Raw genomic sequence first — 449,791 nt, 5'->3', positions numbered from 1 at the left:
CACGATGCCGGTGACGTGGTGGGCCACCACGTCGTGCAGTTCCCGGGCCAACTCCAGGCGCTCGTCGCGGCGTACCCGCTCGGCCGTGGCCCGGGCCCGCTCGTCGAGCAGCCGCAGCGTGAGCCCGGTGGCGACGCCGCCGAGCCAGCACAGGGCGTTGAGCGCGACCACCCCGGAACCGCCCGCGCCCGGCCGGGCCGCCGCCCACGCCCCGGCCGCCACCGCGAGGCCACCGGCGGCGATCAGTCCGGCGGGCAGCGGCGGCAACGCGCGTACCGCCGATCCGACCAGGACCGCCGACGCCAGCGCCAGCGCGGGCCCCGGCTCGGTCGGCAGGTCGGCCAGCCGGGCGGCGGCGACCACCGACGCGGTGACGACGAGGCCGGCGGTGGCGGTGACGACGCGCTGCCTGTCGCGTACCAGAGCGAGCGCGCCGACCGCGACGGCGGCCGCGCCGCCGGCGAGCCAGTACCGCAGGCCCCAGCTCGCGGCGATCGCCACCGCCTGGACGCCGATCGCGGCGAGCAGCACCACGGCGAGCCCCGCCGTCGCCGCCACCCGGGTGAGCCGTTCGGTAGCCATGCCCAGCAGCTAGGAGATCGCGGGCCGCCGCGAACCGGCCGAAAGTAGGGGCCGTCCGCGCGCCGGACCCTGCTCGGGACCGATGCCCGCCGGTCCCGCCGTGCCCAGGATGAGCCGCATGCATCCACCACTCGCCCTGCACGCCGAGCGGCTGACCAAACGGTACGGCCGCCGCACCGCGCTTGCCGACTGCGACCTGAGCGTTCCGCGCGGGCACGTGGTCGGCCTGGTCGGCCCCAACGGCGCCGGCAAGTCCACGCTGCTGCAACTGGCCTGCGGGCTGATCGCACCCACCTCGGGTTCGCTGACGGTGCTCGGCTCGCCGCCGGCCGCCGACGCCGCGCACCTGGCCCGGGTCGGTTTCGTCGCCCAGGACACACCGGTCTACCCGTCTCTGACCGTGGCCGAGCACCTGCGGATGGGCGCCTGGCTCAACCCGTCCTGGGACGCGGCGCTGGCCCGGCGGCGCGTCGACGACGTCGGCCTCGATCCGGCGCAGAAGGCGGGCCGGCTCTCCGGCGGCCAGCGCGCGCAACTGGCCCTCGCGTTGGCCGCCGCGAAACGTCCCGAGCTGCTGATCCTCGACGAGCCGGCCGCCGCGCTGGACCCCCTCGCGCGCCGCGAGTTCATGCACGGGCTGGCCGGTTTCGTGCGGGAACTCGGCGCCGGGGCGGTGCTCTCCTCGCACCTGCTCGGCGACGTGGCGCAGGTCTGCGACCACCTGGTCGTGCTCTGCGCCGCCCGGGTCCAGGTGGCCGGGCCGGTCACCGACCTGCTCGCCACGCACCACCGGAGCACCGCCGCGCCCGTCGGGGCCGAGGTGGTCTGGGCCGAGCCCGGCCGCGTCGTGGTCCGGGGCCAGGCGGTACGCGACGACGCGCCGGTCACGTTGGAGGAGCTGGTCCTGGCGTACCTGTCCCGGGCCGCCACCCGCCCGGCGGTGACCGGATGATCCGGCTGACGCTGCGGCAGTTCCGCCTCCCGGCGCTCGTCGGCGCCGCCCTGCTGGTGCTGGCCGGCGCCTCCCTGCTGCGCCTCGGCGCGGACATCCGGGCCGTGCCCGAGCCGGACCGGCTGCCCGGCCGGTACGGGCAGACGATGCTGTTCCTCGCCGGCGGGTTCGCGCTGGTGCCCGCGCTGATCGGCGCGTTCTGGGGCGCGCCGCTGGTGGCCCGGGAACTGGAGCAGGGCACGCACCGGCTGGTCTGGAACCAGAGCGTGCCGCGCCGCCGCTGGCTGGCGGTCAAGCTCGCGGTGCTCTCGGCCGCCGCCGCGCTCGTCGCCGGGGTGCTCGGCGCGCTGCTGACCTGGGCGGCCGCGCCCCTCGACCGGGTCGCGGGCGACCGGTTCAGCACCGTGCTGTTCGGCGCGCGCGGCGTCGCGCCGGTCGGGTACGCCGTGTTCGGCCTCGTCCTCGGCGTGGTGGCCGGGCTGCTGCTGCGCCGCACCCTGCCGGCCATGGCGGTGGTGTTCCTGGCCGTGGTCGTGGTGCAGCTCGCGGTGCCGAACCTGCTGCGCCCGCACTACCTGCCGCCGGAGCGGATCACCGTGCCGATGACCGCGGAGGCGGTCAACCGGGCCCGCAACCTGGGCAGCATCACCGGCTCACCGGTCGTCGGCGGGCTGGACGTACCGGGTGCGTGGGTCACCGACATCAGCCCGCTGCGTACCGCCGACGGGCGGCAGCTCTCCGACGCCGCGTTCGGCACCTGTTTCCGCGAGCCGCCGCGCACCGGCGCCACCGGCACGTTCGGTGACACGGCGGTCTGTCTCGGCGCGCTCGACCTGCACGTGGACATGGCCTACCAGCCGAACCGCCGGTTCTGGGCGTTCCAGTGGATCGAGCTGGCGCTCCACCTCGGCGCGGCCGGTCTGCTGGCGGCGCTCGGCCTGTGGCACGTACGGAGACGGGCCGGCTGAGCGGACGGGGGCGGACGGTCCGGGCGCCTTACGCGCGCCCGGACCGCCGTACCTAGCGCTTCAGCAGCGCGCGCAGCGCCTCGGTGATCTCGCCTGGCGCCTCCTCGGCCATGAAGTGCCCGGCCGTCGTGGTGCGGTGCTCCAGGTCCGGTGCCCACGCCCGCCACACCGCCGCCGCGTCGTAGCCGAGCGCGGCGCCCCAGTCCTGCTGGATGACGGTGACCGGCATGGTCAGCCGCCGGCCGGCGTCCCGGTCCGCCCGGTCGTGCGCCACGTCGATCCCGGCCGACGCCCGGTAGTCGGCGACGATCGAGTCGACTGCCTCGCGGGAGGCCCGCAGGTACTCGGCGCGCACCTCGGCCGGCATGGCCGCCGGGTCACCGGCCCAGGCGTCGAGGAAGTGCCCGAAGAACGCGTCGGCGCTGGCCGCGATCATCTGCTCGGGCAGGCCGGGCGGCTGGGCCATCAGGTAGAGGTGGAACGCTACAGACGCGGACACGCCGTGCAGCACGTCCCACATGTCGAGGGTCGGCAGGACATCAAGCGACGCCAGGTGGGTGACCGCGTCCGGGTGGTCCAGGCCGGCCCGGACCGCGACCAGGGCACCCCGGTCGTGCCCGGCGAGCGCGAACCGCTCGTGGCCGAGCGCGCGGGCCAGCGCCACCACGTCGGCGGCCATTGTCCGCTTGCTGTACGTGTCCTCGGTGTCCGCGGCCGGCTTGTCGCTGGCGCCGTAGCCGCGCAGGTCCGGGCAGATCACCGTGTGCTCGGCGGCCAGGTCGGCGGCGACGTGCCGCCACATCAGGTGGGTCTGCGGGAAGCCGTGCAGCAGCACGACCGGGCTGCCGGTGCCTCCCACCGCCACGTTCAGCGCCACACCCTCGGCGACCGGAACGCGCTGGTAGTCGAATCCCGCGATGGCGGTGCTCATCTCGAATCCCTCTTTCGTCTCGTCGTACCTGACCAGCGTGGCGGCGCCCGATGAGCAACCGATGAGCGCGATACGGTGACCCCTGTCGAGGAGGGGTCGGTGCCTGTCGGTTTCGGTGTGCTGGGTCCGGTCACGGCCTGGGACGACGCGGGCGAGCCGGTCGACCTCAAGGGGCCCCGGCACCGGGCCGTGCTGGCACGGCTGGTCGCCGCCCGGGGCCGGACCGTGCCGGTCGGGCAGATCGTCGACGACCTGTGGGACGACCCGCCGGCCGGCGCGGTGGGCGCGGTCCGCACGTTCGTCGCGGCGCTGCGCCGCCGCCTGGAACCGCACCGTCCGCCCCGCGAGCCGGCCCGGCTGCTGGTCACCGACGGACCGGGGTACGCGCTGCGCGCCGACCCGGACACCGTCGACGCCTGGCGGTTCGAGGACGCCGTCGCCGCCGTCGCCGACGCGCTGCCCCGCGCGGCGCTAGACCGGCTCGACGAGGCGCTGGGCTGGTGGCGCGGCCCCGCGTACGCCGACTTCGACCAGCCGTGGGCGCACGCCGAACGGTCCCGGCTCGACCAGATCCGGCTCACCGCCGTCGAACGGCGGGCCGAGGCGCTGCTGGCACTGGACCGGGCCGCCGACGCCGTACCGGATCTCGACGCGCACGTCGCGGCGCACCCGTGGCGGGAGGACGGGTGGGCGCTCCTGGCGTCGGCGCTCTACCGGGCCGGGCGGCAGGCCGACGCGCTCGCCGTGCTGCGCCGGGCCCGGGACCTGCTGCGCGACCAGCTCGGCCTGGACCCCGGACCGCGGCTGCGGCGGCTGGAGACCGACCTGCTGCGCCAGGCCGAACCCGAACCAACCGGCCCGGCGCGGGTCTGGGCGGAGACCGCGGCGGCGTACGAACGCAGTGTGGTCCCCGGAGCGCGGGCCCGGCTGGAGTCGACAGTCGGGCTGCTGCGCAGCCTCGCGGTGACCGGGCCGGGCGGACTGGAGGCCGCCCGGGACCAGCGCGAGGCGGCCATCACCGCGGCCGAGCAACTGGGCGACCCGGAGTTCACCGCGCGGGTGATCGGCGGGTACGACGTACCCGCGATCTGGACCCGCTCCGACGACCCGGCGCAGGCCGCCCGGGTCGTCGCGGCGGCGCAGCGGGCGCTCGCCGGGCTGGGCCCGGAAGCGCCGGAAGCCACCCGCGCCCGGCTGCTGGCCACCGTCGCCATCGAGTCCCGAGGTACGGCGTCGCCGGGCCCGGCGCAGGCGGCGCGGGAGGCGGAGGCGATCGCCCGGCGGGTCGCCGACCCGGCGCTGCTGGCCCAGGCCCTCAACGGCGTGTACATGCAGACGTTCCACCGGGCCGGGCTGGCCGCCGAGCGGGACGCGGTCGGCGCCGAACTGGTCGCCCTGGCCGCCCGCCACGGCCTGCCCACAGTGGAGATCCTCGGGCACCTGATCCGGGTCCAGGCGCGCGGCGCGCTCGCCGACTTCACCGCCGCCGACACGCACGCCGAGGCGGCGGACCGGCTCGCCGCCCGGCACGAGAGCCCACTCGTCGGCGTGTTCACCGGCGGCTACCGGGCCATGCGGACCGCCGCCACCGGCGCCGCGTACCCGGACGCGGAGGCGGCGTACCGGTCCTGGGCGACCGGGCTGGCCGGGTGTGGGATGCCCGGCGTGGAACGCGGGCTGCTGCCGCTGGCGCTGCTCTGCCTGCGGGTGTGGCACGACCGGCCCGCCGACTTCCCGGCCGGCACCGACTGGGGCCCGTACGCGCCCTGGGTCCGCCCACTGCTCCTGCTCGCCGACGGCCGCCGCGACGAAGCCGCGAGAGCGTTGCGACGCACCCCGGCCCCGCCGCGTGACCTGCTGCTGGAGGCGCTGTGGTGCCTCATCGCGCGGGCCGCTGTGTCGCTGGACGACCGGGACGCGATGCTCCGGGCGCGGAGCGCGCTCGCCCCGGCGGCGGGAGAGCTGGCCGGGGCGGGCAGCGGGCTGCTCACCGTCGGTCCGGTTGCCGCGCATCTGGACCGGCTCGACGCCGCACTCGGGGTGACCGGCGGTCAGGACCGGCCATGAGGGCCGCCCGGACGGAACGCGCCCTCGGCTAGGGTGCGGCGATGGACGAGCTGAGGCACCTGCTCCGGCGCGCCGCCGACCACGCGGCCGACTACCGGCTGTCGCTGCCGGACCGGCCCGTCGGCGTACCCGTCGACCAGGCCGCGCTGACCAAGGCGTTCGCGCTCCCGCTGCCTGATGCGCCCACCCCGTCCGGGCAGGTGCTCGCCGACCTGGTGGCCGCCGCCGAACCCGGCCTGGTGGCCACCGCCGGGCCGCGCTACTTCGGCTTCGTCGTCGGCGGCGCCTCCCCCGCCGCCACCGCCGCCGACATGCTGGCCGTCGGGTGGGACCAGCTCGCGTTCAACGCGGTCACCTCCCCCGCCGCCGTGGCCGCCGAGGCGGCAGCCGGCACCTGGCTCAAGGAGCTGCTGGGCATCCCCGCGACCGCGTCGGTCGGCTTCGTCACCGGCGCGCAGGCCGCGAACACCGCCGGGCTCGCCGCCGCCCGCCACCAGGTGCTCACCGACGCCGGTTGGGACGTGGAACGGCGCGGCCTGTCCGGCGCACCTGCGGTACGCGTGTTCGCCGGCGCCGAACGGCACGCCACCATCGACAGGTCGCTGCGCCTGCTCGGCCTCGGCGCCGACGCGCTGCGCCCGGTGCCGACCGGCCCGCAGGGCGCCATCGACCCGCACGCCCTCGCCGCGGCGCTGCGCGACGCCGGTCCCGGCCCGACCATCGTGTGCCTGCAGGCGGGCAACGTGAACACCGGCGCGTGCGACGACCTGCGCCGCGCCTGCGACCTGGTCCACCGGTACGGCGGCTGGGCGCACGTGGACGGCGCCTTCGGGCTGTGGGCGGCTGCCAGTCCCGCCACCCGGCACCTGGTCGACGGGTTGGAGGCGGCCGACTCGTGGGCCTGCGACGGTCACAAGTGGCTGAACCTGCCGTACGACACCGCGTTCGCGTTCTGCGCCCGGCCCGACGCGCACGCGGCAGCCATGTCGCTCGCGGCCGCGTACCTCGTGGGTTCCGGTGGGGTGCCCGCGGGCGCCGATCTGACCGCGGAGTCCTCCCGGCGCGCCCGTGGCTTCGCGGTCTGGGCCGGCCTGCGGGAGCTGGGCCGCGACGGCGTCGCCGCGCTCGTCGAACGGTGCTGCGCGCTGGCCCGGCGATTCGCCGACGGGCTGGGCGCGGCCGGGTTCGAGGTGGTCAACGAGGTGGTGCTCAACCAGGTGCTGGTCGGGTTCGGCGACGACGCGCGCACCGACCGGGTGGTGGCGGCGGTGCAGGCCGACGGGACGTGCTGGGCCGGTGGTACGACGTGGCGGGGGCGACGGCTGATGCGAATCTCGGTGTCGAACGCGACTACCAGTGAGGCCGACGTGGACCGGTCGGTGGCGGCTATCGCCCGGCTGGCCCGCTGAGCGGCGTCAGCCGGGCAGACGCAGCAGGTGCCGCCCGGGGAACGGGCCGCCGTGCTCCCGCTCCCAGGTGGCGAGGTGGCGCTTCTTCTCCTCGGGCGAGGGGGCGAGGAAGTCGAAGTAGGTGAGGATCACGGTGCGGGCCTCGTCGACCGTGTACGACGCTCCCGACGGCACCGGGCCGAGGCTGTCCACGCTGACGCCGGTCGGCGTGCAGCGCACCACTGCGGAGTTGCCCTCGTACTCCTCGTAGTCCGAGCGCCCGGACATCACGTCGTCGATGCACTGCAGCAGCTCGAGGCAGTCCGGGGCGTACGTCTGGATGTCGCTGACGAGCTGGGAGGCGAAGGGGCGGAAACGCGCGTCACCGCTGGTCATGGTGGGCGCGCCGTTCTGATTGCGCCCGAACTGGATGTCACCCACAGCTAGCGTCCCCCCACCGGCCAAGCCGAGTACCACGTCGTGCCACCGGGATTGTAGAAGCCCTCGACGAGCAGCCCGTTCGCCCTCCCCTGCCATTTGTTCGGGTCGTCCGGGTGCGGGCCGCCGGACCGGAACGCGCCCTCGATCGTCTCGTCGACCCGCTGCGGCGTCCAGTTGTCCGGAAAGAAGGTGCTCGAACCGCGCTTCTGGCGCCAGACCCCGCCGTCGTCCTGCACGTCGACGCGGGCCCGGTACGTACCGTCGGCGTGCCGTTCGAGGATCATCTCGCGGCCGTCCGCGTCGACCCGGACCCGGGCACCCGGCGGGTTCTCCCCCATGAACCGGTGGTGGAAGCCGGTGCCCCGGGGCGGAGTGGCGTTGGTGTTCACGTGGCCGCGGAAGATGTGCGCGTAGCGGCGGTGCCGCATCCGGGCCCGGAGCCATTTCTCCACCGGCGTGAAGAGACCGGCCTTTCCCCGCTTACCCACCGAGCACCGCTTCGGTGGCCATGGTGAGCAGCTGGTCGAGGAGGACACCGGTGATGAGCTTGAAGATCGGGATCTCCAGCAGGGAGGCACCGAACGTGACAGCGGCGGTGGCGACTGCCTGCGCGATCTGAATCGCGAGGAGCGTCAGCTGCACGATCACGTTGATCTTCAACGCGAGGACGATCCCGGCGCACACCATGAGCCCGGTGCCGATGAGCGCCGCCGCGGACGCGCCGTCGTCCAGGTTGGTCTTCGCCGAGTCGGCGGCCTGCCAGCTCGTCTGGAAACGTTCGATGGCGTCGTCGCGGTTCTGGGTCCACATCTGCTGCGCCGACCGGTCGGCGTCGGCCACCGGAGTCCGGAGCCGGTCCGGGAAGGCGAGCCACGCCTGACCCATCTCCAGCAGCTTCGTCTCGTCGGCCTCGGGCCAGGTGTAGCCGAGCATGCCGAGAAGCGACACCAGCTCGCCGGGCAGGGTCATTCCCATGTCAGCCGAACACCTCACGGAAGCGGCCGAGACTCTCGGTGATCATGCGTTCGGTCTCCTGGTAGTTGAGGCCCATCACCCGGCTCAGCTTCCCGATGTCCTCGATCTCGACGAGGTTCGCGTCGTAGCTCTCCAGCGCCAGGTCGCGGATCGTCTCGTACACCATCCCGATGAGCGAGCCGAGGTCGTCGTTGCCCCACGGGGCGCCGAAGGCCGCCAGCTCGGCGTCGAACGCGGACAGTGCGGCGCGCATACGCTGCGCCGAGGCGACGATGTCGTCACCCGCACCGATGATCGACTCGGGATCGATCTCGATCTCGCGGGCCATCAGCGCTCCCCTCCGTCGGTCATCGTCCCGGTTCCCGGATGGTCTGCATCACGCCGGTCAGCGCGCCGGTGAGCGCGGACATCTGGCGGACGCTGGCCTCCTGCAGCTCGCGCAGCCGCGCGTCGAGCGCGGCCGAGCCGAGCCCCTGCGGCGCCGCCGGGGGGATCTGCTCCAGCGCGCGGTTGACCGCGACCACCATCGACTCGCCGAGCTCCGCCGAGGACAGCCGGCGGGGCGGGCGGATGACCTCCAGCCGGGTCAGCCGGGCCGAGCCGTCGACCTCCGCGCGCACGGTCCCGGCGTCATCGGACCCAGTCCACCGCTCGTCCCCGCCGTCGTCGGGCGGCGTCCCGCCGGTTGCGGTGCCCAGCACGTCCAGGACCTGGTGCAGGAGGTCCGCCGGGCCGTTCGCCGGGACGTCCCCGCCGAGCCCGGTCGCCGGTCCGGCGGTGGCGACGGCGTCAGCGATCGCGCCGTGGAGCCGGCGCATCGCCGCCTCGCTCTCGGCCAGAACGGCCCCGAGGCTTCCGGTCAGCGCGGACAGGTCGGGCACCGGTTCGCTGCCCGCCAGACTGCTGCGGGACGCGGTCAACGCGTCGTTCACCGCCTGCTCGACCAGGGGGCCCAGCTCGTCCTCGGACAGCCGCATCAACGGCGCGGCCAGCTCGACGGCGCGCAGCCGCCCGTCCTCCGCCGTCACCTCGACCTGGCCGTCGGCGGCCCGTCCGTGCGCCTCGGCGGTCACGCCACCGGCGGTGTGGCCGTCGGCGGTCAGGCCGCCGGCGGGGTGCGCGCCGACACGCAGGGCCGCCAGCTCCTCGCGGTAGCCGGAGACGCGCAGCGCGTAGTCGTCGGCCGCGGCGTCCTGTGTCATCCCGTTGCCTCCCCGTCACGGTCAACCAGACCCTAGCAACGCCCGGGACGCGGAGATGTCCCTCCACAGGGGAGTGCGCTCATCACCGGGCCGTCACGGGGCCCACACTCAGCGCGACCGGTTGCTACCGTGTCGGGCACCGTTGTCCTCTGGGGAGGGTCGTCATGTGGGCGGACGAAGCCGCGCTGGACGCGGCGGCACGACGGCTCGACGAGTGGGAGTCGTCGCTGACCGACCGGGCGGCACGCGCCCGTGACCTGTCCGCCCGCACGCAGGCGTTGACCGGCACCGCCCGCAGCGCCGACGGGCTGGTCGAGGTCACCGTCGACGCGTCCGGGCTGCTCACCGGCCTGCGGCTCGACGAACGCGTCCGGCAGCACTCCGCCGCACACACCGCCCGGCAGATCCTGGCGGTCACCCGGGACGCCCGCGCCGACCTGCTGCGACAGCTCACCGCGGCCACCACCGAGACGCTCGGCGCGGACCACCCGGCCGCACGCGCGATCATCGAGTCGCACCAGCGGCGGCTCGGCCCCGACCCGGACGCGCCGGATGCCGCCCGGTGACGGCCTCCGGGTCGACCCGGACGACCTGACCGCGCACGCCGCCCACCTCGGGCGCTGCGCCGACAGCATCGACGCCGCGCGGCAGGCCGGCCGGCACGTCCGGCTGAGCCCCGACGCGTACGGGCAGCTCTGCGCGATCATGCCGGTCCTGCTCGACGGTCTCCAGCGGACGCTCACCGACGGCATCGGCACCGCCGCCGCCTCGGTCCGGGACACCGCCGGGAAGCTGCGGTCCAGCGCCGAGCGCTACCGCGCCTCCGACGCGCACGCCGCGGACCTGCTCGACCGGGTACGACAGCGTCGGTGACCACGAACCCGCTGGTCGCCACCGCCTCGGACACCGCGCCGAGCGCCTGGGCGGGCGTGTGGATCTGCGAGGACATCGAACTCATCGCCGAGGGCGTACGCACCGGCAGCTGGATCGACGGCAGCCTCGGCGTCGTCAGCGCCGGCCTCGACGCGCTCGCCCTGGTGTCCGACCCGGCCGGGGTGCTCCTCCAGTACGGCATCGCCTGGCTCATCGAACACGTCAAACCGCTCAGCGAGGCCCTCGACTGGCTCGCCGGCGACCCCGCCGAGATCACCGCGCACGCGCAGACCTGGCGCAACGTCGCCACGTCGCTGCGCGAGGACGCCGCCGAGCTGGCCCACGCCGTGCGTACCGAGGTAGCCGGGTGGACCGGCGCCGCCGCCACCGGCTACCGCCGCTGGGCGGCCGAGCAGCAGCAGGCCGTCACCGGGCTCGCGCAGGGCGCCGAGGCGATGGCCGCGATCACCGAGGGCGCCGCCGGCCTGGTCGCGGCCGTGCGGCTGCTGGTCCGCGACGCCATCGCCGCCTGCGTGTCCCGCCTGATCGTGTACGCGGCCGAACTGGTCGCCACGGCCGGGTTGGCGACGCCGCTGGTGGTGGAGCAGGTGACGACGACCGTGGCGTCGTGGGCGGCGCGGATCGCGCGGTTGTTGCGGGGGTTGCTGGCGAGTCTGCGGCGGCTGATGCCGGAGATGCGCCGGCTCGGCGACCTGATCGAGAAGCTGAAGGAGGCGCTGGGCCGCTTACAAGCGGCGGGGCCCGAGTCGGCGAACCTGAACCGCGTGCGCGGCCGAGGCCGCGGACCGCGCATGCCGATGACCACGGAGTCGGTGCAGCAGATCGCCGCGAAGTACGGCATCGAGGTCTCCGACATCCGGTTCGTAATCGACAAAGGCAGATCGGGGATCCACGGAGTGACCAGGGCTGACCAGTCGGTCATGCTCTGCCGGAACGCCTTCCACAGCGAGGAGGACCTCGCCCGTACGCTCGCGCATGAACGGTTCCACGTCGAGGAACTCCGCGCTGGACGTCCGTATCCCCGAAACCGGGACGAGGCGATCGCATTCGAGGATCGTGCCTATGCTCACGAGGATCAGTGGTGGGAGAACCACCCGGTCAGACCGGAGGAGTAGCTGGTGGCTTCATTCGACGAGTGGCTCGACGCGTACGAAGTCGTCTACCGGACCCTGCCCGCCGGGTCCGACCACCGGTGCCCCAACTGCGGTCACCGAACCCTGCGCATGGTGTTCACCGGGCCCCCCGGTGCCGGGTACGGCTACGTCTCGTTCTGGTGCGACACCTGCCTGGAGGGCATCCACGTCTCCCGGGCCCCGGTTCCCGCCGGAGTGACGGCCCTGTCCACTGCCGCGCCGATCGAGGAACGCACCAGAGGTATTCCCAACTACCGCCTGGTGACGTAGCCGAACCCGTCCAGCGATCGGCTACGAGCCGGCGATCCCGCACTGCAACCGGACGGTGACCCGATCGGTCACCACGTCCATCCCGCCGAGAGCGTCGCGCACGTCGGCGGCGAGCGCCGCGCGTTGCTGCAGGGTAGGCAACCGTTCGACGAATCTGACGGAGAGGACGCCGCCGACTATGTCGTCGACCGTCAGCGAGGCGTCGTACCGAGCTGCGACAGGTAGAGGTAGTGCTTCAGGCTCAAGATGCACTCCGGTGACGGGAGACGTCCGGGTCTCACCCCACGTGGCGCACGCCCCCACCGCTGCCCCTCGATCGACGATGATCGGTGCCGCCTAACCGAGCCTCAGCCCGTGTCACCGGCGGCGTTTGTTGATGCTCGGAAGGCCGCCCGACACCGTACCTATACTGCCGTCCGGGTCGCTCCGGTCGGGTTTCCGCATCGCCTCCACGACCCGCCGGCCCGACAGGTCCGAGGCGTCGAGGTTGGCCGCGATCCGGCCGGCCTGACGCCAACTCCGTAGGCAATCCAACGCCTTCTCATCGTCGGCGACGCCGGTCAGCGCACGGATGGCCGGCATCGCCCGAGACGGGTCGGCGAGCAGGAGCCGGGCGACGTCCGCAGGGCTCAGCCGACGCGGCGGCGTGTCGTCCAACGGTACGAGGGAGGCGTGGATCTCCTCATCCTGCAGCCACAGCCATACGGGCCTCCTGCCGTCGCCGGCCCGCATCGCCGGGATCTCCCAGGGGCCGCGTCGGACCGTGTATTCACGCTTCACCGTGGCATTGGGCGGCGGAGCGCCCTTGCCGCCAACTTGTCGCGGCGCCCGTTTCGGCACCTTGTGGCGCTCCTTTTTGAACCGGGCGTCCCCTTGCACCAACGCGGCCACCTCCCCCGCTGAGCACGTTAGCCGAGCCAGTGATCTCTGCGGCATCTGACGCAACTGCCTGCGGGATGCCGGACCTGCTGCACCGAGGCCGAGCAGCGACATCTGGGAAGAGGGGTGTCAGCGATGGACGCGGCGGGAGCAGGGGCCGTCATGGTCGGCGCGGAGCAGGCACCGTCGGCCGCCGGGCATGAGCAGGTCGCAGAAGACCCGATGGCGTACGTTCTGGTCGTCCTCCGCCGACACGGTGGTCTCCCCCGGGTCGGCCTGCGGCAGCATTCCGGTCCACCGGGCGACGATGCGGGCCAGGCGCTGCGCGGCGGGCAGGTCGGCGGCGGTCACCGGCAGGTGGATGACCCAGCGCCCGGTCACCGGCGCTCGCCGTTCGCCTGCCGCGCCTGCTCGGACTGCCAGCGGCGTAGCGCCACCTTGATCCGCAGGGTCTCCTGGCGATGCCTGGTGATCTCGGCGTGGAGCGAGGCCATGTCGCCGGCGACCCGGCCGAGGTAGGCGTACACCGCATCGGGGTCGAGGCCACGGCGCCCGAACCGGGCGGGTGGGAAGCGGCGCTCGCGCACCTGCCACGGCAGCAGCGAGGGGTACGCGGTCGTCCCGCTACCCCGCCCCGGTCGATCGCTACGGTTGCTCATCGGACTGTCCTCCTCGTCGTGGAAGGGGTGGGCTCGCCTGCCCGTCCCGCGCCGGCGGGCCCACCCCGCCCTGACACCGCAGCTTCGTTCAGCGGTACGGCACCAGGGCTGCTCAACGGATCACCGATCGACAGGCACAGCGGCCGCGTTGTAGAGATCGCCACGCCGTCGTGCCGGTAGTCATCCTGTGACAGTGCGCAGTGGACGCGCAACGTTCCAAGGGCGCATTTCTGGGGTGTGCATTGACTTATTTCGTGGAAACGAGTAGACGTTGCAGAGCTACGTCACTCGTTGTTGCCGGATGGAACCAGGGAGTGCCCCGGATGGCGGAAGACATCGGTTCGACCGTGCCGCGCCGACAGCTCGGCCGGCTGCTACGCCAGTTCCGCAACGAGGCCGGCGTGACCCTCGACGCCGCCGCCGAGGCGCTGGAGTACAGCCGACAGAAGATCTGGCGCATCGAGTGCGGCCTCGGGCCGGTGCGGATGCTGGACGTCAAGGCGATGTGCGAGCTGTACGGCGTGTCCGCGGAGATGACCGAGGCGATGCGAGGGCTCGCGGCCGAGACGAAGTCGAAGGGGTGGTGGCACGCGTACGGGGACGCGGTACCGAGCTGGTTCGAGCTGTACGTCGGCCTGGAATCCGCCGCCGCCCACCTACGCCGCTACGACGAATCCTTGATCCCCGGACTGCTTCAAACTCGGGAGTACGCGCTCGGGCTTTTCCATCGGGGCAGTCGGCTGAGCATGGAGGAGCGGGAACGTGCCGTCGAGGTGCGCATGCAGCGACAAGCTCTGCTGACCCGCCGTCTTCCTACGCCCCCACGGCTGGAGGCCGCTCTCTCGGAGGCAGTGCTCCGGCGTCCGGTCGGCGGTGCATCTGTCATGGTCAACCAACTCAGCCACCTGCTCGAAACCTCCGAACTGCCGAACGTGTCGGTGCGCGTGGTGCCGCTGGCCGCCGGGCCGCATCCCGGCGCGGTGGCCGGATCCTTCGTCATCCTCGACTTTCCCGCCACGAAAGGCGGACGAGCAGCGCCTGAGCCCTCCGTCGTCTACAGCGAGTCCTTGACCGGCGCCCTCTACCTCGACAAGCCCGACGAGCTGGCAGCCTACGAGAACACCTGGAAGGGCGTAGATGCTCTCGCATTGGGTGAGGCAGAATCGAGAGACATGATCAAGAGGATCATCGGGGAGACGCGGCATGACTGATCTGACCGGCGCTCGTTGGCGCAAGAGCACTCGCAGCGGCGACAACGGTGGCGACTGCGTCGAGGTCGCCACCAACCTCCCCGGCATGGTCGCGGTACGGGATTCGAAAGACCCCGACGGCCCGCTATTGAGCTTCGAGCCGGCTGCCTGGGCCGCATTCGTGGCCACGATGAGAAGCGACAGGTCGGTCTGAGGCGGGCGTCAGGGTGTAGTCATCAGATTCGGGCACAAGCGCGCTACCGGCTCTGGCCGACACCTTGCGGCCGCAGACCAGGGCATCGGTATGCCGTGTGCTCGCTTCGGTGCCGCATCCAGAACACCACGTCGAGGGTGCGCAGGCGCGATACCTCCTGCGGCAACCTCGCCTGAGCCTGCAGTTCCGCGAGGCGCCCAACGAGCATGCCGCTGTCCTCGCGAAGACGGCCGTGCAGCCAACGCCAGAACCCCCTGCGGGTTCCGAACGCGCAGGAGACGATTTCGTCGTAAACGGGCACCAGCGCCGGGCGCTTTCGCGCCAGCAGCTTTCCTGCAATCACCCAGCCGATACCGTCGGCCTTTTTGACAAGACGCCATGCTCGGTCGGCGTGGCTTCCATCGTCGACGAAGGCAAGGGCACCTTCATCGCTCAGGTCAACCTCGGTCGGGATCCCGGCCAGGTGAGCCGACAACTCCCGGCCAAGCCGCCCCTGCAGCAGGTCGAGGGCCGCATGAGGGGGTACCCGCACGCTGAGCAACTCGATCGCGATCAGGTCGTCGGCGGTGACGACGTTACAGGAATCCGGACGGTCCCCACCGCCACCGAGCCGCTCGAACTGGCTACCGGTACGAGGCGTCGCACCTCCGAGCCCGAAGTACGCTTGAAGCTCGGGTACCGAGCGAGGGCTGTCCAAGACCGCAAGGACTTCGACGAGAGACAGTGGACGTCTCATGCCCCACTTCCGATCGCCACGCGCCGCCGAATCTCCTTGAGCGCCACCACATCACCGGCTCGTGCGTCCTCGGCGGACCAGAAGTCCAGCCCGTCGGTTGCCCTACGTGTGGCACTGATCTCTGGTCCGTACACATCGATCTTCACCGCCTCGCCGGCGGCGCTGGGGGACGCATGAGTACGGTTGCCGTACCGGATGGTGCCATCGGCGAGCAGTTCGGCAACATACTGTTTGCCGAGGTATTTCGCATACAGCTTGGTACCGGGACGCAGTCGGCCAGCCTTGATCAGGTCGACAAGCTTGACTGCGCGCTCCGCATCCGAAACCGGCCGCTTGGCGGTACGCCGAGTGGCGGACCCAGGTGGTTGCGATCGAGGAGGCCGCGGGGCCGGCAAGACAGGCGGCGCGGCTGCTGGCGGCATTGCCGCAGGGACCACCACCGCCGGACCGGTGCCACTGCCGGTGGCAGACGCGGCGGACGAAGGGAAATCGAAGCTGGCGCGCACTCTGACGAGGCTGGATCGCACCTCGTCCCGCGTCAGCCGGCCGAGCCGGCGATCGAGCATCGCCACCATCTCGGGTGCAGGCTCTCCTGCCTCGAACAGTTTCCGCAGCTCCGCATGTACCTGCCGATCGACGAAATAGCTTTTCCACAATTCCTCGATGCGGTTGTCGCGCATGTTCTCTTTGCTGAGCAAGGAGAGCAGCTCAACAGCGCCCTCGAAGTCCTCCTCGAGCCGCACCGCGCGAAAGAGCTTGTGCTCGATGGGGACCGGAGCGTGGGCGTTGTAGATGCGCCATTCCGCCCCGTCCGTCAGGGCGACCCACTCCACGCCCGCGACAGCGGCATAACTGATGGTCTGGTTGGCCCAGCGCGGATCGTCGAGGTTCTCGCCGAGCCCTTTGGCCTCGATGAACAAGCGTGGGGTGCGCAGCAGCAGGAGGGCGTAGTCCACGGGGTTGTCGGCACCGCGGCGCCGGTACTCGCGGTGCACCTCGTCGACGTCGAAGAGATCCCAGCCCAGTGCTCCGATGATCGGCTCGATGAGTCCGGCCTTGGTGTTCTGCTCACCGATGCGCTGGTGTTGGCGCCGGAAGCGTGCCAACCGGTCAAGGCATTGCTTGACGGCGTCTTCCAGTTCGAACATGCTCCTCATCTTTCACGCTGTGTTGCCCCGGACGAAGTCCGGCCCGTCGATCCGGGCGTCTCTTCCCCCAGCCGATGCAGGTGGTTCAATAGCGCTTGAATCTCAGCTGCCGGCGCAGACCCTGACCCGTGGAGCGCGCCGATGTCACGCCGCAGTCCCTCCAGCTGATGCCGCGCCTCGGGAACGTCACCCAGGCCAGCGATAAGCATGGCGATCTGCTGCCGTAGGGGAAAAAGTTCCGGCGAGTCCGGCCGCATCACCTGCTGTTCCTCGGCGAGAAGCGCGCGCAGTTCTCTCAACGCCTCGGTCGCCTCGCCCAGCTCCGCCTGACAGCTCGCTGCCTGCTGCCGGCACTGCCAGATCAACTCTTCGTCCGGCACGGGACGCTTGGCGAGATCGACGACGAGGCGTTGGAACTCCGGAAGCGCCTGCCGGAACGCGCCGGCCAGGACGTACAGGTTCGCCAGGTTGAGCCGCAGCTCCAAGATCCGCGGTTGTCTGGCCGCATGCCCGCCGCTGATCGGCCGCAGCACCGATTCGAGCAGCTCGGCGGCCTGGGTGAACCGCTCTTCCTCGGCGAGTTCCCAGGCACGCTCCTCCACCTCGGCGAGCTGGTCGAGCGACGGCGGCTCGACGATCTCTGCCGCTGCTCGTGGACGGACGATGTCGACGCGCGTCGGCGGCAGCGGGGAGCGGGGCGGCAGCGGCCCGAACGGATACCGGTACGGCATTGTCGGGTCGACCCGCTGCCCGTCCGCCACCGTCGGGGCGGCGTCGGCTGCCTTCTCGGCATCGACCGCTCCGAACGGCGCCAGCATCTCGTAGACCTCGACCGCCGACTCGGGCCGGTGCTGCGGGTCCTTGGCGAGCAGCCGTACGAGGAGGTGCACCAGGACGTCCGGCACACCCGCGCGGTGCTCCGAGACCGACGGGACGGGGTCGTTCAAGTGCCGGTGCAGCATGCCGAGCGGGTTGTCGGCCCGGTACGGCGGCTTGCCGGTAAGCAGCTCGAACAACACGCAGCCGAGTGCGTATAGGTCGGTGCGCGGGCCTACGGCACTGTTCAGCGCCTGCTCGGGAGCCATGTATGTGGGCGTGCCCAGCGTGTGGCCGGTGGCGGTCAGCCGGGGTACGTCCGGGCCAAGCAGGGCGGCCACCCCGAAGTCGAGGACCTTGACGGCGCCGCTGGGGGTCACCATGACGTTCTGCGGCTTCAGGTCACGGTGCACGAGTGAGGCGGCATGCGCCACCGCCAGTACCGAGCAGATCTGTGTGCCGATGGCAGCCGCCCACGGAACGGCGAGCCAACCACGCTCGGCGATCAGGTCGGACAGGAGCACACCCGGAACGAGCTGCATGACGATGTAGAGGTCGTCGCCGTGGTGGCCGACGTCGTGCACGCTCGGCACTCCGGGGTGGTCCAGGCGTGCGGTCACCCGGGCCTCGCGGATGAACCGGTCGACGGCGGTGTCGCGGTCGCCGTCGGGCACGGCGAGCTTGCGCAGGAACTTGATGGCGACGGGCCGGTCCAGCTTCTCGTCGAAGCCAGCCCACACCTCCCCCATGCCGCCGTGACCGATCGGATACGTCAGCTCGTATCGATCCGCTACTCGTTCCTGCGCGTGCATCCGTCTCCCCCGGCAGCCCTGTCGGATGACACCGACGACTCGTCGGCTAGTACCGCTCGCCATAGATGTCGAGCAGCTCCTGATAAGCCTCCCGGACCGCATCGTCCGCGCCGGGATCGTGTGCCGCGTTCTCGGCAGCCACGGCGGCGAGTTCGAGGGCGTTGCGCACCCGGGCCAGCTCCGCCTCCGTTTCGTCCCACAGCGTTGTCACGCGCTGCCGCTGTTCGGTCAGCGCCTTCCCCACGCTGCTCGTCGAATCCCCTGCCGGGCCGGGCTGCCGGCGCCCCATCTGTGTACGCAACTGCTGCCGGCGGCTGAGCACATCGCTCGCCTCCCAGAGCGCCTGCGCCAGGATCTGCCCGCCCTCTGCCGCATCCATCACACGGTCCACCTCGGGCAGCGCCCGTCCGGCTCGCTCCGCCAACTGCACCAGGTCGAGGAAGTCTTCCCGGTCCTCGGCCTCGGTCAGGGTGTGGTGCAGGGCCGGAAAGGCCGCCTGGTCGGGCGCCTCAATCTGAGGTGGCGGCTTCGTCGCCGTGATGCCGGCGAGCCCGAGGCCCAGCAGGAGCGCGACCAGAAACAGGATGACCAGCAGTGGAGCACCTGACAAGCAGAGCACGGCGGAGACGAGCACCGCGATAGTGCAGAGCACGACGACGCCGGGAACCTTGGACGACTCCGGGGCGGTCGGGACCGCCCGCAGGTCGGTGATGCTGCCCCACTTGTGCCGACGTGGCGAGCGGGTCACCTTCAGCGGGGTGAGCGCTGTCATGACCCGGGACTCGTCCACCGCGATCCAGAGGTGGAAGGTGGGCTCGGACGGGGACAACCGTCCTCCTCTCGGCGAGGTGCGAAGGGTCAAGCGATGCCCTTGCGGCGGCGGATCATCTGGTACGCCTGCCGGCGTGCGAACTGGTTGAGCTGCGAGCGCAGGCTCTCGTCGTCGAGGTAGCGCTGCATCAGCTTGCCGTTGTCATCGTGGCGGGACAGGATCACGTCCTCGATCCGCTTGTCGCAGACGACGCCGAAGTTGCTTTCGTCGTTGACCAGGGCGGCGGCTTCCAGCGTGCCGTCCTCGGCCAAGGCGACGATCTGCTGCTCAACCCAAACCTTGTCCGCCTCGCCGAGGCCGATACCGAACCGGTCGTTGAACACGTCGATAAGTTCCGAGAGCGCGACCTTCTCCGGGTCGTGTTGCGAGCCGACACCACCGCCGACGAAGCCGGGCAGCATCTGTTCCCCTTCGGGGGACAGCGAGGCGTCGTGCTCACCGGTCTTGCTGACCCGCAGGTGCGTCAGCTGCACCTCGCCGATGTCGACGGACGGGTCCTGCCGTCGCGGGAGCCGGTTGAGCAGCGCGCGCCCGTACAGGTAGAGCCGCTCTAGTTCCTCGTCGTGATAGGGCACCACCTGGCTGAGAAACGCGTACATCCGGGTGTAGTCGCGCAGCGCGGCCCGGAAGCCGTCCGCGGCCTCCGGATCGTCGGCGGCCAGGGCGTTGAAGCGCTGGACGGCCGGCTCGGTGAAGCGGTAGAGGGCGGCGTGGGCCCGCTGGAGACCGGTCTCCGTGGTCGCCTTCCGCTCCGCCTCCAGCAGCGCTTCGGCGTACGCCTGCATCTCCGAGTCGACGAGGACCGGGTAGCCCGTGACCGTGTTCTGCGCGGTGTAGAGCAGGTTCGGGTCGGTGGGCGTGGTGGCGGCGGTTTCGAAGTACGGCTTGAACTGCTCGGCGATGTCGCCGGCCTCGTTGACGAAGTCGAGGACGAACACGTCGCCCTGCGTCTTGAGCGGGTGGGTGCGGTTGAGCCGGGACAGGGTCTGCACCGCGGCGACGTTCTTGAGCAGCTTGTCGACATACATCGTGGTGAGCAGCGGCTGGTCGAAGCCGGTCTGGTACTTCTCGGCAACGACCAGGATTTTGTACTCGGTGTCCTGTTTGGCCTTCGGCGTACCGGCGTGCTTGTCGTCGGCGGCGGTGTAACCGAACTTGCCGGGCAGCTCACCCTCGCCGAAGCCGTTGATCCGCGCCTCGGTGTGCTCGACGCCGTCGACCTCCAGGTCGCCGGAGAACGCCACAAGGGAGTCACAGCCGACGTAGCCCTGCATCTCGACGTACTTCTTAATGGCGGTGTGCAGACGGACAGCGGCCTCGCGGGACCCGGTGACCACCATGGCCTTGGCGCGCCCGCCGAGGCGCGGCGCGGTGTGCTTGCGGAAGTGCTCGACGATGATCTCCGCCTTCTGCGCCTGCATGGTGGGGTGCAGGCTGGCGAAGCGGGCGAGTTGGGCGCCGGCCTTCTTCGGGTCGACCTCGGGGTCGTCGGGGTTGGCGTTGGCCAGCTTCCAGTACGACTTGTAGGTGAGGTAGTTGCGCAGCACATCGAGGATGAACCCCTCGTCGATGGCCTGCCGCATCGAGTACGTGTGGAACGGTTGCGGGTTGCCGGTGACCGGGTGCGGCGTGCCGAACAGTTCGAGCGTCTTCGGCTTCGGGGTGGCGGTGAACGCGAAGTACGACAGCGTCTCGTGCCGGCCACGGGCCAGCGCCGACGCCGTGAGCAGGTCGCCCGACTCGTCGACGTCGTCGCTGCCGAGTTTGAGCAGCACCTTCTTCAACGCGGCGGCCGAGTCGCCGGACTGCGACGAGTGCGCCTCGTCGACGATGACCGCGAAGCGCTTCCCCTTCAGGCCCTGTACCTGGTTGAGCACGTAGGGGAACTTCTGCATCGTGGTGATGACGACCTTGGCCGTCTCACCCTGAAGGGCGGCGGCAAGCTGCGCGGAATCCTTGTCGATCCGCTGCACCACGCCGGGCACGTGTTCGAACTGGAAGACGGTGTCCTGCAACTGCCGGTCGAGGACGACCCGGTCGGTGATGATGATGACCTTGTCGAAGACCGGCTCGTTGGGACGCAGCCCGTCCTTGGCGATGTCGGGCGCGGTGTGCAGGCTGGACAGCCGATGCGCCAGCCAGGCGATGGTGTTCGACTTGCCCGACCCGGCCGAGTGCATGACCAGGTAGTTGTGACCCGACCCGTGCCGGGCCGCGTGGTCGGTGAGCTGGGTGACCGCGTGCCACTGGTGGTAGCGCGGGAAGATCAGCGCCTTGGATTCCTTGTCGTAGTGCAGGAACCGCCGGACCAGGTCCATGAACACGTCAGGGTGCCAGATCTGCTCCCACAGGTAGGAACTGCGGTAACCCTTGTCCGTAGCCAGCGGGTTGCCGGCGCCGCCGGACACGCCGGGCCCGTTCGAGCCGGTGTTGAACGGCAGGAACCGGGTCTTCTCCCCCGCAAGCTTCGTCGTGACGAAGACCAGGTCGGGATCAACGGCGAAGTGCACGAGGGTACGCCGGGCGAAGATCAGTTCCTTCGGGTCGCGGGTCTTGCGGTACTGCTCCTTGGCGTCCTCGACGGTCTGGCCAGTGAGCGGGTTCTTCAACTCGGCGGTGGCGAGCGGGATGCCGTTGACGAACAGGACCAGGTCGAGCGTGTTGTGGTTGCTGGTCGAATACGCGAGCTGGCGGGTGACGGCGAGGCGGTTGGCGCGGTAGAGCTTGAGCGCGTCATCGGTGATGGCGTGGGCGGGCTTGAAGTAGGCGAGACGGATAAGAATGCCCTTGTCCTTGACGCCCCGGCGAAGAACATCGAGGGGGCCACGCTCGTCGATCTGCTTGGCGAGGTGCTGGGCGAACTGCCGCTGCGCCTCGTCCGGGTTGTTCCCGTGGTACGCCAGCAGGCTCTGCCACTCGTGCGGCTGGGTCGCCCCGATGAAGGCGGCCAACTCGGCCGTATCTACCCCTAGCCGCTGGTTGTAATGGCTGGCCGCCCCGCACAGCCAACCCGAGCCGAGCAGGTTGTCCTCGATCGCCGCCTCGAACGAGCGCTCCCAGTGCAACCTGCTCACGTCCCCATCCCCTCCGCCGATGTCACATCAATCGCCCCAGTGACGGCTGCAGCAACTAACGCGTGGCGATGCTCATCAACGAGGCTCACCTGTCGCCGCATGGCGTCAGAAGACCGATTTGTCCACGCGACCATTTCATCAAGCCTTGCCACAATAGCCATTTGAGACTGCCGCGAGGGCATCGGCACGCGAAGCTGCAGGAGATTTCCTTCCGAAAGGCTGGGCATGGTGGCCGCAGCGGATCTCTCAAGCAGTTGGGAACGCATCTCGGAAAGGCTAAGCAGATGAGCTAGGAACCGCGGCTCCAGCTTCGAGCCTGCCGCGTGCAGCGAAATGCAATCGCTGCCGCAAATCCAGCCATCTTGGTACGGTTCGACGAGCGCAGCCCTTCCAATGTCGCCCTTACGCCCGACAACCAGATCTCCGGCGCGAAGCCGGTGCCGACCAAGACGAATTGCGGTGCTATTACTAACGGCATGATGTGAGTCCGGCTCAAGTCTGTTGTTCTTGATGTGGGTCGGGTTAATCATTGGCACGCCGCCGCTCACGTAATCTGTCGCAGCAAAGACGGTACCAAAGGGTCCTGTCGTAACTGTAACGCCAGCCCGACGCAGCTCAACGACGTCTCCGAGAACTTCAGCGAGGGCTTCTCTGGCCGCAGACTCCCTTCGCTCCGCAAGCAGGTCGATCTGCCGAGCTCGGACGCGTGCAATGACCTCAATGCGAGACATCTCGGCGTCTAGGAAGCCGGCGATACGCCTCTGCTCGTCAAGCGATGGCAACGGCGTACGCAGTTCCTCGATGTCCGGCATGTAGATAGTCTTGTGCGTCGAACCTGCAGCTACTCTTCGGAGGTCTGGGGCCATCGCCCGCAATACATAAAGCAGGTACTTTGAGTCCAACTGATGACCACAAGTCCAGGTAGCAAAGTCCTGACTCGTTGCCATGTCTTTGCCCATAATTGCCGAGAACCCCACTGAGGCCGTTCTCGACAGGATCACCGTCCCCGCTGGATGGATGACCGCCGAGGAGTTTGCCAGACCGATCTCGCTGATCTTTTCCTTGGTGTCATGGACGTAGTCGAGAGTTCCATCCCGAAGTTGCCACACATCGGCGAGCGTTACCCACGGAACGTCGCAGTCCTTCCAATACTCCGGCTTCTGACGGCTCGGCGTATGCCCTGTGCCCAGCTTCGCGACGTACCTAATGGGCACGGTCGGCCAGCGCGAGTCGGCCAGCCACGGCGCAATGCGACTCAACTGGTCACCTCGCCAAGCAACCCCTGGATCTCCGCCTCGAGCGCCTTAATCTCGGCGTCGATCTCTGCGAGCGGGCGCGGCGGCTGGTAAACGTAGAAGTAACGGGTAAATGGGATTTCGTACCCTATCTTGATCTTAATTTCGTCGATCCACGCGGCCGGGACGTGCGGGAGCACCTCGCGTTTGAGGTAGTCGTGGATGTCCTCGTCCAGCGGCACGTTCTCGTTGTCGCGCAGGTCGGGGTCCGGCAGCGGGTTGCCCTTGCGGTCGGTCTGCACCTCCCCCTCCGGGTCACTGACCGAGAACGCCTCCCACACCGCCTTCTCCACCGCCGCCGGCAGCTTCCCCAGCCCGTTCAGCTTCATTGCGAACTCGGCGCGCGTCGCTGACGACGTACCGATCAGCGACTTCGCCGTCGCCAGGAGCGTCTCCCGCTCGGCGTACTTGAGGACCGCCTTCGCCTCCGCGAGTAGCGCGACCGTCTCCTCGGTGACCTCGAAGCGCAACCGCAGCGGGCGCTCGACGGTGATGCGCTGGTAGCCGAAGTCAGTGGGCTTGAAGACCTTCACCTTGGCGTGCTGCGGGTGCTCCGGGTCGTCCGCGATGGCCAGCGCGTTCACGTACGCCCGGGTCAGATCGGCGATGTGCTCGTCGGTGAGCATCTTGCGCTTGTCGCCGAGGCTCTTGCGCATCTTCGTCCAGTAGTCCCGGCCGTCGAGCAGCACGACCTTGCGCGCCCGTGCCGGGTCCTTCCGGTTGGTGAGAATCCAGAAGTACGTGGAGATGCCGGTGTTGTAGAAGAGCTGGTCGGGCAGCGCGACGATGCCCTCCAGGAGGTCGTTCTCCAGGATCCAGCGGCGAATCTCCGACTCACCGGAGCCGGCGGCGCCGGTGAACAGCGGCGAGCCGTTGAAGACGATGGCGAGGCGGCTGCCGCCGTCCTCGGGGCGCTTCATCTTCGAGATCATGTGCTGGAGGAAGAGCAGTGAGCCGTCGTTGATCCGGGGCAGCCCGGCACCGAAGCGGCCGGCATGTCCCCGGGCCGCCTCGTCCTTGACGAACTTCTCGACCTTCTTCCACTCCACGCCGAACGGCGGGTTGGCCAGCATGTAGTCGAATCGTTCGCCCTCGTGGCCGTCCTGGTTGAACGAGTTGCCGAAGGCGATCTTCGTCGGGTCGCCGCCCTTGAGCATCATGTCGGAGCGGCAGATCGCGTACGTCTCGCCGTTGAGCTCCTGACCGTAGACCTCGACGGTGGCGTGCGGGTTGTGGGCCTGGATGTGCTCCTGGGCCTCGGTGAGCATGCCGCCGGTGCCGCAGGCCGGGTCGTAGATCTTTCGCACGATGCCGGGGGTGACGAGGTCGTCCTCGTCGGGAGCCAGCAGCAGGTTGACCATCAGGCGGATGACCTCGCGCGGCGTGAAATGCTCACCTGCGGTCTCGTTGCTGATTTCCGAGAAGCGGCGGATCAGCTCCTCGAAGACGTAGCCCATCTGGTGGTTCGACACCACGTCCGGGTGCAGGTCGATGTCAGCGAACTTGGCGACCACCTGGTAGAGCAGGCCCGCCTCGGCGAGGCGGCTGATCTGGGCGTCGAAGCCGTACTTGTCCAGCACGTCGACCGCGCCCGGCGAGAACCCGCCGATGTAGGCGCGCAGGTTGAGCGCGACGTGGTCCTGGTCGCCGAGCAGCTTGCGGAAGGACATCTCACTGGTGTTGTAGAACGACAGCCCGGCTGCCCTCCGCAGCACCGGGTCCATGTTCTGCACGCCGGCGTCCTTGAGCTGCTGGTGCCGGGCGAGCACCGCGTCCTTCGTCGGCTCCAGCACACAATCCAGCCGTCGCAGCACTGTCAACGGGAGGATCACTCGTCCGTACTCGGACTGCTTGTAGTCGCCGCGGAGCAGGTCGGCCACGGACCAGATGAAGTTGGCCAACTCTTGGTGCTTGGTGCTCACCAGTTTCCTTTCGATTGCCTTAAGACAAGCAGTATCACTGCCGTCCTGCATCGTTGTAGTCGCCCACTCGGCCGGAACGATCAACCGAGCGTCAGCGTGTCGTCTCAGGCGGAGGATGCACGGCGGGCCACCGGCCCGCAGGCTTCCGCATCTGTCACCGAAGCGCCGCCCCCGCGTCGGATATCTGACGGAAGGAATGTCCGCCGGGGAATCACGTTGGCCCGTCCGCAGGGCAAACCGCGCCACGGGCCAGCCCGTCGGCGGTGAGCTGCACCAGCTCCGCCCCGAGCGTCGCCGCCTGCCGCAGTGCCGACTCGAAGGCGTGCAACCGTCGGAACGCCTCCCCGTACCGCTCTTGTTCCTCCCGCGACACCCGCCGCACCTGCGCCCGCCGCACGTCGAACCGCAGCGTCCCCGACAGACTCGACGCCTGCCGCTCGTTCGTCGACGTCCGAAGCTGGCCTGCCAAAAACCACGAATCCAGCGCCGCCGGATTCGGCCGCAACAAATAGAGATTGCGCCCCAACAGGGCACCCTCCGCCGTCACCACCCGCGCGGTGAGCTGCCGCGCGATCATCGGCACCACCACGTCCCTGGCGGCCAGCGCGATCTCCTGCCCGAGCCGCCCGTCATCGCGGCCCGAGGGTTCGCTGCCGCCCAACACGTCCGGCACGGTCAGCACCGGCCGACCGTCACCGGCTGGCTCACCGTCGTCGCCGGAGGCAGCGCCTCGGATTGGCCCCAGAAGCTGCAACGCGCCGGCCCGGACCAGCTCGCCGACCGTGAGGAACTCCCCCTGCCCCTCGTGGACTGCGGGCGTGGCCTGCGGCATCAGCGTCGGCAGGTCGGCGACGACGGCGGCGAGGCGCTCGCGTGTGCGTACCAGATGTTCGCCTGTCGCCTCGCCCGCGACGGCCGGCTGGCGACGCGCGGGGGTGAGGTCGATCTCCTCGTCGAGCAGCTCGATGACCGGGACGGCGCGAGCGTACCCGGGCTCGTCGATCTCGCCGTCGTTGGCGAAGAACCGCCAGGTGTCGAGGATCCGGGTGTGGTCGCCGGTGGCGGCGTCAATGAGCAGCGTCTGCGCCGGTGGGGGCGCGTCGGCCGGTGGGCGGCGCAGCACCCACAGGTGCAGGGGTACGCCGTGCGGCGCGGCAGCCCCCGGTGGCAGCGCGATGACGGCGCGTAGCGCGCCGCGGCGCAGCAGTTCGGCGCGGATGCGGCGGCCGGGTCGTCGGCCGGCCACGGCGGGCGGCATCAGGAGTACGGCATGGCCGCCCGGCCGCAGGTGGGCGAGCGCGTGCTGGACCCAGGCCAGCTCCGGTTCGGTGCGTGGGGTGGTGCCGACGATCCAGCGGGGGTCGTGGACGAGTTCCTCGTCGCCCCAGTTGCTGGCGCCGAAGGGCGGGTGGCAGACGACCGCGTCGAATGTGCGTCCGGAGTAGTCGTCGGCGCGGAGCGAGTCGCCGGTGGTCACCTCGCCTGGTACGTCGCGCAGCGCCAGCCACAGTCCGGCGAGCCGGGCGAGGTCACTGTCGAGTTCCTGCCCGTACGCGGAGGTGCAGCCGGCGCGGACGGCGGCGCGCAGGGTGGCGCCGGTGCCGGCGGCGGGGTCGAGGACGGAGCCGCCGGCGACGGCGGCGAGCCCGGCCATCAGGTCGGCGACGTCGTCGGGGGTGGCGTGCGGGCGGGCCGGTCCGGGGGCGGAGAAGCGCTGCCAGAGCGCGTCGAAGGCGCCCTGTGGGCCGAGTTCGTCGGCGAGGGGGTCGATGTCCGGTGCCAGCGCCTTGAGCTGCGGGTCCGCGGGACGGGCAGGGCGTTGGCCGCGTTGCCGGGCGAGCAACCGGGCGCCGACGGCGGCGAGCCCGGCAGCCGGTGACGTGCCGGCCGAGGCGAGGTGCCGCCAGAGCCGGTCGGCGGTGGCGAGTTCCGGAAGCTTGCCCTGGGCGTGCAGCCAGCGCTCGACCTGGGCGAGGTCGAACTCGGGGCTGGTGGCGCTGCCGCCGACGGGTTCGGGGAAGTCGCCGTGCCGTTTGCGCCAGTTGCTGACGGCGGCCCGGCCGACACCGGCGAGCCGGGCGATCTCCGCTGCGGTGATTGTCGGTGTCTCCTGCACGTTCGGAGTGTGTCACACCTGTCAAGCATCATGCTTGTTGACAGCGTTCACAGATGATGCTCTTATTGACGCCGCCACGTTCACAGCAGGAGGAAAACGATGCGCAAGACCACCACGCTCGCCCTGATCGCCGGCGCCCTCGTCGCCCTGGGCTGCGGCGCCGGCACCACCGACGACACCACCGGCAGCAAGGCCGATTCCGGCACCGAGGCGGCCGCCGGCGACACCGACGGCGGCAAGGCCGGCACGGGCAAGAGCGACGACAAGCCGAAGACCGCGAAGATCGGCCAGCCGGCCCGCGACGGCAAGTTCGAGTTCACCGTCAAGTCGGCCAGGTGCGGCGTCAGCAAGGTCGGCTCGTCGGCGTTCGGCACCAAGGCGCAGGGTCAGTTCTGCCTGGTCACGCTCAACGTGAAGAACATCGGCAAGGAGGCGCAGATGTTCGACGGCAGCAGCCAGAAGGCGTACGCCGCCAACGGCACCGAGTACTCCGCCGACGGCTCGGCCGCCCTCTACGCCAACAAGAACGCCGAGACGTTCCTCAACGACATCAACCCCGGCAACCAGGTCACCGGCGTGGTCGTCTTCGACATCCCGAAGGACGTCAAGCTCGCCAAGCTCGAGCTGCACGACTCGCCGTTCTCCGGCGGCGTGACCGTCTCCCTGAGCTGACCTGACCAGCGCCGGCCGGGGCGGGATCCGCGAACCCCGCCCCCCGGCGCTACTCCGCCGCACGACCGCCAGCACGAGTCTCTACGCGAGGAGATCGACATGCGCAGTGCGAACAACCCGGACGAGTCACCACTGGCCGACCAGCCGCCGCCCGGCACCTACCTGACGACTGTCTACCGGCTCACCGTTCCGGCCACCGACGACGGCATCCATGCCGCGCTCAACCTGGACTACCTGCGGCGGCACGGCTTCGAACCCACCCCGCACCGGGTCCTCGACACACCGGCGCTACTGGTGCACGGCAGCGCGCCACGCGACCGGGCCGAGTGGTGCGGTGTCCTGTCCGGCCTGGTCGGCAGTGACGTGACAATCGGCTACAGCAGCGGCGGCGGCGCCCTGCTGCTGGCGGTGGACGACCGGGCGTACGCCCTGACCTTCGGCACCCTGGGCCGGTTCATGATCGAGCCGGAGAAGGTGGACCCGACGTTCGGTGTCTCCTTCGCCGTGCGGACGCTTCAGCCCGACGGCATCCGCCAGGTTCGCCGTCGGGTGGTGGGTGCCAGCGGCCGGGTGGACCGCAGCATGGTTCCGGGTGGCCAGCCCATCTGGAGGTACGGCATCGACAAGTGGGGGGAGATCGTCGGCCAGGTGTGCGGCCGCGTCGACAACCCGAACCTGACGGCGTGCCAGGGTGCGCGCGCTGCGGTGAAGGTCGAAGGCAGCGACGCCCTGCGCATCCCTCTCGGCGTCACCCCCGAGCGGCTGCTCGCCGACCTGCGGGAGATCGACCGGGTGTGCCGGCTGGAGTCGCCGCTCGCCGACCTGGAGTTCATCGAGCAGATCCGGCCTCTGCGCTCCAACGACCCCCGGCAAGCGGCGCTGACCGAGGTTCTCGACCGGCGGCTGGGCCTGCCCGACCCTCCGGATCTCGGCGTCGCGGTGCCGGGCAGCCTGGTGGCCGACGTCGAGCACGTCGGCTCGTACCGGGTTCGCGTGCCCCGCTCCGGGCGACGCCCGAGCCTGACAACGGACCTGGACCTGGCGACCATCCTGTCGCATACCGTTCACGCCCTCGACGGTGACCGGTGGCCCGGGCTGCGCAACGGCACGCTGACGCTCTACGCCGACGCCGCCGGTGCCGAGGAGATGACATCGACGCCGGTGTCCCGGTGGATCACCGCCGAGGTCGCCGTCGGCGGCAGTCACATGCTGCTGCACGAGGGTCAGTGGTACGAGATCGGCGACCGCCACCGCGAGTTCCTGCGCCAGGAGGTGGCTCGCATCCTGAACCGGCCGCCCAGCGTGGTGTTGCCGCCGTGGACGAAGGAGCTGGTGAACGAGGACTGCTACAACCGCGCGGTCGCCGAGAAGCACCCGGGGCTGGTGTTGCTGGACAAGAAGCTCCTCCGCACCGGGCAGCACCCGCGAGGCATCGAGGCGTGCGACCTGCTCGGGCCGAACGGTGAGCTGATCCACGTCAAGCGGGCGTCGGGCAGTTCGCCGCTCAGTCACCTCTTCGCGCAGGGCGTCACGTCGTTCGACGCGCTGCGCTACGACGCCGAGGCGCGGACCCGTCTGCGCGACCTGGTACGCGCACAGCCGGGCGGGCGGGACCTGCCCGAGGACTTCCGCCCGCGCACCGTGGTCTACGCCATCGCTCTGAGCGGCGGCCGCGCCGTCACCGTGGACTCGCTGTTCACCTTCGCCCAGGTCGCGCTCTACCAGGCGGTGAAGACGCTGCGCACGGAGGGCGTCGATGTCGAGGTCGTCGCCATCCCGCCCGCCTGACCGGCACCGCTTCCGGACCCGACCGACGCACCGCGCGCCTGCCTGCCGCCGCGCGATCGACAACCCAGGAGGAACGATGCGACCCGACGAGTTCCGCCACGCCCTGAGCCTGCTCCCCGCTCCCCTGCACACTCACGCCCTCCTGCTGGGCCGGTGTGCCTTCCACACCGCGTGCCCGGCGTGCCAGCGCGTCGGCGACGCTGTCACGCTCGCGCTCACCGCGGCCCACTACGGCCGGGTCGCCGCGGCCGGGCACCTCCTCGACAACGCCGTCCGGCTCGCCGAGGAACACGGCACCATCCGTCCACCGCAACCCGATCCGTCACCCGGCCACGGCCTGCCCGTCCCGTGGACGGCGGTGCCCGCGCCGGTCGTCGCCGCAGCCGGCGTCAAGCGGCGGCGCCGCACCGGTGGCATCGGGTACGCGTCCGGACGGTGGACCCGCCGGATCACCAGTCGCGGGCCCAGTCCGGCGGCGGTACGACGGCGAGCTGCGGCTCCCCGCTGATCGGCTCCAGCGCGTGCACGATCCGCAGGTCCCCGTCGGCGGCGGCATCTGGGTCGGTCAGCACCCGGCCGCTGCTGCCGTCGGCGCTGACCAGCACCCACCGGTCAGGATGGACGCCGCCGTCGTCGACGAGCGCCCGTACGCCGACCGCGCGGGCGAGGGTCACCGCGAGGTCATGTTCGCGCAGGCCCGTGGCGGCGGCCAGTTCGGCGTCGCCGGTGAGGATCCAGCCGAAGCCCTCGTTCCCGTCGGGCGGGGTGAGCATCGCCACCGGCCGGGGGTCGTCCACGGCCCGGTCCTCGATCCGCCCCACGTACACGGTCTCCGGCGCGATGCCGTACTCGGTCAGCAGGAACCGGCGGAGGGCGTCCGCCGGCAGGTCGGCGTCGAAGTGGATCCGGTACCGCACCCTCTGCCCCTCTCCCAGCCCACTGCGTAACCCGTCACAGTGCTTGCCCCGGCGGCCCGCCGGGGAGTTGGCTGTCGGGTATGGCCCGCATCGCGTACCACGACGCCGACGCCGAGGCGTTCGCCGCCACCCGGCACCTCACCGACGACGGTCTCACGGCCTGGCGTGCCGCCGTCGCCCGGCACCTCTCCCCGCGTCCGGGCATGCGACTGCTCGACCTGGGCGCCGGGACCGGCACCTGGGCGCGGGCGTTCACCACCTGGTTCCCCGGTCTCGACGTCGTGGCCGTCGAGCCGTCGGCGGCGATGCGCGCCCGCTGCGTGTTCGCGCCGCTCGTCGCGGGCGACGCCGGGCACCTCCCGCTGGGCGACGGGAGCGTCGACGGCGCCTGGCTGTCCACAGTCGTCCACCACGTGCCCGACCTGGCCACCGCTGCGCGCGAGCTGCGCCGGGTGCTGCGGCCCGGCGCCCCGGTGCTCATCCGGTCCGCGTTCGCCGGACGGCACGCGGCGATCACGCTGTTCGACTACTTCCCCGAGGCGGTCCGCGTGCTGGACACGTACCCGAGCATCGCCGACGTCGAGGCCGCGTTCGCCGCCGCCGGCTTCGCCACCGCGGCGGTCGAGGCGGTTCCGCAGGTCACCGCGCCGTCGCTGCGGGCGGCGGCGGCCGGCCTGCGCCGGGAGGCGCATACGCCGCTTCAGCTCATCACCGATGCGGAGTACGCCGCCGGCGTCCGGCGGCTGCGCGAGGCGGCACGCGTGGACACCGGACCGGTGGTCGACGCGCTGGACCTGCTGGTGCTGCGCTGATCGACGGTGGCTCATCCGGCCGGGCCGAGCAGGGGGCAGCCCGCACACCCCGGCGCGTTTAGGGTGAGTCGATGGACCTTCGTCGGTGGACGGTCGTAGGTGCGCCGTCGAGCGCCGGTGCGCACACGCCGGGTGTCGAGCGCGCCCCGGCCGCTTTGCGCGCGGCCGGCCTGCTCGACCTGCTGGGCACGGACGTCGAGGACAGCGGTGACGTGCCCGGCGTCCGGTGGCGGCCGGATCCGGCGTACCCCAGGGGTCAGAACGCGGGCGCGGTGGCCGCCGTCGCCTCGGCGGTGGCCGACCGGGTCGCGGCGGCGCTGCGCCGGGGGCGCGCGCCGCTGGTGCTCGGCGGCGACTGCACCGTGACGGTCGGTCTGGTCGCCGGTTGCGCGCGGGCCGGGCTGTCGCCCGCGCTGGTGTACGTGGACGGCGGCCCGGATCTCTACACGCCGGTGACGCGCGCGAACGGCAACCTGGACGCGATGGGGCTGGCGCACATGCTGGGCCTGCCGGGGACGGTGCCCGAGGTGGCGGGTGTCGGGCCGGCGGTGCCGTTGCTGTCGCCGGAGCGGGTGGTGGTGTACGGCGACTCGCTGCCTCCGGGTGACCACGAGCGCGATCTGGTGGCGGAGCTGGGGCTGACGTACGTGCCGGCCGAGGAGGTGCACGCCGACGCGCGGGCGGCGGCGCGCCGGGCCCGGTCGGTGGCCGAGGGTGCGGCCGACGGGTTCGTGGTGCACTTCGACGTGGACGTGCTGCGTTTCGTGGACGCGCCGCTGGCGGACGTGCCGGAGCCGTTCGGGCTCAGCCTCGGCGATGCGGCGGCGACGCTGGCGGAGCTGGTGGCGAGCCCTGCGTTCGCCGGTTTGTCGGTCACCGAGATCAACCCGGACCATCTGCCCGACGACGAGCTGCTCCCCCGGTTCGTCGAGGTGCTCGCCGGGGCGCTGACCGGGCGCTAGGCGGTCTCCGCGAGGTGCAGCGGCAGCACCTTCGCGGCGCTCACCGCCAGCTCGCGGTCGAGCACCTGGTCGCGGGGCACGAACACCATCGCCTGTCCCTCGCCGAGCACCACGTCCTCCTGCCGGGCGTCGGTGGTGCCGCGGAAGACGTACACGGTGACGGTGTGCGGAAATCCCTCCTCGTGCGGGCGGGGGCCGCTCCACAGCAGGTGCAGTTCCCCGGCGGTCAGGCCGGTCTCCTCGCGTAGCTCGCGCCGGGCGGCCTGCTCCGGTGTCTCGCCGGGTTCGATGCTGCCGCCCGGCAGGCTCCACTGGTACGGCGACACCGAGGTGTTGCCGTCGCGGTGCTGCATGAGGATCGCGCCGGTCGGGTCGACGAGCAGGACGAGGGCGACGTCGTAGCTGGCCACCACCCGAGCATGCCACGCGTCGCCCCACTTTCGTCCGTGCGCGACGAAAGTTCTTCCAGAGTCAATGAAAGCTATAGACATATCGACATGGCTTTTGTAGCGTCGGCCGCAGGCGTTGACGTTTCGCCCCCTACTCCTCCCACCTCCCGGCATGGCGTTCCGCCGCGCCCGCACCAGCTTGCGAAGGAGAACCCTGCCCGACCCGTCCCCAGCAAGGAGAGGCAGTTGACCAGACGATTCGCGCTCGCCGTGGCCACTCTGACCGCCACGGCCCTCGTCGCCACCCCCACCGTCGCCACCGCCGCACCGGGCACCGCCGCCCCGCCGCCGGACAGCGACTTCCAGAAGGTCACCCTCAACGACACCCCCGGTGAGCCGATGGACCTGGCGGTGCTGCCCGACCGCCGCGTACTGCACGTGACCCGCGCCGGCCAGGTCTGGCTGCACAACCCCGCGACCGGCCGCAACACGATCGCCGCCACGCTCGACGTCTACCGGCACGACGAGGAGGGCCTGCAGAACGTCGCCGTCGACCCGAACTTCGGCCGGGGCGGCAACAACTGGGTCTACCTCTACTACTCGCCGCCGGGTAACACGCCCGTCGACGACCCGGCCACGCCCGGCGTCAACGAGGGCGACGCGCCCGGTTGGGGCACCGCCGAGGACTTCGCGCCGTTCCGGGGCGTCCTGCGGCTGTCGCGTTTCCGGCTGGTCAAGGACACGCTGGACCTGCGTACCGAGCAGAAGATCCTCGACGTGCCGGTGGACCGGGGCATCTGCTGCCACGTGGGTGGCGACATCGTCTTCGACGCCAAGGGCAACCTCTACCTGTCCACAGGCGACGACACCAACCCGTTCGAGTCCGGCGGCTTCACGCCGATCGACGAGCGGCCCGGCCGCAACCCGGCGTACGACGCGCAGCGCACCTCGGCCAACACCAACGACCTGCGCGGCAAGATCCTGCGGATCCGGGTGGGACCGAACGGGTCGTACACGGTCCCGGACGGCAACCTGTTCCGCCGGGGCACGCCGGGCACCCGCCCGGAGATCTACCTGATGGGCCTGCGCAACCCGTTCCGGATCGAGCTGAACCGGGCCACCGGTGAGCTGTACGTGGCGGACTACTCGCCCGACGCGCGCGCGGCCGACCCCAACCGTGGACCGTCCGGGCACGGCAAGTGGCTCGCCGCCCGCAAGCCCGGCAACTACGGCTGGCCGTACTGCGCCACCGACGCACTGCCCTACGTCGACTACGACTTCGCCACCGGGCAGTCCGGGGCGCCGTTCGACTGCGCCGCGCCGGTGAACGACTCGCCGCACAACACCGGGCTGCGCACGCTGCCGCCGGTGCAGAAGCCGCAGGTGGCGTACACCTATGGCGTCTCGCCGCAGTTCCCGGAACTCGGCGACGGCGGCATCGGCCCGATGGCCGGCCCGGCGTACGACTTCGACCGCCGCGCCACCCGGGGCCGTACCGCGGTGGCCTGGCCGTCGTACTACGACGGGCTGCCGCTGTTCCACGAGTGGACCCGCGACTACGTCAAGGCGTTCCGGCAGAACGCGCGGGGGGCGGTGACCGGGATCGAGCCGGTGCTGCCCTCGGTGGTCTTCGACAACCCGATGGACCTGGAGTTCGGCCCGGACGGCGCGCTCTACGTGCTGGAGTACGGTGACGGCTACTTCAGTGAGAACCCGGACGCGCAGCTCGCCCGGATCGACCACATCGGATTCACCGGCAACCACACGCCGGTGCCGCAGGCGTCGGCGACGCCCACCGCCGGGGTGACCCCGCTGACCGTCACGTTCTCCAGTGCCGGCACGACCGACGCCGACGGCGACGCGTTGCGCTACGAGTGGTACCTGGACGACGACGACCGGGTGGACTCCCGCTCCCCGAACCCGACGTTCACCTACCGGGAGAACGGCATCTACCGGGCCACGCTGAAGGTGACCGACCGGGCCGGACGGTTCGCGTCCACCGAGGTACGGGTCGTGGTCGGCAACGCCACCCCGGTGGTGGAGCTGGTGAACCCGGTCGAGGGGCAGCCGTTCTCGTTCGGTGACACGGTGACCTTCGAGGTCCGGGTGACCGACGACCAGCCGGTCGACTGCGCCCGGGTCACAGTCACCTACATCCTCGGTCACGACAGCCACGGCCACCCGCAGACCACCGCGAGCGGCTGCACCGGCTCGATCACCACCACCGTCCCGGAGGGCCACGACCCGGAGACCGACAACCTCACCGGCGTCTTCGTCGCCAGCTACACCGACAGCGGCAGCGACGGCCTGCCCGCGCTGACCGGCACCGACCAGGTCGTCCTGGTCCCGTCCGCCCGACCTTGAGAAAGGAGTACGACCATGTGCTACGGATATGACGGACAGGCCGCGCTGGAGCGGTCGCTTGATCGGCGTGGTCTGCTGCGTGGCTCCCTCGCCGCGCTGGCCGGTGTGGGCCTGGCGACCGGGCTCGGCGCGACGGCGGCGCAGGCCGGCGGCGGGCACCACCACGGCCGGCGTCCGGTGCCGAAGGAGCTGATCAGCCTTCAGCTCTGGACGGTCCGCGACGCGCTCAACGGCTCGCCGGGATACGACGCGACGCTGGCGCACCTGGCCCGCATCGGCTACCCCCGGGTCGAGCTGGCGCTTGGTTACTTCGGGCGTACCGCGCGGGAGCTGCGCCGCTTCCTCGACCGCATCGGCATCGAGGCCAGTTCCAGCCACGACGGGATCGCCGCCGACGCCGCCGCGCTGGAGCAGAAGATCGCCAACGCCCGGACGCTGGGCCAGCGGTTCATGGTGGTGCCGTACCTGAACTCCGACCGCGAGGACGACTGGAAGCGCTGGGCGGAGCAGATGAACGTCGAGGCCGCCGCCGCGCGCAAGGCCGGTCTGCGGTACGGCTACCACAACCACGCGCACGAGTTCACCATCGACTTCGGCAACGGCCGGCGGCCGTGGGACGTGCTGACCGAGGAACTCGACCCGCGCCTGGTGCACCTGGAGATCGACATCTACTGGGCGGTCACCGGCGGCATCAACTCCGGCGACGGCGTCGACGACCCGGAGGGCTTCACGCTCGACGTGATCCGCTCGGCGCCGCAGCGGGTGTTGCAGTACCACGTCAAGGACCGCGACCCGGCCACCGGCGACATGGCCGACCTGGGCACCGGGATGATCGACTTCGCTCGGATCTTCCGGGGGCACCAGGTGATGGAGTACATCGTGGAGAACGACACCCCGGACGTGACGCCGCAGCGGACCGCCGAGGTCGGCTACCGCTACCTGCGCCGCCTGCGGTTCTGACGCCCGTTCGCGCCCGCCGGGACCGGCTCACCACCGGCCCCGGCGGGCGCACGGACCGCCGTCGGACGTGACACGCTCGGCACCTGTCACGCACCGAGGGGGTACGCGATGACCGACGAGCCGGACGACGTCCACTACGACCGCCTCTACCGCGACACCGACCGCCCGCCCTGGGAGATCGGCGGACCGCAGCCGGCGCTCGCCGCCGTCCTCGACACCGGGATACGCGGCCCGCGCGTGCTCGACGTCGGCTGCGGCACCGGGGAGCTGGCGCTCGCGCTGGCCCGCAGCGGCCACGACGTGACGGGCGTCGACATCTCGCCGGTGGCGATCGGTCAGGCCCGGGCCAAGGCGGCCGAGGCGGGACTGCAGGTGCGCTTCGAGGTGTGCGACGCCACGGCGATCCCGGTGCCGCCGGTGCCGTACGACTCGGTGTTCGACTCCGGGCTGCTGCACTCGCTGGACCGGCGGGGCGCTGCCGTACGCGACTACCTGGCGTTGCTGCCGCGCCTGACCGCGCCCGGCGGGGCGGTGTACGTGCTGGCGGTGTCGCCCGAGGCGGGCCAGGGCTGGGGCCTGGACGCCGACGCCCTGCGCGCGGCGTTCCCGGAGCCGCTGTGGTCACCCGTCACGGTGGAGCGGATCGACGTGCTGGCCCGCGTCGAGGGCGCGGACCTGTGCCTGGCCGGCAACCTGCTGCGCGCCACCCGCTCCCCCGGTGGCCGGTAGCGGGACCGGTCCGGCGGCGGCGTCAGCGGCGCCAGTGCTGGCGTGGGGCGTACCCCTCGCGGCGCAGCCAGTGTTCGGTGTAGACGATCCGGTCGGCCTCGATCACGACGAGCGGGTCCTCGGGTGGCTCGGACAGCGACCGGCCCCGCTCGGCGTGCTCGTTCTCCCAGCGGAACGCGGCCCAGTGGCGGGCCCGGTCGGGGTGCTCCGGGCCGAGCACCCGGGCGGTGCCGAACACCTGCGCGCCCCGGCTGCTGGCCAGCCCGACCAGCGGGGCGAAGACCCCGACCGACACCCGCGGGTCGGCGGCGATGTTGCGCATCTTGGGCGAGCGTGGCGCGGCGGTGAACATCAGCGTGAAGTCGAGCGGGTAGTAGCGCACCGGCGTGGCCAGCGGACCGTCCGGCCCCACGGTGGCGAGCACGCACATGTTCTGCGACGACAGCAGGTTGAGGATGCGTTCCTCCAGGCGGCCCCGGTCCAGCTTCCTCGTCGGCGTCGGCCCAGCCAGCCAGGGGTTCGTCAGCGGCACGGGCTGTCCTCGATCATGACGGCACCCTACCGGCCGGGCTCAGGCCACAGGCGCCGTACTGGCCCGCATCACCACCTCGCCGGGCAGCCGGACGATCCGGCGGCGCCGACCGGCGTTCTCGGTCAGGGCCAGCTTCATCGCCTCCTCGCCGAGCCGGTGCAGCGGCAGCGCCACGGTGGTCAGCGGCGGGGTGAGGTCGCGCACGACCGGGATGTCGTCGAAGCCGGCGACCGAGACGTCGCCGGGCACCGACAGCCCCCGGTCGCGCAACGCCGCGTACGCGCCGACGGCCATCACGTCGGTACACGCGAACACGCAGGTGGCGTCGAGCCCGCGGTCGAGCAGCGCGGTCATCGCCCGGTAGCCGCCGTCGCGGGTGAACGCCGCCTCGGCCACGGCGCCCGGGTCGAGCGCCACACCGGCGGCGGTCAGCTCGTCACGGAACCCGCCGATCCGGTCGGCGACGGTGGTCAGCTCGGGCGGGCCGGAGAGCACCGCGAAGCGGCGGTGCCCGAGGCCCAGCAGCGCGCGGGCCAGCTCGGCGGCGCCGGCCCGGTTCTCCGGCAGGACACTGTCGACCTTCAGGGTGCGGTGCCGGCTGACCACCGCGACCCGGCCGCCGCCGTCGAGGTACGGCGCCAGCTCGGCGGCCATCGCCCGCTCCCAGCGGGGGTCCTCGAAGCCGGAGCCGATGAGCAGGATCGCCGGGGCGCGTTCGGCGCGCAGCATCGACACGTACGCGATCTCGCGTTCCGGGTCGCGGAACGTGCTGGCGAGCATGACCAGCAGGTCGTTGTCGGCGGCGACCCGCATCACGCCACCGGCGACGGCGGCGAAGTAGGGGTCGGTGACGTCGTGGCAGACGACGCCGACGCTGCGGCGGGACCCGCCGGCCAGCGCGCGGGCGTGGGCGTTCGGGGTGTACGCGAGCCGCGCGGCGGCGGCCAGGACGCGGTCGTGCAGGTGGGGGGTGACCCGCCGCCCGTTGAGCGCCCGGGAGGCGGTGGCCAGGGAGACGTCGGCTGCCCGGGCCACGTCTTCCAGCGTCACGTGCGACATCGATGCGTCTCCCTGCGGAACGTCTTGACCCGGTGTTCCGGCGTGGCTACGGTAGCACCCTGAAAGCGCTTACTGAAAGCGCATTCACCGCCGGGGAGGCACAGTGGAACGCACGTCCGTCGGCATCATCCTCAACGGCGTCACCGGCCGGATGGGCTACCGGCAGCACCTCGTCCGGTCCCTGCTCGCCATCCGGGAGCAGGGCGGCGTGCCGGCCCGCGACGGCAGCCGCATCTGGCCCGAGCTGACCCTCGTGGGCCGCGACGAGAACCGGCTCGCCGCGATCGCCGCCCGGCACGGGCTGTCGTCGTACACATGCGACCTGGACGCGGCCCTCGCCGACGACGCCCACCAGATCTACTTCGACGCGCAGGTCACCGTCGCGCGGGAGAAGGCGATCCGGGCGGCGATCGAGGCCGGCAAGCACGTCTACACCGAGAAGCCGCTCGCCGAGGGTTTCCTCGCCTCGCTGGAGCTGGCCCGGCTCGCCGCCGCCAAGGGCGTCCGCAACGGCGTCGTACAGGACAAGCTGTTCCTGCCCGGCCTGCGCAAACTCAAGCGGCTCGTGGACGGCGGCTTCTTCGGCCGGATCCTGTCGGTGCGCGGCGAGTTCGGCTACTGGGTGTTCGAGGGCGACTGGCAGGCCGCGCAGCGCCCGAGCTGGAACTACCGCGCCGAGGACGGCGGCGGCATCACGCTGGACATGTTCCCGCACTGGCACTACGTGCTGGAGCAGATCATCGCCCCGGTCACCGCCGTCACCGCTGTCACCGCCACGCACATCCCGGAACGCGTCGACGAGACCGGCGCCCGCTACCGGGCCACCGCCGACGACGCCGCGTACGGCATCTTCGAGCTGACCGGCGGCATCGTCGCGCAGGTCAACTCCTCCTGGGCGGTCCGGGTGCACCGCGACGAGCTGGTCGAGTTCCAGGTCGACGGCACGCACGGCAGCGCGGTGGCCGGACTGCGCGACTGCCGCATCCAGCACCGGGGCGCCACCCCGATGCCGGTGTGGAACCCCGACCTGCCGGTCACCGAGCCGTTCCGCGCGCAGTGGCAGACGGTGCCGGACAACGGCGAGCACGACAACGCGTTCAAGGTGCAGTGGGAGGCGTTCCTGCGGCACGTCGTCGACGACGAGCCGTTCCCGTGGGACTTCCTCGCCGGCGCGCGCGGCGTGCAACTGGCCGAGGCCGGGCTGCGCTCGGCTCGCGAGGGGCGGCGGGTGACGATCGAGGAGATCCCCCGGTGAGCACGCGGATCACGCTGCCGGCGCCGGACGGCGGCACCGAGCGGCTGACGCTGCGGGAACCCCCATCGTGGCGCCGGCCGTCCGCGCCACCGGCCAGCCGGATCGCGTACGCGGCGGCGCACGTCGTCGCCGACCCGTACGCCGACAACTCCCCCGGCCGCCCGGCGCGGCTGGACTGGGACGCGACGCTCGCGGTGCGGCGCGACCTGTGGTCGTGGGGCCTCGGCGTGGCCGAGGCGATGGACACCGCGCAGCGCGGGATGGGGCTGGACTGGGCGGCCACCCGCGAGCTGATCCGGCGTAGCGCCGCCGAGGCCACCCCCTGCGGCGGGCGGATCGTCGCCGGGGCCGGCACCGACCAGCTCACCGGCGCGCCCGGCACGCTGGACGAGGTGGTCGCCGCCTACGCCGAGCAGGTCACAGTGGTCCAGGAGTGCGGCGCCACGCCGGTGCTGATGGCCAGCCGGCACCTCGCGGCGCTCGCCACCGGCCCGGAGGACTACCTGCGCGTCTACGAACTGGTGCTGCGGGAGGTGAGCGGGCCGGTGGTGCTGCACTGGCTCGGCGACATGTTCGACCCGGCGCTGTCCGGCTACTGGGGCTCGACCGACCTGGACGAGGCGACGGCGACGTTCGCCGCCCTGGTGCACGCGCACGCCGGTCTGGTCGACGGGGTGAAGGTGTCGCTGCTGGACGCCGGGCGGGAGGTGCGGCTGCGGGAGCTGCTGCCACCAGAGGTGAAGGTCTACACCGGCGACGACTACCACTACCCGGAGCTGATCGAGGGCGACGGGAAGCGGTTCAGCCACGCGCTGCTCGGCGCGTTCGCGGCGATCGCCCCGGCCGCGTCGGCGGCGCTGGGCCGGCTCGACGCGGACGACCCGGCCGGGTTCCGGGCCGTCCTCGACCCGACGGTGCCGCTGTCCCGGCACCTGTTCGCCCCGCCCACGCCGTACTACAAGACCGGCATCGCGTTCCTGTCCTGGCTCAACGGGCGGCAACCCGGCTTCACCATGGTCGGCGGCCTGCACGCCGGGCGGGGCGTCCCGCACATGGTGGAGGCGTTCCGGCTGGCCGACGCCGCCGGGCTGCTGCGCGACCCGGAGCTGGCGGCACGGCGGATGCGCGCGTACCTGGACGTCGCGGGCGTGCCCGGATGACCGCCGACGCGCGGCTGGCGCGCCTGTCGCTCAACCAGCGCACCACGCAGCGCTGGTCCGTGGCCGAGGCGGTCGACGGCTGTGTGCGCGCCGGCATCCCGGCGATCGGGTTGTGGCGCGAGCCGGTGGCCGAGATCGGCGTACCGGCCGCCGCGCGGCTCGTCGCCGACGCCGGGTTGCGGGTGTCGTCGCTGTGCCGGGGCGGGTTCCTCACCGCCGCCGACGAGGCCGGACGGGCCGAGGCCCTCGCGGACAACCGGCGCGCCGTCGACGAGGCCGCCGCGCTGCGCGCCGCCTGCCTGGTGCTCGTGGTCGGCGGCCTGCCGCCCGGCTCCCGCGACCTGGTCGGTGCCCGGCAGCGGGTCGCCGACGCGCTGGTCGAGCTGGCGCCGTACGCCGCCGAGCGCGGGGTACGCCTCGCACTGGAGCCGCTGCACCCGATGTACTGCGCCGACCGGGCGGTGCTGTCCACGCTCGGGCAGGCGCTCGACCTGGCCGAGGCGTTCCCGGCCGAGCAGGTCGGCGTGGTGGTGGACACGTTCCACGTCTGGTGGGATCCGGACGTGTGGCGGCAGATCGCCCGCGCCGGGGCGCGGATCGCGAGCTTCCAGATCTGTGACTTCCTCACCCCGCTGCCGGCCGACGTGCTGCTGGGGCGCGGCTTGATGGGTGACGGGCACATCGACTTCCCGCCGCTGCGCCGCGCGGTGGAGGCCGCCGGGTACGCCGGCGACGTCGAGGTGGAGATCTTCAACGCCGAGGTGTGGGCCACCGACCCGGACCGGGTCCTCGCCACCATGATCGACCGGTACGTGGATCGGGTGCTGACCGACTGACCCGGCGTCACGAGTCCGGCCTGTCGGATAAATCAGGTGGCCGCCCTCCGGATCCGGGGGCAGGATCGGGATCATGGCATCCCCGCACCTCACCACTACGATCACCTCCGACCTGCTGCGCGGCGCGCTCGACCTGGAACACACAGCCGACGGGGTGCTGCCGCACCGGCTGCCCGCGTGGGCCCGGGCGCAGAACATCGACCCGCAGCTGATGACGGCGGAGGCGATGCCCTCGGGCGTACGGCTGGTGTTCCGCACCCGCGCCACCACAGTCGAGCTGGACGTCCTGCCGATGAAGATGGTCTACCGGGGCACCGGGCCGCGTCCCGACGGCCGCTACGACCTGGTCGTCGGCGGCCGCCTCGCCGGTCAGGCCACCGCCGGTGGCGGCAAGGTGCTCACCATCGACCTGGCCACCGGCACGTCCGGCATCGAGCCGGGGCCGGTCGGCACGGTGCGCTTCACCGACCTGCCCGCCACCGACAAGGAGGTGGTGATCTGGCTGCCGCAGCGGGAGATCACCGAGCTGGTGGCGCTGCGCACGGACGCGCCGGTCGAGCCGGCCGGCACTGGTGACCGCCGGGTGTGGCTGCACCACGGCAGCTCGATCAGCCACGGCTCGGACGCGGAGAGCCCCACCGGCACCTGGCCGGCGATCGCCGCGACGCTGGCCGGCGTGGAGCTGGTCAACCTCGGGTTCAGCGGCAGCGCGCTGCTCGACCCGTTCACCGCGCGGGCGATGCGCGACACCCCGGCCGACCTGATCAGCGTCAAGATCGGCATCAACGTGGTGAACGCCGACCTGATGCGGCTGCGCGCGTTCGGCCCGGCCGTGCACGGCTTCCTGGACACCATCCGCGAGGGACATCCGGAGACCCCGCTGCTTGTCGTGTCGTCGATCCTGTGCCCGATCCAGGAGGACACACCCGGACCGGGCGCTGTCGAGTTCGTCGACGGACGGGTGCGGTTCCGGGCCACCGGCGACCCGGCCGACGTGGCATCCGGCCGGCTCACGCTGCGCGTCATCCGCGCCGAGCTGGCCCGGATCGTGGCGTCCCGGGCCGGCGCCGACCCGAACCTGCACTACCTCGACGGGCTGGAGCTGTACGGCGAGGCCGACTACGCCGAACTGCCGCTGCCCGACGAGCTGCACCCCGACCCGGCCGCCGACCGGCGCATCGGCGAGCGGTTCGCCGCGCTGGCGTTCGGACCGAAGGGACCGTTCGCCGCGGCGGAGTGACGGACTGCCTCCCACGGCGCGGTGTGACCCACGTCACGCCGCGCCGTGATCCGTCGGAGGTGCCGTGAACGACCATCTAGGCGTGGGAGGAAGCAAACAGGACGAGGAGCGGCTGCTGCGGCGGGTCGCACGCGCCGACCTGGACGCGTTCGACGAGCTGTACCGCCGGACGTCGCCGTGGCTCGCGATCCGGCTGCGGCGGCGGTGCGCCGACGACGGCATCGTCGCCGAGGTCCTCCAGGACACGTACCTGACCGTGTGGCGGGCCGCCGGTTCGTTCAGCGGGCTCCGCCCCTCCGGCGGCGCGGACGCGCCCGGTGGCTCGGCCGCCGGCTGGATCTGGACCATCGCGGCCCGGCGCCTGGTCGACGCGTTGCGCCGCCGCGCCCGCGTGCAGGAGGTGCCGACCGACGTGCTGCCGGTGCGCAGCGCGCCGGCCGCCGAGGACGAGGCGCTCGCCGGGTCGTTCGGCTCGGAGGTGGGCGCCGCGCTGGACGCGCTGGCGCCGGAGCTGCGGGCGGTGCTCGCCGCCATGGTCCTGGACGGGCTGACCGTCCGGGAGACCTCCGTCCTGCTGGGGGTGCCCGAGGGCACCGTGAAGAGCCGGGCGCGGCGTGCCCGCAACGCGCTCCGGGAGGCACTGGCATGACCGTTCACGTTCCCCCGCCCGCACTGGCCGCGTACGCCGCGGGAACCCCCGACGACGCTGCTGCCTGGACGATCGAGGTGCACCTGGAGGGCTGTGCCGAGTGCCGCGACCGGCTCGGCGACCTGGCCACTCCGCCACTGCGCGCGCTGCTCGGCGACGCCCGGGAGACGATCCTGGAACAGGCCCGCACCGGGCCGCGACCGGCGCGGCGGCGCCCGCTGCGCCGGTGGTGGCTGCGCTGGACCGACTGGTCACTGCTGGCCTGGGCCGCCATGACCTGCACGGCGATCCTCGCCGCGGTGCTGCTGGACCGCAACTACCCGGATCAGCCGTCGGCGGTGCTGCTGCTCGCGCCGGTGGCGCCGCTCGCCGGGCTCGCGGTGGCCTGGTCCCGCCGCGCCAACCCGAACTGGGAGGTGGTCGCCGGCACCGCCCGCGCCGGGCTGGAACTGCTGCTGCGCCGTACCCTCGCGGTTCTGCTCCTGGTCGCGCCCGTGCTCGCGGTGGCCGGGCTGGCAGTCGGCCGCAACCCCGCGCTGTGGTTGCTGCCCTGCCTGGCGTTCACCGCGGCAACGCTGCTGCTCGGCAGCCGTGTCGGCGTGCCGCTCGCCGCCGCCGTCCTCGGCGGCGGCTGGCTCACCGCGGTCGCGGCCGTGTCGTTCACCGGCGACGCGGACGCGGCCCGCGCCGCCGCCGCGACCGAGACCCTGCTCCGGCCCGCCACCATGCCCGCCTGGGCGGCGGCCGCCGTCGTGCTCACAGTGCTGACCGCGCTGCGCGCCGAGCATCTGCGGCGGCCCGCCGGCTGACGCCGGCCCCCGGAACCACGCCACGGCGCCCCGACGGCGCCGCGGACCACCCTGCCCCGAGAAGGAGACGACATTGGTACGCGCAGTGAGCGCCGACGAGGTGGCGCCGACCCGGCACGCCTGGCGGATCGAGGCGGTGGGACTGTCGGTGAAGGCCGGGCGGCACCTGGCCGTCGACAACCTCGGCCTGACGCTCGGCACCGGTGTGCACGGGCTGCTCGGCCCGAACGGCGCCGGCAAGAGCACCCTGATGCGCGCGCTCGCCACAGTGGTCAAACCGCACGGCGGCACGCTGCGGCTGCTCGGCGCGGACGCCGCCACGACCCGTGAGCTGCGGCCGATGCGCCGCCGGCTCGGCTACCTGCCGCAGCAGTTCGGCTACTACCCCCGGTTCACCGTGCGGGAGTACGTCGAGTACGTGGCCTGGCTGCGGGAGATGCCCGCCGCCGCGGTGCCGGGCGCGGCGCAGCGGGCCATCGACCGGGTACGCCTCACCGACCGGGCCGACGCCAAGCTCAAGTCGCTGTCCGGCGGCATGCTGCGCCGGGCCGGCATCGCCCAGGCGATCGTGAACGAACCGGACCTGCTGCTGCTCGACGAACCGACAGTCGGCCTGGACCCGGAGCAGCGGGTCGAGTTCCGCGAGCTGATCCGCGAACTCGGCGCGGACGCCTGCGTGCTGGTCTCCACCCACCTGGTGGAGGACGTGGTGGCGGCCTGCTCGGACGTCATCCTGATGGACCACGGCACCCGCGTGTTCCAGGGCCTGCCCGCCGACCTGGTCCGCCACGGCGAGACCGGCGGCGTCGGCGACAGCGCCGCCGAACGCGGCTACTCGTACCTCCTCCAGCAGCACCGGGGTGCGTGATGATCCGACAGGTACGCGTCGAACTGCGCCGCTCCAACGCGCCCGCCGTGGCGGTGCTGCTACTCGCCATCGGGATCCTCGGCGCCGCCAGCATGTACAGCTTCTGGCAGGGACAGTGGCTGCGGCTGGGCTACGTGCACGCCTCCGGCATGTTCTTCCTGATGCCCCTCGCGCTGGCCGGTGGCGCGGTACTGGGCCGCCGGGACCGGCGTACCCGCGCCGACGAGCTGATGAACAGCACCGGCCGGCCCCGCTGGCAACGCGCGCTGCCCGCTATGACCGCGCTCGGCGTCGCCGTCGCGGCCGCGCACCTGCTCGTCCTCGCCGGCGGTGCGGCGCTGGTCGCCACCGGCGGCGCCTACGTCGGCGTACGCGGGCTCGCCGGGCCGCTCGTCGACGTGCTGGTGCTCGTCGGCGCGGCCTGGGTCGGTGTGGCAGCGGGCCGGCTGTGGTCCTCACCGCTGCTGCCGCCGCTGCTGGCCGCCGCCGGCCTGGTGGCGCAGGAGGGCACCGCCATGCTCGGCGGTCCGGCCGGTAGCCGGCTGACGAACGCGTCCCTCATGATCTCCTGGCCGCCGGACACGCCGTGGGAGACGCTGTCCGACCGGCTGCTGCTCAGCCGCCTGGCGCTGGGTGTCGGGCTGGTCCTCGCCGGACTGCTGCTGACGGCGGGCCGGTCGTGGCCGCTCCGGGCCGGCGCGGCGGCGAGCCTCGCCGCCGGTGTCGCGGGACTCCTGCTGATCAGCGCACCGGGTCCGGCCGGCATCTGGCAGCTCGACCAGTCTGCGCGCCGCTACGTCTGCGCCGACGGCACGCCGCAGGTCTGCGTCACCGCCGTCAACGCGCACCTGCTGCCCGACGTCACCACCGAGGCCCGCCGAGGGCTCAAGGCGCTGGCGAAGCTGCCGGGCGCGCCGACCCGTGCCGTGGAGGTGCGGCTGGACACCATCGGCAGCAACGACAGCGAGCAGTGGCACCGGCCCAAGCCCGCACCCGGCACCGTGCAGTTCCTCCTCGAGGTCGACCCGGACACCGGGCGGGCTGCCGACGTGGCCGAGCGCATCGCCGTGGGTGGTGGCACCATGTGGTCCGGCTGCGGGCGCAGCGGCGACGACATCGCTCCGGCGATCGTCGCGGCCTGGCTGCTCGACGCCGAGACGGTGCGGCTGTGGGACTCCTGGACCGGATACCGGTACGCCGACGAGCAGCAGGAGGAGATCCGGGCCGGGGTGCGGCAACTGCGTACGCTGCCCGAACCGGAGCAGCTGCGGCGGGTCACCGCGCTGCGGGACGCGGCCGCGCGGTGCGAGCCGGACCTGATGCCGGCGCTCACCGGACGGGCCGCGCCGTGACCCGCTGGCTGCCGCTGTACGTGCGGTCCCGCCGGATACCCGCCGCCCTGGCCGGATCGGCTGTCGCCGTCGCCGTGATGGCCGTCGCCTGGTCCGCCTTCACCGACCGCCCCGAGGTGCCCGCCGGCCTCGCCGTGCTCACCACCGCGCTGGCGGTGGCGCCGCTCGGGCCGACGCTCGCCGGCACCGACCCGGCGCTGGAGCGGACCGCCGCGTGGCAGTGGGCGCCACGCCGGGCCGGGCACCTGCTCGGGTACGGCGCACTGGTGGTCGGCCTGCTGGCCGCCGCCCGCGTCCTCGGCGCCGACTTCGGGCCGCTGTCCGTGCTGGCCCGCAACACCGGCGGCCTGATCGGGCTGGTCGGACTCGGTGCCGCGCTCGCCGGAGCACGGGCCGCCTGGCAGGTGCCGACCGCCTGGGCCGCGCTGGGTGCGTTCCTGACCGCGCCGGGTGGGCCGCAATGGCGGCAGGTCGCGCTGTGGATGGTGCAGGAACCGGGCAACCGGATCGCCGCCGTCACCGCCACGACGTTCCTGCTCGGCGGCGTGGTCGCGTACGCGATGCGGGTGGGGCCGCAGGTCGCGGCGGCCGAGGCGGCGCTGGAACAGTGAGGGAACCGGGCCTCGCCGTGGTCGCGGCGAGGCCCGGTCGTCGACGTCAGGTCAGCGGCACCCAGGCCAGGGTGGTCATGCCGGACAGAGCGGTCGCCTTGAGGCCGACGTCGGAGACCGTCCAGAGCACGCCGTCGACCATCAGCGAGCGGCGGATCGGCGCCCACTCCCTGCCGTCGCCGGCCAGGACGCCCGGGTGGTCGACCGCACCGGCCACGGTGAAGCCCTTGTCGCCGACGCGCAACGCCAGCACGCCGCCGGACGGGGTGCCCTTGACGCCGTCGGCGCGGTCGGTGACCACGCCCGGCCGGGTCACCGGGATCACCACCAGGCGCTCCGGCGGCCAGTACAGGAACGCGTGCGGGTCGTTCTCCGCCTCGGACCAGCCGCCCGGGACATGGTGCTGAGCGATCCGCGCCGGCCGGGCCGGATCGGCCACGTCGAACAGCGACACCTGGGTGCCCGTCACCCGTCCCTGGATCGTCGCGTCCTGTCCGACCCCGATCAGGCGGCCGTCGCCGGCCGGGTGCAGGTACGACGAATACCCGTTGATCTTCAGCTCGCCGGTGACCCGGGGTGCGGCCGGGTCACGCAGGTCCACACCGTACAGCGGGTCGGTCTGCCGGAACGTGACCACGTAGCCGGTGCCGCCGACGAACCGCACCGAGTAGATCCGTTCGCCCTTGCCCAGGCCGGTCACCGCGCCGACCCGCTTCAGCGTGGCACCGTCGGCGCGCAGCACGTAGACGGCGGACTGCGACGACGTTCTCCGGCCCCAGGTGTCACCCGTCGTGGTCGCCACTCGCAGGTGACCGTCCCACTCGGACAGCGCGTACTGGTTGATCAACCAGCCGGGCACGGACCCGGCGGCGACGAAGCGTGGCGTGCCCGCCGCGGTGTCGAACTGGTAGATCTCGGTGCCGGCATCACCTGCCCCGGCCCCCCCGCCACGCCACATCCGCAGGCGTTTGTCGTTCGTGACATAGAGGCGCTGGCCGTTGCCGTAGACGGTGTCACCGTCGGCGAACACGGTGACCGGGTCACCGGCGCCGAGTGCCGACGCGCCCAGGTCGAAGCTGAGCACCGTCACCATCGACGCGCCGGAGAATCCGGCCGGACGGCTCACCCGGTCGCAGCCCACCCGTCCGGTGCCGACGGTCCGCACGCCGTCGCGGATCTCGTAGCGGGGCAGCCAGTCGTCGAGCGTGGCCTTGTCGATGACCGCCCGGTTGGCCGCGATCCGCTGGGCGTCGGTCCGGCGGCCGGGCAGGTGGGGAAAATTCAGCCGGTCCGAGGACCGGACCACGACCCGGGCGGTCGCGCCGACCTGCCGGGCGTCGACCAGGAGGCCGTCGATCCGGTAATCCCCCACCACACGGGGCGACCCGACGAGGTCCAGCAGGACCAGCCGGGCCTGCGAGGTCCTGACGGGGCGGTTGTGCCCGTCCGGGACCGGGCCCTTGACGATCCGACCCGCGTGCAGCAGCACGAGCGCCCGGTCGCCGTGCAGCAGCAGGCTCCCCTCGCCGCCGGAGAACTGCCAGGCGTCGGTGTCGAGCGCCAGCCGGCCGGTCACGCGGCGGCTCGCCGGATCGACCACCGACAGCACGCCCCGGTTGACCGTGACGATCCGCCGGCCGTCGGTCTTGACCAGGTCCGGTTCGTCCACGCCTGCCTCGTGCACGTTGGTGCCGGAGAAGTCGGGCGTGGACGCCGACGTCGCGCCTTCGGCGGCGCCGCCGACCGCCCCCGCCCGTTTCGCGTCCAACTGCATGAAGCCGTCCGGGCCGAGGCCCCACGGCCCGACCGCCGCCTTCGCGGCCGTACGGAGCTGCCGCAGCGCCTCGTCGCAGCCGTCGAAGGCCACCAGCCGCAGCCCGCCGGCCGGTACGACCCGTCCGGTGGGCGGGTCGGCGGCCGGCGGTGACGCGGTGCAGCCGGCGAGGGCCAGCGCGGCGGCCATCGTCCATCCAAGCGTCCGGGTTCCGGTTCCGTGACGGGTCATGCCGGTCAGACGTGGCGGTGACGAGCGCGGTTCCCTGCCGTGCCGCTCAACCGCCGGCCGTGCCGCTCAACCGCCCGCCATCGCGCCGAGCACGATGAACGGCTCCTTCCCCGCGACCACCTCCTCCGGCAACGGGTCGTCCGGGGAGTCGTTGGAGAGGTCCAGCTCGCAGGCGTAGAAGCGGACGAACGGCCGGCGCTTCCCGCTGTGCCGGTCGCGGATCGTGCCGAGCAGCATCGGGTACGCGGCCTCCAGCGCGTCGAGCACCTCCCGCTGGGTGGGCGGCCCGGCCACCTCGACGCGGACCTCGCCGGTGACGTGCGCCAGGTTCTTCAGGTGCGCCGGCAGCACCACCCGGATCACGGCAGCACCTGGACCTCGACCGAGAGCACCCCCGGCAGGTCCCGCACGATCGGCGCCCAGGTGTCGCCGCCGTCGGCCGAGTGGTAGACCTGACCGCCGGTGGTGCCGAAGTAGATGCCGCACGGGTCGAGCGTGTCGACGGCCATCGCGTCGCGCAGCACGTTGACGTAGCAGTGCGACTGCGGCAGCCCTTCGGTGAGCGGCTCCCAGTGCTCGCCGCCGGTACGGCTGCGGTAGACGCGCAGCTTGCCCTCCGGCGGGTAGTGCAGCGAGTCGCTGGTGATCGGCACCACGTAGATCGTCTCCGGCTCGTGCGCGTGCACCGCGATCGGGAAGCCGAAGTCCGTCGGCAGGTCGCCGCTGACCTCCCGCCAGTTCGCGCCGGCGTCGTCGGTGCGCATGACGTCCCAGTGCTTCTGCATGAACAGCGTGTCCGGCCGGGACGGGTGCTGCGCGAGACGGTGCACGCAGTGCCCGACCTCGGAGTCGGTGTCCGGGATCTCGCCCGAGCGCAGACCCTTGTTGATCGGCAGCCAGCTCGCGCCGCCGTCGTCGCTGCGGAACGCGCCGGCCGCCGAGATCGCCACGTAGATGCGGTCCCGGTCGGCCGGGTCGAGCAGGATCGTGTGCAGGCACATCCCGCCCGCGCCGGGCTGCCAGGACGGGCCGGTCGGGTGCTGCCGCAGGGCGGTCAGCTCGGACCATTTCTGACCGCCGTCGGTGGACAGGTAGAGGGCGGCGTCCTCGCCGCCCGCGTACACCGTGTCGGGGTCGTGCCGGGACGGCTCCAGGTGCCAGATCCGCTTGAACTCCCACGGGCGTGGGGTGCCGTCGTACCAGAGGTGCTCCCCCACCTCGCCGCTGTAGGCGAAGTCGTTGCCGACCGTCGTCCAGTTCCGCCCGCCGTCGTCCGAGCGCTGGATCAGCTGCCCGAACCAGCCGCCGGACTGGGACGCGTACAGCCGGTCCGGTTCGACAGGGGACCCGGTCAGGTGGTAGATCTCCCAGCCGCCGAAGTGCGGCCCGTCGACGGTCCAGTCGTCGCGCTTGCCGTCCGAGGTCAGGATGAACGCGCCCTTGCGCGTGCCGACAAGTACTCGTACGCCGCTCATGTCTCGTCCTCTCGTCCGAGGGTTCTCCCCGCATTGACCGTGCGGCTCACCGAAACTCATCGCTGTCGTACTCCCCGGCTACGACATTTCCCCGCCGGAGGCACGGCGGGGAGGCGGCACGCCGGTGCGGCCGGAATGTCGGAGGCCGCGGCTAACCTGCGCGCATGACCGGCCCCGGAGACGTCCCACCCGAGCACCTCGACCGCCTGCGGCCGATCTGCCTCGGCCTGCCGGAGACCTACGAGGAAGCGGCCTGGGTGGGCGTCCGCTGGCGCGTGCGCGGCCGCACCTTCGCCCACGTGCTCACCGTCGGCCCGGGCCACCAGGCGGCGTACGCGCGGGCCGCCGCGACCGACGAGCCGGTCTGCGTGATGACGTTCCGCTCCCCCGGCGACGAGATCGCCGGGCTGCTCGCGGCCGGTCCGCACTTCTTCAAGCCGGACTGGGCCGCCGACGTGGTCGGCCTGCGGTTGGACGCCGAGACCGACTGGACCGAGGTCGCCGAGCTGCTCACCGAGAGCTTCTGCGTGCTGGCCCCGAAGAAGCTGGTGGCACTGGTCGACCGGCCGGGCTGAGTCAGCCGAGCTTCTTGCGCAGCGTCTCGAACGCCAGGTCCGGCCGCAGCGGCACGCCGAAGCGCTCGTCGCCGTACGGGAACGGGCTCCGCTCGCCGGTGCGGACGTAGCCGCGCCGCTCGTACCAGGCGATCAGGTCGTCGCGCTGGACGATCACGGTCATCCGCATCTCACCGGCGTGCCACTGCTCGGCCGCGTAGCGCTCGGCCTCGGCCAGCAGGTCCCGGCCCAGGCCGCCGCCCTGCCGGCCGGGGGCGACGGCGAACATCCCGAAGTACACGTGGTCGTCGCGGCGTTCCAGCTGGCAGCAGGCCACCAGGTCGCCGTCCTGCTCGGCGACCAGCACCACGCCGTCCGGGCCGGTGACCGCCGCGGTCACCATCTCCGGGTCGGTGCGCTGCCCGGCCAGCAGGTCCGCCTCGTGGGTCCAGCCCTGGCGGCTGCGCTCGCCCCGGTACGCCGACTCGATCAGGTCGACGAGGGCGGCCACGTCGCCGGGGCGGGCGACCCGGACGGTACGGGATGCGGGGCTGGTCATGGCGGTTCTCCACGGTCGGCGACGTACCTGGTCAGCGTACGCACGCGGGTGTCCCGGACGGCGGCCGGGACCACCGGGGGCGGGCGCTTCGTGGTTCACTGCCCGGCATGGAGACGACTGTCGGCGCGGCGGGCCTGCCGGCGGTGCTGGACCTGCCGTCCGGGCCGGTGCGCGGCGGCCTGGTGGTGCTGCACGGCTCGCAGGCCGGGCAGCGGTCCCACTTCCTCTACGAGCATCTGGCCCGGCTGCTGCCACCGGCCGGGGTCGCGGTGCTGCGCTACGACCGCCGCCCCCGTGCCGACGGGCACGACGTGCCGCTGACCGACCAGGCGGAGGACGCGGCGGCGGCCGTGACCGAGTTGCGCCGGCACGTCGGGGCGGCGCCGGTCGGGCTCTGGGGTTTCAGCCAGGGCGCGTGGGCGGCGGCGCTCACCGCCACCCGGCACCCGGTCGGCTTCCTGGTCCTGGTCGGGTGCAGCGGCGTGAGCCCGGCGGTCCAGATGCGCTACGGCACCGCCGAGCAGCTGCGCCGCAACGGCTACGGCCCGGCCGAGCTGGCCGAGCTGGCCGAGCTGCGGCGCGTCGCCGAGGGGTTCCAGCGTGGCGAGGTGCCGCGCCCGGTGGCGCAGGCGGCGATCGACGCGGCGGCGCGGCGGCGGTGGTTCCCGCTGGCGTTCCTGCCCGACGAGCTGCCCGCCACGCCCGGCACGTGGACCGACATGGACTACGACCCGGCGCCGGTGCTGGCGCGGCTGACCGGCCCGGTGCTGCTCTGCTACGGCGAGACGGACGCGTGGATCCCGATCGAGGAGAGCCTCGCGGTGTGGCGGCGGACGGCCCGCGACGCCGAGCTGACGGTGGCCCGGCTGGCCGGCTGCGACCACGCCCCCACGCTCGGCGAGGCCGAGGACCTGGACGGCATCTCCCCGCAGTACGAGCGGGTGCTGCTGGACTGGCTCGACCGCACGCTGCCGCCGCCGGGCTGAAGGGGCCGGGCGCCACGAAAGGTGGTCGCCCGCCCCGCGTGACCCGGCTACGCTGCCGCGCATGGACGCCGAGCTGCCCACGTTCGAGTTCGCCTTTCCCGGTCCGCTGCGCGACCAGCTCGTCGCCGCGGTGCTCGACGGGAGCAAGACCACCACCACCGGCCTGCTGCAGGACTACGAGATCGACGGCGAGCCGCTGCCCGAGGTCGGCACCCGCTCGGCGGTGATCGACTCCGCCGGCCGGCCGGTCGCGGTGATCGAACTCGTCGAGGTCCGCGTCGCCCCGCTCGGCGAGGTGGACCTCGACCACGCCCGCGACGAGGGCGAGGGGTTCGAGACGGTCGCCGCGTGGCGGGAGGGCCACGAGAGGTTCTGGCACGGCGACGACTACCGCGGCTGGCTCGGCGACCCCGGGTTCACAGTGGACGACGACACCCCGGCCGTGCTGGAACGCTTCCGCCTGGTCGAGACGCTCTGACGTACCGGCCGGGCGGCTCACTCCGTGGCGAGCCAGGCCCGCAGCGCCGCGCCGTGCTCATCGAGGTCGGGTGGCGGCAGGTCGTATCGGGGCGGGGTGCCGGACAGGCCGATCGGGTTCCGGATCCCCGGCACGCCGCCGGTAGTCACCACCGGCTCCAGGCCCAGCCCTTCCGCCAGCGCCACCCCCTCGGCCACCGAGTTGATCGGGCTGCACGGCACACCGGCGGCGCGCAGCTCGGCGAACCAGTCCGCGCTGCCGCGCCGGGACAGCGCCGCCACCAGCATCGGCCGCAGTTCGTCGCGGTGCGCGACCCGGTCGACGTTGCGGCGGAACCGCGCGTCGTCGGCCAGCTCCGGCACGCCGAGCACCCGGCAGAGGGTACGGAACTGACCGTCGTTGCCGGCGATCACCACCAGGTCGCCGTCGGCGGTGGGCAGCGGCTCGTACGGGACGATGCTCGGGTGCGCGTTGCCCATCCGGTGCGGCGCCGCTGCCCCGGCGACGTACGCGCTGGTCTGGTTGACCAGCCCGGACAACGCCGAGGAGAGCAGGTCCACGCGGACGTGCTGCCCGCGCCCGGTCGACTCCCGGTGCCGCAGCGCGGCCAGGATCCCGACCGCCGCGTGCAGCCCGGCGATCACGTCGAACACCGCCACCCCGGCCTTGTAGGGCGGGCCGTCCGCGTCCCCGGTGAGGCTCATCAGGCCGGCGGCGGCCTGCACCATGAGGTCGTACCCGGGCAGGTCGGCGCCACCGGCGTCGCCGAAGCCGCTGATCGAGGCGTACACCAGGCGGGCGTTGCGGGCGGTGACCGCGTCGTGGTCGAGGCCGAAGCGGCGCAGCGCGCCCGGCCGGAAGTTCTGGATCAGCACGTCGGCCCGGTCGGCGAGCCGGTGCGCCAGCGTCAGGTCACCCGGGTCGATCAGGTCGAGGACCAGCGAGCGCTTGTTGCGGTTGACCGACAGGTAATAGGTCGAGACGTCGTCGCGGACCGGCGGGCGCCAGCCCCGGGTGTCGTCGCCGCCCGGCCCCTCCACCTTCACCACGTCCGCGCCCAGGTCGGCCAGGAGCATCGTCGCGTACGGCCCGGCGAGGATCCGGGAGAAGTCGGCGACCAGCACCCCGCGCAACGGACCCGACATGCCACCCCTCCCTCGCCGCCGACCACGATGACACATTCCCGACGGCCCACCCGGCCAGGGTTGCCCGTCCGGCTACGGTCACCTCGGGGACGTACCGGGAAAGGGGTGTGCCCGTGCCGCTGCTGAGCCGGCTCGCCGAGACCACAGACGACCGTCCGGGCGCGGTCCGGGTGGAGGACCGGTCGCTGTCCTGGGTGGAGCTGCGCCGCGCGGCCACCGCGGTCGCCGACGACCTGCGCGGCGCGGCCCGGGTGGCGGTGCCCGCCACCGCGACCCTGGAGACGGTGGTCGGCGTGGTCGGCGGGCTGCTCGCCGGCGCGGCCGTGGTGCCCGTGCCACCGGACGCCGGCCCGATGGAACGCGACCACATCCTGCGCGACTCCGGCGCGGAACTGCTGCTGGCCACGCCGGGCACGCCGGACGCCGGCGCGCCGCCGGTCGTGCCGCTGGACCTGGCCCGGCGCTCGGACACCACGCATCCCGAGCCCGACCCGGCGGCCACCGCGCTGATCCTCTACACCTCCGGCACCACCGGCGCGCCGAAGGGCGCGGTGCTGTCCCGCCGCGCGATCGCCGCCTGCCTGGACGGGCTCGCCGACGCCTGGGCCTGGACCCCCGACGACGTGCTGGCACACGGCCTGCCGCTGTTCCACGTGCACGGGCTGGTGCTCGGCGTGCTCGGCCCGCTGCGCGTCGGCAGCCCGCTGCGCCACGTCGGCCGGCCGCACCCCGAGCGGTACGCGGCCGCCGGCGCCTCGATGTACTTCGGCGTACCCACGATCTGGTCGCGGATCGCGGCGCAACCGGCGGCGGCGCGGGCGCTGCGCGGTGCCCGGCTGCTCGTGTCCGGCAGCGCGGCGCTGCCCGAGCCGGTCTTCGCGGCGCTGGCCGGGCTGACCGGCAACCGGCCGGTCGAGCGGTACGGGATGACCGAGACCCTCGTGACGGTGAGCGCCCGCGCGGACGGTCCCCGGCGGCCCGGCACGGTGGGCGTGCCGCTGCCCGGCGTGCACACGCGTGTGGTGGACGACCACGGCGGCGCGCTGCCCGCCGACGGCACGGCCATGGGCGAACTCCAGGTACGCGGCGGCACGCTGTTCGACGGCTACCTGAACCGGCCGGACGCCGACGCGGCCACCCGCACGGCGGACGGCTGGTTCCGCACCGGCGACGTCGCGACTGTCGACCCGGACGGCGCCCACCGGATCGTCGGCCGGGCCGCCACCGACCTGATCAAGAGCGGCGGGTACCGGATCGGGGCAGGCGAGGTGGAGGACGCGCTGCTGGCCCACCCGGGTGTCCGGGAGGCGGCGGTGGTCGGCACGCCCCATCCCGACCTGGGGCAGCAGGTGACCGCGTACGTGGTCGGCGACGGCGTGGCCGAGACCGAGCTGATCGACTTCGTGGCACGGCACCTGTCCGCGCACAAGCGGCCACGGCAGGTACGGCTGGTCGGCGCGCTGCCCCGCAACGCGATGGGCAAGGTGCAGAAGTCCCGGCTGGGCGAGACGTGACCCGCACCCCGCCGGGAACCAGGCGGACCGTCCGGACGACTATCCCTACATGGTGTGTGAGCAGTGGCGGGAGATCCTGTCGGCACAGCTGGACGGTGAGGCGTCCGGGTCGGAGATCGAGGCGGCCGAGGCGCACCTGACCGGCTGCGCCGGCTGCCGCGCCTGGTTCGACACCGCCGCGTCGGTGACCCGGCGGGCCCGTACGCAGCTCGCCCCACGGGTACCCGACCTGGTCGACGCGGTCCTGGCCGCCGCCCCGCCGCCCCGGCCCAGCCGCCGCCACCGGATCACGCTCGGCCTGCGCGGGGCGCTCGGCCTGCTCGGCGCGGTGCAGCTCGTGCTCGGCCTGGCCCAGATCGGACGGGAGGCGGTCGTCGCGCACGCGCACGTCTCCGGCCAGCACCTGTGGCACGAGTCGGCGGCCTGGAACGTCGCCGTCGGCGCCGGGTTCCTCTACGTGGCCGCGCGCCGGTCCGCCCCGTCCGGCCTGCTGCCGATGCTCAGCGCGTTCGTCGCCACGCTCGTGCTGCTGTCGGTGAACGACCTGATCACCGGGCAGGTGGCGATGACCCGTCTGGTCAGCCACGGCTTCCTGCTGGTCGGCTGGGCCGTGATGCTGGTGCTGTCCCGGCTCGGCCGGCGCCCCGGCGACACGCCACCCGGGCAGCGCCGGTCGGACGGATCGCGGTGGGCGCTGCCGGCCGAGGAACCGGCCGCGCCGGCGCTGCGGCTGGTGCCGCCCGGCCCGTACCCGGCACAGGCCCGCGACCGGCGCGCCGCCTGACGGTCCGCGCGGAGCCGGTGCGTCCCCGCGCGGGCCTGCTGCCTCTCCGCGCGGGCCCGTGTTCCCGCGGGCCTTTGCGTTCCGCGATCCCGCAGTGACGTCCCGGCGAGTCCCGGCGGTCGTGACACCGGCGAGTCCCGGCGGTCGCGGCCTCAGCGGGCCCGGCGGTCGCGGGCGTCGCCGGACCAGGCGGCGACCAGGTCCTCACGGGCACGGGCCACGCGGGAGCGGATCGTGCCCACCGGACAGCCGCACACCTCGGCCGCCTCGGCGTAGGACAGGCCGAGCACCTGGGTGGCCACGAACGCCTCCCGCCGGTCCGGCGGCAGCGTGGCGATGAGGCCGCGCAGCACCACGCCGTCGTCCCCGCCGCCGGTCACCGCGCCGGCCGCCTCGGCGGCGGCCTGCCAGTCCGGCAGCGCCGCCACGCGGGGCCGGGCGGTCGCCGCCCGCACGTGGTCCACCGCGACCCGGCGGGCGATGGTGAAGATCCAGGTACGCGCCGACGACCGGCCCGCGAAGCCGGGCAGGCTGCGCAACGCGCGCAGGAACGTCTCCTGGGCGAGGTCGTCGGCCTCGGCGGGCCCGGCCAGGTGGGCGAGGAACCGCCACACCGGCGCCTGGAGGGCCCGGACGAACGCGGCCGCGGCCAGCTGGTCTCCCCGGGCGGCACGACGGGCCCACCCGGTCACCTGCTCGTCGTCGGCGTCCGGGCTCATCCGCGGCCGGCCCGCCGGTCCGGCATGCTCATGCCGGACGGTACGGAAACGGGCCCCGCTCGGTTCATTCCTGGCGTCCCTCCTGCCGGCGCCGGGTTCCGGCCGCCCTGGATTGGTCGGCCGGCGGCTGGGAAAAGTTCCCCCGCTGTCAGTCGTCGACGGACACGGTGACCGGCCCGACCCGCAGGACGCCGTCGGTGAGCGGGGCGCACCGGACGCCGCCACGGCGGCGCATCGCCTTCCACGTACCGGGGACGACCACCACGTCGAGCCACGCGCAGGGCGGGGCGGCCCGGTGCACCCGCAGCCGGACCGGGCCGGCACCGGAGTCGAGCGTGAGGACGCGCCCGACCAGCTCGTCCACCGGGATCCCGTCGGTCAGCACGTTGCGCCGCAACTGGGTGAGGTCCGCGCCGGGCGGTAGCGACTCCCGCGCGATCAGCGTGACGCTCGCCTGCCGGTGCGCGGGACGACCGAAGTAGCGGTCACCGACGATGCCGAGTCCGGCGCGCACCTGCACCTCGTCGACCAGTTCACCCGGTGGCGCCGGGGCTGGCCCGTCCGCCGGGCGGCCCACGTACCGGTGTACGGGCGAGGCCAGCAACTGGACGATCCGCGGCATGCCCGAAGTCTAATCGCGGGCATACCATTGCCAAACCGGACGATAGCCGCGCTCACGTATCCGTGTCCCGAGCAGGGCCGTTGTACCAGGTGTGACGGCGAGGCGACACGACGCGATCGGGGCTCATCCGCGGCGGCGGCTGGCCTGGGCCCGGCGCGAGAACGAGCGCCGGCGCCGGGCGTACGAGTCGGCGGCCCGGATCTGGCGCCGGCACGCCGAACACCTCGACCGGCTGGCGATGGAGGCGGCAGGCTTCCACGGCTGCGCGCTGCCGGGCACCCCGCTGCCGGTGCCGCTGGACGACGGCGAGATCGTCTACCGCATCCTGCCCACCGTCGACCTGGTCGAGGCCACCGCCCGGCACCTGCCCGGGCTGCCGGTGCCGGGCCGCACACTCGCCGACTGTCTCGACCCGGCCGACGGTCCGCTACCGGCGGGACTGCGCGTGGTCGACAGCGGCGCCGCCGTGGTGACCGACCGGCGGGTGGCCTTCGCCGGGCACGACGTCCGGCGGGACTGGCCCCTGCGGGAGCTGCACGGCCTCGGGCACCACCCGGGCCGCCCGGTCTCCCTGCTGCACGGCGCCGACGGTGGCACCCCGGCGGGTCTCCGCGTACCGGCACCTGGCGCGGCGAACGCCCGGTTCTACCTCACCCTGGCCCACGCCGGCGCCACCGGCACGCGACAGGCGGTCGTCGAGGACGTCGAGGCGCTGCGGTCCGCGCACCGGGCCGCCCGGCCCCGGCCACCCCGGCCGCTCGGCCCGTGGGACGCCCCGGCCGAACGGGCGCTCCCCCAGCGGCTGGCGGCAGCGGGCGTCGCGGCGGTGGCGGTGCTGCTGAGCGTCACCTCCGCCGGCACCTGGACGGCCACCGCCGGGCAGACCGATCCGGCGCACCGACCGGCGACCCATCCGGCGACCGCTCCCGCCGCGACTCCCTCACCTCCGGCCCCGCACACGGCGACTCCGGCCGGCCCGTCGTCGCCGCCGATTCCCCGGCCGACCCGGTCCGCGCCGCGACCGGAGCGTCACCCGGTCACCCTGCCGGGCGGGCGGGTCCTCACCACCGCACCACCTGTCGCCGGGTCGCCGCCGACGCGCCCCGGCGACCGCCCGCCGGCACCCGTCGAACCGACCGCGCCACCCGCCGACCCGGTGACCCCGGCGCCGACCGTGAGCCCGACGGGCGACCCGGACCCGACCGGAGGGCCCGGTCCCACGGACGAGCCGAGCCCGACCGCGTCGTCCGAGCCGCAGACCCTCCTGGACCTGGTGGGCCTGCGGCTCGGCCCGGCCGCCCGACGCGGCGCGACAGCCCAGGCAGACACCAACCCGCACACCCACCGTTGATCTTGCACTTCTGGCCCGGGGGGTGAGGGATTCGTCCCGCTTTCGGAGGGCCGAAAGTGCAAGATCGCGGGGGCGAGGGCCGGGGGCGAGAGGGCGAGGCGTGTCAGGGAGTGTGGGGGGTCAGGAGGTAGTCGCCGTCGTCGGGGCTCCAGCGCAGCTCCACCGCTCCGCCCGTCGCGGCCGCCTTGCAGAACTGGAGGAAGCTGCGGTAGCCGAGCTTCTTCTCGCTGAAGTCGGGCCGCGCGCGCCGGAGCTGGTCCTTCAGGCCGGACAGCGCCACCGCGCCACCGTCCGCGGCGAGGTCCACCACCACGGAGCGCAGCAGCCCGAACGCGACCTCCCGGTCGCCCTGCTCGGGGAGCGACACCTCCGGGTCGCCCTTGGCCGGCCCGGCGGCCAGCTCCACCACGTTGTGCGCGGCGAGGTGGCGCAGCAGTTCCCCGAAGGTCCGGAAGCCATAGTCGGACTCGCTGAACGTGGGGTCCTTGCGCAGCAGCGCGCGCTTGAGCGCGGAGGCGGTCACGTCGCCGCTGGAGCTGCCCTGCATGCCGGCGACTGTCTGCACGAGCTGCACGGCGAGCGTGTCGACATCCCGCGCCGAATCGTCCTCGGCCGGGGTCTCCGCCACCGGCTCGGGCGCCGGCTCCGCGGGCGAGGGCCGGGCCGGGCGCGACCGGCGGGCGGCGGGCGGCGGTACGTCCACGCCTTCGAGGCGGTCGTAGTAGAGGAACTCGTCGCAGGCCGGCGGCAGCAGCGCGGAGGTCGACTTCTCGACTCCGACGCCGATCACCCGCTTGTTGAGTTCGCGCAGCTTGTGCACGAGCGGGGTGAAGTCGCTGTCGCCGGTGCAGATCACGAACGTGGAGATGTAGCCGCGCTCGAACGCCAGCTCGACCGCGTCCACCGCCATCTTGATGTCGGCGGCGTTCTTGCGGGAGGCGCCCATCCGCTGCGGTATCTCGATCAGCTCGACGTGTGAGCGGGTGAGCATCCGCCGGTCCTCGTCGAAGTACGACCAGTCCGCGTACGCCCGGCGCACCACCACGCGTCCCCGCTCGGCGAGCGCGTCAGCGATCGGCCGGAAGTCGAACGGCCGGCCGCCGTGATGGTCGCGGACGCCCAGGGCCAGGTTCTCGTAGTCGAGGAACAGCGCGATGCGGTCTTCGTGATCCACGGAGGCAGCCTAGCCCGGCCGGACCGCCGCGCCGGTCAGCGCCGCTCGTCGCGGTAGACGGTCTCGCGGCGGGCCACCCGCTGGATGGCGTAGCTGGTCACCAGCAGCAACAGCGCGAGCACCACCTCGACGCCGGCGACGGTGCCGGTGGCGACGGTGAGCCCGAGCAGCAGCAGGATCAGCCCGACGACGGCGAGCAGGCCCGCGAGCAGCAGCCGGTTGCGCCGTCGCGCCGACCGCTGCGCGTCGTCGTCTGCGCTCACGCTGGCCCGCCTTCCTCCGGTTCCGGTTCCGATCCTAGGCGTCGGCCCTGGCCGGGGTGGCGGATCGCGACGCCGGAACGGCCCGGGGCCGGACGCGAACGCGTCCGGCCCCGGGCCACGGCGGCGGTCAGTGGATCGGGACCGGCATCGGACGCTTGTCCTCGCCCGGGTCCCCGTCGAGCAGGTGGGAGGGCTCGCGGCGGCGGGGCAGGAACGCGGCCGGGACGAAGGTCAGCAGTACCAGACCGAAGGCCACCCAGAACGTGGTGGAGAAGGAGTTCGCCGCGAAGTCGAGCCCGCGCTCGATCAGCGACGGCGGCACCGGGAACTGCTGGAGCAGCTCGGGCTGCTGCTGCGCGGCGATGGCGAGCTGGGCCTCGGTCAGCGGGGCGCCGGTGGCCGGGTCGGTGACGCCGGGGATCGGCTGCGAGCCGTTCAGCTCACTGGTGAGGATGACCGACATGACCGCGGCGCCCACGGAACCGCCGATCTGCTGGAGGATGTTGACGAGCGTGGAGCCGCGCGCCACCTCGGCCGCGCTGAGCGTCTTCAGCGCCGAGGTCATGATCGGCATCATCGTGCCGCCCATGCCGAGGCCCATCACGAACAGCGAGCCGCAGAGCAGCCAGTACGACGTGTCGGTGCCGAGCTGGGTGAAGGTGAAGAACCCGGCCGCGATGAGCACCAGCGCGAACGGCACCGTCCGGCCGACCGGCACCTTGTCGGCGAGCATGCCGGCGATCGGCATGGTCAGCATCGCGCCGATGCCCTGCGGCGCGATCAGCAGGCCCGCGGTCAGCGTCGTCTCGCCGCGCACCTGGAGGAAGTAGCTGGGGAACAGCAGGCCGGCGCCCATGAACGCGATGATGAACACGAACATGGTGACGGCGGCGATGGTCAGGTTGCGGTTGCGGAACAGCCGCAGGTCGAGCAGCGGGTGCCGGGGCCGGAACGAGTAGAGCACGAAGGCGACCACGAGCGCGCCGCCGACGAGCATCGGCAGCCAGACCTTGGTGTCGGCGACGGTGCCGGTCTCGGGCAGCGTGGAGATGCCGTAGAGGAACAGCGCGAGACCCGGCGAGAGCATGAGCATGCCGAGGAAGTCGAACGACTCGGACGGCTCGGCGTTGTCCTTGGGGAGCGCCAGCTGGGCGTAGACGAGCGCGACCAGGCCGATCGGCAGGTTGATCAGGAAGATCCAGTGCCAGCTCGCCACGTCGATCAGCCAGCCGCCGAGGATCGGGCCGGTGATCGGGCCGAGCAGCATCGGGATGCCGAGCACCGCCATCAGGCGGCCGATGCGGTGCGGGCCGGCGGCCCGGGTCATGATCGTCATGCCGAGCGGCATGAGCATGCCGCCGCCGAGGCCCTGGACGACCCGCCAGGCGATCAGTTCGCCGATCGAGTCGGCGGTGGCGCAGAGCCCGGAGCCGATGGTGAACAGCGCCAGCGCCACCATGTAGAGGCGCTTCGTGCCGAACCGGTCGGCGGCCCAGCCGCTGAGCGGAATGACAGTGGCCAGCGCGAGTGTGTAGCCGGTCATGGTCCATGCGACGCGGGCGTACGTGGCGTCGAACTCGCTCTGGAACGTCGGCAGCGCCACGCTGACGACTGTCACGTCGAGGATCGACATGATCGCACCGAGCACGACGACGCCGGCCACCTTGAGTACGGCGGCGTCGAGCTTCGTCGACGTCGCGACGGGTTGCTGGGTCACTGACGGTCTCCTGGAATCCGGTCCGGCACGAAGGTGGCGGTGGCGGCACCGCGCGCCGTCGGTGGAGCGCGGGCGGAACGCGCGGCGGGCGGCGTCCGGGCGACAGCGTAGCCATGACCTGCGACGAGACGCGGCCGGTTTTGCCGAGGGGCGAACCACCGCGGTGCCCGGAGCCGCCGCGTCACCGGCTCGGAAGTGCTCCGTCGGCTCGCGGAAAGGGCAGGTGCGCGCCGATTCGCCAGTCTTGTCGAGGCCCGGACCGGCGGCGGTGACCGTGACGAAGGTCATGCCTCGTCCGAGCGGCGCGAACGGGTGCCGGCCCTGCCGCTCAACCCAGGCCGGCCATCAGCTCGACCTCGGCCGTACGGGAGCGGTCGATGCGGCGGGCGAGGTCACGTACCCGCTCGCTGGTCCCGGCGGCGACCTGGGCGCGGGCCAGGTCGGCCGCGGTGCGCTGGTGCCGGCCGAGCACGTCGAGCAGCACCCGGTCGGCGTCGGCGGGCGCGGCGGCGCGCAGCCGGGCCAGTCCGGCGGCGGCGTCGCTGTGCCCGGAGTGGTCGTGCCGGGCGGCCGCGGCGGCGGCTGACGGGCCCGCTTCGCTCAGCCAGCCGCGCATGGTCGCGAGTTCGTCGGTCTCGGTGGCCCGGACGGCGGCGATCAGGGTGCGGATCCGCGGGTCGGTGGCGCGGTCGAGGCCGACGCCGACGATCTCCAGGGTCTGCTCGGTGTGCGCCACCATCATGGCCAGGAACAACGCGTCGATCCCACTGGTGGTGGCGTCCGCGCCGGCCGGGATCGACGCCGTGGCGGACGGGACCGGCGGGGACGGATCAGCGGCGGGCGGCCCGCCGCACCCGGGCAGGGCCAGCACCACGCCGAGCAGGGTGGCGGCGGACGCGCGGCGGAGCCGGGGACCGGCCGGCTCCGCCGCGCGGCTACGCGGGCTCAGATCTGCTGCCACAGCGCCGGTACGTTCGGCGGCTCCCAGCCGGCGATGGCGGTGTGCGCCTGGCGGCAGCGGTAGGTGCGGCCGTCGTAGGTCACCGTGTCACCGACCTGGTACGCCCGCCCGGCGGTCCACGTACCGCCCGGTGCCGGGGTGCTGGTCCGGGTGGGCGTGGGCGAGGGCGCGGGGGTGGTGGGCGCCGCCGTCGGGGTGGGTGACGGGGTCGGGTTGCCGCCTCCGCCGCCGATCTGGAGGTCGACGCAGGAGTAGAACGCGTTGGCGGTGTCGGAGATGTTCCAGATGGCGAGCAGCTTCTGCCGGCCGGAGAAGCCGCCGAGGTTGACCGTGTGGGACACGGTCGCGCCGGGCTGGCGTCCCCCGCCGTCGACCACGGCGACCCGGGTGCCGCCGATCCAGTACTCCCAGTTGGCGGTGGCGTGCCGGGCGGTGTTGACCCAGGTGAACGTGACGCTGCTGCCGACCGAGGTGGCCGGCCAGTTGCGGCTGTCGTCGTTGAGGACCGCGAACTGGGCGATGCCGGCGTGGCAACTGCGCAGGCCCTTGGGGCCTTCGACGCTCTGCGGCTCGTACTTGATCTGGCCGCAGTCGGGGACCCGGTTCTGCGCGCAGAGCGCCTGGCGGCTGGGCGGCGAGGAGACGTAGCCGTGGGCCTGCGCGGGCGCGGCGAGCGCCAGCGTCCCGGTGACGGCACCGGCGGTGAGCAGCGGGAGGGTGATTCTTCGGCGCATGGTGGCAACTCCTTCGGGGGGAACGGAAGGTGCCATGAACATAAATTAAACATTGTTAACAGTAAAGACTCCTGTCTATAAATTAAGCCCTGCACTCCCCGACGCCAGGCGTATGATCCTGATCGATGGCTCGCCGCGCGGAGCCGATCGTCGTTCGTGGGCATCCCGCCGCCGTCGCGGCACCGGGAGGACGACGCAGAACCGGGCATCTCCCCGTCGTCCCACTCCCCCGAAGGACATCCCCGGATGAGAAGACCCACCGCGTTCGCGGCCGGCCTGCTGCTGCTCGCCACCGCGCTCGGCACCGCCGGCGGACCGGCCGCCGCCGAACCCACCGACCCGGTCACCGTCACCGTGAACACCCGCGCCGGGCTGGCCACCGTCCCGGCCACCGCGCTCGGCGTCAACCACGCCATCTGGGACTCCCAGCTCGGCAGCGCCGAGACGTCCGACCTGCTCAAGGCCGCGGGCGTGAAGATGCTGCGCTACCCCGGCGGCTCGTACGCCGACATCTACCACTGGGAGACGCACACCGCGCCCGGCGGATACGTCGCGCCGAACACCGACTTCGACACGTTCATGGCCGGCGCCCGCCGCGTCGGCGCCGAGCCGATGATCATCGCGAACTACGGCACCGGCACGCCCGCCGAGGCGGCCGCCTGGGTCCGCTACGCCAACGTCACCAAGGGCTACGGCGCCAAGTGGTGGACGGTCGGCAACGAGAACTACGGCAACGGCCACTACGGCTCCGCCTGGGAGGCCGACGACCACCCGGACAAGAGCGCCTCCCAGTACGCCCGGCTGGTGGTCGAGTACGCCGACGCGATGAAGGCGGTGGACCCGAGCATCAAGGTCGGCGCGGTGCTCACCATGCCCGGCAACTGGCCGGACGGCATCACCGCCGGCTCCGACCCGGGCCCGTGGAACCAGACGGTCCTCTCCATCGCCGGTCCGAAGATCGACTTCGTGGACGTGCACTGGTACCCGGGCGGCAACGCCGCCGACTCGCTGGCCCGGACCAACCACCTGCCCGACGCGGCCTGGCTGCTGCGCCAGCAGATCGCCCGGTACGCCGGCCCCGGCGCGGACCGGATCGGCATCAGCTTCACCGAGCTGAACGTGGACGCCGGCCGTACCACCGCGCCGGGCGCGCTGTTCCTCGCCGACGCCTACAGCGGGCTGCTGGAGCAGGGTGTGTTCACCGTGCAGTGGTGGAACGTGCACAACGGCATCGGCACCGTCTCCGAGGTGGCCGGGCAGACCGACTACGGCGACTTCGGGCTGCTGTCCAGCGGCAACTGCACCAGCGACGGCGAGGTGTGCCAGCCGGCGTTCAACACCCCGTTCGCGCCGTACCACGCGTTGTCGATGATGAACCTGTTCGTCCGGCCCGGGGACCAACTGGTCCGGGCCGGGACGGACGAGCCGCTGGTCGCCGCGCACGCGGTACGCCGGCCGGACGGCAGCGTCGCGGTCCTGCTGCTCAACAAGGATCCGGACAACGCCCACCCGGTGGCGCTCGACTACGCCGGGTTCACCCCGGCCGACGAGGCGCCGACGGTGCACACGCTAACCAACGGCGCGACCGGGATCAGCACCGGCCGCTCGGGCGACGCGAGCACCCGCACGCTGCCGCCGTACTCGCTGACCACGCTCGTGCTGCGACCGGCCGGCAGCTCGGCCGGGAGGCCCGGCGCCCCGGGCCGGCCGACGGCGAGCGCGGTGACCGACCGCGCGGCGACCATCTCCTGGCCGGCGGCCACGCCGGGCGCGTCCCCGATCGCCAAGTACGAGGTGCACCGGCAGTACGGCGCGGTGAGCGAGCAGCTCGGTGAGACCGCTGGCACGTCGCTGACGGTGGGCAACCTCGAACCGGGCGCCCGCTACACGGTCAACGTGCTGGCCCGGGACACCGCCGGGCGGGTCTCCTGGTCGTCCCCGCCGCTGACGTTCGCCACCGGCAGCCCCGCCGAGAGCTCCTGCGCGGTGCGGTTCAACGACGACAACGACTGGGGCAACGGGTACGTGGCGAACGTCGAGGTCGTCAACACGGGCGCGAAGGCCGTGGACGGCTGGACGCTCACCTGGACCTGGCCGACCGCCTGGCAGCAGGTGAGCAGCGGGTGGAGCGCCACCTGGGACCAGCAGGGCCGCACCGTCCGGGTGACGCCCACCGCCGACAACCGGCGGCTCGCCGCCGACGGCGGCAGCACGACCGTCGGCTTCGTCGGCGCGTACAGCGGGCCGAACGTGCCGCCGGGGGCGTTCCGCCTCAACGGCACGGTCTGCACGGTGCGCTGAGGAGCCCTCAGCCGCGGCCGGGTGGCCGCAGCCGCACGTCGGCCGTCGCCGGGACCTTCGGGTTCCGGCGGCGGCCTGACCGCCGGGGCGCCGGCACCACGTGCGGGCGCACCGGTCCGGACGGGAGCGTGGGCGGTTCCGGCGCGGGCGGCGGCAGGACGGCCAGGATCGCCACGAGCAGCGCCACCGCGACGGCGCCGTCGAGCCAGTAGTGGTTGCCGGTGACCACCACCACGAGCGCGGTCGCCAGGGGGTGGAGCAGCCAGAGCCAGCGGAGGCGTCCGGTGGTGACCGCCATCAGCGCCAGCGCGATCGCCAGCGCCCAGCCCACGTGCAGCGACGGCATGGCCGCGTACTGGTTGCTGAGCTGGTCGGTGTCGGGGGGACCGTAGACGCTCGGGCCGTAGCGGGTGCCGGTGTCGACCAGTCCGGTGAGCGCGGTCAGCCGCGGCGGCGCGAGCGGAACGCAGACGTGCAGCACCAGCGCCACCGCCGTGAGCGACGCCAGGGCGCGCCGCAGGCGCAGGTAGTGGGCCGGGCGGCGCAGCCAGAGCCAGACCAGGCAGAGCACGGTGGCCGGGAAGTGCATGTAGGCGTAGTAGGAGTTGGCGACGCGTACCAGCAGCTCGTGCGACAGCAGCGGCCCCTGCACGAGCATCTCGTCGGGCAGGCGCAGCAGCCGCTCCAGCCGCCAGACCCACTCACCGTTGGCCAGGGCCACGCCGGCGTGGTCGGCCACCACCTGACGGCCCGCCTTGTAGGCCAGGAAGAGCACGGCGACCAGCGCCAGCTCCCGCGCGGCCCGCTGCCATGCGGCGAGGCGGGCGGGCGCGGTCCGCGTGACGTCCACGGCTCCTCCTTCGGTTCGTCCCCGCATGGGCCAGGGCCGCCGCCGGGGTCGGCGACGGCCCTGGGGGTACGGGCTCAGCGGCGGGCGTGTTCCTCCCGGCCGACCGAGTCCACGCTCACCTCGTCGAAGGCGGGCGCGCCGTCGACGGCGTCCGCTCCCACCGCCACCGATCGGCCGGTGTCCGGCAGATCGAGGCTGGAACGCAGGGTGACCGGGCGCAGCAGCAGCGCCGCCACGATACCCACCACCGCGATGGCGGCCGAGATCAGGAAGATGTGCCCCGTTGCGTCCCCGTACGCGGCCCGCACGATCTGCCGGACCGGCTCGGGCAGCGCGTCGAGGTTGAGCGTGCTGCCGCCGCCCCCGCCGGAGGCGGGGATGCCGGCCGCGGCGAGGTCGTGTGTGATCCGGTCGCTGACCCGGCGGGCGAGCACCGCGCCGAGCACCGACACACCGATGGTGCCGCCGAGCGAACGGAAGAACGCGACGCTGGCGCTGGCCGCACCGATGTCCTTGAGCGCGACCGTGTTCTGCACCGCGAGCACCAGGTTCTGCATGGTCATGCCGACGCCGACGCCGACGATGAACATCGCGAGGCCGACGAAGACCAGCGAGGTCTCGTGGTCGATGGTGCCGAGCATGGCGAACCCGACGACCAGCACGACCGCGCCGAAGACGATGTACGGCTTGACCTTCCCGGTGGCGGTGATCATCCGGCCGGCCACGATCGAGGAGATCAGCACGCCGGCCATCATCGGGATGGTGAGCAGGCCGGCCTCGGTCGGGCTGTAGCCGCGGCCGATCTGGAAGTACTGGCCGAGGAAGACCGCGCCGCCGAACATCGCCATGCCGACCGCGAGGCTGCCCAGGATCGCCAGGGCGGTGGTGCGCTCGCGGACGATGTGCAGCGGCACCACCGGCTCGGCGGCCCGTGCCTCCACCCAGACGGCGAGTGCGAGCAGCAGCACCGCGCCGCCGACCATGGCGCCGGTCTGCCAGGAGGCCCAGGCGAACGAGTCGTCGACGAACGAGATCCAGATCAGCAGCACGCTGACGCCGGCGGCGATGAGCGCGGCGCCCAGGTAGTCGATCTTGACGTTGGCCCGGCGCACGGTGGGCAGGTTCAGGGTGATCTGGAGCAGGAACAGCGCGGCGGCCGCGACCGGTACGCCGACGAAGAAGCACCAGCGCCAGCCGAGCCAGGAGGTGTCCACGATCAGGCCGCCCAGCAGCGGGCCGCCGACGGTGGCCAGCGCCATGACGCCGCCCAGGTAGCCGTTGTAGCGGCCCCGCTCACGCGGCGGGATCATGGCCGCGATGGCGACCTGCACCAGCGCCTGGAGACCGCCGACGCCGATGCCCTGGAAGGCGCGGGCGGCGATGAGCTGCCCGGCGCTCTGCGCGAAGCCGGCCGCGACCGAGCCGACCAGGAACACCACGATGGCGACCTGGATCAGCAGCTTCTTGTTGAACAGGTCGGCCAGCTTGCCCCAGATCGGGGTGGTCGCCGTGGCGGTGAGCAGGGTGGCGGTGACCACCCAGGTGTACTGCGTCTGCGAGCCGTTGAGCGCTCCGATGATCTTCGGCAGGGCGGTCGAGACCACGGTGCTGCTCAGCATGGCCACGAAGAGCACCAGCAGCAGACCGCTGAGCGCCTCCAGCGTCTTCCGCTTGCTCATGGGGGCGGCCTCAGCCGTCGCGGTGGGTGCGCTCATGCGCGCGTCCTCCAGGTGTGTCGATACGGGGTGGCCGCTTCGTTGCCTCAAGCAATCAACACTAAACCTTGCCCGGTAGGCAAGTTTGCCCATTGAGAAATGGGTCACCTACGCTGGACGCATGGAGGAGTGCACCGGACTGCGGGAGCGGAAGAAGGCGGCCACCCGTCTGGCGCTGCACGAGGCGGCGCTGTCCCTCGCCGTCGCGCACGGCCCCGACCGGATCACCGTCGAGGCGATCGCCGACGCCGCGAACGTCTCCCGGCGGACGTTCTCCAACTACTTCGGCGGCAAGGAGGAGGCCCTCTTCCACGGCGACACGCTGCGGCTGCGCCGGCTCCTCACGCTGGTCGCGGACCAGCCGGGCGACCTGTCGCCGTGGGCGGCGCTCACCCGGGCCGCCCTGGTCCAGGCCGAGGACGGCTTCGACGACCCGGCCGAGCCCTGGCTCAGCCGGCGCCGCGAGCTGCACGGCCACCCCAGTCTGGCCGCCCACCAGGTCGCCGCGTACGCGGCCCTCGAGCGGGAGATGGCCGCCGAACTGACCCGCCGGCTGACCGGATCCGACGGGCCGCTGCGGGCCCGGATCGTCGCCGCGACGTTCCTCGCCTCGCTGCGGATCGCCGCGCACGAGTGGCTGGAACACCCGGGGCGGCCGTTGCGCGACGTGCTGCGCGACGTGCTCGCCCTGGCCGCCCCGACAGCGGGCTGAGCGCTCCCCGGCCGCCCGCTCCCGGTCGGGGCGGTGGAATGGCCGGCGAAAGCGGCACCCGGCCTGACCTGGGCTGACACACTCGCCCGGTGGGTGGCGACCGGTGGCGCAAGGGGCTCGGGCCGGCGACAGGCGTCGCCCCCGCCACCCGGGTCGACCGGTTCGAGATCTTCTTCGACCTCGTCTTCGTGGTGTCCTTCTTCATCATCACGCGCGCCACCGCCGCGAACGTGACCCCGAGGGAGCTGCTGCACGCGCTGCTGGTGCTCGCCGTGCTGTGGTGGTGCTGGGTGGTGCACAGCGCCGTCGCCGCCCGGCTGCGCCTCGGCGAGGGCTTCGTGCCGATCCTCATGGTGGTCGGCATGATCGCGCTGTTCACGTTCGCGCTCGCGCTGCCGCAGACGTTCGGCGACCTGGACAAGGGCAGCGCCGGACCGATCCTGGTCACGATCAGCTACGTGGTGATCCGATTCGTGCACACCGCCCTGTACTGGTACGCAACGCGCGACGACCCGCCGGCCCGGCGCAAACTGCGGCTGTTCCTGCCCGAGGCGCTGGTCACCGCCACCCTGCTGCTGGTGGCGGCGCTGCTGCCGCCGCGCGTACCCCCGGAGGTCGGTCCGTGGCTGCGCGACGGGCTGTGGATCGCCGTGGTGGCCATCCAGTACAGCAGCGGCCTGCTGGCCGGCACCGACGGCTGGAAGATCACCTCGGCCGAGCACTGGACCGAACGGTACGACCTGATCCTGATCATCGCGCTCGGCGAGTCGGTCATCTCCGTCGGCGTGGGCGGCAACCTGCTCGGCCAGGCCGTGACCTGGCCGGCGATCCCGGCGGCGATCTTCGGCATCCTGTTCACCGCGGCGCTCTGGTGGGCGCACTTCGACATGATCGGCCCGGCCGCCCGGATCGCGCTGCACGCCGCGCAGGGGCACGCCCGGGTGACCCTGGCCCGCGACGCGTACGCCTACCTCTACCTGCCCATGATCGCCGGGGTGATCCTGTTCGCGATCGGCGCCGAGGAACTGGTCCGGATCGTCACCGACCCGGCGGGCGGTGCGATGGAGCGCGGCCACGGTCCGGCCGTGCCGCTGCTGTTCGGTGGCGTGCTCCTCTACCTCGCCGCCAACACGGCGTTCCAGTGGCGCGCGCTGCGGACAGTGTCCTGGACCCGCCTCGGCACCCTCGTCCTGCTCGCCGCGGCACTGCCGGTCGGCCGGCACCTCCCGGCGCTCGGCGCGCTGGGCCTGCTCACCGCGATCTGCGTGGCCCTCGTCGCGGCCGAGCTGGTGATCTTCGCCGACGGCCGGGCCGCGCTGCGCCGGCTGATGCACGAGGAGAAGGCCAGCGCCGAGGAGAGCGAAGCCGCCTGGCGCGCCCGCTGGCGCGACGACGGCGACAGCGCCCCACACCGGCCTTGACACAGGCCCTAGAGTCTCCGCGTGATCGAGATCGTCACCGAGGTCGACCTGTTCCACCCGCCCGCCCGGGTCTGGCGGGCGCTCACGGAACGCGCGCTGCTGGCCAAGTGGTTCGCCGACAGCGCGCCCGGGTCCGAGCGGTGGATCCTGGCCACCGCCGCGCTGCCCGGCTACGACGGCGACACCGAGGTGGAGACCGTCGAGCTGCGCGCACCGGACCGGCTGGTGGTCCGCTGCCGGGAGGCCGGCCGGGCCACCCGGCTCGCCTGCGACCTCACCCCCACCGCGCACGGCACCCGGCTGTCCGTCCGCGAGGTCCTCGAGGAGGGCGACTGGGACGCCGACGCCCGCGCCGAGCAGCACGAGCAGGCGGTGACCGGACGGCTGCCGGCCATTCTCGACTGGCTGGCGTTCCAGAACGTCGACCTGCGCCGCGCCGAGGGCGGGCTGACCGCCGAACTACCTGTGGTCCGGCTGCTCGGCGACGAGCCCCGCCGGCCCGGGCGGCGCCGGGCGCTGCTGGCGGCGGGCGCGGTCACGCTGGTCGCCGCGGCGGCCGGGGCGATGGTGTGGGCCACCGGCGACGACCCGCCCGCGCCGGCCGCGCCGGCGCCCACGACATCGCTGGTCATGCCGTCCAGCGCCACGCCCTCCGCGCGCCCCACGACCGCGCGGCCCACGCCCAGCGCCAGCCGCCGCAGCGCGTCGCCCTCGCCGACGCCGACGCCCACCCCCAGCCGTACGCCGAGCGCGACGCCCTCGACGGTGGTCGCGGCACCGCTGACCGCGACGTACGAGACGGTGAACGACCGGGTCTTCGGCTACCGGGGCGAGGTGGTGCTGCGCAATCCCGGCCCGGCGCCGCGTCCGGGCTGGACGGTCACCGTGACGCTGCACGACGGCGCCACTGTGGGCAGCGTGAGTGGCGCCGAGGCCACCCAGAACGGCACCGTGGTCACGTTCACCGGCGGGGCCTTGCCGGGCGGCCAGTCCGCCACCATCCGGTTCGACGTCCGCGACCCGGATCCCCAGCACGACGCCCCCGCCGCCTGCGCCGCCGAGAACACCCCCTGCACCCCCGCCTGACCCACCTTCCCCTCCCCCCGCCCTGCCCGGCCCGGCCGACTCGGCCCGCGCGGCCCGGCCCGGTCGATCATGAAGTTGGGCCGCGGATTTGTCCGCATTGACTGCGGCCAACTTCATGATCGGCGCGCACGGGCGCGCGGCGGGGGGGGTGCGGGCGGAGGGCGGGTGCGGGGTGGGTGCGGGCTGGGCGCCGGGGTGGGCGCTGATTCGGTGGGTGCGGAAATGGGTTGTTGAGTGCGTGGGAGCGCTCCCGTAACATCCCTGACGCGGCTGTTAACGCTCACAACACAATCGCCACCGCCAATGCCAGAGCCGCCGCCCCCGCAGGAGGTCAGTTCATGCCCAGATCCAGATCAGTCAATGCCATATTGGCGTCCGCAGGTGCCGCGCTGCTCGCGTCGGCGACCGTCGCCGTGGCGCTGCCCGCCGGCGCGGCCGCCGCCGGCTGCTCGGTGAACTACGCGATCCCATCGCAGTGGCAGGGCGGCTTCGGCGCCAACGTCACCATCACGAACCTCGGCGACCCGGTGTCGAGCTGGACGCTGACGTGGTCCTTCGGCGCCGGGCAGACGGTGACCCAGTCGTGGAACACGAGCCTGACCCAGAGCGGGTCCGCGGTGACCGCGCGCAACGTCGACTACAACGGGTCGATCCCGACGAACGGCAGCACGTCGTTCGGATTCAACGGCTCCTGGACCGGCAGCAACCCGGTGCCGACCAGCTTCGCGCTCAACGGGGTGACCTGCACCGGCGGCACCACCACGCCGACCGGCGGCCCGACCGGCGCTCCGACCACCGCGCCACCCACCACGGCGCCGCCGACCACCGCGCCGCCCACGACACCACCGCCGGGTAACACGTGCAGCCTGCCGTCGTCGTACCGGTGGTCGTCGACCGGTGTGTTGGCGCAGCCGCGGTCGGGCTGGGTGTCGTTGAAGGACTTCACGGTGGTGCCCTACAACGGGCAGCACCTGGTGTACGCCACGACGCACGACACCGGGTCGTCGTGGGGGTCGATGAACTTCGGGCTGTTCTCGAACTGGTCGCAGATGGCCTCGGCGTCGCAGAACGCGATGTCGTCGGGGACGGTGGCGCCGACGTTGTTCTACTTCGCGCCGCGCAACATCTGGGTTCTGGCCTACCAGTGGGGGCCGACCGCGTTCTCGTACCGGACGTCGACGAATCCGACGAACCCGAACGGGTGGTCGTCGGCGCAGCCGCTGTTCACCGGCAGCATCTCCGGTTCCGGCACCGGCCCGATCGACCAGACGCTGATCGCCGACGACCAGAACATGTACCTGTTCTTCGCCGGTGACAACGGCAAGATCTACCGCTCCAGCATGCCGATCGGGAACTTCCCCGGCAGCTTCGGCTCGAACTACACCACCATCATGTCCGACAGCACGAACAACCTGTTCGAGGCCGTGCAGGTCTACAAGCTGCAGGGCCAGACCCGCTACCTGATGATCGTCGAGGCCATCGGCTCGCAGGGCCGCTACTTCCGGTCCTTCACCGCCACCAGCCTGGGCGGCTCGTGGACGCCGCAGGCCGCCACCGAGTCCAACCCGTTCGCGGGCAAGGTCAACAGCGGCGCGACCTGGACCAACGACATCAGCCACGGTGAACTGATCCGCACCACCGCCGACCAGACCTTCACCGTCGACCCCTGCAACCTCCAACTGCTCTACCAGGGCCGCTCCCCCAACTCCGGCGGCGACTACGGCCTCCTGCCCTACCGACCCGGACTGCTCACCCTCCAGCGCTGAGCCGACCGATCGAGGAGAGAGAGGTCCGATGAGAAGGCACAGAACGACCCGTACCGCGGTGTTGTCGGCCGGGGCCGTCCTGCTGGCGTCGACCGCGATGGCCGCGGCGCTGCCGGCCGGGGCGGCGGCCGCCGGCTGCGCGGTCACCTACGCCGTGTCGTCGCAGTGGCAGGGCGGCTTCGGCGCGAACGTCACAGTCACCAACCTCGGTGACCCGGTCAACGGCTGGACGCTCACCTGGTCCTACGCCGCCGGCCAGACCGTCACCCAGGCGTGGAACGCCACGGTGACCCAGAGCGGAGCGGCTGTCACCGCCCGCAACGTCGACTACAACGGGTCCATCCCCACCAACGGCACCACGTCGTTCGGCTTCAACGGGGCCTGGACCAGCAGCAACCCCGCACCGACGAGCTTCGCGCTCAACGGGGTGACCTGCACCGGCGGAACGACGCCGACGTCGCCGTCCACCTCGCCGTCAACGTCGCCGACGATTTCGCCGACCACCTCACCGAGCACCCCGCCGCCCACCGGGGCGGCGGACATCACCGTCAACACCGCCAGCCGCTACCAGACCATCGACGGGTTCGGCGCCGCGGTGTCGATCTGGGGCGGCGCCTGGTCGACGGCCGAGACGCAGACGCTCGTCGGGCTCGGCCCCAACCAGCTCGGCCTGTCCATCGTGCGTACCGGCATCTCGCCGGTGTCCGGCGAGTGGGGCACCCAGGTCAGCGCGCTGCGCACGGCGAAGTCGTACGGGTCGAACGTGAAGATCATGGCGTCGCCGTGGACCGCCCCGGCGGCCTGGAAGACGAACAACAGCCGGATCAACGGTGGCAAGCTGCGCACCGACTACTACGACGACTACGCCAACCACCTCAACAGCTACGTCCAGTACATGCGCAACCAGGGCGTGACGATCGACGTCACGTCCGTGCAGAACGAGCCGGACTGGCACCCGGACTACGACTCGATGGACTGGAGCGGCACCGAACTCCAGACCTTCGTCCGGGAGCAGGGCGCCAAGGTGCAGAACACCAAGTTGATGGTCGCCGAGGCGGTGAACCTGAACTACGGCTACACCGACCCGACGCTCAACGACGCGGCCGCCCGCAACAACATCGGCTACATCGGCGGGCACCTCTACGGCACGGAGGCGTCCGGTCGGCTGAAGCCGTACACGCTGGCGCAGCAGTACAACAAGCCGGTGTGGATGACCGAGTGGAACCTGCACGAGGCCGACGGCGGCGGCTCCAACATCTGGGGTAACCCGGCCAACGCCGCGGCCTGGAACGAGACGCTCGACGACATCATGCGCACCGTGCACAAGTCGATGGAGTCGAACTGGAGCGCGTACGTCTGGTGGTACGGCAAGCGCTACTACTCGTTCATCGGTGACGGCGAGTCCGCGTACGGCACGGTGGCGGGCGCGCCGCTCAAGCGCGGGTACGCGTTCTCGCAGTACGCGAAGTACGTGCGGCCCGGCTACCAGCGGGTCGCCCTCACCAAGAGCTCGAAGGCGTCGCCGCTGGAGGTGACGGCCTATTCCGGCGACGGGAAGGTCACGCTGGTGATCCTCAACCGGTCGACCAGCGCGGTGAACAACGCGATCATCCAGGCGCCGCAGAACGTCAGCCGGGCGGAGTACGTGGCCACGTCGCAGAACGCCAGCGCGGCGAGCCAGCCGGTGGGCGTGAACGGCAACCAGGTGACGGTGAGCGTCGGCGCACGGAGCATCTCCACCGTCGTGCTCACCCTCTGACCGGGGACACGAACAAGGGCGGGGGCGGCCGGATCGGCCGCCCCCGCTCGTGTGTGACTTGCTAGCCGGCGTACGTCTCGAACTCGCCGACCCTCGGCGTACCGCCGGAGCTGTTGATCTTGAAGTTGATCTTCTTCAGCGAGGTCGCGCCGAAGGTGATCTGGCCGGCCCCGCTGCCGGAGGCCAGCACCGCGCCGGTGTCGTTGTTGACGAGCTGCCACGACCCGATCGAACCCGAGGTGCCGGACGGCTCGCGGATGACCACGCGGGACACGGTGGTGGCCGAGCCCCACTTGATCGAGACGGTGCCGGTCGACCCGGACGGCGACCAGTACGTGCTCAGGTTGCCGTCGCGCACGTTGCCGTAGCTGGTGCCGTCGGCCTTGCTGGACCCGTCGGCCCCGGCGCCGGAGACGAGGCTCAGGTTCGTCCCGCCGGACGGCGGCGGGGTGGTCGTCCCGGGCGGCGGCGTGGTGGGGGCGGGCGTGGTCGGCCCCGGCGTGGTCGGGGCCGGGGACTGCGGCGTGCAGTTCCCGTCGGACACGCGCAGGCCGGTGTTGGGCCCCGCCGTCTGCCGCACGATGTCCGGCACGCAGCTCGCCGCGTCGAGCCGGTACGAGTACGGGACGCTGACCGTGGTCGTGGACGTCACGTTCGGGCCCGCCGGGTAGTTGTCGGTCCCGGGCGAGGACCAGGTCACGTTGTCGAAGATGTTGCCGCTGACCTGCCAGGTGCCGCGCTCGCTGGTGTAGAACGTGCCGAGCACGTCCTTGGAGTTGCGGAAGTAGTTGTTGTCCACCTTGGCCCGCGCGCCGGCCCGGGAGTTGATGCCCGACTCGTGCAGCCCGGTGTAGTGGTTGTTGAACATGTGGGCGATGCCGCCGCGCAGCAGCGGCGTACGGGAGTCGATGTTCTCGTACAGGTTGTGCTCGAACGTGATGTAGCCGTTGCCGCGGTCGCTCTCACTGGACCCGATGAGGCCGCCGCGACCGGAGTTGCGCAGGATGCTGTACGACAGCGTCACGTACTGGGTGTCGTCCTTCATGTCGAACAGGCCGTCGTAGCCCTCCGACTCCCCGCCGGACGCCTCCAGCGTCACGTGGTCGACCCACACGTTGCGGACGCTGCTCTCCATGCCGATCGCGTCACCGCCGTTGGAGGTGGGCGAGCCGGACTTCTTGACGTTGCGCACCGTCACGTTCCGGATGATGATGTTGCGGGAGTCGCGGATGTGGATGCCGAGCTGGTCGAAGACGGCGCCGCTGCCCACCCCGATGATGGTGACGTTGCTGATCTGCTTCAGCTCGATCACGCCGTCCGCGGTGTTGCAGCTCGATCCGGAGACCTTGCTGGTGTTGCCGTGGTTGATGGTCCCGGTCACCTCGATGATGATCGGGGTGCTGCTGCTGGCCCGGCCGCACAGCGCGGCGTGGATGGCGGTGCCGGTGGTGGCGCGTACGGTCTGCCCGCCCGCGCCGCCGGTGGTGCCGCCGTTCTGGGTGGCGTAGCCGGTGGCGCTGCCGGCCGCCGCCGACGCCTGCGGGGACGGCATCACCACGGCGACGGCGATTCCCACGACCGCCGTGGCCAGTGCCGCGTGGAGTCGCAGCGCGACTGGTCTTCTCATGTCGCCTCATTCCTTTTTCGAGCATGCGGGAATTGCCGCCGAGCAGCGGCATTCACCGAATGGGAATAATGAGGAGCCGCGACGCGATCAGGCGCGCCGCCGGCGAATGTCGTTCATCTGCGAGGCCCGGCCCGCACATGAAACATCGATGTAACGCAATCGTATGAAAGCGCTTTCCAGGAAGGCAAGGGCTGGCGTTTGCAGGTTTTTTGCACTGCTCCGGGCACCGGGACCGGGAGGGCGCCACCTTGACGGGACGCGAGATCGATGATTGCCTGCACCCCACCCTGACATCGAAGTTCGTCTACCTCATGCCCCCACGAGGAGCGTCATGCCCCGTTCCCGCAGGACCCGCCCGCTCGCGGCGGTCGCCGGCGTCGTCGCCGCCGTGCTGGCCGTCTCGCCGGCACCCGCCGCACCACTGACGGCCCCGGCGACCACCGGCAACACGTGGAGCGCCGACCTCACTGCCGTCGACTCCGACGACGTCAACGTCCGCTGGACCGGCACGGAACTCCGCCTCGCCGACCCGGCCCACCGACCCGCGGCCCGGCACGCAATCGCGGCCGAGGGCACGCTCGTCGTCACGCCGCACTCGCTCGCCGTACCGGCCAACCGGGTCCGCGCCGACATCGTCGCGACACCCGGCCCCGACGGCGCCGTCGAGGTGGCGGCGCGCGGCTGGCGGTCCGGCGGGTGGACCGAGTGGCGCTCCGCCGCCGGCGGCGCCGTCTTCGACCAGCCGGTCACCCGGGTGCAGATCCGCGTCGCGCTCACCGCCGGCCGGCCGGCCGCCGCGCCCGCCCTGCGCCGGGTGCGGCTCACCGCCGACTCGGTCGCCGCCGTCACGGCCGCCACCCCGGGCCTCACCTACCGGGTGTACGCCACCCGCGAGGGCCTGGTCGGCGGCACCACCGCCAACGGGCACGTGATCGTCTCCCGGGACCACTTCGTCGCGCTGCCCTCGTTCCGCGGCCTCGCGCCGAAGAACACCGGCGACTACACCGTGCGGGTCTGCACCACCACCCGCAGCCGCTGCGAGTACGCCCCGGTCTGGGACGTCGGCCCGTGGAACACCAAGGACGACTACTGGAACCCCAGCAGCGTCCGGGAGATGTGGAAGGACCTGCCGCAGGGCCGACCCGAGGCGCAGGCGGCGTACCAGAGCGGCTACAACGGGGGCCGGGACCAGTTCGGGCGCGTGGTGGGCAGCCCGGCCGGCATCGACCTCGCCGACGGCACGTTCTGGGACGGCCTGCTGCTGACCGACAACGCCTGGGTCGACGTCGCCTACCTCTGGACCGGCACCGGCACCCGGGGCCGGATCGGCAGCGGGCCGCTCAACATCCGCTCCGGCCCGAGCACGAGCAACGCCGTCGTCGGCCTGGCCGCCACGTACGCCAACGTGCCGATCGAGTGCTCCGTCACCGGTCAGACGGTGAGCGGACCGTACCGGACCACCAGCCAGTGGAACCGCCTCGCGTCAGGACACTTCGTCAGCCACGCGTACGTCTCCACGGTGACCGGCACCATCGCGCCCTGCTGAGGCCGGCTCGCCCGGGGCGGGCCGGCCTGCCGAGGACGGCCCGCCCGAGGTGCGCGCCGGTGTCGCGCCGCTCCGGGTGCGCTGGATGAGCACCACGCAGGCGAGCACCGCACCCGCCACCACCATCGCACCGGTCGTGACCGCCTCGCCGAGCAGCACCGCCGACCAGACCAGCGTGAGCACCGGCTGCACGAGCTGGATCTGGCCCACCTTGGCGATGCCGCCCCGGGCCAGCCCGGCGTACCAGGCGAAGAAGCCGAGGAACATCGACACCACGGTGAGGTAGCCGAACCCGGTCCAGGCGGCGGTGCCGCCCTGCGGCGGGTGGACGAGAGCGGCCACCACCGTGACCGGCACGGTGACCGGGAGCGACAGCAGCAGCGCCCAGCAGATCGTCCGGGCGCCGCCGAGTTCGCGGGCCAGCCGGCCGCCCTCGGCGTACCCGAGGCCGCAGAGCACCACGGCGGCGAGCAGGAACAGGTCGGCGAACGACAGCGTCCCGCGCATCGAGCCGCTCGCGCCGAGGAACGCGAGCACCAGCGCCAGCCCGGCGGCACCGGCGATCCAGAACAGCGGCGGCGGCCGTTCGCCGGCGCGCAGCACCGCGAACACGGCGGTCATCGCGGGCAGCACGGTGACGACCACGGCGCCGTGCGCCGATGTCTGCGTGGTGAGCGCCAGCGAGGTGAACAGCGGGAAGCCGACCACGACGCCGAGCGCGACGATCGACAGCCGTCGCCACTGGTCCCGGGTGGGGCGCGGCGCACCGGTCAGCCGCAGGTAGGCCCACGCGAGCAGCGCCGCGCCGACCGCCCGTCCGAACGCGACGAACCAGGGGTCGAGTGCGTGCACCGCGACGCGGGTGGCCGGCAACGACATGCTGAAGGCGAGCACACCCAGCGCGCCCAGTGCGATCCCGGCACCCGGCTTCGCCGTTACCGCCATCGGTGCAGTAGCGCTACTCTGTGCTCTCATGAATGATGGTAGCGCTATCGACCGCGTCGTTCGGCACCTGGGTGCCCTGGCGACCGATGCCGCCCCCGGCACCCGGCTGCCGTCGGTGCGGGAGCTGACCGCGCACCATCACGTCTCCCCCGTCACCGTCGCCGAGGCGACCCGGCGGCTCGTCGCGGACGGGCTGGTCGAGACACGGCCGGGGCGCGGCGCGTACGTCGCCGCCCGGCGCACCGGAGCGCCACCGGCGGACCTGTCGTGGCAGACGGTCGCGCTGGGCTCGCGGCGGGGCGGCGAGGAGGAGATGCAGGCGCTACTGGCGCTACCGCCGTCGGGCGCGATTCCGCTGACCGGCGGCTACCTCGACCCGGATCTCCAGCCGGCTGCCGCGCTCGGTGCGGCGCTCGCCCGCGCGGCCCGGCAACCGGCCGCGTGGCAGCGCGGCCCGGTCGAGGGACGCGCCGACCTGCGCGCCTGGTTCGCCCGCGAGGCGGGTGGCGGCCTGCGCGCCGAGGACATGGTGATCTGCCCCGGCGGGCAGGCCGCGCTCTCCTCCACGCTGCGGGCACTCACGACGCCCGGGGACACGGTGCTGGTCGAGTCCCCCACCTACCTGGGCGCGCTCGCCGCCGCACGCGCCGCCGGGCTGCGGGTGGTGCCCGTACCCGCCGACACCGACGGGGTACGCCCCGACCAGCTCGCCGCCGCGTTCGCCCGTACCGGCGCCCGCCTGTTCTACTGCCAGCCGCTGTACGCCAACCCGCACGGCGCGACGCTCTCCGCCGCCCGGCGCGCCGACGTCGCCGAGGCGGTCCGCGACGCGGACGCGTTCCTGGTCGAGGACGACTACGCCCGCGACCTCACCATCGACGGCGAGGCCCCGCCACCGCTGGCCGCCGACGACCCGGACGGGCACGTCGTCTACCTGCGCTCGCTCACCAAGTCCACAGCACCCGGCCTGCGGATCGCCGCGCTCGGCGCGCGCGGACCGGCCGGGGCGCGGCTGCGCGCCGCCCGGCTGCTCGACGACCTCTTCGTCGCCGGGCCGCTGCAACAAGCGGCGCTGGAGTTCCTCACCGCGCCGGCCTGGGACCGGCACCGCCGTACCCTGCGCCGGGAGCTGCGGGCCCGCCGGGAGGCGCTGCTCGCGGCGCTGGACCGGCACCTGCCGTCGGTGGCGCCGCGCGACGTGCCACGCGGCGGCCTGCACCTGTGGGTACGGCTGCCCGACGGCACCGACGACGTCGCGGTGACGGCGGCGGCCGCCGCGGCGGGCGTCACCGTCTTCCCCGGGCGCCCCTGGTACGCGGCCGAACCTCCCGCCCCGCACCTGCGCCTGACGTACGCCGCCGCCCCACCCGACCAGATGGACGAGGCGATCCGCCGCCTGTCCACCGCCCTCCCCCACTGACCGCGCGGCCCCCACGCCCTCGTCGATCTGTGAGTGGGGTTGTCAAGGACTCCCGGCTCCGAGAGATCTTGGTAGGAAAGGGCCCCCATGGGGGCCCTTTCCTACCAAGATCTCCGCTGATCCCACCTCGCAGAACGCCAGTCTCGCCCGATGGGCGGCGCCCGACGCAGCAACAAACCGAACGAGGAACTCCCGCCCGCGCCGCCCCGAAACCTCTGCGATCTTGGACTTGTGGTGCCACGTCTTGTCGGCTTCGCCCCGCTATCAGAGGCGCCACAACTCCAAGATCGCCGTTCGGCCCGGGGCCCCGCACCCACCCCGCCCCATCCCCGCGATCTTGCAGTTTGGTGCCCCTCATAGCAGGAGTAATCCGGCATCGCGGGGGCCGGAAGTGCAAGATCGCGGGGGCGGGAGGGGTGGGGCGGGGCGGGCGGGGTCGGGTCAGTTGCGGGTGATGGTGAAGGTTGTTGTGGTGTTCTTGATGTCCTGGGCGTTGTCGGTCAGGCGGAGGTTGGTGAAGGTCGCCGCGCCGACCGCGGGGCCCTGACCTGGCTCGGGCATCTCGTTGACCCAGATTCCGAAGCCGGACTTCGCGTCGAACGCGTCACCGCTGCGCCGCGCGCCGGAGATCGACACGTTCGTCAGCACCGTGTCGGTGATTGGATTCTCCGGCTGGCTGCCGTTGTACTTGGTCTGGAACATGATCCCCGAGTACGTCGGGTCGACGATGTCCACGTCGGTCACCCGGATGCCACGGAACTCCTTCGACGCGGAGAACAACCACATCGCCGGGAACGTCTGCGCGCCCCAGAAGTGCCCGCCGGACCGGATCAGCGAGATGTTCTCGAACCGGGTGGGCGGGCTGGCGCCGAACCCGACGAACGGGTAGCCGAAGTCCAGCGAGCTGATTGTGATGCCCGAGTACGTGAGCTGGTCGGCGATGTAGAGGTTGCGGAACACGTTGTCGTACCCGCCGTACACCGCCAGGCCGGCCGCCCGCCAGGTCAGCGTGGCGGTCAGGTTCTCGAACACGTTGCCGTGGTTGCCGCCGGAGCCGCCCTGGTCGGTGGCGGAGAACAACGCGAACGCGTCGTCGCCGTTGGAGCGGCCCTCCGAGTTGGTGACCAGGTTGTTGGTGCTGCCGTTCGTCATGTTCACCGCGTCGGCGAAGGTGTTGCGGAACCGGCTGTCCCGGATGGTCAGCCCGTCCACGCTCACCCCCCAGTACGCGCACACGGTGTGCTCCACCCAGACGCTGTCGAGCGTCAGGTCGTCCACGTCCTTCAGTTCGCCCCACACCTTGCCGGGCCCGTCGATCCGGTTGGTGTAGTTGCCGAAGAACGCCAGGTGGGCGAAGGTCGAGCCGCTCGCCGAGGACTCGACCCGGAAGCCGGCGTCGGTGTTCTGCTGGTTGCGCGGCGTCTGGAAGCGGGTGAACCACATGCCGGCGCCGACGACCTGCACCGCCTTGCCGTACACCTGGAACTTCTGCGCGGTCTCGTACGTGCCGGCGGGCAGGTAGACGCCGACCAGGGTGCCGGTGGTGTCCATCCGGACCGCGTCGAGCGCGTTCTGCACGTCGGCGTGGCTGAACCCGGTGGGCACCTTGTAGCGGGCCGGGTCGGGGTTGACGCGCGGCGACACCAGCTCGGTGTCGACGAAGTCGATCGCGTACGTGGTGGTGTTCGCCGGGTCCTTCTGGAGCCGGATCCGGCTGCCCGCCGGGACCGTGTTGTCGAGCAGGACGTTCGCCTCGTCGTACAGGTGCCGGGGCGCCCCGGCGCTCGGCGAGTCGCTCGGCCCGGCCTCGGCGCCGTAGAGCCAGATGTGCTTGGAGGTGAGGCTCATCGGCTTGTGCAGCACGCCGTTGACGTAGACGTTGATCGTCGAGTCGATCCCGCCGCCGCCCGGGGCGTCCGGGATGGAGAAGCGGGCGACCAGCGCGTTCGCCGCCGAGCGGGTGGTCCACTCGACGTACGCGCCGGTGGTGTTGAGCGTGACCGCGCGGCGGCCGGACGCCTCCCCGGCGAGGTCGCCGATGGTGCGGTTCGGGCCGATCACCTGCGCGCCGCCGCCGGTCGTGCCGTCCTCGGCCTCGTAGGCGTCGTACGGCAGGTTCGCGCCGCGGCCGACGAACAGCGACCGGTCACTGGTGTTGTTCTGCCGCTTCACCGGCAGCTCGTTGGCGTCGTCGGCGAGCACCACCCGCACCGTGTACCGGCCGTTGGCGGCGGTCCAGGTACCGAGCGACACCGGACCGGCGGTGGCCCCGGCCGCGATCGTGCCGCTGTACGAGCCGGTGAGCGTGCGGACCACCGCCCCGGACTGGTCGCGCACCGTCAGCGTGACGCCGTGCGCGCCGCTCGCCGACGCGATCGTGCCCTGGTTGCGCAGCGTCACCGCGAAGGAGACGGCCGCGCCCGCGCTCGGCGTGCCGGGTGACCAGGTTACGGCGGAGGCGACCAGGTCGGAGCTGGCGACCGGGCTGACGGTCAGCGGGGTCGGGCTGGTGTAGGAGTTGTTCGCCTCGTTCTGCTCGATCACCGCGTGCGACTCGTCGACTTTCGCGGTGAGCGGGTAGCTGCCGGCGTCGCGTACGCCGATGTTGGCCGAGACCGTGCTCGACGCCCCTGCGGCGAGTGCACCGACGGCGGCGGTGCCGACCTTCGTCGTACCCAGGTAGAGGGTGACGGCGGTGGCGGCGGAGGCCGCGGTGCCGGCGTTGCGCACGGTGGCGGACAGCGTGATCGCGTCGGTCTCCACCGGCGCGGACGGCGCGGCGGTGACGGCGGTGACGGTGAGGTCCGGGTTCGGCGCCGGCACGCCGATGACCTGGATTTCGGCGACCTGGCCGCTGGAGGAGCCGGAGTTCGCGGTGAACTGGAGCCGCACGTCCGCGGCGGTCGCGGAGACCGGGACGGTCACCGTGTTCGCGCTGGCCGGGTTGAAGGAGTACGTGGCGGAGCCGACCAGGCTGGTGAACCCGGACGCGGACTGCTCCCGCCCGAGCACCTGGAACGTCTGGGTACGCGCGCCCCACGCCGGGTCCGGGTTGAGCTTCACCACGACCGCGCTGATGGCGGCGTTGGCGCCGAGCGCGACGGTGAGCGTGCTCGGGTACGCGCCGGGCGCGCCCTCCCAGTACGTGGTGACGTCGTTGTCGACGGCGTTGGCGGCGGCGAACACGTGCACCATCGACGAGGCGGTGGCGGGCTTGCCGACCGCCAGGTTGGTGCCGCCGGTGCTGCTGCCGGTGCGGGTGACGGTGTTGCTGTTCGCGGACACGTTCCCGGCGGCGTCGCGGGCCCGCACGTGGTACGAGACGGTGGCGCTGTCCGGCTGGCTGTCGGTGTACGTGAGCGTGGAGCCGCTGACCGTGGTGCGCAGCGTGCCGTTGGCGTACACCTCGTAGCCGGTGACGCCCACGTTGTCCGTGGACGCGGTCCAGGTCAGCCGGATCTGTCCGCTCGCCGGCTGGGTGTGGGCCAGGTTGCCGGGCGCGGTGGGCGCGACGGTGTCCCCGGTGTTGCCGGTACGGGTCACCGTGTTGCTGTTCGCCGACACGTTCCCTGCAGCGTCCCGCGCCCGCACGTAGTAGGAGACGGTGGTCCCGGCCGGCTGGGTGTCGGTGTACGTCAGCGTGGTGCCGCCGACGCTCGTGCGCAGCACACCGTTGGCGTACACGTCGTAGCCGGTGACGCCCACGTTGTCGGTGGACGCGGTCCAGGTCAGCCGCACCTGGTCGGTGGCGGGCTCGGTGAACGCGAGGTTGCCCGGCGCGCTCGGCGCCTGGGTGTCACCGGTGGCCGGGCCGTAGACCTCCAGCTCGGCGAGCTGCCCGGCGGGCCAGGCGCTGTTCGCGGTGAATAGCAGCCGCACGTACCGGGTGGACGCGGTGGGCACTGTGACCGTCACCGCGTTGCCGCCGCCCGGGTCGAACGCGTACGACGCGGAGCCGACGAGCGTGCCGAACGTGGAGCCGTTCGTGCTGCCCTGCACGGTGATCGTCTGGGTGCGCGCGCCCCAGCCGGACGGCAGCCGCAGCACCAGCCGGTTGATGCTGGTGGCAGCGCCCAGGTCGGCCTGGATCCACTGCGGGAACGCGTTGTTCGGGCTCTCCCAGTAGGTGGCCGCGTTGCCGTCGTTGGCGTTGCCCGCGCCGTACACGTCGGCGTGGCCGCTCTCGGTCATGGTCCGGCCGAGCGCCAGGTTGGTCGAGGAGGTGGCCGCGCCGTACACCTCCAGCTCGGCGAGCTGCGCGGCGGTCCAGCCGGTGTTCGCGGTGATCACGACCCGCAGGTAGCGGGCGTTCGTGGCGGTGAAGCCGAGCGTCACGGTGTTGGCGGCGGCCGGGCTGAACGCGCGGGCGGCGGAGGCGACGACTGTGGTGAAGCCGCTGCCGTCGGCGCCGGCCTGCACCGACAGCGTCTGGCTGCGGGCCTCCCAGGCGGCCGGGAGCTTCAGCACCACCTGGTCGACGGCGCGGCTGGTGCCGAGGTCGACCTGGGCCCACTGTGGGAGCGCGCCGCTGCTCTCCCAGTAGCTGCCCTGGTTGCCGTCGGTCAGGTTGGCCGCGACGTAGGGGCCGTTGACGCTGCTGGCGGTGGCGGTGCGCCCGGCGGCGAGGTTCGGCCCGCCGGCGGCGAGGGCCGGTGGGGCGGGGGCCGCGGTGACGACCAGGCCGACCGCGGCGAGCACCGCGACGATTCCGGTACGGAGTCTGGACATGGTGGACGGACACCTTCTTCCCGGGGGAGGTGGAGAGGCGTTCGGGGGTGGGGGTGCGGTGGCGCGGCGGGACCGGGGCGGCCCCGCCGCGCCGGGTCAGGAGGCGTACACCTCGAACTCGGACAGCTGGCCGGCCGGCCAGCCGGTGTTGCCGGTGAAGGTCAGCCGCACGAAGCGGCGGTCACCGGCGGGCAGCGCGATCGACACGCTGTTGCCGCCCGCCGGGTCGAACGTGTAGCCCGCCGCCGCCTTGAGGGTCGAGAACGACGAGCCGTCGGTGGAGCCGAGCACCGCCACGGTTTGGGTACGGGTCTGCCAGGCGGCCGACGGGGGCAGCTTCAGCACCACCCGGGCGACCGGCCGGGCGCTGCCCAGGTCGACTGTCACCGACTGGGGGAAGGCGTTGTGGGCGCTCTCCCAGTAGGTGGCGGCGTTGCCGTCGACGGTGTTTGCGGCGCCGTACACGTCGGCGTGGCTGGTCTCGGTGACCGGCCGGCCCGCCGCGAGGTTGCCGGCCGGTGGCGCGGTGGTGGGTGGCGCAGTCGTGACAGGTGGCGGTGTGGTGGTGCCGCCGCCGTACACCTCCAGTTCGGCGAGCTGGGCCGCCGGCCAGCCGGTGTTGCCGGTGACGGTGACCCGGACGAACCGCCGGTCGCCGGACGGCAGCGCGATCGACATGCTGTTGCCGGCGGCCGGGTCGAAGACGCGGCCCGCCGACGCGGCCAGCGTGGTGTACGAGGAGCCGTCGGTGGAGCCGAGCACCGACAGCGTCTGGGTACGCCGTTCCCAGCCGGGCGGGAGCTTCAGCACCACCCGGTCGACGGTGCGCGACGCGCCGAGGTCGACGGTGAGCGACTGCGGGAACGCGTTGTTGGCGCTCTCCCAGTAGCTGGCCGGGTTGCCGTCGACGGCGTTGCCGGCGGCGTACGTCTGGGTCGTGCTGGTGGCGGACGCCGGCCGGCCCAGGGCCAGGTTCCCGCCGGCCGGCGGCGGCGTGGTCGGCGGCGCGGTGGTCGGCGCTGCCGTCGTCGGCGCTGCCGTGGTCGGCGCCGGGCTGGTCGGCGGCGGGCTGGACGGGCCGTTGCCCCACTGCGGCTGCGGCCACGGCCCGCAGTACGGGGTGGGCGTGTACCAGCCGGAGTTGCCGGCGCCCTGGGTGATCTGGAAGCCGCTGCCGACGCAGTTGTGGATCGGGTTGGACTGCGCGATGCCGGTGGCGCGCACGTTCGTGAACCGGACCTGGCTGGGCGCCTGCACCTGGAGCGCGTACGTGCCCGCGCCGTCGATGCGGACGTTGTCGAACGAGATGCCGCTGGTCTGGCCCTCGATCCAGTGCAGCGCCGCGTACGAGCTGTCCAGGATGTCGGTGTCGGTGACGGCGATCGCGGCGCCCTGGATCGGTTCGTTGAGCGCGGAGAACCAGATCGCACCGACGCCGAACTGCCAGTTGTAGTCGGAGTTGCCGTTGCGGATCAGCGTGTTGCGGGCCACCGTGATCGTCCCGGCCACTGCTGTCGGCCCGGTGACGCCCGGGTAGCGGTTCGCGACGTGGATGCCGCCGCCGTTGGTGACCGAGTCGGCGGTGACGTTGTCCGCGATGGTGATGTCCCGCCCGCCGTACGTGACCAGGTGGTTGGCCAGGATCGTCACGCCGATGGTGTTGCGGGTGAAGGAGTTGCCGACGTTCGGCACGCTCTGCGCCCACATGGCCAGCGCGTCGTCGCCGGTGTTGCGGACGAACGTGTTCGTCACAGTGGAGTTGGTGACGCCCCAGTGGAAGTTCACCCCGTCGGCGGTCTGGTCGAGGATGCGGCTGTTGCGGATGGTGAAGTTGTCCATCGGGCCGTCCATCCAGGCCCCGACCTTGGTGTGCTGCAACCACAGGTTGTCCACCACGGAGTTGCTCATCGCGCCGCCGATGGCGTTGACCTGGTCCTCGTCGACGCGTTCCCGGATGTCGCCGATGATGGCGAAGTCCCGCAGCGTGACGTTGCGGCTGGGCCCACCGGCCTCGTGCGGGCGGATCTCGCCCGAGTAGCCGCCGCCCGGCACGTACTTGCCGTAGATGCCGGCGGCGCGTTTGCGATCGGTCGGGTGCCGCCCGCCCAGCACCGAGTACCAGGGGCCGGCGCCGCGCAGCGTCACGCCGTCGACCACCACGTGGTCCCAGAGCGTGAACGTGCCGGCCGGGATCCACACCGCCCGGCCCTGCGCCTTGCCGGCGTCCACGGCGGCCTGGAACTTCGCCGTCGAGTCGGTGCCGCCGGTCGGGTCGGCGCCGAAGTCGGCCACCACGTCCAGCACGCCGGACGGCTTGCTGATCGGTGCGCCGACCAGCTCGAAGTCGGCCAGGTCGAGGGTGAACGTGGGTGACTGTGCGGTCGAGGAGACCTGGAGGCGGATCTTCGTGCCGGCCGGGTACGTGGTGCCGAACATGGTCCGGGTCTCGTCGTAGAAGTGGTGCGGGTTGGTGTCGCCCGGGTTGTTGTTGAACGGGTAGCCGCCGTAGTACCAGCCGTACCGGGAGGTGACCGGCACCGCCTTGACCAGGGTGCCGTTGGCGCGCAGGTCGATGGTGGCGTAGCGGCCGGTGCCGGCGGCGTTGTCCGGCAGGCTGTACCGGAACGTGACCGCATTCGCCGGGGCGGTGAGCGTGAACTCGACGTACTCGCCGACGGCGTCGAGCGTGACCGCCTCGCGGCCGGACGCCTCGGACGGCAGCGTGCCGTAGCGCCGGTCGGGGCCGATCTTCGTGCCGGTGTGGGCGGCCTGCTCGGCCTCCTGCTCCCGGAACGGCACGGTGGCGCCGCGTCCGGTGATGTCGAACGGGGACAGCCCGGCGGCGGACGCCGGGGTGGCGGTCGTGGTGAGCGCCACGACGACGAGTGTCGAGGCGGCGAGCGTGACGGCGGCGAGGGCGGTCACGCCGGTGCTGCGGTGGCGGTGCGCGGTGCGGTGCTCGGCCATGCGGGGTGTGCTCCCTTTCGTCGGTGGCCAGATCCCCCCGTGCGGCGTTGCCTCTCCTTCCTCCTCCCCAGGTGTGCGGCGTTGTGGCGGCCGGGACGGGCCGCCGGGTGGTTCGGCGGCGCCGGCGGCGGGACGGGGCCGCCGGCGCCGCGGTCAGGCCGATCGGGTACGCAGCCAGACCGCGGTGTCCGGTGGCAGCCGGTCGTCGTCGAGTGGGCCGCTGGCGAGCAGCAGCTCGTTGTACGCGGGCAGCGGCACAGCCGCGCCGCCGAGGTTGACCACGCAGGTGAAGCCGGGTTCGCGGGCGAACGCGAGCACGCCGTCCGGTGCGGGCAGCCAGGTCAGCGTGCCGTCGCCGAGCGCCGGTTCGGCGCGGCGCAGCGTCAGCGCGGCCCGGTACAGCTCCAGCATCGAGTGCGGGTCGCCGGTCTGGGCGCGGACCGTGCGGTCCTTCCAGTCGGCCGGCTGCGGCAGCCACGGCGCGGCGGTCGCGCCGTCGGGGCTGAACCCGAACGGCGGGGTGTCGCCCTGCCAGGGCAGCGGCACCCGGCAGCCGTCGCGGCCCGGGTCGACCCGCCCGGACCGCTCCCACATCGGGTCCTGCCGCAGCTCGTACGGGATGTCCTCGACCTCCCACAGGCCCAGTTCCTCGCCCTGGTAGACGTAGGCGGCGCCGGGCAGCGCGAGGGACAGCAGCGCGGCGGCGCGGGCCCGGCGGGTGCCCAGTTCCAGGTCGGTGGGGATGCCCTCGCGCTTGGCGGCGAAGCTGAACCGGGTGTCGGCGCGGCCGTACCGGGTGACGTGGCGGGTGACGTCGTGGTTGGACAGCACCCAGGTGGCCGGCGCGCCGATCGGGGCGTGCGCGCTCAGCGTGCCGTCGATGCTGTCCCGCAGCGCGGTGGCGTCCCAGGCGCAGCCGAGGAAGTCGAAGTTGAACGCGGTGTGCAGCTCGTCCGGGCGCAGGTAGTTCGCGAACCGCTGCCGGTCGGGCAGCCACACCTCGCCGACCAGCGCCCGCCCGCCCGGGTAGGAGTCGGCGATGCGCCGCCACGCGCGGTACACGTCGTGCACGCCGTCCTGGTCGCGGAACGGGTGCGGCCGGTCCGGGTGGACCTCCGGCAGCGTGCCGTCCTTGACCAGCAGCCCGGCCGAGTCGATGCGGATGCCGTCCACGCCCCGCTCGAACCAGAACCGCAGGATGTCCTCGAACTCTTCGCGGACGCGGGGGTGGTCCCAGTTGAAGTCGGGTTGCTGCGGGGCGAACAGGTGCAGGTACCAGTCGCCGGGGGTGCCGTCCGGGTTGGTGGTGCGCGTCCAGGTCGGGCCGCCGAACTCGCCGGTCCAGTCGGTGGGCGGCAGGTCACCGCCCGGTCCCCGGCCGGGACGGAACCAGAACAGGTCCCGCTCCGGCGCGCCCGGCCCGCCCGCGAGCGCGGCCCGGAACCACTGGTGCGCGTCGGAGCAGTGGTTGGGCACCACGTCGACGATGCTGCGGATGCCGAGCGCGTGCGCCTCGGCGATCAGCGCCTCCACCTCGGCGAGCGTGCCGAAGACCGGGTCGATGTCACGGTAGTCGGACACGTCGTAGCCGGCGTCGGCCATCGGCGACGGGTACCAGGGGCTGAACCAGATCGCGTCGACGCCGAGCGCGGCGAGGTGATCCAGGCGGGACCGGATGCCGGCGACGTCGCCGATCCCGTCGCCGTCGCCGTCGGCGAAGCTGCGCGGGTAGACCTGGTAGATCACCGCGGAGCGCCACCACGGGCTGTTGTCGGCCATGGACACGGGCACCTGCTTTCTGCGGGTTCGGTTCTGCGGCGGCGGGCTTGTGGACGGCGGCGGCCGTGCGGCGGCGCCCGGTCAGCCCTTGAGGCCGCCGGTGGTCAGGCCGGACATGATGTTGCGCTGGAAGATCAGGAACAGCACGACGGTGGGGATCGCGGCGATCACCGACGCGGCGATGACCACGTTCATCGGGGTGCCGCCGGCGAAGGCGTAGATGCCGACGCTGACGGTCCGCGTCTCCGGGGACGGCATGACCAGCTTCGGCCAGAGGAAGTCCTTCCAGACCGCCGTCACCGCGAAGATCGCCACCACGCCGAGGATCGGCCGCGACATCGGCAGGACGATGGACCAGAGCGTGCGCAGCGGGGAGGCGCCGTCCATCACGGCGGCGGCCATCAGGTCCTCCGGGATCGAGTCGAAGAACCGTTTCAGCAGGAAGATGTTGAACGCGTTGGCCACCAGCGGCAGCCAGATCGCGAACGGCGAGTCGAGCAGGTTGACGTGCACGATCGGCAGGTCGATCACCGTGACGTACTGCGGGACGATGAGCACCATCGCCGGGATCATCAGCGTCGCCAGCATCATGCCGAGGATCAGCTTGCCCAGCACCGGGCGCAGCTTCGACAACGCGTACGCGGCGGCGGTGTCGAGGACGAGCTGGAACACCACCGCCCCGGTCGCGTAGTAGAACGTGTTGAACAGCAGCTTCGCGAGATCCAGGTTGGTCCAGGCGTCGACGTAGTTGCCCGGCTGCGGATCGCGCGGGAACAGCGTCGGCGGCGTCTGGGCGATCTCCTGGCCGGACTTCAGCGCGCCGGTGACCATCCAGTACAGCGGGCCGAGGAACACCAGCGTGAACCCGGCCACGACCGCGGAGAGCACGACCCAGTAGAGGACGCGGCCGCGACCGCGCCGCAGCTGCGCGTGCGAGATGAGGGTACGGGTGGTGGTGTCGGCGGCCATGTCCTAGTCCTGTCTCGCGGTCAGTCGCAGGTAGACGGCGGAGAACCCGGCCAGCACCACCAGCATGATCACGCCGAGCGCGGCGGCGCCGTTGAGGTCGTTCTGGAAGAACCCGTGCTGGTAGATCAGGTACGCCACCGAGGTCGCCGAGTCCTGCGTACCGGCGCCGTTGGCGAGGATCAGCGGCTCGATGAACAGCTGCATGGTGGCGACGATCTGGAGCATCGCCAGCAGCGCCAGGATCAGCCGGGTCTGCGGCACTGTGACGTGCCGGATGCGCCGCCACACCCCGGCGCCGTCGATCTCGGCGGCCTCGTACAGCTCGCCGGGGATGTTCTGCAGCGCGGCCAGGTAGATCAGCACGGCGCCGCCCATGTTCATCCAGGTCGACGCGATCACCATGGCCGGCATCGTCATCGTCGGCGACTGCATCCACTCCGACGTGGGCAGTCCCAGCGCGGTGAGGATCGCGTTGAACAGCCCCGCCTCGCTCGGGTCGTACGCGTAGAACTTGAACAGGAACAGCGCTGAGGCCGGCGGCAGCATCACCGGCAGGTAGACCAGCACCCGCAGGTAGCCCTTGGCGTGGTGCAGCTCGTTGAGCAGGATCGCCACGAAGAACGGCACCAGGTAGCCGAGCAGCAGCGCCAGGCCGGTGAAGACGAACGTGTTCTTCCAGGCGGTCCAGAAACTCGGATCGGCGATGATCCGGCTGTAGTTGTCCCAGCCGACCCAGGTGGTCTCGCCCCGGCGGGTGCGCTGGAAGCTCATCACGACGCCGCGCACCATCGGGTACCAGGAGAAGACGGCGAAGCAGACGACAGCGCCGATGAGGAACGTGTGCCCGGTGAGGTTGTCCCGGACCTTGCGGCCGAGGCCGGCGCGGCGTCCGGCGGTACGCGACGGCATCGGCGCGACGGGGCCGGTACGGCGGGTGGCGCCGGGGGCGGTGGTGAGCGCCAAGGCGACTCCTGCGGTGCTCGGGGAGGTGGGGCCGGTGCGCCGGCCCCACCTCCGGTCGGGTCAGCTCTGCGCGGCCAGCAGCTGGTTGACCTTGTCCTCGGCGGTCTTGAGCAGGGCGTCGATGTTCGCGTTCGGGTTGGTCAGCACCCCGGACATCGCGGCGTCGAGCACCGCGTAGATGGCCTGCGCGTTACGCGGCTCACCCTTGATCGGCACCGGGTTCGCCTCGAAGACCGCGAAGTTCGTGGTGTCCACGTTGGCGTTGGCCTTGCGCAGCTCCAGTTCCTGCTTCTGCGCGTCGCTGCCGCCTGCGAACAGCAGCGGCTGGGGCAGGCCGACCGGGTAGTTCTGCGGCTTGGCACGCACGTAGTCGAACTGGCCCTTGCCGGGGGTGAGCTTCTGGTAGGCGAGCCACTTCAGACCGGCCTTGACCTGCTCGGGGCTCAGGCCCTTCTTGAAGAAGTAACCCTCGCCGCCGCCGAGCGTGGCCTTGGCGGGGCCGTCCTGGCCGGGCAGCGGGCCCATCGCCCAGTCCTGGTACTTGCCCTGGAACTGGCTGACGATCGCCTGGGTAGCGTCCGGCGCGCCGATGAACATGCCGACCTTGCCGGCGCCGGCGTTGGTGAGCAGGTCACCCCACTGGAGCAGCTGCCGGGCACCCATGCTGTTGTCGCCGTACCGCATGTCCTTGAGGTTCTGCAGGACCTGCTTGCCCATCGCGTTGTTGAAGTCGGCCTTCTTGCCGTCGGCGCTGAGCACCTGGCCACCCTGGGAGTAGAGCAGCGAGGTGAAGTGCCAGCCGCCGGTGTTGCCGGCGCTGTACTCGGCGTACCCGGCGATGCCGTCGCCGAGCGCGGAGATCTTCTTGGCCGCGGCCCGCACCTCGGGCCAGGTCTTCGGCGGGTTGTTCACGTCGAGCCCGGCCCGCTGGAACAGCGCCTTGTTGTAGATCAGGCCCATCGAGTAGTTCTTCACCGGGACCGCGTAGAGCTTGCCGCCGTCGGTGAAGACCTCCTTGAGCGCGGGATCGACGCTGTCCCAGGTGGGGATCGTGTCCTTCGTGGCGTACTGGCCGATGTCCATCGCCTGGCCGGAGTCCAGCACCTGCTGCAGGTCGGTCATGTAGCCGTAGAAGACGTCGGTGACGGTGCCGCCGGCGAGACGGGCGGTGAAGTCCGGCGGGTTGTTGCACTGCTCGCCGACGCTGACGCTCTTGACGACGATGTCCGGGTTCTGCCGCTGGAACTCGGCGACGTCGTCGTTCCAGTTCTTCAGCAGTTCCTTCTGCGCGCCGACCGGCTGGCAGTCGACGGTGATGGTGACCTTGCCGCCGGCATCGCTGCTGTCGTCGCTCTTGGTGGAGCACGCCGCAAGGCTGAGCCCGAGGCCGGCCGCGAGCGCTACCGCCGCGACCTTCCGATACTGCGGTACGGACATCTGTCCATCCCTTCGGGAACGGGTGTATCCATGGCCTTCACTGATGTGCGGTGACCGCGCGGCTGCCTGTGGTGGTGGAACGGCAACCGGCGCGCGCCCTGCCTCCGGAAACCGCGCCCCGGGTCAGGTGTGAGTGGAGTCACTGTAGCGACGCCGACCGAAGCCAGCAAGATGCGAACTCAAGAACGCAAAAACACGACGGTACGACGGAAGGCAGCGCGGCGACGGCAGACTGGGCGTGGGAGCGTGGCCATGCGGGCGCGGGTCGCCGCCACCGGACCGGAGATGGCGCGGTGGACGCGGTGGGCGGGCGGAGCCCGCCGGGGGTCAGCGGCGAGGGGCGGGGGCGGTGGAGCCGCGTACCACCAGCTCGGGCTCGAACAGCAGCTCGTCGTGCAGCACGCCGGCGCCCTCGATCTGGGTCACCAGCAGGTCCACGGCGGCCTGGCCCATCGTCTCGATCGGTTGCCGCACCGTGGTCAGCGGCGGGTCGGTGCAGGTCATGAACGCCGAGTCGTCGAAGCCGACCACCGAGACGTCGGCCGGCACGGCGCAGCCCAGGCGGCGGGCGGCCCGGATGGTGCCCAGCGCCAGCACGTCGCTGGCGCAGACGATCCCGGTGGCGCCGCGCTCGATCAGTTTCGTGGCCGCGACCCGGGCGCCCTCCATAGAGAAGCTGGACCGCTCCACCAGGGACCGGTCCTCGCCCCAGCCGGCGGCCCGGACCATCGCGTCGAGCTTGCGGCGCGAGGGCACGTGGTCGGCCGGGCCGAGCACCATGCCGATCCGCTCGTGGCCGAGGGAGCGCAGGTGCCCGTACGCCTGCTCGACGGCGACCGCGTCGTCGGTGGACACCCGCGGGAAGCCCAGCTCCTCGACGCCGGCGTTGACGAGCACCACCGGCAGGCCCCGGTCGGTCAGGCGCCGGTAGTGCTCGTGGGAGGCGTCGGCGAGGGCGTACGAGCCGCCGGCGAAGATGACGCCGCTGACCTGGTGGTCGAGCAGCATCTCCACGTACCCGGACTCCGGTACGCCGCCGATGGTGCGGGCACACAGCGCCGGGGTGAAGCCGCGCTGCGCGAGCGAGCCGGTCACCACCTCGGCCAGCGCCGGGAAGATCGGGTTCTGCAGCTCCGGCAGCACCAGGCCGACCAGGCGGGCGCGCTCGCCGCGCAGCTTGCTCGGGCGCTCGTATCCGAGCACGTCGAGGGCGGTCAGCACGGCGGTCCGGGTCGCCTCGGACACGCCGCCGCGGCCGTTCAGCACCCGGCTCACGGTCGCCTCGCTGACGCCCGCCTTGCGGGCCACCTCGGTCAGGCGCTTCGTCACGGCGGCAATCGTACGTCGGATTCTTGCAAGAAATGAACAGCCGGAGCGGTCACGTCGTGCCGGGAACGGTCGCAGCTGGTCCGAAAGATACGAGCAGATTGACGCTTGAAAGGCGACAGAGCGCTGGAATAGCATGAGGAACCTTGTCGATGGCCTGCGCCGCCGGGGCCACCCGTCCCCCGAGAAAGTGGGTGCTCCGATGTCGCGGAGCGTGCCGAGGACCCTCGCGGCGGCGCTCGTCGCCGCCGCCCTGCTCGTCCCGCCCGGCGCCGCCGCGGCGAGCCCGGCGCGCGGACCGGCGCCCGTGGTGACCCGCGCCGGGCTCGGCCCCGCGCTGGTGGCCGGGCGCGGCGCGACAGTGGACTACGTCGAGCAGGAGGCCGAACACGGCCGGACCACCGGCACCGTGATCGGGCCGGACCGGTTGGCGTACACACTCGCCGGTGAGGCGTCCGGCCGCCGGGCCGTGCGCCTGCTGCCCGGCCAGTACGTCGAACTCACACTCCCCCGGCCCACGAACGCGCTGACCGTGCGCTACAGCATCCCGGACGCGCCGGGCGGCGGTGGGATCACCGCGCCGTTGCGGGTGACCGTCGGGCGCGCGCCCGCCCGCACTCTGACGCTGACCTCGCAGTACGCGTGGCTCTACAACCAGTACCCGTTCACCAACGACCCGGGCGCCGACCTGCTGCACCCGGACTGGTGGATCACCGAGTGCTCCTGCGTCCCGGCGGCCACCACGCCCGCACCGGTGATCGCCAAACCGTTCCGGCCGCACCACTTCTACGACGAGCAGCGCCTGCTGCTCGGCCGTACCCATCGGGCCGGTGAGGTGGTCCGGCTGACCGCGCCGCGCGGCACGGCCGCCGCCTGGACGGTGGTCGACCTGGTGGACGCGCACCTGGTCGCGCCGCCCCGCGTGGTCCCCCGCGCGGTGAACGCGCTGTCGTTCGGCGCCGACCCGACCGGCCGGCGGGAGTCCGCCGACGCGTTCGACCACGCGATCGCGTACGCCCGCCGGGTGGACCGCCCGCTCTACCTGCCACCGGGTACCTACCAGGTCAACCGGCACGTCGTCGTGGACGACGTGACGATCGCCGGGGCCGGGAGCTGGTACACGATCGTGCGGGGACGCGAGGCTGCCCTGGACACCCCGGCGCCCGACGGCTCGCGGCACACGGGCGTCGGCTTCTACGGCCGCGACGCCGCCGACGGCGGCAGCAGCAACGTGCACCTGTCCGGTTTCACGATCGAGGGCGACGTACGGGAGCGGATCGACACCGACCAGGTCAACGCCATCGGCGGGGCGCTCAGCCACAGCACGATCGACGGCCTCTACCTGCACCACACGAAGGTCGGCATGTGGTTCGACGGGCCGATGACCGGCCTGCGGGTCACGAACACGGTGATCGCCGACCAGATCGCCGACGGGCTGAACTTCCACACCGGCGTCACGCACTCGTCGGTGACGAACTCGGTGGTCCGCAACAGCGGCGACGACGCGCTCGCCATGTGGTCGGAGGGCACGGCGAACGCGTCGAACACGTTCGCGTACAACACCGTGCAGTCGCCGGTGCTCGCCAACGGCATCGCGCTGTACGGCGGCACCGACCTGACCGTCGCGCACAACCTGATCGCCGACCCGGTACGCGAGGGCAGCGCGATCCAGGTGGGCTCCCGGTTCGGGGCCGAGCCGTTCACCGGCCGGCTACGGATCACCGGCAACACCACGGTGCGCGCCGGCACGTACGACCTGAACTGGAACATCGGCCTCGGCGCAATCTGGTTCTACGCGCTGGACCGCAGCATCGACGCCGCGGACATCCTGGTCAGCGGCGACGCGTACCTGGACAGCACGTACAACGCGATCATGCTGGTCAGCGACTGGCCGGTGAAGGACAGCGTCCGCATCGACAACGTACGCTTCCGCGACATCCGGGTCGACGGCACCGGCACGTCGGTGGTCAGCGCGCGGACGGCGGGCGGGGCGAGCTTCGCGAACGTCGACGCCCGCCACGTGGGCGCGGTCGGTGTGAACAACTGCGGGTCGTTCCACTTCACCCCGGCCGGGTCGGAGTTCACAGTGACCGACCTCGGCGGCAACGACGGCGGGTGGCTCGCCCCGTGGCTGCTGCCGAACACCATCACCTGCGACGACCGGCCACCTGTGGTGCCGCCGCCCCCGCCCTCGCGCTGGTGACACACGACGCGACCCCCGCCGGCCGGGCCGGTGAGGGTCGCGTCCGGGTCGATCAGGCCTCGGTGAGCTGGCCGCGCAGCTTGGTCAGGGCGCGGGCGAGCAGCCGGGACACGTGCATCTGGGAGACACCGACCCGGGCGGCGATCTCGCTCTGGGTCAGGTTGCCGTAGAAGCGCAGCGTGAGGATCTTCTGCTCCCGCTCGTCGAGCGTGGCGAGCGCCGGGCCCAGGGAGGCGCGCAGGTCGGCCAGCTCGTACTCGTTGTCCTCGGTGCCGAGCGTGTCGCCCAGCTCGGTGGCGCTGTCGCCGTCGCCGATCGGAGTGGACAGCGAGACCGCGTTGTAGGCGCGGGCGCCCTCCAGGCCCTCGAGCACCTCTTCCTCGGTGACGTCGAGGTGGGCGGCGATGTCGGCGACGGTCGGCGCCCGGTTGAGCGTCTGGGTCAGCGTGCTGTTGGCCTCGGAGATGCGCAGCCGCAGCTCCTGGAGGCGGCGCGGAACCCGGATGTTCCAGGTGCGGTCGCGGAAGTGCCGCTTGATCTCACCCAGGATGGTCGGGATGGCGAAGCCGGCGAAGTCGACACCGCGCGAGGCGTCGAACCGGTCCACCGCCTTGATCAGGCCGAGCGCCGCGGTCTGCGCCAGGTCGCCGGCCGGCTCGCCGCGACCGCTGTAGCGGGCGGCCAGGTGGTTCGCCAGCGGCAGCCACGCCTCGATGACCTGGTTGCGCAGGGCGGCCCGCTGCGGGTGGTCGGCGGGCAGGGCGGCGAGCGCCGCGATCAGCTCGCTGGCGCGGGTCTCCTCACCGGTCTGCGGCGCGCGATGCACCTCGGTGGCGGTCGATGCCATGGTCATCGTGGTCATGCTGCCCTTCCTGTCCTCGGAGAACGGGTGGCCCTCCCACACCGGTCGTGCCAGCCACACTAGACCAAAGGCCACGGCCAAATCAACCGAACGGACGATGGAGATTTTGTGTCATATCCGGACATAGAGCCGGTACGGGCGTGTCAGCGAGGCAGCAGCGGCCGGTAGTCGGCGGCGGTGAGCGGCAGCGCGGACAGGCTCCCGTCCGCGCGCGGCACCTCCAGCGGCTGCCCGTCCCGGCGGAACGCCACGCTGTAGACGTCCGGCCGCTGAGTGAGGCTGCACACGATCTGCCCGAAGGCGAGCACCTCGTCGTTGCGGCCGGTCTCCTCCCCGGCCTGACGCACGTCGACGGTGGCCAGCGTGCCGGTCAGTGTCGCCCCGGCCACCGCCACCGTGCCGGGCAGCGCCGTGGCCAGCCCCTGGCGGCGCTCGCCGCCGGCCGGCCCGGCCAGCAGGTGCTGCAGGTGCGCGTCCACCCCCGGCAGTCCGTCCACCCGGCGCGTGACCACGACCAGCCCGTCGTCCCGGACGAAGCAGAACGGCTCGTCCACCCGCCCGTCCCCGTCCACCGTCGAGGACACCGCCGGCGTCGGGAACGCGCCCGGTGGCGTCTGCACCAGCCGGGGCTCGTCGTCCACCGGCACCCCGCAGCCGGCCAGCAGCACGACCGCGAGCAGGCCGGGCAGGAGCCGCCGCCGGCTCATCGCAGCGCTCCCGGCAGCTCGACGCGGAAGCGGGCGCCCGGTGCGCGGTCCAGTACGGCGGCCGTTCCGCCGTGCGCGGCGGCGTGCTGCGCCACCAGGGCGAGCCCGAGGCCGGTGCCGTCGGTGCCGGCCCGGTCGTGTGCCGCCCGCCCCCTGACGAACCGGTCGAAGATGATCTCCCGATCGGCGGGCGGCACGCCCGGCCCGCTGTCGTCGACCTCCAGCACGCCCACGCCGTCGCGCCCGGCGAGACGTACGGCGACCGGCCCGCCGCCGTACCGCTCGGCGTTCTCGAGGAGGTTCAGCAGCGTCTGGGCGAACCGGCGCCGGTCGACCCACCACAGGCGCGGGGCGTCGCCGTCGAGAGACACCAGGCTCTCCGGCAGCGACCGTTCCCGGCAGGTGGCGCGGGCCAGCTCCACCACGTCGACCGTCTCGCGGTGGGCCGGCTGCTCGGTGCGGGCCAGCTGGATGAGGTCGTCGACCAGGCGCTGGAAGCGGGTCACCTCGTCGGCGACCAGACCCGCCGCGGTGGCGGTGCGCTCGTCCTGGTGCTCCCGGCGGCGGTGGAGCACGCTCGCGGCGGCGGCCAGCGTCTGCAGCGGCGAGCGCAGCTCGTGGCTCACGTCGGCGGCGAAGCGCCGGTCCCGCTCGATGCGGTGCACCAGCTTGTCGACCATCTCGTTGAACGAGCTGGACAGGCGGGTGAGGTCGGGATCGGTGGTCGGGTCGAGCCGGGTGGCGAAGTCGCCCGCCGCGATCCGCTCCGCCGCGTCGGCGACGGCGGTGAGCGGACGCAGACTGTGCCGGGTGGCGTACCAGCCGAGCGCCGCGCCCGCTCCGGCGACCATGATCGCCACGGCGATCAGCGCCAGCCCCACCACCTGGAACGTCTCCTCGACCTCCCGCAGCGACGTCAGCTCGTAGTAGCCGAGCGCCCCGGGCAGCGGCACGCCGACCAGCAGCGCGGGCTGCCCGTCGAGCCGGATCCGCTGCACCGCGGGCTTGCCGTCGGCCACCATGCGCTGCAACTCCACCGGCACCGAGCTGGCGCCCACGTCGGCGGTACGGGCGTACCACCCGTCGGGCAGGTGCAGCAGCGGCCGGCGGGTGCTGCCGGTGTCGAGCGAGCGCAGCACGGCCACCACGTCCGGGGTGCCGGTGTCGAGGCCGGAGCGGACCACCGCGGCGTCGTAGTAGGCGGCCCGGATCGCGGTGCGCTCCCGCTCGTCGAGCAGCGAGCGCCGGGTCAGGTCGTACGAGAAGAGGGCCATCAGCGCCGACAGCAGCAACGCACCGACGGCGAACGCCGCGGTGACCCGGGCGCGCAGGCCGGGGCGGGTCATCGCTGGAGCTTGTAGCCGAGGCCGCGCAGGGTGACCAGGTGGCGCGGGTTGGCCGGGTCGGATTCGATCTTCTGGCGCAGCCGGCCCACGTGCACGTCGACGAGCCGCTCGTCACCGGTCTCGTAGCCCCAGACGCGGCTGAGCAGCTGCTGGCGCGACAGCACCCGGCCGGCGTGCTCGGCCAGCTCGCAGAGCAGCCGGAACTCGGTGCGGGTCACCGGCACCGGCCGGCCCGAGCGCCGCACCTCGCCGGCCTCCGCGCTGATCTCCAGGTCGCCGAAGAACTGGGCGGGCACCGGCCCGGCCACCGTGCGTACGCGCCGGCGCAGCGCCCGCAGCCGGGCCGACAGCTCCTTGATCGCGACCGGCTTCACCACGTAGTCGTCGGCGCCGGCCTCCAGCGCGGCGACGATGTCGTGGGTGTCGTCGCGGGCGCTGATCACCACGACCGGCACGTCGTCGTCGCGGCGCAGCTGACGGATGCAGTCGAACCCGTTCATGCCGGGCAGCATGAGGTCGACGAGCACGTAGTCCGCCGGCTTCTCCCGCTGCCGGCGCAAGCCGTCCTCCGCGGTCGGCGCGCCGTACGCGTCGTAGCCCTCCTCCTCCAGGGCGAGCTGCAGCGCGAGCCGGATGCGGTCGTCGTCCTCGATCACCAGTACGGCCGTCATATGGGCATCATGACCGGCATGCCACGGGGAGCCCAATCGCGTGGGCCGTTCGTGGTTTTTGTCATCGAACCGTCATACAACCGTCCGGGGACCTCCAAGATCCCTGCGCAGAGTGGGGTCTGACCTCGTCCCACCACGGAAGCGACCCGATGCCCGCAACCCTGCCGTCCCCGCCGGAGTCCGCCGTGCCGCACGTGCGCGTGGACATCACCGACGAGCTGGACCTCGCCGGGCTGCCCGAGGTCGCCCACGTGCTGGACCGCATCCTCGCGCTGCGGCCCCGCGAGCTGACGATCGACCTCGCCGCGTGCCGGCATGTGGACGCCGCCGCCGTCGCGCTGCTGCTGGACGTGCACCGCCGGCTCGCGCGGCAGGGCGGCGTGCTCACGCTGAGCAATCCGCACCCGCGCATCCGGCGGATCCTGGAGACCTCCGGGCTGGGCGCCGTACCCGTCGTCGACACGCCCCGTCCGGCCGCGCGCGGCCGGGCCCGGGTCGCGTCCGAATCACGCTGAGGAGGAGTGGTGACCGGCAGCACGCTCGTCGGAGCGCTCGTGGTGGGCCTGGCAGTCGGCGGCCTGGGACGGCTCGTCCTGCCGGGGCGCAAGGCTGTCCCGGTCTGGCTGACACTCGCACTCGGTGTGGCGGCCGCGCTGCTGGGCGCGATCGTGGTCGGGCTGGTGGACCGGCGCACCGACGGATCGCCGGTGCTGCCGCTGGTGGTGCAGTCCGGTTTCGCCGCCGTGGCGGTCGTGCTGGCGGTGGTCGCCGCGGGCCGGCCGGAGGCGGAGGGTCAGACGCCGCCCGCGCCGGGCGGCCGGCGGAAGGAGGAGGTGTGACTGTCGTACCAGCGGAGCACCTGATGATGCTCATCTGCGACGGCTGCGGCGACAGCGTCACCGGTACCGGCGCCACGCTTCCCGACGCCGAGGTGGTGTGGACGCTGGTGTTCGAGCACGACTGGGTCGGTTCCCCGTTCGCGTCCGGCCCGCACCACTGCCCCCGCTGCAGCACCCGGGCGGCCATCGCCGACGACGGCCTGGGCCTGGACGACCTGGAACAGGTGGCGGGCACCCCGGCGGCGCACGACGTGGACCCGTCCGCGGCGGTACGCCGGGCCCTCGCCGAGCGCTCCCTGCGCGACGGGATGGAGCTGGTCGACCTGTCCGGGCTCGAGGTGATCGACTCCGCCGGGCTCAGCCTGCTGGTGCGCGCGCACCAGGACGCCCGGCGCGACGGCCGGCGGCTGGGCCTGGTGTCGCCGTCGCGGTTCGTGCTCACCGTGCTGCACACCATGCGGCTCGACGGCGTCTTCACCGTCGTCGACGGCCGCGCCCCGGCGCCGGGGCCCGCGTCCCGGCGACCGGTCCTGACCGAACAGAAGGAGCCCTCCCCGTGGTGATGCCCTGGCCGTACCCCGAGTTCCCCTTCACCGGCGGCGGGCCGGAGCCCGACGACGCCGACACCCGGCTCGCGTCGCTTGTCGCGCAGCGGCTCAGCGCCGACTGGACCACCCGGCGGCAGCAGATCACCGTGACCGTGCAGAACCGGGTGGTCATCCTGGCCGGCCTGGTGGCCGACCCGCAGACGCGCCTGGTCGCCGCCGAGCTGGCCTGGGACGTACCGGGCGTGTTCGACGTGTGCAACGCGCTGCGGCTCTACGGCGGGCGGCGCGGCGGCCGCTGAGCCGCGACTGTTGCACGCATCGGCGTCCACCTCTACGCTCGGCCGTGGGAGCGCTCCCCCAGGCCGCCGCGTCGGGCTCACCGGGCAGGTTCACGACGGGCACCGTCCGATCACCATCAAGCGATGGGACCTTCCCGCATGTTCTCGATTCCCCGCCCGTCCCGGCGGCACCTGCTCGTCGGCGGCGCGGTCGGCGCGCTCGCCCTCGCGGCGGCGGCCGTCCTGCCGTCGCCGAACGCGATGGCGGCGACCGGCTGCGCCGTCACCTACACCACCAACTCCTGGCCCGGCGGCTTCACCGCGAGCGTGGTGGTGCGCAACCTCGGTGACCCGGTGAGCAACTGGACGCTCGGCTTCACCTTCCCCGACGGTGGCCAGCGCGTCGTGCAGGGCTGGTCGGCCACCTGGCAGCAGAGCGGCTCGGCGGTCACCGCGCGCAGCCTGGACTACAACGGCGCGCTCGGCACCGGCGCGAGCACGACCGTCGGCTTCAACGGCTCGTGGACCGGCGCGAACCCGAACCCCACGTCGTTCACGCTCAACGGCACGGCCTGCACCGGCGGCACGAGCACCCCGCCGCCCGCGACCACGCCGCCACCGACCACTCCCCCGCCGACCACCCCGCCCCCCACCACCCCGCCGCCGACCGGCACCACACCGGTCGCCATCAACGGCCAGCTCCAGGTGTGCGGCGTCAACCTCTGCAACCAGTACGGACGGCCGATCCAGCTGCGCGGCATGAGCACGCACGGGTTGCAGTGGTTCGCCAACTGCTACACCGACGCCTCACTGGACGTGCTGGCGAACGAGTGGCGCTCCGACCTGCTTCGCGTGTCGATGTACGTGCAGGAGCAGGGCTACGAGACCAACCCGGCCGGATTCACCGCCCAGGTGAACACGCTCGTGGACAAGGCCGAGGCCCGGGGCATGTACGCCCTGATCGACTTCCACACGCTCACCCCCGGCGACCCGATGTACAACCTGGACCGGGCCAAGACGTTCTTCGCCAACGTGTCGGCGCGCAACGCCGCGAAGAAGAACGTGATCTACGAGATCACCAACGAGCCCAACGGGGTCAGCTGGTCGACCATCCGCACCTACGCCGAGCAGGTCATCCCGGTGATCCGGGCCAACGACCCGGACGCGGTGATCATCGTCGGCACCCGCGGCTGGTCCTCGCTGGGCGTCTCCGACGGCAGCAACTCCGACGAGATCGTGAACAACCCGGTGCGGGCACAGAACATCATGTACACGTTCCACTTCTACGCCGCGTCGCACCAGGACAACTACCGCAACGAGGTGCAGCGCGCGGCGAGCCGGCTCCCGCTGTTCGTCACCGAGTTCGGCACCGTCACCTACACCGGTGACGGCGCCGTCGACACCGCCAGCAGCAACGCCTGGCTCGACCTGCTCGACCGGCTGAAGATCAGCTACGCCAACTGGACGTTCTCCGACGCTCCCGAGGGCTCGGCGGCGCTCCGGCCGGGCACCTGCGCGTCCGGCTCGTTCAGCGGCACGTCGGTGCTCACCGAGTCCGGCGCGTACATGCGCGACCGGATCCGCACCGCCGACAACTTCCCCACCTCCTGACCGGGCGGCCGGCGGCGATCCTTTCCCCTTCGGGTCGCCGCCGGTCAGCCCTCCACCAGGCCGGCCCGGCGCCACAGCGCCCGGCCCGGACCGGCGACGAGACCCAGGTCGGTCAGGTGGTCGGCGATCCGCTGCGCGGACCAGCGCAGCGTGGCCCGCCAGTGCGGATTCGCGCGCGCCGCGGCGCGGCCGGCCGCCGGGTCGATGCCCACCGCCGCGTACGCCCGCGGGTGCACCAGGCGCCGCGTGATCGAGTACGCGGCCCGGCCGATCACCAGCCGCGCGTACGCGAGCGCCACCGGTCCGGCGGCCTCGACCTGCCGGGTCAGCTCGTCGCGGGCGAAGCGCACGTGCCGCGCCTCCTCCACCACGTGGATGCGCGACACCATCCGGATCAGGGGCTGCAACGACTCGTCGGCCATGATCTCGCGCTGGAACGAGTCGAGGATCTCCTCGGCGATCAGGATGGCCGCGTACATCTGCGGGCCGGTCGCGGTGGACTTGAGCCAGCGCCCGAGCAGGTGGTCGAACGGCTCGGCGCGGTAGACCGGGGCGCCCGCGGCCTCGATGAGCCGCCCGAACATGATGGAGTGCCGGCACTCGTCGGCGACCTCGGTGAGCGCGTACTGGGCGTGCCGGCTGGTCGGGTCCGCGTCGTAGTACTGCCGGATCAGCATCTGCATGAGGATCGTCTCGAACCAGATCCCGGCGCTGGCCGCGCTGGCGACCTCGTGCTTGGTCAGCTCGACCCGCTGCTCCTCGGTCAGCCCGTCCCACAGTGGAGTGCCGTAGAGGCTGCTGCGCGACGGCGGCAGCCAGTACGCGCCGGGCACCGGTGGCGCCGACCAGTCGATGTCGACCATCGGGTCGTAGCTGGTGCGCACCGAGGCGGAGAGCAGGCGGTCGGCGACCGCCTCGCGCGGGAATCCGGCCATGACCCCTCCATATTGACGTAACTTCGAGTAACTGTTACGAGTGGTAGCATGCGACGCACCACCACCGATGTCAATGGCCCCGACTCCCCCGGGGAGCCGGCCGCACCCCGCTCCGGCGGGCGGCGCGACCGCTGGGCCGACCACCGCGAGCAGCGGCGGCAGGAACTGATCGCCGCCGCCGTCCAGGCGCTGCTGCGGCACGGCCCGAGCGTCGACATGGACCAGGTCGCCGCCACCGCCGGGGTCAGCAAGCCGGTGCTCTACCGCTACTTCGCCGACAAGGCACAGCTCTGGCTGGCGGTCAGCGAGATGGTCGCGGCGCGCGTGGTGGCCGCCATCGCGCCCGCCGTGGAGCAGGTACGCGAGGAGCGGGCACTGGTCGAGGCGACGATCGACGCGTACCTGAGCGTGGTCGAGTACGAGCCGTCGCTCTACCGGTTCCTCGTGCACGAGTCCGGGCATCCCGGCATCCAGCAGGTGGTCACCGGCACCAGCCGGCAGGTGGCGACCGGGCTGGCCCGGGTCATCGGCGACCGGCTGCGCGCGCTCGGACTCGACGCCGGTCCGGCCGAGCCGTGGGCGTACGGGCTGGTCGGGTTCGTCCAGGCGGTCGGCGACTGGTGGACCACGCACGGGCAGCCGATCCACCGGGCCGCGCTCACCGAATACCTGACCACGCTGCTGTGGAGCGGCATCGAGGGGGTCCGCCGGGGCGCGGACCTGCCACCGGAGCTGACCCGCGCGCACGAACGGATCGACAAGTGACCTGGGAGGGCACGGCCCAGGTCGCCGGTACGACGGTCCGGCTGCACGGCGGCGGCCGGTTCGAGCCGGTCGACGGCCGCTACCACTGGGCCGGGCGGGTCGAGCCGGAGCCGCGCCTGGTGCGGCTGCTGCGCTCCGGCCGCCGGGACGTGGAGGTCCGGATCGGCGAGCGGGTCACCAGGGCCCGGCTGGCCGAGGTGGACCCGTGGGGCGGTGTCCGCATCACCGGCGTCGGCACGCCACCCTGGCCGCCGGACGACGAGTGATCCGGGCCGTACCGTGAAGGGATGACGCCTCCCGCCACCGTGCTGCTGGTCTTCGGCCGCGGGGTGGTGGCCGGCGACGACGGCTACCGGCTCACCGCGGAGAGCGTCGCGCGCACCGAGGCCGCGGTGGCCTACGTCCGCGCGCACGCCGAGGCGTTCCGCCGCGCGCCGGACGCCCGCGTCGTGTTCACCGGCGGCTGGCCGCACAGCCGGGCCGGCGCGCCCGGCCCGCCCGCGGGATACCGGGAGGCGGAGCTGATGCGGGCGCTGGCGCGCGAGGCCGGCCTCGACGCGTACGCCCGGTCGGCGGCCGAGACCCGCTCCCGCACCACGCTGCAGAACCTGGCGCACACCGTCCAGGACGGGCTGCTGGGCGCGGCGGAGTTCACCGCGCGGCACCCGCTCGGGCTGGTCTCCCACCCGTGGCACCTGCCCCGCGTCCGGATGCTGGCCGCACGCGTGCTCGGCCTGTCCGGCCCGGCGCTGACCGACGTGCCGGTGACCGCCCCCGACCCGGTGCCCGTCCGGCGGGAGCGGGCCGCCCGGGCACTGAGTCGGATCGGCCTCCTCGGTGTGCGTACCCCGGAGGCGTCGCTGCGCCGCGAGCGGGCGCTGACCCGCGCCGCCGACCGGATCGGACGCCTCACGCCCCGGCGGTGATTCACCACCGCGCGCCGGGGGTACGAGCGTCCTCGATCGACCCGGCGGGCCGTGCCGGCGGGCGAGTCCACCCGGGAGGTTCCGTGATCGTGCTCGTGCCGGTGTACCGGCCCGGTGACCGGCTGCCGCCGCTGGTCGGCGACCTGCGGGCGGCGCTGCCCGGCGCCGGGGTGCTCGTCGTCGACGACGGCAGCGGCCCGGCCGCCGACGGGGTGCTGCGCGCGGCCCGCGACCAGGGCGCGACGGTGCTGCGCCGCCGGGTCAACCGGGGCAAGGGCGTGGTGCTGCGCACCGGCTTCCGGTACGCCTCGACGCACCTCCCCGGGCGTGACGTGGTCTGTGTGGACGCCGACGGCCAGCACGGCGTGCCCGACGTGTGCGCGGTGGCCGAGCGGACGCGCGCCACCGGCGCGACGACGCTGGGCGTACGCGAGTTCGACGGCGAGGTCCCGGCGCGCAGCCGGTTCGGCAACGCGGCGACCCGGGTGGCGTTCCGGCTGGCGACCGGCCGGGACGTGCGGGACACCCAGACCGGGCTGCGCGCCCACCCGGCCGCCCTGCTCGGCTGGCTCACCACGATCCCCGGTGACCGCTTCGAGTACGAGATGAACGTGCTGCTGCGGGTGGTGCGCGCCGGGCTGCCGGTCGAACAGGTGGAGATCGCCACCCGCTACCACGGCGACAACTCGGGGTCGCACTTCTCCGCGCTCGCCGACTCGGTACGGATCTACCGGCCGCTCGCCGCCTCCGCGCTCGCGCGTGTGACCGGCCGCTCCGAGGTGGACGGCCCCCCGGCCGCCGCCGTCACGACGTCGCGTCCCACACCTGCGTCTCGAACTGCCTGAGCTGCTCGCGCAGCGACGGCGGATACGTGGTGCGGTACGGGTGCTCCCCGGCCGGGACCACCCGGACCATCTCGTCGATCATCTCCTGCGGATCGCGCTGGTGGCCGAGGTAGTCGCCGAAGTCGGGACGGGGCAGCAGGGCTCCGGACTCGTCCCACCACTGGGACATGGTCTCCACGCCGGTGTCGTTGTACCCGGTCCGGTACGGGCCCGGGCTGATCACCGCGACGCGTACCCCGCGCGGTTCCAGCTCGCCCTTCATGGCCCAGGCCAGCGCCTCGATCGCGTGTTTGGTGGCGGCGTAGACGCCGATGAAGGGACGGGTCCGTACGCCCACCGCCGAGGACACCCAGACCACCTTTCCCGCGCCCCGGGCCAGCATCGGCGGCACCAGGTCCTGCGCCAGGTGCAGGTGGCCGAACACGTTCACCTCGAACGACCGGCGGACCCGCTCCATCGGGATCTCCACCACCGCGCCGGCCTCCTGCACGCCGGCGTTGAGCACCAGGATGTCCACCCGGTGCCGGGCCGCGGCGGCCCGGTCGGCCGGGTCGGTGACGTCCAGCTTGATCGCGTCCAGGGTGACGCCGGCCCGCTGCGCCTCGGCGCGCAGTTCGCGGACCTGGGGCCAGACCTGCGCGGCGGCGATCACGTGGTGGCCGTCGCGGGCCAGCCCGAGCGCGGTGCCCCGGCCGAGCCCGCTGCCGGCCCCGGTGATCAGGATGTCGGCCATCGAGCTCAGCCCTGCCGGGCCTTCTGCCGCCGGTCGGACTTGTTGAGGACGAACAGCTTGCCCCGGCGCCGGACCACGATCGAGTCGGCCTTGCGCTTGAGCGCGCGCAGGGAGCTTCGGACCTTCATATCCGCTCCTTCGGTTCCCGCCGGTGTCCGTCCGGCACGGGTACCCGCCGGCGCGGCGCTCATGCCCGGGCGGGGTGGTGGCGTCGCCGTGGCGGGACGCCACCACCTCGTCGTACGGGCGGATCAGGCGGTCGTGCAGGTGCTCCCGTTCAGCGTGAACGAGGCGGGCCGGCCGGTGTTGCCGGTGTGGGTGGCCTGGAAGCCGATGTCCACCGAGCCGCCCGGCGGGATCGACGCGTTGTAGGACACGTTGCGGGCGGTCACCGCGCCGCTGGACGGGCTGTACGTGGCGTTCCAGCCGCCGGTGATCGTCTGGCCGCCCGGCAGCGTGAACGCGAGGTTCCAGCCATTGATCGCCGTGGTGGACGTGTTGGTGATCGTCACCGCGGTGGTCAGGCCGTTGTTCCAGGCGTTCACCACGTACCCGACCCGGCAGGCGCCCGACGCCGGCGGCGTGGTCGGCGGCGTCGTGGTGGGCGGAGGCGGAGTGGTGGGCGGAGGTGTCGTCGGCGCAGGCGTCGTCGGCGCAGGCGTGGTGGGGACGGCCGTGGTGGGCGGCGGCGAACTGAAGTCCAGGCCGAAGAAGCGGATGACCTGCGCCGCGTCCACCGGCAGGTTGTGCGTGACGCCCTGCATGCTGATCGCCTCGACGGTCGCGGTGCCGCCGGTGCCGCCGTAGCGGGTACGGGTGTAGCCGGGCTGCGGACTGTCCGTGTAGTCGGGCGTCTGGCTCAACCCGTTGACGTTCGTCCACTGGTCGATCTGTTCGCCGAAGTTCGGGTAGCGCAGCGTCTCGTCGTTGGTGCCGTGCCAGATCTGCATCCGCGGGCGCGGACCGGTGTAGCCGGGGTAGGCGTTGCGCACCAGGTCACCCCACTGCTGCGGGGTCTTCAGCACCTGGCCGTTGGCGCACTCGCTGTTCCACTCCGAGCCGTTCGTGGTGGCGAAGCAGCCGAACGGCACACCGGCGAAGGCGGCACCGGCGCGGAACACGTCCGGGTAGACGCCGAGCAGCACGTTCGTCATCATCGCCCCGGACGAGGTGCCGGTGGTGAAGATCCGCTGCGAGTCGACCGGGTAGCGCTGCCGCACGTAGTCCACCATCGACTTGACGCCCACCGGGTCGCTGCCGCCGTCCCGACGCAGCGCCTGGGGCGAGGACACGTCGAAGCACTTGCTGCTGCGCGTCACCGACGGGTAGACCACGATGTAGCCGTACCGGTCGGCGAGCGCCGCGAACTGGGTGCCCGAGTACATGGCCGGGCCGCTGCCGGTGCAGTAGTGGTTCACCACGAGCAGCCCGGGACGGGCCGCCACGGTGTCCGGGACGTACAGGTACATGCGCAGGTTGCTCGGGTTGGTGCCGAAGTTCGTCACCTCGGTCAGCGCGGCGGCCGAGGCCGGACCGGGGACGGCGAGCGCCGCCGCCACGGCGAGCCCGGCAGCGGCCAGCGCCGCGCCGAGCAGCCGGAGTCTGCTCTTTCTGGACAGCATGCTGTTCTCCTCGGTGGTGGGAACGCCGCGCGACGCGGCGTTCTCGCCGGCGAGGCGCCTGCGACGGGCGGCCCGGACCCTCGGAGACGAGATAGACAGTCGCGGATCGATGCGACTCGAATCGGAGTCTAGGCCCCGCCCGGCGGGCCGACAACCGCCGCGGTCACCCGGCGGGCGCGGTCGGGGTGGGTGAGCACGTCCACGCTGTCCACGTACTGGTCCACCGCGCCCACCGGCGGACGCTCGCGCAACTCCGGGTCGCTGATCGCGGCCCGCAGCGCCTCGACGAACCGGCAGGCGTGCAGCACGAGGAACGGCCGGTCGTGGAACGGCCGCGCCGCCGGGTCCACCGGCGGCGCCAGCGCGGCGTCGTTCGTCCAGCCGGCCACCGTCTCCAGCGCCCGGACCAGGCCGGGCTGCCGGGCCGCCCAGTCACCCGGGCCGAGCGCGGCGCCGAGCCCGTCTGCCACCGGCGCCGCGTCCGGCAGCGTCGCGAACACCGTGCCGAGCCATTTCGCGTACGGGGGCCAGCGCCGGTGCAGCAGCAGGCCGAGGCGCATCAGGTCCCGGGCCAGCCCGGCGACCACGACCCGGCTGCCCAGGTCGTCGCCGACCTCGGCGCAGCGGCCGGCCAGGTGCTCGGCCTGGGCGACCCGCTGCCACCCGGAGGCCAGCACGTGCCGCCACACGTCGTCCGGATACCACGCGAGCCGGGCGCGGACACCGGTGAGCGCGCCGTCGAGCCCGTCGTGGAACACCGCTCCCCCGGTCAGCTCGGCCAGGCGCTGCGTCGGCGTCGCCAGCCAGTCCGCCACCGACATCCCGGCGCGCGGATCGGTGCCGAGCCGGTCGCGCAGCCAGCCGCCGAGTTCGTCCACCGTCACGCCGTGCCGGTCGCCGTCGGCGTGCACCGTGCCGAGCCGCGCCTCCGGCCCGCCGGCGTACCGGGTCGGCCAGCCGAGGAACCGCGCCGGCAACTCCGCGTCCAGCACCGCCCGTACCGGCGCCACGTCGTGCGCTCCGCCCACGAAGACCTGGGTACGCGGACCCCAGTCGTGGTCGGTGGAGCGGGGCGTGTCGAGGCCGAGCAGCTCGGAGCCGCCGTCGAGCAGACCGGCGGAGTACGGCAGGCCGGGCAGCCGCCGCGCCAGCAGCGGACCCACCACCTCGTCGTGGAACCGGCGGGCCAGGGTCAGGCCGGGTACGAAGCTCACCCCGCCAGTCTGCTCATGCCGCGCCCCGCGCGCGCCCGGGTTTCCGGCCCGGCGGTCGCCTCCCCCATCTCGTCACAGGGCTGTGGAAGGCTTGTCGCCGTGGCACACCGACAGCCGATCCTCCTGATCGACTCCCCCAGCCTCTACTTCCGCGCTTACTTCGGCATCCCCGAGTCGGCCGCGAAGACCGACAACGGCCAGCCGGTGAACGCCGTACGCGGCTTCCTCGACATGCTCGCCCAGCTCGTGCGCACCCGCCGGCCCGACCGCATGATCTGCGCGCTCGACCACGACTGGCGGCCGGCGTGGCGGGTCGAGCTGCTGCCGTCGTACAAGGCGCACCGGGTCGCGCCCGAGGGCGGCGAGGTCGTGCCGGACACGTTGTCCCCGCAGGTGCCGATGATCCTCGAGGTGCTGGATGCGCTCGGCATCCCCGCCGTGGGCGCCACCGGCTACGAGGCCGACGACGTGCTCGGCACGCTCTCGGTGACCCAGCCGGGCCCGGTCGAGGTGGTCTCCGGCGACCGCGACCTGTTTCAGCTCGTCGACGACGCGCACCCGGTGCGCCTGCTCTACGTCGGCCGGGGCGTGGCCAAGCTGGACGACTGCGACGACGCGGCGGTCCGCACCCGTTACGGCGTGCCCGCCGACCGGTACGCCGACTTCGCGGCGCTGCGCGGCGACCCCAGCGACGGCCTGCCCGGCGTCACCGGGGTCGGCGAGAAGACCGCCGCCCGGCTGATCGACCGCTACGGCGGCCTCGACGGCATCCTGGCCGCGCTCGACGACCCGCGCTCCGGCTTCGCGCCGGGGCTGCGGGCCAAGCTCGACGCCGCCCGCGACTACCTGGCGGTGGCGCCGAAGGTGGTCCGGGTCGCCACCGACGTGCCGCTGCCCGAGCTGGACCCGACACTGCCGGCGGCGCCGAGAAATCCGGACCGGCTGCTGGAGCTGGCGCAGCGCTGGAACCTGGCCGGCTCGTGCCGCCGTCTGGTCGACGCCCTCGCGGGCGACCGATCGTGATCAGTTGATCACGGTCGGCGGTCGGTGCTCCGGCGGGACGGGAACTGGGCGCCGGGCTGCGCCAGCGTCGAGCGGGCCCGCAGGCCGACCGGGTCCGGCGCCGGCTCGGCGGGGGCAGCCGTGGACGGTCCGTCGTCGAGCCGCGAACTGATGTACGCGGCCCCGGCGCGGTCGTCGTCCGACGGCGCGGCGAGCAGCGCGTAGACGAGCCCGACCACGCCGAAGACCACGGCGAGCACGATCGGCACCAGCAGTCCGCTCACCTCGGTGCCGGAGGCCGGCCCGCGGCTCTCGTGCAGGTGCACCGACAGCGCGCTCATGCCGGTGAAGTGCATGCCGTTCACCGCGATGCCCATGACCAGCGCGGACGCGGCGATGGCGAGCACCCGCCGGACGGTCATCGCCAGCCAGAGCGCCACGGTGGCGGCCACGATCGCGATGACCACTGAGAGCGTCACCCGCAGCGGGTCGTAGCCGAACGAGCCGTCCAGGCGCATCGCGGCCATGCCGGTGTAGTGCATGGCGGCCACCCCGGCGCCGGTGAAGAACCCGCCGGCCAGCAGCCGGGGCGCGGCGAGCCGGCCGGTGCCCACGATCCACAGCCCGATGCCGACCGACACCACCGCGATCACCGTGCTGGCGGCCGTCAGCGGCACGTCGTACCGGATACGGGTGCCGCCGACGGCGAACCCGAGCATCGCCATGAAGTGCATGGCCCAGATGGCGGTGCCGCCCAGCGCCCACGCCGCGAGCAGGCCCCACCAGGCACGCTGCCCGCCGCTGGTGGCGGTCCGGATCCGCCCGGCGCAGACCAGCCCGAGCGCCGAGCCGAGCACCGACAACGCGTAGCTGAGCGCGGGTGTGATCCACCCGTACTCGAAGTGATTGATCTCGCCCACGACGCCCTTCCCTCACCTCGGCCGAGCGCGAAGCACGGCACGCCCGGGGGCAATGATCGGGCAGGCCCTGATCAGGGCATGCATCGACCCCCCGAGAATTCGCGCAGTGGCAGCGTCGTGACGCAGCGATGCGTCGGTTTTCGGCCGCGCGTGACCGAAAGTGACCCTCAGGCGGAGGCGTGGTAGGCCAGCACACCCCGGTTGACCGCCGCGATGGCCTGGCGGGCCGTGCCGCGCAGCTCGGCGGAGGCGCCACCGGAGTCGGCGACCTGGCCGAGCAGGTCCACCACCTGGCGCGCCCAGCGGACGAAGTCGCCCGCCGGCATCTCTCCGTCGATCTGGTGGCCGCTGGCCAGCACCTTCGCCAACGCCTCGCCGCGCGCCCAGCGGTAGATCGGCCAGGCGAAGCCGAGATCCGGCTCCCTGGTCACGGCGAGGCCGCGCGCCGCCTCGTCCGCCTCGATGTCCCCCCACAGCTTGAGCGTCTCGTCGACCGCGTCGGCGACCGCGCCACGCGGCAGCGACGCCCGCTCGTCGACGTCCCGCCGGGCCTCGAAGACCACCACCGACACGGCGGCGGCCAGCTCGGCCGGGGACAGGCCGTCCCACACGCGGCGGCGCAGGCACTCGGCCACCAGCAGGTCGGCCTCGGTCCAGATCCGGGCCAGCATCCGCCCGGCGTCGGTGACCTCGCCGTCGGCGGCCAGGTAGCCGCGCGCGGTCAGCAGTGCGACGATCCGGTCGAAGGTCCGGGCCAGCGAGCCGGTCCGCCCGGACACCCGCTGACGCAGCTCCTCGGTGTCGCGTTCCAGCCGGCGCCGGCGCTCCGCCCAGCGGGCGTGCTCCTCCCGGTCCGGGCAGGCGTGGCACGGGTGCGCGCGCAGCTCGACGCGGAGCTGGCTGAGCCGGTGGTCCTCCCCCGCCGCCTGACGGGACCGGCCGCCCCGCCGCCCGCCGTGCCGGTCCAGGCCGGTGCCGCTGACCGCCGCGGCCAGATCCCGCCGGGCCGCGGGCGAGCGGTGGTTGAAGTGCTTCGGCACCCGGATCCGGGTGAGCACCTCGGCCGGAGTGGTGAAGTCGCCGGGGGTGACCCGCCCGGCCCAGCGGTCCTGGGTGAGGACCAGCGGCCGGGGCTCGCCGAACCCGCCGGTGGCCGGGTCCAGCACCACCGCCAGGCCGGCTCGCCGCCCGGACGGCACCCGGATCACGTCACCGACCCGCAGCCGCTCCAGCGAGGCGACGGCCGCCGCCTTGCGCTGGGTCTGGCCCTGCCGGGCGATGGCGCGTTCCCGGTCGGCGATCGCCACCCGCAGCGCGAAGTACTCGTCGAAGTCGCCGTGGTGGCAGGCGGCCTCCGCGCCGTACGCCTCGATCGTCTCGGTGTTGCGCTGCACCTGCCGGGCCAGGCCGACCACCGACCGGTCGGCCTGGAACTGCGCGAACGAGGACTCCAGCAGTTCCCGGGCCGGCGCCGCGCCGACGCTGCCGACCAGGTTGACGGCCATGTTGTACGAGGGCCGGAAGCTGGAGCGCAGCGGATAGGTGCGGGTGGAGGCGAGCCCGGCGACGTGCCGGGGGTCGGTCTCCGGCGACCAGACCACCACCGCGTGGCCCTCCACGTCGATGCCCCGGCGGCCGGCCCGGCCGGTGAGCTGGGTGTACTCGCCGGGGGTGAGGTCGACGTGGGCCTCGCCGTTGAACTTGACCAGGCGTTCCAGCACCACGCAGCGGGCCGGCATGTTGATGCCCAGCGCGAGCGTCTCGGTGGCGAAGACGGCCTTGACCAGCCCGCGGACGAACAGCTCCTCGACGACCTCCTTGAACGCCGGGAGCATGCCGGCGTGGTGCGCGGCCAGGCCCCGCTCCAGCCCGTCCAGCCACTCCCAGTAGCCGAGCACGGACAGGTCCTCGCCGGGGATGGCGGTGACCCGCGACTCGACCACCCGGCGGATCTCGGCGCGTTCGTCCGGGGACGTGAGGCGCAGCCCGGCGGCGAGGCACTGCTGCACGGCGGCGTCGCAGCCGGCCCGGCTGAAGATGAACAGGATGGCCGGGAGCAGCCCTTCCCGGTCGAGCCGGTCGACGATGTCCGGGCGCATCGGGCCACGCCAGCGCGGGCCGCGCCGGCCGCCGCCGGGGCCGGCGCTGCGGCCCTCGCCCAGTTCCAGCCGGCGCATCGTGTCGCGGGTGTAGCGCAGCAGCTCGGGGTGCACGTCGTGCTTGCGGGCCGCGTCGGCGTCGTGGAACAGGTCGAACATCCGCTTGCCGACGAGCATGTGCTGCCACAGCGGCACCGGGCGGTGCTCGGAGACCACCACGGCGGTCTCGCCGCGCACGGTGACCAGCCAGTCGGCGAACTCCTCGGCGTTGGAGACGGTGGCCGACAGCGACACCAGGGTGACCGACTCCGGCAGGTGGATGATCACCTCTTCCCAGACCCCGCCGCGGAACCGGTCGGCCAGGTAGTGGACCTCGTCCATCACCACGTACGCCAGGCCCTCGAGGGTGGCCGAGCCGGCGTAGAGCATGTTGCGCAGCACCTCGGTGGTCATCACCACCACCGGCGCGTCCCCGTTGATCGCGTTGTCGCCGGTGAGCAGGCCGACGTGCGCGGCGCCGTAGCGGTCCACCAGGTCGTGGTACTTCTGGTTGGACAGCGCCTTGATCGGCGTGGTGTAGAAGCACTTGCGCCGGGTCGCGGGCGCGTCGCCGCCGGGCCGGCCGCGCAGCGCCAGGTGCACCGCGAACTCGCCCACCACGGTCTTGCCGGCGCCGGTGGGGGCGCAGACCAGCACGCCGCTGCCCCGCTCGAGCGCCTCGCACGCCTCGCGCTGGAAGTCGTCGAGATCGAACCCGAGATCCAGGGAGAATTCGTCCAGGGCCGGGAAGGCGGAGGCCTGCGCGGCCCGGCGGCGCGCCGCGGCGTACCGCTCGGCGGGGCTCGACATGGATCCAAGATTAATCGGTGCCGCCGAGGAGTACCGGTCAAGGCCATCCGGCAGGACGGTCGGAGCGGTCGGTAGGGTGCACGACGTGCCGGACCGTACCGAACTGCCCCACGTCTCGAGCGGCGCCGACGACGCCGTCCGCCCGGGCCCGTCCCGCCGGCCCGTGGAGGCGGTGCTCTTCGACTTCCACGGCACCCTCGCCCAGGTGGAGGAGCCGCTGGCCTGGGTGCTCGCCGCCGCGTCCGCCTGCGGCGTCGAACTGGACCGGATCCGGGCCACCTCGCTGGCCGACCGGCTGCTCACCGCCGGGCGTGCCGGTGGCCCGCTGCCGGCGCGGGTGCCGCCCCGGCTGGCCGAGCTGTGGGCCGACCGTGACCTGTACCCGCACGCGCACCGGGGCGCGTACACCGGGCTGGCCGAGACCGTGGACACCGGCATCGACGGGTTCGCCGACGCGCTCTACGAGCGGGTGCTGGTGCCCGAGGGCTGGGTGCCGTACCCGGACACCGCGCCGGTGCTGGGTGCGCTGCGGTCCGCCGGGGTGAAGGTGGCAGTGGTCAGCAACATCGGCTTCGACCTGCGGCCGCTGTTCGCCGCCTGGGACCTCGACGCGCTCGTCGACGCGTACGCGCTGTCGTACGAGGTGGGGCGCTGCAAGCCGGACCCGGGCATCTTCCTGCGGGCCTGCGGGATGCTCGGCGTCGACCCGGAGCGCACCCTCATGGTGGGCGACACCCCGGCCGACGCGGGCGCGGTGGCGGCCGGGTGCGGGGTGCTGGTGCTGCCCTGCGCCGACGCGGGCCGCCCGAACGGGCTCGGCGCGGTGCTGGACCTGGCCGGGGCCGTCTGAGAACACCCCCCAGCGGCGCAAACGCGTCGCGGCGTACCGGCTACCGTCAGGGGCATGACCGGTGCCCACCCCTTGCCGCCGCGTGCGCCGGGACGGCTCGGCGGGGTCGCGCTGGTGCTCGGCGGGGCCCTGTCGGTGCAGTTCGGCTCCGCGCTGGCCGCGCTGCTGTTCCCGCGTACCGGGGTGGCCGGGGCGGTGACGCTGCGGCTGACCATCGGCGCCCTGCTGATGCTCGTGGTCTGCCGCCCCCGGGTACGCGGGTACGGACGCCGCGACTGGGCCTCGGTGCTGGCGTTCGGGCTGGCCCTGGCCGGCATGAACTCGATCTTCTACCAGGCGATCGAGCGGATCCCGCTCGGCCCGGCCGTCACCCTGGAGGTGCTCGGGCCGCTGGCGCTTTCGGTGATCGCCGCGCGCCGGGTGGCCGCCTGGTGCTGGGCCGCGCTGGCACTGGCCGGGGTGGTCCTGCTCGGCCAGGGCGGGTTCGACCGGCTCGACCCGGCCGGCGCCGCGCTGGCCCTCACGGCGGGTGCCATGTGGGCCGCGTACATCGTCTGCTCGGCGCGCATCGGCGCGCGGTTCCCCGGCGCGGACGGGCTGGCCCTCGCGCTGACCGTCGCGGCGCTGCTGACCCTGCCGTTCGGGCTGGCCGACGGGGGTGGCCGGCTGGCCGACCCGGTGGTGCTGGGGCTCGGCGCCGGGCTGGCGCTGCTCGCGTCGGTGCTGCCGTACAGCCTGGAGCTGGCCGCGTTGCGGCGGCTGCCGACGGCGACGTTCGCGGTGATGATGAGCCTCGGTCCGGCGATCGCCGCGGTGGCCGGCTGGCTGGTGCTCGGGCAGGCGCTGCGCCCGGTCGAGGTGCTCGCCATCGCGCTCGTGGTCGCCGCGAGCGCCGGCGCGGTCCGCGCCGCCGCGCCGCCTTCTCCGCCGCCGGCCGTTGCCGGCCCGCCGGGTGCCGCGGATGCGCCGGTGGTCAGCGCAGCAGCCGCAGCGCCGCCGGCACGGCCGTGACGGTCACCGGCAGGTCGAGGGAGCGCTCCCCGTCGGCGTACGTGGTGATGCCCTCGGCGGCCAGCTCCACCGTCCGCGCCCGGTAGACGCGCGCCAGCGGGTGCGTGACGTGGGTGCCCTGGTAGATCTGCGGCTTGACCCGCATCAGCGTGCGCCTGTCGAACCGCCCGCCCACCACCACGTCCAGCAGGCCGTCGTGCGGGTCGGCGTCCGGGCAGATCCGCATGCCGCCGCCGTAGCTGGCCGTGTTTCCCACCGCGACCAGCACCGCGTCGACCTCCTGCGCCTGTCCGTCGAGGACCAGCCGGTAGCGGCGTGGCCGCAGCCGGGCCAGCTCCACCACGATCGCCAGGTCGTACCGGCGGGGGCCGCGCGGCCAGCGCATCCGGTTGGCGCGTTCGTTGACGATCGCGTCGAAGCCGGCCGCGAGCACCGCCCCGAACCAGCGGTCGGCCTCGCCGGGCCGGGACAGCCGCGCCAGGTCGACCGGGCGGGAACGGCCGGCGGCGAGCGCCGCGGTGATCACCTCGACGGCGGCCACGGGGTCGGCCGGGAAGCCGGTGTCCACGGCGAAGTCGTTGCCGGTGCCCGCCGGGACCGGCCCGAACGGCACGGCGGTGCCGGCGACCGCCTGCAACGCGCGGTGCATCGTGCCGTCGCCGCCCACCGCGACGAGCGCACCGGCGCCGCCGGCGACCGCGGCGTGGCACGCCGCTTCCGCCTCCCCGGGGGTACGCGCGCGCAGCAGCTCGACCGGGCGGCCCGCTCCGGCGAGGCGCTCCAGGATGCCGGGCAGCAGACCGCGGTGCCGCCCCCGGCCCGCGGTCGGGTTGGCGAGCACGGCGACGGGGCCGGACGGGACATGATCGTGCGCGGTCACGGCGAGCACCGTACGGCACCGGTCCCGCAGGTCACCAGAGCGACATCGCGGACATGCGGCCGGCGCACGCCGACGGCGCCCGGCAGGGGGTGCCGGGCGCCGTCGCGGGGGTGGTTCAGGGCAGGTCGATCGGGCGCAGCACCCGGTCCACCGCGTGGGCGATCTGCTTGTTGCCCTTGTTGATGTCGTACCGCACCACCTTGGCGTTGCGGTCGCTGGTGTCGGCGTCGACCAGGCGCACCTGCCGGCCGAACCAGTAGTGCTTCACGTCCACCTCGACGGTGGCGCCGAGCGCGGTGGTCAGGTCCGCGCCGTCGGCCTTCAGCGCCGCCTTGCGGTCGATCGTCGCGCCGGGCACGACGTGGTAGAGCAGGACATCCTCCACGGTGTCCACGCCGAGGCCGGCGACCGCGTCGAACGCGGCCTTCTCGCCCGGCAGCTTCTTCGCGGCGGTGATGTCCCGGACCAGCTCGCGGAACGCGTAGTCGTTCGGCACGAACGCGGTGAGCGCGACGTTGCCGTCGGTGAGCACCTTCACCGGCGAGTCCGGCTTGGCCTGCAGCACCGTCAGGACCGCCTTCGTGAGCACGTCGAAGTCCCACGGGTTGCGGTCGAAGCCGCTCTTGTCCGCGGTGAGCACGGCGGCCAGCGACCGCGTACCCGGCTGCTTGGCGCCGGCCTGGGCGGGCACGGCGACGGCGGTGGTGGCCACCGCCGCGGCCGTGGCGCCCACGGCGAGCCGGGCGGCGAGACGAGCGATGTTCATCGGGGAGCCTTTCGTCGAAGCGACCAGGTCCGTGACTGTCGTCACGACCATTGCTTCGCCCGCACCGTCCCCGGTGGATGCAGCCGGATCGACGCGTTTTCGCGGCCGCCTCAGCGCACCACCAGCCGCTTGCTGACCGACGGCACGCCGTCGCCCTTGACCTTCAGCGACCAGTCCCCGGCCGCGCCGAGCGTCACCACCGTCTCGGCGGTGCCGTTCGCCTCGGCCTTCATCTCGGCGACCCGCTTGCCGTCGGGGTTGAGCACGTACAGCGTCCGGGCTCCGGCGGTCTTGTTCGTCACCTTGAACGCGAGCTTCTCGCCGGGCTCGGCGATCAGGGCGTCCACACCGGTCATCGCGTCGTCGGTCAGCTCGATGGCCACCGACCGGTCGTAGGCCACCTCGGCCGCGGCGCTGGCGAGGTTGCCGTCGTCCGACACGGTGATCTTCGTGCGCACGCCGTCGCCCTGCCGGCCGGGCTTGCAGGCCACCTCGTACGTGCCGGTCTGCAGCGAGGCACGCAGGTCGCCGGTGCGGCCCGCCGGCACGTCCGCGACCTCCGCGATCACCTTGGTGAAGGCGTCACCCTCCCGGCCGTAGACGTAGACGCCGGTGGCCTGCTGACCCCGGTTGGTCACGGTGAAGGTGACGGTGCCCGGGGTGAACAGCGTGGTGGTGACCTCGCAACTGGTGTCGGTGGCGGTCACCGGCACCTGCTGGCCTTTCGGCGCGGGCTCGTCGTCACCGCAGGCGGTGAGCGCGGTGGCCGCGCAGAGGAGGGTCAGGACGGCGGCGGTACGGCTCTTCATCGGGTTCTCCGGTGCACAGGTCAGACGGGCTGACCGGAACGGGGCGCCGACGCACCCCGGCACACCGCCCGGGGGGCTCGGCGGAGTCAGCAGAGTCTAAGCGCGTACGGCGTCCCGGCAAGGCCCGAGGGCGACCCGATGTGCCCGCGCACCGGGCGATCCGCGCGACCGGCATGATGGCGGCATGCGGCTGGTCTCCCTGCTCCCCTCCGCCACCGAGATCGTGTACGCGCTCGGTCTCGGCGACGACCTCGTCGGCGTCACCTTCGAGTGCGAGGTGACCCCGGCGTACCGGTCGGGCACCACTGTGGTCGTCGGCGGCCGGGACACCCGGGGCATAGTCCCGGCGACATCGACGCGTACGTCAAGGCGCAGGTCGCGGCCGGCGCGGACCTCTACACGCTGCACTCCGGGGCGCTGGCCGGGCTGGACCCGGACCTGATCCTCACCCAGGACCTGTGCCGCGTCTGCGCGCTGCCCTCGGGCCGGGTCGCCGACGCGGTGGCGCACCTGGGGTGCCGGGCGGACGTGCTGTCGCTGGACCCGTACACCCTGGACGACGTGCTGGAGTCGATCCGGGCGGTGGGCGCGGCGGCCCGGGTGCCGGATCGCGCGGAGGCCCTCGTCGACGGCCTGTGGGCCCGGCTCGCGGCGGTCCGTGCGGCGGTGGCGGGCCGGCCCCGGCCACGGGTCGCGGTGGTCGAATGGGTGGACCCGCCGTTCGGCGCCGGGCACTGGATTCCCGACCTGGTCGACGTGGCAGGCGGTGAGCCGGTGGGCACCCACCGCGGCGCCCGGTCCGGCCCGACCACCTGGGAGGCGCTGCGAGCGGCTCGCCCCGAGGTGGTGCTGGTGGCGCCGTGCGGGTTCCGTCTCGACAGCGCCGCCGAGCAGGCCTCCGCGGTGGCCGGGCACTTCCCCGGCGCACAGGTGTGGGCGCTGGACGCGGACGGGCTGATCGTGCGCGCCGCCCCCCGCCTGGTAGACGGCGCCGAAACGATAGCCGCCATCCTCCACCCCGACGCGGTCCCCGCCGCCCCGCCCGAAGCAGCCCGCCGCATCACCTGACCCCCGCCCCGCCCCCGCCCCGCCCCCGGCCCCGGCCCCGGCCCGGCCCGGCCCCGGCGATCTTGCACTTCCTGCCCGGGCAAAGTACGGAAACCGGTCATCCGAGGGGCAGCAAGTCCATGATCAACGTAAGGGCGGGCCGTCGCGCGGGCATCGAGTTCAAGGGCGGCGGAGGGCAGGGTGCCGGGTCCTCGGCGCGGCGGCGAGGGGCGGCTGCGGAAACGCGGACGCCGCCCCCGTGCGGTGGGGACGGCGTCCGGGTGAGCGGGGTCGGTCAGGTCATGTCGTCGAAGCGGCGCTCGATCGGCCTCGGGGCGGCGACCGGTTCGGGCGCGCCGATCGGCTCGGACGCCTCGATTCGGCCTCCGGCGGGCACCGGCTCGGTCGACAGGTCAAGCGGTGACACCTCGTCGTCGGCGATGCCGGCGTAGGTCTCACGCCCGCGACCGCGCCGCCTGTCGTTGAGGAACGCCACCCCCACCGCGGCGAAGTAGAGCAAGCAGAGACAGATCGCCAGCGCCGTCATGCCGAACGGGTCGGGCGTCGGCGTGACCACCGCGGCGAACGCGAAGAACACGAACACCGCCACCCGCCACCAGCTCAGCAGCCGCTTGGCGCTGGCCAGGCCGACAAAGTTGAGCATCAGCACGATCAGCGGGAACTCGAACGCCACCCCGAACAGCAGGATCAGGTTCGTGACGAACGAGATGTAGCGGGTCACCTCGAGGTTGGTCGAGATGTCGTCGCCGGAGACGTTGAGCAGGAACTCCAGTCCCTTGGTGGTGACGAAGAACGCCAGCACCGCGCCGGCCGCGAACAGCGGGGCCGCCAGGGCGGTGAAGACGTACGCGTAGCGCCGCTCGTGCCGGTGCAGGCCGGGCGCGATGAACGCCCAGAGCTGGTAGAGCCAGATCGGCGCGGCGATGATCAGACCGACCCAGAGACCGATCTTGAGGTTCAGCAGGAAGACGTCGGCGACGCCGAGCTGCACGAACAGGCACTTGCCGGTTTCCGGATCGATCGACTGCGGCAGGTCGCAGTAGGGCTTCGACAGCAACGTCCGGACCGGCGTGGCCAGCCAGATGCCGAAGCCGAAGCCGACCAGGATCGCCAGCGACGCCCGGAACAGCCGATTACGTAGCTCACGGATGTGCTCCATGAGCGTCATCGAGCCGTCGGCGGCCCGCGCGAAGTTGCTCGGGCCGCGCTTCTTCAACCCGAAGGCCACGGTGGTTGGGGCCCTCTCGGATCAGTTCTCGCGGACGCGCTGCACCGGGTCGGCCGGCGGGGCCATGGGCTGCTGCGGCTGCGGGGCGTACGGCTGCTGCGTGTACTGCTGCTGGCCCGGGGCGTACGGCTGCCCCTGCACCGGCTGCTGCGGCGAAAGCGGCTGGTAGCCGGCCTGCGCGTCGGCCTTCTCGGCGAGGTCGCGGTCGTCGTCGTGCAGGCTCTTGGTCTCCGCCTTGATGATCCGCAGCGAACGGCCCAGCGAGCGGGCCGCGTCGGGGAGCCGCTTCGCGCCGAACAGCAGGATCAGCACGACCACGAGTACGGCGATGTGCCACGGCTTGAGGGCACCCATGGGAAGCTCCAGTCGCTCTGTGTCGGTGAGGGGTGGTCGTCGCCCATCGTACGTGTGTCGCAGCGGCTTGCCACCCCCGCGGGCCTGCCGGTGCGGGCCCGATCGGTGAAGTTTCGACCAACCCGAAGTGTCCCGTCAACCGTCCAGGTCCGCGCATTTCTGCGCGCAACCGCCCGGTTACGCGCAAACGACGCTCACCCGGGCCGACGGTCGTCGATCAGTCGCCGCGCTTGGCCTTGATCAACGCGATCCGCTCCTGCGCGAGCATCGACCGCTCCTGGAGCGACTCGGCCCGCGCCTGCAACTGCTCGGCGGCCGACCGCAGCGACTCCGCCTCGGCCGCCCGGCGCTGCAGCGCCAGCGCGGAACGGCGCAGACCGGGCAGGCGGCTCACCACCGGACGAATCGCCAGGGCCAGTACGACCAGCGCGAACAGCACGACCCCGAGCACGATCCACTTCACCACGGCGGTCAGCCTATCGGGTGACGCCGGCGGCCGCCGGGTCGGCGCTGCCGGTCGGGGTGGCGTACGCGTCGAGCGCGGCCACGGCCTGGGCGCGTACCTGCTCGGCCAGCTCGGCCGGCGCCACCACCGTCACCTCCGGGCCCAGCCCGAGCACGAACCGCCGGGCCCATCCGATGTCGGTGACGCGCAGCGACACCAGCCACTGCTCGCCGTCGGCCTCGACCCGCTCGCACGGGTAGTACTCGGTGATCCACCGCTCGCCCCGCCCGATCCGCAGCGTGATCAGCGGCAGGTCGGCCGACGGGCGGAACACGCCGTCGCGCAGATCGTGCGGGCGGGCCTGCGGCGGCACCACCGCCTGCTCCGGCAGCTCGGTCACCGCGTCGATGCGGTCGGCCCGGAAGAGCCGCACGCCCTCGGCGCGGCGGCACCACGCCTCCACGTAGGCCCGGCCGCCGACCATCAGCATCCGCAGCGGGTCGATGGTGCGTTCGGTGGTCTCGTCCCGGGCCGCCGTGTAGTAGGTGATCCGCAGCGCCCGGCCGCGCTCGACGGCGGCGCGCAGCTCGCGTACCCGTGCGCTGTCTCCGGGCAGGCGGACCTCGACCGGCGCTCCGGCCAGGTCACCGGCGGCGTTCTCGATCTTGGCCAGCGCCCGCTCGACCGCTTCCCGGTTGGCCACGCCGGGCGTCTCGGCGATCATCCGCAGCGCCACCACCAGGGCCAGGGCCTCGTCCGGGGTGAGCCGAAGTGGCCGGTCGATGCCGGCGTCGTAGGTGATGGTCACCCGGTCGCCGTCGAACGCCATGTCGATCAGGTCACCGGGGCCGTAGCCGGGCAGCCCGCACACCCAGAGCAGTTCCAGGTCCTCCCGGAGCTGCTTCTCGGTCACCCCGAGGTCGTGCGCCGCCTCGGCGATCTCGATGCCGGGGCGGGCCAGCAGGTAGGGCACCAGGTTGAGCAGCCGGGCCAGCCGGTCGGCGGAGGCACGGCCCGCGCGGGCCGCCGGGCGGGTCACCGGGCACCCCCGGTCACGGCCAGCTCGTCGTGGCGGGCGGCGACCTCCTTGAGCCGCTGGATGACCGCCTCCCGCACCTCCGGTGGTTCCAGCACGCGGACGTCCGGGCCGTAACCGACGATCTGGCCGGCCAGGTAGTCGGCGTCGGCGTACGGCAGCACCAGCCGGTCGCCGTCCGGACCGGCCTGGCACTCCACCGCCCAGCGGCGCAGCCCGGCGGCGCGCCCCGGAGCGGCCAGCACCGTCGCGCGGCCGGTGCGTTCCACCGGACCGGACCAGCGGGCCACGTGGCTGATCAGGTCGACCCCGGCCGGCGGCTCGTAGGCGCCCGGCTCGCCGGTGGCCCGGACGGCGCCGACCACCCGGGACAACCGGAAGCAGCGGGTCGCGTCGCGGTCCAGGTCGTGGCCGACGACGTACCACCGGCCGCGCCAGCAGACCACGCCCCACGGCTGGACCCGGCGGCGGGTGGGCGCGTCGCGGTCCGGCACGCGGTAGTCGAACCTGACCTCGCGCCGGTCCCGCGCGGCGGCGGTGAGCGGCGCGAACGCCGGGTCGACGGTGACCATCGGTTCCAGGCCCAGCGTGGCCTGCGGATCGACGTCGATGCCGGCGGCGCGCAGCTTCGCCAGCCCCGACGACGCGGCGGCGGCCAGCCCGGCGTGCTGCCACAGCCGGGCGGCGATGCCCACCGCTGCTGCTTCGTCCGGTTCGAGCGGGATGTCGGGCAACGCGTAGGCGCGTGGCGCGATCCGGTAGCCCGGCTCGGCGTCGAAGACGCTCGCCGTGCCGGTCTCCAGCGGCACCCCCAGCTCACGCAGCTCGGCCTTGTCGCGCTCGAACTTGCGCTGGAACGCCTCGTGGTCCTTCGCGTCGTCCGGGTCGTGCTCGTAGCCGGGCACGGTCGCGGCGATCTGCGCGGCGGTCAGGAACCGTCGCGTCGACAGCAGACAGATCACCAGGTTGACCAGGCGTTCGGTACGGGTCCGGGACACGTGCAAACGCTAGCAGCCCGCGCGTGGCGCGCGGGCACCCGCGCGGCGCGGCGCGGGTGTCTTCCCGACCGGCGGCGGGCATCGACCGGTCATAGGGTGATCGCATGGCGGAACCGGAGGTCAAGACCGAGAGCGTCGGCACCGTCGTGGTGGCCGGCGCGGCGAACCTCGCCATCGCCGTCGCCAAGCTGGTCGCGGGCCTGCTCTCCGGCTCCGCGGCGATGCTGTCCGAGGCCGCGCACTCGCTCGCCGACACCACCACCGAGGTGCTGCTCTACCTGGCGCTGCGCCGGGGCGCACGGCCCGCCGACACCCGGCACCCCTTCGGGTACGGCAAGGAGAGCTACGTCTGGGCGTTCCTCGCCGCGCTGTTCACCTTCGTCGCCGGGGCGGGCTTCGCCGTCACCCACGGCGTCACCACCATCCTGGTGCACGAGCACAGCGGCGAGTACCTCGTCGCGTACGTGGTGCTGGCGGTCTCCTTCGCGATCGAGTCGGTGTCGCTGGCCCGGGCGGTCCGGCAGGTGCGCGGCGAGTCGCGCCGCTGGGGCACCACCCCGCGCCGCTACCTGCGCCTGACCGCCGACACCACCGTCAAGGCGGTCTTCCTGGAGGACAGCGCCGCGCTGATCGGCCTGCTGATCGCCGCCGGCGGGCTCACCCTGTCGCACCTGACCGGCGACGAGCTGTACGACGGGATCGCCTCGATCCTCATCGGCGTGCTGCTGCTGGTCGTCGCCGTCGTCCTGGCCCGCAGCAACATCTCGCTGCTGGTCGGCCGCTCCGTCTCCGACCGGCTGCACCGGCGCATCGAACGGGAGCTGGCGGACGTCCCGACCGTGGACCGGGTCGACACGCTGATGACCATGTTCCTCGGCCCCGACGACATCCTCGTCGCCGCCAAGGTCGACTTCCGGGACGACGCCACCGGCGCCGACATCGAGGCCGCCGCCGACGAGGCCGAACGCCGGCTCACCGGCCACTTCCCGGAGATCGGGTACGTCTTCCTCGACCCCACCCGGTCCCGTTCGGCCGGCCGGACCGCCCGCACCACCCAGGACGAGGCGGGCCGCCCGCTCGACGACCGGAACCCCTGACCCCGCCCGGGCGCCGTCGCGGCGGCGGCCGATACCGTGCACCGCATGGTGCGATGGCGGTCCGGCACGGTCACGGCGGTACGGCGACGGTGGACCGGCGCTGTCGAACTCGACGTCGAGCTGCCCGACGGCGCCCGGATGCGCGCCCTGGCCTACCCGGCCCTGGTCGGTGCGCCGGAACCCGGCGACCGGGTGCTCCTCAACGCCGGCGCGCTGCTGATGGGCCTCGGCACCGGCGGCTACGCGCTGGTCGTGGCGCTGCCCGACCGGCTGCCCCCGGACCCGCCGCAGGCCGGCGACAGCCGCGACGCCGGGCACCTGGTCAAGGCCCGCTACACGCCGCTGCAGCCGATCCTGCTCGGCGTGGACGAGGAGGCATCACCGCACCACGACCGGCTGGCCGCCGCCGACTCGGTCGACGGCATGCCGGTGGTCACCGCCGACCTGCACTCCGCGCTGCCGGCGATCCTGGCCGGGGTACGCGCCGACGCGCCCGCCGCCCGGGTCGCGTACGTGCTCACCGACGGCGGGGCGCTGCCGGCCTGGTTCTCCCGCACCCTGGCCGGCCTGGCCGGGCACCTCGCCGGCACGGTGAGCGTGGGCCAGGCGTTCGGCGGCGACCTGGAGGCGAGCACACTGCACAGCGGCCTGCTCGCCGCGCGGCACGTGCTCGGCGCCGACCTGGCCATCGTCGCCCAGGGCCCCGGCAACCTCGGCACCGGCACCCGCTGGGGCTTCTCCGGCGTCGCCGTCGGCGAGGCGGTGAACGCGATCGCCACGCTGGGCGGGCGCCCGGTCGGCTCGCTGCGCATCTCCGACGCCGACGCCCGGCCCCGGCACCGTGGCGTCTCCCACCACAGCCTCACCGCGTACGGCCGGGTCGCGCTGGCCCCCGCGGAGCTGGTCGTGCCGGACGGTCTCGACCCCGGCCTGGCCGCGGAGGTCGCCGCGGCGCTGACGCCGCTGGCCGACCGCCACCGGATCGTCACCGTGCCCGCCGAGGGCCTCGACGCGGCGCTGCGGGCGAGCCCGGTCGGCCTGTCCACGATGGGCCGGGGCCTGGACGCCGACCACGCCTACTTCCTGGCCGCGGCCGCCGCCGGCCGGTACGCCGCCGGCCTGCTGACCTGACCGGCGCGCCCCGCCGCCCGGCGCGGGGCCGGCGTCGCGGGACCGGGCCGGCCGGCGCGGCGGTCAGCCGAGGAAGATGATCAGCCCGAGCCAGGCACCCACGATGAGCGCCAGCGCCGCCGCGAGCACCCAGGTCGGCACCGTGTAGTCGCCACGCCTGTTGCGCTCGATCTCGGCGCGGATCTTCTCCCGCCGACGGTCGATCCAGTTGAGCTTCTCGGTGCCGTCGCGGTCCGAGGACGTCTCGCGGCCGGGCCCACCGGCGGATTCGGAAGTGTTCATCGCGACGCCAGCGTACCCGTGGGCGGGCGGCCGGTGCCGGGCACCGGCCGCCCACACGATCACATGCTGGCGATCAGCCGTTCCACCCGCTCGTCGTAGGCCCGGAACGGGTCCTTGCACAGCACCGTGCGCTGCGCCTGGTCGTTCAGCTTCAGGTGCACCCAGTCCACGGTGAAGTCGCGCCGCTTCTCCTGGGCGTGCCGGATGAACTCACCGCGCAGCCGCGCCCGCGTCGTCTGCGGCGGCGTCTCCTTCGCCTCGAAGATCTCCGGGTCGGTGGCCACCCGGTCCACCTCGCGACGACGCTCCAGCAGCCCGTACAGGCCGCGGCCGCGCCGCAGGTCGTGGTAGGCCAGGTCCATCTGCGCCACCCGCGGGTGCGACAACGGCAGGTCGTGCTTGCGCTGGTAGCGCTCGATCAGCTTCAGCTTGGTGACCCAGTCGATCTCCCGGGCCACCGGGTCCAGATCGCCGGTCTCGACCGCGCGCAGCACCCGGCCCCACAGCTCGACCACCCGCTTCGCGGTCTGGTCGCCGCCCCGGCGCTCCACGAACTCCGTCGCCTTGGCCAGGTATTCCTGCTGGATCTCCAGCGCCGAGACCTCCTTGCCGGAGGCCAGCCGCACCTTGCGCCGGCCGGTGATGTCGTGCGACACCTCGCGGATGGCCCGGATCGGGTTCTCCAGCGTCAGGTCGCGCATCACCACGCCGGCCTCGATCATCCGCAGCACGATGTCGGCCGTGCCGACCTTCAGCAGCGTGGTGACCTCGTTCATGTTCGAGTCGCCGACGATCACGTGCAGCCGGCGGTAGCGCTCCGCGTCCGCGTGCGGCTCGTCCCGGGTGTTGATGATCGGCCGGCTGCGGGTGGTCGCCGACGAGACGCCCTCCCAGATGTGCTCGGCCCGCTGGGACAGGCAGTAGACGGCGCCGCGCGGCGTCTGCAGCACCTTGCCCGCACCGCAGATCAGCTGCCGGGTGACCAGGAACGGGATGAGCACGTCGGCCAGCCGGCCGAACTCGCCGTGCCGGGACACCAGGTAGTTCTCGTGGCAGCCGTACGAGTTGCCGGCCGAGTCGGTGTTGTTCTTGAACAGGTAGATCTCGCCCGCGATGCCCTCGTCGTGCAGCCGCTTCTCCGCGTCGACGAGCAGCCCCTCCAGGATCCGCTCACCGGCCCGGTCGTGTGCCACCAGGTCGGTCACCGAGTCGCACTCCGGAGTCGCGTACTCCGGGTGCGAACCGACGTCGAGATAGAGGCGGGCGCCGTTGCGGAGGAACACGTTGCTCGACCGGCCCCACGACACCACCCGCCGGAACAGGTACCGCGCGACCTCGTCGGGGGACAGTCGGCGTTGCCCGCGATAGGTGCAGGTGACGCCGTACTCGGTTTCGAGGCCGAAGATTCGCCGCTCCATGATGAGACATTAGCCGCCCGGAGCCTCCGATGGGCAGCGCCGGCGCTCGCCGCTTGCGATCTCCCCCGCGCGGGCCGGGGAGGCGGCGGGCTCCGTCCGCGAAAGACCCCGCCACCTCGGCGAGGTGGCGGGGTCCGCGAGCGCGGATCTCACTCGGCGGGCTTGTCCTCCGCGTTGCCCTCCAGATCGGCCGAACCCGCCGACGTGGTCGGCTTCTTCGCCTCCTCCGTCGGCACGGCCGGCGTCTTCGCCCGGCCCGGCGCCGGGGCGGTGTCGGCCTCGGCGTCGCCGTCCAGCAGCGCGGTGAGCGCGGCGCCCGTCACCCGCCGGAACGTACGCCCCACCCGGCGCCGGTCCAGGACCGCCACCTCCAGCTGGTTCGCGGCGATCGTCCGGGCCGCCCCGCCCTCACCGCCGACGCTGCTCAGCGCCTTCATCGCGGCGCGCACCGCCTCGGACAGCGACATCTCCGGCCGGTGCTCGTTCTTCAGCACCCCGCTGATCGCCTCGGCCTGACCACCCATCGCCATCCGGCCCGGCTCGTCGTTCACCGAGCCGTCGTAGGTCACCCGGTAGAGGGAGTCGTCCTCGGCGGTGGCGCCCACCTCGGCCACGCAGATCTCCACCTCGAACGGCTTCGACTGCTCGGTGAAGATCGCGCCCAGCGTCTGCGCGTACGCGTTCGCAAGCGCCAGGCCGGTCACGTCCCGGCGGTCGTAGCTGAGCCCGTTGAGGTCGGCCATCCGCACGCCCGCGCGGCGCAGGTTCTCGAACTCGTTGTACCGGCCCACGGCGGCGAAGCCGATCCGGTCGTAGATCTCGCTGACCTTGTGCAGCGTGCTGGACAGGTTCTCGGCGACGAAGAGCACCCCGCCCGCGTAGCTCAGGACCACCGCGCTGCGGCCCCGGGCGATGCCCTTGCGGGCCAGCTCGGAGCGGTCGCGCATGATCTGCTCGGGCGAGGCGTAGAACTGCATGGCCACGGCGGCGGTTCTCCTTCTGCGGGACTGCTGACTCGGTGGACGGTGCGGGGCGGCATCAGCCGCCGGGGTTCTCCATCCGGCCGGACACCACGCTCTCCGCGATCGCCGCCGTCTCGGCGTCGGTGAGCCGGTGGGTGCCCTCGGCGGTAGCGGTCATCACGACCGGGTAGATCCGCCGGGTCAGGTCGGGGCCGCCGGTAGCGGTGTCGTCGTCCGCCGCGTCGTAGAGCGCCTCGACCGCCAGCCGCGTCGCGTCCTCGACCGACAGGCCGGCCCGGAACCGCTTCTTCAGCGCGGACTTGGCGAACAGCGAACCGGAGCCGATGGCGTCGTAACCGGTCTCCTCGTACGGGCCGCCGGTCACGTCGAAGCTGAAGATCCGCCCGGCCCGCGCCGGGTCGCTCGCGGCCAGGTCGAAGCCGGCGAACAGCGGGATCACCGCGAGGCCCTGCATGGCCGCGCCCAGGTTGCCGCGGATCATCGACGCCAGCCGGTTGGCCTTGCCGTCGAGCGAGAGCATCGCGCCCTCGATCTTCTCGTAGTGCTCCAGCTCCACCTGGAACAGTCGCATCAGCTCGATGCCGATGCCGGCGGTGCCCGCGATGCCGACGAGCGAGTACGCGTCGGCCGGGTGCACCTTCTCGATGTCGCGCTGGGCGATCAGGTTGCCCATCGTGGCGCGCCGGTCGCCGGCCATGACCACACCACCGGCGGCCGAGATGGCCACGATGGTGGTGGCGTGCGGCGCCATGTCGGCGGCCATGCCGGGCGGCAGCGGCCGACGGCCGGGCAGCATCTCGGGGGCCACCTTGCTCAGGAACGCTGTGAAGGAGGACGTCCCCGCGTTGGTGAACACATCTGGAAGACGCCCGGATGGATCAAAACCCGCTGCCACGTGGTTCCTCTCAGGTACGTGATCGCCCCGGCCGGCCCCAAGGGAGCATCCCGGGACCGGCCAAGACCACCGTTGCAGTTGAAGCAGATTATCCCCCGCACCCGTCCGGTGCGATCATCGTGGTGCCGGCGGTTGACGGCCCGCCCGTCGCCCTGGCGGGCGAAACGGACATATGCCTCACTGGCCGCCCTTTTGTACATATCCCCGAACGAACTCCTCGGCGTTCTCCTCCAGGACGGAGTCGATCTCGTCGAGCAGGTCGTCCACGTCCTCGGTGATCTCGGCGTGCCGCTCGGCCACCTCGGGGTTGGCCTCAGCGGTGACCTCGTCGACCTCCTCGCGGGACTTGCCGGACTGGGTCTGCCCACCCTCTTGCGTCGCCATGGTGGTGCCTCCTCCACGATCGCCTGCGATCAACTTACCTCGCGGGAGCGACGAAAGGCCCGTCGCGTGCCCGTTTCCGGCACCCGGCGGGCCTTCCGGCATCGGGGTCACCCGCTGGTGAGCGTCTCCAGCAGGTCCTTGGCGCTCTCGCAGCGGTCGAACAGCTCGCCGACGTGCGCGCGGGTGCCCCGCTCGGGCTCCATCATCGGCACTCGGACCAGCGACTCCCGGCCCACGTCGAAGATGACCGAGTCCCAGCTCGCGGCGACCACCTCGGAGGCGTACCGGTCCAGGCAGCGGCCGCGGAAGTAGGCCCGGGTGTCCTCCGGCGGCTCGGTCATCGCGGTGCGCGTCTGCTCGTCGGTGAGCAGCGTCTTCATCGAGCCGCGCTGCACCAGGCGGTGGTAGAGGCCCTTCTCCGGCCGCACGTCGGAGTACTGGAGGTCGACCAGTTGCAGCTTGTGCGAGCCCCAGCCGAGCTTCTCCCGCTCCCGGTAGCCCTCCAGCAGCCGCAGCTTGGCCACCCAGTCCAGCTCGTCGGCGCACTCGAACGCGTCCCGGCCGAGCCGGTCCAGCACGCTCTCCCAGCGGCGCAGCACGTCGGCGGTCTGCGCGTCCACATCCTTGCCGTAGCGGTCGTCCACGAAGGAGCCGACCCGCTCCAGGTACGCCCACTGCACGTCCAGCGCGGTGAGCTTGCGGCCGTCGCGCATCCGCATCAGGTGCTTGAGCGACGGGTCGTGGCTGACCGCGCGCAGCTCGGCCACCGGGTCGGCGATGCCCAGGTCGGCGCCGAGGGCCTTCTCCTCGATCATGGCGAGGATCAGCGAGGTGGTGCCGACCTTGAGGAACGTGGAGATCTCGGAGAGGTTGGCGTCGCCGATGATGACGTGCAGCCGGCGGTACTTGTCGGCATCGGCGTGCGGCTCGTCGCGGGTGTTGATGATGGGCCGCTTGAGCGTCGTCTCCAGCCCCACCTCGACCTCGAAGAAGTCGGCCCGCTGGGAGATCTGGAAGCCGCTCTGGCCGCCGTCCTGGCCGATGCCGACCCGTCCCGCGCCGCAGACGATCTGCCGGGTGACGAAGAACGGCGTCAGGTACGCCACGATGTCGGCGAAGGGCGTCTGCCGACGCATCAGGTAGTTCTCGTGCGCGCCGTAGCTGGCGCCCTTGTTGTCGGTGTTGTTCTTGTACAGGTGGATCGGGTGGGTGCCCGGGATGGTCGCGGCGCGGCGGGCCGCCTCGGCCATCACCCGCTCCCCCGCCTTGTCCCACCGCACCACGTCGAGGGGGTTGGTGACCTCGGGTGTGGAGTACTCCGGGTGGGCGTGGTCGACGTAGAGCCGGGCGCCGTTGGTGAGTATGACGTTGGCGAGCCCGAGGTCCTCGTCGGCGAGCGCCTCGGCCGGGTCGTACGCGGCACCGGAGTAGGTGAACCCGCGGGCGTCGCGCAGTGGCGACTCCTCCTCGTAGTCCCAGCGGGCCCGGCCGCCCCGGTTGAGTTCCGGCCGCGCCCCGTAGGCGTTTACCACCTGGGAGGAGGTGACCATCGGGTTGGCTCCGGCCTGGCCGGGCACGGAGATGCCGTACTCGACCTCGGTGCCCATGATCCTTCTGACGCTCATCGACCTGCCCGCTCCGCTCGCCGTCCCGGTCCCCGTCATGTCGAGCGTAGTCGGCGTGACGCGCGCAGGGGGCGTGGCGGCAGCGCCGGGTCCGGTGTGGCGGCGTGCCTGAGGACGCGCGGAGGCCCGCGGCGCGTACGCCACGGGCCTCCGTCGAGCGGTCGGACTACAGGTATTGACCGGTGTTGCTGGCGGTCTCGATGGACCGGCCGGCCTCGGTGCCCTTGCCACCGGAGACGAGCGTGCGGATGTAGACGATCCGCTCGCCCTTCTTGCCGGAGATGCGGGCCCAGTCGTCGGGGTTGGTGGTGTTCGGGAGGTCCTCGTTCTCGCGGAACTCGTCGACGCAGGCGTCGAGCAGGTGCTGCAGGCGCAGACCCTTGCGCCCGGAGGTGAGGAACTCCTTGATGGCCATCTTCTTGCCCCGGTCGACGATGTTCTGGATCATCGCGCCGGAGTTGAAGTCCTTGAAGTAGAGGACTTCCTTGTCGCCGTTGGCGTAGGTGACCTCGAGGAAGCGGTTCTCCTCGGTCTCGGAGTACATCCGCAGGACCACCGCGTCGATCATCGCCGCGACGGTGGCCTGGGCGTCGCCGCCGTGTTCGGCCAGGTCGTCGGCGTGCAGTGGCAGGCCGGCGAGGATGTACTTGGAGAAGATGTCCTTCGCCGCCTCGGCGTCCGGCCGCTCAATCTTGATCTTCACGTCGAGCCGGCCGGGGCGCAGGATCGCCGGGTCGATCATGTCTTCCCGGTTGGAGGCGCCGATGACGATGACGTTCTCCAGGCCCTCCACGCCGTCGATCTCGCTGAGCAGCTGCGGGACGATGGTGTTCTCCACGTCGGAGGAGACGCCGGAGCCGCGGGTGCGGAAAACGGAGTCCATCTCGTCGAAGAACACGATCACCGGCGTGCCCTCACCGGCCTTCTCCCGCGCCCGCTGGAAGATCAGCCGGATGTGCCGCTCGGTCTCGCCGACGTACTTGTTGAGCAGCTCGGGGCCCTTGATGTTGAGGAAGAAGCTGGTGTGCCGGTCCTTCCCCTCCCGCTCGGCGATCTTCTTGGCCAGCGAGTTGGCCACCGCCTTGGCGATGAGCGTCTTGCCGCAGCCGGGTGGGCCGTAGAGCAGGATGCCCTTCGGCGGCCGGAGCTGGTGCTCGCGGAACAGGTCGGAGTGCAGGAAGGGCAGTTCCACCGCGTCGCGGATCTGCTCGATCTGCGAGTGGAGGCCACCGATGTCCTCGTAGTTGACGTCGGGCACCTCCTCGAGGACCAGTTCCTCGACCTCGCTCTTGGGGATCCGCTCGTACGCGTACGCCGAGCGGGGCTCGATCATGAGCGAGTCGCCGGCCCGGATCGCGCTGCCGATCAGGGTCTCGGCGAGGTGCACGATCCGCTCCTCGTCGGAGTGCGAGACCACGAGTGCCCGGTCACCCGGAGCGCCCTCGGGGCCCGCCAGGATCTCCTTGAGCATCACCACCTCGCCGACCCGCTCGTAGCCGAACGCGTCGACGATGTTGAGCGCGTCGTTGAGCAGGACCTCCTGGCCACGGCGCAGCTCGTCGACCTCGAGCGAGGGCGAGACGGCCACCCGGAGCTTGCGCCCGCCGGTGAACACGTCCACCGTGCCGTCGTCGTGCTTGGCCAGGAACACGCCGTAGCCACTCGGCGGCTGGGCGAGACGGTCGATCTCCTCCTTGAGCGTCACGATCTGCGCGCGAGCCTCCTTGAGGGTGCTCACGAGCCGTTCGTTGTTCTCGGTCAGCCGTGCCAACTGTGCCTGGGTGGCCGCCAGCCGCTCTTCGAGCTGCCGGACGTGTCGGGGGCTTTCGGTCAACTTGCGCCGCACCAGAGCGAGTTCCTCTTGCAGGAACGCGACCTGCGTGGAGAGATCGTGGGCTTCCTTTTCCCACCGTGCGGCGCGCGAGTCCGCGTCGTCGCTGCGTGCCACGTCCCACCTCCCCGGGGGGCTTGAACGTTCTGACCTAACACTAGCCGCTATGAGCCCGATTCGGTCCACAGCAACGCGCTCGTCACCGAAGCTTGATCGCGAAGGGCTGGTCGCGGGGTGGGTACGGGCGTTCGGGTACCGTCGGAGCGTGGGACGGGAGAACATGGGGGGTGCTTCGTGACCGACGTCGCGACCGACCAGTTGCAGGTCTGGGTGGATCAGGACCTCTGCACCGGTGACGGGCTCTGCGTGCAGTACGCGCCGGAGGTCTTCGAGTTCGACGTCGACGGCCTGGCGTACGTCAAGGGGCCGGACGGCGAGCTGCGGCAGGCCGCCGGTGCCCGGGTGGACGTGCCGGAACACCTGCGCCTCGAGGTGATCGACTCGGCGAAGGAGTGCCCGGGCGAGTGCATCCACGTCGTGCGCGGCAGCGACGGCGTCGAGGTGGCCGGCCCGGAGGCCGACGACTGAGGCGGAGACGGACACGACGGGCCGGGGACACACGTCCCCGGCCCGTCGTGCTTTCCGTGTCCAGGACCGGTCAGAGCAGGGGCCGGCCGACGACCGAGGCGACCAGCCGGGCGAACTCCTCCAGCCGGGCGATCTGCCCGGCACCGCCGTCGTCGAGGGTCTTGCCGAAGCGCAGCGCGTCGTGCCGGGGCGCGCCGATCGCCTCGTCGCTGGGCGGCGCCTCGTCCAGCGAGCTGAGCAGCAGGTACACGTCGATGCTGTCAACCCGTACGGTGCCGTTGTCGGCGCGCATGAGCCGCCGCCGGCAGCCGACCTCGGTGACGGTGGACAGCGGGACCACCCGCAGCGAGGAGGTCATCGCGCCGGGCGGCCCCTCCCCCGGCGGCACGTCCTCACCATGCCAGAGCACCAGCCGGCTGCCGTCGCAGACGACTACCTCCTGCCACACGCCGTTGACCTCGTTGACGAAGCGTTCCAGCGTGAAGCCGAGCACCGAGGCGCCGCGCAGCACGCCGTCGAGCGCCTCCAGCGCGATGTCCGGGTCACGCAGGTAAGCCCGGGCGGCCGACTCCAGGTCGGTGTAGGGCGACCAGTCCGGGAAGACTGCGGGCAGGTCGCCGTTGCCGTAGCCGGGGTTGCTCACGCCGCCTCCCGCCGACCCGCGCCGCGGCGCCGCCATCGGTTTCGGTCACCGGCACGGGCGCGCCGCCCGACGCGCGCCCCGATCCGCTCGCTCATGCCACCGTCTCCACCCGCTCAGGTGTCGTCCCCACCGGCACACATGATCCGCCCGTGCGCGCGCGCCCGCGCGGCGGGGGTCAGGACTCCTCCGGCTCCGTCGCCGCGCGGGCCGCGGCGGCGGCGCGCAGGGCGTCACGGCGCTGCGCGTACGCCTCGGCGCCCTTGCTGGGCTTGCGCCGGCGCGGCGGCGCGGTGACCCCGGGGGCGAGCTTGCGCGCGGAGACCAGGAACGCGGTGTGGGCGATCATCCGGTGGTCCGGGCGGACCGCGAGCCCCTCGGCGTGCCAGTCGCGCACCAGCGACTCCCAGGCGCGCGGCTCGGTCCAGCCGCCGCGCTCGCGCAGCGCCTCGACCAGCTCGGACAGCTGCGGGGTGGTGGCCACGTAGCCGATCAGCACGCCGCCGGGCACGAGCGCCCGCTCGACCATGTCGAGCATCTCCCACGGGGTGAGCATGTCCAGGATGATCCGGTCGAATCCGGTCTCGGCGCAGTCGGCGACGTCGCCGACGTGCAGGTTCCAGGCCGGGTGCGGGCCGTTGAAGAACGCCTCGACGTTGCGGCGGGCGATCTGGGCGAAGTCGTCGCGTACCTCGAACGAGTGCAGCTCGCCCTCGGTGCCGACGGCCCGCAGCAGCGAGCAGGACAGCGCGCCGGATCCGGCGCCGGCCTCCAGCACCTTGGCGCCGGGGAAGATGTCGCCCATGGCGACGATCTGCGCCGAGTCCTTCGGATAGATCACCTGGGCGCCGCGCGGCATGGACAGCACGTAGTCCGACAGCAGTGGTCGCAGCGCCAGGAACGCGGTGCCGCCGCCGGAGGTGGTGACCACGCTGCCGTCGGGCAGGCCGATCAGGGTGTCGTGCTTGAGGATCCCGCGGTGGGTGTGGAACTCCTTGCCGGGCTCCAGCGTCACGGTGTGCATCCGGCCCTTCGGGTCGGTGAGCTGGACCCGGTCGCCGGGCCGGAACGGCCCGCGGTGGACCGGGGGCAGCGCCGGGACGGTGGAGATCTCTGCGGTCACGTGTTCGTCTTCCGTTCGGGTTCCAGGAGCTGGGCGAGATCCGCGATGTGCAGCACGCCGACCACATCTTCGCCTGCCGTCACGACGTACTGCGCGCCCGGGTGGGTGCGCACGGTCTCCAGCACCCGCTCGCCGTCCGCCCCGGCCGGCAGGGCCGGCACGGCGGACAGGTCGCGGGCCACCTCGTCCACCGCGACCCACGGCCTTCGTTCCGGGGGTACGGCGGCGACGCGGGCCGGGTCGACCAGGGCGACGGTACGGCCGGCCGAGTCGACCACGCCGAGCGCCGCCCCGGTGGCGCCCGCCTCGTCGCGGCGGCACTGGGCCTCGGCCAGCGGTGTGCCGGTGGGCACGGCGAGCACCGGGCGGGCCAGCCGGGCCAGGTCGACCAGGTGCAGCCGCCGGCCGATGCGGGCCATCCGGATCGACTGACCGGCGCCGCGCCACAGCGTCAGCGCGACGAGCAGCAGCAGCGGCAGGGCCAGCGGGGCCAGTGCCCGGCGCATGGTGAGCACCACGACCAGCACCAGCGTGCCCAGCGCGACGGCCCGGCCCACCCAGCCGGCCACCTCGGTGCCGCGGTGCCGGTCGCGGGTGAGCGCCCACACCGCGGCGCGCAGCGCCCGCCCGCCGTCCAGCGGCAGCCCGGGCAGGCTGTTGAAGATCGCCACCACCACGTTGCTGACCGCGAGCTGAAAGGCGAGCTGGTGGCCGAGCGTGCCGGCGGGCAGGGCGAGGGTGGCGGCGACCGCGCCGGCGCCGAGCACCGCGGACACGGCCGGGCCGGCCAGGGAGATCAGCAGCTCGACCCGGGGGCTGGGGGCGTCGCGGTCCATCTCGGTGTACCCGCCGAGCAGCTCCAGCGTGATCCCCCGCACACCGATGCCGTACCGGCGGGCGGTCAGCGCGTGCCCCAGCTCGTGCAGCAGCACGGAGCCGAGCAGCGAGATCACGAACCCGAGGCCGACCAGGTAGCCGCCGAGCGGGCCGAGGTCGAGCTGGCGGCGGGCCAGCGCCGCGTACAGCACGGTGACCACGACGGTGAGCAGCAGCATCGAGGCGTCGACGCGCAGCGGTACCCCGAGGACCCGGCCGAGGCTGAGCCCCGGCCGGCGGGGTCCTCGGCTCCGCTGCTGCACCGGCTCGATGCTACGTGAGCGCGTGGACCGGGCCGCCTCGGCCGCGAACCGGGGATCCGATCATGCTCCGGTGCGGCGGCGCCGGCCCTGTCACACGCGTGCCCTAACCTTCCGGGCATGACGGCGGAACCGATGATCGACAGTCCCGGTGACCAGACGGCGGCAGCGGCGCCGGTCACGGTGCGGGCCTCGTTGTCACCGTCGCGGGCGGCCGACTTCAAGACCTGCCCGCTGCTCTACCGGTTCCGCAGCATCGACCGGCTGCCCGAGCGGCCCACAGTCGAGCAGGCCCGGGGCACGCTCGTGCACGCCGTGCTGGAGCGGCTGTTCGACCTGCCGGCCGCCGCGCGCACCCCGGAGTCGGCCGGTGATCTGGTCGCCCCGCAGTGGGACCGCCTGGTCACCGAGGAGCCGGAGCTGGCCACGCTGTTCGCCGACGGCGACGCCGTCGGGCCGCAGGAGTTCCTCCGGTCGGCCACGGCGCTGCTCGACGGCTACTTCGCGGTGGAGGATCCGCGCCGGCTGGAGCCGGCCGAGCGCGAGGCGCTGATCTCCGCGGTGGTGGACGACGAGTTGCTCATCCGGGGCTACCTCGACCGGCTCGACGTCGCGCCGGACGGCGCGCTGCGGGTGGTCGACTACAAGACCGGCGGGGCGCCGCGGGAGGCGTTCGAGGCGCGGGCGCTGTTCCAGCTCAAGTTCTACGCCCTGGTGCTGTGGCGCACCCGTGGCGTGGTGCCGCGGGTGCTGCGCCTGCTCTACCTCAAGGACGCCGAGGTGTGCGACTACGCGCCGGACGCCGAGGAGCTGGTGCGCTTCGAGCGCACCGTGGTGGCGCTGTGGCGGGCGATCGAGCAGGCCACCGCCCGGCAGGACTTCCGTCCCCGGCCGAGCCGCCTGTGCGACTGGTGCAACCACCAGGCGTTGTGCCCGAGCTACGGCGGAACGCCGCCGCCGTTCCCGACGCCCGCCGCCGCGCCCGACCCGCTGGTGGACGCCCGCTCCCGCCCGGCACCACCGGGCGCCGACGAGTAACCCCACACCCCCACACCCCACCCCCTCCTCCCCCACCGCAGTGCGGCACCGACGCGGTGATCATGAAGTTGACCGCCTCGGGAAGCGCTTTCCCACCGGCCAACCTCATGATCATCGAGCGATGGGGCGGCCGGGGCGGGGCGCGGCTCGGGCGGGTGCGGCCATCCTGCGGGAACGGGGTGGCCTGGCCGGGGTGCGGGCGGTCGCCGCCCTCTACCGTGGGTGCGGCCGATCCCGCGCCGGGTCTGCGCGGGTGTCCGGCCGGAGGGCCGCCCGGACGACGAGGGGGACGCATGACCGAGGGCGCCGTGTCCCGGCCGGTGCGGGTCCTGCTCGCCGACGACCAGCCGCTGCTGCGTACCGGATTCCGGATGGTGCTCGGCGCGGAGGACGACCTCGACGTGGTGGGCGAGGCCGGCGACGGCGCGGAGGCGGTGGAGCTGTCCCGGCGGCTGCTGCCCGACGTGGTGCTGATGGACATCCGGATGCCCCGTCTGGACGGCGTGGCCGCCACCCGGGCGATCGTGTCCGCCCGGCTGCCGGTACGCGTGCTCGTGCTCACCACGTTCGCGCAGGACGAACACGTCGTCGGATCGCTGCGTGCCGGGGCGAGCGGCTTCCTGACCAAGGACGTGCCGGCCGAGGACCTCGTCGCGGCGATCCGCACGGTGGCCGCCGGCGGCGCGGTGATGTCCCCGCGCGTCCTGCGCCGGCTGCTGGACCGCTTCGCCCCGATGCTGCCGGACCCGTCCGCCGCGCCGGCGCGGGCGCTGGAGCCGTTGACCGAGCGGGAACGCGAGGTGCTTACCCACATGGCGCGCGGACTGTCCAACGCGGAGATCGCCCGGGTGCTGTCGGTCAGCGAGACCACCGTGAAAACCCATGTCGGGCATGTGCTGACGAAGCTACGGTTACGCGACCGGGTGCAGGCCGTCGTGCTCGCGTACGAGACGGGCCTGGTCCGTCCCGGCGGGTGAGGTGGCGCGGGTCACCTACCGTGACCAGCGGCGGGGCTGATGTGTTGACCATCACGCCAGGTAAGGGCCTGACGTCGGCGCCGCCGACCGGTCAGGGGTCACCCTGAGCCCGGATGGGGGGCGACCCTCAGCGGAAGATCGGCGCGGATTCCACCCCAGGTCGGAGGGATTTCGGCCTCGCGACCTCGAGGATGGATTCCGCCGCACCGGCCAGCGGGGGCGGTGCGGCAGCAGAACGACCATACGGAAGAGGTAGATGACGTGACCGCGACGGTAGGCCGAGAGCAGGCCGCGGCCCGGGCGAACGATGTGTGGAAGGTGTACGGCAGCGGCGAGGCGCAGGTCGTCGCCCTGCGGGGGGTGAGCGCCGAGTTCGAGCGCGGCCGGTTCACCGCGATCATGGGGCCGTCGGGCTCCGGGAAGTCCACACTGATGCACTGCCTCGCGGGTCTGGACACGGTGACCAAGGGCACCGTGATGATCGGCGACACCACCGTGACGGGTCTCAACGACGCGGGTCTGACGAAGCTGCGCCGCGACAAGGTGGGCTTCATCTTCCAGCAGTTCAACCTGCTGCCGACGCTCACCGCGCAGGAGAACATCCTGCTGCCCCTGTCGATCGCCGGGCGCAAGCCCGACCCGGCCTGGTACGACGTCGTGATCGACACGGTCGGCCTGCGGGAGCGGCTCGGGCACCGCCCGGCGCAGCTCTCCGGCGGCCAGCAGCAGCGCGTGGCGTGCGCCCGGGCGCTCGTGGCCCGTCCCGAGGTGATCTTCGCGGACGAGCCGACGGGCAACCTGGACTCCCGCTCCGGCGCCGAGGTGCTCAAGTTCCTGCGCAACTCGGTGCGCGAGCACGGCCAGACCATCGTCATGGTCACGCACGACCCGACCGCCGCCGCGTACGCCGACCGGGTGGTCTTCCTCGCCGACGGGCAGATCGTCTCGGAGCTGATCGAGCCGACCGCCGAGACGGTGCTGGACACGATGAAGAAGCTGGACGCCCCGGTCGAGGTGGGCAACTGATGCTGCGGGCAACGCTCAAGAGCCTGCTGGCGCGCAAGCTGCGCCTGCTTCTGTCCGGGCTGGCGGTGGTGCTCGGCGTCATGTTCGTCTCCGGCGCGTTCGTGCTCACCGACACGCTCGGGCGGTCCTTCGACGCGGTCTTCGCCGACGCGTACGCCGAGGTCGACGTGAGCGTCGAGGCGAAGCCGAAGATCGACGTCTCCACGGCCGAGGGGATGCCGCTGAGCACCCCGCTGCCGGCATCCGTGCTCGACCAGGTCAAGGCAGCGCCCGGCGTCGCCGACGCCAAGGGTGTGGTCGCCGCCGACGGCGCCCGCATGATCGGCAGCAACGGCAAGGTGGTCACCTCGTTCGGTCCGCCGCAGCTGGGCCAGAACTGGCTCGGTGAGAGCGACCTGGTGGAGATACGCGAGGGCCGCGCGCCGCAGGCCGACGACGAGATCGTGATCAACACCTCGCTCGCCGAGGCGGGCAAGGTCAAGGTCGGCGACCGGGTCGGTGTGCTGACGCTCGCCCCGAAGAAGGAGTTCACGCTCGTCGGCGTGTTCGGCTACAGCGGCGGCCGGGACTCGATCGGTGGCGCCAACGAGATCTACTTCACCACCCCGGTGGCGCAGCAGCTGATGCTGGGCAAGCCGGACATGTTCAGCAACATCAGCGTCCAGGCCGCCGACGGCACCACGCCGGCCGCGCTGCGCGACGAGCTGGCCCGCACGCTGGGCACCGGCTACCAGGTCAAGACCGGCGAGCAGCTCGCCGACGACGCCTCGGCCGGCCTCAAGGAGGGGCTGTCGTTCTTCAACAAGATCCTCCTCGGGTTCGCCGCGGTGGCGCTGCTGGTCGGCACGTTCCTGATCCTCAACACGTTCTCGATCATCGTGGCGCAGCGCACCCGTGAGCTGGCCCTGATGCGGGCCATCGGGGCCAGCGGCAGGCAGGTCATCGGCTCGGTGGTGCTGGAGGCGCTCGCGGTCGGCCTGATCGCCTCGGTGCTGGGGCTCGCCGCCGGCATCGGCGTGGGCGCGCTGCTGGCGTACCTGTTCGGTCAGCTCGCCGGGGGTCTGACCCTGGCCGGGCTGGGCGTGCCGGCCTCGGCGGTGATCGGCGCGTTCGCGGTCGGCATGCTGATCACGGTGATCGCCGCGCTCCTGCCGGCGCTGCGCGCCTCGCGCATCCCGCCGATCGCCGCGATGCAGGACGTCGCCACGCCGGACCGGCCGCTGACCAAGGTCACCATCGGCGGTGCGGTGGTCACCGGCATCGGCGCGGTGCTGCTGTTCCTCGGTCTCGGCGGGCACGCCGGCGACAGCACCCTGGCGACCATCCTCGGTGGCGTGCTGTTCGCGTTCATCGGGGTGGCGCTGCTGACCCCGGTGATCAGCCGGCCGGTGGTCTCGCTGCTCGGCACGCTGTTCTCCTGGTCGGTGCCGGGCAAGCTGGGCCGGCTCAACTCGGGCCGCAACCCGCGGCGCACCGCGATCACCGCGGCCGCGCTGATGGTGGGCATCGCCCTGGTCACCGGCGTGACGGTGATCCTGGACTCGGCCAAGGGCAGCATCGGCAAGCTGGCCGAGGACAACATCAAGGCGGAGCTGGTGATCTCCGGGTCCACGACCGGGCCGCGTCCGGCGAGCTTCGACCCGGCGGTGCTGGAGAAGGCCGCCGCGATTCCCGGCGTGCGGATGGTCTCCGGCGAGTACGGCGACATGGGCGTGGTCGGCGGCGAGCGGACCTGGGTGGCCGCGTCGAGCAACGTGGCCGCGCTCCAGCAGATCTTCGGGGCGAAGGCCGCCGCCGGTGACATCAGCACCCTCGCGCCGGACCAGATGCTGGTCAGCTCCGACACCGCGAAGGCACGCAACCTCTCCGTCGGCTCGACGGTGCCGGTGCAGCTGTCCCGCGGTGAGGCCCGCACCTACACGGTCAGCGGCATCTACGAGAGTTCGCAGCTGACCAACCCGGTGACGCTGCCGCCGCAGGCTGCGGCGGACTTCGCCATCCCGCAGCCCATCCAGGGCTTCCTGCAGCTCGCCCCCGGCACGTCGGTGGACGCGGTGCAGCCGCAGGTCGAGCGACTGCTGGCGGACAGCCCCGAGGTGTCGGTGGCGGACCGGGCCGCGTTCATCGAGCAGCAGACCGGGCAGCTGGACTCCCTGCTCCAGATGATCCAGATCCTGCTGGCGCTGGCCATCGTGATCGCGGTGCTGGGCATCATCAACACGCTCGCGCTGTCGGTGCTGGAACGGACCCGGGAGCTGGGCCTGCTGCGAGCCATCGGCCTGCGCCGCGCCCAGACCATGCGCATGATCACGGTCGAGGCGGTGGTGATCTCCATCTTCGGCGCGCTGCTGGGCGTGGTGGTAGGCACCGGTCTCGGCGCGGCGGTGGTCGAGGCGCTCAAGGACGAGGGCATCACCGACCTGGTCCTGCCGTGGGGTCAGATGGTGACGTTCCTGATCCTGGCCGCGATCATCGGCGTGGTCGCGGCGGTCCTGCCGGCGATCCGCGCCGCGCGGATCAACGTCCTGGGCGCCATCGCCCACGACTGACGTGAAAGGAAGGGCCCCTTCTTAACGCCTCGTGCATAAGAAGGGGCCCTTCCTAACGGTTGAGCAGGGCCGCGAGCAGCTCCAGGTCCGCCCCGAGCAGGCTCTCCATCTGGTGTACGCCGTCGGCGGGCGCCAGCGGCACCTCTGCCGGCACCGCCAGCACCGCCGCACCGGCGGCGAGCGCGCTCGCCACCCCGGTCGGTGAGTCCTCGATCGCCACGCACCGCTCGACCGGCACGCCCAGCAGACGCGCGGCGGTCAGGTACGGCTCCGGGTGCGGTTTGGCCGCGTCCACCTCGTCGCCGCAGACCACCGCGTCGAAGCTGTCCCGGCCCAGCGTGTCCAGAGCCACCTCGACCAGGGACCGGCCGCTGGAGGTGACCAGCGCGGTGGGGATGCCGGCGTCGCGTACCGCGCGCAGCAGCGCCAGCGCGCCCGGACGCCACTGCAGCCCGGTGCGGAACAGCTCCAGGATCCGGGCGCTGATCCAGTCGGCGCTGGCCTGGACGTCCCGCTCCGGCTGGCCCAGGTCGTCGTGCACGATACGCATCGCGTCGGCCATCCCGGTGCCGACGATCGCGCGGCGGGCGTCCCCGGACAGGACACCGCCGTACACGGCGGCCAGCTCCTGCAACGCGACGTCCCACAGCTTCTCGCTGTCGACCAGGGTGCCGTCCATGTCGAAGAGCACGGCGGCGGGGTGCTTGCTGCTCAGCGGGGGCCTCCTTCGGTACGCGTACCCCGCCGATCCTGCCAGCCACGCCCGATGCGCCCGGCACCGTCCCCGATCGGGGTGACCCGTGGCATCACCCGAGACCGCAGGCGCCGAGCGACTTCTCGTACCCCCGGAAGAACGATTCGCTGCGCTGCTCGGCGGTGCCGTGCGAGCCCTCGGCGAACCAGGGCTGGTCCGGGTCGTCGCCGACCGCCAGCAGCCCTTCGCGGAACTCCTCCAGGTCACCGTCCTCCAGCTCCAGCGCCCCGGACCGCACGCTGTCCCCGAGGTACGCCCCGGCCATGCAGTCGGCCTGCAGCTCCTGCTGGATGGTGAAGTTGTAGCGGATGCCCAGCCGCACCTGCATGCCGTGGGCGTACTCGTGGCCGAGCAGGTAGAACAGGAACGCGTCGCCGATCTGCCGGAACGCCGCCACCGACCAGTTCACGTCGTAGGCGATGAAGTCGCCGGCCGAGCAGTACACCGCGTTGTTGCGCGGCAGCCCCTGCCCGGCGCAGGCCACCTCGCCCTCGCGGCTGTAGGCCACCACCCGCCGGATCGGGGTGAACCGCTGGCCGGAGGCGCGGAACTGCTGCGCCCAGTACCGTTCGGCCAGCCGTACCGCGTCCTGGATGTCCTGCTGGAACTCGGCGACGCTGGTGGTGCCGTCCGCCCTGGTGGTCTGCGACTCGGGCTGCGCGCTGCTCCGGGGTGCGGGCTGCTGCGGCTCGCCCTGGTCGTAGCCGCCGGCCATGCAGCCGGCCGCGACCAGCGCGGCCACCACCAGTCCGGCGATCGGCCCACGCCCCTGACGTCCCGCCCTGTCCCCCACCATGACCTCCCGGCTGTCGCACCCGTGTCCCGCAGCAGTACCCCCGGCGGACGCCGGTGATGCTCACCGGCTCTCACGCACGGGCGTCGGGAAACGTTCACCGGGTCGCGGTGAGCTGGGGCGTCCTCCGCTGGCGACGCCGCGGGGAGCCCTCGGGGGCACGAGCGGGAAGCGGACCGGTGCGGTCAGTCCAGGCCGCGCATGATGTGCGGCTCGCCGTCGTCGTCGCCGAAGCAGCGGTGCAGCACCTGGGCACGTGCCCACAGGTCCAGGCTGCTCGGCGGCCCGACCGGGCCCGTGCCGGCGGGTGTGGTGGTCAGCACGGGAGCCGGTTCCGGCGGGACCTGCGACGTCACCTCGTCGGTCATGTCCGCCCCTTTCGTCGTACCCATGCTCGCCTCCGAGCGTTTCCGCCACGTCAACGCCGACGGCGGGGGCGTGGACGCGGCGCGCCTGACCCGCGCCGGCCCGTACTCCGGTGACGGTAGCCCTCCGAGCGCGCGAGCACAGCCGTATTCCTGACGTCGCCGCAGGTCGCGACCGTTGATCACGCCGGGGCGCCGCGCCCGCCGGCCGGGCCGCAGGTGGCGCAGCAGGTGTCGCCGCGCGATCACCGAGAGCCCGGCGAGCACCAGCCCGACCGGTGAGTGCGCGGCCTCGGTGCCACCGAGCGTGTGACCGAAACGGGACAGCGCCTGGGAGTGGTGCGGTGTCCGCGGCGTGACTGGACGGCGAGCGCTGTACTCACGAGGCGAGGTATCGCCGCTTGCATCCGGTACCCGGGTACGGGCTTACCGTCGAGACATGACCGACGATTCCTGGGTGCCCGGCACCTGCACGCTGCCGACCGCCGAACGGCCGCTGCGGGTGGCCGAGTTCGACGGACTGTTCCGCGACGCGCTGCGCGGCGTCGACCGGCGGTCCGACCGGAATCTGCGGCTGCACCTCGACCGCACCGCCGAAGCGGCTGCCCGGGACCTGATCGCCTGCGAGTCGGCCTGCTGCTCCTTCTTCACGTTCGACCTCGCCCGCCCCGACGGCGACACGCTGAGCCTCGACATCCGGGTGCCGGCGGCCCGCGTCCGCGTACTCGATGCCCTGGCCCTGCGGGCCACGGTCGCGCGGGGCCGGTGATGGGCGAGCCGGAGCTGCGCAGCGGCCGGCTCGCCGACGCGGCCGGCGTGTCCGTGCAGACCCTGCGCTACTACGAACGGCGCGGGCTGCTGGCCGCGCCCCGGCGGTCGCCGGGCGGGCACCGCCTCTACCCGCCCGAGACCGTCACCCTGCTGCGGGTGGTGAAGGCCGCGCAGCGTCTCGGCTTCACCCTCGACGAGGTCGCCGGCGTGCTGGGACGCGGCCGGGGCGCGGGCCTGCAGGGACACGCGCGGCGCAAGCTCGCCGAGGTGGAACGGCGGCTGGCGGACCTCACCGTCGTCCGCGACACGCTCCGGGCCGCCGTCGCGGCCGGCTGCGACGACCCGGTCGAGTGTGCCGGCAGCGCCTGCTGCCCCCTGCCGTTCGCCGAGGGCGCCGACCGGACTGCCCGGCCGGCCTCCGGCCCGGTGTCGCTACGGTCTGACACATGACGGTCGTCCGGTCCATCCTGCTGTTCCTGCTCGCCGCGCTCGCCGAGATCGGCGGCGCCTGGCTGGTCTGGCAGGGCTGGCGGGAGAACCGCGGGCTGCTCTGGGTCGCCGCCGGGGTGATCGCGCTCGGCGCCTACGGGTTCGTGGCCACCTTCCAGCCGGACCCGAACTTCGGTCGCATCCTCGCCGCCTACGGCGGCGTCTTCGTCGCCGGGTCGCTCGCCTGGGGCATGGTGGTCGACAGGTTCCGGCCCGACCGCTACGACCTCGTCGGCGCGGCCATCTGCCTGGTCGGCGTCGCCGTCATCATGTACGCGCCGCGGACGGGCTGACCGTCCGCCATCACTCGAACCGGGCGATGAAGTCCTCCGGACGCCAGCGGGCCCCATCGCTGAGGTAGTGGAAGTTGAGGGTCAACTCGGCCCCGCCGGCCCGCTCCGCCATCTCCCGCAGTGTCATGTCCAGGAAGTACCTGTTCAACGGGATGATCGCCTTCTCGCCCTCCGGATACGGCACGTGCAGCAGCGCGAGCGCGTGGCTCATCGGTGGGTGCGTGAGGCCGCGTTCGTCGGCACGGTAACTGCCGTAGGTGACCTCGGCGATCCAGGAGATCTCGCCGCCGACGGAGGCCAGGGGGTACCGGCGCAGGGCCTCTGCCAGCAGCGATCCGAGGGTGCGCTGGGGGCGTACGTCGAGAAGCACACGATGCGAGTCGACGTCGTCGCCCATGCACACGGAATCCCGGTCGATCGAGATCTTCATGAAGCGCACCGTAGTACCGCCTGTCACCTCCGGGAGCGGGCGGCGGTGATGAGTTTTCCCGCCCGTACCCGTCACATCTTCGACAGGCCACGACGAGGCGGGAGGATGACGTGATGGGTGCGGAGACGCGGCGGGCGGAGCCGGACGTACGCGAGCTGGCTGAGGTCGGCGAGCCGGCGTTCGCCGCGCTGGCGCAGCGGCACCGGCGGGAGCTGCACGTGCACTGCTACCGGATGCTCGGATCGTTCGAGGACGCCGAGGACACCGTGCAGGAGACGTTCCTGCGCGCCTGGCGACGGCGGGAGACGTTCGCGGGACGATCGACATTCCGGGCCTGGCTGTACCGGATCGCCACGAACGCCTGCCTGGACCGGCTCTCCGCGTACCGGCCCGAGCCCGCGACCGGCGGCGAGGTGCGGTGGCTGCAGCCGTACCCGGACCGGCTGCTCGACGAGCTGCCCGCCGCCGGCGCCGACGAGCCGGAGGCCGTCGCGGTGGCGCGGGAGACGATCGAACTGGCGTACCTGGTCGCGGTGCAGCACCTCGCGCCGCGCCCGCGCGCCGTGCTGATCCTGCGCGACGTGCTCGGCTGGCCCGCCAAGGAGGTCGCGGAACTGCTCGGTGATTCGGTCAACTCGGTGAACAGCGCGTTGCAGCGGGCCCGCGCCGGCATGCGGGAACACCTGCCCGCGCAGCGGCAGGACTGGACCGGCGACGAGACGGACACCCGGACCCGCGAGCTGGTACGCCGCTTCACCGACGCCGCGGTCGCCAAGGACGTCGGCGCGCTCGCCGCGATGCTGCGCGACGATGTGCGGTGCTCGATGCCGCCCACGCCCGGCCTGCAGATCGGCCGCGACGCCGTGGTGAACGACTGGATCGCGGACGGCTTCGAGAGCCTGGGCAGCATGCGGGCCCTGCCCACCGCCGTGAACCGGCAGCCCGCCGTCGCGTTCTACCTGTGGCAGGAGAGCGACGGTGCGTACCTGCCGCTCACCGTCGACGCCCTGCGCATCACCGGCGGGGAGATCACCGAGATCGTCACGTTCCACGCCGACCGGTTCCCGCAGCTCGGGCTGCCGGAGCGCCTGCCGGCCGACCGTACGCCGTAGTGCCGGTCCGGACGCCCGCGCTGCCCGGCGGCGCACGCGTCGCGGTGGTCGCGACCTCACCCTCAGGACGACGCTCGGAGGAACGACATGATCAGCAGCACCGGCACCGGCGTGGGCTCTCGCCGTTCGCACAGCTTCCGGCGGCTCGCCGTCACCGGTCTGGTCGCCACCCTCGGCGCGATGGCGGTCACCACGCTCGCGGCGGCGCTCGCCCGGGCCGCCGGTGTGGACTTCGAGATCCCGGACGGCGGCGGCGAGACGATCCCGTTGGGCGGGTTCGCCGTGGTGACCGGATTCTTCTCGCTCGTCGGCGTCGTCATCGCCGCCGTCCTGTTGCGGTTCAGCGCCTACCCCGCGCGGCGGTTCGTGTGGACGGCGGTGTCGCTGACCGCGCTGTCGATGGTCCCGCCGTTGATCGCCGGGGGTGACGCCGCCACTACTGTCACGCTGGTCGGGCTGCACCTGGTCGCGGCGGCGGTGATGATCCCCGCCCTGGCGTGGAGCCTGCGCGCGGGGAAGGGCGACCGGGGGTAGCTCCCCCTCGACGTTCAGCCGTGGTCGGGCGGAGCATCCGGCTACTCGGCCAGGGCTCCGCGACGGCGCAGGGCCACCTTGGTGCCGCTGAACGCGACGAGCCAGGGCAACACCAGGAAGCCGCCGCAGCCGATCACGATCAGCCACAGCGTCTCACTCGGTTTTCCCTGGTGCTCCAGTTCGGGCCAGGTGAAGGCAGTGCCGAGCAACGACAACGCGTAGAACAGGACGACCGCGATCGCGGCAGCCCTACCGATCCGGCGGCTGAGCCCGATGCCCGCAGCGCAGAGAAAGCCGAGTCCGGACATGAGAACCGGAGCGAAGTACATACCGGACAGGACGACGAAGGTGGAGTACATCGCGCCGAGGTCGAGATCCGACTCCGCCAACGGTGGCAAGCCAGCTCCGACCGCGTGGACGACAGCGGAAAGGGCGGAGTTCACCACGTCGGCCTCCTCGCGCCGGGACGCTCGCACGCCATCGGGATCGATCCCTCAGTTCGACGGATCGGAGCTGTGGACCCGCTCCGGAGAATTTCCTGCGATCTACAGGATTCGATCAGGAACACTCGGGCACTTCGATACGGACCATACGCCGGGCGCCGCCAGTCGGCGCCCGGCGCCACGTACGACCGAGAGGTGACACCATGACCTTCCGCGCCAGGCTCGTCGGAGCCGCACTCGCCGGGACTCTCGCCGCCGGTGCATCGGCACTGGCTGGGGCCTCCGCGGCCAGCGCGCAGGCCGAACCCTGCGTTCAGCGCATCGCCGTGGTGAACAACGCCGCCTTCGTGATGTCCTTCAGTGTCCAGGCGAGCAACGGCCTGGAGACGGCGAACACCGACACCTACCCGATCAACCAGTCGCGGACGATCGATCTCACCACCACCGCGCTTCCCGTCGGGTCCGATGTCCGGCCGGTGGTGGACGCGGTGGCCGGAGCGACGCGGACCCCGAGCAGCTTCGTGTCGTACTGCGAGAACGGGCAGACCGCCACGTACTCGGTGACCGGGACGACGTACGACTACTCGGTCACGCTGATCGGCTGACCGGCACGTCGACGCTTCGGGGCGTCCGCCATCGTGGCGGGCGCCCCGCGCTCGTACGCTACGTTGATCGAGTGCCCGTACCCCGGCTGATTCCCATCGCGCACGAGCCCGGCCACCGGACGGACACGATCGGCCGCTACGACGAAGGGCTGTTCCTCGCCTCGGCGTGGGATCACCACGCGTACGTGCACCGCTTCGACCACGACGGGACGTACCGGGACTCGACCATCACGCGGGTTCCGCATCGAGGCGCGCTGAGCGAGGCGCTCGACGGGCTGCTCGCGAGCCTGCCCGGCAAGTCGTACGGCGACATCGCCGTACGCCTGTTCCAGACCCGTCAGGACGGCGTCGTCTTCGGTCTGATCGACGAGTCCGGCGACCGGGCCGGCGACGGCAGCCACGTCGACTGGGTCGAGTTGTATCCGGATCGCCTCGGGTTCCACGAGCCGTGGGACGGGCTCTACGACACGTGACGGCCGGCGTTGTGGTCCTCACCGGCCGGAGCTCCGCCAACCGCTGGTTGACGGAGCCCGACACGTTCGTATCGGTCAGGATGCGAGGGAGAAGTCCGCCACGACACCCTTGTGGTCCGAGTTGGTGTCCCCGACGATGCGGTAGTCGGTCATCCACATGACCTGGGAGCTCTCGATCCGCTTCCAGAAGTAGATGTAGTCGATGCGCCGGTTCCCGTGCGTGCCGGTCCCCTTCTCGCCGTAGAGGTTGTAGACGGAGCGGAGGTTCGGCAGCTCGTTGGCCTCGAAGACCTTCCACGGGAACTTCTCGTACCCGCGGGCCTTGTCGGCGCTGAAGTCGACGTTGAGGTCGCCGCTGACGATGACCTGGCCCTCCGCCTTCTTCTCGCGGGCCAGCTCCTTGACCTCCGCGAACTGCTGCTCCGCGCACCTGGTACGCGGAAGGTCTTCCGGCGAGCCGTTGTTGTCGATACCGGCGACGGCGTGGAAGTTGATGTGGAACACGTATCGTCCGGTCGCCTTGTGCCGGTACTTGACCCAGTTGTTGTAGCGCGGCGGCGGTGGCTCGTCGGGGTTGGTGTCGCACACGAACTTCGACCCCTTGTCGACCACTTCGAACATGCTCTTCTTCGCCAGCAGAGCTTCACCGGCAGCGTGCACCGAAGTGGTCGGGGCGTAGAACGTCCATCCGTTGTCGGCGGCCCAGTCCACCAGGAAGGCCCTGCGGGGGCCCACCTCGTTGAGCGCGACCATGTCCGCCTTCGAGGTGATGAGGTTCAGGTCGTGGAGGAACTTCTCGTGGGTGAGGCCGTTGTAGATGTTCAGGTGGCCGGCCTGGAAGGTCGACGCCGCCGCGGCCGGAGAGACCGGCAGGAGGAGGGTCGCCACCGTGAGTGTGGCGCCCAGGGCGACGGCTCGCCGGACAGCTCGCAGGGTTCTTCTCATGAATGATCCTTCCCGTTTGAGGACACACCGGGCCGGCGCCGCCACTGTGGTGGCGGTCGCCGTCCGGTGACAAATCGTTAGAGCTCCACCTTGAAGTCGGCGTTGGCGCCGGAGCCCGTGATGACGAGACGCCCGGTCCGGCTCTTTCGCCCCGAGCTGTCGTCGGCGAGGTAGTTCCACGTCACCCACGGCTTGCCGTCCCGGGCCTCGTAGACGTCCATCGCGCCCGGCCCACGCTTGTTACCCGGCAACGAGTACTTGCGCATGGTGTCGGGCAGGTGGGCCGCCGGACCCGAATAGGAGAACCAGGCCCGGTTCGGTCCGGGCATCGGCGAACACAGGCCGTCGTCGATCCGATCCCCGCAGAAGGCGACGCCGGTCGAGTAGTAGTTCTCCCGCCAGGCGTTGCCGGAGTAGAAGAGATACCAGGAACCGTTGTGGTGGAACGCGCTCGGATTCTCGATGACGGCGACCCCGCCGCTGTCCCGGTACGTGACCCAGCTCAGATTGTCGCTGCGGAAGATGACGACCGGATCGCTGTCGCGGTCGACGGTGCCGTTCGGGTTGAACTTCAACCTCATGACGGAGAGCGCCGACTCCGCCCCTTCGGCCCGCTGCCCGTCCCGCCAGGTCATCCAGATCGCACCCGCGGGACCGGCTACGACGTCCGCGTCGAGTGCCCACCGGTCGCCCTTGTCCGGGCAGGCGATCGGCGTGTCCTCGGCGTTGAACGGCCCGTACGGGTTCTGGGAGCGAGCCACGCCGATGCACTTGCGCCCGCCGTCGTTCTTCCTGCTGGCGGTGTAGAAGAGGTAGTAGCGGCCGACCCCGTCCTTGACGTGGTAGTGCGCCCCCGGGGTCCAGATCCCGGAGCCGGATTCGACCCACGCCCCACCGCCGCCCGGCATGGCGTCGCCGGCCACTGTCGGCGAGGTTCCCACGACATTCCCGGCGCCCGAAATGGCGTACGGCACCTTCTTGCCGCCGGTGCTGGCACCGTAGGTGATGTACTTGTTGGAGCCGTCGCGCAGCGCGATGGTGTCGGCGCCAGGGAACGGGAAGTCCTGCGACTCGTCGGCCGGATCGACGACGGCGGCACCGGCGGAGGGCGCGGTGGCGACGCCGGTCGTGGCCGTGAGGGCCACTGCCAGCCCTGCCACGAACGCGCGGATGGTGACTCGCATGAGGCTCCTCTGAATCCGGGTCAGATCCTGAGCACAGATCAAAGCATGCAAATACAACGATTACCAGAGCCGCGCGGAGCCGGCGGACCACGCCCACTTGCGACTGGGGCACCCGTGGCCGACCTGCCCCGGTACGACTCGGCGCGCGGGCGCCGATCTCCGCGCGGATGTCCGTCATCCCTCACTAGCTGCCTGATCATCCGATCAGCCTTCGGGGCGTGGGAGCCGCGAGGACCGCACCCGCAGGGCTTCGATGCCGCTCTTGGGTACGACTCGACCGGGCCGGCGGCCCGGCAGCGGACCAACCGGGTGTCGTGAACTTGTCAGCTCAGGCTGGGCGACGGCGTCACTTGGCGTTGAAGTAGTTCGCCTCCGGGTGGTGCACCACGATCGCGTCGGTGGCCTGCTCCGGCACCAACTGGAACTCCTCGGACAACTGCACCCCGATCCGCTCCGCGCCCAGCAGCTCCACGATCTTCGCCCGGTCCTCCAGGTCCGGGCAGGCCGGGTAGCCGAACGCGTACCGGCAGCCCCGGTAGTCGGTGCGCAGCAGACCGGCCAGGTCCGCCGGGTCGTCGTCGGCCACGGTGCCGCCGCCGGGCAGCACCAGCTCGGCCCGGATCCGCCGGTGCCAGTACTCGGCGAGGGCCTCGGTGAGCTGCACGGACAGGCCGTGCACCTCCAGGTAGTCGCGGTACTCGTTGCCGGCGAACATCTTCGCCGTGTACTCGCTGATCGGCTGCCCGACGGTGACCAGCTGCAACGCCACCACGTCGAGCTGGTCGCCCTTGGGCCGGAAGAAGTCGGCCAGGCACAGCCGCCGCTCCTGGCGCTGCCGGGGGAAGGAGAACCGGGCCCGCTCGCTGTGCCCGTTCTCGTCCAGCACCACCAGGTCGTTGCCCTCCGAGTACGCCGGGAAGTAGCCGTACACCACTGCCGCCTCCAGCACCTGGTCGGAGATCAGGCGGTCCAGCCAGTACCGCAGCCGGGGCCGGCCCTCGGTCTCCACCAGTTCCTCGTACGACGGGCCCTTGCCGCCGCGGGCGCCGCGCAGCCCCCACTGGCCGAGGAACGTGGCCCGCTCGTCGAGCAGCGCCGCGTAGTCGGCCAGCGGCACGCCCTTGACCACCCGGGTGCCGAAGAACGGCGGCTTCGGCACCGCCACGTCGGCCGCCACGTCGGAGCGCACCGACGCGTCGTCCAGTTCGGGCAGCGCCTCGCGCACCTGCGCCCGCTGCCGCTCGCGGCGCTCCCGGCGGGCCGCCAGCGCCGCCTCCCGCTCCGGGTCGATCACCGGCGCGCCGCCGCGCTTGGCCGCCATCACGCGGTCCATCAGGGACAGCCCTTCGAACGCGTCGCGGGCGTAGTGCACCTGACCGGGGTAGATCGACCGCAGGTCGTCCTCCACGTACGCGCGGGTCAGCGCCGCGCCGCCGAGCAGCACCGGCCAGCGCTCGGCCACGCCCCGGGAGGCCATCTCGGCCAGGTTCTCCTTCATGATGACTGTGCTCTTGACCAGCAGGCCGGACATGCCGATCGCGTCGGCCCGGTGCTCCTCGGCCGCGTCGAGGATCGCGTTGATCGGCTGCTTGATGCCGATGTTCACCACGTCGTAGCCGTTGTTGGACAGGATGATGTCGACCAGGTTCTTGCCGATGTCGTGCACGTCGCCCTTCACCGTGGCGAGCACGATGCGGCCCTTGCCGTCGTCGTCCGTCTTCTCCATGTGCGGCTCCAGGTAGGCCACCGCGGTCTTCATCACCTCGGCGGACTGGAGCACGAACGGCAACTGCATCTGGCCGGAGCCGAACAGCTCGCCGACCACCTTCATGCCGTCCAGCAGCAGGTCGTTGATGATGGACAGCGGCGTACGCCCCTGCGCCATCGCCGTGTCCAGGTCGGCCTCCAGGCCGTTGCGCTCGCCGTCGATGATCCGCCGCTTGAGCCGCTCGTCCAGCGGCAGCGCGGCCAGTTCCTCGGCTCGGGTGGCGCGCGCCGAGGCGGCGTCGACGCCTTCGAAGGCCTCGATGAACCGCTGCACCGGGTCGTAGCCCTCGCGGCGGCGGTCGTACACCAGGTCGAGCGCCACCTCGCGCTGCTCGTCCGGGATCCGCGCCATCGGCAGGATCTTGCTGGCGTGCACGATCGCCGAGGTCAGCCCGGCCTGCGCGCACTCGTGCAGGAACACCGAGTTGAGCACCTGCCGGGCCGCCGGGTTGAGGCCGAACGAGACGTTCGAGATGCCGGCGGTGAAGTTGACGCCCGGGTAGCGCGCGGCGATCTCCCGGATCGCCTCGATCGTCTCGATGCCGTCGCGGCGGGTCTCCTCCTGCCCGGTGGCGATCGGGAACGTCAGCGCGTCGATGAGGATGTCCTCCCGGCGCATCCCCCACCGGCCGGTCAGGTCGTCGATCAGCCGGGAGGCCACCCGTACCTTCCACTCCCGGGTGCGGGCCTGGCCCTCCTCGTCGATGAGCAGCGCCACGACGGCGGCGCCGTGCTCCTTGACCACCGGCATGACCCGCGCGTAGCGGGAGTCGGGGCCGTCGCCGTCCTCGAAGTTGACCGAGTTGACCACGCACCGGCCGCCGAGCATCTCCAGCCCGGCCTCGATCACGGCCGGCTCGGTGGAGTCCAGCACGATCGGCAGCGTCGAGGCGGTGGCGAACCGGCCCGCCAGCTCCCGCATGTCCTGCGTGCCGTCGCGGCCCACGTAGTCGACGCAGAGGTCGAGCAGGTGCGAGCCGTCGCGGGCCTGGCTGCGGGCCACCTCCACGCAGGCCTGCCAGTCCCCGGCGAGCATCGACTCGCGGAACGCCTTCGAGCCGTTGGCGTTGGTGCGCTCCCCCACCATCAGGATGCTGGCGTCCTGGGCGAACGGCACGTGGTGGTAGATCGAGGAGACCCCGGCCTCCGGCTTCGGCTCCCGCGCCACCGGCGCCCGCCCGCCGAGGCGCTCCACCAGCACCCGGATGTGCTCCGGGGTGGTGCCGCAGCAGCCACCGATCAGGCCCACGCCGTAGTCGGTGACGAACTGCTCCAGCGCGTCGGCCAGCTCGTCCGGGCTGAGCGGGAAGTACGCCCCGTCGGCCGTCAGCACCGGCAGGCCCGCGTTCGGCATCACCGAGATCGGGATACGCGCGTGCTGCGCCAGGTAGCGCAGGTGCTCGCCCATCTCCGCCGGGCCGGTGGAGCAGTTCAGCCCGATCAGGTCGACGCCGAGCGGCTCGATCGCGGTCAGCGCGGCGCCGATCTCACTGCCCAGCAGCATGGTGCCGGTGGTCTCCACCGCGACCTGGCAGATGATCGGCACGTCCCGGCCCGCCTCGGCGCGCGCCCGCTTCGACCCGACCACCGCCGCCTTGACCTGGAGCAGATCTTGGCAGGTCTCGATGATCAGCGCGTCCGCCCCGCCGGCGATCAGGCCGGCGGCGTTCTCCTGGTACGCGTCGCGCAGCGAGGCGTAGCTGGCGTGGCCGAGCGTGGGCAGCTTGGTGCCCGGACCCATCGAGCCGAGCACGAACCGGGGGTGCTCCGGCGTCGCGTACGCGTCGGCTGCCTCCCGCGCGATCCGCGCGCCCGCCTCGGACAGCTCCCGGATGCGGCCGGGGATGCCGTACTCGGCGAGGTTGGGCAGGTTGGCGCCGAACGTGTTGGTCTCCACGCAGTCCGCGCCGGCGGCGAGGTAGGCGTCGTGCACGCCGCGGACCACGTCCGGCCGGGTCACGTTGAGGATCTCGTTGCAGCCTTCGAGGCCGTCGAAGTCGTCGAGGGTGAGATCGGCGGCCTGGAGCATTGTTCCCATCGCGCCGTCCGCGATCAGGATCCGATCGGCCAGCAGGTCACGCAACGAGATAGACACATGCTCCAGGGTAGTGCGCCCGGCTGCGCCAGAGTTATCCGATCCGGCCCTTCTCACATACTGCCCACCGGGCCCCGCGTACCCCTTTCCTCCGGTTCGCCCGGGTGGTCCGGCCCGGCGACCGGCGCGGCCGACGGGCCGGCCCCGGCGGCGGCACGTAGGCTGACGGACGTGAAGGACAACAGGGGTGCGACCGTGCGACGGGGCGGCGCCGCGCCCGACGAGCAGGGTGAGGTGACGGCGTGACCGAGTTCGACGGGCTGCCGGTACTGCGCTCGCCGGTCGCCATCGCGGCCTTCGAGGGCTGGAACGACGCCGCCGACGCCTCCACCGCCGCCGTGGAACACCTGGAGCAGGTCTGGCAGGCCCGGCAGGTGACCGAGCTGGACCCGGAGGACTTCTACGACTTCCAGGTGAGCCGCCCGACGATCACCATGGCCGACGGGGAGACCCGGCGCGTCGAGTGGCCCACCACGCGGTTCATGGTGGCCAGCCCGGAGGGCACCGAGCGGGACGTGGTGCTGATCCGCGGCATCGAACCGAGCATGCGCTGGCGGACGTTCTGCGAGCAGGTGCTGGAGATCTGCCACAGCCTGGAGGTCGAGCGGGTGGTGCTGCTCGGCGCGCTGCTGGCCGACGTGCCCTACACCCGGCCGCTGCCGATCAGCGGCAGCGCGTCGGACGCCGACGCCGCCAAGCGCTACCAGCTCACCCCCACCCGGTACGACGGGCCGACCGGCATCGTCGGTGTGCTGCACGACGCGTGCACCCGGGCCGAGGTCGACGCGGTGTCGTTCTGGGTGCACGTGCCGCACTACGCCAACAACCCGCCCTGCCCGAAGGCCACGCTCGCCCTGCTGCACCGGGTCGAGGAGGTGCTCGACCTGCCGGTGCCGATGGCCGACCTGGCCGAGGAGGCAGCCGAGTGGGAGCAGCGGGTACGCAGCGCCGCCGAGCAGGACGCCGAACTCGGCGAGTACGTGCGGGAGCTGGAGGAACGGGTCGGCGACGCCGGCATCACCCCGTTGACCGGGGACGAGATCGCCCAGGAGTTCGAGAAGTACCTGCGTCGCCGCGGTGGTTCCGCCGGGCCGACAGCGGGTTCCTGGTAGCTCTTTTCCGTCGAAGCCGGGCTCCCTGATCGGGGCCCGGCTTCTTCGTGTCCGGGGTGGCGCGGTCACACCTGCTAGGGCATCCTAGGAACCTAGCTGTTCTGAGGAGGCCCGGATGCAGATCAACCCCGGCGCGGCCGAGTTCCCGCACCGGCAGATCGCCGCGCAGCTCAAAGCCCAGGTGCGCCGCGGCGACTGGGGCCCGGGCGAGCGACTGCCGTCCATCCCGGCCATCGCCGAGATGTTCGGCGTCGCGAAGCAGACCGTGCAGCGCGCCGTCGACCAGCTGCGGGTCGAGGGCATCCTGATCACCAAACCCGGCTCCGGTACGTACGTCCGGGGCACCCGGCGCCGCCTCAACCGCCTGTCCCGGGGCCGGTACGGCGGCTTCCGCGGCTACCACACCGACCTGGCCGCCCGGTACCGCCAACAGCTCGTCTCGGTCGGCCGCACCCCCGCCCCGGCCGAGGTGGCCGACGCGTTCGGCGTCGCCGACGGCACCGAGCTGCTCTGCCGACGGCACCTGGTACGCACCGACGACTCACCGGTCGAGGTCGGCGCGTCGTGGTTCCTGCCCGCCGACGCCGCGGGCACCTCGCTGGAGCGGGCCGAGGCGTTCGGGCGCCCGCTCTACCAGGAGGCCGAGGAGGTCACCGGCCGGCGGTACGTGACCGCCACCGACACGATCAGCGCGCGCCAGCCCAGCCGGGAGGAGGCGGAGATCCTCCAGATCCGCCCGGACACCCCGGTGCTGCACCTGCTGCACGTGGCGTACGACGAGCGGCGCAAGCCGATCGAGGTCGCCCAGGCCACCTGGCCCGGCCCGATGACCACGCTCACCGAGGAGTACAAGATCCCCGCGCCCGCCCCCGACCAGGACCCCGACCCCGGCCTGGTCCTGGGCTGACCCCGCCCCGGCTCCCCTCGATCTTGCACTTCGCGCCCCGGCAAACGGAACATTCACGACACCCTCGGGGCCACAACCGCAAGATCGCCGGCCGGGCACGCCCGAGTGGAACACCACGGGTGTCAAACGGCCCTCGACACACCCATCACGTTCCACCCGCCCTCGGGCTCGCGCGATCTTGCAGTTGTGGACCCCGCAACCCGGGCGAAAGGGGCGAGATGCGGGCCGTAAGTGCAAGATCGACGCGCGGGAGGGGCGGGACGGGGCGGCGGGAGGGCGGGGTTACAGGGCGATGCCGAGGAGGGCGTCCACGGTGTCGGCGAACAGCTTCGGGGCGGCCGGGTCCTCGGTGACGCCGTCGAGGGCTCCGTCGGCCCAGCGGTCGGCCGCCGCCAGGGCACCCGGCGTGTCCAGGTCGTCGGCCAGGCGCTCGCGTACCTCGACCAGCAACGCCGGCCCCGACGGCCCGGCCGGCGCGGCGGCGGCCCGCCGCCAGCGGCCCAGCCGCTCCTGCGCCTCGGTGAGCAGCTCGTCGGTCCAGGAGCGGTCGCTGCGGTAGTGCCCGCTCATCAGCGCCAGCCGCACCGCCATCGGGTCCACCTTGTCGGCCCGCAGCCGGGAGACGAAGACCAGGTTGCCCTGGGACTTCGACATCTTCTCCCCGTCCAGGCCGATCATGCCGGCGTGCACGTAGTGGTCGGCGAACGGCGCCTCGCCGGTCAGCCGCTCGGCGTGCGCGGCGGAACACTCGTGGTGCGGGAAGATCAGGTCGTTGCCGCCGCCCTGCACGTCGATCCGGTCGCCGAGCAGGTTCAACGCGATGACCGTGCACTCGATGTGCCAGCCGGGACGGCCCGCGCCCAGCTCGCCGCCGGGCCAGGACGGCTCGCCCTCGCGGGCGCCGCGCCACAGCAGCGGGTCGAGCGGATCGCGCTTGCCGGCACGCTCCGGGTCGCCGCCGCGCTCGGCGAACAGCTCGATCATCTGCTCGCGGGACAGGTTCGACTCGTAGCCGAACCGGGGCGCGGCGGCGATGTCGAAGTAGACGTCGCCGGTGCCGTCGTCGAGGCGGTACGCCGCGCCGTCCTTCAGCAGCACCAGCACCTTCTCGGCGATGTCCGGGATCGACTCGACGGCGCCGACGTAGTGCGCCGGCGGGATCATCCGCAGCGCCTCCATGTCCTCGCGGAACAGCGCGGTCTCCCGCATGGCCAGGACCTTCCAGTCCTCGCCGTCGCGCTCGGCGCGCTCCAGCAGCGGGTCGTCGATGTCGGTGACGTTCTGCACGTACCGCACGTCGAGGCCGGCGTCGCGCCACATCCGCTGCACCAGGTCGAACGCGATCATGGTGGCGGCGTGCCCGAGGTGCGTCGCGTCGTACGGGGTGATGCCGCAGACGTACATCGAGGCCGCGCCCTCGGGCCGGCTGGGATGGGCGCCCTGCCGTGCCGAGTCGTACAACCGCAGCGGCACGCCCTCACCCGGCAGCCGTGGCACCTCGTGTCCCGCCCAAGACTCCATGACCGCCAGCCTAACGATCCGTCAGGCGCTCAGGTGCCGCCCCACGGGTGATCAACGCGACAACGGCTCACATCGGTGGCCAGGGCATCGCCGGCCACTGCTGCGGCGGCAGCGGGAACCGGCCGGACTCGCGCAGCCGCCGGACCCGTTCCGCCAGCGCGGTCAGCTCCCCGATCGTCAGGTGCTCGGCCAGTTCCTCGCCCAGCGGGCCGGCCAGCTGCCCGGCGAGGCCGTCGAGCATCTCCACCGCGTCCGGCGGCAGCTCGCGGCCGGCCCAGCCCCACAGCACCGTCCGCAGCTTGTCCTCGACGTGGAAACTCACGCCGTGGTCGACGCCGTAGATGCGGTCGTCCGGGCCGACGAGCACGTGCCCGCCCTTGCGGTCGGCGTTGTTGATCACCGCGTCGAGCACGACGAGCCGGGCCAGGCGGGGGTCGTCGGCGTGCGCCAGCGCGTACGCCGCCCCGTCGTCGTCACGGGCCGCGGCCACCGGGAACCAGCGCGGCGGAACCTCCCGCGCCGGCACGAACCCGACCAGCGGCTCGGCGTCGTCCGGCTCGTCGATCCAGAGCTGGCACGAGCCGGGACCGAACGGGCCGTCGCGCAGCACGGTGGGCGGCACCAGGTCCCAGCCGGTGGCCCGGGACACCAGGTACGCGGACACCTCCCGGCCGGCGAGCGTGCCGTCCGGGAAGTCCCAGAGCGGGCGCTCGCCGCGTACCGGCTTGTAGACGCAGTGCGCGGTCACGTCGCCGAGGGCGATGACGCCGCGCAGCGTCGCGTTGGAGGCGTCGACGAGCCGCCCCTGGAGGGTCAGCTCACCGTCGGCGAGCAGCCGCAGCGCCTCGGCGCCGTCCTGTCGGGGCTGCAGTTCCGACGAGGTCACCGGTGATAGCCGTTGTGCCGGGGGCAGAGGTGACCGGCCGGGTCGAGCGGCTGGCCGCACAGCGGGCAGGGAGGCCGGCCGGCGTTCACGACACGCTTGGCCCGCTCGATGAACTCGCGGGTCGCCTCCGGGGTCAGCCGGACCCGCAGGCGGTCGAGGTCGTCGTCCGGTTCGTCCGGGTCCTCGTCGGCGTCGTCGTCCGCGTCGCCCAGCTCGACCTCGACCTCCGCCTCACCGACGGCGATCGCCTCGATCACCACGGTGGCGGTGTCCACGTCGAAGGCCAGGCCCAGCGTGCCGACCCGGAACTCCTCGTCCACGGGCGTGTCGAGCGGCTCGTTGTCACCGGTCGCCGCGGCGGCCGTCTCCGGCAGCTTCACGCCGAACCGGCGCTGCGCCTCGGTGAGCAGCTCCTCGAGCTTCTCGGCGAGCAACGACACCTGGACCTTCTCCAGCGACACGCTGACCAGCCGGCCGCCGCCGCGCGCCTGGAGGAAGAACGTGCGCTCCCCCGGCGGGCCGACCGTACCGGCGACGAACCGCTCCGGCGGCTCGAAGGCGTGCACCTGGTGCGTCATACCCACGACCCTATCCGGCGTGTGGAAGCACCGCGCAGCCCACCGACGCCGAATCCGCCCAGAGCGAACGCGCCGCGTACGCCGGGCTCACCCGGCCGCGCCCGCGCCCCCGCCGACCGCCGCGTCGGACTCCGCCGGTCGCGCCGCGCGCCGACGGCGCTTGCGCGGCGGCGGGACCAGCGCCGACAGGTCGCCGCCGGTGTCGTTGAGCCGGACCAGGAACGGCCGGAACGGGGTGTAGCGGATCGCCGTGACCGACGCCGGGTCGGCCACGATCCGCTGGAAAAGATCAAGGTGTACGCCGAGCGCGTCCGCCACGATCGCCTTGATCACGTCGCCGTGGCTGCACGCCAGCCAGATCGCCTCCGGCCCGTGCTCGGCGGTGACCCGCGCGTCCCACGCCCGTACCGCGGCCACGGCGCGCGCGGACATCGCCGCCATGGACTCGCCCTGCGGGAACGCGGCGGCGCTCGGGTGCTGCTGGACCACCGGCCAGAGCGGCTCCTTCGCCAGCTTCTTCAGCGACTGCCCCTCCCAGTCGCCGTACCCGCACTCGATCAACCCGTCGTCCACCACCGGTTCCACGCCCGGCAGGGCCAGATCGAGGGTCTGCCGGCAGCGGATGAGCGGGCTGGTCACCACCGCCGCCAGCGGCAGCCCGGCGAGGCGCGCGCCGACCGCAGCCGCCTGCGCGCGGCCGGTGTCGTCGAGCTCGACCGGTTGCCGCCCGGCCAGGCCGCCGTCGGCGTTCGCGGTGGTCCGGCCGTGTCGCAGAAGTAGAAGGGTCGCCACGCTGACCACCCTAGGCGGTACGCCCCTCGGATGATCGTCCCGCCACGACAGGCCGCGTTCCGGTGGTGCGACCCCTACTCCCGGTACACCCATCTGCGGAACCTGTCGGCCGCGTCCGACGCGCCGTCGGGCTCCGCCAGGGACCGCAGGGACCGCAGCGATGCCCGGTGCCGCCGGACCAGGAGCGCGACCCAGACGACCACCACCGCCCACAGCACCAGAGAGATGCTGCGGTACCGCCTGACCGCCGCGTCGGTCCGTGCCTCGGCCTCCGCCCTGACCTGGAACGCGTCGTAGATCACGGTGCCGTCGACGACGAAGGTCTCGGCTGTGACCCGGTAGGTCGCGTAGTCGTACAACCGTGCGCGCTCCAGGTCCGGCCGGGGATCCCTGCTCATCTCGAATCGGACCGGCGTGCCGGGCATCAGTTCCTCGCGAGGCACCTCTCGTACGCTGAACTCGACCCGGGGGTGCTCGCGGAGCAGCACCCGATGGACCACGACGCCGAGGTTTCTGCTTCCTCCCGTCGTCTTTTCCAAGGTCTCCCGTACCGAGTCGACGGTGCCCGTCACCACGAACATCTCCGCCGGCAGTTCCGGCTCGTCGAAAGGCTCTGCCAGGTTCCAGACAAAGGCCGCCAGAATGGCGATCATCACCGGAGCGCCGTACAACGGTCTGAGGCGGAAGCGCGACATGCGGGTGAGAGTAGCCACCCCCGGCCACCGGGCCGCGCCGTCGCACACGCCGCGCGGCCCTACGTGGCCGGGTGGGCGACGAAGCCGAAGGCCGGCCACCTCGGACATCGGGGTGGCCGGCCTCTCGCAGGACGACGTCAGGTGGCGCTGATCGTGCCGGTCGCCAGCAGGCAGATCACCAGGCTGCCCAGCGCAACCCGGTACAGCACGAAGACGTACAGCGTGTGGTGGGCGACGTAGCGCAGCAGCCACGCGATGGCCGCGTACCCGACGGCGAACGCGATGAGCGTCGCGATCACCATCTGCGCCACGCTCGGCGCGGCGGTGCCCGGCGCCGACGGCTCGAACACGTCCGGCAGGCTGAACAAGCCGGAGATCACCACGGCCGGGATGGCCAGCAGGAACGAGTAGCGGGCCGCGGTCTCCCGGGTGAGGTTGAGCAGCAGGCCGGCGGTCAGGGTGCCGCCGGACCGGGAGACGCCGGGCACCAGCGCCGCGGCCTGGGCGAAGCCCATCACCACGCCGTCGCGCATCCGGAAGTTCTCCAGCGTACGGGTCTGCCGGCCCCAGTACTCGGCGAAGGCCAGCAGCATCGCGCCGAGGATCAGCGTGCAGGAGATCAGCCAGAGGTTGCGGCCGGCGGTGCGGATCTGGTCCTTGAAGATCAGCCCGAAGATGCCGATCGGGATGGTGCCGACGATGACGTACCAGCCCATCCGGTAGTCGAGGCTGGACCGCACCGAGCGGTCGACCAGGCCCACGAACCAGGTGCGGACGATCCGCCCGATGTCCTTGGCGAAGTAGATCAGCACGGCGGCCTCGGTGCCGAGCTGGGTCACCGCGGTGAACGACGCGCCCGCGTCCCGGTCGAAGAACAGGGCCGAGGTGATCCGCAGGTGCCCCGACGAGGACACCGGAAGGAACTCGGTCAGCCCCTGGACCAGGCCCAGGACGATGGCCTCGATCCAGGTCACTCCCCGACTCCGGACAGCTCCAGGGCCTCGGCGACGGTACGCAGGGTCTGCACCCCGCTCTCCCGGTCGGCCACGAACAGCGACACCGACAGCGTGGTCACGCCCGCGGCGGCGTACTCCCGCATCCGCTCGGCGATGCGCTCCTTCGGGCCGAGCAGCGAGGTGCGGTCGATGAACTCCATCGGTACGGCGGCGGCCGCGTCGCGCTGCCGCTTGGCCAGGTAGAGGTCCTGGACCTCGCGGGCCGCGTCGCCGTAGCCCATCCGGGTGGCGAGCTGGTTGTAGAAGTTCTGCTTGCGGCTGCCCATGCCGCCCACATACAGCGCGGCGTACCAGCGCACCAGCTCGGCGCAGGTGGCGACGTCGTCGCCGACCACGACCGGCACGGACGGCACCACGTCGAAGCCGGCCAGCTCCTTGCCCGCCGCGGCGCGCCCGGCGCGCACCGAGGCGAGGTGCTCCTCGGCGAACTCCGGGGAGTAGAAGACGGCCAGCCAGCCGTCGGCGATCTCGCCGGCCAGCTCCAGGTTCTTCGGGCCGACGGCGGCCAGGTAGATCGGGATGTGGTCGCGCGGCGGGTGGAAGCCCAGCCGCAGCGCCTTGCCCGGGCCGTCCGGCAGCGGCAGCGTGTAGTGCTCGCCGTCGTACGCGACCTCCTTGCGGGCCACCGCCAGCTTGACGATGTCGACGTACTCCCGGGTGCGGGCCAGCGGCTTGGCGAACCGCACGCCGTGCCAGCCCTCGGAGACCTGCGGGCCGGACACGCCCAGGCCGAGCCGGAACCGGCCGCCGGAGAGCGTGTCGATGGTCGCGGCGGTCATCGCGGTCATGGCGGGCGTCCGGGCCGGGATCTGCATGACCGCCGACCCGACGTCGATGCGCTCCGTCTGACCGGCGATCCAGGCCAGCATGCTCGGCGAGTCCGAGCCGTACGCCTCCGCGGCCCACACGACCGAGTAGCCGAGCCGGTCCGCCTCCTGGGCCAGCGCCAGGTGGTCGAAGGGCGTGCTCCACGCCGTCTGGTATCCGAGGTTGAGCCCGAGTCGCACTGATCCTCCCACCGTCCGCACCACAGGTCGCATCAGGTTACGCAATGAGCGTGGCACCCTCGACGTCCGGCTCACCCCGAACATGTCACACCGGGTAAAGGTCGCGCGGGAACTTGACTGCGGCGAGGATATCCGTGACGCCAGGTTCGAAATAAGGTTCACGCATGCAACAGCGACCGCTCGGCCGAAGCGGGCTGGCGGTATCGCGGCTCGCGCTCGGCACCATGACCTGGGGACGGGACACCGACGCCGACGACGCGGCCGCCCAGCTGAAGAGTTACCTCGACGCGGGCGGCAACCTCGTCGACACCGCCGACGTGTACGCCGACGGCGACGCCGAGTCGGTGATCGGTTCGCTGCTGGGCAGCCTGGTGGACCGCGACGAGCTGCTGATCGCCACCAAGGCGGGCCTGCGGCCGGGCAGCCGCCGCCGGGACGGCTCGCGCGGGCACCTGCTGCGCACGCTCGACGCCTCGCTGCGCCGGCTCGGCACCGACCACGTCGACCTGTGGCAGGTCCACGGGTACGACCCGGACACCCCGCTGGAGGAGACGCTCTCGGCCCTGGACCACGCCGTGTCCAGCGGCAAGGCCCGCTACGTGGGTGTGTCGAACTTCTCCGGCTGGCAGACCGCCCGGGCCGCCGCCTGGCAGGCCGCCTGGCCCGGGCGCGCCCCGGTGGTCGCCGCCCAGGTGGAGTACTCGCTGCTGGAGCGCGGCGTGGAGCGGGAGGTGCTGCCCGCCTGCGCGGGGATGGGGCTGGGCGTGCTGCCCTGGTCGCCGCTGGGCCGGGGCGTGCTGACCGGCAAGTACCGCAACGGCCGCCCGGCCGACTCGCGGGCGGTGTCGCCGCACTTCGAGCGGTTCGTCGCGACGTACCTGGAGCCGCGCTGCTCCAGCATCGTGGAGGCGGTCGCCATCGCGGCCGGCGGGCTCGGCGTGTCGCCGCTGGAGGTGGCGCTGGCCTGGGTGCGGGACCGGCCGGGCGTGACCGCGCCGATCCTCGGCGCGCGCACCGTCGGGCAGCTGCTCGGCGCGTTGCAGGTGGAGCGGATGACGCTGCCGGAGGAGATCGTCACCGCGCTGGACGACGTGTCCGCGGTGCCGGTGGGCTACCCGGAGCGCGACGGCTGAGCCGCGCGGGGCGATCCGGGTCACCCGCAGGGGGTGGCGGAGGGCCCCCGACCTGGGCAGCATAGGGGCATGGACTACGAATACGCGCCGCTGCGGTTGCCCTCGAACGTCGATCGGCTGACCGCCGCGGCGCAGCTGGCGATCCAGGCCGAGTTCTCCGGCTGGGAGCTGGCCCGGGTGCGGCTCTACCGGGACGGCACGCGGCAGGTGGTGCTGCGGCGCCGCCTGGTCAACCAGTCGCAGCCGGGCCTGTCGTACTGACGGGCCCGTCCCCGGGGCCGCGCGACGCGGCGCCGCCCCGGGGATACACACGGCCTAGTGCGCGTGGTCGTGCTCCTCGTCGAGCTCCATGAACGGGTGCTCGTCGAGCCGGCCGACCAGCCGGTCGTCGGCGGCCGGCTGGAACGGGCCGACCGGGTCGTCGTCGTCGAACGACTCCAGGTCGACAGGGGTGCCGACCTCGCTGACCATCACCACACCGTCCAGCGGCTCCAGCTCCGGCACGTCGAGCGCGGACAGCGAACCGTCGCCGCTCTGCAGCAGCTCCAGCACCGCCTCGCCGACCCCCTCGACCGGCGCCGGCTCGTCCTCCTCCGGGGTGCCCTCCCGGCGGGCCGCCTCGGCCGCGCGCAGCAGCGCGGCGACGCTCGGCACCCGGTAGTCGCGCCGCTGCCGCACCGAGATCACCCGCGGGTGCGGGTCGGTGGGCTCGCCGCCCTCCACGGCGCCGAAGCGCTCGTCGGCCTCGTCCGGGTCGATCGACTCCACGTCCCAGGGCGTCACCTCGCCGAACGCGTCGAGCAGCTGCTCGTCGTAGGCGAACGAGGCGTTGTTCAACGCGACGTACGCCTGCCAGACGGCGTCGTCGTCGATCCGGCCCTGGGCGGCCCGGACGGCGGCCAGGTGGGCGCGGGCCGCGTCGATCACCCGCTCGAGGGCGGCGTCCAGCTCACCGTGCTGGTCGGTCATGTGTGGCAGTCCCTTCGCGATGGGGGGAGGTTCCGCGCCGGCGGCGCCGCGGCGGGCGCGGTCAGCAGGTACGGAGGAAGCGGTCCAGAACCCGCACGCCGAACTGTAGTCCGTCCAGCGGGACCCGCTCGTCGATGCCGTGGAACAGGCCGGAGAAATTGAGGTCGGCGGGCAGCCGCAGCGGCGCGAAACCGAAGCAGCGGATGCCGAGCTGGGAGAACGCCTTGGCGTCGGTGCCGCCGGAGAGCATGTACGGCACCGGATGCGCGCCCGGGTCCTCGGCGCGCAACGCCTCCGACATCCGCGCCACCAGGTCACCGTCGAACGTGGTCTCCAGGGCCGGCTGGCGCTGGACGTACTCGATGGCGATGTCCGGCCCGACCAGCTCGCGCAGCTGCCGCTCCAGTTCCTCGCTCTGCCCGGGCAGGCTGCGGCAGTCGATGGTGGCGGTGGCCCGGCCCGGGATGACGTTGTCCTTGTAGCCGGCGGCCAGCCGGGTCGGGTTGGCGGTGTTGCGGATGGTCGCGCCGATGATGTTCGCGATCGGACCGAGCTTGGCGATCGCGGTCTCCGGGTCGTCCGGGTCGATCTCGATGCCGAGCACGTCGGACACCTCGGCCAGGAACGCCCGCACGGTGTCGGTCATCACCACCGGGAAACGGTGCCGGCCGATCCGGGCGACCGCCTCGGCGAGCCCGGTGACCGCGTTGTCGTCGTGCACCATCGAGCCGTGGCCGGGGCGGCCCTTGGCGTGCAGGCGCAGCCAGTCGATGCCCTTCTCGGCGGTCTCGATCAGGTAGAGGCGACGCTGCTCGTCGACCGAGTAGGAGAAGCCGCCGACCTCGCCGATCGCCTCGGTGCAGCCGTCGAACAGGTCGCGGTGCTGCCGGGTGAGGAAGTGCGCGCCGTAGTCGCTGCCGGCCTCCTCGTCGGCGGTGAACGCGAGGACGACGTCGCGCCGGGGGCGGACGCCGGTGCGCTGCCAGTCGCGGACCACGGCGAGCACCATCGCGTCGAAGTCCTTCATGTCGATCGCGCCGCGGCCCCACAGGTAGCCGTCGCGGATCTCGCCGGAGAACGGGTGCACCGACCACTCGTCCGGGTCGGCGGGCACCACGTCGAGGTGGCCGTGCACGAGCAGCGCGTCGCGGCCGGAATCGGTGCCGGGGATCCGGGCCACCAGGTTGGCCCGGCCGGGCGCGGACTCGTGGATCTCGGCGTCGACGCCGACCTCGGCGAGCTTCTCCGCGACGTACTCGGCGGCGCGCCGCTCCCCCACGCTGGTGTCGTTGTCGCCGGTGTTCGTGGTGTCGATGCGCAGCAGGTCGCGGCAGAGGTCGACGACCTCGTCGGTGGCGTCGGATCGGGTAGGGGCGGCGTCGCTCGTCATCGCTTCCTTATACCAGCAGGTGAGGTGGGCGCGGGCCGCCGGTGCTCCGGCGGCGGTTTCGCGGATCGCCCGGCCGGGTACCGCCGGACCGCCCGGACATCGACTCCGGCCGTCACGAGGAGGGCACCATGACCGTCCCCCTGCCGCCGCTGCCGCCGGCCGCGGACGACGCGTACCGGCCGGGCGGGCGAAGCGTCGCCGACCTCGTGGACACCGAGCACCGGGCGCTGCTGGGGCTGGCCGACCGGGCCACCGACCCGGCGCTGGACGCCGCCGCCCGGCGCGAGGTGCTCGACGTCCTGACCGCCGCGGTGTCCCGGCACCTGTCCGCCGAGGAGCAGTACCTGTTCCCGGCGGCCCGCGCCGCCATGCCGGACGCCGCCGAGCTGGTGGAGCGGGAGATCGAGGCCGACGCCGGGCTGCTGACCGCGCTCAAGGAACTGTCCGGCGCCGACGATCCGGCGGTCGCCGACGTGGCCGAGCGGGTACGCCGGCACGTCAGCCGCGTCGCGGCGCTGGTCACGCCGCTGCGGGAGGTGGCCAGCGACGCCGAGCTGATCCGGCTGGGCAACCGGTGGGAGATCGCGGAGGAGGCGGCGCCGACCCGGCCGCACCCCGGTACGCCCGCCACCCCGCCCTGGAACAAGATCGTCGAACCGGCGGTCGGGGTGCTGGACAAGGTGCGCGACGCGGTCACCGGACGGCGTACCCGACTGAGTGACCTGGAACACCGCCGGCAGGGCTGAGCCGATCGACCCTTTCGCGTATCGATTAGTGGTCCTACCGTCACGGTATGGATCTGGAGCTGCGACACCTGCGTGTGGTCTGCGCGATCGCGGAGACGGGGAGCGTCACGAAGGCCGCCTCGGCGCTCGGCCTGGCCCAGCCGGCGTTGACAGCCCAGCTTCAGCGGATCGAACGGGCGCTGGGCGGTCCACTGTTCGAACGGGACCGCCGCGGCGCCCGTCCCACCGCGCTGGGCGAGCTGGTGCTGGACCGGGCCCGGGTCCTGCTGCCGGCGATGAAGGGCCTGCGGGACGAGGCGGCCCGGATGGCCGGCGCGGGCGATCCGCTGCGCCGGTACCGATTCGGCGGGGTGAACAGCCCCATCCTGGGCCGGCTGGTGCACCGGCTCGCCGCCGAGCGGCCGGACGCGCAGATCACCACGTATGGCTCCTGGTCGGTGGACGAGCTGGCGCAGATGGTCGCCGGTGGCCGCCTCGACTTCGCGCTGACCGGTGTGTGCGGCGACTCGACACCGTCGGCCGGGTTCGGGCTGAGCTGGCGGGAGGTGGCGGTCGAGCCGATCTGCGTGCTGCTGCCGCAGACCCACCCGCTGGCCGCCCACGACGAGGTCGACCTGGTCGACCTGCGGCGCGAGCAGTGGGTGGCCGCGCCGGGCGACGGCTGCTTCGGCGACTGCTTCGCCGCCGCCTGCGCCCGCTCCGGCTTCACCCCGAAGAAGGTGTACGAGGCGGACGTGCGGGCCGCGCTGGACCTGGTGGACGCGGGTGAGGCGGTGGCGTTGTGCCAGGCCACGTTCCGTCCGGTGGCCGGGCTGGTGACCCGCCGGCTGGCCGGTACGCCGCTGCGCTGGCGGCTGCTGCTGGGCTGGCATCCGGACGTGCCGGCCGCGGCGGTGGCCGAGCCGGTGCTGGCGGCGGCGGTCGCGGCGTACACCGACGCGCTGGCGAACCACCCCGAATACCTGGGCTGGCTGCTGGCGCACCCGGAGTTCGGTGTGCAGCCCAGCGGCTCGGGCGGGGTGCGAATCGCCTGAACCCGGGTAACACCGGCGACATGACTGATCTGTATCCGGCCGCCGACCAGCGGGAACTGCTGCGCCAGGCGGCCACCGCGCACACCACCGCCGCGGCCGAGGTGGAGGCGTTCCTGCGCCGGTTGCCGGAGGTGCCGGGCCCGGCCGACGTGACCGAGTACGCCAACCTGCTCAGCCGCGAGGAACGCGCCCGCGCCGACCGGCAGGCCGCGGCGGACGCGGCCGGGCTGCAACTGCCCAGCCTGGAGTCGGAGTAGCCGGCGGCGCCCGGGCGGGGTGATCCGCCCGGGCGCCGCCGGCTTTCGGCTCAGCGTTCGACGAGGACGTCGTGCCCGAGGTCGAGCAGGGCGTGGCGCCACTCGTCGTCGGCGTTGCCCCGGCGTGGCCGCTGCGCGGTCAGCTCCCGGATGCGGCTGATCGCCTCCCGCATCACCTCGATGTCCTCCGGCGTGAGGTCCACCTTGCGCTTGCGCAGCACGGCGAGGATCTGCCGGCCCGGCTCGGGCAGGTCGAGGTCCGGGTCCGGACCGAACGCCTCCTCCCCCGAGCCACGGGTGAGCAGCCACTGCCGCAGCGTCTCGGAGGACACGTTCACCTCGGCGTGGAAGTCGTCCCAGATCACCTCGACCTCGGGGTCGAGTCGCGCCTCGCGTACCATCACGCCTCCTCTCCCGGCGGCGGCCCGGATGCCGGCTCGCCCTCGTTCGGTGTGTGCTGATTCAGACCCTCCGCCGGCACCCGCACCCGGGACGGGTTCGCCGTCGGGGTCGCCTCGATCGGCTCGCCGGCAGCGATGTCGTCGTCCGGGGTCTCCTCGGGTTCGGTCATGTCCGCCCTCCGGTCCTTCGGTGGCGGCCCGTCCCGGCGCGGCCGGGACGGGCGCCGGCCGGTCATCGGGGATGGGACGTGGTGGCCGGTGTGTAGCCCCGCTCACCGGCGGTGACGTCGAAGACGAGCTGGTCGTCGCGGGTGTCGACGGTGACCTTCTGCCCCGGGGAGATCTCGTTCTCCAGCAGCATCCGGGACAGCCGGTTGTCGACCTCGCGCTGGATCACCCGGCGCAGCGGGCGGGCGCCGAACTCCGGCTGGTAGCCGTGCTCGGCGAGCCAGTCGACGCCGGCGGTGCTGAAGTCGACCTGGATGTCCTGGGCGTGCATGCGGCGGCGGGTCTCCTCCAGCAGCAGCCCGGTGATCTGGCGCAGCTGCTCGGCCTCCAGCCGCTGGAAGATGATCACCTCGTCGATGCGGTTGAGGAACTCCGGGCGGAAGTTCTCCTGGAGCCGGCGCATCAGCCGCTCCCGCAGCTCGTCGCTCTCCTGCGCGCCGGGCGCGCCGCTGGCGAAGCCGACGGTGCGCTGGGTGCCGGTGATCAGCTCCGAGCCGAGATTGCTGGTCATGATCAGGACGGTGTTCTTGAAGTTCACGGTGCGGCCCTGGCTGTCGGTGAGCCGCCCGTCGTCGAGCACCTGGAGCAGGATGTTGAACACGTCCGGGTGCGCCTTTTCGATCTCGTCCAGCAGCACCACCGCGTACGGGCGGCGCCGGACCGCCTCGGTGAGCTGACCGGCCTCCTCGTAGCCGACGTACCCGGGCGGGGCGCCGACCAGCCGGCTGACCGTGTGCCGCTCCTGGAACTCGCTCATGTCGACCCGGACCATCCGGTCCGCCTCGCCGAACAGCGCCTCGGCCAGCGCGCGGGCCAGCTCGGTCTTGCCGACGCCGGTCGGGCCGAGGAACAGGAAGCTGCCCATCGGGCGGTCCGGGTCGGCCAGCCCGGTACGGGACCGCCGTACCGCCTCGGCGACGGCGCTGACCGCGTCGTCCTGGCCGATGATCTTCTCGTGCAGGTGCCCCTCCAGGCGCAGCAGCCGGTCGCGTTCCTCCTCGGTGAGCTGGGTGACCGGGATGCCGGTGGCCCGGGAGACCACCTCGGCGATCTCGGTCGGCCCCACCTCGGGCACGTGGTTGGGTCCCTCGTCGCCGCGGGCGCGGCGGACCTGGTCCTCCAGTTCGGCGAGCCGGTCGCGCAGCGCGGAGGCCCGCTCGTACTGCTCGTCGGAGACCGCCTGCTCCTTGTCCCGGCGCGTCTCGTCGAGCTGCTGCTCCAGCTCGCGCACGTCCTCGGCGGGGGTACGGGTCCGCAGCCGCACCCGGGCGCCGGCCTGGTCGATCAGGTCGATCGCCTTGTCCGGCAGGAACCGGTCGGTGACGTACCGGTCGGACAGCTCACCGGCGGCGATCAGTGCCTCGTCGGTGAACCGGACCTGGTGGTGCGCCTCGTACCTGTCGCGCAGGCCGCGCAGGATGGCGATGGTGTCGTCGACGCTCGGCTCGGGCACGAGCACCGGCTGGAACCGGCGGGCCAGCGCGGCGTCCTTCTCGATGCTGCGCCGGTACTCGTCGAGCGTGGTCGCGCCGATCACCCGCAGCTCGCCGCGCGCCAGGGCCGGCTTGAGCATGTTCGACGCGTCCATCCCGCCCTCGCTGCCGGCACCGCCCGCGCCGACCAGCGTGTGGATCTCGTCCAGGAAGATGATCAGCTCCTCGCGGTGGGCGCGGATCTCGTCGATCACCTTCTTCAGCCGCTCCTCGAAGTCACCCCGGTAGCGGGTGCCGGCGACCAGGCCGGACAGGTCCAGCTGGATCACCCGCTTGCCGATCAGCGTCTGCGGCACGTCGCCGTCGCAGATCCGCTCGGCCAGGCCCTCGACGATCGCGGTCTTGCCGACACCGGCCTCACCGATGAGCACCGGGTTGTTCTTGGTCCGCCGGGACAGGATCTCCACCGCCTGCTCGATCTCGTCGGCCCGGCCGATCACCGGGTCGATCTGGTCCATCCGGGCCAGCTCGGTGAGGTCCTGGCCGTACTGGTCGAGCGTCGGGGTGCCCCGGTCCGGGCGCGGGGCGTTCGCCGCGCCGCGCTCGGCGCTGGCCGCCTGCAGCGACTCGGGCTGGATCCGGCCGGCGGCGAGCATCCGGCCGGCCGGGGACTCGGGGTTCAGCGGCAACGCCATCAGGATGTGCTCGGGACCGATGTAGTTGGCGCCCATCGCGCGGGAGAGCTGGTGGGCGTCGAGCAACGCCCGCTTCGCCGCCGGGGTCAGCGACAGGTTCGGGGGCACCTCGCCCCGCGGCGCACCCTCGCCGGGCCCGCCCAGCGCGCCCAGCAGCGACTCCGGGTCGGCGCCGGCCCGGCGCACCAGGTCGCGCAGCGGCTCGCGCTGCAACGCCGCCCAGAGCAGGTGGTCGGTGTCCAGGTCGTTGCTGTGCTTCTGGGCGGCGCGGCGGGCCGCGTCGGCGAGCATCTCCCGGGCGTCGGCGGTCATCAGCCGCGTGATGTCGACCCGGTGCGCCGGCCGGCGTCCCCCCTCGCCCCGGCCGAAGTATCGGGCCAGGAACTCGTCCCAGGGGTCGTTGCCGAAGTCACCCGGTCCCATCATCTCGTCCTCCGCAGTCAGTCGGCACGACCGGCACCCGGCACGCGCGGCACGGTCGGCGGTGGCTACCCGGCGGTCGGCGCGACAAACGCGACCGGATGGCAGGCTGGGGGCATGGAGAGCAGACCGCTGCTGGTCGTCGACGGCGCGAACGTGGTGGGCTCGCGCCCGGACGGCTGGTGGCGGGACCGGGCCGGCGCGGCGGCCCGGCTGCGCGACGCGCTGGCGCCCGTCGGCGAGGCGGGCGTGCCGCCGGAGCTGCCGCCACCGGTGCAGGTGGTGCTGGTGGTGGAGGGCGCGGCCCGGCACGTGCCACCCGCACCCGGTGTGGAGGTGGTCTCCGCGCCCGGCTCCGGCGACGACACGGTGGTCGAGCTGGTCGCCGCCGCACCGGACCGGCGCCGGGTGGTGGTCACCGCCGACCGGGAGCTGCGCGAGCGGGTGACCGCGCTCGGCGCGGAGGTGCGCGGCCCGCGCTGGCTGGGCCGTTAGCGCCACCGGTCCCGCGAACGGGACCACCGCGTCCGCCGGCGGGACCACCGGGGACCGGGTACCGGGGTCTTCGCGCACGTCAGGGCCGGAACCGGACACGCGGGCGGCAACCACGCCAGGGTGGATGTTCGTCCACTCGTTCCGATGGGTTGTAATGGAGATCTCTTTTGCCCCCAGGAGGTCCCCGTGGCGAGCGTCGCCGAGCTGAAGGCCGCCATCGATGTCGCTCTCCAGCAGATCGGTGACGGCCAGACAGCGGTGCAGGCCGCCGGCGAGAAACTGGCCGAGGCGCAGCAGACACTGGCCGGCGCGCTGGAGGGCAGCGGCCACGAGACGGTCGAGGCGGCCCAGGCCTCGCTGACACAGGCGGGCCAGGAGTTGGAGGAGTGTCTGGCCGCGACACTGGTCGCGGTGGAACAGGCACAGCTCTACGTCGCGACGCTCTGAGGCCCGGCCGTGTCCATCGTCGAGGACATCGGCGCGCAGGTGCGCGCCGCCGCCGAGGAACTGCCCCTCGCCCAGCTCGCCGCCGCGCTGGAGAAGCTCGGCCAGGCGCAGGAACGGCTGCGCTGGGTACGCCAGGAGTCGTCCGACCCGATGGGGGTGCCGGAGCTGTCCTCGGCCACCGAGCACGCGGAGACCGCCGGCTACGCGCTGCGCGTCGCGCAGGAGCAGCTCACCGCGTACCTGGCCGCGATCGGGCTGGCCCCCGACGGCGCGCGGCCGGCGCCGCCCGGCGAGCGCCCGCCCCGGCACGACACACCCCGCGGCGAGGGCCCGCCCGCACCCGGCCCGGCCGCCGAGCCGGGCGAGCAGCCGGCGGTACGGCGCTGGTGGGCGGTGCGGGTGGCGGAGCTGACCGGCGGCCGGGAGGGCGCGCCGGACGATCCGGACGAACGCGTCGGGGACTCCCACGAGCTGCTGCGCCGGGTGGCCGCCGGGGTCCGCTCCGGCGACCGGGACCGGCTGCACCGCGAGCTGCGCCGGGCGCACGCCGACGTGGGGCTGGGGCTGGCCGCGATCACCCCGCCGCTGCTGCGCGAGCTGGCCGGTGAGCTGCTCGGCCATCCGCCCCGCGCGGACGACCTGCCCCGGCTGCGCGGCGCGCTGGACTCCCGGGTCCGTGACCTGCTGCCCGGACTGCCGCCGCCGGTGCTGGACACGCTGCTGACCCGGGTGTGCCGGATGCCCCCGCCGCGCCGCGACGACGACGCGGAGCAGCCGCACGCGGCCGACCCGGCGGTCACCGCCGGCGTGCTCACCGGGGTGCTGCTCGACCGGCTCGGCCGGGACCTGCCCGAGGACACCGACGAACGGGAGCCGTCCCGTGGCTGACGTCCGCGCACAACTGGTGACGCGGGTCCGGGGGATGCTCTCCGAGGCCCTGGGCGCCACCCGTACCCGGCTCGCCACCGCCGAGGCCGACCTGGCCGCGAGCCGGGAGCGGCTGGCGCGTACCCGCCGGGCCGCCGCCGCCGTGCCCGGCCGGGTGGGCGCCGCCCGCGACCGGCGCCTGGCCGAGATCGACGCCCGGCACACCGCCCGCCTCGCCGAGCTGGCCCGGCGGGCCGCCGCCGCGGCGCAGCGGAGGCGCCCGGCGCGGCGTCCGCGCCCTGGGACCGCTGGCAGGCCACGCCCGCCGGCCGGTCCGAGCCGCCGGGTGCCCTGCGGGTCGGCACGGTACGCCTCGACGGCGCCGAGCCGGTGCCGGCGCTGGTCCCGCTGCTCGATGCCGGGCACGCGCACCTGGCCGGCGGTGACCGTGCCGGGCTGGCCACCGTGGTGCCCGCGCTGCTGCTGCGTTCGGTCGGTCGGGCCGACCCGGGCGCGGTGCGGCTGTACGGGTACGACCCGGAGCACCTGGGCGGCGGGCTGGCCGGGTTCGCGCCGCTGGGCACGGCCGGGCTGCTCACGTTCGTCGGGCCGGGCGGCCTGGGCCGGCTGCTGGACGACCTGGTGGAGCAGATCCGCCGGATCAACGCCACGGTGCTGGCCGGCGAGTACGGCTCGCTGCGCGAGCTGGCCGCCGCCACCGGACGCCGCCCGGAGCCGTGGCGGGTCGCGGTGCTGCTCGGCGGCGACGAGCTGTCCCGGCACGAACGCGGCCAGCTCGACCGGGTGGTGCGCACCGGGGCGGCCTGCGGCGTGCACCTGGTGGTCCGCGGCATCGAGCTACCAGACGACCCGACAGTCACGCGGATCACCGTGGAACCGGACGACGCCCGGGTGGCCGGGCTGCCGGTGGTGCTCGACGCGCCGCCGCCGCCCGCCCTGGTCACCGAGACCTGCCGCACCGTCGCGTCCCGGGTGGCCGCCGGCCCGCCGCCGACGCCGTTCACCGACCTGCTCCCGCCGCCGGAGGAGTACTGGCGGGAGGACTCGGCGCACGGGCTCAGCGCGCCCGTCGGCGAGGGCCCGCACGGGCGGCAGGTGCTGCTGACGCTCGGCGACTACCCGCCGCACGCGCTGATCGGCGGCCCGTCGGGCACCGGCAAGACCAACCTGATCTTCGCCTGGATCGGTGCGCTCGCGGCCCGCTACTCCCCCGCCGAGCTGGAGTTCTATCTGCTCGACTTCAAGGAGGGCGTGTCCTTCGCCCGGTTCGCGCAGGGCCGGCGCGACCCGAGCTGGCTGCCGCACATGCGGCTGGTCGGCATCAACGTCAACACCGACCGGGAGTTCGGCCTGGGCCTGCTGCGGTTCCTCGCCGAGGAGCTGCGCCGGCGCGCCGACGCGGCGAAGAAGCACGAGGTCACCAAGCTGGCCGAGCTGCGCGCGGTGGACCCGGACGGGCACTGGCCGCGCATCGTGGCGGTGGTCGACGAGTTCCAGGCGCTGCTGGCCGGCCGGGACGTGGTCGCCCGGGAGGCCGCCGACCTGCTGGAGGACCTCGCCCGGCGCGGCCGGTCGCAGGGCATCCACCTGGTGCTCGCCTCGCAGGACGTGCGCGGCATCGAGGCGCTGTGGGGGCGGCCCGCGCTCGTCGCCCAGTTCACGCTGCGGATCGCCCTGCCGAAGGCGCTGCGCATCCTGGCCGAGCGCAACGACGCGGCGCAGTCGCTGCCCCGCCACCACGCGGTCATCAACGCCGAGTCGGGCCTGGCCGAGGGGAACGAGGTGGCCCGCATCCCGTCGGCCAGCGACTGGGAGACGTGGAGCGAGCTTCAGCACCGGCTGTGGCGGATGCGCCCGCAGGACGCCGCGCCGGCCCGGCTGTTCGACGGCGACGCGATCCCGAAGCTGGCCGACGCGCCCGACTTCCGCGCGCTGACCGCACCGGAGCAGGGCGTGCCGCGCAGCCCGGTGGCGCTGCTCGGCGAGATCATCGACGTGCAGGCCCGCTCGGCGGCGCTGCGGCTGCCCCGCGCGCCGGGCCGCAACCTGGCGGTGCTGGGGACCCGGGTGGACGAGGCGTGCGCGGTGCTCGACGCCGCCGCCCGGTCACTGGCGCGGCAGTACCGGCCCGGCACCGCCCGGTTCTCCATCGCCTGCCTGGACCCGGACGCCGACCCGGCCGCCCGCGCCCTCTACGACGACCTGGAAGGCGACGCCTCCTGGTACGACGAGGAGACGGTGCCGGAGCTGATGGCCGAGGTGGGCGACGGACTCGGCGCGCCGGGTACGCCGCGTACCCCGCACTTCCTGCTGCTGTACGCGGTGGACGCGGCGGCAGCGGCGCTCGCCGGCAAGGCCGGTACGCGCACCGGGCTGGAGCAGCTGCGCCGGATCCTGCACGACGGGCCGGAACGGCGTACGCACGTGCTGGCGTGGTGGCGTGGCGTGGCCCGGATGCGCGTGGACCTGGGCGGCGCGGGTGCCCGCACCGATCAGATCGGCGCCTGGGTGGCGCTGGACGTGCAGGGCGGTGAGCTGGGTTCCTCGCTGTATCCGGGCAGCGGCGGGCCGGACTGGTATCCCCGGCCGTGGCGCGGTCTCTACTTCGACCGGGCGGTGCACCGCACCGGACAGGTGATCATCCCTTATGGTCCCTCCCGATGAACGAACCGGTTGCCAGTGAGACGTACAGCGCACAGATCCGCCGGCTCGCCGAGCTGACCGCCCGGGTGTCCGCCCAGCGGGCCGAGGCGCACACCTGGTACGACCAGCAGGTGACCGCCGCCGACCGGGCGGTGGCGGAGGCGGCCGAGGCGGTGCGGCAGGCACAGGCGGAGGTGGCCGAGGCGTCCCGGCTGGTGGAGCGCGTCGACGGCGAGGTCACGCACCTGTGGACGCAGTTGCGGGCCCGGCTCGGCGTGAGCGCCCGGCGGCTGGGCGACCCGCCGGGCCCGGTTCGCGGCGCCGCCGGTGACCCGGTGCCGCTGCTGCGGGCGGTCCGGGAGCTGCTGGAGCGGACCGGGGCGCCGGGCGAGCTGCCCGGTTCGGTGAACCCGCTGCTCGTCGCGTGCGGGATCGGCGGGGCGCTGGTGGCGTACGCGCTGGGGGTGGCGGCGCGGGCGCTGGGCGCCGGTTCCAGCGGTGATCTGGCGGTGGGCCTGCCGGTGCTGGCGCTGGTGGTGACGCTGCTCGGCCCGGTGATCGGGCTGGTGCCGGCCCGGCTGCTGGCCGACCGCCGCCACGCGGTGCTGACCCCCCGCCCGATGATCGTGGTGGCCGTGTCCGGCCTGGTCACGACGCTGCTCCTGCTGACGGTGACCTACACCCGCTGACCGCCGCCCTCCGCCGCCGGCTCCCCAGCCCGTCGATCATGAGGTTGGCGGCGCGACACGCCGTCGCGCCGCCGGTCAACCTCATGATCGCCGGGGTCAGGCGGGAACCAGGACTGCCTCCTTGAGGAGGCGGCGGGCCAGGGTCAGGCGGTCGGCGTCGTCGTCGAGGCCGGGCAGGTCGCCGACCCTCGTCACCTCGCCGGTGAGCAGCGCGCGCAGCGCGGCCTCGCAGGTGCCGGGCAGGGTGAGCGTGCGGTCGGGCACGCGCAGCGTGACCCGTCCGTCGGCGGCCGGGGTGAGCTGCCAGCGCAGGCCGCCGCGCACCGCGACCTCGCTGTCCGCGCTCAGCCGGGCCAGCGCCTGCGCCTGGGCCAGTGGCCGGATCGGCGCCGGGCGGGCGGCCGGCCACACCCGGGCACGCAGCCGGCCGGCCACCGCCGCCGGGTCGGCGCGCAGCAGCCAGTCGCGCAGCGCCTCGACGGTCTCGGTCAGCTCCGGTTCGATCGCGTCCGGGTCGGCCAGGTCGAGCCCGAACGGCAGGCTCGCGCGCAGCCGCGCGTCCTCGGCGGCGAGCGCGAGCAGCTCCTCGACCACGGCGTACCGGGTCAGCGCCCGGATGCCCACGGTCAGGTGCAGCGAGCTGGACTCCTGCGCCTGGGCGCTGTGCAGCCAGCCGCGCGGCAGGTAGAGCGCGTCGCCCGGTTCCAGCACCACGTCCAGTTCGGGGCGGCCCTCGGCGGTCGCGGAGACCTCGTCGGCCCGGCCGCCCCAGGGCTGGCGCTCCAGCGGGTCGGTCAGCACCGGTGGGTGGATCCGCCAGTGCTTGCGTCCGTCCACCTGGAGCACGAACACGTCGTGGGTGTCGTAGTGGGTGGCGAACCCCTGGCTGCCGGCCGGGGTCAGGTAGGCGTTCACCTGAAGCGGCTGGGCCAGCGCGGTGCCCAGGTCGCGGGCGAAGTCGACGACCGCCGGCCAGGTGCGGTGCAGACCCTGCAACACCAGCGTCGCACCGTCGGCGTAGAGCGCCAGCACCTTCTCGTCGAGAACCTGGTCGCCGATCTCGGCGCCCGCGCCACCACCGCCGGTGTAGCGCGCCGCCGGCACCAGCTGGCCGTCCTTCGCGACCCGCAGGAACGGGGTACGCAGGCCGCGGCGGCTGAGCAGGTCGTCGGCGTCGGCCGGGCTGAGCAGGTCGGTGAAGCCGTCCGGGTTGGGTAGTTCGGCGGCGCGGGACAGCAGCGGGCTGCGCCCCCAGTGGTCGGCGGCGAACTTGGCCGGCTCCACTGCCACGCACCGGGCCAGCGCCTCGGTGGCGGAGAGCGGAACCGCCGGGCGGCCGTGGCCACCCGGCGGGTCGACGTGCGTGGTGCTCATGTGTCAGGCGCTGCCGTCGGCGCCGCCGTCGTGCTGGCCGGGGGTCGCGCCACCGTCGGCCGGACCCTCGGCGCTGCCGTCCGCGCCACCGTCGTGCTGACCCGGGGTCGCACCGCCGTCGGCGGGACCCTCGGCGCCGCCGTCCGCGCCACCGTCGTGCTGACCCGGGGTCGCACCGCCGTCGGCGGGACCCTCGGCGCCGCCGTCCGCGCCACCGTCGTGCTGACCCGGGGTCGCACCGCCGTCGGCCGGGCCCTCGAGGCCGCTGCCGCCGCTGCTCTGGATGTCGTCGTCGTTCAATGCCATGGGTGCTCCCTCGGTGTGCCGCCCCGCGTGGTGCCGGGGTCCGTGTGCAGCGGGTGGTACCCCACGCCTGATCTTCTCTAACCACACCGTAGACGCCCGGACGCCGTCGTACGGACGGTTCGCCGGGCAAGCGGCCGGACCGGGCGGATGCCAGGATGGCGGGAGGACGACGCGAGGAGACGCACGTGACGCAGCCGGAGCCGCTCACCCCGCTGACCGAGGACTGGCAGCGGGCGCTCGCCGTGGTGGCCCACCCCGACGACCTGGAGTTCGGCGCCGCCGCCGCGGTGGCCCGGTGGACCGGGCAGGGCAAGGAGGTCGTGTACTGCCTGCTCACCAGCGGCGAGGCGGGCATCGACGGGATGACGCCGGAGCGCGCCCGCGTGGTGCGCGAAGAGGAGCAACGCGCCTCCGCCGCCGTGGTCGGGGTGTCGCGGGTCGAGTTCCTCGGCCTGCCCGACGGGCTGCTGGAGTACGGCGTGCCGCTGCGCCGCGCGATCGCCGCTGTGGTGCGCCGGCACCGGCCGGACGTGGTGCTGACGAACAACTTCCGGGAGACCTGGGACGGGGCGTACGCGCTGAACCAGGCCGACCACATCGCCTGCGGCCGGGCCACGCTGGACGCGGTCCGCGACGCCGGCAACCGGTGGATCTTCCCGGAGCAGCTCACCGACGGCACGCAGCCGTGGTCGCGGGTCCGCGAGGTGTGGGCGGCCGGGTCGCCGGTGGCCCGGCACGGGGTGGACGTGACGGACACGTTCGACAGGGGCGTCGCGTCGCTGCGGGCGCACGGGGCGTACCTGAGCGGCCTGGGCGACGGCAGCTTCGACGCCGAGGAGTTCCTGGAGGGCATGGCCCGGCCGGCGGGCAGCCGGCTCGGCGCGCGGTTCGGCGCCACGTTCGAGGTCTTCCCGATCAACCTTCAGTAGGGCACGGCGATGTTCCTGGTCGGCACGTCGGGCTGGCAGTACCGGGACTGGCGGGAACGGTTCTACCCGGCCGGGCTGCCGCAGCGGCGCTGGCTGGAGCACTTCGCCGCGCGGTTCGCCACGGTCGAGGTGAACAACGCGTTCTACCGGCTGCCGGAGCGGGACACGTTCGTCGCGTGGCGGGAGCGTACGCCCGGCGACTTCTGCGTGGCGGTGAAGATGAGCCGCTACCTGACGCACATCAAGCGGCTGCGCGACCCGGCCGAGCCGGTGGCTCGGTTCCTGGACCGCGCGTCCGGGCTCGGCGACCGGCTCGGGCCGGTACTGGTGCAGCTCCCGCCGACGCTGCGGGCCGACCTGGACGCGCTGGCCGGCGTGCTGCGCCGGTTCCCCGCCGACGTGCGGGTGGCCGTCGAGCCGCGACATCAGTCGTGGTGGACCGACGACACGAGGCGGGTGCTGGAGCGGCACCGGGCGGCGCTGGTCTGGGCGGACCGCCTCAGCCGGCCGATCACCCCGCTGTGGCGCACCACCGACTTCGGGTACCTGCGGCTGCACGAGGGGCGGGCCCGGCCGTGGCCGCGCTACGGGCGGGCCGCGCTGGCCGGCTGGGTGCGCCGGCTGGCCGGGGAGTTCGGTGACGGCGACCCGGCGTACGTCTACTTCAACAACGACCCGGGCGGCGCGGCGATCGTCGACGCGGTCGCGTTCGCCGGGCTGGCCCGGCGGGCCGGGCTGCCGGTGTCCCGGACGCCGGCGGCCCGCCCCGCCGAGGGGGCGGGACGGGCCGGTCCGGTGCCGGATCAGGGAATCATCTGACGCAGGTCACCCGGCATGGTGGCCTTCACGTCCTCCCACTCGCCCTGGGTGACGTGCCGGCGCAGCGTGTCCAGCACGACCTGCACCACCCGCTGCGCGCCTCCCTCCACGTCGTACGGGAAGCCCTGGCGCACCTCGTACAGGAAGTCGTCGCGGTTGAGCTTGATCGGCACGTTCTCCGGCTGCCAGCCGTCGAAGTAGATCCCGCGCACCAGCACCGGCAACTGCTGGGCGAACTCGGCGCTCTCCTGCACCGGCAGCCGGTCCCGCAGCAGGTGCAGGACGGTACGCAACGCGGCGTAGGACTGGTTGCGCCGTTCCTTCGGCCAGCCGTACGCGGACTCGATCTCCTTCAGGATCACGTTCGTCTTGTCCAGCGAGGACTCGAACGCGGACAACAGCTGTTCGGCCATCGGGCTCACCCCCGTGCTTCGGTCTCCCAGCGTCGGTCGTCGGCGCGGCGCGGCGGGCCGCTGGGGCCCCGCCACAGCCGGGTCGGGCTGAACCGGCCGGGCCGTTCACCCCGCCGTGCCGCCTCGGAGCTGCCGACCACGTGCAGTACGCCCCCGCGGCGTCGGTCCGCCACCACCCGTACCGTCATGACCCACCTCCTCGTCGCGGCGCCCGAGCCGGCACCCACTGTCCATGCTGCGGCCCGGGCGGGTGAGCGGGCCTCACCCGGAGCGGGTGAGACGCTCAGGCGTCCAGCAGGCCGGCGAGTGTGGTGGCGTTGCGCTGCGCGTAGTCCTGGTAGCAGTTGTTCATCAGCACGTGTGTCTGCCCGGCCTCGCCGGCCAGCTCGCGCAGCTTCGGCGCCCAGTCGCGCAGCTCCCGCTTCGAGTAGTCGTAGCCGAACTTCTCGTGGATGTCCTTGCTGGTCCACTTGTCGCTGTGGCCGTGGAACCGGACCACCGCGAGGTCCGCGGTGGCCGCCAGCACCGGCGGCACGGACGACTTGTGTCCCTGCGGCATGTCCACGCAGACGAACGGCAGGTCGTGTTCGCGCAGGAAGCCCAGCGTCTCCTCGGCGTTGTCGCCGTCGAACCAGGAGGCGTGCCGGAACTCGAAGGCCGGGCGTAGCGGCGCGCACCGTCGCGCCACCTCCAGCAGGTACTGCTTGTTCGCGCGCTTGATGGTGAACCAGGGCGGGAACTGGAACAGCAGCGCGCCCAGCTTGCCGGCCTCGACGAGCGGGTCGAGGGCGGACAGGAACCGCGTCCAGACCTCCTCGTACGCCTGCCCGGGCAGGTCGTCGGGGTAGACGTTGCGCTTGTCCGTGTCCGGGCGCAGATCCTTGTAGAGCGCGGAGACGCGGGTGGGGTGGCCGGTCAGCAGGCTGAACGCCTTGACGTTGAACGTGAACCCGGCCGGCGTGCGTTCGGCCCACAGCCGGGCGGTCCGCTCGGCCGGCGGCGAGTAGTAGGTGGCGTCCACCTCGACCAGCGGGAACTGCCGGGCGTAGTAGGACAGCCGCTTCTCCGGCGTGTCGGCGCTCGCCGGGTACCAGCCGGAGTCGAGCAGGGTCCGGTCGGTCCACGAGGCGGTGCCCACCTTGATCTCACCCATGGTGGGAGTTCACCGCGTCGAGAACCGACCGGCAACCCGGACGGCGTTCAGGCCGCCCGCCGCTCCCGGGTCTGCTTGCAGGCCACACAGGAGGTCGCGGACGGGAAGATCTCCAGCCGCTCCACCGGAATGGGCGCCGTGCAGCCCTCGCAGAACCCGTACGTGCCCTCGTCCAGGCGGGTCAGCGCGTGCTCGAACTGCGCGCGCCGGTCCAGGATGGTGCGCAGCAGCGACTGCGCGGTGTCGCGCTCGGCGGTCTTCGTGCCGCTGTCGGCCTGGTCGTCGCCGGCGGTGTCGCCGACCTCCACCAGCCGCAGCACCTGGCTCTGCGCCATGGTGTGCTCGTACTCGGCGGTCAGCTCGTCGTACCGCGACCGCAGGGACTGCCGGATCTGGTCGACCTCCGCCTGGGAGCGGCCGGTGGCTGTCGTGTCGTGGACGAGCATCGCTGCCTGCCTTTCCTACGTCCTCATACCGGTCCGGGGCGGCCAGCGCCCCGGACCTGGTCCGACTGTGAAAGCGCGGGCGACGAGATCACCCGTGCTCTGTGAGCCGGGCGATTACCCCCGCCTCCGGCGGGGCAAACCGCCTTCTTCCTGAGTGTTTCCGGTGAGTCCGCAGCCGCTGGTCAGGCGGCCTCGACGAGCGCCGGGCGGCGCGGGTCGTCGGCCCGGACCACCACGTCGGCGAAGGACGCGGGGACGACCTCGTCGGCGTAGCGGGCGAAGGCGGGCAGCGTCCAGCGCAGCGCCGGATCGGTACGCCGGTGCAGGGCCGCCGGGGACAGCACGAGATGGACCGTGACGTCGAACGGCAGCGCGCCGCCGAGCAGCAGCGCACCGCTGACCAGGACCACGCCGCCGGGCGGCAGATCCACGTACGCGGCCCGGCTGGCCCGGTCGGCGGCGGCGTCCCACAGCGACGGCAGCAGCCGGCCCGAGCCGTCCGGACCAGCCGGGTCGAGGACCTCGCGGCGCAGCCCCGGTTCGTCGAGCCAGCCCTCGTAGTAGGCGTCCGGGTTGGTGCGGCCGTGCTCGAGGCGTACCGAGGCGGGGCGGAGGAAGTCGTCGGCGCGGACGTGCAGCACCGGCCGGCCGGCGGCGCGCAGCGGGTCGACGAGCGCGTCGGCGAGCGCGGCCGGACCGGCGGCGGGCGGACCGTCCACGGCGACCCGCAGCCGGCCGGGCGTCCCGGTGCGGGCGAGACGCTCGGCCAGCTCGGTGACGAGCAGGTCGGGGCTGATCGGGCGCACGCGCATCGGACCATCCTGCCGCGCGGGCGGGCGGGCCACCACATGATCGCTCCGGGCGGTCGGGGCTCCGTCCGGCGGCTGTCGTCGGGTGGTGGTCCCGGTGGTCAGCCGGTGCGGTCGATGGTGACCCGGGCGTCGTCGGCGAGCCGGTAACCGACGCCGTAGACGGTGGTGACGAGCGGGACGTCCACGCCGACCTTGCCGCGCAGGCGGCGTACGTGCACGTCGACGGTGCGGACGCCGGCGTGCTCGTACCCCCAGACGGCGTTGAGCAGTTGCAGGCGGGTGAACACCCGGCGGGGGTGGGCGACCAGGTGCAGCAGCAGGTCGAACTCCAGGCGGGTCAGTGGCAGCGGCTCGCCGTCGCGCAGCACCGACCGGGACGACGCGAGGATGTGCAGCGTGGGGATGGTCGGGGCGAGCGGGCGCGCCGGGGCGCGGCCGGCCGGCACGTCGGGCCGGCGCTCGGCCGGGACCGTGCCCGCGCTGACCACCGCGTCGCCGCGTTCGAGCATCTCGCGGGCGGCGTCGAGCAGCCGGCGGGCGGCCGGGGTGAGCGACTCCTCGCAGGCCAGCGGGATGGTGAGGGTGACGGTGAGCATGGGCCCGGCGGCGGTGTTGGCGGGGCGACGCTGGCCGCCGGGAGGTCGACCGGGGACCGCGGGTTGGGACGTATGCCATCCGGCGCGCGACGAGGCGGGGCTGACCGACATGGTCCTCCTTGGGCTGGTCCGGGTATCTCCCCACGGCCCGGGACGCCGCTTCATCGATGCTTCCCGGCGTCTCTGCGAGGGTCAAGGGGCGGCCGCGTTGCATGAATGTGACATTTGACGAACACATCGCAGCCGTGCGCTCGCTCTGCGTGCGAGGCCCGTTGATTACAGCAGAGCACCGATTCGAGACGGTACGGGGGGTCTCCCCGGGGGTTCACAATGGCGGCTCAGCGGCGAACGTGAACGCGGCGCACCCCGGGTCGGGATGCGCCGCGTGCCGGTCGGCCGGGTCAGGCGTCGCGGTCCACGACGATCGCGGCGTCGTCGGCGAGGCGGTAGCCCACGCCGTACACGGTGGTCACCAGCGGTGTGTCCGGCCCGAACTTGGCCCGCAGCCGGCGGACGTGCACGTCGACGGTGCGCGCCACCGCGTGCTCGTAGCCCCAGACGTTCGCGAGAAGTTGCAGGCGGGTGAACACCCGGCGGGGATGTTCGGCGAGGAACAGCAGCAGCTCGTACTCGATGCGGGTGAGCGGGATCTCGGCGCCGCCGTGGCGGACCCGCCGGGTGCCGGTGAGGATGCGCACCTCGCCGGGTGCGGGCGCCGCCGGGGCGGGGGCCTCGCCGCGGCGCAGGTCGAGCACGGTACGGGCGGCCGGGCGGTCGTCCGGTCCCTCGCCGAGGGCGGCACGCCCTTCCCCGGAGGCGGCGAGTTCGTCGAGCAGGGCGACGAGGCGCGCGAGGCCCGGCGTCAGCGGCCCGGCGCCCAGGTCGATCGTGACGGTGAGGGTCGGTGCGGTACGCGGCCGGGGCGGCACGGCCCGGTCGGGACGGCCCGGCCGGGCCGGACGGGTGGGGAGGGCGACGACGGACATGGGAGCCTCCTGTGCGGGCGGTCGCCCCGCCCCGCCGGATGCGGCGGGACGGTCAGCGGAGCGCCCCTCCGGCGGTGACCGGGGGCGCGGCGGACGAGGGTCGGGTCGGCGGGGTGGGACCGAGGGTGGGCAGGCCGGCGATCTGCCAGGCGGCGAAGCCGCCGACGACGTCGGTGGCCCGGTGCAGGCCGATGTCCTGGAGCGCGGCGGCGGCCAGCGACGAGGTGTAGCCCTCCTGGCAGAGCACGATCACCGGTACGTCGTAACCGGTCGCCTGCGGCAGCCGTGCCGCGCAGCGCGGGTCGAAGCGCCACTCCAGGACGTTGCGCTCGACGACGAGCGCGCCCGGCACGGTGCCCTGCGCGGCGCGCTGGGCGGCCGGGCGGATGTCCACCAGCAGCGCGCCGCCCCGGCACGCCAGGTGGGCCTGCTCCGGGTCGAGGCGGCGCAGGCGGGCCCGGGCGGCGGCGAGGATCTCGTCGATGCCCCGCGAGCCGGGCGGCGGGACCGGACAGCACTGTGTTCCGGTGGTGGGGGTCTGCGCCATCGTGGCGTCCTTCCGGTCGTCGGGGTTGCGGGGGCGGCTCACCAGGCCACGCCGGCTCGGGCCACCTCGGCGACCCGGAGCCGGCCGGCGACGAGGTGGTAGCGGGTCATCCGGGTCAGCGCCGGCCGGTACACGTGCACGCTGACGGCGGGCACGTCGCCGCGGTTGGCGACCCGGTGCACGTGCCGTGCGCCGAAGCGCCGGCCGGCTCCGGCGGCGAGCCGGTGCGGGCGCAGCCGCCCGCCGCCGACCGTCTCCTCGGTGAGCACGCCGGCCACGACCAGGAAGGCGCCGGCGGAGCCGCCGTGGTCGTGCAGGTCGGTGCCCTGTCCGGGCAGCCAGCTCAGCGCCCACACCTCGTGCTCGTCGCCGGCGTCCAGCCGGGCGTACCAGCGGTCGGGCGCCTCGAACCGCAGCGGCACCGGCCAGGCGTCCGGGTCGGCCCAGCGGGCGGCGACGGCGAGCAGGTCGGCGGGAACGGTGCTGGTCATCGGCGGTGCGTCCTCACGGTGCGGAGCGGATGTGCCCCCACAGCTTAGACGGTAAAGCCTATCGGTTTAGTAGGTAATACCAGATGCTGGGACGCCCTCAGCGGCGGACCGGCGGATCCACCCGGTACCCCGGCACCGAGGGCCAGCGGACGGTGAGCACCGTGGACTCCCGCTCGGCGTACCAGGAGTGGTCCACGCCCCGGCCCCACACCACGTAGTCACCGGGCGCGCGCAGCACCACCGTCCGATCCGGCAGCTCGATCCGGAACGCGCCGCTGATCAGCACCAGCAGGGCGGTACGCCGCTCGCCGGTGGCCCACCGGGAGCGCGTCTCCCCCGCCGGGTGCACACCCCGCTTCACCTCCACGTCGGTGCTGTGCCGCACGTCCCCGGCCGGTTTGAAGTGGCCCAGCAGCCAGCCCGCGTCGGTCGCGCCGTCCACCGCCGCGTTGCCCACGTACACCCGATCGTCCATGCCCGCGCCTCCCGTGCCCGGCTGCGCAAGCTACCAGGCGCGTCCGGCCGTGACGCCATAGCCTGGGCGGATGCCCGACGAACTCGACGACGAGACCATCGCCTTCGCCCACCGGATGTTCGACCTGGCCCGGGCCGGCGCCACCGAGGAACTGGCGGCCAACGTGGACGCCGGGCTGCCGGTCAACCTCACCAACGCCAAGGGCGACACGCTGCTGATCCTCGCCGCGTACCACGCCCACCCGGACACGGTGGCCGCGCTGCTGGCCCGCGGCGCCGACCCGGCGCGGGTGAACGACAGGGGGCAGACCGCGCTCGCCGCGGCGGTGTTCCGGCGCCAGGAGGCAGCGGTCCGCGCCCTGCTCGACGCCGGCGCCGACCCGGACCACGGCGGCCCGTCCGCGGTCGAGACCGCCCGGTTCTTCGAGCTGCCGGACATGCTGGCGCTGCTCGGCCGCGAGTGAGCCCCAGGCGGTATACAGAGACGGTGGAGGATCCCGTACCCGAGCAGATGCGCGCGGCCGCGGCGGCGTTCCTGGCCGCGCTGGACGAGCCGGCCCGCGACGCCGCCCGGCACGCCTTCGACGACGAGCCGGCCCGGCGGTGGCTGGAGTACCGGCCGCGACCGCGGCCCGGCGTCGCGCTCGCCGGCCTGGACGTCGACGCCCGCAAGGCCGCCCACCGGCTGCTCGCCACCGCGCTCAGCCCGGCGGCGTACGCGCAGGCAATGACCGTGATGGCCCTGGAGGAGGTGCTGGACCGGGCCGAGGACTGGCGGCGCGGCCGGCACAGCGGCGACTACTGGGTGGCCGTCTTCGGCGACCCGGCCCGGGACGACACCTGGGCCTGGCGGTTCGAGGGGCACCACCTGTCGGTGAGCATGACCGTCGCCGACGACCGGGTCTCCCCCGCGCCGGTCTTCCTCGGCGCCAACCCGGCCACCGTGCGGCACGCCGGGCGCCCGGTGACCCGGCCGCTCGGCCCGGAGGAGGATCTGGCCCGGGAACTGCTCGACGCGCTCGGCCCGGACGGCCGGTCCGCCGCGATCATCGCCGAGGAGGCGCCCGCCGACATCATCAGCGCCACCCGGGCCACCGCCCCCGGCCGCCTCGACCCGCCCGGCGTACCCCGGGGGCGGCTGCGGCCGACCGGCCGGGCCCTGCTCGACCGGCTCGTCGCGCTCTACCTGGACCGGCTGCCGCCGGAGCTGGCGGCCCGCGAGGCCGCCCGCCTCGACGGCGGCGAACTGCACTTCGCCTGGGCCGGCCCGGTCGAGCCGGGCCGGCGGCACTACTACCGGGTGCAGGGCGAGGACCTGCTGATCGAGTACGACAACACCACCGACGACGGCAACCACGCGCACACCGTGCTGCGCCGCCCCGCCGGTGACTTCGGCGCCGACGTGCTGGCCGCCCACCACGCCACCGCGCACCGTCCCGCGCCGGCCACCGACGACGTGCCTCGGTAGAAGCAGCGGCTTCCGGCCGGCGGCGCCCGGTCAGAACGGGCGCGGGCGGGGGATCTCCACCGTGGCGCCCGGGGGCACGTCGGCGAACCTCTCGACGCCGGTCGGCTCGCCGGCCCGGTCGAACTGCTGCATCAGCCGCGCGCCCAGCGCCACCCCGACCGCGCCGACGGCGAGCCCGACCAGCTCGGCCGCGAGCAGGGCACCGTTCGCGCCCCGCTGCGGCGCGCTCGCCCGGATCAGGCAGGACAGCAGGAACAGGCCCGCCATGACGGCGTTGACGAGGTTGAACGTCAGCACGGTCCGGCTGGTCCGCCCGGCGCGGACGTCCCACAGGTCGACCAGCCCGGCGACGGTGGCGAGCCCGGCGGCGACGAGCGCGGCCACGGCGGTCCAGTAGCCCACCTCACCGAGGAACGCCGGGCCGCCCGCCACGTCGGCCAGGTCGAAGACCGCCGCGCAGACGAACAGGCCGAACGGGAACGTGACAAGCATCGGTTGGATGGGGTGCCCCTGCACCCGCAGCCGGCTCTGCATCGCTTCCTCCCCAGGTCCGCGCAGCTCACCAGTCCAGAGTGCTACCCGGGGCGCCGCGAGGCGAAACGACTGTCGCTCAGTTGTCCCTGGGCCGGGAGACGGTCAGCACGAGCCGCTCGGCCACCTCGCGCAGCGGGATGTCCAACGAGGAGGCGGCGCTGCGCAGCACCCGCAGGGCCTCCGGGGCGGGACAGCCGCGCTGCGTCATGATCACGCCGACGGCCTGCCCGACCACGCCCTCGGCCAGCAGCGAGTCGTCGATCTCACCGGCCCGGGAGGCGGCCCGCTCGCGGTCGCGGACGGCAGCCAGCAGCAACCCGGCGTGCTCGGCGAGCAGCATCGCGGTGAGCTGGTGCCGGGGCGTGAGCGCCTCCGGCGACTCGGCGTACAGGTTGATCGCGCCGATGACCTGCTCGTCCACGTCGACCGGGGCGGAGATCACCCCGTGCACGCCCAGCGCGCGGGCCCGCTCGCTCCAGGCCGGCCAGCGCGTCTCGCCGGGCAGCCCGCCCGCGATGACCATCTCCCGGCGGCGGATCGCCGTCAGCGCCGGCGTGTCCGGGCCGTGCCGCAGGTCGTCCAGCTCGGCCCGGTCCGGGTCGGAGGCGGCCACCCCGGCGGGCTCACCGGCGCGCAACGCGGTGAAGCCGCAGCAGTCCACGCCCGGCACGGCGTCGCGGGCGATGCGGACCAGGCGGTCCAGCGCCTCGTCGAACCCGGCCGCGCCGATCAGTCCGGCGGTCAGCTCACGCAGCAGCGCGGCGGTCTCCAGCACACCAAGGTTGTCGATCATGGGTTGGCGCGTGTCGAGGTTCACCGGGCCGTGGCCTCCACCGTCCACCCGACGTACCCGCTCGGCGCCGTTGCCTGTCCCATGTCCGTCCCTCCTGTGGCCGGGCCTCGGCCTACTACCCTCCCAGACCGCGGGCGAAACCGCGCAAAAAGGCCCCTCCCGGTGCGACCGGGAGGGGCCTTTCCGCGTGGATCAGCGCGACCCGGAGATGAGCCGCCGCCCCACCGAGGCGATCAGCCGGTCCAGCTCCGAGCCGAACGGGTTGTCGTGCACCAGGTACGTCCAGGTGGCGCTCGGCCGCACCAGCTTCGACGAGTCCGGCTCCCAGCCCTCGTCGAACTCGGTCTCCTCGAACGTGGCCACGGTACGCGTCTCGATCTCGGGGACGAGCGCGTTGAACGCCGGCACCGCGCTGCGGTGGAACTCGTCGAGCGGGTCGAGCCGGCCCAGCGCCCGCAGGTGCACGCCCTCGCGGACCTCGGACAGCTCGGCCAGGTGGTCGGCCCAGAGCCGGTCCAGGTGGTAGAGGGCGATCTTGCGGGCGACGTCGGCCAGCAGGTCCTCGTCCATCTCGCCGGCCTTCTCCGGCACCCGCTCCAGCAGCATCAGCGCCGCGATGTCGCTGGTCAGCAGCCGCTCCCGGCGCTCGGCGAGCGCCTTGCGCTGCTGCTCGATCACCTGGCTGTAGCGCCACGTGTTGCGGTGGATCTCGTGGTTGACGCCCTCGGCGACGCGCTGGGCGTGCTCCACGGCGTAGTCGACCTGCGGGTCGGTGACCAGGCCGTCGGCGTTCATCCGGGGCGAGGCCGGCACGGTGTCGCCGGCGTGCCGGACCACCAGGTCGTCCTCCAGGCTGACGAAGAACACCGACCCGCCCGGGTCGCCCTGCCGGCCGGCCCGGCCGCGGAGCTGGTCGTCGACCCGGCGGCTGTCGTGCCGGCCGCTGCCGATCACGTACAGGCCGCCCAGCTCGGCCACCCGGTCCCGGTCGGCCTGGTCGCTGCCGCCCAGCCGGATGTCCACGCCCCGGCCGGCCATCTGGGTCGAGACCGTCACCGCGCCGTACGCGCCGGCCTCGGCGATGATCCCGGCCTCCTCGTCGTCGTTCTTGGCGTTCAGCACCACGCACGACACGCCCGCGGCGTTGAGCGCGGCGGCCAGCCCCTCGGACTCCTTGACGTCGAGCGTGCCGACCAGCACCGGCCGCCCCGCCTCATGGCAGCGCGTGATCTCGTCGACCAGCGCCTCCTCCTTCTCGGCGCGGGTGGCGTAGATGCGGTCCGGCTCGTCCTCGCGGACACAGGGGGTGTTCGGCGGGATCACCGCGACCTCGAGGCCGAAGAACTCACGGAGCTGGTCGCCGACGAGCACCGCGGTCGCGGTCATGCCACAGACCGTCGGGTAGAGCGCGATGTACGCCTGCACGGTGATCGTGCCCAGCACCTCACCCTCGGCGGTGGCGTCCAGGCCCTCCTTCGCCTCGACCGCGGCCTGGAGCCCGTCCGGCCAGCGGCGGCGCTGCGCGACCCGGCCGCGCATCTCGTCGATCAGCTCGACCGAGTCGTCCCGGACGATGTAGTCCACGTCCCGGTGCAGCAGGGCGTGCGCGTGCAGCGCCACGTTCACCGCGGAGAGCTGCCCGACGTGCTCCTCGTCGTACAGGTCGATGCCGCCGAGCTTGGCCTCGACGGTGGCCAGGCCGACCGAGGTGAAGGCGACGCTGCGGCCGTCCTCGGCGACCGTGTAGTGCTTGCCCTTGCGCAGCCCGCGCACGAGCGCGGCGGCCGCGTGCACCGGGTCCTGCTCGCCGCCGACCGCGCCGGCCAGCACCATCGGCACCCGGGCCTCGTCGATCAGGATGGAGTCGGCCTCGTCCACGATCGCGGTCTTCAGCGGCGGCTGCACCCGGTCGGCCAGGTCGGTGACGAGCTGGTCGCGCAGGAAGTCGAAGCCGGCCTCGCTGACCGACACGTAGGTGACGTCGCAGGCGTACGCGGCGCGCCGCTCGTCGGGCGTGGACGCCTCGTTGACCCAGCCGACGGTCAGTCCGAGCAGGTCGTAGACCGGGGTCATCCACTCGGCGTCGCGGCGGGCCAGGTAGTCGTTGACGGTGAGCACGTGCACCGGGCCGTTGCCCAGCCGCACGTGCCCGTACGCGGCGACGGTCGCGGTGAGCGTCTTGCCCTCACCGGTGGCCATCTCCGCGACCTTGCCGGACAGCAGCGCCATCGCGCCGAGCAGCTGCACGTCGTAGGGGCGCTGGTCGAGCCCGCGCCGGGCCGCCTCGCGGCCGATCGCGCAGATCTCCTCGTATCCCGACGCCTGACCGGCGGCCTCGGTCAGCTCGGCGTCGGAGAGCTGCTCCAGGCCCGCCTCGCGCGCCTCGATCGCCGGCAGCAGCTTCTCCAGCGGCGCCAGGTCGACTGTCGTCCCCGGGCGCTGGAGGAACCGGCGGAACCTGGTCTTCAACCGTTGCGACACACCCATGAGCGGCAACGGTACGCGAACCGGAGCCGATTGTGACCCCCGCCCGCCGCGCGCCGGGTTCCGCCCTTCCCGTCCCTTCCGTCGATCATGAGGTTGGCGGCGTTCGGCGTCCGCTTTGTCGCCGCCAACCTCATGATCGACGCCTGGGAAAAGGGGGGTCAGGGGGTCAGGACCACCTGGAGTTCGGTGCGGCGGCGTTCGGCCAGGTCGGTCAGCAGGGCGGGGGCCTCGTCCAGGGGGACCACGGCCGAGATCAGGTGCTTGCGGATCACGTCGCCGAACTGGCGCAGCAGCTCCACCGTCTCCGCGGACAGCCGCTCCCGGTCCCAGGTGGGGGCCAGCCCGCGCGGCACCCGGCCGATCTGCGCGCACCGCAGCGACAGGCCGTTGTGGTGGAACTCCTCGCCGAGCCGCACCGCGTCCGCGCCCGCCTGGTAGAACGCCAGGTCGATCACCGTGCCCTGCGGGCGCAGCAGACGCAGCGCGAGCTGCAACGCCCAGTCCTGGCCGCGGCACTGGAAGACCACGTCGGCGCCCCGGTCCCCGGCCGCGTGGTTCCACCGCGTCTTGAGCACCACGGCCGGGTCGTCCGCGTCCGGGTCGAGCGTGTCCAGGCCGAGCGCCTCGGCCACCTGCCGACGGGCCGGCGTCGGGTCGACCACGACGACCGAGGCGGCGCCGTGCCGGCGGGCGAACAGCGCGGTGAGCAGCGCGACCACGCCGCCGCCGACCACCGCCACGCGCCGGCCGCGTACGCCGTCGCCGAGCGTACGTACGTCGGCGCCGCACAGGTCGGCGGCGGCGTGCAGCAGCCCGTTGGCGCAGATCGGGCCCATGTGCGCGACGTAGACGCCGAGCATCGGGTCCAGGTCGTCGGGCAGCGGCACGAACCGTTCGGTGAGCGTGTCGGCCACCCAGCCGCTGCGGTGCCCGTACGTCATGGCGCCCACCTCGCCCACCGCGACGGCCGGAGTGCGGCTCTCCACCACCCGCCCGACCTGCATGTAGCCGAGCCGGGTCACCGGGTACGGCGTGCTCGCCTCCCCCGGCCGGAACAGCCCCAGCCCGGCGTCCCAGGTGACGTGCAGATAGGGGTTGGTGCCCTTGACGAAGCTCAGTTCGGTGCCGGCCGAGACGCCGCTGTAGAGCGTCTCCACCCGGAACGTGCCCTCGCGCAGCTCCGGCGCGTCCAGTTCGGCCAGCTCGACCCGGCCGGGGCCGCCGACCACCACCACCCGGTCACGCATCGACGCTCACCCCCGCGTCCGCGACCGCCGCGGTGAGCCGGGCCGCCGGGCCGGTCGGCAGCGCCACCGGCCGTCCGGTACGCGCCGACTCGGCCACCGCGAGCGCGAGCCGGTGGGTGCGCAGCGCCTCGGCGTACGGCACCCGGACGTCGTCGCCGAGGCCGCACACGGCGTCGACGAACGCCCTGTCGACGGCGACCCGCGCGCCGTCCGGGTCGGCGGGCAGGTGCCGCTCGCCGTCGGCGTCGCGGACGGTCAGGCCGTCCTCGGCCAGCCACAGCGCCAGCCCGTCGGCGAGGATCTCCACGCCGGCCCGGTGCTTCCAGCCCAGCACGCAGGACGCGGCGAGCGTGCCGACCGCGCCGGAGCCGAAGCGCAGCGTGGCGGCGGTCACCGAGTCGATGTCGGCGCTGTCGACCGGCGGCGGGGTGCCGTCGCCGTACGCGGTCACCTCGACCGCCTCACCGGCCAGCAGCCGGACCAGGTCCAGCACGTGCGCGGCCTGCTCGACCACCGGGCCGCCGGAGCGGTCCCGCCGCGCCCACCACGCCACCGGCGGCACCTTGTCCAGCCAGGCGCCGTTGACCATCCGCACCGGACGGCCGGCGAGCAGCCGCCGGGCCTCCTCGACCACGTGCAGGTAGCGCCAGTGGTGGCCGACGCCGGTGAGCAGCCCGCGCTGCTGGACGAGCGCCGCGACCCGCTCGGCGGTCTCCAGGTCGATCGCCACCGGCTTCTCCACGAACATGGGCACGCCGGCGGCGACCACCGCCTCCTCGACCGGGCCGTGCGCGAACGGCGGCACGCACACGTACACCGCGTCCGGGCCGGCGGCGAGCAGCTCGTCCACGTCGCGGAACACCCGGCCGCCGTACGTGCCGGCGAGCGCCCGCGCCGCGTCCGGGGCCACGTCGGTCACGCCGAGCAGCTCCACGTCCTCGAAGCCGGTGAGCACCCGGGCGTGGCGCTGCGCCACCCCGCCGGCTCCGACAAGTCCCACCCGGCAGGCACGCATCGGCCACAACCTCTCCACGACGGCAAAGACTGCGGACACCACTCCCCCCGCCGGCGTCGCGCCAAACGCCGCCGGGTGCGCAACGTAACGTTCATCCGCCCGGAACCTCCCGGTACGCGCCAGGTGATCAGGATGTTGGGCAAGATCCGGTTAGCGCGGATGCGGGATTGGGAAAACCAGATCCGCGATTCCACCATCGATGGGGGTGCCCGTGCGGGAAACAGATTCGACCGTCTCACCAGTGGTGGAGGCGTGGGCCACGTACCGCACCAGCACCGCCGACGACTGGCCGGCGCGACGACTGGTCCGGGCGAAGGGCGCGAGCCGGGTCAGCGTGGTGCTGCCGGCCCGCAACGAGGAGGCGACAGTCGGCGCGATCGTGTCGACCGTCCGCGAGCACCTGATGGACCGCGTACCGCTCGTCGACGAGCTGATCGTGGTCGACTCGCGGTCCACCGACCGGACCGCCCAGGTGGCGCGCGCGGCCGGCGCCGAGGTGGTCGGCCAGGACGCGATGACCCGCGGGCTGCCCCGGCTGACCGGCAAGGGCGACGCGCTCTGGGCCGGGCTGGCCGCGGCCGAGGGGGACGTGGTCGCGTTCATCGACGCCGACCTGCGCGAGTTCCGGCCGCACTTCGTGACCGGGCTGCTCGGACCGCTGCTCACCGATCCGAGCGTGGACTTCGTGAAGGGGTTCTACCACCGGCCGCTGGTCGGTGCGACGAGCGTGGAGCCCGACGGCGGCGGGCGGGTGACGGAGCTGATGGCCCGGCCGCTGCTCAACCTGTTCTGGCCGGAGCTGGCCGGTTTCGTGCAGCCGCTCGCGGGCGAGTACGCCGGCCGCCGTGAGGTGCTGGAGCGGGTGCCGTTCGTCACCGGGTACGGCGTCGAGACGGCCATGCTGATCGACCTGCTGGACCTGGTCGGGCTGGACGCGCTGGCCCAGGTCGACCTGGGTGAGCGCAAGCACCGGCACCAGGACACCGCCGCGCTGGGCCGGATGTCCGCGCAGATCATGCTGACCGCCTGGTCACGGCTGCAACGGCGCGGTTGGGCGGCGCCCGGGACGGCGCCGACCGCGCTGCTGACCCAGTTCCGCCGGGGCGGCTCGGAGACGCTGCCCAACCTGGACCGCGAAATCGTGGTCAACGACGTGTCGGTGCAGGAACGCCCGCCGCTGGCGCAGTTGCGGCACCGCCTCCCCCGCCGCCGGGTCGCCGCGTGAGCGGGGCAACCCGGAGAGAGGACAGCGCATGACGCTCACCGTGCTGATGAACGCCGGGCCGTGGCTGTCCGTGCCGCCGCCCGGGTACGGCGGCATCGAGAACGTGATCGCCACGCTGGTGCCGGAGCTGCGCCGCCTGGGCGTGCGGGTGGTGCTCGCCTCGGTGGAGAGCAGCACGCTGCCTGTCGACGAGCGGATCGCGGTCTTCCCGGACGGCCAGTTCCACGCGTTGCAGCGGCCGTACAACCAGGTCTGCGGCGTCTCCCAGGCGCACCTGTCCGGGGTGGTGCGGGCGCTGCACGCCCGCGACGACATCGACCTGGTGCACGACCACGTGGAGGCGGTCGGGCTGGCCACGCTCGCCGCGATGGGCCCGGATGCCCCGCCGGTGCTGCACACGCTGCACTGGGACCTCGCCAAGCACCCGGAGCTGTACGGCAACCTCGACGGCGGCGACCGGGTACGGGTCAACGGCGTGTCCGCCTCGCAGCTGGCGCGCGCGCCGGAGGCGCTGCGGGCGCACTCGGTGGGACACGTGCACCTGTCCACCCCGCTCGCCGTGGACGCGGACCGGCACGCGCCGGTGGCGAAGGGCGACCATGTGGTGATCCTCGGCCGGATCAACCCGGGCAAGGGGCAGGACCTGGGCGCCCGGCTGGCGCAGGAGACCGGCTTCCGGCTGGTGCTGGCCGGGCCGGTCGGCCCGTACCACCGGCCGGAGGATCTGGCCGCGGCCGGCGACGAGGCCCGGCAGAACCCGGACGTGCGTTTCTTCTACGACCACGTCGCGCCGCACGTGGACGGCGACCGGGTGCGCTGGGTCGGCACGGTGGCCGGCCGGGAGCGCGACGACCTGGTCGCCTCGGCGCGGGCGTCGCTGTTCCCGCTGCGCTGGGAGGAGCCGGGCGGCACGGCGGTGGTCGAGTCGCTGTCACTCGGTACGCCGGTGGTGGCCACCGCCCGGGGCTGCCTGCCGGAGCTGATCGAGCACGGCCGCACCGGCCTGCTCACCGGCGACGAGCAGGAGCTGGGTGACCTGGTGCTCGCCGCCGACGGGCTGGAACCGGCCGAGTGCCGGCGCGTCGCGGCCGCGCGGTTCACCCCGGCCCGGATGGCGCAGCGGTACGTGGAGCTGTACGACCGGGTCCGGGCGGGCGCGGCGAAGCCGTTGCAGCCCGCCTGATCCCCCACGAGCACGTCTGCCGGCCCGGCCGCCCCACGGCCGGGCCGGCGTTTGCTCCCGCCGGCCGCGGGAAACCGGCGCTTCCCGCGGTGGCGAGGAGGCCGGCGTGACGAACTCGATGGCGCACTCCCGGGCGCGGCGCAACCCGGCCGACGGGCGGGCGCCGGTACGCCGGCTCGCCTCGGGGTTCGCCGTGCTCCTGCTGCTGCTCGGCGCGCTGGGGTTCGTGCCGGGCATCACCAGCGACTACGCGGATCTGCGCGTCGCCGGGCCGGGCTCCGGCGCCCGGCTGTTCGGGGTGTTCCAGGTCTCGGTGGTGCACAACCTGGTGCACCTGGTGCTGGGGCTGGCCGGGCTGCTGCTGGCCCGTACCGTCGCCGGCGCCCGCGCGTTCCTGGTCGGCGCCGGGGCGGTCTATCTGGTGCTCTGGCTCGCCGGCCTGGCGATCGACGGACGCGACGCGGCCAACGTGCTGGCGGTCAACCACGCCGACTCGTGGCTGCACCTGCTGCTGGGCGTCGGCATGCTGGCGTCGGGGCTGGTCGCGGCGCGGCGCGGCGACCGCCGCTGACCTGCGCCCCGGCGGCCCGGATGCCCGGTTTCACCGGTCCGGGGCCCGGGTACGTCCGTAGTCCTCCCCGACGAGAAGGAAACGAGGACGGCGATGGTGACCCGGATCAGGTGCGAGGTCCGTGACGAGTCGCCGGTCACTGTCGTACGGCTGGCCGGAGCGCTCGACCTGGGCACGATGCGCGCGGTGCACGAGGTGCTCGACAGCTGCCTCGCCGCGCAGCCGGACGCGCTGGTGGTCGACTTGGAGGAGATCGAGGTCGGCGAGCCGCTGGCGCTGTCCGTCTTCGCCGCCGCCGCGCGGCGCGCCGCCGACTGGCCGGCGGTGCCGATGGTGCTCGCCGCTCCCTGCGCCGACACGGCAGCCTGGCTGAACGAGACCACCGCCTGCCGGGTGGTGCCGGTCCGCCGGGACTGCGCCGAGGCGACGGCGCTGGCCGGCGCGGATGCGGCGCCCCGGCTGCGGGCCCGGCTGGAGCCGGTCGCCGGCGCCTGCCGCCGGGCCCGGGAGCTGGTCACCGAGGCGTGCGGCAGGTGGAACGTGCCGGAGCTGGCCGGGCCGGCGTCGCTGGTGCTCACCGAGCTGGTCGGCAACGTGGTGCGGCACGCCGGCACCCCGATGCAGGTGACGTTGACGCTGCGCCGGCCGTACCTGCGGGTGGCGGTGATGGACGGCAGCCCGGCCGACGCGCGCGCCGCGAGCAGCCGCGACCCGCGGGCGGAGGGCGGCCGGGGGCTGATGCTGGTGCGCGAGCTGACCCAGCGCTGGGGCAGCACTCCGGTCGGCGCCGGCAAGGTCGTCTGGGCCATGCTCCCGGCGAACTGACCGAATTCTCCGCTCTCGCCTGGTTACATGGGCAGAGGGCCGGGTACGCCCGCCCGTCCTGTCTGTCGTCACACGGGGTGAGAAGCCATGCCCAAGCGGGTAGTCACGGAACCGGCACGAGACCGGGGGCCCGCGATCCTCGCGCCGGCCCGGTTCGGGGGCTACCCCGGGCCCGTACGGGAAGCGGTGAAGGGCAACGCGCTGTGGCGGTTGCTGCGGACCACCGACGCCAAGCAGATCGGCATGCTCTACCTGATCACGTCGTTCGGGTACTTCATCGTCGGCGGGATCCTGGCGTTGATCATCCGGGCGGAGCTGGCCCGGCCGGGGATGCAGATCGTCTCCCCCGAGCAGTACAACCAGATGTTCACCATGCACGGCACGGTGATGCTGCTGCTGTTCGCCACCCCGCTGTTCTTCGGGTTCGCCAACTACCTGGTGCCGCTGCAGATCGGCGCCGCCGACGTGGCGTTCCCCCGGCTCAACGCGTTCGCGTACTGGCTCTACTTCCTGGGCGCGCTGATGGTCGTGGGCGGCTTCGCCACCCCGGCCGGCGCGGCGGACTTCGGCTGGACCGCGTACACGCCGCTGAGCACCGCGCAGCACTCCCCCGGCGTCGGCGGGAACCTGTGGGTGGTCGGCCTGGCCGTGTCCGGCCTGGGCACGATCCTCGGCGCGGTCAACCTGATCACCACGATCGTGACGCTGCGCGCACCGGGCATGACCATGTTCCGGATGCCGATCTTCACCTGGAACGCGCTGCTCACCAGCGTCCTGGTGATCTTCGTGTTCCCGCTGCTGGCCGCCGCGCTGATGGCGCTGGCCTCGGACCGGATCCTGCACTCGCACGTGTACGACCCGACGACCGGCGGGCCGATGCTCTGGCAGCACCTGTTCTGGTTCTTCGGCCATCCCGAGGTCTACATCATCGCGCTGCCGTTCTTCGGCATCATCACCGAGATCATCCCGGTGTTCTCCCGCAAGCCGATCTTCGGCTACACCGGCCTGGTGCTGGCCACCGTCGCCATCACGGTGCTGTCGATGACGGTCTGGGCGCACCACATGTTCGCCACCGGCCAGGTGCTGCTGCCGTTCTTCAGCATCCTGAGCTTCCTGATCGCGGTCCCGACCGGCGTGAAGTTCTTCAACTGGATCGGCACCATGTGGAAGGGTCAGATCACGTTCGAGACGCCGATGCTGTTCGCCATCGGCTTCCTGGTGACGTTCCTGCTCGGCGGCCTGACCGGGGTGCTGCTGGCCAGCCCGCCGGTGGACTTCCACGTGCACGACACGTACTTCGTGGTGGCGCACTTCCACTACGTGATGTTCGGGACCATCGTGTTCGCCGCGTTCGGCGGCCTCTACTTCTGGTTCCCAAAGATGACCGGGCGGATGCTCGACGAGCGGCTCGGGAAGATGCACTTCTGGACCATGTTCATCGGCTTCCACGCCACGTTCCTGGTGCAGCACTGGCTGGGCAACGAGGGCATGCCGCGCCGCTACGCCGACTACCTGCCCGGCGACGGCTTCACCACGCTGAACACGATCTCCAGCATCGGCTCGTTCGTCCTCGGCGCGTCCACCCTGTTCGTGATCTGGAACATCTGGAAGTCGTGGCGGTACGGCGCGATGGTCACCGTGGACGATCCCTGGGGCTTCGGCAACTCGCTGGAGTGGGCCACCACCTGCCCGCCGCCGCTGCGCAACTTCGACCGGATGCCGCGGATCCGCTCCGAGCGGCCGGCGTTCGACGCCAAGTACGGCCCGCTCGTCGCCGACCTGGGCCGGGACCTGCCGCAGCGCACCACCAAGCCGCCGCAGAGCTTCAGCGAGGAGTTGCACCACGAACGGCACGTGCCGGAGTCGCCGTCGGCCGGCGGCGCGTACGGCGCGCCCGAGGCGGTGGACTACCAGCCGGCGCCGCAGTCCGGCGCCCGCCCGGTGGAGGTGCCGGTGCCGGAGGAGGTGCGCCGGCCCAGCTTCGAGGAGACCGACGAGCCCGAGGGCAGCGTGCTCAACGCCGAGCGCGACGAGCAGCCGAACGACAGGTGGCGGCACCCGCGCGGGCACGGGGACACCCCGGAGAACTGAGACATCGCAGGAGGGCCGGCGCCGTCGGGCGCCGGCCCTCTCGTCGTACGCCGCGCGCCGGCCCCCGTGGCGGGGAGCCGGCGCGGTATGTGCGGTGGGTCAGTCGGCGGCCGGCAGTCCGGCCGCGGCCAGCGAGCGGCGCACCGCCGGCTGCACCCGGGTCAGCCGCAGCGGCACCCCGGTCCGCGCGGCGGCCTCCCGGCCGGCCATCAGCGCGGCGATCCCGCCGGCGTCGAAGCCACCGGCACCCACCAGGTCGACCACCACCTCGCGGGGCTGCCCGGTGACCGCCTGGAGCACGGCCCGGCGCAACTGGTCCGCGCCGGCCCGGTCCACCTCGCCGCCGACCTCGACGACCACCCGGTCGCCGTTCTGCTTCACCGAGATCCGCGCCTTGCCCGGTTCGGCCTCGGCCGCGCCGTTCTGCCAGGGCGGCGGCGCCTCGGCCAGCATCGCCTGACGCAGCCAGGTCAGCGCCCGCGACAACAGCCGGGACACGTGCATCTGCGAGATGCCGAACCGGGCGGCGATCTCCGCCTGGGTCTGGTTGCCGTAGAAGCGCATCGCCAGGATGCGGCGCTCCCGCCAGGGCAGCCGGTGCAGCAGGCCGCTCACAGTGACCCGGTCGTCCACCGACTCCAGCGCGTGGTCGGACTCGCCGACCAGGTCGCCGAACTCGGCCGAACTCTCCCCGCCCACCGGCGCGTTCAGCGAGGCCGGGCTGTAGCCGGCGGCCGACTCCAGCGCGGCGAGGATCTCCTCCTCCGGCGTCTCCAGCCGGGCGGACAGCTCCGCCACCGTCGGAGCGCGGGACAGCTCGCTGGTCAGCGTGGCCGTGGCCTGTCCCACCTCGAGGATCAGGTCCCGCAGCCGGCGCGGCACGTGCACGCCCCAGGTGCGGTCGCGGAAGTGCCGTTTGATCTCGCCGACGATGGTGATGGCCGCGTACGCGGTGAACGAACCGCGTTCCGGGTCGTACCTGTCGACGGCGTTGACCAGGCCGAGGCGGGCCACCTGTTCCAGGTCCTCCAGCGGCTCACCGCGCCCGCGGTAGCGGCGGGCGAGCCGGCCGGCGAACGGTAACGCGAACCGGACCAGGTCGTCCCGCGCCTCCTGCCGCCGCTCCGGTGGCAGGCCCTCGATCCGGGCCGCGTACGCGAGCGCCGCCGCGTCCAGGTCCTCCAGACCCCGGTCGGTGGTCGGTGGTGTGGGTGTGGTGGTCTGTCCGAACATCCGCGCCCCCTCGCCGAAGAGCCCCCGCCCGGTCGTAACCGGTCGTGCGCGTGGTCGGACCACGCACCGGGTGAGGAAGTTGGGTTACGTGACGGATACGTCGAAAGCGGTGGCTGCCCGCCGCACGGCGTCGTGGGCCGTTTCGCGGCGAGCGGTCTTCCCGCTCCGTAGGTACTCAATCACGGACCGCAGGATCGCGAGGAAGTTTCGCCAGGTTGGCCGGCAGCCGGTCCCGGCGGCGGGTCAGGAGACCAGCAGGCCCTGGTGCGCGCCCGCGTCCCGCAGCGCGGAGAGGGCCTCGGCCATCCGCAGCGGCGGCGGCGCGGGCAGGTCGCAGGGCTGGTTGCGCAACACCTCCGTGGCACGTCGGGTGGGTACCGAGGCGACCGGGTAACCGCGCGCGGCGCCCCGGTCCAGGGCCCGCCGGCGGCGTCCGAAGCCGGCCACGGCCAGCCACTGCGGCAGCCCCGCGTACGCGGGCGAGCGCAGACCCGGCGGCTCCGGCAGCACGTCCACCGAACTGAACGGCTCGCTGCCGGCCAGCCACCACTCGACGCCGGCGACCCGGCGCGCGGTGGCGTTCTCGCACCAGTAGGGCACCAGGCCGGCTCGCAGCACCTGCGCCGGGTCCAGCAGCCGGCCGCACTCCACCACCAGCCGGTTCCCGGTCTTGCCGGCCCGCCGCAGCCAGCGCCGGTACAGGTCGGCGGTCACCGCGCTCAGGGCGTCCGGCTGCGGCACGACCACCCGGTGCAGCGGATGCCCGTGCCGGTCGCCCCAGGAGCGGGCGTCGTGTTCGAAACCGGACTCCACGCCGTGTTCGGCGAAGGCGCCCGCCACCGTGACCTCCGGCGCCGTCCAGCGCGTCTCGTCCCCACCGGCCGCGCGCAGCACCTGACCCAGCGCGCGGGCGTCCGGGTGGAAGTCGACCGGGTCCAGGCCACCGGCCGGGCAGCCGGCCTGGAAGCTGTGCCCGTCGCCGCAGTCGCGTACCGGCCAGGTGCGGGCGTCGTGCAGCAGCAGCACCGGCGCGGCCGGTTCCAGCCGCTCGGCCAGGAAGCCCGCGTACGCCCGGGGCAGCGTGCGCCAGCGCACCGCGAACGTCACCGCCGCGCCTGCCGCCGCACCCCGGCTCGCCGGGCAGTGCACCTGACGGACGTGCACACGCGGGTTGCCGGCGAGCAGCCGGGCGGCCAGCGTCGCCCCGTGCGCGTACGCGTCGTCGGGGCGGTCCACCGCGCCCCGGGCCCACTGCCCGGCCAGTTCGAACCCGGCCGGGAGCCAGGGCACGCCGAGCGCCGTCGCGAGGTGGGCGGCGGCGCCGTGCGGTGAGCCGAGCACCACGCCGGGCCAGCGCCGCTGCGGGTACTGTCCGGCGAACCACCCGGCGACCCGCTCGGCGTCCACGGCGGCGATCTGGTCGGCGGTGAGCGCCGCCCGCGCGGCGGCCCGGACGGCGGCGGCGCGGCGCACCGGCTCGGGCGCGCCGGTGAGGCGGGACAGCGCGCCCGGGTGACCGAGGTCGCCGCAGTCGTCGCCGCGCAGCGCCCGGGCGGTCGCGGCGACCAGGATCCGGGCGGCGCTGCTCGGCGCCACCACCCGCTCCACGGGCAGCCCCGCGCCGCTGACCGGCGTCCGTTCGACTCGTTCGCTCACCACGCGGCCCGGCTTCCCGTCCCTCTGGGGTCTAAACGGGGCATCTCCCCACGGGCCAGGACCAAGGCCCGCCCGGTAACGGCACCGCCCGCGACACCCAGGTACGTCGTCGCGCCGCGTGCCCGCCGTCGCGGGCGCAACGGCGCTCGGGTGCGGGTTTGGGCCGGACCGGGACGGGCACTGCACCGCGCATGCCCGACGACGAGAGCACCCCGGCGGCGATCATCACCCCGTACCGGGACGGACCACTGCTGGTACGCGGCGACTTCGCGCTCGTCACACCCGAGGGGACGCCGATCGAGACGCGCCGGGGCACGGTGGCGCTGTGCCGGTGCGGCAAGAGCGCGATCAAGCCGTTCTGCGACGGCACGCACAAGGTGGCGGGTTTCCAGGCCCCCAGCAACCGCGAGAGCTGACCCCCACCCCCTCCCCCGCGATCTTGCACTCTGGTGCCCGGCAAACCGCCCGAACCGGGCACTCGGAGGGCCCCAACTGCAAGATCGCGAGGGACGGGGTGGGGTCAGGCGGCGGCCAGGGCCTGGTGGGGCGGGCGCAACGAGGACTGGCCGGCCTGCCACGCCTCCAGCAGGTGCGCGGCGAACAGGGCGTCCAGCGCCAGCGCGGCGGCGGCCCCGAACAGGACGTCGGACGCGAGCGCCGGTTCGGCCCGCACCAGCCCGCCGCACATGTCGTACGCGGCGATCTGCTCGTGCACGGCGTCGGCCTCGACGTGCTCGTCGTAGAAGCGCGTGGCGACCGCGTCGAAGCCGAGCCGGCGCAGCCCGTTGCCGTAGCGGCGGTTCGGCAGCGACGAGGTCATCTCGTACGCGGCCAGGTGCCCCAGCAGCGCGCCGCGCAGCCGCCGGTGCAGACCGAACAGCGACATCAGGTTGTTCGTCGCCAGCGTCACCGCCGGTACCCGGTCCAGGTGGGCGGCGTAGCCGGTGTCCAGGCCGAGCCGGTCCATCGTGGTGCGGAACAGCTCGGCGTGCATCCGGTCCAGCCGGCCGTTGCCGTACTCGTCGGTCTGGATCTCCACCAGCGCCGCCTTCGCCGGGCCGCCGAGCCGGGGAAGGGCCCAGCTGTGCGGGTCGGCCTCGCGCAGGTGGTAGATCGAGCGGTGGGTGACGAACTCGCGGAACTGTTCGAGGTCGGCGCGGCGTTGCAGGGTGGCGGCCAGCGGCGGGCCGTCGTCGGCGGCCACCAGGTCGGCCAGCGCGCCGGGCACGGCGCCCGGCAGCACCGCGGGCGGCGGGCCGGCCAGCTCGCGCAGTGCCGCCTCGAACGGCCGCTCGGCGCGGGCGCGCAGCGCCAGCAGGGACGGCTCCCACTCCCACGCCTCGTCGACACCGGACCAGCCCCGGTAGTGCAGCTCGTAGCAGAGGAACAGGGTGAGCTGGAGGTCCTCGTCGGTCAGCGGCGCGGCCACCGCGTTCAGGTGCGTGCCCAGCCCGGCCGGCAGCGCGTGCGGCGCCTCGCGCAGCGCGGCCAGCAACGCGGCGGAGACCGGCCCGCGCGCCGCGGGCAGCGGGGCGGGGCCGTAACGACTGTCGGCGGTGACGGACATGGGACCTCCCGGGACGGTTTCGCCCGGTCGCAGTGCCCCGCCCGGATGCCGCTAAACGATTTCGTCCGCCGCGATGGCCTCGGTCTGGATCACCCGTTCCCGCACCCGGCGGGCGGCGTCCCCGTCGGCCACCAGGCCGCGCAGGTCGGCCAGCGCCGGTTCGGGCGCGTCCAGCGGCACGGCCGGGTCCACCACCGCCTCCAGGACGGCGGGCCGGTCGGCCGCGAGCACCTCGTCCCAGGCGGGTCCGACCAGGTCCGGCCGGTCCACCCGTACGCCGTGCAGCCCGAGCAGGCGGGCCCACCCGGCGTACGGCACCTCGGGCCGCCGCTGCGCGGGTGACCGGCCGCCGCCGACGCCGGACTGGTCCCTGTTGTTCAGCACCAGCACGACCAGCCGCGGATCGCGCCACTGCGTCCAGTGGTGCGCCACCGTGATCAGCTCGGCCAGGCCGTTGAGCTGCATCGCGCCGTCGCCGAGCAGCGCGAGCACCGGCTCGTCCGGGCGGGCCAGCTTGGCCGCGACCGCGTACGGCAGGGCGCAGCCCATCGACCCGAGCGTGCCGCAGATCTGGGCCCGCACCCCCGGCGGCAGCTCCAGGTGGCGGGCGTACCAGTACATCACCGACCCGACGTCCACGGCGACGGCGGCGTGCCGGGGCAGCCGGGCGGACAGCTCGCGGAGCACCAGCCGCGGGTCGACCGGCTCGGCGGGGGTGGCGGCGCGCTCGGCGGCGGTGCCGCGCCACCGCTGCACCATCTTCTCCACCATGCCGCGCCACTCCCGGGCGGGGTGCTCCGGCACCCGGGTCAGCAGCGCCCGCAGCGTCTCGGCGGCGTCGCCGACCAGCGGCACGTCCACCGGGTAGCGGGTGCCGATGCGGCGGCCGTCGATGTCGATCTGGATGGTGCGTACCTGGCCGGGCAGCGGGAACCAGTCGGTCCACGGATCGTTCGTGCCGATCATCAGCAGCGTGTCGCAGGAGCCCATGAGCTGCGCGGCGGCGGTGGTGCCCACCTCGCCGAGCACACCGGTGTGGAACGGCAGCCGCTCGTCGAGGACCGGCTTGCCCAGCAGCGACGTGGCGAGGCCCGCCCCGAGCCGGTCGGCGAGCGCGACGATCTCGTCGGCCGCGCCGTGCGCGCCCTGGCCGACCAGCATCGCCACCCGCCGCCCGTTGCCGAGCAGCGAGGCGGCGGCGTCCAGGTCGGCGTCGTGCGGCAGCACCCGGGCCAGCGGTTCGCCGGGCGTCGCGGTGACCACCCCGGCGGTCTGCGGCAGCAGGTCCGGTACGGCGGTGACCTGCAACGCGCGCGGCAGCACCACGCAGGTCGGGCTGCGGGTCGCCGCGGCGGTACGGAACGCCTGGTCCAGCAGCGCCGGCACCTGCTCGGGCCGGCGGCCGTAGCGGACGAACTGGTTGCACACGTCGCCGAACAGCCGGCTCAACCCGATCTCCTCGTGCGCGCCGCCGAGCGGGCCGGTGACGTCCTCGCCGACGATCGCGACCACCGGCTTGCTGTCGAGCTTGGCGTCGTAGAGCCCGTTGAGCAGGTGCACCGCGCTCGGCCCCTGGGTGGCCAGGCACACCCCGACGCCGCCGGTGAACTTCGCGTGCCCGGTGGCCATGTACGAGGCGGTCTCCTCGTGTCGGGCGGGGACGAACGCCGGGTCCCCGCCCGCGTCGTCGAGCGCGCCCACCAGCGGGGCGATCGCCGCGCCGGGGCAGCCGAAGACCCGCGGCACCCGCCAGGCCCGCAGGCGTTCGACCACCACGTCGGCGACGATCCGCTCAGCCATTACCCCGCCCCGGCGTGCTCGCGTCGACGTAGCGCAGCACCGCACCGACCCCGTCGGTCAGTTCCGGTGCCTCCTCGGGCGCGAGCACCGTGAGGTCCGCGTCGGTGCCGATCAGCGCGCGCAGCAGCGCCGCGTCGGCGCGTACCCGCTGGGGGTCGGCCACCGACATGCCGCTCAGCTGCGCCGGGTCGGTGGCGATCTCGGTCGGCTCGGGGCCCACCCACAGCTCGCCGTCGGCCGACGGGTCGTCCACGATGAGCATGGTGTCGACCTGATTGCGTTGCAGCGCGGAGACCACGGCGTCGAGGCCGGCGCCAACGTCCTCCTGGACGCCGAAGCGGTCCAGCGCGGCGGCGATCCGCCGGTCGGCGACCTCGGCGACGGTCTGCACCGTGATGTCGTCCATCAGCGTGTCGTCGGCGCCCACGTCCCGGGCACCCGCGTCGGTACGGACCAACACGTCCTGCCAGCGCGCGGGCAGCTGGGCGGCGATCATGCCGGTGGCCCGCACGTCCCCGGCCACCACGACGACGTCCGCGCCGACCCGCTCGGCCAGGTCGGCCGTGGCCGCCGCGGCGTCACCGGCGTTCTGGTGCCACGCCTCCATGGCGGCGCGCTGGTAGCGGGACTGCGACCAGCCGCCCGGCTGCACCCGACGCAGCTGGCGGCTCTGCCCGCCCTGCACCTGGGCCCGCCGGGGCACCCCGCCGGCGCTGACCGCCATCGCGTCCGCGCCGGTACGGTCGGCCAGCACCCGCACCCAGGCCACCTGCTCGCCGCGCTGGGCCACGAGCGGCATGGTGTGCGGCAGCGCCGACCAGCTCGCCAGGTCGCGCAGCGGCGGCGCGGACAGGTACTCGGTGAGCACCACGCGGCCCTGGCTGGCGAACACGGCGATGCCGTAGTCACCGGGCATCGGCTGGTGCCGGCGGACGACCTCCTCCACCGCCTCGACGGTGACCGGGTCGGCGCCCTGCCCCAGCAGGTCGCCCTTGAGGGCCCGCCAGCGCAGGTCGACCTGCGCTCGCGCGTCCTGGGTGTCGCGGGAGGCGTCCATGTACACCGAGCACCACGGCCCGGGACGGTCGTAGAGCGGGCGCAGGAAGGACAGCTGCATGCTCGACCCCTTTCCGGCTCGGCCGCACGCATACCCGCGCCCCGGCGGAGTTCACCTGCCGGCTCCCCTGGGCGTGACCACCGTTCATTCACGTCGTTCAACCCGAAGGGCCGATACCATCTGTGCACGGAACGGGACTCTCGGTGGTGAACATGGACACGGAGCTGTACAGCCGACGCGTCGTCCACCCGACGGAACGCGTCGTCACCGGGCGTCTGGCCCGGTTGATGGAGGGCTACGCCCGGGAGGTCCGGGTCGGGCAGCCGGCGCTGGTCGCGGTGCTGACCGCCGCCGGGGTGGTGGGGCTGCTGCTGAAGGTGGTGCGCGCGTTGCTCAGCAGTGGCGGCGGCGGGGCCCGGCGCAGCTTCAAGGAGCTGAAGAAGGGGCCGGAGTTCCTGGTCACCCCGGTCCGGGTGCGGGACGCTACCGGCCGGCTGGTCGAGGTCGAGCTGCACGGCCACCTGCCGCAGAGCGCGCTGCACCCCGGCGACCACGTCCAGCTCACGTTGCGGCCGCAGCGCGACGAGGACCTGCCACCGCGCATCGAGCGGATCGTCAACCTGACCACCGGGCAGCTGCTGACCCCGCGTACCGCCACCCTCTGGTCGCACCTGGGGCCGGCGCTGCTGCTGCAGGCGATGCTCGGCGCCGTGCTGCTGTTCGGCGTGGCCGCCTGCTCGGCGCTCACCTAGGTTTCCCGGCCGCCGGTGGCGGGCACCGCTGCGGCCATGTTCCCCGGCTTCACGCTCACCGAGATCGACGTCGGCGCGGTGCGCCTGCGCGTACGCCACGGCGGCTCCGGGCCACCGGTGGTGCTGTTGCACGGGCACCCCCGTACCCATGCGACCTGGCACCGGGTGGCGCCCCGGCTGGCCGCGCGGCACACGGTGATCTGCCCGGACCTGCGCGGCTACGGCGGCTCGTCGAAGCCCCCGAGCGACCCGGAACACACCGTCTACTCCAAGCGGGCGATGGCCGCCGACGTGGTCGGACTGCTCGACGCGCTCGGCCACCGCCGGGCCGCGGTGATCGGGCACGACCGCGGCGCGTACGTGGCCATGCGCACCGCCCTGGACCACCCGGACCGGGTGAGCCGCCTCGGCGTGCTGGACGGGGTGCCGATCGGTGAGGCGCTGGCCCGCTGCGACGCCCGGTTCGCCGCCCGCTGGTGGCACTGGTTCTTCCTCGGCCAGCTCGCCAAGCCGGCCGAGCGGGTCATAAACGCCGATCCGGACGCCTGGTACGGCGGATCGCCGGAGGAGATGGGCGAGCAGGCGTACGCCGACTACCGGCGCGCCATCCACGATCCGGCCACCGTGCACGCCATGTGCGAGGACTACCGGGCCGGACTCGGCCCGGACCGGGCGGCGGACGACGCGGACCGGGCCGCCGGCCGCCGGATCGGCTGCCCGGTGCTGTTCGCCTGGTCCGAGCGCGACGACATGGTCGACCTGTACGGCGACCCGGCCGCGATCTGGCGGGACTGGGCCGACGACGTACGGACGGCCTCGATTCCGTCCGGGCACCACATGGCCGAGGAGGCGCCGCGGGAGCTGACCGACGTGCTGGCCGGCTTCCTCGCCGACGAACTCGCCGGGGTCAGCGACCGGCGGGGGTGAGCGGCTGCCGCTGGACCGGGGCCGGCGCGTCGAGCAGGCCCCGGCGGCGCGCCCAGCGCTCGAACAGCACAGTGGCGAACGGAGGCACCGCGCTGGCCAGGGCCAGGCCGGTCTGCATCAGCGTCCAGCGACGCCGCAGGGCGACGACGAGCGTCAACAGGCCGTAGACCACGAACAGCGCGCCGTGGATCGGGCCGAAGATCTTCACGCCGATCTCGTTGCCGGGTGGGCCGTACTTGACCGCCATGCCGGCCAGCAGCGCCGCCCACGAGCATCCCTCGGCGAACGCCGCCACCACGAACGCCCGGATCCACCCGTCGCGCATCAGCCACTCCCCTTCGCCGTCGGCGGCCATGCTAGCCGCCCGCGCCGGGCGCCCCGGACGGAACCCGCCGGCCCGCGACGGGGATCACCGGGGCCGCCACGGGGTACAGAAAAGGCCTCCGGGCCTTTCCTGACCCGCCACTCCGTGCGAGGTTGGGGAGAACCAACGGTGACAGGGTGGTGACCATGGGCGAGGACGTCGGCGTGCGTACCTTCAGCCGGGAGGACCGGGCCCGCTATCGCGAGAAGGTCCGGCGATGCCTGGACGTGTTCGCCGAGATGCTGCGCGAGTCCCGCTTCGACGTGGAGCGGCCGATGACCGGCCTGGAGATCGAGCTGAACCTGGTCGACGACGCCTTCGACCCGGCCATGCGCAACGCCGACGTGCTGGAGGCCATCGCCGACCCGGCGTTCCAGACCGAGCTGGGCCAGTTCAACGTGGAGATCAACGTCGAGCCGCGGCGGCTCGCCGGCACCGGCACCGCCGCGTTCGAGGAGCACGTGCGGGCCAGCCTGAACGCCGCCGAGGAAAAGGCCCGCACGGTGGGCGCGCACATGGTGATGGTCGGGATCCTGCCGACGCTGCGCCCGGAGCACCTGACCGCAGAGACGCTGTCCGCCAACCCCCGGTACGCGCTGCTCAACGAGCAGATCTTCGCCGCCCGCGGCGAGGACCTGCCGATCGCGATCAGCGGGGTGGAGCGGCTGGCCACCACCGCCGACACGATCACGCCGGAGGCGGCGTGCACCAGCACCCAGTTCCACCTCCAGGTCAGCCCCGCCCAGTTCGCCGACTACTGGAACGCCGCGCAGGCGATCGCCGGCATCCAGGTGGCGCTCGGCGCGAACTCCCCGCTGTTCTTCGGCCGGGAGTTGTGGCGCGAGACCCGGGTGCCGCTGTTCCAGCAGGCCACCGACACCCGGGCGGAGGAGATCAAGGCCCAGGGCGTACGCCCGCGGGTGTGGTTCGGCGAACGCTGGATCACCTCGGTGTTCGACCTGTTCGAGGAGAACGTGCGGTACTTCCCGGCGCTGCTGCCGGTCTGCGACGCGGAGGACCCGGCGACCACGCTGCACAGCGGCGGGGTGCCGAAGCTGGCCGAGCTGCGGCTGCACAACGGCACCATCTACCGGTGGAACCGGCCGGTCTACGACGTGCTCAAGGGCCGGCCGCACCTGCGGGTGGAGAACCGGGTGCTGCCGGCCGGGCCGACGGTGCTGGACACGGTCGCCAACGGCGCGTTCTACTTCGGCCTGGTGCGGGCGCTCGCCGAGTCCGACCGCCCGCTGTGGTCGCAGATGTCGTTCAGCGCGGCCGAGGAGAACTTCAACGCCTGCGCCCGGCACGGCATCGACGCCCAGGTGTACTGGCCCGGGCTGGGCTATCTGGCGGTGACCGAGCTGGTGCTGCGCCGGCTGCTGCCGATGGCCCACCACGGGCTGGACCGGTGGGGCGTGGACCCGGCGGAACGGGACCGGCTGCTCGGCATCGCCGAGCAGCGCTGCCTGACCAGCCGCAACGGCGCGACGTGGCAGGTGGAGACGCTGCACCGGCTGGAGTCGGCCGACCACCTGGACCGGCCGGCCGCGCTGCGCGAGGTGGTCCGCCACTACGTCGACTTGATGCACAGCAACCGGCCCGTGCACGAGTGGCCCATCCCCTGACCCGGGCCTCCGGTCAGCGCAACGCGGTCACCGCCGCCCGCGCGGCCTGGGCGACCAGCGCGTCGTCGGGCTCCGCGTCGCGGCTGTCGCGGCTGGTCATGACCGCCAGCACGATCGGCGCCCCGTCGGGCGGCCACACCACGGCGATGTCGTTGCGGGTGCCGTACCCGCCGGTGCCGGACTTGTCCGCCACCTGCCAGCCGGCCGGCACGCCGGCCCGGACCAGCCCGCTGCCGGTGGTGCTGGCCCGCATCCAGCCCAGCAGCAGGTCGCGGTCCGCGGGCGGCAGGGTCTCCCCCAGCGTGTACGCCCGCAGCGAGCCGGCCAGCGCCCGGGGCGTGCTGGTGTCGCGCTCGTCGCCGGGCGTGGCCGCGTTGAGTTCCGGCTCGGTGCGGGCGGGCCGGGTGACGCGGTCGCCCACGTCCCGGAGTGCCCGCGCGAAGCCGGCCGGGCCGCCGAGCGCGTCGAACAGCAGGTTGCCGGCGGTGTTGTCGCTGTACCGCACCGCTGCCTCGGCGGCGTCCCGCAGTGTCATGCCGGTCTCCACGTGCCGTTCGGTCACCGGGGAGTGCGCTACCAGGTCGGCGCGCCGGTAGCGGACCACCCGGTCCCGGTCGGCGTCGGACGTGGCGGCCAGCATCGCGCCGGCCGCGAGGGCCTTGCACGTCGAGGCGTACGCGAACCGCTCGTCGGCCCGGTGCGCGAGGGTGCGGCCGGTGCCGGTGTCGACGGCGTAGACGCCGATCCGGGCACCCGAGCGCCGCTCCAGCGCCGCCAGCTCGGCCGGTGCGGGCACCGGCTCGGCGCTCGGTGTGGCGCTCGGCGTGGATGTGGCCGGGGCGCTGGTGGGCGGCGCGGCTGCGGGCCGGTCCTTCGTGCAGCCGGCCACCAGAACCGTTGCCGTGAGCATCGCCGCCGCGAGCACCTGCCGTCGGATCACCCGTTTCCTCCCCCGTCGTCCGGACCACGCCGTTCTCGGATCATTGTCGCTGATCCCGGTCGGGCCGGTGCTCGCCGCCTGGGCCGGCCCTGTGGCTCGCGCCTCGGCCGGCACCGTGGCTCGCCGCCTCGGCGGGCCCTGTGGCTCGCCGCCTCGGCCGGCAGGGCGGTCCGACGGGGCAGGTCAGCCCGCGATGACGGTGAACGTGACCGCGCCCGCCGCGGCCAGCGGCAGCGCCACCGCAGCGGCGAGCAGCCGCACCCGGGCGGACCGGCCGATCAGCACCACCAGCAGCGCGGCGAGCCCGAGGTCGATGGCGACGTTCCACCACGCTCCGGGATAACCGGAACGCGACTTCAGCGCGAACCGCAGCGCCTCCTCGACGAACACGGCCACCGGCAGCGCGACCCCGACGACGCGCCGCCATCCCTGCGTCCGCGCCCAGATTCCGGCGACGCCGAACACCACGCCCGCCACCACGCCGAACGCCATCCAGACGAACGAGGTGAGCGCCCAGATCACGGCGATGTCGTCGCCCTGGAGCAGCGTCGCCGCCAGGTAGTAGCTGGGCACCGCGACGATCAGCAGGACGGTGGCGGCCACCGCGGCGCGCACCGCGCCCGAGCGGATCCACCAGCCCAGCGCGAACGCGGCCACCGCCCAGGTGGCGGTGGAGTTGCCGAGTTCGGCGAAGGGGAACGGCACCCACTTGATCCAGACGAAGTCCAGGAAACCGAGCAGGAAACCGGCGACGGGTACGACAAGCGCGACGGCGCGACGCGAGGGTGGCATGCGCCGGAGCTTACATACTCGGTATGCTCCCTTCGCCGACAGGGCGACCTACGAGGCCAGACGCCGCTCCGACGGTGCGAGACGGACCGCGGTGTCGGACCGGTTGATCTCGGACCACACCTCGTCGAGGGAGAGGCCGAGGACGTCGGCGATGGCGGCGATGGTGGGGAACGCCGGCGTGGCGACACGGCCGGACTCGATCTTCCGGAGGGTCTCCGGGGAGACTCCGGCGTCGAGCGCGGTGAGCAGCATCGAACGCTCACCCCGGGCGCGGCGCAGGAGCGCGCCGAGGCGCTGCCCGCGCTCGACCTCGGCAGGAGTGAGGGGCAACCGGACCATGCCAGGATTCTAATACCGGGATAACATGGCCGGGATACTTATTGGTCGCGCGAGTGGAAGGCGCCCTGCATGATCGAGATCCTGAGCCCCACCGACGTACGGCGGGCGCGGGACACCGGCGCCCTGGTCGCCCACATCCTGCGGACGCTTCGGAGCAGCACCACCGTCGGCACGAACCTGCTCGACATCGACAGGCAGGCGCAACGCATGATCGTCGAGGCCGGGGCGCAGTCCTGCTACGTCGACTACGAGCCGTCGTTCGGGCGCGGGCCGTTCGGCCACTACATCTGCACCTCGGTCAACGACGCGGTCCTGCACGGGCTGCCGCACGACTACGCGCTCGCCGACGGCGACCTGCTCAGCCTCGACCTGGCCGTCTCGCTGGGCGGGGTGGTGGCCGACTCCGCGATCAGCTTCATCGTCGGGGACGCCCGGCCCGCGGAGAGCGTCGCGCTCATCGACGCGACCGAGCGGGCGTTGCGCGCCGGGATCGCCGCGGCCCGTCCCGGCGCCCGCGTCGGCGACCTGTCGTACGCCATCGGCTCGGTCCTCACCGAAGCCGGATACTCGGTGAACACCGAGTTCGGCGGCCACGGCGTCGGGTCGACGATGCACCAGGACCCGCACGTGTCGAACACCGGGCGACCCGGGCGCGGCTACACGCTGCGTCCCGGGCTGCTCCTGGCGCTGGAGCCGTGGGTGATGGCGGACACCGCCACGCTCGTCACCGACGCCGACGGGTGGACGCTGCGCAGCGCGACCGGCTGCCGCACCGCGCACAGCGAGCACACCATCGCCATCACCGACGACGGCGCGGAGATCCTGACGCTGCCGAAGCCGTGACCCGGGCCCGACCCCAGGTCAGCGGCCTTGGTCACGCGGGCGCGCACCGCTCCCGCAGGGTCGGGACTCCGGGCCCGGTGAGGTCGTCGCAGTACGCGGCCCGCCCGGCCATCGCCATCATCAGCGCGACAGTGGTGCCGCTGACCAGCGGGCCGGCGCCGGCGGTGAACGGCCCGTCGGTCGCCTCCACCCGCAGGCCCTCGATCGCGCTGCGCCCGGCCACCGTGAAGTCCCGCCCGGCGTAGAACCGGGCAACGGGCGTGACGGCCTCGACCGAGGGCGTCCGGGTCAGGCCGAGCGGCCGCCGGATGTCCTGGGCGTGCACGACCACCTCACCGAGCCACGCCTCGGTCGGCCCGAACGTGGACGTGGTGCTGCCGATGATCCGGCGGAACCGGCCGAGCGTCTCCCCCGGGTCGGCGCCCCGGTGCTCGGCCAGCCGGCGGTCGTTGTGCAGGTCGAAGTCGAACCGGGCGCCGAGCACGCTGGCGACCCAGCGCGCCCGGCCGACGCTCGCCGCCGCCGTCATGTGCGCGAGCGTCTCCTCCACCGTCCACCTGCCGCACAGCGAGCGCCGGGCCCACTGCGCCGCGTCGAGATCGGCGAGGTCGTCGGCCAGGGCGGCGCGCTCGGCGTGCGCGAGCGCCCACAGCTCGCGGCGGGTCAGCGTGTCGGACATGAAACCTCCAGGGTCGGGCCGTCGGAGGTAGGACCGCGCTGCCTGGACGAACTCACCGCTCCCCACTCCGCCGATCTTGGAGTTGTGGTGGTTCGCAAATCTGACATCGGCGACCTTCGAGGCGCCACAACTCCAAGATCGGCGCTGAGGCGGGCGGGCTGCACGTTTGCTGCACGTCCGCTGAACGCTCGCCGGTGACGCTTCTCGTACACATCAACCGCAAGGGAGAAGCGTCATGTCACACCGGTACCTCTCCACCGCCCGTACCGCCGCCTCGGTGATCGGGGCGCTCGTCCTGGCCGCCGCGGGCCTGGCCGGCGGCACCACCCCGGCGTCGGCGGCCTACATCGTCCCCCCCGACTGCGGCCCCTACTCCGGGGCACCGGTGCCGTTCGGATACGACCCGCAGTACGTGCCCGTCGGCGGGCTCTACACCAGCACCAACAGCAACGGCCCGGAGTTCATCATCGGCACAACCGGTTCCGACGTCATCGTCGGAAGCGTCTACGACGACGTCATCTGCGGGCTCGCCGGCAGCGACAGCATCCAGGCCAACAGCGGCGACGACATCGTCTACGGCGGCTTTCACGGCGACGACATCTGGGGCGACCTGGGCAACGACAACCTCCACGGCGACGGTGGCGTCGACACCATCCACGGCGACCGCTTCATCGGGCCCAGCGCCCTGGACGGCGACGACCGCGTGGACGGCGGCAGCAACGACGACCACCTCTTCGGCGACCAGGGCGTGGACACCCTGGTCGGCGGCCCCGGCTGGGACGACGGCAACTGCGGCCCGGACGCGGTGATCGACGATTTCCGGCCCACGCTGGATCTCCCGATCAACTGCCCGTGATCCCGCCGGCACGGCGGTCCGCGCACCGGGAGACCGGGAACGCGGACCGTCGCGCTGCCGCCTGTCGGATCGTCGTCACGCCCGGTCCGACCACCACCGTCCGCGGCTACCGTGACAGTCCGTGGCGGTGGAGTTCCGGGTGCTCGGCGACCTGGACGTCCGGGTCGACGGCCGGGCGGTCCGGATCGGTCACGCCCGTCAACAGTGTGTCCTCGCCGCTCTGCTGGTCGAGCCCAACCGGGTCGTCGCGACCGGGCAGCTGATCAGCCGGGTCTGGGGCGACGAGGTGCCGGACGGGGCCGCCGCCACGCTGCGTGGCTACCTGTCGCGGCTGCGGCACGCGCTGGCCGGCACGGACGACGTCCGCATCGTCCGGCGTCATCCCGGCTACCTGCTCGCCGTCGACCCGGACCGCGTCGACCTGCACCGCTTCCGCTCGCTGACCGAGCAGGCCCGGCGCGCCGAGGACGACGCGACAGCGATCAGCGCTCTGGAGCGGGCGCTCGGACTCTGGCGCGGCGAGGCGTTCGACGGGCTGACCACGCCGTGGCTGGCGGCCTACCGGCAGACCCTCGACCGGCAGCGACTCGCGGCCGCACTGGACCGCAACGACATCGCGCTGCGCCGGGGCACGCACGCCCGTCTCCTCCCCGACGTCCTGGATCTGAGCGGCCGGTACCCGTGGGACGAGCGCCTGGCGGCGCAGGCGATGCTCGCGTTGTACCGGTGCGGGCGGCAGGCCGACGCGTTGGAGCACTTCCACCGGCTGCGCCGGAGGCTGGCCGCCGAGATCGGCGCCGACCCCAGCCCGCCGCTGGCACAGCTCTACCAGCAGATCCTCACCGCCGACGCGGCGATCGCGCCGCCGGACCTCCCGGCAGACGGGGAACCGGGCACGCCGGCCACCGACCGGTCGCCCGGCGCGGCCCGGGATGCGAGTACCGTGCCCCGGCAGTTACCCGCGTCACCAGGGGTCTTCGCCGGCCGTACCGCCCAGCTCGCGCGCCTCGACGAGCAACTCGCCGACGCGGGCCACCCGGACGGCGCCGGGTCACCGGTGGTGATCTCGTCCATAGGGGGCGGCGGTGGCGTCGGCAAGACCTGGCTGGCGCTGCGCTGGGCGCACGCCAACGCCGGCCGCTTCCCCGACGGGCAGCTCTACGTCAACCTGCGCGGCTTCGACCCGACCGGGGACCCGGTCGGTTGGCCGGTGGCCGTGCGCGGCTTCCTCGAGGCGCTCGGCGTCGAACCGGCACGCGTCCCGGCCGATCCGGAGGTCCAGGCGTCGCTGTACCGCACGCTCGTCGCCGGCCGGCGGATGCTGATCGTCCTCGACGACGCCCGCGACGCCGCCACGGTGGTCCCGCTGCTGCCCGGCACCCCCACGAGCGCGGTCCTGGTGACCAGCCGACGGCAACTGGCCGGCCTCGTCACCACCCACGGCGCGCGGCCGCTGCCGCTGGACGTGCTGCCCGACGACGAGGCCCGCGAGCTGATCGTCCGGCAGGTGGGCGCCGCGCGGGTGGGCGGGCAGCCGGACGCGGTCGCGGACATCCTGCGGTTCTGCGGGGGTCTGCCGCTGGCTCTCGGGATCGTGGCGGCCCGTGCCGCGCTCAACCCGGAACTCGCCCTGTCGTCCGTCGCGGCCGAGCTGACCACCGCGGTCAGCCCGCTGGACGCGCTGACCGGCGACGAGGTGACGACGAACCTGCGGGTGGTGCTGTCCCGCTCGCTGGCGGCGCTCACGCCGGAGGCCGCGGAGGTGTTCACGCTGCTCGGCCTCGCCCCGGGCCCGGACATCGGCCGGGCCGCGGCGGCCGGCCTGACCGCCCGTACGCCGGACGGGTTGCGCCCGCTGCTACGCGAGCTCGTCGACGCGCACCTCGTCCAGGAACACGTCGCGGGCCGGTACCGCATGCACGACCTGGTCCGGACGTACGCGGTCGAGCGGGCGGCCGGGGACGAGGCCGGTTCCCGGTCCGCGCTGTGCCGGCTGGTCGACCACCATCTGCACACCGCGCACGCGGCCGCGCTCCTGCTGTCACCGCAGCGCGACCCGCTGACCCTCACCCCCGCCGCGCCGGGGGTGACCGTCGAACGGCTCGACGACCTGGCGGCGGCGCTGGCCTGGTTCACCCGCGAGCACCAGGTGCTCCTCGCGACCATCGAGTACGCCGCCGGCAACGGCCTCGACGCCGCGGCCGGGCAGCTCTCGTGGACCCTGGCCACGTACTTCGACAGGCAGGGCCACTGGCACGACTGGGCCGCGGTGGCCCGCCGGGCGGTCGAGGCGACCGGGCGCTCGGGTGACCGCCCGGCGCAGGCGCAGGCGCACCGGCTCCTGGCCGGGGCCTGCTCCAACCTCGGCCGGTACGCCGAGGCGCAGCGCAACCTGCTCGCGGCGTTGGACCTGTTCGCCGCCCTGGGCGACGACGAGGGGCGGGCGCACACCCACTTCGACCTCAGCATGCTCCACGACCGGCAGCGGCAACCCCGCGAGGCCCTGCCGCACGCCCGGCGAAGCCTCGCCCTCTACGAACGGGTCGGGAGCCCGCTCAAACAGGCGGTCGCGCTCAACGCGATCGGCTGGTACCACTCGCAGCTCGGCGAGCACCACGACGCGATCACGTTCTGCCGCCGCGCGCTCGCACTGTCCGAGCAGGCCGGGAGCGCGTACGGGCAGGCGAACACGTGGGACAGCATCGGCTTCGCCCACCACCACCTCGGCGAGTACGACCAGGCGGTCGACTGTTTCCACCAGGCCCTCGCCCTGTTCGCCGAGATCGGCGACCGGCATGCCGAGGGCATCGTGCTGGACCACCTCGGCGACACGTGGGCCGCCGCCGGGCGGCCGGACGCGGCCCGGGACGCCTGGCTGCGGTCACTCGCGTTGTACGAGGAACTCGGTCACGCCGCCGCCGAGGCGGTACGGCGCAAACTTCACCCGTGAGCGGTCAGAGCGCCACGATCGCCGCGCTCTCCGGCGGCAGCTCGATGCCGTCACGCATCACGGTGACGCCCTCGGAGGTGGCGAGCAGCACGCGGCGTACCACGCCGGGCAGGTTGATCCGCTGCGCCCGGCCGGCCAGGTTCGCCACCACGAGCGTCTCGCCGCGCCGCATCACCAGGAACCGGTCGCCGTGGCGGACGTCGACCCGGTCCAGCCGTGGGTCGGACAGGTCGGCCCGGGAACGGCGCAGCGCGATCAGCCGCCGGTAGAGGTCGTACGTCTCGCGGTGTTCCGGCTTGTCCAACTCGGCCCAGTCCAGCCGGGACCGCAGGAACGTCTGCGGGTCCTGCGGGTCCGGCACGTCCTCGGTGGCCCAGCCGTGGTCGGCGAACTCGCGTCTGCGGCCGGTGGCGACCGCCACGGCGAGTTCCGGCTCGGGGTGGCTGGTGAAGAACTGCCACGGCGTGGAGGCCGCCCACTCCTCCCCCATGAACAGCATCGGCGTGAACGGCGCGGTCATCAGCAGCGTCGCGCCGACGCGCAGCAGCCCGGGCGACAGGGTGGCGGAGATCCGGTCGCCGGTGGCCCGGTTGCCGATCTGGTCGTGGTTCTGCAGGTACGCCACGAAGCGGTGGCCGGGGGTGCGCTGCCTGTCGACCGGGCGGCCGTGGCTGCGGCCCCGGAAGCTGGACCAGGTGCCGGCGTGGAAGAACCCGCCGGTCAGCACGTCGGTGAGGCATTCGAGGGAGCCGAAGTCGCCGTAGTAGCCCTGCCGTTCGCCGGTGAGCAGCGTGTGCAGCGCGTGGTGGGCGTCGTCGTTCCACTGGGCGTGCAGGCCGTAGCCGCCCGCCTCGCGGGGCGTGATCAGGCGCGGGTCGTTGAGGTCGCTCTCGGCGATCAGCGACAGCGGCCGGCCGAGGTGCGTGGACAGCGCCTCCACCTCGGCGGCGACCTCCTCCAGCCAGTGCACGGCCCGGCCGTCCGGCATGGCGTGCACGGCGTCCAGCCGCAGCCCGTCGACGTGGTAGTCGCGCAGCCAGCCCAGCACGCTGTCGGCGATGTAGCGGCGTACCCCGTCGGAGTGCGGGCCGTCCAGGTTGACGGTGCGGCCCCACGTGTTGCTCTGCTCGGTGAGGTACGGCGCGAACCGCGGCGCGTAGGCCCCGGAGGGCCCGAAATGGTTGTAGACGACGTCGAGGATCACCCCCAGGCCCTTGGCGTGGGCGGCGTCGACGAACCGTTTCAGGCCGTCCGGGCCGCCGTACGGCTCGTGCGGGGCGTACCAGCAGACACCGTCGTAGCCCCAGTTGTACTCGCCGTTGAACGCGTTGACGGGCAGCAGCTCGACCATGTCCACGCCGAGGTCGACGAGGTGGTCGAGCTTGGCGATCGCCCCGTCGAACGTGCCCTCCGGGGTGAACGTGCCGATGTGCAGCTCGTACAGCACGCTGCCGGGCAGCTGCCGGCCGGTCCAGGCGGCGTCGGTCCAGCCGAACGCGGCGTGGTCGTAGAGCCGGCTGGGCCCGTGCACCCCGGCCGGCTGCCAGGCCGAGCGGGGGTCGGGCAGGGCCTGCTCGTCGTCGTCGAGCAGGAACGCGTAGTCGGTGCCGGGCCCGGCGTCGGGCACCTCGACCCGCCACCAGCCGTCCGGCCCCTGACGCATCGCGTGGTCGGCGGCACCGGAAAGGCGCAGCCGCACCCGGGCGGCCTCGGGCGCCCACACCGTGAACTCGGTCATGCGGCGGCCTCCACTGAGTCGGTGGGTGCGAGGAGGGCGACGGGGTAGGTGCTCAGCAGATCATGAAGGAGCAGCTCAGAACCACTGTAGACCCGCCCGGTGAACAAGTCGGTGCACTCGTGAACGGGAAGTGACAGCGCCGTGTCCCGCCAGCCGCCGGAACGGGCCAGCCGCAGCGGCAGCCGGGTCGCCACCGCGACCGCGCCACCACGGTCGAAGGCCACCGCGTGCGCGGCGGCCGGGCCGCGCGCCGGCACCGGCCGGTAGCCGCCGAACAGGTCCGGGCGGTCACGGCGCAGCCGCAGCGTCCGGGACACCACGAGCAGCTTGGCCGCGCCGTCGCCGGCCACCGCGGGCCGCCAGCCGGCGTCGAGCCGGGCCAGCAGGTCCCGGCGTACGGCGAAGTCGACGGGCCGCCTGTTGTCCGGGTCGACGAGCGAGTTCTCCCACAGCTCGGTGCCCTGGTAGACGTCGGGCACGCCGGGCATGGCGAGCTGCACCAGCTTCTGCCCGAGCGCGTTCGACCAGCCGGGCGGGGTGATCTCGGCGGCGAACGCGGTGATCTGGGCGTGCAGTTCCGGGTCGTCGTACATCCGGTCGACCAGGGCGTGCATCTCGTGCTCGAAGGCCGGGTCCGGGTCGGCCCAGCTGGTGGTGACCGACGCCTCCCGGGCGGCCTTCTCGGCGTACCCGTGCAGTCTCTCCCGTTCGATCGGCCACGCCCCGACGGCGGTCTGCCAGAGCAGGTGGGCCAGCGCCGGGTCGGCCAGGGGCGCGCGCGACATCCAGTCGGCGACCCGCTCGGCCCAGCGGCCGGGCAGCTCGGACAGCACCGCGAGGCGGGCGCGGACGTCCTCGCCGCGCTTGGTGTCGTGGGTGGACAGCGCGGTCATGCTCGCCGGACAGCGCACGTGCCGGCTGGCGGCGAACCGGTGCAGCTCGGCCGGGGGCACCCCGAAGTGGGCCGGGCTGCCGCCGACCTCGTTGAGGGCGACGAACCGGCTCCACCGGTAGTACGCGGTGTCCTCCACGCCCTTGGCCATCACCGCGCCGGTCAGCTGCGGGAACCGGGCGGCCAGCTCGTGGCCGGGGTCGCGCAGCCGGGCGGTGACCTGGTCGAGCACGCCGGTCAGGTCGGGGCGGCGGCGGCCCGCCTCGCTGCGGGCGGCGGCCAGGTGCCGGGCACCTTCGGGCGGGTATCCGCGGTAGACCGGGAAGCACGCGGCCAGCTCGGCCAGGGCGGCGCGGACCTGCTCGCCCGGCAGCTCCGGCACGAGCGCGGCCAGGCGGGTCAGCTCGGCGGCGAGCAGCCGGGTGGCGGCCTCCAGCTTGGTGGCGTGCGTCAGGTCCTCCCAGGACGTGTGCCGCCCGGTGAGCCGGCCGTCGAGCGTGGTGAACTCCGGTTCGGCGTCCGGGTCGACGAACAACCCGGACACGGCGGCCAGCGCGTCGTAGCCGGTGGTGCCGTCGACCGGCCAGTCCGGCAGGTCCTCGCCGTACTCCAGGATCTTCTCCACCACCAGCCAGCGTTCCGGCGCGGCGGCGCGCAACCGGGCCAGGTAGCCGGCCGGGTCGCGCAGCCCGTCCGGATGGTCGACGCGGATGCCGTCGACCTCCCCGGCGTCGACCCAGCGCAGGATCTCCGCGTGGGTGGCGTCGAACACCTCCGGTTCCTCCACCCGCAGGCCGGCCAGGTCGGAGACGGCGAAGAACCGGCGGTACGTCAGCTCGGCGTCGCCGCGCCGCCAGTTCACCAGCTCGTAGTGCTGCCGGTCGTGCACCTGGCGGGGCGTGCCGTCGCCGGTGCCGTCGGCGACCGGGAAGCGGTGCTCGTGGTAGCGCAGTTCCCCGTCGACGAGCTTCAGGTCGTCGAGCGCGTCGGCGGTGTCGGCGAGCACCGGCAGCAGCAGCCGCCCGCGGTCCCAGTCGATGTCGAACCAGCGCGCGTACGCCGATTCGCGTCCCCGCCGCAGCACGTCCCACCAGGCCGGGTTGGCGTCGGGGCGGGCCACCCCGGCGTGGTTGGGCACGATGTCCACGACCAGGCCCAGCCCGGCCGCGCACAGCGCCCGGACCAGCCGCGCCCGGGCGGCCTCGCCGCCGAGCTGCGGGTTGACCTCGCGATGGTCGACGACGTCGTAGCCGTGCGTGGAGCCGGGGGTGGCGGTGAGCAGGGGCGCGGTGTAGAGGTGGGTGACGCCGAGCGCGGCGAGGTAGCCCGCCAGCTCGGCCGTGGCGTCCAGGTCGAAGCCGGGACGCACCTGGACCCGGTAGGTCGAGCGGGGGGTGTCGGGCATTGGTCAGGCCGTCCTCTCCAGGACCAGCAGCGAGCGGTCCGGCACGCAGACCGTGCCGCCCGCCTCGACGAGCATCGTCTTCTCCGGATCGGGTTCCGCGGTGCTGATCACCAGCTCCCACCGGGTGCCGAACTCCTCGCCGGGCAGCGTGAAGTCCAGCGGCGCGTCGTGCGCGTTGAACAGCAGCAGGAACGAGCTGTCCCGGTGGCGCTGGCCGTACTGGCCGCGCTCGCCGATGCCGTCGCCGTTGACGAACAGGGCCACCGAGCGGCCGAAGTCGTTGCCCCAGTCCTCGCCGGTCATCTCCCGGCCGTCCGGGGTGTACCAGGCCAGGTCCGGCAGCCCGGAGCCGGCAGCCCGGCCGCCCACCGGCAGGCCGGTGAAGAACCGGCGGCGGCGGAACACCTGGTGCCGGTTGCGGAACTCGGTGAGCCGGCGGACGAAGTCGAGCAGCTCGGTGTCGGCGCGGTCCCAGTCGACCCAGGCGATCTCGCTGTCCTGGCAGTAGGCGTTGTTGTTGCCGCGCTGGGTGCGGCCCAGCTCGTCGCCGTGGCCGAGCATCGGCACGCCCTGGGACAGGATCAGCGTGGCCAGGAAGTTGCGCCGCTGCCGGGCCCGCAGCGCCAGCACGCCCGGGTCGTCGGTGTCGCCCTCGACGCCGCAGTTCCAGGACCGGTTGTGGCTCTCGCCGTCCCGGTTGTCCTCGCCGTTCGCGTCGTTGTGCTTGTCGTTGTAGGAGACCAGGTCGGCGAGCGTGAACCCGTCGTGGCAGGTGACGAAGTTGATGCTGTGGAACGGGCGGCGGCCGTCGTCCTGGTAGAGGTCGGCGGAGCCGGAGATGCGGGAGGCGAACTCGGCGAGCGTGGCCGGCTCGCCGCGCCAGAAGTCGCGGACGGTGTCGCGGTACTTGCCGTTCCACTCGGTCCACTGCGGCGGGAAGTTGCCGACCTGGTAGCCGCCGGGGCCGACGTCCCACGGTTCGGCGATGAGCTTCACCCGGCCGACCACCGGGTCCTGCTGCACCACCTCGAAGAACGTGGACAGGCGGTCCACCTCGTAGAACTCGCGGGCGAGCGTGGCGGCCAGGTCGAACCGGAAGCCGTCGACGTGCATCTCGGTCACCCAGTAGCGCAGCGAATCCATGATCAGTTGCAGTGAGTGCGGGCTGCGCACGTTCAGGCTGTTGCCGGTGCCGGTGTAGTCGACGAAGTAGCGCCGGTCGTCCTCGGAGAGCCGGTAGTAGCTCGGGGTGTCGATGCCCTTGAAGCTCAGCGACGGGCCGAGGTGGTTGCCCTCGGCGGTGTGGTTGTAGACCACGTCGAGGATGACCTCGATGCCGGCGGCGTGCAGCGCCTTGACCATGCCCCGGAACTCCTGCACCTGCTGGCCGAGGCGGCCCAGCGCGGAGTAGCCGTGGTGCGGGGCGAAGAAGCCGATCGTGTTGTAGCCCCAGTAGTTGCGCAGCCCCAGATCGGCCAGGCGGTGGTCGTGCACGAACTCGTGCACCGGCATCAGCTCCACCGCCGTGACGCCGAGCCGCTTGAAGTGCTCGATCATCACCGGCGAGGCGATCGCCGCGTACGTGCCGCGCAGTTCCTCCGGGATGCCCGGGTGGCGCATGGTCAGCCCGCGTACGTGGGCCTCGTAGATCACCGAGTGGTGGTACGGGGTGCGCGGCGGCCGGTCGTTGCCCCAGTCGAAGTACGGGTTCACCACCACCGACTTCGGCATGTACGGCGCCGAGTCGGTGGTGTTCATCCGGTCCGGGTCGCCGCCGACCTCGTAGTCGTAGACCGACGGGTGCCAGGTGATCTCCCCGTCGACCGCCTTCGCGTACGGGTCCAGCAGCAGCTTGTGCGGGTTGCAGCGCAGCCCCTCGGCCGGGTTCCACGGCCCGTGCACCCGGTAGCCGTAGCGCTGGCCGGGCTCGACGCCGGGGATGTACGCGTGCCAGACGTACGCGTCGACCTCCCGCAGCTCCACCCGGCGCTCGGTGCCGATGTCCCACTCGTCGAACAGGCACAGCTCGATCTTCTCCGCCACCTCGGAGAAGATCGCGAAGTTGGTGCCCATCCCGTCGTACGTGGCGCCGAGGGGGTAGCTCTCGCCCGGCCAGACCTGCATGTCGCTCCTTCGGCCCATGATCGTGAGCGCATCGGGCAGGGGGCACCGCCGATGCGCACGCCGGTGATGCCCAGTCGTCGTCGCGGCCAATCCCCCCGTTCGGACCGTAACCGAATCCACCCTCCTGAGAACGGATAGACGTTCGGGTGTCATCCGTCACGATCGCCCTTTTCGAGATGCGCGGCGGCCGCCTATGGACTTTCCTGGATCCGGACCTGCGCCCGCGGGCCCGCTCGGCCGTTCGGCCATCCCTCACCACCGCTCGTCGCCGCCACCGATGCCGGCGTGCCTCACCATGCATGGACGGAGATCCACGTGACCACTCTGCGGGTCGGCGCTCAGCCCGCCACCGCGACGGACCGGCTCCACCGGCCCACCCTCACCTCCCGGCCGGCGCCCCCGTCGCCGGCCGGGGCCGGGCCCCGGACCCGGCGCATCCTGATGCTGTCGTGGGAGTACCCGCCGGTGCTCGTCGGCGGCCTCGGCCGCCACGTCCACGCACTCTCCGTGGCGCTGGCCGCCGCCGGGCACGAGGTCACCGTCGTCACCCGCCACGCCGAGGGCCCTCCCCTCGAGGAGTACGCCGACGGCGTCCGCATCGTCCGCGCCGCCGAGGACCCGGTCACCTTCCCCCTCGCCACCGGCTCGCTGCTCGCCTGGACGATGGCGTTCAACCACACCCTCACCCGGGCCGCGCTGCGCGCCGCCTCCGCCGGCACGTACGACGTGATCCACGCCCACGACTGGCTCGTCGCACACACCGCGATGACGCTGCGCGAGCACCTGGACGTGCCGCTGGTCAGCACCATCCACGCCACCGAGGCGGGCCGGCACCAGGGCTGGCTGCCGGAGGAGATGAACCGCACCATCCACGGCGTCGAGCACTGGCTCGCCGGCGAGTCCGGCCGGGTGATCGTCTGCTCCGGCTACATGCGCGACGAGGTGGGCGCACTGTTCGGCGTCGACGCCGCCCGCGTCGACGTGGTGCCCAACGGCGTCGAGCCGCACCGCTGGCGGGTGCCCGCGTCGGCGGTCGCCGCCGCCCGCGCCCGGTTCGCCGCCGACGGCCCGCTGGTCACGTTCGCCGGCCGCCTCGTGTACGAGAAGGGCGTGCAGCACCTGCTGGCCGGGCTGCCCCGGCTGCGCGAGCGGCACCCCGGGCTGCGCGCGGTGATCGTCGGCGACGGGCCGTACAAGGCGGACCTGGAGGCCGAGGTGCACCGCCTCGGGCTGGGCGGCACCGTCAGCATGCCCGGGTTCCTCGGCGGCACCGACCTGCCCGCCGTGATGGCCGCCTCGGACTGCTTCGCGGTGCCGAGCATCTACGAGCCGTTCGGCATGGTGGCGCTGGAGGGTGCCGCCGCGGGCGCGCCGCTCGCTGTCGCCCGTACCGGTGGGCTGGCCGAGATCGTCGAGCCGGGCGTCACCGGGATGACGTTCGCCCCGCACGACCCGGACGGCCTCGCCGAGGCGGTGCACACGCTGCTGTCGGACCGGGACCGGGCCCGTGCGCTCGCCCGGCGGGCCCGCGCCATGGTGCACGAGCAGTACGGCTGGGCGGCCATCGCGTCCCGTACGGCTGCCGCGTACGCCGCCGCCATCGCCGGCGACCCGGCGTTCACCGCCGCCCGCGCCCAGCACCGCATGGCACACGGCCAGCCCACGCCGCGCGTCCCCGAGGGCAACCTCCTCACCGCCGCCGGCCTCCGCTAGCGCGCCCTTCTCCCCCTCTCCCCCGCGATCTTGCACTTGGTGCCCCCAGGAGGGCCGCAATGCCCGGAAATGCCCGGGCACGGAGTGCAAGATCGGCGGGAGTGGGGCGGGGTGGGGTGGGGGCGCGTACGGGAAAGGCCGCCGGCCTCCGGATGGGGGCGGCGGCCTTTCGCCGGGGTTGCGTCAGCGCTGGGAGGCGGGGACGTACGCCCGCTCGGTGGCACCGGTGTAGATCTGCCGCGGCCGACCGATCTTGGTCTCCGGATCGTTGATCATCTCGCGCCACTGCGCGATCCAGCCGGGCAGCCGGCCCAGCGCGAACAGCACCGTGAACATCTTCGTCGGGAAGCCCATGGCCTTGTAGATCAGGCCGGTGTAGAAGTCCACGTTCGGGTAGAGCCGCCGGGACACGAAGAAGTCGTCGGCGAGCGCGATCTCCTCGAGCTGCACCGCGAGGTCCAGCAGCGGGTCCGGCTTGGCCATCCGGCCGAGCACGTCCTGGGCGGCCTTCTTCACGATGGCGGCGCGCGGGTCGTAGTTCTTGTAGACCCGGTGCCCGAAGCCCATCAGCTTCACGCCGTCCTGCTTGTCCTTCACCTTCTGCACGAAGGAGCGGACGTCGCCGCCGTCGGCCTGGATCTTCTGGAGCATCTCCAGCACGGCCTGGTTGGCGCCGCCGTGCAGCGGGCCGAACAGCGCGTTCACGCCGGCCGAGACCGAGGCGAACAGGTTGGCGTTGCTGGAGCCGACCAGCCGCACGGTCGAGGTGGAGCAGTTCTGCTCGTGGTCGGCGTGCAGGATGAACAGCATGTCCAGCACCCGGGCCACGACCGGGTCGACCTCGTACGGCTCGGCCGGTACGCCGAACGTCATCCGCAGGAAGTTCTCGACGTAGCCCAGCGAGTTGTCCGGGTACAGCAGCGGCTGCCCGATCGACTTCTTGTACGCGTACGAGGCGATGGTGGGGACCTTCGCCATCAGCCGCACCGTGGACATCTCCACGTGCTCGGAGTCGAACGGGTCCAGGCTGTCCTGGTAGAAGGTCGAGATGGCGCTGACGGCCGAGGAGAGCACGGCCATCGGGTGCGCGTCGCGGGGGAAGCCGTCGAAGAAGCGGCGCATCTCCTCGTGCAGCAGCGAGTGCCGCCGGATCCGCTCGCTGAACTCGGTGAGCTGCGTCTGGGTCGGCAGCTCGCCGTAGATCAGCAGGTAGGAGACCTCCAGGAAGGAGGACTTCTCGGCCAGCTGGTCGATCGGGTAACCGCGGTACCGCAGGATGCCGGCATCACCGTCGATGTAGGTGATGGCGGACGAGCAGGACGCGGTGTTCACAAAACCGGGGTCGTACGTGGTCATCCCGGTTTCCTTGAGCAGCTTGCTCACCCCGATCCCGGCGGGGCCCTCAACCGCGGACTGCACCGGCATCGACAGCTGCCCACCGGGGTGGTCGAGCTTGACTTCCGTCATCTGTTCCTCGCTTCGCCGGCAAGATCTTCGTTGAATTGCCTTCGCTTCTACCGTAATCACGGCGCGGAGAACACCGCTCGTCATGGTTTCGGGGTGAGGTGTGCGTCACCTGTTTCCCGGCCAGCCGGTCCGGAAACCGGATGGGAGCGCGGCCATGGGCACGTTCGGGAGGTCCGTCACGACAGCGTGAGCCGCCGCAGCGTCCCGTCGTCGCCGACCCGGTAGAGGTCGAGCCGGTTGGCTCCGGCGGCGAACAGCCGGTCGTCGGCGAGCAGCGCCGCGAAGCGCCGTCCACCGGCGTCCGGCGGCACCACGGGCACCACCGCGCCGACCGTCCCGTTGACCGCCACGGCGAGCCGGGTGCCGTCGGGCACGTCGTCCGGCACGGTGCCCCAGACCATCGCGGGCAGCCCGCCGCCGGCCGGGTCGACGGCGTCGAACGCGTCCCGGTTCGCCACCGTCGCGGATCCGCCGACCGGCACGTCACCGGCCCGGGTGCCGACGAGCGGGTCGACGGGAACCGGCGGGAGCGGGGCGGGCACGCCGCCGGTGACGGTGACCGGCTGGCCGGGGCGGTCGTAGAAGCGTTTGTCGGCCCGCTCGCGCGGCGCCGCCTTCGCCGACCGGCCGTCCATCCGCCACGGCACCCGCATGTGTGTCTCGTCGGCGATCGTGGGCAGCAGGTCGACGTGCTCCCAGTTGCGGTCGTCCACCCGTCCGGTGCGCTGGCCGGGTTCCTTGACGAACATCGGCACCCAGGCCACCTCGTTCGCGGCGTGGTCGATGGCGTCCATCCCCCGCCCCTGCCAGTCCCGGCGGAAGCTGACGCCGTGGTCGGCGGTGACCACCACCAGCGCCTTGTCGTAGAGGCCGGTGGCGCGCAGCGTCCGCAGCGTCTCGCCGATCAGCCGGTCGGTGTAGCCGAGCTGGGCGAGGTGCCGGGCCCGGGCCAGGTCGACCCAGCCGGCGCCGTCGTTCGGCAGGTCGTCCGGCGCCGCGTAGTGCGCCCCGGACGGCAGGTACGCCCACGGCGAGTGCGGCATCAGCAGGTGCAGGAAGTGCAGCGTGGGCCGGGTGTCGGGGCGCAGCCCGGCGAGGAACGAGGTGAACCGGGCGGGCTGGTTGTCGTCGAGGGTGTCCCAGCGGAACTTCGGGTCGTCCGGGACCGGCTCGGCGGCGTCCAGGCCGGCCTCGGCGGCGGTCCGCTCGCGGTAGGAGTCCTCCGGGTCGATCCGGCTGTCCACCGGCGCGGCGATGCGGCCGAGCAGCCTGCCGCTCTCCCGGACCAGCACGCCGAGCCCCTGTTCCGGGGTGGTGGCCTGCTCGCAGCGGCTCGGCGGGCAGAGCCGGGTGATGCTCTCCTCGGCCTTGATCCGGTAGAGGCCGCCGAGCGCGGTGAACAGGTTGTCCGGGTACTGCGAGTAGTGCGGCGCCGATCCCCGCTCCGGGTAGCGCCCGGTGAGCATCGCGGGCAGCGCGTAGGGCGTCCAGCCGCTGACACCGGTGGCGTTGCGGTACCACGTCGACCCGCCGGCCAGCGCCGCGAAGTTCGGGTAGCGGGCGGCGTCGATCCGACCGTCCGGCCCGAGCAGGGAGACGAGCGGCAACTCGTCCAGCACGATCATGACCACCGGCGGGTGCGCGCCCGCGCCGGCCACCCCGGCGGCGCCGCCCTCGCCGCGCGGCAGCACCACCGCCGAGGCCGGCGAGGCGAACAGGAACAACCCGACGAACACCAGCGGCCCGGCGGCGGCGGCCCGCAGCACCCGCCGGGGCGCCCGCCACCGCCGGTGCGCGGCCGCCCCGGCGGCCCCGCCCACACCGGCGACGACAAGCAGGGGTACGCCCCGAAGCGGCGTCAGGTGCCGGCCGACCTGGACCGCCAGCGCGGCGAGCAGCAGGCCCACGAACGCGGTGTGCACGGCGGCCCGGGTGACGCGTCCGGCGGGCAGCGCGAGCGCGCCCAGCAGCGCGAACAGCACTGTCGGCGCGAACGCGATCAGGGCGACCAGGAGCAGCACGTCGGCCCGGGAGGCGCGGTGGAACAGGAAGAAGTCGGGGCTGCGGCCGAGCACGTCGAGCAGCGGCTGGGTGACCACCAGCCCGACCAGTGCCGTCACCTCCGCCAGCCGCGCCGCCTCGGCCCGCCACCACGGCCGGCGCTCCTGCCGGTCCGGTGCGGCCGCGTGATCCCGGGGTGGCGCGAGGGTGCCCTCAGCCACCTACCACCACCTGGTAGAGCGTGCGGGTGCCGGACGGCAGCTCGGTACGGGCGACCACTCGGCCCCGGCGGGCGAGCAGCGCCTCGAAGGCGTCCCGCCGGTAGTCCGGGAACAGGCCGTCCGGCTTGTTCGCCAGCAGGCGGCGGGCCATCGGGTCGTCCGGGTGGACGAACTCCACCACCAGGCTGCCGCCGGTGGCGGTGAGCGCGGTGAGCTGGTCGAGCACCTCGGGCAGCGGGACGTTGCGCCCGATCGCGAGGTGGTGCACCACGGCCAGGGCCAGGACGGTGTCCGCGCGGGCCCGGTCGGTGAACGCGGCCCGCTCGACGCCACGCCAGCCGCCGCCCGGCGACGGGTCGGCCAGGTCCATCACCAGCGGCAGGATGCGCGTCTCGCCCTCGTCGCGCAGCGCGCGGTAGAGCGTGTCGACCACTGCCGGGTCCTGCTCGACCGCGACGACGTGCGCGACGTGCCGGGCGGCGATGCGGGCGTACCGGCCGTCGTTGGCCCCCAGGTCCAGCGCCGCACCTCCTCCGACGGCGGCCACCGCCCGGTCGACGAACTCCTCCTTGGCCTGCCGGTCCGGCACGGAGTACGCGCAGGTGCGCTGGTAGTCCGACCAGTGGCTGTCGCCGGGCCGGTGGTCGAGGCGGCGGACCAGCTTCGTCAGCCCGCGTACCGTGGCCAGCGCCAGCTCCCGGGAGAACCCGGCGGCGCGCAGCTGGGCGCGGACGTCAGTGGTGCTGGCGGCGGAGTTGCGGGCCTGCATGGCGCCGTGCAGGTGCACGTGGGTGGGCACGCCGGCCCGCCAGCGCCGGGTGCCGCCGAACAGCCGGCGCATCTGGTCCGGTTCGACGCCGTCGACGCGGGCGCGCAGGAACGGCTGGAAGTCCAGCCCGAGGTGGGCCTGGATCAGCAGCGGGTAGAGCAGCGTCTGGCAGAACTGCCGGTAGCCGGCCCACGGTTCGCCGTCGCGCAGCGCCTCGAACGAGCCGACGTCGATGAAGACCGGCCGGGCCCCACGCCACTGCACGTTGTACGCCGAGCCGTCCTTGGTGGTGAAGCCGGCCTCGAGGGCGGCCCGCAGCACGTCCAGGTGCAGCAGCGCGGCGTCGCGCAGCATCGCGGACGACCACTCGTAGGGGTGCGAGACGAACGGGATCCGCTCGTGCCGCAGCACCGCGGTCCAGGGCGCGTCGACGGGGGTCGGGGTCAGTTCCTCGGTGCCGACGATCTGCCCGGTGGTGACGGCCTGCCGGAAGAAGTCGGTGACGGACAGCGCCCGCCAGTCCCGGGCGGAGCGCTCGTCGAGCCCGCGCAGCACCTCCTCGCCCCGGTGGAACACCCGGTTGCCGGGGTCGCGGAAGGAGCCGGGTTCGACGCGGACGCCGGTGTCGGGGACCGTCACGCCGCCGGGCCCTGGTCGGTGGGCTGACGCCGGAACCGGGACACCAGGCGGCGCCAGTAGAGCTTGGCGGCAACGGCCACCCCGGCCACCCCGCCGACCACCGCCTGCACGATGAGACTGCCGGATCCCGCGTCCAGGTAGGCCAGATGCGTCACGGCTGTTTTCCTTCCGTCGGTCATCGGAGCACGCCCGGTATGCGAGCTTTATTGCTCAGAGCCGGACTTGTCCCTCACCGTAACGTCTCGACGACCGGCCGCGCGGCCACACCGGCCACTCGTCCCCCGTCCGATCCGTTCAAGACGGGCCGGGCCGGTCGCGCCTACGGTGGCCGCATGACACCGCAGTTCGATCTGGTCGGGACCGTGGTCACCGACATGGCCCGCACGCTCGACTTCTACCGGCGGCTGGGGCTGCCGATCCCGGCCGGCGCCGAGACCGAGGGGCACGTCGAGGTCACCCTGCCGAACGGCGTACGGCTGGCCTGGGACACGGTCGAGGTGATCCGCAGTTTCCATCCCGAGTTCGACCCGTCCGGCGGCAACAACCGGATGAGCCTGGCCTTCCGGTGCGCCGACCCGGCCGAGGTGGACCGGTGGTACGCCGAGCTGACCGGCGCCGGACACCACGGTGAGATGCCGCCGTGGGACGCGTTCTGGGGCCAGCGGTACGCGGTCCTGCACGACCCGGACGGCAACGGCGTGGACCTGTTCGCCCCGCTGCCCGCGGCCGACTAGACAGCCCCGGCGGCCGGCTCGGGTGCGGCCGGCCCCGACTGGTCAGCTCGCCTGCGGGCGGCCCGGGGCCGGGGCGAGCAGCCGGGTCGGCGGCACCCCGGCCAGGTCCCGCACCTCGCGGGTCAGGTGGGCCTGGTCGGCGTACCCGCTGCGCACCGCCACCTCGGCGAGCGCCGCGCCGGTGCGGGCCAGGTCCAGCGCCCGACGCATCCGCAGGATGCGGGCGAGCGTCTTCGGGCCGTACCCGAACAGGGCCCGGCTGCGGCGGTGCAGGGCGCGCGGGCCGAGGCCGACCTCGACGGCGGTCGCGGCGACTGTTGCCCCGGCGGCCAGACGGGCGGCGACGTGCGCGCCGAGCGGGTCGGGGCCACCGGCGGCGCGCAGCCGGGCGCGGGCGACCCCGGTGAGCACCGCGGCGGCCCCGTCGCCCGGCGTGGCCATCGCCACCTCGACCCGCTCGGTCACCTCGGCGGCGGCGCGGCCCCACAGGTCGGCCAGCGGTACGCGGCGGTCCCGAAGCTCCTCGGCCGGCACCCCGAACACGGCCGGGCCGGTACCCGGCGGCAGGCGCAGCCCGATCCACCGGTCCCCCGGCGCGGACCGCGACAGGTGGGCGGTGCGGTCCGGACCCGCGACCAGCAGCCCGGACCGGCTGGACCAGAGCAGATCCAGGCACCCGTCCGGCAGCACCCGCGTCTCACTCCCGCCGGACACGCTGCTCCACAGCACCCCGCCGGGGATCCCCGCCGCCTCCCACTCCCGGTACACACCCCAACCCTGCCACCCTCCCCGTCGATCATGAAGTTGACGGCACCGACGCCCGGCGTGTCGCGCCGCCAACCTCATGATCGACGGGGTGTTCGGGGGCCGGGTCAGGGGCGGTGGTGCATGGCCAGCCGGAGCAGGAGGAAGCGCAGGGCGGTCGCGGCCAGGTTGGCGGCCACCAGAACGGTCAGCTCCCATCCTCGGCTCGGGGGTGTGGTGGCGTGCAGCACGGCCAGGGAACCGCTGGTCAGGGCCAGGCCGAGCGCGAACGCCAGCAGCCCCTGGAGGTGGTGCCGACCGGCGTGCCGGCGTCCGCTGACCCCGAAGGTGAGCCGCCGGTTGGCCGCCGTGTTCGCGACCGCGGTGAGCAGCAGCGCCAGCAGGTTCGCCGGTTGCGCCCCGAGCGGGCCGCGGGCCAGCAGGAACAACAGCAGGTACGCGAGCGTGCTCGCCACCCCCACCGCGGCGAACCGCACGAGCTGGCGGGGCAGGCCGATCGGCACCTGCGCCGGCGGGACCGGCAACGGCCCACGGCCGAGCTGGGCGCGCAGCTGCGCCAGCGGCAGCGCCCCGGTGACCAGCGCCCGGCCCAGCCGCCCGATGCCCCGCAGGTCGGCCAGCGCGGTCGCGACGATGTCGACCCGGCTGTCCGGGTCGTCCACCCAGTCCACCGGCACCTCGTGGATACGCAGCCCGGCCCGCTGCGCCAGGACCAGCAGCTCGGTCTCGAAGAACCAACCCTTGTCGCGGACCAGCGGCAGCAGTTCGGCGGCCACGTCGGCGCGGATCGCCTTGAAACCGCACTGGGCGTCGGAGAAACGCGCCGCCAGCGCACCGCGCAGCAGCAGGTTGTAGCCGCGCGAGATGACCTCCCGCTTGGCACCCCGGACCACCCGGCTGGTGCGGGCCAGCCGGGTGCCGATGGCCAGGTCCGAGTGCCCGGAGATCAGCGGCGCGACCAGCGGCAGCAGCGCGGCCAGGTCGGTGGACAGGTCCACGTCCATGTACGCGAGCACCGGCGCCGGCGACGCCGACCACGCGGCCCGCAGCGCCCGCCCGCGGCCCTTCTCGTCCAGGCGCAGCACCCCCACCTCGGGCAGCTCGTCGGCGAGCGCCCGCGCCACCGCCGGCGTGCCGTCCACGCTGGCGTTGTCGGCCACCGTGATCCGGAACGGGTACGGGAAGTGCGCGGTCAGGTGCGCGTGCAGCCGCCGGACGCAGGGGCCCAGATCGGCCTCCTCGTTGTAGACCGGCACCACCACGTCGAGCACCGCGCTACCGGCGGCGGGCCGGGCCTGCACGGCGGCCCGGGGCACGTACGTCTCCGTCACGGCTCAGCCCTGCTTCCCGCTGCTCAGGTCGTACACGGTCACGCCGTCGACGGTGGTGGCGGTGAAGGTGTCGGCGACCCACGCGGCGATCTCGGACGAGGCGTTGCTGCCCCCGTTGGCGCGGAACCCGCCGCCGCCGAGGAAGTAGTGGATCCGCCCGTCGGCGACGTACCGCTGGAACTGGGCGAGCGTCGGCGACGGGTCGCTGCCGTTGAAGCCGCCGATCGGCATGACCGGCCGGCGCGTGGCCAGCTGGTAGCCGGAGGCGTTGTTCGAGCCGATCGTGGCGGCGACCCAGGTGTAGTCGTCGGCGTCGGCGGTGAGCAGCGCGGTCATCTCGGCGCTGGGCTCACGGGCGTCGAGCAGCCCGCCCATGCCCCCGCCGCGCTGCCCCCGCCCCTCCGGCCCGGTCCCGCCGCTGCCGGTGCCACCGGTCCAGCCGGGGAAGCCGCCCTGGCCAGGGATGCCGCCCGGCGTGGTGCCGTCCTGCCCGGTGCCGCCGTCCTGACCGGTGCCGCCCTCCGGGCCGGTGCCGCCGGGCGCGCCCGGGGCAGAACCACCATCCGGGAATCCGGGGAATCCACCAGCGTTCGCCCCGCCGTTCTGGCCGGTGCCGTTCTGGCCGGTGCCGTCCGGACCCGTGCCATTGGAGCCGGTGCCGTTCGGAAAGCCCGGGAAGCCCGGGAACTGCCCGCCGCCCGGACCACCGGGGAACTGCCCGTTCGCGCCGCCCGGCATCCGGCCGCCCGGTCCACCGGGGCCGCCGAAGCCACCCGCTCCGGCCGGCCCGGCGCTCGGGATCGAGCCGGAGTGCGGGGTGGCGGCGGTCTGCATCGCGTACGCGGCCGGCCCGGCCAGCGCCACCGCGATCCCGGCGACAGCCACCACCGGCACGGCCCACCGCACAACCCGCCCGGCGAACCCGGCCCGGTGCCCCACCGTCGCCCCCGCCGCCGCCTCGGAGTGGACCAAGGAGTTCGCGTCTCCCTGAACGCCACTTCCGGACACAAACTCCTTGATCACCGGGGCGGGCGGGGAGGCGAGGGAGGGCGGGGAGGCGAGGGAGGGCGGGGACCCAGGGGAGGCCAGGGAGGGCGAGGCGGGCGGGACGGTCCGGTGGGTGAGGAACGCCGAGGTGACCAGGAGGGCGGCCGCGGTCAGGCCGAGGGCCAGCACCGTGGGGCGCAGCCAGGGGTGCCAGTCGGGGGTACGGCCGAGCAGGTGCCAGGACCACCAGGCGGTGACCGCCAGCGCGCCGGCCAGCACCAGTGTGGCGGCGAGCCGGCGCCACCGGGCCGGTGCAGCGCCTGCCGGCGCCGGTGCCGCACCGGCCCGCCACAGCACTGTGACGCCGATGCCGACCAGCGCGCCGACCGCCGGGGCCAGGGCGACCGTGTAGTACGCGTGGAAGATCCCGGACATGAAGCTGAAGATCAGTCCGGTGACCAGCAGCCAGCCGCCCCACAGCAGCAGACCGGCCCGGGTCCGGTCGGTACGCGGCGCCCGCCCGGCCAGCCACAGCCCGGCGACCAGCAGGATCAGCGCGGCCGGCAGCAGCCAGGAGATCTGCCCGCCGACCTCGGTGTCGAACATCCGCAGCAGCCCGGTCCGGCCGGAGAACGGGCCGCCGCCTCCCCCACCGGGCCGGCCGCCGCCGACGCTGCCCACCTCGTCGCCGGTGAGGCGGCCGAGGCCGTTGTAGCCGAGCGTCAGCTCCAGGATGCTGTTGTTCTGCGAGCCGCCGATGTAGGGGCGGGCGCTCGCCGGCACCAGCTCGACGACCGCCACCCACCAGCCGGCGGAGACGACGACGGCGAGCCCGGCGAGCAGGAGCTGGCGGATCCGCCGTCCGAGGCCGGTCGGCGCGGCCAGCAGGTAGACCACGGCGAAGACCGGGATCACCAGGAACGCCTGGAGCATCTTGGTGAGGAAGCCGAAGCCGACGAGCACGCCGGTCAGGGCGATCCACCGGGTGCTGGCCGTCTCGACCGCGCGCACCGTCGTGTACGCGGCGGCGACGAGCAGGAACACCAGCAGCGCGTCCGGGTTGTTGAACCGGAACATCAGCGTCGCCACCGGGGTGAGCGCGAGCACCGCGCCGGCGAGCAGGCCGGCGGCCGGGCCGTACCAGCGGCGGACGGTCGCGTACAGCACGCCGACCGAGGCGACGCCGAGCAGCGCCTGCGGCACCAGGATCGACCAGCCGTTCAGGCCGAAGACGCGGACGGACAGCGCCATCAGCCACAGCGAGGCGGCCGTCTTGTCCACGGTGATGGAGTTGGCCGCGTCGGACGAGCCGTAGAAGAACGCCGTCCAGCTCTGCGAGCCCGCCTGGACGGCGGCCGAGTAGAACGCGTTGGCCCAGCCGGAGGCGCCCAGGCCCCACAGGTAGAGCAGCGCGGTCACGGCCAGCAGGCCGAGCAGGGCCGGTCGGGCCCAGCGCGGGTCGCGGTCGGTGCGGGTCTTCCGGGGTACGGGCGCAGCGCCCGGCAGGCTCTCGGTTCGGTCCATGCCGGCAAGCCTCGGAGGGCCCGCTGGCCCGCTCCCGTGTGTGGCCTATGCGTCTGCTGTGGATCCGGGCAGCCACACCGTGAACGCGGTGTGGCCGGGCCGGCTGACCACGTCGACCCGGCCGTGGTGCGCCTCCACCACGGCGGCGACGATGGCCAGGCCGAGGCCGGTGCTGCCCTGGGCCCGGGAGCGGGAGCTGTCGCCGCGGGCGAAGCGCTCGAAGACCTCGGGCTGCAACTGCTCCGGAATGCCGGGGCCGTCGTCGGTGACGCGCAGCTCGACGCCTCCGGCGGCGGGCGCGAGCCGGACGGTGACGGTAGTGCCGGCCGGGGTGTGCACCCGCGCGTTGGCGAGCAGGTTCGCCAGCACCTGGTGCAGCCGGTGGGCGTCGCCGGTGACGGTGAGCGGCTCGTCGGGCAGGTCGAGTTGCCAGCGGTGGTCGGGGCCGGCGACGTGCGCGTCGCTGACCGCGTTCACCGCCGTGGCGGTCAGGTCGACCGGCTCGGCGGCCAGCGGGCGGCCGGAGTCCAGCCGGGCCAGCAGCAGCAGGTCGTCGACGAGGCTGGTCATCCGGGTGCTCTCCGACTCGACGCGGCGCAGCGCGTGCGCCACGTCGGGCGGCACCTCCTGATGGCCCCGGCGGGCCACCTCGGCGTACCCGCGGATGGCGGCCAGGGGTGTGCGCAGCTCGTGGCTGGCGTCGGCGACGAACTGGCGTACCCGTGTCTCGCTGGCCTGCCGGGCGGAGAGCGCGGCGGCGACGTGGCCGAGCATCCGGTTGAGCGCGCCGCCGACCTGACCGACCTCGGTGCGGGGATCGGTGTCGACGGCCGGGACCCGCACGGACAGGGCGACCTCACCGCGGTCCAGCGGCAGTTCGGTGACCCGGGCGGCGGTGGCGGCGACCCGGTTGAGCGGGCGCAGCGTGGCCCGGACGATGAGCGTGCCGAGGGCGCCGGCGATGACCAGGCCGGCGCCGATGACCCCGGCCTGCGCGACGATCATCCACATGACCGTGTCGTCCACCTGGGCCAGCGGGATCGCGAGGACCAGCACGTCGCCGTCGCCGCGCGGCGAACGCAGCGCGACCGTCCGGTAGTCGCCCCGGTCGCCGACGGCGACGGTACGCGGGCGTTCGCCGACCGGTACGCCGGCCAGCGTCGTCAGGTCGCCGGCGGGCACCTCCTCGCTGCCACCGCTCTCGGACCGGATCCGGCCCACGGGTGCGGCGGCGGCGGGCACCCGGACCGCGATCGAGCCCGGTGGGAAGCCGCCGGGCGGGTCCGGCGCCACCTCGTCGTCGTCCGGTGGGAGGGGCCGCTGGTCCGGGCGCGGCGGGTCGATGCCACGGCGGGCCCAGCGGTCGAAGTCGGCGGGCCGCCGGTCGCCGAAGCTGAGCTGGTTGTCGATCTGGTCGATCAGGAAGTGCCGCAGCGCCACTGTGGTCAGGCCGCCGATGCCGACGCTGACCAGTGCCAGCAGCGCCACCACGGAGAGCACGAGCCGGCGGCGCAGCGACCAGCCGGCCAGGCGGCGGCGCAGCCGTCCGCGCCCGTCACTCGGCGGGTTTGAGGACATAACCCGCCCCGCGCAGGGTGTGGATCATGGGCGCCCGGCCCGCGTCGATCTTCTTGCGCAGGTACGAGATGTACAGCTCGACCACGTTGGCCTGACCGCCGAAGTCGTAGTTCCACACCCGGTCGAGGATCTGCGCCTTGCTGAGCACGCGGCGCGGGTTGCGCATGAGGTAGCGCAGCAGCTCGAACTCGGTGGCGGTGAGGGTGATCAGGTCGTCGCCGCGGCGTACCTCGTGGCTGTCCTCGTCGAGGGTGAGGTCGCCGACGGTGAGCACCGCCTCCTGGCGGGCGGCGACCGCGAAGCCGGATCGCCGCAGCAGCGCGCGCAGCCGGGCGATGACCTCCTCCAGGCTGAACGGCTTGGTCACGTAGTCGTCGCCGCCGACGGTGAGCCCGGCGACGCGCTCCTCCACCGCGTCGCGGGCGGTGAGGAACAGCACCGGCACGCTCGGGGACTCCTCGCGCAGGCGCCGCAGCACCTGGAAGCCGTCCAGATCGGGCAGCATCACGTCGAGCACCACGGCGTCCGGGCGGAACTGGCGGGCGGTGCTGATCGCCGCCATCCCGTTGCCGGCGGTCGCGACCTGCCAGCCCTCGTACCGCAGGGCCATGGACAGCAGGTCGGTGAGGGTCGGCTCGTCGTCCACGACGAGCACCCGCACCGGTTCGCCGTCCGGTCGGTGCAGCTCGATGCGGCCCTGCGCGGACTGCGCGTTCATGACCATGCCCCCATCGTGGGCGGACCCGCTGTCGCCGGGCTGTCCCGATCCTGTGTACCAGCTGTGCGCGCCCTGCGGTGACGATCCGGGCAGGTCGGGCCGGGTCTTCCGTACCCGGGCTACCCGGTGGTAACTTCCCGGCATGTCCATCGACGGTCGTTTTTCCGGCCGGCTGGCCGGCAAGGTGGTGCTGGTGACCGGCGCGGCCCGGGGCATCGGCGAGCACACCGCCCGCCTCGCCGCCGCCCGCGGCGCCCGGTTGTCCCTCGTCGGGCTGGAACCCGACCGGCTGGCCGCGCTCGCCGCCGAGCTGGGCCCGGGGCACGTCTGGTTCGCCGCCGACGTCACCGACCAGCAGGCGCTGGCCGAGGCGGCCGACGGCACCGTGGCGGCGCTGGGCGGGATCGACGCGGTGGTCGCCAACGCCGGAGTCGCCAACCGCGGCACGATCGCCGTCGGCGACGTCGAGGCGCTGGTGCGTACCGTCGAGGTCAACCTGATCGGGGTCGTGCGCACCGCCGCGGCGACGGTCCCGGCGCTGGTCGACCGGGGCGGCTACCTGCTGATCGTCTCCTCGGCCGCGGCGTTCGCCGCGCTGCCCGGCATGGCCGCCTACTGCGCCTCCAAGGCGGGCGTCGAGCAGTTCGGCAACGCGATCCGCCTCGAACTGGCGCACCGGGGCGTGGCGGTGGGCACCGCCCACCCGTCGTGGGTGGACACCGACCTGGTCCGCGAGGCGCGCGCCGACCTGCCGGCCTTCTCCACGGCGCTGGCCAGGCTGCCGTGGCCGCTGCGGCGTACCACCACTGTGGCCGAGTGCGCCGAGGCGTTCGTCAGGGCCGTCGAGCGCCGCAGCCGCCGGGTGTACGTGCCGCGCGCCGTGGCCGGTGTGCAGGCCGTACGGTCGGTGCTGGTCAGCCCGCTGGCCGACCGCCTGGTGGGCCGCACCGCCCGGGCCACCGTGCCGCTGATCGAGGAGCAGTCCCGGGCACTGGGCCGGGGCTTCGGCGCCAGCACACCGCAGGGGCGGCCGTGACCGCGCCGGTGGAGGTCGTCTACGAGCGCCGGGGCGCCGGGCCCGCGCTGGTGCTGCTGCACGGCATCGGTCACCACGGCGGCGCCTGGCGCCCGGTGCTGGACCGGCTCGCCGAGGCGCACGACGTGATCGCCGTCGACCTGCCGGGCTTCGGGCGCTCCCCGATGCCCACCGCCGGGCTGCCCGCCGACATGCCCGGCCTCGTCGCCGCCGTGGCCGAACTGTTCACCGCGTTCGGGCTGGAGCGCCCGCACGTCGCCGGGAACAGCCTCGGCGGGGCGATCGCGCTGGAGCTGGCCGCGCTCGGGGTGGTCTCGTCGGCCACCGCTCTGTCGCCGGCCGGCTTCTGCACCGCGCGTGAGCTGCGCTGGGCGCTGACCGTGCTCTCCCTGCACCGCAACGCGGCCCGGCTGCCCGAACCGGTGCTGCGCCGCCTGTTCGCCGCGCCCGCGCTGCGGATGCTGGCGATGGGCATGATCCTGGCCCGGCCCAACCGGATGGCACTGGACGACGCGCTCGCCGACGCCCGCGCGCTGCGCCAGGCGCGGGCGTTCCGCGCCGTCGCTCGCGCCGGGCGGGGGTACGCCTACGCGGGCGCGCCGACAGTGCCGGTGACGGTGGCCTGGGGTACGCGGGACCGGATCCTGCCCTACCGGCAGGCCGCGCTGGCGCGTACCCGGCTGCCCGCCGCGCGGCACCTGGACCTGCCCGGCTGCGGGCACGTGCCGATGCACGACGACCCGGAGCTGGTCGCCTCGGTCATCCTGGGCACCACCCGGCCGGACTGAGCCTCACTCGGTCGCGCCGAACGGGAAGGTGTGCACGTACCGCATCGTCCAGCCGCCCGGCGACGCGTGGTCGTCGCGTTCGTAGAGGTGGTCGGCCACCCCCTCGGCCGGTTCCTCCGGATGGCGCAGCACCCATCGCGGCGGCGGTGCGCCGTCCGGCCCGGCGGGTAGGTCCCGGGTCAGCTCGTCGGCCGGTCCGCCGACGAACCGTACGCGCACCGCGGCCACCGCTGCCCTCCGTCCGTCGACGCCCTCGCCGCGAAGCTACCCCGCCGCGGTGCGAACCCTCGGCGGTTTGCACAGCTCCGGGGCCGGGTAGCGGGACCGGAGGGCACCGGACGAGGCGAGGAGTGGGCGATGCGGACGCTGGGCGGGCGGTACGAGCTCGAACAGCGAGCCGGCCTGGGTGGCATGTCGGAGGTGTGGCGCGCGCACGATCGCGTGCTGGACCGGACCGTGGCGGTGAAGCTCATCTCGCCCGCGCTGGACGGCGACGCCGTTTCGGTGGAGCGCATCCGGGCCGAGGCGCGGTCGGCGGCGCGGCTGGTGCACCCGAACGTCGCCAGCGTGCACGACTTCGGCACCGCGACGCTGCCGGACGGGCGGCCGGTGCCGTACATCGTCATGGAGCTGGCCGAGGGCGAGACGCTCGCCGCGCACCTGCGGGGCGGTCCGCTGGACTGGCGCATCGCGGTGCGGGTCTGCGCCGAGGTCTGCGCCGCGCTGGCCGCCGCGCACGCGCACGGCATCGTGCACCGGGACGTGAAGCCGGCGAACGTGATCCTCACCCCGTCCGGGGTGAAGGTGCTCGACTTCGGCATCGCCACCCCGGCCGGGGCGCCGGACCACACACCGGACGGCATCGTGGTGGGCACCCCGGCGTACCTGGCGCCGGAGCAGCTCGACCGGCAGCCGGCCACCCCGGCCGCCGACATGTACGCCCTCGGTGTGCTGCTCTACTACTGCCTGACCGCTGAGCTGCCGTACGAGGCGGGCAGCACCACCCAGCTGCTCGGGTCGCGCCGCCGCCGCCGGCCGCCCCGCCCGCTGCCCGAGGTTCCGGGGCTGCCCGCCGAGGTGGCCGAGCTGTGCGGGCGCTGCCTCGACGACGACCCGTGCGCCCGGCCGACCAGCCCGATGGCCGCGCTGCTGCTGGCCGAGGCCGTGGACGCCCGGGTCTACGTGCCGATGACCGCGCTGCTGCCCCGGCAGCGCGTGCCGCAGGTGTCCCCGTGGACCAGCCGGGCCGCCGCCGAGGCCACCGAGGCGATGGCCGTCGACGCCGCGACCAGCGGCCGGATCCGCTGAGCACACGTACTGGCTGCTCGGGCGCGGTTTCGCCGCTCGGGGTCCGGGAACGCGGTCCGGTGAGTGACGGGAGGAACGCGATGCCGGATCCGAGTTCCTGGCTGGCCGAGACGGCCACGGCGACCGCGGCGGGCGGTCACGTACGCACCGACGACGGCGGGCTCTCCTCCGCCCTGGCGTCCCCGCTGGCGCCGCACTGCACCGGTCTGACGCCGGAGCAGCTCCTGGCCGCGGCGTTCGCCTCCTGCCTGCACCACGCGGCGGTGGAGGCGGCCGGAGAGATCACCGACGAGGCGCACACCGTGCAGGTGACCGCCGAGGCGAAACTGGGCCGCGACGACGACGGCCGCTACCGGGCCGACGTGCACGCCGAGATCTCCTCGGCGGGACTGACCCGCGACCAGCTGGCCGATCTGGTCGCGTACGCCGACCGGCTCTGGCCGTTCTCCAGCGGCGACCCGAGCCGGCACCGGCTCACCGTGACCCCGGCGGAGAACGGCCGGCACTGAGATCTACCAGCGGAAGCCGGCGGTCACCGCCCGATGGTCGCTGGCCGGGGTGCGCAGCACCCCGGCGGCGGTCGGCGTGAGTCCCCGGTAGAGGACGTGGTCCGGGCGGGTGACCGGTAGTTCCGCCGGCCAGGTGAAGCCGAATCCCTGCCCGGCCTCGGCCTGCGCGTCGCCGAGCAGCCGGGTCAGCGGGTCGAAGACCCGGTCGGTGGTGGCGGTGTTCAGGTCGCCGAGCACCACGAGCCGGTCGGCCGGGTCGGCGCGTACGGCGTCGGCCAGCGCGGCGACGGTCTGGTCCCTGGTGGCGGTGTGCCCGGCCCGCGCGGAGCCGAGGTGGACCACGTACACGGCCAGGTCGCCCCGGGGCGCGGCCACGACGGCCCGCAGCGCGCGGTCCCAGCCCAGTCCGGTGTCCACGCCGTGCGCCTCGCGGATCGGCCACCGGCTCCACAGCGCGACTGTCGACACGACCGCCCGGTGCGGGTAGCGCTCGGCCAGCACCGGCGCCACCCGGTCGCCGTCGGCGACCTCCTGCAGCCCGATGAGGTCGGGGGCGTCGCCGGTGAGCGCACCGACGGTGGCGGCCGGGTCGGGGTTGCCCACGCGCAGGTTCTGGCTGACCACCCGCACCGCGGCGCCGTCCGCGGCGGCGGCCGGGGGCAGCCAGGCGCGGCCGTAGAGCCCGGCCCAGACCAGGGCCGGCAGCAGCACCGCCAGCAGCGCCGGCCGGGAGCGGCGCAGCAGGGCGGCGAGCGCGAGCAGCGGTACGGCGATCCCGAGCAGCGGGGTGACGCTGTCCACCAGGCTGCCCAGGCCGTGGACGTTCGGCACCAGCCGGTGCCCGGCCAGCAGCAGCGTGAGCAGCACGGCGCAGACGACGACGATCGTGCCGCGCCGGCTGCGGGGGCCGGGCGGGCGCTCGTCGATCATCGCTCCGTCACCGTCGGAATCGTATCGAGCGCCCGGGGCGCCGCGCGGTGGCCTCACCATGATCGGCGGCGGCCGGCCGGATCGCGGCGAGTCGATTCGGCGGGTCGGTGGACCGCCGCCGGAGGCAGGCCGCCCGACCAGGGCACCCTCGGCCGAACAGTGGAGCCGGGTGCACGCCGTCACCGGCTCGGCCCGACGTCCGCTTCGCACCGCCGAAACCGACATAGGCATTCTTTCGGGTACGCGAGGTTGGCGGTTTTCCTGATCCGCCACCCCTAATGCCACCCGCGAATCCGGCAGATTGTGGCGCATGCCACCAATCACCCCGATGGCAAAGGGCCGGAAGCTTTCTAGCCTCGGCGGGTGCACCCCGACCACCCCGATCATCAGCCGTTGCCCGCCAACCGCCCGGTTCGCCGAACGATTGACCCGGCATCAGCCGCTCGGAGGGTGGGACGTCACCGCGCCCCGGAACCGCCACGGCGCGGCCCGGCCCGGTCCGTATCCGGCCGGATCGCGGTGGCCACCGGCGTCACCTGTTGCCTCGGCCTGATCGGCGTGGCCGCCGTCGGCGAGACCGGCCCGGCGCACCTGGAGGTACGCGAGGCGGTCGCCGACCGGGCCGCCGCCGACCAGCGCGCCTCCCGCGACTTCACCCGGGTCGCGCCGCCGGCCGCCGCGGCCCTGCCACCACCGGCACCGACGCCCAGCGCGACACCGACGACGAAGAAGCCGCCGCGCAAGCCCGTACGTGCCCAGCGCCCCCGGCCGGTCGCCGGCCTCGACCAGCGGCAGATGGACAACGCCAAGGTCATCGTCGACGTGGGGCGGGACATGAAGATGCCCCGCCGGGCCCTGGTGGTCGCGCTGGCCACCGCCATGCAGGAGAGCAACCTCTACAACCTGGCCAGCGACGTGCTGCCGGAGTCCTTCGACCACCCGCACCAGGGCAGCGGCTCCGACCACGACTCGGTCGGGCTGTTCCAGCAGCGCCCCAGCAGCGGCTGGGGCACCGTCGCCCAGCTCATGCGGCCGGCGTACGCGGCCCGCGCCTTCTACGCCGCGCTGCGCGAGGTGCCCGGCTGGGCGGACATGAGCGTCACCGCCGCCGCCCAGGCGGTGCAGGTGTCCGCCTACCCCGACGCGTACGCCCGGCACGAGGGCCGCGCCACGACGGTGGTGGCGGCTCTGATCTGACCCGCGCGGGTCAGGCGGCGCTGCGACCGGGGCGCACACCCGCCGCGGCGGTGGGGGTGTCCACCGGCACCCGCTCGCCCCGCGCCCCGGCCAGGATCTCGTCGACCCGGGACTCCCGCCGGCGGCGCGCCAGCAGGGCCGCCTCGAACTCGCGACGCGCCCGCACGGCCTCGGCGTACGCCTCCTCCCGCAACCGACGGGCCTCCTCGCGCGCGGCCTCCAGCTCGGCGCGGGCCTGCGCGAGCAGCTCGGCGGCCTCCCGTTCGGCTGCCGACGGGCGGGACGCGCCCGTCTCGACCGGGGCGGTACGGCGATGCAGGAAGTCGCACAGGTGCAGGGCGTCCGACCGGATCTGGTCCCACTCCCGGCCGGCCCCGGCGGCACTCTCCGCACGCGCCGCCAGCCGCCTCAGGCGCAGGCTCAGCTCGTCCAGGCAGGCGTCCACCTGACGCCTGTCGTAGCCGGTCTCCACCACCGAGAACCTCATGCGTCGCCCCCCAGGCAGCCGGTCCGCGTCCCCACCAGCCGATCCTGCGGTCCGGGCACGGCCGGGCGCGGCCGTTCCCGCAAAATGTTCAGGATGCGGTGGCCCGGACTTCCGGCCCCTACGGGTGCTTCGGGAGCACGACCACCCGTCCGAAGAACTCGTCGATGCGGCGTACCACGTCGTTGAAGTCGTCCAGGTCGATCGGCTTGGTCACGTACGCGTTGGCCTGCAGGGTGTAGCTGCTGACCACGTCGGTGTCGGCGTTGGAGGTGGTGAGCACGACGATCGGGATGGTCCGCAGGCTCTCGTCACCCTTGACCTCGCCGAGCACCTGCCGCCCGTCCATCCGGGGCATGTTCAGGTCGAGCAGGATCACGTCCGGGCGCTGCGCCTCGGTGTGCCGGCCCTCGCGGCGGAGGAACTCCATCGCCTCCTGGCCGTCGGCGACCACGTCGATGACCTTGTCGACGTCCGAGTCGGCGAGCGCCTCCTCGATCATCAGGACGTCGCCCGGGTCGTCGTCCACCACCAGGATGCGAACGGGGCTGGGACTGTTCTGGCCCATCGGGTTACCTGCTTCGTGGTGAGGAGGGCGTCCGGCCGCACGGCCGGCTGCTGGCGGGGAAATGTACCGGATCAGGAGGCGGCCGACGCCGTCGGGTCGACCGTGTCGCGGTCGTGGTGGAGCACGTCCGCGAGCCCGGTCACCTGGAGCACCCGGGCGACCCGCCCGGTCGCCCCGGTGAGCCGCAGCCAGCCGCCGTCGGCGGCGGCGAGGTTGTCCCCCCGGACGAACGCCGCGATGCCGGTGGAGTCGCAGAACGTCAGCTCGGTGAGGTCGAGCAGCAGCTCGCGGTGCCCCTCGGCGATCACCCGGTCGATCGTCGAGTTCAGCTCGCCGGCTGTGCCGAGGTCGAGCTCGCCCGCCAGCCGGAGGCGGACGCCGCCCCCGTCCCGCTGGGCGTACGTGACGGTGAACGTCACCGTGGCCCCTCTCGCTCCCACCGCAGGCGAACCCTTGCAGTGGTGCAAGTATATGCGACGGCCCGTCGGGCGCCCGTCAGCGGCCCGCCGCCGCCAACCCGCCCACCAGGGCACGACCCCGCTCGATGAAGGCGGCCGCGCGCGGGAAGTCGCGCAGCTGCTGTCCATAGTGCTCCAGCGTCAGCCCGACCGCGCCGGCCGGCACCCCGCGGCTGACCAGGATCTCCACCAGCCACTCGACGAACCCGGTGAACAGCGTCGCGTCGTCCACGTAGAGCGCGGCGGCCAGGAAGTCCACGATGTAGCCGAGGTCGCTGATCGTGGAGTCGAGCTGCGCCGGCGTGTAGTCCGCCGTCGACGGCACCCGCTCCCGCAGGTCGGCCAGGGCGCTGTCGATCAGCTCGCCGCGCCGCTTGACCAGGCTGGCGTACTCGTCGTCGGCCAGGTGGTCCAGCCGCGCGGGCGGCGTCTCGCGCAGCGCCCGCTCGTCGGCCACCAGGTCCGCCGCGGACGGCGCGTCGGGCGCCCACGGCACACCGAGCACACGCGCCCACCGGCCGTCGTCACCGAAGCCCCGGCCACCGACCACCACCGGCACGTCGGAACGGCGGCACGCCTCCACCATCCGGTGCGCGTGCGGCAGCCGCATCGGCAGGGCGCAGGCGAGCGCCACCGCCTCCGCGTCGTAACGGTGCAGGTAGGACACCAGGTGCGCGGCCGGGACACTGGCCCCGAGGAAGATGACCTGCCAGCCGCGCAGCCGCAGCACCTCGGCCACCAGCCGGGCCGGCAGCGCGTGCCACTCACCGTCCATGCACGCCATCACGATCCGGCCCCGGGTCGGCCGGGGGTCGGCGTACGCGGCCACCGCGGCCACCACCCGCTCGCTGATGTGGGTGGCGGCGTGCTCCTGGGCCACGCTCCACTCGTTGCGGGCCCAGCGTTCGCCCACCTCGGCCTGGGCCGGGGCGACCAGGTCCAGCAGCACCCGCTCGGCCGGCACGCCCGCCTCCAGCAGCCCGCGGGCCACCGCCACCGCGGCGGACTCGTCGGCGTCGGCCAGGCACTCCAGATAGCTGGTGAAGGCGTGGCCCGGGTCGGCCCCGACGGTCGGCACGGTCACGCGGACAACTCCCTCGTTCGTTCGGTCACGTCCGGCACCGCGTGCAGATGCCGTGGCGTCCGCCCGGCCGGGCCGGTGGCTCGCAGCGCCAGCACCGCGATGTCGTCGTGGTCGCCGTGCGCCAGCCAGTCGCAGGTCACCTGCTCGATCCGCTCGGCGAGCGCCGGCGCGGGCATCCGGTGGCAGCCGCTCACCGCGTTGAGCAGCCGCTCGGCACCGAACTGCTCGTCACCGCGCCGGCCGCCACGCGCCTCGGTCACCCCGTCGCTGTAGAACAGGCACGTCTCCCCCGGCGCCAGGTGCACCGTCACCTCACCGATGCGGGGATCCGGCACCACGCCGATCAGCATGCCGCGCAGCGGCACCACCTCGACCTCGCCGGACTCCCGCAGCAGCAGCGGCGGGAGGTGCCCGCCGCCGGCCAGGGTCAGGGTCAGGCCGCCGTCGCGGTTCGGCCGGGCCACGCCGAGCACCATGGTGGCGAACCGGCCCTGCCCGTGCGCCTGCGTGGTCTCCAGCAACGCGTCGTTGAGCAGCTTCAGCAGCCGCCCCGGCTGGGTCTCGACCCGGTGCAACGCCTGCAGGCACTGACGCAGCTGGCCGGTGAACACGGCTGCCTCCACGCCCTTGCCCGACACGTCGCCGAGGAAGAACACCGAGCCACCGTCGGCGAGCCGGTGCGAGCCGTAGAAGTCGCCGCCGATGCGCAGACCGGCCTGCGCCGGCCGGTACGCGGTGCCCCACTGCACGCCGGTCGCGGCAACCGGCTCGACCGGCAGCAGGCTGGCCTGCAACGTGTCGGCGACCTCGGCCTGGTCGCGGTAGAGCATGGCGGTGGTCAGCGCCGCGCCGGCCCGGGCCGCGAACGCGCGGACCAGGTCCACGTCGGCCTCGTCGTACCAGCGGTCGGCGCGCCGGACCACCAGCAGCGCCCCGGCCGGTGCCTCCCGGCCGGGCAGCGGCACCACCCGCGCGGTGGCGCCGGAGGCGTCCAGGCCGGGCAGCCAGCCCGCCTCGGCCGCCTGCTCGACCAGCCAGTCCAGCTCGTGCGGCTCGGTGCCGGACAGGCCGGCCTCGATCGCGGCGGGCAGCGCCGGGGCGGGCAGCATCCCGCTGTCCACGACCGGCGCGCGGTCGTCCGCGCGTACCGCCCGCCACCAGCGGGCCCGGCCGGAGCGCGGGGCGAGCACCAGGACCGCCACGTCGGCCGCCGTGGGTACGGCCAGGCGCACCACCGCGGCGGCGGCCCGATCCGGGTGCAGCGGGTTGCCGAGCTTCTCGCCCACCACGGCGAGGAACGCCGATCGGGCACGTTCGGCCAGCAGCGCGTCGGCCCGGCTGACGCTCTCGGTGACGTCGTCGACGTACCAGCAACGCCGGCGATGGGACAGCGCGACCGGCCGGACGCGCAGCCGGCGCCCGTGGTGGGTGAACTCGGCCGGACCGTCGCCGCGCAGCGGGGCCGGGCCGGCGGCGGCCAGCAGCTCGCCGGGCGTCGCCTCGGGGATCAGCCGCTCCGCGACCGGGCTCACGTGCTGGACGACACCGTCGGCGTCGCAGACGACGAGGCCCTCGCGGAAGTGCTCGACCACCTCGGACCAGGTGGGGACGGTGCGGTCGCGGTCGGCGGCCAGCGGCGGCAGGGCGGACGGCACCGGCGCGGCGGCGGACCACGCCGGAGGCCGTGCGGCACTCGGCGTGGAGATCCGTCCGTCGCCCGGGTCGGCACCCCTGACGTCGGCAGCAGTCACCAGCTGAGCCCCACTCTCCTCGTCGGCACCCCGGGGCGCCGGACACGGCGCCTGTGGTCACGTCTCCTCGCCCACCCTACGCCGGTGTGCCGGGACCGCCACCCCACGGCGCTGCCGGCCCGCTCGCGCGTCCTGCGAGGTGACGGCGCTGTTGTTACGATTCTGTCATCCCGGCCCGACCGGCACCCCCGCGGAAAGGCGTGACGTGGTTTCTCAACGGAGAAGGCCCGAGGCGAGCCCGCTGAGCATCTCCGTGGATCGATCCGACCCGGCCGTCCCGGTGGTGGTGGTCGGCGGCGACCTGGCGTACGCCACGGCCGCCCCGCTGCGCGCCGAGATCGACAGGCTGCTCGCCGGGCGCCCGACGGCCCTGGTGTTCGACTTCGGCGACCTGCAGTTCATGGACAGCACCGGCCTGTCCGTGATCGTGCACGCCTGGCGGGAGGGCCAGCAGGCCGGCACCGCGATCGAGCTGCGCGCGGTGCCGCGGTTCCTGGAGACCATCCTCGACCTGACCGGCGTCACCGGTCTGCTCGACCGCTCGCCGGTCGACGACGCACCCGGCCACCTCGCGCCGGGTTCGGCCGCGTCCGCGTGACCCCGGGGGTTTCCCGCCGGTGCCCGGCTGGGAACATGGAAGCGTGCCCTCCCAGATGTTGACCATCGAGGTGGACCGGCTCGCCGCCGGTTCCGCCCGGGTGCGGCTGGCCGGGGAGCTGGACTTCGACACCGCGCCGGAACTCGTCGACGCCGTCGCCCACCTGCGCCGCGACGGTCACCAGGAGCTGGAACTCGACTTCGCCGGGGTGGACCTCTGCGACTCCTCCGGGCTCAGCGCGCTCGTGGTCATCCACCGCGCGGGCACCGGGGCGATCCGCCTGCTGAACCTGAACCCGCAGATCGAGCACCTGCTGGAGCGCACCGGCCTGGCCGAGCTGCTGGCCGCCCCGCCGCAGGAGCTGACCGACGGGGCCCGCGAGGCGGGCTGACCGCACCGGCCTGCCAGGCGGACCGGCAGCCGGTCCCCGGACAGGGGTGGCCCCCGACCCTGGGACCAGGGGCCGGGGGCCGGGAGGATGGCTCAGGCGGCGGGCGCGGCCTGCCGGTGCGGCGCGTCGTCGCGCGGACGCCCCGCGAGCGGAGGCTCGACGTCCTCCGGCGCTCCGGAATCGGGAGTCTGGAACAGATAACGGACGAAGTCCCCGCTCATGTCGTCGTCGTCCGCCCCGGGCCACTGCCCGACACAGTCGACGCCGACCACCTCACGTCCGCTGCCGTCGTGGTGCTCCAGCAGCGCCCAGAGGGTCACCGGGTAGGAGCGGGTGGCGTCCGGGCCGATCCGCCAGCGGGCGTACCAGCCGGGACGGGCGGGGACGATCTCCACGATCCGTTTCATGTCGACCTGCCCTTCCGCGTGCGTCGGAAGTTGTCCGGTCCGTCCGAGCCTGCCGCCCGCCGGGGTGAGCGCTCCTCACCCGCAGCGAATGAAGCCTCCGCCGGGCGGTCCGCCGTTACCTTCCCCGCAGCGCCGGGAACGCGGTCGGCGCAAGCGCAACCGACCCAGGAACGAGGTGCGACGATGCGCAAGCAGATGGAGGGCGACAACCAGCGCCGCCGGGCCCTGGCCCGCGAGGCCCGTGAGCGAGGGCTGCGGCCGAGCCAGACCGGCGCCAGCCTGAGCGCGTCCAAGCAGGTCACCTCGCTGGACCAGCACGACCGGTCCGGCCCGCCGCCGGCCGGACGGCACAAGCCGGACAGCACCCGGGGTGGCCCGGCGCCGCCGCCGGTCGCCGTCGCGGAGCAGCAGCGCCCGCTGCCGGACCCGGCGCCGTCACCCGGTGTCTCGATGGGCTACCGGGAACTCGTCGACGACGTGAGCCGGCGCGCCGGGGTGGACTTCACCACGGCCAAGGTCGCCGCGGAGGGCACCGTGCTGGCCCTGGCACAGGCGCTGGACGAGGCGGAACGGGAGCGGCTGCTGGAGGCGGTGCCGCTGACCCTGCACGACGTGGTGCCGGTGTACGGCATGGAACCCCGCCGCGACCTGCCCGGCTTCCTGGCCGAGGTCGGCCGGTACAGCCGCCTTACCCCGGAGCAGGCGCGCTACCAGGCCGAGGCGACGCTCGCCGCGCTCGCCGAGGCCGACGCGGATCTGGTCGAGTCGCTGCGCGTACCCGACGAGTTGCGTGACCTGCTCGGGCCGACCGACTTCGGCGGCGGCCTGGTGGGCGCGTCCTCGGCCACCGCGCCGCTGACCGAGGCGGAGCTGCGCGACGCGCTCGCGACGCTGCCCTACTGGTCCAGCGACCGGCGCTCGCTGGTGCGCACGATCGAGCTGCCCGGCGGCAACCTGGACCGGGTGCTCGACCGGCTGGACCGGCTCAAGTCCGACGTCGGGCGGTCGCCGCAGATCGGGCGGCCGGACCCGGACAACGCCGTGCTGACGGTCCGGACCCAGCAGGTCGACGGCGTGACGGCGGCGGACGTGGACCTCGCGCACCGGGTGGACGCGGCGATCGACGAGGCCGGCGCCGGAATGGCGGCCGGCTGACCCGGCGGCGGAACGGCCCCGGCCCCACGCGGGCCGGGGCCGCCCGTGGCCGCGCGGTACCGTGTCCCGCCGTGGATCACGACGACACCGAGGCCCTGGAGATCGTGGTGGACCCGGCCCGCCCGTCCGGGCGCACGCTGCTGGCCGACGGGGTCGAGCAGTCGTACGTGGACGTGGCCGACCCCCGGTACCTGCACTTCGAGTACGTGCGACGGATCGCCGCCGCGATCGACCTGGCCGCCCCGCGGGGTACGGCGCTGACCGCGCTGCACCTCGGCGGGGGCGCGCTGACGCTGCCGCGCTGGCTCGCGCGTACCCGGCCCGGCTCTAGGCAGCGGGTGATCGAGCGTCATCCGGGCGTGGTCGAGCTGGTCCGGCGGAAGCTGCCACCGTTGCCGCCGGAAGTCGTGGTGGCGCTCGGCGACGCCCGGGAGGCGGTGGCCGAGGAGCCGCCCGGGGCGTACGACGTGGTGGTGGCCGACGTGTACCGGGCGGCCCGGATGCCGCCGCAGGTGACCGCCGTCGAGTTCGCGGCGCGGGTGGCCCGGGTGCTGCGCCCGGACGGCCTCTATCTGGTCAACCTCACCGACCTGCCGCCGCTGGCGCACACCCGGGCGCAGGTCGCCACGCTGCGGGCGGTCTTCGCCGACGTCTGCCTGGTCGCGGACCGCCGGATGCTGCGCGGCCGCCGCTACGGCAACGTGGTGCTGGCCGCCTCGCCCGCCGCCGACCGTCTTCCGGTACGCCGGCTCGCCGCCCGCGTCGCCGCCGACCCGGTGCCCGGCACGGTTCTGCACGCCGCGACGCTCGACGCGTTCGCCGCCGGTGCTCTCCCGGTCACCGACGCCGACCTGGGCTGAGCCGGTTTCCGCCACGGCGCGGCGGGTAGCCGCGCCGGATGAGCACCGCCGAGGACCGGTCCACCGCGCGCCGGACGCTGATCGTGATCGGTCTGGTCCTCGCCACCGCGGCCGGGCTGGCCCTGGTCTGGGCCACCCGGCGGGTGTTGGTGTGGGGACTGGTGGCGGTGTTCTTCGCGGTCGCCCTCAAGCCGCTCGTGGACCGTCTGGAACGTCGGGTACGCCGCCGCGCGCTCGCCACGCTGCTGGTGTTCCTCGCCGCGTTCGCGCTGGTCGCCGCCGTGGGTGCGCTGATCGTGGTGCCGCTGGTGGACGAGGTGGGCCGCTTCGCCGACCGGGCGCCGGAACTGGTGCGCGAGGCACAGGCCGGGCGGGGACCGCTCGGGCGGCTGCTGGAGCGCTTCCACCTGCTCCGGTACGCCGAGCCCGGCCAGCTGCGCCGCTACGGCGCCCGGCTCGGCGACCCGACGGTCGGGGTGGTCCGGAGCGTGGCCCAGGCGGTCGCCGCCCTGGTCACCGTGGTGGTGCTGGCGTACCTGATGGTCCTGGAGGCGCCGAAGATCGTGGCCGCCACGCTGCGGCTCACCGGCGACGGCCCGGCGGCGCGGCTGCGGCGCATCGGGCGGGACTCGTCCCGGATCGTCACCGGCTACCTGAGCGGCAACCTGCTGATCAGCGTCATCTGTGGCGGTCTGACCTTCGTCGTGCTGTTCCTGCTCGGTGTGCCGTTCGCCGCGGTGATCGCGCTGGCGGTCGCCGTGTTCGACCTGATCCCGCTCGTCGGGGCCACACTCGGGGCGATCGCCGCGGCCGGCGCGGCGTTCCTGCACTCCCCCACCGCCGGGATCGTGGTGCTCGTCTTCTTCGTGGTCTACCAGCAGGTGGAGAACCATCTGCTGCAACCGGTCATCATGGCCCGCGCGGTTCGGTTGAATCCGCTGACGGTGCTGGTCAGCGTGCTGCTCTCGGTCGAGCTGGCCGGCCTGGTGGGAGCGCTGCTGGCGATCCCGGCGGCCGGTGTCGCGCAGGTGCTGCTACGCGAGTTCGTGCCCGCCGGGCGGGCGGCCCTGCCGCGGCCCGCCGACGGCGACCAGGCGGACACCGGCCCGGCCGGCGGTTCGACCACGGCGGAACGGCCGCCGGCCGGCGGGTGAGGGCCGGCCGGCGGGTGCGCGTGCGGCTAGCGCCGGTGGGCCAGCTCCGGCGACTCGCTCTCCAGCGGCACCGCGTTCCCCGGGACCAGCCCGAGTTGCACGGCGGGCCGGGGCAGCGTCGCGTCCAGCGCCCAGTCCGCGGCGACCCGGGGCCGGTTGCCGGGCATGGCGAGCAGGTGGTAGCCGCGGGTGACGGCCTTGGCGGGCAACCCGGCCAGCGGCACCTTCAGCGGGTTCGCCGCCGCGTCCTTGCCACCCAGGTCCACCACCCAGCCCAGGTCGTGGTGCTTGTACGACTTGCGCACGCCCTGCCCGTAGGAGGCGGCGATGTTGTGCGCGGCCAGCTTGCCCTGCCGCTGGGCGTGCTGCGCGGTCATCGCGCACACCTGCCCGGGGCGGGTGGGGTCGGGCACGGCGGCGGCGTCGCCGCAGGCGAACACCTCCGGGTAGCCGGGGACGTTGAGGAACTCGTCGACCACCAGCCGGCCCTTCTCGGTGCGCAGCCCCAGGTCGGCCACGAACGGATCGGGGCGTACGCCGACGCACCAGATGAGGCTGCACGTCGGGACGTACTCGCCGTCGGTGAGCATCACCCCGTCCGGCGTGGCCTCGGCGACCGAGGTGCCCATCCGCACGTCCACACCGCGTTTGCGCAGCACCCGGTCGGCGGTGACCGACATCCGCCGGTCCAGTTCGGGCAGCACCCGGGGCGCCACGTCCAGCAGCATCCAGCGCGGCCGGACCTTCAGGTGCGGACGCTGGGCCATCAGCCGGTCGGTGAACAGCTGCCCGTGCGCGGCCACCTCGGTGCCGGTGTAGCCGGCGCCGACCACCACGAACGTGGAGCGGGCCCGCTGCTCGGCCGGGTCGTCGGTCAGCTCGGCCAGCTCCACCTGCCGGACCACGTGGTCGTGCAGGAACAGCGCCTCGGGCAGGCCGCGGAAGCCGTGGGCGTACTCGGTCACGCCGGGGATCGGCAGCAGCTTGTTGACGCTGCCGACGCTGAGCACGAGCCGGTCGTACGCGAGCTGACCGTGGTCGCCCTCGATCGAGCGGTACCCGACCCACCGGTTCTGCAGGTCGACCCGGTCCGCCTCGCCGACCACCACGCGGACGCCGTCGAGCGTGCCGGCGAGCGGCACGGCGATCCGGGTCGGCTCCACCACTCCGGCCGCAACCTCGGGCAGCAGCGGCAGGTAGAGGAAGTAGTCGGTCGTGTTCAGCAGGACGATCTCGGCCCGGTCGCGGGCCAGCCGGCGCAACGTCTTGGCCGCGTGGTACCCGGCGAACCCGGCCCCCACGATCACCACACGTGGTTTCGTCATGCCTGCTGCCGTTCCCGGGCAGACCTGCGACAAACGTACCCATGATCCATCCATCGGCAGCTATATGGACATTCCTCGTGATCGGCGCGAGGATGCCGGGATGGGAAACCACGAGAACGCCGAGGGTCGACCCACGAGGTCGAGCCGGCGTACCTTCCTCACCGCCTCCGCCGCGGCCACCGCCGCCGCCGTCGCCACCCCGCTCACCGCCGCCCCGGCCGCCGCCGCGACCGGCGCTCCCCCGGGCCCCGGCCGTCCGGCCCGCCCGCAGCGGCCCGACCGCGAGCTGACCGCGCTGCTGCGCGAGATCGACAGCCGCCGGATCGAGGCCGTCGTGCGCCGGCTCGCCGCGTTCGGCACCCGCCACACCCTGTCCAGCCAGACCGATCCGGTACGCGGCATCGGCGCCGCCCGCGACTGGATCCACGCCCAGCTCTCCGGGTACGCGGCCGCGTCCGGCGGCCGGATGACCGTCGAACTGCAGTCGTACGTGCAGCAGCCCGCCTCCCGCATCCCCGTCCCGACCACCATCACCAACGTGGTGGCGACAGTGCGCGGCGACGTGACGCCCGAGCGGGTGTACGTCATCACCGGCCACTACGACTCCCGGGCCACCGACGTGATGGACGCGGTCAGCGACGCGCCCGGCGCCGACGACGACGCCTCCGGCGTGGCGGTGGTGATGGAACTGGCCCGGGTGCTGTCCACCCGCCGCACCGAGGCCACCATCGTGCTCGCCGCCGTCGCGGCCGAGGAGCAGGGACTGTACGGCTCGGCGTACCTCGCGTCGCAGCTGAAGGCCGCCGGCGCCGACGTCCAGGCCATGTTCAGCAACGACATCGTCGGCAGCAGCACCGCCGACGACGGCACCCGCGACCCGCGTACCGTGCGGTTGTTCGCCGAGGGCGTGCCGACCGCCGAGACCCCGGCCGAGGCGAGCGTGCGGCAGTCCGTCGGCGGCGAGAACGACTCGCCGTCGCGGCAGCTCGCCCGGTTCGTCACCGACGTCGCCGAGAACTCCGCCACCGGCATGGACGTGCGCGTCATCTACCGGCGGGACCGCTACCTGCGCGGCAGCGACCACATCTCGTTCCTGCGCGAGGGCTGGCCGGCCGGCCGGTTCACCGAACCGAACGAGGACTTCGCCCACCAGCACCAGGACGTGCGGGTCGTCGACGGGGTGCAGTACGGCGACCTGCCCGAGTTCTGCGACTTCGGCTACATCACCCGGGTGGCCCGGGTGAACGCCGCGACGCTGTGGTCGCTGGCCCAGGCGCCCGGCACGCCCAAGGGCGTCACAGTGGTGACCACGAACCTGACGAACGACACCACGCTGCGGTGGCAGCGCGGGCCCGAGCCGGACCTGGCCGGCTACGAGGTGGTGTGGCGGGAGACCACCGCCGACCAGTGGCAGAAGGTGCTGCCGGTCGGCGACGTCACCGAGGTGACCATCGACCTGTCCAAGGACAACGTGTTCTTCGGCGTACGGGCGGTGGACCGGGACGGGCACCGCAGCCCGGTCGCCTTCCCGAAGCCCGGCAGCTGAGGCCGGACGGTCACCGCCCCGGCGCCGGGTCCACCACGTCCGGGGCGGTGATCGCCCACCGTTCGTGGTCGCGCCACGCGCCGTCGATGAACAGGTAGTCCGGGGAGAACCCCTCCAGCCGGAAGCCGAGCCGGCGCGCCAGCCGCTTCGACGGCTCGTTGCCGGGCTGGATGTTCGCCTCCAGCCGGTGCAGACCGAGCGGCCCGAACGCGTACTCGATCACCAGCCGCACCCCGGCCGAGGCGTGCCCGGTGCCCGCGTACGGCCGGAACGCCGCGTACCCGAGGTAACCGCCGCGCAGCGCGCCCAGAACAATGCCGCTGATGTTCGCGTACCCGGCGATCTGCCCGGTGGCCCGGTCGCAGAACAGGAACCCGGAGCTGTCCCGCCCCCGGATCTTGCGCAGGTACGCCGCGTACCGCTCGGCGTCATCGGGCGCGGACAGCCACGGATGGTGCAGGTCCCGGCTGCGCCGGACGGCGGCCACGAACTCGGTCTCGTCGGCCGGACGGGGGCGGCGGATGGCGACGCGTCCGTCGCTGCGCAGGTATCGCACAGCGCCACTCTCCGCCACCGCGTCCACCCCACCCCACCCGGGGTGCATGCACTCCCCGCCCGCCACCCACCGCCGGAGTTCGTCTCCGCACCAGCGCCCACTTCCGGCACGACCTCCCCGCGCGACGCCGCTTCCGCCTCACCCCAAGGCGGCCCGGAGATCTTGGTAGGAAACGGCCCCCAGAGGGGCCCTTCCGCACCAAGATCTCCTCCGCTCCCATCATGTGGCCCACCGGTCTCATTTCGCGGAACGATGCCTGGTAGCCCCGCAGCCGGCATCGTCGACTCCTGCGCCGCCAGCCGTGCCGGACCGATACCTGCGCGATCTTGCACTTGGCGCCCCCCGGGTGCCCGCTTCGCGAGGTTCGCCGGGGCTCAAACTGCAAGATCGCGTGGGCGGGCGGGTCCATCCGCGCCTCGGGCGGGAACGTCCGCGCCCGGTCGGGGGGTTCGGTGCGCGATGTCGGGTTCGCGGCGCCGGCCTGGCGGGGCTGTGGTTGGCGCCACCGTGAGGGTGGAATCGGTGGCGGGCGCGGGGCGTTGTACATGGCTGACAGCCCAGGTACCAGGTCGAGCGCCGGACACCGGCCCGCCGAGGCGCCCGGATTGGTCAGGGAATCGGCCCGGCCCGGTCGTCGTTACATCCCCGAGCGACGGGCACCGCCGTCCCGGAGTGACCCCGGCCCGCCGGCCGTTACATCCCCCGGGTCGAGCCGCGAGGCCACGCCGCCGGACAGGCCCCGTCGGGTCGCGCCGACCCGACCGGGAGCCACGGTCGACGGGAATGACCCCGGCCCGCCGGTCGTTACATCCCCGAGCCGCGCAGAGCAGGCCCCTCCGGGTCGCCCGCGTGCCGCCCGTCCGACGGGCACCCCTCAAGACTTTCCCCCTTCGCGGCATCCCCCTGCCGCGTATCCCCCACTTCAGGGAGGCAACCATCATGGCTACCACTCTGCTGCGCAAGACCGTTCTGACCGCTGCTGGTGTCGTCGCCACCGCTGGTGGCATCGCCGGCCCCGCCATCGCCGCCCACGCCGCCCCCACCACCGGCACCACGAGCGTGGTGGCCGACCGTAAGAGCGGTCATGGCGAGCGGGAGCTGGACGTGCGCTACGAGGCGCAGCCCAACTTCTACTTCTGCGGCCCCGCCGCTGCCCGTAACGCGCTGAGCGTGCAGGGCAAGAACATCGACGTGCACGCCATGGCCAAGGAGATGGGCACCACCGAGGCCGGCACCAACTCCATCAACGACATCACCCCGGTGCTGAACAAGGAGACCGGCGCGAAGGACGCCTACAAGTCGGTCGAGATCAGCACCCCCAAGGCCGACGACAAGCAGACCGACAAGCTTCGCGCCGACGTGGTCAAGACCGTCGACGCCGGCCGGGCCGTGGTGGCCAACATCGCCGGCACCGCCACCGACACCGACGGCACCACCCACTCCTTCGAGGGCGGCCACTACATCAGCGTCATCGGCTACCGCGACGACGGCCACACCGTCACCATCGCCGACAGCGCCGACCCGAACACCGCCACCTACCGCATGAGCATCGACAACCTCGCCGACTGGATCGCCACCCGCGGCTACAGCACCAGCTGACCAACCGCACCACCCCGCCGCGCCCACGGGTGCAGAGCAAGAGCAAGACGCACGCGGAAGGGCCCGACCCCCACCATAGGGGCCGGGCCCTTCGGCGTGTCCAACGGCTGCCTGCCGGTCATCTCGCCGTCACGCCGGTGTCGTCACCCGGACGGCTCGCTCCACCACGCTGGGTCGCACCGGATCGTCCGGGCGACCGCGAAGGAGCAGCAGTGGCAGCAGCCGAGGAGGCGGCGAGCCGCCCCGACGTGAGCGTGGTCGTGCCTGTCTACAACACGCTGCGGTACCTGCGGTCCTGCCTCGACTCGGTGCTGCGGCAGACGATCGGCCCGGACCGGATGGAGATCGTGGCGGTGGACGACGGGTCCACCGACGGCAGCGGCCGCCTGCTGGACCGGTACGCCGCGAAGCACCCCGGCACGGTGCGGGTGGTCCACCAGCCCAACTCGGGTGGCCCGGCCTCGCCCTGCAACCGGGGACTGGACCTGGCCACCGGCCGGTACGTCTTCTTCCTCGGCTCGGACGACCGGCTCGGCCCGGAGGCCCTCGAACGTCTGGTCGCCGCCGCCGACCGGTACGGCTCGGACGTGGTGCTCGGCAGGGTGGTAGGGGTCAACGGGCGGCACGTCTTCTCCGACGTGTTCGCCGACGGCAACGCGGTCGACGTGAGCCTGTTCGACTCGGCGCTGCCGTGGTCGCTGGCGAACACGAAGCTGTTCCGGCGCGACCTCGTGGACCGGCTCGGGCTGCGGTTCCCGGAGGACATGCCGGTGCTCAGCGACCAGCCGTTCACGCTCGCCGCCTGCTACCACGCGCGGCGGGTCTCGGTGCTCGCCGACTACGACTACTACCACGCGGTACGCCGGCTGGACGCCGGCAACATCACCTACCACAGCCGGGTGGAGCAGCGCCTGGTCAGCGTGGAGCGGCTGTTCGCGTACGTGGCCGGCCTGATCCCCGCCGGGGAGCGCCGGGACGCGGTGCTGCACCGCCACGTGGGCCTGGAGCTGGCGAACCTGGTCGGCGACGACTTCCGGCACCTGGACCGGGCCACGCAGGAGCGGGTGCACGCGACGGTGGCGCGGCTGGTGCGGCGGCACGTCACCGGTTGCCTGCGGGACCGGCTCGGCATCGAGGCGCGGCTGCGCCTGGGCGCGGTGACCGCGGGCGGGGTCGACGACCTGCTGGCGGTCATCGAGCAGGACAGCGACCGGGGCGTACCGGCGACGGTGTTCGCCGGCGACCGGTGGCACGCGGGCTACCCGGGCGCTCCGGCGCCGTGGACCGACGTGACCGACGTGCGCGCCGACTGGCTGGCGCGCTTGGACACGGTCGACGTGAGCTGGGCCAACGGGGACACGCTGACGGTGACCACGCGCAGCCCGTACCCCCGGTTCGCGACCGAGGCCGGGCCGGTGCGGATGCTGGCCGGCCCGGTCGTGGGCGCCACCCGGATGGACGCCGGGGACCCGACCGGCCGCACGCTGCGCACGGACTTCGCGCTCGACCGGCTCCTGGCCACCGGCGGGCAGCGCCATCCGGTCCGCGCGGAGGTGGACGGCGGGCACGGGCGCGGTGGGGCCGCGGTGCGCGCCCCACGGCTCGCCGCCGGACGGCCCCGGCTGCTGCGGCACGGCGCCCGGCTGTACGGCGTCGCGGCGACCGTCGACCCGCGCAAGGGTCAGCTCGTGCTGTCGGTGGTGCCGGTGACGGTGGGGCAGCTCGTCGGGCGGCTACGCCGGCGCGGGCGGCGCGGATCGGAAGCGGCGCGGACGCCGGCGCGCGGCGTGACCGGGGCGCGGGTGTCGGGCGCCGCCCGGCCGCGGCGCAGACGTCAGGGCGCGGCGCGGAAGCCCGGCTCGGCCGGCATGGGCACCTGGAGGTACGTGGTGCCGCGCAGGTCCAGCCAGGCCCGCTGCGGCGCGCGGACCAGCCGCACCATCACCCCGGAGCAGGCGGGGCAGCGCCCGACCAGGCCCGGGGCGTGCGAGTAGACGTGCAGCCCGGCCATCGGGCCGGTCGTCCCGCAGGTGTCGCACCGCCCGGTGGTGGCGCTCAGGTCGACGGCGAACAGCTCACGCAACGGCCCGTCGAGCATGTTGCCGTCCAGGTACGACAGGTCGGTCATACGCCCTCCTCGGGTTCTCAGCCGGTCGGGCCGAACCGTTCGGTCCGCACGCGCCGGGTCGGGTGACCCAGCCCCACCAGCAGGTCGGCCACGGTTTCCACGAATCCGGTGGGACCGCACACGTAGCACAGCGGCTCCAGGTCGGGCGGCCAGCCGTGACTGTTCACGTCGGCGAGGCCGATCCGGTGCGGCTCGCCGCGCCAGCCCTCGGGCGCGGACCGGGTGTAGACGTACGCCACGTCCAGGCCCTGGTCGTCGCGGGCGCGGCGGCGCAGCTCGTCGGCGTAGATGACGTCGTCCGGGGTGCGCACCGAGTAGACGAGCCGGAACGGTGTGCGGCTGCCCGCGGCGCGGCGCGCGCGGATCATCGCCATCAGCGGCACCACGCCCGACCCGCCGCCGACCAGCAGCACCGGCGCGGTGTCGTCGGTACGCCAGACGAACCAGCCGCCGACCGGGCCGCGGACCTCGAGCGGGTCGCCCTCGGCGTAGGTGTCGGTCAGGTACGGCGACACCTCGCCGTCGGGCACCCGCTGCACGGTGACCTCGATCCGCTCGCCGTCGGCGGGACCGGCCAGCGAGTACGACCGGGCGGCCTGGTAGCCGTCCTCGGCGGTCAGGCGCAGGTCGACGTGCTGCCCGGGCAGGTGTCCGGGCCAGCCGGGCACGTCCAGCACCAGCGTCTGCGCGGTGGGCGTCTCGATCCGCCGCTCGACCAGGCGGGCCACCCGCCACATTAGCGGGGCGACGCGGCGCCCTTCGGCCGGTGCCGCCACCTCAGTCGCCCTGGTAGCGCTGCTCGCGCCACGGGTCGCCGTAGTCGTGGTAGCCGGCGGTCTCCCAGAAGCCGGGCCGGTCGTCGACGAGCAGCCGGATGCCGTGCACCCACTTCGCCGACTTCCACAGGTACAGGTGCGGTACGAGCAGCCGCGCCGGGCCGCCGTGCTCGGCCGGCAGCGGCCCTCCGTCGTACGTGTGCACCACCCACGCCCGCCCGCCGCGCAGGTCGTCCAGCGGCAGGTTCGTGGTGTAGCCGCCGTAGGAGTGCGCCAGGGCGTACCGGGCGCCGGTGTCGACGCCGTCGAGCAGCGTGTCCAGGGAGACGCCCTGCCAGGTGGTGCCGAGCTTGGACCAGCGGGTGACACAGTGCAGGTCCACCGTCGGGGTGTCCTGCGGCAGGCCCATCAGATCGTCCCAGGACCAGCGGTACTCCGCGCCGGTCTCGCTGGTGAGCACGAACTCCCAGGTGTCGAGGGAGACGCGCGGCGTCGGGCCGGCGGAGAGCACGGGGAAGTCCTCAGTGAGGTACTGCCCCGGCGGCAGGTCGGTCGCGGACGAACGGGGCCGGCCCTGGAAGCCCGGCGAGACGATTCCCACCCGTCAGTCGTACCACCGCCGGCCGTGCCGGGGCAGGAGTTCCCACCGAGTCAGGCCCCGCCTCCGCCCGACACCTCGTGCACGACCGTGCGCTTGCCGTCGCCGCTGTCACGGGTGGCCCGCAGGCTGGTGATGGTGACGATCACCAGGACGCCGATGATCACGCCGAGCGAGGCCACCGTCGGGATCTCCGGCACGCCCTCCCAGATGCCGTGCGCCCAGTGCAGGCCCAGCTTGAGACCGATGAACGCCAGGATGACGGCCAGGCCGTAGCTGAGGTGCACCAGCCGGCTCAGCGCGGCGTGCAGCACGAAGTAGAGCGCCCGCAGGCCCAGCAACGCGAACGCGTTCGTGGCGAAGACCAGGTACGGGTCCTCGGTGATGCCGTAGACGGCGGGCACCGAGTCGACAGCGAACACGATGTCGGTGGCCAGCACGGCGACGACGACGAGCGCGAAGGGGGTGAGCGCCCGGCGGCCGTTCTGCCGGATGGTCATCCGGGTGCCGTGGTACTCGTCGACCACCGGCATGACCTTGCGCAGCAGCCGCACCGACCGCATCTTGTTGATGTCGACCTCCTGCTCGTGCCCGGAGAGGGCGTCGCGCAGCAGCTTCACCGCGGTGGCGATGAGGATGAGCGCGAAGAGCAGGAAGGCGAAGTCGAGCGTCTTGAGCGCGGCGGCGCCGAGCGCGATGAACACGCCGCGCAGCACCAGGGCGCCCGCGATGCCGTAGAGCAGCACCCGCTGGGCCAGTACCGACGGCACCGCGAACGCGGCGAGCAGCAGCATGAAGACGAACAGGTTGTCGACCGACAGCGACTTCTCGACCAGGTAACCGGTGAGGTACTCGATGCCCTGCTGGCCGCCCCAGCGGGACCAGACCCAGGCGCCGAAGGCCAGCGGCAGGGCGATGTAGAAGGCCGACCAGCCCAGGGCCTCGCGGATGGAAACCTCGTGCGGCTTCCTGGTGACCAGGAAGTCGAGCACCAGCAGGACGAGCACGCCGACGATCGTCACCGCCCACAGCGTGGGCGTCCCGATCGACGACAGCTCGGACGCAGCCAGGGGGGACAATTCGGGCATGGAACCTCCTCGAACACCGTGTCATGTTCGAGGTCTCCTTCACCCACGTTTTCGTGGGCAACCACCCGGGGCTCGCCTCTGGGGCTCGCCGTACTGACCGGAATGATTCGTGGGAAGTACTCCCCTCGCCTGCACAAGGCTAGGTCACCGCCGGACCGGACGCCAAGTCGGGACACGCATGCTTGCCCTGGTCAACCGCTGAGCCGCGGTGGAGGGCATGGCGCCAGGTCATCGCGGCCCCTAGGGTGACGCGGGTGACCAATCAGGGACCGTTGACCGGCATCCGAGTGATCGAGCTGGCCGGGATCGGCCCCGCGCCGTTCGCGGCGATGATGCTGGGCGATCTCGGCGCGGACGTGGTGCGGGTCGACCGGCTCGGTGGCGGCGGCTTCGGCGCCTTCCCGGGCGACCTGCTCAACCGCAACCGCCGCTCGGTCGCGGTGGACCTGAAGCGGCCCGAGGGCCGAGACCTGGTCCTGGCGCTCGTCTGCGAGGCGGACGCGCTGGTGGAGGGCTTCCGACCGGGAGTGGCCGAGCGACTCGGCATCGGCCCGACCGACTGTTTCGCCGTCAACCCCAAGCTGGTGTACGGGCGGATGACCGGCTGGGGGCAGGGCGGCCCGCTCGCCCACAGCGCCGGGCACGACATCGACTACCTGGCGCTGACCGGCGCGCTGCACGGTGTCGGGCGGGCCGGTGAGCGTCCGGTGCCGCCGATGAACCTGCTCGGCGACTTCGGCGGCGGCGGCATGATGCTGGCCCTCGGCGTGGTCGCGGCGCTGCACGCGGTGTGCAACGACGGGCCCGGCCAGGTGGTCGACGCGGCGATCGTGGACGGCGTGTCGGTGCTGGCCACCCAGATCCACGCGCTGCGCGGCATCGGGCTGTGGCAGGACCCGCGCGGGGTGAACCTGCTCGACGGCGGCGCGCCCTTCTACGACACGTACGAGTGCGCCGACGGGCGGTACGTGGCGGTGGGCGCGCTGGAGCCGCAGTTCTACGCCGAACTGGTCCGGCTCAGCGGGTTCCCGCTGGACGGCGACGACGCGCCGGACCGGGACGACCCGGCGAACTGGCCGGCGTTGCGGGCGGCCTGGGCGCGACTGTTCCGCACCCGTACCCGGGACGAGTGGACGGAGCTGCTGGCCGGCACGGACGCCTGCGTGGCGCCGGTGCTCGACTGGGCCGAGGCGCCGGAGCACCCGCACCTGCGCGACCGGGAGGTCTTCGTGGCGCCGGACGGCGTCACCCAGCCGGCCCCCGCGCCGCGCTTCTCGGCCACCCCCACCGCCGTGCGGCGCCCGCCGCCGTCGCCCGGCGAGCACACCGACGAGGTGCTCGCCGAGGCCGCCGGGATGGATCCCGCCCGGATCGCCGCGCTGCGCGCCGCCGGTGTGATCGGCTGACCTGCCGCCGGTTCAGCGGCGGTTCGCGGAGGCCGGGGCGAGGGCCGGTTCCACCATGTCCCGGTAGTCGCGGGGGAACTGCACCACGACGTCCTGGAACTCGCCGCCCCGGATCGCCTCGCGCATCGTGACGAACACCGCGCGTACGGCGTCCCGGGCGGTGTTCTCGTCGCAGTCGGCCCGGCGGGCGACGCGGGCGGCGAACTCCGCCGCGCCGAACCGTTCGGCCGCCTCGTCGCGTGGATACGGGCTGAGCAGCCCCTGCAGCGGCTTGGGCAGCTGCGCGGCGAGGTCCAGCACCTCGCCGCCGGTCAGCCGCTCGGCGAGTGTCTCCAGCGTGGCCCCGGTGAGCGTGGCCGCCCGGTCCTCGCTGGTGCCGGTGAGCCGGGCGACCCGGCTCACGAAGGTGAGGTAGTGCATCCGTGGTACCCCCTTCGGTGCGCCCACCGCGCCTACCCGCGACGACACGCCGGAAACGGCGCCGGGCACGCGCGCCGAGAACTTCGCGCTCCCGGGCGTGAGCGGCGGCGCGACGGGTAACCGCCGCCCGGTCATGACCCCGACTACTGCCACGAGGAGCCCGACCCATGGCGAGTTACACGGATGTCCTGGAGTACCTGTCCGCGCTGGACTACCCGGCCGGCAAGGACGACGTCATCCGCGAGGCGGAACGGGAGGGCGCGCCGCCGGACGTGTTGCAGGCGCTGCGCGCACTGCCCCCGGTGGACTACGCCAACGGCACCGAGGTGGCCCGGTCGGCCGGCATCGACGCGGCTCCGGAGGTGAGCCGGTCGCAGCGCGCGGCGCAGGCCCGGGACAACCACCCGCGCGTCTCGCAGCACCTGCGCGGCATCTGAACACGGCGACGGGCCGGCGGGCGACACGGCCGCCGGCCTCGGCGCGTGCCCGGGCGCAGGCACGCGCGCGACGGGGGACGGTCGAGGGCGGGCGCTCTCCTGTGGATCGTGCGCCCCTGGACAGGCGAGCGCCCCGGGTCACGAACCGCGACCTGGGGCGCCACGCAGCACCTGTCCTGCGCGGTTCACGCCCGAACCGGGTCGCGACCGCGTAGCGGTGAGATGTTCGCCCGAACCGGGCGGGCATCGCTGCCACGATCATCATACGACGCGACATCAGCCGAACGGGTGAGAATCGCGGAAATGTGGCCGGGCGCACGTGCGCTCAGGCGGTCACCTCGGCGTACCGCCGCTCCAGGTCCACTCTCGCCAGCGCTCCGACCAGCCACGACAGTTGCTCCGACTCGCCGCTGCCGGTCAGTCCGGCGAGGTCGCGCGCGGTGCGGCCCAGCCCGAGCCGCCGGGCCGCCGCGAGCGCCCGCCGGTCGGCCACCGGCGCCGCCTCGCGCCACAGCGCCTGCGCCTCGCGCAGGAACAGGTCGCACACCTCGTCGTCCACTCCGGGCAGCGCGGTCAGCAGCCGGCGCTCCTCGCGCAGGTCCCGGTGCGCGGCCGTCCGCAACCGGCGCAGGTCACCCCGGTACGTCTCGACGAGCGTGCGGGCCAGGTCGCCGAGGGTATCGGCGATCCCGGCCAGGTCACCGCGCAGCCCGGCGGCGCGCAGCACGCGTACCCGGTCCTCGTGCCGGGAGCGGGCCATCCGGGCCGCGGTGTCCCAGCCGGCGTCGCGCAGCGCGCCGGCCGCGTCGACCGCCCGGTGGAAGTCACCCCGGCGGGCCAGCAGGACGGCCAGGTACAGCACCTGGAACAACTGGGCCGGGTTGTTCGTCACCCGGAACCCGAAGCACTCGGCGAACCCGCGGCCGTCTCCGGCGAGCCGGCGGGCGAGCCGCTTCCGGTCCGCGACGTCGCGCGGTGCGGTGGTTGTCGGCATCCCGCCGACTACCCCGGCGACGGCGCGGCATGCGGCGGCGGGGCACGGGCCGGGGTCAGCCGGGTACGCCGCCGCTGCGGTCGCGGGCCTTGAGCCGGGTGGTGGGCAGCGCGGGCGCGGGCAGCGGCGGCGCCGCGTCGTCGGCGACCACGCCGAAGCGTCGGCCGGCCATCCAGTCCTCCCGGGCGGCCACCACCTCCTCGTGCGAGCGGCCGACGAAGTTCCACCACATCACCAGCGGATCCTCGAACGGGATGCCGCCGAGCAGCAGCAGCCGGGTGCCCGGTTCGGCGCGCAGCGTCAGCGCGCTCCGGCCGAGGCCCAGGTAGAGCAGCGCGCCGGGGGCCAGCGCCACGCCCTCGCACTCGGCGGTGCCGGACATGGCCAGCAGCCCGTACTCGAAGTCCCGGCGCAGCGGCAGCGTGGCCGGCGCCGGGCCGCGGACCTCGATCTGCGCGCCGACCAGCGGGGTGTGCACGAGCGCGGGCGAGCGTTCCCCGCCGAGGTCGCCGACGAGCAGCGTGACGTCCAGGTCGCCGTCGCGGAAGCGCGGCAGGTCGGCGTGGTGCGCGAAGGCCGGGTCACCGGCGCGGGCCGGGTCGGGCAGCGCCACCCACAGCTGCACGCCGTGCATCACCGGCGGGTGCACCAGCGGCGAGCGCTCCGAGTGCGCGATGCCGCGCCCGGAGGTCATCACGTTGAGCTGCCCCGGGCGGATGGGCTGGACGTTGCCGAGGCTGTCGCGGTGCAGGATCTCCCCGTCGAGCAGCCAGGTGACCGTCTGCAGCCCGGTGTGCGGGTGCGGCGGCACCTCCATGCCGGGCCGGTCGGCCACGTCGTCGGGCCCGAAGTGGTCGACGAAGCACCAGGCGCCGACCATCCGGCGCTGCCGCTGCGGCAGCAGCCGGCGCACCGTGGTGTAGCGGCCGAGCGGGACGTCGTGGCCGGGCAGCAGCACACTGCCCGGATCGGTCGGGCCGACGCCGGGCGGGAGTGTCTGCGCGGGCAGGGATTCGGTGCGGTCCACCGCCCCGACTGTACGCTCACTCCGCGGTGACGCTCACCGCGTTGACGCCCCCCACCAGGTCGAGGTAGAGCCGGTCGGCAGCCCGGTCCCAGCCCGGCGAGCTGACCAGGTCACCGGCGGCGATCCCACCACGGCGCTCGTCGTACAGGGTCAGGGAGCCGGCACCGGCGGCCACCCGCACCCGGGCCGGCGGCGCGCCCGGCACGGTGACGGTGAGTTCGCTGGCCCCGCCGGTCATCCGGACGGTGAGCGAGCCGTCGAGCCGGGGCAGCAGCAGCCGGGTACGCGACGCGCCGCCGACCAGGTCGATCCCGGCGAGCCGGGCCTCGCCCAGGTCGAGCCGCTGCTCGCTGACCCCGCCGATGAGTCGCAGCCGCCAGGTGACCCGCGAGTTGAGCACCACCTCGACGGCGGCCGGGCCGGGACGGCCGTTCTCCTCGATCCGCAGCCGGACCCGGTCGCCCACCAGCTGCGGGCGCGGTGTCACACCGGAGCCGTCCGGCGCGCCGATCCGATACAGGTCGTCGCCGAGGTCGGCGGCCCGCAGGGTGAACCGGGTCAGCCCGTCGGCCAGCTCGAACTGGGCGAGCCGCCGGTCACCCCGGGGCGCGGTGAGGGTCTGCGCGCCGGCCACCTCGGCGGGGCCCGCCCCGCCGGAGCCGCCGCGCCCGGGCGACGGCGGCGCGCCGCCGGAGAAGACCACGCCGAGGCGGGCCGGGTTGGACAGGGTCACCGCCACCGCCACCGCGCCGAGCACCACCACCAGCACGGCCGCCGCCGCCAGCAGCCGGGCTCCGCCGGACCAGCGGGATCGGGTCCGGCCGGGGTCGTCCTCGGATGCGGTCATGGTCGTCCCCTCTCGCCGGTCCCCATGGGGTCATACGTCCGCGTCGGCGTCCCGGTTCATTCCCACTCCGGTACGTTCCCGCACCTTGCCGGCGCAGGCGGCCAGCACGGCGTGCGCGTCCAGGCCGAGACTCTCGATCGCGACGAGCGCGGTGAACGCCACGTCGGCGAGTTCGGCGGCGACCTCCTCGCGGGTGTGCGTCACCCCCTTGCGCGGGTTCTGCCCGAGCAGCCCGATCCAGGCCGCGGCGACCTCACCGGCCTCCTCGCCGATCTTGAGGATGCGACAGGTCAGTTCGGTGTCGCCGCGGCCGTTCGCGGCGTCGAGCCAGGCGCGCGCGTCGCGCGCCGTCGTCCAGATGGTGGCGTCCACGCGGACCAGTGAACCTCACCCCGCGCACCGTTCGTATCCTGGGGCGACGCAGGCCAGAGGGTCTGCGTTCCAGGCGAGAGGAGGTGCCCGTGATGCCGGAGACGGTCGAGTCGGTGTTCGCCGGCGTGGTCGCCCGGAACCCGGGAGAGCCCGAGTTCCACCAGGCGGTCCGCGAGGTGCTGGAGAGCATCGGTCCGGCTCTGGCCCGGCATCCGGAGTACGCCGAGGTGGTCGAGCGCGTCTGCGAGCCGGAGCGGCAGGTCATCTTCCGCGTGCCGTGGGAGGACGACCAGGGCCGGGTACGGGTCAACCGCGGCTTCCGGGTGGAGTTCAACAGCGCGCTCGGCCCGTTCAAGGGCGGGCTGCGCTTCCACCCGTCGGTCTACCTGGGCATCGTGAAGTTCCTCGGCTTCGAGCAGATCTTCAAGAACGCGCTGACCGGGCTGTCCATCGGTGGCGGCAAGGGCGGCGCGGACTTCGACCCGAAGGGCCGCTCGGACCGCGAGGTGATGCGGTTCTGTCAGAGCTTCATGACCGAGCTGTACCGGCACATCGGCCCGCAGACCGACGTGCCGGCCGGTGACATCGGGGTGGGCGGCCGGGAGATCGGCTACCTGTTCGGGCAGTACAAGCGGATCACCAACCGGTACGACGCGGGCGTGCTCACCGGCAAGGGCCTGGCGTACGGGGGTGCGCAGGTGCGCCGGGAGGCGACCGGGTACGGAGCGGTGTTCTTCGCCGACGAGATGCTCCGCCAGGCCGGGGACAGCCTGGAGGGCAAGCGGGTCGTGGTGTCCGGCTCCGGCAACGTGGCGATCTACGCGATCGAGAAGGTGCACCAGCTCGGCGGCACCGTGGTGGCGTGCTCGGACTCCGGCGGCTACGTGGTCGACGAGAAGGGCATCGACCTGGCGTTGCTGCGGGAGCTGAAGGAGCAGCGCCGGGGGCGGCTGGCCGAGTACGCGGAGCACGCGCGCAACGCGGTGGCAGTCCCGGACCGCAACGTCTGGGAGGTGCCCTGCGACCTGGCGCTGCCCTGCGCCACGCAGAACGAGATCGGCGGCGCGGAGGCGGCCGCGCTGGTCGCCGGCGGCTGCGTCGCGGTGGTGGAGGGGGCGAACATGCCCACCACGCCGGAGGCGGTGCGGATCCTCGGCCGGGCCGGGGTGCGGTTCGCCCCGGGCAAGGCCGCCAACGCCGGCGGTGTGGCGGTGAGCGGGCTGGAGATGCAGCAGAACGCCAGCCGCGACACGTGGACGTTCGGCGAGTCGGAGCAGCGGCTGCGCGAGATCATGCGGGACGTGCACGACAGGTGCTGGGCGACGGCCGAGGAGTTCGGCCTGCCCGGCGACTACGTGGCCGGCGCGAACATCCAGGGGTTCCGGCGGGTGGCCGAGGCGATGCTGGCGCACGGCCTGGTGTGAGCGGACGGCGGGACGGAGACTGTCGGTTCGGTCAGTCAGTGATTGACAGCTCTCGACGCCCGGCCTAGGTTCAGGGCGCTACCGGCCGGTAGGCATCCGTCCCGCGTCGTCACCCCCGTCCCGGGGTGGCACCGTCCCCCCGGGGAGCAGCGATGCAGCCCTCACCCGTCCGCCGCCGGCTGCTCGCCGTCGGCGCGGCCCTCGCGTTGACGCTCGGCCTCGCCGGCGCGGCCCCCGCCGCCGCCACCGGCCGCGACGACGGCAGCGGCCCGCTGCCCGGCTACACCATCGTCAACCCGCCGCTGCCGCCACTGGTCGTCGGCGGTGCCGCCACCACCGTGCGGCAGGGCGTGCACGCGAACGCCGGGTACGTCATCGAGATCCCCAAGCGCTGGAACGGCGAGCTGGTGATGTGGGCGCACGGCTACCGCGGCCAGGGCACCGAGCTGTCGCCCGAGCCGCCCGCCTACGACCTGCGGCAGCGCCTGGTGGCGCAGGGGTACGCGTGGGCGTCGTCGTCGTACGACCGCAACGGCTACGACGTGCGCTCCGGCGTGCGCAGCACCAAGGCGCTGGCCGACCTGTTCAGCCGTACCGTCCGGCGCCCGCACCGGGTGCTGATCGCCGGGGTGTCGATGGGCGGCCACGTCATCGGCCGGTCGCTGGAGCAGTACCCGGGCTTCTACGCCGGTGCGCTGCCGATGTGCGGGGTGCTCGGCGACCAGGAACTGTTCGACTTCTTCCTGGACTACAACCTGGTGGCGCAGGCGCTGGCCGGGGTGCGCGCGTACCCGACGCCGCCCGACTACCTGACCTCGGCGGTGCCCCGGATCGAGGTCACGCTCGGCCTGGCCGGGCTGACCCCGGGCGGCCCGGACACCACGAACGCGCTCGGCAAGCAGCTGCGCGCGGTCACCGTGGAGCGCTCCGGCGGGCCGCGCCCGGGCGCCGACGCCGCGTTCGCGGTGTGGAAGGACTTCCTGTTCGGCATCGCGGTCAGCGAGGCGGACGGCTCCCCCGCCCGGCGGCCCGGTCAGCTCGCCACGAACCTGTTCACCAGGTACGCGCCGAACCAGCCGGTGAACCTCAACGCGACGGTGCAGCGGGTCGCGCCGGAGAACCTGCGCCAGCGGCTCTCGCCAAGCCTGACCGAGGTGCCCCGGATCGCCGGGCGGCCCACCGCGCCGGTGCTCAGCCTGCACGGGCTCGGTGACCTTTTCGTGCCGTTCGGCATGGAGCAGGCGTACGCCCGGGACGTGGCCCGGCACGGCCGCTCCCGGCTGCTGGTGCAGCGCGCGGTGCGTACCGCGCAGCACTGCGAGTTCAGCCCGGCCGAGGCCGGCGCCGCCTGGGACGACCTGACCCGCTGGGTGCGTACCGGGAAGCGCCCGGCCGGTGACGCGGTCACCGACCGGCGCGCGGTGGCGGCGCCGGACTTCGGTTGCCGGTTCAGCGACCGGGCCGCGCGGGCGGCCGGCGCCGGCACCCGCCCGCTCTACCCGTCCTGCTGAGGGGTCTCAGTCCTCCGCCCGGCCGTACCAGCCGCCCCGGTAGACGGTGCCCGGAGTCGCCTGCGGCTCCGGCTCCGGCTCGAGCTGCGGCTCCGGCTGCGGCGGCAGGTCACCGGCGGTGCGGCGGGAACGGCGGACCCGGCTGACCACGAACCAGCAGGCACCGGCCACCACGGCCACGATGACGACCTTCTGGAACGTGCCCGCGTACGCCTCGACCACGTGCCACTGCTCGCCGAGGAAATACCCGGCGAGCACGAAGGTGGTGTTCCAGATCAGGCTGCCCAGCGCGGTGTAGAGCAGGAAGACCGGCACCGGCATCCGTTCCACACCGGCCGGGATGGAGATGAGACTGCGGAAGATCGGAATCATCCGGCCGAAGAACACCGCCTTGACGCCGTGGCGCAGGAACCACGCCTCGGTGCGGTCCACGTCCTCCAGCTTGATCAGCGGCAGCCGCGCGGCCAGGGCGCGCATCCGGTCCCGCCCGAGGGCCGCGCCGATGTAGTAGAGCGCCAGCGCGCCCACGATCGACCCGAGCGTGGTCCAGAAGATGGCGCCGGCCAGGCTCATCTTGCCCTGGCTCGCGGTGAAGCCGGCCAGCGGCAGGATCACCTCGCTGGGGATGGGCGGGAACAGGTTCTCCAGGGCCACCGCGAGGCCGGCGCCCGGGCCACCGAGCCGTTCCATCAGGCCGGTGACCCAGCCCGCCACTCCGTCGCCGGTCGGTTCCGCGGCCCGCGCGGTGCCCGCCCGGGGGACGGCGAGCAGCTGTGCGTTTCCGATCATCCGACCAACGTTACGGGGCGAAGCCGCAGACGACCACGCGTCATGGAAACCATTATCGTGTACGTCATGCGTACGCCGTTGCGGGTCGCCGTCGCCCAGCCGCTGACCCGCTCCCACGACGTCGATGGCAACGCCGACCGGCACGCCGACGCGGTACGCGCCGCCGCGGCCCGCGTGGTGGTCTTCCCGGAGATGTCACTGACCGGGTACGAACTGGACGCCGCGCCGCTGGACCCGGACGATCCCCGGCTCGCGCCGCTGCGCGCGGCGTGCGCCGAGACCGGGACGCTGGCGCTGGCCGGCGCACCGGTGCCCGGACCGCACATCGGGGTGCTCGCGGTCGACGCCGAGGGCGTGCGGGTGGCGTACCGGAAGATGTGCCTGGGTGGCGCGGAGCCGCGGCACATGCGGCCGGGCCGGGAGCCGGCGGTGCTCGATGTGGACGGCTGGCGGCTGGGCCTGGCGGTCTGCAAGGACACCGGTACGCCGGAGCACGCGGCGGCGACTGTGGCGCTCGGCGCGGACGCCTACCTGGCCGGGGTGCTGGAGTCGGCCGACGACGCGGCGGTGCCGGAGGAACGCGCCCGCCGGGTCGCCGCCGCGCACGGCGTGTGGGTGGTGACGGCGAGTTTCGCCGGCTCTACCGGAGGCGGGTACGCGCGGGCCGCGGGCGGTTCGGGGATCTGGTCACCGGCGGGTGAGCCGGTGGTCCGCGCCGGCGCGGACGCCGGTACGGTGGTCACCGCCACCCTGCGGTGACGCTCAGCCCTCGGCGCCGCCGCGCAGCCGCTCGTAGCCGTCGATCAGCTTGCGCAGCGCGGCGGCGGTGACCGGGTCGATCTTGTCGTCCTCGGCGGCGTCCTCGATCTTCTCGCGCAGGTCCTCGACCCGCTTGTCCCGGTCCTTCGGCTTGCCCCGGTCCAGCTCGCCGGCCTTCTTGCGCAGGTCGTCGGCGGTCTTGCGGTCGATCAGCCCGATCGACTCGGCCCGGTCGAGCAGCTCACCGAACCGGTCGCCGAGCTGACGCAGCGTCACCGGTTCGGGTGCCGCCGACGTCGGCGCGGCGCTGCTGGGCTTCGGGGCGGGCGGCTCGGCTGCGCCGGTCGACGGACCGGCAGTCGGCGCGGCGGCCGGTGGCGTGCCGGAGCCGTCGCTCCACAGCAGCGAACCGACGACCGCGAGCAGCAGCACCACCGCACCGGCCACCAGCAGGCCGAACAGCCGGTTCGACGAGACCGCCGGGCGCGACGGCGCGACGGGACGCCCCACCGGGCGGGACGCGACGGCCGGGGACCGCTCGACCAGGGTGGGCGGGTGCGCCACCGGCGCCACGGTCGGCAGGATCGCGGTCGGCGGGTCCACCGGACGGCCCGCGCCGAGCCGGTCGGCGAGCCGGGCCGCCGCGGGCCGCCGTGCCGGGTCCACGTCCAGGCAGGCCAGGACCAGATCGGCGACCTCCGGCGGCAGGCCGGGCACCCGCGGCGGCGGCACCGGCGGCCGGTTGCGCCGCACGTCGAGCACGTCGTCCCAGCTGTGCACCGGCAGAGGCGCCCGGCCGGTGAGGCTGCGGTACAGCAGGACGCCGAGCGCGTACACGTCGCCGGCCGGGTTCGCCGGGCCGGGGTCGAGGCGTTCCGGGGCGAAGTAGGCGGGGGTGCCCATCAGCAGCGCGCCGGTCTGCCCGGTGACCGGGTGCGGGCCGGCGGGCGCGGCGATGCCGAAGTCGAGCACCTTCGCGCCGGTCTCGGTGAGCATCACGTTGGCGGGCTTGATGTCGCGGTGCACCACGCCGATCCGGTGCGCCGCGGCCAGCGCACCGGCGACCTGCCCGGCCGTGCGGACCGCGTCCGGCCAGGCCAGCGGCCCGCCGGCCAGCCGATCGGCCAGCGTCTGACCCTCCACCAGCTCCATCACCAGGTACGGGACGACGACGCCGCTGTCCAGCGTCGCCTCGCCGTAGTCGTACACCTGGGTCACGTGCGGGTGGGTGAGCCGCGCCGCCGCGCGGGCCTCGCGCTGGATCACCGCCCGCAGTTGCGGGTCGGCGGCGAGCTGCCCGGCGAGGGCCTTGACCGCGACGGGCCGGTGCAGCACCTCGTCGTCGGCGCGCCACACCTCGGACATCCCGCCGAGACCGATGCGTTCCCGCAGGACGTACCGGTCGTGCAGGCGCAGAGCGGGCGTGAACGGCGACATGATGCCTCCAGTCTGCCCGTCCGGTCCCCGTGCCCGTCAACCGCCCGGCGCACACCCGCCGATCAGGGCTTGCGGGCGACCCCGCCGTACATGCTGACGTCGACCACCGACGGGCGCGGCTCGGGCTCGCCGTCGGCGCGCCACTCGGCGACCGAGCAGACGCCCGGCTCGACCAGCTCCAGGTCGTCGAAGAAGCGCACGATCTCCTCCCGGCTGCGCAGGTTGATCACGCCGTGCGGGCCGCCGCCGCGAGCCGCCGCCTTCGCCTCGGCGGCCACCTCGGCCGGCAGGTAGTCGTGGGTGGCGTGCGAGGCGGCCAGGTAGCTGCCGGCGGGCAGCGCGTCCAGCAGGCGGCCGACGAGCGCGTACGGGTCCTCGCCGTCGGGCACGAAGTGCAGCACCGCCAGCAGCATCAAGGCCACCGGCTGGGACAGGTCCAGCGTGCGGTGCAGCTCCGGGTGGGCGAGGATGCGCTCCGGGTCACGCAGGTCCGCGTCGAGGTACGCGGTGGCGCCCTCGGCGGAACTGGTGAGCAGCGCGCGGGCGTGGGCCAGCACGATCGGGTCGTTGTCGACGTAGACGACCCGGGCGCGCGGGTCGGTCGCCTGCGCCACCTCGTGCGTGTTGTCGGCGGTGGGGATGCCGGTGCCGATGTCCAGGAACTGCCGGATGCCCGCCTCGCCGGCCAGGTGACGCACCGCACGGCGCAGGAACCGCCGGTTCTCCAGCGCGCTGATCCGGATGGTCGGGAACCGCTCGGCCATCGCGTCGCCGGAGTCCCGGTCGGCCTGGAAGTTGTCCTTGCCGCCGAGCCAGTAGTTGTACCGGCGGGCGGGGTGCGCCACTGTGGTGTCGATCCGGCCGGCGAGCGGCCCGGAATCGGGTGCCGTACCTGGTGCGTCGCTGCTCAAGGCCGCCTCCACGACTCGCGTGCCGCCGTCCACTGTCTCCGGTCGGCGGCCATGCTACTGCCCGCCTCCGCGCCGTTCAGGCCGGGTACAACTCGTCGCGCAGCCGGGCCAGCATCTCCGGGGTGCGCTCCGGTGGCGCGGCCTCCACGCACAACCGTTCCATCGCCTCGGCGTAGAAGTCGAGGTCGTCGCGCTTGTCCAGGTAGATCGCGCTGGTGAGCTGCTCGATGTAGACGATGTCGGGCAGGTCGGCGTCGCCGAAGCGCAGGATGCTGAACGCGCCGCTGGCCGCGGCGTGCCCGCCGGCCGCGAACGGCACGATCTGCAACCGCACGTGCGGGCCCGAGGTCGCCTCGATCAGCGCGTCCATCTGCTCGCGCATCACGGCGGCGCCGCCGATCGGGCGGCGCAGCACCGCCTCGTCGAGCACCGCCCAGAGCTGCGGCGGGTTCGCGCGCCGCAGCAGCTCCTTGCGCTGCATCCGCAGCTCCACCCGCCGGTCCAGCTCCGCCGCCGACGCGCCGCGGTGGCCGAGCAGGATGACCTCGCGGGCGTACGCGGCGGTCTGCAACAGGCCGGGTACGAACTGCACCTCGTACGTGCGGATCAGCGCGGCCGCCGCCTCCAGGCCCAGGTACGACTGGAACCAGGCGGGGAGCACGTCGCCGTAGCGGTGCCACCAGCCCGGGCTGTTCGCGTCGCGGGCCAGCTTGAGCAGCGCGTCGCGGTCCTGCGGTGCGGTGACGCCGTAGAGCGTGAGCAGGTCTGCCACGTCGCGCTCCTTGAAGCCGACCCGGCCCAGCTCCATCCGGCTGATCTTCGACTCCGACGAGCGGATCTCCCAGCCGGCGGTCTCACGGCTGACGCCGGCGCTCTCCCGCAGCCGGCGCAACTGCCCGCCGAGCAGCATGCGCAGCACTGTCGGACCGCTTGTCGGACCACCCTCGACGGGCACCGTCGCCACCTGACCGCCCTCGCATCCCGACCGCCACGGCCGGGCACCCTCCCGGACCGACGAGTAAGCATGCCATGAACCGACAGTGAGGTGAACTCCTCCGGGCGGACGGATTCAGTCCCGTGTACGGGACGGCGGAATCAGGTGGTCGAAGTCGCCGTCCCGGGCGCCGAGCACGAAGGCAGCGATCTCGTCCACTGTGTAGATGAGCGCCGGGCCCTCCGGGTGCCGGGAGTTGCGAACCGCGATGCCGCCACCGCCGGGCAGCTCGGCCAGTTCGACGCAGTTGCCGCTGGGGTTGCTGCGGCTGCTCTTGAGCCAGCGCATCGGTGGCAACTCGGTCGCGGGCACGCCGTTCGGAGGTTGCTGCATGGGCGTCCTTCGGGATGAGCCAGCCGAGGCCGCGGGGAGGAGCGGTGGGTGGCGACGTCTGTCGACTGAGGAGTGAGATGCACGTGCATCTGCTATTGCATCTGCAATGGACAGAGAGCATGATAGCCGAAATACGGTGTGCCGGTTCGTTCACGTACGGTGACCCGAGCCCGGCCCCGGGGACGCCGCTCCGCGCGGCTTCGGGACTGCGGTGAGGAGGACGCGTTGGCGGATCCGATGACCATCGCCTCCGGCATCTCCGCGGCGGGCGCGATCGTCTCGGCCTGGCAGTTACGCCGCCGCGCGCTGCGCGCCGAAGCCGAGATCGACCTGCTCCAGGCCGAACTGGCCGCCGAGCGGCACGCCGCCAGCCACGACCCGCTCACCGGGCTGCCGAATCGCCGCGCGTTCTTCCGGCTCGCCGCCGCCCTGCTCACCGACCCCGCCGGCCAGCCGCTCGTCGCCGTCGTGCTCGACCTGGACAACTTCAAGCAGGTCAACGACCGCTACGGGCACGCCGCCGGAGACCAGGTGCTGGTCTGCGTGGCGCAGCGCCTGGCCGCGTTCGCCGGGCCCAACCTGGTCGCCCGGCTCGGCGGCGACGAGTTCGCCGGCCTGCTCGCCAGCCCGACGCCGGACCGTCGGTGGATCGAGCACGCCACCCGGCGGCTCTGCGAGGCGCTCGCCGCGCCGATCCCCCTCGGTGCGCGCAGCATCCAGGTCACCGCCTCGGTCGGGCTCGCGCCGGTGCACTGCCCCACCCAGCTCACCGACGCGCTCTGCCGCGCCGACGCGGCCATGTACGAGGCGAAGACGCTCGGCGCCGCCCGCCCGGCGCGCCAGCTCGTCGCGGAGTGCTGACCGCGCTCCGCCCGCCCGGTGTACGTGCCGGCTCCTGACGTGCCCGGTCCCGGCGTGCCCGGCCGCGGCCCGGTCGGCGCGCTCCGCCCTGCGGTGGGTCAGCGCCAGCCGTAGCCGGCGCGCAACGCCTGCCCGACCCGGTCGAACCGGGGCCGGTCCAGCACCGCGCCCTCGCGGCGAATGCTGTCCTCGCGCATGGTGAGCACCCGGTCCAGGCGTACCCAGCTCGGCCGATTGTCCCGGTCCCACTCCCCCGGGCCCAGCGCCAGCCAGTGCCGCTGGCCGTCCCGGTCACTCTGACTGGACAGCATCAGCCCGAACAACGTGCGGCTGTTCCGGCCCACCACCAGCACCGGGCGGTCCTTGCCCTGGCGCGGGTCGTCCTCGTACGGCACCCACGTCCAGACGATCTCACCCGGGTCGGCCTGGCCGTCCGGCTCCGGCGCGTACGACAGCTCGCGGCGCTGCAACGCGCTGACCTGGCGGCGGCGCGCGACCTGCGCCGGGATCGGCCCACCGGGGCGGGCGGGGGCGGGCACGCCCCGGGTGATCCGGCCGAGCCGCGACGCCACGTTCTTCAACAGACCTGCCACGGCGGGCAGCCTATCGGCCGGGGTACGCGGCCGATGGAATCGGGTCGCCGGTGCGGGTACGCGGTGCCATCATGCCCCGGTGACAGTGCCCCGCCACCAGATCCGCGCCACGTTCACCGACACGTCGGTCACCGTCTACCAGGCGTACCCGCCGGAGATCGCCGATGCGGCACTGCGCGCGGGCCGGTTCGTGCCGCCGTTCAAGCGGGAGCGGATGACCTGGATCAAGCCGTCGTTCCGCTGGATGATGTACCGCTGCGGCTGGGCCCTCAAGCCTGGCCAGGAACGGGTGCTGGCGGTCGACATCAGCCGGGCCGGCTTCGAGTGTGCCCTGCGGCACGCCTGCCTCAGCAGCTACGACCCGCGCCTGCACCCGGACCGGGAGGCGTGGCGGCAGCGCCTGCGGGTCAGCCCGGTGCGGGTGCAGTGGGATCCGGAACGCTCGCTGCGGCTGGCGCCCCTGTCGTACCGCTCGCTGCAGGTCGGGCTGACCGGCGACGCGGTACGCCGATACGTCGACGAGTGGACGGTGGGGCTCACCGACGTCACCGGGCTGGCCCGGTCGGTGCACGGCCGGCTCACCGACGGCGACGAGGCCGGGGCGACGGCGCTGCTGCCGGTGGAGCGGCCGTACCCGCTGCCGGCCGAGGTGGCCCGGATCGTCGACGCCGCCTGAGCAACCCCGGCACCGCACGATGCGGGGCGGGCGCCGCGGGGCGGGGCGCCCCGGGGCGCGCTGTTAACAAGGGGCCCTTCTACTACCGGAGGCGTTAACAGGGGGCCCTTCCTTACGCTGGGGGCGTGCAGCTACCTGACGATCTGCCGCTGTTCGAGCGCAGCGCGGTGCGGCTGGTGGTGCTCGACGCCACCGACCGCCTGCTGCTGTTCCACACCCGCGACCCGGATCACCCGGACCTCGGCGTGTGGTGGGAGCTACCAGGCGGCGGCCTGGACCCGGGCGAGACGTACCGGGAGGCGGCGGTCCGCGAACTGCGCGAGGAAACCGGCATTGTTATCGGCCCGGACGAGGTGGGCGCGCCGACGTGGCGACGGCGGGCCAGCTTCCGGCACCGGCAACGCCGCCACCTCCAGGACGAGGTGATCGTGGCGGTACGGCTGCCCGGCCCCGGGCCGGACGTGGACGAGGCGCTGCGGATGGACTACGAGGTGGAGGACTACTTCGGGTTCCGCTGGTGGCCGCTGGCCGAGGTGCTCACCGAGCGGCCGCGCTGCTACCCCGGGCGGCTGCCCGAACTGCTGCCCGCTTTCCTGGCCGGTGAGGAGATCGACGAGCCGTTCGAGCTGTGGTCCTGAGCGCGGGCGTGCCACGCGGCGCGCGAGCGGGCAGAGTGGAGCGGTGACTCCCCTGCGCGCACCACTGGCCCGTTACGCCGAGCGGCTGCACCGCGCCGCCGGCGACACCCACCACGTCGCCTCCCCGCTGGGCGCCTGGCTGCTGCTGGCGCTGACCGGCCCGGCCGCCACCGGCGACGCCCGCGCGGCGCTGGCCGAGGCGCTCGGCGCCGATCCGGACGACGCCGCCGCCGAGGCCCGGGCGTTGCTCGCCGCGCCGCACCCGATGGTCGCCGCCGCCACCGCGCTGTGGGAACGCACCCCGGCTCCGGAGCTGGCCGCGTGGCGGGCCACCCTGCCGGACGCCACCGAAAAAGGCCCGCTGCCCGACCAGGCGGCGTTGGACGCCTGGGCCCGGGAGCGTACCGGCGGGCTGATCGACAGCTTCCCGGTCGACCTCGCCCCGGACACGCTGCTGGTCCTGGCCAGCGCGCTCGCGACCCGGGTGTCGTGGGCCGACCCGTTCGACACCGCCCCGGGCGCGGAGCTGGGCACGGGCAGCGCCTGGTCCAGCAGCCTGCGGTGGGTGCTGCGGACGCCGCGGTCCGGGCACCGCTGCTGGGTGGCGGCCACCGACCGGGCCGGGGACGTGGCGGTGCACGCGGTGCCGGCCGGCGACGACGGCGCCGGCATGCTCGTGGTGTCGGTGGCCGCCGCGCCCGAGGTACCGGCCGCCGACGTGCTGGCCACGGCGCAGGAGCTGGCGAGCGCCGCCGCGCTCCTGCCGGAGCCCATGCCGGGCCGCCGGTCGCTGTACGACCTTCCGCTGGGCGAGACACCGCTGTGGACGGTGCGGGAGGAGCCGATCCTGACGTTCGAGGCGAACCCCCGGGTGGAACGCGCCACCGCGGTGCTGCCCTGCTGGTCGGCGCGCAGCCGGCACGCCCTGACCGCGCCCGGGTTCGGCTTCGACGCGGCGGCGCGGGCACTCGGCGAGCTGCTGGGCCTGGCCGGGCCGGGGTTCGACGCCGCGCAGTCCGCGGTGGCCCGATTCGGCCGCCACGGCTTCGAGGCGGCCGCCGTGACCGGGTTCTTCACGGTGACCAGCGCGCCGCCGGAGCGGGTCGCCCGCGTCGCGGAGCTGCGCTTCGGTCACCCGTACGCGGTGGTCGCGGTGACCACCGACCCGGCCGGCGGCCCCTGGCACGCGCTGCCTGTCTACTCCGCCTGGGTGGCCGATCCGGAGGAGTTGCCCGCCGACGAGGCCGGGTAGGCGGCGAGCGCGCTGGTGAGCTGGTCCAGTCCCAGCGAGCCGAGTTCCAGCGCCCGGTTGTGGAACGCGCGCCGGTCGCCGGGGAACGCCGCGCGGCCGTCGCGCCACACCCGCTCCCCTACCTTGTAGGTGAGCGCCTGCCCGGGCCGGCCCAGGTACCGGGCGACTTCCAGTGGCGCGTACGGGCCCTGGTGGCAGCGGTCGCGCAGCAGGTCCAGCGCGGCCTGCGGCGTCCACGGCGTGCTGCCGCCGGGCATCGGCAGCCGTAGGTGCAGGCCGATGTCGAGCACCACCCGGGCCGCCCGCAGCAACTGCATGAACAGGTGGCCCAGCCGGGCGCCCGGCTGCTCGTAGAGTCCGAGTTCGTCCATCAGCCCCTCGGCGTACAGGGCCCAGCCCTCCTGGGCGCCGGAGAGCCCGCCGAGCAGGTTCAGCCGCTGCCCGGGGCCACCCCGGCACGCCTCCGAGCCGAGATGCAGATGGTGGCCGGGAATGCCCTCGTGGTACGCGGTGCTGCACGCCCACCAGGTCGGGAAGCGCTCCTGTCCCTCGGGCAGCAGCCAGGAGACCCGGCCCGGCCGGGTCAGGTCCCGCGACGGTCCGATGTAGGCGGTGCCGCCCGACGTGGTGACCCGTGATTCGATGCGTCGCAGCGGCGCGGGGATGTCGAAGTGCGTACCGTGCATCCGCTCGGTGGTGGCCTCCAGCAGCTCCTGGAGCCAGGCGGCGAACTCGTGCCGGCTGCCCAGCACACCTGGCGCGTCGGGGCGGTCGAGCCGTTGAAGCACCTCGGGCACCGTGCCCCCCAGGGCCTTCGCCTCGGCGACGAGTTCCGCCTCGATCGTGGTGAACTCGTCCCAGCCCCACTCGTACAGCTCGCGCAGGTCCGGTTCCGTGCCGAGGAAGGTCCGCACCCAGAGCGCGTACCGTGCCGGGCCGAACGCCTCGTCGTCGCGCGCGAGCGGCGCGAGGTCCGCGGTGAGCGTCGTGGCGAACCTCCGGTACGCCTCCCGCGCGTCCCGCGCCACCGCCTGCAACGACGCGCGCTGCGGGCCGTCGCCGTAGCGCTGCACGAGCGCCGTGTCCTCGTCGATCCAGGTGCGGCAGCGCTGCGTCACCAGGTCCACCTGGCGTCGCGTGGGCAGGTGACCGCGTTCGGCGGCGAGCAGCAGGCTCCGGGCGTACCCGCAGAGTGCGGCCGGGATCGCGGCCTGGCGGGCGCCGACGCGGGCCCAGCCGTCCTCGGAGGCCGCGCGCCCGGCGTCGCGGCCCGGCACCGCGGACTCGACGCACTGGCGGATGAGCTGGAGCGGGCCGGTGGCCGCGACGTGCAGTTCCCGCAGGTCCTCCCCGGCGTCGTGGAAGGCGATCCGGGCGCGCAGCCGTTCGGTGAGGTGAGCGTGCAGCGGGGTCACGGGCAGCGGCTCGATCCGGCGCAGGGCGCGGGCGGCGAGATCGGCGCGGGCCTGGTGACCGTCCGGGCTGTAGTCGGTGAGCCCGTCGACGTCCTGCTCACCGGCCTCGACCACCGCCGCGCACGGATCGAGGCGGGCCGCCTCCCGCAGCAACCCGTCGGCGAAGTCGTCGATCACGGAATCGAGTTAGCCGCACGCCGGCAGGTGCTCGATACACTCCCGCCGTGACCGTCGATGTGCCTCGCCGGGGACCGATCCACGCTCTCGCCGCCCTGCCCGCCCTTCCCTGGATCGGCATCCACCTGCTGCTCTACCTCGGTGTCGCCGTCGTGGTCCCCCTGCTGTGGGAGCCGGCCCCGGCCGGCAGCCGCGTCGAGGCTTTCGGCCAGGCCCTCACCGAGGTGCCGTCCGTGATATTCAGCCCTGGTGGGGTGATGGTGAGCGCTCTGGCCGCCGGCTGCCTGGGTGTGCTGCGCCTGCTGTCCCGCGTCCGGTGGTACTGGTTCAGGCTGGCCGCGATCCTGCTCTTCGGCGTGCCGCTTCCGCTGTTCGTGTTCGCCGCGGCCGGTGCGGAGGCGGCGGTGCCGGTGGCCGTCCCCCACCTGCTGGTGGCGTTGCTCGTCGTGCAGCCCCGGCGTCCGGACGGATGGGCGGAGCCGGATCCGGCCCCGGAGGGCCACCGTTGGTAAGGAGTTCGTGCCGGCCGGGAGGCCCGGAACCGGCACGAACTCCTTGATCGACGGAGTCAGGCCGAGACGAGCTCCTTCTTCTCGGCCTTGGCGGCCAGGCGCTTCTCGCGCTCCTGGGCGCCGATCAGATCGTCCGGCAGGGAGTCCTCGACCTCGATGTCGAAGCGGCGCAACAGCCGGATCGAGAAACCGCCGAGCGTGATGAGGATCAGCGCCACGCCGAAGCAGATGTACGCGAAGCCGATGCCCCGGCCCGGGCCGGTGCCGATCACCGCGCCCACCGAACCGGCCAGTGCCCCGCCCGGGGCGAGCATCGGCTCGAACAGCGCGGTGGCGCCCGGCGCGAGCAGCGCGAACCCGATCGGCAGCGTCGACCAGGAGATGGTCTGGTTGAGGCTGAACACCCGGCCGTGGAAGCGCTGCGGCACCTTCACCTGGACGATCGTCGCGTAGATCGACTGCGCGGTGGTCATCGACATGGCCAGCCAGCAGAAGCCGACGCAGATCATCGCCACCGACGCGTCCAGGCCGATCAGCACGCAGCCGATGGCGGTGCCCATGTTGCCGATCAGCACGCCGATCATCCGGCGCTTACGCGGACCGCCCCACAGCGACATGAGGACGCCGCCGAGCACCGCGCCGACCGCCTCGGCCAGCGCGACCTGCGCCACCTGGGTCGGGCTGCCGAACGACAGCACCAGCGGCGTGACGAGCACCAGCGCGGGCGCCAGGAAGATGTTGCCCAGCGCGAAGTAGCCGAGCATCAGCCGGAACCCGCGGTGCCGCCACGAGTAGCGCATGCCGTTGGCGATGGCCACCAGCAGCCGTTCCCGGGGCCGCCAGCCCAGCGCGTCCGGGAATCGGACCACGGCGAGGGTGAGCACCGCGAACACGTAGCTGGCCACATCGACCAGCAGGATGCCCTTCAGCTCGATGGTGGCGAGCAGGCCGGCCGCGAACGCCGGCATGAGCAGCGTGGCCACACCGGTGGACAGCTGGGTGATGCCCATGGCGTGCCCGAGGTAGCGCTTGGGCACCAGCTGCGGCACCGCCGACTGGAACGCGATCCGCTGGAACGAACCGGCCACCGAACTGAGCGCCACCAGCATGTAGATGTGCCAGAGCACCAGGTTGTCGGTCCACAACAGGGTGGCCAGCACCAACTGGACGGAACCCGCGAAGCAGCTCGCCGTCATCATGATGCGACGCCGGCTGACCCGGTCGACCAGGGCGCCGGCCACCGGCAGCATGAGCACGCCGCAGATCAGCGCGAGCGCCCAGAGCAGGCCGAGGTTCGCCACCGAGCCGGTGCGGTTGAACAGCCAGATCGGCAGCGCGAACGCGGTCAGCGCGGAACCGGTGCTGGAGATGAGCTGACCGGTCGTGATGGCCATGAACCGGCCCATGCTCGGCTTGACCGTCTTGGTGGGCTTGCGGTCCTCCCCCACGCGCAGCGTGTCGGCCACCACCCAGGCGGCATCCTCACCGCGGGCCTCCGGCGTCAGCGCGCTGACGTCACCGGCGACCACCGCCGGGTGCACCCGGGTGACGATCTCGGCCAGTTCCTCGGCCCGGTACTTGAGGAAGAAGTGCCCGGCCTGGTCGAGCACCACAAGGCCGAGCGTGTCGCTGAGGAACTGCCACTCGGCGTACCGCTCGCGGTAGTAGTCGGTCACCGGGTCCTCGGAGCCGACCACCGAGATGATCGGCGCGCGCAGCTTCGCCGCCTGCTGGTCCAGCAGCCGGGTGAAGTACTCCTCCGAGGCGCGGGAGTCGGCCCGCATGTTGCTGATGATCCGGTCGGCCTGCTCCGGTTCCAGCTCGTCGGTGTCCACACCCATCGACTTGAGCCAGCTCGCGGAGTGCCTGTTGCTGCTGAGCCGCTCGAGGCGGTCGCGCAGCGCCGCGATCACGCCCTTCGGGCGGGCGAACGGGAACATGGCGCCGATGTAGACGGCCTCCAGGTCCCGGCCGGCCGCCTCGACCTTGCGGGCCACGTCGGCCAGGATGGCGCTGCCCACGCCGCAGTGGCCGTACAGGGCGATCGGCCCCTCGACCCGCTCCAGGATCTCGTCGGCGACCCGGCTGGTCAGCTCGTCGAACGGCAGCGCGTCCTCGCTGAGTCCCACGTCGTGGCCGGGGATCGCCAGCGACCACAGCCCGTACCCGGCCGGCAGCGCGTCGGCCAGCGGCTGGTAGACGATGGCGCTGCCGCCGCCGTACGGGACGCAGACGTACGTCAGCACCCGCTTGCCCGCCGGAATCGGCTTGGTCAGCTCGTAGAGCAGCCGGCGCGGCCCCTCCTGCGCGGCGTCGCCGGAGATGAACGCGGCGAGGTCGCGGATGGTGCGCTGCTGGAACAGGTCCATCACACCGACCGCCCGGCCGCCCAGCTCCGCCTTGCGGATCCTGGCGACGACCTGGGTGGCGAGCATGGAGTGCCCGCCCAGGTCGAAGAAGTCGTCGTCGATGCCGAGCGTGTCCACGCCGAGCACCTCGGACCAGATCGCGGCGAGCGCCCGCTCGGTGTCGTCGCGCGGCTCGACCAGTTCCACCGACGCCTCGCGGGTGACCACCGGCGCTGGCAGCGCCTTGCGGTCCAGCTTGCCGTTCGGGGTCAGCGGCAGCGCGTCGAGCGTGACGAACGCGGCCGGCACCATGTACTCCGGCAGCGTGTCCTTCAGCGCCGTCTTCAGCGCCGCGTGCTCGGCGTCCCCCACCAGGTACGCGGTGAGCCGCTTGTCGCCCGGGCTGTCCTCGCGGACGATCACCGTCGCCTCGGTGACGCCCGGCTGGTCGCGCAGCGCGCTCTCGATCTCGCCCAGCTCGATGCGCAGGCCACGCAGCTTGACCTGGTGGTCGATGCGGCCCAGGAACTCGATCACCCCGGCGCCGTCCGGGCCGACGACCCAGCGGGCCAGGTCGCCGGTGCGGTAGAGGCGGGCGCCCGGCTCGGAGGAGAACGGGTCGGGGACGAACTTCTCCGCGGTCAGCGCCGGCCGGCGGTGGTAGCCGCGGGCCAGCCCGACACCGCCGATGTGCAGCTCGCCGGCCACCCCGACCGGGCACTGCGCGCCGGACGGGTCGAGCACGTGCAGCCGCAGGTTGGCGATCGGCGCGCCGATCGGCACGCTGGTCACCTGCGCGAGCCGGTCCGGCTCGCACGCCCAGGCGGTCACGTCGATGGCCGCCTCGGTCGGGCCGTACAGGTTGTGCAGGCCGCACCACGGCAGCCGGGCGGTGAAGTCGGCCGCCGAGGCCGGCGGCAGCTCCTCGCCGGAGCAGATCACCCGGCGCAGCGCGGTGGCCGCCTCCACGCCGTCCTCGGCGAGGAAGACGGTGAGCATCGACGGTACGAAGTGGGCGGTGGTGATCCGCTCGGACACCAGCAGGTCGCGCAGGTAGCCGGCGTCCTTGTGACCGCCGGGCTCGGCCAGCACGAGGCGGGCGCCGGTGCGCAGCGGCCAGAAGAACTCCCACACCGACACGTCGAAGCTCGCCGGGGTCTTCTGGAGCACCGCGTCGTCGGCGCCGAGGCCGTACGTCTTCTGCATCCAGTCGAGCCGGTTGACGATGCCCCGGTGCGTGTTCGGTACGCCCTTCGGGCGGCCGGTGGACCCGGAGGTGTAGATGACGTACGCCAGGTTCTCCGGCCCGGCGGCCGGCGTGGGGTCGGTCTCGGGCTGACCGCTCCACACGGTGGCGTCGTCCAGTTCGAGCACCGTGGCGCCGGTGTCGGGCAGCACGTCACGCAGGTGCGACTGGACCAGCACCACCGGCGCGTCCGCGTCGCCGACCATGAACGCGAGCCGGTCGGCCGGGTACTCCGGGTCCAGCGGCAGGTACGCGCCGCCGGCCTTGAGCACGCCGAGCAGGCCGGCGACCAGTTCCACCGACCGTTCCGCGCACACCCCGACGAGGGTCTCCGGGCCGACGCCCGCCGCGCGCAGCCGGTGCGCGATGCGGTTGGCCTGCGCGTTCAGCTCGGCGTACGTGCGGCTGTGCCCGTCGATGGTGACCGCCACCGCGTCCGGCGTGGCGGCGGCGCGCTCCTCGATCGGGCCGTGCAGCGTCTGCTCGCGCGGGAAGTCCGCTGTGGTGTCGTTCCAGGCGGCCAGCAGGTCCCGCTCGGCGGCCGGTAGCAGCGGCAGCCGGGACACCGGGGTGTCCGGCGCGGCGACGACCGCGTCCAGCAGCGTGGTCCACCGCTGCGCCATCCGCTGCACCGTGGCCCGGTCGAACAGGTCGGTGTTGAAGACCAGCTTGCCCCAGAGCCCGTCGACGGTCTCCACCGCGTGCAGCTCGAAGTCGAACCGGGTGGCCTGCAACTCCATCGGGGTCCAGGAGAACGTGACCTCGTCGGTGCGGGACACGCCGCGGAAGCGGCCCATCTCGTAGTTCTGCAGCACGAACATGGTCTGGAACACCGGGGAGCGGCTGACGTCGCGCGGCAGGCCCAGCTCGTGGACCACCTTGGCGAACGGCACCTCGCCGTGCTCGAAACCGTCGAGCACCGTACGGCGGGTGCGCTCCAGCAGCTCGGCGAACGTCGGGTCGCCGGCCAGGTCGGCGCGCAGCGGCAGCATGTTGATGAACATGCCGACGACGTTCTCCAGCTCCGGCGCGGACCGGCCGGCCACCGACGCGCCGATGGCGAAGTCGTCCTGGCCGGCGTGCCGGGCCAGCAGCACCTGGTACGCGGCGAGCAGCGTCATGAACAGCGTGCCGCCGCTGTCGCGGGTGAGCGTGTTGAGCGCCTCGGTGGCGGCCGGGTCGAGCTGGAACTCGACGAAGTCGCCACGGTAGGTCTGGGTGGCCGGGCGGGGCCGGTCCAGCGGCAGTTCCAGCGGCGTGATGCCGGCCAGCCGCTGCTTCCAGTAGTCGACGTGCGCCCGCGCCTGCGGCCCGTCCAGCTCCTGGGCCTCCCAGACGGCGAAGTCGCCGTACTGGATCGGCAGCGCGGGCGGCTCGCCGCCCCGGTAGAGCGTGATCAGGTCGCGCAGCAGCACGTCCACCGACCAGCCGTCGCCGACGATGTGGTGCTGGGCGAGGAACAGCACGTGGTCGTCGGCGGCGAGCCGGATCAGCAGCGCCCGCAGCAGCGGCCCGTTCGCCAGGTCGAACGGCTCGGCCGCCGCCGCGTTGACGAGCGCCTGCGCGGCGGCCTCGTCGGGCGCGTCCACCACCGTCAGCGGCACGTCCACGGCGTCGGCGATGACCACTGTGGGGCGGCCGTCGGCGTCGGCCGGGAAGCGGGTGCGCTGCGACTCGTGCCGGTCCGCGAGGGCGGTCAGCGCGGCGCGCAGCGCGTCCACGTCGAGTGGTCCGCGTACCCGCAGCGGCACCGCGATGTGGTAGGCCGCCTCGCCCGGGGCGAGCTGGTCCATGAACCAGACCCGCTCCTGGGCGTAGGACAGCGGCACCTCGGCGCCGGACGGGCGGGGGGTGATCCGGGCCGCGGGGGCGGTCTGGCGGGCGCGTAGCCGTTTGGCGATCAGCGCCTGCCGGGCCGCCTCGCGGGCCGGATCCTTCAGGTCCGTCATCAGTTGGTTCCCTCTTCCGCCGCGAGCAGCGCGGCGACCTCGGTGTCGGAGAGCCCGTCGAGTTCGGCGGCGATCCGCTGTTCGATCTGGGCGGCCAGGTCCGCCACCACGGGGCTGCTGAACAGCGCCCGCATGGGCAGGTCGACGTCGACCTCGGAGCGGATCCGGGCCATCGCCCGCATGCCGCGCAGCGAGTTGCCGCCGAGGGCGAAGAAGTCGTCGTGGGCGCCGACCTTCTCCACCTGGAGGATCTCGGCGTACACCTCGGCGACCAGACCCTCGGCGTCGGTGCGGGGGGCGACGTAGCTGTCCTGCGCCGCCTCGGTCGTCGCCGGGGCGGGCAGCGCGGTGCGGTCCAGCTTGCCGTTCGGCGTCAGCGGCAGCGCGTCCAGCCGCACCAGGGCGGCCGGCAGCAGGTGCGCGGGCAGCTCACGGGCCAGTTCGGCGCGGACCGAGTCCTCGTGGGCCGGGCCCACCAGGTAGCCGACGAGCATCGGCTCGCCGCCGTCGGTGCGGACCGCCGCGGCGGCGGCGCGCACGTCCGGGTGGGCCAGCAGCGCGGCCTCGACCTCGCCCAGCTCGATGCGCATGCCGCGCACCTTGACCTGGTCGTCGCGGCGGCCCAGGTAGTCCAGCGTGCCGTCGGCACGCCAGCGGGCCAGGTCGCCGGTGGCGTACATCCGGGCGCCGGGCGGGCCGTACGGGCAGGGCAGGAACCGCTCGGCGGTCAGGCCGGGCCGGTCGTGGTAGCCGCGCGCCAGCTGGGTGCCGGTGACGTACAGCTCCCCCACCACGCCCGGGGGCACCGGCCGCAGGGCGGCGTCGAGCAGCAGCGCCCGGGTGTTCCAGGTGGGCGTGCCGATCGGCACCGGGCCGGCCGGGACCGGCTCACCGGGGGCGATCCGAGCCGCGACGCAGCCCACCGTGGCCTCCGTCGGGCCGTACTCGTTGACGACGGCCACGTCGGGGTGCGCGGCCCGCCAGGCGGCGAGCTGCTCCCCGGTCAGCGCCTCGCCGCCGATCACCAGGTCGGCCGTCGGCGACAGCTCGCCGTCGAGCAGCGGCAGGTGGCTCGGCGTGACCTTGAGGAAGGCCGGCCGGCCACCGGCGCGGGCGGCCGGCTCGTCGATCGCGGCGAGCCGGACCGTGCCGCCGGCGGTGAGCGTGCCGAGCAGGCCGGTGACGGTGAGGTCGAACGACACCGGCGAGTGCAGCAGCGCCACCCCGGAAAGCCCCGGGTAGGTGGCCCGGGCCCAGGCCAGGTACGCGGTCACCGCCCGGTGCTCGACCACCACGCCCTTCGGTCGGCCGGTGGAGCCGGAGGTGTAGAGCACGTACGCCGGGTGCTCGGGGCGCAGCGGCGCGACCCGGTCTGCGTCGGTGAGGTCGTCGCCGGACTGGTCCGAGCCGACCTCGCCGTCGAGCACCAGCGCGTCACCGGGCACCAGGGCGGCGGTCTCCGGGCTGGTCACCACCAGCGCGGGCGCGGCGTCGGCCAGCAGGTACGCGATCCGGCCCGCCGGGTACGCGGTGTCCACCGGCACGTACGCGGCGCCGGCCTTGAGCACCGCCAGCATCGCCACGACGAGGTCGCAGGAGCGGGGCAGGGCCAGCGCGACCCGGGTCTCCGGGCCGGCGCCACGGGCCACCAGCAGCCGGGCGAGCCGGTTCGCGGCGGTGTTCAGCTCGCCGTAGCCCAGCGTCACGCCGTCGCACACCAGCGCCGCCGCGTCCGGGGTGGCGGCGGCCTGCCGCTGCACCTCGTCGACCACTGTGGTCACCGGCACGTCGCGGGCGGTGTCGTTCCAGGTGCCGAGCACCTGCTCCCGTTCGGTGTCGGTGAGCAGCGGCAGCGCGCCGACCGTCCGCTCCGGCTCGGCGACCGCGGCGGCGAGCAGCCGCACGTAGCGGCGGACCACCGTCTCGGCCGTGGCCCTGTCGAACAGATCGGTGCGGTAGGCCAGGCGGCAGTCGCCGGTGGTGATGTCGAAGGCCAGGTCGTCCTTCGTGGTGCCCAGCTCCACCGGGTCGAGCCCGGAGTCCGGGATCCAGTTCAGGGCGGTCTGGAAGATCGGCTGCACCGACGGGTCACGCTGCGGGTCGACCGCCTCGACGATTTTCTGGAACGGCGTCTGCCCGTGCTCCATCGCGTCGATCAGGCCGTTGCGGACCCGGCCGAGCAGCGCCGCGAACGTCGGGTCGCCGGAGACGTCGCAACGCAGCGCCACCGGGTTGACGAACATGCCGATCAGCGGCGTCAGCTCCGGGTTGTCCCGGCCCGCGGTGGAGACGCCGACCACCACGTCGGCCTCGCCGGAGATCCGCGACAGCAGCGCCGCGAAACCGGCGAGCAGCACCATGTACGGGGTGGCCTGCGCGCCGGTGGCCAGCGCGCCGACGCGGTCCAGCAGCCCGTCGGGCAGCGTGAAGTGCACCTCGTCACCGGCGAAGCCGAGCTGGGCCGGGCGGGGCCGGTCCAGCGGCAGGCCGGTGACCGGCGGCGCGCCGGCCAGGTGACCGGTCCAGAACGCGAGCTGCCGGTCCAGTTCCTCGCCGGTGAGCTGCTGGCGCTGCCAGACCGCGAAGTCGGCGTACTGGATGGGCAGCTCGGGCAGGGCGGGCTCGGCGCCGGTGCGCGCGGCCTCGCGGAACGCGACCAGCTCGGCGTGGAACAGCACGGCCGAGTGGCTGTCGAAGACGGCGTGGTGCACCACGAACGCCAGCGCCAGCCCTTCGTCCATGCGGACCAGCCGGGCCCGCCACAGCGGCGCCGCGTCCAGCGGGATCGGCAGGCGCGCCATCTCGCCGCGGATGCGCTCGAACTCCGCCCGCTGCTCCCCGGCCGGCAGGTGGGTGATGTCGGTGACGGGCAGCGGCACCGGCTCGTGGGCGCGCACGACCTGCACCAGTGCGCCGTCGTCGGTCCGCAGGTGGGTACGCAGCGCCTCGTGCCGGGCGATCACCCGGTTGACCACGTCACTGGCCGTGTCGGCGTCCACGCCGGCCGGGAACAGCCACGGGAGGGACACGTTGAACACCGGCGACCCGGCGTCGAGCTGGTTGGCCATCCACACCCGCTCCTGGGCGTAGGAGGCCGGGAAGGTCCACTCCTGACCCGTGCTCATGAGAGGGCCTCGCGCACCGAGCGGGGACGCATGTCGGTCCAGACCTCGTCGACGTGGGCCAGGCACTCCTCGCGGGTGCCGGCGAAGCCGGTGTCGTGCCAGCCGGCGGGCAGGTCCCGGTCGGCCGACCAGATCGAGTACTGCTCCTCGTCGTTGCGCACGACCAGGAATCGGGATTCGGCCATGTCAGTTCGCTCCTGCGGTCTCGGGGGTGTACGGCTCGGCCATGGCGGCGGCGATCTTGCGGGGACCGGTGAACGGTTCCCGGCCGTGCGCGGCGGTCATGTTGTCCACCACCAGCACGTCGTCGCGCTGGTAGTCGAAGCGGACGGTGGCCGCCCGGTAGGCGGCGCGCAGGTGGTCCATGACGTCGGCGGGGATCTCCCCGCCGTCGCCGTAGTAGGTGTTCGACGGCAGCCCGTCGGCACCGAACATGGCGAGCAGCCCCTCCTGGTAGTCCTTGGGCAGGGTGCTGAGGTGGAAGAACGTGGCGTGGTTGAACCAGCGCGGGGTGTCCGACCCGGGCCGGTGGTGCACCACGTCGCGGACCGCGCGGGTCCGCAGGCCGTCCTTGCCGACCCACTCCACGGTGATCCCGTTGTCCGCCGCGTACGCCTCGACCTCGGCGCGGCTCTCGGTGTTGAACACCTCCTGCCAGCGGGTGCCGAAGTCGCCGTGGAAGTTGCGCACCAGCATCCACCGGCGGCGCACGAACTCCTCGCGGACCGCCGGGTCGATCAGCTCGTACACCCGGCGCACGTCGGCCAGCGGCGTGGCGCCCCGGGTGTCCGGCGGCGTGACGCAGTAGAAGAACAGCGTCAGCGGCCAGCGCGCCTGGTACGAGTTCTCGTTGTGCAGGAAGATCTCCTCGTCCGGCGGGTAGTCGGTCGAGGTGTAGACCCGGCCCTTGATGGAGTGCCGGGGCGAGGAACGCTCGGTGTAGGTCAGCGGCTCACCGGCCAGGGCGCGTACGGCCTGGTCGAAGCCGTCCACGCCGCCCACGTCGAAGCCGCGGAACAGCAGCCCCCCGTTGGCGACGAGGGTGTCCCGCAGCTCGGCACGCCGGGCCGTGATCAGGTCGGTCAGCGCCCGGCCGTCGCTCTCGACGACCACCGGCAGCGTCGCGGTTGTCTCGCTCATGGTGCGGTGTCTCCTGGTTCTGGGTCGGGGGATGTCAGCCGCGGGGCAACCGCGGGATGGCCGGGATCGCCGCCGGGGCGGCCGGTGCGCCGGTGGGCGCCTCGGCGCGCAGCTCCTCGATCCGGGCGGCCAGGCCGGCCACGGTGGGGGTCTCGAAGAGGCTGCGCATCGGCAGCCGTACGCCGGTGGCCTTGCGCATGGCCGCGATGAGCTGCACGGCCACGAGCGAGTTGCCGCCGAGGGCGAAGAAGTCGTCGTCCACGCCGACGTCGGTGACGCCGAGGCCGTCGCGCCACACCTGGGCGATGGTCTTCTCCAGCTCGGTGCCGGGGGCCGCCGAGCCGCCACCGGTGGCCGCCGCCGTGCCGGCCGGCGCGTCGGTGTCCTCGGCGATGCTGTCGGTGGTGACCCGGGCGGCCCGGCGCCGGATGTCGGCGACCGTACGGGTGGTGATCACCACCTGCGCGCCGAGACCGGCGGCGAGGCTGCGGCGGAACGCCTCCGCGCCGTCGACCGGGCGGATGTCCTCGGTCACCGGCGCCGGGGTGTCGGCGTCCGCCGGGGGTTCGGCCAGGTTGCCGGTGACCGCGTCCTGGTCGACCCGGCGCAGCACGAAGTCGCTGATCGCGACCAGTTCCCGCCCGTCCGGGTCGCGCAGCGACAGGTCGGCGGCGACCACCTCGTCGGTGGCCGCGGGCCGGTGCCGCAGGTGACTGTGGAACGTCGCCGGCAGCGCGCCGCGCACCACGATCCGGCCGTACGACAGCGGCAGGTAGGTGCCGGTGCCCTGGCCCCGGCCGAACGCGGTGGCCACGTCCAGCAGCGCCGGGTGCAGCCCCCAGGAGGGCAGGTCGCCGAGCGCGGCGGCGGGTGCCTGCACCCGGGCCAGTTCCTCGCCGTCGGCGAGGTGGTGCTCGGCCAGCGCCGCCCAGCGCGGCCCGAACGTCAGCATGCTGGTGCGTCCCCGGCCGAACGACGCGTCGTCGTCGACCCGCCGCCCGGCCACCGCGGGCACGACGGCCGGCGGGGCCGCGTCGGTGGTCCACCCGGCGGTGCCGCGGACGTGGGTACGCGCCTGGCCGGCGGCGAGGCTGGCGACGGTGAAGTCCGTGCCGTCCTCGGCCGGGGTCAGCTCGACCCGGTACTGGGCCACCGTGCCGTCCGGCACCGAGAACGGCTCCAGGAACACCACGTCCCGCAGCTCCACCGCAGCGTCCGGTCCCGGCGCGGGCAGCGCGGCGGCCACCGCGGCGCGCACCGACTCCAGGTGGGCGGTGCCCGGCACCACCGGCACCCCGCCGATCCGGTGCTCGTCGAGCAGCCAGTGGGTGTCCGCCGAGACCAGGCCGTGCAGCACCGTGCCGTCCGGGCCGGCGACCATCGTGGTGAGCACCGGGTGGGCGACCGCCGTGGTCACCGTGTCCCGCCCGGCGGCCCGGAACGCGGCCGGCGCGGCGGTCTCCACCGCCATGCCGACCTCGGCCCAGCCGCCCCAGTTCTGCGACACCACCGGCGCGCGGAACCCGGTGCCGGAGCGCGCGAACGCGTCCAGGAAGTTGTTCGCGGCGCAGTAGTCGACCTGACCGAACCCGCCGATCACCGCGGTGATCGAGGAGCAGAGCACCACGAAGTCCAGCGGCAGGTCGCCGAAGACCCGGGCCAGCGCCAGGGTGCCGGCCAGCTTCGGGGCCAGCACGCGCCGCGCCTCGTCGCGCTCCTTCACCTCGGCCATGCCGCCGCCGGGCAGACCGGCCGCGTGCACGATCCCGTCCAGCCCGCCGAACCGGCGCTCCGCCTCCTCGCGGACCCGGCGCAGGTCGTCGGGGTCGGTGACGTCGGCGGCGAGGACCAGCACCTCGGCGCCGGCCGCCTCCATCCGGCGGATCGCCGCGATGGCCCGCCCGGCCCGGTCGGCGCCGCCGTGCACCGCCAGGTGCGCGTCCCACCCGTCCCGCTCGGGCAGCCCGGAACGGGCCAGCAGCACCAGCTTGGCGCGGGCCCGGCGGGCGAAGTCCTCGGCGAGGGTGACACCGATGCCGCCGAGACCACCGGTGATCAGGTAGCGGCCCTCCTCGCGCAGCACACCCGGCTCGTCCTCGGCGGCCACGCTCACCTGCTCGTAGCCGCCGAGCCAGCGGCGGTCGCCGCGCAGCGCCACCTCCGGGTGCTCCGCGTCGACCGGGCTGCGCAGCTCGGCCACCAGGGCGGCGACGCCGCGCGCGGCCGGGTCGCTGTCCAGCAGCCGCACGGTCAGGCCGGGCAGCTCCGCCGGGAGCACCCGGGCCAGGCCGGCCAGCGTGGCGTGCTCGGGACGGGTCAGGTCGTCGCCGCGTACGTCGCCGATGCCGGCGGTGACCAGGTCCAGGCGTACGCCCGCCTCGTCGGCCGTGACACCGGCCCCGGCGAGGGCCTGCACCAGGTGCAGCGCGCCGAAGAAGCCGCGCTCCTGCGCCGCCCACGCGGCCGCCGCGTCGGTGCCGGCCGGCTCGCCGTCGAGCGCGAACGCGTACACGATCCGCCGGGGCAGGTCGGCGCCGAGCGCGGCGACCAGTTCCTCCGCGTCGGCGCGTACGCCTGGGCGCAGCCGGAAGCCGCTCGCGGTGGCGGTGAACGCCGCACCGGCGCGTACCTCGACCGGGTCGTCGCCGGCGGCGCGCAACGCGGCCACGAGCGCCTCGCCGCGCGGGCCGTCGGCCAGCACCAGGCAACGGCCCAGCGGCTCGGCGGTGCGGGCCGGGGCGGCCTGCCGCCACACCGGCACCGCGAACCACTCCGGCAGCGGGCGGGGGCCGGTCTCGACGGGCGCCGCGGCCAGCTCCTGCTCCGGGTCGGGGTCGATCCAGTAGCGGCGCCGCTCGAACGGGTACGTGGGCAGCGGCACCCGCCGCGCGTGCGGGTCGGCCGGAAGGTTCACCGGCACCCCGGCGCACCAGAGCGCGCCGGCCGTGCCGAGCAGCGCGGCCAGGTCACCGGTCTGCTCGCCGGGGCCGGGCAGGCTGCCCAGCGGGGTCAGCGCGCGCTGCGCCTCGCCGGCCTTGGCGACCTGCATCCGGGCCAGGTTGGCCAGCTGCCGGCCGGGGCCGCACTCGACGAGCGCCCAGGTGCCCTCGGCGAGCAGCGTGGCCACGCACGCGCCGAAGCGGACCGGGCGGCGCAGGTGCGCGGCCCAGTACGCCGGGTCGGTGGCCTGCGCCTCGGTGATCCAGGTGCCCGTCACGTTGGACACGAACGGCACCGCCGGAGCGCGCAGCGGCACCGTGGCCATCAGCGCGGTGAACTCGTCCAGGATCGGGTCCATCATCGGCGAGTGGAACGCGTGCGAGGTGCGCAGCAGCTTCGACTTGTTCTTGCCGCCGAGGCTCGCCGCGAACTCCTCCACCAGCGCCGTCTCACCGGCGACCACGCAGGTGCCGGGGCCGTTGACCGTCGCCACCGACAGGCCCTCGGGCAGCTTGCCGGCCACCGCCGACTCGTCGAGCGTGACGGCCAGCATCGAACCGGCGGGCAGGGAGTGCATGAGCCGGCCCCGGGCGGCCACCACGCGCAGCGCGTCGGCGAGGTCGAGCACCCCGGCGAGCGTGGCGGCGACGTACTCGCCGACGGAGTGGCCGATCATCGCGGCCGGGGTGACCCCGGCGGCCCGCCAGGCGACGGCGAGCGCGTACTCGACGGTGAACAGGGCGGGCTGGGTCCAGCGGGTCTCGGTGAGCTTGTCCGCCGCCTCCGGGTCGCGGCCCAGGATCAGGTCGCGGATGTCCAGGCCCAGTTCGGGGCGGAGCAGTTCGGCGCACTCGTCCACGGCGGCGGCGTACGCACTGTCCTGCGCGTACAGCTCGGCGCCCATTCCGGCGTACTGCGAGCCCTGGCCGCTGAACAGGAACGCCACCCGGGGCGCCGGCCCGTCGGCGACACCCCGGTGGCCCTTACGCCGTTCCCGCAGCGCGGCGACTGCCGACGCCGGGTCACCGGCGACCACCGCGGCGCGGTGGGCGTACACCTGGCGGCCGGTCCGCAGCGTGTGTGCCACGTCGGCGAGCGCCACGTCGCTGCCGTTGCCCAGGTGGTCGGCGAGCCGCCGCACGGCGGTGTCCAGCGCGGTCGGGGTCTTCGCGGACACCTGGAGCAGGTGCGCCGGGCGGACGGGGGGCGCCGGCCTCTCGGCGGCCGGCGCCTCCTGGAGCACCACGTGCGCGTTGGTGCCGCCGATGCCGAAGGAGCTGACGCCGGCGCGGCGCGGGCCGCCGTCGGTGTCCCACTTGGTCAGCGTGTTCGCCACGTAGAACGGGGTGTCGGCGAAGTCGATGGCCGGGTTCGGCGTCTCGTAGTTGATGGTCGGCGGGATCAGCCCGTGTTCCATCGCCAGCACCGTCTTGATCACGCTGACGATGCCGGAGGGCTGGCTGAGGTGGCCGATGTTCGACTTCACCGAGCCGATGCCGCACCAGCCGCGCTCGTCGGTGTCCCTGGTGTAGACGGCGGACAGCGCGGCGATCTCGATCGGGTCGCCGAGTGCGGTGCCGGTGCCGTGCGCCTCGACGTAGCTGATGCTGCGCGGGTCGACGCCGGCCAGCTCGACGGCCTGGGCGACGGCCTCCATCTGCCCGTCGATGCTGGGTGCGGTGAAGCCGACCTTCCCGGCGCCGTCGTTGTTGATGGCGTTGCCGAGCACGACCGCGCGGATGGTGTCGCCGTCGGCGATCGCGTCGGAGAGCCGCTTGAGCAGCGTCACGCCGACGCCGCTGCCCCACACCGTGCCGTTCGCTCCGGCGTCGAACGGGCGGCACCGCCCGTCCGGCGAGGTGAAGCCGTCCATGCCGAGGTAGCCGACGTGCGGCAGTTCGATGTTGACGCCGCCGGCCAGGGCCATGTCGCACTCGCCGTTGCGCAGCGCCTCGCAGGCCAGGTGGAACGCGACCAGCGACGTCGAGCAGGCGGTGTGCACGGTCATGCTGGGGCCGCGCAGGTCCAGCCGGTACGACACGTTGGTGGCCACGTAGTTCGGCGAGTTCCCGGTCGCCAGCGAGACCGCGCCGTGCGGGTTGCCGCCGACCCGCTTGTTGCGCATCACGTTGCGGTACAGGTACGTGTTGCCGCCGGTGCCGGCGTACACGCCCACCGCGCCGTCGTAGCGGCCCGGGTCGTAGCCGGCGTCCTGCAACGCGGTGTAGCAGCTCTCCAGGAACAGCCGGTGCTGCGGGTCGGTGATCTCGACCTCGCGGGCGGTCATCCCGAACAGGCCGGCGTCGAACTCGTCGTAGCCGTCCACCAGCGGGGCGCGGTTGACCCAGCCCGGGTCGTCGACCTCCTGCGGCTGGGCGCCGCGGGCGATCTGCTCCTCGCGGGTCAGCTCGGTCGTCGACTCCACGCCGTCGACCAGGTTGCGCCAGAACTCGTCGACGTCGGCCGCGCCGGGCAGGCGGGCGGCGAGCCCGACGATGGCGATGGGCTCGACGCCGTCGTCGGCGGGAATGTCGTTCTGCATGGGGTTTCCTTCATTCACAAGGGGATCGCGTCACGGGTGAGGTCGGCGAGGTGGCGGGGTACGGCGGGCGCGGCCGCGCCGGGCGGCGGCGCGCATCGCGGCGCGGGCCAGTTCCGGCCGGTCGGCGGCCCCGTCGAGGCTGGCGGCGAGCGCCCGCACGGTCGGGTGGCGGAACAGGTCGAGCATGGTGATCGAGCGGCCGGTGGCCTCGGTGAGCCGGGCGTGCACGGCGGCCAGGGCCATCGAGTGGCCGCCGATGTCGAAGAAGTTGTCGCTGACGCCCACCGCGTCGCGGCCGAGCACGTCCCGCCAGATCCCGGCGATCAGCTCCTCGGTCGCGGTGAGCGCGTCCGACCCGGCGGGCAGCGGCGCGCGGGCCGGGTCGGCCGTGGCGACGCTCATCGCGCCGAGCGCCGCGACGCGTACCGCCGGGCGGGGCAGCTCCGGCGCGACCTCGGCGGCCGGCGCGTCCGGGTCGGCGGCGAGCGCGCCGACCAGGGCGGCCAGGTCGGCCAGGAGCGCTTCGATCCGCTCGGCCTCGAAGAGGTCCGGGTTGTGCACCACCTCGACGCCGGCCCGACCGTCGCGTTCCACCACGTAGACGGTCAGGTCGAACGGCGACCCGGGCTTGGGCACCGGCACCGGCTCGACGGCCAGGCCGGTCAGCGTCAGCCGGGGCGTGACGAAGTTGAGCACGTTGAACAGCACCTGCACCAGCGGGGCGCGGGAGGTGCCCCGGCCCACGCCGAGCGCCTCGACGACGCGTTCCAGCGGCGCGCCCGGGTGGGCGGTGACCTCGTGCAGTTCGGCGGCGGCCCGGTCGACCTGCTCGGCGAAGCTCGCGCCGCCGGAGCGGACCCGCACCGGCACGGTGTCGATGAAGAACCCGATCACCTCGTCGAACGCGGCCAGTCGCCGGTCGGCGACGATCGCGCCGAGCACGTGCTCGTCGCTGCCGGTGACCCGGCGCAGCAGCTCGCCGAACGCGGCCAGCAGCACCGCCGCGACTGTGGTGCCGCGCCGGGCGGCCAGGTCGCGTACGGCCCGGTCGGCGGTCTCGTCCAGCCGTACCGCGGCCTCCACGCCGGCGTACGTCTGCACGGCCGGGCGGGGACGGTCGCGGGGCAGGTCCAGCACGGTGGGCGCGCCGGCCAGGTGCGCGGTCCACCACGCCAGGTCGGTGTCGCCCCGGCGCCGGTCCCGGTCGGCGCGCCACACCGCGTAGTCGGCGTACGTTGCGGGCAGCGGCGGGCGGCCGGGCACGGACCGGCCGAGCGCGCGGGCGTACGCGAGCGCCAGCTCGTCGTAGAGCAGCGCCTCCGACCAGCCGTCGAACACCGCGTGGTGCACTGTCACCGCGAGCACGTGCTCCTGCGCGGCGAGCCGGTACACGGTCACCTGCCAGGGCGGCCCGGTGGCCAGGTCGAACGCGTGCCCGGCCCCGGCCGCGAGCATCCCGGCCAGGTCACCGTCCGGGTCGGCGGTACCGGTCAGGTCGACCACCGGAACCGCCACGTCGGTGGGTTCCTCGCGGACCGCGTACGGCACGCCGCCGTTCTGCGGGATGCGCCAGCGCAGCACGTCGTGCCGTTCGGCGACGGCCCGCAGCGCGGCGCCGAGCGCGGTGACGTCCAGCGGCCCGCGCAGCCGGTGCGCGACGGCGATGTTGTACGGCGCGCTGGACGGGGCGAGCTGGTCCATGAACCACAGCCGTCGCTGCGGCGGGGACAGCGTCGGCGGGTTGCCGGTGGTCAGCTCGTCGGCGTCGGCGGGGTCGGCGGCGCGGACCCGGTCCACGAACGCGGCGAACGTGCGGTCGGCGAACAGCACCCGCGCGTCCACCTGCCGGCCCAGCTCCGCGCGCAGCGCCGCGACCAGCCGCATCGCGGCGATGGAGTTGCCTCCGGCGGCGAGGAAGTCGCTGTCCGCGGCGGGCGCCGCGCCGAGCAGCCGGGTCCAGATCCGCCGGACCGCCGCCGTCACCGGGTCGTCGTCGGCGGACGCGTCGGCCACGGCGGCCGGGGCGGTCGCGGCCAGCTCGCGCAGCGCCGGCCGGTCAGCGCGTCCAGCCGCACCGTCCGGGCCGGCAGCATCGCGGTGGTCAGCCGCGTCGCCGCGTACGCCCGCAGCTCGTCGTCGCCGGGCGCGCCGGCCGGGGTGAGGAACGCGACCAGCTCGGCGCCGGCCGGGCCGAGTATCGCCTCCACCGCGACCCGCTCGACGCCCGGGCAGGCGGCGAGCACGGCCTCGACCTCGCCCAGCTCGATGCGCTGGCCGCGCACCTTGACCTGCCGGTCGGCGCGGCCGAGGTAGACGATCCGGCCGTCCGGGCCCTGCCGGACCAGGTCGCCGGTGCGGTAGAGCCGTTCGCCGGGCACGTCGCCGAACGGGTCGGGCACGAACCGCTCGGCGGTCAGGCCGGGCCGGTTGAGGTAGCCGTCGGCCAGGCCCGGCCCGCCGATGAGCAGCTCGCCGGTCTGGCCCGCCGGCACCGGCCGCAGGTCGGCGTCGACCACGTACGCCCGGTGGTTGGGCAGCGGCCGGCCGATCGGCATCGGGTCGGTGTCGGCGTCGGTGAGGTCGCAGGCGACCGCCAGGACGCTGGTCTCGGTCGGGCCGTAGCCGTTGACGAAGCGCCGGCCGGGCGACCAGCGGGCGACCAGCTCGGCCGGGACCGCCTCGCCGCCGCAGATCAGCACCCGCCACGACGGAAACCCGGCCGGGTCCAGCAGCGACAGCACGGTGGGGGTGATGAAGCCCCAGGTCACCTCGTGCGCGGCGGCGAACCGGGCGATCCGCGCCGGGTCGGCCCGGTCCTCGGCGCCGAGCAGCTGCACCGACCCGCCGAGCGTCAGCGGCACGAACAGGTCCATGACGACCACGTCGAAGCCGAGCGAGGCGATGCCGAGGCTGCGCACCGAGGCGTCGGCGCCGGTCAGCGCGGTCACGCCGGTGACGAACTCGACCAGATTGCGGTGGGTGTTCAGCACGCCCTTCGGGCGGCCGGTGGAGCCGGAGGTGAACAGCACGTACGCCGGGTCGCCGGGGCGGGCCGGGCAAGGCGCGAGCGGGGCCGGGCCGGGCGGTCCGAGCGTCGTCACGCCGGGTTCGTCGCCGAACTCGGCCGCTGCCGCGTCGCCGACCACCACCCGTACGCCCGCGTCGCGGGCGATGCCGCGCAGCCGCGCCCGGGGGCCGCCCGGCTCCAGCGGCACGTACGCGGCGCCGGACAGCAGCACGCCGACCACTGTGGCCACCAGGTCGGGGGTACGCGCGCCGCACACGCCGACCCGGTCGCCCCGGCCGACGCCGTGCCCGCGCAGCGCGGCGGCCACCCCGGCGGCCCGGTCGACGAGCTGCCGGTAGGTGAGGCGGGTGTCCCACTGGCGCACCGCCACCGCGTCCGGCGTGCGGGCGGCCTGCTCGGTGATCAGGTCCGCGAGGGTGGCGTCCGGCCAGGGCAGATCCGGGCCGTGGACGGCGCTGACGGTCAGGGTGTCGGTCACCGGAGTGCTCCAAGGGGTTCGGCCGGGTCGGTGATCTGGAGGCGGAGTTCGCTGACGTAGCCGCGGCCCCGGGCGTCGGGCACCCAGGCCTCGGTGGGCGCGGGCAGCAGTTCGGAGACCACCACCGGCACGTCCGGCCCGGTACGCAGCGCGGCGTCGACCATGGCGCACAGCGACTGCGCGTACAGCGGCCCGGTCAGGTCCACGTAGCAGGGTTTGATCTCGGTGCCGACCTTGACGAAGACCCGCTCGGGCAGGCCGGTCTCGGCGCGCCAGCGGCGTACCGCCAGGTAGCGGGCGGACTCGTCGGAGTGGCCGCCCAGCCCGCACGCCCCGGCCGTGGTGCGCCAGGTGCGCCGCGCCACGACCAGCCGGTCGATGGTGATGCGGGGCGTGTACGCGGCGGCGCCGAGCAGCTTGAACGCGTCGAGCAGCAGCGAGCCGAGCAGCGTGGCGAAGACCTCCATCAGCGGCCAGCGGGCGCCGTCGGGGAAGACTGCGGTGAGCTGGTCGCCGGTGCGCTCGACCACCACTGCGGTGGCCGGGACCAGGCGGTCCACGTCGGCGCCGTGCGCGGTGTCGATGCCGAGCTGACGGTCCGCCGGGCCGGTCAGCGCGTACGTGGTGCGGGTGGTGCGGCGGGGGAAGCTGTCCGGCCACAGCACCCGCAGCCGGACCGGGCCCAGGTCGGTGTCGAGGTCGGCGCGCAACGCGGCCGGGTCCGGGTGGAACGGGCTGAGCACCGCGCTGTCGAAGGCGACCGAGGCGGGGTGCAGCTCGCCGAGCACCAGCAGGAAGTCGCCGCGCTCGACTGCCTCCGGCGAGTCGGCGCACAGTTGCACGTCCGGGTTGTGCAGCCGGGCCGACGGCCAGCCGGGCCGGGTCGCCGGGAACAGCTCCCGGGCCCGCTCGGTCAGGTCCGCCGCGCGCAGCCGCAGCTCGGCCTGGCCCTCGGGCAGGTCGGCCAGGCCGAACAGCTCGGCCCAGCGTGCGGTGAGCGTGGCGCCGGCCCGGCCGATCGGGCCGTCCGGGGCGATGAGCGTGCCCTGGGCCAGCAGCCACAGGTCGGCCAGCCGCACCGGGCCGTCGGCGGCCAGTTCCTCGTGCAGCTCGGTGAAGAGGTCGCCGCAGCGGGCGGCCACCTCGCCGGTGAACCACCGGGCGGTACGCAGCACCACGGCGAGGGGCTCGGCAAGCGCGTCGAGCACCGCCGAACCGATCCGGAACTCCAGGTCGCGGGCGGTCTCCTCGTAGCAGACGGTGCGGGCGGCGTACATCTGGCCGCTGTGCCGGGTGGCCGGGCGCCCGGTGACGGCGGTGAACTCGGCGTTGAGCGCGGCGAGCGCGGCGCCGAGCCGGTCCGGGTCACCGGCCGCGGCGGCCACCGCGTTTCGGGCGGCGCACAGCCGGCCGAACTCGGCCGCCGTCGCGGCGCGGACCGGCTCGTCGCCGATCGCGGCGATCCGCGCGGCGAGCACCCGCTCGGCGTCGGGCGCGATCGGCAGGTTGGCGCCCCAGCTGAGCCGGCCGCGCTCGACCCAGCGGTCCAGCAGCAGGTAGACGTCGTCGGGTCGGTGCACCTCACCGGCGTCGCGGAGCCGGTGCGCCAGCTCCAGCGCCGGGGTCCGCCCGTCGCAGGCGCCGAGCAGCACCGCCTCGACCGGGGTCAGCGCGACCGGCGGGTGCAGCGGCACCCGCAGCTCCCGCCCGGCGACGGTCAGGTGCGGTTGCAGGGCGGGCGCCCACCAGCGGCGCACCGCGAGGTCGTCGGCGAGCCGGTCGGCGTACGCGATGAGCGCCCACGCCTCGAAGTACACCCGCCGCCGGTGCACCAGCGCGTCACCGGGCGCGGCGTGCAGGCCGGGGCGGGTGGCGTCGAACGTGCCCCAGCAGACCGGGCCGAAGAAGCCGATGGTCTCGGCCTTGCCGCAGTAGCGCTGCCAGTAGCGCAGCAGGCTCAGCTCGCGCTTGCGGCGGCGGACGTTGCGGACCTGCGGGTCGGTGCGCAGCAGCCCGTCCAGCGCGATCAGCATGTCCGGGTTCTGCCAGGTCACCGCCTCGCGCAGCAGCGGGTCGGCGGCCAGTTCACCGGCCACGCCGGAGGACGCGGCGAACGCCTCGGCCAGCGCCTCGCCGAACACCTCGGGGCCGGTGTCGCCGGCGAGCAGCGCGTCCGCGGCGGCGGCGCAGGCCGGCGCCGCGAACCGGTCCAGCCCGGCGGCCGGGAAACCGGCGGTACGCAGGACCACGTCCCGCCACACCGACCAGCCGGTGTCGCCCAGGGGCAGCAGGTGGCTCACCGGTGGTCCTCCCGCCGGGCGTCGGTGATGTGCAGGCGCAGCTCGCTGAAGTAGCGGCGGCCCTGCCCGTCGGGCACCCACGCCTGCTCCGGCGCGGGCAGCATCTCGCTGACCGTGAACGACACGTCGTCGCCGCCGTCGACCCGGGCGGCGCGCACCATCGCGCAGAGCGTGGTGGCGAACGCCGGCGCGGACAGGTCCACGAAGCAGGGTTTGGTCTCGGTGCCGAACTTGACGTACACCTGCTCGGGCAGGCCGAGGCGGCGGCGCCACTCCCGGACGGAGAGGAACCGGTCCCGTTCGCCGTTCGGCAGGGCCAGGCCGCTCTCGCCCACTGTGGTACGCCACGTCTGCCGGGCCAGCACCAGCCGGTCCACGGTGATCCGGGGCGTGTACGGCGCGGCGGCGACCAGCTTGAACCCGTCCACGGCGTGCGCGCTGAGCGGCTCGGCGAAGATCTCGACGAGCGGCCAGCGCTGCCCGTCCGAGGCGGTGGCGACCAGGTCGCCGTCCACCTCGTCGACGACCAGGTCGACGGTGGGCAGCACGCGGGCCGGGTCGGCGCCCGGCGCGTCGAGGAACGCCAGGTGCCTGTCGGTCGGTCCGGTCAGCGACTCGGCGGTACGGCTGGTCCGCCGCGGCCAGTCCGCCGGGAACAGCAGCCGGACGCGCCGCTGACCGAGGTCCGCGGCGAGCGCGTCGCGCAGCCGCTCCACCTCCGGGTGCGACGGCGTGAACACCGCGCAGTCGAACGACGACCAGGCGGCGTGCAGCTCGCCGAGCACCACCGTGTAGTCGCCGCGCCGCAGCGCGTCCGCGTCGGTCGCGCAGATCTGCAGGTCGGGGCTGTGCATGGCGGCGTTGGACCACTGCGGGCCGGTGCCGGGGAACACCGCGTCGATCCGGTCGGTGAGGTCGGCGGCGCGCAGCCGTACGTCGGTGGTGCCGGCGGGCAGCGTGTCCAGGCCGAACAGCCCGGCCCAGCGGGCCGCGAAGTCCGCCGCGACCGCGTCGACCGGTCGTTCCCCGTCGCCCCAGAACATGCCCTGGGCCAGGAACCACAGGTCGGCCAGCGGCACCGGGGCACCGGACTCGGCGCGCAGTTCCTCGTAGAGGCCGCGCAGCACGTCGAGGTAGGCGCGGGCGAGCGCGTTGGCCAGCCACCGGGCGGCGCGCAGCAGCACGTCCAGCGGGGCGGCCAGCTCGGTGAGCAGCGGCGCGCCGAACACCACGTCCAGGTCCCGCGCGCTGTCCTCGTAACAGAGCGTGCGGCCCGCGTACATCTGCCCGGCCCGGCGTACCGCGGGCACGCCGGTCAGCTCGGTGAACGTGGCGTCGAGGGCGTCCAGGGCGGTCCGCAGCCGGTCCGCGTCGCCCGCCGCCACGGCAACCGCGTCGCGGGCGGCGCGCAGCCGGTCGAACCCGGCGCGCGCGGCGGCGCGGGCCGGCTCGTCGCCGATCGCGTCGATCCGTTCGGCGAGCACCCGCTCGGCGTCCGGGCTCACCGGCAGGGCCGCGTCCCAGGTGACCAGTTCCCGCTCGACCAGCCGGTCGAGCAGCGCGTAGCCGTCCTCCGGGCGGCGCAGCCCGATCGCCGGATCGGCGACGAGGTCGGCGGCGGCCCGCCGGCCGTCGGCCGCGCGCAGCAGGGCGGCCTCCACCGGGGTCAGCGTCAGCGGCGGGCGGCCGGGCCGCAGCACGTCGCGGCCCCGGACGGCCAGGTGGGCCCGCAGCATCGGCGGCCACCACCGGTGTACGGCCAGGTCCGCGCCGATCCGTTCGGCGTACGCGGTCAGCGCCCACGACTCGAACCACACCCAGCGCCGCCGGGTCAGACTCTCGCCAGGGTTGACCCGGGCAACCTCCGGCTGCGCGGGATCCACTGTGACCCAGCAGCTGGGGCCGAAGAAGCCGACCGTCTCGTTCTTGCCGCAGTAGCGCTGCCAGTACTTCAGCAGCGCCCGCTCCCGGTCCCGGCGGCGGACGTTGCGGGCCGCGTCGGCGCCCCCACGGACCAGACCGTCGAACGCGACCAGCGCGCCCCGGTTCTGCCAGGTGACCGCCTCGCGCAGCAGCGGGTCGGCGGCCAGCTCGCTGAACCGCTGCGCGCCGGTGCGCAGCGCCTCGTCGAACTCCTTGGCGAACCGGTCCTCGCCGGCACCGGTGGCCAGCAGCTCGTCGGCCGCCGCGGCGGCCCGGGGCGCGGTGAACAGCTCCAGCCCGTCGGCGGGGAACCCGGTGGTCCGCAGCACCGCGTCGCGCCACACCGACCAGCCGGTGTCGCCGAGGGGGACCCGGTGCGCGGCGCCGGCGGTCCCGCGACCGGCGGCGCGCACCGGGTCCGGACCCGCGTCCGGCGTGCCGGCGCGGGTGTCGGTGGACGCGGAGGTCAGGTCGGCCCGGATCAGCCCGGCCAGCTCGGTCAGCCGGTCGTGCAGGAAGAAGTGCCCGCCGTCCAGCTCGTGCAGGGTGAACCCGGCCGCGGTGTGCTCGGCCCAGGCGGCGCTCTGGTCCCGGGTGACCGCGCGGTCGGCGCGGCCGGCGAACACGACGATCGGCACCGGCAGCGGCTCGCCCGGCACGTAGCGGTAGGCGTCGACCCGGCCGAAGTCGGCGTGCAGCAGCGGGAGCAGCAGCTCCACCAGCTCGGGGTGGTCGAGCAGCTCGGCGGGGAGGCCGCCGCCGTCGCCGAGGCGGCGCAGTAGCTCCTCGTCGGTGGCTCGGGACAGCCCGTCGAACGGGCCGGGCGTGGTGACGTGCGGGGCGCGGGCGCCGCCGACGTAGAGCCGCAGCGGCAGCGGACGGCCGGTGCGGCGCAGCTCGCGGACCACGTCGAAGCCGAGCCGTCCGCCCATCGAGTGGCCGTAGATCGCGTACGGGCGGTCGGCGCGGGAGGCGATGGCCTCGGCCACGTCGGCGACGCCGAAGTGCGGGTCCTCGGTGATCCGGTTCTCCCGGCCGGGCAGTTGTACCGGCACCACGTCGATGCTCGCGCCGAACTCGGCCGCCCAGCGCCGGAACGCGCTGGCGCCCGCTCCGGCGTAGGGAAGGCAGAACAACCGCACCGGCGCCTCGGGTCGGCTTCCGGCGGAGACGAACCAGTTCACCGCGAACCTTTCTGCACGGGGTCGATCCAGTGCCGGCGGCGCTGGAACGGGTAGGTGGGCAGTCCGGTGCGCCGCACCGTGCCCTCGGGGTGCAGCGCGTGCCAGTCGACGTCGTGCCCGGCGACCCACTCGGCGGCCGTCTCGCGCAGCGGGCCGCCGTCACCGGCGATCCGGGCGTCGGTGTCCAGCAGCACGTCCAGCGCGGACAGCGCGGCCGGCAGGTCGGCGGCGACGACAGCCGCCCGGTGGGCGAACGCGCGCCGGCCCAGCGCCAGCGTGGCGGCCACGTCGGACAGTGCCGGGGCGGCGCCGGCGAGGTGGCCGCGCAGGCGGGCGAGCGCGGCCCGCAGCGCCGCCGGGGTACGCGCGGAGACCGGCAGCAGCCACGGTCCCTCGCCCGGCGGGTCGGCCGGCTCGGCGGGCGGCGGCTGTTCCACCACGACGTGCGCGTTGGTGCCGCCCAGGCCGAACGCGCTCACCCCGGCGACCCGGCGCCCGTCGTCCGGCCAGTCCCGCGCCTTGGTGGGCACGTAGAACGGCCCGGCGGTCAGGTCGATCTCCGGGTGCGGACGGGTGAAGTGCAGGTTCGGCGGGATCACCCCGTGCCGGACGGCGAGCACCGTCTTGATCAGCCCGGCGATACCGGCGGCCGCGTCGAGGTGACCGATGTTCGTCTTCACCGAGCCGAGCGCCGTGGACTCGGCGGGCGCGGCGCCCGCGTACACCTCGTGCAGCGCGGCGACCTCGATGGCGTCGCCCAGTGGCGTACCGCTGCCGTGGCCCTCGACGAAGCGGACCTCGCCGGGCGCGACCTCGGCGGTGGCGAGCGCGCCCGCGACGGCGGCGGCCTGTCCGGTCGGACCGGGAACGGCGAAGCCGGCCCGGTCCGGGCCGTCGTTGGTGACCGCCCAGCCGGGCAGGATCGCGTAGATGCGGTCGCCGTCGGCCTGCGCGTCGGCGAGCCGGCGCAACGCCACCACGCCCGCGCCGGAGCCGAAGCCGGAGCCGGCGGCGGCCTCGTCGAAGGCGCGGCACCGGCCGTCGGGCGACGCGAGCCCGCCCGCCCGGTGCCGCGGCCACATCACCGTGGACCCGCCGGCCAGGGCCAGGTCGCACTGGTAGTCGGCGAGGCTCTGCGCGGCCACGCACACCGCGACCAGCGAGCTGGAGCAGGCGCTCTGCACGGCCATCGCCGGGCCGGTCAGGCCGAGCCGGTAGGCCACCTGCCCGGGCAGGTGGTCGGTGAACTGGCGGCCGACGAGCCGGGCCTCCCAGTCGTCCGGGTCGACGTCGCCGACCACTGCCGGGTTGTCCATGAGGTGGAACAGGAAGTAGCGGTTGGCCGAGGTGGCGGCGTAGACGCCGACCAGCCCGGGGAAGCGCGCCGGGTCGTGCCCGGCGTCCTCCAGCGCCTCCCAGGCGGTCTCCAGGAACAGCCGGTGCTGCGGGTCGGTCCGGGCGGCCTCGTCGGCGCCGAAGCCGAAGAACTCGGCGTCGAAGTCGGCCGCCCCGTCGAGGCGGCCGGTGGCGCGGACGTGCCGGGGGTCGGCGCGCAGGCCGGGGCCGACGCCGAGCGCGGCCAGCTCCTCGTCGGTGTGGTCGTGCACGGAGTCGACGCCGGTGCACAGGTTCCACCAGAACGTGGCCACGTCGGGTGCGCCGGGGAACCGCCCGGCGACGCCGACCACGGCGATCTCGTCGCCGGTGTACTCGCGGGCGGCGCGGACCGGCGCGGCGGGTGCGGGCAGCACCGGGGCGCGGACCGCCTCGGGCGGGGCGTCCAGCAGCGCCGCCTGGGTGGCGATGGTTGGGTGGTCGAACAGGCGCAGCATCGGCAGGCGGACGCCGAACCGCTCGGCGAGACGCTGCTGCACCTGGCCCAGCAGCAGCGACTGCCCGCCCGCGTCGAAGAAGCTGGCGGTGCGGGCGACGGCGGCGCGGCCCAGCACCGCGCACCAGATGTCGTGCACCGCGCGCTCGGTGTCGGTGGCCGGTGCCTCCCCGGCGGGCACCTCGATCACCGGGCCGGGCAGCGCCCGCTCGTCGACCTTGCCGGTGACGGTGAGCGGGAACTCGTCGACCACCACCACCGCGCGGGGCACGGCGTAGCCGGGCAGCGCGGCGGTCAGCGCCGCGCGCAGCGCCGCCGGGTCCGGGCGGGCGCCGGCCGGGCGGGCGTACGCGAGCAGTTCGCCGTCGCGGACGACGGCGCGGACGCCGGCCACGCCGGGCTGGGCCGACAGCACCGCCTCGATCTCGGTCAGTTCGACCCGGTGCCCGCGCACCTTGACCTGCCGGTCGAGCCGGCCGAGGCAGACCAGTTCCCCGCCGGGCAGCAGCCGGCCCAGGTCACCGGTGCGGTACGACCGCAGGCCGTCGGCGTCGACGCCGAACCGGTCGCTGTCCTGGTTGAGGTAGCCGGGGGCGAGGTGGCGGCTGCGGACCACGATCTCGCCGGTGTCCGGGGCGAGGTCCAGCCGGTAGCCGGGGAACGCGGTGCCCACCGGCAGGGGGCCGCGGGCCTCCGGGTCCACCTCGGACAGCCGCAGGACGTGCCGGGCGGCGAACGTCATCTCGGTGGCGCCGTAGCCGTTGACGAGCACGCACTCGGGACCGAACCGGTCCCGGCCGCGCGCCGCGTCGGCCCAGGTGGCCTGCTCGCCGCCGAGCAGCACCGCCCGCACTGTGGGCAGCCGGCGCGCGCCGAGCGTGTCGAGCAGGAAGCGGTAGACGGTGGGCGTGCAGTGCAGCACCGTGGCGCGGTGCCGGTCGAGCTGCTCGACGGCGTACGCCAGACCCTGGCGGCGCAGGTCGACCGGGACGACGGCGGCGCCGGTGAGCAGCGCCGGGTAGAGGTCGGGGATGGCGGCGTCGAAGCTGAACGACGCGAGCAGGCTGAGCCGGTCGTCCGGGCCGATCGCGAGCGCGGCGATCTGGTTGTCGACGACGTGGGCCAGGTTGCGGTGGGTCTGCCCGACGGCCTTGGGCACGCCGGTGGAGCCGGAGGTGAACAGCACGTACGCCGGCGCGTCCGGGTCGGCCGTGACCGGGCGCAGCGGGGCCGGCGGCACCTCGTCCAGCGGCACGACCGGGCGTTCACCGGCCAGGGTGGACGCCAGGTCGCGGTGCTCGGCGGCGCAGGCCACGGCGGTGACGCCGGCGGCGTCGACCATGTGGCGCAGCCGCGCGACCGGGAAGCCCGGGTCCAGCGGCACGTACGCGCAGCCGGCCGCGAGGGCGCCGAGCAGCGCCGCCACGGTGGGTGCACCGTGCGCGGTGAGCAGCGCGATCCGGTCTCCGGCACGCAGGCCCGCGGCGGCGAACACGGCAGCGTGCCCGCCGGCCGCCCCGGCCAGCTCGGTGTAGGTGACCTCGTGGGTCTCACCGAGAAGTGCCGGACGTCCGCCGTGTACCGCCGAGATCGCGCCGAAACGATTGATGATCATCGTCTCTGCCATGTCAGGAAGCGGTTCGCGCTCCACTGAGGACACGCAGGCAGCAATCGACGAATGTGATCATTGATCCCCCCCAGGACTTCACATTGGAAGCAGGATATGGCTCGATCCGTGCGCCGGAAGAGCGGCGATGAGGCTTGAGCCGAAGAGGGGACGAGACCCTGGAACCTCGGACGGAGGAATTCGTCCGATCATCCCTCTAGCGCGTAGACGATTTACAGCGTACGCGTCAGGCAACAACTTATTTTACGGTGAAAATACTTCCGGGCCGTGGAATCTTCGCCGCAGACGGCCTCGGTGCCGCAGCTCGACCCGGGTCGCGGGGAGCCTGCTCAGACATCGTACGGCGGCCGTGGAATGGGGTCCACCATGGCGTCGAAGCCCTTCGGCAGCTGCGCCACGAGGTCGTGGAACTCCCCCACGGTCACCGTGTCGCGCAGGGTGGCGAGCACCGCCACGGCACCCACCTCGGCGACCGCCGGGTCCACCGCCGCGCGTTCGGCCACCCGGTACAGGAAGTCCACCGCACCGCCGGTGGTGGCCGTGCCACCCGGCTCCAGATAGCCGCCGACGTCGTCCGGCAACTGCGCCGCCAGGTCGGCCGCCTCGTCCGCGGTGATCCGGTCGGCGAGGGTCTGCAACACCGCGCGGGAGACGGTGGCGGCCTCGTCCGTGGGCAACTCGGCCCGTCGCGCCACCGCCTCGACGAACAGGGGGAACCGCATCCCACCCCTCCCCTCGCCGCCGGCGGGCACCACGCCCACCCGGTCGGCCCCGGCGGGTACCCGCCTCCACCCGGGCCAAACTCCCCCCGCCACGGCGAGCAGCTGCCCCGTCGCGAACCGGGGGTAACATCCGCGCCATGGCACCCGTCACCCACCCCGGCGCCTGCCCGCTGGACTGCCCGGACACCTGCGTCTGGCAGCTGACAGTCGACGACGGCCGGGCGGTCGCGTTGCGCGGCGACCGCGACCACCCGTTCACCAGGGGCGCGCTCTGCGGCAAGGTGAACCGCTACCTGGACGCGGTGAACGGGCCGGACCGGCTCACCACCCCCTGGATCCGCACCGGCCCGAAGGGCGCCGGCCGGGTCGCGTACCGGCCGGCGACCTGGGACGAGGCAGTGCAGCGGGTCGCCGCCGGGCTGCGCGCGAGCATCGAACGCGACGGCCCGGAGTCGGTGCTGCCCTACTACTTCGCCGGCACGATGGGCCTGGTCCAGGGCTGGACCATGGGTCCCCGGCTCTTCGCCCACCTGGGCGCGTCCCGGCTGGACACCACCATCTGCACGGCCGCGGCGCGGGCCGCGCTGCGCTCCCTCTACGGCGCCTCGGTCGGCTTCGAGCCGGAGTCGATCGTCGAGGCGAACCTGATCGTGCTCTGGGGCGCCAACCCGCTCGTCACCAACCTGCACCTGTGGCCGTTCGTGCAGCAGGCCCGCGAGCGCGGCGCGTACGTGGTGACCATCGACCCCCTGCGTACCGACACGGCGGCCCGCAGCGACGAGCACGTCGCGCCGCTGCCCGGCACCGACGCGGCGCTCGCCCTCGGGCTGATGCGGCACATCCGCGACGCCGGGGCGGCCGACGAGGCGTGGCTGGCCGCGCACACCACCGGCTGGCCGGAACTGGCCGCCCGGCTCGACGATTGGCCGGTGGAGCGGGCCGCCGCCGAGTGCGGCCTGCCCGCCGGGACGGTCCGCCGCCTCGGCGAGCGGATCGCCACCACCCGGCCGACGGCGGTACGGGTCGGGCTGGGCCTGCAACGCCACCACGGCGCCGGGCAGGCGATCCGGGCCATCTGCGCGCTGCCGCTGGTCACCGGCGACTTCCGGTACCCCGGCGGCGGGGCCCTGGTGACCACCAGCGGCCACCACCCGGTCGACAACGGCCCGGTGATCCGGCCGGCCGGCATGCCCGCCCCGCCGGCCCGGTCGCTGAACATGAGCCGGCTGGCAGCCGTGCTCACCGGGGAGGCCGACCCGCCGGTCACCTCGCTCGTGGTGTTCAACGCCAACCCGGCGGCGACCGCGCCGGACCAGGCCCGGCTGCTGACCGGGCTGGGCCGCGCCGACCTGTTCACCGTGGTGCTGGAGCAGCGCTGGACCGACACCTGCGACTACGCCGACGTGGTGCTCCCGGCGACGATGCAGCCCGAGCACCTCGACCTGCAGACGTCCTACGGGCACCACTACACGACGCTGAACCTGCCGGTGACCCGCGCGCCCGGCGAGGCGCTGCCGAACACCGAGATCTTCCGGCGGATCGCCGCGGCGCTCGGCGTGGACCACCCCGCGTTCTCCGACAGCGACGAGGACCTGGCCCGGCAGTTGCTGGCCGGCGCCCCGATCACGTACGAGGAGTTGCGCGAGCGCACGTACGCCCGGCTCACCGGCGTGCCGGTGGGTTCCGCGCCGTACGCCGAGGGCGGTTTCCCCACCGCCGACGGGCGGGCCCGGCTGCACGACCCGGCGCTGGCCGCGCTCGGGGTGGACCCACTGCCCGGGTACACGCCACCGGCCGAGGCGGCCGACCCGGACCTGGCCCGCCGGTTCCCGCTGACGCTGCTCACCCCGGCCAACCGCTACCTGATGAACTCCACGTTCGCCTCGCTCCCGTGGCACACCCGCCGCGCCGGACCGCCCCGGGTGCACCTGCACCCGGCCGACGCGGCGGCGCGCGGGCTCACCGACGGCGACGCGGTACGCGTCCACAACGACAGGGGCGCGTTCCTCGCCGCGGTGGCCGTGGACGACGCGGCCCGGCCGGGCCTTGCGTTCACCTACAAGGCGTACTGGGCGCGGCGCAGCCCGGGACGGTCCACCGTCAACGCCGTGACCGGCGTCCGGGACACCGACCTGGGCGAGGCGCCGACGTTCCACGACTGCCGGGTGCAGGTCGAGCCGGTGCCGGCCGGCCTGCTGACCGCCGAGCCGCCCCTGGACGATGCCGCCGAGCCCGTCGCGGCTGGGTGATTCGGGACCTCCGGCCCCCTGACCTGGTCTTTGCGCCCCTGCTGCCGGCCCGTCGCCGCCGCCTAGCGTCGGTGGCGGACACAGGGAGGTTCGCCATGCGTACGTGGCAGGTGCAGGACGTGATGACCAGGAACGTGGCGTCGGTACGGGAGGGCACGGCCTATCGGGAGATCGTCGACGTGCTGGCCGACCGGCACGTCACGGCGGCGCCGGTGGTGGACGAGACCCGCCGGGTGCTGGGCGTGGTGTCCGAGGCGGACCTGATGTACAAGGTGGAGTTCCAGGGCCGGCCCCGGGAGCGGCGGATCCTGCCGGACCGGCACCGCCGCGAGGCGCGGGCGAAGGCGGGCGCGACGCTCGCCGCCGACCTGATGACCGCTCCCCCGGTCACGATCACCCCGGACGCGACGATCGTCGAGGCGGCCCGGCTGATGGACGCGCGCGGCGTGAAGCGGCTGCCGGTGGTCGACGACCTCGGCCGCCTGGTCGGCATCGTCACCCGCGGTGACCTGCTCAAGGTGCACCTGCGCCCGGACGCCGGCATCCGGCGGGACGTGGTCGAGGAGGTGCTGTGGCGCAGTCTCGGCGTCCGCGACGGCGTGGTGGACGTGACTGTCGACAGGGGCGTGGTGACGCTGACCGGACAGGTGGAGCGCCGGTCCACCGCACAGCTCGCGGTACGGCTGACCCGGCAGGTCAGCGGCGTGGTCGAGGTGGTCGACGCGCTCGGCTACGCGACCGACGACGCGCCGATGGCGGGCCTGCGCATCGGCGGTGCCCCGGCCGGCCTCGCCTGACCCGGCACGAGGCGGTGGCGCCGGCCCGGGCCGGCGCCACCGGCGTCACTCCGAACCGAGCGCGTCCAGCACCAGCGCGGCGGTCCAGCTGAACGCCGGGGAGCCGAGGCCGGTGCCGGTGTCCGGGTGGAAGTACTCGTGGCAGCCGGACCGGTCGACCAGGTCGAGCAGCGACTCGCGCAGCCCGGCGGCCAGGTCGGCCCGTCGATGCGTGCGCAGCCCCTGCCAGAGCAGCCAGCCGGTGTTGATCCAGCTGGGCCCGCGCCAGTAGCGCAGCGGCTCGAAGTCCGGCGCGGTGCGGTCGTACGTGGGCAGCGGCCGGTCCATCCGGGCGGCCAGCCCGAAGCGCGGCGAGCACGCCTCGGCCAGCAGCGCGGACACCTGCGCGGCGGGCAACTCGGGCAGCGCCAGCGGCATCAGCCCGAGCACGGTCCGGGCCGGCACGAGCCGGTCGGCGCGTACGTCGCGGGGACGGAAGGTGCCGGTGACCGGGTCCCAGAGGCGGGTGACGAGCGCCTCGGTGATGCGGGCGCCCCGGTCGCGGTGCGGCCCCGGGTCGGCGCCGATCACCGTGGCGATGCGCGCGAGGGCGTACTCGGACACGCCGAGCGCGGCGTTCACCAGGGGGCACTCCACCAGGAACGGGTGCCGCCCGAGCAGTCCCTCGTCCCGGTAGCGGCCGGCCCGGTAGCTCTCCACCAGCGCGACGTAACGCGCGTAGTCCAGGTCGGTGGGGCGCTGCGCGGCGTCGGCGTGCGCGGTGTCGTGCCGGCGGTACGCGCGCATCACCGCCTCGTCGGCGGACACCCCCGCCAGCGGCGCGTCCCAGGCGGGGCTGTTGTCCAGCCCGGACTCCCACGGGTGCACGATCGACGCCAGCCCGCCACCACCGGCGTCGCGCCGGCCGGTCAGGTAGCGCTGCTGCGCGACCAGCCTCGGGTAGAGCCGCCGCAGCGCGGCCACCGACGCCTCGCCGGGCGCGCGGCGGTGCACCAGCCAGGCGGCCGGGGCGTGCACCGGCGGCTGGACGATCCCGGAGGTGGCCCGGGCCGGCGCCCCGTCGGCACGGGCCGAGTCCCAGAACTGCGGCCCGGGGAAGTACGGCCCGGCGCGCGAGGCCGGGTTGAACACGATGTGCGGCACCCGCCCGTCGACCCACTGCGCGGCGAACAGTGTGCGCAGCTCCCGCCAGGCCCGGTCCGGGCGGACGTGGGCCAGGCCGATCGCGATGAAAGCCGAGTCCCAGCTCCACTGGTGCGGGTAGAGCGTGCGGGAGGGGACGGTGTGGTCGTGTTCCCAGTTGGCGTCCAGGGTGGCCAGCGCGAGCCGGCGCAGCCGGGCGTGCCGCTCGGCGTCGGCGCGTACCCCGGTGGTCAGCGTCATGCGGCGGCCCGCCGGGGACGGGCCTGGGCCAGCGCGGTGGCGGCCTGGCGCAGCGCGGCGACCGGCTCGCCGCGCAGCCGGCACTCCAGCGCCAGCCAGCCGGTGTAGCCGATCGCGTCGAGCGTGGCCAGCAGCGCCGCCCAGTCGAGGTGCCCGGCGCCGGGCTGGTGCCGGTTGGAGTCGCTGACCTGGACGTGCCCGAGGCACGGCGCGGCCGCGCGCAGCGCGGCGTGCGGGTCGTCCTCCTCGATGTTCATGTGGTACGTGTCGGCGGCCACCCGCAGCGCCGGTGATCCGACCGCGCGGTACAGCTCGACGGCCTGGTCGAGCCGGTTGACCATGTGGTCCTCGTACCGGTTGAGCGGTTCCAGGAACACGGTGACCCCCTCGGCGCGGGCGTGCCCGGCCAGCTCGCCCAGGGCGTCGACGAGCACCCGCCGGTCGCCCTCGGCCGAGCGGGGTGGTTCGAACGGCGGCAGCCGGCGGGAGAACATGCCCCAGGCCGCCGGAGTCATCGCGCCGACGCCGCCGAGTTCGGCGATCACCGACAGCTGGGAGCGCAGGTTGTCCACCGCGTCGCGGGAGCGGTCCGGATCGAAGTCGCCGACGAAGTGGTCCATCTCGACGCAGACGGTCGGCATCACCACGCCGGCGGCGCGGGCGCGGCGCAGCTCCGGCAGCCGCCGGGCCAGCGCGTGGTCGCCCCGTCCGCGCAGCTCGATGCCCTGGTAGCCGAGGGAGACGGCGAGGGCGTACTTCTGGGTCAGGTCGCTGCCGGGAAGCAACTGCTCCTGGCAGGCAAGCGGAATGTCCATCAGAACCTCAGCACCACTTGGAGGACGTCACCGTCACCGCAGTCGAGCAACGCCAGGGCGTCGGCCACCGCGCCCGCGTCGACGACGTGGCTCACCAGCGGCAGCGGGTCGACGCTGCCCTCGGCCACCAGGTCCATGAAGGTGTGTGCGATCCGCGTCCCGGACCACCGGCCGGCCGTGCCGGGTGCCGGATCGGGCCCGGAGACCTGGGCGGCCACGAGCTGGATCCGGTTGTGGTGGAACTCCTCGCCGAGTTCCAGCCCGTGGGCGTACCCCTGGTAGAAGCCGGCCGCGACGACGCGCCCGGCGTGCGCGGTGGCGCGGATCGCCTCGTGCAGCGCCGGGTACGACCCGGACAGTTCCAGGCAGACGTCGGCGCCCCGGCCGTCCGTGGCGGCCCGCAGCGCGGCGGCGGGCGAGTCGGTGCCGGCGTCGACGACCCGGCGGGCGCCGAGCCGGGTGGCGTGCGCGAGCCGGGCGGGCATCCGGTCGACCGCCACCACTCGGGCGCCGGAGAGCGCGGCCAGGCGCGTGCCGAGCAGCCCGATCACGCCCTGCCCGAACACGCCCACCCAGTCGCCCAGGTGCAGGTCACCGGCGAGTACGGCGGTCAGCGCGATGGCGCCGGGCCGGGCGAACACGGCGGCGAGCGGGTCGAGGCCGGGTGGCAGCGGGTGCGCCGCCGTCGCGGGGAGCACCGCCTCGGCGCGGTGCCCCCAGATACCCCAGACGATCTGGCCGGGCCACCGCCCGGCCACGTCGGGAGCGACCTCGACGATCTCGCCGACCTCCTCGTATCCGAAGCCCACCACCGGGTACGCGGGCGTGGCCTGGCGGGGGACGAACATGCGGCTGCCGGCGTCCCAGTCCTTGCGCAGGCGCGGGTTGCTGCCCCGGTAGAGCGTCAGCTCGGTGCCGGCGGAGATGCCCGAATAGTGGGTGCGGACGCGGACCTGGCCCGGACCGAGGTGGTCCGCGGGGCAGGGCTCCAGGCGTACGTGCCGGGGCCCGGCCAGAGAGACAACCCAGTTGCTCATGGCGTCGCTCCGAAGAAAGTGCCGACCTCGATTCTAACCCAAAAAATGGGCATATGTGATTACATTGATGAATCGATGGGTATTGGCGGAAAGCCGTACTCTTTCGAGAGGAGTGCCACCGATGTCATCACCCTCCACACGGCGGCTCGCACTAGGCCTGATCCTGGCACTGACCGGGACCGGCGTGGCCGCATGCAGCGACGACGGGCCGAAATCCGACAGTTCGCAGATCACTGTCTGGAGCCTGGAAGACGTGGCGGACCGCGTCGCCGCCACCAAGGCGATCATCGCCGACTACACCGCCAAGACCGGCGTCAAGGTCAACCTGGTCACCGTCAACGAGGACCAGTTCCCGTCCCTCATCGCCTCCAGCGCCGCCGCCGGCGACCTGCCCGACGTGGTCGGCTCGGTCTCCCTGGCCGGGGTGCGGACGCTGTCCGCCAACGAACTCCTCGACGTCGACGCCAACGGCACCGTCGTCGACCGGCTCGGCAAGGACACGTTCACGCCCCGCGCGCTGGAACTCACCAGCGACGGCGGCAAGCAGCTCGCCGTACCCAGCGACGGGTGGGGTCAGCTGCTGGTCTACCGCAAGGACCTGTTCGCCGCCGCCGGCCTGCCGGCGCCCGACACGTACGAGAAGATCGCCGCCGCGGCGGCGAAGCTGAACACCGGCGGCGTCGCCGGCATCACCGCGGCCACCTCCCCCGGCGACGTGTTCACCCAGCAGACCTTCGAGCACCTGGCGCTGGCGAACAACTGCCGGCTCACCGACGACTCCGGAAAGGTCACGCTCGACTCCCCCGAGTGCGTCGAGGCGTTCCGCTTCTACGGCGACCTGATGCGGAACAACTCGGTCAAGGGCGCCCAGGACGTCGACACCACCCGGGCCACCTACTTCGCCGGCAAGGCGGCCATGCTGATCTGGTCGCCGTTCATCCTCGACGAGCTGGCCGGGCTGCGCGCCGACGCCCGCCCGACGTGCCCGCAGTGCCAGTCCGACCCGGCCTGGCTGGCGCGCAACAGCGGCTTCGTCACCGCGATCAAGGGCCCCAACGGCACCGAGCCGGCCCAGTACGGCGAGGTCAGCTCCTGGGCCGTGCTCGACGGCGCCGTCGACCCGGCGAAGTCGTTCGTGGAGTACATGCTCTCCGACGGCTACCCGCGCTGGTTCGGCATGTCCCCCGAGGGGCGCTTCCCGGTGCGCACCGGCACGCCGGAGGACAAGCAGAAGTTCCGCACCGCCTGGAACACCAGCCCGGCCGGCGTGGACACCAAGAAGCCGCTGTCCGAGGTCTACGGCGAGGACGTGCTCGCCACGCTGCGTCGCAGCCCCGACACGTTCCAGCGGTGGGGCCTGACCGAGAACCAGGGCAAGCTCGTCGGCGCCATCCTCGGTGAACTGCCGGTACCCAAGGCGCTCGCCGACGTCGTCGGCGGCAAGTCCGACGCCCGCGCCGCCGCCGAACGCGCCCGCAAGGACGTCGAGGCGATAGCCAAGGGCGTCAATTGACCACCACCGCGCCGGAGGCCGGCCGCTCCCTCGCACCGGAGCGACCCCGCCGACCCGGCCGACGTCCGCTGACACTGCGCCGCCGCGAGTCCCGCGCCGGGCTCGCGCTGGTCAGCCCGACCCTGCTCGTCGTGGTCGCGGTGATCGGCATACCCATCGTCTGGACGGTGGTGCTGGCCTTCCAGCGGGTACGCCTGGCGACGCTGCGCAAGACCGGCCTGTTCGGCGAGCTGACGCTGGACAACATCGACCGGGTCCTGCACACGCCCGGGTTCGCCGACACGCTCTGGACCACAGTGCTCTACAGCGTCGGCGGCACCGCCGGCTCGATAGTGGTGGGCCTGGCGGCGGCGCTCGCCGTACGCGGGCCGTTCCGGGGCCGCACGCTGGTCCGCGCTTCGATGCTGCTGCCGTACGTGGCGCCGGTCGTCGCCATGACGTTCGTCTGGCAGGTGATGCTCGACCCGCAGCTCGGCATCGTCAACGACTGGGGCAAGCGCTTCCTCGGCTGGGATCAGCCGGTGCCGTTCCTGTCCCAGGAGTCCACCGCGCTGTGGACGGTGATCGCGTTCGAGGCGTGGCGCTACTTCCCGTTCGCGTTCCTGTTCCTGCTGGCCCGGCTGCAGGCGGTGCCGGGCGAGCTGGAGGAGGCCGCCCGGGTCGACGGTGCCACACCCACGCAGCGGTTCCGGCACATCCTGCTGCCGCAGCTCATGCCGGTGATCGCCTTGATCGGCGTGCTCCGCTTCATCATGACGTTCAACAAGTTCGACGACGTGTACCTGCTCACCGGCGGCGCCGCCGGCACCGAGGTGGTCAGCGTCCGGGTCTACCAGTTCCTCACCGCCCGCACCGACATCGGCGCGGCCGCCGCCCAGGCGGTCGTGCTCGCCGTGGTGCTGCTCGTGTTCGTGGCCATCTACCTGCGCTTCTTCGGCGCGCGACGGGAGGCGTGATGGACCGGGACCGGATCGAGACGGTGAGCCTGCGCTGGCTGCGCCGGCTGGTGATCGCCGGGTTCCTGGTGGTCACGCTGCTGCCGTTCTGGTACATGCTGGTGCTGTCGGTACGCCCGATCGAACGTCTGCTGCTGGAGCCCGGTTCGCTCTGGGTGCCGTTCGGCGAGCTGACCGTCGCCACGTACGCCGAGGTGCTGAAGTCCGTCTCCGACGGCGGCCAGGGCTTCCTCACGTTCATCCGCAACAGCGGCCTGGTGGCGCTCGCCGCCACCGCGCTCACCCTGGTGATCGCCATTCCCGGCGCGTACGCGGTGTCCCGCCTGCGGTTCTTCGGCCGCCGGCAGGTCAGCGCGCTGTTCCTGGCGGTCTACCTGTTCCCGTCGATCGTCATCGCGATCCCGCTGTTCGTGGTCTTCACCCGGGCCGGGCTGCGCGGGTCGCTGACCGGCCTGGTGCTCGTCTACATCTCGCAGACGCTGCCGGTGTCGGTGTACATGCTGAAGAACTACTTCGAGACGATTCCGGTCAGCCTGGAGGAGTCGGCGGCGATCGACGGCGCGGGCCGGCTCGGCATCATCCGCCGGGTCAGCCTGCCCCTCGCGGCGCCCTCGGTGATGGCCGTCGCGCTGTACGACTTCATGATCGCCTGGAACGAATACCTGTTCGCGCTGCTGTTCATGGTCGACCGGCCGGACCGGTGGACCGTGTCGCTGGGGCTTTCGCTGCTCGCCGACGGCGTCGAGGTGCCCAAGACGGTGCTGATGGCCGGATCGGTCATCCTCACGCTGCCGATCGTGGTGCTGTTCTTCGCCGGGGAGCGAATGCTCACCGAGGGACTCACCAGCGGAGCAGAGAAGGGCTGAGCGTCCGTGCCAGGATGATCGGGTGCGAGCATCACGGGAGCGCCGGGCCGGCGCGCGGGCGGCCCGGATGCTCACCGAGGTGCTCGCCCCGACCGTCCTGGTCACCGCGCTGCCGCTGATCGCCGCCGCCCGGGTCAGCCGCTCGGCCGGCCAGTTCCTGCTCTGGGGCGGCATCGCGCTGACGTTCTGCGCCGTCATCCCGATCGGCGTGCTCGTGCACGGCGTACGCCGGGGGCGCCTCACCGACCGGCACGTCGGCGACCGCACGCAGCGGGCCCGGCCGCTGTCGATCGGGCTGGCCTCGGTCGCGGCCGGGTTGCTCCTGCTGGCGGCGGTACGCGCACCGGCCGAGCTGTTCGCCGTGATCGTGGTGGTCTTCGTGGTCGGCGCGGCCTGCGCGCTGGTGAACCACTGGTGGAAGCTGAGCATCCACGCGGCGGTGGCCGCCGCCACGGTCGCCGTGCTGGTGCCGCTGACCGGCCCGGCCGCGAACCTCGGCTGGGTGCTCGTCGCGGCCGTCGGCTGGTCCCGGGTACGGCTGGGCGACCACACCTGGCCGCAGGTGCTGGCCGGTGTGGCGCTGGGCGGGCCGCTCGCCGCCGGCACGTTCCTGGCGCTCGCCTGACTGCCGCCACAAGATCAGCTACGGTGGCGTCATGGGCAAGCCGACCCGCTGGGTGACCGACACGAACCCCGGCCATTCGCAGTGGTACGTGGACCGGTTCCGTCAGCTCGCCGCCGAGGGCGCCGACCTGGCCGGTGAGGCGCGGCTGCTGGACGCGCTCGTACCGCCCGGCGCCCGTGTCCTGGACGCCGGCTGCGGCACCGGCCGCGTCGCCGCCGCGCTCGCCGCGCGCGGGCACACCGCCGTGGGCGTGGACGCCGACCCGACGCTGGTCGAGGCGGCCCGCGCCGACCACCCCGGTCCCCGCTTCCTGGTCGCCGACCTGGCCGAGCTGGACCTGGCCGCGCAGGGCGAGGCGGAGCCGTTCGACGCCGCGGTGCTGGCCGGCAACGTGATGGTCTTCGTCGCCCCCGGCACCGAACGCGACGTGCTGGCCCGCGTCGCCGCGCACGTCCGGCCGGACGGCCTGGTCGTGGTCGGCTTCGCCACCGACCGCGGCTACCCGGTGGCCGAACTGGACGCCGACGCGGTGGCCGCCGGGCTGCGCCCCGAGCACCGCTTCGCCACCTGGGACCTGCGACCGTGGCGCGACGACGCCGACTTCGCGGTCACCGTGCTGCGCCGCCCGGCCGGCTGACCCACTGCTCATTTCGGCCTGCTCAGCTCCGGACCAGCCCGGCCCTCGCCCGGCTCGGCCCCGGCCCTCGCCTGACGCGTTCGAGCCGGCCGCCCGGCGCTCAGGCGGGCGCGGCCACCGTCCGGGCGGCCTCCGGGTCGAGCGGGCTGCCGGCCGGCAGCAGGTCCACCAGGCCCGCCGGCAGCCGCGCCGGGCGTACGCCCGCGTACCCGAGCATGCCCGGGACGTCGGCGCCGGTCAGCGCGTACCGTCGGCCCAGGTCGGTGACCACGCAGATCGCGCCGCCGGTCGCGCCCGGCGCGGGCACCGCCTCCACCAGCGCGCCGCGGCCCGGCTCGACCACTACCGCGTCGGCGAGCCCGGCCCGGCCGCCCGGGGCCCGCGCGGCGGCGGCCGGCGCGGTGACGCCGAGGCGCAGTTCGCGTACGCCGGTGTCGTCGCCGGCCCGCGCGCAGAGCGCACCCTCGGCGGCGGCCAGCCGGGGCGGTACGGCGGGCGGCGCGGTCGGCCCGCCCGGCACCAGACCGGGCAGCTTCGGCAGCGCGGCGAACCGGCCGAGCGTGATCGGTTCCGGCTCCCGCTGGCCGGTGCGGGTCAGCAGCAAGGCGGCCTGCAACTCGGTGATCGCTGCCAGCCCGCCGCGCTGGGCGACCGCGTACTGCCGGCTGCCACCGGAGTTGCGCACCAGGTAGACGTCGCCCACCGCCGCGCCGGTGACCCGCTCGGACGGCTCACCGAGGTCGTCCACCGGCGGCGGGGCCAGGTCGGCGCCGGCCGGGAGCGTGTTCAGCAGCGCCGCCGCCACCGGCACCGCCCGTTCCCGGGTGGCGGCCAGCGCGGCGAGCACCCGGTCGGTGTCGCGCAGCAGGTAGCGCCGGTCGTGCCAGAGCAGGTGCAGGCCGCCGTCCGGGTGGCGGGCGAGCAGGCCCTGGTCGCCGAGCGCCCGGCCACCGGTGGCCTCCCGTCCGATCAGCAGCACCGAGCGGGCCTCGCCGCGCCCGGCCTCCCCGCGCCCCGTGTCGTCGCCCGGTACCGAGCAGAGCGTCCAGGCGTCGCGGACGAGCCGGTTCGACGCGGGCAGCGAGTCCGGCGCGTCGGCGATGCCCAGCGGCAGACCGCGCGGCACTCCCTCGATGGCGCGGCGGCCGACCAGCACCGTCTTCGGCTGCTCCGCCCCGATGATCAGCAGCGCTGAGGCGTAGTTGAGCACCGGGTGCAGCTTGTCGTCGCGGTAGACGAAACGCGCGCCCGACTCCTTCTCCACGATCACCGCGCCGGTCTCGCGCCACGAGTCACCGCCGCCGGTGAACAGGCCGTAGAGCGCGACGCCGCCGAGCGCGATCGCCGCGACCAGGACGCTGGCCAGACCGGCGCCGGCGAGCCGGCGGAACGGGGACTGCGGCGGGTCCGTCTCCCGCATGACGAGCGCGGCGACCGCCCGCTGGACGGTGAACTGGTACGAGTGCAGCTGGTCCTGCCGCGACGCCATCGGGTCCCTTCCGGCTGGGATGGTCGGCGCACAGGATAAGCGCTCCGTCGATGCCCCGGCGACCCTGCGTGTCCCCGCCCCCACCCCCGCCCCGCCCCGCCCGCCGATCTTGCAGTTGCCGCCCCGACAAACCAGTCACAACGGGCATACGTCGGGCACCAAGTGCAAGATCGGCGAGGGCGGGGGCGGCGATGGTGGCGGATCGGGTACCCCCTGGGGTATGTTTGCGAGCAGGAGGTGCGACGTGAATCTTCGACCGGAGATGACAGGTGAGGCACTGACCCGGCTCAAGCGGGCCCGGGGGCAGCTCAACGCCGTCATCGAGATGATGGAGAACGGCGAGGACTGCCGCGCCGCGCTGACCCAGCTCGCCGCGGTCTCCAAGGCCATCGACCGGGCCGGCTTCAAGATCATCGCCTCCGGCATGCGCTACTGCGACGCCGCCCGCCAGGCCGGCGAGGAGCCGGAGATGACCGAGGAGGAGCTGGAGAAGCTCTTCCTGTCCCTGGCCTGACGACTTCCTCGCCCGACGACTCCCTGGCCCGACGGCGCCCGCCTGACCGGCTGAAACCCGCCCGCGCCGTGTGACAGCGACCCGGGCGGGTAAACACCTGCCTGGAATTCACAGGCCGCAGACTGTTCTTCGCATACCCCCCGGGGTATATAGACAATGAGAGGAAATGACATGACCCTCGACGTGTCCGTCATCGCGACCTCCTCGCTCGGCGACCGCAGCTACCTCGCCTCCGACGGCCGGGTGGCGGTGGTGGTCGACCCGCAGCGCGACATCGACCGCATCCTGTGCCTGGCCGGCGCCAAGGGCGTACGGATCACCCACGTGGTCGAGACGCACATCCACAACGACTACGTCTCCGGCGGCCTGGAACTGGCCCGGATCACCGGCGCGCAGTACCTGGTGGCCGCCGCCGACACCGTCGAGTTCGACCGCACGCCGGTGTCCGACGGCGACACCGTGCCGGTGTCGGACACGATGCGGCTGCGGGTGATCGGCACCCCGGGCCACACGTTCCACCACCTGTCGTACGCGCTCGACGAGCGCGACGGCGACTGGACGCCGGCCGGCGTGTTCACCGGCGGCTCGCTGCTGTTCGGCACCACCGGCCGCACCGACCTGCTCGGCCAGCAGCACGCGCACGAGCTGGCGCACCACCAGTACGCCTCGGCCCGCAAGCTGGCCGACCTGCTGCCCGACGGCGCGCAGGTGTGGCCCACGCACGGCTTCGGCAGCTTCTGCTCGGCCAGTCAGGCCGACGCCCCCGAGTCGACGATCGGCCGGGAGAAGGAGGCCAACCCGGTGCTGCGGCTGGCCGCCGACCAGTTCGTCACCGAGACGCTGGCCGGGCTGGACGCCTACCCGGCGTACTACGCGCACATGGGTGTCGCCAACGCCGCCGGTCCCGCCCCGGTCGACCTCACGCCGGTGGCCCGTGCCGACGCCGACGAGCTGCGCCGTCGCATCGCCGCCGGCGAGTGGGTGGTCGACCTGCGCCACCGCAAGGCGTACGCGGCCTCGCACCTGGCCGGCACCGTCAGCCTCGGCCTGGACGGGCCGATGTCGACGTGGCTCGGCTGGCTGATCGACTGGGGTGTGCCGATCACGTTCCTGGCGCAGACCCCGGAGCAGGTCGCCGACGCCCAGCGGGAACTGGTCCGCATCGGCATCGACCGCCCGGCCGCCCAGGCCACCGGCGAGCCCGAGCAGTGGACCGCCGACCCGTCGCAGCTGCGCGAGATGGCGGTGGCCGACTTCGGCGCGCTCGCCGCCGCGCAGGCCGACAAGACCCCGGCCGGGCTGCCCGAGCCGCAGGTCGTCCTCGACGTGCGGATGACGAACGAGTGGAAGGCCGGACACATCGACGGCGCGGTGCACGTGCCGCTGCCGGACGTGCCGAAGCGCCTCGCCGACATCCCCGCCGGGACGATCTGGGTGCACTGCGGCTCCGGCTACCGGGCCACCGCCGCCGCGTCCCTGCTCGCCAACGCCGGCCGGGACGTGGTGCTGATCGACGACGCGTACGCCCGGGCCGAGGCGGCCGGCGTTCGCATGGCGACCACCGCCTGACCTCTCCCCCAGCGCCCGGCCGGTGCGTCCGTACACCGGCCGACGCCGGACCCTGCCCGAAAACATCCCGTTCAAGGAGACAGAGCATGACCACGACCACCCCGACCATCGACGCGGCCGGCCTGCGCGAGCTGATCGCCGCCGGACGTACGCCCCGGATGCTCGACGTGCGGACGCCCGGCGAGTTCGAGGCGGCCCACATCCCCGGCGCGTACAACGTTCCGCTGGACCTGCTCCGGGAACACCGCGCCGAGCTGCGCAGCCACCTGGACGAGGACGTGGTGCTGATCTGCCGCTCCGGCGCCCGGGCGAGCCAGGCCGGGCAGGCGCTGGCCGGTGTCGGCCTGCCCAACCTCAAGGTGCTCGACGGCGGCATGCTGGCCTGGCAGGCCACCGGCGCGCAGGTCAACCAGGGCCGGTCGCGCTGGGACCTGGAGCGCCAGGTACGCCTCGTCGCCGGTTCGATCGTGCTCGCCGCCGTGCTCGGCTCGGTGTTCGTGCCGGGCCTGAAGTGGGTCGCCGCCTTCATCGGCGCGGGCCTCACGTTCGCCGCGCTCACCAACACGTGCGCGATGGGCATGCTGCTGAGCAAGCTGCCGTACAACCGGGGCGCGAGCTGCGACCTGGACACCATCGTGGGGCAGTTGCGCGACGGGGACCGCAGGTGACCACCCTCGCCCTGACGCTGGCCGGCGCGGTGCTGATCGGCGTGACGCTGGGCCTGCTCGGTGGCGGCGGGTCGATCCTCGCCGTGCCGCTGCTGGTCTACGTCGCCGACCTGCCCGCCAAGGAGGCGATCGCCACCTCGCTGCTGGTCGTCGGCGTGACCAGTGCGGTGGGCGTGCTGCCGCACGCCCGCGCGAACCGGGTCCGCTGGCGCACCGGGCTCATCTTCGGGGTGGCCGGCATGACCGGCGCGTACGCGGGCGGCCGACTGGCCGAGTTCGTCCCGGCGGGCGTCCTGCTCACCGGGTTCGCCCTGATGATGCTCGCCACCGCGGTCGCCATGCTCCGGGGCCGGCGATCCGCCGAGGGCCGACCGGCCCCGTCCGAGCTGCCGGCGCTGCGGGTGATCGTCGACGGAGTGGTGGTCGGCCTGGTCACCGGTCTGGTCGGCGCGGGCGGGGGCTTCCTGGTCGTACCGGCCCTGGCCCTGCTGGGCGGGTTGCCGATGCCGGTCGCGGTCGGCACCTCGCTGGTGGTCATCGCGATGAAGTCGTTCGCCGGCCTGGCCGGCTACCTGTCCAGCGTGCAGATCCACTGGGGTCTGGCCGCCGGGGTCACCGCCGCCGCTGTCGTCGGCAGCCTGCTCGGTGGCCGGCTCGCCGGGCGGATCCCGGCCGACGTGCTGCGTCGCGGCTTCGGCTGGTTCGTCGTGGTGATGGGCGTGTTCGTGCTCGCGCAGCAGTTGCCGCCGGTCTGGGGACTCGCCGTGGGAGCGCTTGCCGTGGCCGGTACGGTCACCATGGCGGTGTGGGGCCGCCGGAGGAGGGGACACAGTGGACAGCAGCGCCTGGGACAGCCGGTACGCCGACACGCCCGGACTGGTGTGGAGCGCTGAGCCCAACCGTTTCGTGGTCGAGTCGGTCACCGGCCTGACCCCCGGCTCGGCACTCGACATCGCCGCCGGCGAGGGCCGCAACGCGGTCTGGCTGGCCGGTCAGGGCTGGCGGGTGAACGCGGTCGACTTCTCCTCGGTCGCCGTGGACCGGGGGCGGGAACTGGCCGCCGCGCGGGGCGTGACAGTCGACTGGCGGGTCGCGGACGTGACCGCGTACCGGCCGGTGCCGAACAGCTACGACCTGGTGCTGATCAGCTACCTGCACCTGGCGGCGCCCGAGTTCGCCCGGGTGCTCGCCGCGGCGAAGTCGGCGCTGCGCCCCGGCGGCACGCTCGTGGTGGTCGGCCACGACCTGGCCAATCTCTCCGGCGGCATCGGCGGCCCGCAGGACCCGGACGTGCTGCTCACGCCGGAGTCGGTGGTCGACGGGCTGGCCGGGCTGCGCGTACAGCGGGCCGAGACGACCCGCCGGCCGGTCCCGGCCACCGACGGCGGTACCGTCGACGCGCTGGACACCGTGGTGGTCGCCACCCGCCCCGCCGACTGACCGCCGTCCGCCGTCGTTTCGCCGGGCCGGGCCGGGACCGGCCGGTAGCATCCGGGGACGGATCGGCGGAGAGGACACCGGGTGGGCGCGCGTTTCGAGGAACTGGCCTGGCGGGAGACGCCGATCGGCGAGATCAGCCTGCGGCGTCGCCGTGACCCGGCGCTGGACTCCGAGGTGTACGAGGTGAAGCTCGACGACGAGTACCTCATGTCCAGCGCCTTCCCGGTCGCGGAGATCGAACTGGCCCGGCTCGGGCTGGCCCCGCTCACCGGTGACGCGCTGGACGTGGTGGTCGGCGGGCTCGGCCTCGGCTACACCGCGCGGACCGCGCTGGAGGATCCCCGGGTGCGCTCGCTGGTGGTGGTTGAGGCGATCGAGGACGTGATCGACTGGCACCGGCGGGATCTGCTGCCGTTCGCCGCCGGGCTGGCCACCGATCCGCGTACCCGGTTCGTCCGGGCGGACTTCTTCGCCGCGGTCGCCGGCGACGGTCTCGACCCGGATGAGCCCGGGCGCCGCTTCCACGCGGTGCTGCTGGACGTGGACCACTCCCCCCGCCAGGTGCTGCACCCCAGCCACGCCCCGTTCTACACGGTCGACGGGCTGCGCCGGCTGGCCGCGCTGCTGCACCCGGAGGGCGTCTTCGCGCTGTGGTCGAACGACCCGCCGGACCCGGCGTTCCAGCGCACGCTGACCGAGGTGTTCCCGACCTCGGTGGCGCACGTCGTCCGGTTCCCGAACCCGTTGCAGGGCCGGGAGGCGGCGAACACCGTGTACGTGGCCCGGCACTGATCCACCCGGCGGCGCATGGCCGCACGAGCAGCGGGAAAGCGCACGGCCCACCGTACGACGGGAGGCTGGGACATGCGCGCGTTGCTCTGGGTGGTCGGCGTGGTCGCCGGTGTGCTCATCCTGCTCGGGCTGCTGCTGGAGGCGGTCCGCTGGCTCGTCATCATCGGCGTGATCGCGCTCGCCGCGGTGATCATCTTCGGGATCGTGAAGGGCCGGCGGGTGGTGCACCAGCATTCGACCCGCCGCCGCTGACCTGCGGAGAAGTGTGACTCACCCGGCAACCTACGTAAGCGTAGGTTACCGGGCGGTTAAGTTAGGCTGGGGGCGTCATCCACGCGACGAGGAGTAACGGCGATGGACGCGACCGCCCAGCGACCCTGGACCCGCAGCTACGCACCCGGCGTGCCGGCGGAGATCGCCGAGCCGACCGGCTCGCTCGTCGACCTGCTCACCGAGGCGGCCGGGCGGTTCGGTCCCCGGGTCGCGCTCGACTTCTACGGCGCCACCACCACGTTCACCGAGCTGGCCGACCAGGTGGCCCGCGCCGCCGAGGCGCTGCGCCGGCTCGGCGTCGGCCCGGGTGACCGGGTGGCGCTGGTGCTGCCGAACTGCCCGCAGCACGTGGTCGCCTTCTACGCCGTGCTGCGCCTCGGCGCGGTGGTGGTCGAGCACAACCCGCTCTACACCGCCGACGAGCTGGACCGGCAGCTCACCGACCACGGCGCGACGGTCGCGATCGCGTGGGACAAGGTCGCGCCGCTGGTGGCGGGACGCGGCGCCGTGCGTACCGTGGTGGCGGTCGACCTGACCGCGGCGCTGCCGCGGCTCAAGCGGTGGGCGCTGCGGGTGCCGCTGCCGAAGGTCCGCGCCGCCCGCGCCGCGATGACCGCCCCCGCGCCCGGCGCGCTGGCCTGGTCGGACCTCGTCTCCGCCGCCGGGCCGCTGCCCGCGAGCCATCCCGCGCCGGAGGCCGGCGACGTGGCGCTGCTCCAGTACACCGGCGGCACCACCGGCGAGCCCAAGGGCGCCGTGCTGACCCACCGCAACCTGCGCGCCAACGCCGCGCAGGGCCGCGCCTGGGTACCGGGCCTGCGCGACGGCGCGGAGACGGTGTACGCGGTGCTGCCGCTGTTCCACGCCTACGGGCTGACGCTCTGCCTCACCTTCGCCGTCAGCATCGGCGCGACGCTGGTGCTGTTCCCCCGCTTCGACGCCGACCAGGTGCTCGACGCCGTCCGCCGCCGCCCGCCGACGTTCCTGCCCGCGGTGCCGCCGGTCTACGCGAAGCTGGCCACCGTCGCCCGCGAACGCGGCGTCGACCTCACCTCCATCCGGTACGCGATCTCCGGCGCGATGTCGCTGCCACCGGCCATCGTGGAGCTGTGGGAGCAGGTGACCGGCGGCCTGCTGGTCGAGGGGTACGGGATGACCGAGACGTCCCCGATCACCGTGGGCAACCCGGTCGCCCCCAGCCGCCGCCCCGGCACCGTCGGCGTGCCGTTCCCCTCCACCGACGTCCGCATCGTCGACCCGGAGGACCCGAGCCGCGACCGCGCCCCGGGCGAGGCCGGCGAGCTGCTGGTCCGCGGCCCGCAGGTGTTCTCCGGCTACTGGCACCGGCCCGAGGAGACCGCCAAGGTGCTGCTGCCGGGCGGCTGGATGCGTACCGGCGACATCGTCACCATGGACGCCGACGGCTTCGTCACGGTGGTCGACCGGATCAAAGAGCTGATCATCACCGGCGGCTTCAACGTCTATCCGTCCGAGGTGGAGGAGGCGCTGCGCCGCGTCCCCGGCGTCCGCGAGGCCGCCGCCGTGGGAATGCCCACCGACGACGGCGAGGTGGTCGTCGCCGCGGTGGTGGTCGACCCGGCGGTGGCCTGTACGCCGGAGACGATCCGCACCTCGTGCCGCACCCACCTGGCCGGGTACAAGGTGCCGCGCCGGGTCGTGGTCGTCGACGAGCTGCCGTACTCCCAGATCGGCAAGATCCTGCGCCGCGAGGTCCGCGAACGGCTGCTCGCCGGCCGCTGACCCGACCCGCCCGTTTGCCGGCAGGACGGCGGGGGTAAACGGGCGTCCATGGTGGATTCACGGGGCAAGTCAGTCGGTCGTTACCTCATGCGCCTGGTCGGCGGCGTCGCCGTCATCTTCGGCCTGCTCGGCATCTTCGCCACGCTCGCCGACGGAAACCTGGTCGGGATCGTGCTCAGCCTCGTGTTCATCGGCGGCGGGATCTTCCTGCTCAAGCGCTCCGGCCCCGACCGGCGGACCGACCCGGTGCCGCCCGCCGTGCGCTGAGCGCACCCGCCGCGCCGGGCCGCGCTGTCCCGGAAGTGTCGGTGCCGCCGCCTACGCTGTGACGATGGTCGACAGGCGTCAGGTGATGGCCTTCCGCGTGCGCGCCCAGCAGCTCGACCGGGCGCACGGCTCGCTCGCCGACACCGCCGTGCTCGACATCGGCGTGCAGGACACCGGCCCCGACGGCGGCCGCTGGGCGCTCGCCACGCGCGGGGTCGACGTGACCCCGCTGAACGGCGACGACCTGGTCCTGCTCTGGACCGTACGCGGCGCCCCGCACCTCTACCGCCGCCCCGACGTGGGCGCGGTGGCCGCTGCGGTCGAGCCGTTCTCCGACGCCGACGCGGGCAAGCGCATCTACGACGCGGCGAAGCCGTTGAAGGCCGCCGGCATCGGCATCCTCGACGCGCTCGACGAGGTGGCCGCGCGAATGCGGGAGATCGTCCGCAAGCCGACCGTCAAGGGCGAGGTCTCCGGCCGCCTCGCGGAGATGATGCCCGAGCCCTACCTGCGGCACTGCCGGCCGTGCGACGCGACCCACCTCTACGAGATGCCGTTCCGGCTCGCCGCCGTACGCGCCGGGCTGGAGCTGCGGCTCGACACGTCACCGCCGGTCCTGGAACGCATCCGCGCCTTCCGTCCGGCCGCCGCGGCCGGCGACCGGTTCGAGCTCATCCGCGCCTACCTTCGGCTGCTCGGCCCGGCCACGCCCAAGCACGTCGCCGACTACCTCGACGCCCCGGTCAAGGAGGTCAAGGGCCGCTGGCCGCACGACGCGGTCGAGGTGAGCGTCGACGGTGAGACGCGCTGGCTGCTCGCCGACGACGAGGCGGCGCTGGCGTCGGCGGACGCCACGACGACCCGCCTGCTCGGCCCGTTCGACCTGTTCCTCCAGGCGAAGGACCGGTCGACGCTGGTGCCCGACGTGGCCCGAGCCAAGGAGCTGTGGCCGGTGCTGGGCCGTCCCGGAGCGGTGCTCGCCGACGGGGAGCTGGCCGGCGCCTGGCGGCCCCGCAAGTCCGGCCGGTCGTTCACCGTCGCGGTCCAGCCGTGGCGCAGGCTCACCGGCAGCACCCGGGAGGCGGTGGTCGCGGAGGCCGAGCGCCTCGCCGCGTACCGGGGTGTGCCGCTCGCGGGTGTCGACTTCGCCGACTGACCGCCTAGCGCGTCCGCCCGATCGCCGTCCAGGCCGACGCCGGGACCTCCACCGGCCACCGTTCGCCGAGCAGCGACGCGCACCTGTCGCGCAACGCCGCGCGGCCCGCCGCGTCGAGCCGCTGGACGTGGTCCCCGGCCGGGCCCACACCGAGCGTGTACGGCTCCCACCACTGGTCGAAGCTCGCGAAACGTGTCCGGACGGTGAGCACGGAGGACCGCACGTCCCGCAGCCCGGCGGCGGTGAACAGCTCGGCGAGGTGCTCTTCCCGCGCCCCGGCGAGCCCTGACTCGTCGTGCGCATCCGGGTCGAGCGACCGGACCGCCTGCCAGAACACGGTCAGCGGCCCACGCCCACCGGCGTGGTCCCACACGCAGGCCGCCACCACGCCCCCGGGTCGGGTCACCCGGCCCATCTCCCGCAGCCCGGCAACCGGGTCCGTCATGAAGTGCACGACGAGCTGAGCGAGGGTGACGTCGAAGCCGCCGTCGGGGAACGGCAGCAGCTCGGCCGACGCCCGCCGGACATCGGCCCCCGGCAAACGCACCCGGGCCGCCTCGACGAACGGCGCCGACGGGTCGACAGCCGACACCGCCTCGGGCCCCAGCCGTGCCACCAGCTCCGCGGTCAACGCTCCGGTGCCGCAGCCGACATCAAGCGCCCGCTGCCCCGGCGTGACACCCGCGGCGTCGGCGAAGCGCACCGCCAGCGCCTCGGCGAATCGGCCCATGGACCGGCCGTACGCGGAAGCGTCCACATCGAAGCTCACCGCATCAGGCTAGCAACGCCAGTGCGATGATCATGTCCATGATTGTCTGGATCAACGGTGCGTTCGGCGTCGGCAAGACGACCACGGCACGGCTGCTCACGGACGCGCTTCCGGACGCGCGGCTGTTCGACCCGGAGTTCCTCGGCTCGATGCTCACCGCGTTCGTCACCCCGCCGACCGACGACTTCCAGGACCTGCCACTGTGGCGTCACCTCGTCGTGCAGACGGTCACCGGGCTGGACCGGCACCACCCGGGCATCTGGATCGTGCCGATGAGCCTGCTCGACCCGGCGTATCGCACGGAGATCCTCGGCGGCATCCGCACCGCCGGCGCCGACGTCCGCGAGGTGGTGCTCACGCTCCCCGAGGACCGGTTGCGTGCGCGCATCGACGCCGACCAGCTCGAGACCGGCGCACGCGGCTGGCGGCACGACCACATCGACCGGGCCCTGGCCACGTTCGCGTCGGTGACCGACGCCCGTCTGATCGACGCCTCCGCCCCGCCCGAGCAGGTGGCCGACGCCGTCGCCGCGCACGTGCGTGCCGAAACTCGCTGTCGGGCTTCCGGGCACGGTGATAGACATCCGGCGTGATCGAGCCCCTGACGTTTTCCGATCGGCTGCGGCTGATCGACGACCGGTCGGCCGCCTTCCGGGAGGCGGTCGCCGCCGCGCCGGACCTCGACGCGCCGGTGCCGACCTGCCCCGAGTGGACGCTGTTCGACCTGGCCCGGCACATCGGCCAGGGGCGCCGCTCCTGGGCGGCCACCGTCGCCGCCGGTCCCGAGGCGTCCGGACGGGCCGCCCCCGGTGGTCCCGACGCTCCCCGGGAGCGTACGGCGCTGCGGGACTGGCTCGCCGAGTCCACCGAGCAGCTGCTGGCCGCGCTGCGCGACGCCGGACCCGATCGTGCCTGCTGGACGTGGTGGGACACGTCGCAGTCGCCGCAGAACTGCGGCGCGGTCGCCCGACACCAGCTCCAGGAGATCGCGGTGCACACCTACGACGCCCAGCTCACCGTGGGCGCGCCGCAGCCGCTGCCGGTCGAGGTGGCCCTCGACGGCGTGGCGGACTTCCTGTTCACCTGCTGCGCGACCACGGTGCCGTGGCCGTACGAGCCGGCCGTCCTCGACTACCACCTCACCGAGGGCGGATGGTGGCGCGTGCGGCTCTCCCCCGACGGCGTACGGGTCACCAACCTGCCCGCCGGAGCCGATGCGGACCCGGCCGACACCGCCGCCCGGTCCACCGCCGGTGACCTGGTCCTGGCCTTCTACGGCCGGATACCGCTGGACGCGCTCACCATCGAGGGCGACCGGCAGGTGCTCGACCGGATCGCGGCGTGGGACCCGGACGCGTAGCCGCCGTCACCGGTGGGCGAAGACGAATCCGCCCTCGACGTCCGGCGCGGGACGATGCGTCATCTCGGCCTCGACGGTGAACCCGGCGTCGGTCAGCCAGGCCGCGACCCGCCCCGGTGGACGGCGGTGCACGTAGACGCGCATCGGGTGCCCGCCGTACCCCTGTGTCTTGAGCCGGCTGCCGTCACCGGCGTGGAATCCGAGCAGCACGACGCCGCCGGACCGCAGCACCCGGTGGAATCCGGCGAGGACGGCGGGCACCTCGTCGTCCGGGACGTGGATCAGGGAGAACCAGGAGAGCAACCCGGTCAGGCACTCGTCGGTGAGGTCCAGACGGGTCATCGAGCCCACCTCGAAGCGGACGCCCGGGTGGTCGCGCCGCGCCAGGTCGATCATCGCCGGTGACAGGTCGATGCCGAACGCGCTCAAGCCCAGATCGCGCAGGTGCCGGGTGATCCGGCCCGGTCCGCAGCCGACGTCTGCGACCGGGCCGCTCCCCCGCGCCCGGACCAGCTCGGCGAAGAGCGCGAGGATGCCGCGCTGGAACGGCTCGTTCGCCAGGGCATCACGCAGCAGGTCGGCGTAACTGGACGCAACCGTGTCGTAGGAGGTGCGGGTGTCGTCCAGCCAGCTGGGATCGCTCACGCCGCGCACGATAGCCGCGAACGAACGGGCGACAGTGGGAGGATGGTCGGCATGCCGGGTCGTGCGTTGAGCTTCGGAGCGGCCGCGCAGGCGTACGAGCGTTTCCGGCCCGGCTATCCCGAGGAACTGGCCGACCTGGTGCTGGCGTACGCGGGCCGCCCGATCCGGACCGCCCTGGAGATCGGCGCCGGGACCGGCAAGGCGACCCGGCTGTTCGCCCGGCGCGGCATCGCGGTCACCGCCACCGACCCGGACCCCGCGATGCTCGCCGAACTGCGCCGGCACGTCCCGGCCGAGGTACGGGTCCGACAGGCCGCGTTCGAGGAGTTGCCCGCCGACGAGCGCCACGACCTGGTGTACGCGGCGGCGGCGCTGCACTGGACCGACCCGGACCGGCGGTGGGAGCGGGTGGCCGCGCTGCTGACGCCCGGTGGCGTGTTCGCCTCGTTCGGCGGGCCGCTGCGACTGGCCGACCCGGCGCTGCGCGACGCGGTCGCCGCCGCCCGGGCCGAGTTCCTCGCCGACGACGAGATCCCGTCGCCGGACGGAACGTCACCGGAGGCCGGCATGCAGTGGCCCGGCACCGAGCTGCGCGCCTCCGAGTGGTTCACCGACGTGCGGCAGGAGGTCATCGAACGGCGGATCACGACGAGTGCCGACGAATACATCGGTCTGCTGTCGACCGTCTCGGCCTATCTCGAACTGCCGCCGCACGTACGCGAGCAGGTGTTCCGCCGCGTCCGGGACGTCCTGCCCGGCACGGTCGAGGTCACCGCCGACGTCACGGTCCACCTGGCCCGGCGGACGTCACCAGGTAGGCGGTCAGCCGGTCGGCGAGCGGGCCCGGACGACTGAGCGCCATCGCGTGGCCGCCGTCGATCTCGTCCGGCACCACGCCGAGCCGGTCGGCGGCCACCCGGCGTTGGAAGTCGGCGGGGAAGAACCGGTCGTCGCGGCCGATCAGCACCGCCGTCGGCACGGCCGGCCAGGTGGCGAGCGGCCACGGCTCGTCCCACTCCGCGCTGACCTGCTGCCGGCCGTGCGCGGGCGCCTCGGCGACGATCTCGGGCGGCACGCCGTTGTAGAACTGCTGCTCCTCGCTGAGCCCTTCCGGCTCGCGGTAGCCGGTGTTGCCCCACCAGTCCCCCGGCTTCTCACCGGGCCGCGGAATCATCGGGGTGAGCAGGACCAGCTGCCGCACCGGCAGCCGGTCGGCGACCAGCGGTGCGGTGAACGCGCCGTACGAGTGCCCGACCACCACGAGGTCGTCGCGGTCACCGACGGCGTCGACCACCGCCTGGCGGAAGTCGGCGAACCCCGCCGACCGGTCGCCGATCGGCAGCTCCGGCACCACCGCGTCGTGACCCCGGGCGGCCAGCTCGGGAACCAGCAGATGCCAGTCCCACGCGCTGCCCCCGCCACCGTGGATGAGCACGAACGTCGTCATACCCGGGACCCTCCCACACGGGTACGACATGCGGTCGCGGTCAGTGCGGAAATGCCCGCGGGATCCGGGTGGCCCGCAGCTCGTCGCGGAACGCCTCGATGCGGGTGATGACCTGACGCCGCCCGATCGTGTTCTCGATCCGGTCGAGGTAGAGGCAGCGGGCGGCGAGCCGGGGCAGGTCGACGGAGAAGTAGATCGCCATGAGGGGGTTGACGAACAGGTCGCCGTGGCTGGTACGCCGGCTGAACCGTACGTCTCCGCACGTGCCGCCGGTGGCGGCGGCGATCTGCCCCTGGACGATGCTCGGCCGGTGCGGGGTGGCGGCCTGGGCCTGCGCGACCGCCTCGCGGTAGAGCACCGCCTCACGGCTGGAGCCCGGAATGGACAGCGCGCCGAGGTAGCCGCCCTCCCGGTCGAGCGCGGCCAGGTTCTCCAGCACCTCGACGTGGTTGACGCCGTCGTGCGCGTCGATGCCGAACCCGAGACTGCTCACCAGCCGGATCGGCACGTCCAGCCCGGCCACGGCGGCCAGGCTGGTGATGTCCTCCACCGGGGTGCCCAGGCCGCTCTCGTCACCGCGCAACAGGATGTCGGTGCCGCCGTCGACGAGCACGATCGCGTCGAGGTCGAGCCGGTCGACCAGGTGCCGGTACGCCTCACGAAGCGGCTGCACGCCCAGCGGCGGGAAGGCGTACACGGTCGACGGCAGGTCCCGGCCCGCCAGCCAGCGGGCCAGGTGCGCCTCCGGGAAGTACCAGTCCGGGCTGAGGGTGTCCGGCCGGATCGCCGCCACGTGCTCGTCCACCCACACCTGCCGGTCGAGCAGTTCCAGCTCCGAGAAGGAGAGGCTGGCCAGGTGCACCCGCTTGCCAGCCTGCCACAGCGCCAGCGCCAGCGGCAGGCCGGCGTACACGTCGAAGCCGCCACCGGCTCCGGCGATCAGGACGTCGCGTGCCGGGGCCAGGGCGGCGAACAACGGCGGAACGGCCAAGGTGTACGCGGCGGTGTCGGTCACCAGATGATGATCTCCGCTCGCGTGGCGGACCGCTGCCCCGTGGCCACCCGGTCGAGGCACGGCCCGGGGCCGGGACCCGCTCGTTCAAACCGGGCGGCCGAACGTCACCGCCTCCCGGACCAGCTTCGGCGCCTTCTCCGCCAGTTGCGCGTCCGGCCGCGCGCCGAGCGCGTCGTTCACCGTGGAGAAGGCCAGCCGGAACGCGATCAGCGTGGTCGCCTCGAAGATCTCCCGGTCGCTCAGGCCGACGTCGCGCAGGCGTTGCGCGTCGGCCTCGGTGGTGGCGTTCGGATCCGTCACGACCCGGCGGGACCAGTCGGCCAGAGCCGTCTCCCGCTCGGACAGGTCCGCCTCGTCGCCGCGCAGGACCCCGGCGGCGGTCGCCTCGTCGCTCATCCCGGCCAGCCGGGCGCCCCAGGCCAGCGAGCAGTACGAGTCGCCGCGCGCGGCAGCGGTGGCGGCGACCAGCACGGCCACCTCCCGCGAGGACAACGTGGACTCGGACAGCAGTTCGGTGCGCGTGTTCTGGAAGGACATCAGCACGTCGGGTCGCCAGCACCAGACGCGGGTGAGGTTGTTCACGTAGCCGTCGGCGGCGAGGTCGTCCTCGTACGCGGCTTTCGCCGCCGGGCTCTGCGGCGGTTCGGGGAGGAAGGCGGAATTCATGCGGGCAGTCTGCGCCACCCGGGCGCCCCCCACTGGCTGATCAACGACAGTACGATCCGCTGATGATCCAGGCGGTCTTCTTCGACGTGGGCGGGACGATCCTCGACGAGACGCGCGAGTTCGCGACCTGGGCGGACTGGCTGGGCGTTCCCCGGCACACGTTCTCCGCCGTCTTCGGCGCGGTGATCGCCCGGGGCCTGGACTACCAGGAGGTGTTCCGGGCGTTCCGGCCGGACTTCGACCTCACCGCCGAACTGACGCGCCGGGTCGCCGCCGGTGACCCGGAGTCCTTCGGCGCCGACGACCTCTACCCGGACGCGCGGGCCTGCCTGGCCGCCCTGCGGGAGCAGGGCCTGCGCGTCGGTCTGGCCGGCAACCAGCCGGAGCACGCCGAGGCGACGCTGCGGGCGCTGGACCTGCCGGTGGACGTCATCGGCACGTCGGCGGCCTGGGGCGTGGCGAAACCGGCGCCGGAGTTCTTCGACCGGGTCGTCCGCGAGGGCGGCGGCGACGCGTCCGCGATCCTGTACGTCGGTGACCGGCCGGACAACGACGCCGCGCCCGCGATGGCCGCCGGCATGTCGGCGTGCCTGATCCGGCGCGGCCCGTGGGGGCACATCCTCGACATGCCGGACGTGGCCGAGCGGTGCCTGTTCCGCATCGACTCGCTGGACGAGCTGCCGGCCCTGGTCGCGCGGCACAACGCGGCGGCCGGCTAGGCCGGGGCCTCGGCGAAGACCGAGACCCGGGTGCGGTGGTGGCGCGGTGACTCGATCTCGTCAACCACCGCCACCGCCAGATCGGCGTACGACAGGTACGCCGACGCCGGGGCCTGCTCGCCGCCGAGGCGGTACCGGCCGGTGCGAGGGCCCTCCACGTCCAGCGCGGCCGGCGGGGTGAGCACGAGCCAGTCGACTGTGGTGTCCGCCGCGCGGAGCCGGTCCAGGCCGGCGGCGTGGCTGAGCGCGAACGGCCGCAACTCGGCGGGAAGAACGGCCGGGTCGTCGTAGAGGGGCCGGCCACGCGCGTCGGTGAGCGTGGCGAACAGGCCGATCGCCACGAGCCGGGGCACGGCTGCGCGGGCCAGGCCGTGCAGCAGCGCGTCGGCCGCCCGGACGAAGAACTCCGGATCGAGGCCGGCGGCGGCGAGTGCCTCCGGACCGGACGCCGGGCTGACCGCGTGGACGACGGCGTCGTGCCCGTACCCGATGGAGGTGACCGTCTCCGGGTCGGTGACGTCGCCGCGTACCGCGGAGGTGAGGTCGGGATGACGGGCGGGGTCGCGGACGACGGCGGTGACGCGGTGGCCGCGGCGGTGGGCCTCGGCGGTGATCGCGCGGCCGGCCCGGCCGCCCGCGCCGAAGACGGCGATGCTGGTCATGGCGCGACGCTAGAGCGCCGGATGCCGGTTACCGCAACGGTACCGGCGTTACGCTCGGGCGATGACGCCGCTCGATCCGGACATGTTCGATCGCGCGTGCCCGTCGCGGGTGATGCCGCTGCGGATCGGCGAAAAGTGGACCGCGATGGTGGTGTTGTGCCTGGAGCACGGGCCGCGCCGGTTCACCGAGTTGCGGGTGCCGCTGCGCACGGTCACGCCGAAGGTGCTGGCCGGGACGCTGCGGGCGATGGAACGCGACGGGCTGGTCACGCGTACCGCCTACGACGAGAACCCGCCGCGCGTGGAGTACGCGCTGACGCCGCTGGGCCGCAGCCTGCTGACGCTGGTCGCGGCCGCCCGGTCGTGGAGCGAGGCGCACCTGGACGAGTTGCTGGCCGCCCGCCGGTCGCACGAGCGGCGGGCCGGCGCCGATGTCGTACCCCCGGCATAGCCTGCCGGTCATGGGAACCGCCGAGCTGGACGAGCTGATCGTGCCCGACGCGGAAGGGCTGCGCTCGTGGTTGTCCGCCCACCACGACACGTCGCCCGGCGTCTGGCTCGCCCTGACCCGCAAGGGCGGCACGCTCACCACGCTGACCTGGCAGCAGGCGGTCGACGAGGCGTTGTGCTTCGGCTGGATCGACGGGCAGGCCCGCAAGCGCGACCACGAGAGCTCCTGGATCCGGTTCACCCCGCGCCGGGCCCGCAGCGCCTGGTCGCAACGCAACGTCGCCAACGTGGCCCGGCTGGAGGAACAGGGGCGGATGACGCCGGCGGGCCGGGCCGCGGTGGAGGCCGCGAAGGCGGACGGCCGATGGGCGGCGGCCTACGCGCCGCCGTCGGAGGCCGAGGTGCCGGCCGACCTGCTCGCCGCCATCGCGGCCGAGCCCGCCGCCCAGGCCATGTTCGACGTGCTCACCAGCGCCAACAGGTTCGCACTCATCCACCGGCTCAATGCCGTCAAGCGCGCGGAGACCCGCACGCGCAAGATCGGCGAGTTCGTCGCCATGCTGGCCCGCCACGAGACGTTCCACCCGCAGAAGGCGAAGCCGCCGCGCACGTCGTGACGTCAGCCCCGGTCGAGCGCCCGCATCGTGTGCCGGTAGCCGACCGTCTCGTGCCCGACCACCTCGACGATCCCCGACAAGGCGACCAGCGCGATGGCGGCGACGAGCGCGGTCAGGCTGGCCCGGTCGTCCGGATGGACCGGCCCGGTGGCGCCGAGCACGGACGGGACGGCAACGGCGGCCGCGAGCGGTACGAGCGACGCTACCAGCAGCGGCACGTGCGTCAGGTCGTAGGAGTGCAGGAGCACGCTCCACGTCACGAAGATCATGACGAGCAGCGCGGCCATCGGCACCGCGAGCGAGAGCGCCACCTGGAGCGCGGAGAGTTTCTCCTCCTCGACGGCGCTGGTCGCGACGCGCAGTCCGGCGCCCACCGCGGCGATGGCGCCGAAGATCGGCAGGTGCGCGTAGCGCCACGCGAACGCGCGAGCAGGCCACCGTTCGAGGACGGGCCGGGAGGGCACGAGGAAGTACGCCCACCAGAGCGTGGCGGCGAGCACGAGCCCGGACGCGATGATCACGACGGCGGCGACGCTCCACCCCTGTTCCCGGATCAGCGCCCCGACGGCGGCGGTCGTGGCGGCGACCACCTCCCCGAGCGTGATCAGCGTCAGGAGGCTGAACCGTTCGGCCAGGTGACCGGCGTTCCACGGTGGGCTGCCGAGCCGCCGCTCCGTCACCACCGGCGCGGCCATCTCGGCCAGGGCCAGCAGCACGAGCGCGGCGACGACCACGCCGACCGGCAGCGGGAGGATCGCGGACAGCAGCCACCCGACCTGCGCGACGGCGATCGTGACCGCGTACGCGACGGTGGTCCGGCGGTGCGCGGGGTCCTGGCGGGCGGCGCGCAGCCACAGCCCGATGATGGGTACGCGCATGACGATGTAGCCGACGACCAGCAGCAGGTTGTTCGGGCTGCCGCCCTCGGCGGTGGCGTCGAAGCTCACCGGCAGCCCGAAGATGAGGATGACGACGCCGAGCATCTGCACGAGCGTCGCGCCACGGAACAACGCGTCGTCGTTGTCGTACGCCGAGGAGAACCAGGTGAAGTTGATCCATGCCCACGTCACCGCGAAGATCGCGAACGCGTAGGCGCCGAGCGCCGCTCCCACGTGCCCGTCGCCGATGCCGTGGGCGAGCTGGTCGGCGGCGGCTCCGAACGCGACGACGTACGTCAGGTCGTACAGCAGCTCCAGCGGCGTGGTGGACCGGCCCTTCTCGCCGGGGTCACGGCCGGTCATCGGCCGCAGCCGGTGATACAGCTCGTGTTTCAGCCGCGGGCCCAAGTCGGCGGCTTCCCGGCTCACGAGTGGTCCCGGACGAACGCACGCATCAGGGCGGAGCACTCGGCCGCGTGCGTCTCCAGCAGCAGATGGCCGCCGTCGAGGAGGTGCGCGTGCATCCGGTCCAGCACACGGTGGTACGCGAGGACCTCGTCCACGTCGAAGTAGGCGTCGTGCCGGCCCCACAGCACGAGCGCCGGCGGCTGGCAGGCCCGGTGGTAGGCGGCGATCTCGCCGAACCGGGCGACGTGGTTCGCGTAGTCGGTGAACAGCGCGAACTGCGCCTCGACGTTGCCGGGCCGGGTCATCCGCTCCCAGTCCAGGTGCCACGCCTCAGGTGCCTGCAGCGGGCGTACGTGCGTGGGCAGCCCGGCGAGGTACTGGTCCCGGGTGCCGTCGAAGGTCAGCCAGTCCGGCAGCGCGGCGCGGGTGGCCTCGCCCGGGTCGGCCCAGTACGCCCGCGCGGTGTCCCACTGCGCGCCGAGCCCGTCTGCGTGCGCGTTGCCGCTCTGCACGATCAGGCCGCGGATCCGCTCCGGGGCTCGGGTGGCCAGGTGGTAGCCGACCGGCGCGCCGAAGTCGTGCAGGTAGACGAAGAAGCGGTCCACGCCGAGCAGGGCGAGCAGGCGCTCGACGGTCCATGACAGGTTCTCGAACGTGTAGTCGTACTCGCCGAGGGTGGGCGACGACGACATGCCGAAGCCCGGCAGGTCGGGCGCGAGCACGTACGCGACCTCGGCGAGGGTGGGCATGACCTCGCGGAACGTGTGCGACGAGCTGGGGAAGCCGTGCAGCAGCAGCACCGCCGGGTCGCCGGGACGTCCGGCCTCGCGGAAGAACACCTCCAGGCCGTCGACGTCGGCGTGCCGGTGGCGGATCTTCTGACTGGCGCGCATCACCTCATCCTGGCGGGCCGGCCGCGCCCGTACGGCCGTTTCCGGCAGCAGCGACGACCGGCGGGGCCGACCCGGGCGTACGCTCGAACGAGCCGACGGTGGGAGGTCGCCCGCGATGATCCCGGTGCTGATCCTGTTCGGGCTTGTCCTGGGGCGCTGGTGGCGGTCGTCGCTCGTCGCCGCGGCGCTGGGCTGGCCGGCCCTGCTGGTCGCGACCGGCGTGACGGACGTCGGCGCCGGGCTGCTCGGCGCGGCCGTGCTCGCCGTCGCGAACACCGGTGCCGGCGTGCTGCTCCATCAGGGAGCCCTCCTGGCGATCCGGCGGCTTCGGGCGTCCTGAGGCGGGTCCCTGCGCTATACGGCGCCGCCGGTGTTCCGGATCATCCGCCGGAGCACTTTGAGGGTGGTGACGTAGTCGGCGTCGTCGACGCCGTCGTGGATACGGGCCCGGATCCCCGGCGCGTGCTGCTTGAGGCGGAGCCGGGCGGCCTCCCCCGCCTCGGTGATCCGCAGCCGGCCGTCCGCGTCGCGGGTCAGCCAGCCGTGTTCCCGCAGCACCTCCGCCTCGGCGTCCAGGTCGTCCTCGGCCCGCAGGTACGAGCGCATCGCGTGCCGCAGCTCGGGAACGGTCAGTCCGCCGCCGCCGGGCAGGAGGTCGTTCGGGGACAGGTTGCGCAGGAGCCAGAACTGGGGCTGGGTGAAGCCGTGCGCGGCCTGCTGGGCCCGGGTGAAGGCGATGAGCGATTCGTACGCGACGCCCGTCCAGTAGGCGGCCGGCTGGCCCGCGAGTTCGGCGTCGGACAGGTGCGGCGTCGTCATGGTGATCTACCTCCGGCGGTGGTCGGGTGAGCACGACGCTAGAACCTCAACCACGCTTCAGATCAAGCCGCGAGGGACATCGCGTTCCGGCCGGCCCGGGCATGATGAGCCGATGCGGGTAGCGATGGCGACCGACGCGGGGCATCCCGGCCGGGCCAATGAGGACTTCGCCGGCGCCGTACCGTGCGGGCTGGTCCTGGTCGACGGCGCGGGTGGCATCGCCGGCGCGGACGAGGTCTGTCACCACGGCATCGCCTGGTACGCGACCCGGCTCGGCGGTGCGTTGCTGGGCGCGCTGGCCGAGGAGCGGAGCCTGCGCGACGTGCTGGCCGAGGGCATCGAGCGGGTCACCGACCAGCACCGCGACACCTGCGATGTCGCGCATCCGATCAGCCCGTTCGCGGCGGTCGCGATGCTCCGGTTCTCCGGCGGCACCGTCGAGCACCTGGTCCTCGGCGACGCGGTGGCTGTCGTCGGCCGGGCGGGCGGTGAACCGCTCGTCGCCCACGATCCGCGTGAGGTGGTGATCGCGCGATCCTTCGAGGAGCGGCTGAAGGACGTGCCGAAGGGCGGCGACGAGTACCGGCGGCTGATGATGGAACTGCGATCCCGCCGCAACAGCCCTGGTGGCTTCTGGGTCGCGAAGGACGACCCGACGGTCGTGGACGAGGCGGTCACCGGCAGCGGCCCGGCGGACGACGTGACAGCGGCGGCGCTGCTCAGCAACGGCGCGAGCCGGCTCGTGGACACGTTCGGCCTGACCGACTGGCCGGGGCTGCTGCGCCTGCTGGACAGCGACGGTCCGGCCGAGGTCATCCACCGGGTCCGGCAGGCGGAGGCGCGCGAGGGTGTCGCCACCGACGACGCGACGATCGTCTGCCGCACCTGACCCGGCACGACAATCCGGCCGTGCTCGTGTTGACTGCGGCGATGGACCGTCAACGCCTGAGCAGCATCGCGCACTCGCACCACCCGATCGCGGCCCCGGTCTCCGGCGTGAACGTCAACCGGCTGCTGCGCCGGGCCGGTCGCCGGCCGGCGGCCCGCATCCTCGACCTGGGCTGCGGTGAGGCCGCCTGGGCGTTGCAGGCCCTCGCGCACCACCCGGACGGGCACGCCGACGGTGTGGACCTCAGCCCGTACGCGCTGGAGCGCGCTGCTGACGCCGCCGCCGTGCGGGGCCTCGCCGACCGGCTCACGCTGCACGAGCGCGACGCCCGGTCGTACGTGCCGGACGGCGACTACGACCTCGTGCTCTGCGTCGGGTCGACGCACGCGTTCGACGGGTTCGGCGGGACGCTGGAACTAGCCGGCCGGCACGTGAACGCCGACGGCATCCTGATGGTGGGCGAGGGATTCTGGCAGGTGCCGCCGACGCCGGAGGCACTGGCGGCGCTTGGCGCGAAGCCCGAGGACCACAGCGACCTCGCCGGTCTGGTCGCGTCCGCGGAGCAGGCCGGCTGGACCCCGGTGTACGCGCACGTCAGCGACGCCGCCGAGTGGGACGACTACGAGTGGTCGTGGACCGGTTCGCTGACCGAGTGGGCGCTGGACAACCCGGGTCACCCGGATGCCGCCGGGGCGCTCACCGCCGCCCGGGAGCACCGGGACCAGTGGCTACGCGGATACCGCGGCGTGCTGGGGTTCGTGACGCTGGTGCTGCGCCGCACCTGACCGGCCGCGCGGGTCCAGTCCGGTACAGGCGGGCGGGGCACTATCGTTCGGGCGTGCAGATCCGTTTCGCCGTACCGGCCGACCCCGCCTATCCGGCCCGCGTGGCCGCCGCGCTCGCCGCCGCCCGGCTGCGCCGGTTCGGCTACATCGGCGCGGTCCTCGCCGCGATCGGGGTGATCGGCTGGATCGTCTCACAGGCGTCGGAGCGGGGTGACCGCTTCGCGTCGCTGTGGACCGCGTTCATCGTGGCCGGCGTGCTGTCGATGCTGTACGCGCCGTGGGTGCGGTGGCGGGCACGGCGCCGGTCCGGCGGCTACGCGGTCGAGGGTGGCTACGACATCGACGACCGCAACATCATGATGCGCAGCGGTTCGGAGTCCGGCGGCATCGCCTGGGACGGCGTCGAGCGGGTCACCGAGACCCCGGATTTCTGGATCGTGTACGTGGGACGGATGCCCGCCACGGTGATCCCCCGGTGGCTGATGTCCGCCGAGGACGCCGGGCGGCTGCGCGCCTTCATGGTGGAGCGGCAACTGCTCGGCGACCGTTGACCATGTATTGATCGGCTGTATATGTTGCCCCGGTGACTGAGATGCGCGAGGCGACCTTCCTGATCCTGACCGCGCTGGCCGACGAGCCGCGCCACGGCTACGGGATCATCCAGGAGGTCGCCGGCCTGTCCGGCGGTCGCGTCAACCTGCTGCCGGGCACGCTCTACGCCGCCCTGGACCGGCTGGTCGCGCAGGGCCTCGTCGAACTCAGCCACGAAGAGGTGGTCGACGGCAGGCTGCGCCGGTACTACCGGCTGCGCGCCGACGGCCGGACCGAGCTGGCACGCCAGACCGAACGGCTGCGGCAGCTCGCCGCCGCCGGCGAGGCCCGGCTGCGCGCCCTGCGGCCCCGCACCGCCTGACCCCCGCCGTCGCGGCCCGTAGGGAGACACCGATGCACCGCTGGCTGCTGCTGGCCTACCCCCGTGACTACCGCCGCGCGCGCGGGGCCGAAATCCTGGAGACGGTACGGGACGTCGGCGCGGCCCACCGGCGTACCCGGGTCGCGGCGAATCTCGTACGCCATGGTCTGCGTGCCCGGCTGGGACGGCCGGCGAGCCGCGGCGTGGTGGCCTGGGCGTCGGTGTTCGCGGTGGTCTGCGGCTTGTTCGCCGCGTCGTTCGGCACCTGGCTCGCGTGGCTCGGCTCCCGCCCGCTCGACCACCGGGACCTCGCCGCCGTGGTCGGCCAGCTCTACCCGGACCGGCAGGTCAGCCACCTCGACCAGGACGACCCGCCCGCCGTGTTCCTCATCTACGGCCACCCGCTGAACGAGGACCTCCTGTCCGAGCTGCTGCTCGGCGACGGCGGCGAGTACGCGCTGGCCGAGCTGACCGCGTCGTTCGACCAGACGCCGGCGGGCGGCCTCACCGACCTGCGGCAGCGCCTGGACGCCGCCGGCTGGGAGCAGAGCGAGCCCGTCCGGTCCGACGCGTACGGCTGCGCCCCCGGCAGTCCGCGCTGCGACCCGGCGTCCATCCCCTCCGACGTCACCGTGTACGCCGAGCGCGGCGACCACATCCTCGCCGTGGAGCTCACCGCGGACGGCTCGATGAGCCTCGCCCTCAGCCGCGCCACCCCCGGCGCCGCCTACCCCGCCGGTCTGCTCGCCTTCGCACTGGGCGCGGTCGGCGGCTGGACGCTGTTCGGCTGGGCCAGCCGCCGCACCGAGGGACGGCGGTCGCTGGTGCAGGGGCCGGCGAAGGTCCTGTACGGCGTCGCGATGGTGTTCTGGGCCGCGCCGATCCTGCTCGGCGCGCCGCTGATGCTGACGCACCACCTGGGCGAGCCGCACCCGCGCTGGCACGTGCCGTGGGAGTGGCTCGGCCAGCCCGCCATGTCACTGCCGTTCCTGGTCGGCACGGTCCTGCTGCTGCTCGCGCTGGGCCTGGCGGCGCTGCCGCGCCGGCGGCCGGCGGGCCGTGCGCTCGCCGGGGCGTCGGGACCGGCTGTCTAGCAGCCCGCCGGGTCATGCCGGGCATCGCGCGCCAGGGGCCGGCAACGTCAGGTCGACGAGGTATCTGTCCACCACCGCCTCCGCGCAGTCGTTGCGCTGGTAAGTGCCGTGGCCCCAGCCCTCGTACGTGACCAGACGCCCGTGCCGGCCGAGCTGCCGGGCGACGTTCACCGCCCAGGCGTAGCCGGTGCGGGGATCGTGCCGGGCGTTGAGCAGCAGCAGCCGCGTGCGGGTGTGCACATTCAGCGCGTGCGGCGGGTTGCGGACCGGGGACGGCCAGCCCAGGCAGGTCTGCACGGCCAGCAGACCGGCGCCGTACCGGACGTCCGGTGCGACGGCCACGGCGTCGCGGACCAAGCCGGCGTAGTCGGCGTAGTCGCGCACCCGCGCCGGCCAGTCCGCGCAGAACGCCGCGACCGAGAGCGGGAAGTTCACAGCCGGTGGCGGCGTGCCGGCGTCCATGTCCCGCACGATCGCGGCCAGTTGCGGCCAGCGCGGGCCGGCGAGCAGGCCGAGTGCCACGGCGGTGACGTCGAAGGGGGTACGGGGGGCGTACTCGCCACGGTCCGCGCGGGCCAGCACCCGCGCCCACACCGACCGTACGTCCCGTTCGTGGAGCACACAGTCCGCGGACCTGTCGCACCAGGAGACGAACTCGTCGAACGAGTCCTGCAACGTGGCGGCCTGCGTCCGCACGAAGGACCGCACGTCGAGGCTGTGGTCGAACACGCCCTCCAGCACGACCGCCCGCACGTGGCCGGGATACCGCTCGGCGTACTGCTGGCCCAGGAGCGTGCCGTACGAGCTTCCGTGGAAGGACAGCCGCCGCTCCCCCAGCGCCCGCCGCAGGGCGTCGAGGTCGCGGACGGTGCTGAGCGTGTCGGCGTGGTCGTACACCGGGCTGGTCGGGCGGCACCTGCTCCACAGGGCCTGGTTGTAGGCCACCGCGGCGTCGAAGTCCGCCGGACCGGTCAACGGGACGGGCGGCTTGCGCAGCACCGGATCCGGCGTGCAGGCGGGCGCGGCGGTGCGGGCGACCGTACGCGGATCGAAACTGACCAGGTCGAACCGGTCCAGCAGTTCGTCACTGAACCGGTCGCCCTTGCGGATGCGTTCCACCCCCGAGTCGCCGGGGCCGCCCGGCCCGAACACCAGCGTGCCCACCCGGTGCTCCGGCACGCGCGCGGATCGGCGCGCCACGGCGAGTTCGAACGTCGGGCCGTCCGGCCGGGCCCAGTCCACCGGCAGGCGCAGCCGGGCGCACCGCACCCGCTCATCCGGTGGGACGTCCGGCAGATCGTCGGCGCACTCGCCCCAGACGAGGCGCGGTGGCGGGAGCCCGGCGTGCGCCGCGCCGGGTAGTCCCGCCAGGACGGTGATCACGGCCAGAGCGACGGCCACGGTACGTCGGTACACGGCACCTCCCCGTTGTGGATGCCAGTCGATTCTTCAGCGGCGGCCCACCCGAGTCCCATACGGAAACGCCCCGAGATGCCCCTCGGGTCTTCTCCCCGAGTCCGCCCTGAAGGCCACATGAGCAGAGACCAGTTCCCGTCCAGGGCGGCCGGGCGCTCGCCGGGGCATCGGACCGGGCTGCCGGCGGTCTAGCATCGGGCGATGACGTCGTCCCTGGACAGTCTGCCGAAGATCAGCGCGCCGGCCATGCGGGCGCTGACCGCCGCCGGCTACACCACGCTGCGCCGCCTCGCCGGTGTGCCGCGCGCGGAACTGGCCCGCCTGCACGGCATGGGACCCAAGGCGCTGGGCATCATCGAGGCCGCCCTCGCCGAACACGACCTGCGGCTGAGCTGACGAGGTGATCGCGATGCCACTCGGCCGGCTCCACCACCTGATCGTCGACTGCCCGGATCCGATAGCCGAGGCACGGTTCTGGAGCGCCGTCCTCGGCGACCCGATCACGTACGCGGACGACGACTTCGCCGTCGTATCGGCCAGCACGGCGGCGTCCGGGCTGGCGTTCCAGCGCGCCCCCGATCTGGCGCCGTCGACATGGCCGGATCCGGCGGTGCCGCAGCAGATGCATCTGGACGTCATGGTCGACAACCAGGACGCGGCGGGCGCGGCGGTGCTCGCGCTCGGGGCACGGCGGCTGCCGGGCGACCACGTGTACGCCGACCCGGCGGGCCACCCGTTCTGCCTGATCCGGCGGCCCACCTGGGCGTCGCCGGTGGGGTCCGCGTGACCGGGGACCAGCACGTGCGCCGGGTCCGCCCCTACCACTGGGGTGCCGTCTATTTCCGGGACGCGGACTGCGAGGAGGAGTTCGACATCGACTTCCACGACGGCGACGGCCCGGTGTTCGCCACTACGCACCACGTCGCCGTGTCGGTGGTCCACGCCGCCATGGCGGACGTGGGAGAGGCCGACGTCACGCTCGACATCCGGGTGAGGCCGGGGCGGGTGGCGACGCATCCGTACGAGGCGACGCTGGACGTCCCCTCCGGGCGGCTCTACGTCGGCGACGCCGACGGCGACGACGAGATCGAGTTGGCGCCGGGCCGCTGGCTGTTGCAGTTCGCCGTGGACGACGCGACGGAGGCCCGCAACGTCGAGCTGGTCATGTCACCGCTGTGACCTGACCCGTTACGGCGTCTCCTGGTAGGAGATGAACTCCAGCAGGCTCCCGTCCGGGTCGCGGAAGTAGACGCTGGTCCCGGCGCCACCGGCACCGACCCGCCGGACCGGTCCCGTCTCCACCTCGACGTCGTGCCGCCGCAGGTGCGCCACCGCCTCCTCGATCGGCCCCGCCCAGACGAAGCAGATGTCGCTGTTGCCCGGACGGACGGGGATCCGGGCCAGGTTGCCGCCGAGGTCGAGACCCGGCCCGTGCACGCTCAACTGGTTCGTACCGATCCGGAAGGCGACGCGGTCGCCGCCGACGCCGATCACCTCGGCGCCGACGACGTCGCGATAGAAGTCGGTGGCGGCCCGCCAGTCGGACACGGCGATGACGACGTGGTCCAGTCCGGTTACGGGCGCCATGCGATCACCCTATTGGCCGGGCGGCGTCCCCTCCCCCGGATCCGCCGAGGTCGTCGCCGCCTTCAGGTGCCGGACGAAGAACCGGTTCGCGGCGTCCCCCTCGAACCACGGGACGCCGGTGTGCCCACCCATGTTGGCGTGCAGCGTCTTCTCCGTGGAGGCGAAGGCGTCGAACAGGTCCAGCGCCATCTGTCGGTCGTTGCCCTCGTCGTCCCACTGCAGCAGGACGTGCAGCGGAATGGTGACCCGCCGGGCGTCCTCGACGATGGCGCGCGGCACGAAGCTCCCGGCGAACAGGAGCGCGGCCACGATGCGCGGTTCGACCACCGCCAGCCGTACGCCGATCGAGATCACCCCGCCGGCGTACCCGATCGGGCCGCCGACCTCGGGCAGCGCGAGGAGCGCGTCCAGCGCGGCCCGGCACTCCGGGACCGCCTTCTCCACCAGCGGCAGGACGAGCCGGTCGACCACCTCGTCGGCAACCGGCTCACCGGCTGCCAGGGCCCGGCGCAGGTCGGCGCGGGCCTGCTCGGCGGCGGCGGACGCGGGCCGGTCGCCGCCGCCGGGCAGTTCGACGGTGGCGGCGGCGAAGCCCTGCTCGACGCAGCCCCGCGCCCGGGCCGCCAGGCGGGGATACATCCGGCGCAGTCCGCCGGGGTGGCCGAGCAGGATCAGCGGGTCCGGCTCGGGCGCGGGTGCGGGCGTCCACAGGATGCCGGGGATCTCGCCGAGGGTGAACTCGCGTTCGCGGACGCCGTCGGCGAGGTGTTGGTCGGAGGTGAAGCGCATGGTCGTGCCTTTCGGGAGTGCGACGGCGCTCCCGGACGACCTATCGCCCGGCCGTGACCCCCGAGGGGAGCACCCATGTCGAAACTGCGGTCACGGGTACCACCTCCCTCGTCCTCCGGCACGGCCACCGGCAAGCTAACAGCGCTCGCCAGGGCGGGCCAACCGTTTTATCGCGGCGTGATCCGCGCCGGGCCGTCAGCCGCGCTCGAAGCCGGCGAAGACGACAGCCAGCGTCCGGGCTTGCAGGTGCTCGTCCCATCCGCCGTGCAGCGCGCCCTGGCACATGCCGGTGAGCAGCGCCATCACCTCGGGGAGCCGTACCGAGTCGGCGACGGTTCCGGCGGCCTGGGCCTGTTCCAGCAGCCGGCCCACCGCCTCCTCCAGGTGACCTACCGCGTCCGGAAGCCGGATGTCCACCCCGGATGCGGCGAGCAGTTCGACTGCCGTCTTCTTCGCGGCGGCCTGCGCCACCGTGTGTCTGAAGAACCCGAGGAGGTCGTGTCTTCCCGCCTCCTCGGTGAGCTGCGCGAGCAGTCGCTTCATGAGCGCGGCGAGCAGGTCCTCCTTGGTGGGGAAATGACGGAAGACCGTGCCGATGGCAACACCGGCACGGCGGGCCACCTCCTCGGTGGAGGCGCGGGCGCCGAACTCGGCGAAGACCGCCTCGGCGGCGTCCAGGATGCGTGCGCGGTTGCGTTGCGCGTCGGCGCGCAGGGGCGGACCCTCCACCAAAGTGAGTCTCCACTCATTATTCTCGGGGACACAAGTCGAGTCATGACTCATTATTGCGGAGGCCGGCGTGACACCACAGCAGATCTTCGAGAGCATGCGTGCCAGGTGGTTGGCGAACCTGCCCACCTTCGAGGCGGATTCGCTGGCCGACGACGTGGTGGTCGAGACGCCCTTCGCCGCGCCCGGCCACCCGACGCGCACCGAGGGAAAGCAGCCCGTTCTCGAGTACACGCGTGCGGGCCGGGCGTCCTTCCCGGTGCGGTTCGACGACTGCCGTGGCGTGGTCGTACACGAGACCGCTGATCCCGAGGTGATCGTGGTCGAGTACGAACTCGTCGGCACACACACGGTGACCGGGGTGACCGCCTCCGCGCCGTTCATCGGGGTGTTGCGGACCCGGGACGGCAAGCTGGCCCACTGGCGCGAGTATCAGCACACACTCGCCATCGCCGGGGCCGCCGGCCCGGCATGAGCCGGCATCAGCGCCGCGGCTCAGGTGGTCGGTGTCGACGACGGGGCGAACGGCCACGGCTGCGGCCCGAACAGCGCCGTGCACGCGGACAGGAGCCCGCGCTGCGCCTCGGCCATACGCGCGTCGACCGGGCCGGTGTCCTCGTTCGGGTCGTTGCGGACGAACATGTCCCCGGATTCCTTCGCCGCCACCGCGAGTCGCTGGCCGGCCTCCCGTACGCCCGGGTCGGTCGCCTTCGCCGCACGCAGGGCGATCGACGTGTTCGAGGTGAACTTGACGTCCTGCTGCTCGATCACCCGGGCCACCATGTTGCACGCCCCGGCGGCGAACTTGTCCGTGGGCGCCGTCGAACCGGCCTGCGGAGCGGCGGACGACGACGGTGCTGTGGAGGACGACGGCGCGGGGTCCGCGGGTGCGCACGCGGAGACGACGAACAACAGGGACAGCGCGGCGAGTTCACGTTTCACCGCACGAGGCTAGCGATCATGGTGGGCGCGACCTCCGTCCGGGTGCCGCGCCCACCGTTGTCGCGTCGACATCGGACCTGTCAGCGGCCCGCCGCGCGGAGCATCGCCTCCGTCTCGGGGTCGGGCATGATCTCCCGGACCTCCTGGGCGCAGCGGCACGAGACGGCGATCTTGGCGGCCCACTTCAGCGCCTCGTCGCGTGAGGACACGTCGAGGACCACGAACCCGCCGATGACCTCCTTGGTCTCCGGGAACGGCCCGTCGGTGACCACCCCGTCCGTACCCACGATGCTGGCCTGCTGGCGTTCGAGCCCGGTGCCGTACACGAACACGCCCGCATTCACCGCCTCCTGGATGACCGCGTGCGCGTCCTTGCCCACCTGGGGGATCTCCTCCGCGGGGATGTGGTCCATCGCGCCGTCGTTGAACGAGATCAGGTACCGCGGCATGCCATGACTCCCTTTTGTCCGGGCGGCCGGTCCGGCCGCCTCTCACCCGTCCTACGAACGAGCCGACCCGGATCCGACGTTATGCGCCGCTCGGATTCAGTGCGCTTCGAGAACGAAGAAGATGAAGCAGAGGAACGCCGTACGGCCGTCGAGTTCCGGGGGCAGCAGCTCGCGCGGCGTGTCGGGCGAGAACGGCGGTTCGCTGATCACCGAGAGCCGGAAACCCGCGCCGGTGAACGCCGCCGTCATCGCGTGCAGCGGCCGGTGCCAGTAGGTGAGCGTGGCGCGCTGCCCGTCGAAGTCGTACTCCTCGGACCAGCTCGCGACAGCGAAGTAGTCGGCGTCCGGGAACGCCACCTCGTACCCGATCGGATGGTTCACCGACACCAGGAGCCGGCCGCCGGGACGCAGCACACGGCGCAGCTCGGCCAGCGGCGCCGTCCAGTCCGCGAAGTAGTGCAGCACCAGCGAGACGATCACGTCGTCGAACGCGCCGTCGGCGAGCGGCAGCGGCGCGGCGAGGTCGGCCACCAGCAGCGTCGCGTCACCGCCCAGCCGCTTGCGGGCCAGCCCGACCATCGCCGCGCTGGCGTCGAACCCGGTCACGACGGCCCCGCGCGCGGCGAGCGCCTCGGACAGCGGACCGGCGCCACAGCCCGCGTCGAGGATCCGCCGGCCCCGCACCTCACCGGCGAGTCCCAGCATCGCGGGCCGCTCGTAGTAGGCGTTGAACAGGCTGGACTCGTTCTCCGCCGCGTACCGCTCGGCGAAGCCATCGTAGTGGTCCGGCCTCACCGGACCGCCTCAGCGGGTGGAATGGGCACGGCGGTGCCGGTCACCGCGATCCCCGCGCCGTCCCCGGCGGGAATGCCGACGGTGAGCAGGCTCGGGCGGCCCATGTCCTCACCCTGCCGCACGGTCACAGTCGCGGGCGGCTGTACCAGGCCCAACTCCCGCAGGTAGCCACCGAACGCGGCGGCCGCCGCCCCGGTGGCGGCGTCCTCGACCACGCCGCCGGGCGGGAACGGGTTGCGCGCGTGGAACACCAGCGGAGACTCGCGGTGCACCAGGTCGATCGTCGTCCAGTCCCGCTCGGCCATCAGCGCGCTCAGCGCCGCCATGTCGTAGTCCAGGTCCGCCAGGCGCTGCCGGGTCGCGACGGCCACGATCGGATGCCAGGCCCCGGCGTACGCGACACGCGGCGGCAGCGTCGCGTCGAGATCGTCCGGCGACCAGCGCAACGCGGCGAGCAGCGCCGCCAGGTCGTCCGCGCCCAGCGGTACGGTGCGCGGCGCGACGCTGGTCAGCGTGGCGGTGGTGGTGCCGTCAGCCCGCACACTCGTGGCGACCTCGACCAGTCCGGGGCGGGTTTCCAGGTGCAGCACACCGGCGCCGTGCCGTTGCGCGTAGGCGACCGCGGACGCGATCGTCGCGTGGCCGCAGAACGGCACCTCCGCCTTCGGGCTGAAGTAGCGCACCGCGAACCGCCCGTCCCCGCCGGGCACGAGGAACGCCGTCTCGGAGTAACCGACCTGCGCCGCCACCTGCTGCATCTCCGCGTCGCCCGCCCCGGTGGCGTCCAGGACGACACCGGCCGGGTTGCCACCGGCGGGGTCGGCGGTGAACGCGGCGTATCGGAGAATGTCCATGATCATGAGCCTAGCGGCGGCGGTCCGGCCCGTGTGCCCCGTGACCGGCTCACGGCGAAGCGGGGCCCCGAGCCGAGGGACGCGGAACTAGTCTCCGGTCATGAGCGGCTTCGAGATCACTCCGATCGGCACGGTCCGCAACGACCGGACGGACATCCAGCACAGCGACAACTGGGGTGCGGTCCGCAGCACGATCGTCGTCGACGAACGCTTCGGCGAGGCGTGTCTGCAGGGCCTGGAGGAGTTCTCCCACGTGGAGGTCCTGTTCGTCTTCGACCGGTTCCCGGACGGGGGCGACTTCCGGGAGCCCCGCCCCTACCGTGGCCGGGCCGACCTGCCGCCGATGGGCGTGTTCGCCGGCCGCGGCCCTCGCCGGCCGAACCGCATCGGCGTCACGTGCTGCCGCATCGAGTCGGTCGACGGCCGCGAACTGACGGTGGTGGGCCTCGACGCGGTGGCCGGCACGCCGGTGATCGACCTGAAGCCGGTGCTGACGGAGTTCGTCCCCGCCGACGTCCGGCAGCCGGAGTGGGTGAGCAGCATGATGTCCGAGTACTTCCGGCCGTAGCGTCGGCGCGGCGCCTCACCGCAGGAGCCGCTCCGTGAGGTCCATCAACCGCTCGGCGTCACGGGGGTCGAGGGTCGGGAAACCGGGCGGAAGTCGCTTCCCCCGGTCGACGGCGGTCACCGGCGCGGTCGGCGGCGCGTCCAGGAACCGGTGGATCGGCGCCACCGCGTCCGCGACGGACCGGGCGGCGACCGCCGCCGCCACCGCGAGCAGCCCCCGTACCACGACCGGAAGCGCGCTACGGTCACCGCTCCTGGTGAACCCGGGATGGTAGAGCACGTATCGGGCTCGGCTACCGGACCGCTGGGCGAAGCCCACGCCGAGCAGGTCGTTGGCCCGACCGGCCTGCAACTGCGCGGCGACGGCCGAGTAGCCCGCCGTCATCTGGGGATCGGTCCAGCGCACCTCGCCTCTCGTGACCCCGACACCGGCGACGTTCACGATCACCGGCGCGGTCGCCCGGTCCAGGGCCGGACGCAGACCGAAACTGAGCAGGTAGCGACTGACGTAGTAGAGCGCGAACGTACGCTCCAGTCCCTCCGCCGTCTCGACGCGACGCGGCGCCACCGCATTGGCGAACAGCGCCAACGCGTCGACGACCTGATGCTCGCCGAGGATGTGCGCGATGACCTGCCGCGTCTCGGCCATGCTGGACAGATCGACGGGAACGAAGGTGATCAGGCCGCCGGCCATCGCCTCGCCCCGTGCACGGCTGCGACCGAGCACCAGGACGCGGTCGCCACGTTCGGCCCGCCCCAGGGCGAACGCACGTCCCATCCCGTTCGTGCCGCCACTGACCACCACGACGCCCACGTCGCCCCCTTATCGTCTTGCTCATCGGCCTGCCTCATCCTGGGCAGCAGGTCGGCGGAGGCGAAAGAAGGCACTTTCATGTCCACAGGTCACACCGGTGTGAGTGCCTCGCTGCGCGATCATCGGCTGCCGATGCCGGTTCCGGCCGGCGAGTACGATCGCTGCCCGGTCACCGACGTGCTGCGGCGGGTGAGCGACAAGTGGACGCTGTTGCTGATCACCCTGCTCGGCCGGCATCCGCACCGGTTCAACGAGTTGCACCGGGCCGTCGAGGGCATCAGCCCGCGCATGCTCACCCGGACACTGCGCGCGCTGGAAGGCGACGGCCTGGTCGAACGTGAGGTGTTTCCGACGGTGCCGCCGAGCGTCGAGTACCGGCTGACGCCGCTCGGTGTCAGCCTGCTGGGGCCGCTTTCCGCGCTGGCCGACTGGGCGGTCGCTCACCATGCCGAGATCGTCGCGGCGCGTCAGCCCGTGGACCCGGTGAGCGTGCCCGAGCGGTGAGGCACCGGTCCGGCGTTTGTCCGCCGGGCGGTGGGCGCCGATCTGGAATGCTTCGTCCATGCCGTCCTTTCCGCCCACCTTCTCCGCCGGGATCGTCGCGCAGCCGATCCAGGCCCAGCTCGAGGCGTTTCTCGACGAGCACCGCGACGCGCTCGACCGCTGCCTGGACGGACTGACCGAGGAACAGGCGCGCCGATCGTTGGTGGCCTCCCGCACCACGCTGCTGGGTCTGGTGAAGCACGCGACCTTCGTCGAGAGGGTCTGGTTCGACGAGGCCGTCACGGGCCGGTCGCGTGCCGAGATCGGCATCCCCGAGCGGTCGGAGGACTCGTTCCTCCTCGACGACGGCGACACGATCGCCGGCGTCCGGCAGGCGTACCGCGACGCCCGCGACGCCTCACGCCGGGCGACCGCCACGCGGGGTCTGGACGATGTCCTCACCGGGCACCGGCGAGGCCCGCTTCCGCTGCGCTGGGTCTACCTCCACGTCCTACGCGAACTCGCCCAGCACTGCGGGCACGCGGACATCCTCCGGGAGCAGATCCTCGACGGACAGCGGGTGGCCGACGACGGCTCGTCGTCGTAACGGCCGGCGTCACGCGCCGGCGCCCTCGCCGGGTTCACCGGTGAGCGAGCCGGGGGCACGCATCCGCCACGCGTCGGTGACCAGTTCCGTCAGACGCTCGACGCCGACGTGCGCCAGCCGCAGCATGACCAGGGGCAGCCCGTCGTACGCGGGGGTGGTGAAGAAGAGGTCGGGCTCGCCGAGGAGCAGCGCCTGCTTCTCCGCCTCGTCGCCCACGTACAGCACGGCGATGTCGGTGCGGATGCGCCGGGGCTTCCCCGGCGTGCGCTCGGGATAGGACCAGACGAACCCCTTGCCGGCGACCCGGAAGTCGAAGCCGTCACTGTCGATCTCGACCACGTCGGGCAGCGACAACGCCACCCGGCGGACGTCGTCCGCGTCAACCACGACGGTCACCCCGGAACACCGCCCTGCGCACCGGCACAGCGTACCCGCCGCGCTGCCCCGCGGCGGGTAGGCCGTCAACCCCGGCGGAACGCGGATGGCACGCTGCCCTGATGCGTGCGGAGCCGACCGGTGACTACTCCTGGCTTTTCGACCTGGTGGCGGCCGACCCGGGCGCGCGCCACCGGGCGCTTGCCCGTCACCAGGCAACTCTCGTCGCGGCGAGCGACGCGCTGGACGAGTGGAACGGCCTGTGGTCGGCGCACTACCGGTCGAGGTCCAGCCAGGCCCGGCTCCAGGCGGCGATGGACGAGGCGCACACCCGCCTCTACCGGCTTCAGCGGCAGACGATCGACGGTCCTCTCAACGCCTTCCGGGACTCCCCGGACGACGACCTCGACAGACGCGCCCGGTGGGCACCGTACGCCGCCCTGTACCTCCGATGGGAGACGGACCATCCCGACGAGTGGGGCGCGCGGGAGTCGTCGATGTGGTCCCGCTGGTCGACGAAGGAGACGCTCCTGCACCGATTCCGTCGGGCCGGTGTCCCGGAAGGCGTCGAGCCGCAGCTCGCCGAGCTGACCCTCGCGGCACTGCGGCGCCCGTACCGGTGCAAGGACTGGATGTACGCGAGCCTGGTCCGTCATTTCCACGGTCCGCTGTTCTTCCACGAGGTGGAGGCACTGACGTCCGCCGACGATGCCCTGGTTCGGCTCCGGGCGCAGTTCGTCCTCCACGTAGCCGAGCACCCGGAGCGGAACGTCACCCGGGTTTCCTGGCGCCGCTGGCTGGACGCGAACCGGCTGACCGTTTGATCACCTGGCACGCCGCGCGACCGCACCGCCGTACAGCCGGACACGGTGGTCGGCGTCGTGGTCCGGCTCGCCGTACGCGAAAGGCGCCGCCGTGCCGTGACTGACGTGCACCAGCCATTCCTCGTAGTACCAGCTCGGGCTGCACGCGCACCCGGTGAACCGGAAGTTGGCCCGGTAACGGCCGACCTGCCCCGGCTCGAGCGTGAACAGTCGCGCCGACGCCGACGGGCGCGGGTACGCCGCCGACCCGGGTAACCGGTCCACGACGATCGACGCCCGGTCGTGCCCGAGCCACAGTCCGACCTCGCGGGCCAGGGCGACGCCTCCGGCGCGTACCCCCTCTCGGTGCCGGTAGCCGACCTCCTGGTCGGCGAGCACGTCGTGGACGACCACCTCGGCGGCCGGCAGCGGCCCGGGCAGCGGCATCGCCCGGACGAGCCCGCGGCGGGCGTTCGCCGCGGGCGCACCGCGGGCGGCGGCGGTCCACCGGACGCGGACCCGTTGAATGAGGATCACCGCCCAGGTGTACCCGGAGCGCACGGCGGCCGCCAGCCGACAAGGGCTCCCGAGCCGGCGTGCCGCCGCGGTTCGGGCCTCGGTCGTCGAACGTCAGCCCGGGCGCCTCGCCGACGCTCAGTCCATCGCGATGTAGAGCCGTTGGCCGCCGGGCCGGTAGCCGACGCGCTGGTAGACCCGCCACGAGTCCTCACCGCCGGCCTCCAGCCAGGCGACCTCCGCACCGGCGTGGAACAGACGCCGGGTGACGTCGGCGGTGATCGCGGACGCCAGTCCCCGGCGGCGGTGGGGCGCGCGAACGGCGATGCCGGCCACCTCGCTGACCGCGCCGACGGGCGCAGCCGCACCGCCTCCGCCCGCGCAGCCACCGTCCTCGGTGACGGCCGTGACGACCACGCCGCCGGCGTCCTGCTGACGCCGCAGGCGAGCCACGTCGGCCGCGGAGGCGACCGGATCACCGCCGAACGCCTCGTTCTGCACGCTGATCAGCGCGGCGCGCTGGGAATCGGTACCCGGTTCGCACAGGCGCAGATGGTCCGGCACTGGTGGGGACGCCAGCGTGTCCGGCGCGCAGACCAGGTAGGTGTGCCGGGCTTCCACGGTGAAGCCGGCGGCGGTCAGCAGCGCCTCCAGATCGGGGACGCAACTGGTGACGTACTCCAGGCGGGGTTTGCGGTCGGCGGCGTGGAACGCCGCGACCAGGGCGGCGACGTCGGCCGCGGTGACGGCGGCGCCGGGGCGCGGCGTCGCGTAGTTGATGTACGGGCTGGTCGTCGTCGGGTCCAGCCCGATCACGAAAGGCCCCACCTCGACGGGCGCGGGCCTACGTGACAGGTTGAGGACGACTGACTGTTGGATGCGGGCATCCATGCTCACGGGAAACCTCGATGCATGAGGGAAGCTGCGACGGTGGAGGAAACGTCGGGCCGCCCCGCCGTGTCGCAGGCACGCGACGGTCATCCGTCGCGTGGTCGACACTCAGGCGGCCGCTCGGCCTACCCGGATCACAGGCGTCATTCCCTCATGCAGAGTCGCCACGCGGTGCGCGTGGCCGACCGCAACCTTGCCCTTACCGACCCGGACGTGTCAATCGCGTACGGCCGGACGTCGCGCATAACCCGCTTGTGGTTCGCGGTCGCGGCGGTCATCCTCGTCCGGTGCAATGGACGGACGACCTGACGGTGCGCCTCGCTCGGGGGACATCGGTACACGCCCTTGTCCGCTATCTCCGTGCGGCTGAGAAGGAGGGGACGCGCCGTCGCGATGTCCTTGCCGTCCTGACCGAACGGTTCGCGCTGCCGTTCGACGATGCGCGGCTCGCGATGGACCGCGTCGGGGGTGGAGTGGTTCGTGCCGCGTCCGGCAACCCCGCGAACGAGCCGGACCCGGTCAAGGACCCGCTGGCGTGGACCTCGTACCGGCTCGAGCTCGGACTGGCAGTCGACGACGGGGACCCCGGTCCGTCGCCCGAGGAACGGGCGGCGGCGCAGGCTCTCCTGGAAGGGGCCAGGCGTGGTGAGCCCACGCGTGGCACCGAAGACGTCGCCGTGGCGCTCGAGGTCGCGCGGCTGGCCGTCGGATCGCGGGAGAGGGATCGGATTCGCTTCCATCTCCTCCTCGAAGCAGCGACGGCACTGTCGGTCGCCGCGGAAGCATGCATCGCTCGACTCGGGCAGCAGCCCTGTGCCGCGGAGGGTTCCCAGGAGTGGGTCGACGGTGTCGCGCTCGCTGCGGCCGCCCGTGCGGTCACCGCGCAGTTCGCTGCCCAGCCCGACCCGGAGTTCGAGGAGCGTGGCCTCGACCTGGTGGGGCGCATCGTCACCGGCCTGCTGGGCCAATGTCACGCCTTCGTCGGCCGAGCGATGATCGAGTCGGCGCGCTGCTCCCTGCGTAACGGCGACCCGGACCGGGCCGCCGACAGCGCCGAGGCGGTGGTGGCCGACTTCGCGGCTCTCCTCGATCGATTCGAGGTCGACGTTCCCGTCGACGAAGACATCGTGGCCTTGGAGCATCTGCGGGCGGCCATCGACCTCCTCACCGAGGTGCGCGGCCGTTCCGCCGAACTCGACGCCCTTCGCGACCGGACCGAGCGACTGCTGGCCGGCTCGTCGATCGACTGAATGATCGCGGCGAAACTGTCGGTGCCGGCGGCTAGCTTGCGCGCGTGATGGAAGTCGATATGGAGAAGGCCGCGCTGTGTGAGTTCCTCGAGTACCAGCGCGTCAGCATCCGGGCCATCCTGGCGGATCTGGACCTGGCCTCGCTGCGAACGCCTGTTCTGCCCTCCGGGTGGTCGCCGCTCGGGCTGGTGGATCACCTCGGCCACGCGGAGCGTCACTGGTTCCAGGAGGTCTTCCGTGGTTCGGTGGAGCCGTTGCCCTGGCCGGATGAGAACACACCGCTGCGTACGACCCGATCGCCGTCCGAGGTCTTCGGTTTCTACCGCGACCAGTGCGACATCTCCGACGCCATCATCGCCGCGGCCCCGTTGTCGGCGGCTCCCGCCGGCCGGCATCCGGACGAGACACTGGCGTCGCAGACCACCGACCTTCGACGGATCATTCTGCACGTCATCGAGGAGACCGCCCGGCACGCCGGTCACCTGGACGCCGTGCGCGAGCTGATCGACGGGCGCACCGGGCTGGGCCCACGCTGAACCGGGCGGTACCGCTGGACCGGTCAGCGGCGCACCCGGTAGCGCAGGTGCAGCACCCGATCGCCCTGGAGCACCACGTCCGGATCCTCCAGCAGGTGCTGCGCGTCCACCGACCCGAAGTAGCGCTTGCCGGAGCCGAACACCACGGGTACGACGTCCATGCGTACCTCGTCGACCAGGCCCGCGGCGAGCGCCTGGCCTCCGACGTCACCGGCCGCGACCTCGACGACGCGGTCCCCCGCGAGTTCCTGCGCCCTGGCCACTGCCGCCTCGACGCCGTCGACGAAGTGGAACGGCGCGTCGGGGTTCCAGCCCTCGGGCGCCGGCCGGTGCGTCACGACGACCACGTGGTCGATCCCGCTCGGCGGCGTCCCGTCCCAGCCGTCGGTCAGGTCGAAGACGTGCCGTCCGACGACGGTCACCCCGATCTGGTCCCAGTACGGCCGGACGTAGTCGTGGGACGTCTGCGACACCCGCAACGCTCCGCTGTCGTCCAGCGGGACGTCCCCGCTGGTCAACCAGTCGAACAGCGGCCCGGGCTGGTCGTTGTCGTCCGCGACGAAGCCGTCCACCGACACCGAGCTGTACAGGACCACAGTGCCCACGCCGCTTCTCCTCTGCCTTGGGTGCTCCCAAGCTAGCGGGCCGTGAGCCGCTGTTCTTGTAGGAAATCAATCGGCCGGCAGCGACCAGCCGTCGATCACGTGACCGGGGTGTTCGTGCAGGAACCGCCGCCAGACCTCGATGTACCGGGTCGGCGTGAGCCCGGTGAACGCCCGGAACTCGTGGCCGAAGTGGGCCTGGTCGAAGTAGCCGGCGTCACCGGCGAGTTCGCCCCAGTCGACAGGTCCGGCGGGGTCGATCGCGAACACGGTGGCGGCGAAGCGGTAGGTGCGCGCGAGTCGCTTCGGCGTGACGCCGACGAGCGCCTTGAACCGCTGCGCCAGATGGGTGCTGCTGACACCGGCCGCCGTCCTCAGGTCGCCGATCGGCACCGCACCGCTGGTCGCCGCGATGACGCCGCTCGTATGCCGCACCAGCCCCAAGCCGGTGGTCTCGGCGCACCGCCGCATCAGCTCGTCCTCGAGCAGCGTCAGCATCGCGTGCGGTCCGTCCGCCGTGGCCAGCCGGTCGCGCAGCTCGGCCACCGCGGGCCGGCCCCACACCTGTTCCAGCGTCACCGGCCGGTCGCACAGCTCGACCGCCGGCATCGGCAGGAACGGCGCCAGACCCCACGGCTTGACGTGTACGCCGACCGAGCGCGTCGGGCACGGATAGCCGAACTCGAACGCACGGGTGGGAGTGGTGATCACGCAGCCGTCGGCGTACTCCGTGGTCTCGATGTCGGTACCGCCGCGGACGCGAAACGGCGCCCCGAGGTTGACGACGAGCAGCGCCGCCGGCATCGGCGGCAGCACGAGCCGGGCGTACGGGGGTGTGCCCTCCAGGTAGTAGAGGTCGTCGATCAGCCCGTCCAGCGGCGGTCGCGGCACTCTGGACACGTACTCCACGTCCACAGCATCGCGGATGCGCCGCCGTCGTCACCGACGCCCCGCCGGGGCCGGTTCACGCCCGCGCGTTCTGCTGACCGCGAAGACGGCTTCATGGGACCTCGTCCACCGGCCATCCCCACGCTGCTGGCCGCCATGACGCCGGATGTGTCCTGGCCCAACGGCTGGGAGGGCGGCGTCCTTCGCGGCCGGGAGCAGGTGGGTGCCTACTGGCGCCGGCAGTGGGACCAGCTCGAACCTGTTGTCACGCCGACCGCGTTCCGCACGGAGGCCGACGGCCGGATCGCCGTCACCGTTCATCAAGTGGTGCGCGACAAGGCCGGAGCGAAGCTTGCCGACCACACCGTCACGCACGTCTACCGCCTCGACAACGGAGTGGTGGCAGCGATGGAGATCCGCGAGTGACGCGACGCGCGGCGATGAGTTTCGATACGGTGCCCGGTCTGCATTCCCGTACACCCGACCGCTGCCACCGGAGGTAGGCGTGAAGCTTCTTCTCACATCCGCGGGGGTTCAGAACCCGAGCATCCAGGACGCGCTGGTCGACCTGCTGGGCAAGCCGATCGCCGAGTCCAGTGCCCTCTGCATCCCCACGGCCGCCTACCCGATGGGCGGGCCCGCCTCGGCCTGGCGCTTCATCACCGGTGAGACACCGCTACCGATGACCGGCCTGGGCTGGAAGTCGCTGGGCGTTCTGGAACTCACAGCGCTACCGAGCATCGGCGAGGAGCGGTGGGTCCCCTGGGTCCGCGAGGCCGACGTCATCCTGGTGCACGGCGGCGACGCGACGTACCTGTGCCACTGGATGCGGCAGTCCGGGCTGGCGGATCTGCTGCCGTCGCTGCGGGACACCGTCTGGGTGGGGCTGAGCGCGGGGAGCATGGTGCTGACCCCGCGCGTCGGCAAGGACTTCGTCGAGTGGCAGTCCGCGCCCGACGACCGCACGCTGGGGCTCGTCGACTTCTCGATCTTCCCGCACCTGGGCCTCGAACCGGACAACACCATGGCGAACGCCGAGAAGTGGGCGGCCGAGATCGCCGGTCCGGCGTACGCCATCGACGACCAGACGGCCATCACTGTGGTCGACGGCACCGTCGAGGTCGTCTCCGAGGGGCAGTGGAGACGGTTCCCCTCCGAGCGGTAGCTACCCGAGCAGCGCCGCCGCAGCGGCCACTGTGACCAGCGACAGCGTCGTCGTCACCACCACCGCCCGGTTGGCGACCGCCTCGCCGACGCCGTACTCCTGGGCGAAGATGAACGTGTTCTGCGCCGTCGGCAGGCCCGCGCACACCACCACGGCGAGCAACTGCGGCGCGGGCAGGTGCAGGGCCAGCCCGGCCGCGTACGCGACGACCGGCTGCGCGACGAGCTTCAGCGCGGTGATCACGGCGAGTTCGGCCGCCCCGGTCGGTTCCGCTCGCGACGGCGCCGCGGGGTGCAGCGACGCGCCGAGCGCGATCAGGGCGGCGGGCGCCGCGGCACCCGCCAGCAGGGCGAGCGGCGCGGTGGCCGCCGAAGGCAGACGCAGACCGGCCGCGGAGCACGCGACACCGAGCAGCGACGCCAGGATCACCGGATTGCGTACGGGCAGCGAGGCGACCCGGCGCACCCGGACCCGCCCGGCCGGGTCGCTGCGGCGGTCCAGGACGACCACGATCACGGGTGCCACCACCAGCACCTGCAGCAGCACCACCACCGCCAGGAACGACACGTCGCCGAGAACCTGCGTCGCGATCGGGATACCGAGGTTCGCCGAGTTGACATATCCGGCGGCCATGCCCCAGATCGGCCGTTCGCCGGGCTCGCGACCGAACAGCCGGCTCGCACCGGCCCAGCCGAACCCGACCACCGCGACGGTGCTCACCCCGAAGGCGAGCAGCGAGCGCCCGGCGAACCCGGACAGCGGCATCCGGGCCAGGGCCAGGAACAGGGCGGCCGGCATCGCGAGCTGGAACACGAACCGGCCGAGCACCGATGCCGCCGACTCGCCCAGCAGGCCCCAGCGGCAGGCCGCGTAACCGGCGGCGGTGAGGATCCAGATCGGTACGAACGCCGACACCAGGCTCATCGCGCTCAGCCTCGCATCTCGTCCGTGCCGGGCGCACACGACCGCCCCACCGTCCGGTCAGGACGGCACTACGATACGGCGATGGTCGACACGCGACGCGGAGAGCAGCCCGACTGGACGCGGGTTATCGTCGGCTACTGCCAGTACGACGTGTCCACGGTGCCGTGGGAGAACGGCATGCCCATCTACACGGTCGGTGACAGACTCCTGCACCCCGGCGGGCCCTCCCAGTTCACCGGGTTCTGCGGTATCCACACCGGCTGGATCGAGATGCGTGCGCGTGTCCTACCCGGCCCGCCGGCGGACGTCGAGGACGGGTGGGACTCCGTCAGCGAGGTGACCCTCTGGAGTCCCACCGGCCTGTTGTCGGTCGTCGGCCTGATGGGCGGCCCTCCGGATGCGCTCACCGACGTCGCCGTCCCCCGCGGGCTGATCCGGGTACGGGTGCACGCCCGCGACCGGTTGCACGAGTCGGTGCGCACCGACGACGACCCGGCTGAGCGGCATGAGCTGCACATCTGGGCCGTCACCGAGGAGACACGATGGCGCACCGTGCTGGCCGGCCCGGGTGATCGCGGTTGGGAGCAGCGGGAGCAGAACCCGGCCAGGGCCGCCGAGTGGGCTCTGCTGTCCCTGGTCCCGCGTCCGTCCACCCGCCCGGCGATGCTGCCGCCGCCGGCCGACCCGTACGAGGACGACGCCGACCTGGACCGGGTGACGGTGGTGCGTCACCGGCCCGCGCCGGTCGCGGTCCCGGCGACGGTGCTGCCGGCCGGCGACCTGGCGATCCGGCTGGAGCGAGTCGACGACGAGACTCTGCGGTGGGCGTGGACGACCGCCGACGAGCCGATGTTCCCTGACCCGCTCGTCACCCTGCCGGACGAGCAGCCGAGTACGGTCCGGCTGATCTCCGGCCCGGACGGCCTCACCCTGCGGCACGAGGGAGTCCGAGGCCGGCACGCCTTCGCTCTCGGCGCGATCTGGGACCATCTGCTCGACAACCCGGGCTCGTACCCGTGGGTCGAGACACTACGTCGGCAGGCCGCCGAGGCGACCTCGCCGGCCGAGAAGCACGGCCGCGTCCAGGCCCAGCGCGACACCGTACGGCGGGGGTGGGGCTGAGCAGTCGCGTCCTGTCCGCGGGCTCCTGGACCGGACGCAATCCCTGGCCCGGCGCGTCCTCTCGGGCGGCGGACAAGGCCCCTGACCTGATCGTTTGCCAGAGTCAGACGTCGAGACGCTGTGGCCCGGGGCCGACCTCGCGGGCGACGGTGTACGTGGGAACGCCGGTCATGCGCGCTTCGGCCTTGCCGGACAGCCCCGCCAGGGCCTGAGCGATGGCGGCCATTCGGCGTTCGGTGTCCGAGGTCTCCACGAAATTGCGGTAGTCCGCCTCGCCGGCCCAACGCACGACGGTGTACACCCGGGTGCCGTCGGTGCTCAGGTAGAAGCGGGCCGACTGGTAGCCAGGATAGAAGCGCACCCAACGCTCCTGGATCTCCGCGAAGGCCGCTACGAACTCCCGTTGGGTGTCGGGGCCGTCAACCGTGTAGTCGATGATCGAGTGGAAGCTGACATCGGCGCTCACGTACGCACTCCTCGTCATGCGGGGCAGGCTGCCGCCATCCTGCAACCTCAACCGACGTTGACATCAAGAGTGGGATCCGTGCACTGACCTGCCGCCGTAGAGGGCGACGAAGACGCGGTCCCGCAGGATCTCGTACTGTCGGCGGCACCGGACGGGTGGGCCCGGCGGGCGTTGCTGAACCTGACCGCCGACAACGACTTCCGGTGGCCGGAATTGGTCAGCCGTCAGGTCCACCTCGCGACCGTCGGCGAGCCGGTTCCAGTAGTGGTGGCCGACCTTGGCGTCTCCGGCGAAGACCTCGCCGAGGATCAGCTCTCCCCCGAGCAGGTCTTGAATGATCAATGCGGTCACCCCGCACTGACCACGGGCTGCGTTGTCGGCGTGCCAATCCTGCACGTCGTGCGGGTCGCAGGTATCCGCTCCCCAGCCGGTGCGCAGCACCGGCCGCAGGATCTCCAGGTCGATCGCGAGAGGGACTGGTCGTTTGTCGTGCTCCTCAAACGTCACCCGGGAAGGGTCGGCCCTCGACCGGGTCGAGAGTCAAGAGATCCCCGTCAAGCTCGCCTGCCGGAGGGGGCGACTCCGATGAAGGCCGATCCTCACATTGAGGCTATGAGCTTCATCGTCAAGCCCGCGTGCTCAAGCGCGCAGCGCGCACCGGGTGACGGCGCCGATCCGGCTCGCAAATGGACGTTGTGCGCCCTGCACGACACCCAGGATCTTCAATGCGATCATCTTCTTCAGAGAATCAGCGCGAGTAGGACGCGTGCCGCAACACGACAAGGGCGAGCGGTCGGACCCGCGGCAGGGCGGAGCGCTGATGATCACGGGATACGACACGGTTTTCATCACCGGCGCGCCGGTCGACGCCGGCATTCGAGTGATGCTGGAAGACCTGCATGCCAGATGGCCGAACGTGTTGGTCGCCCTGGGCGGGGATCATGTCGGGCAGTTTCGTCCATGGCGGACGACACGTGCGCAGATGCCGGCCGGCGCAGGTGAGGTGTACGTCGCGCGCGATGCGGAGATGGAGCGGCGCTGGGACGATCTCGGGTACTCGCTCTCGGAGCACGCCGAGGGACCGTCTGCGGTGCTCTACGAGTTCGCCAGCCAGCCGGCGGTCGAGATCCAGCTCAATGAAGACCCCTACGAGAGAAGGGGAGTCGACATCGATCCATACCCGGCGACGTTGGTAACCGCCGGCTTGTCGCTGGTCACCATCGTTACGCCGGACGCGGACAGCCTCTCCAGCCGAGGGTTGCTCCACGCGCTCAGACAGGCGCTGATCGGTCAGGCACAGAGCTGATCTTTCCGCTGCGACCCACCGCTGGACATCCTCATCTGTCCCAGAGTGTGCGCGTCGCCAGCCGGGAGCCGTTCACGTCGCGACCGGCTGCCGTGCGGTCCGCTGGCGTCCGCAGCCAGTTGAAGAAATATGACGCAAGATGTCAGGTTTTGGGTGGAGCATGGGTTCATCGGCCGACGCCGGTGAGAGGCGCCGACCACGGCACAGATAGATCCGGGAGACAAGGACCTCCATGCGCGAAACCCCACAAGATCTCGAAGAGCTCCAAGCCCTCCTTGACGCCTCCCTCGCCGGCTCCACCTCCCACCTCCGCTCCATCATCAACACGGCGCGCACACTGAACGCGGAGCAGCTCACCCAGGTCCTCACCGGTATGTGCACCCTCGCTCTGTCCAGCGTGACGGCGAAGGGTGAGCCGCGGATCAGCGGCGTCGACGGACACTTCCTGCGAGGCAAGTGGTACTTCGGCACGGCGCCCGACGCCGCCAAGGCTCGCCACCTCGCGGCGCGGCCCGCCGTCAGCGCCGCACATATGCGCGGTGAGGACCTCGGCGTCTTCACGCACGGCAAGGTGGAAATTCTCAACCCCCGCACCGGCGACCAGGCCGCGGACTGGCCGGACGTGCTCGCGTACTTGAAGGACTTCTACGGCGACGACTCCTTCGACTGGGACAGCGACGTGGTCTACTACCGGCTGCATCCGCACTGGATGGCTGTCTATGCCCCAGACATCGCAAAGCTCACCGTGGCGTCCCAGCCCTGATCCACAGCGTTCGTCGGCGTCCGGATGTGCCGATGAGCGATGGTGTCCCGGTCAGGCGCTCGAAGGAATGCCTAGCCCGCCGGGGCGTCGGCCCGGTGAACGTCACCGAGCAGCAGGCGGGCACCTCGGCGGACAACGTTCCAGTCGGTCTTCGGGGAGCGGTCGAGGTTCTTGGAAAGCCACTGCCGCCGGTCTTCGTGTTCCCGCCGCAGATGGACGAGGTCAAGGTCCACGCCAGGCAGCCCGCCACGGCGTTCCAGCTCCTCGACCCGCTGCCCCATGGTGTCCATCAACTCGCGGTTGAGGATCTGTACGGCCTCAAGGTATGCGGTGGTCGGGACGCTGATCCGGACTGCGGGGTCGGCGGTGAAACCGATCTCGCCGTCGTCCTCGTGCCGCCAATCCATGGTGATCTCGTCGCGATCGCCGCTGACGGTACGCCAGAGCCGTAGCTCGGGAGGATTGCGCAGGTAACCGAAGTCCAGGCGGTGATCGCCGTGCCAGATCGCGGCCGTGACGACCGGATGGTCGGGCCCGTCCGCGTTCCCGTCGTCGGTCCGTTCCTCATCCGGTTCGGCCACGAACTCGAGCGGGTCACACGTCCACTGCCCGGGGTGGGAGGCGATGAACGACTGCAGATCGTCGGGCACCGGCTCCAGCACCTCGGGGGTAAGGGCAATGACGTCTTCCCAGAGCCGGGCCAGGTAGTAGTCGACGTAGGGATGCGGATGGACCTCCCGGGCGCGGCGCAGCAGCTCCTGCCCGCCTGCTTCGAGCCAGTACCAGCCCTCGGTGAGCCCGAACTAGTGGAGCCTCGGCTGGTCCCTGCCCCACGGCGACACCTCGTCGAGTGGGTACAGCTCGAACCGGAACCTGATCATCGACGCAGTATCCCGTGACGTCCGGCCGTCGATCGAAATGCCGGACCTGCCGCTGACCGTGTCTCGGCCGCTCGGCCGGGCTTCCGCAACTGCCGATGAGCGTGCTGTTGCCGCCAAGTGGATCTCACGCGCCGTCGGACGCATTCATATGATCGACTCTCATGGAACTGATACGAACCGTGGTCGTGCTCGACGCCGCTGACCTGCACGCTGAAAGTGCGTTCTGGGCCGGGATGCTAGGTGGGCACGTCTTTGAGGACGAGGCGTTCCACAGCGTCATCGACGCTGCCGGCGAGTGGCGGATCGGCGTCCAGCTCGCGCCGAACCATGTTCCTCCCGACTGGCCGAACGGCGAGCCTCAGCAGGTACACATGGACCTCCACGTTGAGGACCCCAAGCCGGCGCACGAACAGGCGGTGAGGCTCGGTGGCCGCTTGCTGCAAGCCGGTGACCTGGAAAGCGATGAGGGGCACCAGGTGTACGCCGATCCGGCCGGCCACCCGTTCTGCATCGGCTGGGGGCAACCATCCCGAGAGGCGCTGGCAAAGTTCGTCCGCGAAAGGTTGGGATGAGGCGCCCCTACTGCCGACTCCTGCGCTCACGACGCACGCTCATGCCGCGGGTTGCGTGCCGTGGCCGGCCACTGCCGGACCCCCGGCATCACCGTGCGTATACGGCATGCAGTTCGGCGTACGGCCGGCGTCGGTCCGGGTGGCGGCGGGCTCTGCCCATGCCGATCTCGGCGCAACATTGCGTGCCTGGCATGCGAGCGCGATGGGCGGGGCACTCCTCGGCCAAGGCGCGGACCTGGTCGGCTTCCAACTCGAACGCTTCTCGGCTGCCGGTGAGCACCAACGTGTCGGCGGCGATGTCCCACCGCAGATGATCGCGGAACTCTCGATACCGGACTCGCCGGTGATCGGCGGTCGACCGCGCCTGCCACGCCTGAGCGGGTAGCACGACGGTGTGTGGCCGGCCGGTCCCCAACAGGGAACGGACCTGCTTCCACCGCGACGGCGGGAACGCGAGGCGGTGATGCAGCAACACCAGGTCGAGCGGGCGCCCCCAACTGTGATGGTGGGGACGTGTCGCGCGACGAAGGGGAAGATAGACGATCGTGTGCGGCGACCGGGCAGCCACTCCCCACGCCAGAGCGAACAGCGTCGCTGTGTCCTTGTCGAGGCAGAACTGGGCTCCAAGAGGGCCCTCGTACAGACCGGCGAACCCCGGCGGCCGTGCCGGCCGCATGACGCGGTACCGATGGCGCCCGAGGTGAACGGTGCTGACCATCACCGGCCATTCGTGTCCGCCCAACCGTCGACCCACTCCAGCAACACCCTTCGACCCTCGTCGTATCGCTGTCCGGTGAGCATTGTCGCCAGGCCCGGCACGACACGGCGACAGAGTTACCTGACGACGGGGAGCCCGGCTCAAGACCGAGGGTGCACTCATGCCGCCGACGTGCCGCACCAACCGTCCGAATACCTTCGCGCCGACGCTGGACATGGCGTGTTCACCGGTGCACATCGTGGCGGCACGATTCGGACCCGAGGCCTTCGAGGACATGCTGCTGAACCTCCGTATCGTGCCTGCGGAATGACGTGAGCCGGTGATGTGGGGGGCTGTACCGCGCCGCCTGCCGCTTCCCCGCCTGTCTCACCCGTCCGGGTCTGTCGACGAGCGGATGGGACCACGGTGGGCGGCACCGGGCTGACCTCGCCGGGATGACGGCGTCACTTCCAGGTGATCGTGGCCTTTGCCCGCCAGAGATCCAAGACGGCCGCGTCCCCGCGTAGTTCGAGGCGCTCAGTCCCACTCCGGTTCCACAGCAGGAGGTAGAGCTCGGACGCGGGTCCCACGACGGTCAGCTGGGCCGGCATCTCACCGGCTACCAGTCGGCCCCCGGCCGGCTCGATGGAGAGCGTCCATCCCGCGTCGATATCAGTCGGCACCAGGGCCATGCTGAGGGGTGGGTCTGCCACCAGACGCCCACCGGGCCGGCCGAAGAAGCCGTTGAGCAATTCGTCGATGCCGTCAGCGGCGAAGGACGGCTCCCAGGAGGGGACCGTGGAGACAGCCGACTCGGCATCGGCCCGGTGTACCGCGGTCTCGTGAGCCTGGCGACGTGCCCAGAACGCCAACGGCGAGGGCGCGGGCAGAAACGTCCAGCATGCAACGCTCTCGTCAGCCGCTGCCAGCGCGTCCACGAGTGCGCGGTGGCCGTCCCGGAACCGGTCGAGCAGCTCGTCGTCCTCGACTGCGGCGAAGAACTCCGCCTCCTCGCGACTGGAGTAAGGCTGACGGCGTCCCGTGATGACGTGGCCCGTGGCCCAGCGATGGACACCACTGACATGGCGCAGCAGATCACGGACCTGCCAGCCGGGGCAGGTGGGCACGGGTGCGTCCAGACCCGCCCGGTCCGCCGCCTCTGCCAGTCGGGCGCCTTCCTCATCCAGCGCGGCAATGTGCTCGGCGATACGCATGACGGGAGCGTCCCACGCACCACCGACCCTCTACCAGGCGGAAAGGGCCGGCGCACCCTCGTACTCCGCAAGCAGCTCCCGCCGCCGCGTCGCGCAAGGCCACGGCACGACGTCTAGGCCCTGTCTCCCGGATCTTGGAGGGTGGGGTCGAAGGTGAGGTTGAGGAGTTCCAGGCCGGTGACGGGCTGGAAGCCGATCTCGGTGTAGAGCGCCAGGGCGGGGATGTTGTCGGTCTTGGTTTGGAGCGACACGGGCGGGGCGCATCCCCACCCGATCTCGACCTGTCGAGCGCCTAAGATGGTCCCGGTGACCTTCCCCGAGCGGCGACCCGCCGACGTCCCGACCGACGAAGAACGGGTCGACGAGCCCCTGCGGTTGCTGACCGGCCCGCCGGTCGCGCTCGACGTCGCCGTCAAGCGGCTCGCCCGCGGCGGCGGCGTCTACGCCTGGTGGGCTGCTCCTTCGGTCCTCCCCGACCTCCCCGGACCGCCGAACGACACCGATCCGTCATGGCGGATGCTCTATCTGGGCCGGGCCACCAGCCTGCGGGGCCGGATCCTGCGCAACCATCTGCGACGGTCGGGCAGCTCGACGCTGCGCCGCACGCTGGCCGGCCTCCTCGTCTCCGAGGGCTACCGCACGACCTGGACCGACCGCGTCGTCCTGGTTCCCGAGGACGAGACACGGCTCACCGCGTGGATGCACGAGCACCTGCGCCTGACCTGGGCGGAAGACCCCGAGCCGACGGTCATCGAAGCCGAACTCGTCCGGCGCCTGCACCCACCGCTCAACGTCCACGGCGTCGACCCCGAGCACATCCAGGCCGCAGTGGTAGCCGCCAAGAACTCGTACAACGCCAGCAGCGGCCCGGAGCAGCCCTAGCCCGACGCCGTCAGCGAGGCTTCCAGATCACGACGGGTGAGGGCGGCGCGGAGGTGCAGCCCCTCGGCCGCCAGGTTCTCCCGCCCGCCCTGCTCGCGGTCGATGGCGCAGACCACCGTCTCCACCTGGGCACCGACGGACCGTAGTTGTCCGCACGAGGTCAGGAGCGCGCCTCCGGTGGTCACGACGTCCTCGACCACCACGACCCGCAGACCGCTCACGCGACCGCCCTCGGCCAGTTTCGCGGTCCCGTACTCCTTGGCCTGCTTGCGCACGAAGACCGTCGGCAGCCCGGTCAGCTGGGACATCACCGTGGCGAGCGGAATGCCGCCCATCTCCATCCCCGCCAGCACGTCGCACTCCGGCAGCAGAGCCACCATCGCCTCGGCGACCTCGCGCAGCAGCGCCGGCTTCCCCTCGAACAGGTACTTGTCGAAGTACTCGTCGCTGACCTGCCCGGATCGGAGATGGAACCGGCCGGTGAGGTGGCAGGTGTCGTAGACGCGGCGCGCGAGCGGGTGAGTCACCGGCCCAGTCTCGCACCCGTCACACGATCCGCCGGATGCGTACCCTCGGACGCTCGTTGCGCAGGTGACCCAGCTTGTGCTGGCGGACCTGTTCCTCCCACACCTCCTGGTCGTACTCCGGATCCGGCGCCGTCCACCGGTGCGACCCGTCGCTGTAGTGGAACTTCTCGTCGCCGGCCCGCAACACGCTCACCGCAGCCACCCCAGGAACCGCCTGTGCAACGTCCCCGCCGGCGCCCAGCTGAGATCCGCCGTGGCCCGCACGAGCTGCGCCCCCAGGTACACCGCCAGCGACACCGGCGCATCCTCGTACTCCGCAAGCAACTCCCGCCGCCGCGTCGCGCACGGCCACGGCGCGCCGCACCCGCCGCACGTCCAGACCGGCAGCACCGGTCCGTGGGTGCTCACCCGCGCACCCCCAGGAAGCGGGCGACGCTCGCGCGCGCCTGCCGGCTGGTCGCCCACGCGACCTGCCAGCAGGGGTACGGAGTCAGCCGCGCCCACCACAGCCGGCAACCCACGCACATGCCGTCCAGACCCCGTACGTGCACCGCCAGGATCGCCGCTTCTCCCTCGGCAGTCATGCCGGCTCCTTCGGGCCGTTGCTCGCGATCGGCTCTTCGTGACGGTGCGCGTCTCGCAACCGAGCCGCCTGATCAAGCAGCCGTCGCTGCGCCTCCGCCTGCTCACGTTCCTGGATGGCCTGCCCGGCTCCCCGCTCCCGCGACACCGTCCGACGCCGCAACCGTTTGAGCAGTTCAGTGATGCTCGCCGCCATCGCGTCTCCATCGTCAGCCTGCCAATGACGTGTCAGGGCTCCCCGTTACCGCAAGGCGTGGTTGCTGACCGGAGCCGAACGGTAACGGGTCGCCAGCCACAGAACCTAGTGCACTAGGTTTGGCGTCGGCAAGGGAGGCGCGCGAACTTGGCACACCAGGTTGTCTGTGGTCGACTGGGCGGGCTGACCGGAGGTACCGCCGACATGCCGAACACGCCTGCCTACCTGACGATCGCCGCCGACCTACGTGCCGCGATCTTGTCCGGAGAACTCCCCGCTGGAGCGAAGTTGCCGTCCGAGTCCGGCCTGATGCGCCAGTACGACGTGAGCCGGACTGTCGCCAAGTGGGCCATTGCCGTCCTCAAGGGTGAGGGCATTGTGGAGGGTCGCGCCGGATCCGGCGTGTACGTCCGAGACACCACCCGGCTGGTTCGTCACGCTCGGGGTCGCGACGTTCGCTCCGGCGACGGGCCGACTTCCCCGTTCGCCCGCGACGCGGCCGGCGCCGGACAGCACGGCACCTGGGAGCACGACAGCCGCCACGAACGGGCCGATGAGCGGATTGCCGCGCGGCTCGGCATCGAGCCGGAAGCGCCGGTGATGCGAACGTCCTACCGTTTCCTCGCCGACGGCGAACCGATACAGCTCTCCATGTCGTACGAGCCGCTTGCCCTCACCGAGGGCACTCCGATCGAGTGGCCCGAGGACGGCTCCGTGAAGGGCGTCGTCGCTCGTATGCACACCATCGGCGTACGGGTCGACGAGGTCGTGGAGCGCGTCAGCCTTCGCTCGGCGACCGCGGAGGAGGTCGAGGCGCTCAACCTGCCGGCCCGCACGTTCGTGCACACCATCGAGCGCACCTACACCACGGGCGGCACGCCGGTGGAGACCGCCGACATCGTGCTGCCCGGCGGTCGGTACGACCTCGTCTACCGCCTTCCTATCGACTGAGCAGCGCCGAGGGGATGCGATGTCGACAGCCTCGCAGATCAGAGGGCGCTTTCCATGAGCAATGATCCTCGTGCAGGGGCTATAAGCCATCTTCGAAGCTGGCGTGCTGAACCGCGCCATGCACCGAATGCTGGGTCGGCTGCGTCGAAAAAACCGGAGCCAGTCGCGGAGCACCCACTGCGACGCTTCCGCGAAGAACACGGGTCCATGCTGTCGGCTTACTGACTGCCAGAACGAAGGCTAGGGCCCGGAAACCGAGCCATCAGCTCGGCGACCTCGGCAGAGGCAACTTCAGGTCGTCTTCGTGCACGTGATGGGTGCCCTCTTGCCGAGGCCGGTATGTAGCGCGCGACGCTCATGGCGACTAGCCTCTCCGGAACCTAGGGAGGGGAAACCAATGGCCGACGTTGCAGCCGCCATTGCCACCGGCGCCGCTGGCGAAGCTCTCGGATCGCTGCTGGTGAAGTTTATGGCATCCGTACACGGCGCCATGAGAAGCCCACTGGCACCAGATGTCGATGTCAGCGCCTTCCTGCTCGAGCACTCCGACGGCGAGCAGATCATCGTGAACGATTCAGACCTCAACGATATTGCCGACTTCATCAACACGGCGGAAGTGGCTGCCGTGGCGCAAAGCTACGTGCTTTTGAAGGCCGTTCGGGAGAATCACGAAGACGCCGACAGATTACTTGGGTATCTACGAAGCGCCTTCGACCAGCGGGTGTCGGACTGGGGCAGACCAAATCGCCGCCCTTGGACGCGTTCACCTGAGGTGGTCTGGCAGCTCCTAATAAAGAACCTTGAAGCCATTGCTCCCCAGCCCAGCGCAGTTGCTCGCGTTGCCAAGGCGGAATCAGCACGCCTGATTGATTCCACAAATCGGGCTGCCGGATTCGCCTTGCCAAGCGCGCCCCGCTACGTTCGAGCAACGATTGAGGCCACCTCGAATCCGAGTCGAGTCGTACAACTTCGAGCGCTATGTGCCGATATCTGCCGCATCGCTGGCGACGCTTCCAACGAGATGCACCTAGAGCACGCCCAAGAACGCCACCGATTCCGGTATGAAGAGCTCTATATCGAGAGAAGCCTCAAGCCTCGGACTCCTGCAAATGCCAGCCTGGCTGAGGTATTTAGGAAACCCATCGCGGGCGTGCGTCTCGTGGTGATCGGTAACCCCGGAGTCGGCAAAAGCACTCTTGTGACACGCTTAGTAAACAACGTTGCTAAAAGCGCTTCCAAGGACCTCGCTCCTATTCTTGTGCGATGCCGAGAACTTTCGGCGGACGTCTCAGCACCAGCTATTCAACACGTCGAGAGGGCCATACATAATCTGGGGCTCACCGCTGAACGGCTTGATGTAGAGCAACTCCTAGCCTTGGGACGCGCCTTCGTAATCTTCGATGGCGTCGACGAGGTGACCGAGCTTCAACAGCGTCGGAAATTGATTGAGAAAATCGATCTTCTAGCGCAGGAATTTCCCCTATCCTCCATGATTGCAACCACCCGAAAGGTGGGCTACGAAAGCGCTCGATTCACCGAAGGACGTTTTCCCACCTTCGAACTCCAGGAATATTCCCTTGGTCAAGTCACCGAGTATGTGAGCCGCTGGTTCAGATTGATGCAGAGAAACGTTAAGGATCCGGCCGCCTTCCTGCAAGAGTCGGCCGAGATTGACGACGTGCGACGCAATCCTCTCATGCTGTCGCTTCTCTGCACCCTATACCGGTTGCGCGGCTACATTCCAATGAATCAGCGGGATGTCTACCGGCAGTGCGCCGATCTACTGTTCCACAGTTGGGACGCCATCCGGCACATCCCACAGCCCGTAGATCACAAGCGCTATGGGCATACACTCATGGAAGAACTAGCGGATTTCTTCTATAAGTTCCCTTCGGCGGGGGGCGGTGTTGAGGAAAAACAACTCACAAGAATCATTGGGACATATTTCGGCGATACTGCTGGCGTTGATCCAAGGGATGCCGAAGTAAGGGCACGAGAATTTCTTGAATTCTGCGCGGGAAGAGCCTGGCTGCTCACGGCAATCGGGTATTCGGAGCGAGGCGAACGACTCTTTTCTTTTACTCACCGAACATTTATGGAATACTACGCAGCAGAAGCCATCGTGCACCGAGCCACCTCCCAGGAAAGCGTCCTCGAGTCGATCCTTGAGGCCTACAAGAAGAATCCGAGTTCAGTCCTACCTGACCTCATGTTTCAAGCCTACGATGACAAGGAATACCGGGGTTCGGAGGCGCTCCTAAGAGCTTTGATGAGGGCCGGAAAAGAGGGGCGCAAAGTAGCATCCGGAAAACACATCCCATTATGCCTTCGGGTCCTAAACTCAACACCCGTCGGTGCCCGCCTAGTTAGTGAAGTGCTCATTCAGGCTTTCGACCTCTGGCGATCTCAGAACGTGACGACGCTCGAGGACCGCCGCGCTTTCATCTCGCTGCTTCAACTTTACAAGGACCCTCGGAATATATGTGGCCGACTCCTCACTGAGCAAGGGTTCGCAGAAAGAGAGATTGCCGCCTACTTGAATAGCCAGCGAGGATACCGGTTCGGATCCCAAGAATCGAGCGAGATCGCTCGCAGAAGGTTTCGGCAGGCCTTCGCGTCGCGGTGGGCTCGCACGCAAATATCTGGTGAGGGTGAACTCTATTCCGAAGAGTGGGGCAGCATTGTTTCCGACGTACTGCTATCCGAGAGGAAGGATCTAATCAAGTCCGACCCATTCGTTCGCACCTATTTGGCAATGGAAGGCGCTCTGACCACCGACAAAAAGAGCACGGTAAGTTTCCCCCTAGTGTTGGATTGTTTCGGTGCCTCGCAGCTCGGCATTTTTGCCGTTGGCGCTATCAAGTACATCCTAGGAGAGGAACTCTCCGAGGCAGAAACCAACGCAGCAATAAACTTCCACGACTCTCTTGCCGTCAGATCACCTACCGTTCCTCACGCTCAGGCAATAGGACTTGAGAGTGCCATCACGAACCTTTATCGGCGCTTACTAAGAGTGAGCATAGTTAAAGGCCAGTCGGGTTCGATCCTTACGGAGGTAGCCCTTTGGTTATCATTCGTGGCGGCGGAAGCAAATCCGGGCTCTGTTAGCGTATTCATGGAGGAGCTTAACGATCATCTCGACAACGATTTCCTCTATCGCTGCCTCCGGCAACGGATTGCGGACAACCTCGATGAAGGAGTCGCTGCCGAAATCACCGATGCTGCCGAGTTCAGCCGTGACGAGCTGGAAGACATCCGTGCACGACGGCCTGCCTGGTTGGCGAACTGGATTACTGGTCGAAAATCACTGGTCGGCAAGCCCGATAGCGACGCAGTTTAGTTCGACTTTTAGCCTGCTTGCCGACCACATTGCTGCCCTCGGTGTCGGTCGCTCAGAACCAGCTTTCGCGCATGTCCAGCGTGGTCCGGTCCAGTCCTTCCAGCAGGTCGAACTGCGCCCCCACCTTCGGCAGCTCCCACCGGTAGAAGTACCGCGCCGCCTGCCTCTTCCCCGCCAGGAACTCCCCCTCGGCCCCCTCCGGCGACCCCAGCGCCTCCACCACCAGCACCTGCTCCAGCCACATCCACGCGATCACCACGTGCCCGACCGCCTCCAGGTACACCGACGCGTTCGCCAGCGCCAGCTCCGGGTCGCCCGGTGCCCACAACCGCCGCGTCACCACGGCGATCCGGTCCACCGCGGCGGCGAGCTGTCCGGCCAGTTCGGAGGAGAACCCCTCGGCCTTCCACGCCCGGGTGACGGTGCCGCGGATCGTCTCCAGCAGCAGTTCCAGCGCGGCGCCGTCGCGCATGGTGACCTTGCGGCCGAGCAGATCGAGGGCCTGGATGCCGTGGGTGCCCTCGTGGATGGCGTTGAGCCGGTTGTCGCGCCAGTGCTGCTCGACGTCGTAGTCGCGGGTGTAGCCGTACCCGCCGTGGACCTGGATGGCCAGGTCGTTGGCGGCCAGGCACCACTGCGCCGGCCAGCTCTTGGTGATCGGGGTGAGCAGGTCCAGCAGCAGTTGCGCCCGTTCGCGGTCGGCCTCGGCGGGCGCGGTCTTCTGCTCGTCGAGCAGCCGTCCGCAGTAGAGCACCAGCGCGAGCGCGCCCTCCACGTAGCTCTTCTGGGCCAGCAGCATCCGGCGTACGTCGGGGTGGGCCACGATCGGCACCTGCGGCGTGGTCGGGTCCTTGTCAGCGACCGGCCGGCCCTGCGGGCGCTGTCGGGCGTACGCGACGGACTTCAGGTACGCGGTGTAGCCGAGCGCGGTGGCGCCGGCCCCGATGCCGATGCGCGCCTCGTTCATCATGTGGAACATCACCGCGAGTCCCTGGTGCGGTTGTCCCACCAGGTAGCCGACCGCCCCGGCCCGCCCGTACGGCCGGTGCACGCCCTCGCCGAAGTTCAGCAGCGTGTTGGTGGTGCCCCGGTAGCCGAGCTTGTGGTTGAGGCCGACCAGCACCACGTCGTTGCGCGGCCCGAGGTTGCCGTCGTCGTCGAGCAGCGTCTTCGGCACGATGAACAGCGACAGCCCCTTCACGCCCGGCGGCGCGCCGGGGATGCGGGCGAGCACCAGGTGGACGATGTTCTCGGCCAGTTCGTGGTCGCCGCCGGAGATCCACATCTTGGTGCCGACGATCCGGTACGTGCCGTCGTCCTGCGGCTCGGCCCGCGTGGTGAGGTCGGTCAGGGAACTGCCGGCCTGCGGTTCGGACAGGCACATGGTGCCGAAGAACCGTCCTTCGACCATGGGGCGTACCCAGGTGTCGATCTGCTCGGCGCTGCCGTGGGCGAGCAGCAGGTTGGCGTTGCCGAGGGTGAGCATCGGGTACGCCGACGTGCCGACGTTGGCGGCCTGGAACCAGGCGAACGCGGCGGCGGCCACCGTGTGCGGCAGCTGCAAGCCGCCGACCGACTCGTCCATGGTGGCGGCGAGCAGCCCGGTCTCGGCGAACGCCTCCAGGGCGGCCTTCACCTGCGGGATGGTCCGTACGCGCTGCCCGTCGAACGTGGGTTCGCCGGTGTCGGCGGCCCGGTTGTGCGGGGCGAAGCGCTCGGCGGCGACCCGGGCGGCGAGGTCCAGCACCTCGTCGACGGTCTCGCGGGTGTGCTCGGCGTAGCGGGGCCGCTCGGTCAGCCGGCTCACGTCCAGCCAGTCGTGCAGCAGGAACGCGAGGTCGCGGCGGGACAGCAGCAGATCGGACGAGGACAATGTGGACTCCTTCCGGTCAGCCGCGGCGCAACCCGGCGACGGCCTCCCGCAGGTCATCCTGACCGATCGGAGCCGGTGGCGCACCCTCCGCCGCTTCCCGGAGTGCCTTGGCGAGTTGCACCCGGCGCAGCGCCTCGCGAAGGTCCGCGCCGGTCAGCCCTGCTGTGTCGGCGGCGAGCGCGGCCGGGTCGAGGTCGTCGGCGAACATCCGAAATCCCGGCCGCTCGTGCTTGTCGATCAGCTCGCGGACCATCTTGGTGAGGATCTCCGCGCGTCCGGCCTCGTCCGGCGCCGGAATGGCGATCTTCAGGTCGAAGCGGCCGGACCGGATGAGCGACGCGTCGACGCGGTGCGGGAAGTTGGTGGTGGCGACCACGATGACGTCGGGGTTCTCCTCGAACAGCGTGTTCATCTCCTGCTTGAAGATGCCCGCGACGGCGTTGACGGCCTGGCTCGCCGCGTCGCCGCCCGCACCGGCGTAGCTGATGATCGAGTCGAACTCGTCGAACAGCATGACTGTGGGCCGCCGGTAGCGGCGTGCCTCCCGGAAGATGCGCTTGATGTTGCGTTCCGAGCCGCCGAGGTACTTGTCCAGGATCTCCGGGGTCCGGATCTCCACGAAGTCCGCGCCGACCTCGTTGGCCAGGGCCCGGGCCAGCATGGTCTTGCCGGTGCCGGGCGGCCCGTACATCAGGATGCCCTGCGGCCGGCGCGCGCCCCAGCGGGCCATCGCCGCCGGATGCCGGAACGACACCGCCACCTCGCGGAACTGCGCGACCACGTCGGGCAGGCCGCCGACCTGGTCGAGGGTCACCGTCGCGCTGCGCGGCCCCGCCGCCGCCGTCACCGGTCGCCGCCCCACGACGTACGTCCGTCCGCGCAGCACCGTCGGCTCGTCGCTGTCGCCGGACAGCTCGCGTACGGCCTGGAGCAGCAGGCCGACCATCGCCGTCAGGTGCGCCGGACCCACGTCGGCGCTGGGCACGTCGGCGTGGATGCGTACCGTGCCGTTGTCCTGGTCGACGCGGGGCCGCAGCCCGGCTTCCCGGGCCACGCGCAGCACCCCCCGACCGGCCTCGTCGCCGGGCGGCGCGGCGAGCGTGGCGACCGGTCGCGGCCAGATCCGCCGCCCGGCCTCCGCGGCCATCCGGCCCACCGCGGCCGCCGGGCCGTCGCCGCCACGCGCGGCCAGCCGCTCGGCGAGCAGCACGCCGACCGGCCCGGCCAGCCCGAGGGCGATCAGGCCCGCCGGCGTGCTCTCCACCCGCAGGTACGCCTCGAAGCGGTGCACCGGCGGCCCGGCTGCGGTGTCGGCGCGCACGGTGCAGCGGACCTCCCGCACCGGGGCCGGGAAGTCGCCGTCGACGAGCAGCTCCACCGGCCCGTCGACGGCGGCGGCGAGCAACCCGGCCGCGTCAGCGATACGCACCTCGGCGCCGAGCAGCGGCACCGTCTCCTCGTCCGGCCGTACCTCGGTCATCGGCGGCCCTCTCCTCACGGCGGCGTCCGCTTCCCTCGCGTGGCGTCCGCCTCCGAGTCTGGCACCGGCCCGGCCGGGCGGCCACCGCTGCACACCCGGTGCTCGCTCGCCCGGCCGCTGGTCACCCGGCCGCCTCTCAGCCGGCCGCCGTCTTGGCCGCCGGTCGCCCGGTCGCCGCCTCGGCCACCGCTCGCCCGGCCGCCGTCTTGGCCGCCGATCAGCTCGCCTCGGCGAGCAGGCCGTCGACCAGGTCGCGGGGCAGCCCGTGGGTGTCGTGCAGCCAGTGGTAGTCGCGTTCGGTCAGCGGGCCGCGCGCCCGTACCCGGTCGACGAGCGGCCGTCCGCGTCGCAGCAGCCCGCGGAAGCGGCGTTCCTCGTCCACCAGCGTCGCGTGCAGCGAGCCGACGTCGACCGGCTGCTCGCCGGGCGGCGTGCCCGGGCCGGGCAGCTGGCGGAACCGGCGCAGCGTGTCCGCGTACACCTGGGGTGGCAGGTCGTCCAGGGTGCGCGCCGGGTCGTCGCGCCACAGCACTGTGAGCACGCGACGCAGCAGCCGCCGCAGCACGTACCCGCGGCCGGTGTTGCCGGGGCGTACCCCGTCACCGAGCACGACCACCGCGGACCGCAGGTGGTCGGAGACCACGCGCAGGTCCGCACCGCGCAGGTCCCACCGGTCACGGACAGCCTCCACCCACTGGCGCAGCCCGTCGCCGGTGAACACGGACCGGTCGCCGCGCAGCACCATCTCCAGCCGTTCCAGGCCCATGCCCGTGTCGATGCTGGACAGTGGCAGTGGCGTGAGCCGCCCGTCGGGGTGCCGGTGGTAGCGCATCTGCACGTGGTTCCACACCTCCACCCACCGCGCGTCGGTGCTGGGTGTGCCGGTGGGCGGGCCGTCACCGGTCCACACGAAGATCTCCGAGTCCGGTCCGCAGGGGCCGGTCGGGCCGTTGGACCACCAGTTGTCCTCCCCCAGCGCCTCCACCGGCACGCCGAGCCCGGTCCAGGTGTCCCGCGCGGTGTCGTCCGGCCCTTCACCGTTGCCGCCGCCGAAGACCGTGGCGTGCAGCCTCCCCGGCGGGATGCCGAAGCCGTCGGTGAGCAGGTCGAAGCCCCAGCGCAGGCTGGTCGCGATGTCGTAGTCGCCGAGCGACCACGAGCCGAGCATCTGGAACACGGTCAGGTGGGTGTCGTCGCCGACCTCGTCCAGGTCCGTGGTGCGCAGGCACCGCTGCACGTTCGCCAGTCGCCGTCCGCCCGGGTGCGGGCGCCCCAGCAGGTACGGCGTGAGCGGGTGCATGCCGGACGTGGTGAACAGCACCGGGTCACCGGGCGGCGGAACGAGCGAACTCTCCGGCGCGTCCTGATGGCCGTGCCGGTGGTAGTGGTCGAGGAACGTCCGGGTGATGTCGTCGGGTGTCATGGCGGGTGCCTTCCGGGTACGGGTGACCGGACGGTCCGCCGCGCGCGTTGGCGTCGACACAACGACGCCGGCGGACCGTTTCCGGTCGCCGGCGTGGGTGTGGGGCAGGTCAGGCGGCGGCAACCGGCGAGCGGGAAGCTCGCGCGGCTGCGGCGGTGAAGGTGCGCCTGCTCTGCATACTTCGACGCTAGCCCGGCCCGCCCCGTCCCGCCCAGCCCTTTTCCGCGCGCGCCCCCGCGCCCTCGCCCCCTCGCCCCTCGCCCCTCGCCCCTCGCCCCTCGCCCCTCGCCCGCTCAAGATCAACGCCACTCCCCCGATATGGCGGGGTCACCGGCACTCGGATGCCGCCACTTTCGCCGAGCTGGAGTTGGACCATGCCTTCCGCAGGCGCGGGTGGAACGCCATGGGTGTCAAAACGGGCCGGAGACACCCGTGGTGTTCCACCCGGGCGGGTGGTGGGTGGTGGGCGGTGGGCGTCAGCGGGTGGGGGTGAGCAGGCGGCGGTAGAGGGCGTCCAGGTGTCCGGCCTGCGCCTCCCACGTCCACCCGGGGAGCGGGGAGTTCGGGCCCTCGTAGGCGGCGCGGTAGCGGGCCGGATCCGCGAGCACCGCCCGGATGGCACGGGCCAGGTCGGCGGCGTCGCGGGCGCGGAACACCTCGCCCTGGCCGGTGGCCCGGACCGTCTCGGCCATGGTGCGGACATCGCTGACCACGATCGGCAGCCGCGCGTGCGCGTACTCGAAGAACTTGGTGATCAGCGCGATCTCGTGATTCGGCCAGTGGTGCAGCGGGATCAGCCCGATGTCGGCGGCGGCGAGGAACGCGACGAGCTGCCGGTGCGGCACGTACGGCAGCACGTGCACCCGGTCGCCCACCCCGTGCCGGGCGGCGCGGACGACGACCTGGCGGACGTAGGCGGCGGCCGGGTCGGCGACGACAAGCGCCAGGTGCACGCCGGGCAGCAGCGGCAACGCCTCGACCACGGTGTCCACGCCGCGCTGGACCGCCATCGCCCCGCTGTAGACGAGGAGCGGCGTGTCCGGGCGCAGACCGCACCGCTGCCGCAGGTCAGGAGCGGCCAGGTCGGCGGTCTCGAAGGCGGCCGACTCGAGGGCGGGCGGCTCGGAGGCGGTCGGCTCGAGAGCGGCGGTGACTGGGGCGTTCAGCACGACGGTCGGGCGGTCGGGCAGGTCGTGGTCGCGTACCAGCAGGTCGGCGAGCGTGTCGGAGACGGTGACGACCGCGTCGGCGTGACCGACGTACTCGCGAACGTAGCCGAGGTGGGCGGGCAGCCAGCGGGCGTTGTCGCGGCGGGGCCGCGCGCCGGGCAGCCACTCGTGCGCGTCCCACACCAGCTTGACGTCGCGACCGGCGGCGCGGGCGCGGTCCACGACGCGGGCGGCCACGCCGAGCATCCGGAAGTCGTGCGCGTGGATCAGGTCGGGGCGCAGCGCGTCGACGACGGGGCCGGCGACCCGTTCGTAGTCCCAGAGCCCCGGCTCCAGCCGCCGCCATGCCCTGTCGCCGAGCCGCGCCTGCCAGTAGCGGACCTCGGCGTGCTCGACCGGCCGCCGGGCCAGCCGCGCCGCGCGCAACGGCAGGCCGCCCCGAGCCACCAGCTGCGCCCGCAGCCCGGACACGCCGCGCAGCCCGGAGACGATCGGTGGAGTGGGGCAAGGAGCCACGAGCGGCAGGACGCGTACCTCGGCGTCGCCGAGCCGCCAGCGGCGTTCGGCGTCGACGTGGGCGCAGCCGATCAGCGTGACGTCCCAGCCGGCGTCGGCGGCCGAGCGGGCCGCCTTCTGCACCCGCGAGTCACCGTCGACCGCGTTGTCGACGAGCATGACCACGCGCCGGCGAAGCCGCATCGTCGAACACCCCTTCACCCGTACGCCCGGACGGGCGCGAGTGTACGGGGAGGCGCGACCGTCACGACGGCCGCGAAAACGGCCCTGAGCTGGGGTGACGCCGACTGTGCAGCAGGTGGTCAGGTGCCGGCCGGTGTAAGTTCACCGGCCGTGCACCGAGCGGGCGGGTCAGGCCGTACCGGAGGAGGCCAGCGCGGCCGGGGCGATCGGCTGCCGGCTGTCCTTGCGGTTGGGCAGCGACAGGCGGATGACCTTCCACCAGGCGGAGGCGACCTGCTTGGGCAGCGGGCCGGTGGTGTAGTGCAGGCCGTACCTGTCGAACAGCGCCCGGACCTGCGGTGCGATCTCCTGGTAGCGGTTGCTGGGCAGGTCGGGGAAGAGGTGGTGCTCGATCTGGAACGACAGGTTGCCGGTCATGATGTGCATGAGGCGGCTGCCGCTGATGTTGGCCGAGCCGAGCATCTGGCGCAGGTACCACTCGCCCCGGGTCTCGCCCTCGATGGAGGTCTTCTCGAACGTCTCGACGCCGTTCGGGAAGTGCCCGCACATGATCACCGAGTGGCTCCACACGTTGCGCAGGAGGTTCGCGGTGAACGTGGCGGCGAGCGTGGACAGGAACGACGGGCCGGACAGCAGCGGGTGCACCACGTAGTCCTTGAGCACCTGGCGGCGGATCTTGCGGCCGACGGCCTTGGCCTTGGCCCGGAACTTCGGGTCCTTGAGCTTGCGCTGCTTGAGGTGGTCGCCCAGCTCCATGTCGTACGCGGCGATGCCGTACTCGAAGAACGCGGCGTTGAGCAGGTTCCACAGCGGCTGTCCGAGGTGCATGGGGTGCCACGGCTGGTCCTCGTCGACGCGCATGATGCCGTACCCGAGGTCGTTGTCCTTGCCGACGACGTTGGTGTAGCGGTGGTGCAGCTCGTTGTGCGACTGCTTCCACTGGTCGGCCGGGGAGACGTGGTCCCACTCCCAGGTGGTGGAGTGGATCTTCGGGTCGCGCATCCAGTCCCACTGGCCGTGCAGGACGTTGTGCCCGATCTCCATGTTCTCCAGGATCTTGGCGACCGTGAGCCCGGCCGTGCCGACGACCCAGGCCGGCGGGAACAGCGAGAACAGCAGCACCGCCCGACTGCTCATCTCCAGTGTCCGCTGGGTCTTGACCACCTTGCGGATGTAGCGGGCGTCCCGCTCCCCCCGTTCGGCGAGGACCCGGTCCCGGATCGCGTCCAGTTCCTTGCCGATGATCTCGATGTCCTCGGCGCTCAGGTGGGCGATCGGGTTGACGGCCTTCTTCTGGATGACGGTCACGTTGGGTGGCTCCTGTTCAGAGATCGATGTCGCAGGTACCGGCGGCGGCCGACACGCACGTCTGGACGAGCACGCCGTCCCCCGGTACGGCCGTGGTGACGTCGCCGTTGCGCAGGTCGCGGACGGCGCCCTGGCGCAGCGGTACGACGCAGCCGAAGCAGATGCCCATCCGGCACCCGGAAGGCATCAGCACTCCGGCGTTCTCCCCCGCGTCGAGCAGGGTGGTGGCGCCGTCGGACTCGACGGTCACCCCCGCCCCGGTGAAGGTCACAGTGCCTCCCTCGCCCGGTGTGATCACCGTCGGGCGGAACCGCTCGGTGTGCAACCGGTCGACGAGGCCGTTCGAGGACCAGTACCCCTCAACCGCGTCGAGCATGCCGATCGGTCCGCAGGCCCACGCCTCCCGGTCGAGGTGGTCGGGCACCAGGCCGGCCAGTTCGGCGACGTCGAGCAGTCCGTCGGTGTCGGTGTGCCGCTCGATCAGCCGCAGCGCGCCGCGGTCGGCGAGCGCGCGCAGTTCCGCGCCGAAGATGACGTCGTCGCGAGTGGGCGCCGAGTGCACGAGCACCACGTCGGCCCGGTCGGCAAGCCCGGAGCGCAGCATCCCCATGACCGGGGTGATGCCGCTGCCGGCGGTGAGGAACAGGACGCGCTCGGGCGTCGCGGCGGGCAGCACGAACTCGCCCTGGGCCTGGTCGAGGTGCACGATGGTGCCGGGCCGGATCCGGCGTACGAGATGGTTGCTGACCTTGCCGTCGGGGATCGCCTTCACCGTGACGGAGATCCGGCCGTCGGTGGCGTCCGGCGGCGAGGTGAGCGAGTACGCGCGCCACTGGCGCACCCCGTCGACGTCCACGCCGAGGCGGATGTACTGCCCGGGGGTGTGGCCCTGCCAGGCGCGGCCGGGCTGGATCACCAGCGTGGCGGCGTCGCGGGTCACCGGGTGGACGGCGACGATCCGCCCGCGCAGCGGGGCGCCGGCGCGCAGGGGCGCGATCAGGTCGAGATAGTCGTCGGGCAGCACCGGTGTGGTGACCGCTCCGGCCAGCCGCAGCAGCCTGTCCCGGAAGGTGACCTTCTGAGGGCGGCGGGAGGCAGTTGTGGTCATATGACCAGCGTGACCGCCCGATCGCATAACATCTTGACCGTCAAAGGTGAAACAGTCCCGGTTTTTTGTTCGGAGGGAACAACGATGACGTCGGAGGCCGGTACGGGGCAGCGCGCCGCGCACCTCAACCTCGACGCCGGGGTGGCGGAGACGCTGCGCGCCCGGCTGCCGATGGTGGCCGAGCGGACGGTCTCCGCGATCACCGCCGAGGTACCGGACTACTCCGGCGCGCTCACCGGCGCCATGCGAGCGAAGATCGAAAACGCGGTACGCATCGCGCTGGGAACGTTCCTCCAGCTCATCGAGGGTACCCAGGCGTTCGACCCGAGCACTCCCCTGGCCCCGGCGCTGGAGGCCGCGTACGCGCTGGGCAGCGGCGAGGCCCGCTCGGGGCGCAGCATGGACGCGCTGCTGGCCGCGTACCGGGTGGGCGCCCGGGTCGCCTGGCGCGAGGTGTCCACCACGACGGTACGCAGCGGGCTGGCCGCCGAGACGGTGGCCGAGTTCGCCGAGCTGATGTTCGCCTACATCGACGAGCTGTCCGCAGCGAGCGTGGCCGGGCACGCCGACGAGCTGGCGAGCGCCGGCCGGATGCGCCGCCGCAGCCTGGAACGGCTCACCCAGCAGTTGCTGGCCGGCGAGCCGGAGGAGTCGCTGCGGCGCAGCGCGGAGCGCGCCGACTGGCCGCCGCCGCAGACGCTGACCGTGGTGCTGCTGCCCCGCCGGCACCTGCGCGCGGTGCTGGCGCTGCTCAGCCCGTACACGCTGGAGAGCGGGGAGGACCTGCCCGGCGTGAATTCGGTCGAGGATCTGGCCGTCCTGCTGGTGCCGGACATGCACGGCGGCCGACGCCGCCAGCTCACCCGGCTGCTGCACGGGCACCGGGCGGTGCTCGGCCCGGCCCGGCCCTGGCACCGGGTCGCCGCGTCGTACCAGCGGGCCACCCGGGCGCTCGCGCTGGGCCTCGGCGAGCCGGACGCCGGGCCTGTCGACACCGAACGTCACCTGGCCACGCTGCTGCTCAGCATGGACCCGGAGGCCCTGGCCGACCTGCGCGCGCAGGCGCTCGCGCCGCTGGCACCGCTGCCCCCGGCCACCGCGCACCGGCTGGCCGAGACGCTGCGGTCGTGGCTGCTGCACCAGGGACGCCGCGACGACGTGGCAGCCGACCTGTTCGTGCACCCGCAGACCGTCCGCTACCGGATGGGCAAGCTGCGGGAGCTGTTCGGCGACCGGCTGCACGACCCGGCCACGGTCCTCGACCTGACGATCGCCCTGGCCGTACCCCCGGAGCCCGACGACACCTGACGCCGCGCCGGGGCGCACGGCCCGGTGCGGCCGGGACCTCCGGCCCTGTCCGCCCGCGACGGCGGCGGGCAGGGTCGGAAGGGGACGAGCAACCAGGAGGGCCGCCATGAACAGCTCATCGACCCGCACCGACCAGGACCCGAGGGTACGGGTGCTGGAGGCGGCCGCCCGGCAGTCCCTGCACGCCCCGTCGGTGTTCAACACCCAGCCCTGGCGCTGGCGGATCAGCGGCGACGTGCTGGAGCTGCGCGTCGAGCCGGACCGGCAACTCGCCCACACCGACCCGGACGGCCGGTTGCTCATGCTGAGCTGCGGCGCCGCCCTGCACCACGCGCGCGTGTCCTTGGCGGCGGCCGGGTGGGCGGTCACCGTCGAGCGGCTGCCCGAGCCGTCGCTGCTGGCCCGGGTGCGTACCACCGGCCCCGCCGACCTGGACGTGCCGGCGGGTCGCCTGGTCGACGCCATCCCGCGCCGCCGCACCGACCGCCGGGCGTACGGGGACCGGCCGGTGCCGGAGGCGGTGCTGTCCCGGCTCGGGGACGCCGTCGAGGCCGAGGGCGCGCACCTGCACGTGGTCCGGCCGGACCAGATGCCGATGCTCGCCGTCTCCACCGGGCGCGCGGCGGACGCGGAGCTGGCCGATCCCGCGTACCGGGAGGAGCTGCACCACTGGACCCACCGGCCGGCGGGCAGCGGCGACGGGGTGCCCGCCACCACCGCCGTGCGACCGTCCCCTCGGCGGGTGCCGCTGCGCGACTACGCCCCCGGCGAGGCGGCCGGGCTCAGCGCGGGCACGGACTTCGACCGGGGCGCGGCGTACCTGATCCTGTTCGGTGACTCCGACGAGCCGGCGGCCTGGCTGCGCGGCGGCGAGGCCCTGTCGGCGCTGCTGCTCACCGCCACCGCCGAGGGCTTGGCCAGCGCGCCGCTCAGCGACGCCGTGGAGGTGGCCTGGCCACGCCGGATGATGCGCGACCTGCTGGCGGGCATCGGCGATCCGTACCTGGTGGTGCGCGTGGGCTGGGGCCCGGACGGGGATCTGCCGCCCGCGCCGCGCCGCGCGCCGGCCGACGTGATCGAGGTGGTGGACTAGTCACGGGGGCCTGGTGCGCCCGGCCCCGTCGTAGCCTCGACGGGTGTGGAACCTCGACCCGGCCGGCGCGTTCGTGGTCTTCGGCGATCAGGACTCCGGGTGCGTCTCCTACGGCGTGGAGTCGGCGGGCCGGCGCTGGTTCGTCAAGCGGGCACGGACACCTGCCGCGCGTGAGTCGCTGACCCGCGCGCTGGGCCTGCACGCCGCCGTCCGGCACCCTGCCGTGGTCCGGCCCGAGATGGTGCGCGACGGCACCGACGGCCCGACGCTGGTGTACCCGTGGTGCGACGGCGTCGTGCTCAACCACGCCACCACCGGCGGCGGCAGTGACCGGAGAGGCCTGGCCCGCTTCCAGCGGCTGCCGGTCGCCGAGGTCCGTGCGGCGCTGGACACGATCCTCGACGCCCACCTGGCCGTGAGCGCGGCCGGGTACGTCGCCGTCGACCTGTACGACGGCTGCTTCCTCTACGATTTCGACGCCCGCCGGATGCGGCTGATCGACCTGGACGAGTACCGCCCGGGGCCGTTCGTGCTGGACTCCGACCGGCTGCCCGGCTCCCGTCGTTACCTGTCGCCGGAGGAGCTGACCCGGGGCGCGACGATCGACGAGCGCACGACAGTCCATGCGCTGGGCCGGACGCTGCACCACCTCCTCGACGGGCCGGCCGGCTGGCGGGGCAGTGCTCTTGAGCGCGCGGTCGTCGACCGTGCCACCCGGCCCGGCCCGGCGTCGCGGCAGGCCACGGTGGCCGATCTGGTCCGCGACTGGCGGGCCACCTGATCCGCCGGCCGTCCACCGTGGCGCCGGTGGCGGGTGCCCCGGCCCGGATCGTGACTGTCGGTTACGGCGGCACCGATCCCGCGGAATCACACAGGGTAACGGGGCGCGGGCCCGGTCGGATGACCGATTTCTCACCGTACCGCCGCTGAGCAGCGCAGATGCGCGACGGGTCGCCCGCGGCGCCCATGCACCTCCGCGCCCTTTGCTCTGCAGCCGCATACGCGGCAGTGGCGGTGAGTCACTGATGCGTCGATGGCGGCAGAGCAAAGGGCGCGGGGTGGGTCATGCCGGGCAAAGGGCTGGCACTACCGTCCGTGGCGGCGAGCCCGAGGTGGGCCGCCCCTAGCGGCCGTACCGCCCCGGTGGGTGACCGCGGGCCGTCGCGGGAAACCGGCTCCCGGCGCCCGTCCGGCGCTTAGCGTGGGACGAGGGGCGGCCTGCCCGGGGCGCCGGTGAGCGGAGGGAGAACGCGGTGACGGAGCCGGAGGAGGAGCAGGAGAAGACCCGCAAGACCGATCGGGTGCTGTTCTCGCCCGACGGCGACCCGCACCACACGCTCGCCGAGGCGCCCCAGCCGGACGAGCACCTGCCGCCCACCGTCACCCGGGACGGCCACACGGACGTGCTCGACGACGAGCAGTGAGTGCACCGTCCCGCCCGGCTCGCCGGCCGGGCGGGACGTGTCGCGCTCACACCGGCGGAGCCTCGTCGACGCCGGGACGTGTCGACGGTCAGACCGGCGGGATGCCGGAGCGGCCGATGTCCGACATGTCGTCGCCGATCTCGGTCCGGGTGCCGGCCACCGGCCCGGCGCCGGCCTCGGTCCGGTCCTCGAGGCACGCGTCGCCCAGCCCGTGCATCAGCTCCCCGACCACGGCGAGCGCCGAGCCCTTGTCCGGGCAGGGCGTCCCGGTGGCGAGCACCTGACCGTCGCCGCCGACGACGGTGAATCCCACAGTGCCGTCGGCCTCGCTCTCGATGACGAACTTCATCGTGCTCCTCCCGCCCCGCTCAGCTCACGCCGTGCGTCTGCAACCACAGCTCCAGCAGGCCCAGTTGCCACAGCTTGTTGCTGCCGGCGGCGGCCTGGGCCCGGTCCGGCTCGGCCAGCAGCTCGTCGACGTACGCCCGGCGGAACAGCCCGCGCCGGCGCGCCTCGGGCGCACCCAGCGCCTCGACCACCAACTCTCGCACGGGACCGTCGACGTTGCGCAGCGCCGGCACCGGGAAGTAGCCCTTGGGCCGGTCGATGACCTCGGCCGGCAGCACCTCGCGGGCCACCTCCTTGAGCACACCCTTGCCGCCCTGGGCCAGCTTGTGCTCCGGCGGGCACGCCGCGGCGAGCGTGACCAGGTCCTGGTCGAGGAAGGGCGTCCGTACCTCCAGCCCCCACGCCATGCTCATGCTGTCCACCCGCTTGACCGGGTCGTCGGGCAGCATCAGGTGGGTGTCCAGGCGCAGCACCGCGTCCACGGCGGTCTGCGCGCCGGGCGCGGCCAGGTCCGCGGCGACCAGCTCGCCGCTGGCGTCGTGCTCGCAGGCGTACGCGGGGTCGACCACCCGGTTCAGCTCGGCGTGGTCCCGGTCGAAGAACGCGGCGGTGAACCCGGCCGCCGCGTCCTCGGGAGCCGCGCCGGCCAGCCGGTGGTGGTAGCCGTACCCGGCGAACACCTCGTCGGCGCCCTGGCCGGACTGCGCCACCTTCACGTGCTTGGCGACCTGCTCGGAGAGCAGGTGGAAGGCCACCACGTCGTGGCTGCCCATCGGTTCGGTCATGGCCGCGACGGTGGCGCGTACGGCGGGACCGAGGTCGCCGTCGGCGAGCCGGATGCGGTGGTGGTCGGTGCCGAACGTGCGGGCCACCAGGTCGGAGTAGTGGAACTCGTCGCCGGTCTCGTCGCCGCGGCTGTCGAAACCGATGCTGAACGTCTGGAGGTGGTGCTGTCCGGCGCGGTCCAGCAACGCCACGATCATGCTGGAGTCGAGGCCACCGGAGAGCAGCACGCCGACCGGCACGTCCGCGACCAGCCGGCGGCGTACGGCGGTGCGCAGCGCGTCCCCGACGGCGGCCCGCCAGTCGGCGGCGTCCATGCCGTCGTGGGCCGGGTCGCGCCGGTACTCGGGCCGCCAGTAGACGCGCTCGCGGCTGCGCCCGTCGGCCTCGACCACCCGCACCGTGGCCGGGGGCAGCTTGCGGATGCCGCGCAGGATCGTGCGCGGCGCCGGGACGATGGAGTGCCAGGACAGGTAGTGGTGCAGCGCGACCGGGTCGATGCCGGTGTCCACGTCGCCGCCGGCCAGCAGCGCCGGCAGCGTGGAGGCGAACCGGAGCCGGCCGGGCGACTCGGCGAGGTAGAGCGGCTTGATGCCGAGCCGGTCGCGGGCCAGCACGAGGCGGCGGCGGCGCCGGTCCACCAGCGCCACGGCGAACATGCCGACCAGGTGGTCGACGAACCGCTCCCCCCACTGCGCGTACGCCACCAGGATCACCTCGGTGTCGCTGGTGCTGTGGAACGTGTGCCCGGCCGCGCGCAGCTCGTCGCGCAAGTCCGGGTAGTTGTAGACGCAGCCGTTGAACACCAGGGCCAGGCCGAGGTCGTCGCGGACCATCGGCTGGGCACCGGCCTCGGACAGGTCGATCACGGTGAGCCGGCGGTGCCCGAGGGTGATCCAGCCGTCGCTCCACGCACCCTCGCCGTCCGGGCCGCGGGAGCGCATGGCCGCGGTCATCCTGGTCACCGCGGCGGCGTCGGGGGCGGCCCCGTCGAATCTGGCCTCACCGCTGATCCCGCACATCTCAGCGTCCACCGGTCAGTCGCGGAGCACCCACCATGCCAACCTCCCGCCGCGTCGTCTCCCGGGCGGTCCGCCGGGTACGGCGACTACCCGGGCTGTGGCGAAGGAAACCCGGATGGGCGGTTGGCGAGCCGGGCACGGCGTGTCGTCGTACGGTGGCGGTACGGGCCATGTCCCCGGGCGGTCCGGCCACGGGACGTGGCCAGGATCAACGACGCCTGCCAGGAGGACGTGTGTTCGCCAATTCCGAGGAACTCCTGCGATACCTCACCGACGAGGACGTGAAGTTCGTCGACGTACGTTTCTGTGACCTGCCCGGCGTGATGCAGCACTTCAACCTGCCGGTCGAGTCGTTCGACGACAGCGTGTTCAGCGACGGTCTCGCCTTCGACGGCTCGTCGATCCGCGGCTTCCAGTCGATTCACGAGTCGGACATGCTGCTGCTGCCGGACGTGTCGACCGCGTTCATCGACCCGTTCCGCGCGCAGAAGACGCTCGCGTTGAACTTCTTCGTCCACGACCCGTTCACCAGGGAGGCGTACTCCCGGGATCCGCGCAACGTCGCGAAGAAGGCCGAGGCGTATCTGGCGGCGAGCGGGATCGCCGACACCGCGTACTTCGGTGCGGAGGCGGAGTTCTACATCTTCGACTCCATCCGCCACGAGACCTCCGCGCACCAGTCGTTCTACTACATCGACTCGATCGAGGGCGCCTGGAACACCGGGCGGATCGAGGAGGGCGGCAACCGCGGTTACAAGACCGCGTACAAGGGCGGCTACTTCCCGGTGCCGCCGGTGGACCACTACGCCGACCTGCGCGACAGCATGGTCCGCCGGATGGTGGACGCCGGTTTCACAGTGGAGCGGTCGCACCACGAGGTGGGCACCGGCGGGCAGTCCGAGATCAACTACAAGTTCTCGACGCTGCTGCACTCGGCCGACGAGCTTCAGCTCTTCAAGTACCTGATCAAGAACGAGGCGTGGGCGCACGGTAAGACCGCGACGTTCATGCCGAAGCCGGTGTTCGGTGACAACGGCTCCGGCATGCACACCCACCAGAGCCTCTGGCGCGGCGGCGAACCGCTGTTCTACGACGAGACCGGCTACGCCGGCCTGTCCGACACCGCCCGCTGGTACATCGGCGGCCTGCTGCACCACGCACCCTCGCTGCTCGCCTTCACCAACCCGACCATCAACTCCTACCGCCGCCTCGTCCCCGGCTTCGAGGCACCGGTCAACCTCGTCTACTCGCAGCGCAACCGCTCCGCCTGCACCCGCATCCCGGTCACCGGCAGCAACCCCAAGGCCAAGCGCGTCGAGTTCCGCGTCCCCGACCCGTCCAGCAACCCGTACCTGGCGTTCTCGGCCATGCTCATGGCCGGCCTCGACGGCATCAAGAACAAGATCGAGCCGCCGGCGCCGATCGACAAGGACCTGTACGACCTGCCGCCGGAGGAGTGGGGCGACGTCAAGCAGGTGCCCGGTTCGCTGTCCGAGGCGCTGGCGGCGCTGGCGACCGACCACGACTACCTGCTCGACGGCGGGGTCTTCACCGACGACCTGATCTCCACCTGGATCGACTGGAAGAACACCAACGAGGTCGACCCGGTCCGGCTGCGGCCCACCCCGCACGAGTTCGCGCTCTACTTCGACTGCTGAGCCGCACCGCCACCGCCCCCGCCACCCGCGGGGGCGGTGGTCGGCGGAAACGGCCTCGGGCCGGGCCCTGTCCTCGTACCGTCGAGACATGACTCCGCCTCACGACGACACGCCGACCGTTCCGTGCCGGTGGAGCCGTCGGTGAGGCCGCGGCCCACCACCACCGCCACCACCACCCCGCAGATCCCCACCGTCCTGACCCTCGGGGTGGAAGAGGAGTTCCTGCTGCTGGACCCGGACACCGGCGAGAGCATGCCGGTCGCCGACCGGGTACGCGGCGCGCTCTCCGGCACCGCCCGCGAGCAGAGCCGGCAGGAGTTCCGGCACAGCATGGTGGAGATGGTCACGCCGGTCAGCCCCGATCTCGCGGACCTGCGGGAGCACCTGGTCACCCTGCGCCGGGCAGCCGCCCGGGCGGCCGACGCGGCCGGGGCGCGACTGGTCGCGGTCGGCGCCACGCCGGTCTGCGAGGCCCACCGCACGGTGCCCGACGAGCAGCGCTACCACGACATGTCCCGCCGGTTCGGCCCGGTCGCCCACGACCCGGCGGTCTGCGGCTGCCACGTGCACGTCGGCGTGCCCGACCGGGAACTCGCCGTGCAGGTCTGCAACCACCTGCGCCCGTGGCTGCCGGTGGTGCAGGCGCTCACCGCGAACTCGCCGCTGCACGACGGGCGGGACACCGGCCACGCGAGCTGGCGCTCGATGCAGCTGGAACGGTGGCCGAGCATCGGACCGACGCCGCACTTCGACTCCGCCGCCGACTACGACGCCACGGTGGCGGACCTGATCACCGCCGGGATCATGCTCGACGCCGCGATGGTCTACTGGTACGCCCGCCCGTCCGCGTCGTACCCCACTGTGGAGGTCCGCGTCGGCGACGTCTGCCCCACCGTCGACGACACCGTGCTGGTCGCCGGGCTGGTCCGGGCGCTCGTCGCGACGCTGATCGACGACGTCCGCGCGGGCGTGCCGGCTCCCCGTATCCGGGACTGCCTGGTCGCCGCCGCGCACTGGCGGGCCGCGCACGACGGTGTGGACGGCAAGCTCGTCGACCTGCGCACCGGGCGGCCCCGGCCCGCCTGGGACCTCGTCGACGACCTCGTCGTCACTGTCACGCCCGCACTGACCCGCCACGGCGACCTGGACCGGGTCGGGCGCGAGCTGGAGCGGGTGCGCCGGGACGGCACCGGCGCCACCCGGCAACGACGGATCATGGCCGCGACCGGCGGGGACGTCCGCGCCGTGCTGGAGCACCTGGCCGCGCAGACCGTCTCGACGTGAGCCGATGACCGCCCCGGGCCGGGCCCGCGACCGGTCAGCGCAACCCGGCGAACAGGTCGTCCTCCGGCGTCGCCGCGCCGGTGGTGTCGCGCACGCGCACGAACGTCTCCATGCCCATCAGTTCGGTGAACCGCTCCTGGCCCAGGCGCAGGAAGAAGATGTTCTCCGCCTGGCTGGCGTGGGCGGCGAGCGAGGCGAACTTCTGCCCGCCGAAGCCGCGGGTGTCGACCCAGGTGGTGATGTCCTCGTCCGGCAGGCCCAGCGCCGGCATCTCGTCGGTCGCCTCCGGCTCGGGGAACTCCACCCCGATCTCCCGCATGACGGTGCCGAACTGCTGGAACGCGCTGCGCGGCACGGTGGTCCAGTAGACCTTGGCCGGGATGCCGGTCTGCTCGACCGCGGCCATGGTGATGCGGTGGGCCTGGATGTGGTCCGGGTGGCCGTAGAAGCCGTTCTCGTCGTAGGTGACCACCACGTCGGGGCGGTAGCGCCGGATCAGCTCGGCCAGCCGGTCGGCCGCCTCGGCCACCGGCGTGTTCCAGAACGCGCCGGGCGCGTCGTTCGTCGCCCAGCCCATCATCCCGGAGTCGCCGTAGCCGAGCGTCTCGAGGTGGGTGACCTTCAGCGCCTCGCAGCTCGCAGCCAGCTCGGCGCGGCGCATCTCGACCACGGCCTGCGGGTCGTGCCCGGGGTCGCCCGGCTTGATCCCGCCGGGACCGTCGCCGCACCCCCCGTCGGTACACGTCACGAGCACCGTGGTGACGCCCTCGGCCGCGTAGCGCGCCAGGACGCCGCCGGTGCTCGTCGCCTCGTCGTCGGGGTGCGCGTGCACCGCCATCAGGGTCAGGGATCGATCGGTCACCCCGTCACCATACGAGCATCGGCCGACGAACTAGCATTGCCCGGTCCGCAGACGGCGACGGAAGCGAGGCGCGATGGGTTGGCTCCAGCGGTTGCTCGGTGGCGGACGGGTCGAACTGGACCCCGCACGTCAGCAGGAGCTGCTGCGGGACGTGCGGCGGTCCTACGGGGCGCACGCCCGCCTCCGGTTCCCGGAGCAGGCCGACGCGATCACCCGGCTGCTGTCCGACGACGACGGTCTCGTGGTGGCCGCCGGGATCGTCTGCGAGGCCGCCGACCAGGCGCACGCGGACCTGCTGGCCCAGGCGCAGGAGGTGTTCCGGCGCACCGGGCGGCGGCTGCTGGTGCACCGCCGCAACTACCGGCCCCTGTGGAAGGAGGCCGGGCCCGCGCTGCGCTGGCCGCTCGGCGCGCTGCCCAGCGGGCTGCACCCGTACGCGCAGGTCAGCGCCGCCGTGGCGGTGGTGGGCGGGCGGGCCGACCGGCTGGACCGGGTCACCGACCCGCAGCCGTTGGTGACGCGCCTGTTCGAGGTGCTCGACCTGACCACGGCCGGCTGGGAGTTCGGCCGGGTGCGTGTGGACACCGACAGCGCGACGCTCGTGGAGCGGCTGATGGGCACCGGCGCCCGGGTGCTCGCGACGATGGACGACCCGCCCCGGCTGCCTCCCGCGGTGCGGGAGATGATGCGCCGCAACCACCGCATCGCCGTGTACGACCCGGCGGGTCCCCGGGTGGTCGGCGAGCTGAACCTGGGTGCGCGGCTGCGCGAGACGCTGCTGGCCTGACCGGCGGTACGCCCCGCCCCGGCCGGGTGGCCGCGGCGGGGCGCGCCGGTGCTCAGCTGGTCGTGCAGGTGAGGTTCGCCGGCGGGTTGTTGGTGCCGCCGGCCGAGCCGATGAAGCCGAACGTGGTGGAGCCGCCGGCCGGCACCGAGCCGTTGTAGTCGACGTTGCGTACGGTCACGTTCGCGCCGTTCTGGGTGTGCGTGCCGCTCCAGATCTGGTTGATCACCTGGCCGTTCGGGAACGTCCAGGACACCGTCCAGCCGCGGATCGCGGTGGCGCCGGCGGTCACCGTGACCTCGGCCTGGAAGCCGCCCGACCAGGAGCCGGTGATCGCGTACGTGGCACGCGCGCCGGACGGCGCCGGGGAGCTGACAGTCGGGGTCGGGGTCGGAGTGGGTGACGGCGTGGACGTCGGTGTGGCCGTCGGCGACGGCGTCACGCCGGGCCGGGCCGCCCGGTAGGTGCGCCCGGCCCGGACGGTGAACGCGACGACGTCGGACTCCGGGCGGGTGGTGGCGGGTGTGCTGCCGTCGGTGACGTCGGTGAGGGTGAAGGTGCCGGTGAACAGCCGGGACCGCAGCCGCAGCGTGCCGTCGCGGTCGGCGCGGACGGTGATCTCGTCGGCCTGGCTGTTGCTCCAGGCCAGCGCCACCGTGTAGCCACCCCGGCCGCGCAGGCCCGCTACCTGCCCGGCGGGCCAGGCACTCGGCAGCGCGGGCAGCAGGTGCAGCTCGCCGGTGTGGCTGTGCAGCAGCATCTCCGCGATGCCGGAGGTGGCGCCGAAGTTGCCGTCGATCTGGAACGGCGGGTGCAGGTCGAACATGTTCGGCGCGAGCCGGTCGGTGCGGACCAGGTCGCGCAGGAGCTTGTGAGCGCGGGCACCGTCCTCCAGCCGCGCCCAGAAATTGATCTTCCAGGCGAGGGACCAGCCGGTCCCGTCGTCGCCGCGCAGCTCCAGCGTCCTGCGGGCGGCCTCGTACAGCGCCGGGGTGCCCCGCCTGGTGATCTGGTTGCTGGGATGCAGCCCGTACAGGTGGGAGACGTGCCGGTGGGTGCGCTCGGTCTCCACCCAGTCGGCGAGCCACTCCTGCACGTTGCCCCGGGAGCCGACGCGGCTCGGGGGCAGCCGGTCCTTGGCCGTGCGCACCTGGGACCGGAAGGTGGTGTCGACGCCGAGCACCTCGCTGGCCCGGGCCGCGGCGTCGAACAGGTCACGCAGGATCTGGTTGTCCATCGTGGGCCCGGCGCAGACGCTGGCGTTCGCGTGGTGCGCCAGCTCCGGCGAGTTCGACGGGTTCGTCACCAGGTAGCCGAGCGTCGGGTGGGCGACCAGGGTGTCGAGGAAGAACTGCGCGGCGCCCTTGAGCGCCGGGTAGTTGGCCTGCAGGAATCCGCTGTCGCCGGTGAACAGGTAGTGGTCCCAGATGAGCGTGCTCAGCCAGGCCCCGCCGGTCTGCCACATGCCCCAGAACGCGCCGTCCACGACCGACGCGCCCCGCCAGGCGTCGGTGTTGTGGTGGGTGACCCAGCCACCGGCGCCGTACTGCGCCTGGGCGACCCGCGCGCCGGTCACGGTGAGGTCCTTGACCATGTCGAAGACCGGCAGGAGGCACTCGGACAGGTTCGTGGTGTCGGCCGGCCAGTAGTTCATCGGCAGGTTGGCGTTGACCGTGTACTTCGAGTCCCAGGACGGCGTCAGCGAGTCGTTCCAGATGCCCTGGAGGTTCGCCGGCTGGGTGCCCGGCCGCGACGAGGAGATCAGCAGGTACCGCCCGAACTGGAACAGCAGCGCGGCGAACTGCGGGTCGTTCGTGCTCGCGTGCTGCGCGATCCGTACGTCGGTGGGCTGGTCGGCGGCGGCGGTACGGCCCAGGTCGATCGTGACCCGGTTGAACAGCGCCTGGTAGTCGGCGCGGTGGCGGGAACGGAGCTGGTCGACGGCGACGCCCTTGGCGGCGTTCAGCCGGTTGCGGGCGATGCCCTGGTAGTCGCCGTTGACGGTGCGGTAGTTGACGTAGCTGGTGCCGATCGAGATCAGGACCGTCACGCTGGTGGCGCCTGATACCCGCAGCGTGCCGCCGGAGCTGCTGACCGTGCCACCGGTGACGGCGGCGTTGGCCAGCGCGAGGAACCGCACCGAGCCGTCGACCCCCTCCATCGAGCCGGAGATGCCGTCGAGCGCGATCGTGGCGCCGTCCGGGCTGGACACCGTGGTCCGCTGCGGGCTGTCGAACGCGGCGGAGAACGTGATCGCGTTCGCCCGGTCGGCGGTCAGCCGGAGCACTATCACCTGGTCGGGGGCGCTGGCGAACACCTCCCGCTGGTGCCGTACGCCGCCCTGCACGTACGTGGTGGTGACGGTGGCGGTGGTGAGGTCGAGCGTCCGGTTGTACTGCGTCGCCCCGCTCGCCGACCCGAAGGAGAGCCGGAGGTCCCCGACGGTCTGGTAGGCGAGCTGGCCGCCGGGGCTGCCCATCATGGTCTGGTTGATCAGGTCCTGGGCGGAGGTCCACTGGTCGGCGAAGACGCGGCGCCGGATCTCGGCCAGGTTGGCCGCGCCCCGGGTGTTGGCCGAGTCGTACGGGCCGCCGGCCCAGACGGTGTCCTCGTTGAGCTGGAGCCGTTCGGTGTCGATGTTGCCGAACACCATCGCCCCGAGCCGCCCGTTGCCGATCGGCAGGGCGCGCAGCCAGTCGGTGCCGGCCGGTTCGTCGTACCAGAGTGCCAGGTCGTTCGCGGCCAGCACCTGTGGTGGCGCCGCCGAGCCGGCGCGCGCGGTGGCGCTCCAGGCGGCCGGCACCAGCGCGGCACCGGCGCCCGCCGCGGTGGCCTTGATGATGTTTCGTCGTGTCACTTCAGACATGGTTGCTCCCAACCGCGCAGATCAGAGGGCGGGCCCGGGTGCGCTACGGCGCTGTTATCGCTAACACGCTTTACTCGCGCACCCGGACGCCGCGTTTCTGCCACTACGCGCCCAGGGCTCCCGACCGGGCGACACATCAGCCAACATGGACTCTCATGGATGAAGTGACATCGCGTCAAGGGGTGTTACCGCTAACAGTTCCGATCCGTGTTTCACGCGCCGGGCCGAGCGGGGCGCGGGGGCGGCCGGCCGGCCCACCCGGGCCACGTGCACGATGCGCTCCGGCGCCACGTCCAGCAGCGTCCCGAGCGCGTCGCGGGTGGCTGCGACGTCGACGAGCTGACTGAGCGGGTGCGCGGCCAGCCCGGCCGTGTGCAGCGTCAGCCACGTCCGCATCAGCACGCGGCCGAACTCGACCTGGCCGGCCGCGTCCAGATCCGGCGGGGCGACGAGCGCCAGCACCGCGCCGCCCTGCGCGAGCGGATCACCGCCCGCGGCGGCGAGCAGCCGGGGCAGCCCGAGCGGACGCAACGCCGGGTACGCCGCGAGCGCCGCCCGCAGCCCGGTGGCCGACGCCCGGCCCAGCCCGAGGCAGCGGTCGGAGAGCCCGTCGGTCCGGTAGCGCGGGCCCGCCCGGTCCAGGCGCAGCCAGCGGCGCAGCTCCGCGACCACCGCCGGGTCCGCGTACACCTGCCGGTCGGCGGTGCGCAGCAGCGCGCGCAGCCGTCCGGCCGCCGGCACGACGCGGGCCGTGCCACCGGCCCGCCGGGCGACCGCGTCCACCGCCGCGACCACGTCGGCGTCCGGGCCGCCGGTGAACCGGCCCCGGTGGGTACGCCGGTCCCACACGTCGGCGGTGCGGAACGGCGTCCGGTACGGCTGCCGAGCCGGACGCAGCCGCCCCACCCGCCGGTCGGACTCGTCGTGGTCGGCGGCCCAGTCCAGCCGCAGCCCCGCGTCGGCGGCGACGATCAGGCAGGTCTCCACGAACGCGCCGAGCGACAGACGCAGGTCCCGCCCGGTCGGGTCCCCGGCGGGCAGCGCGTCGGCCGGGTCCCAGCCGACGGTGATCGCCCAGCGCTCGTAGCGCAGCCGCCACGGCTGGGTGTTGTGGGCGCTCGGCGCCCGCCAGCACAGCGGCTCCAGCGCGCGGAACGCGGCGAGGTCCATGGTCACCGCTCCTTGGCGTAGAACGTGTAGCCGTGCAACGGGCGTCCGCCGAGACGCCGGTACTGGGCCGCGGACGCCGGGTTGTCCCGCCCGACGTACGTGCTGCGCAGCGCCGTGTAGCCGCCGTCGTGCAGGTTGCGGTGCAGGTGCTCCGACAGCAGCCGCTGGTAGCCGCGCCCCTGGAACTCCGGCACCACCCCCTTGACGATCAGCACCGCCTCCCGCCGGTACCGGCGCCGGGTGGCCAGCAGCCGCAACTGGCTGACCGGGTTCAGGTCACCGCGCACCGCGACCAGGAAGTCGCTGATGTCCGGCACGCAGAGCACGAACGCCACCGGTCGCCCGTCGCGGGTCAGGTAGAGCAGCAGGGACTCGTCCAGCAGGTACGCCAGCCCGTCGGTCTGCCGCCGCAGCTGGGCTGCCGAGATCGGCGTGTAGTAGCCGAGCTGGGCGAAGGAGTCGTTGAGCATCCCCCGCAGCAGGTCGAGCTGCTCGTCGAGCCGCCGGGTGCTCCCCCGGTGCAGCTCCAGCCGCGCGCCGTCGGGCTGGACGCCGAGCGCGGGCGGCGGCCCGGCCGGCGGCGGCACCGGGCAGATCCAGGTGTCGGAGACGAACCGGCCGGTGAACCCGTTCTCCTCGTACGCCTCCGGGTAGTGCGGCGGGTTCCACGCGCTGTCCACGAAGCCCCGGTCGGCGTACCCCGAGGTGATCACCCCACCGGCCTGGTTGGGCAGCAGCGCCACCGGCCCGAACAGCAGGTCCCGGCCGGGTTTCGCGTGTGCGGCGATCGCGTCGAACAGCGGCCGGGCGGCGGGAGCGGTGAACTCGGTGAGCCCGAACAGCTGGCACCGGCGGCCCAGCTTGGTGTCGAGGTCCGCGTCGGTGTGCAGCGTGGTCCGCCCGGCCACGGCGCCGGTGGCGTCGCGCAGCACGTACATCGGCACGCCGTCGCGCCACCAGCGGCGGATCTGCTGCCGGGGCGTCGGCACGTACCGGGGCTCGTCGGCGTACAGCCGGTCGGTGAGGGCGAGGAAGTCGCGCAGGCCGCGCCGGCCGGTGACGCGCTCGAACCGGTGGCCGGTCACCGGCGCACCGCCGGTCCGGTCGTCTCCGCGCCCAGCGGCGTGAACCGCTCGATGTGGCCCATCGCGCCGTCCTCGGCCCGCCACGCGCCGTTTGAGTAGCCGTCCGGGGAGGCAGTGTAGAGCCGGATGAACCCGGCGGTGGCGTTGCGGTCCCCGTCGGTCAGCCACATCATCAGCTTGCGGTGGTGCCGCGTGCGGGCGAAGCGCAGCAGCGCGTCCCGGTCGGTGAAGAACGCGATGGTGCCGAGCGTCAGCGGGAACTGCCAGTAGACGGTGTGCCAGCAGTAGCCGGACATCCGGCGCATGTCCCGCACCATCCGGATCCAGTCGGGGGCCAGGCGCAGCAGCACCAGCGGGTTCGCGTACCGGGTGCCGCCGATGAACATGGCGCCGGCGCGGGCCTGCGCCGGGGCGCGGGAGAAGTCACGGGTACGCATCGTTCACCTCACCAGGTAGACGTTCTTGATCTTCTGCATGCCGGCGAACGGGCCGCCGTCCGGTTCGTGCAGCTCCACGCGCAGGTCACCGGCGGTCGGGTCCTCCACCAGGGACTGCGCGAAGTCCCGCGACACCGAGGTCAGGTGCGCGCGTACCCCGTCGCGGCACGCGTCGGCGAGCGCCGCGCGGGCCGCGTCGTCCAGCGGGCGGCGCAGCTCGACGTGGATCACCGGCCGGGTCTCCAGCGCCGCGTCCTCGTGCAGCGTCAGGCAGAACCTGTTGATCTCGGCGGCGTACGGGTTGCCGGTGTACAGGCCGTACTCGACGTCCTGGGGGTAGAGGTTCGCGCCCAGGTAGGACACCGTGGAGTCGCTGCGGCCGAACAGCAGCAGCAGTGGCAGCGTCATCCGCTCCTCGGACACCGCGGTACGGAACTCGGCGCGGCGTACCGGGTCGGCGTGCGCCAGTTCGACGATCCGCCGGTACGGCACCAGCAGCGCCTCGTCACCGACGTTGTAGCGCAGCCGGGGCTGGAGCACGTCCGGGCTCGCCACTGTGCACAGCAGTTCGCGCCGCTCGTTCGTCTCCAGGTAGGTGGCGAACGGGTTGTACTGGAACACCATCGGCAGCCGCTGCTCACCCGCGCCGAGCAGTTCCGCCCGCAGTCCCGCGTCGGTGCGCAGCCGCCGCCGCAGCCACACCGTGAACCGGGTCTCCGCGCCGATGCCGATGGTCAGGTCCGACGCCCCGTACGCCGAGCGCACCCGCACGAACCGCTCCTCCAGGTAGTCGCGCAGCGCCTCGGTCATGCCCTCGCCGCCGCAGCTGGCGAAGATCCGGTACCGCGACCACGGAAAGCCCTCGGCGTCGAGCCGGTCCCGCAGGTGCTTGAGGAACGGCGGGTACGCGGTCACCAGGTAGTCGTGGCCGGGACCGAACTCGCGCAGCGTGTCGACGATCTTCCCGAGGTCGGGGCCGGTGTTCTTCACGGTGGCGATCCGGGCCATCGCCGCGCCGGTGGTGGTGCCGGTCGCCCAGGCGCCCATCGAGTACGCGTTGATGACGAACGGCCGGCGCATCGGGAACGCCAGTCCGGTGTAGCCGACGATGTCGCGGTGCACCGCCCGCAGTTCCCGCTCGCCGCGCGGCCAGTTGAACGGGCGCCCGGACGAGCCGGCCGACTCGTCGACCACCACGCCCCGCTCCGGCATCCGCCCGTCCCGGCACCGGGCCGAGGCGTCGTACGCCATGACGTACCCACGCTTGTCGGTCTCCGGGAAGTCCCGCAGCCTGCGGCGCAGGCCGCCCGGGCGGGCCCGCAAAAACGCCTGGTAGGCGGGCACCCGCCGGGCGGCGCGCACGCAGGTCGACCGCGCGTTCGCGGCGGCGAGCCGGTCCAGGACCGGGTGGTGTCGCCGGGCCAGCCACCGCCAGCCGGCGGGGTGGTGGGCGATGAGCCGGGCCAGCGCGGCGACGGCGCGGCCGGCGGGGGCCAGCGCGGCCTCGGCGGGCAGCGGCGTGTCGACGGTACGCGCGGCGGCGTGTCGGTGCAGCGTCTCGGCCATGACAAGAATCCTGTCGACGCCGCGACGCCGGCACATGAGCGACGGAACGGTACTGCGCTGAGTACCCGTACCCAGGCCGCAAGGCCAACCCGGTCGGCCACGCTCAGTCACCATGGCGACACTCGCCTGGTGTGTCGTCCCTGGTCCGGTGACACTTCGCCCATGACAGACGGCAAGCGTGAGCGCGTGAACGAGCGCTTCGAGAAGGTGGCCGAGGAGACCTCGGAGACCGTGACCCACGCGGCCACGGTGCTGGAGGAGGAACTCGCGGCGGGGCTGGCCGGCGCCCGGCGGCTCGAGGAGAAGCTGACCGAGAGCCGGCGCGTGGACCCGGAGGCGTTCGACGAACTCGTCGCCCGGGTCCGCACCGACGGGCACGCCCTGATCGACACCGTGGTCGGGCAGCTGAAGATGGCCGACGACCAGCGCGGTGAGGTGATCCGGCGGTACACGTCGGACGCGCACGACGCGCTGGACACCGTACTCAATCTGGCGCGGCTGGCCCCCGAGGTGGCAAACGGGCTCGCGGACCGGCTGGCGTCGCCGGCCCCGAAGCGGCCGACGGACCGGTAGCCGCGCGATGGCGCCGACCGCCGGGGTGGCCGGCGGGCACGTGGAACGGATGCTGGAGCGCTATCGCGGGCTCGCCCTCGGCGCGCTGCTCGACGACGTGCCCGACGGCGGCCCGCGCTACCTGTACGACCTGGTCGCGGAGTATCCCCGGCGCTGGGGCAAAGGGCTGCGCGCCGCGCTGTGCCTGGCCACGTGCCGGGCGTTCGGCGGCGGCGACGCGGTGGGTCTCAACGCCGCCGTGACGGTGGAGCTGTTCCACAACGCCTTCCTCATCCACGACGACATCCAGGACGAGAGCGAGCAGCGGCGCGGCGGGCGGACCCTGCACGCCGAGTACGGCGTGGGCGTGGCCCTGAACGTCGGCAACATGACGAACCTGCTGGCGCTGCGGCGGCTGGCCGCGAACCGGGCGGCGCTCGGCTCCGGGATCGCCTGGCGGCTGTTCACCGAGACCGAGCTGATGATGCGCCACTCGCTGGAGGGGCAGGCCATCGAGATCGGCTGGATCCGCGACAACGTGTGCGACCTGGACGCCGACGACTACTACCGGATGTGCCTGAAGAAGACGTCCTGGTACACGTGCATCTACCCGTGCCGCACCGGGATTCTCGTGGCGACCGGCCGGGAGAACGCGGTCGACGTGCTCGACCGCTACGGCTGGTATCTGGGTGCGGCGTTCCAGATCCAGGACGACGCGTTGAACCTCACCGGCGACTACGCCCGCTACGGCAAGGAGATCGCCGGTGACCTGTGGGAGGGCAAACGCACGCTGATCCTGATCGACTTCATGCGGCGGTGCACACCGGAGGAACGCGAACGGCTCGTGCGGTTGCTGAGCCGTACCCGCGCGGAGCGCACCGACGCCGAGGTGCGCTGGCTGCACGGGCGGCTGCTCGCGTACGACTGTGTGGAGTCGGCGCGGCACAGCGCCCGGGATCTCGCGCTGGCCGCCCGCCGCGAGGGTGAGCGGGCGCTCGGCGCCGCCGCCGACACCGAGGACGGCCGGTTCCTGCTGGAGCTGACCGACTACGTGGTGGAACGCGCCCGCTAGCCGCCCAGGATCCCCCGCAACCAGGTGAGCTGTTCGCGCTGGTGTTCCGCCTCGCCGCCCTCGTGGTCGTTGAACTCGTACACCCGCACGTCCTTGTCGCCGCCGTAGCGGTGGTAGGCGGCGAAGCAGGTGGACGGCGGGCAGACCTGGTCACGCAGGGCGATCGAGAACAGCGCAGGTGCGGTGGCGCGCGGTGCGAGCACGGCGGCGTCCAGGTAGGACAGCGTGCGGAACACCCGGTCGGCGCGGTCGCGGTGCAGCGCGAGGTACTCGACGACCTCGGCGTACGGGCTGTCCGGGCCGGCGACGCGCACGCCCCGGCGGATGTCGCACAGGAACGGCACGTCCGGCATGACCGCGACCACGTCCGGGCACAGCGCTGCGGCGGCGAGGGCGAGGCCGCCGCCCTGGCTGAAGCCGGTCACCGCCACCCGGGCGGGGTCGACGGCCGGGTGCCGCCGGGCGGCCTCGGCGAACCGGACCGCGTCGGTGATCAGCCGCCGATAGTAGTGCTCGGCCGGGTCGTCGACGCCACGGGTGAGGAAGCCGGGCACGGTGCCGGCCGGGTAGGGGTGCGGGTCGGGCGTGCCGCCGGTGGCGGCGCTCCAGCCCTGACCCCGGCTGTCCATGATCAGGTGCGCGAAGCCGGCCGCGGCCCAGAACAGCTTCTCGTGCGGCAGGCCGCGGCCCCGGCCGTAGCCGAGGTACTCGACCACGCAGGGCAGCGGCCCGTCGGCCCCGGCGGGCAGGTGCATCCATCCGCGTACCGGCTCGCCGCCGAAACCGGGGATCGTGGCGGCGTACGTCCGGATCTGGGTCAGCCCGGTGTCGACCGGCTCGTAGAGCGCCGCCTCCGGGTCGCCGCCGCCGTCGAGCGTGCGCGCCCAGAACGCGTCCAGATCCGCCGGCACGTCCAGTTCCGGCCGGTACGCCAGGCAGCCGGCCAGGTCGAGGTCGGTCAGCGGCACGACGCGGCCTCCCGTACGGCGGAGGCGAACCAGCCGGTGATGGTGGTCGGGTGGGTGATGGCGGTGCCGACCACCACCGTCCACGCGCCCGCCCGCAGCGCCTGCGCGGCCTGCTCCGGGGTGTGGATGCGTCCCTCGGCGACCACCGGGACGTCGACCGCGGCGGCGAGCCGGGCGACCAGGTCCAGGTCCGGCCCGTCGCCCTTCCTGGTGTACGCGGTGTAGCCGGCCAGCGTGGTGCCGACCAGGTCGGCGCCCGCGGCGGCGGCGGCGATGCCCTCGTCCAGCGTGGAGCAGTCGGCCATCACCAGCGCGCCGGTGCGCTCGTGCACGGCCGCGATCGTGTCGGCGAGCGTACGGCCGTCGGGCCGGGGCCGGGACGTGCCGTCGAGCGCGACGACGTGCGCCCCGGCGTCGGCGACGGCGAGCGCGTGCTCCAGCGTGGGGGTGATGAAGACGTCGTCGTCGCCGTCCTTCCAGAGCCCGATCAGCGGCAGGTCCACCGCCGCGCGGATGGCCGCGATGTCCGCCGGCCCCTGGGCGCGGATGCCGGCGGCGCCGCCGCGTGCGGTGGCGAGCGCGACCCGGCGCATGGTGTCCGGGTCGCGCATGGGCTCACCCGGGTACGCCTGGCAGGAGACGACCAGGCGGTCACGGAGCTGGTCGACGAGCGCGTTCATGAGACCTTCCAGGCGAGCGAGGCGGCACCGAGCAGCGGCGCGTCGGGGCCGAGGGTGGAGGCGAGGACCGGCACGCCGGCCAGGGCGGGCAGCGTCTCGGCGGGCACCGCGTCACGCAGCGCCCGCCACCACGGCTCGCCGAGCCCGGTGACGCCACCGCCGATCACCACGGCGGCGGGGTCGAGCACGTTGACCAGGCCGCCGACGGCGGAGCCGACGGCCGCGCCGCCGAGCCGGACGACCTCCCGGGCCGTCTCGTCGCCGTCCGCGGCGAGCGCGGCGACGGCCCGCAGGTCGGCCACCGGCCGGCCGGTACGCCGGACGTACTCGGCGGTGAGCGCGGGCCCGGCGGCGATCGCCTCCAGGTGCCCGCGCCCGCCGCAGGTGCAGGGCAGCGTTCCGGCGTACGGGGACGGCTGGTGCCCGGCGTGCCCGGCCGCGCTGTGCGCACCGGCGAGCACCGTGTCCCCGAGGACGAACGACGCGCCGACGCCGGTGCCGACCGCGACGTAGAGCACGGTGTCGTACCCGGCCGCGACGCCGTGACGCGCCTCGCCCAGCGCGTGGGCGTGCACGTCGTTGACCACGGTGACCGGCACGCCCAGACGCCGGCCCAGGTGGCCGCGCAGGTCCGTGCCGGTCCACCCGGTCAGCACGTCGGTGGCGGACAGCACCAGGCCGGAGCCGCTGTCGATGACTCCGGCGCTGCCCACACCGAGCGCCCGTACGACAGCCGGCGCGCCCGTCCGCAGCGTCTCGACCAGGCCGGCGGCGGTGTCGAGCACCGCGGCGGCCCCGGAGCGGCCCGGAGTCGGCGCGGTACGCCGGCCGACGACCTCGCCGGCGGCGGTGACCAGGGCGGCGGTGGTCTTGGTGCCGCCGATGTCGAGCGCGGCGACCAGACCGGTCGTGCTCACCTCGGGCATGGTCAGAGCAGCCCGGCCAGTTCCAGCTGGGTACGCACGCGGCCCGTCTCGGCGGCGTCCAGCGGCCGCAGCGGCAGCGACACCGCGTTGCCGGCGATGACGCCGAGCAGGGACAGCGCGGTCTTGAACGCGCCGACGCCCCGGGTGGCGCCCGCCGAGGTGGCCGGGTCGGCCGCGTCGACGATGCGGAACAGCCGGGTCAGGCGGTCCTGCTCCCGGCGGGCGGCGGCCCAGTCGCCGGCCACGCAGGCGCGGTGCAGCCGCACGTACCCGGCCGGGTCCACGTTGCCCAGTCCCGGCACCGAGCCGGAGCCACCGGCGAGCATCATCGCGTCGACCACCACCTCGTGGCCGGTGAGCAGGCTGAAGTCGCGTTCCGGCGCGTGTTCGGCGACGGCCAGCGCCAGCTGGCGGAACGCGACGTCGTCGCCGCTGGAGTCCTTGACACCCGCCAGCACGCCGTCGGCGGCGAGCCGGGTCAGCAGGTCGACGGAAAGCTTGCTGTGCACGCAGACCGGGATGTCGTACGCCAGCAGCGGAAGCTCGACCGCCGCGGCGACCGCGCGGAAGTGCCGCTCGATCTCGTGCGGGCCGACGATGGCGTAGAACGGCGCGGTGACGACCAGGCCGTCCGCGCCCAGCCGGGTGGACGCCTCGGCCCGCTCCACGACCCGGCGGGTGGTCGGTTCGATGCAGCCGGCGATGACCGGCACGGCGCCGCCGGCGGTCTTCACGATGGTCTCCAGGGCCAGGTCCCGCTGCCGGTCGGTGAGGAAGACCGTCTCGCCGGAGCTGCCGAGGGCGAAGATGCCGTCGACGCCGGCGTCGAGCAGCCACTCGACCAGCCGTTCCAGCGAGTGGACGTCGACCTCGCCCTCATCGGTCAGGGGGGTCACGGCCGGCGGCACGACTCCGGCGAACCGCGGGGCTGGGGTGGTCACAGGTTCTCCTCGACAGACTCAGTTGTGGTGCGGCCGGCCGCCGGGGTGGCGAGCGCGACCAGTTCGGTGTTCGCGGTGCCGGCGGGCACCGGGTGGTGGCACCGGAACTCGTGGCCCTCGCCCTCGGCGGGGCGCGGCGCCGGCATGTCCACGGCGCAGCCGTCGGTGGCGGCCCAGCAGCGGGTCCGGAACGGGCAGCCGCTCGGCGGCCGGGTGGCCGACGGGACCGGGCCGACCAGCGGGATGGGCTCGATCGGTGAGAGCAGGCCCGGCGTGGCCGAGAACAAGGCCCGGGTGTACGGGTGCCGGCCGCCCTCGGGCAGCAGGCCGGCCGGTGTCTGCTCGACGATGCGGCCCAGGTACATGGTGACGACCCGGTCGCTGACCCGCTTGACGGTCTGGATGTCGTGCGACACCAGCACCATGGCCAGGCCGAGCCGGTCCTTGAGGTCCAGCAGCAGGTTGAGGATCTGGGCCCGGACCGACACGTCCAGCGCGCTTGTCGGCTCGTCGGCGATGACCAGCCCCGGTTCCAGGGCCAGCGCACGGGCGATGGACACCCGCTGGCGCTGGCCGCCGGAGAGCTGGCTGGGCAGCACGTCGGCGACCGAGCGGGGCAGGCCCACCAGCGACATCAGCTCGGACACCCGCTGCTCGCGCTGCTGCCGGGTGCCCCGGCGGTGCACGTCCAGCGGGTCACGCAGGATGTCGCGTACCGGCATGCGGCGGTTCAGCGACGTGGCCGGGTCCTGGAAGATCATGCCGACGCCCGCGCCGATGTGCTCGCGCCGCTCGGCGGCGCTCATCGACCACACGTCCTTGCCGGCGAACGACACCGTGCCGGCGGTCGGCCGTTGCAGGCCGACGAGAACCTTGGCGAGCGTCGACTTGCCGCAGCCGGACTCGCCCACGATGCCGACCGTCTCACCGGCCCGGATGACCAGGTCGGCGCCGGTGAGGGCGTAGACCTTCTCCCGGCTGAACATGCCGCCGCCGCGCGCGGCGTGCACCACGTGCACGTCACTCAGCTCGGCGATCGGCCGGTGCTCGGCGGTGGCGCTCATCGGGCCGGCTCCTTCTCGCTGACGGTGACGGCGGGGTGGTGGCAGGCGTACCCGTGGCCGTCCGTGCCCTCCAGGGCGGGCGCGGTGTCCCGGCAGATCTCGGTCGCCATCGGACAGCGGTCGGAGAACCGGCAGCCCTTCGGGAAGTCGGCGGGTGACGGCACCACACCGCGGATCTGGGTGAGCCGTTCCGCGCCGGTCTCCAGGGACAGGACGGAACCGAGCAGCCCGCGGGCGTAGTGGTGGGCGGGCGCCTCCATCACGTCGGCGGTCACGCCGGTCTCCACGATCTGGCCGCCGTACATCACCACGACCCGGTCGCAGACGTCGCTGACCAGGGCGAGGTCGTGGCTGACCAGGATGAGGGCGAAGCCGAGCCGCTCACGCAGGTCCAGCAGCAGCTTCATCACCTGGGCCTGCACGGTGACGTCGAGCGCTGTGGTCGGCTCGTCCGCGATGATCAGCTTCGGGTCGCGGGACAGCGCCATGGCGATCACCACGCGCTGCCGCTGCCCGCCGGACAGCTCGTGCGGGTACGCGGCGAGCGTGCGCTGCGGGTCCAGCCCGACCAGCCGCATGAGTTCCTCGGCCGAGCGGGTGCCGCCGCGGCGGATCATCTGGGCGAGCTGGGCGCCGACGCGCAGCGCCGGGTTCAGCGCCGACAGCGCGTCCTGGTAGACCATGGCGATCTCGCGCCCCATCAGGGCACGGCGGCCCTTGGCGTTCAGCTTCAGCAGGTTCGTGTCCTGGAAGCGGATCTCGCCACGTACCCGGGCGCCCTGCGGCAGCAGGCCCATCACGGCCAGGACGCTCAGCGACTTGCCGGAGCCGGACTCCCCCACCAGGCCGACGACCTCGCCGGGGCGGACGTCGAAGGAGAGCCCGTCGACGATGTCCACGCCGCGGTGACGGCCCTCGAAACCGATCGACAGGTCGCTGACCCGAAGGACCGGCTTGCCCTGCGGCAGCGGGCGGGCGCGCTCACGCAGCCGCCGTGCCGCCTCGGCCAGGCCGGGGAGCTCGACCACCTCACCGGTGCCGGGCTTCGCCTGCTCCAGCGCGTCACCGCTGGTGGTAGACGTGGCGCGGCGCGCCGCCGGGGCGGCCCAGGCGTCGGACATGCCCTCGGAGAGCACGTTGAGCGCCAGCACGGTGAGCAGGATCAGCAGGCCGGGGAAGAACGTGGCCCACCAGCCGCCGATCTGCACCATCTCCTTGCCGAACGCGATCACCGAGCCCCACGAGGAGGCCGCCTCCTGCGGGGCGAGGCCGCCGCCGATGAAGGACAGGGACGCCTCGAACACGATCGCGTCGGCGACCATGACGGTGACGAAGACGAGGATCGGTGCGGCGCAGTTGCGCAGGACGTGCCGCCAGAGGATGTGCGGTCGCCGGGCGCCGATGATCCGCTCGGCGGCCACGTAGTCCTCGCCGTACTGGGACAGCACGTTGGCGCGGACGATGCGCGCGACCGACGGGGTGAACACGAAGCCGATCGCGATGACGAGGACCAGCAGGCTGTTCTTGCCGAACGAGATGATCAGCAGCGCGGAGAGCACGATCGTGGGGAAGGCCATGACCACGTCGAGGCAGCGCATGATGATCTCGTCGACGACGGTGCGGCTGCTGCCGGCGATCGCGCCGAGGATCGCGCCGAGCACCAGCGCGATGCCGGCCGCGCCGAAGCCGACGATCAGGGAGCGCCGGGTGCCGGCGACCAGCCGGGAGAACACGTCGCGGCCGAGCTTGTCCAGGCCGAACCAGAAGTCGCCGTTCGGGCCGGTCAGCGCCGGACCGAGCCCGGTCTGGGTGGGGTCGTGGCGCAGCAGCAGCGGGGCGAGCACGCCGACCACGACGATGAGCGCGACGAAGCCGAGCGCGAACCGGGCCGCGAGACCGAGACGGGCGAAGGCCATGCCGGGGCGGGACAGCCGCGTGGTGAGGGACCGGCGCATCAGTGGCCTCCGCGCAGTCGGGGGTTGGCGAAGAGGTAGAGGATGTCGACGACCAGGTTCACCAGCACGAAGCAGAGCGCGATGGTCAGCACGGTGCCCTGGGCCAGCGCGGTGTCGTTCTGCTGGACCGCGCTCATGATCTGGGTGCCCATGCCGGGCAGCGAGAAGATGGCCTCGATGACGACGGTGCCGCCGATGAGGTAGCCGATCCGCAGGCCCAGCGCGGTGAGCGGATTGACCAGGGCGTTGCGCAGCACGTTGCGGCCGATCACCACGCGCGGCGGCAGGCCGGCGCCGATCGCGGTGCGGACGTAGTCCTTGTCGAGTTCCTCGACCATGGACGTCCGGACGATGCGGGCCAGCGAGCAGCCGACCGGTACGGCCAGCGCCAGCGCGGGCATGGCCAGCGACTGCAACCACAGGCCGACCGAGTCGGCGGGGTTGACGTAGCCGCCGGTCGGGAAGATCGGGCGGCGGACCGAGAACTCCTGGATGAACAGCAGGGCCAGCCAGAACGAGGGCGTGGCGATGCCGGCCATGGAGACGATCCGGATGACCTGGTCGGGCCAGCGGTCCCGGTACAGGGCGGCCGGGATGCCGAGCGCCAGCGCGATGACGAGCGCGCCGACGACGCCGAGCGCGGTGAGCTGGATGGTCAGCGGCAGCGCCATGGCGATCTTCTCGGCGACCGGTACCGACGGCGGGAACGTCATGCCGAGGTCGCCGCGGACGAGGTCGCCGAGGAAGTGCAGGTAGCGCAGCGGCAGCGGGTCGTTCAGGCCGTTGGCGGCGCGGAACGCCTCGACCTGCGCCGGCGTGGCCTGGTCACCGAGGACGGACAACGCCGGGTCGATCGGGGAGAACTGCATGATCACGAAGACGAAGAGCGTGATGCCCAGCACCAGGGGGATCAGCGTCAGGAATCGTCGTGCGACCAGGTTCAGGACGGTCAGCATGGATTCTCTTTCTCGTGGCGGGGGCGCCGGGACGCCCGCCCGGCCGCACGGGTCACGTGGGCCGGGCGGGACGTCTGCGGGGCCGGAACCCCGCGCGTGGGCTCAGCCGGTCCGGCCGGTGCCCAGGAAGTACAGGCCGGTGGTGGAGGCGCCGGAGAAGCCGTCCACCTTGGCCGGGTCGTACGCGGTGACGACCTTGGTGTGCAGGATCGGGTACAGCGGCACCTGGTCCGCCGCCATGTCCAGGGCCTGCTTCCACAGCTCATTGCGGGCCGCCTCGTCGGAGGTCTGCGCGGCCTTGTCCAGCAGGTCGCCCATTGCCTTGCGGTCGGCGTCGCTCCAGCGGTAACGCTGGCCCGGCCAGGTCTCGCCGAAGTAGTACCAGCGCATCAGCAGGTCGGTGTCGACGCCGAAGACGCTCGGGTCACCGGTGGCCATGAGCACCCGGAAGGTGTCCTTGGGAACGATGTCGCCGTAGATGGCCGAGGACGGCACGGTGTTGAGCGTGGCGGTGACGCCGATCTTCTTCCACTGCTCGATGACCAGCGGGGCGACGTCCTTGACCACCGAGCTGTCGGTGGTGTCGAGCCGGAACGACAGGTTGGTGACGCCGGCCTCCTGGAGCAGGGCCTTGGCCTTGTCCGGGTTGTAGTCGTAGACCGTGGCGGCCTTCTGGTACGCCTTGTTGCCCTCGTCGAGGTAGCTGGTCGCCGGGCTGCCGTAGCCGTTGAGCGCGGTCTTGATGACCGCCTCCTTGTCGATGGCGTAGTGCAGGGCCTGGCGCACCCGCTTGTCGCTGAACGGCGCGGCGGCGTTGTTGAACATGAGGAAGACCTGGTTGAAGGCCTGCTTCACGTCGATCGTGTACTTGTCCTTGAGCGAGTCGACGTTCAGGTACGGCACGGCCTCGATGGCCTGCACCCGGCCGCCCTGCAGGTCCGACACGCGGGCCGACGCCTCGGTGGTGGTGTTCCACGTCATCGTCTCGACCTTGGCGGCGCGCGGGCCGTTGTAGTTCGCGTTCTTGCTCAGCTTGATGCCGGATTCCTTGGACGCGCTGTCCACCTTGAACGGGCCGGACCCGATCGGGGCGGTGTCGAACGCCTTGGCCGCGGCCGCGTCACCGGTCTTGGCCTTGGGGACGACCTTGATCACCGAGATGCGCTCGCTGAACAGGGCGAACGGGTACTTCAGCGTGAACTCGACGGTGGTGGCGTCCTTGGCGGTGACGGTGTCGAGGAACGACACGAAGCCCTGCATCAGCGGCGGCGCCTTCGGGTCCGCGGGCTTGAGCACCCGGGTGAAGGACCACGCCACGTCCTCGGCGGTGACCGGGGTGCCGTCGGAGAACTTCGCCCCGTCGCGCAGCGTCACGGTGTAGGTCCGGCCGTCGGCCCCGGGGGTCGGGTCGCTCTTGGCCAGGGCGTTGTAGGGTTCCCGCGTGATCGGGTCGAGGTCGACGAGGCCCTCGAAGACGTGCTGGTTGACCGCGGTCGCCACGGCCGAGGAGGCGTTGCTGGGATCGAAACCACTGGAGAGCGTGAACGCCAGCGTGGCCTCGATCGACGTGCCCCCCTTCCCGTTACCCACGGCGTTCGTCGAGGCGGGGCCACCGCTGCAGGCGGCCAGCGCGACCGCGAGGCCGCCCGCGAGGGAGGCGACGGCCAGGGAGCGGACGCGGCCTCGCAGGGCGCGCCGACTCCCGGACGGCTTACCGGTGGTGCTCACGTAGCTGCCTCCATAGGCTCTTCATGCGCTCGCGTGACCGCTCGCGCTCGGGGATGCGAAGCATAAGGTGTATGACGTCTGACGTCTGATGCCGGTAGGGTGAGAGTGACAGATTCGGGAACGAAGGGCAAGGGCCAGATGACGACCATTGACGCCAGTCCGCTACGCGGCGCCGAGCGGCCCAGCCCTCGCCGGCAGGAGGTCGCCACCAGGATCAAGGAGTACATCCTGCGCAACCGCCTCAAGCCGGGAAACCTCCTGCCCACCGAGACCGAGCTGTGCGAGGCCGTCGGCGCCAGCCGCTCCAGCGTCCGCGAGGCCGTCAAGATCCTCTCCGCGCTCGACATCGTCGAGGTGCGCCACGGCCACGGCACGTTCGTCGGCCGCATGTCCCTCAACGCCCTGGTGGAGAGCCTGACGTTCCGCGGCCTGCTCAGCGGCGAGGACGACCACCACGTCCTGGCCCAGGTCGTCGACATCCGGCAGACGCTGGAACAGGGCCTGGCCGCCACCGTCATCGAGGCGCTGGACGAGCGGCACCGGTCCGAGCTGTCCGCCCTCGCCGACGAGATGCACAGCCGGGCCGCCCGGGGCGAGGACTTCCTCGACGTCGACCGGGCCTTCCACCTGAAGCTGATGGAACCCCTCGGCAACGACCTGCTGGTCCAGCTGACCGAGGCGTTCTGGCAGGTGCAGGCGATCGTCGCGCCCACCCTGCGCACCGAGCCGGAGGACCGGGTCATCACCGCCCAGCGGCACCAGGCGATCGTCTCCGCCCTCACGGCGGGCGACGCGGCGGCGCTGCGCTCGGCCATCGCCGAGCACTACGCGCCGATCCGGGCGAGCATCGCCCGCGCCGCGCAGCCCTGATCCGCCGTACGCCGGGACCTGTCGTTCGAACCTGATCGAAGGTCCCGTACGCCGATCGGCCGCCACACCAGGGCCGAGCGCTCACGAACCGGACGGGACGTCGACGGGAACCGATCCTTGACGGGCAAGGGTGAACCCGCCTAGCGTGCAGACATCGGACATCTGACGTCAGATAGGCGTCCGATTCCCCCTCCCCCGTCCCCGGAAGGAACCACGTGTCCGCTCGCCGCGCCATACCGCGCCGCGCAACCGTCCTCGCGGCGGCCGCCCTCACCCTGCTCTCCGTCCTGCCCGCCACCGCCGCCCAGGCCGCCGCCCCCGCCGGCGTGACCGCCACCGTCGGCGCCGACTGCACCGCCGGCCGGCTGCTGCTCGACCTCGACAACCGCAGCACCACGACGCAGACCTACACCGTCACCTGGCCGGGTCGCTCCGGGTCGCCGTGGACCCGCACGGTCGCCGCCGGTGGCAACGCCGAGCTGTACTGGACGCTGTCCCCCGGCACGCCGTACACGCTGCGCACCACGACCCCGACCGGCCTGGACGAGACCACCAGCGGCATCTTCCACTGCGGCACCGGCATGTCCGCGCTGGCCGGCTTCGACTGCACGAACGGCCGCCTCCAGCTCGCGCTGGAGAACCGCACCACGACGGCCCGGGACTTCACCGTCACCTGGCCCGGACGCACCGGTTCACCGTGGACCCGCACGATCGCCGCCGGCGGCAACTTCCTGCACTACTGGACCGTCGGCGCCGGCGTCCCGTACACGCTGCGGGTCACCGCGCCGGGCTTCGACACCACGCTGCGCGGCACCACCTCCTGCGACCTGGGTGCCGGCAACCCGCAGCTCGCCACCACCACGCTGCTGACCACGCAGACCGTGATCCGCGGCCTCAATGGCGGGAACGGCCGCTACGACGGCACCGTCGCCTCGGTCCGCATCCCCGGCCTGGCCGTCACCAACAGCGGCACCGTCATCGCCGTGGCCGACGCCCGGGTCAACGGCTCGTACGACCTCGGCGGCGGCACCAACAACATCCAGATCGTGATGATCCGCAGCACCGACGGCGGGCGCACCTTCGAGCAGCCGCGCGTCATCCACGCCCCGCCCACCACCAGCGAGGGCGTCGGCGACCCCAGCCTGCTCGTGGACCGCGCCACCGGCGTCGTCTACTGCTTCTTCACCTACTCCCCCCGGCCCGGCATCAGCTTCTGGTCCGGCGGCTCCGGCCTGAACACCGCCGACGATCCAAACAGCATGCACCTGCGCTACATCACCAGCCGGGACAACGGCGCCACCTGGAGCGCCCCGGTGGAGCTGAACCCGGCCGTCAAGGACTCCACCTGGCGGCAGGTGTTCTTCTCCTCCGGCCACGGCATCCAGACCAGCACCGGCCGCCTGATCCAGCCGATCGCCTACCGGGACTCCGCCGGCACCAGCCACGCCGCGAACATCTACAGCGACGACCACGGCGCGACGTGGCGGCGCGGCGGATCCGCCGGCGGGAACATCAACGAGAGCAAGGCGATCGAGCGCGGCACCGGCGCGGTGGTCCAGAACATGCGGCACAACTCGACCCGCAGCCGCTTCTCCGCCACGTCCACCGACGGCGCCGCCACGTTCGGCCCGGCGACGGCGAGCACCGTGCTGACCGACCCGCTCTGCAACGCCGACGAGATGTCCTACCTGCGGCCCGCCGAGGTCGGCGCGAACCGGGCGCCGGTACGCACCCGCACCGCGCTGTTCAGCAACAACGCGCACCCGACCACGCGTAACGACCTCACCGTCCGGCTGTCCACGGACGACGGCGCGACCTGGCCGGCGCGGGCGCTGGTCAAGCCCGGCGCCGCCGGTTACTCGACGATGGCGGTGCTGGCCGACGGCACCGTCGGCAACCTGTACGAGGTGGGCGACACCGGCGGCATCTACTTCGCCCGGTTCGGCCTGGACTGGGTCAAGGGCGCCTGAGAGACGTGTCCCGCCCGGACAGCGGCGTCCGGGCGGGACACGGTCAGCGCTGCCAGCGCACCACGCCACCGACCACAGTCAGCGCCACGGTCAGATGCCGCAGCTCCGCCGCGTCGACCCGGTACGGGTCGGTGGGCAGCGCGATGAAGTCGGCGAGCATGCCGGGGCGCAGCCGGCCCTTCAGGTGCTCCTCGTAGGAGGCGTACGCGCCCGCCTCGGTGAAGCAGCGCAACGCCGTGTCCAGGTCGAGCCGCTCGTGCGGGTCGACACCGCCGGGCGGGGTGCCGTCGGGCTGCTGGCGGGTCACCGCGGCGTGGATGCCGAAGAACGGATCGGGGTCCTCCACCGGGGCGTCCGACCCGAACGCCACCACGGCCCCGGCGTCGAGCAGGCTGCGCCAGGCGTACGAGGCGAGCCCGCGGCCGGCGAGCATCCGGGTGGTCAGCGGGATGTCGCTGGTGCAGTGGGTGGGCTGCATCGAGGCGATCACGCCGTTGCGGGCGAGCAGCGGCACGTCGTCCGGCAGCAGGTGCTGGGTGTGCTCGATCCGGTGCCGCAGCCGCGCCACCGCGCCGGGCTCCGCCGACTCGCGCCGGCGCGCGTACGCCCGCAGCACCATCCGGTTCGCCGCGTCGCCGATGGCGTGCGCCGCCACCGCGATCCCGGCCCCGGCGGCGGTCGCCACCAGCCGCTCGAACTCCTCCGCCGGGGTGACAGCGATGCCGTGGTTGCCGGGCTCGCCGTCGTACGGCTCGGTCATCAGGCAGGTGTGTGAGCCGAGCGCGCCGTCGGTGAAGATCTTCACCGGGCCGGTGCTCAGCCAGCGGTCCCCGTCCCCGGTGGCCCAGCCGGCGTCGATCGCCTCGTCCAGGGCCGTGGCGGGGATCGTCTTGTGCACCCGCAGCGGCAGCTCGCCCCGGGCGTACAGCGTCTCGTAGGCGGCGCGGGCGTCCTGCCCGTCGAGGTCGTGGATGCTGGTCAGGCCGGCGGCGAGCAGCCGGGGCAGGTGCGCGCGCAGCTGGGCCACCAGGTCACCGGCGTGCGGGGAGCGCACCACCGCGTACGCCGCGTCGGCCGCCGCCTCGCGCAGGATGCCGGTCGGCTCGCCGTTTTCGTCCCGCGCGATCTGCCCACCGGGCGGGTCGGGGGTGGCGGCGTCGATGCCCAGGCGGGCCAGGGCGGCGGTGTTCACCCAGATGGTGTGGCCGTCGACGCTGGGCAGCGCCGCCGGCCGGTCCGGGCAGACCCGGTCCAGGTCGGTACGGGTCGGCTGCACCGGCCGGGCCCATTTGTTGCTGTCCCACCCGCCGCCGAACAGCCAGGCGTCCGGCGGCAGCGTGGCGGCGTGCCGCGCGATCCGGGTCAGCGCCTCGTCGAGGCTCGCCGTGCCGCGCAGGTCCACCTGGTCGAGCCCGCGCACGTAGGACGCGGCGTGGATGTGACTGTCGATCAGGCCGGGCAGCACGGCCATTGCGCCGAGGTCGACCCGGCGGGCGCCGCTGCCGGCCCGGTCCCGGCACTCGGCGAGGTCACCGACGGCGACGATCCGCTCGCCGCGGACCAGCATCGCCTCGGCGTACGGGCGGGCCGGGTCGAGGGTGTGGACGCGGGCGTTCTCGTAGACCGTGTCGCTCATGGGCTCCCCCTGCTCGGGCGCTCGCGATCGTCAGGACGTGTGGACCGGCGACGACTCCTTCGGCTCACCGGCCCGGTCCGCGCGGATCCGGTCGATGTGGTCGGCCAGCTCGTCGGTGATCAGCAGGTCCCGCCGGATGTCGTCGTGCGGGTACGCGGTCCGGCCGACCATGTGCGCCGCCACCGGGGCGGTGGCGAGCTGGAACAGACCCACCAGGACCAGCGTGGTGATGTCCACCCCGGTACGCAGCCGCAACGCGCAGCCGAGCAGCACCAGCAGCAGCCCGAGCACCTGCGGCTTGGCCGCGGCGTGCATCCGCGACAGCACGTCCGGGAAGCGGACCAGCGCGATGCCGGCGGCGAGGCAGAGCAGCGCGCCCGCGATCAGGCAGACACCGGCGACGGTGTCCAGGACCATGTCGAGGCTCATTTCGGGTTCCTCCGCGCGGCGAAGCGGGCGACGCTCACCGAGCCGATGAATCCGACCAGGGCGAGGACCACGAGCACCGGCAGCGCGGTGGCGTCCCGGCTGTAGGCTGCCTCGGTCGCGATGGCCGCGACCGCCACGGCGAGCAGCACGTCGGTGGCGACGGCCCGGTCGAGGATCGACGGGCCGCGGATGATGCGGACCAGGGTGAGCCCACCGGCCGCGACGAGCAACACGGTGACGATCACGGCGACGACTGTCACGTCGGTGCTCCTTCCAGGTCGACCGACCCGGACGGGCCGGTGGGTGCGGATCGACGGACCAGCTCCAGCTCCTCGGGCGAGCCGACGGCGGCCACGATGCGCTGCTCCAGCTCCAGCACGCCCTGGCGGAAGCGCTCCACCTCGTCGAGGCTGCGGATGCCGATGACGTGCACGTAGAGCGTGCCCGTGCTCCGGTCGGCCTCCACGATCAGACTGCCCGGCACCAGCGACAGGGCCTCGGCGTTGAGGGTCAGGTTGAGGTCGGTGTTCACCCGCAACGGCACCCCGATGATCGCCGACTGCGGGTGGTTGGACCGCACGGCCAGCCACGCGATCTGCGCGGACGCCACGACCAGGTCCCGCAGGAAGCGGGCCAGGAACCTCAGCAGCGGCACCGGCCGGATCCGGCCGGCGAACGTCACCGGTGGCAGCGGGAACACCACAAGCAGCACCGCGGCGACGACCAGGCCGCTCATCACGTTCGCCCAGCTGAAGGTGCCCCACAGCAGCACCCAGACGGTGACCAGGCCGGTCACGGCGATGGCCCGGTTGCGCCAGCGGTCACGGGCGGTCAGCGGCGCTTTCGGCTGACTGGTCACGGCGGTCCCTCCGGGAACACGGCCTCCACGTACGGGGCACGGCGCAACAGGTCGTCGGCGGCGTCGGTGCTGATGTCGAACAGTGGCCCGGCCACCACCGTCAGCGCCAGACCGAGCACCACCAGCGCGGCGGTCGGCACGGTCATCAGTCGCGGCAGCACGGCACCGGCCAGGGAGGCGCCCTCGTGCGGCTGCTCCGCGCCCTCGGTCCGGGACGCCCGGTCGGCGTCGTCCGGCCCCGGCATGTCCGGGTGCGGGGCCCGCCAGAACGCCAGGTTCCACACCCGGGCGATGGCGTAGAGGGTGAGCAGGCTGGTCAGCAGCCCACCGGCGACGAGCGCCCAGGCCAGGAACCCGCCGTCGTCCACGCCGGCCTGCACGAGACCGAGCTTGCCGAGGAACCCGGAGAACGGTGGAATGCCGGCCAGGTTGAGGGCGGGTATGAAGAACAGCAGCGCCAGGAGCGGCGACAGCCGGGCCAGCCCGCCGAGGCGGTCCAGCGCGGTGCTGCCCCCACGGCGTTCGACCAGGCCGGCGGCGAGGAACAGCGTGGTCTGGATGGTGATGTGGTGCACCACGTAGAAGATCGCCGCGGACAGGCCGAGCGGGGTGGTCAGGCCGACCCCGAACAGCATGTAGCCGATGTGACTGACCAGCGTGAACGACAGCAGCCGTTTGATGTCCGACTGGGCCACCGCGCCGAGGATGCCCACCACCATGGTCAGCGCCGCTATCACCATGAGCAGGTCGGCGGTGCGGCCGCCGGGGAACAGCAGCGTCTCGGTACGGATGATCGCGTACACGCCGACCTTGGTGAGCAGGCCGGCGAAGACGGCGGTGACCGGTGCGGGCGCGGTCGGGTAGCTGTCCGGCAGCCACGCCGACAGCGGGAACACCGCCGCCTTGATCCCGAACGCGAGCAGCAGCATGCCCTGGAGCACCAGGCGGATGTCGTCGGGCAGCGCGTCCAGCCGGTCGGCGAGCTGCGCCAGGTTCAGCGTGCCGGTGGCGGAGTAGACCAGGCCGATCGCGACCAGGAAGATCAGCGACGACAGCAGGCTGACCACGACGTACGTGGTGCCGGCCCGGATCCGCGTCTCCGTGCTGCCCAGCGTCAGCAGCACGTAGCTCGCCACCAGCAGGATCTCGAAGCCGACGTAGAGATTGAACAGGTCGCCGGAGAGGAACGCGTTGCACACGCCGGCGGTCAGCACGAGGTAGGTCGGGTGGTAGACCGACAGCGGCGTCTCCTCGTTGCCGTCGGCCATGCCCTGCCCGATGGAGTAGACGAGCACGCACAGGGTGACCGAGGCGGACACCACGAGCATCAGCGCGGCGAGCTGGTCGGCGACGAGCACGATGCCCATCGGCGCGACCCAGCCGCCCACCTCCACGACCAGCGGGCCGTCCAGCGACGAGCGGACCAGCAGCATCGCGGCGACCGCGACGGTGGCGGCGAGCACCACGATGCTGACCCACCGCTGGATGCGGGCCCGCCGGGCGAGCAGCAGGGTGAGGGCGGCGCCGAGCAGTGGCATCACCACCGGCAGCGGAACGAGCCAGGTCATCGGCCCCCCTCCGCCTCGGCGGTGGCCAGGACCCGGGCCTCGGGACTGCCGTCGGCGACGTCGGCGTCGGCGGTGCCGGGCCCCTCGTCCCGGTCGGCCAGCTCCATGATGCGGCGGTCCTCGACGTCGTCCTGCACCTCGTCGTGGCCGTTGAGGTGCCAGCTCCGGTAGGCCAGAGCGAGCAGGAAGGCGGTCATGCCGAGCGTGATGACGATCGCGGTCAGCACCATCGCCTGGGGCAGCGGGTCGGACATGTCCTCCTCGGCGGAGGTGCCGACGATCGGCGGGCCGCCGGCCCGGCCGCCGGTGAGCAGCAGCAGGTTCGCGCCGTTGCCGAGCAGGATGACCCCCATCAGGACGCGGGTGAGGCTGCGTTCCAGCAGCAGCGTGACCCCGGTGGCGAACAGGACGCCGATCACCAGGATGTAGACCAGGTTGGGGATGTTCGGGCTCACACCAGCTCCTCTTCCCGTACGCCGGCCGGTTCGTTCTCCTGCTCGTCGTCCTCCTCCTGGCGGTCCATCTCGGCGCCCAGGCTGCGCAGGATGTCCAGCACCAGGCCGACCACGATGAGGAACACGCCGACGTCGAAGAACACCGACGTGACGAAGTGGACGTGGCCCAGCAGCGGCAGGTGGAAGTCGAGCGTCGCGCTCTGCAGGAACTCACCGCCCAGCAGCATCGCGACGACGCCGGTGCCGACCGCGACGAACAGTCCCGCGCCGAGCACCAGGCCGGCGTCCACCGGCGCGGCGCCGTTGAGTTCGGTACGCCCGCCCGCCAGGTATCGCACCGCGAGGCCGAGGCCGGCGACCAGCCCGGCGGCGAACCCGCCACCCGGCGCGTTGTGGCCGGAGAAGAGCAGGTAGATGGCGAACAGCAGGATGGCGTGGAAGAGCAGCCGGGTGACGACCTGGAGGATCACCGACTGCTGCCGGGAGGTCGCGCCGGTGGTGAGCCAGCGCGGGCGCGACGACTGCTGCCGGCCGGCGCCGGGGATGCCGCTGCGCAGGTCCAGCGCGCGGGTGCGGCGGAAGATCAGGCTGGCCACGCCGGTGGCGGCCACCACCAGCACCGCGATCTCGCCCATCGTGTCCCAGGCACGGATGTCGACGAGCGTCACGTTGACCACGTTCTTGCCGCCGCCGTAGGACACCGCCTCGTCCGGGAAGCCGACCGAGATCGGGATGGCCGTCCGGCTGCCCGCCGCCACGTACGCCATGCCGGCGGTGACCAGGCCGACGGCCACGCCGAGCGCGACCCGGAACCGCCGGGTGGCGCGGATCGGGCGGGCCGAGAACCGGCGCGGCAGGCGGCGCAGCACCAGCACGAACATCACGATCGTGACGGTCTCCACCAGGAACTGGGTGAGGGCCAGGTCCGGCGCGCCGTGCAGGATGAAGAGCAGCGCCGTGCCGTAGCCGGTCACCCCGACCAGGATCATCGCGGTGAGCCGGCGGCGGGCGCGGGCGGCTACCAGCGCGGCGACGACGACCACCGCGCCCGCGACGGCCTGCAGCGGCGTGTCCCACATCTGGAACCGCTGCGCCCAGGGCGCGCCGGCCAGCAGCGCGCCGCCCGGCATGATCACCAGCACCAGCAGGATCACGCCGAGGTAGAACGGCAGGGAGCCGCGCTGGGTGGCGCCGGTGAGCTCCACCGCCGCGCGGTCGACGGCGCCGGCCAGCCGGTCGTACCCGGAGGCGCCGTCGAAGGGCAGCCGTGGCAGGTAGGGACGGCGGCGGTGCAGCAGCAGGAACAGCCCGATCCCGGAGGCCACCGCCAGCGCCGACAGGCCCAGTGCCGGGGTCAGGCCGTGCCAGAGCGCCAGGTGGTAGCCGGGGTCGGCGGTCGGGAACTGGTCGGCGTACGGCGCCAGCACCCGGTCCACCGCCGGGGCGAGGACGCCTACCGCGAGGCCGGCCAGGGCGAGCACCGCCGGGGGGCCGATGAACGCCGGCTCGATCCGGTGCGGCCGGGTCTCCGCCACGCCGGGCTTGGCGGCGAAGGCGCCCCACAGGAACCGCGCGGTGTACGCGACGGTCAGCGCCGAGCCGGCCACCACGCCGGCGAGCACCACCAGTTCGACGGTGCCGCCGTGCAGGAACGCCTCGAGCGCGGCCTCCTTGGCCACGAAGCCGATCAGCGGCGGCAGGCCCGCCATGGACGCGGCGGCGAGCCCGGCGACGGCCGCCAGCACGGGCGCGCGCCGGCCCAGGCCGCTGAGCTCGCGCAGGTCGCGGGTGCCGGTGACGTGGTCGACGACGCCGACGACGAGGAACAGTGTGGCTTTGAACAGGGCGTGTGCCAGCAGCATCGCGGCGCCGGCCAGGGCGGTGTCGCGGGTGCCCGCGCCGAGGATCACCATGAGCAGGCCGAGCTGGCTGACGGTGCCGTACGCCAGCAGCAGCTTGAGGTCGACCTGGCGCAGCGCCGTCCAGCCGCCGAGGAACAGGGTGATCAGGCCGCCGCCGACCAGAAGGGCGCGCCACACGGTGGCCTGGCCGACGGCCGGGCCCATCAGCGCGGCCAGGAACACGCCCGCTTTGACCATGGCGGCGGCGTGCAGGTAGGCGCTGACCGGTGTGGGCGCGGCCATGGCCCGCGGCAGCCAGAAGCTGAAGGGGAAGATCGCCGACTTGCTGGTCACGCCGAGCAGGACGAGCACCAGCGCGACGGTGAGATAGCCGCCCTCGGGCAGATTTCCGGCGATCTCCGACCATCGGTACGAGCCGGCGTGCTGGCCCAGCATCACGAATCCGGCGAGCATCGCCAGGCCGCCCAGCGTGGTCACCAGCAGCGCCTGCATCGCGGCCCGCCGGCTGTCCCGCTTGGTGGGATCGCTGCCGATCAGCAGGTACGAGAAGACCGTGGTCAGTTCCCAGAACACGTAGAGCAGCAGCAGGTCGTCGGAGACCACCAGGCCGAGCATCGCGCCGGCGAACGCGACGAACACCGCGGCGAAGCGGCCGAGGCTGGGATCGTCGGAGTCGAAGTAGCGCGCGCTGTAGACCAGCACGAGAGCGCCGACGCCGCCGACGAGCAGCACCAGCAGCCAGGACAGCGTGCCCATCCGCAGTGCGAGGTCCAGCCCGAGCTGCGGCACCCAGGTGACCGTCTCCACCACCGGCCGGCCCGAGCGGACCGTCTCGGTCCGGGTCAGCGCCCAGACCAGCGCCGCCGCCGGGACGGCGGCCAGCAGGTAGAGCGCACGTCTACCCAGGAGGCGTACCAGCACGGGGGCGGTCACGGCTGCGAACGCATGGACCGCCACCAGAACCAGCACACACACTCCTCAAGATCGACCTGCGGTACGTCAACCCTAACCGGCGAGGCCGCGGGACGGTATGTCGAGAGAATCACGCGAACGTGTCGTGTCAGCTCCGCTGTGTTTCGGGTAAGGAGTGAGATTTGGTCTGCCCGGTACACCGTTCGGCCCCGGCGGCTGCCCGATAGGGTGGCCGACGTGCTGCCGATGCGAGCCGCCCTGGCGGGCACCACCGGAAACGCGATGCTGATGGGCCTCGCCGAGGTCAGCACGCCGCTGGGCTGGGTGCTGTTGCCGGGCCTGCTCGGTGTCTCGGCCCGCCCCCGGGTCGCGGCGCTGGTGTCGGCATGGGCGGGCGTGCTGGTGGTGCTGTCGGTCGTCGTACCGGTGATCCCCGGCCACCGCAGCGACCCGCAGGCCCTGCTCGCCTCCGCGGCCAGCCTGGCCGCGGTGCCGGTCCTGGCCTGGGCCCGCCGCCGGACGCGCACCGCGACCGTGGCGCGCGCCGCCGGGCCACCGGACGTCGCGGTGTTCACCGTCGCCGCCGGCCCGGGAAGCGCCGCGCTGGCGATCTGCGGCACGGCCGGGGAGATCGGCGCCGCCGTCCCGGTCCGCGGCGGTGGCCTGCGCGTCCTGCTCGGCACGGTCACCGGCGCCGCGCTGGACACGCCCGCCGGGCGCCGCGCGATCGAGCAGGCGTTCCACCGGTCCGCCGCCGCGCCGCGAGGCGCACTGCCGCACCTGGTCGACGCGCTGGAGAAGGTGGTCCGCGATCTCGCCCCGGCGGGCCACCTGCGCGCCACCGTCGTGGAGGTGGACCGCGCCGGGTCGGTGCGGGCGGTGCGCTGCGGCTCACCGGATCTCGTCGTCGCCGCCGACGGCCGGGCCGAACTCGCCGGAGTGCCGGCCGGACCGGCGATCGGGTCGACGGAGCCGGGCGAACCCGCCGTGCCCGGCCCGGTCACCGGCCGCCCGATCGCCGTCGCCGGCACCGGCTTCACCGACGCGCACGGGCAGCGCTGGCTGCGCGTACTCGATCAGGTGGCCGCCGGCGACGACCCGGCGCGGACGGCGGAGCTGCTGACCCGCGGGCCCCGGGACGGGCGGCGGACCGGCGCGGTGCTGGTGATCGACCCGGAACCGCCGGCGCGACGATGACGCGGGCCGTGCCGGACCCGCCGCCTAGGCTGGTGCGATGGGCCGGCGTCCGGTGCCGGCCCCGTCCGGGGAGACCACGATGACCGACAGCGTCCGCCGGCCGCCCGCGGTCGCGGGCGGCGAGGACGAGCAGTGGCTGGCCGAGGTGGCCCGTGAGGCGGGCGCCGACGCCGGCGGCGTGCCGGTGGAGCTGCTCGGCGACTACCTGCGGCTGCTGACCGACGCGGCGGTGACCGGCCGCCGCCCGCGCCGCGCCGAACTCGACGCGGTCGGCGCCCTGGGCCGGCGCGCGGCCGAGCAGGGGATCTCCGCCGGCCGCGCGGTACGCCTCTACCTGTCCGCGGCGCGGCGTGTCTGGCGGCAGCTGCCGCACCTGGACCGGTCCGACGACAGCGAGGCGGTCCGTGCCGCCGCCGACGCCGTCCTGCACGTGGTCGACACCGCGGTGGCCACGCTCGCCGAGGGGTACGCGGTGGCCCGCCGGGAACTGGTCCGGCGCGAGGAGTCGCTGCGCCGGGAACTCGTCGACGACCTGCTGCGCGGCGACTCCGACCTGGGCGGGCTGGTGGAGCGGGCCGAGCCGTTCGGCCTGGACCTGGCCCGGGTGCACCAGGTCGCCCTCGCCGCGCCCGGCCGCCGACTGCCCGACACGGAGGCGGCGATCAGCGCGCTGGAGCGGGTCATCTTCGACCGGCTCGGCGACCGCGACGTGCTGGTGGCCACGAAGGAAGGGCTGCTCGTGGTGGTCGCCCCGGCGGACCCGGTGGCCGCCGACCGGGGCCGCGACGCCGGCGCGACCGGCCACCTGGGCGCGCTCATGCACGGTGAGCTGGACCGGCTGGTGCGGGGCCGGCCGTGGCAGATCGCGGTGGGCCGCCCGCACCCCGGCGTCTACGGCATCGCCCGCTCGTACGAGGAGGCCCGGGAGGCGCTCACCACGGCGCGGCGGCTGCACAGCGAGGCGTCCGTGATCGACGCGCACGACCTGCTGATCTACCGGGTGCTGCTGCGCGACCAGCCCGCCATGGTCGATCTGGTACGGGCGGTGCTGACGCCGCTGGCCCAGGCACGTGGCGGCGCCGAGCCGCTGCTGGACACGCTCAACGAGTACTTCACCTGCGGCGAGGTCGCCACCGAGGCGGCCCGCCGGCTGCACGTGTCGGTGCGCACCGTCACCTACCGGCTGGCCCGGATCCGGGCGCTGAGCGGCTACGACCCCGCCGACGCGCGGGACCGGTTCACGCTGCACGCCGCCGTGCTCGGCGCGCGGGCGCTGGACTGGCCGCGCCGGCCCCTGCCGGCGTAGGGCCGACGCCGACGTAGGGCCGACGCCGGTGTGACCGGCGGCTCAGGCCGGTACGGCCACCAGCTCCGGGAAGCCGAGCAGGTTGGCCAGGGCCGACGCCTCGTCGCGGGTGAGGGTGAACGTGACCATGCGGTCCGGGTCGTCCGGGTCGTCGTGGACGACGTCTCGGCGGCCGCCCACCTGGTAGTCGATCACCCCGATGCGACGGCCCTCCTCGGTGACCAGCGTGTGCCGGACCCCGATGCCGGGGAGGGTCGTACGTTCGATGATCACGGGGACCTCCTTCGGGCACGGCCGCCGAGGTGCCGCCGGAACCGGCCGGCGCTACGGCGACGCGGTGGATGTTCGAGATGGGCTCGCGACCTCCATGTGTCAACCATAGCCACGGGGGGTGGGCGAATCCGGGTTCCGGCCACCGGCAATCATTGCGCCCTTTCTTCGCCGGTGGTGCGCACTGCCGCGCGTGCCGTTCCCGGCGACGCTGGAGGTCCGAGGCGGTACCCGAGAAGCGAGGAGGTGGTGAGCATGACCCGCACGTCGATGGCTCCACCACCGGTGTTCGCCGGTCTCGTCGCGTCCCGATCTGCGAGCGGCGACCAGAAGCGCGTCTGAGCCCCGGCCCGCCGGCGCCGTCGAGTTGATCCGGCGCCCGCGTCCCCGGCCACGCCCCTCCCCCGCACGATCCACCGCCCCGTTGGGCACCCTGATCCGAAAGAGGTCGGTATGCCGCACCCTCTCACCACCATTCGCCCACCGGCCCGTACCGGCATGCTGATCGGCCGCTCCCACGGCAGCCGCCCGCCGGCGGCCGTCGACGAGGCGCCCGTCGCCGTGGACCTCGGCAGCAGCCTGCTGCGGATCTGGCTGGGCCCGGGCCGGACGCTGAGCGTCCCGCTCGGCCACGGCCTGCGCAGCCCCGTGGTCCGGCGCGGCCGGATCGTCGACGGTCCGGCCTGCGTCTCCGAGCTGCGGCGGATCCTGCGCGACCACCGCACCCCGGTGCCGGTCGGTGCGCTCGTCGTGGCCTGCCGGCCGGTGCTCGCCGCGCCGGCCGAGCAGGAGGCGACCCGGCGGGTGCTCGCCGCCGTGCTCGCGCCGTCCCGGCTGCTGTTCCTGGACAGCGTCCGGGCGGGCGCCATCGGCGCCGGTGCCGCCGCCGGCACGCTGCTGGTCGCCGACATCGGCGCCCAGCTCACCGAGGTGGCGCTGCTGGAGGACGGCCGGGTGGTCGCCGCCCGCCGGGCCGACGTCGGCACCCGGGACCTCAACCACGCGACGACCGCCGCGATGCTCGCCGACACCACCGCCCGGTTGGTACGCGAGCTGCGACAGGACGCGACGCTGCGGCCCCGGGTCCGCGACGCGCTGGCCCGTGGCCCGATCGTCATCGGTGACGGCGCCACCCGGCCCGACGTGACGGCCCGCCTGGTCGCCACGCTCGGCGCGACCGTCCACCGGGCCGCGTCACCCCGTACCGCCGCGCTGACCGGCGCCGGCATGGCCGCCATCTCGGCCCTGCGACACCCGCACGACACCCCGCGCCGCCCGGAAAGGAGCGCCTGACATGACGCACGCCCTCAACCGCACCGACACGCTGCGCGAACTGCTGGACCGGCAGTTCGGCGAGTACACCGACCAGCTCACCGAGCTGACGGTGCACACGCGGCAGCCCGACCACGGCGGCCACGACCCGGACACGCTGCGCCGGCTGATCGAGACCGCCCGGCAGGGCGTCGCGGACACCGCCCAGGCGCTGAAGCGGATGTCCGAGGGCACGTACGGCGTCTGCGAGCGCTGCGGGCAGGACATCCCGACCGCCCGCCTGGAGATCCTGCCCTCGGCCCGCTTCTGCGTGCCGTGTCAGCAACGGCGCTGACCACGCACGGGGCTGTCGGAGCAGGCGCCGGCCGGTAGCGTCACCGCCATGGATGTCGATGACGTCGCCGGCCGGCTCGGCGTGCCCGCCGAGGAGGTCGACCGGGTGCGCCGGCTCGCCGGTGACCTGCCCTCGGCGCCGCTGCCCTCCCGGGCGGACGCACCAGCGCTGCTGGACCGGCTCGCGGTCCGCCCCGACGACGCCGCCGAGATCCTGGCCGGCTGGCCGGCGCCCGGCTCACCACTGTGGACCCCGGAGCTGCGCTGGCTGCTGGACCGCTCGATCGCCCTGGTCCGCGCCGACCTCGGCGGCTTCGGCTGGCTGCCACCGGGCCCGGCGCTGCCCCGCGACCGGGGCCTGGCCTGGCGGCACCTCTACGCGTACGCGTACCTCGCCCTGGTCGACGTGACCCGGGCCTACCACCGCGACCACGGCGTCCCCGACGACGTGTCCTGGGCGACGCTCGCCGACCTGGGCAACAACCTCGCTGTCGACCGGCGGATGAACGGTGAGGGCTGGCCGGTCATGCAGAGCTGGCTGACGCTGCACGTGCGCGGTGGCCTCTACGAGCTGGGCCGGCTCCAGCACCAGCGCGGCGACGGCGACGCGATCGGCCTGCACATCCCGGACTCGGGACCGCTCACCCCGGAGGCGGTCGACGCGTCGCTGGAACGGGCCCGCGCGTTCTTCCCGCGCCACTTCCCCGGCGAGCACTACACCGCGTTCTCCTGCGGCTCCTGGCTGCTCGACCCGCAGTTACGCGAATACCTGCCGGAGGACTCGAACATCATCCGGTTCCAGCAGCGGTTCGCCGTGGAGCCCTACCAGGACCTGCCCGGGCTGGACGGCGACATCGAGGTGCTGCGGTTCGTGTTCCGCACCCTGGACACGCCGCTGGACCGGCTGCCGCGCCGCACCGCGCTGCAGCGCGCGGTGATCGACCACCTGCGGGCGGGCCGGCACTGGCAGTGGCGCCAGGGCCGCTTCCCGATGTAGTCACGTCAGCGGTCGCAGGCCGTCCCGGTCCGGCCCGGCCCGCGGCGTCACCGGCGCTCCGCGCGCCAGCCAGTCGTCGAGGGCGGCCGGGTCGTCGAACAGCAGCACCGACGGCCCGGCCGGGTCGGCCGCCCAGGCCCGCATCCGCCGACGCGCCCGGCCGAACCCGGTCAGGTGCCACACCAGGACGGAGTCCCGGGACAGCACGCTGCCCAGCGTCTCCCGGTTGCCGTTGCAGATCTGCTCCCCGCTGGCCAGACGCCCGAGCGTGCGGCGCAGCAGCCGCCGGAACGAGACCCCGCGCGGATAGTCCAGGCCGATCACCAGGTCGGCGCGGCCGAGGACGACGTCCCGCCAGCCGTGGTAGGCGCCGTCGAGGATCCACCTGTCGCGCCGGCAGATCGCGTCGATCCGGCGACGCTGCTCGGCCACCGGCACCTCGACCCAGCCGGGCTCCCACAGCAGGTCGTCGACCGGATACCAGGGCAGACCGAACCGCTGCGCGAGCAGCGCGGCGAGCGTCGACTTGCCGGACCCGTGGATGCCCTCGACCAGGATGCGGGCCGGGGGGTTCATGGCAGCAGCGTAGGCACCGCGCGCACCCGGCGCGATCCGGGCGGCCCGGTCAGTGCGCGACAGCGACCGCCGGATCCGCCTCCAGGCCGGCGAGCTGCGAGGGCCGTACCACGACCAGCAGCACCAGCAGCGCCGCCACCATCCCGCCGGCCACCACCAGGGCCATCGCCACCGCGCCGGTGCCGAGCACGCCCACCAGCGGCGCCGCCACCGCGCCCACGCCGAACTGCACCGCACCGAGCAGCGCGGACGCGGTGCCGGCCGCCTCGCCGTGGCGGGACAGGGCCAGCGCCGGGGCGTTCGGCATGGCCAGACCCGCCGCCGCCAGCACCACCCACAGCGACACCAGCAGCGCGGGCAGCCCGCCGAACCCGGTCGCGGCGAACACCAGCAGCGCCAGCCCGGCCACCGTGCCCCCCACCAGCGAGGCCACCAGGATCCACTGGGACGAGTAGCGGCGCAGCAGCCGCACGTTGTACTGGGTGGCGCCGATCAGGCCCACCGCCCCCGCACCGAACGCCAGCCCGAACTCCTGCTCGTCGAGCCCGTAGGTGTCCTGGAGGACGAACGACGAGCCGGCGACGTACGCGAACAGCGCCGCCATGGCCAGGCCGGCCACCAGGACCAGGCCGACGAAGACCCGGTCGCGCAGCAGCCCGCCGTAGTTCAGCACCGTCGCCACGACCCCGCCGCGCTGACGGCGCGCGGGCGGCAGCGTCTCCGGCAGGGCGAGCGTGGCCAGCACGACGAGCAGCACCCCGAAGACGCCCAGGACCACGAACACGCCACGCCAGTCGGTCCACCGCAGCACACCGCCGCCCAGCGTCGGGGCGAGGACCGGCGCTGCGCCCATCACCAGCAGCAGCCGGGACAGCATGGTCGCGAACGCCGACCCGCTGAACAGGTCACGCACCACCGCCATCGCCACCACCGCGGTCGCGGCGACACCGAGGCCCTGCACGACGCGCAGGACGCCGAGGACGGCGATGTTCGGGGCGACGACGCACAGCGCCGAGGCCACGATGTGCAGGAGGAGACCGGCGATCAGCGGACGCCGCCGCCCGACCGCGTCCGACAGCGGCCCGATCAGCAGCTGCCCGACGGCGAGCCCGGCGAGCGTCCCGGTGAGCGTCAGCTGGACCGCCGCCGACGTGGTGGCGAAGTCCGTGACGATCGCGGGCAGCGCGGGCAGGTACATGTCGATGGTCAGCGGACCCACGGCGATCAGCGAGCCGAGGACGAGCACGAGCCTCAGGCGCCGGCCTCGGCTCATCAGGTCGCCCGGGGTGGGCGTCGGGGTGGCATCGGTCGTCTGGGTTACTTCCGTCCGGCCGACGTGCGACCGGGCGGAAGAGGGTGCGGCACTCACACCCTGAGTCAAATGCGCCTCCGGTGATCACATTCCCGCATCGGCGAGAGGTAACGCAGGTCACGCCGCTGCGGCGCGGTTTCCGGCGCGACCGGCGGGCGCGCAACGTCGTTGCACGGTGTACCGGCACGATCTAGGCTCGGACGGTCCGAGCAGCAGGGAGACCAGACATGACGGGCGACGACGACATCTCCGGGTGAGCCCCGCAGATGCGACAGACCACCGGCACGCGCGAGTCAGCGCCGAACGCCGTGGTCGCCTCGTCCTTCCCCGAGACCATGTCCCCCGCCGGGCGGCTGAGGTCCGCCCGCCCTCACCTTCGAGGTCGTCTTCCCGATGTCCGACTCCTACGTCGTCTGCTCGAACCTGACCTTCTCCTGGCCGGACGACACCCCGGTCTTCCAGAACCTCTCCTTCACGCTCGGCGGCGGCCGGACCGGACTGGTCGCGCCGAACGGTGCCGGCAAGAGCACGCTGCTCAAGCTGATCGCCGGCGAGTACCGGCCGGCCGCCGGGTCGGTCACCGTCGACGGCGTGCTGGGCTACCTCCCGCAGACCCTGCCGCTCGCCGCCGACCTCACCGTGGCGGAGGTGCTGGAGATCGCCCCGCTGATCGCGGCGCTGCACGCCATCGAGGCCGGCGACGCCGACGAGAAGCACTTCACCACCATCGGCAACGACTGGGACATCGAGGAGCGCACCCGCGCCCAACTCGACCGGCTCGGTCTCGGCGACCTCGCCTTCGACCGGCGCCTGGGCACGCTCAGCGGTGGGCAGGTGGTCTCCCTCGGCCTGGCGGCGCAACTGCTGAAGCAGCCCGACGTGCTGCTGCTGGACGAGCCGACGAACAACCTCGACCTGGACGCCCGGCGCCGGCTCTACGACGTGCTGGAGCAGTGGCACGGCTGCCTGCTGCTGGTTAGCCACGACCGGGCGCTGCTGGACCGGATGGACCGCATCGCCGAACTCGACCGCGGCGAGATGCGGTTCCACGGCGGCAACTTCACCGCGTACGAGGCGGCCGTGCGCGCGGCGCAGGAGGTGGCGGAGAAGAACGTCCGCAGCGCCGAACAGGAACTCAAGCGGGAGAAGCGCGAGTTGCAGGAGGCCCGCGAGCGGGCGGCCCGCCGAGCCGGCAACGCCGCCCGCAACCTCAAGAACGCGGGTCTGGCGAGGATCGTCGCCGGCGGCCTGAAGCGGGACGCGCAGGTGTCCGCGGGCAAGGCGAACGAGATGCACTCGGGACGGGTCGACGACGCCCGGGCGCGGCTCGACGAGGCCGAGCGGGCCCTGCGCAACGAGCAGACGATCACGGTGGAACTGCCCGCCACCACCGTGCCGGCCGGACGCACCCTCCTGAACGCCGAGCGGGTCCGGATCCGGCACGGCGGGCGGCACCTGTTCGCCGCCGACGGCGTCGACCTGACGATCCGCGGTCCGGAACGGATCGCCCTGCTCGGCGCCAACGGCGTCGGCAAGTCCACCCTGCTGCGCCTGATCGCCGGCGACCTGGAACCCCACAGCGGCCGGATCACGCGCGCCGACGGCCGCATCGCGTACCTGTCGCAGCGGCTGGACCTGCTGGACCTGGACCGGACCGTGGCGGAGAACCTGGCCGCGTTCGCGCCGCAGGCCCCCGACGCGCAGCGGATGAACCTGCTCGCCCGCTTCCTGTTCCGCGGCCCGCGAGCGCACCTTCCGGTCGGGGTGCTCTCCGGCGGTGAGCGGCTGCGCGCCACACTGGCCTGCGTCCTGGGCGCCGAACCCGCGCCGCATCTCCTCCTGCTCGACGAGCCGACGAACAACCTCGACCTGGTCAGCGTCGGTCAGTTGGAGGGCGCGCTCGACGCGTACCGCGGCGCACTGCTGGTGGTCAGCCACGACGAGCGGTTCCTCACCGCGATCAACGTCGGCCGCTGGCTGCGCCTGGCCGACGGGCGTCTGGTGGAGACCGGTCCCCCGGACGCCGGCTGACCGGCCCGCCGCGCCCGCCGGCGGCGACCGGCCGCCCGGTCAGACCGCTGGCAGGCGGACCACGAACCGGCACCCGCCGGTGACGTTGTGCGCGTGCACCCGCCCGCCGTGCGCCTCCACCAGCCCGCGCACGATCGCCAGCCCCAGCCCGCCGCCGGCCGGCGCCGCCTCGCCGGTGGCGGCCGGTGCGGGGGTACGGGCCCGGGTCCCCCGGAACGCCACGTCGAACACCCGGGGCAGGTCCGCCTCCGGGATGCCGCCGCAGGTGTCGGAGACGGCGAGCCACGCGTCGGTGTCCTCCCGGCCGGCGTCGATGCGGACAGTGCCGTCCGGTGGCGTGTACCGCACCGAGTTGACCAGCAGGTTCGTCACGACGCGGGCGAGTTCGGCCTCGGCCGCCCGGACGGTCGGCCAGCCGGTCTCCGGGGCGACGACACGCACCCGCCGGTCGGCGGCCAGCGGCGCGGTGGCGGCGATCGCGTCGGACACGACGTCACCGAGCGGCACCGGGGACAGCGCGGGCCGCAGCGCTCCGGCGTTGATCCGGGACAGCTCGAACAGGTCGTCGACCAGGCGCGTCATCCGGTCCGTCTCGACCCGGATCCGGCGGTGGTACTCGGCCACCGCCGCCGGCTCGTCGACCACCCGGTCCTCCAGCGCCTCCGCCATCGCCCGCAGGCCCGCGAGCGGCGTACGCAGGTCGTGGGAGACCCACGCGACCAGCTCGCGGCGGCCGGCCTCCAGCTGCCGTTCCCGCTGCCGGGCCTGGTCGGCCCAGACCGCCGCCTGCGCGAGCCGGCGGGCGAACGCCACCCCGACGGCCAGGCTGACCGCCGCGGACGCCGCGACCGTCACGAGGACGACCTGGAGGTCGTGCGCGGACAGGAACATGGCCTGGGCGACGGCGGTGACGCCGGCCGTCACCGAGGCGATCGTGACCGCGAGCAGCACCGCGATGTGCGCGAGGATCGACCGGCGGCGCACCAGCCGCAGCGCGCAGGCGCCGAGCGCGCCGACGACCGCGCCGGCCAGCAGGGCGTAGAAACCGATGACCAGCAGCTCGTTCACCGGGACTCCTGCGGCTCGTAGCGGTAGCCGACGCCCCACACGGTGACGATGCGCCGGGGCTGCGCGGGGCAGTCCTCGATCTTCTCCCGCAGCCGGCGGACGTGGACGGTGACAGTGGACTGGTCGCCGAACCGCCAGCCCCACACGCGGTCCAGCAGTTCGGCTCGCGACCACGCGCGCCCCGGATTGGCCAGCAGGAACGCGAGCAGGTCGAACTCCCGTACGGTCAGGCCGAGCGGCCGCCCGCCGCGTTCGGCGATGCGGCGGTCGATGTCCGCGGTGAGGTCGCCGTCGCGCAGCACCCCCGCCGGTCCCCGGTCGGGCGGGGCCGCGCGCCGCAGCACCGACCTGATGCGCAGCACCAGTTCGCGCGGCGAGAACGGCTTGGTCACGTAGTCGTCCGCGCCGACCTCCAGCCCGGCGACCCGGTCCGCCTCGTCCCCGAGCGCGGTGAGCATGACCACCGGCAGGCCGGGTAGCCGGCGACGCAGCCGCCGGCACACCTCGATGCCGTCGAGACCCGGCATCATCAGGTCGAGGACCACCAGGTCGGGCGGCTCCTGCTCGGCGGCGGCGAGCGCGTCGGCCCCGTCGAAGGACAGCCGGACCCGGCAGCCATCCTGTTCCAGATACCGCCGGACGACGTCGCTCACCGTCCGGTCGTCGTCGACGACGAGCACGTAGCGCCCCATGCGCCAGACGCTACCCACCGGCGTCCCGGCACGGCGGCCCGCGGTCGACCCGTAAGCGGACGGAAAGATCTTTGCGGCGGGTCCGGGCCTACCGTCGGAGCATGGGCAGAAGACGTGTGGTGTTGGCGGGGCTCGCCGTCGTGGCCGTCACCGGTCTCGCGGTGGGTCTGTACCTGTTCCAGCCGTGGCGGCTGGTGACCGACCGTGAGGTACGCGAGGCGCTGCCGTCGGTGACGGAACCGCAGCCGCAGCCGGCCGGCACGAGCGGCCCGCCGCCGACCGTCGCACCGCCCGCCGACGTGGTCCTCGCCGCCGGGGACTTCGTCACGCACGAACACGACACGTCGGGCCGGGCGCAGCTGGTCCGTCTCGCCGACGGCCGCCGCCAGCTGCTCCTGCGCGGACTGGACACGTCGGACGGTCCGGACCTGCGGGTCTGGCTCACCGACCGGAAGGTGCTGCCCGGCCGGGCGGGCTGGCAGGTGTTCGACGACGGCCGCTGGGTCGAGCTGGGCCGGCTCAAGGGCAACATCGGCGACCAGGTGTACGACATCCCGGCGTCGGTGGACCTGGACGGGCTGCGCAGCGTGTCGATCTGGTGCAAGCGGTTCGCGGTGTCGTTCGGCGCGGCGCCGCTGGCCGCTGTGACGGGATCGGCGCCGGCCTGACGCCTGTGCCGCCGGCCCCGGACGCTGGGCTACGCTGCGGGAAGCGCTGGTTCACCCGGTCGGCGACGGCCGGGTGTCGTAAGAGGGAACCCGGTGTAAGTCCGGGACTGCCCCGCAGCGGTGAGTGGGAACGACCGCCGTCAACAGCACTGGGCCACCGGCCTGGGAAGCGACGGCCAGTAGGCGACCTCGTGTCACGCCCGCGAGTCCGAAGACCTGCCCGCGTCGCGCGTACCACCGGTGCGCGCCGCCGTCGACCTCGCGGGTGGGTCGGGCGGGTGACACGCCGCGCGGTACGCCGTCGGCGTGCCCTCGACGTGCACACCCCGGCCGGTCGGCGGTCCGCTTCTGCGAGGACGGAACCGCACTGTGCCCGACACCATCACGCTCACCGGCCGACCACCGTCGGCCTCGCACCTGACCCTGTCGCAGATCATGGACCAGCACCACACCAACCTGATGGGCACGGTCCACGGCGGGCGCATCCTCAACCTGATCGACTCGGTCGCCGGGGTGGTCGCCGCCCGCCACTCCGACGGTCCGGCCGTCACCGCCGCCATCGACGAGACCGCGTTCCTGCGCGCCGTGCGCGTCGGGGACGTGGTGCACGTCGACGCCCGGATCACCTGGGCCGGCCGCAGCTCGATGGAGGTGGCGGTGAAGGTCAGCGCGGATCGGTGGGACCGCGCGGTGCCGCCGGTGGACGTGGCGACCGCGCACCTGGTGATGGTGGCGGTGGACGACGACGGCCAGCCCCGGCCGGTGCCGCCGCTGCGCACCGAGACCGACGGCGACCGGCGGCGCTACCGGGAGGCGCAGATCCGGCGCGAACACCGGCTGGCGCTGCGCCGGGCCCTGCTCGACGGCGCCGGGGAGGGCTGAGCGGTGCTCGGACTCTCCGCCGCCACGCTCGCGGGCTACCTGGCCGCGATCGTGGTGCTCATGCTCACCCCGGGGCCGGACATGATGTTCGTGCTCGCGAACGCCACCCGGTACGGCGCGCGGGCGGGCGCGGTGGCCGCGCTCGGCGTCGCCGCCGGGGAGGCGGTGCACGTCGCCGCCGTGGTGGCCGGGCTCGCCACCGTCATCGCCGCGTCCCCGGTGCTGTTCACCGCGATCCGGTGGGCGGGCGCGGCGTACCTGATCGTGCTGGGTCTGCGGGCGCTGCGCGGCGCCGGCCGGCCGGCGCCGCCGCCGACCGGCCGGACGGCGGGGGCGGCCGGGCGTTCCGGCGCGGGCTGCTGACGAACCTGCTCAACCCGAAGATGATCCTGTTCAGCGTGGCGTTCCTGCCGCAGTTCGTCCGGCCCGAGGCGGGCCCGGTCGCGGCGCAGCTGGTGCTGCTCGGCGTGCTGTTCGTCGCGGTGCAGCTCACCGTGGACCTGGCGCTCGGCGTGGGCGCCGGGCGGTTCGCCCGCCGGTGGGGCGACAGCCGCTGGTCGCGGCGGGTCGACCGGCTCTGCGCTGTCGCCTTCGTCGCGCTCGGCGTCCGGCTGGCCGCCGGCTGACGGGCTGCGGGCGGGCGCGGCGCCGGGCGGCCGGCTCAGCCGGGATGCGCTGCCGTCTCCCGGGACGCCGGCACGACCGGCGTCCCGGACGCGGGCGGCCGCTCGCGGTCCAGGTGCAGGCGCAGCAGCAACCAGCCCAGTGAGACGCCGCCGATGAACACGTACGCGGGCTGGGTGCCGAAGGTGTCCCAGCAGGTGTGCAGCGTGACGGCGGCGGCGAAGGTGAGCAGGAACGCCGCCAGCTTCCGGCCGCCGGGCGCGGCGGCGAACGCGAACAACGCGGCGGCGGTCAGCCCGGTCCAGGCCAGGTGCGCGGCGGGCGCGGTGAGGCCGCGTACCAGCAGCGTCTGCTCGACCTCGCCGAGGTTGCCCTGCGATCCGACGAACGCGGCGAACGCGTAGCCCATGGTTTCCAACGCGGCGAACCCGGCGCCGGAGGCCACGCCGATCACCAGCCCTTCCGCCGGTGACCGGTGCCGGTGCCACAGCAGCAGGATGCCGGCCGGCACGATCAGCTTCGCGGTCTCCTCGGCCAGGCCGACGAGCGCCATCGGCAGGACGCCGAGCCGGTGCAGCGCGTCGTACTCCAGCCAGCCCGCCGCGACCACGCCGATCACGCCGCCGAGCAGCGCGGCGACGCCGACGACGGAACCGGGGACGGGGCGGCGGCCCGGGAGGCTCTGGGCGAAGGCCAGGAACGTGGCCGGGGCGACGGACGCGCCGAGCAGGATCAGCGCCGGCACGAACGTGACGGTGCCGGTGCCGGTGCCGGTGCCGGCCAGTGTCTCCAGCACCAGCAGGTGGAGCCCGACGCCGACGAGCAGGACCGCCACCCACGCCCAGCGGCGTCCGGTATTCCCCATACGCCGAGTATCGCGCCCGGCGGCGAGCGCCGGCATCGGGGGTAGGCACTGTGGACAGCGAGATCCATCCGACACGCCCGACACGACATCTGGTGTTGCCCAACCGCCCTCACCGCCATATATGGTGGTGCCGCAGCTGGTTCGGCCGAGTCCTCACGGGCGGGGCCGAGGCAAGAGGGAACCCGGTGGGAATCCGGGACTGCCCCGCAGCGGTGAGTGGGAACGACAGCCGTCAACAGCACTGGGCCACCGGCCTGGGAAGCGACGGCCGGTAGGCGACCGGCGACCCCGGTCGGGCCCACGAGTCCGAAGACCTGCCAGCGCGCCGTGCGCCTCCGCGTACGGCGGTCGGAGGTCGCGCGGGACGACCGACGCCAGCAGCCGGGCCGGCCCTGCGCCGCGCCCGTTGGCGTCTCCCGCCGTCTCCAGACGGTGACAGCGAGGAGAGGTCATGACGGTCGTGCAGGAGAGTCCCCCGTCCACCGGCGGCGGGTCCGAGCCCCGCCGGCTCGCGATGCGGGTACGCAAGCGGGACGGCGACACCGAGCCGGTGGACGTCAACAAGATCGTGCGGGCGGTCGAGCGCTGGGTCGCCGACCTGGACGAGGTGGACCCGCTGCGGGTGGCCACGAAGACGATCAGCGGGCTCTACGACGGGGCGACCACCGCCGAGCTGGACCGGTTGTCGATCCAGACCGCGGCGGAGCTGATCGGCGAGGAGCCGCAGTACTCGAAGCTGGCGGCGCGGCTGCTGGCCGCGTACGTGGACAAGGAGGTCCGCGGCCAGGGCGTGGCGAGCTTCAGCCAGTCGATCGCGTACGCCCACGGGCTGGGGCTGATCGGCGACGAGACGGCCGAGTTCGTGGCCCGGCACGCCCGCAAGCTCGACGACGCCGTGGACCCGGACGGTGACCGGCGGTTCGAGTACTTCGGACTGCGTACCGTGGCGGACCGCTACCTGCTGCGGCACCCGCAGACGCGGCTGGTGGTGGAGACGCCGCAGTACTGGCTGCTGCGGGTGGCCTGCGGGCTGTCCCGCACCCCCGGCGAGGCGGTCGGGTTCTACCGGCTGATGTCCAGCCTGGCCTACCTGCCCAGCTCCCCCACGCTGTTCAACTCCGGCACCCGGCACACCCAGATGTCGTCGTGCTTCCTGGTCGACTCGCCGCGCGACGAGCTGGACTCGATCTACGAGCGGTACCACCAGGTGGCGAAGCTGTCGAAGTTCTCCGGCGGCATCGGCATCGCCTGGTCGCGGGTGCGCGGCCGGGGCGCGCTGATCCGGGGCACCAACGGGCGGTCCAACGGCATCGTGCCGTTCCTCAAGACACTCGACGCCGGAGTGGCGGCGGTCAACCAGGGCGGCCGGCGCAAGGGCGCGGCCTGCGTATACCTGGAGCCGTGGCACCCGGACGTGGAGGAGTTCCTGGAGCTGCGGGACAACACCGGCGAGGAGTCCCGGCGTACGCACAACCTCAACCTGGCCAACTGGATCCCGGACGAGTTCATGCGCCGGGTCGAGGCCGACGGCGAGTGGTCGCTGGTCGACCCCTCGGACGCCCCGGAACTGCCCGACCTGTACGGCGAGGCGTTCGACGCCGCGTACCGGGCGGCGGAGAAGAACGCGGTGCGCACGGTGAAGGCCCGGGATCTGTACGGGCGGATGATGCGCACGCTCGCGCAGACCGGCAACGGCTGGATGACGTTCAAGGACGCCGCGAACCGGCTGTCCAACCAGACCGGTGAGCCGGGCAACGTGATCCACCTGTCCAACCTGTGCACGGAGATCCTGGAGGTCAACGACGACACCGAGACCGCGGTGTGCAACCTCGGCTCGGTGAACCTCGGCGCCCACGTCACCGCCGACGGGGTGGACTGGGAGCGGCTGCGCGCCACGGTGCGTACGGCGGTGATCTTCCTCGACCGGGTGATCGACATCAACTACTACCCGGCCGAGCAGGCGGCGGCGTCCAACCCGCGCTGGCGGCCGGTCGGGCTCGGGCTGATGGGGTTGCAGGACGCGTTCTTCACGCTGCGCCTGCCGTTCGACTCCGCCGAGGCGAAGGAGTTGTCCACACGCGTGCAGGAGGAGATCCTGCTGACCGCGCTGGAGACCTCCGCCGGGCTGGCCGAGCGGTTCGGCCCGCATCCGGCGTACCCGCAGACCCGGGCCGCCAAGGGTGACCTGCACCCGGACCTGTGGGGCGCGGAGCCGGCGCAGGCCGGCCGGTGGGCGGCGCTGCGCGAGCGGATCGCCGCAGGCGGGCTGCGCAACTCGCTGCTGGTGGCGATCGCGCCGACCGCCACCATCGCCTCCATCGCCGGCTGCTACGAGTGCGTCGAGCCGCAGGTGTCCAACCTGTTCAAGCGCGAGACCATGTCCGGGGAGTTCCTGCAGGTCAACACGTACCTGGTGCGGGAGCTGAAGGCGCGCGGGCTGTGGACGCCGCAGGTCCGCGACCGGATCAAGCGGGCCGAGGGCTCGGTGCAGGACATCACCGAGCTGCCCGCGCCGGTGCGGGAGCTGTTCCGCACCGCCTGGGAGCTGCCGCAGCGGGCGCTGATCGACCTGGCCGCGGCGCGGGCACCCTTCGTCGACCAGTCCCAGTCGCTGAACCTGTTCCTGAGCGCGCCGACCATCGGCAAGCTGTCCTCGATGTACCTGTACGCCTGGAAAGCCGGGCTGAAGACCACCTACTACCTGCGATCCCGTCCCGCCACCCGCATCCAGCAGGCCACCGTCGCGCCGGTGCTCGCCCCGGTCGCCGGCGTGGTCTCCGCCGTGAGCGACGACGAGGCGCTGGCCTGTTCCCTGGAGAACCCCGAGAGCTGCGAGGCATGCCAGTGACCACCACCGCACCGACCCGGCACATGCTGCTCGACCCCGGCATGGACCTGACCCTGCGGCCGATGCGCTACCCGCGCTTCTTCGACCGGTTCAAGGACGCCATCAAGAACACCTGGACGGTCGAGGAGGTCGACCTGCACGGAGACCTCGCCGACCTGGCGAAGCTGTCGGCGGCGGAACGGCACCTGGTGTCGCGGCTGGTGGCGTTCTTCGCCACCGGCGACACCATCGTCGCCAACAACCTGGTGCTCAACCTCTACCAGCACGTCAACTCGCCCGAGGGTCGGCTCTACCTGTCCCGGCAGCTGTTCGAGGAGGCGGTGCACGTCCAGTTCTACCTCAACCTGCTCGACACGTACGTGCCGGACGAGAAGGAACGGTTCGCCGCGTTCGCCGCGGTGGAGAACATCCCGTCGATCGCCCGCAAGGCCGAGTTCTGCTTCCGGTGGATCGACTCCATCTTCGAACTGCGGGAACTGCGGACCCGGGCGGACCGGCGGGCGTTCCTGCTCAACCTGATCTGCTTCGCCGCGTGCATCGAGGGCCTGTTCTTCTACGGCGCGTTCGCCTACGTCTACTTCCTGCGCTCCCGGGGCCTGCTCAACGGGCTGGCCTCCGGCACCAACTGGGTGTTCCGGGACGAGTCGATGCACATGGCGTTCGCCTTCGACGTGGTGGAGACCGTACGCGCCGAGGAGCCGGACCTGTTCGACGACGAGATGCAGCGGCAGGTGCGGGAGATGCTGGCCGAGGCGGTGGAGTGCGAGGTGAGCTTCGCCGAGGACCTGCTCGGGCAGGGGGTGCCCGGGATGTCGCTGGCCGACATGCGCGAGTACCTCCAGCACGTGGCCGACCGGCGCCTGGCGGTGCTCGGCATCGCGCCGATGTACGGCAGCGGCAACCCGTTCGCGTTCATGGAGTTGCAGGACGTGCAGGAGCTGTCCAACTTCTTCGAGCGCCGGGTGTCGGCGTACCAGGTCGGGGTGACCGGCAGCGTCACGTTCGACGACGACTTCTGAGCCGGACACGACGAAGCCGGCAGGCCGGGAGTCCCGGCCTGCCGGCTTCGTGTCACCGCGGCGTCGGTTACCGCAGGAAGCGGTCCAGCGCGGCCTCGATGGTGCCGCTGTCCGGCGACGCGTACGACTTCATCGTCACCTTGTTGTAGGAGATGAAGCTCGGGCAGCGGGCGGCCGGCGCGTTCACCGTGCCGCCGTCACCGATCTTCTCGGCGGTCTTCGCGGCGTGGAAGGTCAGCGTGTACCGCGAGGAGATGTACTCGACGGTGACGACCTTGTCCTCGCTGTTCTTGTACTGGCACTTCTTCGGCGTGCCCTCGCTGCCCTCGACCATCTTGAGGCAGCCGATGACGGACACCGTGGCGAAGTCCGCCGACTTGGCGTAGTACGGCTTGGCCGAGCTGACCGTCTTCTGCGACCAGAACGACGGCCGGTCCGGGGAGTTGGAGAAGACGTACGCCTTCGAGCCCGCCGGCGCGGTGTACGGGGCGGCGTTGAGGATCGGTCCCCCGTCGCAGACCGCCGACATCTCGCTGGCGTACCGCGCGGTGATCGCGTCGTTGTTGGTGGGTCCGTCCGGCCCGGTCGACTCGGGCGCGTCCGCGCTGGGGGTCGCGGACGGACTGCTGTCCGGGCCGGGGGTGGCGCTGCCCGAGGCGACCGGCTGCGGGTCGTCCTCGTCGCCGTTGAAGGCGACGTAGGCGAGCCCGCCGCCGCAGCAGAGCAGCGTCAGCGTCACCGCACCGGCGGCGAGGCCGACGATCAGCCCCTTGCTCTTGCCGCCGCCGCCCTGGGGCGTGCCGGGCGCGTAGGGCGCGGCCGGCGGCGGGAAGCCGGCCTGCCCCGGGTACGAGACCGCGGGCTGCGGCGCCCCGTACGGCGCGCCGGAGGCCGGCTGCGATCCATAGGGTGCGCCGGAAGCGGGCTGGGCGCCGTAGGGCGCGCCGGAGGCCGGCTGCGAACCGTACGGGGCACCTGACGCCGGTGGCGAGCCGTAGGGCGCGCCGGAGGCCGGCTGGGCGCCGTACGGGGCGTTCGGGTCGGGCTGGTTGCCCCACGCTCCGGCGTTCGGGTCCGGATAGCCTCCGTAGGGAGGGTGATTGTCACTCATCTGAGGTTCTTCCACCTGTCGTCCGTGGTTCCGGCGATCAACCACTTCGCAGCGTAATGACGGCTGCAAATCCAGGATCGCCGACATTCGATCGGTCGTTCACCAGCCGTGCCGGGGTGGCTCCGGTGCGTGCCTCCGCGAATCCGGTCCCGGGCCGCCCACCAGGGGCGACGGCGCCGGGGAACGTTGCGCCGCAACGAATCGACCCGTCGGCAGCCGTTCCGTACCCGGCTTTCGGGTCGCTCAAAAATGTGACGTACGCAACACAATGGCCGGCGTGGGCGACCCCTCGCCGGGCGGCGGCGGACCACATCCCGGGACAGCCTTTAGTGAGTGCCGTCTATATTGACGTGCGTCACAGGCGTGGACAGAATCCCAGCACCACCACCAGGACCCCTCCGGGAGGGCCCCATGATCCGTCCCCGCCTGCCGCTGACGCGGACCGCCACCAGACTCGCCGCGGTCGCCGCGGCCACCGCCGGCGTGCTGCTCGCGGTCACCGCACCCGCCGTCGCCGCCGCGCCCGCCGGGCGGTACGTCGCGCTCGGCGACTCCTACACCTCGGCGCCGCTCGTGCCCACCCAGGTCGACCTGAACTGCCTGCGCTCCAACCGCAACTAT

Annotated in this window: 439 protein-coding genes, 2 pseudogenes and 2 riboswitches (2 of these 443 cut by a window edge); of the genes and pseudogenes, 196 read left to right on the top strand and 245 right to left on the bottom strand. The window is 73.2% G+C overall.

Features of this window, described 5'->3' with window-relative positions:
- Positions 1-582, bottom strand: the 5' portion of a protein-coding gene (locus tag ACQP26_RS15120; RefSeq protein WP_433496035.1) for a sensor histidine kinase. It extends 537 nt beyond the left edge of the window; only the first 582 of its 1,119 coding nucleotides appear in the window; the start codon lies at positions 580-582; its stop codon lies off the left edge, out of view.
- Between the two features lie 118 nt (positions 583-700).
- On the opposite strand from ACQP26_RS15120, the gene ACQP26_RS15115 reads away from it, so the two are divergent.
- Positions 701-1,534, top strand: coding sequence for an ABC transporter ATP-binding protein (locus ACQP26_RS15115; protein ID WP_433496034.1), 834 nt, complete (start codon positions 701-703; stop codon positions 1,532-1,534).
- A complete protein-coding gene (locus tag ACQP26_RS15110; RefSeq protein WP_433496033.1) occupies positions 1,531-2,502 on the top strand; it encodes an ABC transporter permease subunit in 972 nt (323 codons plus the stop codon). The genes ACQP26_RS15115 and ACQP26_RS15110 overlap by 4 nt, the downstream gene beginning before the upstream one ends.
- A gap of 52 nt (positions 2,503-2,554) precedes the next feature.
- Here the strand turns inward: ACQP26_RS15110 and ACQP26_RS15105 are convergent, their stop codons facing one another.
- Positions 2,555-3,433, bottom strand: coding sequence for an alpha/beta fold hydrolase (locus tag ACQP26_RS15105; protein WP_433496032.1), 879 nt, complete (start codon positions 3,431-3,433; stop codon positions 2,555-2,557).
- A 99-nt stretch (positions 3,434-3,532) separates the two neighbouring features.
- On the opposite strand from ACQP26_RS15105, the gene ACQP26_RS15100 reads away from it, so the two are divergent.
- Both ACQP26_RS15100 and ACQP26_RS15095 read left to right on the top strand, forming a co-directional pair.
- The gene (locus ACQP26_RS15100) at positions 3,533-5,500 is read left to right on the top strand and encodes a BTAD domain-containing putative transcriptional regulator (protein ID WP_433496031.1); all 1,968 of its coding nucleotides are present in this window, start codon (positions 3,533-3,535) and stop codon (positions 5,498-5,500) included.
- A gap of 41 nt (positions 5,501-5,541) precedes the next feature.
- Entirely contained in the window at positions 5,542-6,909 is a 1,368-nt protein-coding gene (locus tag ACQP26_RS15095) for a pyridoxal phosphate-dependent decarboxylase family protein (protein ID WP_433496030.1), read from the top strand.
- A gap of 6 nt (positions 6,910-6,915) precedes the next feature.
- Here the strand turns inward: ACQP26_RS15095 and ACQP26_RS15090 are convergent, their stop codons facing one another.
- From ACQP26_RS15090 to ACQP26_RS15070, 5 genes are read right to left on the bottom strand one after another with little or no spacing between them, the layout of a single operon-like run.
- Positions 6,916-7,329 carry a hypothetical protein gene (locus tag ACQP26_RS15090; protein WP_396883062.1) on the bottom strand — a complete coding sequence of 138 codons (414 nt, stop codon included), beginning with the start codon at positions 7,327-7,329 and terminating at the stop codon, positions 6,916-6,918.
- Between the two features lie 2 nt (positions 7,330-7,331).
- Entirely contained in the window at positions 7,332-7,781 is a 450-nt protein-coding gene (locus ACQP26_RS15085; protein WP_139135500.1) for an EndoU domain-containing protein, read from the bottom strand.
- Positions 7,782-7,809: 28 nt separating this feature from the next.
- The gene (locus ACQP26_RS15080) at positions 7,810-8,304 is read right to left on the bottom strand and encodes a hypothetical protein (protein ID WP_396883063.1); all 495 of its coding nucleotides are present in this window, start codon (positions 8,302-8,304) and stop codon (positions 7,810-7,812) included.
- 1 nt (position 8,305) lies between these two features.
- Positions 8,306-8,632 (bottom strand): hypothetical protein, encoded by a 327-nt coding sequence (locus tag ACQP26_RS15075; RefSeq protein ID WP_433496029.1) that lies wholly within the window; start codon positions 8,630-8,632, stop codon positions 8,306-8,308.
- Between the two features lie 19 nt (positions 8,633-8,651).
- Positions 8,652-9,506 carry a hypothetical protein gene (locus tag ACQP26_RS15070; RefSeq protein ID WP_433496028.1) on the bottom strand — a complete coding sequence of 285 codons (855 nt, stop codon included), beginning with the start codon at positions 9,504-9,506 and terminating at the stop codon, positions 8,652-8,654.
- Positions 9,507-9,670: 164 nt separating this feature from the next.
- On the opposite strand from ACQP26_RS15070, the gene ACQP26_RS15065 reads away from it, so the two are divergent.
- From ACQP26_RS15065 to ACQP26_RS15050, 4 genes are read left to right on the top strand one after another with little or no spacing between them, the layout of a single operon-like run.
- On the top strand, positions 9,671-10,072 hold the full coding sequence (locus ACQP26_RS15065) for a YbaB/EbfC family nucleoid-associated protein (RefSeq protein ID WP_433496027.1): 402 nt from the start codon (positions 9,671-9,673) through the stop codon (positions 10,070-10,072).
- Positions 10,059-10,379, top strand: a complete 321-nt coding sequence (locus ACQP26_RS15060) for a type VII secretion target (protein ID WP_433496026.1) — start codon at positions 10,059-10,061, stop codon at positions 10,377-10,379. Before ACQP26_RS15065 ends, ACQP26_RS15060 begins: the two co-directional genes overlap by 14 nt.
- Positions 10,376-11,515 (top strand): WXG100 family type VII secretion target, encoded by a 1,140-nt coding sequence (locus tag ACQP26_RS15055; protein ID WP_433496025.1) that lies wholly within the window; start codon positions 10,376-10,378, stop codon positions 11,513-11,515. Before ACQP26_RS15060 ends, ACQP26_RS15055 begins: the two co-directional genes overlap by 4 nt.
- A gap of 3 nt (positions 11,516-11,518) precedes the next feature.
- Complete coding sequence (locus ACQP26_RS15050) at positions 11,519-11,803, top strand: hypothetical protein (protein ID WP_433496024.1); 285 nt, start codon at positions 11,519-11,521, stop codon at positions 11,801-11,803.
- Between the two features lie 357 nt (positions 11,804-12,160).
- On the opposite strand, the gene ACQP26_RS15045 is transcribed toward ACQP26_RS15050, so the two are convergent.
- From ACQP26_RS15045 to ACQP26_RS15035, 3 genes are all read right to left on the bottom strand, one after another.
- A complete protein-coding gene (locus ACQP26_RS15045; protein WP_433496023.1) occupies positions 12,161-12,694 on the bottom strand; it encodes a hypothetical protein in 534 nt (177 codons plus the stop codon).
- Between the two features lie 117 nt (positions 12,695-12,811).
- Positions 12,812-13,063, bottom strand: a complete 252-nt coding sequence (locus ACQP26_RS15040; protein WP_433496022.1) for a hypothetical protein — start codon at positions 13,061-13,063, stop codon at positions 12,812-12,814.
- Positions 13,060-13,341 carry a DivIVA domain-containing protein gene (locus ACQP26_RS15035; protein ID WP_433496021.1) on the bottom strand — a complete coding sequence of 94 codons (282 nt, stop codon included), beginning with the start codon at positions 13,339-13,341 and terminating at the stop codon, positions 13,060-13,062. Before ACQP26_RS15035 ends, ACQP26_RS15040 begins: the two co-directional genes overlap by 4 nt.
- A 323-nt stretch (positions 13,342-13,664) precedes the next feature.
- On the opposite strand from ACQP26_RS15035, the gene ACQP26_RS15030 reads away from it, so the two are divergent.
- Both ACQP26_RS15030 and ACQP26_RS15025 read left to right on the top strand, forming a co-directional pair.
- Positions 13,665-14,552 (top strand): helix-turn-helix domain-containing protein, encoded by an 888-nt coding sequence (locus ACQP26_RS15030; protein ID WP_433496020.1) that lies wholly within the window; start codon positions 13,665-13,667, stop codon positions 14,550-14,552.
- Positions 14,545-14,745, top strand: coding sequence for a DUF397 domain-containing protein (locus tag ACQP26_RS15025; protein WP_433496019.1), 201 nt, complete (start codon positions 14,545-14,547; stop codon positions 14,743-14,745). Before ACQP26_RS15030 ends, ACQP26_RS15025 begins: the two co-directional genes overlap by 8 nt.
- Positions 14,746-14,788: 43 nt before the next feature.
- Here ACQP26_RS15025 and ACQP26_RS15020 read toward each other — a convergent pair whose 3' ends face one another.
- The 8 genes from ACQP26_RS15020 to ACQP26_RS14985 all read right to left on the bottom strand — a co-directional run bounded on the left by ACQP26_RS15020 (position 14,789) and on the right by ACQP26_RS14985 (position 27,496).
- Positions 14,789-15,481, bottom strand: coding sequence for a DUF6308 family protein (locus ACQP26_RS15020; RefSeq protein ID WP_433496018.1), 693 nt, complete (start codon positions 15,479-15,481; stop codon positions 14,789-14,791).
- Positions 15,478-16,629: a hypothetical protein gene (locus ACQP26_RS15015; RefSeq protein ID WP_433496017.1), complete on the bottom strand. Its 1,152-nt coding sequence runs from the start codon at positions 16,627-16,629 to the stop codon at positions 15,478-15,480. The genes ACQP26_RS15020 and ACQP26_RS15015 overlap by 4 nt, the downstream gene beginning before the upstream one ends.
- Positions 16,630-16,634: 5 nt before the next feature.
- Complete coding sequence (locus tag ACQP26_RS15010) at positions 16,635-18,257, bottom strand: protein kinase domain-containing protein (protein ID WP_433496016.1); 1,623 nt, start codon at positions 18,255-18,257, stop codon at positions 16,635-16,637.
- A gap of 46 nt (positions 18,258-18,303) precedes the next feature.
- Positions 18,304-19,086 (bottom strand): hypothetical protein, encoded by a 783-nt coding sequence (locus tag ACQP26_RS15005; protein ID WP_433496015.1) that lies wholly within the window; start codon positions 19,084-19,086, stop codon positions 18,304-18,306.
- A 29-nt stretch (positions 19,087-19,115) separates the two neighbouring features.
- Positions 19,116-22,163, bottom strand: coding sequence for a type I restriction endonuclease subunit R (locus tag ACQP26_RS15000; RefSeq protein WP_433496014.1), 3,048 nt, complete (start codon positions 22,161-22,163; stop codon positions 19,116-19,118).
- Positions 22,160-23,422: a restriction endonuclease subunit S gene (locus tag ACQP26_RS14995; protein WP_433496013.1), complete on the bottom strand. Its 1,263-nt coding sequence runs from the start codon at positions 23,420-23,422 to the stop codon at positions 22,160-22,162. Before ACQP26_RS14995 ends, ACQP26_RS15000 begins: the two co-directional genes overlap by 4 nt.
- A complete protein-coding gene (locus ACQP26_RS14990) occupies positions 23,419-25,380 on the bottom strand; it encodes a type I restriction-modification system subunit M (RefSeq protein ID WP_433496012.1) in 1,962 nt (653 codons plus the stop codon). Before ACQP26_RS14990 ends, ACQP26_RS14995 begins: the two co-directional genes overlap by 4 nt.
- A 211-nt stretch (positions 25,381-25,591) precedes the next feature.
- Complete coding sequence (locus ACQP26_RS14985; protein ID WP_433496011.1) at positions 25,592-27,496, bottom strand: N-6 DNA methylase; 1,905 nt, start codon at positions 27,494-27,496, stop codon at positions 25,592-25,594.
- Positions 27,497-27,595: 99 nt separating this feature from the next.
- Between ACQP26_RS14985 and ACQP26_RS14980 the strand changes: the two genes are divergently transcribed.
- From ACQP26_RS14980 to ACQP26_RS14970, 3 genes are all read left to right on the top strand, one after another.
- Positions 27,596-28,168: a DUF4352 domain-containing protein gene (locus tag ACQP26_RS14980; RefSeq protein WP_433496010.1), complete on the top strand. Its 573-nt coding sequence runs from the start codon at positions 27,596-27,598 to the stop codon at positions 28,166-28,168.
- A gap of 99 nt (positions 28,169-28,267) precedes the next feature.
- Positions 28,268-29,956 (top strand): DUF6119 family protein, encoded by a 1,689-nt coding sequence (locus tag ACQP26_RS14975; protein WP_433496009.1) that lies wholly within the window; start codon positions 28,268-28,270, stop codon positions 29,954-29,956.
- A gap of 76 nt (positions 29,957-30,032) precedes the next feature.
- Positions 30,033-30,464, top strand: coding sequence for a hypothetical protein (locus ACQP26_RS14970; RefSeq protein ID WP_269706351.1), 432 nt, complete (start codon positions 30,033-30,035; stop codon positions 30,462-30,464).
- On the opposite strand, the gene ACQP26_RS14965 is transcribed toward ACQP26_RS14970, so the two are convergent.
- Entirely contained in the window at positions 30,406-30,873 is a 468-nt protein-coding gene (locus ACQP26_RS14965) for a hypothetical protein (protein ID WP_433496008.1), read from the bottom strand. The genes ACQP26_RS14970 and ACQP26_RS14965 overlap by 59 nt on opposite strands.
- Before the next feature lie 80 nt (positions 30,874-30,953).
- Here ACQP26_RS14965 and ACQP26_RS14960 point away from each other — a divergent pair, with 80 nt between their 5' ends.
- Together ACQP26_RS14960 and ACQP26_RS14955 are read left to right on the top strand one after the other, a co-directional pair.
- Positions 30,954-31,685, top strand: a complete 732-nt coding sequence (locus ACQP26_RS14960; protein WP_433496007.1) for a class I SAM-dependent methyltransferase — start codon at positions 30,954-30,956, stop codon at positions 31,683-31,685.
- Between the two features lie 71 nt (positions 31,686-31,756).
- A complete protein-coding gene (locus tag ACQP26_RS14955) occupies positions 31,757-32,647 on the top strand; it encodes an arginase family protein (protein ID WP_433496006.1) in 891 nt (296 codons plus the stop codon).
- Here ACQP26_RS14955 and ACQP26_RS14950 read toward each other — a convergent pair.
- Positions 32,644-33,057, bottom strand: a complete 414-nt coding sequence (locus ACQP26_RS14950) for an NUDIX hydrolase (RefSeq protein WP_433496005.1) — start codon at positions 33,055-33,057, stop codon at positions 32,644-32,646. The genes ACQP26_RS14955 and ACQP26_RS14950 overlap by 4 nt on opposite strands.
- A 225-nt stretch (positions 33,058-33,282) precedes the next feature.
- Here ACQP26_RS14950 and ACQP26_RS14945 point away from each other — a divergent pair, with 225 nt between their 5' ends.
- The 3 genes from ACQP26_RS14945 (at position 33,283) to ACQP26_RS14935 (ending at position 37,089) form a co-directional block, all read left to right on the top strand.
- On the top strand, positions 33,283-35,400 hold the full coding sequence (locus tag ACQP26_RS14945) for a PQQ-dependent sugar dehydrogenase (RefSeq protein WP_433496004.1): 2,118 nt from the start codon (positions 33,283-33,285) through the stop codon (positions 35,398-35,400).
- A 15-nt stretch (positions 35,401-35,415) separates the two neighbouring features.
- Positions 35,416-36,360 (top strand): sugar phosphate isomerase/epimerase family protein, encoded by a 945-nt coding sequence (locus ACQP26_RS14940; RefSeq protein WP_433496003.1) that lies wholly within the window; start codon positions 35,416-35,418, stop codon positions 36,358-36,360.
- Between the two features lie 108 nt (positions 36,361-36,468).
- A complete protein-coding gene (locus ACQP26_RS14935; RefSeq protein WP_433496002.1) occupies positions 36,469-37,089 on the top strand; it encodes a class I SAM-dependent methyltransferase in 621 nt (206 codons plus the stop codon).
- 22 nt (positions 37,090-37,111) lie between these two features.
- Here the strand turns inward: ACQP26_RS14935 and ACQP26_RS14930 are convergent, their stop codons facing one another.
- Together ACQP26_RS14930 and ACQP26_RS14925 are read right to left on the bottom strand one after the other, a co-directional pair.
- Complete coding sequence (locus tag ACQP26_RS14930; RefSeq protein ID WP_433496001.1) at positions 37,112-37,621, bottom strand: pyridoxamine 5'-phosphate oxidase family protein; 510 nt, start codon at positions 37,619-37,621, stop codon at positions 37,112-37,114.
- A 39-nt stretch (positions 37,622-37,660) separates the two neighbouring features.
- On the bottom strand, positions 37,661-38,680 hold the full coding sequence (locus ACQP26_RS14925) for a LacI family DNA-binding transcriptional regulator (RefSeq protein WP_433496000.1): 1,020 nt from the start codon (positions 38,678-38,680) through the stop codon (positions 37,661-37,663).
- A 103-nt stretch (positions 38,681-38,783) separates the two neighbouring features.
- Between ACQP26_RS14925 and ACQP26_RS14920 the strand changes: the two genes are divergently transcribed.
- From ACQP26_RS14920 to ACQP26_RS14880, 9 genes are all read left to right on the top strand, one after another.
- Positions 38,784-39,935: a Gfo/Idh/MocA family protein gene (locus tag ACQP26_RS14920; RefSeq protein ID WP_433495999.1), complete on the top strand. Its 1,152-nt coding sequence runs from the start codon at positions 38,784-38,786 to the stop codon at positions 39,933-39,935.
- Positions 39,932-41,095, top strand: coding sequence for a dihydrodipicolinate synthase family protein (locus ACQP26_RS14915; RefSeq protein ID WP_433495998.1), 1,164 nt, complete (start codon positions 39,932-39,934; stop codon positions 41,093-41,095). The genes ACQP26_RS14920 and ACQP26_RS14915 overlap by 4 nt, the downstream gene beginning before the upstream one ends.
- Positions 41,092-41,931: a sugar phosphate isomerase/epimerase family protein gene (locus ACQP26_RS14910; protein WP_433495997.1), complete on the top strand. Its 840-nt coding sequence runs from the start codon at positions 41,092-41,094 to the stop codon at positions 41,929-41,931. The genes ACQP26_RS14915 and ACQP26_RS14910 overlap by 4 nt, the downstream gene beginning before the upstream one ends.
- Positions 41,932-42,004: 73 nt before the next feature.
- Complete coding sequence (locus ACQP26_RS14905; protein WP_433495996.1) at positions 42,005-43,171, top strand: SGNH/GDSL hydrolase family protein; 1,167 nt, start codon at positions 42,005-42,007, stop codon at positions 43,169-43,171.
- A gap of 64 nt (positions 43,172-43,235) precedes the next feature.
- Entirely contained in the window at positions 43,236-43,820 is a 585-nt protein-coding gene (locus ACQP26_RS14900) for an RNA polymerase sigma factor (RefSeq protein WP_269706366.1), read from the top strand.
- On the top strand, positions 43,817-44,629 hold the full coding sequence (locus ACQP26_RS14895; RefSeq protein ID WP_433495995.1) for a zf-HC2 domain-containing protein: 813 nt from the start codon (positions 43,817-43,819) through the stop codon (positions 44,627-44,629). Before ACQP26_RS14900 ends, ACQP26_RS14895 begins: the two co-directional genes overlap by 4 nt.
- 73 nt (positions 44,630-44,702) lie before the next feature.
- The gene (locus tag ACQP26_RS14890; protein WP_281577949.1) at positions 44,703-45,497 is read left to right on the top strand and encodes an ATP-binding cassette domain-containing protein; all 795 of its coding nucleotides are present in this window, start codon (positions 44,703-44,705) and stop codon (positions 45,495-45,497) included.
- Positions 45,497-46,849, top strand: coding sequence for a hypothetical protein (locus ACQP26_RS14885; RefSeq protein WP_433495994.1), 1,353 nt, complete (start codon positions 45,497-45,499; stop codon positions 46,847-46,849). Before ACQP26_RS14890 ends, ACQP26_RS14885 begins: the two co-directional genes overlap by 1 nt.
- A complete protein-coding gene (locus ACQP26_RS14880) occupies positions 46,846-47,460 on the top strand; it encodes a hypothetical protein (RefSeq protein WP_281577951.1) in 615 nt (204 codons plus the stop codon). The genes ACQP26_RS14885 and ACQP26_RS14880 overlap by 4 nt, the downstream gene beginning before the upstream one ends.
- A gap of 46 nt (positions 47,461-47,506) precedes the next feature.
- On the opposite strand, the gene ACQP26_RS14875 is transcribed toward ACQP26_RS14880, so the two are convergent.
- The 3 genes from ACQP26_RS14875 to ACQP26_RS14865 all read right to left on the bottom strand — a co-directional run bounded on the left by ACQP26_RS14875 (position 47,507) and on the right by ACQP26_RS14865 (position 50,940).
- The gene (locus tag ACQP26_RS14875; protein WP_433495993.1) at positions 47,507-49,423 is read right to left on the bottom strand and encodes a beta-propeller domain-containing protein; all 1,917 of its coding nucleotides are present in this window, start codon (positions 49,421-49,423) and stop codon (positions 47,507-47,509) included.
- Between the two features lie 108 nt (positions 49,424-49,531).
- On the bottom strand, positions 49,532-49,828 hold the full coding sequence (locus tag ACQP26_RS14870) for a MoaD/ThiS family protein (protein ID WP_281577953.1): 297 nt from the start codon (positions 49,826-49,828) through the stop codon (positions 49,532-49,534).
- Positions 49,825-50,940 carry a WD40/YVTN/BNR-like repeat-containing protein gene (locus ACQP26_RS14865; RefSeq protein ID WP_269706373.1) on the bottom strand — a complete coding sequence of 372 codons (1,116 nt, stop codon included), beginning with the start codon at positions 50,938-50,940 and terminating at the stop codon, positions 49,825-49,827. The genes ACQP26_RS14870 and ACQP26_RS14865 overlap by 4 nt, the downstream gene beginning before the upstream one ends.
- A gap of 164 nt (positions 50,941-51,104) precedes the next feature.
- Here ACQP26_RS14865 and ACQP26_RS14860 point away from each other — a divergent pair, with 164 nt between their 5' ends.
- Positions 51,105-51,515 (top strand): MmcQ/YjbR family DNA-binding protein, encoded by a 411-nt coding sequence (locus tag ACQP26_RS14860; protein WP_269706374.1) that lies wholly within the window; start codon positions 51,105-51,107, stop codon positions 51,513-51,515.
- A 1-nt stretch (position 51,516) separates the two neighbouring features.
- On the opposite strand, the gene ACQP26_RS14855 is transcribed toward ACQP26_RS14860, so the two are convergent.
- Positions 51,517-52,053 (bottom strand): GNAT family N-acetyltransferase, encoded by a 537-nt coding sequence (locus ACQP26_RS14855; RefSeq protein WP_281577956.1) that lies wholly within the window; start codon positions 52,051-52,053, stop codon positions 51,517-51,519.
- Positions 52,054-52,160: 107 nt separating this feature from the next.
- On the opposite strand from ACQP26_RS14855, the gene ACQP26_RS14850 reads away from it, so the two are divergent.
- Both ACQP26_RS14850 and ACQP26_RS14845 read left to right on the top strand, forming a co-directional pair.
- On the top strand, positions 52,161-53,039 hold the full coding sequence (locus ACQP26_RS14850) for an alpha/beta hydrolase family protein (protein WP_433495992.1): 879 nt from the start codon (positions 52,161-52,163) through the stop codon (positions 53,037-53,039).
- A gap of 61 nt (positions 53,040-53,100) precedes the next feature.
- A complete protein-coding gene (locus ACQP26_RS14845; RefSeq protein WP_269706377.1) occupies positions 53,101-53,517 on the top strand; it encodes an ASCH domain-containing protein in 417 nt (138 codons plus the stop codon).
- A 17-nt stretch (positions 53,518-53,534) separates the two neighbouring features.
- On the opposite strand, the gene ACQP26_RS14840 is transcribed toward ACQP26_RS14845, so the two are convergent.
- Positions 53,535-54,662: a CaiB/BaiF CoA transferase family protein gene (locus ACQP26_RS14840; protein WP_433495991.1), complete on the bottom strand. Its 1,128-nt coding sequence runs from the start codon at positions 54,660-54,662 to the stop codon at positions 53,535-53,537.
- Between the two features lie 113 nt (positions 54,663-54,775).
- Here ACQP26_RS14840 and ACQP26_RS14835 point away from each other — a divergent pair, with 113 nt between their 5' ends.
- Together ACQP26_RS14835 and ACQP26_RS14830 are read left to right on the top strand one after the other, a co-directional pair.
- Positions 54,776-56,176, top strand: a complete 1,401-nt coding sequence (locus tag ACQP26_RS14835; RefSeq protein WP_433495990.1) for an acyl-CoA synthetase — start codon at positions 54,776-54,778, stop codon at positions 56,174-56,176.
- Positions 56,177-56,225: 49 nt separating this feature from the next.
- Positions 56,226-56,960, top strand: a complete 735-nt coding sequence (locus ACQP26_RS14830) for a zf-HC2 domain-containing protein (protein ID WP_269706380.1) — start codon at positions 56,226-56,228, stop codon at positions 56,958-56,960.
- A gap of 152 nt (positions 56,961-57,112) precedes the next feature.
- Here ACQP26_RS14830 and ACQP26_RS14825 read toward each other — a convergent pair whose 3' ends face one another.
- Together ACQP26_RS14825 and ACQP26_RS14820 are read right to left on the bottom strand one after the other, a co-directional pair.
- Entirely contained in the window at positions 57,113-57,679 is a 567-nt protein-coding gene (locus tag ACQP26_RS14825) for a sigma-70 family RNA polymerase sigma factor (RefSeq protein ID WP_269706381.1), read from the bottom strand.
- A gap of 148 nt (positions 57,680-57,827) precedes the next feature.
- Entirely contained in the window at positions 57,828-58,301 is a 474-nt protein-coding gene (locus tag ACQP26_RS14820) for a molybdenum cofactor biosysynthesis protein (protein ID WP_433495989.1), read from the bottom strand.
- A 91-nt stretch (positions 58,302-58,392) separates the two neighbouring features.
- Between ACQP26_RS14820 and ACQP26_RS14815 the strand changes: the two genes are divergently transcribed.
- Entirely contained in the window at positions 58,393-59,652 is a 1,260-nt protein-coding gene (locus ACQP26_RS14815) for a hypothetical protein (protein WP_433495988.1), read from the top strand.
- A gap of 103 nt (positions 59,653-59,755) precedes the next feature.
- Here ACQP26_RS14815 and ACQP26_RS14810 read toward each other — a convergent pair whose 3' ends face one another.
- The 5 genes from ACQP26_RS14810 to ACQP26_RS14790 form a co-directional block, all read right to left on the bottom strand.
- Entirely contained in the window at positions 59,756-60,826 is a 1,071-nt protein-coding gene (locus ACQP26_RS14810) for a PIN domain-containing protein (RefSeq protein ID WP_269706384.1), read from the bottom strand.
- 35 nt (positions 60,827-60,861) lie between these two features.
- Positions 60,862-61,089: a hypothetical protein gene (locus tag ACQP26_RS14805; protein ID WP_269706385.1), complete on the bottom strand. Its 228-nt coding sequence runs from the start codon at positions 61,087-61,089 to the stop codon at positions 60,862-60,864.
- A gap of 127 nt (positions 61,090-61,216) precedes the next feature.
- Positions 61,217-62,806, bottom strand: a complete 1,590-nt coding sequence (locus tag ACQP26_RS14800) for a DHA2 family efflux MFS transporter permease subunit (protein ID WP_269706386.1) — start codon at positions 62,804-62,806, stop codon at positions 61,217-61,219.
- Positions 62,807-63,134: 328 nt separating this feature from the next.
- The gene (locus ACQP26_RS14795; RefSeq protein WP_433495987.1) at positions 63,135-63,767 is read right to left on the bottom strand and encodes a DUF305 domain-containing protein; all 633 of its coding nucleotides are present in this window, start codon (positions 63,765-63,767) and stop codon (positions 63,135-63,137) included.
- On the bottom strand, positions 63,752-64,501 hold the full coding sequence (locus ACQP26_RS14790; RefSeq protein WP_269706388.1) for a lytic polysaccharide monooxygenase: 750 nt from the start codon (positions 64,499-64,501) through the stop codon (positions 63,752-63,754). The genes ACQP26_RS14795 and ACQP26_RS14790 overlap by 16 nt, the downstream gene beginning before the upstream one ends.
- A 246-nt stretch (positions 64,502-64,747) precedes the next feature.
- Here ACQP26_RS14790 and ACQP26_RS14785 point away from each other — a divergent pair, with 246 nt between their 5' ends.
- Positions 64,748-66,802 (top strand): cellulose binding domain-containing protein, encoded by a 2,055-nt coding sequence (locus tag ACQP26_RS14785; protein WP_433495986.1) that lies wholly within the window; start codon positions 64,748-64,750, stop codon positions 66,800-66,802.
- Between the two features lie 7 nt (positions 66,803-66,809).
- On the opposite strand, the gene ACQP26_RS14780 is transcribed toward ACQP26_RS14785, so the two are convergent.
- Both ACQP26_RS14780 and ACQP26_RS14775 read right to left on the bottom strand, forming a co-directional pair.
- The gene (locus ACQP26_RS14780) at positions 66,810-67,652 is read right to left on the bottom strand and encodes a phosphatase PAP2 family protein (RefSeq protein ID WP_281577965.1); all 843 of its coding nucleotides are present in this window, start codon (positions 67,650-67,652) and stop codon (positions 66,810-66,812) included.
- Positions 67,653-67,726: 74 nt separating this feature from the next.
- On the bottom strand, positions 67,727-69,367 hold the full coding sequence (locus tag ACQP26_RS14775) for an MDR family MFS transporter (RefSeq protein ID WP_433495985.1): 1,641 nt from the start codon (positions 69,365-69,367) through the stop codon (positions 67,727-67,729).
- A 121-nt stretch (positions 69,368-69,488) separates the two neighbouring features.
- On the opposite strand from ACQP26_RS14775, the gene ACQP26_RS14770 reads away from it, so the two are divergent.
- From ACQP26_RS14770 to ACQP26_RS14750, 5 genes are all read left to right on the top strand, one after another.
- Positions 69,489-70,079: a TetR/AcrR family transcriptional regulator gene (locus ACQP26_RS14770; protein ID WP_433495984.1), complete on the top strand. Its 591-nt coding sequence runs from the start codon at positions 69,489-69,491 to the stop codon at positions 70,077-70,079.
- Between the two features lie 89 nt (positions 70,080-70,168).
- Positions 70,169-71,500 (top strand): low temperature requirement protein A, encoded by a 1,332-nt coding sequence (locus ACQP26_RS14765; RefSeq protein WP_433495983.1) that lies wholly within the window; start codon positions 70,169-70,171, stop codon positions 71,498-71,500.
- Positions 71,501-71,521: 21 nt separating this feature from the next.
- Positions 71,522-72,586, top strand: coding sequence for an SRPBCC domain-containing protein (locus tag ACQP26_RS14760; RefSeq protein ID WP_433495982.1), 1,065 nt, complete (start codon positions 71,522-71,524; stop codon positions 72,584-72,586).
- A gap of 338 nt (positions 72,587-72,924) precedes the next feature.
- Entirely contained in the window at positions 72,925-74,352 is a 1,428-nt protein-coding gene (locus tag ACQP26_RS14755; protein ID WP_433495981.1) for a non-reducing end alpha-L-arabinofuranosidase family hydrolase, read from the top strand.
- 28 nt (positions 74,353-74,380) lie between these two features.
- Entirely contained in the window at positions 74,381-76,111 is a 1,731-nt protein-coding gene (locus ACQP26_RS14750) for a cellulose binding domain-containing protein (RefSeq protein WP_433495980.1), read from the top strand.
- 61 nt (positions 76,112-76,172) lie between these two features.
- Here ACQP26_RS14750 and ACQP26_RS14745 read toward each other — a convergent pair whose 3' ends face one another.
- Complete coding sequence (locus ACQP26_RS14745; protein ID WP_433495979.1) at positions 76,173-77,738, bottom strand: pectate lyase family protein; 1,566 nt, start codon at positions 77,736-77,738, stop codon at positions 76,173-76,175.
- Between the two features lie 331 nt (positions 77,739-78,069).
- Here ACQP26_RS14745 and ACQP26_RS14740 point away from each other — a divergent pair, with 331 nt between their 5' ends.
- The gene (locus ACQP26_RS14740; RefSeq protein ID WP_433495978.1) at positions 78,070-79,284 is read left to right on the top strand and encodes a hypothetical protein; all 1,215 of its coding nucleotides are present in this window, start codon (positions 78,070-78,072) and stop codon (positions 79,282-79,284) included.
- Here the strand turns inward: ACQP26_RS14740 and ACQP26_RS14735 are convergent.
- Entirely contained in the window at positions 79,222-80,229 is a 1,008-nt protein-coding gene (locus ACQP26_RS14735) for a DMT family transporter (protein ID WP_433495977.1), read from the bottom strand. The two genes, ACQP26_RS14740 and ACQP26_RS14735, sit on opposite strands and share 63 nt — an antisense overlap.
- Positions 80,230-80,257: 28 nt before the next feature.
- Between ACQP26_RS14735 and ACQP26_RS14730 the strand changes: the two genes are divergently transcribed.
- Positions 80,258-81,649 carry a PLP-dependent aminotransferase family protein gene (locus tag ACQP26_RS14730; protein ID WP_433495976.1) on the top strand — a complete coding sequence of 464 codons (1,392 nt, stop codon included), beginning with the start codon at positions 80,258-80,260 and terminating at the stop codon, positions 81,647-81,649.
- Between the two features lie 441 nt (positions 81,650-82,090).
- Here the strand turns inward: ACQP26_RS14730 and ACQP26_RS14725 are convergent, their stop codons facing one another.
- The 7 genes from ACQP26_RS14725 to ACQP26_RS14695 form a co-directional block, all read right to left on the bottom strand.
- Entirely contained in the window at positions 82,091-86,377 is a 4,287-nt protein-coding gene (locus ACQP26_RS14725; RefSeq protein WP_433495975.1) for a discoidin domain-containing protein, read from the bottom strand.
- Between the two features lie 96 nt (positions 86,378-86,473).
- Entirely contained in the window at positions 86,474-89,344 is a 2,871-nt protein-coding gene (locus ACQP26_RS14720) for a discoidin domain-containing protein (protein WP_433495974.1), read from the bottom strand.
- A 153-nt stretch (positions 89,345-89,497) separates the two neighbouring features.
- Positions 89,498-91,123, bottom strand: a complete 1,626-nt coding sequence (locus ACQP26_RS14715; RefSeq protein ID WP_433496142.1) for a glycoside hydrolase family 13 protein — start codon at positions 91,121-91,123, stop codon at positions 89,498-89,500.
- An 81-nt stretch (positions 91,124-91,204) separates the two neighbouring features.
- Positions 91,205-92,092 (bottom strand): carbohydrate ABC transporter permease, encoded by an 888-nt coding sequence (locus ACQP26_RS14710; protein ID WP_433495973.1) that lies wholly within the window; start codon positions 92,090-92,092, stop codon positions 91,205-91,207.
- Positions 92,093-92,095: 3 nt separating this feature from the next.
- A complete protein-coding gene (locus ACQP26_RS14705) occupies positions 92,096-93,055 on the bottom strand; it encodes a carbohydrate ABC transporter permease (protein ID WP_433495972.1) in 960 nt (319 codons plus the stop codon).
- 60 nt (positions 93,056-93,115) lie between these two features.
- Positions 93,116-94,492, bottom strand: coding sequence for an ABC transporter substrate-binding protein (locus tag ACQP26_RS14700; RefSeq protein ID WP_269706405.1), 1,377 nt, complete (start codon positions 94,490-94,492; stop codon positions 93,116-93,118).
- Positions 94,493-94,819: 327 nt separating this feature from the next.
- Positions 94,820-95,821, bottom strand: a complete 1,002-nt coding sequence (locus tag ACQP26_RS14695; RefSeq protein ID WP_194801556.1) for a LacI family DNA-binding transcriptional regulator — start codon at positions 95,819-95,821, stop codon at positions 94,820-94,822.
- Between the two features lie 199 nt (positions 95,822-96,020).
- Here ACQP26_RS14695 and ACQP26_RS14690 point away from each other — a divergent pair, with 199 nt between their 5' ends.
- Positions 96,021-98,021, top strand: coding sequence for a glycosyl hydrolase family 28-related protein (locus ACQP26_RS14690; RefSeq protein ID WP_433495971.1), 2,001 nt, complete (start codon positions 96,021-96,023; stop codon positions 98,019-98,021).
- A 52-nt stretch (positions 98,022-98,073) separates the two neighbouring features.
- Here ACQP26_RS14690 and ACQP26_RS14685 read toward each other — a convergent pair whose 3' ends face one another.
- From ACQP26_RS14685 to ACQP26_RS14670, 4 genes are all read right to left on the bottom strand, one after another.
- Entirely contained in the window at positions 98,074-98,883 is an 810-nt protein-coding gene (locus tag ACQP26_RS14685) for a SigB/SigF/SigG family RNA polymerase sigma factor (protein ID WP_281577980.1), read from the bottom strand.
- 143 nt (positions 98,884-99,026) lie between these two features.
- On the bottom strand, positions 99,027-99,590 hold the full coding sequence (locus tag ACQP26_RS14680) for a GerMN domain-containing protein (RefSeq protein WP_433495970.1): 564 nt from the start codon (positions 99,588-99,590) through the stop codon (positions 99,027-99,029).
- Entirely contained in the window at positions 99,587-100,936 is a 1,350-nt protein-coding gene (locus ACQP26_RS14675; RefSeq protein WP_281577982.1) for a sensor histidine kinase, read from the bottom strand. The genes ACQP26_RS14680 and ACQP26_RS14675 overlap by 4 nt, the downstream gene beginning before the upstream one ends.
- Entirely contained in the window at positions 100,933-101,607 is a 675-nt protein-coding gene (locus ACQP26_RS14670; RefSeq protein ID WP_269706411.1) for a response regulator transcription factor, read from the bottom strand. Before ACQP26_RS14670 ends, ACQP26_RS14675 begins: the two co-directional genes overlap by 4 nt.
- Positions 101,608-101,756: 149 nt before the next feature.
- Here ACQP26_RS14670 and ACQP26_RS14665 point away from each other — a divergent pair, with 149 nt between their 5' ends.
- The 5 genes from ACQP26_RS14665 (at position 101,757) to ACQP26_RS14645 (ending at position 104,883) form a co-directional block, all read left to right on the top strand.
- Positions 101,757-102,122 (top strand): STAS domain-containing protein, encoded by a 366-nt coding sequence (locus ACQP26_RS14665; protein WP_269706412.1) that lies wholly within the window; start codon positions 101,757-101,759, stop codon positions 102,120-102,122.
- Between the two features lie 9 nt (positions 102,123-102,131).
- Complete coding sequence (locus tag ACQP26_RS14660; RefSeq protein ID WP_269706413.1) at positions 102,132-102,446, top strand: hypothetical protein; 315 nt, start codon at positions 102,132-102,134, stop codon at positions 102,444-102,446.
- Positions 102,443-103,009: an STAS domain-containing protein gene (locus ACQP26_RS14655; protein WP_281577983.1), complete on the top strand. Its 567-nt coding sequence runs from the start codon at positions 102,443-102,445 to the stop codon at positions 103,007-103,009. The genes ACQP26_RS14660 and ACQP26_RS14655 overlap by 4 nt, the downstream gene beginning before the upstream one ends.
- Positions 103,003-103,293 carry a BON domain-containing protein gene (locus ACQP26_RS14650; protein ID WP_433495969.1) on the top strand — a complete coding sequence of 97 codons (291 nt, stop codon included), beginning with the start codon at positions 103,003-103,005 and terminating at the stop codon, positions 103,291-103,293. Before ACQP26_RS14655 ends, ACQP26_RS14650 begins: the two co-directional genes overlap by 7 nt.
- A 138-nt stretch (positions 103,294-103,431) precedes the next feature.
- Positions 103,432-104,883, top strand: a complete 1,452-nt coding sequence (locus tag ACQP26_RS14645; RefSeq protein ID WP_269707093.1) for a cellulase family glycosylhydrolase — start codon at positions 103,432-103,434, stop codon at positions 104,881-104,883.
- 44 nt (positions 104,884-104,927) lie between these two features.
- Here the strand turns inward: ACQP26_RS14645 and ACQP26_RS14640 are convergent, their stop codons facing one another.
- On the bottom strand, positions 104,928-105,818 hold the full coding sequence (locus tag ACQP26_RS14640) for an AurF N-oxygenase family protein (protein WP_269706415.1): 891 nt from the start codon (positions 105,816-105,818) through the stop codon (positions 104,928-104,930).
- Between the two features lie 48 nt (positions 105,819-105,866).
- On the opposite strand from ACQP26_RS14640, the gene ACQP26_RS14635 reads away from it, so the two are divergent.
- From ACQP26_RS14635 to ACQP26_RS14620, 4 genes are all read left to right on the top strand, one after another.
- The gene (locus ACQP26_RS14635; protein WP_433495968.1) at positions 105,867-106,583 is read left to right on the top strand and encodes a TetR family transcriptional regulator; all 717 of its coding nucleotides are present in this window, start codon (positions 105,867-105,869) and stop codon (positions 106,581-106,583) included.
- Positions 106,580-106,849, top strand: coding sequence for a DUF4873 domain-containing protein (locus ACQP26_RS14630; RefSeq protein ID WP_269706417.1), 270 nt, complete (start codon positions 106,580-106,582; stop codon positions 106,847-106,849). Before ACQP26_RS14635 ends, ACQP26_RS14630 begins: the two co-directional genes overlap by 4 nt.
- A gap of 21 nt (positions 106,850-106,870) precedes the next feature.
- The gene (locus tag ACQP26_RS14625) at positions 106,871-107,509 is read left to right on the top strand and encodes a YdcF family protein (protein WP_269706418.1); all 639 of its coding nucleotides are present in this window, start codon (positions 106,871-106,873) and stop codon (positions 107,507-107,509) included.
- 83 nt (positions 107,510-107,592) lie between these two features.
- The gene (locus tag ACQP26_RS14620; RefSeq protein WP_433495967.1) at positions 107,593-108,354 is read left to right on the top strand and encodes a glycosyltransferase family 2 protein; all 762 of its coding nucleotides are present in this window, start codon (positions 107,593-107,595) and stop codon (positions 108,352-108,354) included.
- On the opposite strand, the gene ACQP26_RS14615 is transcribed toward ACQP26_RS14620, so the two are convergent.
- The 4 genes from ACQP26_RS14615 to ACQP26_RS14600 form a co-directional block, all read right to left on the bottom strand.
- Positions 108,314-109,087, bottom strand: coding sequence for an SDR family oxidoreductase (locus ACQP26_RS14615; protein WP_433495966.1), 774 nt, complete (start codon positions 109,085-109,087; stop codon positions 108,314-108,316). The two genes, ACQP26_RS14620 and ACQP26_RS14615, sit on opposite strands and share 41 nt — an antisense overlap.
- 5 nt (positions 109,088-109,092) lie before the next feature.
- The gene (locus tag ACQP26_RS14610; RefSeq protein WP_043324353.1) at positions 109,093-109,215 is read right to left on the bottom strand and encodes a ribosomal protein bL36; all 123 of its coding nucleotides are present in this window, start codon (positions 109,213-109,215) and stop codon (positions 109,093-109,095) included.
- A gap of 123 nt (positions 109,216-109,338) precedes the next feature.
- The gene (locus tag ACQP26_RS14605; RefSeq protein ID WP_433495965.1) at positions 109,339-110,709 is read right to left on the bottom strand and encodes an extracellular catalytic domain type 1 short-chain-length polyhydroxyalkanoate depolymerase; all 1,371 of its coding nucleotides are present in this window, start codon (positions 110,707-110,709) and stop codon (positions 109,339-109,341) included.
- 128 nt (positions 110,710-110,837) lie between these two features.
- Positions 110,838-111,923 carry a DUF4037 domain-containing protein gene (locus tag ACQP26_RS14600; RefSeq protein WP_433495964.1) on the bottom strand — a complete coding sequence of 362 codons (1,086 nt, stop codon included), beginning with the start codon at positions 111,921-111,923 and terminating at the stop codon, positions 110,838-110,840.
- 99 nt (positions 111,924-112,022) lie between these two features.
- Between ACQP26_RS14600 and ACQP26_RS14595 the strand changes: the two genes are divergently transcribed.
- Positions 112,023-112,946, top strand: a complete 924-nt coding sequence (locus ACQP26_RS14595) for a 5'-3' exonuclease (RefSeq protein ID WP_433495963.1) — start codon at positions 112,023-112,025, stop codon at positions 112,944-112,946.
- An 8-nt stretch (positions 112,947-112,954) separates the two neighbouring features.
- Here the strand turns inward: ACQP26_RS14595 and ACQP26_RS14590 are convergent, their stop codons facing one another.
- Positions 112,955-113,845, bottom strand: coding sequence for an MHYT domain-containing protein (locus ACQP26_RS14590; RefSeq protein WP_433495962.1), 891 nt, complete (start codon positions 113,843-113,845; stop codon positions 112,955-112,957).
- A gap of 167 nt (positions 113,846-114,012) precedes the next feature.
- On the bottom strand, positions 114,013-116,793 hold the full coding sequence (locus tag ACQP26_RS14585) for a DEAD/DEAH box helicase (RefSeq protein WP_269706426.1): 2,781 nt from the start codon (positions 116,791-116,793) through the stop codon (positions 114,013-114,015).
- An 85-nt stretch (positions 116,794-116,878) separates the two neighbouring features.
- Between ACQP26_RS14585 and ACQP26_RS14580 the strand changes: the two genes are divergently transcribed.
- Positions 116,879-117,643 carry an HAD family hydrolase gene (locus ACQP26_RS14580; RefSeq protein ID WP_433495961.1) on the top strand — a complete coding sequence of 255 codons (765 nt, stop codon included), beginning with the start codon at positions 116,879-116,881 and terminating at the stop codon, positions 117,641-117,643.
- A 54-nt stretch (positions 117,644-117,697) separates the two neighbouring features.
- A complete protein-coding gene (locus ACQP26_RS14575; protein WP_433495960.1) occupies positions 117,698-118,654 on the top strand; it encodes an EamA family transporter in 957 nt (318 codons plus the stop codon).
- Here the strand turns inward: ACQP26_RS14575 and ACQP26_RS14570 are convergent.
- The 3 genes from ACQP26_RS14570 to ACQP26_RS14560 all read right to left on the bottom strand — a co-directional run bounded on the left by ACQP26_RS14570 (position 118,617) and on the right by ACQP26_RS14560 (position 121,109).
- A complete protein-coding gene (locus ACQP26_RS14570; RefSeq protein ID WP_433495959.1) occupies positions 118,617-119,543 on the bottom strand; it encodes a diacylglycerol kinase family protein in 927 nt (308 codons plus the stop codon). The two genes, ACQP26_RS14575 and ACQP26_RS14570, sit on opposite strands and share 38 nt — an antisense overlap.
- Positions 119,544-119,649: 106 nt before the next feature.
- Positions 119,650-120,300 (bottom strand): fasciclin domain-containing protein, encoded by a 651-nt coding sequence (locus ACQP26_RS14565; RefSeq protein ID WP_281577990.1) that lies wholly within the window; start codon positions 120,298-120,300, stop codon positions 119,650-119,652.
- Between the two features lie 110 nt (positions 120,301-120,410).
- Entirely contained in the window at positions 120,411-121,109 is a 699-nt protein-coding gene (locus ACQP26_RS14560) for a hypothetical protein (RefSeq protein WP_269706430.1), read from the bottom strand.
- Positions 121,110-121,379: 270 nt separating this feature from the next.
- Here ACQP26_RS14560 and ACQP26_RS14555 point away from each other — a divergent pair, with 270 nt between their 5' ends.
- Positions 121,380-122,177 carry an ABC transporter substrate-binding protein gene (locus ACQP26_RS14555; RefSeq protein WP_433495958.1) on the top strand — a complete coding sequence of 266 codons (798 nt, stop codon included), beginning with the start codon at positions 121,380-121,382 and terminating at the stop codon, positions 122,175-122,177.
- 274 nt (positions 122,178-122,451) lie between these two features.
- Here ACQP26_RS14555 and tatC read toward each other — a convergent pair whose 3' ends face one another.
- The 5 genes from tatC to ACQP26_RS14530 form a co-directional block, all read right to left on the bottom strand.
- The gene (gene tatC / locus ACQP26_RS14550) at positions 122,452-123,405 is read right to left on the bottom strand and encodes a twin-arginine translocase subunit TatC (RefSeq protein ID WP_281577992.1); all 954 of its coding nucleotides are present in this window, start codon (positions 123,403-123,405) and stop codon (positions 122,452-122,454) included.
- 21 nt (positions 123,406-123,426) lie between these two features.
- A complete protein-coding gene (gene tatA, locus ACQP26_RS14545) occupies positions 123,427-123,759 on the bottom strand; it encodes a Sec-independent protein translocase subunit TatA (protein WP_269706435.1) in 333 nt (110 codons plus the stop codon).
- A 217-nt stretch (positions 123,760-123,976) separates the two neighbouring features.
- Positions 123,977-124,225, bottom strand: a complete 249-nt coding sequence (locus ACQP26_RS14540; protein ID WP_433495957.1) for a hypothetical protein — start codon at positions 124,223-124,225, stop codon at positions 123,977-123,979.
- A gap of 10 nt (positions 124,226-124,235) precedes the next feature.
- The gene (locus ACQP26_RS14535; protein WP_281577993.1) at positions 124,236-125,243 is read right to left on the bottom strand and encodes a helix-turn-helix transcriptional regulator; all 1,008 of its coding nucleotides are present in this window, start codon (positions 125,241-125,243) and stop codon (positions 124,236-124,238) included.
- Positions 125,240-126,238 (bottom strand): helix-turn-helix transcriptional regulator, encoded by a 999-nt coding sequence (locus ACQP26_RS14530; protein ID WP_269706439.1) that lies wholly within the window; start codon positions 126,236-126,238, stop codon positions 125,240-125,242. Before ACQP26_RS14530 ends, ACQP26_RS14535 begins: the two co-directional genes overlap by 4 nt.
- A gap of 104 nt (positions 126,239-126,342) precedes the next feature.
- Here ACQP26_RS14530 and ACQP26_RS14525 point away from each other — a divergent pair, with 104 nt between their 5' ends.
- Positions 126,343-127,335 carry a cation diffusion facilitator family transporter gene (locus ACQP26_RS14525; RefSeq protein WP_269706441.1) on the top strand — a complete coding sequence of 331 codons (993 nt, stop codon included), beginning with the start codon at positions 126,343-126,345 and terminating at the stop codon, positions 127,333-127,335.
- A gap of 45 nt (positions 127,336-127,380) precedes the next feature.
- A complete protein-coding gene (locus ACQP26_RS14520; protein WP_433495956.1) occupies positions 127,381-128,466 on the top strand; it encodes a DUF3866 family protein in 1,086 nt (361 codons plus the stop codon).
- Positions 128,467-128,529: 63 nt separating this feature from the next.
- Here ACQP26_RS14520 and ACQP26_RS14515 read toward each other — a convergent pair whose 3' ends face one another.
- The 8 genes from ACQP26_RS14515 to arc all read right to left on the bottom strand — a co-directional run bounded on the left by ACQP26_RS14515 (position 128,530) and on the right by arc (position 136,001).
- Positions 128,530-128,748 carry a hypothetical protein gene (locus ACQP26_RS14515; protein WP_269706443.1) on the bottom strand — a complete coding sequence of 73 codons (219 nt, stop codon included), beginning with the start codon at positions 128,746-128,748 and terminating at the stop codon, positions 128,530-128,532.
- A 59-nt stretch (positions 128,749-128,807) separates the two neighbouring features.
- Positions 128,808-130,166, bottom strand: coding sequence for a Pup--protein ligase (gene pafA, locus ACQP26_RS14510; protein WP_269706444.1), 1,359 nt, complete (start codon positions 130,164-130,166; stop codon positions 128,808-128,810).
- Positions 130,167-130,315: 149 nt separating this feature from the next.
- Positions 130,316-131,149 (bottom strand): proteasome subunit alpha, encoded by an 834-nt coding sequence (gene prcA / locus ACQP26_RS14505; RefSeq protein ID WP_269706445.1) that lies wholly within the window; start codon positions 131,147-131,149, stop codon positions 130,316-130,318.
- 55 nt (positions 131,150-131,204) lie between these two features.
- Complete coding sequence (gene prcB, locus ACQP26_RS14500; protein WP_181726645.1) at positions 131,205-132,044, bottom strand: proteasome subunit beta; 840 nt, start codon at positions 132,042-132,044, stop codon at positions 131,205-131,207.
- Positions 131,963-132,244: an endonuclease domain-containing protein gene (locus ACQP26_RS14495; protein WP_269706446.1), complete on the bottom strand. Its 282-nt coding sequence runs from the start codon at positions 132,242-132,244 to the stop codon at positions 131,963-131,965. Before ACQP26_RS14495 ends, prcB begins: the two co-directional genes overlap by 82 nt.
- Positions 132,222-132,428, bottom strand: a complete 207-nt coding sequence (locus tag ACQP26_RS14490) for a ubiquitin-like protein Pup (protein ID WP_030504127.1) — start codon at positions 132,426-132,428, stop codon at positions 132,222-132,224. The genes ACQP26_RS14495 and ACQP26_RS14490 overlap by 23 nt, the downstream gene beginning before the upstream one ends.
- Before the next feature lie 107 nt (positions 132,429-132,535).
- A complete protein-coding gene (dop, locus tag ACQP26_RS14485; RefSeq protein ID WP_433495955.1) occupies positions 132,536-134,053 on the bottom strand; it encodes a depupylase/deamidase Dop in 1,518 nt (505 codons plus the stop codon).
- Positions 134,054-134,219: 166 nt separating this feature from the next.
- Positions 134,220-136,001, bottom strand: a complete 1,782-nt coding sequence (arc, locus tag ACQP26_RS14480) for a proteasome ATPase (protein ID WP_269706447.1) — start codon at positions 135,999-136,001, stop codon at positions 134,220-134,222.
- Between the two features lie 177 nt (positions 136,002-136,178).
- Between arc and ACQP26_RS14475 the strand changes: the two genes are divergently transcribed.
- A complete protein-coding gene (locus tag ACQP26_RS14475) occupies positions 136,179-136,472 on the top strand; it encodes a ferredoxin (RefSeq protein ID WP_269706448.1) in 294 nt (97 codons plus the stop codon).
- A gap of 70 nt (positions 136,473-136,542) precedes the next feature.
- On the opposite strand, the gene ACQP26_RS14470 is transcribed toward ACQP26_RS14475, so the two are convergent.
- The 3 genes from ACQP26_RS14470 to ACQP26_RS14460 form a co-directional block, all read right to left on the bottom strand.
- On the bottom strand, positions 136,543-137,115 hold the full coding sequence (locus ACQP26_RS14470) for a hypothetical protein (protein ID WP_013476950.1): 573 nt from the start codon (positions 137,113-137,115) through the stop codon (positions 136,543-136,545).
- A gap of 175 nt (positions 137,116-137,290) precedes the next feature.
- A complete protein-coding gene (locus ACQP26_RS14465) occupies positions 137,291-138,235 on the bottom strand; it encodes a tRNA (adenine-N1)-methyltransferase (RefSeq protein WP_281577996.1) in 945 nt (314 codons plus the stop codon).
- Positions 138,232-139,290: a M50 family metallopeptidase gene (locus ACQP26_RS14460; protein ID WP_269707096.1), complete on the bottom strand. Its 1,059-nt coding sequence runs from the start codon at positions 139,288-139,290 to the stop codon at positions 138,232-138,234. The genes ACQP26_RS14465 and ACQP26_RS14460 overlap by 4 nt, the downstream gene beginning before the upstream one ends.
- A 201-nt stretch (positions 139,291-139,491) precedes the next feature.
- On the opposite strand from ACQP26_RS14460, the gene ACQP26_RS14455 reads away from it, so the two are divergent.
- The 4 genes from ACQP26_RS14455 to ACQP26_RS14440 all read left to right on the top strand — a co-directional run bounded on the left by ACQP26_RS14455 (position 139,492) and on the right by ACQP26_RS14440 (position 144,961).
- Positions 139,492-140,409 (top strand): RecB family exonuclease, encoded by a 918-nt coding sequence (locus tag ACQP26_RS14455; RefSeq protein ID WP_433495954.1) that lies wholly within the window; start codon positions 139,492-139,494, stop codon positions 140,407-140,409.
- A gap of 293 nt (positions 140,410-140,702) precedes the next feature.
- Entirely contained in the window at positions 140,703-141,386 is a 684-nt protein-coding gene (locus ACQP26_RS14450; protein WP_269706450.1) for a response regulator, read from the top strand.
- A gap of 261 nt (positions 141,387-141,647) precedes the next feature.
- Positions 141,648-142,412, top strand: coding sequence for an ABC transporter ATP-binding protein (locus ACQP26_RS14445; RefSeq protein ID WP_269706451.1), 765 nt, complete (start codon positions 141,648-141,650; stop codon positions 142,410-142,412).
- Positions 142,412-144,961 (top strand): ABC transporter permease, encoded by a 2,550-nt coding sequence (locus tag ACQP26_RS14440; RefSeq protein WP_269706452.1) that lies wholly within the window; start codon positions 142,412-142,414, stop codon positions 144,959-144,961. Before ACQP26_RS14445 ends, ACQP26_RS14440 begins: the two co-directional genes overlap by 1 nt.
- A gap of 52 nt (positions 144,962-145,013) precedes the next feature.
- On the opposite strand, the gene ACQP26_RS14435 is transcribed toward ACQP26_RS14440, so the two are convergent.
- From ACQP26_RS14435 to ACQP26_RS14425, 3 genes are all read right to left on the bottom strand, one after another.
- Positions 145,014-145,652, bottom strand: a complete 639-nt coding sequence (locus tag ACQP26_RS14435) for an HAD family hydrolase (protein WP_269706453.1) — start codon at positions 145,650-145,652, stop codon at positions 145,014-145,016.
- 115 nt (positions 145,653-145,767) lie between these two features.
- Positions 145,768-146,508, bottom strand: a complete 741-nt coding sequence (locus ACQP26_RS14430) for a neutral zinc metallopeptidase (protein WP_269707098.1) — start codon at positions 146,506-146,508, stop codon at positions 145,768-145,770.
- Positions 146,509-146,693: 185 nt separating this feature from the next.
- Positions 146,694-146,876: a hypothetical protein gene (locus tag ACQP26_RS14425; RefSeq protein ID WP_013286093.1), complete on the bottom strand. Its 183-nt coding sequence runs from the start codon at positions 146,874-146,876 to the stop codon at positions 146,694-146,696.
- A gap of 436 nt (positions 146,877-147,312) precedes the next feature.
- Here ACQP26_RS14425 and ACQP26_RS14420 point away from each other — a divergent pair, with 436 nt between their 5' ends.
- The 3 genes from ACQP26_RS14420 to ACQP26_RS14410 are packed head-to-tail and all read left to right on the top strand — an operon-like array spanning position 147,313 to position 148,426.
- Positions 147,313-147,642, top strand: coding sequence for a hypothetical protein (locus ACQP26_RS14420; RefSeq protein ID WP_433495953.1), 330 nt, complete (start codon positions 147,313-147,315; stop codon positions 147,640-147,642).
- The gene (locus ACQP26_RS14415) at positions 147,642-148,094 is read left to right on the top strand and encodes a MerR family transcriptional regulator (protein ID WP_269706455.1); all 453 of its coding nucleotides are present in this window, start codon (positions 147,642-147,644) and stop codon (positions 148,092-148,094) included. Before ACQP26_RS14420 ends, ACQP26_RS14415 begins: the two co-directional genes overlap by 1 nt.
- A complete protein-coding gene (locus tag ACQP26_RS14410; protein WP_269706456.1) occupies positions 148,091-148,426 on the top strand; it encodes a YnfA family protein in 336 nt (111 codons plus the stop codon). Before ACQP26_RS14415 ends, ACQP26_RS14410 begins: the two co-directional genes overlap by 4 nt.
- 10 nt (positions 148,427-148,436) lie before the next feature.
- Here ACQP26_RS14410 and ACQP26_RS14405 read toward each other — a convergent pair whose 3' ends face one another.
- Positions 148,437-148,856 carry a hypothetical protein gene (locus tag ACQP26_RS14405; RefSeq protein ID WP_269706457.1) on the bottom strand — a complete coding sequence of 140 codons (420 nt, stop codon included), beginning with the start codon at positions 148,854-148,856 and terminating at the stop codon, positions 148,437-148,439.
- 113 nt (positions 148,857-148,969) lie between these two features.
- On the opposite strand from ACQP26_RS14405, the gene ACQP26_RS14400 reads away from it, so the two are divergent.
- Together ACQP26_RS14400 and ACQP26_RS14395 are read left to right on the top strand one after the other, a co-directional pair.
- Positions 148,970-149,968 (top strand): RNA polymerase subunit sigma-70, encoded by a 999-nt coding sequence (locus tag ACQP26_RS14400; RefSeq protein ID WP_269706458.1) that lies wholly within the window; start codon positions 148,970-148,972, stop codon positions 149,966-149,968.
- A gap of 87 nt (positions 149,969-150,055) precedes the next feature.
- Positions 150,056-150,502, top strand: coding sequence for a DUF6069 family protein (locus ACQP26_RS14395; RefSeq protein ID WP_433495952.1), 447 nt, complete (start codon positions 150,056-150,058; stop codon positions 150,500-150,502).
- 41 nt (positions 150,503-150,543) lie between these two features.
- Here the strand turns inward: ACQP26_RS14395 and ACQP26_RS14390 are convergent, their stop codons facing one another.
- Positions 150,544-150,948 carry a hypothetical protein gene (locus ACQP26_RS14390; RefSeq protein ID WP_433495951.1) on the bottom strand — a complete coding sequence of 135 codons (405 nt, stop codon included), beginning with the start codon at positions 150,946-150,948 and terminating at the stop codon, positions 150,544-150,546.
- 200 nt (positions 150,949-151,148) lie between these two features.
- On the opposite strand from ACQP26_RS14390, the gene ACQP26_RS14385 reads away from it, so the two are divergent.
- Together ACQP26_RS14385 and ACQP26_RS14380 are read left to right on the top strand one after the other, a co-directional pair.
- Positions 151,149-151,550, top strand: coding sequence for a hypothetical protein (locus ACQP26_RS14385; protein ID WP_269706461.1), 402 nt, complete (start codon positions 151,149-151,151; stop codon positions 151,548-151,550).
- A 71-nt stretch (positions 151,551-151,621) separates the two neighbouring features.
- Entirely contained in the window at positions 151,622-152,023 is a 402-nt protein-coding gene (locus ACQP26_RS14380; RefSeq protein WP_433495950.1) for a hypothetical protein, read from the top strand.
- A 75-nt stretch (positions 152,024-152,098) separates the two neighbouring features.
- Here the strand turns inward: ACQP26_RS14380 and ACQP26_RS14375 are convergent, their stop codons facing one another.
- The 3 genes from ACQP26_RS14375 to metH all read right to left on the bottom strand — a co-directional run bounded on the left by ACQP26_RS14375 (position 152,099) and on the right by metH (position 158,014).
- Positions 152,099-152,968 carry an endonuclease/exonuclease/phosphatase family protein gene (locus ACQP26_RS14375; RefSeq protein WP_433495949.1) on the bottom strand — a complete coding sequence of 290 codons (870 nt, stop codon included), beginning with the start codon at positions 152,966-152,968 and terminating at the stop codon, positions 152,099-152,101.
- Positions 152,969-153,045: 77 nt separating this feature from the next.
- Entirely contained in the window at positions 153,046-154,152 is a 1,107-nt protein-coding gene (locus ACQP26_RS14370) for a family 43 glycosylhydrolase (RefSeq protein WP_281578002.1), read from the bottom strand.
- Between the two features lie 346 nt (positions 154,153-154,498).
- Entirely contained in the window at positions 154,499-158,014 is a 3,516-nt protein-coding gene (metH, locus tag ACQP26_RS14365; RefSeq protein WP_281578003.1) for a methionine synthase, read from the bottom strand.
- 242 nt (positions 158,015-158,256) lie between these two features.
- On the opposite strand from metH, the gene ACQP26_RS14360 reads away from it, so the two are divergent.
- Together ACQP26_RS14360 and ACQP26_RS14355 are read left to right on the top strand one after the other, a co-directional pair.
- Positions 158,257-159,126, top strand: a complete 870-nt coding sequence (locus ACQP26_RS14360) for a PAC2 family protein (protein WP_030504102.1) — start codon at positions 158,257-158,259, stop codon at positions 159,124-159,126.
- Positions 159,127-159,241: 115 nt separating this feature from the next.
- Complete coding sequence (locus tag ACQP26_RS14355; RefSeq protein WP_433495948.1) at positions 159,242-160,033, top strand: GntR family transcriptional regulator; 792 nt, start codon at positions 159,242-159,244, stop codon at positions 160,031-160,033.
- A gap of 282 nt (positions 160,034-160,315) precedes the next feature.
- Here ACQP26_RS14355 and mshC read toward each other — a convergent pair whose 3' ends face one another.
- The 7 genes from mshC to ACQP26_RS14320 form a co-directional block, all read right to left on the bottom strand.
- Positions 160,316-161,554 carry a cysteine--1-D-myo-inosityl 2-amino-2-deoxy-alpha-D-glucopyranoside ligase gene (gene mshC / locus ACQP26_RS14350; protein WP_433495947.1) on the bottom strand — a complete coding sequence of 413 codons (1,239 nt, stop codon included), beginning with the start codon at positions 161,552-161,554 and terminating at the stop codon, positions 160,316-160,318.
- Between the two features lie 67 nt (positions 161,555-161,621).
- Positions 161,622-162,440: an SCO1664 family protein gene (locus ACQP26_RS14345; RefSeq protein WP_433495946.1), complete on the bottom strand. Its 819-nt coding sequence runs from the start codon at positions 162,438-162,440 to the stop codon at positions 161,622-161,624.
- On the bottom strand, positions 162,437-163,018 hold the full coding sequence (locus tag ACQP26_RS14340) for a DUF3090 domain-containing protein (RefSeq protein ID WP_269706469.1): 582 nt from the start codon (positions 163,016-163,018) through the stop codon (positions 162,437-162,439). The genes ACQP26_RS14345 and ACQP26_RS14340 overlap by 4 nt, the downstream gene beginning before the upstream one ends.
- 87 nt (positions 163,019-163,105) lie before the next feature.
- On the bottom strand, positions 163,106-163,819 hold the full coding sequence (locus ACQP26_RS14335) for a histidine phosphatase family protein (RefSeq protein WP_269706470.1): 714 nt from the start codon (positions 163,817-163,819) through the stop codon (positions 163,106-163,108).
- A gap of 65 nt (positions 163,820-163,884) precedes the next feature.
- The gene (locus ACQP26_RS14330) at positions 163,885-164,553 is read right to left on the bottom strand and encodes a hypothetical protein (protein ID WP_433495945.1); all 669 of its coding nucleotides are present in this window, start codon (positions 164,551-164,553) and stop codon (positions 163,885-163,887) included.
- An 89-nt stretch (positions 164,554-164,642) separates the two neighbouring features.
- Complete coding sequence (locus ACQP26_RS14325) at positions 164,643-165,479, bottom strand: undecaprenyl-diphosphate phosphatase (protein ID WP_269706472.1); 837 nt, start codon at positions 165,477-165,479, stop codon at positions 164,643-164,645.
- On the bottom strand, positions 165,476-166,528 hold the full coding sequence (locus tag ACQP26_RS14320) for an LLM class F420-dependent oxidoreductase (protein ID WP_269706473.1): 1,053 nt from the start codon (positions 166,526-166,528) through the stop codon (positions 165,476-165,478). Before ACQP26_RS14320 ends, ACQP26_RS14325 begins: the two co-directional genes overlap by 4 nt.
- A gap of 164 nt (positions 166,529-166,692) precedes the next feature.
- Here ACQP26_RS14320 and ACQP26_RS14315 point away from each other — a divergent pair, with 164 nt between their 5' ends.
- Positions 166,693-167,661 (top strand): aldo/keto reductase, encoded by a 969-nt coding sequence (locus ACQP26_RS14315; RefSeq protein WP_013286071.1) that lies wholly within the window; start codon positions 166,693-166,695, stop codon positions 167,659-167,661.
- Positions 167,662-167,730: 69 nt separating this feature from the next.
- Positions 167,731-167,922, top strand: a complete 192-nt coding sequence (locus ACQP26_RS14310) for a DUF5703 family protein (protein WP_030274256.1) — start codon at positions 167,731-167,733, stop codon at positions 167,920-167,922.
- A 54-nt stretch (positions 167,923-167,976) separates the two neighbouring features.
- On the opposite strand, the gene ACQP26_RS14305 is transcribed toward ACQP26_RS14310, so the two are convergent.
- Together ACQP26_RS14305 and ACQP26_RS14300 are read right to left on the bottom strand one after the other, a co-directional pair.
- Positions 167,977-168,630 (bottom strand): hypothetical protein, encoded by a 654-nt coding sequence (locus tag ACQP26_RS14305; RefSeq protein ID WP_013286069.1) that lies wholly within the window; start codon positions 168,628-168,630, stop codon positions 167,977-167,979.
- 61 nt (positions 168,631-168,691) lie between these two features.
- Complete coding sequence (locus ACQP26_RS14300) at positions 168,692-170,020, bottom strand: M20/M25/M40 family metallo-hydrolase (RefSeq protein WP_433495944.1); 1,329 nt, start codon at positions 170,018-170,020, stop codon at positions 168,692-168,694.
- Between the two features lie 128 nt (positions 170,021-170,148).
- Between ACQP26_RS14300 and ACQP26_RS14295 the strand changes: the two genes are divergently transcribed.
- The 3 genes from ACQP26_RS14295 to ACQP26_RS14285 are packed head-to-tail and all read left to right on the top strand — an operon-like array spanning position 170,149 to position 172,057.
- On the top strand, positions 170,149-170,766 hold the full coding sequence (locus tag ACQP26_RS14295) for a hemerythrin domain-containing protein (protein ID WP_269706476.1): 618 nt from the start codon (positions 170,149-170,151) through the stop codon (positions 170,764-170,766).
- A 47-nt stretch (positions 170,767-170,813) separates the two neighbouring features.
- Entirely contained in the window at positions 170,814-171,800 is a 987-nt protein-coding gene (locus ACQP26_RS14290; RefSeq protein ID WP_433495943.1) for a LysR family transcriptional regulator, read from the top strand.
- A gap of 20 nt (positions 171,801-171,820) precedes the next feature.
- On the top strand, positions 171,821-172,057 hold the full coding sequence (locus ACQP26_RS14285) for a hypothetical protein (protein WP_269706478.1): 237 nt from the start codon (positions 171,821-171,823) through the stop codon (positions 172,055-172,057).
- A 50-nt stretch (positions 172,058-172,107) separates the two neighbouring features.
- Here the strand turns inward: ACQP26_RS14285 and ACQP26_RS14280 are convergent, their stop codons facing one another.
- The 3 genes from ACQP26_RS14280 to ACQP26_RS14270 all read right to left on the bottom strand — a co-directional run bounded on the left by ACQP26_RS14280 (position 172,108) and on the right by ACQP26_RS14270 (position 175,240).
- Positions 172,108-172,458 (bottom strand): DUF3140 domain-containing protein, encoded by a 351-nt coding sequence (locus tag ACQP26_RS14280; protein WP_269706479.1) that lies wholly within the window; start codon positions 172,456-172,458, stop codon positions 172,108-172,110.
- Positions 172,458-172,628 (bottom strand): hypothetical protein, encoded by a 171-nt coding sequence (locus ACQP26_RS14275; protein ID WP_269706480.1) that lies wholly within the window; start codon positions 172,626-172,628, stop codon positions 172,458-172,460. The genes ACQP26_RS14280 and ACQP26_RS14275 overlap by 1 nt, the downstream gene beginning before the upstream one ends.
- 62 nt (positions 172,629-172,690) lie before the next feature.
- Positions 172,691-175,240, bottom strand: coding sequence for an ATP-dependent Clp protease ATP-binding subunit (locus tag ACQP26_RS14270; protein ID WP_269706481.1), 2,550 nt, complete (start codon positions 175,238-175,240; stop codon positions 172,691-172,693).
- A 111-nt stretch (positions 175,241-175,351) separates the two neighbouring features.
- On the opposite strand from ACQP26_RS14270, the gene ACQP26_RS14265 reads away from it, so the two are divergent.
- From ACQP26_RS14265 to ACQP26_RS14245, 5 genes and pseudogenes are all read left to right on the top strand, one after another.
- Positions 175,352-175,729 carry a hypothetical protein gene (locus tag ACQP26_RS14265; RefSeq protein ID WP_269706482.1) on the top strand — a complete coding sequence of 126 codons (378 nt, stop codon included), beginning with the start codon at positions 175,352-175,354 and terminating at the stop codon, positions 175,727-175,729.
- 186 nt (positions 175,730-175,915) lie between these two features.
- Positions 175,916-176,176 (top strand): hypothetical protein, encoded by a 261-nt coding sequence (locus tag ACQP26_RS14260; protein ID WP_013286060.1) that lies wholly within the window; start codon positions 175,916-175,918, stop codon positions 176,174-176,176.
- 9 nt (positions 176,177-176,185) lie between these two features.
- Positions 176,186-177,064, top strand: a complete 879-nt coding sequence (locus tag ACQP26_RS14255; protein ID WP_269706483.1) for a hypothetical protein — start codon at positions 176,186-176,188, stop codon at positions 177,062-177,064.
- Positions 177,057-179,728 (top strand): annotated as a pseudogene (locus ACQP26_RS14250) (FtsK/SpoIIIE domain-containing protein). Before ACQP26_RS14255 ends, ACQP26_RS14250 begins: the two are co-directional and overlap by 8 nt.
- Complete coding sequence (locus tag ACQP26_RS14245) at positions 179,725-180,396, top strand: hypothetical protein (RefSeq protein WP_433495942.1); 672 nt, start codon at positions 179,725-179,727, stop codon at positions 180,394-180,396. Before ACQP26_RS14250 ends, ACQP26_RS14245 begins: the two are co-directional and overlap by 4 nt.
- A gap of 96 nt (positions 180,397-180,492) precedes the next feature.
- On the opposite strand, the gene ACQP26_RS14240 is transcribed toward ACQP26_RS14245, so the two are convergent.
- Complete coding sequence (locus tag ACQP26_RS14240) at positions 180,493-181,770, bottom strand: cupin domain-containing protein (RefSeq protein ID WP_433495941.1); 1,278 nt, start codon at positions 181,768-181,770, stop codon at positions 180,493-180,495.
- A 3-nt stretch (positions 181,771-181,773) separates the two neighbouring features.
- A complete protein-coding gene (locus tag ACQP26_RS14235) occupies positions 181,774-182,076 on the bottom strand; it encodes a hypothetical protein (protein ID WP_026268594.1) in 303 nt (100 codons plus the stop codon).
- A 185-nt stretch (positions 182,077-182,261) separates the two neighbouring features.
- On the opposite strand from ACQP26_RS14235, the gene ACQP26_RS14230 reads away from it, so the two are divergent.
- Both ACQP26_RS14230 and ACQP26_RS14225 read left to right on the top strand, forming a co-directional pair.
- Positions 182,262-183,005 (top strand): PIG-L deacetylase family protein, encoded by a 744-nt coding sequence (locus tag ACQP26_RS14230; protein ID WP_433495940.1) that lies wholly within the window; start codon positions 182,262-182,264, stop codon positions 183,003-183,005.
- Between the two features lie 9 nt (positions 183,006-183,014).
- On the top strand, positions 183,015-183,824 hold the full coding sequence (locus tag ACQP26_RS14225; RefSeq protein WP_433495939.1) for a DUF72 domain-containing protein: 810 nt from the start codon (positions 183,015-183,017) through the stop codon (positions 183,822-183,824).
- Here the strand turns inward: ACQP26_RS14225 and ACQP26_RS14220 are convergent.
- The 10 genes from ACQP26_RS14220 to ACQP26_RS14175 all read right to left on the bottom strand — a co-directional run bounded on the left by ACQP26_RS14220 (position 183,809) and on the right by ACQP26_RS14175 (position 189,743).
- Entirely contained in the window at positions 183,809-184,237 is a 429-nt protein-coding gene (locus ACQP26_RS14220) for a DUF2267 domain-containing protein (RefSeq protein WP_269706489.1), read from the bottom strand. The genes ACQP26_RS14225 and ACQP26_RS14220 overlap by 16 nt on opposite strands.
- A gap of 5 nt (positions 184,238-184,242) precedes the next feature.
- Positions 184,243-184,425 carry a hypothetical protein gene (locus ACQP26_RS14215; RefSeq protein ID WP_013476990.1) on the bottom strand — a complete coding sequence of 61 codons (183 nt, stop codon included), beginning with the start codon at positions 184,423-184,425 and terminating at the stop codon, positions 184,243-184,245.
- 95 nt (positions 184,426-184,520) lie between these two features.
- Positions 184,521-185,390 carry a DUF72 domain-containing protein gene (locus ACQP26_RS14210; RefSeq protein WP_433495938.1) on the bottom strand — a complete coding sequence of 290 codons (870 nt, stop codon included), beginning with the start codon at positions 185,388-185,390 and terminating at the stop codon, positions 184,521-184,523.
- A 47-nt stretch (positions 185,391-185,437) separates the two neighbouring features.
- Positions 185,438-185,836, bottom strand: coding sequence for a TraR/DksA family transcriptional regulator (locus ACQP26_RS14205; RefSeq protein ID WP_269706492.1), 399 nt, complete (start codon positions 185,834-185,836; stop codon positions 185,438-185,440).
- Positions 185,837-186,018: 182 nt separating this feature from the next.
- Positions 186,019-186,648 carry a uridine kinase gene (locus tag ACQP26_RS14200; RefSeq protein ID WP_269706493.1) on the bottom strand — a complete coding sequence of 210 codons (630 nt, stop codon included), beginning with the start codon at positions 186,646-186,648 and terminating at the stop codon, positions 186,019-186,021.
- A gap of 98 nt (positions 186,649-186,746) precedes the next feature.
- Complete coding sequence (locus ACQP26_RS14195) at positions 186,747-187,355, bottom strand: winged helix-turn-helix domain-containing protein (RefSeq protein WP_269706494.1); 609 nt, start codon at positions 187,353-187,355, stop codon at positions 186,747-186,749.
- A 290-nt stretch (positions 187,356-187,645) separates the two neighbouring features.
- A complete protein-coding gene (locus ACQP26_RS14190) occupies positions 187,646-188,230 on the bottom strand; it encodes a winged helix-turn-helix domain-containing protein (RefSeq protein WP_433495937.1) in 585 nt (194 codons plus the stop codon).
- Positions 188,231-188,282: 52 nt separating this feature from the next.
- Positions 188,283-188,777: a rhodanese-like domain-containing protein gene (locus tag ACQP26_RS14185; protein WP_269706496.1), complete on the bottom strand. Its 495-nt coding sequence runs from the start codon at positions 188,775-188,777 to the stop codon at positions 188,283-188,285.
- A 38-nt stretch (positions 188,778-188,815) separates the two neighbouring features.
- Positions 188,816-189,268 carry a cysteine dioxygenase gene (locus ACQP26_RS14180; protein ID WP_269706497.1) on the bottom strand — a complete coding sequence of 151 codons (453 nt, stop codon included), beginning with the start codon at positions 189,266-189,268 and terminating at the stop codon, positions 188,816-188,818.
- 97 nt (positions 189,269-189,365) lie between these two features.
- Entirely contained in the window at positions 189,366-189,743 is a 378-nt protein-coding gene (locus tag ACQP26_RS14175; RefSeq protein WP_433495936.1) for a signal peptidase I, read from the bottom strand.
- A 70-nt stretch (positions 189,744-189,813) separates the two neighbouring features.
- Between ACQP26_RS14175 and ACQP26_RS14170 the strand changes: the two genes are divergently transcribed.
- Together ACQP26_RS14170 and ACQP26_RS14165 are read left to right on the top strand one after the other, a co-directional pair.
- Positions 189,814-190,206 (top strand): ankyrin repeat domain-containing protein, encoded by a 393-nt coding sequence (locus tag ACQP26_RS14170; RefSeq protein ID WP_174536356.1) that lies wholly within the window; start codon positions 189,814-189,816, stop codon positions 190,204-190,206.
- Between the two features lie 47 nt (positions 190,207-190,253).
- On the top strand, positions 190,254-191,210 hold the full coding sequence (locus ACQP26_RS14165) for a DUF3500 domain-containing protein (protein WP_433496141.1): 957 nt from the start codon (positions 190,254-190,256) through the stop codon (positions 191,208-191,210).
- Positions 191,211-191,240: 30 nt separating this feature from the next.
- On the opposite strand, the gene ACQP26_RS14160 is transcribed toward ACQP26_RS14165, so the two are convergent.
- The 5 genes from ACQP26_RS14160 to ACQP26_RS14140 all read right to left on the bottom strand — a co-directional run bounded on the left by ACQP26_RS14160 (position 191,241) and on the right by ACQP26_RS14140 (position 197,286).
- Positions 191,241-191,744 carry a DUF2231 domain-containing protein gene (locus tag ACQP26_RS14160; RefSeq protein ID WP_269706500.1) on the bottom strand — a complete coding sequence of 168 codons (504 nt, stop codon included), beginning with the start codon at positions 191,742-191,744 and terminating at the stop codon, positions 191,241-191,243.
- Between the two features lie 76 nt (positions 191,745-191,820).
- On the bottom strand, positions 191,821-192,537 hold the full coding sequence (locus ACQP26_RS14155) for a GAF and ANTAR domain-containing protein (protein WP_433495935.1): 717 nt from the start codon (positions 192,535-192,537) through the stop codon (positions 191,821-191,823).
- A 192-nt stretch (positions 192,538-192,729) separates the two neighbouring features.
- Complete coding sequence (gene secA2, locus ACQP26_RS14150) at positions 192,730-195,024, bottom strand: accessory Sec system translocase SecA2 (protein WP_269706502.1); 2,295 nt, start codon at positions 195,022-195,024, stop codon at positions 192,730-192,732.
- A gap of 158 nt (positions 195,025-195,182) precedes the next feature.
- The gene (locus ACQP26_RS14145; protein WP_433495934.1) at positions 195,183-196,271 is read right to left on the bottom strand and encodes a zinc-binding dehydrogenase; all 1,089 of its coding nucleotides are present in this window, start codon (positions 196,269-196,271) and stop codon (positions 195,183-195,185) included.
- On the bottom strand, positions 196,264-197,286 hold the full coding sequence (locus tag ACQP26_RS14140) for a Gfo/Idh/MocA family protein (RefSeq protein WP_269707099.1): 1,023 nt from the start codon (positions 197,284-197,286) through the stop codon (positions 196,264-196,266). Before ACQP26_RS14140 ends, ACQP26_RS14145 begins: the two co-directional genes overlap by 8 nt.
- Positions 197,287-197,530: 244 nt before the next feature.
- Here ACQP26_RS14140 and ACQP26_RS14135 point away from each other — a divergent pair, with 244 nt between their 5' ends.
- The 5 genes from ACQP26_RS14135 to ctaD all read left to right on the top strand — a co-directional run bounded on the left by ACQP26_RS14135 (position 197,531) and on the right by ctaD (position 203,181).
- Positions 197,531-198,511, top strand: coding sequence for a glucosyl-3-phosphoglycerate synthase (locus tag ACQP26_RS14135; protein WP_269707100.1), 981 nt, complete (start codon positions 197,531-197,533; stop codon positions 198,509-198,511).
- A gap of 28 nt (positions 198,512-198,539) precedes the next feature.
- Positions 198,540-199,694: a glycosyltransferase gene (locus tag ACQP26_RS14130; protein WP_269706505.1), complete on the top strand. Its 1,155-nt coding sequence runs from the start codon at positions 198,540-198,542 to the stop codon at positions 199,692-199,694.
- 118 nt (positions 199,695-199,812) lie between these two features.
- Entirely contained in the window at positions 199,813-200,265 is a 453-nt protein-coding gene (locus tag ACQP26_RS14125; protein WP_433496140.1) for a DUF4383 domain-containing protein, read from the top strand.
- A 93-nt stretch (positions 200,266-200,358) separates the two neighbouring features.
- Positions 200,359-201,090: an ATP-binding protein gene (locus ACQP26_RS14120; RefSeq protein ID WP_269706507.1), complete on the top strand. Its 732-nt coding sequence runs from the start codon at positions 200,359-200,361 to the stop codon at positions 201,088-201,090.
- Positions 201,091-201,177: 87 nt separating this feature from the next.
- A complete protein-coding gene (gene ctaD / locus ACQP26_RS14115) occupies positions 201,178-203,181 on the top strand; it encodes an aa3-type cytochrome oxidase subunit I (RefSeq protein ID WP_433495933.1) in 2,004 nt (667 codons plus the stop codon).
- Between the two features lie 99 nt (positions 203,182-203,280).
- On the opposite strand, the gene ACQP26_RS14110 is transcribed toward ctaD, so the two are convergent.
- Both ACQP26_RS14110 and ACQP26_RS14105 read right to left on the bottom strand, forming a co-directional pair.
- Complete coding sequence (locus ACQP26_RS14110; protein ID WP_194801648.1) at positions 203,281-204,414, bottom strand: SigB/SigF/SigG family RNA polymerase sigma factor; 1,134 nt, start codon at positions 204,412-204,414, stop codon at positions 203,281-203,283.
- A 243-nt stretch (positions 204,415-204,657) separates the two neighbouring features.
- Positions 204,658-206,073: a hypothetical protein gene (locus ACQP26_RS14105; protein ID WP_433495932.1), complete on the bottom strand. Its 1,416-nt coding sequence runs from the start codon at positions 206,071-206,073 to the stop codon at positions 204,658-204,660.
- 188 nt (positions 206,074-206,261) lie between these two features.
- Between ACQP26_RS14105 and ACQP26_RS14100 the strand changes: the two genes are divergently transcribed.
- Positions 206,262-206,486, top strand: a complete 225-nt coding sequence (locus ACQP26_RS14100) for a CDGSH iron-sulfur domain-containing protein (protein WP_269706511.1) — start codon at positions 206,262-206,264, stop codon at positions 206,484-206,486.
- 104 nt (positions 206,487-206,590) lie between these two features.
- Here ACQP26_RS14100 and ACQP26_RS14095 read toward each other — a convergent pair whose 3' ends face one another.
- The 3 genes from ACQP26_RS14095 to ACQP26_RS14085 are packed head-to-tail and all read right to left on the bottom strand — an operon-like array spanning position 206,591 to position 210,554.
- Entirely contained in the window at positions 206,591-207,637 is a 1,047-nt protein-coding gene (locus ACQP26_RS14095) for an iron-containing redox enzyme family protein (protein WP_433495931.1), read from the bottom strand.
- 51 nt (positions 207,638-207,688) lie between these two features.
- A complete protein-coding gene (locus ACQP26_RS14090) occupies positions 207,689-209,437 on the bottom strand; it encodes a thiamine pyrophosphate-binding protein (RefSeq protein ID WP_433495930.1) in 1,749 nt (582 codons plus the stop codon).
- On the bottom strand, positions 209,430-210,554 hold the full coding sequence (locus tag ACQP26_RS14085) for a Vms1/Ankzf1 family peptidyl-tRNA hydrolase (RefSeq protein ID WP_433495929.1): 1,125 nt from the start codon (positions 210,552-210,554) through the stop codon (positions 209,430-209,432). The genes ACQP26_RS14090 and ACQP26_RS14085 overlap by 8 nt, the downstream gene beginning before the upstream one ends.
- A 152-nt stretch (positions 210,555-210,706) precedes the next feature.
- Between ACQP26_RS14085 and ACQP26_RS14080 the strand changes: the two genes are divergently transcribed.
- Together ACQP26_RS14080 and ACQP26_RS14075 are read left to right on the top strand one after the other, a co-directional pair.
- Complete coding sequence (locus ACQP26_RS14080; protein WP_433495928.1) at positions 210,707-211,246, top strand: hypothetical protein; 540 nt, start codon at positions 210,707-210,709, stop codon at positions 211,244-211,246.
- A gap of 36 nt (positions 211,247-211,282) precedes the next feature.
- Entirely contained in the window at positions 211,283-212,173 is an 891-nt protein-coding gene (locus ACQP26_RS14075) for an alpha/beta fold hydrolase (protein WP_281580001.1), read from the top strand.
- Here ACQP26_RS14075 and ACQP26_RS14070 read toward each other — a convergent pair.
- Entirely contained in the window at positions 212,154-212,528 is a 375-nt protein-coding gene (locus tag ACQP26_RS14070; RefSeq protein WP_433495927.1) for a DUF3817 domain-containing protein, read from the bottom strand. The genes ACQP26_RS14075 and ACQP26_RS14070 overlap by 20 nt on opposite strands.
- A gap of 155 nt (positions 212,529-212,683) precedes the next feature.
- Here ACQP26_RS14070 and ACQP26_RS14065 point away from each other — a divergent pair, with 155 nt between their 5' ends.
- Positions 212,684-214,162, top strand: a complete 1,479-nt coding sequence (locus ACQP26_RS14065; protein WP_433495926.1) for a glutamate--cysteine ligase — start codon at positions 212,684-212,686, stop codon at positions 214,160-214,162.
- Between the two features lie 13 nt (positions 214,163-214,175).
- Here the strand turns inward: ACQP26_RS14065 and bla are convergent, their stop codons facing one another.
- From bla to ACQP26_RS14050, 3 genes are all read right to left on the bottom strand, one after another.
- Complete coding sequence (gene bla, locus ACQP26_RS14060; RefSeq protein WP_433496139.1) at positions 214,176-215,072, bottom strand: class A beta-lactamase; 897 nt, start codon at positions 215,070-215,072, stop codon at positions 214,176-214,178.
- Between the two features lie 213 nt (positions 215,073-215,285).
- Positions 215,286-215,894, bottom strand: coding sequence for a DUF6518 family protein (locus ACQP26_RS14055; RefSeq protein WP_269706519.1), 609 nt, complete (start codon positions 215,892-215,894; stop codon positions 215,286-215,288).
- 48 nt (positions 215,895-215,942) lie between these two features.
- On the bottom strand, positions 215,943-216,233 hold the full coding sequence (locus ACQP26_RS14050; protein WP_269706520.1) for a helix-turn-helix domain-containing protein: 291 nt from the start codon (positions 216,231-216,233) through the stop codon (positions 215,943-215,945).
- A 69-nt stretch (positions 216,234-216,302) separates the two neighbouring features.
- On the opposite strand from ACQP26_RS14050, the gene map reads away from it, so the two are divergent.
- Positions 216,303-217,076, top strand: coding sequence for a type I methionyl aminopeptidase (map, locus tag ACQP26_RS14045; protein WP_269706521.1), 774 nt, complete (start codon positions 216,303-216,305; stop codon positions 217,074-217,076).
- 31 nt (positions 217,077-217,107) lie between these two features.
- Here map and ACQP26_RS14040 read toward each other — a convergent pair whose 3' ends face one another.
- A complete protein-coding gene (locus ACQP26_RS14040) occupies positions 217,108-217,755 on the bottom strand; it encodes a maleylpyruvate isomerase family mycothiol-dependent enzyme (RefSeq protein WP_433495925.1) in 648 nt (215 codons plus the stop codon).
- Positions 217,756-217,990: 235 nt separating this feature from the next.
- Here ACQP26_RS14040 and ACQP26_RS14035 point away from each other — a divergent pair, with 235 nt between their 5' ends.
- The gene (locus tag ACQP26_RS14035; protein WP_281578029.1) at positions 217,991-218,611 is read left to right on the top strand and encodes a calcium-binding protein; all 621 of its coding nucleotides are present in this window, start codon (positions 217,991-217,993) and stop codon (positions 218,609-218,611) included.
- 121 nt (positions 218,612-218,732) lie between these two features.
- Positions 218,733-221,561, top strand: coding sequence for an AfsR/SARP family transcriptional regulator (locus tag ACQP26_RS14030; RefSeq protein ID WP_433495924.1), 2,829 nt, complete (start codon positions 218,733-218,735; stop codon positions 221,559-221,561).
- A gap of 4 nt (positions 221,562-221,565) precedes the next feature.
- Here the strand turns inward: ACQP26_RS14030 and treZ are convergent, their stop codons facing one another.
- Genes treZ through glgX form a run of 3 tightly spaced genes read right to left on the bottom strand, consistent with a single transcriptional unit; the run spans position 221,566 to position 227,720 of the window.
- Positions 221,566-223,299, bottom strand: coding sequence for a malto-oligosyltrehalose trehalohydrolase (gene treZ / locus ACQP26_RS14025; RefSeq protein ID WP_433495923.1), 1,734 nt, complete (start codon positions 223,297-223,299; stop codon positions 221,566-221,568).
- Positions 223,296-225,596 carry a malto-oligosyltrehalose synthase gene (gene treY / locus ACQP26_RS14020; RefSeq protein WP_433495922.1) on the bottom strand — a complete coding sequence of 767 codons (2,301 nt, stop codon included), beginning with the start codon at positions 225,594-225,596 and terminating at the stop codon, positions 223,296-223,298. The genes treZ and treY overlap by 4 nt, the downstream gene beginning before the upstream one ends.
- Positions 225,597-225,599: 3 nt before the next feature.
- The gene (gene glgX / locus ACQP26_RS14015; protein WP_433495921.1) at positions 225,600-227,720 is read right to left on the bottom strand and encodes a glycogen debranching protein GlgX; all 2,121 of its coding nucleotides are present in this window, start codon (positions 227,718-227,720) and stop codon (positions 225,600-225,602) included.
- Between the two features lie 315 nt (positions 227,721-228,035).
- On the opposite strand from glgX, the gene ACQP26_RS14010 reads away from it, so the two are divergent.
- A complete protein-coding gene (locus ACQP26_RS14010; RefSeq protein ID WP_281578038.1) occupies positions 228,036-229,433 on the top strand; it encodes a glycosyltransferase family 4 protein in 1,398 nt (465 codons plus the stop codon).
- A gap of 183 nt (positions 229,434-229,616) precedes the next feature.
- Here the strand turns inward: ACQP26_RS14010 and ACQP26_RS14005 are convergent, their stop codons facing one another.
- The 4 genes from ACQP26_RS14005 to ACQP26_RS13990 all read right to left on the bottom strand — a co-directional run bounded on the left by ACQP26_RS14005 (position 229,617) and on the right by ACQP26_RS13990 (position 234,685).
- Positions 229,617-230,900, bottom strand: coding sequence for a citrate synthase (locus ACQP26_RS14005; protein ID WP_433495920.1), 1,284 nt, complete (start codon positions 230,898-230,900; stop codon positions 229,617-229,619).
- A 176-nt stretch (positions 230,901-231,076) separates the two neighbouring features.
- Positions 231,077-233,122: a sulfatase-like hydrolase/transferase gene (locus ACQP26_RS14000; RefSeq protein WP_433495919.1), complete on the bottom strand. Its 2,046-nt coding sequence runs from the start codon at positions 233,120-233,122 to the stop codon at positions 231,077-231,079.
- Positions 233,115-234,530 (bottom strand): class I SAM-dependent methyltransferase, encoded by a 1,416-nt coding sequence (locus tag ACQP26_RS13995; protein ID WP_433495918.1) that lies wholly within the window; start codon positions 234,528-234,530, stop codon positions 233,115-233,117. The genes ACQP26_RS14000 and ACQP26_RS13995 overlap by 8 nt, the downstream gene beginning before the upstream one ends.
- On the bottom strand, positions 234,527-234,685 hold the full coding sequence (locus ACQP26_RS13990; RefSeq protein ID WP_018787270.1) for a hypothetical protein: 159 nt from the start codon (positions 234,683-234,685) through the stop codon (positions 234,527-234,529). Before ACQP26_RS13990 ends, ACQP26_RS13995 begins: the two co-directional genes overlap by 4 nt.
- A 177-nt stretch (positions 234,686-234,862) precedes the next feature.
- Here ACQP26_RS13990 and ACQP26_RS13985 point away from each other — a divergent pair, with 177 nt between their 5' ends.
- A complete protein-coding gene (locus ACQP26_RS13985; protein ID WP_281578040.1) occupies positions 234,863-235,264 on the top strand; it encodes a VOC family protein in 402 nt (133 codons plus the stop codon).
- Positions 235,265-235,306: 42 nt separating this feature from the next.
- Here the strand turns inward: ACQP26_RS13985 and ACQP26_RS13980 are convergent, their stop codons facing one another.
- The 5 genes from ACQP26_RS13980 to ACQP26_RS13960 all read right to left on the bottom strand — a co-directional run bounded on the left by ACQP26_RS13980 (position 235,307) and on the right by ACQP26_RS13960 (position 242,173).
- A complete protein-coding gene (locus ACQP26_RS13980; RefSeq protein ID WP_433495917.1) occupies positions 235,307-236,032 on the bottom strand; it encodes a helix-turn-helix domain-containing protein in 726 nt (241 codons plus the stop codon).
- A 104-nt stretch (positions 236,033-236,136) separates the two neighbouring features.
- Positions 236,137-237,360, bottom strand: coding sequence for a dolichyl-phosphate beta-glucosyltransferase (locus ACQP26_RS13975; RefSeq protein WP_433495916.1), 1,224 nt, complete (start codon positions 237,358-237,360; stop codon positions 236,137-236,139).
- 3 nt (positions 237,361-237,363) lie between these two features.
- Positions 237,364-239,871, bottom strand: a complete 2,508-nt coding sequence (locus tag ACQP26_RS13970) for an ArnT family glycosyltransferase (protein WP_433495915.1) — start codon at positions 239,869-239,871, stop codon at positions 237,364-237,366.
- Positions 239,872-239,916: 45 nt separating this feature from the next.
- The gene (locus ACQP26_RS13965) at positions 239,917-241,449 is read right to left on the bottom strand and encodes a sensor histidine kinase (protein ID WP_269706550.1); all 1,533 of its coding nucleotides are present in this window, start codon (positions 241,447-241,449) and stop codon (positions 239,917-239,919) included.
- Positions 241,427-242,173: a response regulator transcription factor gene (locus ACQP26_RS13960; protein ID WP_393156002.1), complete on the bottom strand. Its 747-nt coding sequence runs from the start codon at positions 242,171-242,173 to the stop codon at positions 241,427-241,429. Before ACQP26_RS13960 ends, ACQP26_RS13965 begins: the two co-directional genes overlap by 23 nt.
- Positions 242,174-242,309: 136 nt before the next feature.
- Between ACQP26_RS13960 and ACQP26_RS13955 the strand changes: the two genes are divergently transcribed.
- Both ACQP26_RS13955 and ACQP26_RS13950 read left to right on the top strand, forming a co-directional pair.
- Positions 242,310-243,203 (top strand): SDR family oxidoreductase, encoded by an 894-nt coding sequence (locus tag ACQP26_RS13955; protein WP_269706551.1) that lies wholly within the window; start codon positions 242,310-242,312, stop codon positions 243,201-243,203.
- Complete coding sequence (locus tag ACQP26_RS13950; protein WP_433495914.1) at positions 243,200-243,991, top strand: alpha/beta fold hydrolase; 792 nt, start codon at positions 243,200-243,202, stop codon at positions 243,989-243,991. The genes ACQP26_RS13955 and ACQP26_RS13950 overlap by 4 nt, the downstream gene beginning before the upstream one ends.
- Before the next feature lie 3 nt (positions 243,992-243,994).
- Here the strand turns inward: ACQP26_RS13950 and ACQP26_RS13945 are convergent, their stop codons facing one another.
- The gene (locus ACQP26_RS13945; RefSeq protein WP_433495913.1) at positions 243,995-244,219 is read right to left on the bottom strand and encodes a hypothetical protein; all 225 of its coding nucleotides are present in this window, start codon (positions 244,217-244,219) and stop codon (positions 243,995-243,997) included.
- A 129-nt stretch (positions 244,220-244,348) separates the two neighbouring features.
- Here ACQP26_RS13945 and ACQP26_RS13940 point away from each other — a divergent pair, with 129 nt between their 5' ends.
- Both ACQP26_RS13940 and ACQP26_RS13935 read left to right on the top strand, forming a co-directional pair.
- The gene (locus tag ACQP26_RS13940) at positions 244,349-245,299 is read left to right on the top strand and encodes a serine/threonine-protein kinase (RefSeq protein WP_269706554.1); all 951 of its coding nucleotides are present in this window, start codon (positions 244,349-244,351) and stop codon (positions 245,297-245,299) included.
- An 80-nt stretch (positions 245,300-245,379) separates the two neighbouring features.
- On the top strand, positions 245,380-245,808 hold the full coding sequence (locus tag ACQP26_RS13935; protein WP_013285994.1) for an OsmC family protein: 429 nt from the start codon (positions 245,380-245,382) through the stop codon (positions 245,806-245,808).
- Between the two features lie 3 nt (positions 245,809-245,811).
- Here ACQP26_RS13935 and ACQP26_RS13930 read toward each other — a convergent pair whose 3' ends face one another.
- The gene (locus tag ACQP26_RS13930; RefSeq protein ID WP_281578046.1) at positions 245,812-246,738 is read right to left on the bottom strand and encodes an endonuclease/exonuclease/phosphatase family protein; all 927 of its coding nucleotides are present in this window, start codon (positions 246,736-246,738) and stop codon (positions 245,812-245,814) included.
- Between the two features lie 363 nt (positions 246,739-247,101).
- On the opposite strand from ACQP26_RS13930, the gene ACQP26_RS13925 reads away from it, so the two are divergent.
- The gene (locus ACQP26_RS13925) at positions 247,102-247,935 is read left to right on the top strand and encodes a hypothetical protein (RefSeq protein ID WP_433495912.1); all 834 of its coding nucleotides are present in this window, start codon (positions 247,102-247,104) and stop codon (positions 247,933-247,935) included.
- A gap of 10 nt (positions 247,936-247,945) precedes the next feature.
- Here the strand turns inward: ACQP26_RS13925 and ACQP26_RS13920 are convergent, their stop codons facing one another.
- From ACQP26_RS13920 to ACQP26_RS13900, 5 genes are all read right to left on the bottom strand, one after another.
- Positions 247,946-248,422, bottom strand: coding sequence for an ATPase (locus ACQP26_RS13920; protein ID WP_433495911.1), 477 nt, complete (start codon positions 248,420-248,422; stop codon positions 247,946-247,948).
- 118 nt (positions 248,423-248,540) lie between these two features.
- The gene (locus ACQP26_RS13915) at positions 248,541-248,987 is read right to left on the bottom strand and encodes a response regulator (protein ID WP_269706558.1); all 447 of its coding nucleotides are present in this window, start codon (positions 248,985-248,987) and stop codon (positions 248,541-248,543) included.
- 71 nt (positions 248,988-249,058) lie between these two features.
- Positions 249,059-249,406, bottom strand: coding sequence for an STAS domain-containing protein (locus ACQP26_RS13910; protein ID WP_269706559.1), 348 nt, complete (start codon positions 249,404-249,406; stop codon positions 249,059-249,061).
- A gap of 76 nt (positions 249,407-249,482) precedes the next feature.
- Positions 249,483-250,529, bottom strand: a complete 1,047-nt coding sequence (locus tag ACQP26_RS13905; RefSeq protein WP_281578047.1) for a cobalamin B12-binding domain-containing protein — start codon at positions 250,527-250,529, stop codon at positions 249,483-249,485.
- Entirely contained in the window at positions 250,526-252,280 is a 1,755-nt protein-coding gene (locus tag ACQP26_RS13900; RefSeq protein ID WP_269706561.1) for a PP2C family protein-serine/threonine phosphatase, read from the bottom strand. Before ACQP26_RS13900 ends, ACQP26_RS13905 begins: the two co-directional genes overlap by 4 nt.
- 253 nt (positions 252,281-252,533) lie before the next feature.
- Here ACQP26_RS13900 and ACQP26_RS13895 point away from each other — a divergent pair, with 253 nt between their 5' ends.
- Both ACQP26_RS13895 and ACQP26_RS13890 read left to right on the top strand, forming a co-directional pair.
- Entirely contained in the window at positions 252,534-252,878 is a 345-nt protein-coding gene (locus tag ACQP26_RS13895; protein WP_269706563.1) for an STAS domain-containing protein, read from the top strand.
- 43 nt (positions 252,879-252,921) lie between these two features.
- Entirely contained in the window at positions 252,922-253,269 is a 348-nt protein-coding gene (locus ACQP26_RS13890) for an STAS domain-containing protein (RefSeq protein WP_269706565.1), read from the top strand.
- Positions 253,270-253,361: 92 nt separating this feature from the next.
- On the opposite strand, the gene ACQP26_RS13885 is transcribed toward ACQP26_RS13890, so the two are convergent.
- A complete protein-coding gene (locus ACQP26_RS13885) occupies positions 253,362-253,676 on the bottom strand; it encodes a hypothetical protein (protein ID WP_269706566.1) in 315 nt (104 codons plus the stop codon).
- 183 nt (positions 253,677-253,859) lie between these two features.
- Here ACQP26_RS13885 and ACQP26_RS13880 point away from each other — a divergent pair, with 183 nt between their 5' ends.
- From ACQP26_RS13880 to ACQP26_RS13870, 3 genes are all read left to right on the top strand, one after another.
- Positions 253,860-254,831 carry a DUF2267 domain-containing protein gene (locus ACQP26_RS13880; protein WP_269706567.1) on the top strand — a complete coding sequence of 324 codons (972 nt, stop codon included), beginning with the start codon at positions 253,860-253,862 and terminating at the stop codon, positions 254,829-254,831.
- A 71-nt stretch (positions 254,832-254,902) separates the two neighbouring features.
- Positions 254,903-255,691 carry a spermidine synthase gene (locus tag ACQP26_RS13875; protein ID WP_433495910.1) on the top strand — a complete coding sequence of 263 codons (789 nt, stop codon included), beginning with the start codon at positions 254,903-254,905 and terminating at the stop codon, positions 255,689-255,691.
- A 38-nt stretch (positions 255,692-255,729) separates the two neighbouring features.
- Complete coding sequence (locus ACQP26_RS13870) at positions 255,730-256,845, top strand: AI-2E family transporter (protein ID WP_433495909.1); 1,116 nt, start codon at positions 255,730-255,732, stop codon at positions 256,843-256,845.
- A gap of 26 nt (positions 256,846-256,871) precedes the next feature.
- On the opposite strand, the gene ACQP26_RS13865 is transcribed toward ACQP26_RS13870, so the two are convergent.
- A complete protein-coding gene (locus ACQP26_RS13865) occupies positions 256,872-258,170 on the bottom strand; it encodes an NAD(P)/FAD-dependent oxidoreductase (RefSeq protein WP_433495908.1) in 1,299 nt (432 codons plus the stop codon).
- A 100-nt stretch (positions 258,171-258,270) separates the two neighbouring features.
- Between ACQP26_RS13865 and ACQP26_RS13860 the strand changes: the two genes are divergently transcribed.
- The gene (locus tag ACQP26_RS13860; RefSeq protein ID WP_433495907.1) at positions 258,271-259,716 is read left to right on the top strand and encodes a M20/M25/M40 family metallo-hydrolase; all 1,446 of its coding nucleotides are present in this window, start codon (positions 258,271-258,273) and stop codon (positions 259,714-259,716) included.
- Positions 259,717-259,726: 10 nt separating this feature from the next.
- On the opposite strand, the gene ACQP26_RS13855 is transcribed toward ACQP26_RS13860, so the two are convergent.
- A complete protein-coding gene (locus ACQP26_RS13855) occupies positions 259,727-260,272 on the bottom strand; it encodes a GNAT family N-acetyltransferase (RefSeq protein ID WP_281578050.1) in 546 nt (181 codons plus the stop codon).
- 939 nt (positions 260,273-261,211) lie between these two features.
- Here ACQP26_RS13855 and ACQP26_RS13850 point away from each other — a divergent pair.
- Together ACQP26_RS13850 and ACQP26_RS13845 are read left to right on the top strand one after the other, a co-directional pair.
- Positions 261,212-261,871, top strand: a complete 660-nt coding sequence (locus ACQP26_RS13850) for a C39 family peptidase (RefSeq protein WP_433495906.1) — start codon at positions 261,212-261,214, stop codon at positions 261,869-261,871.
- 212 nt (positions 261,872-262,083) lie between these two features.
- Positions 262,084-263,634: pseudogene (locus tag ACQP26_RS13845) on the top strand (glycosyltransferase family 2 protein); the annotation flags it as partial.
- Positions 263,635-263,705: 71 nt separating this feature from the next.
- Here ACQP26_RS13845 and ACQP26_RS13840 read toward each other — a convergent pair.
- Genes ACQP26_RS13840 through ACQP26_RS13825 form a run of 4 tightly spaced genes read right to left on the bottom strand, consistent with a single transcriptional unit; the run spans position 263,706 to position 266,461 of the window.
- A complete protein-coding gene (locus tag ACQP26_RS13840; protein WP_332367337.1) occupies positions 263,706-263,999 on the bottom strand; it encodes a DUF6510 family protein in 294 nt (97 codons plus the stop codon).
- Positions 264,000-264,016: 17 nt separating this feature from the next.
- Positions 264,017-264,736 carry a ferredoxin reductase gene (locus tag ACQP26_RS13835; protein ID WP_176739820.1) on the bottom strand — a complete coding sequence of 240 codons (720 nt, stop codon included), beginning with the start codon at positions 264,734-264,736 and terminating at the stop codon, positions 264,017-264,019.
- 40 nt (positions 264,737-264,776) lie between these two features.
- A complete protein-coding gene (locus ACQP26_RS13830; protein ID WP_433495905.1) occupies positions 264,777-265,376 on the bottom strand; it encodes a sulfite oxidase-like oxidoreductase in 600 nt (199 codons plus the stop codon).
- Between the two features lie 50 nt (positions 265,377-265,426).
- Positions 265,427-266,461 carry a TerC/Alx family metal homeostasis membrane protein gene (locus ACQP26_RS13825; RefSeq protein WP_269706575.1) on the bottom strand — a complete coding sequence of 345 codons (1,035 nt, stop codon included), beginning with the start codon at positions 266,459-266,461 and terminating at the stop codon, positions 265,427-265,429.
- A gap of 245 nt (positions 266,462-266,706) precedes the next feature.
- Here ACQP26_RS13825 and ACQP26_RS13820 point away from each other — a divergent pair, with 245 nt between their 5' ends.
- The gene (locus tag ACQP26_RS13820; RefSeq protein WP_269706577.1) at positions 266,707-267,867 is read left to right on the top strand and encodes a CaiB/BaiF CoA transferase family protein; all 1,161 of its coding nucleotides are present in this window, start codon (positions 266,707-266,709) and stop codon (positions 267,865-267,867) included.
- A gap of 12 nt (positions 267,868-267,879) precedes the next feature.
- On the opposite strand, the gene ACQP26_RS13815 is transcribed toward ACQP26_RS13820, so the two are convergent.
- Complete coding sequence (locus ACQP26_RS13815; RefSeq protein ID WP_269706579.1) at positions 267,880-268,287, bottom strand: DUF2267 domain-containing protein; 408 nt, start codon at positions 268,285-268,287, stop codon at positions 267,880-267,882.
- Between the two features lie 167 nt (positions 268,288-268,454).
- Between ACQP26_RS13815 and ACQP26_RS13810 the strand changes: the two genes are divergently transcribed.
- Positions 268,455-268,724: a DUF2795 domain-containing protein gene (locus ACQP26_RS13810; protein ID WP_269706580.1), complete on the top strand. Its 270-nt coding sequence runs from the start codon at positions 268,455-268,457 to the stop codon at positions 268,722-268,724.
- Between the two features lie 325 nt (positions 268,725-269,049).
- Here the strand turns inward: ACQP26_RS13810 and ACQP26_RS13805 are convergent, their stop codons facing one another.
- From ACQP26_RS13805 to ACQP26_RS13790, 4 genes are read right to left on the bottom strand one after another with little or no spacing between them, the layout of a single operon-like run.
- Entirely contained in the window at positions 269,050-269,718 is a 669-nt protein-coding gene (locus ACQP26_RS13805; protein WP_269706581.1) for a hypothetical protein, read from the bottom strand.
- A gap of 55 nt (positions 269,719-269,773) precedes the next feature.
- Entirely contained in the window at positions 269,774-270,745 is a 972-nt protein-coding gene (locus tag ACQP26_RS13800; protein WP_269706582.1) for a pirin family protein, read from the bottom strand.
- Between the two features lie 16 nt (positions 270,746-270,761).
- The gene (locus ACQP26_RS13795) at positions 270,762-271,592 is read right to left on the bottom strand and encodes a hypothetical protein (RefSeq protein WP_269706583.1); all 831 of its coding nucleotides are present in this window, start codon (positions 271,590-271,592) and stop codon (positions 270,762-270,764) included.
- Between the two features lie 30 nt (positions 271,593-271,622).
- A complete protein-coding gene (locus tag ACQP26_RS13790) occupies positions 271,623-271,964 on the bottom strand; it encodes a MazG-like family protein (RefSeq protein WP_269706584.1) in 342 nt (113 codons plus the stop codon).
- A 92-nt stretch (positions 271,965-272,056) separates the two neighbouring features.
- Here ACQP26_RS13790 and gdhA point away from each other — a divergent pair, with 92 nt between their 5' ends.
- Positions 272,057-273,388: an NADP-specific glutamate dehydrogenase gene (gene gdhA / locus ACQP26_RS13785; RefSeq protein WP_269706585.1), complete on the top strand. Its 1,332-nt coding sequence runs from the start codon at positions 272,057-272,059 to the stop codon at positions 273,386-273,388.
- A gap of 152 nt (positions 273,389-273,540) precedes the next feature.
- Positions 273,541-274,899 carry an alpha/beta hydrolase family protein gene (locus tag ACQP26_RS13780; RefSeq protein WP_433495904.1) on the top strand — a complete coding sequence of 453 codons (1,359 nt, stop codon included), beginning with the start codon at positions 273,541-273,543 and terminating at the stop codon, positions 274,897-274,899.
- Between the two features lie 6 nt (positions 274,900-274,905).
- On the opposite strand, the gene ACQP26_RS13775 is transcribed toward ACQP26_RS13780, so the two are convergent.
- Positions 274,906-275,688, bottom strand: a complete 783-nt coding sequence (locus ACQP26_RS13775; protein ID WP_281578056.1) for a DedA family protein — start codon at positions 275,686-275,688, stop codon at positions 274,906-274,908.
- Positions 275,689-275,754: 66 nt separating this feature from the next.
- Here ACQP26_RS13775 and ACQP26_RS13770 point away from each other — a divergent pair, with 66 nt between their 5' ends.
- Positions 275,755-276,447 (top strand): carbon-nitrogen hydrolase family protein, encoded by a 693-nt coding sequence (locus ACQP26_RS13770; RefSeq protein ID WP_433495903.1) that lies wholly within the window; start codon positions 275,755-275,757, stop codon positions 276,445-276,447.
- Positions 276,448-276,450: 3 nt separating this feature from the next.
- On the opposite strand, the gene ACQP26_RS13765 is transcribed toward ACQP26_RS13770, so the two are convergent.
- From ACQP26_RS13765 to ACQP26_RS13750, 4 genes are all read right to left on the bottom strand, one after another.
- On the bottom strand, positions 276,451-277,884 hold the full coding sequence (locus tag ACQP26_RS13765) for a serine/threonine-protein kinase (protein WP_433495902.1): 1,434 nt from the start codon (positions 277,882-277,884) through the stop codon (positions 276,451-276,453).
- Between the two features lie 62 nt (positions 277,885-277,946).
- The gene (locus ACQP26_RS13760; protein WP_269706590.1) at positions 277,947-278,795 is read right to left on the bottom strand and encodes an SAM-dependent methyltransferase; all 849 of its coding nucleotides are present in this window, start codon (positions 278,793-278,795) and stop codon (positions 277,947-277,949) included.
- 76 nt (positions 278,796-278,871) lie between these two features.
- On the bottom strand, positions 278,872-279,759 hold the full coding sequence (locus tag ACQP26_RS13755; RefSeq protein ID WP_269706591.1) for a helix-turn-helix domain-containing protein: 888 nt from the start codon (positions 279,757-279,759) through the stop codon (positions 278,872-278,874).
- 105 nt (positions 279,760-279,864) lie between these two features.
- Positions 279,865-280,122: a DUF397 domain-containing protein gene (locus ACQP26_RS13750; RefSeq protein ID WP_269706592.1), complete on the bottom strand. Its 258-nt coding sequence runs from the start codon at positions 280,120-280,122 to the stop codon at positions 279,865-279,867.
- A 225-nt stretch (positions 280,123-280,347) separates the two neighbouring features.
- On the opposite strand from ACQP26_RS13750, the gene ACQP26_RS13745 reads away from it, so the two are divergent.
- Positions 280,348-280,983, top strand: a complete 636-nt coding sequence (locus ACQP26_RS13745; RefSeq protein WP_269706593.1) for a GGDEF domain-containing protein — start codon at positions 280,348-280,350, stop codon at positions 280,981-280,983.
- A gap of 98 nt (positions 280,984-281,081) precedes the next feature.
- Here the strand turns inward: ACQP26_RS13745 and ACQP26_RS13740 are convergent, their stop codons facing one another.
- Positions 281,082-281,576: a type II toxin-antitoxin system PemK/MazF family toxin gene (locus tag ACQP26_RS13740; RefSeq protein ID WP_281578060.1), complete on the bottom strand. Its 495-nt coding sequence runs from the start codon at positions 281,574-281,576 to the stop codon at positions 281,082-281,084.
- A 79-nt stretch (positions 281,577-281,655) separates the two neighbouring features.
- Here ACQP26_RS13740 and ACQP26_RS13735 point away from each other — a divergent pair, with 79 nt between their 5' ends.
- The 3 genes from ACQP26_RS13735 (at position 281,656) to ACQP26_RS13725 (ending at position 284,142) form a co-directional block, all read left to right on the top strand.
- Complete coding sequence (locus tag ACQP26_RS13735; protein ID WP_433495901.1) at positions 281,656-282,252, top strand: DUF4291 domain-containing protein; 597 nt, start codon at positions 281,656-281,658, stop codon at positions 282,250-282,252.
- Positions 282,253-282,377: 125 nt separating this feature from the next.
- Entirely contained in the window at positions 282,378-282,890 is a 513-nt protein-coding gene (locus ACQP26_RS13730) for an NUDIX hydrolase (protein ID WP_433495900.1), read from the top strand.
- Between the two features lie 43 nt (positions 282,891-282,933).
- Positions 282,934-284,142 (top strand): hypothetical protein, encoded by a 1,209-nt coding sequence (locus tag ACQP26_RS13725; RefSeq protein WP_433495899.1) that lies wholly within the window; start codon positions 282,934-282,936, stop codon positions 284,140-284,142.
- Here ACQP26_RS13725 and ACQP26_RS13720 read toward each other — a convergent pair.
- The gene (locus tag ACQP26_RS13720; protein ID WP_433495898.1) at positions 284,088-285,734 is read right to left on the bottom strand and encodes a DUF885 domain-containing protein; all 1,647 of its coding nucleotides are present in this window, start codon (positions 285,732-285,734) and stop codon (positions 284,088-284,090) included. The two genes, ACQP26_RS13725 and ACQP26_RS13720, sit on opposite strands and share 55 nt — an antisense overlap.
- A 47-nt stretch (positions 285,735-285,781) precedes the next feature.
- Between ACQP26_RS13720 and ACQP26_RS13715 the strand changes: the two genes are divergently transcribed.
- Positions 285,782-286,246, top strand: a complete 465-nt coding sequence (locus ACQP26_RS13715) for a hypothetical protein (RefSeq protein ID WP_433495897.1) — start codon at positions 285,782-285,784, stop codon at positions 286,244-286,246.
- Positions 286,247-286,302: 56 nt separating this feature from the next.
- Here the strand turns inward: ACQP26_RS13715 and ACQP26_RS13710 are convergent, their stop codons facing one another.
- From ACQP26_RS13710 to ACQP26_RS13660, 11 genes are all read right to left on the bottom strand, one after another.
- Positions 286,303-291,789, bottom strand: a complete 5,487-nt coding sequence (locus tag ACQP26_RS13710; RefSeq protein WP_433495896.1) for an amino acid adenylation domain-containing protein — start codon at positions 291,787-291,789, stop codon at positions 286,303-286,305.
- Complete coding sequence (locus tag ACQP26_RS13705; RefSeq protein WP_269706599.1) at positions 291,789-294,914, bottom strand: non-ribosomal peptide synthetase; 3,126 nt, start codon at positions 294,912-294,914, stop codon at positions 291,789-291,791. Before ACQP26_RS13705 ends, ACQP26_RS13710 begins: the two co-directional genes overlap by 1 nt.
- On the bottom strand, positions 294,911-295,099 hold the full coding sequence (locus tag ACQP26_RS13700) for an MbtH family protein (protein WP_269706600.1): 189 nt from the start codon (positions 295,097-295,099) through the stop codon (positions 294,911-294,913). Before ACQP26_RS13700 ends, ACQP26_RS13705 begins: the two co-directional genes overlap by 4 nt.
- A gap of 1 nt (position 295,100) precedes the next feature.
- Positions 295,101-296,054, bottom strand: a complete 954-nt coding sequence (locus tag ACQP26_RS13695; RefSeq protein WP_433495895.1) for a TauD/TfdA family dioxygenase — start codon at positions 296,052-296,054, stop codon at positions 295,101-295,103.
- A gap of 34 nt (positions 296,055-296,088) precedes the next feature.
- Positions 296,089-301,536: an SDR family NAD(P)-dependent oxidoreductase gene (locus tag ACQP26_RS13690; RefSeq protein WP_433495894.1), complete on the bottom strand. Its 5,448-nt coding sequence runs from the start codon at positions 301,534-301,536 to the stop codon at positions 296,089-296,091.
- Between the two features lie 30 nt (positions 301,537-301,566).
- Positions 301,567-303,549, bottom strand: coding sequence for a condensation domain-containing protein (locus tag ACQP26_RS13685; RefSeq protein ID WP_433495893.1), 1,983 nt, complete (start codon positions 303,547-303,549; stop codon positions 301,567-301,569).
- Positions 303,516-305,042: an amino acid adenylation domain-containing protein gene (locus ACQP26_RS13680; protein WP_433495892.1), complete on the bottom strand. Its 1,527-nt coding sequence runs from the start codon at positions 305,040-305,042 to the stop codon at positions 303,516-303,518. Before ACQP26_RS13680 ends, ACQP26_RS13685 begins: the two co-directional genes overlap by 34 nt.
- Entirely contained in the window at positions 305,039-307,342 is a 2,304-nt protein-coding gene (locus ACQP26_RS13675) for a lantibiotic dehydratase (RefSeq protein ID WP_433495891.1), read from the bottom strand. Before ACQP26_RS13675 ends, ACQP26_RS13680 begins: the two co-directional genes overlap by 4 nt.
- Positions 307,339-310,449, bottom strand: a complete 3,111-nt coding sequence (locus tag ACQP26_RS13670; protein WP_433495890.1) for a thioesterase domain-containing protein — start codon at positions 310,447-310,449, stop codon at positions 307,339-307,341. The genes ACQP26_RS13675 and ACQP26_RS13670 overlap by 4 nt, the downstream gene beginning before the upstream one ends.
- On the bottom strand, positions 310,446-313,895 hold the full coding sequence (locus ACQP26_RS13665) for an AMP-binding protein (RefSeq protein ID WP_433495889.1): 3,450 nt from the start codon (positions 313,893-313,895) through the stop codon (positions 310,446-310,448). The genes ACQP26_RS13670 and ACQP26_RS13665 overlap by 4 nt, the downstream gene beginning before the upstream one ends.
- Positions 313,896-314,236: 341 nt before the next feature.
- Positions 314,237-314,629: a DUF2267 domain-containing protein gene (locus tag ACQP26_RS13660; RefSeq protein ID WP_269706607.1), complete on the bottom strand. Its 393-nt coding sequence runs from the start codon at positions 314,627-314,629 to the stop codon at positions 314,237-314,239.
- Positions 314,630-314,766: 137 nt separating this feature from the next.
- Here ACQP26_RS13660 and ACQP26_RS13655 point away from each other — a divergent pair, with 137 nt between their 5' ends.
- Together ACQP26_RS13655 and ACQP26_RS13650 are read left to right on the top strand one after the other, a co-directional pair.
- Entirely contained in the window at positions 314,767-316,878 is a 2,112-nt protein-coding gene (locus ACQP26_RS13655) for a molybdopterin-containing oxidoreductase family protein (RefSeq protein ID WP_433495888.1), read from the top strand.
- Positions 316,879-316,973: 95 nt separating this feature from the next.
- Positions 316,974-317,675 carry a CBS domain-containing protein gene (locus tag ACQP26_RS13650; protein ID WP_433495887.1) on the top strand — a complete coding sequence of 234 codons (702 nt, stop codon included), beginning with the start codon at positions 316,974-316,976 and terminating at the stop codon, positions 317,673-317,675.
- Positions 317,676-317,720: 45 nt separating this feature from the next.
- Here the strand turns inward: ACQP26_RS13650 and ACQP26_RS13645 are convergent, their stop codons facing one another.
- From ACQP26_RS13645 to ACQP26_RS13635, 3 genes are read right to left on the bottom strand one after another with little or no spacing between them, the layout of a single operon-like run.
- Positions 317,721-319,058 carry an MGH1-like glycoside hydrolase domain-containing protein gene (locus ACQP26_RS13645; RefSeq protein WP_433495886.1) on the bottom strand — a complete coding sequence of 446 codons (1,338 nt, stop codon included), beginning with the start codon at positions 319,056-319,058 and terminating at the stop codon, positions 317,721-317,723.
- Positions 319,055-319,873, bottom strand: coding sequence for a sugar phosphate isomerase/epimerase family protein (locus ACQP26_RS13640; protein ID WP_433495885.1), 819 nt, complete (start codon positions 319,871-319,873; stop codon positions 319,055-319,057). Before ACQP26_RS13640 ends, ACQP26_RS13645 begins: the two co-directional genes overlap by 4 nt.
- Positions 319,873-320,910, bottom strand: a complete 1,038-nt coding sequence (locus tag ACQP26_RS13635) for a zinc-binding dehydrogenase (protein WP_433495884.1) — start codon at positions 320,908-320,910, stop codon at positions 319,873-319,875. The genes ACQP26_RS13640 and ACQP26_RS13635 overlap by 1 nt, the downstream gene beginning before the upstream one ends.
- 253 nt (positions 320,911-321,163) lie before the next feature.
- Between ACQP26_RS13635 and ACQP26_RS13630 the strand changes: the two genes are divergently transcribed.
- From ACQP26_RS13630 to ACQP26_RS13610, 5 genes are read left to right on the top strand one after another with little or no spacing between them, the layout of a single operon-like run.
- Complete coding sequence (locus ACQP26_RS13630; RefSeq protein ID WP_269706614.1) at positions 321,164-322,423, top strand: ABC transporter substrate-binding protein; 1,260 nt, start codon at positions 321,164-321,166, stop codon at positions 322,421-322,423.
- A complete protein-coding gene (locus tag ACQP26_RS13625) occupies positions 322,420-323,379 on the top strand; it encodes a carbohydrate ABC transporter permease (RefSeq protein WP_433495883.1) in 960 nt (319 codons plus the stop codon). The genes ACQP26_RS13630 and ACQP26_RS13625 overlap by 4 nt, the downstream gene beginning before the upstream one ends.
- The gene (locus ACQP26_RS13620) at positions 323,379-324,245 is read left to right on the top strand and encodes a carbohydrate ABC transporter permease (RefSeq protein WP_269706616.1); all 867 of its coding nucleotides are present in this window, start codon (positions 323,379-323,381) and stop codon (positions 324,243-324,245) included. Before ACQP26_RS13625 ends, ACQP26_RS13620 begins: the two co-directional genes overlap by 1 nt.
- A gap of 22 nt (positions 324,246-324,267) precedes the next feature.
- Entirely contained in the window at positions 324,268-324,870 is a 603-nt protein-coding gene (locus tag ACQP26_RS13615) for a phosphatase PAP2 family protein (RefSeq protein ID WP_433495882.1), read from the top strand.
- 31 nt (positions 324,871-324,901) lie between these two features.
- Complete coding sequence (locus tag ACQP26_RS13610) at positions 324,902-325,507, top strand: class I SAM-dependent methyltransferase (protein ID WP_269706618.1); 606 nt, start codon at positions 324,902-324,904, stop codon at positions 325,505-325,507.
- Positions 325,508-325,607: 100 nt separating this feature from the next.
- On the opposite strand, the gene eccB is transcribed toward ACQP26_RS13610, so the two are convergent.
- Positions 325,608-326,996 (bottom strand): type VII secretion protein EccB, encoded by a 1,389-nt coding sequence (gene eccB / locus ACQP26_RS13605; RefSeq protein WP_433495881.1) that lies wholly within the window; start codon positions 326,994-326,996, stop codon positions 325,608-325,610.
- Between the two features lie 244 nt (positions 326,997-327,240).
- Here eccB and ACQP26_RS13600 point away from each other — a divergent pair, with 244 nt between their 5' ends.
- The 10 genes from ACQP26_RS13600 to ACQP26_RS13555 all read left to right on the top strand — a co-directional run bounded on the left by ACQP26_RS13600 (position 327,241) and on the right by ACQP26_RS13555 (position 335,436).
- Positions 327,241-327,510, top strand: a complete 270-nt coding sequence (locus ACQP26_RS13600; RefSeq protein ID WP_013285930.1) for a metal-sensitive transcriptional regulator — start codon at positions 327,241-327,243, stop codon at positions 327,508-327,510.
- A 171-nt stretch (positions 327,511-327,681) separates the two neighbouring features.
- A complete protein-coding gene (locus ACQP26_RS13595) occupies positions 327,682-329,079 on the top strand; it encodes a rhodanese-like domain-containing protein (RefSeq protein ID WP_433495880.1) in 1,398 nt (465 codons plus the stop codon).
- Positions 329,080-329,165: 86 nt separating this feature from the next.
- Positions 329,166-329,747, top strand: a complete 582-nt coding sequence (locus tag ACQP26_RS13590) for a rhodanese-like domain-containing protein (RefSeq protein WP_269706621.1) — start codon at positions 329,166-329,168, stop codon at positions 329,745-329,747.
- Positions 329,744-330,640, top strand: a complete 897-nt coding sequence (locus tag ACQP26_RS13585; protein WP_269706622.1) for a sulfite exporter TauE/SafE family protein — start codon at positions 329,744-329,746, stop codon at positions 330,638-330,640. The genes ACQP26_RS13590 and ACQP26_RS13585 overlap by 4 nt, the downstream gene beginning before the upstream one ends.
- A complete protein-coding gene (locus ACQP26_RS13580; protein ID WP_269706623.1) occupies positions 330,579-331,187 on the top strand; it encodes a class I SAM-dependent methyltransferase in 609 nt (202 codons plus the stop codon). Before ACQP26_RS13585 ends, ACQP26_RS13580 begins: the two co-directional genes overlap by 62 nt.
- Before the next feature lie 81 nt (positions 331,188-331,268).
- Positions 331,269-331,979, top strand: a complete 711-nt coding sequence (locus ACQP26_RS13575) for a spermidine synthase (RefSeq protein ID WP_194801741.1) — start codon at positions 331,269-331,271, stop codon at positions 331,977-331,979.
- Between the two features lie 72 nt (positions 331,980-332,051).
- Positions 332,052-332,231, top strand: coding sequence for a hypothetical protein (locus ACQP26_RS13570; RefSeq protein ID WP_018787202.1), 180 nt, complete (start codon positions 332,052-332,054; stop codon positions 332,229-332,231).
- Between the two features lie 102 nt (positions 332,232-332,333).
- Positions 332,334-334,013 carry a long-chain-fatty-acid--CoA ligase gene (locus tag ACQP26_RS13565; protein ID WP_269706624.1) on the top strand — a complete coding sequence of 560 codons (1,680 nt, stop codon included), beginning with the start codon at positions 332,334-332,336 and terminating at the stop codon, positions 334,011-334,013.
- Positions 334,014-334,061: 48 nt separating this feature from the next.
- Positions 334,062-334,280 carry a hypothetical protein gene (locus ACQP26_RS13560; protein WP_269706625.1) on the top strand — a complete coding sequence of 73 codons (219 nt, stop codon included), beginning with the start codon at positions 334,062-334,064 and terminating at the stop codon, positions 334,278-334,280.
- A 64-nt stretch (positions 334,281-334,344) separates the two neighbouring features.
- Entirely contained in the window at positions 334,345-335,436 is a 1,092-nt protein-coding gene (locus ACQP26_RS13555) for a winged helix DNA-binding domain-containing protein (RefSeq protein WP_433495879.1), read from the top strand.
- A 4-nt stretch (positions 335,437-335,440) separates the two neighbouring features.
- Here ACQP26_RS13555 and ACQP26_RS13550 read toward each other — a convergent pair whose 3' ends face one another.
- The gene (locus ACQP26_RS13550) at positions 335,441-336,205 is read right to left on the bottom strand and encodes a class I SAM-dependent methyltransferase (RefSeq protein ID WP_269706627.1); all 765 of its coding nucleotides are present in this window, start codon (positions 336,203-336,205) and stop codon (positions 335,441-335,443) included.
- A 38-nt stretch (positions 336,206-336,243) separates the two neighbouring features.
- Here ACQP26_RS13550 and ACQP26_RS13545 point away from each other — a divergent pair, with 38 nt between their 5' ends.
- The gene (locus tag ACQP26_RS13545; RefSeq protein ID WP_269706628.1) at positions 336,244-336,798 is read left to right on the top strand and encodes an AAA family ATPase; all 555 of its coding nucleotides are present in this window, start codon (positions 336,244-336,246) and stop codon (positions 336,796-336,798) included.
- A complete protein-coding gene (locus tag ACQP26_RS13540; protein ID WP_269706629.1) occupies positions 336,795-337,565 on the top strand; it encodes a maleylpyruvate isomerase N-terminal domain-containing protein in 771 nt (256 codons plus the stop codon). Before ACQP26_RS13545 ends, ACQP26_RS13540 begins: the two co-directional genes overlap by 4 nt.
- Positions 337,566-337,571: 6 nt before the next feature.
- On the opposite strand, the gene ACQP26_RS13535 is transcribed toward ACQP26_RS13540, so the two are convergent.
- A complete protein-coding gene (locus tag ACQP26_RS13535; RefSeq protein ID WP_433495878.1) occupies positions 337,572-338,210 on the bottom strand; it encodes a class I SAM-dependent DNA methyltransferase in 639 nt (212 codons plus the stop codon).
- Positions 338,211-338,261: 51 nt separating this feature from the next.
- Between ACQP26_RS13535 and ACQP26_RS13530 the strand changes: the two genes are divergently transcribed.
- Entirely contained in the window at positions 338,262-339,065 is an 804-nt protein-coding gene (locus ACQP26_RS13530; RefSeq protein WP_269706631.1) for a class I SAM-dependent methyltransferase, read from the top strand.
- Here ACQP26_RS13530 and ACQP26_RS13525 read toward each other — a convergent pair.
- The 3 genes from ACQP26_RS13525 to ACQP26_RS13515 form a co-directional block, all read right to left on the bottom strand.
- Entirely contained in the window at positions 338,992-339,657 is a 666-nt protein-coding gene (locus ACQP26_RS13525; RefSeq protein WP_269706632.1) for an alpha/beta fold hydrolase, read from the bottom strand. The two genes, ACQP26_RS13530 and ACQP26_RS13525, sit on opposite strands and share 74 nt — an antisense overlap.
- A 40-nt stretch (positions 339,658-339,697) precedes the next feature.
- Positions 339,698-340,672 carry a DUF1152 domain-containing protein gene (locus tag ACQP26_RS13520; protein WP_269706633.1) on the bottom strand — a complete coding sequence of 325 codons (975 nt, stop codon included), beginning with the start codon at positions 340,670-340,672 and terminating at the stop codon, positions 339,698-339,700.
- Positions 340,673-340,756: 84 nt separating this feature from the next.
- Positions 340,757-341,338 carry a carboxymuconolactone decarboxylase family protein gene (locus ACQP26_RS13515; protein WP_269706634.1) on the bottom strand — a complete coding sequence of 194 codons (582 nt, stop codon included), beginning with the start codon at positions 341,336-341,338 and terminating at the stop codon, positions 340,757-340,759.
- 62 nt (positions 341,339-341,400) lie between these two features.
- Between ACQP26_RS13515 and ACQP26_RS13510 the strand changes: the two genes are divergently transcribed.
- The gene (locus tag ACQP26_RS13510) at positions 341,401-342,057 is read left to right on the top strand and encodes an HAD family hydrolase (protein ID WP_269706635.1); all 657 of its coding nucleotides are present in this window, start codon (positions 341,401-341,403) and stop codon (positions 342,055-342,057) included.
- Here the strand turns inward: ACQP26_RS13510 and ACQP26_RS13505 are convergent.
- Positions 342,054-342,719 (bottom strand): NAD(P)-dependent oxidoreductase, encoded by a 666-nt coding sequence (locus tag ACQP26_RS13505; RefSeq protein ID WP_269706636.1) that lies wholly within the window; start codon positions 342,717-342,719, stop codon positions 342,054-342,056. The two genes, ACQP26_RS13510 and ACQP26_RS13505, sit on opposite strands and share 4 nt — an antisense overlap.
- 61 nt (positions 342,720-342,780) lie before the next feature.
- On the opposite strand from ACQP26_RS13505, the gene ACQP26_RS13500 reads away from it, so the two are divergent.
- Both ACQP26_RS13500 and ACQP26_RS13495 read left to right on the top strand, forming a co-directional pair.
- Positions 342,781-343,170 carry a winged helix-turn-helix transcriptional regulator gene (locus ACQP26_RS13500; protein WP_269706637.1) on the top strand — a complete coding sequence of 130 codons (390 nt, stop codon included), beginning with the start codon at positions 342,781-342,783 and terminating at the stop codon, positions 343,168-343,170.
- A gap of 10 nt (positions 343,171-343,180) precedes the next feature.
- Positions 343,181-343,786 carry a YdeI/OmpD-associated family protein gene (locus tag ACQP26_RS13495; RefSeq protein WP_269706639.1) on the top strand — a complete coding sequence of 202 codons (606 nt, stop codon included), beginning with the start codon at positions 343,181-343,183 and terminating at the stop codon, positions 343,784-343,786.
- 2 nt (positions 343,787-343,788) lie between these two features.
- Here the strand turns inward: ACQP26_RS13495 and ACQP26_RS13490 are convergent, their stop codons facing one another.
- Positions 343,789-345,027 carry a low temperature requirement protein A gene (locus ACQP26_RS13490; RefSeq protein ID WP_433495877.1) on the bottom strand — a complete coding sequence of 413 codons (1,239 nt, stop codon included), beginning with the start codon at positions 345,025-345,027 and terminating at the stop codon, positions 343,789-343,791.
- Between the two features lie 62 nt (positions 345,028-345,089).
- The gene (locus ACQP26_RS13485) at positions 345,090-345,965 is read right to left on the bottom strand and encodes an alpha/beta fold hydrolase (protein WP_269706642.1); all 876 of its coding nucleotides are present in this window, start codon (positions 345,963-345,965) and stop codon (positions 345,090-345,092) included.
- 115 nt (positions 345,966-346,080) lie between these two features.
- Here ACQP26_RS13485 and ACQP26_RS13480 point away from each other — a divergent pair, with 115 nt between their 5' ends.
- Positions 346,081-346,305 carry a hypothetical protein gene (locus ACQP26_RS13480; protein WP_269706643.1) on the top strand — a complete coding sequence of 75 codons (225 nt, stop codon included), beginning with the start codon at positions 346,081-346,083 and terminating at the stop codon, positions 346,303-346,305.
- Between the two features lie 14 nt (positions 346,306-346,319).
- On the opposite strand, the gene ACQP26_RS13475 is transcribed toward ACQP26_RS13480, so the two are convergent.
- Positions 346,320-346,784: a MarR family transcriptional regulator gene (locus ACQP26_RS13475; protein ID WP_269706644.1), complete on the bottom strand. Its 465-nt coding sequence runs from the start codon at positions 346,782-346,784 to the stop codon at positions 346,320-346,322.
- Between the two features lie 112 nt (positions 346,785-346,896).
- Here ACQP26_RS13475 and ACQP26_RS13470 point away from each other — a divergent pair, with 112 nt between their 5' ends.
- From ACQP26_RS13470 to ACQP26_RS13450, 5 genes are read left to right on the top strand one after another with little or no spacing between them, the layout of a single operon-like run.
- The gene (locus ACQP26_RS13470) at positions 346,897-347,673 is read left to right on the top strand and encodes a hypothetical protein (protein WP_269706645.1); all 777 of its coding nucleotides are present in this window, start codon (positions 346,897-346,899) and stop codon (positions 347,671-347,673) included.
- A gap of 41 nt (positions 347,674-347,714) precedes the next feature.
- The gene (locus tag ACQP26_RS13465; RefSeq protein WP_269706646.1) at positions 347,715-348,458 is read left to right on the top strand and encodes an SAM-dependent methyltransferase; all 744 of its coding nucleotides are present in this window, start codon (positions 347,715-347,717) and stop codon (positions 348,456-348,458) included.
- Between the two features lie 53 nt (positions 348,459-348,511).
- Positions 348,512-349,009 carry a YcxB family protein gene (locus tag ACQP26_RS13460; RefSeq protein WP_269706647.1) on the top strand — a complete coding sequence of 166 codons (498 nt, stop codon included), beginning with the start codon at positions 348,512-348,514 and terminating at the stop codon, positions 349,007-349,009.
- A 41-nt stretch (positions 349,010-349,050) separates the two neighbouring features.
- Positions 349,051-349,371 (top strand): PadR family transcriptional regulator, encoded by a 321-nt coding sequence (locus ACQP26_RS13455; RefSeq protein ID WP_269707106.1) that lies wholly within the window; start codon positions 349,051-349,053, stop codon positions 349,369-349,371.
- A gap of 32 nt (positions 349,372-349,403) precedes the next feature.
- Complete coding sequence (locus tag ACQP26_RS13450) at positions 349,404-350,465, top strand: hypothetical protein (protein WP_269706648.1); 1,062 nt, start codon at positions 349,404-349,406, stop codon at positions 350,463-350,465.
- Between the two features lie 12 nt (positions 350,466-350,477).
- Here the strand turns inward: ACQP26_RS13450 and ACQP26_RS13445 are convergent, their stop codons facing one another.
- Positions 350,478-351,881 carry an alpha/beta hydrolase gene (locus tag ACQP26_RS13445; protein ID WP_269706649.1) on the bottom strand — a complete coding sequence of 468 codons (1,404 nt, stop codon included), beginning with the start codon at positions 351,879-351,881 and terminating at the stop codon, positions 350,478-350,480.
- Between the two features lie 201 nt (positions 351,882-352,082).
- Between ACQP26_RS13445 and ACQP26_RS13440 the strand changes: the two genes are divergently transcribed.
- From ACQP26_RS13440 to ACQP26_RS13430, 3 genes are read left to right on the top strand one after another with little or no spacing between them, the layout of a single operon-like run.
- Positions 352,083-352,277, top strand: a complete 195-nt coding sequence (locus ACQP26_RS13440; RefSeq protein WP_269706650.1) for a DNA-binding protein — start codon at positions 352,083-352,085, stop codon at positions 352,275-352,277.
- A 13-nt stretch (positions 352,278-352,290) separates the two neighbouring features.
- Positions 352,291-352,668: a VOC family protein gene (locus ACQP26_RS13435; protein ID WP_269706651.1), complete on the top strand. Its 378-nt coding sequence runs from the start codon at positions 352,291-352,293 to the stop codon at positions 352,666-352,668.
- Positions 352,665-353,060, top strand: a complete 396-nt coding sequence (locus tag ACQP26_RS13430) for a hypothetical protein (protein ID WP_269706652.1) — start codon at positions 352,665-352,667, stop codon at positions 353,058-353,060. The genes ACQP26_RS13435 and ACQP26_RS13430 overlap by 4 nt, the downstream gene beginning before the upstream one ends.
- A gap of 9 nt (positions 353,061-353,069) precedes the next feature.
- Here ACQP26_RS13430 and ACQP26_RS13425 read toward each other — a convergent pair whose 3' ends face one another.
- The 3 genes from ACQP26_RS13425 to ACQP26_RS13415 form a co-directional block, all read right to left on the bottom strand.
- Complete coding sequence (locus tag ACQP26_RS13425) at positions 353,070-353,468, bottom strand: VOC family protein (RefSeq protein WP_269706653.1); 399 nt, start codon at positions 353,466-353,468, stop codon at positions 353,070-353,072.
- Positions 353,469-353,477: 9 nt separating this feature from the next.
- Entirely contained in the window at positions 353,478-354,257 is a 780-nt protein-coding gene (locus ACQP26_RS13420; protein ID WP_269706654.1) for an alpha/beta hydrolase, read from the bottom strand.
- A gap of 195 nt (positions 354,258-354,452) precedes the next feature.
- Positions 354,453-354,986 (bottom strand): TetR/AcrR family transcriptional regulator, encoded by a 534-nt coding sequence (locus ACQP26_RS13415; protein WP_281578095.1) that lies wholly within the window; start codon positions 354,984-354,986, stop codon positions 354,453-354,455.
- Between the two features lie 70 nt (positions 354,987-355,056).
- Between ACQP26_RS13415 and ACQP26_RS13410 the strand changes: the two genes are divergently transcribed.
- Positions 355,057-355,461 carry a nuclear transport factor 2 family protein gene (locus ACQP26_RS13410; protein ID WP_269706656.1) on the top strand — a complete coding sequence of 135 codons (405 nt, stop codon included), beginning with the start codon at positions 355,057-355,059 and terminating at the stop codon, positions 355,459-355,461.
- 20 nt (positions 355,462-355,481) lie between these two features.
- Here ACQP26_RS13410 and ACQP26_RS13405 read toward each other — a convergent pair whose 3' ends face one another.
- From ACQP26_RS13405 to ACQP26_RS13390, 4 genes are all read right to left on the bottom strand, one after another.
- Positions 355,482-355,928, bottom strand: coding sequence for a hypothetical protein (locus tag ACQP26_RS13405; protein ID WP_281578096.1), 447 nt, complete (start codon positions 355,926-355,928; stop codon positions 355,482-355,484).
- Between the two features lie 80 nt (positions 355,929-356,008).
- A complete protein-coding gene (locus ACQP26_RS13400; RefSeq protein WP_091427285.1) occupies positions 356,009-356,377 on the bottom strand; it encodes a YciI family protein in 369 nt (122 codons plus the stop codon).
- Positions 356,378-356,473: 96 nt separating this feature from the next.
- Entirely contained in the window at positions 356,474-357,172 is a 699-nt protein-coding gene (locus ACQP26_RS13395; RefSeq protein ID WP_269706658.1) for a class I SAM-dependent methyltransferase, read from the bottom strand.
- Positions 357,169-358,026, bottom strand: a complete 858-nt coding sequence (locus ACQP26_RS13390; protein WP_269706659.1) for a PhzF family phenazine biosynthesis protein — start codon at positions 358,024-358,026, stop codon at positions 357,169-357,171. The genes ACQP26_RS13395 and ACQP26_RS13390 overlap by 4 nt, the downstream gene beginning before the upstream one ends.
- 100 nt (positions 358,027-358,126) lie before the next feature.
- Between ACQP26_RS13390 and ACQP26_RS13385 the strand changes: the two genes are divergently transcribed.
- Positions 358,127-358,594 (top strand): SAM-dependent methyltransferase, encoded by a 468-nt coding sequence (locus ACQP26_RS13385; protein WP_269706660.1) that lies wholly within the window; start codon positions 358,127-358,129, stop codon positions 358,592-358,594.
- Positions 358,595-358,609: 15 nt separating this feature from the next.
- Here the strand turns inward: ACQP26_RS13385 and ACQP26_RS13380 are convergent, their stop codons facing one another.
- Positions 358,610-359,407: an SDR family NAD(P)-dependent oxidoreductase gene (locus ACQP26_RS13380; RefSeq protein WP_269706661.1), complete on the bottom strand. Its 798-nt coding sequence runs from the start codon at positions 359,405-359,407 to the stop codon at positions 358,610-358,612.
- A gap of 99 nt (positions 359,408-359,506) precedes the next feature.
- Between ACQP26_RS13380 and ACQP26_RS13375 the strand changes: the two genes are divergently transcribed.
- Positions 359,507-359,911, top strand: a complete 405-nt coding sequence (locus ACQP26_RS13375) for a winged helix-turn-helix transcriptional regulator (protein WP_269706662.1) — start codon at positions 359,507-359,509, stop codon at positions 359,909-359,911.
- 58 nt (positions 359,912-359,969) lie between these two features.
- Positions 359,970-360,497, top strand: a complete 528-nt coding sequence (locus tag ACQP26_RS13370) for a DinB family protein (protein ID WP_269706663.1) — start codon at positions 359,970-359,972, stop codon at positions 360,495-360,497.
- A gap of 9 nt (positions 360,498-360,506) precedes the next feature.
- Here the strand turns inward: ACQP26_RS13370 and ACQP26_RS13365 are convergent, their stop codons facing one another.
- Positions 360,507-360,884, bottom strand: coding sequence for an MmcQ/YjbR family DNA-binding protein (locus tag ACQP26_RS13365; protein ID WP_269707107.1), 378 nt, complete (start codon positions 360,882-360,884; stop codon positions 360,507-360,509).
- Positions 360,885-360,994: 110 nt separating this feature from the next.
- Between ACQP26_RS13365 and ACQP26_RS13360 the strand changes: the two genes are divergently transcribed.
- Positions 360,995-361,696, top strand: coding sequence for a hypothetical protein (locus tag ACQP26_RS13360; protein ID WP_269706665.1), 702 nt, complete (start codon positions 360,995-360,997; stop codon positions 361,694-361,696).
- Here ACQP26_RS13360 and ACQP26_RS13355 read toward each other — a convergent pair whose 3' ends face one another.
- Both ACQP26_RS13355 and ACQP26_RS13350 read right to left on the bottom strand, forming a co-directional pair.
- Positions 361,697-362,212 carry a hypothetical protein gene (locus ACQP26_RS13355; RefSeq protein WP_269706667.1) on the bottom strand — a complete coding sequence of 172 codons (516 nt, stop codon included), beginning with the start codon at positions 362,210-362,212 and terminating at the stop codon, positions 361,697-361,699.
- A 117-nt stretch (positions 362,213-362,329) separates the two neighbouring features.
- The gene (locus ACQP26_RS13350; protein WP_269706668.1) at positions 362,330-363,007 is read right to left on the bottom strand and encodes a GNAT family N-acetyltransferase; all 678 of its coding nucleotides are present in this window, start codon (positions 363,005-363,007) and stop codon (positions 362,330-362,332) included.
- A 362-nt stretch (positions 363,008-363,369) separates the two neighbouring features.
- Between ACQP26_RS13350 and ACQP26_RS13345 the strand changes: the two genes are divergently transcribed.
- Both ACQP26_RS13345 and ACQP26_RS13340 read left to right on the top strand, forming a co-directional pair.
- Complete coding sequence (locus tag ACQP26_RS13345) at positions 363,370-364,332, top strand: hypothetical protein (protein WP_433495876.1); 963 nt, start codon at positions 363,370-363,372, stop codon at positions 364,330-364,332.
- A 47-nt stretch (positions 364,333-364,379) separates the two neighbouring features.
- On the top strand, positions 364,380-364,868 hold the full coding sequence (locus tag ACQP26_RS13340; RefSeq protein WP_269707108.1) for a DinB family protein: 489 nt from the start codon (positions 364,380-364,382) through the stop codon (positions 364,866-364,868).
- A 23-nt stretch (positions 364,869-364,891) separates the two neighbouring features.
- Here ACQP26_RS13340 and ACQP26_RS13335 read toward each other — a convergent pair whose 3' ends face one another.
- Positions 364,892-365,473: a dihydrofolate reductase family protein gene (locus tag ACQP26_RS13335; RefSeq protein ID WP_433495875.1), complete on the bottom strand. Its 582-nt coding sequence runs from the start codon at positions 365,471-365,473 to the stop codon at positions 364,892-364,894.
- A 66-nt stretch (positions 365,474-365,539) separates the two neighbouring features.
- Positions 365,540-366,379 (bottom strand): helix-turn-helix domain-containing protein, encoded by an 840-nt coding sequence (locus ACQP26_RS13330; protein WP_433495874.1) that lies wholly within the window; start codon positions 366,377-366,379, stop codon positions 365,540-365,542.
- A gap of 93 nt (positions 366,380-366,472) precedes the next feature.
- Here ACQP26_RS13330 and ACQP26_RS13325 point away from each other — a divergent pair, with 93 nt between their 5' ends.
- Together ACQP26_RS13325 and ACQP26_RS13320 are read left to right on the top strand one after the other, a co-directional pair.
- Entirely contained in the window at positions 366,473-366,784 is a 312-nt protein-coding gene (locus ACQP26_RS13325) for a nuclear transport factor 2 family protein (RefSeq protein WP_433495873.1), read from the top strand.
- 79 nt (positions 366,785-366,863) lie between these two features.
- Positions 366,864-367,523, top strand: coding sequence for a Type 1 glutamine amidotransferase-like domain-containing protein (locus ACQP26_RS13320; RefSeq protein ID WP_281578109.1), 660 nt, complete (start codon positions 366,864-366,866; stop codon positions 367,521-367,523).
- Here ACQP26_RS13320 and ACQP26_RS13315 read toward each other — a convergent pair whose 3' ends face one another.
- Complete coding sequence (locus ACQP26_RS13315) at positions 367,524-368,447, bottom strand: AEC family transporter (RefSeq protein WP_433495872.1); 924 nt, start codon at positions 368,445-368,447, stop codon at positions 367,524-367,526.
- Positions 368,448-368,528: 81 nt separating this feature from the next.
- Here ACQP26_RS13315 and ACQP26_RS13310 point away from each other — a divergent pair, with 81 nt between their 5' ends.
- Positions 368,529-369,569, top strand: coding sequence for a hypothetical protein (locus tag ACQP26_RS13310; protein ID WP_433495871.1), 1,041 nt, complete (start codon positions 368,529-368,531; stop codon positions 369,567-369,569).
- 103 nt (positions 369,570-369,672) lie between these two features.
- On the opposite strand, the gene ACQP26_RS13305 is transcribed toward ACQP26_RS13310, so the two are convergent.
- On the bottom strand, positions 369,673-370,035 hold the full coding sequence (locus ACQP26_RS13305) for an antibiotic biosynthesis monooxygenase (RefSeq protein WP_433495870.1): 363 nt from the start codon (positions 370,033-370,035) through the stop codon (positions 369,673-369,675).
- 63 nt (positions 370,036-370,098) lie between these two features.
- The gene (locus tag ACQP26_RS13300) at positions 370,099-370,542 is read right to left on the bottom strand and encodes a YunG family protein (RefSeq protein WP_269706681.1); all 444 of its coding nucleotides are present in this window, start codon (positions 370,540-370,542) and stop codon (positions 370,099-370,101) included.
- Between the two features lie 259 nt (positions 370,543-370,801).
- Between ACQP26_RS13300 and ACQP26_RS13295 the strand changes: the two genes are divergently transcribed.
- Positions 370,802-371,341, top strand: coding sequence for a hypothetical protein (locus ACQP26_RS13295; protein WP_433495869.1), 540 nt, complete (start codon positions 370,802-370,804; stop codon positions 371,339-371,341).
- Positions 371,342-371,573: 232 nt separating this feature from the next.
- A complete protein-coding gene (locus ACQP26_RS13290) occupies positions 371,574-372,104 on the top strand; it encodes a pyridoxamine 5'-phosphate oxidase family protein (protein WP_433495868.1) in 531 nt (176 codons plus the stop codon).
- 71 nt (positions 372,105-372,175) lie between these two features.
- Here the strand turns inward: ACQP26_RS13290 and ACQP26_RS13285 are convergent, their stop codons facing one another.
- Positions 372,176-372,856 (bottom strand): DUF5984 family protein, encoded by a 681-nt coding sequence (locus ACQP26_RS13285; RefSeq protein ID WP_433496138.1) that lies wholly within the window; start codon positions 372,854-372,856, stop codon positions 372,176-372,178.
- A 290-nt stretch (positions 372,857-373,146) separates the two neighbouring features.
- On the opposite strand from ACQP26_RS13285, the gene ACQP26_RS13280 reads away from it, so the two are divergent.
- From ACQP26_RS13280 to ACQP26_RS13270, 3 genes are all read left to right on the top strand, one after another.
- Positions 373,147-373,557 carry a VOC family protein gene (locus tag ACQP26_RS13280; RefSeq protein ID WP_433495867.1) on the top strand — a complete coding sequence of 137 codons (411 nt, stop codon included), beginning with the start codon at positions 373,147-373,149 and terminating at the stop codon, positions 373,555-373,557.
- A 106-nt stretch (positions 373,558-373,663) separates the two neighbouring features.
- Positions 373,664-373,942 (top strand): hypothetical protein, encoded by a 279-nt coding sequence (locus ACQP26_RS13275; protein WP_433495866.1) that lies wholly within the window; start codon positions 373,664-373,666, stop codon positions 373,940-373,942.
- A gap of 493 nt (positions 373,943-374,435) precedes the next feature.
- On the top strand, positions 374,436-374,585 hold the full coding sequence (locus tag ACQP26_RS13270; RefSeq protein WP_269706686.1) for a hypothetical protein: 150 nt from the start codon (positions 374,436-374,438) through the stop codon (positions 374,583-374,585).
- Positions 374,586-374,718: 133 nt separating this feature from the next.
- On the opposite strand, the gene ACQP26_RS13265 is transcribed toward ACQP26_RS13270, so the two are convergent.
- Both ACQP26_RS13265 and ACQP26_RS13260 read right to left on the bottom strand, forming a co-directional pair.
- Positions 374,719-375,468, bottom strand: a complete 750-nt coding sequence (locus ACQP26_RS13265) for a maleylpyruvate isomerase family mycothiol-dependent enzyme (protein ID WP_433495865.1) — start codon at positions 375,466-375,468, stop codon at positions 374,719-374,721.
- 113 nt (positions 375,469-375,581) lie between these two features.
- Positions 375,582-375,719 (bottom strand): hypothetical protein, encoded by a 138-nt coding sequence (locus ACQP26_RS13260; RefSeq protein ID WP_433495864.1) that lies wholly within the window; start codon positions 375,717-375,719, stop codon positions 375,582-375,584.
- A gap of 46 nt (positions 375,720-375,765) precedes the next feature.
- Here ACQP26_RS13260 and ACQP26_RS13255 point away from each other — a divergent pair, with 46 nt between their 5' ends.
- Positions 375,766-376,350: a GIY-YIG nuclease family protein gene (locus tag ACQP26_RS13255; RefSeq protein ID WP_433495863.1), complete on the top strand. Its 585-nt coding sequence runs from the start codon at positions 375,766-375,768 to the stop codon at positions 376,348-376,350.
- On the opposite strand, the gene pyrE is transcribed toward ACQP26_RS13255, so the two are convergent.
- From pyrE to ACQP26_RS13230, 5 genes are read right to left on the bottom strand one after another with little or no spacing between them, the layout of a single operon-like run.
- Complete coding sequence (pyrE, locus tag ACQP26_RS13250; protein WP_433495862.1) at positions 376,347-376,877, bottom strand: orotate phosphoribosyltransferase; 531 nt, start codon at positions 376,875-376,877, stop codon at positions 376,347-376,349. The two genes, ACQP26_RS13255 and pyrE, sit on opposite strands and share 4 nt — an antisense overlap.
- 19 nt (positions 376,878-376,896) lie before the next feature.
- Positions 376,897-377,070, bottom strand: coding sequence for a hypothetical protein (locus ACQP26_RS13245; protein WP_167796883.1), 174 nt, complete (start codon positions 377,068-377,070; stop codon positions 376,897-376,899).
- Complete coding sequence (locus ACQP26_RS13240) at positions 377,067-377,285, bottom strand: hypothetical protein (RefSeq protein ID WP_209961546.1); 219 nt, start codon at positions 377,283-377,285, stop codon at positions 377,067-377,069. Before ACQP26_RS13240 ends, ACQP26_RS13245 begins: the two co-directional genes overlap by 4 nt.
- Positions 377,282-377,461 carry a hypothetical protein gene (locus ACQP26_RS13235; RefSeq protein WP_091050637.1) on the bottom strand — a complete coding sequence of 60 codons (180 nt, stop codon included), beginning with the start codon at positions 377,459-377,461 and terminating at the stop codon, positions 377,282-377,284. The genes ACQP26_RS13240 and ACQP26_RS13235 overlap by 4 nt, the downstream gene beginning before the upstream one ends.
- Entirely contained in the window at positions 377,458-377,655 is a 198-nt protein-coding gene (locus ACQP26_RS13230) for a hypothetical protein (RefSeq protein ID WP_433495861.1), read from the bottom strand. Before ACQP26_RS13230 ends, ACQP26_RS13235 begins: the two co-directional genes overlap by 4 nt.
- A gap of 204 nt (positions 377,656-377,859) precedes the next feature.
- Between ACQP26_RS13230 and ACQP26_RS13225 the strand changes: the two genes are divergently transcribed.
- A complete protein-coding gene (locus tag ACQP26_RS13225) occupies positions 377,860-378,606 on the top strand; it encodes a GntR family transcriptional regulator (RefSeq protein WP_433495860.1) in 747 nt (248 codons plus the stop codon).
- Between the two features lie 397 nt (positions 378,607-379,003).
- Complete coding sequence (locus ACQP26_RS13220; protein WP_433495859.1) at positions 379,004-381,946, top strand: NACHT domain-containing protein; 2,943 nt, start codon at positions 379,004-379,006, stop codon at positions 381,944-381,946.
- 52 nt (positions 381,947-381,998) lie between these two features.
- Here ACQP26_RS13220 and ACQP26_RS13215 read toward each other — a convergent pair whose 3' ends face one another.
- From ACQP26_RS13215 to ACQP26_RS13190, 6 genes are all read right to left on the bottom strand, one after another.
- The gene (locus ACQP26_RS13215; RefSeq protein WP_433495858.1) at positions 381,999-383,819 is read right to left on the bottom strand and encodes an acyl-CoA dehydrogenase; all 1,821 of its coding nucleotides are present in this window, start codon (positions 383,817-383,819) and stop codon (positions 381,999-382,001) included.
- A 16-nt stretch (positions 383,820-383,835) separates the two neighbouring features.
- Positions 383,836-385,299: an ATP-binding protein gene (locus tag ACQP26_RS13210; protein ID WP_281578127.1), complete on the bottom strand. Its 1,464-nt coding sequence runs from the start codon at positions 385,297-385,299 to the stop codon at positions 383,836-383,838.
- Between the two features lie 217 nt (positions 385,300-385,516).
- Positions 385,517-386,722 (bottom strand): alanine--tRNA ligase-related protein, encoded by a 1,206-nt coding sequence (locus tag ACQP26_RS13205; protein WP_269706698.1) that lies wholly within the window; start codon positions 386,720-386,722, stop codon positions 385,517-385,519.
- Positions 386,723-387,198: 476 nt separating this feature from the next.
- On the bottom strand, positions 387,199-388,566 hold the full coding sequence (locus tag ACQP26_RS13200) for a glycosyltransferase family 4 protein (protein WP_433496137.1): 1,368 nt from the start codon (positions 388,564-388,566) through the stop codon (positions 387,199-387,201).
- A gap of 192 nt (positions 388,567-388,758) precedes the next feature.
- On the bottom strand, positions 388,759-389,898 hold the full coding sequence (locus ACQP26_RS13195; protein WP_433495857.1) for a fatty acid desaturase family protein: 1,140 nt from the start codon (positions 389,896-389,898) through the stop codon (positions 388,759-388,761).
- 16 nt (positions 389,899-389,914) lie between these two features.
- The gene (locus ACQP26_RS13190) at positions 389,915-391,006 is read right to left on the bottom strand and encodes a ferredoxin reductase (protein ID WP_433495856.1); all 1,092 of its coding nucleotides are present in this window, start codon (positions 391,004-391,006) and stop codon (positions 389,915-389,917) included.
- An 84-nt stretch (positions 391,007-391,090) separates the two neighbouring features.
- Between ACQP26_RS13190 and ACQP26_RS13185 the strand changes: the two genes are divergently transcribed.
- From ACQP26_RS13185 to ACQP26_RS13170, 4 genes are all read left to right on the top strand, one after another.
- Positions 391,091-392,314 (top strand): PucR family transcriptional regulator, encoded by a 1,224-nt coding sequence (locus ACQP26_RS13185; protein ID WP_269706701.1) that lies wholly within the window; start codon positions 391,091-391,093, stop codon positions 392,312-392,314.
- Between the two features lie 106 nt (positions 392,315-392,420).
- Positions 392,421-393,407: an Acg family FMN-binding oxidoreductase gene (locus tag ACQP26_RS13180; RefSeq protein ID WP_269706702.1), complete on the top strand. Its 987-nt coding sequence runs from the start codon at positions 392,421-392,423 to the stop codon at positions 393,405-393,407.
- Between the two features lie 43 nt (positions 393,408-393,450).
- Complete coding sequence (locus tag ACQP26_RS13175) at positions 393,451-394,188, top strand: serine/threonine protein kinase (protein ID WP_281578131.1); 738 nt, start codon at positions 393,451-393,453, stop codon at positions 394,186-394,188.
- Between the two features lie 472 nt (positions 394,189-394,660).
- Entirely contained in the window at positions 394,661-394,831 is a 171-nt protein-coding gene (locus tag ACQP26_RS13170) for a hypothetical protein (protein ID WP_013285860.1), read from the top strand.
- A gap of 88 nt (positions 394,832-394,919) precedes the next feature.
- Here ACQP26_RS13170 and ACQP26_RS13165 read toward each other — a convergent pair whose 3' ends face one another.
- Entirely contained in the window at positions 394,920-395,180 is a 261-nt protein-coding gene (locus tag ACQP26_RS13165; RefSeq protein ID WP_269706704.1) for a hypothetical protein, read from the bottom strand.
- Between the two features lie 19 nt (positions 395,181-395,199).
- On the bottom strand, positions 395,200-396,984 hold the full coding sequence (locus tag ACQP26_RS13160; protein WP_269707110.1) for an N-acetylglutaminylglutamine amidotransferase: 1,785 nt from the start codon (positions 396,982-396,984) through the stop codon (positions 395,200-395,202).
- A gap of 233 nt (positions 396,985-397,217) precedes the next feature.
- Between ACQP26_RS13160 and glnA the strand changes: the two genes are divergently transcribed.
- Positions 397,218-398,642 carry a type I glutamate--ammonia ligase gene (gene glnA, locus ACQP26_RS13155; RefSeq protein ID WP_433495855.1) on the top strand — a complete coding sequence of 475 codons (1,425 nt, stop codon included), beginning with the start codon at positions 397,218-397,220 and terminating at the stop codon, positions 398,640-398,642.
- A gap of 252 nt (positions 398,643-398,894) precedes the next feature.
- Positions 398,895-399,926: a carboxylate-amine ligase gene (locus ACQP26_RS13150; RefSeq protein ID WP_433496136.1), complete on the top strand. Its 1,032-nt coding sequence runs from the start codon at positions 398,895-398,897 to the stop codon at positions 399,924-399,926.
- A gap of 34 nt (positions 399,927-399,960) precedes the next feature.
- On the opposite strand, the gene ACQP26_RS13145 is transcribed toward ACQP26_RS13150, so the two are convergent.
- Entirely contained in the window at positions 399,961-400,788 is an 828-nt protein-coding gene (locus ACQP26_RS13145; RefSeq protein ID WP_281578133.1) for a PIG-L family deacetylase, read from the bottom strand.
- Between the two features lie 73 nt (positions 400,789-400,861).
- On the opposite strand from ACQP26_RS13145, the gene ACQP26_RS13140 reads away from it, so the two are divergent.
- A complete protein-coding gene (locus ACQP26_RS13140; protein WP_281578134.1) occupies positions 400,862-401,575 on the top strand; it encodes a hypothetical protein in 714 nt (237 codons plus the stop codon).
- A 52-nt stretch (positions 401,576-401,627) separates the two neighbouring features.
- On the opposite strand, the gene ACQP26_RS13135 is transcribed toward ACQP26_RS13140, so the two are convergent.
- The 5 genes from ACQP26_RS13135 to ACQP26_RS13115 all read right to left on the bottom strand — a co-directional run bounded on the left by ACQP26_RS13135 (position 401,628) and on the right by ACQP26_RS13115 (position 408,696).
- Positions 401,628-404,438 (bottom strand): glycosyl hydrolase family 95 catalytic domain-containing protein, encoded by a 2,811-nt coding sequence (locus ACQP26_RS13135; protein WP_433495854.1) that lies wholly within the window; start codon positions 404,436-404,438, stop codon positions 401,628-401,630.
- A 153-nt stretch (positions 404,439-404,591) separates the two neighbouring features.
- A complete protein-coding gene (locus ACQP26_RS13130) occupies positions 404,592-405,608 on the bottom strand; it encodes a nitroreductase (RefSeq protein ID WP_269706709.1) in 1,017 nt (338 codons plus the stop codon).
- Positions 405,609-405,610: 2 nt separating this feature from the next.
- Positions 405,611-406,693, bottom strand: a complete 1,083-nt coding sequence (locus ACQP26_RS13125) for a hypothetical protein (RefSeq protein WP_281578136.1) — start codon at positions 406,691-406,693, stop codon at positions 405,611-405,613.
- Positions 406,690-407,130, bottom strand: a complete 441-nt coding sequence (locus tag ACQP26_RS13120; protein WP_013285846.1) for a hypothetical protein — start codon at positions 407,128-407,130, stop codon at positions 406,690-406,692. The genes ACQP26_RS13125 and ACQP26_RS13120 overlap by 4 nt, the downstream gene beginning before the upstream one ends.
- 3 nt (positions 407,131-407,133) lie before the next feature.
- Positions 407,134-408,696, bottom strand: coding sequence for a phenylacetate--CoA ligase family protein (locus tag ACQP26_RS13115; RefSeq protein WP_433495853.1), 1,563 nt, complete (start codon positions 408,694-408,696; stop codon positions 407,134-407,136).
- Between the two features lie 162 nt (positions 408,697-408,858).
- Between ACQP26_RS13115 and ACQP26_RS13110 the strand changes: the two genes are divergently transcribed.
- Together ACQP26_RS13110 and ACQP26_RS13105 are read left to right on the top strand one after the other, a co-directional pair.
- A complete protein-coding gene (locus ACQP26_RS13110; protein ID WP_091425196.1) occupies positions 408,859-409,269 on the top strand; it encodes a hypothetical protein in 411 nt (136 codons plus the stop codon).
- A gap of 7 nt (positions 409,270-409,276) precedes the next feature.
- Positions 409,277-410,320, top strand: a complete 1,044-nt coding sequence (locus ACQP26_RS13105; RefSeq protein WP_433495852.1) for a polyprenyl synthetase family protein — start codon at positions 409,277-409,279, stop codon at positions 410,318-410,320.
- Here ACQP26_RS13105 and ACQP26_RS13100 read toward each other — a convergent pair.
- The 8 genes from ACQP26_RS13100 to ACQP26_RS13065 all read right to left on the bottom strand — a co-directional run bounded on the left by ACQP26_RS13100 (position 410,317) and on the right by ACQP26_RS13065 (position 419,538).
- Positions 410,317-411,288, bottom strand: coding sequence for an acetylxylan esterase (locus tag ACQP26_RS13100; RefSeq protein ID WP_433495851.1), 972 nt, complete (start codon positions 411,286-411,288; stop codon positions 410,317-410,319). The two genes, ACQP26_RS13105 and ACQP26_RS13100, sit on opposite strands and share 4 nt — an antisense overlap.
- Positions 411,279-411,968 carry an N-acetylmannosamine-6-phosphate 2-epimerase gene (locus ACQP26_RS13095; protein WP_281578141.1) on the bottom strand — a complete coding sequence of 230 codons (690 nt, stop codon included), beginning with the start codon at positions 411,966-411,968 and terminating at the stop codon, positions 411,279-411,281. The genes ACQP26_RS13100 and ACQP26_RS13095 overlap by 10 nt, the downstream gene beginning before the upstream one ends.
- Positions 411,965-412,894 carry an ROK family protein gene (locus ACQP26_RS13090; RefSeq protein WP_281578142.1) on the bottom strand — a complete coding sequence of 310 codons (930 nt, stop codon included), beginning with the start codon at positions 412,892-412,894 and terminating at the stop codon, positions 411,965-411,967. The genes ACQP26_RS13095 and ACQP26_RS13090 overlap by 4 nt, the downstream gene beginning before the upstream one ends.
- Before the next feature lie 2 nt (positions 412,895-412,896).
- Positions 412,897-413,835, bottom strand: a complete 939-nt coding sequence (locus ACQP26_RS13085; RefSeq protein ID WP_262014527.1) for a dihydrodipicolinate synthase family protein — start codon at positions 413,833-413,835, stop codon at positions 412,897-412,899.
- A complete protein-coding gene (locus tag ACQP26_RS13080; RefSeq protein WP_281578143.1) occupies positions 413,832-414,899 on the bottom strand; it encodes an oligopeptide/dipeptide ABC transporter ATP-binding protein in 1,068 nt (355 codons plus the stop codon). The genes ACQP26_RS13085 and ACQP26_RS13080 overlap by 4 nt, the downstream gene beginning before the upstream one ends.
- Positions 414,896-416,854 (bottom strand): dipeptide/oligopeptide/nickel ABC transporter permease/ATP-binding protein, encoded by a 1,959-nt coding sequence (locus tag ACQP26_RS13075; protein WP_269706719.1) that lies wholly within the window; start codon positions 416,852-416,854, stop codon positions 414,896-414,898. Before ACQP26_RS13075 ends, ACQP26_RS13080 begins: the two co-directional genes overlap by 4 nt.
- Positions 416,854-417,810 (bottom strand): ABC transporter permease, encoded by a 957-nt coding sequence (locus tag ACQP26_RS13070; RefSeq protein WP_013285836.1) that lies wholly within the window; start codon positions 417,808-417,810, stop codon positions 416,854-416,856. Before ACQP26_RS13070 ends, ACQP26_RS13075 begins: the two co-directional genes overlap by 1 nt.
- 102 nt (positions 417,811-417,912) lie before the next feature.
- A complete protein-coding gene (locus ACQP26_RS13065; RefSeq protein ID WP_433495850.1) occupies positions 417,913-419,538 on the bottom strand; it encodes an ABC transporter substrate-binding protein in 1,626 nt (541 codons plus the stop codon).
- Between the two features lie 138 nt (positions 419,539-419,676).
- On the opposite strand from ACQP26_RS13065, the gene ACQP26_RS13060 reads away from it, so the two are divergent.
- Together ACQP26_RS13060 and ACQP26_RS13055 are read left to right on the top strand one after the other, a co-directional pair.
- On the top strand, positions 419,677-420,408 hold the full coding sequence (locus ACQP26_RS13060) for a FadR/GntR family transcriptional regulator (protein ID WP_269706721.1): 732 nt from the start codon (positions 419,677-419,679) through the stop codon (positions 420,406-420,408).
- 215 nt (positions 420,409-420,623) lie between these two features.
- Positions 420,624-422,378, top strand: a complete 1,755-nt coding sequence (locus tag ACQP26_RS13055; protein ID WP_433495849.1) for an exo-alpha-sialidase — start codon at positions 420,624-420,626, stop codon at positions 422,376-422,378.
- A 43-nt stretch (positions 422,379-422,421) separates the two neighbouring features.
- On the opposite strand, the gene ACQP26_RS13050 is transcribed toward ACQP26_RS13055, so the two are convergent.
- Genes ACQP26_RS13050 through ACQP26_RS13020 form a run of 7 tightly spaced genes read right to left on the bottom strand, consistent with a single transcriptional unit; the run spans position 422,422 to position 430,156 of the window.
- Positions 422,422-424,014, bottom strand: coding sequence for an amidohydrolase (locus ACQP26_RS13050; protein ID WP_433495848.1), 1,593 nt, complete (start codon positions 424,012-424,014; stop codon positions 422,422-422,424).
- A gap of 30 nt (positions 424,015-424,044) precedes the next feature.
- Positions 424,045-424,443 carry a monovalent cation/H(+) antiporter subunit G gene (mnhG, locus tag ACQP26_RS13045; protein ID WP_269706725.1) on the bottom strand — a complete coding sequence of 133 codons (399 nt, stop codon included), beginning with the start codon at positions 424,441-424,443 and terminating at the stop codon, positions 424,045-424,047.
- The gene (locus ACQP26_RS13040; RefSeq protein WP_269706726.1) at positions 424,440-424,703 is read right to left on the bottom strand and encodes a monovalent cation/H+ antiporter complex subunit F; all 264 of its coding nucleotides are present in this window, start codon (positions 424,701-424,703) and stop codon (positions 424,440-424,442) included. The genes mnhG and ACQP26_RS13040 overlap by 4 nt, the downstream gene beginning before the upstream one ends.
- Entirely contained in the window at positions 424,700-425,302 is a 603-nt protein-coding gene (locus tag ACQP26_RS13035; RefSeq protein WP_281578148.1) for a Na+/H+ antiporter subunit E, read from the bottom strand. The genes ACQP26_RS13040 and ACQP26_RS13035 overlap by 4 nt, the downstream gene beginning before the upstream one ends.
- Positions 425,299-426,870 carry a Na+/H+ antiporter subunit D gene (locus ACQP26_RS13030; protein WP_269706728.1) on the bottom strand — a complete coding sequence of 524 codons (1,572 nt, stop codon included), beginning with the start codon at positions 426,868-426,870 and terminating at the stop codon, positions 425,299-425,301. The genes ACQP26_RS13035 and ACQP26_RS13030 overlap by 4 nt, the downstream gene beginning before the upstream one ends.
- A complete protein-coding gene (locus tag ACQP26_RS13025; protein ID WP_269706729.1) occupies positions 426,867-427,325 on the bottom strand; it encodes a Na(+)/H(+) antiporter subunit C in 459 nt (152 codons plus the stop codon). The genes ACQP26_RS13030 and ACQP26_RS13025 overlap by 4 nt, the downstream gene beginning before the upstream one ends.
- The gene (locus tag ACQP26_RS13020) at positions 427,322-430,156 is read right to left on the bottom strand and encodes a Na+/H+ antiporter subunit A (protein ID WP_433495847.1); all 2,835 of its coding nucleotides are present in this window, start codon (positions 430,154-430,156) and stop codon (positions 427,322-427,324) included. Before ACQP26_RS13020 ends, ACQP26_RS13025 begins: the two co-directional genes overlap by 4 nt.
- Before the next feature lie 189 nt (positions 430,157-430,345).
- On the opposite strand from ACQP26_RS13020, the gene ACQP26_RS13015 reads away from it, so the two are divergent.
- Entirely contained in the window at positions 430,346-431,296 is a 951-nt protein-coding gene (locus ACQP26_RS13015) for a hypothetical protein (RefSeq protein WP_433496135.1), read from the top strand.
- A 79-nt stretch (positions 431,297-431,375) separates the two neighbouring features.
- Positions 431,376-432,602, top strand: a complete 1,227-nt coding sequence (locus ACQP26_RS13010; RefSeq protein WP_269706731.1) for a PucR family transcriptional regulator — start codon at positions 431,376-431,378, stop codon at positions 432,600-432,602.
- 42 nt (positions 432,603-432,644) lie between these two features.
- On the opposite strand, the gene ACQP26_RS13005 is transcribed toward ACQP26_RS13010, so the two are convergent.
- Positions 432,645-432,875 (bottom strand): potassium transporter TrkA, encoded by a 231-nt coding sequence (locus ACQP26_RS13005; RefSeq protein WP_269706732.1) that lies wholly within the window; start codon positions 432,873-432,875, stop codon positions 432,645-432,647.
- A gap of 450 nt (positions 432,876-433,325) precedes the next feature.
- On the opposite strand from ACQP26_RS13005, the gene ACQP26_RS13000 reads away from it, so the two are divergent.
- The 3 genes from ACQP26_RS13000 to ACQP26_RS12990 are packed head-to-tail and all read left to right on the top strand — an operon-like array spanning position 433,326 to position 435,474.
- Positions 433,326-434,165: a cell shape-determining protein MreB gene (locus ACQP26_RS13000; RefSeq protein ID WP_433495846.1), complete on the top strand. Its 840-nt coding sequence runs from the start codon at positions 433,326-433,328 to the stop codon at positions 434,163-434,165.
- A 1-nt stretch (position 434,166) separates the two neighbouring features.
- The gene (locus ACQP26_RS12995; protein ID WP_269706734.1) at positions 434,167-434,478 is read left to right on the top strand and encodes a TraR/DksA family transcriptional regulator; all 312 of its coding nucleotides are present in this window, start codon (positions 434,167-434,169) and stop codon (positions 434,476-434,478) included.
- 48 nt (positions 434,479-434,526) lie between these two features.
- Positions 434,527-435,474, top strand: coding sequence for an acyltransferase domain-containing protein (locus ACQP26_RS12990; RefSeq protein WP_433495845.1), 948 nt, complete (start codon positions 434,527-434,529; stop codon positions 435,472-435,474).
- Here the strand turns inward: ACQP26_RS12990 and ACQP26_RS12985 are convergent, their stop codons facing one another.
- Together ACQP26_RS12985 and ACQP26_RS12980 are read right to left on the bottom strand one after the other, a co-directional pair.
- Entirely contained in the window at positions 435,475-436,050 is a 576-nt protein-coding gene (locus tag ACQP26_RS12985; RefSeq protein WP_433495844.1) for an adenylate kinase, read from the bottom strand.
- Between the two features lie 49 nt (positions 436,051-436,099).
- Complete coding sequence (locus ACQP26_RS12980) at positions 436,100-437,323, bottom strand: multidrug effflux MFS transporter (RefSeq protein ID WP_433495843.1); 1,224 nt, start codon at positions 437,321-437,323, stop codon at positions 436,100-436,102.
- Between the two features lie 432 nt (positions 437,324-437,755).
- On the opposite strand from ACQP26_RS12980, the gene abc-f reads away from it, so the two are divergent.
- Entirely contained in the window at positions 437,756-439,393 is a 1,638-nt protein-coding gene (abc-f, locus tag ACQP26_RS12975; protein WP_433495842.1) for a ribosomal protection-like ABC-F family protein, read from the top strand.
- Between the two features lie 39 nt (positions 439,394-439,432).
- Here abc-f and ACQP26_RS12970 read toward each other — a convergent pair whose 3' ends face one another.
- Together ACQP26_RS12970 and ACQP26_RS12965 are read right to left on the bottom strand one after the other, a co-directional pair.
- A complete protein-coding gene (locus ACQP26_RS12970; RefSeq protein ID WP_433495841.1) occupies positions 439,433-440,461 on the bottom strand; it encodes a sensor histidine kinase in 1,029 nt (342 codons plus the stop codon).
- Positions 440,458-441,153: a response regulator transcription factor gene (locus ACQP26_RS12965; protein ID WP_269706740.1), complete on the bottom strand. Its 696-nt coding sequence runs from the start codon at positions 441,151-441,153 to the stop codon at positions 440,458-440,460. Before ACQP26_RS12965 ends, ACQP26_RS12970 begins: the two co-directional genes overlap by 4 nt.
- Before the next feature lie 101 nt (positions 441,154-441,254).
- Here ACQP26_RS12965 and ACQP26_RS12960 point away from each other — a divergent pair, with 101 nt between their 5' ends.
- The 4 genes from ACQP26_RS12960 (at position 441,255) to ACQP26_RS12945 (ending at position 443,329) form a co-directional block, all read left to right on the top strand.
- Positions 441,255-441,821, top strand: a complete 567-nt coding sequence (locus ACQP26_RS12960) for a DM13 domain-containing protein (protein WP_433495840.1) — start codon at positions 441,255-441,257, stop codon at positions 441,819-441,821.
- A 30-nt stretch (positions 441,822-441,851) separates the two neighbouring features.
- Positions 441,852-442,059: riboswitch (cobalamin riboswitch) on the top strand.
- Positions 442,060-442,190: 131 nt separating this feature from the next.
- On the top strand, positions 442,191-442,703 hold the full coding sequence (locus tag ACQP26_RS12955) for an acyl-CoA thioesterase (RefSeq protein WP_433495839.1): 513 nt from the start codon (positions 442,191-442,193) through the stop codon (positions 442,701-442,703).
- 3 nt (positions 442,704-442,706) lie between these two features.
- The gene (locus ACQP26_RS12950; protein WP_433495838.1) at positions 442,707-443,066 is read left to right on the top strand and encodes a LysE family translocator; all 360 of its coding nucleotides are present in this window, start codon (positions 442,707-442,709) and stop codon (positions 443,064-443,066) included.
- Positions 443,067-443,086: 20 nt separating this feature from the next.
- Complete coding sequence (locus ACQP26_RS12945; protein ID WP_433495837.1) at positions 443,087-443,329, top strand: LysE family translocator; 243 nt, start codon at positions 443,087-443,089, stop codon at positions 443,327-443,329.
- Positions 443,330-443,364: 35 nt separating this feature from the next.
- Here ACQP26_RS12945 and ACQP26_RS12940 read toward each other — a convergent pair whose 3' ends face one another.
- On the bottom strand, positions 443,365-444,192 hold the full coding sequence (locus ACQP26_RS12940) for a PrsW family intramembrane metalloprotease (RefSeq protein WP_433495836.1): 828 nt from the start codon (positions 444,190-444,192) through the stop codon (positions 443,365-443,367).
- A gap of 119 nt (positions 444,193-444,311) precedes the next feature.
- Positions 444,312-444,528, top strand: a riboswitch (cobalamin riboswitch).
- Positions 444,529-444,643: 115 nt separating this feature from the next.
- On the opposite strand from ACQP26_RS12940, the gene ACQP26_RS12935 reads away from it, so the two are divergent.
- Both ACQP26_RS12935 and ACQP26_RS12930 read left to right on the top strand, forming a co-directional pair.
- The gene (locus ACQP26_RS12935; protein WP_433495835.1) at positions 444,644-447,040 is read left to right on the top strand and encodes a ribonucleoside-diphosphate reductase subunit alpha; all 2,397 of its coding nucleotides are present in this window, start codon (positions 444,644-444,646) and stop codon (positions 447,038-447,040) included.
- Positions 447,031-448,059 (top strand): ribonucleotide-diphosphate reductase subunit beta, encoded by a 1,029-nt coding sequence (locus tag ACQP26_RS12930; protein WP_269706745.1) that lies wholly within the window; start codon positions 447,031-447,033, stop codon positions 448,057-448,059. Before ACQP26_RS12935 ends, ACQP26_RS12930 begins: the two co-directional genes overlap by 10 nt.
- Before the next feature lie 67 nt (positions 448,060-448,126).
- On the opposite strand, the gene ACQP26_RS12925 is transcribed toward ACQP26_RS12930, so the two are convergent.
- Positions 448,127-449,170 carry a hypothetical protein gene (locus ACQP26_RS12925; protein ID WP_281578158.1) on the bottom strand — a complete coding sequence of 348 codons (1,044 nt, stop codon included), beginning with the start codon at positions 449,168-449,170 and terminating at the stop codon, positions 448,127-448,129.
- Positions 449,171-449,581: 411 nt separating this feature from the next.
- On the opposite strand from ACQP26_RS12925, the gene ACQP26_RS12920 reads away from it, so the two are divergent.
- A protein-coding gene (locus tag ACQP26_RS12920) for an SGNH/GDSL hydrolase family protein (RefSeq protein ID WP_433495834.1) crosses the window boundary here: on the top strand, positions 449,582-449,791 show its beginning. 681 nt of this gene lie beyond the right edge of the window; only the first 210 of its 891 coding nucleotides appear in the window; it begins with the start codon at positions 449,582-449,584; its stop codon lies off the right edge, out of view.

It is taken from the genome of Micromonospora sp. CA-248089 (genome assembly GCF_050948515.1).
Lineage (GTDB): Bacteria > Actinomycetota > Actinomycetes > Mycobacteriales > Micromonosporaceae > Micromonospora.
Note: the sequence above shows the minus strand (reverse complement) of the source record. Positions and strands in the feature narration are given on the sequence as shown.

Bases quoted from the DNA above. Each gene is read 5' to 3' on its own strand.
- ACQP26_RS15115 (WP_433496034.1), top strand. From the start codon at position 701: ATGCATCCACCACTCGCCCTGCACGCCGAGCGGCTGACCAAACGGTAC.
- ACQP26_RS15110 (WP_433496033.1), top strand. From the start codon at position 1,531: ATGATCCGGCTGACGCTGCGGCAGTTCCGCCTCCCGGCGCTCGTCGGC.
- ACQP26_RS15105 (WP_433496032.1), bottom strand. From the start codon at position 3,433: ATGAGCACCGCCATCGCGGGATTCGACTACCAGCGCGTTCCGGTCGCC.
- ACQP26_RS15095 (WP_433496030.1), top strand. From the start codon at position 5,542: ATGGACGAGCTGAGGCACCTGCTCCGGCGCGCCGCCGACCACGCGGCC.
- ACQP26_RS15080 (WP_396883063.1), bottom strand. From the start codon at position 8,304: ATGGGAATGACCCTGCCCGGCGAGCTGGTGTCGCTTCTCGGCATGCTC.
- ACQP26_RS15075 (WP_433496029.1), bottom strand. From the start codon at position 8,632: ATGGCCCGCGAGATCGAGATCGATCCCGAGTCGATCATCGGTGCGGGT.
- ACQP26_RS15070 (WP_433496028.1), bottom strand. From the start codon at position 9,506: ATGACACAGGACGCCGCGGCCGACGACTACGCGCTGCGCGTCTCCGGC.
- ACQP26_RS15065 (WP_433496027.1), top strand. From the start codon at position 9,671: ATGTGGGCGGACGAAGCCGCGCTGGACGCGGCGGCACGACGGCTCGAC.
- ACQP26_RS15060 (WP_433496026.1), top strand. From the start codon at position 10,059: ATGCCGCCCGGTGACGGCCTCCGGGTCGACCCGGACGACCTGACCGCG.
- ACQP26_RS15035 (WP_433496021.1), bottom strand. From the start codon at position 13,341: ATGAGCAACCGTAGCGATCGACCGGGGCGGGGTAGCGGGACGACCGCG.
- ACQP26_RS15030 (WP_433496020.1), top strand. From the start codon at position 13,665: ATGGCGGAAGACATCGGTTCGACCGTGCCGCGCCGACAGCTCGGCCGG.
- ACQP26_RS15025 (WP_433496019.1), top strand. From the start codon at position 14,545: ATGACTGATCTGACCGGCGCTCGTTGGCGCAAGAGCACTCGCAGCGGC.
- ACQP26_RS15020 (WP_433496018.1), bottom strand. From the start codon at position 15,481: ATGAGACGTCCACTGTCTCTCGTCGAAGTCCTTGCGGTCTTGGACAGC.
- ACQP26_RS15015 (WP_433496017.1), bottom strand. From the start codon at position 16,629: ATGTTCGAACTGGAAGACGCCGTCAAGCAATGCCTTGACCGGTTGGCA.
- ACQP26_RS15010 (WP_433496016.1), bottom strand. From the start codon at position 18,257: ATGCACGCGCAGGAACGAGTAGCGGATCGATACGAGCTGACGTATCCG.
- ACQP26_RS14980 (WP_433496010.1), top strand. From the start codon at position 27,596: ATGCGCAAGACCACCACGCTCGCCCTGATCGCCGGCGCCCTCGTCGCC.
- ACQP26_RS14975 (WP_433496009.1), top strand. From the start codon at position 28,268: ATGCGCAGTGCGAACAACCCGGACGAGTCACCACTGGCCGACCAGCCG.
- ACQP26_RS14970 (WP_269706351.1), top strand. From the start codon at position 30,033: ATGCGACCCGACGAGTTCCGCCACGCCCTGAGCCTGCTCCCCGCTCCC.
- ACQP26_RS14960 (WP_433496007.1), top strand. From the start codon at position 30,954: ATGGCCCGCATCGCGTACCACGACGCCGACGCCGAGGCGTTCGCCGCC.
- ACQP26_RS14955 (WP_433496006.1), top strand. From the start codon at position 31,757: ATGGACCTTCGTCGGTGGACGGTCGTAGGTGCGCCGTCGAGCGCCGGT.
- ACQP26_RS14940 (WP_433496003.1), top strand. From the start codon at position 35,416: ATGTGCTACGGATATGACGGACAGGCCGCGCTGGAGCGGTCGCTTGAT.
- ACQP26_RS14935 (WP_433496002.1), top strand. From the start codon at position 36,469: ATGACCGACGAGCCGGACGACGTCCACTACGACCGCCTCTACCGCGAC.
- ACQP26_RS14925 (WP_433496000.1), bottom strand. From the start codon at position 38,680: ATGTCGCACGTGACGCTGGAAGACGTGGCCCGGGCAGCCGACGTCTCC.
- ACQP26_RS14910 (WP_433495997.1), top strand. From the start codon at position 41,092: ATGACCGCCGACGCGCGGCTGGCGCGCCTGTCGCTCAACCAGCGCACC.
- ACQP26_RS14905 (WP_433495996.1), top strand. From the start codon at position 42,005: ATGGCATCCCCGCACCTCACCACTACGATCACCTCCGACCTGCTGCGC.
- ACQP26_RS14895 (WP_433495995.1), top strand. From the start codon at position 43,817: ATGACCGTTCACGTTCCCCCGCCCGCACTGGCCGCGTACGCCGCGGGA.
- ACQP26_RS14885 (WP_433495994.1), top strand. From the start codon at position 45,497: ATGATCCGACAGGTACGCGTCGAACTGCGCCGCTCCAACGCGCCCGCC.
- ACQP26_RS14875 (WP_433495993.1), bottom strand. From the start codon at position 49,423: ATGGCCGCCGCGCTGGCCCTCGCCGGCTGCACCGCGTCACCGCCGGCC.
- ACQP26_RS14865 (WP_269706373.1), bottom strand. From the start codon at position 50,940: ATGAGCGGCGTACGAGTACTTGTCGGCACGCGCAAGGGCGCGTTCATC.
- ACQP26_RS14860 (WP_269706374.1), top strand. From the start codon at position 51,105: ATGACCGGCCCCGGAGACGTCCCACCCGAGCACCTCGACCGCCTGCGG.
- ACQP26_RS14855 (WP_281577956.1), bottom strand. From the start codon at position 52,053: ATGACCAGCCCCGCATCCCGTACCGTCCGGGTCGCCCGCCCCGGCGAC.
- ACQP26_RS14850 (WP_433495992.1), top strand. From the start codon at position 52,161: ATGGAGACGACTGTCGGCGCGGCGGGCCTGCCGGCGGTGCTGGACCTG.
- ACQP26_RS14845 (WP_269706377.1), top strand. From the start codon at position 53,101: ATGGACGCCGAGCTGCCCACGTTCGAGTTCGCCTTTCCCGGTCCGCTG.
- ACQP26_RS14840 (WP_433495991.1), bottom strand. From the start codon at position 54,662: ATGTCGGGTCCGTTGCGCGGGGTGCTGGTCGCCGACTTCTCCCGGATC.
- ACQP26_RS14830 (WP_269706380.1), top strand. From the start codon at position 56,226: ATGGTGTGTGAGCAGTGGCGGGAGATCCTGTCGGCACAGCTGGACGGT.
- ACQP26_RS14825 (WP_269706381.1), bottom strand. From the start codon at position 57,679: ATGAGCCCGGACGCCGACGACGAGCAGGTGACCGGGTGGGCCCGTCGT.
- ACQP26_RS14820 (WP_433495989.1), bottom strand. From the start codon at position 58,301: ATGCCGCGGATCGTCCAGTTGCTGGCCTCGCCCGTACACCGGTACGTG.
- ACQP26_RS14790 (WP_269706388.1), bottom strand. From the start codon at position 64,501: ATGCGCCGAAGAATCACCCTCCCGCTGCTCACCGCCGGTGCCGTCACC.
- ACQP26_RS14785 (WP_433495986.1), top strand. From the start codon at position 64,748: ATGAGAAGACCCACCGCGTTCGCGGCCGGCCTGCTGCTGCTCGCCACC.
- ACQP26_RS14775 (WP_433495985.1), bottom strand. From the start codon at position 69,367: ATGAGCGCACCCACCGCGACGGCTGAGGCCGCCCCCATGAGCAAGCGG.
- ACQP26_RS14770 (WP_433495984.1), top strand. From the start codon at position 69,489: ATGGAGGAGTGCACCGGACTGCGGGAGCGGAAGAAGGCGGCCACCCGT.
- ACQP26_RS14755 (WP_433495981.1), top strand. From the start codon at position 72,925: ATGCCCAGATCCAGATCAGTCAATGCCATATTGGCGTCCGCAGGTGCC.
- ACQP26_RS14750 (WP_433495980.1), top strand. From the start codon at position 74,381: ATGAGAAGGCACAGAACGACCCGTACCGCGGTGTTGTCGGCCGGGGCC.
- ACQP26_RS14745 (WP_433495979.1), bottom strand. From the start codon at position 77,738: ATGAGAAGACCAGTCGCGCTGCGACTCCACGCGGCACTGGCCACGGCG.
- ACQP26_RS14740 (WP_433495978.1), top strand. From the start codon at position 78,070: ATGCCCCGTTCCCGCAGGACCCGCCCGCTCGCGGCGGTCGCCGGCGTC.
- ACQP26_RS14735 (WP_433495977.1), bottom strand. From the start codon at position 80,229: ATGGCGGTAACGGCGAAGCCGGGTGCCGGGATCGCACTGGGCGCGCTG.
- ACQP26_RS14730 (WP_433495976.1), top strand. From the start codon at position 80,258: ATGAATGATGGTAGCGCTATCGACCGCGTCGTTCGGCACCTGGGTGCC.
- ACQP26_RS14725 (WP_433495975.1), bottom strand. From the start codon at position 86,377: ATGTCCAGACTCCGTACCGGAATCGTCGCGGTGCTCGCCGCGGTCGGC.
- ACQP26_RS14720 (WP_433495974.1), bottom strand. From the start codon at position 89,344: ATGGCCGAGCACCGCACCGCGCACCGCCACCGCAGCACCGGCGTGACC.
- ACQP26_RS14715 (WP_433496142.1), bottom strand. From the start codon at position 91,123: ATGGCCGACAACAGCCCGTGGTGGCGCTCCGCGGTGATCTACCAGGTC.
- ACQP26_RS14710 (WP_433495973.1), bottom strand. From the start codon at position 92,092: ATGGCCGCCGACACCACCACCCGTACCCTCATCTCGCACGCGCAGCTG.
- ACQP26_RS14700 (WP_269706405.1), bottom strand. From the start codon at position 94,492: ATGTCCGTACCGCAGTATCGGAAGGTCGCGGCGGTAGCGCTCGCGGCC.
- ACQP26_RS14690 (WP_433495971.1), top strand. From the start codon at position 96,021: ATGTCGCGGAGCGTGCCGAGGACCCTCGCGGCGGCGCTCGTCGCCGCC.
- ACQP26_RS14685 (WP_281577980.1), bottom strand. From the start codon at position 98,883: ATGACCACGATGACCATGGCATCGACCGCCACCGAGGTGCATCGCGCG.
- ACQP26_RS14680 (WP_433495970.1), bottom strand. From the start codon at position 99,590: ATGAGCCGGCGGCGGCTCCTGCCCGGCCTGCTCGCGGTCGTGCTGCTG.
- ACQP26_RS14675 (WP_281577982.1), bottom strand. From the start codon at position 100,936: ATGACCCGCCCCGGCCTGCGCGCCCGGGTCACCGCGGCGTTCGCCGTC.
- ACQP26_RS14670 (WP_269706411.1), bottom strand. From the start codon at position 101,607: ATGACGGCCGTACTGGTGATCGAGGACGACGACCGCATCCGGCTCGCG.
- ACQP26_RS14665 (WP_269706412.1), top strand. From the start codon at position 101,757: ATGCCCGCAACCCTGCCGTCCCCGCCGGAGTCCGCCGTGCCGCACGTG.
- ACQP26_RS14645 (WP_269707093.1), top strand. From the start codon at position 103,432: ATGTTCTCGATTCCCCGCCCGTCCCGGCGGCACCTGCTCGTCGGCGGC.
- ACQP26_RS14640 (WP_269706415.1), bottom strand. From the start codon at position 105,818: ATGGCCGGATTCCCGCGCGAGGCGGTCGCCGACCGCCTGCTCTCCGCC.
- ACQP26_RS14635 (WP_433495968.1), top strand. From the start codon at position 105,867: ATGCGACGCACCACCACCGATGTCAATGGCCCCGACTCCCCCGGGGAG.
- ACQP26_RS14625 (WP_269706418.1), top strand. From the start codon at position 106,871: ATGACGCCTCCCGCCACCGTGCTGCTGGTCTTCGGCCGCGGGGTGGTG.
- ACQP26_RS14615 (WP_433495966.1), bottom strand. From the start codon at position 109,087: ATGGCCGACATCCTGATCACCGGGGCCGGCAGCGGGCTCGGCCGGGGC.
- ACQP26_RS14610 (WP_043324353.1), bottom strand. From the start codon at position 109,215: ATGAAGGTCCGAAGCTCCCTGCGCGCGCTCAAGCGCAAGGCCGACTCG.
- ACQP26_RS14605 (WP_433495965.1), bottom strand. From the start codon at position 110,709: ATGCTGTCCAGAAAGAGCAGACTCCGGCTGCTCGGCGCGGCGCTGGCC.
- ACQP26_RS14585 (WP_269706426.1), bottom strand. From the start codon at position 116,793: ATGTCGAGCCCCGCCGAGCGGTACGCCGCGGCGCGCCGCCGGGCCGCG.
- ACQP26_RS14575 (WP_433495960.1), top strand. From the start codon at position 117,698: ATGACCGGTGCCCACCCCTTGCCGCCGCGTGCGCCGGGACGGCTCGGC.
- ACQP26_RS14565 (WP_281577990.1), bottom strand. From the start codon at position 120,300: ATGAACATCGCTCGTCTCGCCGCCCGGCTCGCCGTGGGCGCCACGGCC.
- ACQP26_RS14560 (WP_269706430.1), bottom strand. From the start codon at position 121,109: ATGAAGAGCCGTACCGCCGCCGTCCTGACCCTCCTCTGCGCGGCCACC.
- tatA (WP_269706435.1), bottom strand. From the start codon at position 123,759: ATGGGTGCCCTCAAGCCGTGGCACATCGCCGTACTCGTGGTCGTGCTG.
- ACQP26_RS14525 (WP_269706441.1), top strand. From the start codon at position 126,343: ATGGCGGAACCGGAGGTCAAGACCGAGAGCGTCGGCACCGTCGTGGTG.
- ACQP26_RS14520 (WP_433495956.1), top strand. From the start codon at position 127,381: ATGGTGCGATGGCGGTCCGGCACGGTCACGGCGGTACGGCGACGGTGG.
- ACQP26_RS14515 (WP_269706443.1), bottom strand. From the start codon at position 128,748: ATGAACACTTCCGAATCCGCCGGTGGGCCCGGCCGCGAGACGTCCTCG.
- pafA (WP_269706444.1), bottom strand. From the start codon at position 130,166: ATGGAGCGGCGAATCTTCGGCCTCGAAACCGAGTACGGCGTCACCTGC.
- ACQP26_RS14495 (WP_269706446.1), bottom strand. From the start codon at position 132,244: ATGTACAAAAGGGCGGCCAGTGAGGCATATGTCCGTTTCGCCCGCCAG.
- ACQP26_RS14490 (WP_030504127.1), bottom strand. From the start codon at position 132,428: ATGGCGACGCAAGAGGGTGGGCAGACCCAGTCCGGCAAGTCCCGCGAG.
- dop (WP_433495955.1), bottom strand. From the start codon at position 134,053: ATGAGCGTCAGAAGGATCATGGGCACCGAGGTCGAGTACGGCATCTCC.
- ACQP26_RS14460 (WP_269707096.1), bottom strand. From the start codon at position 139,290: ATGCTGCTGCTCACCGTCGTGGTCACCGTGCTGTACGCGGCGCTGGCC.
- ACQP26_RS14455 (WP_433495954.1), top strand. From the start codon at position 139,492: ATGACGGCGGAACCGATGATCGACAGTCCCGGTGACCAGACGGCGGCA.
- ACQP26_RS14450 (WP_269706450.1), top strand. From the start codon at position 140,703: ATGACCGAGGGCGCCGTGTCCCGGCCGGTGCGGGTCCTGCTCGCCGAC.
- ACQP26_RS14440 (WP_269706452.1), top strand. From the start codon at position 142,412: ATGCTGCGGGCAACGCTCAAGAGCCTGCTGGCGCGCAAGCTGCGCCTG.
- ACQP26_RS14425 (WP_013286093.1), bottom strand. From the start codon at position 146,876: ATGACCGACGAGGTGACGTCGCAGGTCCCGCCGGAACCGGCTCCCGTG.
- ACQP26_RS14420 (WP_433495953.1), top strand. From the start codon at position 147,313: ATGACCGACGATTCCTGGGTGCCCGGCACCTGCACGCTGCCGACCGCC.
- ACQP26_RS14415 (WP_269706455.1), top strand. From the start codon at position 147,642: ATGGGCGAGCCGGAGCTGCGCAGCGGCCGGCTCGCCGACGCGGCCGGC.
- ACQP26_RS14410 (WP_269706456.1), top strand. From the start codon at position 148,091: ATGACGGTCGTCCGGTCCATCCTGCTGTTCCTGCTCGCCGCGCTCGCC.
- ACQP26_RS14405 (WP_269706457.1), bottom strand. From the start codon at position 148,856: ATGAAGATCTCGATCGACCGGGATTCCGTGTGCATGGGCGACGACGTC.
- ACQP26_RS14400 (WP_269706458.1), top strand. From the start codon at position 148,970: ATGGGTGCGGAGACGCGGCGGGCGGAGCCGGACGTACGCGAGCTGGCT.
- ACQP26_RS14395 (WP_433495952.1), top strand. From the start codon at position 150,056: ATGATCAGCAGCACCGGCACCGGCGTGGGCTCTCGCCGTTCGCACAGC.
- ACQP26_RS14385 (WP_269706461.1), top strand. From the start codon at position 151,149: ATGACCTTCCGCGCCAGGCTCGTCGGAGCCGCACTCGCCGGGACTCTC.
- ACQP26_RS14375 (WP_433495949.1), bottom strand. From the start codon at position 152,968: ATGAGAAGAACCCTGCGAGCTGTCCGGCGAGCCGTCGCCCTGGGCGCC.
- ACQP26_RS14370 (WP_281578002.1), bottom strand. From the start codon at position 154,152: ATGCGAGTCACCATCCGCGCGTTCGTGGCAGGGCTGGCAGTGGCCCTC.
- ACQP26_RS14355 (WP_433495948.1), top strand. From the start codon at position 159,242: ATGCAGATCAACCCCGGCGCGGCCGAGTTCCCGCACCGGCAGATCGCC.
- mshC (WP_433495947.1), bottom strand. From the start codon at position 161,554: ATGGAGTCTTGGGCGGGACACGAGGTGCCACGGCTGCCGGGTGAGGGC.
- ACQP26_RS14340 (WP_269706469.1), bottom strand. From the start codon at position 163,018: ATGACGCACCAGGTGCACGCCTTCGAGCCGCCGGAGCGGTTCGTCGCC.
- ACQP26_RS14315 (WP_013286071.1), top strand. From the start codon at position 166,693: ATGCAACAGCGACCGCTCGGCCGAAGCGGGCTGGCGGTATCGCGGCTC.
- ACQP26_RS14310 (WP_030274256.1), top strand. From the start codon at position 167,731: ATGGACTACGAATACGCGCCGCTGCGGTTGCCCTCGAACGTCGATCGG.
- ACQP26_RS14305 (WP_013286069.1), bottom strand. From the start codon at position 168,630: ATGACCGACCAGCACGGTGAGCTGGACGCCGCCCTCGAGCGGGTGATC.
- ACQP26_RS14300 (WP_433495944.1), bottom strand. From the start codon at position 170,020: ATGACGAGCGACGCCGCCCCTACCCGATCCGACGCCACCGACGAGGTC.
- ACQP26_RS14295 (WP_269706476.1), top strand. From the start codon at position 170,149: ATGACCGTCCCCCTGCCGCCGCTGCCGCCGGCCGCGGACGACGCGTAC.
- ACQP26_RS14290 (WP_433495943.1), top strand. From the start codon at position 170,814: ATGGATCTGGAGCTGCGACACCTGCGTGTGGTCTGCGCGATCGCGGAG.
- ACQP26_RS14285 (WP_269706478.1), top strand. From the start codon at position 171,821: ATGACTGATCTGTATCCGGCCGCCGACCAGCGGGAACTGCTGCGCCAG.
- ACQP26_RS14280 (WP_269706479.1), bottom strand. From the start codon at position 172,458: ATGGTACGCGAGGCGCGACTCGACCCCGAGGTCGAGGTGATCTGGGAC.
- ACQP26_RS14275 (WP_269706480.1), bottom strand. From the start codon at position 172,628: ATGACCGAACCCGAGGAGACCCCGGACGACGACATCGCTGCCGGCGAG.
- ACQP26_RS14270 (WP_269706481.1), bottom strand. From the start codon at position 175,240: ATGATGGGACCGGGTGACTTCGGCAACGACCCCTGGGACGAGTTCCTG.
- ACQP26_RS14265 (WP_269706482.1), top strand. From the start codon at position 175,352: ATGGAGAGCAGACCGCTGCTGGTCGTCGACGGCGCGAACGTGGTGGGC.
- ACQP26_RS14245 (WP_433495942.1), top strand. From the start codon at position 179,725: ATGAACGAACCGGTTGCCAGTGAGACGTACAGCGCACAGATCCGCCGG.
- ACQP26_RS14240 (WP_433495941.1), bottom strand. From the start codon at position 181,770: ATGAGCACCACGCACGTCGACCCGCCGGGTGGCCACGGCCGCCCGGCG.
- ACQP26_RS14235 (WP_026268594.1), bottom strand. From the start codon at position 182,076: ATGGCATTGAACGACGACGACATCCAGAGCAGCGGCGGCAGCGGCCTC.
- ACQP26_RS14225 (WP_433495939.1), top strand. From the start codon at position 183,015: ATGTTCCTGGTCGGCACGTCGGGCTGGCAGTACCGGGACTGGCGGGAA.
- ACQP26_RS14220 (WP_269706489.1), bottom strand. From the start codon at position 184,237: ATGGCCGAACAGCTGTTGTCCGCGTTCGAGTCCTCGCTGGACAAGACG.
- ACQP26_RS14215 (WP_013476990.1), bottom strand. From the start codon at position 184,425: ATGACGGTACGGGTGGTGGCGGACCGACGCCGCGGGGGCGTACTGCAC.
- ACQP26_RS14210 (WP_433495938.1), bottom strand. From the start codon at position 185,390: ATGGGTGAGATCAAGGTGGGCACCGCCTCGTGGACCGACCGGACCCTG.
- ACQP26_RS14205 (WP_269706492.1), bottom strand. From the start codon at position 185,836: ATGCTCGTCCACGACACGACAGCCACCGGCCGCTCCCAGGCGGAGGTC.
- ACQP26_RS14200 (WP_269706493.1), bottom strand. From the start codon at position 186,648: ATGCGCGTGCGCCCGATCAGCCCCGACCTGCTCGTCACCGAGCTGGCC.
- ACQP26_RS14195 (WP_269706494.1), bottom strand. From the start codon at position 187,355: ATGTCGGTCAGCCCCGCCTCGTCGCGCGCCGGATGGCATACGTCCCAA.
- ACQP26_RS14190 (WP_433495937.1), bottom strand. From the start codon at position 188,230: ATGTCCGTCGTCGCCCTCCCCACCCGTCCGGCCCGGCCGGGCCGTCCC.
- ACQP26_RS14185 (WP_269706496.1), bottom strand. From the start codon at position 188,777: ATGGCGCAGACCCCCACCACCGGAACACAGTGCTGTCCGGTCCCGCCG.
- ACQP26_RS14180 (WP_269706497.1), bottom strand. From the start codon at position 189,268: ATGACCAGCACCGTTCCCGCCGACCTGCTCGCCGTCGCCGCCCGCTGG.
- ACQP26_RS14175 (WP_433495936.1), bottom strand. From the start codon at position 189,743: ATGGACGATCGGGTGTACGTGGGCAACGCGGCGGTGGACGGCGCGACC.
- ACQP26_RS14170 (WP_174536356.1), top strand. From the start codon at position 189,814: ATGCCCGACGAACTCGACGACGAGACCATCGCCTTCGCCCACCGGATG.
- ACQP26_RS14165 (WP_433496141.1), top strand. From the start codon at position 190,254: ATGCGCGCGGCCGCGGCGGCGTTCCTGGCCGCGCTGGACGAGCCGGCC.
- ACQP26_RS14160 (WP_269706500.1), bottom strand. From the start codon at position 191,744: ATGCAGAGCCGGCTGCGGGTGCAGGGGCACCCCATCCAACCGATGCTT.
- ACQP26_RS14155 (WP_433495935.1), bottom strand. From the start codon at position 192,537: ATGATCGACAACCTTGGTGTGCTGGAGACCGCCGCGCTGCTGCGTGAG.
- secA2 (WP_269706502.1), bottom strand. From the start codon at position 195,024: ATGGGTGTGTCGCAACGGTTGAAGACCAGGTTCCGCCGGTTCCTCCAG.
- ACQP26_RS14145 (WP_433495934.1), bottom strand. From the start codon at position 196,271: ATGCGTGACCGGGTGGTGGTGGTCGGCGGCCCCGGCCGGGTCGAGCTG.
- ACQP26_RS14140 (WP_269707099.1), bottom strand. From the start codon at position 197,286: ATGCGTGCCTGCCGGGTGGGACTTGTCGGAGCCGGCGGGGTGGCGCAG.
- ACQP26_RS14130 (WP_269706505.1), top strand. From the start codon at position 198,540: ATGACGCTCACCGTGCTGATGAACGCCGGGCCGTGGCTGTCCGTGCCG.
- ACQP26_RS14125 (WP_433496140.1), top strand. From the start codon at position 199,813: ATGGCGCACTCCCGGGCGCGGCGCAACCCGGCCGACGGGCGGGCGCCG.
- ACQP26_RS14120 (WP_269706507.1), top strand. From the start codon at position 200,359: ATGGTGACCCGGATCAGGTGCGAGGTCCGTGACGAGTCGCCGGTCACT.
- ctaD (WP_433495933.1), top strand. From the start codon at position 201,178: ATGCCCAAGCGGGTAGTCACGGAACCGGCACGAGACCGGGGGCCCGCG.
- ACQP26_RS14110 (WP_194801648.1), bottom strand. From the start codon at position 204,414: ATGTTCGGACAGACCACCACACCCACACCACCGACCACCGACCGGGGT.
- ACQP26_RS14100 (WP_269706511.1), top strand. From the start codon at position 206,262: ATGCCCGACGACGAGAGCACCCCGGCGGCGATCATCACCCCGTACCGG.
- ACQP26_RS14095 (WP_433495931.1), bottom strand. From the start codon at position 207,637: ATGTCCGTCACCGCCGACAGTCGTTACGGCCCCGCCCCGCTGCCCGCG.
- ACQP26_RS14090 (WP_433495930.1), bottom strand. From the start codon at position 209,437: ATGGCTGAGCGGATCGTCGCCGACGTGGTGGTCGAACGCCTGCGGGCC.
- ACQP26_RS14085 (WP_433495929.1), bottom strand. From the start codon at position 210,554: ATGCAGCTGTCCTTCCTGCGCCCGCTCTACGACCGTCCCGGGCCGTGG.
- ACQP26_RS14080 (WP_433495928.1), top strand. From the start codon at position 210,707: ATGGACACGGAGCTGTACAGCCGACGCGTCGTCCACCCGACGGAACGC.
- ACQP26_RS14075 (WP_281580001.1), top strand. From the start codon at position 211,283: ATGTTCCCCGGCTTCACGCTCACCGAGATCGACGTCGGCGCGGTGCGC.
- ACQP26_RS14070 (WP_433495927.1), bottom strand. From the start codon at position 212,528: ATGGCCGCCGACGGCGAAGGGGAGTGGCTGATGCGCGACGGGTGGATC.
- ACQP26_RS14065 (WP_433495926.1), top strand. From the start codon at position 212,684: ATGGGCGAGGACGTCGGCGTGCGTACCTTCAGCCGGGAGGACCGGGCC.
- bla (WP_433496139.1), bottom strand. From the start codon at position 215,072: ATGCTCACGGCAACGGTTCTGGTGGCCGGCTGCACGAAGGACCGGCCC.
- ACQP26_RS14055 (WP_269706519.1), bottom strand. From the start codon at position 215,894: ATGCCACCCTCGCGTCGCGCCGTCGCGCTTGTCGTACCCGTCGCCGGT.
- ACQP26_RS14050 (WP_269706520.1), bottom strand. From the start codon at position 216,233: ATGGTCCGGTTGCCCCTCACTCCTGCCGAGGTCGAGCGCGGGCAGCGC.
- map (WP_269706521.1), top strand. From the start codon at position 216,303: ATGATCGAGATCCTGAGCCCCACCGACGTACGGCGGGCGCGGGACACC.
- ACQP26_RS14040 (WP_433495925.1), bottom strand. From the start codon at position 217,755: ATGTCCGACACGCTGACCCGCCGCGAGCTGTGGGCGCTCGCGCACGCC.
- ACQP26_RS14035 (WP_281578029.1), top strand. From the start codon at position 217,991: ATGTCACACCGGTACCTCTCCACCGCCCGTACCGCCGCCTCGGTGATC.
- treZ (WP_433495923.1), bottom strand. From the start codon at position 223,299: ATGACCGAGTTCACGGTGTGGGCGCCCGAGGCCGCCCGGGTGCGGCTG.
- treY (WP_433495922.1), bottom strand. From the start codon at position 225,596: ATGCCCGACACCCCCCGCTCGACCTACCGGGTCCAGGTGCGTCCCGGC.
- glgX (WP_433495921.1), bottom strand. From the start codon at position 227,720: ATGCAGGTCTGGCCGGGCGAGAGCTACCCCCTCGGCGCCACGTACGAC.
- ACQP26_RS14005 (WP_433495920.1), bottom strand. From the start codon at position 230,900: ATGACGGAAGTCAAGCTCGACCACCCCGGTGGGCAGCTGTCGATGCCG.
- ACQP26_RS13985 (WP_281578040.1), top strand. From the start codon at position 234,863: ATGACACCGCAGTTCGATCTGGTCGGGACCGTGGTCACCGACATGGCC.
- ACQP26_RS13970 (WP_433495915.1), bottom strand. From the start codon at position 239,871: ATGGACCGAACCGAGAGCCTGCCGGGCGCTGCGCCCGTACCCCGGAAG.
- ACQP26_RS13965 (WP_269706550.1), bottom strand. From the start codon at position 241,449: ATGTCCTCAAACCCGCCGAGTGACGGGCGCGGACGGCTGCGCCGCCGC.
- ACQP26_RS13960 (WP_393156002.1), bottom strand. From the start codon at position 242,173: ATGGTCATGAACGCGCAGTCCGCGCAGGGCCGCATCGAGCTGCACCGA.
- ACQP26_RS13955 (WP_269706551.1), top strand. From the start codon at position 242,310: ATGTCCATCGACGGTCGTTTTTCCGGCCGGCTGGCCGGCAAGGTGGTG.
- ACQP26_RS13940 (WP_269706554.1), top strand. From the start codon at position 244,349: ATGCGGACGCTGGGCGGGCGGTACGAGCTCGAACAGCGAGCCGGCCTG.
- ACQP26_RS13935 (WP_013285994.1), top strand. From the start codon at position 245,380: ATGCCGGATCCGAGTTCCTGGCTGGCCGAGACGGCCACGGCGACCGCG.
- ACQP26_RS13930 (WP_281578046.1), bottom strand. From the start codon at position 246,738: ATGATCGACGAGCGCCCGCCCGGCCCCCGCAGCCGGCGCGGCACGATC.
- ACQP26_RS13920 (WP_433495911.1), bottom strand. From the start codon at position 248,422: ATGAGGTTCTCGGTGGTGGAGACCGGCTACGACAGGCGTCAGGTGGAC.
- ACQP26_RS13915 (WP_269706558.1), bottom strand. From the start codon at position 248,987: ATGGGCCAGAACAGTCCCAGCCCCGTTCGCATCCTGGTGGTGGACGAC.
- ACQP26_RS13885 (WP_269706566.1), bottom strand. From the start codon at position 253,676: ATGAAACGGATCGTGGAGATCGTCCCCGCCCGTCCCGGCTGGTACGCC.
- ACQP26_RS13880 (WP_269706567.1), top strand. From the start codon at position 253,860: ATGCGCAAGCAGATGGAGGGCGACAACCAGCGCCGCCGGGCCCTGGCC.
- ACQP26_RS13870 (WP_433495909.1), top strand. From the start codon at position 255,730: ATGAGCACCGCCGAGGACCGGTCCACCGCGCGCCGGACGCTGATCGTG.
- ACQP26_RS13865 (WP_433495908.1), bottom strand. From the start codon at position 258,170: ATGACGAAACCACGTGTGGTGATCGTGGGGGCCGGGTTCGCCGGGTAC.
- ACQP26_RS13860 (WP_433495907.1), top strand. From the start codon at position 258,271: ATGGGAAACCACGAGAACGCCGAGGGTCGACCCACGAGGTCGAGCCGG.
- ACQP26_RS13850 (WP_433495906.1), top strand. From the start codon at position 261,212: ATGGCTACCACTCTGCTGCGCAAGACCGTTCTGACCGCTGCTGGTGTC.
- ACQP26_RS13840 (WP_332367337.1), bottom strand. From the start codon at position 263,999: ATGACCGACCTGTCGTACCTGGACGGCAACATGCTCGACGGGCCGTTG.
- ACQP26_RS13835 (WP_176739820.1), bottom strand. From the start codon at position 264,736: ATGTGGCGGGTGGCCCGCCTGGTCGAGCGGCGGATCGAGACGCCCACC.
- ACQP26_RS13825 (WP_269706575.1), bottom strand. From the start codon at position 266,461: ATGCCCGAATTGTCCCCCCTGGCTGCGTCCGAGCTGTCGTCGATCGGG.
- ACQP26_RS13815 (WP_269706579.1), bottom strand. From the start codon at position 268,287: ATGCACTACCTCACCTTCGTGAGCCGGGTCGCCCGGCTCACCGGCACC.
- ACQP26_RS13810 (WP_269706580.1), top strand. From the start codon at position 268,455: ATGGCGAGTTACACGGATGTCCTGGAGTACCTGTCCGCGCTGGACTAC.
- ACQP26_RS13805 (WP_269706581.1), bottom strand. From the start codon at position 269,718: ATGCCGACAACCACCGCACCGCGCGACGTCGCGGACCGGAAGCGGCTC.
- ACQP26_RS13795 (WP_269706583.1), bottom strand. From the start codon at position 271,592: ATGACCGCATCCGAGGACGACCCCGGCCGGACCCGATCCCGCTGGTCC.
- gdhA (WP_269706585.1), top strand. From the start codon at position 272,057: ATGCCGGAGACGGTCGAGTCGGTGTTCGCCGGCGTGGTCGCCCGGAAC.
- ACQP26_RS13780 (WP_433495904.1), top strand. From the start codon at position 273,541: ATGCAGCCCTCACCCGTCCGCCGCCGGCTGCTCGCCGTCGGCGCGGCC.
- ACQP26_RS13775 (WP_281578056.1), bottom strand. From the start codon at position 275,688: ATGATCGGAAACGCACAGCTGCTCGCCGTCCCCCGGGCGGGCACCGCG.
- ACQP26_RS13770 (WP_433495903.1), top strand. From the start codon at position 275,755: ATGCGTACGCCGTTGCGGGTCGCCGTCGCCCAGCCGCTGACCCGCTCC.
- ACQP26_RS13765 (WP_433495902.1), bottom strand. From the start codon at position 277,884: ATGTCGCCGTTCACGCCCGCTCTGCGCCTGCACGACCGGTACGTCCTG.
- ACQP26_RS13750 (WP_269706592.1), bottom strand. From the start codon at position 280,122: ATGCAGCAACCTCCGAACGGCGTGCCCGCGACCGAGTTGCCACCGATG.
- ACQP26_RS13710 (WP_433495896.1), bottom strand. From the start codon at position 291,789: ATGACGGACCTGAAGGATCCGGCCCGCGAGGCGGCCCGGCAGGCGCTG.
- ACQP26_RS13705 (WP_269706599.1), bottom strand. From the start codon at position 294,914: ATGAGCACGGGTCAGGAGTGGACCTTCCCGGCCTCCTACGCCCAGGAG.
- ACQP26_RS13700 (WP_269706600.1), bottom strand. From the start codon at position 295,099: ATGGCCGAATCCCGATTCCTGGTCGTGCGCAACGACGAGGAGCAGTAC.
- ACQP26_RS13695 (WP_433495895.1), bottom strand. From the start codon at position 296,054: ATGAGCGAGACAACCGCGACGCTGCCGGTGGTCGTCGAGAGCGACGGC.
- ACQP26_RS13690 (WP_433495894.1), bottom strand. From the start codon at position 301,536: ATGCAGAACGACATTCCCGCCGACGACGGCGTCGAGCCCATCGCCATC.
- ACQP26_RS13665 (WP_433495889.1), bottom strand. From the start codon at position 313,895: ATGATCATCAATCGTTTCGGCGCGATCTCGGCGGTACACGGCGGACGT.
- ACQP26_RS13660 (WP_269706607.1), bottom strand. From the start codon at position 314,629: ATGCGGTTCCCCCTGTTCGTCGAGGCGGTGGCGCGACGGGCCGAGTTG.
- ACQP26_RS13655 (WP_433495888.1), top strand. From the start codon at position 314,767: ATGGCACCCGTCACCCACCCCGGCGCCTGCCCGCTGGACTGCCCGGAC.
- ACQP26_RS13650 (WP_433495887.1), top strand. From the start codon at position 316,974: ATGCGTACGTGGCAGGTGCAGGACGTGATGACCAGGAACGTGGCGTCG.
- ACQP26_RS13645 (WP_433495886.1), bottom strand. From the start codon at position 319,058: ATGACGCTGACCACCGGGGTACGCGCCGACGCCGAGCGGCACGCCCGG.
- ACQP26_RS13640 (WP_433495885.1), bottom strand. From the start codon at position 319,873: ATGGACATTCCGCTTGCCTGCCAGGAGCAGTTGCTTCCCGGCAGCGAC.
- ACQP26_RS13635 (WP_433495884.1), bottom strand. From the start codon at position 320,910: ATGAGCAACTGGGTTGTCTCTCTGGCCGGGCCCCGGCACGTACGCCTG.
- ACQP26_RS13620 (WP_269706616.1), top strand. From the start codon at position 323,379: ATGGACCGGGACCGGATCGAGACGGTGAGCCTGCGCTGGCTGCGCCGG.
- ACQP26_RS13610 (WP_269706618.1), top strand. From the start codon at position 324,902: ATGGGCAAGCCGACCCGCTGGGTGACCGACACGAACCCCGGCCATTCG.
- eccB (WP_433495881.1), bottom strand. From the start codon at position 326,996: ATGGCGTCGCGGCAGGACCAGCTGCACTCGTACCAGTTCACCGTCCAG.
- ACQP26_RS13595 (WP_433495880.1), top strand. From the start codon at position 327,682: ATGACCCTCGACGTGTCCGTCATCGCGACCTCCTCGCTCGGCGACCGC.
- ACQP26_RS13590 (WP_269706621.1), top strand. From the start codon at position 329,166: ATGACCACGACCACCCCGACCATCGACGCGGCCGGCCTGCGCGAGCTG.
- ACQP26_RS13570 (WP_018787202.1), top strand. From the start codon at position 332,052: ATGCGCGCGTTGCTCTGGGTGGTCGGCGTGGTCGCCGGTGTGCTCATC.
- ACQP26_RS13565 (WP_269706624.1), top strand. From the start codon at position 332,334: ATGGACGCGACCGCCCAGCGACCCTGGACCCGCAGCTACGCACCCGGC.
- ACQP26_RS13560 (WP_269706625.1), top strand. From the start codon at position 334,062: ATGGTGGATTCACGGGGCAAGTCAGTCGGTCGTTACCTCATGCGCCTG.
- ACQP26_RS13555 (WP_433495879.1), top strand. From the start codon at position 334,345: ATGGTCGACAGGCGTCAGGTGATGGCCTTCCGCGTGCGCGCCCAGCAG.
- ACQP26_RS13545 (WP_269706628.1), top strand. From the start codon at position 336,244: ATGATTGTCTGGATCAACGGTGCGTTCGGCGTCGGCAAGACGACCACG.
- ACQP26_RS13530 (WP_269706631.1), top strand. From the start codon at position 338,262: ATGCCGGGTCGTGCGTTGAGCTTCGGAGCGGCCGCGCAGGCGTACGAG.
- ACQP26_RS13525 (WP_269706632.1), bottom strand. From the start codon at position 339,657: ATGACGACGTTCGTGCTCATCCACGGTGGCGGGGGCAGCGCGTGGGAC.
- ACQP26_RS13515 (WP_269706634.1), bottom strand. From the start codon at position 341,338: ATGAATTCCGCCTTCCTCCCCGAACCGCCGCAGAGCCCGGCGGCGAAA.
- ACQP26_RS13510 (WP_269706635.1), top strand. From the start codon at position 341,401: ATGATCCAGGCGGTCTTCTTCGACGTGGGCGGGACGATCCTCGACGAG.
- ACQP26_RS13505 (WP_269706636.1), bottom strand. From the start codon at position 342,719: ATGACCAGCATCGCCGTCTTCGGCGCGGGCGGCCGGGCCGGCCGCGCG.
- ACQP26_RS13500 (WP_269706637.1), top strand. From the start codon at position 342,781: ATGACGCCGCTCGATCCGGACATGTTCGATCGCGCGTGCCCGTCGCGG.
- ACQP26_RS13495 (WP_269706639.1), top strand. From the start codon at position 343,181: ATGGGAACCGCCGAGCTGGACGAGCTGATCGTGCCCGACGCGGAAGGG.
- ACQP26_RS13490 (WP_433495877.1), bottom strand. From the start codon at position 345,027: ATGACCGGCCGTGACCCCGGCGAGAAGGGCCGGTCCACCACGCCGCTG.
- ACQP26_RS13485 (WP_269706642.1), bottom strand. From the start codon at position 345,965: ATGCGCGCCAGTCAGAAGATCCGCCACCGGCACGCCGACGTCGACGGC.
- ACQP26_RS13480 (WP_269706643.1), top strand. From the start codon at position 346,081: ATGATCCCGGTGCTGATCCTGTTCGGGCTTGTCCTGGGGCGCTGGTGG.
- ACQP26_RS13475 (WP_269706644.1), bottom strand. From the start codon at position 346,784: ATGACGACGCCGCACCTGTCCGACGCCGAACTCGCGGGCCAGCCGGCC.
- ACQP26_RS13470 (WP_269706645.1), top strand. From the start codon at position 346,897: ATGCGGGTAGCGATGGCGACCGACGCGGGGCATCCCGGCCGGGCCAAT.
- ACQP26_RS13465 (WP_269706646.1), top strand. From the start codon at position 347,715: ATGGACCGTCAACGCCTGAGCAGCATCGCGCACTCGCACCACCCGATC.
- ACQP26_RS13455 (WP_269707106.1), top strand. From the start codon at position 349,051: ATGCGCGAGGCGACCTTCCTGATCCTGACCGCGCTGGCCGACGAGCCG.
- ACQP26_RS13450 (WP_269706648.1), top strand. From the start codon at position 349,404: ATGCACCGCTGGCTGCTGCTGGCCTACCCCCGTGACTACCGCCGCGCG.
- ACQP26_RS13440 (WP_269706650.1), top strand. From the start codon at position 352,083: ATGACGTCGTCCCTGGACAGTCTGCCGAAGATCAGCGCGCCGGCCATG.
- ACQP26_RS13435 (WP_269706651.1), top strand. From the start codon at position 352,291: ATGCCACTCGGCCGGCTCCACCACCTGATCGTCGACTGCCCGGATCCG.
- ACQP26_RS13425 (WP_269706653.1), bottom strand. From the start codon at position 353,468: ATGGCGCCCGTAACCGGACTGGACCACGTCGTCATCGCCGTGTCCGAC.
- ACQP26_RS13420 (WP_269706654.1), bottom strand. From the start codon at position 354,257: ATGCGCTTCACCTCCGACCAACACCTCGCCGACGGCGTCCGCGAACGC.
- ACQP26_RS13400 (WP_091427285.1), bottom strand. From the start codon at position 356,377: ATGCCGCGGTACCTGATCTCGTTCAACGACGGCGCGATGGACCACATC.
- ACQP26_RS13390 (WP_269706659.1), bottom strand. From the start codon at position 358,026: ATGGACATTCTCCGATACGCCGCGTTCACCGCCGACCCCGCCGGTGGC.
- ACQP26_RS13385 (WP_269706660.1), top strand. From the start codon at position 358,127: ATGAGCGGCTTCGAGATCACTCCGATCGGCACGGTCCGCAACGACCGG.
- ACQP26_RS13370 (WP_269706663.1), top strand. From the start codon at position 359,970: ATGCCGTCCTTTCCGCCCACCTTCTCCGCCGGGATCGTCGCGCAGCCG.
- ACQP26_RS13360 (WP_269706665.1), top strand. From the start codon at position 360,995: ATGCGTGCGGAGCCGACCGGTGACTACTCCTGGCTTTTCGACCTGGTG.
- ACQP26_RS13340 (WP_269707108.1), top strand. From the start codon at position 364,380: ATGGAAGTCGATATGGAGAAGGCCGCGCTGTGTGAGTTCCTCGAGTAC.
- ACQP26_RS13325 (WP_433495873.1), top strand. From the start codon at position 366,473: ATGGGACCTCGTCCACCGGCCATCCCCACGCTGCTGGCCGCCATGACG.
- ACQP26_RS13315 (WP_433495872.1), bottom strand. From the start codon at position 368,447: ATGAGCCTGGTGTCGGCGTTCGTACCGATCTGGATCCTCACCGCCGCC.
- ACQP26_RS13310 (WP_433495871.1), top strand. From the start codon at position 368,529: ATGGTCGACACGCGACGCGGAGAGCAGCCCGACTGGACGCGGGTTATC.
- ACQP26_RS13290 (WP_433495868.1), top strand. From the start codon at position 371,574: ATGCGCGAAACCCCACAAGATCTCGAAGAGCTCCAAGCCCTCCTTGAC.
- ACQP26_RS13280 (WP_433495867.1), top strand. From the start codon at position 373,147: ATGGAACTGATACGAACCGTGGTCGTGCTCGACGCCGCTGACCTGCAC.
- ACQP26_RS13275 (WP_433495866.1), top strand. From the start codon at position 373,664: ATGCAGTTCGGCGTACGGCCGGCGTCGGTCCGGGTGGCGGCGGGCTCT.
- ACQP26_RS13270 (WP_269706686.1), top strand. From the start codon at position 374,436: ATGCCGCCGACGTGCCGCACCAACCGTCCGAATACCTTCGCGCCGACG.
- ACQP26_RS13265 (WP_433495865.1), bottom strand. From the start codon at position 375,468: ATGCGTATCGCCGAGCACATTGCCGCGCTGGATGAGGAAGGCGCCCGA.
- ACQP26_RS13255 (WP_433495863.1), top strand. From the start codon at position 375,766: ATGGTCCCGGTGACCTTCCCCGAGCGGCGACCCGCCGACGTCCCGACC.
- ACQP26_RS13235 (WP_091050637.1), bottom strand. From the start codon at position 377,461: ATGACTGCCGAGGGAGAAGCGGCGATCCTGGCGGTGCACGTACGGGGT.
- ACQP26_RS13230 (WP_433495861.1), bottom strand. From the start codon at position 377,655: ATGGCGGCGAGCATCACTGAACTGCTCAAACGGTTGCGGCGTCGGACG.
- ACQP26_RS13225 (WP_433495860.1), top strand. From the start codon at position 377,860: ATGCCGAACACGCCTGCCTACCTGACGATCGCCGCCGACCTACGTGCC.
- ACQP26_RS13220 (WP_433495859.1), top strand. From the start codon at position 379,004: ATGGCCGACGTTGCAGCCGCCATTGCCACCGGCGCCGCTGGCGAAGCT.
- ACQP26_RS13210 (WP_281578127.1), bottom strand. From the start codon at position 385,299: ATGACCGAGGTACGGCCGGACGAGGAGACGGTGCCGCTGCTCGGCGCC.
- ACQP26_RS13205 (WP_269706698.1), bottom strand. From the start codon at position 386,722: ATGACACCCGACGACATCACCCGGACGTTCCTCGACCACTACCACCGG.
- ACQP26_RS13200 (WP_433496137.1), bottom strand. From the start codon at position 388,566: ATGCTCGTCGACAACGCGGTCGACGGTGACTCGCGGGTGCAGAAGGCG.
- ACQP26_RS13190 (WP_433495856.1), bottom strand. From the start codon at position 391,006: ATGACCACAACTGCCTCCCGCCGCCCTCAGAAGGTCACCTTCCGGGAC.
- ACQP26_RS13185 (WP_269706701.1), top strand. From the start codon at position 391,091: ATGACGTCGGAGGCCGGTACGGGGCAGCGCGCCGCGCACCTCAACCTC.
- ACQP26_RS13180 (WP_269706702.1), top strand. From the start codon at position 392,421: ATGAACAGCTCATCGACCCGCACCGACCAGGACCCGAGGGTACGGGTG.
- ACQP26_RS13165 (WP_269706704.1), bottom strand. From the start codon at position 395,180: ATGAAGTTCGTCATCGAGAGCGAGGCCGACGGCACTGTGGGATTCACC.
- ACQP26_RS13160 (WP_269707110.1), bottom strand. From the start codon at position 396,984: ATGTGCGGGATCAGCGGTGAGGCCAGATTCGACGGGGCCGCCCCCGAC.
- ACQP26_RS13150 (WP_433496136.1), top strand. From the start codon at position 398,895: ATGCCGGTCGCCGACCGGGTACGCGGCGCGCTCTCCGGCACCGCCCGC.
- ACQP26_RS13140 (WP_281578134.1), top strand. From the start codon at position 400,862: ATGGGTTGGCTCCAGCGGTTGCTCGGTGGCGGACGGGTCGAACTGGAC.
- ACQP26_RS13135 (WP_433495854.1), bottom strand. From the start codon at position 404,438: ATGTCTGAAGTGACACGACGAAACATCATCAAGGCCACCGCGGCGGGC.
- ACQP26_RS13130 (WP_269706709.1), bottom strand. From the start codon at position 405,608: ATGGACCTCGCCGCGTTCCGCGCGCTGGAGCCGCTGTGCTGGCGGGCG.
- ACQP26_RS13120 (WP_013285846.1), bottom strand. From the start codon at position 407,130: ATGCGTACCCGTGACTTCTCCCGCGCCCCGGCGCAGGCCCGCGCCGGC.
- ACQP26_RS13115 (WP_433495853.1), bottom strand. From the start codon at position 408,696: ATGGCCGAGACGCTGCACCGACACGCCGCCGCGCGTACCGTCGACACG.
- ACQP26_RS13110 (WP_091425196.1), top strand. From the start codon at position 408,859: ATGACAGACGGCAAGCGTGAGCGCGTGAACGAGCGCTTCGAGAAGGTG.
- ACQP26_RS13105 (WP_433495852.1), top strand. From the start codon at position 409,277: ATGGCGCCGACCGCCGGGGTGGCCGGCGGGCACGTGGAACGGATGCTG.
- ACQP26_RS13095 (WP_281578141.1), bottom strand. From the start codon at position 411,968: ATGAACGCGCTCGTCGACCAGCTCCGTGACCGCCTGGTCGTCTCCTGC.
- ACQP26_RS13090 (WP_281578142.1), bottom strand. From the start codon at position 412,894: ATGCCCGAGGTGAGCACGACCGGTCTGGTCGCCGCGCTCGACATCGGC.
- ACQP26_RS13080 (WP_281578143.1), bottom strand. From the start codon at position 414,899: ATGAGCGCCACCGCCGAGCACCGGCCGATCGCCGAGCTGAGTGACGTG.
- ACQP26_RS13075 (WP_269706719.1), bottom strand. From the start codon at position 416,854: ATGCGCCGGTCCCTCACCACGCGGCTGTCCCGCCCCGGCATGGCCTTC.
- ACQP26_RS13070 (WP_013285836.1), bottom strand. From the start codon at position 417,810: ATGCTGACCGTCCTGAACCTGGTCGCACGACGATTCCTGACGCTGATC.
- ACQP26_RS13060 (WP_269706721.1), top strand. From the start codon at position 419,677: ATGACGACCATTGACGCCAGTCCGCTACGCGGCGCCGAGCGGCCCAGC.
- ACQP26_RS13050 (WP_433495848.1), bottom strand. From the start codon at position 424,014: ATGAGCGACACGGTCTACGAGAACGCCCGCGTCCACACCCTCGACCCG.
- mnhG (WP_269706725.1), bottom strand. From the start codon at position 424,443: ATGAGCCTCGACATGGTCCTGGACACCGTCGCCGGTGTCTGCCTGATC.
- ACQP26_RS13030 (WP_269706728.1), bottom strand. From the start codon at position 426,870: ATGACCTGGCTCGTTCCGCTGCCGGTGGTGATGCCACTGCTCGGCGCC.
- ACQP26_RS13015 (WP_433496135.1), top strand. From the start codon at position 430,346: ATGCGAGCCGCCCTGGCGGGCACCACCGGAAACGCGATGCTGATGGGC.
- ACQP26_RS13010 (WP_269706731.1), top strand. From the start codon at position 431,376: ATGACCGACAGCGTCCGCCGGCCGCCCGCGGTCGCGGGCGGCGAGGAC.
- ACQP26_RS13000 (WP_433495846.1), top strand. From the start codon at position 433,326: ATGCCGCACCCTCTCACCACCATTCGCCCACCGGCCCGTACCGGCATG.
- ACQP26_RS12995 (WP_269706734.1), top strand. From the start codon at position 434,167: ATGACGCACGCCCTCAACCGCACCGACACGCTGCGCGAACTGCTGGAC.
- ACQP26_RS12990 (WP_433495845.1), top strand. From the start codon at position 434,527: ATGGATGTCGATGACGTCGCCGGCCGGCTCGGCGTGCCCGCCGAGGAG.
- ACQP26_RS12985 (WP_433495844.1), bottom strand. From the start codon at position 436,050: ATGAACCCCCCGGCCCGCATCCTGGTCGAGGGCATCCACGGGTCCGGC.
- ACQP26_RS12980 (WP_433495843.1), bottom strand. From the start codon at position 437,323: ATGAGCCGAGGCCGGCGCCTGAGGCTCGTGCTCGTCCTCGGCTCGCTG.
- abc-f (WP_433495842.1), top strand. From the start codon at position 437,756: ATGTCCGACTCCTACGTCGTCTGCTCGAACCTGACCTTCTCCTGGCCG.
- ACQP26_RS12965 (WP_269706740.1), bottom strand. From the start codon at position 441,153: ATGGGGCGCTACGTGCTCGTCGTCGACGACGACCGGACGGTGAGCGAC.
- ACQP26_RS12960 (WP_433495840.1), top strand. From the start codon at position 441,255: ATGGGCAGAAGACGTGTGGTGTTGGCGGGGCTCGCCGTCGTGGCCGTC.
- ACQP26_RS12945 (WP_433495837.1), top strand. From the start codon at position 443,087: ATGATCCTGTTCAGCGTGGCGTTCCTGCCGCAGTTCGTCCGGCCCGAG.
- ACQP26_RS12940 (WP_433495836.1), bottom strand. From the start codon at position 444,192: ATGGGGAATACCGGACGCCGCTGGGCGTGGGTGGCGGTCCTGCTCGTC.
- ACQP26_RS12935 (WP_433495835.1), top strand. From the start codon at position 444,644: ATGACGGTCGTGCAGGAGAGTCCCCCGTCCACCGGCGGCGGGTCCGAG.
- ACQP26_RS12930 (WP_269706745.1), top strand. From the start codon at position 447,031: ATGCCAGTGACCACCACCGCACCGACCCGGCACATGCTGCTCGACCCC.
- ACQP26_RS12925 (WP_281578158.1), bottom strand. From the start codon at position 449,170: ATGAGTGACAATCACCCTCCCTACGGAGGCTATCCGGACCCGAACGCC.